Here is a 444,965-nt window from a genome sequence, read left to right as displayed (position 1 = left end):
GCCGAAGATCCCGCAGGGTGGCTCGGGGACGCGGTCGTTCTTCGTGGCGCAGCTGAAGGCGATGAACGGTGGCACCGACGTGTCGCTGGCTGCGTCGGTGGCCGAGGTGCAGGAGCACGACGACACCGCGATCAAGAACGACGCGAACGCGATCGCGCCGTTCTCGGTGGGTCGTGCCTCGCTGCTGGGTGACACGCTGCGGATCGAGGGTGGCTGGACCGCGCAGCGCGCGCTCTACAACGTCGTCCGCGGCGCCGACGTCGCGGACGCCAAGGTTCAGGCGGTCTTCGGCCCGGCGGGCTTCTTCTGCTCCGACACCGCGCGTGCCTCCATCGAGGCGGCCGGCTTCAAGCAGCTCGACGTCGAGGCCGACGGCGGTGTCTGCGGCGAGCAGACGCAGAACCCGACCACCAACTTCACCTACAACGGTCACGAGAACGCCGCGGTCACCACCTCGACCACGCTCGAGGCCAGCAGCACGACCCCGGGCCAGGTGGTCCTGACCGCGACCGTGTCGTCCGACCCGGCCGCCCAGGGCACGTTCACCTTCAAGGAGGGCAGCACCGTCCTGCAGACCGGGGTCGCGCTGACCAACGGCCAGGCCACCAAGACGCTGACCGGCGTCACGGGCGGCGCGCACACCTACACCGCGCTGTTCGTCCCGGCCGACGGCTTCGCCGCCTCCGAGGACGACGCCACGGTGTCCGTCACCGCCGCCGCCACCGCGACCTCGGTCAACACCTTCGCCACGAGCACCACGGCCCGCCGGGTCACGCTCAAGGCGACGGTGGCCCCGGCCGGTGCCGCCGGCACGGTCACCTTCCGCGACGGCGCCACCGTCGTCGCCTCGGGCGTCCCGGTCTCCGGTGGTGTCGCCACCCGGGTGATCAGCGCCGCGCCGGGCACGCACCGGTACGCCGCGCAGTTCGTCCCGACCAGCGCCGCCGCCTTCAAGGCCGCGACCGACGCCACCCCGGCGGTCGTCGCGGTCAAGACCACCGCGGGCATCACCGAGTCCTTCCCGGCCACGGTCGCCAAGGGCAAGCGCGCCCGCGGCGCGGTCGCCGTCACCCTCGTGGGGACGACGGCCAAGGCCACCGGCAAGGTCGTCGTGAAGCTCGGCACCAAGATCGTCGGCCAGGGCACCCTGGTCGGCGGCAAGGCGACCTTCACCCTGGCGAAGCTGCCCAAGGGCAAGAAGACGCTCGTCATCACCTGGGCGGGCAACACGCTCGCCCCGAAGGCCACCAAGGCCTTCGTCATCACCCAGAAGTGACCCCCGGGACCCGGGCGGCCGTCGTACGGCGGCCGCCCGGGCTCCGCCCTGGACCATCCGAAGGACATCGCATGACCCTCCCGCCGCCCCCGCCGGGCCACGACTCGCTGACGGCCGACACGGACACCCTGCCGCCGGTTCCCCGGCTCGACCCGGCGACCTCGATCGACGTAGCGCCGCCGGGGTCGCTGGCCGAGCTGCAGGCGCGGGAGATCACCGCCTGGTTCGGCACCCACAAGGTGCTCGACCGGGTCTCGCTGACCATGCCCGCCGGTGGGATCACCGCCCTGATCGGCCCCTCCGGCTGCGGCAAGTCCACCTTCCTGCGGATCCTCAACCGCATGCACGAGCTGGTGCCCTCGGCCCGGCTCGCCGGTGAGGTGCTGCTCGACGGCGAGGACATCTACGACCCCGGCAAGCGGCTCATCGACGCCCGCCGCTCGATCGGCATGGTGTTCCAGAAGCCCAACCCGTTCCCCGCGATGTCCATCCGCGAGAACGTGCTCGCCGGCCTCAAGCTCACCGGCACCCGGATGCAGAAGGGCGACAAGGAGCTCCTCGTCGAGTCCTGCCTGACCAAGGGCGGGCTCTGGAACGAGGTCAAGGACCGCCTCGACGCCCCCGGCGGCGGCCTGTCCGGTGGTCAGCAGCAGCGGCTGTGCATCGCCCGCTCGCTGGCGATCCGCCCGCGGGTGCTGCTCATGGACGAGCCCTGCTCGGCCCTCGACCCCACCTCGACCCGGGTGATCGAGGAGACGATGCTGGAGCTCGCGCGCGAGGTCACCATCGTGATCGTCACCCACAACATGCAGCAGGCCGCGCGCGTCTCCGGCCAGTGCGCCTTCTTCCTCGCCTCGCAGGGCACCCCGGGCGTGATCGTCGAGCACGGCGACACCACCGCGATGTTCCAGAGCCCGCAGGACCAGCGGACCTACGACTACGTCAACGGCCGGTTCGGCTGAGCTCGGCCAGCTCGGCGGCCGAGAACGCCCCGCCGGCGACCATGGTGCGGAAGTAGACCGGGCCGAACACGCGCTCCAGGAAGAGGCGCGAGTCCGTCCCCGCGGTCAGCTCGCCGCGCTCGACCGCGCGCTCGACGACCACCGCGGCGTCACTGAGCTGCCGGTCCCAGAAGTCCCGGCGCAGCCGGTCGACCTCCGGGTCGTCATCGGCGAGAGTCACCACCGCACGGAGCACGGCGCGCACCGGCGCCTGCTCCAGAACGGTCACCACCTGGTCGAGCATCGCGGCGAGGTCGGTGTCGAGGGCGCCCGTGTCCGGGGTCGGCACCTGCTCGTCGGCGAGGTCGGTCAGCAGGTCGGCGACCAGCTGCGGCTTGGTCGCCCAGCGGCGGTAGACGGTCGTCTTGTGCACCCCGGAGCGGTCCGCGACGTCGGTGAGCTGGAGGCGCTCGTAGCCCAGCTCGCCGAGCAGGTCCAGGGTCGCCTGCCGGACCCGCTCCCGCACGGCGGCCGATCGCCCGCCGGGTCGTCGTCGTGCCTCGCTCACGCGGACAGTGTGGCGCACCCTTGACGACGGTGCCCGATACGTCCATCCTTAAAGCAACCACAGTTGCTATAAGGAAGAGATCATGATCGCTCGCCGCAGGTTCCTCACCACCGTCCCCGCTCTGGCGGCCTCCACCGGCTTGGGCGGCCTCGGGACGCCGTCGGCGGACGCCGCGACGAACCGCCCGGTGCTGACGACGTACGTCGGCGACCGTCGGGTCGCGCGTGAGGCGGTGCTGCAGTGGGAGGCCCGGCGGGTGCGGGTGGCCGCCCAACGGCTCGGGCACCACCTGCCCGCCGCGCTGCTCGCCGAGCTGGACGCACTGCTGCGCCGCCCGGCGCTGCGCACCGCCGACCTCCCGCGGGACCGAGCTCTTCTCGCCGCCGTGAAGCAGGAGATGGGCGAACGACGGATCCGCCGCCTGCTCGCCCCGGACCTGACCCTCTCGACGCCCGCGAGCCGGCTCACCGGAGGCCTGGGCGCCTGGACGCGGAGCCGCACCCGGATCGTCAGCAGCCAGGGGAGCGCCCGGGCCTTCGTCGACTGGTTCGTCGCCCGCGGCGACACCAACGAGGAGGCGACGCTGCTGGCCGCCTGCCCGGACCACTACCTGCTCCGCAGCCCCCACCCTGGAGTGCAGGAGGTGATCGAGGTCACCGGCGGTGCGGTGCTGGCTTCGCGCTTCCTCATCGACTACGCCGACCGGGCCGAGGTGCCGGTCCCGCGGGACGCCGAGTGCCCGATCGAGCTGGCGGGCTGGGCGACCACCGAGGACGGTCACCGGATCGGGGCGGTCCGCCACCAGTTCCGCGACGTACCGGGCGGGGGATTCGAGGCACGGCTGGCGATCGCCTTCCCGTCCACCCTGCCGCCGTGGATGATCACCGAGCACCGCTGGCACCTCGCGTGCGAGTTCTCGAACTGGATCGGCGCCCACCTCGCCGGCCGCCGCGGCTGACCGGTCTGGTCCGGTGCACGCCGGACGCGTGCACGCCTGCAGGAAGGTCGGGGTGCCGCCGGCGTCAGGAACGGAGCGGTGTCGGCGGCACTCAGTACGCTGGGAGCACACCCCCGGTCCTCACCGACCGGGGGCGCTCGTGCTGTCCCACCCCCGGAAGTGAGCTCCCGTGCACCTCGCCGGCATCGCCGACGCCGTCCTCGCCGACCCTGCCCTCGCCGCCACGCTGGCCGAGGCGACCCAGGCGACCCAGGCGCACCAGCCGACCGGTGAGCTGACCGGGCCGGAGGCGCTGCGCCCGTTCCTGGTGGCGGGTCTGGCCCGCTCGGGGCGCACCGTGCTGGTGGTGACCGCGACGACCCGCGAGGCCGAGCAGCTGGTGGCCGAGGTGGGCGACCTGGTCGACCCGGGCGGGGTGGCCTACTACCCGAGCTGGGAGACGTTGCCGCACGAGCGGCTGAGCCCGCGCAGCGACACCGTCGGGCGGCGGCTCGCGGTGCTGCGGCGGTTGTGCCACCCGGTGGTCTCGACAGGCTCGACCAACGGCTCGACCAACGGCTCGACCAACGGCTCGAACGACGGCCCGGAGACCGGTCCGGTCCGGGTCCTCGTCGCCCCGGTGCGCTCGGTCCTGCAGCCCCAGGTCAAGGGGCTGGGTGACCTGACGCCGGTGGAGCTCACGGTCGGCGACAGCGTGGAGATCGACGACCTGGTGGCGGGGCTCGCCGGGGCGGCGTACTCCCGGGTCGACCTGGTCGAGAAGCGCGGCGAGTTCGCGGTCCGCGGCGGCATCGTGGACGTCTTCCCACCGACGGAGGAGCACCCTCTGCGGTTGGAGCTCTTCGGCGACGAGGTCGACGAGATCCGCTCGTTCGCGGTGGCCGACCAGCGCACGATCGAGAAGGTCGACCGGCTCTGGGCGCCCCCGTGCCGCGAGCTGCTGCTCACCGACGAGGTGCGCGCCCGTGCGGCCGAGCTGGGCCGCACCCATCCGCAGCTGCTGGAGATCACCGACAAGCTCAGCAACGGCATCGCCGTGGAGGGCATGGAGGCGCTGATCCCGGCGCTCGTCGACGAGCTGGAGCTGCTCGTCGACCTGCTCCCGAAGGACACCCAGGTGCTGGTGCTCGACCCGGAGCGCGCCCGCGCCCGGGCGCACGACCTGGTGGCCACGAGCGAGGAGTTCCTGGCGGCGTCGTGGGCGACCGCGGCGAGCGGAGGCCAGGCGCCGATCGACCTGCAGGCCGCGTCGTACCACGCCCTGGGGGACGTGCGGGAGCACGCGCGCGGGCGCGGCCAGAGCTGGTGGACGTTCAGCCCGTTCGGCCTGGACGAGGGTCTCGACAAGCTCGACCAGCGGGCGGCCGCCCAGCCCGCGCCGTCGTACCGAGGCGACGTGGCGAAGGCCTTCGAGGACATCGCCGGCTGGCACCGCGACGGCCACCGGGTCACCGTCGTGCACGCCGGCCACGGTCCCGCGCAGCGCATGGTCGAGGCGCTGGGGGAGCAGGACGTCCCGGCGCGCCTCGTCGAGGAGGTCCCGGCGGGCGCCACGCTCGACCCGGCGGTCGTCACGGTCACCTGCGGCGCGCTCGCGCACGGTCTCGTCGACGCGCGGCAGGGGTTGGTCGTGCTCACCGGCGAGGACGTCGTGGGCGCCAAGGCCAACACCCGCGACAAGGGCGCGATGCCGGTGCGCCGCAAGCGGCAGATCGACCCGCTGGAGCTCAAGGCGGGTGACTTCGTCGTGCACGAGCAGCACGGCGTGGGCCGGTTCGTGGAGATGAAGCAGCGCGAGGTGCAGGGGGCGGTGCGGGAGTACCTCGTGCTGGAGTACGGCCCCTCCAAGCGCGGCGGCCCGCCGGACCGGCTGTTCGTGCCGGCCGACACCCTCGACCAGGTCACCCGCTACGTCGGCGGCGAGCAGCCCAGCCTCGACCGGCTCGGTGGCGGCGACTGGACCAAGCGCAAGAACAAGGCGCGGCGGGCGGTCCGCGAGATCGCGGCCGAGCTGATCAAGCTGTACGCCGCGCGCCAGGCCACCCAGGGCCACGCCTTCGGCCCCGACAGCCCATGGCAGCGCGAGCTCGAGGACGCCTTCCCGTTCCACGAGACCCCCGACCAGCTCACCACGGTCGACGAGGTCAAGCGCGACATGGAGCGCACCGTGCCGATGGACCGACTGGTGTGCGGCGACGTCGGCTACGGCAAGACCGAGATCGCGGTGCGCGCGGCGTTCAAGGCCGTGCAGGACGGCAAGCAGGTGGCGGTGCTGGTGCCGACGACGCTTCTCGTCAACCAGCACCTCGCGACGTTCAGCGAGCGGATGAGCGGCTTCCCGGTCAACCTCAAGCCGCTGAGCCGCTTCCAGACCGACAAGGAGGCCGCCGAGACCGTGGCCGGTCTCGCCGACGGCACGGTCGACGTGGTCGTGGGCACGCACCGGCTCTTCAACGCGGACACGAGGTTCAAGGACCTCGGCCTGATCATCGTCGACGAGGAGCAGCGCTTCGGCGTGGAGCACAAGGAGGCGATGAAGCGGCTGCGCACCTCCGTCGACGTGCTGTCGATGTCCGCGACGCCGATCCCGCGCACCCTGGAGATGGCGATCACCGGCATCCGCGAGATGTCGACGATCACCACGCCGCCGGAGGAGCGCCACCCCGTGCTGACCTACGTCGGCGGCTACGAGGACCGCCAGGTCGTCGCCGCCGTACGACGCGAGCTGCTCCGTGACGGCCAGGTGTTCTACATCCACAACCGGGTCAGCTCGATCGAGAAGGCTGCGGCGCGGATCCGCGAGCTGGTGCCCGAGGCGCGGGTGGCCACGGCGCACGGCCAGATGGGCGAGCAGCAGCTGGAGCAGGTGATGCTCGACTTCTGGGAGAAGCGCTTCGACGTGCTCGTCTGCACGACGATCGTGGAGTCCGGCATCGACGTCTCCAACGCCAACACGATGATCATCGAGCGCTCCGACACCCTCGGCCTCAGCCAGCTCCACCAGCTGCGTGGCCGGGTCGGCCGCTCGCGCGAGCGGGCCTACGCCTACTTCCTCTACCCGACGGAGAAGCCGCTCACCGAGACCGCGCACGAGCGGCTCGCGACGCTGGCCCAGCACTCCGACCTCGGCGGCGGCATGGCGATCGCGATGAAGGACCTGGAGATCCGCGGCGCGGGCAACCTGCTCGGCGGCGAGCAGTCCGGCCACATCGCCGACGTCGGCTTCGACCTCTACGTCCGCCTCGTCGGTGAGGCGGTCCGCGACTTCCGCGACGACGGCGGCGCCCCCGAGCAGCTGGAGGAGGTCCGCATCGAGCTGCCGGTCGAGGCCCACCTGCCGCACGACTACATCCCCAGCGAGCGGCTGCGCCTGGAGATGTACAAGCGCCTGGCCGAGGTCCGCACCGACGCCGACGTGGACGAGATCGTCGCCGAGCTCGACGACCGCTACGGCGAGCCGCCCGAGCAGGTCACCGCGCTGCTGCTGGTCGCCCGCTTCCGGGCCCGGGTGCGCGCGGCGGGCGTCAAGGAGATCACCACGGTCGGCAAGAACGTCCGGTTCCACCCGGTGGTGCTGCCGGAGTCGCGGCAGGTCCGGCTCGACCGGCTCTACCCGAAGTCGATCGTCAAGCACCAGCTCGAGTCGGTGCTGGTGCCCCGTCCCGGCACTCCGGGACGGACGGGAACGCCCCTGGAGGGGATCGCCCTGCTTGAATGGGCGCGACTCGTCCTCGACTCGGTCATCGACCCCAAGGAGTAGGCACCGTGCGCCGTCGTACCTCCCTCGTCACCGCCGTCGCCGCGACGGCCCTGCTGGCCGGGTGCGGCCTGACCGACGACGCGCCGGAGCCCGGCGTGGCCGCGTCCGTCGACGGCGAGTCCGTGCAGCTGTCCCGGGTGGACGACACGGTCGCGGCGTTCTGCGAGCTGCTCTCGACCGAGGAGGGCGCCCCGGTCTACGCCCGCGCCAGCGTGCGCTCCCAGCTGGCGTGGAACTGGGCGCAGGCGGTCGCGGTGGAGCGGGTCGCCGGCGAGTACGGCGTCGACCTGCCCTCCGACGCCATCGATCCCGGTGTCGTGAAGCGCTCGTGGCGCCTCGACGACGACGTGGACGACGACACCTTCGACGCCTTCGAGTGGCTCACCGCGATCCAGCTCCGGCTCTCCGACCCGCTGCTGGCGATCGGCAGCAAGGAGCTGCTCGCGCAGACCGGGCAGGCCGGCAACCAGGACGCCGCGCTCAGCGCCGGCACCCAGGTGGTCGACACCTGGCTCGCCGAGCACGACGTGACGCTCAACCCGACCCTGGGCACCCGGGACGCCAAGACCGGCGGGTTCCTCGGCGACGACCTGTCGGTCGCGGTGAGCGGCGCTGCCCGGGCGGGCAGCGACCTCACCCGGCTCACCATCGAGCAGGCCGCCGCGCTGCCCGCCACCGCGCGCTGCGGCGCCGCGAGCGCACCGCAGGCACAGCCCGGCGCATGACCCCTCTCGGCGGATGAGCCAGCCCGGCGCGGTCGACGAGCTCGTCGCCGTGATGCGGCGGCTGCGGGCCGAGTGCCCCTGGAAGCGGGAGCAGACGCACCGCTCGCTGGTGCGCTACCTGCTGGAGGAGACCTACGAGACGGTCGAGGCGATCGACGCCGGCGAGGACTCGGGGGACTGGTCGCACCTGGCCGAGGAGCTGGGCGACCTGCTGCTGCAGGTGGTCTTCCACGCGGCGATCGCGGAGGAGCGCGGTGAGTTCGGTCTCGACGAGGTCGCCCGCGGCATCACCGCCAAGATGCGCCGCCGCAACCCGCACGTCTTCGGCGACGTCGACGCCGGCGGGCTCGACGCCGAGGCGGTCAACGACCTGTGGCAGCAGGTGAAGGCCACCGAGAAGGCCGGCCGTCCGGTCGAGGACGGCATCCCCTCCGCCCTCCCCGCCCTGCTGTACGCCGACAAGGTGCTCGACCGCCTCGAGCGGGCCGGGCGCCCGGTCACCCCGGAGCCGGTCACCCAGGAGCCGGGCTCCGCGGACCTCGGCGAGCGGCTGCTCGGCCTGGTCGCCGAGGCCCGGGCCGCGGGGGTCGATCCCGAGCAGGCGCTGCGGGACGCCGTACGGACGCGGCTGTAGGCCTTCCCCCGCCCGGCGCCGGCCAGTACCTTCGGCAAGGAGGTCCGGGCATCGGGTCCGGCCGTGCTGAGGGGTGGATGCGCGATGGCGGGCAAGTTCGAGGTGTACGAGGACAAGGCCGGGAAGTTCCGTTTCCGGCTCAAGTCGAGCAACGGTCAGGTGGTGGCCGTGGGCGAGGACTACGAGACCAAGTCGGCGGCCATCGAGGGCACGAAGGCCGTGCAGCGCGCGGCCGACGGCGCGACGATCGACGACCAGACCGGCTGACGGCTCACAACAGGCGGAGCAGCGCGGTCCACGCGGCCCGGCCCAGCCGGCGGTCGGCCTCCTGCGTGCCGCCGCGCTGCATCCGCTGACCCGCCGTCACCACCGGCTCGCCCGGCAGCACCGTGCGGTGGCCGGCCTCGGGGTCGGTGAGCACGGTGGTGGTCAGCCCGTGCGTCGTACGACGGGCGCGGATCGTCTCGGCGTGCGCGACCGCCGGCCACACCCGGTCGTCACCGCCCGCGACCAGCAGCACCTCGGGGATCCGCTCGACCGGGATGCTGGCGGCCGCGACCCGGTCGGCGAAGCGCTCCCGGGAGCGCGCGTACAGGCCGGTGTAGGCCGGCGGGTCGGTGTCCGGCGCCCAGTCCGGGTCGAACGGCACGTGGGGGAGCGGATCGCCGGCCAGCGTCCAGTGCGAGGTCGCCCAGCCCGCGGCGGTGAAGCCCGCCCAGACCACGTCACTCGGGGCGAAGGCCGCCACCGCCGCCACGTCCGGGGAGTGCGCGCCCGTCAGCAGGGCCGCCTCGGCGCCGAACGAGGTGCCGGCCACCAGCACCCGGTCGTGGTCGGCGCGCAGCGCCGCGACCCGGGCGAGGAAGGTCTCCAGAGGGATCTCCCACGGCCCGTCGTGCTGGCCCGGACCCCCGAACCAGCGCACCGACTCGGCCGTCACGCCCTGCTCGGCCAGCAGCCGGGCCCGCGCCACGTCGATCCGCCCGCTCGACCCGCCGAGCACCAGGGCGGCGGTGCCACGAGGCTCCTCGGGCAGGCAGCGAACGCCCTCGATGCCCGTCGTGGGCTCCTCGCGGATCACTCGTCCTCCGGCGGGTCGGGTAGGTCGGGCAGGTCCGGCAGGTCCGCGCGAAGCAGGGTGATCCGGTCCATCTCCTCGCCGGCGCAGGTGGTCAGCGCGACGACCACCCGGTCGTCGTACGACGAGACGAGCCGCCACTCGCCACCGGACGCGACCCAGCGCTCGAGGACCTCCCGGGACATGACGCCAGCCTAGGTTGCACCGCCGCGCGCTGGGCACCGTCCGGGCGTGACCACCTTCGCGAGCCCGTCCCGTCCCGGCTGGCTGAGCCTGGCCCCGTTCCTCGCCGCGGTCGCTGTGGTGGCCGTGCTGGGCGGCCTGGCCGCCAGCAGCTCCGGGGAGACCTACCGCGCGCTCGACCTGCCACCGTTCGCGCCTCCGTCGTGGGTCTTCGGCCCGGTCTGGACGGTGCTCTACGTGATGATCGCGATCTCCGGCTGGCTCGCCTGGCGGGCCGGCGCCGACCGGGCGGCGCTCGGGGCCTGGGTGGTGCAGCTGCTGCTCAACCTGGCCTGGACCCCGCTCTTCTTCGCCGCCGACCGCTACGGCTGGGCCCTCGTCGACATCCTCGTGCTGCTCGTGGCGGTGGGTGCGACGATCGGGCTGTTCCGGCGGGTGTCGCCGGTGGCCGCCTGGCTGCTGGTGCCCTACGCCGCCTGGGTGGCCTTCGCGACCGCGCTGAACCTGGCGATCGTCGTCCTCAACTGAGGCAGGCCCGGGGCGGCGCACCCGTTGTCCACATGTGACATCCGGGCTCTATCAATTCTTGTCTCCGCGGGCTAGCGTGCCGGCCAACCACTGCCGTCCTGTCTCGGGGAGTCCGCCATGGTCGTGTCCACGCACGCCGTCGACGAGGTCGTGGCGCGCCTGGACGACGACCTCCGGGCCGCCGTACGACGCGACGGGCTGGACCCGCAGGCCGAGGTCGCGACGGTGCGGCGCCTGGCCGTCGAGCTGGTGCGGGCGCACGACGAGCGCAGCCTGACCGGGGTGGTGCCGCCGGTCGGCGACCAGGAGAGCGTGGTCAGCGAGCTGGTCGCGCGGGTGGCCGGGTTCGGGCCGTTGCAGCCCTTCCTCGACGACCCGACGGTCGAGGAGATCTGGATCAACGGACCCGACCGGGTGTTCGTGGCCCGGCACGGCCGGCACGAGCTGACCAACCTGGTGCTCGACGAGGCGGAGGTCGCCGACCTGGTCGAGCGGATGCTGAAGTCGACCGGGCGCCGGGTCGACCTCAGTCGCCCGTTCGTCGACGCGATGCTGCCCGCGGGGCACCGGCTGCACGTGGTGCTGCGCGGGATCGCCCGCGGGTCCTCGGCGGTCAACATCCGCAAGTTCGTGGTGCGGGCGCACCGGCTGTCGGAGCTGGTCGAGCTGGGCACGCTGCCACCGGCGGCGGCGCACCTGTTGGAGGCCTCGGTGCGGGCCGGGATCAACATCCTGGTCACCGGCGGCACACAGGCCGGGAAGACCACGATGCTCAACTGCCTGGCGGCCGCGATCCCCGGTGGGGAGCGGGTGATCTCCGCGGAGGAGGTCTTCGAGATCCGCTTCCCGCACCCCGACTGGGTCGCGCTGCAGACCCGGCAGGAAGGCCTGGAAGGCACCGGCGAGGTGCGGCTGCGCGACCTAGTGAAGGAGTCGCTGCGGATGCGACCGAGCCGGATCATCGTCGGCGAGGTGCGCGCCGAGGAGTGCCTCGACCTGCTGCTCGCCCTCAACGCCGGCCTGCCGGGCATGTGCACGCTGCACGCCAACAGCGCGCGGGAGGCGCTGACCAAGGCGTGCACGCTGCCGCTGCTCGCCGGGGAGAACATCTCCGCCCGCTTCGTCGTCCCCACGGTCGCCGCCTCGATCGACCTGGTCGTCCACCTCGCGCTCGACCCCGGGGGTGCCCGCCGCGTGGTCGAGATCGTGGCCGTGCCCGGGCGGATGGAGGGCGAGGTCATCGAGACCGAGTCCGTCTTCACCTGGCACGAGGGCCGGTTGCGGCGGGGGATCGGGCTGCCGCCCCGGCTCGACCGGTTCCGCCGGATCGGGATCGACGTGGTCCGGCTGCTCGGGGAGGCGGACTGAGGTGGGCGCGCTCGTGGGTCTCGGCTTCGGGCTGGGCTGCCTGCTGGTCTGGTCGGCCTTCGGTACGCCGCGCGCGGCTCCGCGCCCGGCCCGGGCCGGCCGGCTGGAGCGGATGCTCGCCGAGGCCGGCCTGCGCGAGGTCGCGCCGCGCTCGCTCCTGCTGCTGTGCGCCGGCTGCGGTCTCCTCGCCGCGGTGCTCGCCCTGGGACTGACCCGGACCGCGACCCTCGCGATGGTGCTGGGCGTGCTGGCGACCGGGCTGCCGCTCGGTGTGGTGCGCAGCCGCGCGCGGCGTCGCCGGCGCGAGCTGGCCGAGGTCTGGCCCGAGGCGGTCGACGACCTGGCCTCGGCCGTCCGCGCGGGGATGTCGCTGCCCGACGCGGTCGCCGCCCTCGCCGTACGGGGACCGGAGCCGCTGCGGCCGGCGTTCGACGCCTTCGCGCTGGACTACCAGGTGTCGGGGCGCTTCGGTGACTGCCTCGACCGGCTCGCGGACCGGCTCGCCGACCCGGTGGGCGACCGGGTGGTCGAGGGGCTGCGGGTCGCGCGCGAGGTCGGCGGCGGCGAGCTCGGGCGGCTGCTGCGCAACCTGTCCGGCTACCTGCGCGACGACCTGCGGATCCGCTCCGAGCTGGAGGCGCGCCAGTCCTGGGCCGTGAACGGCGCCCGGGTCGCCGTCGGCGCGCCCTGGGTGGTGCTCCTGGTGATGTCGACCCAGCGCGAGGTGATCGAGCGCTACCAGTCGCCGGCCGGTGCGCTCGTCCTGGCGGTCGGCGCGGGCCTGTGCGTGCTGGCCTACCGGCTGATGATCCGGCTCGGCCGGCTCCCCGTCGAGCGGCGGGCGCTGCGATGAGCCCGGCCTGGTGGGGCGCCGTGCTCGGCCTCGGTACGGCGACCGGGCTGCTCGTCGTCGTCACCCGCGTGCTCGCGCTGCGCGGTCCCCACCTGCGGCTGCGGGTGCTGCCCTACGTCCGCGACCTGGTGCCCGCCGACCGGGCCCCGGCGGCCCGCTCCACGCGCGCGGTGACGGCGGTGTTCGGGCCGCTCGTGCGACGCGCGGCCGACGGCGTCGAGCGAGCGCTGGGCGGTGCGCCCTCGGTGCGGCGCCGGCTCGGCCGGGCGGGCCTCGGGCTCAGCGTCCACGACTTCCGCGTGCAGCAGGTGATGTGGGGGCTGGCGGGGTTCGCGCTCGCGGCCGCCTGGGGCCTGCTGCGCACGTGGTCGCGACCGGGCAACCCTCTGCCGTTCGTGCTGCTCTGCGCCGGGGCCTTCGTGCTCGGCGTGCTGCTGCGCGACCAGCAGCTCACCGCGCAGGTGAAGCGCCGGGAGACCGCGATCGTGGCGGAGTTCCCGGCGGTCGCCGAGCTGCTGGCGCTGAGCGTGGCGGCGGGCGAGGCGCCGGTGGCGGCGCTGGACCGCGTGGTGCGGCGCAGCGGCGGTGCACTGTCGCGGGACCTGGCCGACGTGCTGGGCCGGATCCGCACCGGTGAGCCGGTGGCCGACGCCTTCGACGCGTTGGCGGCGGCGACCGGCGTACCGGTGGTGGCGCGGTTCGCCCACGCGGTGGCGGTCGCGGTGGAGCGCGGGACCCCGTTGGCCGACGTGCTGCACGCCCAGGCCGCCGACGTGCGCGAGGCCGGCCGCCGCGCACTGATCGAGCAGGCCGCTCGCAAGGAGATCGTGATGATGGTCCCGGTGGTGTTCCTGGTGCTGCCGGTGACCGTCGTCTTCGCGTTCTGGCCCGGCGTGGTCGGGCTCTCGCTCAGCTCTTGAGCACTCGGATCACTCTCGGAAGGAACTCCCATGGCACGACCCCAACGGACCGGCCGGCGCCGGCGCGACGAGCGCGGCGACGTCCCCGGCTGGGTGCTGGTGACGATCATGACCGTGTCGATCGGCATGGCGATCTGGACGATGGCCGAGCCGCGGCTCGTCGACATGCTCGAGGCCGCGCTGCGCTCGGTGAAGTGAGATGAGCGGCCGGCGGCGGGACGAGCGGGGGTCGGCACTCGTCGACCTCACCCTGGTCGTGCTGATCCTGCTGCCCGTGGTCCTGGGCATCGTGCAGGTCGCCCTCGTCCTGCACGTCCGTACGACGCTCGCGGCCGCCGCCTCCGAGGGTGCCCGCCTCGCCGCGACCGCCGGCGCCGGCCCGGCGGCAGGCCTCGAGCGCACCCGGGAGCAAGTCGCTGAGGGCATCGGTGGGCGCTACGCGACCGACATCGACGTCCGCCGGGTCACCGTCGAGGGGATGCCGGCCATCGAGGTCACCGTGCACGCCGAGGTCCCGGCGCTCGGCCTCGGCGGTCCCGCGGTCCGGCTGAGCGTCACCGGGCGGGCGGTGCTGGAGCAGGCGAGGCAGGCGCCGCCGTGACCCGTGCCCGTCGTCGGGGCGGCGACGAGCGGGGCAGCGGGTTGATCGAGGCGGTCTGGCTCGGCGTGCTCCTGCTGCTGCCGTTGCTGTGGGTGGTGCTGTCGGTGTTCGAGGTGCAGCGCGGCTCGTTCGGGGTGAGCGGAGCGGCGCGGGCGGCGGCCCGCGCGTTCGCGCTCGCGCCCGACGACGCCGCCGGGCAGCGCCGCGCGGAGGTGGTCGCCCGGCAGGCGCTCGCCGACCAGGGGCTGCGCGAGGTGTCGTTGCGCGTGGTGGTGACCTGCACGCCGTACCCGCACGACTGCCACCGGGGCACCTCGGTGATCACCGTCCGGGTCGAGTCCGCGGTCGCGCTGCCGCTGCTGCCGGACGTGCTCGGCGCCGGGTCGCCGACCTTCCGGCTCAGCGCCGAGGAGTCGGTCCCGATCGGTCGCTACCGGGAGAGCGGGGAGTGAAGAGGTGAGGGAGCAGCGCGGCAGCGCGGCACCGCTGATCGTCGCCCTCGTCGCGGTGGTGCTGCTGCTGGTCGCGGTCGTGGTCGACTCCAGCGCGGCGTACCTCACCCGGCAGCGGCTCGACGAGCTCGCCGACGGCGCGGCCCTGCAGGGCGCGGACCTCGGCGCCCAGGGCCGCGACGTCTACGACGGCGGGCTCGGCTCGGGCCCGCTCGCGATCTCGCGTGCCGAGGCAGAGCGGGCGGTGCTGGCCTACCTGCGCGACGCGGGCGCGGCACGCGACCACCCCGGCCTGCGCGTCACCGTGCGGGTCGACGGCCGCCGGGTGGTGGTCGAGCTGGCCGCGCCGGTCGACCTCCCGCTCGGCGTCCCGGGTGCGCAGGAGCGACCGGTGGTGCGGGCGCGGGGCTCGGCGGTCGTGGACCCGCAGGAGTGAGCCACCGCAAGCCTCGCCTGGCGGTCGCGCCCCGTTGACCGAGGGTTCACCGACCGTTGGCCGGCGCTCGTGAGGGTGCAACGGTTCTGCCAGTCTCGCCGGCGCTCGGGCCCGGCCGCACCCCCGAGGAACGCCACCCGTGCGCACCCCACCCCGCGGCCTGTCCGCTGCCCTCTCTGCTGGCCTGGCCGCCGTCGTCGGCCTCGTCCCGCTCTCGCTCGTCGTGTCCGCGGCGCCGGCCTCCGCCGCCGCCAGCGACATCAAGATCAACGAGATCATCACCAACAGCGCCACCAAGGCCGACGCGATCGAGCTCACCAACACCGGCTCCGAGCCGGTCGACGTGTCCGGCTGGATCGTCAAGGACGACAAGGACACCCGGACCCTCGCCGTCACCGCCGGTACGACGGTCGCCCCCGGCGCGTTCGTGACGGTCACCGTCGACGGCGTGCCCAACGGCTTCGGCCTCGGCAACGGGGACGCCGCGCGGATCTTCCTGCCCGACGGGACGACGCTCGTCGACGGGCACACCTTCGCCAGCCACTCCGCGCCGTCCTGGTCGCGCTGCCCCGACGGCACCGGCGCCTTCGTCCAGGCGAAGTCGGAGACCCTGGGCGCGGCCAACGACTGCCCCGGCGTCGGCGACCTCGTGGTCAACGAGGTGGAGTCCAACGGCGACAGCGTCAACGGCGACTGGATCGAGATCGGCAACCCGACCACGGTGGCGATCGACGCCTCCGGGCTGGTGCTGAAGGACAACGACGACGCGCACGCGGTGACCGTCCCCGACGGCACGGTCGTCCCGGCCGGCGGCCGCGCCGCGGTGGTGGTCGAGAACGCCGCCGGCACCGCGCCCGCCGGGCACTTCGGGCTCGGCGGCGCCGACTCGGCGCGGATCTTCCGGGCCGACGGCACGACCCTGATCGCGTCGTACTCCTGGACGAGCCACGCCGCCACGACCTACGGCCGCTGCCCCGACCTGACGGGCGCGCTGGCGGCGACCACCGCCGCGACCTTCGGTACGACGAACGCGTGCGCGCCGCCCGCGAGCCCCGGTGAGGTCAGGCTCAACGAGGTCGAGTCCAACGGCGACACCGTCGGCGACTGGGTCGAGATCGCCAACGCCGGCGGCACGCCGGTGGACGTGTCCGGGTGGAAGGTCCGCGACGCGGACGCGAGCCACCCGTTCGCCGTCGTCCCCGCCGGTACGACGCTCGCCCCCGGCGCGTTCTACGCCCTCTACACCGAGTTCCCCGCCCCCGGCTTCGGGCTCGGCGTGGACGACAGCGTCACCCTGTTCGCCGCCGACGGCACGACGGTCGCCGACACCTACGCCTGGTCCGGCGGGCACGCCGCGACGACGTACGGGCGTTGCCCCGACGGCACCGGCACCTGGCAGGTCACCACGGTCGCGACCCGCGGCGGCGCCAACGCCTGCAGCCCGATCCGGGTCAACGAGGTCGAGTCGAGCGACCCGGCCGGCGGCCCGGACTGGGTGGAGCTGGTCAACCTCTCCGACAGCGCCGTCGACGTCGCCGGCTGGGTGGTCAAGGACAGCACGGAGGTGGACCCGACGACGCTGCCGGCCCCGAGCGTCGTACCGGCCGGCGGGCACCTGGTCGTCAACCCGCTCGCCGGCCTCGGCGGCAGCGACGCGGTGCGGCTGCTCGACCCGAGCGGCAAGCTGGTCGACTCCTCCTCCTGGACCGCGCACGCGACCCAGACCTACGGCCGCTGCAAGGACGGCGTCGGCACCCTCGTCGACAACGTCGCCCCGACGCCGGGCGCGGTCAACGCCTGCCCCGGCCTCGACACCCGGGCCTGGCCCGGCTCGCCGGCCGTGCGGAGCGTGGACCCGGCCGAGACGTTCAACCAGGACGCGAGCGGCCTGGCGTTCGACCCGGCCGACCCGAGCACCCTGTGGGTCGCGCAGAACAAGGCCGGCACGCTCAGCAAGCTCGTCCGGGACGGCGACGGCTACGTCCGTGCCGCCGACTGGCCGGCCGGGCGCAACCCCAAGTACCACGACGGCACCGGCTCGCCCGACACCGAGGGCATCACCTTCGGACCGGACGGCGCGGTCTACCTGGCCGCCGAGCGCGACAACGACGTCAGCGGCGTCAGCAAGAACACCGTGCTGCGCTACGAGCCGGGCACCTCGATGGACGCCACCGACGAGTGGGCGCTCAACGGCCTGCTGCCCACCCTCGGCGCCAACCTCGGGCTGGAGGGGATCACCTGGATCCCCGACAGCGTGCTCGTCGACGGCGGCCTGCGGGACCAGAGCACGACGCAGGCCTACGACCCGGCGCACTATCCCGCGCACGGCACCGGCCTCTACGTCGTCGCGGTCGAGGGCACCGGCCTGCTCTACGTCCTCGCGCTCGACCAGACCGACGCCGTCCAGGAGAGCGCCCACCTGGTCGCCACCATCGACCCGCAGCTGCGGACGAACGCCGGCCCGCCGGGCGTCATGGACGTGGTGTGGGACCCGGAGACGGCGCGGCTGTGGGCCGTCTGCGACGACTCCTGCGACGGCACCACGGTCAACCTCGGCCTGAGCGAGGGCACCTGGTCGATCACGGCGGCCTACGACCGGCCCGCCGGGATGCCGAACCTCAACAACGAGGGCTTCGCGCTCGCCCCGCAGTCCACCTGCGTCGACGGCGCCAAGACCGTGCTGTGGAGCGACGACGGCGACACCGACGGCCACTCCCTGCGCGCCGGCACCTTCCCGTGCACCGTGCTGCCCGCCCCGGCCGTCGTCAACGACGCCGTGCCGGTCGTCACCGGCACGCCCACGGTGGGCCAGCGGCTCTCCGGCACCGACGGGTCGTGGATCCCGCAGCCGACCGGTACGACGTACCAGTGGCTGGCGGACGGGGCCGAGATCTCCGGCGCGACCGCGGCGACGTACACCCTGACGACCGGCGAGATCGGCAAGGCGATCACCCTCCGGGTCACCGCCACCGTGGCCGGGCACACCGACGGCGTCGCGGTCTCCGCGCCGACCGCCGCGGTGGCGAGGTCCGCGGTCGTCAACGTCGTCGCGCCGCGCATCACCGGCAGCGCCAAGGTCGGCCGGACCCTGACCGGCACCGCCGGGACCTGGGCACCGGCGGGCGGGTCGCGGGCCTACCAGTGGCTCGCGAACGGCGTGCCGATCGCCGGGGCCACGACCAGCACGCTCAAGGTCGGCCCGGCGCTGGTCGGGCGGCGGATCAGCCTGCGCGTCACCGCCTCCGCGCCGGACCACCTCGCCGGCGTCGGCGTCTCCGCCGCGACCGCACCGGTCGTGCGCGCCGCCTTCGCCCTCGGCAAGGCGCCGCGCATCCTCGGCACGCCGAAGGTGGGACGCACCCTGTCGGTCCAGCCCGGTGTCCTCAGCCCGGCGCCGGCGTCGGTGACCTACGCCTGGTTCGTCGACGGCAAGCGGGTCTCGACCGCGGCCCGGCTGAAGGTGAGGCGCGCGTGGATCGGTGACCGGGTGACGGTGAAGGTGGTGCTCACCCGCGCCGGCTACACCACGGTGGTCCGGACCACGAAGGCGGTGAAGGTCCGCCGCTGACCTCCACCGCACGCACAACGGGCCCCGGTCGTGCGACCGGGGCCCGTTGCCCTCTGGGGGAGGGGTGGGGTCAGTCGTTCGGGTCCTCGAACACCGTCTCGGCGTACGCCGGGGCGTAGCTCGCGTTGCCGGCGAAGCGGACCTGGAAGCCCTGCAGGATGAGCGCCCCGGTCCGCAGCGGGACGTCGCACTTGGCGTACCCGTCCGCGTCGGTGACCGCCGTGCACATGGTCGTGACGCCGCCGTTGAGGACCGGGCCCGTGGTGAAGACGAGCGACTGGCCGGCGAGCGGCGCGCCGCCCAGACCGGTCAGGGTCGCCTCGACCCGCGAGTAGTTGTCCGGGGCGGAGTCGGCGACGTCGTGCGCGACCAGCGTGGGCGCGGCCCGCTCGACGACCTGGGTGAGCACCGGGGAGGTGCTCGCGGCGTGGCTCTCGTCGCCGGCGTACACCGCCGTGACGCTGTGGCTGCCGGCGGCGAGCCCCGGCACGACGAGCGTGGCGGTGCCGTCGGTGAGCACGGCGGTGCCGAGGACGGTCCCGCCGTCCTTGAGGACCACCGAGCCGGTCGGCGCCGCGACGCCCGGGACGGCGTTGGCGACGGTGGCGGTGAACGTCACCGACTGGCCGTACGTCGACGGGTTGCTCGCCGAGGTCACCCCGGTCACCGTCGCCACCGCTCCGACGGTCTGGGAGGTCGTGGCGACCTGGCCGTCGAAGTTGAAGTTGCCGACGTAGACCGCCCGGATCTCGTGCTGGCCCGGCGCGAGCGAGGCGACCGCGAAGGACGCCGTGCTGGTGCCGGCCGTGGCGGACGGGGTCAGGCTCACCGCGCCGAGCAACGTGCCGCCCCGCCAGAGCTGGACCGCGCCGGTGGGCTTGCCGGTGGCGGGGGCCACCGCCGCGACCGTGGCGGTGAAGGTCACCGTCTGGCCGTGGTCGGAGACCGGGTCGTCGGAGTCGAGCGCGAGGGTGGTCGCGCCCTTGGTGACGGCCTGGCCGTTGCCCTGGTCGAGCACGCCGGTGCTGGCGACGAACCGGGGGTCACCGCTGTAGGTGGCGGCGATCCGGTAGGTGCCGGGCGACAGCGAGCTGAACGCACCGCTCGTCGCCTGGCCGTCCACGAGGGCGACCGGGCTGCCGAGGTTGGCGCCGTTGATGGTGAACTGCACGGTGCCGCCCGCGACCCCCGCCCCCGGTGCGACCGGCGAGACGGTCGCGGTGAAGCGGACGCCCTGGCCGGACTGCGACGGGTTCACCGAGGAGGTGAGCAGGGTGCTGGTCTGCGCGCGCTGGACCTTCTGCGCGACCGAGCCGTTGCTGCCGTTGAAGGACTCGTCGCCGTCGTACGTCGCGACCACGGCGTGCTGACCGACGCCCAGGTCGTCCACGGTGATCGAGGCGACGCCACCGGTCTCGGAGCCGACGGGAGCGGACCCGAGGACGGTGCTGCCGTCGGTGAAGGTGATCGTGCCCGACGGCGAGCCCGCGCCGGGTGCGAGCACCGCGACCGCGGCGGTGAAGGTCACCGGCTGGCCGTACGCCGACACCGGGGCCGAGCTGGTCACCACGGTCTTGGTGGCGGCCTTGTTCACGGTGTGGGTGGCGGCTGCCGACGTGCTGGTGATGAAGTTCGGGTCCGCGCTGAGGTAGCGGGCCTTCACCTGGTGCGCGCCGCGGGACAGCGTGGCGACCTCGATCGAGGCGGTGCCGCCGGAGAGCGTGGCGTAGGCGCCGGGCTCCCCGTCGATCTCGAACTGGACCGCACCGGCGGGCGTGCCGGTCGCGGGGCTGACCGGGGCGACCGTCGCGGTGACGGTGATCGGCTGGCCGACGACCGACGGGTTCGGCGAGGAGGAGACGGTGGTCGTCGTGCGCGCCGCCGCGACCTCCTGCTCGATGCTGTCCGATCCGCCGGCGAACTTCTCGTCGCCCTCGTAGTTGGCGGTGATCACGTGGTCACCGGCGTCGAGGCCGACGGCGGGGGAGACCGCGGTGCCGTTGTTGAGCGCGACCGGCTGGCCGATCGGCTCGCCGTCCGCCGCGAACTGCACGGTGCCGGTCGGCTCACCCGCGCCGGGCGCGACCACGTCGACGTCGGCGGTGAAGGTGAGCGGCTCGCCCGCGACCGCGTCCGGGTTCGACGTGGCGAGGCTGACCGTGGTGTCGGCGCGGTTGACGCCGTGGGTCGTGGCGGCCGAGCTGCTGGTCGCGAAGTCCCCGTTGCCGTTGTACGTCGCCTGCACGTCGTGGTTGCCCGGGCGCAGGTTGCTCACGGTGAGCGTGGCGGTGTCGCCGGAGAGCGGCACGGCGGTGCCGTAGGGCTCGCCGTCGATGTTGAACTGCACACCGCCGGCGGGCTGGCCGACGCCGGGGGACACCACGCCGACGGTGGCCGTGAAGGTGACCGCCTGCCCGGTCACCGTGGGCGAGCCGCTGCTGGTGAGCACCGTCGAGGTCGGCGCCTTGCCGACGACGAGCTCCTTGGTGGAGGCCGTGCTGGTGAGCAGGTTGGCGTCCCCGGCGAAGCGGGCGCCGATGGTGTGCGTGCCGGTGCTCAGGTCGTCGGTGGACACCGAGGTCGCCACGCCGCCGGAGACCGCGACCGGGGCACCGAGGTCGGCACCGTCGACGGTGAACTGGACGTTGCCGCTCGGGGTGCTCGTGCCGTTGACCCGCGCGACCTGGGCGGTGAAGGAGACGGCCTGGCCGTGCACGACCGGTCCGGGCTGGACCAGCGTGGTGGTCGAGGGGTTCTTCTCGACCGTGAACGGCGTCGACGCCGAGGAGGCCTTGTAGAAGGTGGTCGCCGCGAACGACGCGGTGACCGTGGCCGTGCGCGGTGGGCCCGCCACCGGGAGCGACGCGGTGGCGACGCCGCTGGCGTTGGTGGTGGCGTTGACCGACGTACCGCCCGACAGGGAGAAGGTGACCGTGCGGTTGGGCAGCACGGACGCCGACAGGTTCGGGTCGGTCAGCGTGGCCCGGACGGTCACCGAGGTGTTCTGCGCACCCTCGGTCGCGCCGGAGTAGGCCAGCTGGGTGAGGTTGTCGATGGTGACCGCGCGGTCGGTGGTGTTCGTGCTGTTGGTGCAGTAGAGGAAGCCCGAGCGCTTCCGCTCGATCGCGCGGGCCGTGTAGGCGCCGTTGGCGTAGTTGTGCGAGTCGACGGTGACGCTCTTGGCGCCGGTGCCGCCCTGCACGCTCTCGAACACGACCGAGCCGCCGCTGAGCAGCTGCAGCGTGGTCTGCGGGCCGCTCGCGTTGAGGCAGCCGGTGCCGTCCGAGGCGCCGCCCGCCGACAACGTGAAGTTGCCGCGCAGGACGGCGCCGGCGGACGGCGCGGAGATGTCGGCGGCCGCCGACGAGGCCAGGACCACGGGGATCCCCAGCGTCAGGGTGGAGGCCGCGAGAGCGGCGATCATGCGACGCACTGCAGTTCCTTTCATCGGAGCCGGGCTCACTTGAGGATGGCGCCGGGCGCCGTGGACGAGAGGTGGTTGGCATCCCCGAGGAAGGTGGCCGTGTAGCCGCCGTTGAGCACCAGGGCCAGCAGCTGTGCGGCGCCGTTGCAGGTCGCCACGCCGGTGCCGTTGGTCACCGAGGTGCACACGAGCTTGCCGCCCACCCGGAACTCCACCGGTACGCCGGCCAGCGGCGCACCGCCGGCGGTGACCGTCGCGCGGAGCAGCCCCAGCGGGAGGCCGAGCGGGGTCAGCGAGACCACGGCCGCGTCGGCCTTGGTCACCGTCGCCCGCTTGGCGACCGTCAGGCTCTTGACGGCGGAGGTGCTGCCGTCGAAGGCCGGTGCGCCGCCGTAGACGGCCCGCAGCTGGTGGGTGCCCGCCGGCAGGGCGGCGGTGCTGAGCTGCGCGGTGCCGGTCGTCGACAGCGGCACGCTGCCGAGGTCGACGGTGCCGGCCCGGAAGGTGACCGTGCCACCGGGGACGCCGAGGCTGTCGTTGGCCGCGGTGACCTTCGCGGTGAGGACCACGGTGTCGCCGTAGGTGGCGCTCCCGGGGGCCACCGTGAGGGTGGTCGTGGTGGCCACCTTCGAGACCCGCTGGGTGAGCTCGGCGAGCTCCGGGGTGAAGTGCACGTCCCCGGAGTAGAGCGCGGTCACCGTGTGCGTGCCCGGCGCCAGGTCGGAGACCGCCGGGCCGGTGACGCTGCCGTCCACCAGCTCGAGGGCGTCGCCCAGCGGCTGGCCGTCGACCGCGAGCTGGACGAAGCCGCTCGGCGTACCGGTGCCGGTGACCTGGGAGCGGACGTCGACCCGGAACCGGACGGTGTCGCCCACCTGCGCGTCGGCGTTGGTGGAGGTGAGGTCCACGTCGACCCCGGCCGCCCGGACGGTCTGCACGAGGATGTCGCCGCTGCCCGAGAAGCCCGGCTCCGGCGTGAACGCCGCGATCACGGTGTGGTCGCCCGGGTCGGGCGAGGCCAGGGTCGCGCTCTCCGCGACACCGTCCTCGACCGGCACCGGCTCGCCGACGTCCTGGCCGTCCACGGAGAACTGCACCGTCCCGTGCGGGCTGCTGTCACCCGCGGCGACCTCTGCCCGGAAGGTGATCAGCTCGCCGTACGTCGACGGGTTGGCGCTCGAGGTCAGCGTGGTCGTCGTCGCGACGACCGCGGTGCCCTCGATCACCGTGTGGCTGACCGGGGAGGCCGCGCTGCCGGTGTAGTCGTCGTCGCCGGCGTAGGTGGCGGTGAGCTGGTAGGAGCCCGGTGCCAGGTCGGAGACCTCCAGCACCGCGCTGCCCCCGGACAGGGGCGCCGAGCCGATCGACTCGCCGTTGGCGGCGAAGGTGACCGTGCCGGTGGGGGAGCCGGAGCCCGGGCTCGCGGCCGTGACCGTGGCGGTCAGCCGGACCTCCTGGTCCTGCAGCGAGGGCGTCGGGCTGGCGACCAGGGCGACGGTGGTGCCGGCCGGGCTCACCTGCTGCTGCACCTGGTCGGTGCCGGCGAGGTAGCGCCCGCTGCCGGCGTACGCCGCCGCGAGGGTGTGCGTGCCCGCCTTCAGCGAGGTCAGCGGCGCGAAGCTCGCGGCGCCGTTGACCAGCGCGACCGGCGATCCGACCGGGTTGCCGTCCACGAGCAGCTGGACCGCGCCGTCCGGCGTGCCGCCGCCGGGGGCGAGGACGTCGACCGTCGCGGTGAGGCCCACGGCCTCCCCGGTGACGGTGCTGTCGTCGGTGGCGCTCAGGGTGACCGCGACGGCGGCCTTGCTGACGGTGACGGTCTTCGGCGAGGCCGAGCTGGGGCCGAAGACGTCGTCGCCGGCGTAGGTCGCCACGACCGGGTTGCTGCCCACGGACAGGCCCGTCACGGTGGTGCTGGCGGCGCCGTCGGGGGCGACCGGTGCGCGGCCGACCTCGCTGCCGTCGACGGTGAAGACCACCTCGCCGGTCGGGGTGCCGCCGGTCGCGGTGACGGTGGCCGACAGGGTCACCGGCTGCCCGGTGACCGCGGCCGCGGGGTCCACCCCGGACGTGGTGCTCGTCGCCTTCAGCGGCTCGCGGACCCGGAAGGTGACCGCCGCCGACGTGCTGCCGGCGTGGTCGCTCGTGCCGAGGTAGACCGCGGTCACCGTGTGGTCGCCGAGGCCCAGCGTGGAGAGCGCGGCGCTGGTGGCCGTGCCGTTGGTGAGGGCCACCGCAGCACCGAAGTCGGAGCCGTCCACGCGGAACTGCACGCTGCCGCCCGGCGTGCCGCCGTGGCTGGGCGCGACGTTCGCGACGAAGCGGACCGGGTCGCCGATGGTGACGACCGACGGGTCGGCCGCGACGGTGGTCGTGGTGGTGATGGCGCCGACGCTGAACGCGGAGGTGGTGCTCGCCGCCTCCAGCCCGCTGTCACCGGCGTACGACGCCGTGATGGTCGCGCTGCGCGGCGGACCCGCCACCGCGAGGGTGGTCTGCGCGACGCCCTGGGCGTTGGTCGTCGCCGTGGTGGAGGCGCCACCGGAGAGCGCGAAGGTGACCGTCTTGCCGGCGACGCTGGCGCCCGCCCTGTCGACGAGCGTGGCCGCGACGGAGGCGCTGGTGCCCTGGGCCGCGCCGGCGGCACCGGTGTAGGTGATCGCCGAGCAGTTCTTGGGCGTGACGAGCACGGTCGAGGTGCTGGAGGCGCCGCCGGCCGTGGTCACGATGCCCCAGCTGCCCCGGACGCCGTTGCGCTGGTAGCCGTCGGCCTCGCCGGGGGCCTGCAGGGTGGCGCTGTAGCTGCCGCCCGCGGTGGTGGTCGTGGTGGCGCTCGCGGTGGCGCCGGCGCTGACCGGCGAACGGTCGAGCGCGACGGTCACCGGGACGCCGGCCGCGCCGGTGCTGAGCCGGCCGGTGACGGTGATGTCGCCGCCGGCGCAGGTGAGCGAGGGGGTGACGGTGCTGGTGAGCGTGGTGGCGGGCGCGGGCGTGCTGGCCGAGGACAGCTTCTGGTCCAGGGTGAGCGATCCGCCGTCGAGCGGGATCTCCAGCAGCAGGCGGGCGCCGTTGCGGTGCGTGGGGGAGTACCAAAGGGTCTCCCGGGTCGCGCCGTCCGTGCTCTGCTGCCGGGCCCGGCGGGTGCTGATCGTGCCGGCGGGGACGGCGACGTTCTCGTCGACCACGGTGGTCGGGCCGTCGAACTCCAGGACCCCGTCGAAGTCGGAGGAGCCGGTGCCGCCGAGCGAGCCGGCGTCGTAGCTGAAGCCGCCGGTGTAGTCGACGTCCACGTCGTTGGTCCACGAGTTCCCCGCCTCGGTGGGGAACTGGGTCAGCCGCCAGCCGCGGCGGGGGTCCATCGACAGGTTGATGGTCGCGGTGATGTTGGTCGACAGGATCGAGACCTGCGCCTTCGCCGACAGCGACTGGTTCTGGGTCTCCTTGAGGAGCGCGAGGTCGGAGCGCCGCATGAAGCGGGTGCCGGTCACGCTGCCGGAGAAGTTGGAGAGCGTGGCGTTGCCGACGCCGTCGACGGCCGCCGTACCGCTGCCGCCGGTGATGGTGCCGGTCAGGTTCAGTTTGTACGCCGGCTGCCCCTGGTAGTTCTCCACGCCCGCGACGGTGTAGGTGACGTTCTCGTTGATCGTCACGTTCGTGCCGTCGGCGGTGTAGTTGAAGACGGTGGCGTAGGTCCACGCCCAGCCCGTCGACCAGGTCGGCACCTCCTCGCCGCTCGCCTGCGCGGCGCGCGCGGGGGCGGACCCGGAGGCCACCAAGGTGGCGACCACGGTCGCGAGGACGCTCAGCCAGGTCATCCGGCGCCGGAAGGCGCGGGCCGCGCGGTGGCGGCTGCCGGGCAGGAGGGAGTGGTCGTTCGGCGCTGGGAGCATGCGTCACCGTCCCGTGAGTGGGGGGTGCCACCCGAGAGGAACGGACACGGGAGCCCGTGTGGCGGAGGGAGTGGCCGGAGTCAACCAGGTCTGTGACGGTGGGCACAGTGGTTTTGTGAAACTCGTTCACATTTTTCCATCGAGGGGTCACCGAATGGCCGCTCGGAGGGGCGCACCGTAACCTTGCTCCTTGTGGCAGGCCCCGACTACGACGCCGAGATCAAGCAGCTGATTGCGACGATGCACACCATCGAGCAGGTCCTCGACCTGCCCAAGATGGAGCAGGAGATCGCGGACCTCGGTGTCCAGGTCGCCGCACCCGACCTGTGGGACGACCAGGACAACGCCACCCGGGTGACCGGACGGCTGTCCTCCCTGCAGGGCCAGGTCGAGCGGGTGCGTGGCCTGCAGCAGCGCATCGACGACCTCGCGGTGCTCGCCGAGCTCGCCGTCGAGGAGGGCGACGCCGACACCCTCGCCGAGGCCGACACCGAGCTCGAGCGGATCAAGAAGTCCGTCGAGGGGCTCGAGGTGCGCACCCTGCTCTCCGGTGAGTACGACGAGCGCGAGGCCATCGTGACCATCCGCTCCGGCGCCGGCGGCGTCGACGCGGCGGACTTCGCCGAGATGCTCATGCGGATGTACACCCGCTGGGCCGAGCGCAACAAGTACCCCGTCGAGGTCTACGACGTCTCCTACGCCGAGGAGGCCGGCATCAAGTCGGCCGAGTTCGCGATCCACGCGCCCTACGCCTACGGCACGCTGTCGGTCGACGCAGGCACCCACCGCCTGGTCCGGATCAGCCCCTTCGACAACCAGGGCCGCCGGCAGACCTCCTTCGCCGCCGTCGAGGTCGTGCCCCAGCTGGAGCAGACCGACGAGATCGAGGTCGACGAGAACGACATCCGCACCGACGTCTTCCGCTCGGGCGGCCCCGGTGGGCAGTCGGTCAACACCACCGACTCCGCGGTCCGGCTCACCCACATCCCCACCGGGATCGTGGTGTCGTGCCAGAACGAGAAGTCGCAGCTGCAGAACAAGGCCGCCGCGATGATCGTCCTGAAGGCCAAGCTCCTCGCGAAGAAGAAGGCCGAGGAGGCGGCGCTGAAGAAGGACCTCAAGGGCGACGTCGCCGCGAGCTGGGGCGACCAGATGCGCAACTACGTGCTCAACCCGTACCAGATCGTCAAGGACCTGCGCACCGGCTTCGAGACCGGCAACCCGCAGGCGGTCTTCGATGGTGACATCGACGGCTTCCTCGAGGCCGGCATCCGCTGGCGCCGGGGCGCCGAGACCGCCGACGCGTAGTCCGTCACCGGCGGCGCCGCGGCTCCTGCGCGGCGGCGTCGAAGACCACCTCCGCGGTGGCGAAGGCCACGACCGCGCCGAGCGCGCCGACGACCTCGCCAGCGGAGAGCAGCACGACGGTCGTGGTCGCACCGAGGCCGCGCCAGGCCCACCGGGGTACGTCGTCCACGAATCCAGTTAACTCCATCGACTTGGTCGTGGAAAGCCGGGATCAGCGGGCGACCACCCGCACCGACGCCGTGCTGTAGGGGCCCCAGCCCATCCGGTTGGCCGCGCGCACCCGGACCACCCAGCGCCCGCGCGGCAGCGTGAGCGAGATCTTGCGGGTGCCCGCGGACAGCGACTTGGCCGTGGCGGTGCGGGCCACGACGCGTCCCCGCGCCCCGACCCGGTACGCCGAGACGAGGTACCGCGTCACGGGAGCGCCTCCGCTCACGGCGGGAGGACGCCAGGCGGCCACGATGGTGCGGCGGCCGCCGCGCGCGCCGGAGGCCGCGGCCGGGCGGCGCGGTGCACCGGGCCGGGTGGTCGTCGTCGGGTGGCTCGCCGGGGGCGGGGTGGGCGTGCCGACCGACGGGTAGACGTTGCCGGTGCACCCGGAGACCAGGACCCGGTAGCCGCCGAGGCTGCCGTAGTCGTCGTACCCGCCGGCGGACCAGGCCTTGCCGGAGCCGGTGCCGGACACCACGAGGTGGTACGGACCGCCGTTCAGCGGCAGCGAGACCGAGGCGGAGAGCCCGGCCACGCCGGTGCTCCCGCGGTAGGAGTCCGGTGCCGAGGAGGCGAGCAGCGTGCCGGCGGCGTTGCGGACCTGCAGGCCGACGTCCAGGTTCGCGCCGACGTCGGCGGGCTGGGCCTGCACGGTGACCGTGCCCGAGCAGTCGGTGACGGTGAGCCAGTCGGTGTCGGTGGCGCTGCTGATCACGCCGCGACCGCCGCCCAGGGAGGAGAGCGGTACGGCGGTCGCGGCGGTCCCGCCGGCCTCGTCGGGGCGCAGGCCGATGCCGTTGGAACGCATCACCGCGAGGTCGTCCTGGTGGTTGTTGGCCCCGTTGTAGTCGCCGCGCGACCACTGCGAGACCCCCGAGGTGTAGGGCGCGCCCATCAGCGGCCCCCACAGCGACGTACCGCTGTAGTAGGCGTTCGACGAGGTCCCGTCGTGGTCGAGGCCCAGGGTGTGCCCGGTCTCGTGGCTGCCGGCCTCGGCGAGGTTCTTGGCGCGGTTGCCCAGCGAGCTCGGGAACACCCAGGCCGGGCTGCGGGTCTCGCCGCTGGTGATGGAGTCGTAGGTCCCGATCCAGGCGATGCCGCCGCACCCGCCGCCGCACAGCGCGTCCTGCACCTTGCTGCCGGAGGTGAACGCCACCCGGGTCCCGTACGTCGGGTCGTCGGAGGAACCGCGGAACAACCCGCCGTAGGCCGGCTCCTCGGTGGTGACGTCGACGTCGAAGGGGGCGAAGTCCTCCGCCATCCGCTGCCAGGTCTCGATGACCACCGCGCGCTCGGTGTCGCTGAAGGCCGCGGAGCTGTCGAGCGACCAGCCCGGGTAGAGCGTGGTGGTCAGCCCGTTCTTCAACCAGGCGTTGGTCGAGAGCAGCTGGCCGCCGTCGAAGTCGAGGTAGACCGTCCTGGCGGCGCCGCGACGGCTGTGCAGCCGGAAGGCGTCGGCGGGGGCGTAGGCCGCCGCGGCCTCCGCCGTCGCCGGACGGGCGAGCAGGGCCGGGCTGGCCGGCGGGGCCGGCCAGTCGTCGACGGCGAAGGTGGTGCCGTCATCGGCGCTCACGATCGACGGGTCGGTGTCGGGGGCCTGCTCCAGTGCCATGGCGGGCACTGCGAGACCGGCCGCCGAGACGGCCAGGGCCGTCAGAGCAAGGAGACCAGGACGCAGCATGCCCCTTCATTCGGCGCTGCTCCGGCCCGCCTGATGCGGGACCCAGGTCCTGACTTTCGCCGGCGCTCAGGCCGACGGGGTGGCGGCCGCCTGGGCCACCGCGACGCACCACCGGCCGGTGCGCGCGACCAGCTCGGCCGGTGCCATCGCGATCGGCTGCGTCAGCGAGCAGCTGAGCCAGGCGTCGCCGAAGAGCCCGCGGTAGGACGCCGTGCGGGTCGTGGCGCTCGCGCACACCAGCGCCACCGAGGGCGTCCCGAAGGCCGGTGCACCCGCCGTCGCGGTGCAGCCCTTGGCGGGAGCGGCCTTCGCGACCTCCTGCGCCCGGGCGCCGGTCACCGGGGGAGCGAAGACCCATCCCCGGGCCTCGGCACCGTCGGCCCCGGTCCACACGCAGCCGTACTCGTGGGCGACGTCGCCGGCCGGCAGCGGCTTCGCCTGCTCGCCGTTGCCGTACTCGGCCAGCTCGCCCTCGCCGCCGAGCGCCTCGGTGACGCCCTCACCGGGCACCATGGCGCAGAACGGCGCGCGTCGTACGACGGCGCTGGTGGTGTCGAAGTCGGCGAGGTCGGTGCCGCGGTAGGACGCGACCTCGGGGGCCGGCGTACGGTCGCCAGAGACGCCCACACCGATGCCCACGGGCACGAGCGTGAGGAGCGCGGAGAGACCCAGCGCACGCAGGACGGTCGACACGTCGATCCACCCTAGGACATCGCTCCCAGGGCGACGCACCGGAGGCGAGGCCTCCCCGTCCGGCCCAGGTCCGTGGCGTACCGTCAGGTCAGTGATTCGCTTCGAAAAGGTCACCAAACGCTATGCCGGTCCGGGCAAGCCTGCGCTCGAGCAGTGCACCCTGGACATCGACAAGGGGGAGTTCGTCTACCTCGTCGGACAGTCCGGCTCCGGGAAGTCGACCGCCCTGCGGCTGGTCCTCCGTGAGCTGCGTCCGACGACCGGCCGCGTCTACGTCGCCGGCAAGGAGATCAACCGGATGGCCGGCTGGAAGGTGCCGCGGCTGCGCCGCCAGATCGGCACCGTCTTCCAGGACTTCCGCCTGCTCCCCAACAAGACCGTCGCGGAGAACGTCGCCTTCGCCCAGCAGGTGATCGGCAAGTCCCAGCGCGACATCGACAAGGTGGTGCCCGCCACGCTGGAGCTGGTGGGGCTCAAGGACAAGGCCGACCGCATGCCCGACGAGCTCTCCGGCGGCGAGCAGCAGCGGGTCGCCGTCGCCCGCGCCTACGTCAACCGGCCGATGATCCTCATCGCCGACGAGCCCACCGGCAACCTCGACCCGCAGACCTCGGTCGGGATCATGAACCTGCTCAGCGAGATCAACCAGACCGGTACGACGGTCGTCATGGCCACCCACGACCACGGCATCGTCGACCAGTTCACCCGGCGGGTGATCGAGCTCGAGAACGGCCGGGTCGTGCGCGACGAGGCCGGAGGAAGCTACGGCTTCCAGCACGAGGAGGGCTGAGCGGATGCAGCTGCGCTACGTCTTCACCGAGCTCCGCAACGGATTGCGGCGCAACCTGTCCATGCACCTGGCGGTCATCGTCACGCTCTTCGTGTCGCTGACCCTGGCCGGGATCGGGATCCTCGTCCAGCGCGAGGCCTCCATCACCGTCGACGACCTGGGCACCGACCTGCAGATCCGGGTCAACCTGTGCACCCAGGACGACCCCGCGGCCAAGCGGGGCATCGAGAACTGCGCGAGCGGTGAGATCACCGACGCCCAGAAGCAGCGGATCGAGCAGGAGCTGAAGGCCAGCCCCGAGGTGGACTCCTTCGAGTTCCAGTCCAAGGAGGAGGGCTTCAAGCTGGCCTACGAGCAGGCCAAGCGCAAGGGCGAGTCTGCCGCGGCGGCGTACGAGGGCGACAACCCCGTCGTCACGCCCGAGAAGTGGCCGGCCGCCTACTGGGTGACGCTCAAGACGCCGGACAAGGCCGACGGCGTGATCAGCGCGCTGCAGGGCCTCGACGGGGTCTCGACGATCTACGACCAGCGCGAGGCGCTCAAGCAGATCTTCGGGATCATGACCGTGCTGAAGTACGGCTCCTGGGTCGGCTCGGGCTTCCTGCTCTTCGCCGCCCTGCTGCAGGTCGCCAACACGATCCGGCTGGCCGCGCTGGCGCGGCGTCGCGAGATCGGCATCATGCGCCTGGTGGGCGCCTCGACGCTCTACATCGCCCTGCCCTTCCTGCTGGAGGCACTGGTGACGGCGATCGTCGGCGTCGGGCTGGCGGCGGGCGCGCTCGCTGCCTTCCAGCACTGGGGGGTGGAGAACGGCATGGCCGAGAAGGTCACCTTCCTGCCCTGGGTCGACTGGAGCGACTACGGCGAGGCGCTGATCGGCCTCTTCCCGCCCGGCATCGTGATCCTGGGCCCGGCCCTGACGCTGATCCCGACACTCCTGCTGACGAGGAAATACGTCAAAGTCTGATCACTGGCGGTTACCGTCGATCCGTTCTCTTCCCCGAACACTGATTGGTCGTACCGTGCGCTCCTTCCCCAGCGCCCCCTGGCTCCGCCGTACCCTCGACCGGATGCCGGCTTGGGCTCATCCCCAGTGGCTCGTCACCATCACCGCGGCACTGGTGGCCGTGGTGGGGCTCACCGTCCCGCTCGCCCACGCCGACGACGACCGGGACGACCTGAAGCACAAGCAGGACCAGGTCAAGGGCCAGATCTCCTCCGTCAAGGGTGAGATCCACGAGGCGAGCGCCCAGGTCGCGAAGATCTCGGGCCAGCTGGCGAGCGCGCAGAAGCAGCTCACCACGGCGCGGGCCCGCTACACGGCCGTCCGGGGCCAGCTCACCACCGCCCGGGCGGCCGCGGCGGCGCTGGCCACCCAGCTGGCGTCCGCCCAGGCCAAGCTGGTCACCGCACAGGCCGCGCTCGACCAGGCCAAGGCCGCGGTCACCGGCCAGCGGGAGGAGAGCCGGGACACGATCATCACGATGGCGACGGGCGGGAACCCCGACCTGACCCTGCTCTCGGCGTACGCCGACGGGGAGTCGATGGACGACGTGCTGCTCAGCCTGACGGCCAACGGCGTCATCACCGGCCGCCAGCAGCAGGTCCTCGACCAGCTGGTCGTCGTGCAGGAGCAGCTCACGGCCAAGGAGGCCGAGGTGCGCGAGGCGCGCAACGCGGTCGCCACCGCCAAGTCCGCCGCCGACGCGAACGTCGTCAAGGTCGCCGGGCTGGTCAACCAGGCCTCCGCCGCCGCGACCCAGGTCAGCTCGCTGGTCAACCGCACCTCCACCGCCCGGGCCGCCGTGGTCCGTGCCCGCGCCGCCGACCAGGCCGCGCTGCGCCGGCTGCAGGCCCGCGAGGCCTCGATCAAGCGCAAGATCATGGCGCTGTCGCGCAAGCAGGGCGGCAGCTACAACGGCGACACCGGCGGGCTGCTGGCCAAGCCGGGTCCGGGTCCGGTCACCTCGCCGTACGGCTGGCGGATCCACCCGATCTACGGCTACTACGGCCTGCACAACGGCATCGACTTCGGCACCGGCTGCGGCGCCCGCCTGGTCGCGGGGGAGTCCGGCACGGTCGTCGACAAGTACTTCGACGAGGTCTACGGCAACCGCCTCTACCTCGCCATCGGCAAGGTCAACGGCGCCTCGATCGTGCTCGTCTACAACCACATGAGCGGGTACGCCGTCGGGGAGGGCCAGCACGTCAAGCGCGGCCAGGTCGTGGGCTACTCCGGCTCCACGGGCTGGTCCACCGGCTGCCACCTGCACTTCATCGTGATGCGCAACGGCGAAGCGGTGAACCCCGCGTCGTACCTCTGAGCCACCTCCGGACAAACCCGTTGCCGTGCCCTGAGAGAATGGGTGGATGGCCACAGGGAAGTCGGGAGCGAGCGCCAAGGACGCGGAGGCACGCAAGGTCGTCGCGTCCAACAAGAAGGCGCGCCACGACTACCACATCGAGGACACCTTCGAGGCCGGCCTGGTGCTGCAGGGCACCGAGGTGAAGTCGCTGCGGATGGGCCGCGCCAGCCTGGTCGACGGCTTCGTCGACATCGACGGTGGCGAGGCGTGGCTGCACGCCGTGCACATCCCGGAGTACGCCCAGGGCACCTGGACCAACCACGCCGCCCGCCGCAAGCGCAAGCTCCTGCTGCACCGCGACGAGATCGACAAGATCGAGCGCAAGGTCAGCGAGAAGGGGCACACCGTCATCCCGTTGTCGCTCTACTTCGTCAAGGGCCGGGCCAAGATCGAGATCGGCCTCGCCAAGGGCAAGAAGTCCTGGGACAAGCGCCAGGCCATCGCCGAGCGCACCGCCGACCGTGAGAAGGAAGAGGCGATCGGCCGCCGGCTCAAGGGCATGCGTGACTGACGCCGAGGAGGCCCGCTCCTTCTGGCAGGAGCTCGGGCTCCCGGGGTTGATGGACCTCCACGTCCACTTCCTGCCGCCGAACATCCAGCGCGCGGTGTGGGCGGTGTTCGACGAGGCCGGGCCGAAGATCGGCCGCCCCTGGCCGATCCGCTACCGGCACTCGCACGAGGAACGGGTCGCGCTGCTGCGCGACTTCGGGGTCCGGGCCTTCCCGACGCACCCCTATGCGCACAAGCCGGGCGTCGCGTCGTACCTCAACGCGTGGTCGGGGGAGTTCGCCGCGAGCGTGCCGGAGGTGCTGCGCTCGGCGACCTTCTACCCCGAGCCCGAGGCCGCGTCGTACGTCGCCGCGCTGGTCGCCGACGGCGTGCGGATGTTCAAGATCCACCTCCAGGTGGGCGAGTTCGTCGCCGACGACCCGGTCCTCGACCCGGTGTGGGGCGTGCTGGAGGACGCCGGGACGCCGGTGACCGTGCACGCGGGGTCGGGGCCCGTCGGCAACGCCTTCACCGGACCGGACTCGGTGGCCCGTCTGCTGCGGCGCTTCCCGCGGCTGTGCCTGGTGATCGCGCACATGGGGGCGCCGGAGTACGACGACTTCCTCCTCCTGGCCGAGACCTACGAGAACGTCCACCTCGACACCACGATGGTGTTCACCGAGTTCTTCGACCAGGAGGCGGCCTATCCCGCGGCGTTGCTGCCGCGCCTGGTGGACCTGCAGCCGAAGGTGCTGCTCGGCTCGGACTTCCCGACGATCCCGTACCCCTACCACCACCAGCTCACCGGGCTGGCGAGGCTCGACCTCGGCGACGACTGGCTGCGCGACGTGTGCTGGCACAACGCCGTACGGCTGCTGGGAACGCCTTGAAAGCGAGGGATTCCGCGGGGGTGGGCGTCGTGCTGGACTGACGTCCATGCGCGCTCGTCTCCTGGTCCTTGCCGCTGTCCTCCTCTCGGGACTCGGCCTCGTCGCCCCCGCGTCCGCCAGCACCGGCGGCACGCCCGACGGCGAGCTCCACCCCAACGTCGGCCTGATCGCGTTCTACGACGCCACCGGCCGCTTCCGCTGCTCCGCCACCCTGGTCAGCCCGACCGTCGTGCTCACCGCGGCGCACTGCACGTCCGGCACCCTCGGCAAGACCCTGGTCACCTTCGACAGCGTCATCGCCGAGGCGCCGCCCTCGCCGCTCCCGGTCGCCGCCGACCCGGCCGCCGGCTACACCGCCGCCGAGCTCGCCGCCGCGGGCTACCTGTCCGGCACGGCGTACGCGCACCCGCAGTACAGCGACTTCACCGACCTCCGCAACTGGAACGACGTCGGCGTGATCGTCCTCGACGCACCGGTCACCGACATCGCCCCCGCCCCGCTGGCCGGCCTGGGCGCGGCCGACGCGATCAAGCAGCCGCGCAAGACCCTGTTCCGGGCGGTCGGCTACGGCACCGAGGTGCGCCAGCCGGAGTCCGGCCCGCAGAAGCCGGTGCCGATGAGCTATCCGCTGCTGCGCCGGTACGTCGACATGCCCGGCCAGAAGATCACCCCGCAGGTCATCCAGGCCAACGGCAACGAGAAGGACCCCTTCGGCACCGGCGGCACCTGCTTCGGCGACTCCGGCGGCTCGGTCTGGCTCGACGGCAAGGTCGTCGCCGTGACGTCGTACGGCTACACCGACAACTGCCGCTACCTCGGCGGTTACCAGCGCGTCGACATCGCCGTCGTCCGGACCTGGTTGGCGGGCTTCGGCCTCTGAGCCTCCCTCCGCCGCGGGCCCACCGGGACTAACCGGTGGGCCCGTGGTGTTGTCGACCGGTAGACTGAGGTCTTCACAACTCAAGAGGGGCTGATCGGTTTCGACTTGGGACGTTTGTCCCAGGGGAAGCGGGTCGAGAAGCCAGCGTCATCTCGTAAACGATCGCTGGAAACCAATAACTGCCAACGCTAAGCGCAGTTCCTTCGCTCTCGCTGCCTGAGCAGTGATCGAAGCGTCTGACCGGGCATCCGTCTCCGTCCCGGACCCAGGCGTCATCTTGGAGACTCGCTGCGTCACTCTCGCCGGGAGGGTGGCGCGGGACTCAAACCCGGCTGGGCCTGTCGGCGACGTGTCAGTGCGAGCGCCGGGGCCGAGAAAACGTCAGCGCTGACTGCACCCGGAGAAGACCTGGCTCGACGCTCGAGGACCGGGGTTCGATTCCCCGCAGCTCCACTCTCCACGCCGCCGCCCGTGGGCTCGTCCCACGGGCGGCGCGCGTGCTCCGGTCGGTGCTCGGCGCGGATTGCTAGCGTGCGCCGGTGATCACTGCCCTGCCGCGACGCCGCGTCGTCCAGCTGCTCACGGGCCTCGTCCTGGTGGCGCTCGCCGTGACGGCCGCCGTGTGGTGGGTGGGATACCAGCGCTCCGTGCAGGTGACCGCCTCGACCGGCGTACCGCAGTGCCAGGGGACGACGCCCCGCACGCTCGACGGCGAGTCCGACCCGGGTGACGCCGACGTCGGCATCCCGCTGCGGAAGGGCTTCACCTGCCGGGTGCGGATCCGGGTCGTCAACTGGGGCGACCACGACGTCGTGCTGGACCGGGTCACCGTGCCCATCGGAGGCACCGAGGCCGGCGGGGGCTTCCACGTGCTCGACATCGACGGTCAGCCCGTGGCGGACGGCGACATCGACGCGACCGCCGACCTCGACCTTCCGCTGGAGCCGGGGACGACCGTGATCGAGATCGGCCTCGCCTTCCAGCCGTCCGGCTGCGTCGACGTGGGAGGCGGGGAGCAGCCGTACCCGACGATCGAGGTCGCGAGCCTGCTCGCCTCCCACGGGGTCATGGTGGGCGACTTCCCGGTGCTGCTCGGGACGAAGGACTCGACCTGTCCTTCCGAGTGAGGACATCCGCGATGTGAGACGTCGGGCCGGAAGTCTTCCGGTGACTGGCGTGTGCGAGATAACAATTCGTCGATCCGGGGACAGCGGACGTCGACTCATCTCCCTCACATCGGAAGGAAGTTCTCGGGATGAATCGTTCCCTGACCCGTCGTCTCCCGGCCCTGGTGGCCGCGACGGCGATCGCCGCCCTGGGCCTCGGTGCCCCCGCCCAGGCGCAGTACGACGCCGACCACGCGCCGACGGCGCAGCCCTGCCTAGAGCGTGACGGCCACGGTGGCGCCGCCCGCGGGCGGCACGAGGACCACTCGCCAGTGACCGCGGCGAAGCGGGCCGCGATCGCCAAGGAGACGGCTGCACGGCTGAAGAAGAAGGGCCTCTCGTCGAGCCGGGCGCGCGTCACCGCCAGTGTCACGATTCCGGTCTACGTGCACGTGATCCGTGACGCCAACGGCAACGGCAACGTCAGCGACACCACGATCGCCAAGCAGATCGCCGTCCTCAACAACACCTACGCCGGCGGTGAGTCCTCGCAGGCGGCGAACACGGGCTTCACCTTCCAGCTCGCCGGCACCGACCGCTTCAACAACACCACCTGGCACAACGACCCGGGTGAGGAGGAGTCGGGCATCGGCTACCGCCAGCAGACCCGCAAGGGCGGGCGCAACGCGCTGAACATCTGGTTCATCGACATGGACGGCTACGGGATCGCGACCTTCCCCTTCGAGTACGACTCGCGCGACTCCAAGGGCAACCTGATCGGCAGCTACGACGGCATCCGCGTCGACTACGCCACGGTGCCCGGCGGCGCCGAGACCAACTTCAACCTCGGCGAGACCGCGACGCACGAGGCCGGTCACTGGCTCGGCCTCTTCCACACCTTCGAGGGCGGCTGCTCCGGCGGCGACGAGGTCTCCGACACCCCGGCCCAGCGCAGCTCGAGCAGCGGCTGCCCGACCGGCCGCGACTCGTGCAGCGCGCCCGGCCTCGACCCGATCCACAACTACATGGACTACAGCTACGACTCCTGCTACAACCAGTTCACCCCGGGCCAGAGCGCCCGGATGGCGCAGTACTGGCAGGCCTGGCGGGCCTGACGTCCCGTTGGCCTGACGGCGGCCCGGCCGGCACCTGCGTGCTGTCCGGGCCGTCTGCGCGTCCGGACGGCGGGTACCTCCTGAGAACCCCACACCGAGGTGGGCCAGTGAAAGGAACCGTCATGGGCACTCTGTTGTGGATCGCCGCCGTGGTCCTCGTCATCGCCGGGATCGTCACCCTGATCCAGGGGAGCATCCTGCTGGGCATCGTGCTGATCGTCGTCGGGCTCCTGGTCGGACCCGGAGGCGTCTCGATCTTCAACGGGCGCGGCGGCAGGACCGTCTAGCCCGCGGCGGCGAGGCGGTGGGTCAGGCGGACGCCGCCCGGTCCACCGCCTCGTCGACGGGTACGTCGCCGCCGACCAGGTTCCACTGCCGGCCGACCGTGTCGGGCCGGTCCAGCACCGCGGCCAGCACGGCCGCGACGTCCGCCCGGGTGACGTCGCCGCGCGCCACCTCGGGGCCGAGCGCCACCAGGCCGGTGGCGGGGTCGTCGGTGAGCCGGCCGGGCCGGATGATCGTCCAGGCCAGCGGGCTGTCACGGAGCGCGACGTCGGCGTCGCGCTTCGCCTCGACGTACGCCGTCCACACCTCGCCGGCGTCGGCGGCGACCGGCTCGTCGACGTTGATCGCGGAGACCTGCACGAACCGGCGGATCCCGGCCCGGGTGGCGGCGTCGATGGACTTCAGCGCACCACCGAGGTCCACGGTGCGCTTGCGCTCGATGTTGCCGTCGGGACCCCCGCCGGCCGCGAAGACGACGGCCGAGCAGTCGGCGAAGGCCGCCTCGAACTCCTCGACCGAGGCGCTCTCGATGTCGAGCAGGCGCACCTCCGCCCCGAGCTGCTCCAGCGCGGCGCGCTGCTCCTCCTTGCGGACGAGGGCGACGGGGGTGTGCCCCTGGGCGACGACGAGCGGGTGCAGCAGCCGGGCGATCTGGCCGTTGCCTCCGACGATGGCGACGAGCATGACCCCAATCTACGGGCGCACGGTGAGCGTCTGCGCCGACGTCCCCAGCAGGCCGTCCTCGTCGTGCAGCACCGAGCTGGTCACGCCGACCCCGCCCGGCCCGAAGGACACCGTGGTGTCCAGCCCGAGCCAGCCCGCGGCGGGCGGGCGCAGCAGGTGCGCGGTCAGGTCGAGGTTGGGGAAGGAGACCCGCGCCGGGTCGACGCGCACCGCGATGCCGTTGGTGATGTCGAGCAGCCCGGCGACGGCGGCCAGGCGGGTGACCGGCTCGTCGGCGACGAGCGGGTGCGAGGTGCGGACCCAGCAGGTCGAGCGGCCGGGGCCGAAGTCCTTGCGGCGCACCTCCACCGAGGCGATGAAGCCGCCGGGCCACAGCTCGCTCATGTCCCAGGGCTGCACCTCGTCCGGGGCCGGGACCGGGGGCAGGTCGCTGCCGGCGAGAGCCGCGGTCTCGTAGGCCTCGACCAGCCAGGCGCGCAGGATCACCACCGCCCGGCCGCCGTACGACGCCGTGGCCTGCACCAGCTCGATGGTGCGTCCTGGGCGGAGCACCTCGACGGTGACGTCGACCGGCTCGATCGGGACCGTGCCGAGGATGTCGTAGGAGAGGCGGCTGACGACCAGGCCGGCGCCCCGGCGCGCGGCGAGGTCGCGCTCGACCTCGTGGGCGAGCAACCCGAGCGCGGGCGCGATGTGCTGGGTCGCGCGGTCCCACGCGCCGCCGACGTGCTCGGTGGGGGAGAAGGTGTGCGGGGAGGTCCGGTGCCAGTACGCCACGGGTCCCATTGTCGCGGGGACCGGGTGCGCGCCGTACCTCCGAAGGAGGGGCTGCGTTCACCTCGGCCTCCCCGGCGCGCCACCTGCGGCTGGTCGGCTTCCGGGCATGACTCGGAAGACGACCCTCCTCACGCGCTCGCTCGTCGCCGCCACGACCACCGCCGTCGTCGCGCTCGGCGCCGCGACCGTCCCGGCCACCGCCGCGCCGGGCCACGGCGGCCCGCAGGCCGGCCACCACCGCACCAGCACCCCGCTGGTCTTCGCCCACCGCGGCGCCTCTGGCTACCGCCCGGAGCACACCCTGGCGGCGTACAAGCTCGCCATCGCGATGGGCGCCGACTACGTCGAGCCCGACCTCGTCTCCACCAAGGACGGCGTCCTCGTCGCCCGCCACGAGAACGAGATCAGCGGCACCACCGACGTCGCCACGCACCCGGAGTTCGCGGGCCGCAGGACCACCAAGGTCATCGACGGCACCGCGATCACCGGCTGGTTCACCGAGGACTTCACGCTGCGCGAGCTGAAGACCCTGCGCGCGAAGGAGCGGCTGCCGCAGGTGCGGCCGGGCAACACCGTCTACGACGGCAAGCTCGAGATCCCGACCTTCCAGGAGGTCATCGACCTGGTGCGGACCGAGTCGCGCCGCAACCACCGCGCCATCGGGATCGCGCCGGAGACCAAGCACCCCACCTACTTCGACTCGATCGGGCTCTCGCTGGAGGAGCCGCTGGTGCGCACCCTGCGCCGCAACGGCCTCGACCGCCGCAACGCCAAGGTCGTCATCCAGTCCTTCGAGACCACCAACCTGCGCCAGCTCGACCGGCTGACCCGGGTGCCGCTGGCCCAGCTCGTCGACGCCTCGGGTGCGCCCTACGACCTGAAGGCGGCGGGCAGGGCGACGACCTACGCCGACCTGGTGACGAAGGCGGGCCTGGCCGGCATCGCGTCGTACGCCGACTGGGTGGCGCCGGCCAAGAACCTCGTCCTGCCGCGCGACGCCGCCGGTGCCATCGGTACGCCGAGCAGCCTGGTCCGCGACGCGCACCGGGTCGGCCTGAAGGTGGTCACCTGGACGCTGCGGGCGGAGAACCAGTTCCTGCCGGCGAACTTCCGCACCGGCACCGACCCGAACGCGCACGGCGACCTGGTCGGGGAGACCCAGGCCTTCCTGGACGCCGGCGTGGACGCCGTCTTCTCCGACCAGGCCGACATCGCGGTCACCGCGCGCGACGCGTGGCTCGCGCGACGCGCCGCGGCCTGACCCGGATCAACCGGCCGGCAGGGGGCACCATGGCGCCATGCGCCTGGGCCCCCTGCTGGCATCCCTCTCGGTCGTGCTCGCCGGGACCCTGCTCTCCGCCCCGCCCGTCGCGGCCGAGCCGAGCGCGCCGGTGCTCAGCGCCGCGGCGTCCTACGCCGACCGCGCGACCGCGCTGAGCATCACCGCCGCGCCGGAGACGCTGGTGAGCGTCGAGCGCACCCTCGACGGCGCCTGGGTGCCCGCCGGCGCGGTCACCACCGACGCCGAGGGCCACGCCACGCTCGCCGTCGCGGTCAGCCGGCTGCCCGAGCGCAACGCGGTCCGGGCCACCGCGGCGGGCCTGACGACGCCGTACCAGCTCCCGCTGCGCGCCATCGCCACCTGGACCCGGGTGATCGGCCCGGCCACGGTGGTCGACGAGCGGACCATCCCGCTGGCCGTCGTACGACGGACGAGCGAGGGGGTCGGCGTGCCCGGGCCGGTCGTGCTGCAGCGGCTCGTGAGCGGCGCCTGGCGCAGCGTGCAGACCCTGCGCGTGGACACCACCGGCGTCGCCCGCACCCGCACCCAGCCCCGCGACGACAGCCGGTGGCGGGCCGTCAGCCCGGCGCAGGCCTGGGCCGCCTCCTCGGTGAGCCCGCAGGTGGCCATCGACAACCTGCCGCCGGGACGGGCCGTCATGCTGCCGCGCAGCGCACCGGCGCCGCGGCGCACGCTGCCCGCGCAGGCCCGGGCGACCGGCGCCGGCGCGCGGCCGGTGATCACGAAGATCCCCGACGGCGTCTGGCGCAGCATGGTCGGCCGCAGCTGGCACCGGGGCTGCCCGGTCGGGCGGTCCGGGCTGCGCCTGCTGCGCATCAACTACTGGGACTACTCCGGCTACCGCCGCCGCGGCGAGCTGGTCGCCGCGGCCTCGGTCGTGCGGCAGATGTCCGGCGCCTTGAAGGACATGTACGACGCGCGGCTGCCGATCCGCTCGATGTACCGGGTCGACCGCTTCGGCTGGTCCGGGCGGGTCCAGGGCGCCGACGACTACGCCTCGATGGCCGCCGGCAACACCTCGGCGTTCAACTGCCGCTGGGTCGTCGGCCGGCCCGGCGTGCGCAGCCCGCACGCCTACGGCCGCGCGCTCGACGTGAACACCTGGGAGAACCCCTACCGGTCCAGCCAGGGCTGGGTGCCCAACGCCTGGTGGCCCGCGCACTCCGACCCGCGGGTCGCCTGGCGCACCAGCAGCCACCCGGTGGTGCGGATCATGAACCGCCACGGGCTGCGCTGGACCTACCGGGTCTCCGACTCGCAGCACTTCGACGCCGTGCCGCGCGGCGGCCGTCCGATCGTCGTACCGGGCTGCGAGGTCGTGGTCTGCCACTAGCCCCGGTCTAGCCTGAGCCCGTGGCCGACTGCATCTTCTGCACGATCGTCGCCGGTGACGCACCGGCCGACGTGGTCCTCGACGAGCCCGACTTCCTGGCGTTCCTGGACCGGCGCCCGGTGTTCAAGGGGCACGTGCTGCTCGTGCCGCGCACGCACGTGGTGACCCTGCCGGAGCTGCCGGCCGAGCTGCGTGACGGCTTCTTGGGCGCCGCTCAGCGGTTGGCGACCGCGGTCGTGGACGGCCTGGGTGCGCAAGGCAGCTTCGTGGCGATGAACAACGTCGTCAGCCAGTCCGTGCCGCACCTGCACCTGCACGTCGTGCCGCGCACCAAGGGCGACGGGCTGCGCGGCTTCTTCTGGCCCCGGCACAAGTACGCCGAGGGGGAGTCCGCGGAGCATGCCGCCCGGCTCCGCGCGGCGCTGGCGGCATAGGCTGCGCCTGATCGTCACCACCGACTTGAAGAGGTAGAGGCACATGGGTCGTTTCGACGGGCGGGTCGCCGTCATCACCGGAGCAGCGCGCGGGATCGGGTTCGGCACCGCCACCCGCTTCGCCGAGGAGGGTGCGTCGGTCGCGATCGTCGACCTCGACGAGTCCGCCGCCGCGGAGGCCGCCGCCAAGCTGCCCCTCGCCGAGGGCGCGAAGGCCGTCGGCGTGGGCGCCAACGTCTCCGACGGCGCGTCGGTCGACGCAGCCATCGAGCGGGTCGTCGCCGAGCTCGGCGGCATCCACGTGCTGGTCAACAACGCCGGCATCACCCGCGACAACCTCCTGTTCAAGATGACCGAGGAGGACTGGGACCTGGTCATGGGCGTGCATCTCAAGGGCGCCTTCTTGATGACCAAGGCCGCGCAGAAGCACTTCGTGGAGCAGAAGTACGGCAAGGTCGTGAACATCTCCTCGATCTCGGCGCTGGGCAACCGCGGCCAGGCCAACTACTCCGCCGCCAAGATGGGCGTGCAGGGCTTCACCCGCACCCTCGGCATCGAGCTCGGCCCGTTCGGCATCAACGTCAACGCGGTCGCCCCGGGCTTCATCGCCACCGAGATGACCGACGCCACCGCCGCCCGGCTGAAGATGGACGTCGACGAGTTCCGCCGGCTCAACGCCGAGGCCAACCCGGTACGACGGGTGGGCTTCCCCGAGGACATCGCGGCCGCGGTGACCTTCCTCGCCGCCGACGAGTCGTCGTACATCACCGGCCAGACCCTCTACGTCGACGGCGGCATCTCCCTCGGCACCTGACGCGCCAGGAACCTGACAACCCCGCAAGGCAAAGCCTCGGAGCCGTCCCCGCGACACGCGGGGGCGGCTCCGTCGTCGCCGGGGGCGCTGCGCCACACTGGAGCCGTGCGTCTGAACCCCCTCCGCTCCGTCCTGCCCGCCTCGCTCGTCGTGCTGAGCCTCGTCCTCGCCGGCTGTGGCGACGACAAGGCCGACAAGCCGGAGAGCAAGGACTCGCCGAGCCAGTCGAGTGCGCCGGACGTGCCGCAGACCTGGCCGTTGACGGGCATCGAGGCCAAGGCGGGGGAGTCGGTCGCCCAGGACCACCCGGTCATCGTCACCAAGATCGACAACTCCCCGGCCAGCTCGCCGCAGATCGGGCTGAGCAAGGCCGACCTGGTCGTCGAGGAGCTCGTCGAGGGCGGGATCACCCGGCTCGCGGCGTTCTACTACTCCCAGCTGCCCGGCGACATCGGCCCGGTCCGGTCGATGCGGGCCAGCGACATCGGCATCGTCTCGCCGGTCAAGGGCGTGATCACCACCAGCGGCGCCGCGGGCGTCACCATCGGCCGGATCAACGGCGCGAAGATCAAGTTCTTCGCCGAGGGCGGCCCGGGCTTCTACCGCAACAGCAGCCGCCACGCGCCGTACAACCTCTTCACCAACCTCAAGAAGGTCGCCAAGGCGACCGAGGACGGCAAGGACCAGCGCCCGGCCGACTACCTGCCCTGGGGCACGGCGACCGACCTGCCCGCGGGCAAGCCGGCGTCGACGGTCTCCGCCCACTTCGGCAGCCACACCACGAACTGGAAGTTCGCGGGCGGCAAGTACGTCAACAGCAACTCCAACGCCGCCAAGGGCGACCGCTTCCAGCCCGACACCGTGCTGGTGCTGCGGGTCGACGTGGTCGACGCGGGCTACCGCGACCCGGCCGGCAACTTCGTGCCGGAGAGCAAGTTCAAGGGCGGCGGCGTCGCGCAGGTCTTCCACAACGGCCAGGTCGTGACGGGGCAGTGGAAGAAGGCCAAGTCGAACTCCGCGCTCTCCCTGAGCACCGCCGCGGGCGCGCTGAAGATCCCCGCCGGCAAGGTGTGGATCGAGCTGGTGCCGGTCGACGGCGCCGGTGGCTCGGTGGCCTTCGGGAAGTAGGCCCTCAGGCCTCGACGTCGGGGAGAGCGATCTCCCCGGTGTCGGTGAAGGCATTGGGGTTGCCGTGGCCCTGCTCGACCAGGCTCTGCACGCCGGCGAGCAGGAACCCGATCGCGCCCTCGACGCGCAGCGCCGCGGCCTCGGGGTCGTCGGAGGTGGCGACGGACTCCCCGGCCGAGGACATCGCGCCGAAGAAGATCCGCGAGAACGTCTGCAGCATCGGCTCGTCGAGCTCCCACGAGCCGGCGGCGAGGGTGGCGCGGACGATCTCGACGATGTTGGCGTACGTCGAGCGCTCCTCCTGCTCGCGGAAGCGCTCGTAGCCGAGCACGGCCGGCCCGTCCTGGATCACGATCCGGCGGTAGCGCGACTCCTGGACCACCTCGAGGAAGGAGCGCAGGCCCTGCAGCGCCTTGCGCCACGGGTCCTTCTCGTTGCGCAGCGCCTTCTGGATCCGCTTCGACGACTCCTGCTCGACCCGCTCGAAGACGGCCTCGAAGAGGGCCTGCTTGCCGGAGTAGTGGTGGTAGAGCGCGCCCTTGGTGACCCGGGCGCCGGCGACGACGGCGTCGAGCGAGGTGGCGGCGTACCCCTTCTCGGCGAAGAGCTTCTCCGCGACGTCGACCAGGGCCCGCTTGGTGGAGGCGGAGTAGGCGGCACGACGGGACGCGCCGGGGACCCCGGGGACCTTGGGGACCAGCTTGGAGACCGACGCCTTCGCCACCGGCTCAGCATAGGCAGAGCCGGCGCTCGAGCGTGACACCGGTCACCCCCCAAGGTGGGCGGGATCACGGTGCCGTTCCGTTTGGCATACCCCTGGTCTGCGCCATACTCGTAGTACGTACCAGCGGTATGTCAGGTACCCACAGTTCTGCTCCCCGAGAGCCTGACAACCGCCGAGCACCAAGGAGCTGACCATGACCTGGAAGGCCTACCACAACCGGGGCGAGACCCTGCGTGCCGTCATCGCGACCTCATCCGTACGGCGCGACGGCCGGCTGCCCATGGACGTCCCCGGCGTCTCCGCGACCTTCCGCGACGAGCTCGACCTGCTGGCCGCGCTCACCCTGAAGTGGCACACCCGCCTGTCCGGCAACATCGAGCAGATGCTGGCCCACCAGCCCACCGACCTCGACGAGGCCGTCACCGTCGCGTGGAGCAACACCGCCCACGAGCTGCCGGGCGTCCGGATGATCATCGACCACTACCTCGCGCACCCGCTCGACGCGGCGATGGGCGAGGCCATGACGACCGCCGCCGAGAAGGAGCACTACCTGCTCGCCGTGCTCGCCGGCCGCTCCAGCCTGCTCAGCGAGGAGGCCGCGCGTCGCGTCGGCGCCGGCATCGAGGAGCGGGCCCGCCTGCTGCACCGGGGCATCCCGGTGATCACGCCCGACACCGCCTACGAGGAGCCGGTCGTGCGCGGCTCGCTCCTCGAGCGGCTGCGGGCCGTGCTCGCCGCCTGACCGACCTCCCTCCGGGCCCCGGGCCCGACGCGACCTCCCTCCCTCATTCGCGTCGGACCCGGGGCCCATCTTTGGGGTGGGGGATGATGGCGCCATGGCACGTGCAACCGGATCCGGCCCGGGCGAGATCGCGGCCGGTAGCCTGCTGCTGGCCTCGGCCGGGCTGCTCGACCCGAACTTCGCCGACACCGTCGTGCTGCTGCTCGACGTCAACGACGAGGGCGCGCTCGGCGTCGTGCTGAACCGGCCCTCCGCGCTGCCCGTCTCGGAGGTGCTGGGGGAGTGGGGCGACGTCGTCGACGAGCCCGAGGTGCTCTTCCAGGGCGGCCCGGTCGCGACCGACGGCGCGCTGGCGGTGGCGCTCGCCTCGCCCGGCGGCGAGGACGGTGCCGGCTTCCGGCCGGTCTGGGGCCGGCTCGGCCTGCTCGACCTGGACACCCCGCGCGAGCTCGTCGAGGGCACCGTCGACCGGCTGCGGATCTTCGCCGGCTACGCCGGCTGGGGGGTCGGGCAGCTGGAGGCGGAGGTCGCCGAGGGGAGCTGGTACGTCGTACCGGGGGAGGTCGACGACGTCTTCGGCGACGAGGCGCCCGAGCTGCGCCGTCAGGTGCTGCGCCGCCAGCCCGGCGACCTGGCGCTGCACGCCACCCGGCCGATGGATCCGGAGCTCAACTGATTTGAGACATCGGTGTCTCGTGTGAGACAGTGAAGTCTCATTCAAGGAGGCTCCATGTCCACCCGGGACACCGTGCTCGCTGCCGCGCAGCGCCTGCTCACCACCGACCCCACCGCGTCCATGGCCCAGATCGCCGCCGCCGCGGGCGTGGGCCGGGCCACCGTGCACCGTCATTTCGCCACCCGCGAGGAACTGCTGCACGAGATCGGCCGTCGCTCGCTCGACACCTGGGCCGCCAGCCTGGCCTCGGTCGCCGACGCGACCGGGTCGGGTGACCCCGCCCGGATCCGCGCGGCCATCGAGGACCTGCTCGGCCAGTTCGTCGCCGACGCCGAGGAGGCCGGCATCGCGCTGACCGACCCGACGGTGCTCAACGAGCCGAGCCTGCGGGCGCGCGCGGACGTGCTCTTCGCCGAGGAGGTGGCGCTCTACGCCGCCGCCCAGGACGCGGGCGTGCTGCGCTCCGACGTACCGGCGCGGTGGCTGGGGCACGCGGTCTACGGGCTGCTCGTCTCGGTGCGCGACGCGCTGGTGGCCGGCGACGTCGCCCGCCGCGACGCCGCGGACCTGGTCCGCTCGACGTTCTTCGAGGGAGGTGCCGCGCGATGACCGCCCTGCTCCCGGAGCAGACCGCGACCGACCGCCGCCGCTGGGCCGGCCTCGCGGTGCTCGCGGCCAGCCTGCTCGTCGTGGTCATGGACATGACCGTGCTCAACGTCGCGCTGCCCGACCTCACCGAGGACCTGCACGCCGGCGCCCTCGCCCAGCTGTGGATCGTCGACGTCTACGCCCTGGTCCTCGCGGGCCTGCTCGTCCCCGTCGCCGCCCTGGCCGACCGCTGGGGCCGGCGCCGGATGCTGCTCACCGGCTTCACCATCTTCGCCCTCGCCTCGCTCGCGGCGCTGGTCGCCCGCTCGGCGGGCGAGGTGATCGCGATCCGCGCCCTGCTCGGCATCGGGGGCGCGATGATCATGCCGGCCACCCTGTCGCTGATCCGCGCACTCTTCCCCGACGCCCGCGAGCGTGCCTTCGCGCTCGGCCTGTGGGCCGCGACGGCCGCGGTCGGCGGCGCCGTCGGACCGATCGTGGGTGGCGCGCTGCTCAGCGCGTTCAGCTGGCACGCGGCCTTCCTCGTCAACGTCCCGCTGATGGTCGTCGCCTTCCTGGCCGGCCGCGCGCTGCTGCCCGAGAGCCGCTCGGAGCGGCCCGGCCGGGTCGACGCTGCGGGCGTGCTGCTCTCGGTGACCGGCATGGTCGCCGCGGTCTACGCCGTCAAGCACGTCGGCAAGGAGGGTCTCGACCTGCCCACGCTCGCCGTGCTGGTCGCCGGCGTCGCGCTGCTGGCCACCTTCGTCCAGCGCTGCCGGCGCCAGGACGACCCGATGCTCGCGGTCGGCCTCTTCGCGAACCCGGTGTTCCGGGCCGGCGTGCTGACCGCCCTGGTCAGCAGCATGGTGATGATCGCGCTGCTCTTCGTCGGCTCGCAGTGGCTGCAGCTGGTCCAGGGCTGGAGCCCGCTCGTCGCGGGCGTCGCGCTGCTCCCGATGGCCCTCGGCGGCCTGGTCGGCCCGCCGCTCGCGCCGGCCGTCGCCGCCCGGGTGGGCGCGCGCACCGTGATCGTCGCCGGGCTGGTCGTGCTGGCCCTCGGCCTGCTCACGCTGTGGCTGCTGCCCCGCCCGCTGCCGTACGCCGGCGTCGCCCTCGCGCTGCTGCTCGTCGGCTTCGGCACGGCCGCCCTCGGCCTGGCGTCCGCGCTGATCATGGGCGCCGCGCCCGCGCACCAGGCCGGCTCGGCCGCCGCGGTCGAGGAGATGTCCTACGAGGTCGGCGGCGTGCTCGGCGTCGCGGTGCTCGGCAGCCTCGCCGGCGTGGTCTACCGCGGCGGGCTGCCGGCGGGTGCCGGCGCGGAGGCCGTGGAGTCGGTCTCCGGCGCGCTCGGTACGCCGGTCGAGGCCGCCGCCCTCGCGTCGTACGCCGACGCCTTCGCGGCCGTCGGGCTCGCCGGGGCGCTGATCACGCTGGTCGTCGCGGTGATCGTGTGGCGCGGCCTGCCGGGGGACGTGGATGTCTCCGGCGGCCACTAGACTGCACCCGTGACCACGATCGGCTTCTCGACAGACACGGACGTCCGCGAGGACCGCCGTACCGTCCCGACCGACGAGGGCGACCACGAGCGGTTCTCGCACTTCGTGGACAAGGACAAGCTCACCGAGGCGATGGTCATGGGCACGCCCGTGGTGGCGCTGTGCGGCAAGGTCTGGGTGCCGAGCCGCGCTCCGGAGAAGTTCCCGGTCTGCCCGGACTGCAAGGAAGTCTGGGAGTCGATGTCCGACGACAACGACGGGGCCGGTCCCGACGCATGACCTCGCTCGGTCCGGCGTGGCCGGAGCGGGCAGCCTGGGGCACGGCGCCGTCGCTGCGTGCCTGGCAGAGCGCCGCGCTCCAGGACTACCTTGCCCGCAACCCTCGCGACTTCCTCGCCGTGGCGACCCCCGGCGCCGGCAAGACGACCTTCGCGCTGACGGTCGCCGCCGAGCTGATCGGCCGCCGGGTCGTGGACCGGCTGGTCATCGTCGCGCCCACCGAGCACCTCAAGCTGCAGTGGGCCGAGGCGGCGGCGCGGGCCGGGATCCCGGTCGACCCGACGTACTCCGCGGGGGCCGGCAAGATCTCCAGCGACTACGTCGGCGTCGCGGTGACCTACGCCGGTGTGGGCGTCAACCCGCTGGCCATGCGGATCCGCACCGAGCGCTTCCGCACCCTGGTCATCCTCGACGAGGTGCACCACGCCGGTGACTCGCTGAGCTGGGGCGAGGGCGTGCGCGAGGCGTTCGAGCCCGCCGCCCGCCGGCTGGCGCTGACCGGCACGCCGTTCCGCTCCGACGTCAACCCGATCCCGTTCGTCACCTACGCGCCCGGCGAGGACGGCGTGCCGACCTCGGTGGCCGACTACACCTACGGCTACGCCGAGGCGCTCGCCGACCACGTCGTGCGGCCTGTGCTCTTCCTCGCCTACTCGGGCCAGATGAGCTGGCGCACCCGGGCCGGCGACGAGGTGGCCGCCTCGCTCGGCGAGCCGCTGACCAAGGACATGACCTCCCAGGCGCTGCGCACCGCGCTCGACCCGCAGGGCTCCTGGATCCCCTCGGTGCTGCAGGCCGCCGACAAGCGCCTCTCCGAGGTGCGCCGCCACGTCCCGGACGCGGGCGGCCTGGTGATCGCGACCGACCAGGACTCCGCGCGGGCCTACGCCAAGACGCTCAAGCAGATCACCGGCGAGTCCGCGACCGTCGTGCTGTCGGACGAGAAGGCCGCCTCGAAGAAGATCTCCGCCTTCAGCGCCGACGACAGCCGTTGGATGGTCGCGGTCCGGATGGTGTCCGAGGGGGTCGACGTCCCGCGGCTGGCGGTCGGGGTGTGGGCGACCACCACCTCGACCCCGCTGTTCTTCGCCCAGGCCGTGGGCCGCTTCGTGCGGGCCCGGACCCGCGGCGAGATCGCCTCGGTCTTCCTGCCCTCGGTGCCCGGCCTGCTGACCTACGCCGCCGAGCTGGAGGTCCAGCGCGACCACGTGCTCGGCCGCAAGGTCACCGACGAGGGCGACATCTTCGCGGCCGAGCAGGACCTGATGAACCAGGCCAACGCCGGGGAGGCGGCCTCCGACGAGCTGGACGCGCTGCCCTTCGAGGCGCTCGGCTCCGAGGCCCGCTTCGACCACGCGCTCTACGACGGCGCGCAGTTCGGCCACGAGGGCGAGGTGCACGTGGGCTCGGAGGAGGAGATGGACTTCCTCGGCATCCCCGGCCTGCTGGAGCCCGACCAGATGCGCTCGCTGCTGCGCCAGCGGCAGGAGGACCGCCGTCGTACCAAGCCCCGGGCGGAGGTCGAGGAGCGCCCCGCCGACAGCCTCGCCGACGTCACCACCCACGAGCACCTCGCCGTGCTGCGCCGTGAGCTCAACGGCCTGGTCGCGTCGTGGAACCACCGCACCGGCCAGGCGCACGGGATCACCCATGCGGCGCTGCGCAAGGAGTGCGGGGGACCGGCCGCCGCGGTCGCGAACGCCGAGCAGCTGCGCAAGCGGATCGACCGGATCCGCGAGTGGTCGGTGCGGAAGTCGTCCTAGCCCGCGAAGGGGCGCACGCCCGGGCCCGGCCGGGTCGCGACCTCGCGCGGGTCGGTGACCCGGTGCCCGCCGGCACAGTGCACCTCGACGTGCACCTCCTCCTCGCAGCCGTCGCGGTGCACGAAGGTGGTCGGCGGACCGCCCGGGTCGGCGAGGTGGCGGTCGCCCCAGGCGGCGATCGCCAGCAGGACGGGCTGCAGCTCGAGGCCCTTGGCGGTGAGCCGGTACTCGTGGCGGGTCCGGGCGCCGTCGTCGCGGTAGGGCACCTTGGCGAGGATGTCGTGCTCCACGAGCGTGGCGAGCCGTGAGGAGAGCACCTGGCGCGGGATGCCGGCGTGGCGGCGGATGTCGTCGAAGCGTCGTACGCCGAGGAAGACCTCGCGCAGCACGATCACGGTCCAGCGCTCGCCGAGGATCGCCATGGTGCGGCCGAGGGTGCAGTTCTCGACGGACCAGGCGAGGGCCGGCGGCGTGGACATGGGACCAGCATAGGCGATCTAGGTCTCATTGACAGACCCAGCCTGGCGCTGGTCTGATGAGCCCATGACTGAGTCCGCGATCCAGACCCAGATCGACCCGAGCGCGATGGACGGCTTCGAGCAGCTCCACGCCATGCTCGACGGCCGGCTGCCGGCGGCGCCCATCGCCGAGACCCTCGGCTTCGTGGGCTTCGACGTCCCCGAGCGCGGGACGGCGATCTTCGAGCTCGACCCCCAGCTGCGCCACTACAACCCGATCGGCAGCATGCACGGCGGCGTCTTCGCGACCCTGCTCGACTCCGCCTGCGGCTGTGCGGTGCACTCCACGCTCGCCGTGGGGGAGGGCTACACCTCGCTCGACCTGACCGTGAAGTTCCTCAAGGCGGTCACCGTGGACTCCGGCCGGCTGCGCGCGGTCGGGACCGTGATGCAGCGCGGCCGCCGTACCGCTCTCGCCGAGGCGAAGCTGTACGACGGCCGCGACAAGCTGGTGGCCTACGCCTCCAGCAGCTGCCTGATCCTCAGCTGAGGTCGCCCAGGGCCTCGGCCTGGGCCTCCGCCGGGGAGTGCGGGGCCGGTGCGCCGTGCAGGGCCGTGGTGATCGTCCGGGCGCCCAGCGCCAGCACGACGACGCCGACCGCCACGGCGATCCCGCCGAACCAGAACGGCGCCGCGGCGCCCTGGTGCTCGGCGAGCTTGAGCGCGACGTACGGGCCGACGGCGCCACCGGTGAAGCGGACGAAGGAGTACGCCGCGGACGCCACCGGTCGCTCGACCGGCGCCGCGCCCATCACGGCCTCGGTGACCAGGGTGTTGATGACGCCGAGGAAGGCGCCGGCGACGACGATGCCGACGATGACCACGGTGCTGGTGTCCGCGCCCAGGGCCATCAGCAGCAGGTCGAGGGCGAACAGCGCGAGCGCGCCGATCAGCGCGGGCACGGTGCCCAGGTGGCGCTGCACCCACGGCGCCGCGACGACCGAGGTGAAGGCCAGCAGCAGGCCCCAGCCGAAGAAGATCCAGCCGATCTGCATGATCGTGGAGCCCGGGAGCGCGAACGGCCCGGCGGCGAGCAGGGAGAAGAAGCCGAGGTTGTAGCAGACCGCGACCGCGGCGATCACGGCCAGCGCGGGGTGCCGCAGGGCGCGGAAGGGGTCCGCCAGCGTCGTACGACGGGCGGCGGGCGGGGTCGCCGGCAGGAAGATCGCGGTCGCGACCAGCGCGATCGTCATCAGCACCGAGACGCCGAAGAAGGGCCCGCGCCAGGAGCGCTCGCCGAGCAGGCCGCCCACGAGCGGGCCGGAGGCGATGCCGAGGCCCAGTGCGGCCTCGAACAGGATGATCGCCTGCGCGAGCGAGCCCTTGGAGGCGCTCACGATCGTCGACAGCGCGGTCGCGATGAACAGCGCGTTGCCCAGGCCCCAGCCGGCGCGGAAGCCGATCACGGCGCCGACCGAGCCGGACATCCCGGCCAGGCCGGCGAAGACGATGATGAGGAAGAGCCCGAGCAGCAGGGTCTTCTTGGCTCCGATGCGGCTGGAGACGACACCGGTGACCAGCATCGCGACGCCCATGACGGCCATGTAGCTGGTGAACAGCAGCGACACCTGGCTGGGCGTGGCCTCGAGCTTGGCCGCGATCTCCTTGAGGATCGGGTCGACGAGCCCGATGCCCATGAAGGCGATCACGCAGGCGAAGGCGACGGCCCACACGGCGCGGGGCTGCTTGAGGAACGAGCCGGAGTCGCTGGGGGCTTCGGTGGACAGGGTGGCGGTCACGCAATTCCTTCCGGGGTTTCGACGACGGCCTGGAGCACGGCCACGGCGGTCGCGAGGTCGTCGGGGGTGAGGTCGGTACGACGGGCGAGGCGCTCCGACACGAGCGCCGCGCTGAGCCGGCGGATCCGGCGCAGCTCGGCGCGCCCGGCGTCGGTGAGGACGACCAGGCTGCCGCGCGCGTCTGTGGGGTTCGGCTCCTTGGTGACCCAGCCCTGGTCCACGAGCTGGTGGACCAGGCCGGTCATCGTCGGCTGCGAGCAGCGGTCGACCTGGGCCAGCGCGGAGACGCCGAGCGGGCCGAGCTCGTCGAGGATCGAGAGCACCCGGGTGCCGGCGGACGGTGCGTGCTCGCGTCGTACCAACCGGACGAGGCGGGCGGCCTGGACGGTCAGGTCGCCGCTCAGGTGCTCGGTGTCGGGGGTGCTCACGTCGTCCCACTTTACATCGGAAACCTATGTAATGTCACGTGTCCGTGGTGCAGGCCACAATGGGCCCATGCCGACCTACGTGGCCTTCCTCCGCGCCATCAACCTCGGGCCCACCCGCAAGTTCCCCAAGGCCGACATCGTGGCCGCGACCGAGGCCGCGGGCGGCACGGACGTGCTCACCCACATCAACACCGGCAACGTCCGGCTGACCAGCACGATGCGCTCGCCCGCGAAGGTGACCGCGGCGCTGGAGCGGGCCTACGCCGAGCGGGCCGGCTTCGAGGTCCCGACCATCGTCTACACCCCGGCCGAGCTGGTCGCGATCGCCGCCGACGCCCGGGAGCTGACCGAGGAGCGCCCGGACCTGGAGCGGCACTACGTCTACCTGCTCAAGGACGAGCCGGACCCGGCCCTCGTCGCGGAGGTGGAGGCGCGCAGCGACGAGGTGAACGCGATCGTGGTGCGCGGCCGCGCCGCGCACGTGCTGCTCGGGCCGGGCTACGAGGCCGGCGGGGTGGACCCCTACAAGACCGAGAAGGCGCTGCGGGTCGTCGCGACCAACCGCAACTTCAAGGTGGTGACCACGCTCGCCGAGAAGTGGTGCTCGTGAGCGCGCGCGAGCGCTGTGCCACCATGGAGCCGTGACGACCGCGAGCCCGGAGACGACCGATCCGGGGGTCCAGCAGGACCTCATCCCGGAGGGCATCACGCTCGCCGACACCCCCTGGGTGACGGTGGTGTGGAACGACCCGGTCAACCTGATGTCGTACGTCTCGTTCGTCTTCCAGAAGCACTTCGGCTACGACAAGCGCAAGGCCGAGAAGCTGATGATGGAGGTCCACGAGGACGGGAGGTCGGCCGTCAGCACCGGCAGTCGCGAGGAGATGGAGCGCGACGTGCAGGCGATGCACGAGTACGGCCTGTGGGCGACCCTGTCGAAGACCGAGTGAGCCGATGACCTCTCCGACGACCGGCTTCGTCCGGCACCGGCGCAGCAAGCGCGCCATCGCGACCTTCTCGGTCTTCGAGGCCGACCTGCTGCGCTCGCTGGCCGCCCAGCTGGTCGAGCTGCTGCACAACGAGTCCGCGGTGGTCGCCACCGACCGGGACCCGCTGGAGGCGCTGCTCGACTTCTCCGGGCCGACCACCGAGCCCGAGGACCCGGTGCTGCGCCGGCTCTTCCCCAACGCCTACCGCGACGACGACGAGTCGGCCGCGGAGTTCCGCCGGTTCACCGAGGGCGGCCTGCGCGACGGCAAGGCCCGTGCCGCCGGCACCGTCATCGACGTCCTCGAGGAGGCCGGGCTGCCGCCCGAGCCGCCCGAGGAGGACCTCACCATCGACGTCGAGCTGGACGCTGCCACCGCCCTGGTCTGGCTGCGCGCGCTCACCGACCTGCGGCTCGCGCTCGGCACCCGGCTCGGCGTCGAGGAGGGCGACGAGGACTACTGGTACGCCCTGCCCGACGAGGACCCGCGCGCCCAGGCCCACCACATCTTCGAGTGGCTCGCCTTCATCCAGGAGACCCTGGTCAGGACGCAGGCTTGACCGCCAGCACCGGGCAGTGCGCCTCGAGGATGATCCGCTGAGCGACGCTGCCGAGCAACAGCTTGCCGACCGGCGTGCGGTGCCGGATGCCGACCACCACGAGGGTGGCCCGCTCCTCGTCGGCCACCGCGACCACGGCGTCGGCGACGTCGTCCACCATCTCGTGGCGTACGACGACGTCGAGCCCCTCCGCGGCCAGCCGGTCGTGCAGGGCCACGATCTCCGCGTCCTGCGCGAACCGGCTGTCGACCAGCTTGCCGCCGAGGGTGGCGTTGACGACGACCAGGCGGGTGCCGTCCTTGCGGGCCAGGTCGGCGGCGTGCTCCAGTGCCGCCGCGCCGTAGCGGTCGGCGCTGTAGGCGACCACGATGCTCATCGGTTCACCAGCTCCTTCTCGTCGTCGGTCGTGGTGGGAGCGGCCGGCGAGGTCCGTCGGCGTACGGCGCCGACCACCATGGCGACCAGCATCAGCGCGATCACCGCGTAGACGGCCTTCGCCACCGGCTCGCTCCACAGCGTGCTCACCTCGCCCTGGGAGATCTGCAACGCCTGGGTGAGCTGGAGCTCCATCGCCGGGCCCAGGATGACACCGACGATCAGCGGCAGCACCGGCAGCCCGAAGCGCCGCATCGCCAGGCCCAGCAGGCCGAGCAGCACGAGCAGGCCGAGGTCGAAGGCGGAGAAGTTCGCGGTGTAGGCGCCGAGCGTGGCGAAGAACAGGATGCCGGCGTACAGCTGCGGCCGGGGGATCTGCAGCAGCTTGGCCCACAGCGGCGCCATCGGCAGGTTGATCACCAGCAGCAGCGCGTTGGCGATGACCAGGCTGGCGAGCAGGCCCCAGACCAGGCCGGGCTCGTTGTCGAGCAGCTGCGGCCCGGGCTGGATGCCGTAGGACTGCAGCGCCACCAGCATGATCGTCGCGGTCGCGGTCGTGGGCAGGCCGAGGGTCAGCAGCGGGAGCAGGGTGCCGGCGGCCGAGGCGTTGTTGGCGGCCTCCGGGCCGGCGACGCCCTCGATGGCGCCCTTGCCGAACTCCCCGGGGTGCTTGGAGAGCTTCTGCTCCGCGGCGTAGGACAGGAAGGTCGGCACCTCCGCGCCCCCGGCCGGCACGGCGCCGAAGGGGAACCCCAGCGCCGTGCCGCGCAGCCACGGCTTCCACGACCGCCCCCAGTCGGCGCGGCTCATCCAGGGCTGGCCCACGGGGATGATCTCGAGCGGCTTGCGACGCAGGTGCGCGGCGACCCACAGCGCCTCGCCGATCGCGAAGATGCCGACCGCGACGACGACCACGTCGATGCCGTCGGCGAGCTGGGCGTTGCCGAAGGTGATCCGCGCCTGCCCGGTGGCCGTGCCGACGAGGGCGATGGTCAGGCCGAGGAAGAGCGAGATGAAGCCGCGCAGCTTCGAGGAGCCGAGCACCATGGTGACGGCGAAGAAGGCCAGCACCATCACCGCGAAGTACGACGGTGCGCCCAGCTGGACCACGACGTCGGCGACGCGGGGGACGAGCACCCACAGCAGCACCGTGCCGATCGTGCCGGCCACGAAGGAGCCGATCGCGGCGGTGGCGAGGGCCTGGGCGGCCCGCCCGGACTTGGCCATCTTGTTGCCCTCGATGGCCGTGATGACCGAGGAGGACTCGCCGGGTGTGTTGAGCAGGATCGAGGTCGTCGACCCGCCGTACATCCCGCCGTAGTAGATGCCGGCGAACATGATGATCGCGCTGTCCACCCCGACGCTGTAGGTCACCGGCAGCAGCAGGGCCAGCGCCATGGCCGGACCGATGCCGGGCAGCACGCCGACGGCGGTGCCGAGCAGCACGCCGATCAGCGCGAACAGCAGGTTCTCGGGGGTGAGGGCGGTCTGGAAGCCGTCGAGCAGCAGGTCCATCAGAGCACTCCGTCCAGGATGCCGGCGGGGATCGGCAGGCCCAGGGCGACGTAGAAGCCGTACCAGGTCCCGACCGAGAGGGCGGCGCCGATCGCGAGGTTGCGCACCCACGTCCGGCTGCCGAGGACGTACGTCGTGCCGGCGAACAGCAGGGCACCGGTGATCGCCCAGCCGAGGAAGTCGATGAGCAGCATGTTGGCGACCAGCACGGCCACCAGCAGGCCGATCGTGCGCAGGTCGGTGCCCTGGGTGAGGTCGACGTCCTCGCCCTCCTCGGCCTCGGGCCGGTCACCGCGGGCGGTGGCGATCGCGAGCAGCACGCCGAGCAGCAGCAGCGCGCCACCGACCGTGTAGGGCAGCGCCCAGGGCTGCACGTGCTGGTCGTTGAAGCCGTTCTCGAGGGTCGAGCCGTCGTAGACGACGTACCCGCCGACGAGGACCAGGAAGGCGGCGAGGCCGTACTGCGCCTTGTCGACCAGCCGGGGCTCGGTGGTGGGGGCGGTGGTGCTCATGCGAATCCCAGCTCCTTCAGGGTGTCGGCGACGCGGGTGTCCTGCTCGACGAGGAAGTCCTCGAACTCCTTGCCCGTCGCGAAGTTGTCGGTCCAGCCGTTGTCGGCGAGCGCTTCCTTCCACTCCTTCGTGCCGTGCATCTCGGTGAGCACGCCGGTCAGGTAGTCGCGCTGCTCGTCGCTGATGTCGGGTGGGGCGAGCACGCCGCGCCAGTTGGTGAAGACCAGGTCGACACCGGCCTCGGTGAGGGTCGGCGCGTCGATGTCCTCGAGCCGCTTCTCCCCGGAGACGGCGAGGACGCGCAGCTTGCCCTCCGCGATCTGCGCCTCGAACTCACCGAGGCCCGACATGCCGACGTCGATCTTCGAGCCCAGGAGCGCGGTGGTGAGCGGCCCGCCGCCGTCGTAGGAGATGTAGTTGACCTTCTTCGGGTCGATGCCGAGCGTGTCCGCGAGCTGCATCGGGAAGAGGTGGTCGGGTCCGCCGGGGCTGGAGCCGCCACCGACGACGACGCCGCCGGGGTCCTTCCGCCACGCCGCGGCCAGGTCGTCGACGGTCTTGAAGGGGGAGTCGGCCGGCACCAGGATGCCCTCCTGCTCCTCGACCAGGCGGGCGATCGGGGTCATCTTCAGCGGCGTCGCCTCGGACTTGTTGGTGTAGACCGCGCCGACGACGCCGAGGCCCATCAGCATCATCAGGTCGTCGTTGCCCTTCTCGTTGAGCAGCCGCTGCATCGCCACGGTGCCGCTCGCGCCGAGCACGTTGCGGATCTCGAAGCGGCCGGTCAGGTGGTTCTCCTGCATCGCGCGGGCCGCGGCCCGGCCGGTGAGGTCGTAGCCACCACCGGGGCTGTTGGGGATGAACATCCGCAGCCGCCGCTTGTCGGGGTCGTCGGAGCCGCGGGTGACCCCGCAGCCGGCGGCCAGCACGGTGAGTGCCAGCACGGTGATGAGCGCCAGTAGGCGTTTCATGGAGGAACCTCCGGATCAGGTCGTGACCGCCGTCACGTGCGAACCGTGCCAGCATTGCGGCAGGCTGTGGCGCCCGTCACGCTTGCGGACGCAAAGGAGGTTGTGGTCGTTGTGGTCGCCGTTCCGCCGCGGTGAGCTGACGCTCGCGGCCAAGGTGCTGCTCCTGCAGCTCGTCGTGATCGCGACGCTCCTGGTCGCGGTCGGCGTGCTGAGCATCCGCCAGTCCACCGAGGACTTCGCGGACGAGAGCGGCGCGCAGATGCGCAACTCCGCGGAGTACGTCGCCGCCCTCCCGCAGGTGAGGGACCCGCTCCAGTCGGCGCGCGACGGGACGATCTCGGCGAGCAGCCTGCCGCGCGCGCTGGAGATCTACGTCGTCTACGGCGTGGACTTCTACGAGGCGTCCGAGGTCACCATCGTCTCGGCGGAGGGCCGGGTGCTGGCGGCGACCGACCCGAGCCGCGTCGGCGAGCGGGCCGTGCTCGGCGCCAGCGACGCGCTGCGGGGCCGCGGCTGGAGCGGCGACATCGCCCGCGACGGGCACCGCGTCGTCGCCGCGCACGCGCCGGTCATCTCGGCCGAGGACGGCACGCTGCTGGCGATCGTGACGTCCGAGGTGGAGTACCCCACGCTGGCCGACCAGCTCGCCCAGGCCGCACCCGACCTCGGGCTGTTCCTGGGGCTGGGCGCGCTGCTCGGTCTCGCCGGCACGTGGGTCGTGGCCCGCGTCGTACGACGCTCGACGCGGGGGCTCGGCACCACCGAGCTCGCCAGCCTCGCCGACCACCGCGAGGCGCTGCTGCACGCCATCCGCGAGGGCGTGGTCGGGGTCGGGACGGACGGCCGGGTCACCGCCATGAACGACGCCGCCCGCACCACGCTCGGCCTCGACAGCGGCCCGGAACCGGTCGGCCGGCGGGTCGACGCGCTGGGCCTGGACCCGCACGTCGTCGCGCTCCTCACCGACCAGGGCGCCGACGCCCGCGACGCGCTCGCGCTCGTCGGCTCGCGGGTCGTGGTCTTCAACCGCGGCCGGGCCTCCGCGGGCGGGCGTGGCATCGGCACGGTCACCACGCTCCGCGACCGCACCGAGCTGGTGTCCCTGCAGAGCCAGCTCAGCTCGAACCTCTCCATCACCGACACCCTGCGTGCCCAGACCCACGAGTTCGACAACCGGCTGCACACGATCTCCGGCCTGGTCCAGCTCGGGGAGTACGACGAGGTCGCCGCCCTCGTCGGCACGCTGACCCGGCGCCGTGCCGAGGTCGAGGAGTACGTCGCCAAGCGGGTCGCCGACCCCGCCGTGGCCGCGCTCGTCATCGCCAAGCACGCCGTCGCCGAGGAGCGCGGCGTCACCCTGGAGGTCGACCCCGGCTCCCGCCTCCCGGCGCTGCCGGCCGACCTCGGCGCCGACCTGACCGCCGTGCTCGGCAACCTCGTCGACAACGGCATCGACGCCTGTGCCGGCCGGCCCGCCGCGACGGTCGAGCTGTGGCTGCACGCCGACACCGAGGCGGTGCACCTGCGGGTCCGCGACACCGGGCCCGGCATCGCGCCCGACCAGCGCGAGGCGGTGTTCGTGCGTGGGTTCTCCACCAAGGAGGCGGTGCCCGGCGGCCGGGGCATCGGGCTCCCGCTCGTCCGGCTCATCTGCACCCAGCGCGGTGGCGAGGTGGTCGTCGACGACGCCGAGCCCGGCGGCGGCGGGGGAGCGGAGTTCCGGGTGGTGCTGCCGCTCGGGGCCGGGCTCGGGAAGGATGGTGCCTCGTGACGGTGCGGGTGCTCGTCGTCGACGACGACTTCATGGTGGCCCGGATCCATGCCCGCTTCGTCGAGCAGACCGAGGGCTTCGAGGTCGTCGGCACCGCGCGCAGCGGTGCCGAGGCGCTCGACCTGGCCGCCACGCTGCGCCCCGACCTCCTGCTCCTCGACGTGCACCTGCCCGACTTCTCCGGGCTGGAGGTGCTCGAACGGCTCCGCGGCACCGGCCAGGACGTCGCCGTGGTGATGGTGACCGCCGAGCGCGGCTCCGCCTCGGTGCGGGCCGCGCTGCACGGCGGCGCCCTGCAGTACCTCGTCAAGCCCTTCGAGTACGACGACCTCGCCGACCGCCTGCGTCGGGTGGCCGCCACCCTCGCCAGCCTCAGCGACGAGGTGGACCAGGCGACGATCGACCAGGCCTTCGGGACCGGCCGGCCGGCCGACGTACCGACCGGGTTGCCGAAGGGCCTCAGCCCGGAGACCGCGGACCTGGTGCTGGAGGCCGCGCGCCGGGCCGGCGACATCTCCGCCTCCGAGGCCGGCGAGGAGGTCGGGCTGTCCCGGGTGACGGCCCGCCGCTACCTCGAGCACTTCGTCGACACCGGCGCGGCCGAGGTCCGCCTGCGCTACGGCGGGACGGGGCGTCCCGAACGGCGGTACCGGGTGGTGGGGTGAGCCCCAGGCGGCCTTAGGCTTGCCTCAGAACGTCTCCGACGACCGCCGCCGCTGGGAGCTCCGCATGACCGCGATCGACGACCGCCCCGAGCCTGTCGCCGTGCGCGCCACGATGAGTGGCGACCACCAGTCCTGGCCCGAGCGCTTCGCGCTCGCGCTGTTCATCGCCGTGCCGTTCATCGCCTTCCTCGCCGCCATCCCCGTCGCCTGGGGAGGGTGGCTCGGCTGGAGCGACATCGTCATCACCTTCGTGATGTACGGCCTGACCCTGCACGGCATCACCGTGGGCTACCACCGGCTCTTCACGCACAAGTCGTTCAAGCCCAACCGCGCGGTCAAGATCACCTTCGCCGTGCTCGGCTCGATGGCCGTCGAGGGCCCGGTGATCCGCTGGGTCGCCGACCACCGCAAGCACCACAAGTTCTCCGACAAGGACGGCGACCCGCACTCGCCGTGGCGCTACGGCAACAGCCTGCGCGGGCTCACCAAGGGCTTCGTGTGGGCGCACGTCGGCTGGCTCTTCGACCCCGAGCAGACCCCGATCGAGAAGTACGCCCCCGACCTCGCCAAGGACCGCGACCTGGTCCGGATCTCCCGGCTGTTCTGGCTGTGGGTGCTCACCTCGATCTTCCTGCCGCCGCTGCTCGGCGCGCTGCTGACGTGGTCGTGGCAGGGCGCGCTCACCGCGTTCTTCTGGGGCACCGTGGTCCGGATCGGCCTCATCCACCACGTCACGTGGTCCATCAACTCCATCTGCCACACCCTCGGCGAGCGTCCCTTCGCCTCCCGCGACTTCTCCGGCAACGTGTGGTGGCTCGCCATCCCGTCGGGCGGGGAGTCCTGGCACAACCTCCACCACGCCGACCCCACCTCGGCCCGCCACGGCGTGAAGCGCTTCCAGCTCGACACCTCCGCCCGGATCATCTGGCTGCTGGAGAAGGTCGGCTGGGTCCGCGACGTGCGGTGGCCGACGGCGGAGCGGATCCGGGCGAAGTCGGTCAGCCCCACCGCCTGACACCGGACGCAGGTCCGGAGGGCCGTTCGGGCTGCCGGAGGTGTCACTCGCCGTCGGCGAGCCTGTCCATCGCGTCGCGGTGGTCGAGACGGTCGTCCAGCGGCACCGGGGCCGGTCCCAACCGCCACCGCCGAGGCAGACGTCCGGCTCGTGCCGCGGCCGCCTCCATCCGCTCCACCACGAGAGCGGGGTGGCGGAGGTCGTCGCCGACGACCTCGACGTACTCCAGACCGGCGCGGCGGAAGAGGTCCTCGCGTCGTACGTCGTGGCGGTGGCGGGCCCGGTCACGGTGCACTGCTCCGGCGTACTCACCGACGATGCCGCGGTCGGCGTCGAGCAGGTCGGGGCGACCGAGGAACCGACCGTCCTCGGCCAGCACGTCGCGGTTGACCAGAGGCCGGGCCCACCCCGCGTCGAGCTGCCACACCAGCCGCAGACGCGTCTCCTGGGGCGAGGCACTGTGCTCGTCGGCCAGGTCCAGGGCGGTCTCCCACCGCCGGGGGAGGACTCCGCGGAGCCGGCGCCGCGAGGTGATTCCGGCCGCGACCGCCATGTCGATCGCGACCACCGCCTCCCGCAGGCCGGTCCCGGCGAGGTGGTCGCGCAGCGCCCGCTCCGGCACGGTGCACCGGACTCCGCGCCTGGTCAGCACCTGGTCGTCGGGGAGCAGCGCGCGCAGCACCCGCACCTGGGGCGTCGAACGCAGCCGACGCCGGCCCTCGACGAGCGGGACCGGTGCCCCGGCGCCGTCGAAGTACGCCGCCCCGTGGAGCCAGAGCGCCGCCCAACCGGTCACGGCACCGGCGCCGTCCGTGCGGGCGTAGGCCTCGACGACGCGTTGCTCCGGTCGGGTGCCGTCGACCGTGGCCGGTACGTAGCGGCCACGGCTGGTCCGCCGCCACCGTGGCCCGGCGGCCTCGCCCCGGGTGGGACCCGCGACGCCGGAGGGGTCGACGGGACAGGGCCACGTCATGGGTGCGGGTCGCGCCAGGCAGGGGCTCCACTCGCCGGTCATGCTTCCCGAGATGCCCTGGGCGGACCGCGCCCCAAACGGAGGCGGCTCCCGCCTGTGGACGACCGCGAGCGACACCTGCCGCAGCTCTGGAGCACACGTCGACCTGCCATCGGTGTCACGTCCGTGGCGTGAGCCCGATTCCGGGCCGGGCGGCCCGACGCCATACCCTGGACGGCGTGCTGACGATCGACCAGGCGACGTACGACGCCCTCGTGGCGCACGCCAAGCGGGACCACCCCGTGGAGGCGTGCGGGATGGTGGCGGGCCCGGCCGGCAGCGACCGCCCGACCCGGCACATCGAGATGGTGAACGCCGCGGGCAGCCCGACCTTCTACGAGTACGACTCGACGGACCTCTTCCAGCTCTACCGGGAGCTCGACGACAACGACGAGGAGCCGGTGGTGATCTACCACTCGCACTCGGCGACGGAGGCCTACCCGAGCGTCACCGACATCGACCTGGCGAGCGAGCCGGGAGCCCACTACGTGCTCGTCAGCACCCGCGAGCACGGGAATAACCCGGGCCCGGTGGAGTTCAGGTCGTACAGAATCATCGACGGCGTCGTGACCGAGGAAGAGGTCCGCGTCATCCCTTCAGAGGAGAGCAGCTGACATGGCCATCGAGGTCCGGATCCCGACCATCCTGCGCACCTACACCGGTGGCGAGAAGGCCGTCGACGCCGACGGCTCGTCGCTGAGCGCGCTCATCGACTCCCTCGAGGCCAACCACCCCGGCATCAAGGAGCGGCTCGTCGAGGACAAGGGCAACGGCACCGAGCTGCGCCGCTTCGTCAACGTCTACATCAACGACGAGGACGTCCGCTTCATCGGCAGCCTGGACGCCGAGCTCTCCGACGGCGACCAGGTCGTGATCCTCCCGGCCGTCGCCGGCGGCCAGTGACCCGCTTCGACTCTCTCCTCACCTCCGTCGGCGGTACGCCGCTGGTGGGGCTGCCGCGGCTCTCCGCGCCGTTCAACACCGACGGCACCCCGCAGGTCCGGATCTGGGCCAAGCTGGAGGACCGCAACCCGACCGGCTCGATCAAGGACCGCCCGGCGCTGAAGATGATCGAGGAGGCGGAGAAGGACGGCACCCTCCGCCCGGGCTGCACGATCCTGGAGCCCACCTCGGGCAACACTGGCATCTCGATCGCGATGGCGGCCAAGCTCAAGGGCTACCGCACCGTCTTCGTGATGCCGGAGAACACCTCCGAGGAGCGCCGTCAGCTGCTGCGGATGTGGGGCGCGGAGATCGTCTCCTCGCCCGCCGCGGGCGGCTCCAACGAGGCGGTGCGCGTCGCCAAGCAGATCGCCGTCGAGCACCCCGACTGGGTGATGCTCTACCAGTACGGCAACGCGGCCAACGCCCTCGCGCACGAGGAGGGCACCGGGCCCGAGATCCTCGCCGACCTGCCCTCGATCACGCACTTCGTCGCGGGCCTGGGCACGACCGGCACGCTGATGGGCGTCTCCCGCTTCTTCCGCCGTGCCAAGCCGGAGGTGCGCATCGTCGCCGCCGAGCCCCGCTACGGCGAGCTCGTCTACGGCCTGCGCAACCTCGACGAGGGCTTCGTCCCCGAGCTCTACGACGCCGAGCTGATCGACAGCCGCTTCTCGGTCGGCCCTCGTGACGCCGTACGACGCGTGCGGGAGCTGCTGGAGCTCGAAGGCATCTTCGCCGGCATCTCCACCGGCGCGATCCTGCATGCCGCGCTCGGCCAGGCGGCGAAGGCCGCCAAGGCGGGGGAGGCCGCGGACATCGCCTTCGTGGTGGCCGACGGCGGCTGGAAGTACCTCTCGACCGGCGCCTACGAGGGCACCATCGACCAGGCGGAGGACCGCCTGGAGGGCCAGCTCTGGGCTTGATCTTTCTGGGCCTGAGCCACGTAGGCTCGGAAGGCATGACCCGGATCCTCGGAACCGTCCTCGCGCTGTGCTGCCTGGTGGCGGTCGGCCCGACCCCGTCGGTGGCCGCCGCGGAGCCCGGCGACCTCCCGGCCTTCACCCAGGTCCAGGCGCCGAGCGTGAGCGGGGTGCGCCGCTACGGCCACCGCCTCGTCGTCTCGCCGGGCCGGTGGAGCCCGACGCCGGCGACCACGCGCTACCAGTGGTACCGCGACGGGCAGCCGCTCGCCGGGGACACCACCCGGGTCCGCGACATCCGGCCCGGCGACGTCGGGCACCGGTTGGCGGTCCGGGTGAGCGTCACCCACCCGACCCGGACGCCGGCCAGCAGCGTCGTCCAGCTCGGCGTCGTCAAGCACCGCGTCGACACCCGCCGGGTGGTCCGCTACTCGGTGCGCACCAAGGGCCGGGTGCCGGCGAGCCTGGCGACGTTCAAGACCCTCGCCCAGCAGACCTACGACGACCCGCGCGGCTGGCGCGGGCGCGGCGTGAGGTTCGTCCGGGTCGCCTCCGGCGGCGCGTTCACCTTGTGGCTCTCCGAGGCCGGCCGGGTGCCGGGCTTCTCCTCGGTGTGCAGCGCTCAGTGGTCGTGCCGGGTGGGCCGCAACGTGGTCATCAACGTGCAGCGCTGGCAGCACGCCTCGCCGGCGTGGAACCGGGCCGGCCGCTCGCTGCGCGACTACCGGCACATGGTCGTCAACCACGAGACCGGACACTGGCTCGGCAAGGGCCACGCGTCCTGCTCGCGCCGGGGCGCGCTCGCGCCGGTGATGCAGCAGCAGTCGAAGGGCACCCAGGGCTGCCGGTTCAACCCGTGGCCGACGCTCGCGGAGCTGCGCCGCCCCTGATCCGGTCGCCGGCTCACCGGTGCCAGGTGAGCCGCTGGGAGCGGTTCCACAGGCTGCCCGGCACCGGGCCGAGGCCGAGCACCCGGGTGGCGAGGTTGGCGAGGTCGCCGTTGCGGACCGGCTGCGCGCCGGTGAAGCCCGGGCGCGTCGTACCGGGGTCCTTGACGTAGCGCGGGTCGTTGAGCCGGTAGAGGTTGCCCGGCGTGACGCCGCGGCCCCACACCACGAACGGGATCCGGTAGTTGTCGTAGCGCGTCGCCACGTCGTGGCCCTTGGTGCCGGGCGTGCCGCCGTGGTCGGCGGTCAGGATGACCACCGTCGAGCGGCGCAGCCGGGCCGTGCCGCGGATCGTCGTCATGACGCCGCCGACGAGCCGGTCGAGCCGGACCACCGCGTTGAGGTACGACGGACTGAGCCACCCCTTCGCGTGCCCGGTCTGGTCGGCGAGCCCCAGGTGCAGGAAGGCGAAGGAGCGCTTGGCGGCGAGCAGGTCGCGCCGGAAGAGGGTGGTCAGCGTGGCGTCGTCCTCCTTGCGGATGACGGTGCGCGCGATGTCGCGGGGCCAGGACCGGGTGAACAGGGTGAACTTCGTCTTCGTCGAGAACAGCGAGGTCGAGCCGCCGGCCGCGTGCACCACGCGGAAGACCGAGGACACGTCGTGCCGGGCGGCCTTCTGCACCGTCGAGCCGGCGAGGTCGGTGTTCCAGGTGACGCCGTGGCCGCCGCGGGTGCGGTCGATGCGCCGTCCGGTCACCATGCTCGTGTGGTTGGGCAGGGTCACCGTCTGCTCGACCTGCGCACGGGCGTTGAGCGTGCCCGCGCCCTCGCGGAACAGCCGGTAGATGTTCGGCAGCCGGCTCGGGCCGAGCTGGGTGATCGCACGGGGGTTGAGCCCGTCGAGCGAGATCGCGACGACCCGGGTGTCGTTGAGCGTCGCCGCGGCCTGGCGGGCCTGGACCGGGGCGGCGGGCTCGGGCGCAGAGGACCCGCAGCCGGTGAGCACGCTGAGCAGGAGAGCGAGGACGAGGGAGAGGACGACGGCGCTGGCGCGCCCGAGTCGGCTCGCGGTGGTCACCCGTCGAGCATAGGCCTCCGACGTGATCTCGGTCCCGGAATGCCGACCGCGAGGGTGCCGACGCCGTAGTCTGGGCCGGGTGCGGCACCAGGACCACCACGACGTCGACGTCGACGCCCCGATCGGGATCTTCGACTCCGGGTTCGGTGGGCTGACCGTGGCGCGCTCCGTGATCGACCAGCTGCCGCACGAGTCGATCACCTACGTCGGCGACACCGCCCGCCAGCCCTACGGCCCCAAGCCGATCGGCGAGGTGCGAGAGTACGCCCTCGAGTGCCTCGACCACCTCGTCGACCAGGGCGTCAAGGCGCTGGTGATCGCGTGCAACTCCGCCTCGGCCGCGATGCTCCGCGACGCCCGGGAGCGCTACGACGTCCCGGTCGTCGAGGTCATCTATCCCGCCGCCCGTCGTGCCGTCGCCGCGTCGCGCAACCAGCGCATCGGCGTCATCTGCACCCGCGCCACCGCCGAGTCGATGGCCTACGAGGACGCCTTCGCCGCGGCCCCCCAGGTCGACCTGACCACCCGCGCCTGCCCGCGCTTCGTCGACTTCGTCGAGGCCGGGGTGACCGGTGGCGACGAGCTGATCGCGCTCGCCCACGAGTACCTCGACCCGCTGACCGAGCTCGGCGTCGACACCCTGGTCCTCGGCTGCACGCACTACCCGCTGCTGACCGGCGTCATCTCCTACGTCATGGGCGACGAGGTGACCCTGGTGAGCAGTGCCGAGGAGTGCGCCAAGGACGTCTTCCGGATGCTCGCCGACCGTGGCCTGATGCGTCCGGGAGGCGCCCCGGCGTACACCTTCGCGACGACGGGCTCCCCGGCGGAGTTCGCGACGATCGGGCGCCGGTTCCTCGGCCCCGAGCTGGTGGCGGCCGGACAGTTCGCAGGGGGGCTCGCATGAGCGACGACGTGGCGCCGGAGACGACGCTGCTCAAGACCGCGGCGGAGGCGGCCGAGCACACGGTCAAGGTGACCGTCGTGGGCTGCTCCGGGTCCTACCCCGGACCGGACTCGCCGGCCAGCTGCTACCTCGTCCAGGCCACCGACGCGCTGCGCACCTGGAGCCTGGTGCTCGACATGGGCAACGGCGCGCTCGGCACGCTGCAGCGCTACGTCGACCCGCTGAAGGTGGACGCGGTCCTGATCAGCCACCTCCACGCCGACCACTGCGTCGACATGACCAGCTACTACGTGCTGCGCAAGTACCACCCCTCCGGCACCCAGCCGCGGATCCCGGTCTGGGGCCCCAAGGGCACCGCCAAGCGGCTCGCCAAGGCCTACGACCTGCCGCGCAAGCCGGGCATGCGCGAGGAGTTCTCCTTCCGCGTCTACGCCAAGCCGATCGCGCTCGGCCCGTTCACGATCGAGCCCTACGAGGTCGACCACCCGGTGCCGGCGTACGGGCTGCGGGTGAGCGCGTTCGGCAAGGTGCTCGCCTACAGCGGCGACACCGGCCCGACCGACGCGCTGATGGACATCGCCGCCGACGCCGACCTGTTCCTGTGCGAGGCGTCCTTCCGCGAGTGCGACGACAACCCGCCGAGCCTGCACCTGACCGGCAAGGAGGCCGGCGACGTGGCCACCGCCGCGCGGGCCAAGCGGCTCGTCGTGACCCACGTGCCGCCCTGGCACGACGCGCAGGAGATCCTCGCCGAGGCCAAGGACGCCTACGACGGTCCGCTGCAGCTCGCCGCGCAGGGCGACGTCTACGAGCTCTGAGCGCTACTCCACCGGGTGCCCGGCGTCGCGGATGCACAGCGCGATCTGCACCCGGTTGGTCGTCTCCAGCTTCTCGAACAGCCGAGAGACGTGGCCCTTCACCGTCGGCACCGACAGGTGCAGCTCGCCGGCGATCTCGGCGTTCGACAGGCCGCGGCCGACGGCGGTCGCGACCTCCAGCTCGCGCTCGGTGAGCCGCTCCAGCCGCCGCTGCGCCTCCGCGGTGCGGCTGTCGCCGGAGTCGGTGCGGACCCGCTCGATGAGGGTGCGGGTGACCGAGGGGGAGAGCATCGGGTCGCCGTCGGCGACCTTGCGGATCGCGGCCACGATCTCCCCCGGCGGGGTGTCCTTGAGCAGGAAGCCGTCGGCCCCGGCGGCGAGCGCGCCCACGACGTAGTCGTCGGCGTCGAAGGTGGTCAGCACGATCACCCGCGGCGGGTCCGGCTCGCCGTGCAGGACCCGGGTCGCGGCGAGGCCGTCGAGCACGGGCATCCGGATGTCCATCAGCACCACGTCGGGCGTCAGCTCCCGGGCCATCCGTACGCCGGCCCGCCCGTCCGCGGCCTCGCCGACCACCACGACGTCCGGTTGCCCGCCGAGCATCAGCGCCAGCGCGGAGCGCACCAGCGGGTCGTCGTCGACGATCAGCACCTCGGTCATCTCACTCGCTCCCCGCCCGCGTGGTCTCCTCGGAGGACCACGGTAGCCACGCGCGGAGCACGAACGACGGCGGCTGACCGTCCGGCGAGGCGTCCTCGATCCCGTGCACCAGCGTCCCGCCGCGCAGCTCGGCGCGCTCGGTGAGCCCGACCAGGCCCAGCCCGGCGCCGGGGGTGCGGGTGGGGCCGAAGCCGATCGCGTTGCGCAGCACCACGTCGACGCCCTCGGCGGGGGAGCCGGCGACGAGCACGTGCAGCGCGGCGGCCGGCGCGTGCTTGGTGGCGTTGGTGATGCCCTCCTGCACGATCCGGTAGATCGTGCGGCCGACCGCGACCGGTGGAGGCTCGTGGCCGGCGAGGCGGTCGTCGTAGTCGATGGAGGCACCGGCGAGGCGGGCGTCGGCGACCAGGCCCGTCAGGTCGTCGTACGTCGGTTGGGGGCCGGTCAGCGCCGTCCCGTCCCCGGCCTCGCGGAGCACCCCGAGCACCTCGCGCAGGTCGGTCAGCGCCTCGTGCGCCTTGGCCTGGATGACCGCGACGCTGCTGCGCATCTCCTCGGCGCTGAGGTCCTCGCGGAAGGTCAGGGCCCCGGCGTGCAGGGAGATCTGGGAGATCCGGTGGGCGAGCACGTCGTGCATCTCGCGGGCGATCCGGGCCCGCTCGGTGGATCGGGCCTGCTGGGCGCGCAGGTCGCGCTCGGCCTCGGCGGTCTCGGCCCGCTGGCGCAGGGTCCACAGCAGCTCGCGGCGCGAGCCGATGTACATGCCCCACGCCATGGTCGCGGCGACCGCGGCGATCGTGATCGGGGTGAGCAGCCACCACGGGTCGGTGTCCTCGACCGGCTGCACCTGGTAGTAGCACCAGGTCATCGCCAGGTTGAGCGCAGCGACCGAGATGATCTGCCACCAGCGGCGGTGGGTGGCGAGCGAGACCACGGCGAGCGTGGAGGCGCCCGCGGACAGCGAGCTGATCGGGGTGGCGAGCAGGGTGATCACCGCGACGGTCATCGGCCAGCGGCGCCGCCAGAAGGCCAGCACGAAGCAGGCCACGCCGACCACGAGGTCGGTCCAGAACAGCACCGGGTGGCCGTCGGCCTGGTCGTCCATCACCGGGGCCCATACGACGAAGCCGACGACGAGGGCGAGCAGGTAGCGCCAGACGTGGCTCCACAGCCGCAGCGGCGGCTGGAAGTCGGCGGAGCTGTCCATGGCCCGAGACTAGGGGCCCGGGGGACGCCGGCGGCAGCATCCCCGGGACGGAGCACCCCCTACTTAAGTCCGGGCCGTTCGGGACGCAGGTCCGATGTGCGGGGCCGTCGGCTCGGGCAGGCTGGAGCCATGATCACAGTTGATCGACTCACGGTCTCGTACGGCGGGTTCACCGCCGTCGACGACGTCAGCTTCGTCGCCCAGCCGGGTCGCGTCACCGGCTTCCTGGGCCCGAACGGCGCCGGCAAGTCCACCACGATGCGCGTGATGGTCGGCCTGACGCCGCCGACCCACGGCCAGGTCACCATCGGCGGCCTGCGCTACCACGACATCCCCAACCCCGGGCGGCACGTCGGCGTCCTGCTGGACGCCTCCGCCCAGCACGCGGGCCGCACCGGCCGCGAGATCCTCACCGTCGGCGCCAAGACCATGGGCCTGCCGTCGAGCCGGGTCGACGAGATCCTCGCCCTGGTCGGTCTCACCGACTCCGAGGCCAAGCGCCGGCTGCGCAACTACTCGCTCGGCATGAAGCAGCGCCTCGGCATTGCGCACGCGCTGCTCGGCGACCCGTCGGTGCTGATCCTCGACGAGCCCGCCAACGGCCTCGACCCGGCCGGCATCCGGTGGATGCGCGGCCTGCTCAAGGGCTACGCCGACCGCGGCGGCACCGTGCTGCTCTCCAGCCACCTGCTGCACGAGGTCGAGCTGATCGCCGACGAGATGATCCTCATCGGCCACGGCCGGATCGTCGCGCAGGGCGACAAGAAGACGCTGCTCGCCGCGGCCGGCGACGGCACGGCCATCGCCTTGGTGACCTCCCTCGACAACGCCGCGCTCGGCGCCGCGCTGGAGCGGGGCGGGCACACGGTCGAGGCGGCCGGCGAGGGCCTCAAGGTGACCGCCACGACCGAGCAGGTCGGCCGGGCGGCGCTCGAGGCGGGTGTGGTGCTGACCGACCTCCGTTCCGGCGGCGCCGGGCTGGAGGACCTCTTCCTCGACCTCACCTCCGCCACCGCCCGCGAGGGCGTGACGGCTCCCACGACGAACCAGGAGGTGCCGCGATGAGCGCCACGCAGACCTTGGACATCAGCGCCACCCCGCGGACGCCGTTCCTGCGCCTGGTGGGCGTGGAGATCCGCAAGACCCGCGACACCCGGGCCGGCGTCTGGCTGCTCGGCACGATCGTGGCGATCACCGCGGTGGCCATGGTGATCTTCTTCGCCGTCGCCGACCCGGAGGACCGGATCTTCGGCAACTTCATCGGCTTCGCCGCGACCCCGCAGGGGTTCCTGCTCCCGGTGCTCGGCATCCTGCTGGTCACCACCGAGTGGACCCAGCGCACGGCGATGGTGACCTTCGCCCTGGAGCCGTCACGCACCCGCGTCATCGCCTCGAAGGTCGTGGCCGCCCTGATCTGGGGCGCCGGAGCCTTCGCGGCGGCGGTCGTGATCGCGACCCTGTTCACCCTGGTGGGCGGCGCGGAGGACAAGTTCGCCGACGTGACCCTGACGGTCTTCGTGCTGTTCTTCTTCCTCCAGCTGATGTCGATCATGCAGGGCCTCGCCTACGGCCTGATCCTGCTGAACACCCCCGCCGCCATCGTCCTCTTCTTCGTGCTGCCGATCGCCTCCTCGATCATCTTCGGCACGATCAGCGGCCTGCACGACGCGGCGCCCTGGCTGGACCTGGGCACCGCGCAGTCCTCGCTGATGGAGGGTGACTTCGACCTGAGCGGGCAGGAGTACGCCCAGCTCGGCACCTCGATGCTGATCTGGATCGTGCTGCCCTTCGTCGCCGGCTGGTTCCGGGTGATGCGGGCCGAGGTGAAGTAGCCCGGGCCACCCCCTGCGGATCCCGGGCCCGCAGGGAAGCGACCTGAAACGGTCACCGGTCGTTGTCGGACACGACACCGACCGGTGACCGTCTGCTTTCCCGGCCCCGCGACCTTTGCGGCCGTGGGCAACGGATACCTGCGCTTCGCCGCTCTCGGCGACAGCACCACGGTGGGCCTCGGCGACCCGGTCCCCGGGGGCCGGTGGCGGGGCTGGGCCCGGCTGCTGAGCGAGTCCCTCCAGGCGTCGTACGACGTGTCGTTCTGCAACGTCGCGATCTCCGGCGCCACCGCGACGGTCGTGCGCGAGGAGCAGCTCGCGGAGGCGGTCGCGCACCGCCCCGACCTGGCCTCGCTGCTGGTGGGCGTCAACGACACGCTGCGCTCGACCTGGGACCCGGACCGGCTGCACGACGACCTGCACCACGTCGCGGGGGAGCTGACCGCCGTCGGTGCGACGCTGATGACGGTGCGCTGGCACGACCACGGCACGATCCTCGGCCTGCCCCGGATGGTCGTGCGGCCGATCAGCGAGCGGATCGCCCTCCTCAACGACGTCTACGACGACGTGCACGCCACCTACGGCGGCCTGCGCCTCGACCTGGCGCTGATGCCGGAGGTGCTCGACCGGGCCAGCTGGTCGATCGACCGGTTCCACCCCTCCGAGGTCGGGCACCGGGCGCTGGCCCGGGCCTGGGCCGAGCGGCTGCGCGTGGCCGGCTTCGACGTACCGCTGCCGAGCCTGGTCCCGGAGGGCGGCTGCCCGCCGAGCTGGCGGCGCGACGTGGCGTGGATGGTGACCGAGGGGGCGCCGTGGGTGGGCCGCCGGGCCCGCGACCTGGGGCCGTGGGCCGTCCGGCGGGCGTGGGCGGTCGCTCGGTAGGTTGGCCCCCATGAGCACCCGCGAGGACGGCCGCGCCGACGACGAGCTGCGCCCCATCACGATCACCCGCAACTGGCTCGACCACCCGGCGGGCTCGGTGCTCGTCGAGTTCGGCAAGACCCGGGTGCTGTGCGCCGCGTCCGCCTCCGAGGGCGTGCCGCGCTGGCGCAAGGGGTCCGGGCTGGGCTGGGTGACGGCGGAGTACGCCATGCTCCCGGCCTCCACCAACACCCGCTCCGACCGCGAGTCCGTCAAGGGCCGGATCGGCGGGCGCACCCACGAGATCAGCCGGCTCATCGGCCGCTCGCTGCGTGCGGTCATCGACGACAAGGCGCTCGGCGAGAACACCATCCAGATCGACTGCGACGTGCTCCAGGCCGACGGCGGCACCCGCACCGCCGCGATCACCGGGGCCTACGTCGCCCTGGCCGACGCCTGCGCGACCCTCGGTGTCCCCGGCGCCCTCACCGGCTCGGTCGCCGCCGTGAGCGTCGGCATCATCGACGGCACGCCCCGCCTCGACCTGCCCTACGTCGAGGACGTGCGGGCCGAGACCGACATGAACGTCGTGATGACCGGCGACGGCAAGTTCGTCGAGGTGCAGGGCACCGCCGAGGGCGCCGCCTTCGACCGGGCCGAGCTCGACGCGCTGCTCGCGCTCGCCGAGAAGGGCTGTGCCGACCTGACCCTCCTGCAGCGCGAGGCGCTGTCGGAGTGAGGCTGTTCGTCGCCTCCCGCAACGCGGGCAAGATCGCGGAGATGCAGCGCATCCTCGCCGCGCACCTGCCCGGCGTCGAGGTGGCCGGGCTCGACGACGTCGCGCCCTACGACGAGCCGGTCGAGGACCAGCCCACCTTCGAGGGCAACGCCCTGCTCAAGGCGCGGGCGGGTGTCGCCGCCACCGGCCTGCCCTCGATCGCCGACGACTCCGGCCTCTGCGTCGACGCGCTCAACGGCATGCCGGGCGTGCTCTCCGCGCGCTGGTCGGGGCTGCCGAAGTCCGACGAGCGGAACAACCGGCTGCTGCTCGACCAGCTCGCCGACGTACCGGACGGGGCGCGGGGGGCGCACTTCACCTGCGTCATCGCCCTGGCCCACCCCGACGGCCGCGAGCTGGTCGTCGAGGGGCGGATGGACGGCACCGTGATCCGCGAGGTGCGGGGCAGCGGCGGCTTCGGGTACGACGTGCTGTTCGTCGCCGACGACCACCCGGGCGTGACCACCGCCGAGCTCAGCCGCGAGGACAAGGACGCGATCTCGCACCGCGGCAAGGCGCTGCGCGAGATCGCGCCGCTGGCCGCCGACCTGCTGCGCTGAGCGCCTCCGGTGCCGGAGGCGGGACTCGAACCCGCACACCCGAAGGCACGGGTACCTAAAACCCGCGTGTCTGCCAGTTCCACCACTCCGGCCGAAGCGGGACGAGTCTAGGCGGAGCAGCGCTGAGAGCCGTTGCCAGATCCGGGTCCACCCGCTCGAAAGCCCACCGGCACGGGGGCAGGATCGAGCCATGACGATCGACCTGGACGCCCTGACCGCGCTCTACGAGGACCTGCACCGCCACCCCGAGCTCGGCCGGCAGGAGCACCGGACGGCGGGGATCGTGGCCGAGCGGCTCACCGCGCTCGGGTACGACGTCACGACCGGCGTCGGTGGGACGGGCGTCGTCGGCGTGCTGGCGCGGGGCGAGGGCCCGAGCGTGATGCTGCGGGCCGACATGGACGGGCTGCCGGTGCGCGAGGAGACCGGGCTGGCGTACGCGAGCACGGCCACCGCGACCGCGGCGGACGGCACCGAGGTGCCCGTCATGCACGCGTGCGGGCACGACGTCCACGTGTCCTGCCTGCTCGGCGCGGCCGAGCAGCTCGCGGCGGAGCAGGACTGGGCCGGCCGGCTGGTGCTGGTGTTCCAGCCCGACGAGGAGGGCGGGACGGGCGCCCGCTCGATGCTCGCCGACGGGCTCCTGGAGCGGTTCGGCACGCCGGCCGTCGTGCTCGGGCAGCACGTGGCGCCGCTGCCGGTGGGCCTGCTCGGCGTGACGCCCGGGCCGGCGTTCGCGGCCACGGACATGATCCGGGTGGTGCTGCACGGCAAGGGCGGGCACGGCTCGCGGCCGGAGTCGGCGGTGGACCCGGTGGTGATGGGGGCCTCGCTGGTGCTGCGCCTGCAGACCGTGGTCTCGCGGGAGGTCTCGGGCAGCGACACGGTGGTGCTGACGGTCGGCACCTTCCACGCGGGCACCCGCGGCAACATCATCCCGGACCAGGCGGTGCTGGAGATCAGCCTGCGCAGCACCGACCCGGACGTCCGGGACCGGGCGGTGGCGGCGATCGAGCGGATGGCGAAGGCCGAGGCGGCGGCGGCCGGGGCCCCGCGGGAGCCGGAGGTCGAGGTGCTGTTCTCGCTGCCGGCGGTCGTCAACGACGAGGGCGCGTGCGCACAGGTCGCGGCGGCGTTCGCGGAGACCGGGCGGTTCCTGGTGGTCGACCCCGGCGCGGTGACCGGCAGCGAGGACGTCGGCATGCTCTCCGACGCCGCCGGGGTGCCGGGTGCCTACTGGCTGCTCGGCGGGGCCGATCCCGCGCTCTTCGCGGGCGCGACGAGCATCGAGGAGATGCGCACGGTGCTCGACGGGGTGCCGGCCAACCACTCGCCGCACTACGCCCCGGTGGGCCGCCCGACGCTGGAGGCGGGCGTGGCGGCGCTGGTCGGCGCCGCGCGGTCGTACCTGGAGCGCTCGGTCGCGCTGCCGTAGGCGTAGCCGGACAGCACCGCCACGAACGGCCACACCAGCCCGAGCACCACCGAGGGCACCGTGTTGAGCACGACGAACGGCAGCGGCACGACGACGAACAGCAGCGCGGCCACGACGGCCCCGACGGTGGTCAGCAGCAGCAGCGAGAGCGCGAGCACCGGCACCAGGGTGCCGACGGAGTGCCGGACCAGGCGCACGCTGCGCGGGAGCCCGGCGAAGCCGCCGCGCCCCTCCAGCACGAGCACCGGGACCAGCAGCACCGCGGCCAGCAGCACCACGAACACGAGCGGCACCAGCACGACGGAGCCGGTGAGGGTCAGCAGCAGGAGTGCGGCGACGGCCAGCGCCGGCAGTCCGCGGGCGAGGCGGCGCCCGCTCTCGGCGTACGCCGCCCGGAGGTCGACCCGCGCCGCGAGACCGTCCCGGTCGAGTGCTGCCAGGACCACGGTGAGGGCGCCGGCGGACACGGGCAGCGCGAGGGTGCCCACGGCCAGCGCCAGCCCGCCGGCCCAGCCGGGGAGCGCAGTGGCGACGGTGACGCCCTGGAGCACGGCGGCGCCGATGTTGAGCGCGGCCGAGGGGAGCACCGCGAGCCCGAAGAGCGCCGGTCGCGCGCGCAGCACCTGCCAGGCCGCGGAGATCACCTGCCCGGCGGAGCGGACCCGGTGCAGCGGCAGGGCCGCCGTCGCCCAGTCGGTGCGGCGCAGCAACCAGCCCACGACCGCGAGCGCGCCGAGCAGCACGACCAGGCCGCGGCCGGGGCTGTCGACGTACTGCCGGAAGAGGTCGCTGCCCTTGCCCACCAGGTCGCAGTAGGTCTGGGCGACGGCGCCGCCGTGCGCCCCGCCGGGCACCTCGATCGAGGAGTCGCGGGCCTTCGCGGAGAACGAGAAGGGCCGGTCCCACGCCGCCTTGCGGTTGGGGCCGGTCGGCCCGGCGTAGAAGCGCTTCGGGCCGACCTCGCCGTAGTGGCCGGCGTAGGTGATCCACGGGTACGCCGCCGCGGCGGCCTCGGGATCGGAGGGGATCGTCGCCACGGTGGCCCGGACCGCGTCGTGGTCACCGGCGGTGGTGTCGCAGCCGAAGCCGGTGGCGGCGGTGTTGCCCATGAAGACGCCGGCGGAGAACTGGTTGGCGTGGGACCCGGCGGAGACGTAGACGAGGGGATGGGTCTCGTCCTCGATCTCCAGCTTGTCGTCGTCCCAGGCGGCCTTCTCGGCGCCGTAGTGCTGGGAGTAGACGGCCAGGTCGGGAGCGACGCCCTCGGCCAGCGCGGTCGCCGGGTCGGCGGCCGGGAACTCGAGCTGGATCCGCTCCCAGTCGGTCTCGTGCTTGTTGTTGTAGTCGTTGAACGCGTAGAAGAAGAAGTACTGCAGCGCGAACCGGTCCTCGACGCCCTTCTGGAAGGCGACGTGCGCGTAGATCGTCGGCTCGGCGCCGCGCCACTGCTCGCGGGCCCACTTCTCGTAGGAGCAGCCGGGCTGGAGCGGGTTGCCGGGCAGGTCGAGCTCGTAGCCGGGCAGCCCCTCGGACACCTCGTCGGCGGAGGGGCCGACGGCGACCAGGTCGCGCGGGGTCCACGGACCCCGCAGCGCGACGGTCGGGTTGTCGAAGAGGACCCCGACGTCGCTGGGCAGGTAGGGCTCGCCCGGGCCGCAGGGCTCGTCCTGGTGGACGAGCATGAGCACCGGCGCGTACTGCTCGGCGAGCGCTGCCTCGGGATCGCCCGGGACGGGCTCGCCGGCGGCCGCCGGCGGGCCCAGCAGGGCGGTGCCGGCGAGGACGGAGGCGACGAGGAGCCCCCGCAGGAGGCGTCCGCGCCGCACGTGCCCGTCCTCGCCGGTCAGCGGACTACTCGCTCCACCGCCAGGTGGTCAGCATCTCGTCGAACTTGTCGAGCACGTCGTCGTCGCCGTCCTTGAGCGAGACGGTGAGCGAGTAGCCCTTGTCGCCGTTGATGACGAGGTAGGAGCGCTGCTGCACCTTGACGTCGCTGTCGTTGGTCCGCGCGATGTCGACCGAGAGCGCGGTCTGGCCGTCGATGGAGATGTTGGAGCCGTCGGTGATCTGGGCGCCGGTGTCGGAGGAGACCAGGGCCTTCTTCCAGTTCTCCTTGAGGTCGTTCGGGTCGGTGTAGCCGTACGACGACTGGGTCTCGACGATCACGTTGCCGCGCGCGGTGTTGAAGCTGTCGCCCCACAGGAAGACCTTGTCGAGGGTCGGCACGTTCTTGTTCTGCGCGAGGAACTCCTCGGTGCCGTCGGTCCAGCCCTTCGGCAGCTGCACGGCGTAGCCCTTGCCCTCGACCTTCGGGCCGCCGATGTCGGGGACCTCGGTGCTCGGGTCGTCGGTGGGCTCGTCGGTCGTCTTGCTGGTCGGGTCGTCGGCCTTCTTCGGGTCCTTCTCGTCGTCGCCGCCGCTGAGCGCGACCGCGGCGACGATGCCGCCGACGATGAGCACCAGCGCCGCCACGACGCCGGCGATGACCAGACCGGTCTTGCTCTTTTTGGCCGGCGGCTGCTGCGACCAGCCCCCGCCGGCGTACGCCGGGGCGGGCGGGGCGTAGCCGCCCGGGCCGTTGGGCTGGTGCGGCGGCGAGACGATCGGCTGCTGCGGGTGCGCGACCGGCGAGGTGACCGGCGGCAGCGGGGGCCGCACGGGCGAGGCCACCGGCGGGTACGACGAGGGCGGCGCCGGGGGAGCGGTGGTGCCGGCGTCCGGGTCGAGCCCGGTCACCAGGGTCTCGGGGACCTTGCCGAGCGCGAAGCCGAGCACGGCGACCGCCCACTGGCACCCGCGCACGTCCGCGCTGCCGCGGTCGCGGGCCAGCCGCTGGCCGGCGGACTCGACGGCGTCGGCGGCGTTCGCGCCGCTGTCGAGCATGGTGACCAGGCCGTCGAGGGCGCCGAGGCGGACCGCGTCGGTGAGCAGGTTGATGGTGCCGCTGGAGGCCTGGCCCTCGTCGAGGTAGTCGTCGAGGGAGCCCCGGAAGGCACCGGCGTCACGGAACAGGTCGTGCCCGTGGTCGCGGGCGAGGTCGGCGAGCGACTGGTGGAGCGAGGTCATCTGGGGTGTCCTTCGAGTGGTCGGGGCGTTCAGGCCGCGAGGCCGAGATCCCTGCGGAGCTTGGCGACGTGGCCGGTCGCCTTGACGTTGTACTGCGCGAGCTCGATCCGACCGTCGGTGCCGACGACGAAGGTGGAGCGGATGACGCCTTCGACCATCTTGCCGTAGAGCTTCTTCTCGCCGTAGGCGCTGTAGGCACGGTGGACGTCGAGCCCGGGGTCGGAGAGCAGGGTGATGCTCAGCCCGTCGCGCTCGCGGAACTTCGCGAGCTTGGCCGGGGTGTCCTTGGAGATCCCCACGACGGTGTAGCCCGCACCCTGGAGCGCGTCGAGGGAGTCGGTGAAGTCGCAGGCCTGCTTCGTGCAACCCGGCGTCATCGCGGCCGGGTAGAAGTAGACGATCACCTTCTTGCCCTCACCGACCAGCGACGCCAGGGAGACCTCCTCGCCGGTGTCGGTGGGGAGGGTGAACGCGGGGGCGGTGTCGCCGGCGGAGAGGCGGGCCTGGTCGCTCATGGGTGCGGGCTCCTGACGGGCTGATGCTGTTGCAAACGGCATGCAATAAGGTGGACTCTGCTCGGAACCATCTAACTACCCCGCTCAGCCGCGGCCGAACACCGGACGAACAAGGAGCAGTGCCATGCACGTCCCCGACGGATTCCTCGACGCGCCGACGTCGGTCGCGACGGGGGTGGTCGCGGCCGTCGGTGTCGGGGTGGCGCTGCGCAAGGCGCGTGCCGAGCTCGACGACCGGACCGCGCCGATGGCGGGCCTGGTGGCGGCCTTCGTCTTCGCCGGGCAGATGATCAACTTCCCGGTCGGTGCCGGCACCAGCGGCCACCTGCTGGGCGGGGCGCTGGCCGCGGTGCTGGTGGGGCCGTGGACGGCCACGCTGTGCATCAGCGTCGTCCTGCTCGTCCAGGGCCTGTTCATGGCCGACGGCGGGCTGACCGCGCTCGGCACCAACATCACCTTGATGGCGATCGTCGGCGTCGCCGTCGGCTACGCCGTCTTCCGGCTCGTGCTCGCGGTCCTGCCGCGCACCCTCGGCTCGGTGCCCGTGGCCGCGGCGCTGGGCGCGCTGGTGTCCGTGCCGGCCGCCGCCACCGTCTTCACCGTGCTCTTCGCGATCGGTGGCACCGCCGACGTCGCGACCGGCAAGGTGCTCACCGCGATGGTAGGCTGGCACCTGGTGATCGGCATCGGCGAGGCGGTGGTGACCGGCCTGGTGGTGAGCGCGGTGCTCGCCTCGCGCCCCGACCTCGTGCACGGCGCCCGGGGCCTCGCCGCCCGCAAGCCCCTCGTCACCTCGCAGGCCGCCGCATGAGCGCGCACCGCAAGTTCCTGCTCGCCGGCCTCCTCGTCGCGCTGCTCGTCGCCGGCGTCGGCAGCTACTACGCCAGCAGCCACCCCGACGGCCTGGAGTACGTCGCGGGCAAGACCGGCTTCATCGACTCCGAGAAGACCGACGGGCCGTCCACCGGCAGCCCCTTCGAGGACTACGGCACCAAGGGTGTCGACAACGACCGACTCAGTGGGGGTATCGCCGGTGTCGCGGGCGTGCTGCTGACCCTCCTGATCGGGGGAGGCCTCTTCTACGGCCTCCGGCGTCGCGGCGGCTCCGCGGAGGATGTGGCCTCCACGGAGCCGGCCGTGACGGCCGACGCGGACTGAGCGGAGGATGGGCGCGGGGCACGGCCACCGGCTGCACTTCCACGGGCACTCCGTCGTCCACCGCGCGCCGGCCTACCTGAAGGTGCTGGCGCTGCTGGCGTTCGTGCTGCTCGTCGTCGCCACCCCCCGGGAGTGGTATGCCGCCTTCGCCGTCCACCTCGCGATCATCCTGGGCGTGGTCGCCCTGGCCCGGGTCCCGTTCACCTACCTGCTGCCGCGGATGGTGATCGAGGTGCCCTTCCTGGTGTTCGCGGCGCTGATCCCGTTCGTCGCGGAGGGCCCGCGGGTCGCCGTACCGCTGCCGTGGGGGTGGGACGTCACCGTCTCCGAGTCCGGCCTGGTGGCCGCGTGGGGCCTGGCCGTCAAGGGCACCCTCGGCGTGCTCGCCTCGCTCACCCTGGCCGCGACCACCGAGCCGAACGACGTGCTGCGCGGTCTCCAGCGGCTGCGCTTCCCGGACCTGCTGGTGCAGATCATGTCCTTCATGGTCCGCTACCTCGACGTGGTCACCGCCGACCTCGGCCGGATGACCACCGCGATGCGCTCGCGTGGCGTGGACCCCCGGTCGCCGCGGCACTGGCCGGCGCTGGCCCGTACGCTCGGGGCGCTGTTCGTGCGGTCCTACGAGAGGGGGGAGCGGGTGCACCTCGCCATGTTGTCGCGCGGGTACGACGGCCGCCTCCCCGAGCCCGAGCGGGCCGCCCGGTGACCCCTGTCCTCGACCTGCGCGGCGTCGCCTTCGCCTACCCCGACGGCCACCAGGCCCTGTTCGGGGTCGACCTGCACGTCCACCACGGCGAGCGGGTCGCGCTGCTCGGCCCCAACGGCGCCGGCAAGACCACCCTGGTGCTGCACCTCAACGGCATCCTGTCCGCGGAGTCCGGCCACGGCGAGGGCAGCGTCGCGGTCAGCGGGCTGCCGGTGACGAAGAAGAACCTGCTGGAGATCCGGCGCCGGGTCGGCATCGTCTTCCAGGACCCCGACGACCAGCTCTTCATGGGCTCGGTGCGTGCCGACGTCGCGTTCGGCCCCGCCAACCTCGGGCTCAAGGGGACGGCGCTCGACCAGCGGGTGATGGACGCCCTGGAGCAGGTCGGGATGGCGGAGTTCGCCGACCGGCCGCCGCACCACCTCTCCTTCGGCCAGCGCCGCCGGGTCGCGGTGGCGACCGTGCTGGCGATGGAGCCGGAGATCCTGGTGCTCGACGAGCCCAGCTCCAACCTGGATCCCGCCTCGCGCCGCGAGCTCGCCGACATCCTGCGCGGGCTGGACGTGACCGTGCTGATGGTGACCCACGACCTGCCCTACGCCCTCGAGCTCTGCCCGCGCTCGGTGGTGCTCAGCGGGGGCCGCGTGGTGGCCGACGGACGCACCTACGACGTGCTGACCGACGAGGCCCTGATGCGTGCCCACCGGTTGGAACTGCCCTGGGGCTTCGACCCCCGCTCGATCAGCATTGATAGCCTGCCAGGGTGAGTGACACTCCCTCTGACATCGAGCGCGAGATCGAGGAGGCCCGTGAGCGTCTGGCGGGCACCATCGACCAGCTCCTGTACCGGTCGCACCCCAAGACGATCGTGAGCCGCGAGGTCGCCCAGGTGAAGGCGCACTACGTCGACGCCGGCACCGGCGAGCCGCGCACGGACAACATCTTGAAGACCGTGGGCGCCGTCGTCGGCGTGATCGCGCTCTTCGTGGTGGTCCGCAAGATCACCCGCTGACCCCGGGACCGTGTCCGACAAGACACCGATCAAGATGCTGCACGACCGCATCTTGTGCGAGACCGACACCGAGGCGGGCGAGCGCCGCTCCTCGGGCGGCATCGTCATCCCGGCCACCGCCGCCATGGGCGCGCGCCGGCTGGCCTGGTCGCGCGTGGTCGCGGTCGGCCCGCACTGCCGGGCGGTCGCGGTCGGCGACAAGGTGCTCTACGACCCCGAGGACAAGGCGGAGGTCGAGGTCTCCGGCGAGGTCTACGTCGTGATGCGCGAGCGCGACATCAACGCGGTGGCCGCCGAGCGGCTCGGCGACGAGTCCGCCGGCCTCTACCTGTAGAACCCTCCGCAGAAATCCCCTGGCTGTGACGTAACGCACACCGGGTGCCGCCGTTGCACCCGATGTGCGTTCCCCCCGACTGCTGACGCTGCTCGCCGCCGCCCTGGCGGTGCCCGCCCTCGCCGTGGCCGGGCCGGACGGGACCGCCCGGCCCGGGACCGGGGCGGCCGCGTCGCCGTACCAGGCCACGGTGAAGATCACCGAGCACGGCATCCCGCACGTCACGGCCGCCGACTGGGGCTCGCTGGGCTACGGCAGCGGCTGGGCGACCGCCGCCTCCTCGATCTGCAACCTCGCCGACACCGTGCTCACCGCCCGCGGGGAGCGTTCGCGCTACCTCGGCGGCACCGGCCGGTACGCCGACGGGGTGGCCGTGGACGCCACCAACCTCGAGGTCGACGCGTTCGTCACCGACCTGCACAACCGCAAGGTGGTCGAGGGCCTGCTCGCCTCGCCCGCCGGCCCGAGCGCCCGCGCCAAGGAGATGGTCAAGGGCTACACGGCCGGCATCAACCGCTGGCTGCGGGAGAACCAGGTCACCGACCCGGCCTGCGCGGGCCAGGCGTGGATCAAGCCGGACGCCACCGAGCTCGACCTCTGGTACGGCGTCTACCTCGCCAACCTGATCGCCTCCTCGGGCCACTTCATCAAGGAGATCGTCGAGGCCGGGCCGCCGACGCTCGACGACCTCGGCCTGCCGGACCTCGGCATCGACCTGCCGCTGCCGACGAAGACCTCCGAGGTGGCGGCGTACGCCGCGAAGGTCGACAAGGACGCCCTGCTGACGTCGCTGGGCCAGGACTCCGACTTCGGCTCCAACGCGACCGCGATCGGCGGCGACGCCAGCTCGACCGGGCGCGGGCTGCTGCTCGGCAACCCGCACTTCCCCTGGTCCGGGCGCTACAAGTTCACCCAGCAGCACCTCACCATCCCCGGGCAGTACGACGTCGCGGGTGCCTCGCTGATCGGCTCGCCCGTCGTCAACATCGGCTGGAACAAGGACGTCGCCTGGAGCCACACCGTCTCCACGGCCTACCGCTTCACGCCCTACGAGTACCTCACCCTCGGCCCCGGTCCGCTCTACCTCTCGGCCAACGGCCTGCTCCGCAAGGCTGAGCAGCGCTTCGTCGACGTCGCGGTGAAGCAGCCCGACGGCTCGGTGAGGAACGTGCGCGAGGACCTGTGGCGCACCCCGCAGGGCTACGTCATCGACAGCCCGTCGCAGTTCATGGGCTGGTCGCCGATCAGCTTCTGGGCGATCCGCGACGCCAACGCCGAGCAGCTGCGCACCATCGACACCTTCCTCGCCATGGGTGAGGCCACCAGCAGCCGCGACCTGCTCGCGAAGCAGGACGCCGGCGGCGGGATGCCCTGGGTCAACACCACGGCCGCCGACCGCACCGGCGAGGTGCTCTACGCCGACCACAGCGTGGTCCCGAACGTCCCGGACGCGCTGGTGGCGCGCTGCCTGACGCCGGTCGGGCTGCTGCTCAAGACCGTGGCCGGGCTGCCCGGCCTCAACGGACTGCTCGCCGACGGCCTGTGCAAGTGGGGCACGGACGCCGACGCGCAACGGCCGGGGATCCTGGGCCCGGCCAACCTGCCCGCCGTCTTCCGGCGGGACTGGGTGATGAACGCCAACGACTCGTACTGGACACCCAACGACAAGGTCCGTCTCGAGGGCTACGCCTCGATCATCGGCTGCGAGAAGTGCGCGCGGACGATGCGGACCCGGATGGTGCAGCAGTACGTCGTGGACCGGCTCGCCGTCGGCAAGGAGACGCCGGCGACGCTGCGGGGCCACGAGCACGAGAACCGGGTGCGTGCCGCCGAGGTGATGAGGGCCGGCGGAAAGCTCGACGAGGTCTGCGCGAAGACCGGGGAATCGCAGGCCTGCGCCGTGCTGAAGGCGTGGGACGGCCACTCGGACGTCACCTCGGTCGGCACGCACCTGTTCGAGGCGTTCGTGGAGCGGGCGCCCACGGGCTACAACCTGTGGACGGTCCCCTTCGACCCGAAGGACCCGCTCAACACCCCGCGTGGGCTGAAGACCGATGCCGGCGTCGTGAAGGCGATGCAGGCCGCGATCGACGCCGTGCGCGACGCCGGCGTCGCCTTCGACGCGCCCTGGGGCTCGCTCCAGGTCGCGGGGGACCGGGGCGCGCCGGCGTACCCCCTGGGGGGCGGCAACGGCGACCTCGCCGGCAACGCCAACGCGCTCGCCTCGCGCAACCCGCCGTCGAACACCGACCGCTACAAGCCGGTCAGCTACGGCTCCTCGCACATCCAGGCGATCAGCTATCTCGCCGACGGCAGCGTCGACGCCCGCACCATCCTCACCTACAGCCAGTACGAGGACCCGGCCTCACCGTGGTCCTCGGACCAGACCAAGCTGTTCTCGGAGGAGAAGTGGGTCGAGTTCCCGTGGACGCCGGCCCAGGTGGACGCCGCGCTGGTGCGGACCGTCGACCTCGCCGGCAGCTGACCCACTAGCCTCGGCCGCATGTCGGTCGAGGTGGAGAAGCACGGTCCGGTCACGCTCGTCACGCTGTCGCGCCCCGAGGTGCGCAACGCCGTCGACGCCGAGCACGCCCGGCTGCTGACCGAGGCGTTCACGGAGTTCGACGCGGATGCGTCGGCGTCGGTGGCGGTGCTGCACGGCGCGGGCGGCGTCTTCTGTGCGGGCGCCGACCTCAAGGCGGTCGCCGAGGGCCGGGTCGACGTGGGCGGGCCCGGCGAGGGTCCGGCAGGGATGGGCCCGACCCGGATGCTGCTGTCGAAGCCGGTCATCGCCGCGGTCGAGGGGTACGCCGTGGCCGGCGGCCTCGAGCTCGCGACCTGGTGCGACCTGCGGGTCGTCGACCCCGCGGCGGCCTTCGGCGTCTTCTGCCGGCGCTGGGGCGTGCCGCTCATCGACGGCGGCACGGTGCGCCTGCCGCGGCTGATCGGGCACTCCCACGCGCTCGACCTGATCCTCACCGGTCGCGAGGTCGGGGCCGAGGAGGCGCTGCGGATGGGCCTGGCCAACCGGGTCACCGCACCCGGCGCGGCGCGCGAGGAGGCGCTGGCCCTGGCCGCCCAGCTCGCGGCGTTCCCGCAGACCTGCCTGCGCGAGGACCGGCTCTCGTCGTACGAGCAGCACGGGCTGGACCTGGACGCGGCGATCGCCGCGGAGTGGCGGCACGGCCTGGCCTCGCTGGCCGCCGATACCCTCGACGGTGCGTCCCGCTTCGCCGGTGGCGCCGGGCGCCACGGGGCGTTCGAGTAGGCAGCGAGCAGCCAGCACGAGAGGGACGACGTGGTCAACGGGGTCGGTCGTGGTCAGCGTGCTCCGATGGAGCGCCTGGTGCGGATCGCCGCCCTGCTGCAGGCCCGGGCCGACGCCGGGGTCAGCGCGGAGACCCTGATCCGGGCGGCGGGGTTCGAAGGTCTCGCCGACCCCGGGACCCAGATCAGCCGCGAGATCCGGCACCTGGAGAACCAGGGCTGGCACATCGAGAACCTCGCCGGCACCGGCGAGCCCGCCCACTACCGGATGACCACCGTCGACAACCGGCTGCGGGTCCGGCTCACGCCCGGCCAGCAGGCCGCGCTGCGCCGCGCCGTCCAGCTCGCCGACCGCAGCGACCTGGCCCGCCGGCTCGGGCTGCCCGAGCCCGCTGCGGCGCCGACCCCCGCCGGCGCGGCCCTCAACGCCGTGCCGCCGGAGGCGCTGAGCCTGGTCGTGGACGCCGTGCGCGACCACCAGGTGCTCCGCTTCGGCTACAAGGGCACCCCGCGGGTGGTGCACCCGGAGTCGCTGCGCAACCAGGTCGGCACCTGGTACCTGCGCGGGGTCGAGGACGGCGACCCGGCCGAGCGGCTGAAGACCTTCGTCGTCTCGCGGATGCTCGACGCCCACGCCGACGAGGTCGGCAGCGCCCGCCGGCTGCCCGCCGCGCGGCACCACGGGCTGCACCCGATGGCATGGGAGGTCGACCCGCCCGTGGAGGTCACCCTGGCCGCGCCGGACCACTACGTCCCCGACGTACGACGCTGGCTGGGCGAGCCGCTGTCGGTCGCGCCCGGCGACGGCGACACGACGCTGCTGCGCTACCGGGTCACGAACCGCGAGGCCCTGCGCAGCCGGCTCGTCGAGCTCGGCCGGCGGGTCGTCATCGTCGGGCCGGACGAGGTGCGCGCCGAGCTGGTCGCCGCGCTGGAGGCGGTGCGGTGAGCACCCCGCCGCGCTACGTCGCCCGGATCGCCCGTCTGCCCCAGGTCTTCGAGCACCTGGCCCGTCACCCCGAGGGCGTCGCGCTGGAGACCCTCGCCGCCGACTTCGGCACCACCGTCGCCGAGCTGCGTGAGGACCTGCTCGCCTTCTACACCGCCGACCTCGCCGCGGAGTGGCTCTCGGCGCGGCCGGAGGTGCTGGAGTTCCTCGGCCCCGAGGGCACCGCGGAGGACCCCGGCACCGCGGGCATCGTCCGGATCGCGGCCGACGGTCCGGTCGACCTCGGCGTGGAGTACGTCGACGCCGGCGAGCTCGGCCACGTCTACACCGCCGCGCTGGCCCTGCTCGACATCGAGCCCGGCAACACCGAGCTGGCCGACGCCATCGACGTGCTGGCCGAGACGATGTTCGGCGCGCCGGAGACGGCCGAGCCCGCGGAGCCCGCGGTCGCGGACTGGAACCGGCTGCTGCCGCAGTTCCAGCGCGCCCGCGAGCAGCGCCGCGCCGTGCGCGTCGTCTACTCCCGGGCCTGGCGCCCGGGCGTCTCCGAGCGGGAGATCGAGCCCTACCACCTGGTCCAGACCCGCCGCGGCTGGGAGGTCGACGCCGGCCCGGTCGGGCCCGACGGGAGCCTGCGCACCTACCTGCTCTCCAACATCCGCTCCGTCGAGGTGCTCGAGCGCACCTTCGAGGTCCCCGCCGACGTCGAGGAGCTGCTCGCCGCGCAGCGCGCGACCACCCGGGTCAAGGTGGTGCTGCCGCAGAGCGCGCGCTGGGTGGCGGACTTCTATGCCGAGCGGGTCACCTTCGTCCGCGACGACCACGAGCACGCCGAGGTCGACCTCGAGCTGCTCCCACCGGTCGGGCCGCGGGTCGGGCGGCTGCTGCTCGTCGCCGGCCCGGACGCCCTCGTCGTGGACCCGCCGGAGCTCCAGGACGAGGCCGTCACGGCCGCCGAGGAGCTGGTCGCCCACCACACGGCCCGGCCGGGCCTCGTGTCGTAGCGCGCGGGCACCAGCGTGGGCTGTCGGCGCGGCCCGCTAGTCTTTCCTTGAGCGGTTCAGGACGCGGGCTGCCAGGTGGGTCGTGGCGACCCTCGATGCCCTGGGGAGCCCTGTGCAGCCCAACAGTCCTGTCCTGGTCGAGTTCGACGGCGAGTCCGTCCCCGGCCTCGTCCTGAAGGCCAACGCCGACGGCACCTCGCTGCTGGTGACCTTCGAGCGGGAGGGCCGGGTCTCGACGTCCTGGCTGCCCCTCGACGCCGTCCGGCCGGCACCCTGACCTCAGCCCGCGGTCGCGTCGCCCGCCTTGTCCAGCTCGGCGTTGGTGGTGTCGACGACCTCCTGCGCGACCTCGCGCAGCTTGACGTTGCTCGTCGAGGACGCCCGCACGAGGAACTGGAAGGCGCGCGACTCCGGGATCCGGTAGCGCTCCATGATGATCCCGACCGCCGTCCCGATCGCCTGCCGCGAGGCCACCGACTCCTTGAGCTGGTGCTGGTGGCGGGCGTGGCCCAGGGCGATCGCCGCGTGCGCCGCGAACAGCTCCGCCAGCTGGATCGCGTCCGGGTCGACGCCCGGCTGCAGGGCGTAGAAGTTCAGCCCGCCCAGCGCGCCGTCGGCGGTGTAGAGCTGCAGGCCCATCTGGGCCCGCAGCCCGAGCTGGGCCACCTCGACGACGTACTGCGGCCAGCGGTGCTCGCTCGCGATGTCGTCCATCACCGTGACGCCACCGTTGGTGATGGCGTCGTAGCACGGACCTTCATGCAGCTTGTACTGCAGCTCGTCGACGTCCCACACCAGCGGCCCGGTGCCGGCCCGGGTCTCGATCCGCCCACCGCCGCCGTTGCCGTGCACCACCGAGATGCCGACGTGGTCGAAGCCGGGCACGGTCTGCTGCGCGGCGCGCACGATGGCGTCGAGGGTGTGGTCGAGGGAGCGGTGGGCGTTGATCGACTGTGCCGCCTCGGTGAGAGCGGCGGCGATGTCGCTGCGGTCGTTCACGATCGCACCAGTACCCGCGCGCAGGCGGGGGATGCCTGTGGGACCGGTCTCAGCACCGCCTGGAAACGCCGAGAGGCCCGGTCTTCCGACCGGGCCTCTCGCTGCGGTACGCCATCAGGGACTCGAACCCCGAACCCGCTGATTAAGAGTCAGCTGCTCTGCCAATTGAGCTAATGGCGCATGCGGTGAACGCGAGGTGAAACATTACCAGCGCCCCGCGCGGCCGGCGAAATCGGGAGCCACTCAGCGCAGCTCCAGCACCGCCTGGGCCGCGTTGTGGCCGCCCAGCCCGCTGACGGCGCCGCCGCGCCGAGCGCCGGAGCCGCACAGCAGCACGTCGTCGTACGACGTCTGGACGCCCCAGCGCTCGGCCGGCGACTCCAGCCGGGCGCGGGCCGGTGCCCAGGGCCACTCCAGGTCGCCGTGGAAGATGTGGCCGCCGGGCATGGCCAGGTCCGCCTCGACGTCCTGGGGGATCTTGGCCTCGATGCAGGGCTCACCGGACGGGGTGCGCAGGACGACCGCGTCGATCGGCTCGTCCAGCACGGCGTCGAGGGCGGCGATCGCACGGCGCACGGCCTCCGCCTTCGTGGCCGCGGGGTCGTCGGCGAAGAGGCGGGCGGGGGTGTGCAGCCCGAAGTAGGTCAGCGTGTGCGTGCCCGGTGGGACGTCGCCGAGGATCGAGGCGTCGGTGAGCGAGTGGCAGTAGACCTCCCCGGGCAGCGGGTCGGGGAGGGCGCCGCCGGCCGCGGCGGCCCAGGCGGCCTCCAGCTCGGTGGCGGACTCGGCGAGGTGCAGGGTGCCGGCGAAGGCCCGCTCGGGGTCGATCCCGGAGCGCAGCCGCGGCAGCCGGGCCAGCAGGACGTTGATCTTGAGCTGGGCGCCCTCGGGCTTGGTGGCGGGGTCCTCGCCCTCGCCGAGCAGGATCCGCAGCACCCACGGCGCGACGTTCGGCAGCACGAACCGGGCGGAGGTGGTGTGCTCGCGGGCTCCGTCGTGCCACCGCACCTCGGCGCCGTCGCCGGAGCCGCCCGGGCGGATCGCGCTCACGCCCGCGCCGGTGACGATCGACGCGCCGGCCCCGGCGGCCGCCCGCCACAGGGCGTCGGTGACCGCGCCCATCCCGCCGACGGGCACCCGCCACTCGCCGGTGCCGTCGCCGATCAGGTGGTAGAGGAAGCACCGGTTCTGCACCAGGCTCGGGTCGTGCAGGGACGCGAAGGTCCCGATCAGCGCGTCGGTGGCCACCACGCCGCGGACCAGGTCGTCGTCGAAGCGGCGCTCGACCGCTTCGCCGAGCGGGCGCTCGACCACGTCGCGCCAGATCTCGGGGTCCACCTGCTCGCGCAGCGCGGCGTCGGTGCCGAGCGGCCGGGTCAGGGTGGGGGCGACGGCCGCCGCCAGCCCGGAGACACCGGCGTAGAAGGCCCGCCAGGCGTCGTACGCCGCGTCGGATCCGGTGACCTCGCGGAACGACGCCCGGGTGGCAGCGCCCTCGTCGCGCTCGACGTAGAGCCCGGTGGCACGGCCCTCGCGCACCACCGGTGAGTACGACGCCGTGGGGCGGCTCACCAGGTCGAGGTCCAGCCCGAGGTCGCTGACGACCTGCCGGGGGAGCAGCGAGACGAGGTAGGAGTAGCGCGAGAGCCGGGTCGGGAAGTCCGGGAAAGCCTGGGTCGAGACGGCCGCGCCGCCGACGTGGGGGAGGCGCTCGAGGACGAGCACGGAGAGCCCCGCGCGAGCGAGGTAGGCGGCAGCGGTCAGGCCGTTGTGGCCGCCGCCGACGACGACGACGTCGTAGCGGGTCATGCTCCCGACCCTATGCGGAATGGATCGGCAGGGGATATAGTTGACACGGCAACCAATACCGGTTGAAACCCCAGGAGGTGGGCGAGATGCCCGCGATCACCGTTGACGACCTGACCGTCCTGCCGCGCCTGAGCGCGCCGGGGCTCGGCGACCAGCCGCGCCCGGTCTGGCAGGTCACCACTGCTCCGCAGGGCTACGAGGGGGAGGGCTTCCCGGTCCGCCGCGCCTTCGCGGGCATCGACATCAAGCACCTCGACCCGTTCATCATGATGGACCAGATGGGCGAGGTGGAGTACGCGCCGGGCGAGCCCAAGGGCACGCCGTGGCACCCGCACCGCGGCTTCGAGACGGTGACCTACATGATCGACGGGGTCATGGACCACCAGGACAACCACGGCGGCGGCGGCACGATCACCGACGGCGACACGCAGTGGATGACCGCCGGCCGCGGCATCATGCACATCGAGGCGCCGCCGGAGTGGCTGGTGCAGCAGGGCGGCCTGTTCCACGGCATCCAGCTCTGGGTGAACCTGCCGCGCGACTCCAAGACCAACGACCCGCGCTACCAGGACATCCGCTCCGGCGAGGTCGCTCTGCTGACGACGCCGGACGCCGGCGCGCTGGTCCGGGTGATCGCCGGTCGCGTCGGCGGGCACGACGGCCCCGGGTCGACGTACACCCCGATGACCTTGGTGCACGCCACGCTCGAGCCCGGCGCCCGCCTGGAGCTGCCGTGGAACGTCGACCACAACGCGCTGGTCTACGTCCTCAACGGCTCCGGCACGGTCGGCGCGACCGACGCCACGGCGCTGCGCACCGGCCAGACCGCCGTCCTCGGCGCGGGCGACTTCGTCACCATCGCCGCCGACGAGCGGCAGGAGAGCCGCTCGCCGCGGCTCGACGTGGTGGTCGTGGGCGGCCAGCCGATCCGCGAGCCGATCGCGTGGGCCGGGCCGTTCGTGATGAACACCAAGGCCGAGGTGCTCGCGGCGTACGAGGACTTCCAGAAGGGGCGCTTCGGACTGCCGGTTGCCTGATTGACAGGCACCTGTCAAAGTGGCGGCATGAGCGTGCTGCACCGGGTGATCGTGTCCGTCGCCTCGACCGAGGCCGCCCTGCGCTTCTACGGCGACCTGCTCGGCCTCCCCGTCGAGCGGTCCGGCCCGATGACCCGTCTCGGCGACGGCCCGGTCGAGGTCCTGCTCCACGAACGACCCACGGCGCCGAGCGACCGGGCGGTCGCGCTGAGCCTCCGGGTCGCGGACGTCGACACGACGTCCGCGACCTGGGCGCGCGCCGGCGGGGTCGTGGTCGACCCGCCGGCCGACCAGCCCTGGGGCGAGCGCCAGGCCGTCGTCCGCGACCCGGACGGGCACCTCGTCTGCCTGGTGGGCGCGCGTGGCTGAGGCCGACGACCTGCTCACGGCACTCGTCGACCACGTCTTCGCGCTGGCCGGCCGGTTCACCGAGGCGGGCGATGCGATCACCGGCCCCGAGGACCTGAGCGCCGCGCGCTGGCTGGTGCTCGGCGCGCTGCAGGACGGTCCGCTCAGCCCGGCCGAGATCGCCCGCCGGCGCGGGGTGGCGCGCCAGTCGATCCGGGAGAGCGTCGCGCGACTGGAGCGCAGCGGCCACCTGTCCCGCACGGACGGGACCGACCAGCGCACCTTCCTCGTCGCGCTCACCTCCCGTGGCCGGGAGGCACTGGCGCGGATCGAGCCCCGGCGGCGGGCCTGGGCGGAGGAGACGGCCGCCGCCGTCGAGGTCGAGGCGCTGCGCGACGCCGTCGCGGTGCTGGCGCGGCTGCGCGCGTCGTAGCCTTGCGGTCCATGGCCCACCTCTTCCGCGACCCGTACGGCGTCCCGCACCTGCGTGCCGCGACGGTCACCGACCTCGCGCACGCCCAGGGCCGGGTCACCGTCGCGGACCGGGCCTGGCAGCTGGAGTGGCTGCGGCTGCGCGCGACGAGCGGGACCGCAGCGGTCCTCGGCGGCGAGCTCGCCGAGGCGTGGGATGACTTCGCCCGCCGGGTGGAGGTCGAGGAGACGGCCCGGCGCGCGTTCGCCGCGTGCGCCCCGGAGACGCGGGCCTTCACCGCGTCGTACGCCGACGGGGTGAACGCCGCCCTGGCCCGGTTCGACCCCGCCGAGGTCCCCGAGCTGGTCCACCTCGGTCACCGGCCCGGGGAGTGGGAGCCGTGGACGCCGATGGCCACCCACCTCGCCCAGCAGGTGCTCTTCGGCGGCATCGGCCAGGCGTTGTGGCTGCGGCTGGCCCACGAGGTCCTCGGCGAGGACGCCCGCCTGCTCACCCACGAGGGCCTGCAGGTCGCCGGCAGCAACGCCTGGATGGCCGGCGGGGAGCGCACGGCGTCGGGCTTCCCGCTGATCGGCGGCGACCCGCACCGCACGATCGAGCAGCCGGGGATCTACCAGCAGGTGCGGCTGGTGTGCGAGGACCCCGACGACACCTTCGACGTGCTCGGCTACACCTTCGTCGGCATGCCCGGCGTCCAGCACTTCGCGCACGCCGGCGAGGTGGCGTGGGCGATCACCAACGCCTGCGCCGACTACCAGGACCTCGTCGAGGACGGGCTGCCCCTCGCCGGCGGGCTCACCGTGCGCACGGCCTCCTGGGTGCTCGGCGAGCTCGGCTTCGACGCGCTGCTGCCGCTGCTGCGGGCGCGCACCGTCGACGACGTGGACGCCGCCTTCGAGCACTGGGTCGAGCCCGTCAACAACCTGGTGGTCGCCGATCGCGGCGGCGCGCTGCGCTACCGCATCGCCGGCCGGGTCCCGGTCCGTGACGCCGACGGCACGTGGACGGGCTGGCTCGGCTCGCCGAACCGGGCCGACGCCGGTCCCGACGAGGTGGTCGTCACCGCCAACGAGCGGCGCGGGCCGGAGAGCGACGCGATCGGTTCGTCGTTCTCGCCGCCGTACCGGGCGCGGCGGATCCGGGAGCTGCTCGGTGAGAGACGTGGCCTGGACCGCGCGGACTTCGAGGCGATCCACGACGACGCGCTGCTGCCGACGGTGGCGGTCCTGACCCGGCTGGTGCCGGGCGCCTTCGACGACTTCGACGGTGTGATGGCCGCCGACTCGGCCCCGGCCGCGCGGTTCGCGGCCTGGCGCTCGGCGCTCGTACGACGCCTGGCCGACGAACCCGCGCTGGCGCCGCTCGCGACGCCGGGCCCGGCGCACGACCACGGCCCGCTGTTCCGGGCCTCGCTCGACCCGGTCGCGCAGCTCGCGCTGGCGTTGCCGACGCTCGCCGAGGAGGCCCTCGCCGGCCGCCCGCCCTTCGGGATCGACCTGCTCGCGCTCGCTCGGGCAGCGCTGGACGACCTCGCCGACGTGCCGGACACCTGGGGGACGACCCACCGGGCCACTCCGGCGCACGCGCTCGCGTCGTACGGCTTCGAGGCCGGCATCCCCTTCCTGCCCGTCTCCGGCGACCAGGACGCCGTGCGCACGATGGGCTCGTGGCCTGCCATCAGCGACGCCGCGACCCGGGGCGCGGTGGCCCGCTACGTGTGGGACCTCGCCGACCGGGAGGCCGGGGGCTGGGTGGTGCCGACCGGGGCCTGCGGCGTGCCCGGAGAGCACTACGCCGACCAGCTCGACGCGTGGGTCGAGGGCCGGTTGCTGCCGATCGTCACCGCGTGGGATCAGCTGACGGAGGACAGCTCCTTCGCGAAGAACGCCTCCGCGTAGGGGTTGTCGTTGTAGCGCTCGACCCGCGTGTAGCCGGCCCGCTCGTACATCGCGATCGCCTCGGTCAGGGTGCCGTTCGTGTCGAGCACGACCCGCCCGTAGCCCTGCTCCCGCGCCAGGTCCTCCAGGTGCCGCAGCATCCGCGCACCGAGGCCGGCGCCGCGCCACGCGCCGTCGACCCACATCCGCTTGACCTCCGCGGTGCGCTCGTCGAGCACCGGCCGGATGCCGCCGTAGGCCACCGGTGCGCCGTCCGAGGTCGCCACGACGTACCTCGCCCCGGGCTCCGGCGCGTCCGGGCCGCCCGGGTCGAAGCCGCCGGGGAAGCGGCGGTCCAGCTCGGCGACGTAGCGCCGGGTCGCCTCCTGGGCCACCGGGTCGTCGGAGGCGACCTCGCGCAGCCGCACGGTCGCCGCCCGGACCAGGAGGTCCGCGGTGCCCAGCGCCGTGGCGAGCCGCTCCTGCTGGCGCGGGGTCAGCGGGGCCACCAGCGTGGCGGCCCGGTCCTCGGAGCGGCGCTCCAGGTCGTCGTACGCCTGCTGGCCGGAGGGGCTCAGCTCCACGACCCGGCGCCGCCGGTCACCGGGGTCGACGACGGTCGCGACCAGGCCCTCCTCCTCCAGGCGGCGCAGCATCCGCGACAGGTGCCCGGAGTCGAGGTCGAGCCGCTCGCGCAGGTCCCGCACGCTCGCCGGTCCGCCGCTGCCGATCTCGTGGAGCAGCCGGGAGACCGCCAGCGGGCGCCCGGTGCCGAGGAAGGAGTCGTCGAGCACGCCGATGCGCTGGGTGTAGGTCCGGTTGAAGCGGCGGAGGACGTCGGTGAGCATTCTCTGACTATAGTCAGAGATCGCGGCCGCAGTGGGGCGAGGGCGAAAAAGACGAACCGGCCGGACTCGATCGAGTCCGGCCGGCTCCTTGGGGTGAGTAACGGGACTTGAACCCGCGACATCCGCCACCACAAGGCGGCGCTCTACCAGCTGAGCTATACCCACCAGGGCCGTCCCGGGCGTGCCGGGCAGCGGGACGAGTGTAGACGCACTCGGTCCGGAACTAGGAATCGGTATCCGTCGCAGCCACGCCGAGCCCGGTGATCGAGCCGCCGTGGCGGGCGGCCGCGGCCTTGGCGGCGTCGGCGTCGGGGCCGGGGAGCGGGACGAAGACGGTGTCGCGGTAGTAGCGCAGCTCCTCGATGCTCTCCTGGATGTCGGCGAGCGCGCGGTGGTTGCCGCGCTTGGTGGGGGCGTTGAAGTACGCCCGCGGGAACCACCGCTTCGACAGCTCCTTGATCGAGGAGACGTCGACGATCCGGTAGTGCAGGAAGGCGTCCAGCTCGGACATGTCGCGCGCGACGAACCCGCGGTCGGTGGCGACCGAGTTGCCGGCCAGCGCCGGACGGCTGTCGGGCGCGCAGTGCTCGCGCAGGTAGGCCATCACCTGCTCCTCGGCCTCGCGCAGGCTCACCCCGCCGTCGAGCTCGGCGAGCAGGCCGGAGGTCTCGTGCATGTTCCGGACGAACTCGATCATCTGGTCCAGCGCCTCCGCGGGCGGCTTGACGATGAGGTCGACGCCCTCGCCGAGGACGTTGAGGTCGAAGTCGGTCACCAGCGCGGCGATCTCGATGAGGGCGTCGTTCTCGAGGTCGAGCCCGGTCATCTCGCAGTCGATCCAGACCAGTCGTTCGTTCACGAGGGAGCACCCTACGCCTGCCCGGGTACGACGGCGCCGGGCGCTTCTCAGGAGCCGCTCAGTGGCGGCCACTAGTCTCGGCGGCGTGAACGGAGGACTGGCCTGGGTGGGTCTGCTCGCCCGGCTGGTGACCGGTGGCGTGTGGATCGTCGCCGGCGCGCTGAAGATCACCCAGCCGGACGCCAGCATCGCCGCGGTCCGCGCCTACCAGCTGCTGCCGTCCTCGCTCGCCGAGACCGTCGGCGTCGCCCTGCCCGGCCTCGAGCTGGTCATCGGCCTGGCGCTGGTCCTCGGCGTGCTCACCCGCGGCGCGGCCGTGCTGTCGTCGCTGCTGTTCGTGGCCTTCATCGTCGGCATCGCCTCGGTGTGGGCGCGCGGCATCGAGATCGACTGCGGCTGCTTCGGCGGGGGCGGCTCCGACCCGGGGGCGGCGTCGTCGTACCCCTGGGAGATCGCGCGCGACGTCGCGCTGCTGGCCGCCTCGATCCTCGTCGTGTACGTCGGGCGGACCCGCCTGGCGCTGGACTCCGTGCTGTTCCGGCCGCGCACCGCGCGCACCACCCAAGGAGAGGGAGACTGATGTCGAAGGCCAACGAGCGGGCCCAGCGGGCTGCCGAGGAGCGGGCCGCGCAGGCGAGGCGGGAGTCCCGCCGCCGGATCCTGACGATCGGCGGCGTCGTCCTCGCGATGATCGTCATCGTCGGTGGTGCGGTGCTCGTCAGTGTCCTGAACAAGAAGGAGGTCACCGTCTCCGACGCGGGCTCCAGCGACTTCGGCGTCACGATCGGCAAGAAGGACGCACCGCACACGGTGGTCATCTACGAGGACTTCATCTGCCCCTTCTGCGGCGAGCTGGAGTCGCGCACCCGCGACGACCTGACCAAGCTGGCCGAGGACGGCAAGGTGCTCGTCGAGTACCGCCCCTTCGACCTGCTCAGCGGCCGGGTCGGCGACTACCCGATCCGCGCCGCCAGCGCGTTCTCCGTGGTGCTGGAGAAGTCCGGCCCCGAGGTCGCGAAGAAGTTCCACGACCTGCTCTACGAGAACCAGCCCGCCGAGGACTCCGGCGACTCGGTCACCAACGACGACCTGGTCGCCCTCGCCGTGGAGGCCGGCGCCACCGAGTCCGACGTCGCCGACGCGATCAAGAACGTCAGCAACAAGGACTGGGTCACCAAGGCGACCCAGGAGGCCACCGCCAACAACGTCCAGGGCACGCCGACGATCCTGCTCGACGGCAAGGTGTTCGACGACGGCCGCACCGTCGACGACCTTGCGAAGAACCTCGTCGACGCGCTTGAGTGACGACCGTGCTGAGCAACTTCATCGCGGGACTGCCGAAGGCCGAGCTGCACGTCCACCACGTCGGGTCGGCCTCCCCGCGGATCGTGTCCGAGCTGGCGGAGCGCCACCCGGGCACGGTGCCCTCGGACCCCGCGCTGCTCCGTGACTTCTTCGCCTTCCGCGACTTCGCCCACTTCATCGAGGTCTACCTCGCCGTCGTCGACCTGGTCCGCACGCCCGAGGACGTGCGCTACCTGACCTACGAGATCGGCCGGGAGCTCGCCGAGGGACAGGCGGTGCGCTACGCCGAGCTCACCTGCACGCCGTACACCTCGGTGCTGCCGGACGACCCCGAGCGGGGCATGCCGATCGAGGCCTACACGGAGGCGATCGAGGACGCCCGGCTCGCCGCCGAGCGGGACTTCGGGCTCGTGCTGCGGTGGATCTACGACGTGCCGGGCGAGTCCGGCGTGCCGGCCGCCGACGCGACGCTGGGCTACGCGCTCGACCACGCGCCCGACGGCCTGGTCGCCTTCGGGCTGGGCGGCCCGGAGATCGGCGTGCCGCGGGACTGGTTCGTGCCGCACTTCGCCGCGGCCAGGGCCGCCGGGCTGCACTCGGTCCCGCACGCGGGGGAGACCACCGGGCCGGAGACGATCTGGACCTCGCTGCGCGACCTCGGTGCCGAGCGGATCGGGCACGGCACGTCGGCCGCCCAGGACCCCGCGCTGCTGGCCCACCTCGCCGAGCACGGCATCCCGCTGGAGGTCTGCTCGTCGTCGAACGTCGCGACCCGCGCGGTGGCCTCGCTGGCCGAGCACCCGCTGCCCACCTTCGTCGAGGCGGGGGTCGTGGTGACGATCAACTCCGACGACCCGCCGATGTTCGGGACCACGCTCAACCGGGAGTACGAGATCGCGGCCGACCTGCTCGGAGTCGAGGAGGCCGGGCTGGCGGACCTGTCGCGGGCGGCGGTGCGCGCGTCCTTCGCGCCCGACGAGGTGAAGGCGCGGCTGCTCGGCGAGATCGACGCCTACGCGGGCTGAGCATGAGCCGCACGCCCTTCGAGCTGTTCGACATCGACGGACTCCTCTCCGAGGAGGAGCGGGCGATTCGCGAGACCGTGCGCGCCTTCGTGGCCGCGAAGGTCCGCCCGCACCTGGCGCAGTGGTACGAGGAGGCCGCGATCCCGGCCCGGGAGCTGGCCCGCGAGCTCGGCGGCCTGGGTGTGCTGGGCATGCACCTGGAGGGCTACGGCTGCGCGGGGACCAGCGCCACGGCGTACGGCCTGGCCTGCCTGGAGCTGGAGGCCGGCGACTCCGGCCTGCGCTCGCTGGTCTCGGTGCAGGGCTCGCTGGCGATGTTCGCGATCCACCGGTGGGGCTCGGCGGAGCACAAGGACACCTGGCTGCCGCGGATGGCCACCGGCGAGGCGATCGGCTGCTTCGGGCTCACCGAGCCGGACTTCGGCTCCAACCCCGCCGGCATGCGCACCCGGGCGGTGCGCGACGGCGACGGCTGGGTGCTGAGCGGCACCAAGATGTGGATCACCAACGGCTCGGTCGCCGACGTCGCGGTGGTGTGGGCGCAGACCTCGGAGGGCGTTCGCGGGTTCGTCGTGCCCACCGACAGCGAGGGCTTCTCGGCCCCGGAGATCAAGCGGAAGATGTCGCTGCGCGCCTCGGTGACCTCCGAGCTGGTGCTCGACGGGGTGCGCCTGCCCGGTGACGCGGTGTTCCCGGACGTGCGCGGCCTGCGCGGGCCGCTGTCGTGCCTCGACGAGGCCCGGTTCGGGATCGTCTTCGGCGCGCTCGGGGCGGCGCGCGACTGCCTGGAGACCGCGATCGCCTACGCCGGGGAGCGGGAGATCTTCGACAGGCCGCTGGCGTCGTACCAGCTGACCCAGGCGAAGCTCGCCGACATGACCCTCGAGCTCGGCAAGGGGATGCTGCTCGCGCTGCACCTCGGCCGGCTCAAGGACGCCGGCCGGCTCGCGGCGGACCAGGTCAGCCTCGGCAAGCTCAACAACGTGCGTGAGGCGATCGCGATCGCGCGGGAGTGCCGGACGATCCTCGGCGCGGCCGGGATCACCCTGGAGCACCCGGTGATGAGGCACGCCAACAACCTGGAGTCGGTGCTGACCTACGAGGGCACCTCCGAGGTGCACCAGCTCGTCATCGGCCGCGCGCTGACCGGCGAGTCCGCCTTCCGCTGAGCCTCCCCCGGGATGGCCTCGGCCCCACGAGGCTCATACCTCCCGCGGGGCCGTTCCCTCTTTCTACGACGTCCGGTGGGCCCGGCGGGGGAGGCGCGCCGCGTACCGGATCCGGTGCCGGAGCATCCTATGGCTGGTGCTATGTCACATGCCGCGTGGTGGGGTGGGTCCGCTCCGACCGCCTACCTCTCGGGAAAGACACCTCTGTGAACCACGCCCCTCTGGCGCCCGCGCTCCGCACGATCCGCGCGGCGGCGTACGCCGTCACCGTCCTGCTCGGCCTGCTCCTGGTGCCCGCCACCGCCCGGACCGCCCTCGCCGACACCCCGCCCGCGCCGGTCGCCGCCTTCAACGCGCGCTGCGCCGGCACGACGATCGACGACCCGGCCGCCGCCCCCGGTCCCTACGGCGACCTGACCCGGGTGAAGGGCAAGCGGCTGGAGGACTACAACGCCGGCCACGCGGTGATCCTCTACGACTACTACGGCGAGAGCGACGCCGAGTCGGCGCCACCGGTCTGCGCGGTGCACCACGACGCCCGCACCGGCGGCCCGGTCGCGGAGTGGATGTACTGCACGGACCTGAAGCTCCACGTGTGCGGGACCACCGCCGAGGACGGCGCCTTGGTCGACAAGGACGGCAGCCCGGTCGGCCCGCTGCTGCCGCAGCCGGGCAACGAGAAGCTGAGCGCCGACCAGGAGAAGCTGATCACCTACCTGATCCAGCACGGGCACTCCTTCGACCGTGCGCAGGACACCACCCTCGACGCCACCCAGGCGCGCTCCGACGGCACCACCTGGGAGCGCCGCGCGCTGCAGCTGCTCGTGTGGTGCGTCTCCGACGCGCCGTACGACGACAAGGGGGTCTGCGCCGCCAACCTGCCGCAGAGCGAGCAGGACGACATCCTGGCCCGGATCCCGAGCGACCCGACCCTCACGCTCGCCTCGCCGAGCGGCACCCGCGAGGTCGGCCAGGTCGCGCGCTTCACGCTGACGACCAACCTCTACGGGCAGGACCTGACGGTCCGCAGGACCGGTGCCGGCCGGCTCGCCGTGTGCGGCGGCCCGGCCACGCTCGACGGTGACACCCTCGTCGTCCGCGGAGACGACCCGACGCGGACGAGCACGGTCCAGCTCTGCGTCACCGGCACCGCGCCGGGCGCCGTCACCCTGGAGGTGACCGGCACCCCGGCCGCGACGGAGAAGGTGCGCTGGAACCAGAGTGCGCACAGCGTCGCGGGGGAGCAGTGCCAGCACTACGCCTCCTTCTCCGAGGAGACCTCGCTGGACGTCACCACCGACGGCCGCACCCGGTTCATCGCGGCCCAGGACGACCCGACCGAGCCCACGGACCAGCCCACCACCGGCCCGGGTGGCCCGGGCGGAGCGGGCGACACCGGGACCGGTGGCACGGACGGAGGTGCCGGCACGGGCGCCGGTGGCTCGGGCTCCGGCGTCGGCGGCGCCTCGGCCGGGGACGGCACCCTGCCGGACACCGGCTCGCCGATGTCGGGTGGCCTGCTCGGCCTCGCAGGCGGTCTGCTGGTGCTCGGTGCCCTGATGACCCTGCGGTCACGGCAGCGGACCGGTCGCCACCGCGCCTGAGGCCCCTCGGTCCGGACGGCCCCACGCGACCCTCCCCGCGGGGGCCGTCCGCTCTCAGGTCACCTCGTCAGGCCGTCTCGTCAGGCCGCCTCGTCGGGCCGCAGCGCCCGCGCGGCCCAACGGCCGCCGTCCCGGCTGACCTCGATCGGGTGCTCGAAGGCGCGGGTGATCGTGCTGGTGGTGACGGCGCTCGCGACGTCGCCGGCCGCGACCGTGCGGCCGTGGCTGATCAGCAGCGCGTGGCTGGTGGAGACCGGCAGCTCCTCCAGGTGGTGGGTGACCAGCACCGAGGCGACCTCGGGCGCGGTCCGGGCCAGCCGGTCGAGCACCTCCAGCAGCTGTTCGCGGGCTGCGACGTCGAGCCCGGTCGTCGGCTCGTCGAGGAGCAGCAGCCGCGGCTCGGCCACCAGCGCACGGGCGATCAGCGCCCGCCCGCGCTCGCCCTGGGACAGGCCCGGCCACTGCGCGTCGGCCCGGTGGGTGAGCCCGACCTCGGCGACGAGGTCGTCGGCGCGGCGTACCTCCTCGGGCGTGGGCTCCCAGCGCATCTTGGTCTCGATGGTGCCGGTCAACCCGGTGAGCACGACCTCACGGACCGTGAGCCGCGACTGCAGGGGATGGCGCGGGTTGACGTGCCCGATCACCCGGCGCAGCTCCTGGAGCTCGACCCGGCCCAGGCGCTTGCCGAGCACGTCGACGGTGCCGCTCGTCGGGTGCACGTGCGCGCCGCAGAAGCCCAGCAGCGTGGACTTCCCGGCGCCGTTCGGCCCGAGCAGCGCCCAGTGCTCGCCGGCTCGGACCCGCAGGTCGATGCCGTGCAGGATCTGGGTGCCGCCGCGGCGGAAGGTCACCTCGGCGAGGTCGAGGACGACGGGGGCGTTCACGCGATGCTCTCCTTCAGGGACGTCAGGTGGTGGCGGCTCAGGTCGGCGGCCGCGGCCGTGTCGCGCGCGCCGATCGCCTCGTGCAGCAGTCGGTGGAAGCGATGGTCGGCGTCCTCGTCGAAGTCGGCGCGGAGCCGCAGCATCTCCACCATCGTCTGGCGCACCCGCGGCACGAAGCCGTCGAACAGGCCCACCAGCAGAGGGTTGTGGGCGGCGACGACGACCGCGCGGTGGAACGCCATGTCGGCGTCCACGTGCTCCTCCAGGCTCTCCGCGCCCCGCGCGCGCCCGGCCAGGGCACGGGAGATCGCCCGCAGCTCGGTGGGCGTACGACGCTCGGCCGCCAGCGCTGCGGCCTCCGCCTCGATCGCGATCCGCGCCTCCAGCACGGAGGCGATGTCGGCGCGGCGCAGCACCAGGTCCCAGTCCTCGCGGGCGTCCAGCGCCGTCACGAACACGCCCGCGCCCTGCCGGCTCGCCAGCACCCCGCGGCCCGCCAGCTGGCGGATCGCCTCGCGCACCGTGGACCGGCCCACACCGAGCTGCGGCGCCAGCGTGGTCTCCCCGGGCAGGCGTTGGCCGAGCTGCCACTCGCCGGCGCGGATCCGGTCGAGGAGGAGCCCGGCGGCCTGCTCGGCGAGCGGCTCACGTCGTACCTGGGGCATGGGACCTGTCTACTTGTCTGAGGAGTCCGCCCCAGTGTACGTGCCCTCAGCCGCCGCGCAGGCGCCGGGCGGTCGCGTAGGAGCGCTCGCGCAGGTGGCTCACCCACGCGTACTGCTCCAGCCCCGGCAGCGGGTTCGTCACCGGGTCGTACGACGCCTCCGCGTCGTCGGGCAGCGGGAGCTCGGTGGTCAGCACGCCCAGGTGCTGCCACGCCCCGCCCACCCGCGCCCAGGACAGCTCGTAGCCGCGCACGTCCACCGGACGCGCGCCGATCACGACCGGCCCGACCGGGCTGCGGTAGGGGAGCAGGCAGGTCAGCGGCTGGTCCGCACGCCACGCCGGCACGAGCAGGTGCCGGCTCACCGGGTCCCACCCGGTGCTCGCGAGCAGCAGGTCGCCGTACCGGTCGCGATCGGTGCGGACCCGCAGCGCCAGCCCCGCGACGTCCGGCAGTGGCCCCGGCAGGCCGATCGCGCGGGACGTGCGCACCAGCACCTCGTCCTCGCCGGGCTCGTCGAGCCACGCCACCCCGGTGCGCTCCTCGCTCCCGGCGCGGGTCAGCCGGCCCGCCCAGGTCTGTCCCTCCGGGTGCAGCGGCTTGTCAGCCGGGCGCAGCGCGGCGATGCCGGTGGTCGCGGCCGCGAGCGCGCGGCCGGCGAGGTCGGCAGCGGTGGTCAGCACGGAGTTCGCCATCCCCGGGCGGTACCCGGGGTGGCCGCGGCAAACGGTGGCGCCCCCGGCAGGAGTCGAACCCGCAACCAGTCGGGTAGAAACCGACGGCTCTATCCAATTGAGCTACGGAGGCCTGCGCGAAGGCTATCGCTCCCTTCAGCCGAGGACGGCGTCGGCGAGCCTCTCCACCTGGTCGAGATCGGGCACCGCGGCGTGGAAGTTCACGCTGTCGAAGCCCAGGTCGCCGAAGCGCCGGACGGTGTCGCGAGCCTCGCGGGCCGTCGTCACGAGGTCGTCGACGACGCGGTCGACGAAACCGGGGTGGGCGGCGTAGTAAGAACCCACGTGATCGCGTCCTCGCTCGCGCTCGCGGAGAGCGACGTTGCAGCAGGCGATCAGCAGGGGGGTGCCGGCTCGTCCGGCCTCGGTCCACCGACGCCGCAGGTCCTCCGCGATGCGGCCGGCGGCGTCGTAGTCGCGGTAGGACCCGGCGGTCCAGCCGTCGGCGTACGCGACCACGCGCCGCCATGTCGCGGCGACGGTGCCGCCCAGGACTACCGGGATCGGGTGCGACTGTCCGGTGATGGCGGTGCCGCCTCGGGTGCTGGTGCCACCGGTGGTGACGTCGGCGAACTCCTGGAGGGTCGCGTCGAGCCGGGCGCCGCGCCCCTCCATCGCCGCGCCGGTCTCGACGAAGTCGTCCGGCCGCCCGCCGACGCCGATGCCGGCGACGAACCGTCCGCCGCTGAGACTGGCGAGGTCGGCCGCGAGCTTCTGCAGGACGCCGGTGGGGTACAGCGGACCGAGGATGATGTTGGACATCAGCTCAGGGCGGGTCGTCACCGCCGCCGCGGCGGCGAGCTGGGTGAAGCAGCCATGGCTCGGATAGGCGAACCGGTCGGTCGCCGCGAGCGCGTCGAAGCCTCGCTGCTCGCCGGCCCGGGCCCACTCGACGATGTCGTTCCCGGTGCTTCCCGCGATGTTGCCCGGGAGTCCCAGTCCGATCTTCATGCCGCCATCCCCTCCCCGAGGACGACGCTACATCGGACCGTGGAATAAACCCCTGGGGGGTATGTTGGGTCGACATGAACCCCCGCAACCGGCTCGCCGCCAGCGCCACCCTCCACTGCCTCACCGGCTGTGCCATCGGTGAGGTCCTCGGCCTGGTGATCGGTACGACGGCCGGCCTGTCCAACGTCCAGACCATCGTGCTGGCGACCGGCCTGGCGTTCGTCTTCGGCTACGGCCTCTCCTCGGTCCCGCTGGTCCGCTCTGGGATGCCGCTGGCCGGCGCGCTCAAGCTGGTGCTCGCCGCGGACACGGTCTCGATCCTGGTGATGGAGGTCGTCGACAACGCGGTGATGGCCGTGGTCCCGGGCGCGATGGACGCCGGGCTGGGGGACGCGATCTTCTGGGGCGGCATGGTGGTGGCGCTCACGGCGGCCTTCGTGGCGGCGTTCCCGGTCAACCGGTGGCTCATCGACCGCGGCAAGGGACACGCCCTCCACCACGCCCACCACGGGCCCGACGCTCACCGCTGACCAGGCGTCACTCCGGCTGGTGGGCGATGGCGGTGGCGACCGCCTGGTGCACCTCGGGGTGGAAGACCGAGGGCATGATGAAGCTCGCGTTGAGCTCCTCGTCGCCGACCACGTGCGCGATCGCGTCCGCGGCGCGCAGGCACATCTCCACCGTGACCTCGTGCGCGCGAGCGTCCAGGAGGCCGCGGAAGACGCCGGGGAAGGCCAGCACGTTGTTGATCTGGTTGGGGAAGTCGGAGCGGCCGGACGCGACGACGGCGGCGTGCTTGGCGGCCTGGGCGGGGTCGACCTCGGGGTCGGGGTTGGCGAGTGCGAAGACGACCGGGTCGGTGGCCATGTCGGCGATCCACTCCGGCTCCAGGATGCCGGGGGCACTCACGCCGATGAACACGTCGGCGCCGACGAGCACGTCCTTCAGCCCACCGCTGCGACCGTCGCGGTTGGTCAGCGAGGCCAGCTCCTGGTGGGTCAGGGAGAGCGAGGAGTCGCCGCGCACCAGCGCGCCGGCACGGTCGACGACCACGACGTCCTCGACGCCGGCCGCGAGGAGCAGCTTGACGATCGCGGTGCCGGCGGCGCCCGCGCCGGAGACCACGACCCGGGCCTGGCCGATCTCCTTCTTGACCACGCGCAGCGCGTTGGTGAGCGCCGCCAGGACGACGATCGCGGTGCCGTGCTGGTCGTCGTGGAAGACCGGGATGTCGAGCCGCTCGCGCAGCCGGGCCTCGATCTCGAAGCAGCGCGGCGCGGCGATGTCCTCGAGGTTGATGCCGCCGAAGCCGGGCGCGATCAGCTCGACCGCGCGCACGATCTCGTCGGTGTCCTGGGTGTCCAGGCAGATCGGCCAGGCGTCGATCTCGCCGAACCGCTTGAACAGCGCGGCCTTGCCCTCCATCACCGGCAGCGCGGCGCCGGGGCCGATGTTGCCCAGGCCCAGCACGGCCGAGCCGTCGGTGACCACGGCGACGGTGTTGCCCTTGATCGTCAGGCGTCGTACGTCGTCGGGGTTCTCCGCGATCGCCATCGACACCCGTCCCACGCCGGGGGTGTAGGCCAGCGACATGTCGTCGCGGGTGCGCAGCGGGACCTTGGAGGCGACCTCGATCTTGCCGCCGAGGTGGATCAGGAAGGTCCGGTCGGAGACCTTGTGCACCTCGACGCCCTCGACCGCGGCGACCGCGGTCTGCAGCTCGGCGGCGTGCTCGGCGTCCGCCGCCGAGCAGGTCACGTCCACGGTGAGCCGGGTCGGGCTGGACTCGGCGACGTCGATCGCCGTCACCATCCCGCCGGCTCCGGCGATGGCCGTGGCGACCTCGCCGACCACGCCGTGGTCGATCGAGGTGTGCAGACGCATGGTGATGGAGTACGACGAGGCGGTGGCGGTCTTGGCAGGCACGGTCGCCAGTCAACTCCCGTGCGGGGGTTACTCGGAAGTCGCAAGCTGCCGAACTCAACGAACACAAGTGCTGGACACGTGTCCAGTCGAGTGTCATGCTGCGCCGGTGATGCCTGAGATCGGCTGCTACGGACTGGCCGGCCACACCTCCTCGCCCCGCGACCTGCTCGCCGAGGCGCGCCTGGCGGAAGACCTCGGGATCGGCGCGGTCTTCCTCTCCGAGCGGTTCAACGTCAAGGACGCCGGTGTGCTCGCCGGCGCCGCCGCGGCGGCCACCGAGCGGATCGGGATCGCCACCGCGGCCACCAACCACAACACCCGCCACCCGCTGGTGACCGCGACCATGGCGAGCACGCTGCACCGGCTCAGCGAAGGGCGTTACGCCTTCGGCCTGGGCCGCGGCTTCGACCTGCTCTTCGACGTGATGGGCCTGCCCCGGGTGACCGGTGCCCAGATGCGCGACGCGATCGGGATCTACCGGCGGCTGTGGCACGGCGAGGCGTTCGGCCACAGCGGGCCCGCCGGCGACTTCCCCTACCTCTCCCAGGGCGCCGACCTCGACGAGGACGTCCCGGTGCTGATGATGGCCATCGGGGAACGCTCGCTGCGCCTGGCCGGCCAGGTCGCCGACGGCGTCGTGCTGCACACCTTCCTCACCGACGACACCCTCGCCCGCTCGGTCGCCACCGTCCGCGCCGCCGCCGAGCAGGCCGGGCGCGACCCCGGCTCGGTGCGGGTCTGGTCGGTGCTGGCCACCGTCGACGACGAGATCGCGGAGGAGGCCCGGCTGCGCAAGCTGGTCGGCCGGCTCGCGACCTACCTCCAGGGGTACGGCGAGGTGCTGGTCCGCGCCAACGGCTGGTCCCTCGACGACCTGGCCCGCTTCCGCGCGCACCCGCTCGTGCAGGGCTACCCGGGTGCCTTCGACGCGATCGGCACGGTCGAGGAGCTGACCCGCCTGCGCGACGAGGCGCTGCCGGCGCACTGGCTCGCCGCGTCCGCGACCGGGACCGCCGAGCAGTGCGCGGCGCGGGTCCGCGACCAGCTCGACGCGGGCGCCGACTCGGTCGTGCTGCACGGGGCGACGCCGGCGGAGCTCGCGGGCGTCGTACGGGCGTGGGCGGAGGTCCGCGACCCGGGGCTGGACGCGCTGCCCGCCAACCCCGGGTGGGGACGGCGATGAGCGTCGTCTCCTCCGTCGAGGAGCTCACCCCGGCCTGGCTCTCCGCGGCGCTGGGCCGGCAGGTCGACGAGGTCACCGCGAGCCCCGTCGGGACCGGCCAGATCGGCACCTGCTTCCGGCTCGCGCTCACCGGCGACCCGGCGCTCCCGGCCACCGTGCTCGCCAAGCTGCCGGCGGCCGACCCCGCAGCGCGGGCGCTGCTCGCCAACCCCTACCGCACCGAGGTCCGGTTCTACCGCGAGGTCCTGCCGACGGTCGCGGTCCGCACGCCCCGGCTGCACCACGCGGAGATCGCCGACGAGGGCGGCGACTTCGTGCTGCTCCTGGAGGACCTCGCGCCGGCGACCCAGGGCGACCAGGTCGCCGGCTGCACCGTCGCACAGGCCGAGGACGCGGTGGTCAACCTGGCCGGCCTGCACGGCCCGCGCTGGTGCGACCCCACGCTCCTCGACGTCGAGGGCCTCGCGCTCAACGGGCCTGACGACGCCGCGCTGATGGCCGAGCTGTTCGGCCCGGCCGTCGAGATGTTCGTCGCCAACCTCGCCGGGCTCCTGGGCGAGGCGGACGTCGCGACCGTCCGCGCCGTGCCGGCCGTCGTCGAGGCGTGGGCGCTCGCGCGCACCGAGCGGTTCGGGCTGGTCCACGGCGACTACCGCCTCGACAACCTGCTCTTCCCTCCCGAGGGACGGGGCGTCTCGGCCGTCGACTGGCAGACGCTCAGCCTCGGGCTGCCCGCCCGCGACCTCGCCTACGCGATCGCGACCAGCCTGGACCCCGCCGAGCGCCGCACCGCCGAGCGCGACCTCGTCGCGGCCTACCACCGGGCGCTCCGGGCGCACGGCGTCGCGTCGTACTCCCTGGAGCAGTGCTGGGACGACTACCGCTTCGCGCAGCTCCAGGTGCCGCTCGTCGCGGTCTTCGGCCAGGCCTACGGCGCGCGCACCGAGCGCGGCGACCGCATGTTCGCGGCGATGACCGCCCGCTCCTGCGCGGCGATCCGCGACCTCGCGACGTTCGACCTCCTCGATGCAAGGAGTTTGTAAACTCAGCGCCCCGAGCGGCCCGCTGTGACCGCCGCCACTCCTACGGTCGTCCGGTCGCGAGTCCTCTCTGGGACTCGCACCGAGATCAGAGGAGCTGCTGCCGATGGCCACCATCGTCGCCACCACCCAGCGCCCGCCGTCCACACGGCGAGCCGTCCTGAACACCGTCCGGGGCTCGCTGGGCAACCTCGTCGAGTGGTACGACGTGTACGTCTACACCGTCTTCGCGTCGTACTTCGAGACCCACTTCTTCGGCGGCGACGAGCCCAACGCGGGCGTCTACACGATGGCGATCTTCGCGGTCACCTTCCTCATGCGGCCGATCGGCTCGTGGTACTTCGGCCGCTTCGCCGACCGCCACGGCCGTCGGCCGGCGCTGGTGTTCAGCGTGAGCCTGATGGCGGCGGCGTCCTTGATCATCGCGGTCGCACCGACGGCAGCGACGGTCGGCAGCGGTGCCGTCGTGATCCTCGTGCTCTGCCGGCTGCTCCAGGGGTTCGCGACCGGCGGGGAGTACGGCACCTCCGCGACGTACATGTCCGAGGCGGCGACGCCCGAGCGCCGCGGCTTCTTCTCCTCCTTCCAGTACGTCACGCTCGTCGGCGGCCACGTGCTCGCCCAGCTGATGCTGCTCCTCCAGCAGGCCTTCCTGAGCGACGAGCAGATCAGCGACTTCGGCTGGCGGATCGCGTTCGCCTTCGGCGCCGTCGCCGCGGTCGTCGTGCTCTGGCTGCGCTCGTCGATGGACGAGTCGCTCCAGGTCCAGGAGGGGGAGGGCGCCCGGCGCTCCGGCTCGATGCGCGAGCTGCTGACCCGCTACCCGCGCCAGCTCCTGCTCTGCTTCCTGGTCACCCTCGGCGGCACCGTCGCGTTCTACACCTACAGCGTCAACGGCCCGAGCACCGTCAAGAGCGTGTACGCCGAGCAGGGAATGACCGCGACCTGGGTCAACCTCGCTGCGCTGGTGGTCCTCATGCTGCTGCAGCCGGTCGGTGGTCTGGTCAGCGACCGGGTGGGCCGCAAGCCGCTGCTGGTCTTCTTCGGGATCGGCGGGGTGCTCTTCACCTACCTGTTCATCACCACGCTGCCGGAGGTCACCACGCCGCTGGGCAGCTTCGCGCTCCTCGTCGCGAGCTATGTCCTGCTGACCGGCTACACCTCGATCAACGCGGTGGTGAAGGCCGAGATGTTCCCGGCGCACGTCCGTGCGCTGGGCGTCGGCCTGGGCTACGCGCTGGCGAACTCCGCCTTCGGCGGCACCGCCCCGCTGATCTACGAGGCGGCCAAGAAGCACGACCACGTCGGGCTGTTCGCGGTCTACGTCACGATCGCGGTCGGGGTGTCGCTCGTGGTCTACGTGTTCGGGCTGCGCAACCGCCGCGACACCTACCTCGACCGGGAGCAGGCCCGCACCTGAGCGCACGCCCTACGATGGCAGCGCGATGCGGATCCTGCTGGTGGAGGACGACCCCGGTGTCGCCGAGGCGCTCACCCAGGCCCTGCGGCGCAACGGCTACCAGGTCTGCCGCGCCGCGACCGCGGCGGCGGCCCTGGACGCCCACGCGGACGCCGAGCTGCTGCTGCTCGACATGGGCTTGCCGGACCGTGACGGGCTGTGGGTCTGTCAGGAGGTCCGCAAGGTCTCAGCCGTCCCGATCGTGGCGCTGACCGCCCGCCGCGCCGAGCGGGCGGTCGTCGCCGCGCTGCGAGCGGGCGTCGACGACTACGTCACCAAGCCCTACAGCCTCGACGTCCTGCTCGCCCGGGTGGAGGCGGTGCTGCGCCGGGCGACCCCCGCCGCGACACCGCCCGCCGCGGACCTCGGCGTCGAGCTGCTCGCCGAGTCCCGCGAGGTCCGTACGGCGGACGGCGTCGTCGCACTGACCGCCAAGGAGTTCGAGCTGCTGCGCGCCCTGGTCCGCACGCCCGGCCGGCCGGTCAGCCGCGCGGCGCTGATGGAGGAGGTCTGGGACACCACCTGGGTCGGCGCCTCGCGCACCCTCGACGTCCACGTCGCCGGCCTGCGCGGCAAGCTCGGCGCCGCGCTGGTGATCGAGACCGTGCGGGGGATCGGCTACCGGGTGGTGCCCGAGCGGTGAGGCGCCGGCTGCTGGTGCTCACCATCGCCGTCATCGGCGTGCTGCTCGCGGCGCTGCTGGTGCCCAGCGTCGTCAGCGACGCCGCCGCGCGCACCGACGACCTGCACGAGCGCCGGCTCGCCGCCGCGACCCGGCTCGCCGCGCTCGCGGGCGATGCCTCCACCGAGCAGCAGGTGCGCGCCCTGGAGCCGGACCTGCGCCGCTTCCACGACGTGTACGACGCGGACGTGCTCGTGCTCGACGCCGACGGCACCGTCCTCGCCCGCTCCGGCACCGGCAGCGGCACCGGCAGCGACGCCGGCGTGGACGCCGCGGTCGCCGCCGCCCTCGACGGCAACCCGACGACCGCGCCCGACCCGGTGTGGCCCTGGGACACCGACCCGATGGTGATCGCGACCCCGATCGGGCGGGACGCCCAGGTGCTCGGCGCCGTGGTCGTGGTGCAGCCCACGGACGACGTACGACGGGCGGTGGCGTGGCGGCTCGGCGTCGTCGTCGCGCTCGGCCTGGCCGCGCTCGCGGTCGTCGCGCTCCTGGTCGCCCTGCCGCTCGTGGGCTGGATCCTGCGCCCGGTGCGGGACCTGGAGAGCAGTGCGCGCCAGCTCGGCGAGGGCGACACGTCCGCGCGCGTGCCCGGCGCCGGACCGCCCGAGCTGCGCCGGCTCGCGGCGACCTTCAACACCATGGCAGAGAGCGTCGAGGTGTCCCAGCGCCAGCAACGCGACCTCGTCGCTGACGTCTCCCACCAGCTTGCCAACCCGGTGACCGCGCTGCGGCTGCGACTGGAGGCGCTCGCAGAGGAGCGGGCCGGTGACGACCTCGGCGCGGCGATCGAGGAGACCGACCGGATCGCCCGCGCGCTGGAGGGGCTGATCGAGGTCAGCAGCGCCGGCTCCCGCGACCGGGAGCGCGGCGAGGTCGACCTGGTCGCGCAGGTCCGGGAGCGGATCGGGTTGTGGGAGCCGCTCTTCGGCGACCTGCTCGCGGTGGACCTCGCGCCGGCACCGGCGAGCGTCGTCGTCGAGCCGGACCTCGCCCCGGTGGTCGTCGACGCGCTGCTCGACAACGCGTTGAAGTACGCCCCCGGCGTGCCGGTCGAGCTCGGCCTGCGCGCCGACGGTGATGACTGGCTGCTCGTCGTCCGCGACCACGGGCCCGAGCTGAGCGACGCGGAGGCCGACGACCTGGGCCGCCGCTTCCACCGCCTGCCGCGTCACGCCGCCATCGAGGGGACCGGTCTCGGCCTGGCCATCGCGGCCGGCCGGCTGCGCGACGCGGGCGGCTCGCTGCGGCTCACCGCCGCCGGGCCGGGCCTGCGCGCGGAGGTCAGGATCCCGCGCGGTCCCGGCGCCTGAAGTAGGACAGCGCACCCGGGTGCAGCGGCAGCGGCTCGGTGAAGATGCCGGCCGCCGCGGTCGGCTGGCGCACGCTCGGCACCAGCCGGGCGATCCGGGCCTGCTCGTCGAAGATCACCGACGTGACGCCGGCAGCGACGTCGTCGGAGAGCCCGGGGCTCGCGACCAGGTGCGTCTTCACGCTCACGGTCTGCACCGCCGCCGGGAGCCGGTACGACGAAGCCGGCAGCGGCCCGGCGACGTACTGCGCCCCGTGCGCGGCCACCAGGGCCGGGACCAGCGCGCCGAGGTCGAGCACCCGCACCGGCGTCCGGGCGGTGAACTCGACGATCGGCTGGATCGGGAAGCCGCTCACGAAGCAGACCGCGTCGACCTGCCGCGCGGCCAGGGCGGAGAGCGCGTCGGCGAGGACCGCGTGGGAGACGGTGACCTCGTCGAGCCCGACGCCGGCCGCGGCGAGCGTGCGGGACACGGTGAGCAGGGTGCCGGAACGACGCTCGCCGACCGCCACCCGTCGTCCCCGCAGGTCGCCGGCGGCGCGGACGGGGGAGTCCGCGCGAACGACGACCTGGAGGAAGCTGTCGTAGAGCCGGGCCAGCGCCACCAGCCCGGTCGCGTCCGCGAACGGCTCCGTCCCGGCCACCGCCTGGGCTGCTGTGTCGCCGAGGCAGAACCCGATCTCGGCCCGCCCGGCCACGATCTGCAGCACGTTGTCGACCGAGCCGCCGGTGTTGACGGTGCTCGCCGAGGTGGCGGGCATCAGCTCGCCGATGACCCGGGCCAGCGCTGCGCCGTACTGGTCGAAGACGGCGCCCGCCGTGCCGGTCGCCAACCGGACCCGGCCGGACGCGCCGGACCACGGACGCCCCTCCGCGCACCCGGACAGGCTCAGCGCCGCGGTGGTGGCGAGCAGCGCGCGCCGCGTCAGCACGACCTCAGCCGCGCAGGTCGCCCATCCACTCCTCGATCGCCTCGGGCGTGCGGGGCAGCGCCGACGACAGGTTGCGCACGCCGTCGGCGGTGACGACGACGTCGTCCTCGATCCGGATCCCGATGCCGCGCAGCTCATCGGGGACGAGCAGGTCGTCGGCCTGGAAGTAGAGGCCCGGCTCGACGGTGAGCACCATGCCCTCGACGAGGTCGGCGTCGCGGTAGGTCTCCGGCGCCGCGTGACCGCAGTCGTGCACGTCCATGCCGAGCATGTGGCTGGTGCCGTGCAGCGTCCAGCGGGCATAGACCCGGGAGTCGGGGGAGAGCGCCTCCTCGACCGGCACCGGCAGCAGGCCGAGGTCGTCGAGGCCGTGCGCGAGCACGACCATCGCGGCGTCGTGCCCGGCGAGGAACTTCGCACCCGGCCGCAGCGCGGCGAGTGCGGCGTCCTGGGCCTGCAGGACCAGGGTGTAGAGGTCGCGCTGGAGGGTCGTGAACCTGCCGTTCACCGGCAGCGTGCGGGTGATGTCGGCGGTGTAGAGGTTGGCGTTCTCGACGCCCATGTCGAGCAGGATCAGCTCACCCGGCACGACGGCGCCGGAGTTCTCGATCCAGTGCAGGGTCGTGGCGTGCGAGCCGTTGGCGACGATCGAGTCGTAGCCGAGGTCGTTGCCCATCGTCCGCGCCCGGCGGAAGAAGGTGCCCTCCAGCCAGCGCTCGCCGTGCTCGATGACCCGGTCCCACTCGCGGACGCAGTCCTCGAAGCCGAGCGTGGTCGCGTCGACGGCGCTCTGCAGCTCGCCGACCTCCCAGTCGTCCTTGACCAGGCGCATCTCCGAGAGCACCCGGGCCAGCTCGGTGTCGCGCGCCTCGTCGGCGGCGACCAGTCCGTCGACCGCGGCCGAGACCTGGCGGTGCACCCGGGTCTTGGTGCCGTTGCCGAGGGCGGAGGCGAGGTCGTCGACGTGGCGGACCTCGACGCCGAGGGCGGTGGCCAGCTCCTCGGCCGAGGGACGCTTGCCGGCCCACAGGGCGCCGTACTGGCGGTCGCGGAAGAACTCGTCGCTGTCGCGACCCGAGCGCGGCCGGGCGTAGAGCACGGCGGAGCCGTCGGGCTCGACCACCAGCGTGGCGTCGGAGGTGTGGTTGCCGGAGAAGTAGGCGTGCGCGGTGTCGGCACGGAAGCGGTAGTCGGTGTCGAAGGCGCGTACCTGGTAACCACCGCCGGGCAGCACGAGCCGCTCGCCCGGGAAGGCGTCCGCGAGCCGCTGCCGGCGGGCCGCCGCGAGGTCGGCGACCGGGTGCCGCGACACGTCGCTCGGGCCGTCGTCCCAGCCGGTCCGCATGAACGCCGCGTAGGCCTCGGGGACGGCGGGGTCGTGCTGCTCGGTCTTCGGCGCGGTGGGGGTGTCCTCGGTCACCTTTCCCACTGTACGCCGCGGCGTAGAGTTGGCGATCAGGGCTTGACCGGAGCCTGCCGATAGGCTTCCGTCCATGTCAGGAAGCCCGCGCAACAGTGTTGCCTTCACGGTCGTGGTGACCGTGGCGGTGACCGTCGGCGCACTCCTGACCCTGGCCCTGCTCGCGCTGTCCGGCGCGCCCGGCACGACGGTGCTCGCCGCCGGGCTGGCCGCGGTGCCGGTCGGGCCCGTGCTGGCGGCGTACCTGTGGCTGGACCGCTACGAGCCCGAGCCGCGCGTCCTGCTGGTCGCCGGGCTGGCCTGGGGCGCCTTCGTGGCGACGATGGCGGCGCTGGTCATCCAGGGCATCGGCGGCCTCGTCGTGCCGATCACCGACAACGCCTCGCTCGCGATCGTCGCGCCGGTCGTGGAGGAGGCCAGCAAGGGCCTCTTCCTCGTGCTGCTGCTGTGGTGGCGCCGGGCCGAGGTCGACGGCATCCTCGACGGCATCGTCTACGCCGGCATGGTCGGCGTCGGCTTCGCGTTCACCGAGAACGTCCTCTACCTCGTCGCCGCCTACAACGGCACCGACGGCGTGGGCCCCGGTGGCCTGGAGGCCGTCACCGGCACCTTCGTGATGCGCTGCCTCTTCAGCCCGTTCGCGCACCCGCTCTTCACCGCCTTCACCGGCATCGGTGTCGGCCTGGCGGTCAGCTCGCGCAGCAGGTCCGTGCGCTGGCTCGCCCCCCTGGGCGGCTACCTCCTCGCCGTGCTCGCGCACGGGCTCTGGAACGGCTCGACGGTGTTCGGCTTCGGCAGCTTCGTGCTCGTCTACGTCGTGATCATGGCGCCGGCGTTCATCGGCATGGTCGCGCTGGCCTGGTGGGCCCGCGAGACCGAGGCGCACGTGCTGCGGATGGCGCTCACCGACGCCGCCGACCGCGGCCTGCTCCCGGCGACCGACATCGGCTGGGTGGTCGACCTCCGCGCTCGTCGTACGGCCCGCAGGCACGCCCGCCAGCAGGGCGGCCCGGCCGCGGAGCGCGCCATGCGCGACTACCAGCAGGCAGCCATCGAGCTCGGCTACCTGCACCACCGACTGCTGCGCGGCACCGCTCCGCGTGACTGGCAGGCGCGTGGACAGGACTTCCTGGGTCGCATCCAGGCGGCCCGCCCTCGGATCGCGTTCCCCGGACAGGTGGTACCTCAGCGATGACCCCCGGACACCCAGCGCCGCTCGGCGACGACCTCACCAGCAGCCGCATGCTGACCGAGGTCGTCCGGCTGCACGGCTCGCTCAAGGCGGCGCCGCTGCCCCTCGACCTGCCCGGCGTCTCCGCCCTGCGGGTCGGCCGCGACCACGTCATCGAGCAGCTCGAGGACTACGTCATCCCGCGGCTCACCGAGATCGAGGCGCCGATGCTCGTCGTCGTCGGCGGCTCCACCGGCGCCGGCAAGTCGACGCTCGTCAACACCCTCGTCGGGCACAAGGTCACCACGCCCGGCATCCTGCGCCCGACCACCAAGTCGCCGGTGCTGGTCCACCACCCCGACGACGCCCGGTGGTTCGGCCCCGACCGGCTGCTCCCCGAGCTCTCCCGGGTCCAGCAGGCCACCGACGACCAGTCCGCCATCCAGCTCGTCGCGCACCCGCACGTGCCGCGCGGCCTGGCGATCCTCGACGCGCCCGACGTCGACTCCGTCGACGAGCGCAACCGTGAGCTGGCCGGCCAGCTGCTCGCCGCCGCCGACCTGTGGCTCTTCGTCACCTCGGCCGCGCGTTACTCCGACCAGGTCCCGTGGGACCACCTCAAGCTCGCCGTCGACCGCAACACCGCCGTCGCGCTGGTGCTGAGCCGCACGCCGGCCGACGACGTCGCGACCGTCTCGGTCCACCTGGCCCGGATGATGGCGGCCCGAGGGCTCAAGGACAGCCCGCTGTTCGCCGTCCCGCAGGGCACGGTCAGCGACGAGGGGCTGCTGCCCGCGTCGTACGCCGCGGAGGTGCGGAGCTGGCTCGAGGCGCTGGCCGCCGACGCCGCAGCCCGCCGCGAGGTCGTCAACCAGACCGTCGCCGGCGCCGTGCGGACGGTGACCCGCAAGGCGTTCCCGATCGCGGACGCCGCCGCGCAGCAGGTGGCCGCCGTGTCGGCCCTGCTCGCCGCCGCCGACCAGGTCTACGACGACGCGGAGTCCTCGCTCGTCGCGGCCGGGGGCGACGGCACGCTCCTGCGCGGCGACCTGCTGGCGCGCTGGCAGGAGTTCGTGGGCAGCGGTGAGCTGGTGCGCTCCCTGGAGGCCAAGGTCGGCTTCGTGCGCGAGCGCCTCGTCAACGCGATCAAGGGCAAGCCGCAGCAGGCGGAGCGGGTCGCGGTCGCCATCGAGACGGCGCTGGAGTCGCTCGTCGCCGACCACGCCGAGCGGGCCAGCGAGCGCGCGTCCGCCGCGTGGCGCGCGGAGGGCTACGGCGAGGCGCTGCTGGCGGCCACCCCCGACGACCTGTCCCGGGCCGGGCGTGGGCTGCGCTCGCGCACCGAGCAGGACGTCCGCGCCTGGCTGGAGGAGCTGCAGGAGCTGGTGCGCACCGAGGCGGGCGACGCCCGGCACAGCGCGCGCTTCCTCGCCCTCGGCGTACGAGGACTGTCGGTGACGCTCGCCGTCGTCGCCCTCGCCGGCGACGACAACCGCGGCCAGGCCGCGGAGTCGGTGCGGCTGGGCCGCTCGCTGCTGGAGACCGTGCTGAGCGAGACCGCGACCCGCCGTGTCGTCGAGCAGGCGCGCGGCAGCCTCACCCGGCGACTGACGACCCTGATGGGGGCCGAGCGGGCCCGCTACCTCGCGCCGGCCGCGCAGTGGGAGCTCAAGCCCGATGCGGCCGACCAGCTGCGCCAGGCGGCGCGGCGAGTGGACGACCTGCGGTTCGCCGCGGCGAAGAAGGGAACGGGTGGACACCTGTGACGCAAGGCAGCGACACCGCAACGACCGGCTCCGGCGACCTGGGCGACCTCGCGACCCGCGGCACCCCCGTCGGTGACCGGGTCTCCGGGCTCACCGACGCGGTCACCGCGGCCCGCGGCCGGGTCCCCGACCCGCTGCTCGACGAGGTGACCACCGCCGCCGAGCGGGCCACCGGCCGGCTGCGGCTCTCCGCGCGGCACACGGTGGTGGCGATCGCCGGGGCGACCGGCTCGGGCAAGTCCTCGACGTACAACGCGCTGACCGGGCTGGAGCTCTCCTCCGTCGGCATCCGCCGGCCCACCACCTCCTGGGCGACGGCCGTCGTGTGGGGGAGCGAGGGCGCCGGTGAGCTGCTCGACTGGATCGGCATCCCGCCGCGGCACCAGACGATGCGCGACTCGATGCTCGACACCCGCCGCGAGGACAACGCGCTCGACGGGGTCGTGCTGCTCGACCTGCCCGACCACGACTCGACCGAGGTCTCCCACCACCTCGAGGTCGACCGGCTCGTCGCCGTCGCCGACCTGATGGTGTGGATCCTCGACCCGCAGAAGTACGCCGACGCCGCCGTGCACGACCGCTACTTCAAGCCGATGGCGACCCACCAGGACGTCATCCTGGTCGCGCTCAACCACATCGACACCGTGCCCGTCGAGCGGCGCCAGGCGATGGTCGACGACGTACGCCGCCTGCTGGCCGAGGACGGCCTGCCGAACGTCCAGGTCCTCGCGATCTCCGCCAAGGAGGGCATCGGGATGGACGAGCTGCGCGGCGAGATCCAGCGCCGGGTGCGCGACAAGGCGAGCACCACCGCTCGCGTCGAGGCCGACCTGGCCGCCGCGGCCGGACGCCTGGAGGCCGCGGGTGGCGACGTCGCGGCCCGCGAGCTGCCGGCCCAGCGCTTCGGTGACCTGGAGGAGTCGGTCGCCGACGCCGCCGGCGTCTCGGCCGTCGTCGACACCATCGAGCGCAGCGTGGGCTCCCGCGCGCGCAGCGCCGTGACCTGGCCGCCGCTCCTGCTCGCCGGCCGCGGCGACCCCGAGGTCGAGGCGCTCGACCGCGAGCCCCGGGTCGCGCCCGTGGACCGCCCGCGGGTCGACACCGCCGTGCGCGGGCTGGCCGACGAGGCCGGCGACGGGGTCGGCAAGGGCTGGGCGCCGCACGTGCGCACGGCTGCGACCGGCCGGCTCGGCGAGGTCGGCGACACGCTCGACCGCGAGCTCGGCAAGGTCGACCTCGGCGGCCGGCTGCCGTTCTGGCTGCCGCTGGTCCGGGTCCTGCACTGGCTGCTCCTGCTCGCCCTGGTCGGCGGGCTGGCCTGGTGGGGCTACGCCGCGGTCGCCGGCAAGAGCGACGACCTGACCAAGGTCGCCGGCCTGCCGCTCCCGCTGGTCCTCGCGATCGCCGGGCTGGTGCTCGGGCTGGTGCTGCACGTGGTCGGCCGGACGCTCGTGAGCGGGCTGGCCCGCACCCGGGCCGAGGCGGCCGAGGAGGACCTGCGCGCCGTCGTGCACCGGGTCGTCGACGCCGAGGTGGCCCAGCCGGTCACCCGGGAGCTGTCCGCCTACGCCGCCTTCCGCCGGGGGATCACGGCCGCCAAGCCGTAGTCCCGTCCCTGTTGTCGCTCCCGTCACGACGGGCGCCACTTCCTCTCCACAACCCGGTCCGGGCCGGTGGTCCGTCCACAGGCGCCGGCCGTCGCGGGCCGCCTGGTCACGCGGGCGCGGTGAACTGTCCCCGACCGGTCGCACGGGCGGCCGGCGCAGACAGGAGGAGCGGGTGATGGCGAACGAGACGATCGTGACGGTGCAGGGCTGGGTGGCCGGCGTACCGGTGCTGCGGGAGGTGGGCGGCACGGCGGTGCTCAACTTCCGCATCGGGTGCACCCCACGCCACTTCAACCGGGCGAGCGGGCAGTGGGTCGACAGCGAGACCCAGTGGTACGGCGTGAGTGCTTGGCGCCGGCTCGCCGGCCACGCGAGCGCCTCGCTGTGCCAGGGGGACGCCGTGATCGTGCACGGCCGGCTCAACCACCGGCCCTACGTCAACAAGAGCGGTCTCGAGGTGGTCGCGATGGAGATCGACGCCTTCAGCATCGGCCACGACCTCAACCGCGGGACGGCGAGCTTCGTCAAGGCGCCACCGCCCGCCGAGGGCCCGGCGTCGGAGGGTGCCGCGGCAGGCGACCCCGAGCAAGGAGGTGCGACAGCCGCTGCGTAGCCTTGGCCCCATGGCGGAATACGTCCTCTCCCTGCGCAACGTCCGCAAGGCCCACGGCGACAAGGTCGTCCTCGACAACGTGACGCTGTCGTTCCTGCACGGCGCCAAGATCGGCGTCGTGGGGCCGAACGGCATGGGCAAGTCGTCGCTGCTCAAGCTGATGGCCGGGCTCGACGTCCCCAACAACGGCGACATCGTCCGTGACCCCGACGCCACGGTCGGCATGCTCCAGCAGGAGCCGCCGCTGACCGAGGGCAAGACGGTGCTGGAGAACGTCGAGGAGGCGGTCGCCGACACCAAGGCGAAGATGAAGCGCCTCGAGGACGCCTACATGGAGATGGGCGACCCCGACGCCGACCAGGACGCCCTGATGGCCGAGACGGGGGAGCTGCAGACCGAGCTCGACAACATCAACGCCTGGGACCTCGACAGCCGCCTGGAGCAGGCGATGGACGCGCTGCGCTGCCCGCCCTCGGACGCGCTGGTCGACAACCTCTCCGGTGGTGAGCGCCGCCGGGTCGCGCTGTGCAAGCTGCTGCTCCAGCAGCCCGACCTGCTGCTCCTCGACGAGCCCACCAACCACCTCGACGCCGAGTCGGTGCAGTGGCTGGAGGGGCACCTCAAGTCCTACCCCGGCGCCGTCCTGGCGGTCACCCACGACCGCTACTTCCTCGACAACGTCGCCCAGTGGATCGCCGAGGTCGACCGCGGCTCCATCCACGGCTACGAGGGCAACTACTCGACCTACCTGGAGACCAAGAAGGAGCGGCTCAAGGTCGAGGGCGCCAAGGACGCCAAGCGCGCCAAGATGCTGGAGAAGGAGCTGGAGTGGGTCCGCTCCAACGCCAAGGCCCGCCAGACCAAGTCCAAGTCGCGCCTCGCCCGCTACGAGGAGATGGCCGCCGAGGCCGACAAGGCCCGCAAGATCGACGCCGCCGACATCAACATCCCGCCGGGTCCGCGGCTGGGTGACGTCGTCCTCGAGGCCGAGCACCTCACCAAGGGCTTCGAGGGCCGCACGCTGTGGAACGACATCTCCTTCACGCTGCCGCGCGCCGGCATCGTGGGCGTCGTCGGCCCCAACGGCGTCGGCAAGACCACCCTCTTCCGGATGATCACCGGCGGCGAGGAGCCCGACTCCGGCAAGCTCAACGTCGGCCAGACCGTGAAGATCTCCTACGTCGACCAGAGCCGTGGCGGCATCGACCCCAACAAGAACGTCTGGGAGGTCGTCTCCGACGGCCTGGACTTCATCAAGGTCGCCAACTTCGAGATGAACAGCCGCGCCTACGTCGCCTCGTTCGGCTTCAAGGGCCCCGACCAGCAGAAGAAGGCCGGCGTCCTCTCCGGCGGTGAGCGCAACCGCCTGAACCTCGCGCTCACCCTCAAGCAGGGCGGCAACATGCTCCTGCTCGACGAGCCCACCAACGACCTGGACGTCGAGACCCTGTCCTCCCTGGAGGACGCCCTGCTCGACTTCCCGGGCTGTGCCGTGGTCACCTCCCACGACCGGTGGTTCCTCGACCGGGTCGCCACCCACATCCTCGCCTGGGAGGGCACCGAGGACAACGAGGGCGAGTGGTTCTGGTTCGAGGGCAACTTCGCCTCCTACGAGGAGAACAAGATCGAGCGCCTCGGCGTCGAGGCCGCCCGCCCCCACCGGGTCACCCACCGCCGCCTCACCCGCGATTGAGTCGGATGGCGCGAGCGCGTCGCTCGTGCCGACGGCGCCGAGCCAGCCCGCGTGGCGCCGCTGGGCTGCGGCCCCCTGCGCGGCCGGTCACCAACCACGGCGCATTTATCGTCCTGTAACACCGAACTGGGCGGCACCGGACTCTGGACCTTGATTGCGGCGGGCAGCTGCTTGACGATTCAGCCTGTCTGTCCGCAGACCGCCCTTACTGTGCTAGCCGCCCGCTATAGGCCGCGGTTCCTTAGGCTGAGGGCCGGCTACCTGACCGAAGTTTGGGAGGGATGTCCCGACGTGTCAGAAGAGTGCAAGAATGGTCTATACGCCATCGCCTCAGACTGTCAGGAGCAAGTGTGAATGCGCACCAGCCGTCCATCAGGGCATTTCTCAGTTACTCACACGCCGACGACGGCGAGTTCGGCGTCGTAGCGCCGTTGGTGCAGAAGCTGAGGGCATTCGTCCGCGCAAAAAGTGGTCGGGAGTTGGAAGTATTTATCGACCGAGAGGCGATTGGCTGGGGCTCGGAGTGGCGAAAGAGGATTTCCAGCAGCGTTGAGGGGGCGACGGTCTTCATACCGCTTCTAAGCGCCAACTATCTGGATAGTCAATCCTGTCGTGAAGAGTTTCTGGCCTTTCATTCAAAAGCCGAGACGCTGGGCGTCACCGAGCTTCTCTTGCCGATCTTGCTGTTTGGCTCGCCTCTTTTTGACGAGGGCACTACCGACGAGGTTGCGCAGATTGCCGAGTCGCTTCAATATAAGCTGATCGAGGAGCCACTCCTAAATGGCTTCAGTTCTCCTGAATGGCTCCAATGCACCCGAAATCTCGCCGAATCTCTGTTGGAGGCAATCGGGCGCGCCGAGGCGTCGCTGCTGGCGGCTTCAGAAGTGCCGGCCATAGATGATCCAACATCGAGCGACGACTCCGCAGATCCAGTCTCGGCTGATGAGGAAGCTGGTTTGGCGGAGGTCATGGAGCGCATCGAGTACGCAACGGACCGAATGACGGCGGCGGCCGAAAAACTGACAGCGGCGATCGAGGCGCTTGGTGCTGTCCCAGAGAGGGTGGGTGAACTTAGAGACGGGCCAACCCCAAAAGAAATCAACGCCTGGACCCTCCGATTGGCGACTGAATTCAAAGTCCCTGCAGAGGCCCTGGAGACGGGTGGCCACGAACTCTTCGATGCCACGAAGAACCTTGACGAGACGCTCACGACACTGCGACAACTCGGCGACTCCGTAACGCAGCCTGAAATCAGCAATCAGCTGAACGAGGGGCGGCGCACTGTCGTCACGGCCTTCGGAGACTTGCGTGAGGTAGCGGCGACCATGGAGGAAATGCTCGCGAGCATGAGGCCGGCGGAGGTGCTGTCGGTGCCTTTGAGAAAGTCACTGCAGCCTGCTCGGCGCGGCATCACGGCCGTTCGCGACAGCCTCCAACTGATCGAGTCGTGGCAGGAGGAGTTCGCCGAGGAAATGCGTCTTACCGACTAGGACAGTGCGGCAGAATCAGGGATTAGCGCGTTGCGTTTTAGCGCAGCTCGCGCTCGGGGTGCGCGGCGATCAGCTGGTCGCACACGGCGTCCATGACGCGCCCCAAGGCCATCAGGTCGTCGTTCGGCACCACGTCGACCAGCGCCTGGCGCACGGTCTCCACGTGGCTCGGCGCGGCGGTCCGCAGCATCTCCAGACCCTCGTCGGTGAGCCGGCAGATCACGCCGCGGCCGTCCTCGGTGGACCCGGCGCGCTGGACCAGGCCGGCGCCCTCCATCCGCTTCACCGTGTGCGTCACGCGGCTGCGGCTGTGGGCGAGCGAGGCGGCGAGCTGGGCCATCCGGAGCTGGCCGTCGGCCTCGGAGAGGCGGACCAGGATCTCGTACTCCACCGCGGACAGCCCGTGGTCGCGGCGCAGGTCCTCGTCGATCCGGTCCATCAGCAGGGTGGTCCCGAGCAGGAACGAGCGCCACGCGCGTTGCTGCTCCTGGTCGAGCCACCGCGGGTCGGTCACCGGGGCAGTCTAGGAGATCGAGCGGCGCGCTCAGCGCAGGTCGTGCCGCAGCACGACGCGGGGGTGGCCGGCCAGCACGGACGTCGTGTCGGCGGCCCAGCGGAAGCCGGCGGCCTCGAAGCTGGCGCGGATGCCGGCGTAGGCCATCGTCAGGTCCACTCGGGCGCCGTGGTTGTCGAGGGGGTACGCCTCCAGCGCGGGTGCGCCCTGCTCCCGGGCCCAGTCGACGGCGCCGGTGATGAGGGCGTGGGAGATGCCCTGGCCGCGGTGCCCGGGACGGACCCGGATGCACCACAGCGACCACACGGGCAGGTCGTCGACGTGCGGGATCTTGCGGTTGCGGGCGAACGTGGTGGCCGCACGCGGGGCGACGGCGGCCCAGCCGACGGGCTCCTCGCCGTCGTAGGCGATCACCCCGAGCGGCCCCTCGGCGAGGAGCTCCTCGACGCGCGCACCGCGCGCCGGCCCGCGCAACGCGTTGTTCTCCTTCGACGGGATCCGGTAGCTCAGGCACCAGCACACGGAGGACTCCGGCCGCTTCGGGCCCACGAGCGCGCGGACGTGGTCGAAGACGGTCGCGGGCCGCACCTCGATGCTCATGGAGCGAAGGTACGGCCCGCGACCGACAACCCGGGAAGGGTCCCGGCAGGAGATCAGCTCAGGAGAGGCGCTCCAGGATGAGCGCCATGCCCTGGCCGCCGCCGACGCACATCGTGATGAGGCCGGTGGTCTTGTCGTGCCAGTCCAGCGAGTTCAGCAGGGTGTTCTGCAGGCGGGCGCCGGTCATGCCGAAGGGGTGGCCGACGGCGATGGCGCCACCGTTGACGTTGAGCTTCTCCAGCGGGATGCCGAGGTCCTCGGCCGAGGGCAGCACCTGGGCGGCGAAGGCCTCGTTGATCTCGGCGAGGTCGATGTCGTCGATGGTCATCCCGGCGTGCTTGAGGGCGTTGCGGGTGGCCTCGACCGGGCCGAGGCCCATGATCTCGGGGGAGAGGCCGGAGACGCCGGTGGAGACGATCCGGGCGAGCGGGGTCAGGCCCAGCTCGGCGGCCTTGGTGTCGGACATGATGACGACCGCGGCGGCGCCGTCGTTGAGCGGGCAGCAGTTGCCGGCGGTGACCACGCCGTCGGGCCGGAAGACCGGCTGCAGCTGGGAGATCGCGTCGTAGGTCACGCCGGCTCGCGGGCCGTCGTCGGCGGAGACGACCGTACCGTCGGCCAGGGTGACCGGGGTGATCTCGCGGGCCCAGAAGCCGTCGGCGATGGCCTTCTCGGCGAGGTTCTGCGAGCGGACGGCGAAGTGGTCGAGGTCCTCGCGCTTGAGGCCGCGGATCGAGGCGACGTTCTCAGCCGTCTGGCCCATCGCGATGTAGACGTCGGGGAGCAGGTCGTCCTCGCGCGGGTCGTGCCACACCTTCCCGCCCTGGGCGTACTCCTCGGTGCGCACCTGGGCGTCGGCGAAGAGCGGGTTCTTGGTGTTGGGGATGTGGTCCGAGGTGCCGAACTGGAAGCGCGAGACCGCCTCGACGCCGGCGGAGATGAAGACGTCGCCCTCGCCGGCCTTGATCGCGTGGAAGGCCATCCGCGTGGTCTGTACCGAGGAGGAGCAGTAGCGGGTGATGGTGGCGCCGGGGATCTCGTAGCCCATCAGCGAGGTGACGATGCGGGCCATGTTGTTGCCGGCCTCGCCGCCGGGCAGGCCGCAGCCGAGCAGGAAGTCGTCGACGTCGTTCGGGTCGAGCGCGGGGATCTTGTCGAGCGCGGCCTTCGCGATGAGCGCGGTCAGGTCGTCGGGGCGGAAGTCCTTGAGCGAGCCCTTGTTCGCGCGGCCGATCGGCGTACGGGCAGCGGAAACGATGACGGCCTCGGGCATGGGCACTCCTCGGGAGACGGTGAGCCGGTGAACGGCAGAACCCGCCCAGCGTAGTAGGCCCGGACTGGAACAGGTTGCAGTGGTGGCGGACGCCACATCCGGTGGGCCATCCCTCGATCCACCGCCCGGTACGCCGCGCCCGCGTGACAGCATGCGCGTCGTGCGGCACCGCTACGACTGCCCCCTGCGCTGGGCTGACCTCGACCTGCTCGGCCACGTCAACAACGTCCGGTACGTCGACTACCTCCAGGAGGCGCGCGGCGCCCTGCTCCGCGCCTGCCTGGAGGCGGCCGGCGTCGAGCGGCACGAGGGCGACGGCTACGTCGTGGTGCGCCACGAGGTCTCCTTCGTCGCACCGCTGCTCTTCCGCACGACCTCGGTCGCCATCGACTCCTGGGTCACCGAGGTCCGCGGCGCGAGCTTCACCCTCGGCCACGAGATCTACCTGGAGGCCGAGGACGGCAGCCGGGTCGTCTACCTGCGGGCCCGGACCGTGCTCGCGCCCTTCGTGCACGCCACCGGCCAGCCGCGCCGGATGAGCGCGGAGGAGCGCGCCGCGCTCGCGCCGTACGCCGAGGAGACGGGGGAGCGCTCGCGCCCGGTGCTCGTCGACGTGCCCCGCGCGGACGCCGCGCACTACCCGGTGACGGTGCGCTTCTCCGACCTCGACATCTACCGCCACGTCAACAACGTGACCTACTTCGAGTACTTCCAGGAGGCGCGGATCGCGATCTTCGGCAAGCTCAAGAAGGCGCTCAAGGAGTTCCCGCGGATCAACGTCGTGGTGGCCCAGACCGACCTGGAGTACGTCGCCCCGATCACCCTGCGCGCCGAGCCCTACGACTGCTGGTCGGTGGTCACCCGGATGGGCACCAAGTCGATGACGATCGAGTCGGAGATCGTGGACACCTCGGGCGCGAGCCCGCGCGACGGCGTGCTGGCCCGCTCGCGCACGGTGCTGGTGTTCTTCGACGCGACGACGCAGACCTCGGTGGCACCGCCCCCGGGCTACCGGGAGGCGGTCGTCGCCGCGCTCGGCGGCCCGCTCGCGCGGGCCTGAGCCTCGGGGCCCGGGGGCCTCACAGCCCGGTGAAGTCGGCCGCCCGCCCCTCGGCGAAGGCGGTCAGCGCCTCGCGGTTGGCCGGCCCGCCCATCAGCTCGGCGAAGGCGGCGTTCTCCCGGTCGCGGGCCGCGCGGACCGCCGCGCGGTGCGGCTCGGTCATGGTCCGCTTCACCGCCACGAGTGAGGAGATCGGCCGCCGCGCGAGCAGGGTGGCGTGCTCGCGGGCGGTGGGCAGCAGCTCCTCGCTCGGGCACACCCGCCAGACCAGGCCCATCTCCAGCGCCTCCTCGGCGGAGATCCACTCCGCCGACAGCAGCGCCCAGGCGGCGTTCTGGCGGCCCACCAGCGCCGGGAAGAGGTACGACGACGCCGCTTCCGGCGCGACCCCGAGCGAGGTGAACGGGCACTTCAGCCGGGCGTCGGCCGCCATGAACGCCAGGTCCGCGAAGCCGAGGATCGTGGCGCCGATGCCGAGCCCCAGCCCGTTGACCGCCACCACCAGCGGCTTGGGGAAGTCGACGAGCGCGTCGACGAGCCCGGGGAAGCCGTGGCGGCCGTGCTCGAACGCCGGGTCGGTGGTCATCCGGTGCATCTCCAGCAGGTCGGTGCCGGCGCTGAACGCACGGCCTGCGCCGGTCAGCAGCACGACGGCGACGCCCGGGTCCTCGGCGGCGGCGAGGAGGGCGTCGGTGGTGGCGTCGTACAGCGCCTCGTCGAAGGCGTTGAGGGCGTCGGGGCGGTCCAGCACCAGGGTGCGCACCCGGTCCGCGTCGGAGACGATCAGGCTCATGCGCCCAGAATAGAACGTGTTCTAGAGATCCAGCTCGCGCAACCGGCGCAGCGCCCGGTGACGGGCGACCCGGACGGCGACCGCGCTCATGCCCAGGGTCGTCGCGGTGGTGGCCGCGTCCATGTCGAGCACCTCCATGCACGCGATCACGTCGCGCTCGCGCGGAGGCAGCGCGGCCAGCGCCCGGCGGACCCACTCGTCGGCGATCAGGCTGCCCTCCGGCCCCGGTACGTCGGGCGCGGGGTCGGCCTCCAGCAGCTCCTGCCCGCGGGCCCGGCTGCCGGAGCGGCGCCAGGCGTTGGCGCCGTGGTTGCGGGCGATGCCGAAAAGCCAGCCGCCGAAGTCCGAGGAGCTGCCGTTGAAGTCGGCGATCCGCTCCGCGGCGACCATCCACGCGGCGGCGGCGAGGTCCTCGGGGGACTCGCCGCCCGGGGCTGTGCGCGCCTCGAGCCACAGCTGCAGCCGGCCGGCGTGGGCGCGGTAGAGGTCGCCCCACGCCAGCGCCTCACCGCGCTTGGCAGCGGCGACGCAATCGTCGTCGGCGCGCACTGCTCGTCCCCACCCCTACACACTCGCCAACGGGCCGACCGTGCTGCGCACGGCCCGGCTCCATTGTCCCCTCGGACCGCCCCCCTCCGGGCGGGAATCAGCGGGTTTTCTTTACCTTTCCGGGCCCGTGACCGCGACCCGGCCGGTCCGGGCCCACGGTGTCCTCGGCCCGGTCGTCGGCCCGGTCCTCGCCGCGGCGCAGGTCACTGCTCGCCGGGTCGTCCCCGGGGCCGGGCCGGCGCTCGTCGGAGACGTCGCCGGGGCCACCGGTGCCGCCGGGGCCACCGGGGTCACCGGAGCGGCGGCCGTGGTCCTCGTCGTACTTGCCGTTGTCCTCGCCCTGCGTCGAGCGCGGGGCGTCGCCGGAGCGGCCGGGTGCCGTGCCGCTGGGGGTCTCGAACCCGCGACCGCGCTCGCGGCCGCGGTCGGAGGCGTGCTCGGAGCCGGACGTCGACGCGCCCGGCAGCCCCGGGGACAGGGGGCTGCCGGGCGAGACGGTGGCGACGCCGGGCTGTGGGGTGCCGGCGTCTCCATGACTCGGCGGACCGGAGGGCTCCTGCTGGGTGGGGCCGTCGGCGGGGGACAGTGGGATGTCCGTGCCGTGCGGTGCGCCCGCGGCCCAGGTCGCCGTCGCGATGGCAGCCACGGTGGCCGTCGCGACGACGAGGCGGAGTCCAGCCGTCCGAGTCGTCCGAGGGGTGGCCGGCTGCGAGCTCGCTCCGAGCTCGGCCAGCGCACCCAGGAACACCGGGTCGGGCTCGAGCGTCGGCGCGGCGACGCGGAGCCGTTCGGTCCGGTGGTTCGTCATGACTCGTCTCTCTGGTGAGCAGTCAGTCCTCCCCCCAGAGGGGGACTGCCTTCACCGGGTACATGTAGCCACCGGTCCGGATCGTTACGTCGCCGCGGACTTTCTTCTCACTCGGTCAGGGCGAGGTCGCGGCGCAGCCGCTTCAGGGCCCGGTGGTGCGCCACCCGGACGGCGACCGCGCTGATGTCCAGCGCCGCCGCGGTCGCCGGCACGTCCATGTCGAGCACCTCACGGCACACGACGACGTCCCGTTCCCGCTCGGGGAGGGTGGCCAGCAGCCGGCGGGCCCAGTCGCCGCCGCTGGTGCCGGCCTCGGGGCCGGGGTCGCTGCGGGTGGCGTCGCCGTCGAGCGGGATCCGCTCGCGTCGTACGGCGCGGCGCTGGGCGTTGAGCGAGAGCTTGCGGGCGATGCCGAACAGCCAGCCGGCGAAGTCCTCGGAGCTGCCGGAGAAGCCGGCGACCTTCTCCGCGGCGACCAGCCAGGCGCTCGACGCGATGTCCTCCGCGCTCTCCTCGCCCGAGGGACGGCCGCGGAGCCAGACGACAAGCCGAGAGGCGTGGGCTCGGTAGAGCTCACGCCAGGCATCGGGGTCGCCCCGCTTCGCAGCGGCGACGACGTCGTCGTCCGTCGTCACCGCGCCTGGTCCACCAGCACTTCCTGCGGCCGGGGGGAGCGGCGGGTGGTGCCGCTGTCGCTGTCGAGGCCAGGGAGACCCGCCGTGGGGATCGGCAGGTCCGGAACGCGATCGAGTCCCGGCGGTGAGGGAACCGCCGGGACACCGGGAATCGTGGGGAGCGAGGGGAGCGGCAGCTCCACCCCGCCGGGTGGGTCGCCCGTGGGCGGCGCCGAGGACGGCGCACCGGAAGGGCGCCCGGACGAGGGCCCGGTGGTGGGCGCCTCCGGGCTCGTCGTGCTCGACTCGCCACCCGCGGGAGCCGTCGGCGTGCGGCTCCCGGCGGGTGACGTCGGCGTCTCGGAGGATGGGGCCCCCTCGTCGCCGGGTGTCGGGTCGGTCGGCTGCTGCGTCACGCGCTCCTCGGGACTGAACGGAGACTCCGTCCCGGGCAGGGCACCCGCTGCCCACGAGGTCGCACCGACGGCGATCGCACCCCCCAGCACAATCGCAAGCCGTGCACCAGCCGACCGACCCGGTCGCGCCGCGGGCGTCGTCGAGCCGGAGCTCAACTGCGTCAGCTGCGCGAGCAGTACCGGATCCGGATCGACGGGGCGCACCTCGGCGCGCAGCGTCTCGATCCAGTCCGGACGGGTCATGGTTCACTCTCTCGAGATGTCCGCGGTGACCGGGCCCGGTCACGACGGGAGGGTGTCCCCTCGTGCAGTACCTGTCACGAGGTCGGCGGTGCGTTACATCCTCGCCGGAAAGTTTTTCCGGCGCACCCGTTCGGCGTGATCGCGGCGGATCAGCCGGCGGTGTTCACCATGAAGTTGGCGGCATGGGTGACGTACTCCCAGAAGCGCGCGTCCTGCTCCGGGGTCAGCTCGACGCTGTCGAGCCCGGCCCGGAAGTGGGTGAGCCAGCGGTCGCGGGCGTCCAGGTCGACCGCGAACGGCGCGTGCCGCATCCGCAGCCGGGGGTGCCCGCGCTGGGCGGAGTACGTCGTCGGGCCGCCCCAGTACTGCACCAGGAAGTGCAGGAAGCGCTCCTCTGCCGGGCCCAGGTCCGCCTCGGGGTACATCGGCCGCAGCACCTCGTCGGCGGCGACCCCCTCGTAGAAGCGGGCCACGATGCGCCGGAAGGTCTCGAACCCGCCGATCTCCTCGTAGAAGGTGGTCTCCTCGCTCACCCGGCCATCATCCCTCGGTGTCGGTGGCGGCCGACGGGGGCCCGGCCGTCGGCTGCCCGGGCGGGCCGGACTCCTCCTGCCGGCGGTCCTCGCGGTGCCACACCACCCGCTGGGCGAACGGGATCTCGATGCCCTCGTGGTCGAAGCGGGCCTTGATCCGCTGCCGCAGCGCGCGGGCGACCGCCCACTGCTCCAACGGCGCGGTCTTCACCAGCACCCGGATGGTGATGGCGTCGGGGGTCAGCATCTCCACGCCGGTGACCTCCGGCTCCTCGATGATGACGTTCTTGAAGTCCTCGTCGTCCCACAGGTCGTGCGCCACGTCGCGCAGCACCCGCTGCACCCGGGCCAGGTCCTCGCCGTAGCCGACACCGACGTCGACGACGGCCCGCGACCAGTTCTGGCTCTTGTTGCCGACCCGCTGGATGGCGCCGTTGGGGACGTACCAGACCGTGCCGTCGAGGTCGCGCAGCCGCGTCATCCGCAGCGTGACGGCCTCGACCGTGCCGTTGGCCTCGCCGACGTCGACGACGTCGCCCACGCCGTACTGGTCCTCGATGAAGACGAAGATGCCGGCCAGGAAGTCCTTGACGAGGGACTGGGCGCCGAAGCCGAGCGCGATGCCGATGATGCCGGCGCTGGCGATGATCGGGGCGATGTCGACGCCGAGCTCGCTGAGGACCATCGTGCCGATGATCGCGACGATCACGAAGGTGACGATGCTCTTGAGCAGCCCGGCCATCGTGGCCGCGCGCTGCTTGCGGCGGGCCGCGACCGCGGACTCGACCCGCTCGGGCAGCACCCCGCGCTCGGCGCGGGCGGCGACCCGGTCGATGAGCCGGTGCAGCAGCCAGCGGGCGACCAGGCCGAGCAGGACCAGGCCGATGATCGCCAGCGGCTTGCCGATCAGCACGTCCGACCACTCGGCGAGGCGGCGGTTCCCGGTGATGTCCCAGGTCACCTGGCACACGCGCTCGCCGTCGGCGCAGGGGTTGGTGTCTTCTGTTGCCGTCAGGAGTTGGGCAAGCATCCGGACAGTGTCCCAAAGTGCCGGTGAGACGTTCACCGGCCACCACCTGCCCCCGCGGGCGCGTGAGCCGATATCCTCCTGTCCGTGACCACCGCTGTACGACGCGTCCTCGCTCTGTGCTCCCTCCTCGCCGCGAGCGGGGTGCTCCTCGTGGCCGGCGCCGGCTCGGCGTCCGCGGACACCCCGGAGCCCCGCCCGGGCAGCTGGGAGCCCAAGCCGGACATCGACGTGCTGCACGCCTGGCTGGTGCTCGGCGGCATCCCGCTGCTGGTGTTCGTGGTCATCATCCTGCTCTACGTCGCGCCGGCCCTGGCCCGCGGCGAGAACCTCAGCGTCAACGCGCTGGAGCCCGAGAGCCAGTGGCTCGGCGGCCCGCGCAAGGCGGCCGGTGAGCTGGCCGCGCCGGACTCCGAGGACTCCAAGGCCGGCGGCGCCGGCGGCAGCTGGTAGCCCGCGATGAGCAGCACGGCTCTCACCGCCACCGAGCGCGCGGCCCTCGACGTCACGATCCGCACCGCCGAGCAGCGCTGCCGCGCCGAGATCTCGGTGTTCGTCGGTCCCGTCGCCGGCGACCCGCGCGACTTCGCGACCAGCCTGCACAACACCCTGGTGCTGCCCTCGCGCAGCATCCTGGTCATGGTCGACCCGGCCCGCCGGGTCGTCGAGATCGTCACGGGCGGTCACACCCGCCAGCTGCTCACCGACGACGAGTCGGCGCAGGCGGTCGCCGCGATGACCGAGCGCTTCGCCGGTGGTGACCTGGCCGGTGGCCTGACCCGCGGCATCGAGCTGCTCGGCGAGTTCGCCAAGGACTGAGCACCCCCCGCACGCACGACGGCCCGGCACCCCGAGGGGTGCCGGGCCGTGCTGCGTCCGGGGTGCGGCTCAGCGCTGGGCGTCGCGAGCCTGGGCGGCCAGCGCCCGGGCCACGTCGGCCCGGCCCTCGCGCACGTAGCGCACCGCGCCCGGGTTGACCGTGTCCGCGTTCGCGGCGAGCCAGGCGTCGACCGTGTCCAGGGTCTCCGGGGTGGAGACCAGGCGCGGGAAGATGAACTCCAGCGCGACCGAGGCCTTGTGGGCGCCGAGGCGCTCCCAGGTGCCGGCGACCTCGGCGAGGTAGCGCTCGACGTACGGCGCGAGGACCTCGGCCTGGCCGGACTGCCAGAACGCCAGGACCACGCTGCGCTGGGTCTCGTTGGGGATCGACGGGTCGAGCAGGGCCTGGCTCCAGGCGCGCTCCTTGGCCTCCGGCGTGCCCATCGCGGCGCGCGCGGCGGCGGACTTCTCCTGCCCGGAGATGGTGTTGTCCCCGGCCAGCTCGGCGTCGATCCGGGCGTCGTCGGCCTTGCCGGCACGGGCCAGCGCGGTGAGCAGCGCCCAGCGCAGGTCCTGGTCGACGGCGAGGCCGTCGAGGACGAGCGAGCCGTCGAGGAGGCCCTCGAGGTCGGCCACCGCGGCGTCGCTGTGCGCGGCCGCGGCGAAGGACCGGGCGAAGGTGAGCTGGTGGTCGGTGCCCGGCTCGGCGGCCTCGAGCAGTGCCCGCAGGCCCTGCTCCCAGCGTGCGGCGAGGTCGGCGCGGGTGGCGGGGTCGCTGTAGAGCGCGACCGCCTGGGCGGCGTAGACCGGGATCCGGCTGACGCCCCAGGCGTCGGTCTCGCTCCCGATGTTGCCGAGCACCAGCTCGACGTAGTCGGTCGCGGAGAGCTCGGCGTCGCGGGTCATGTCCCAGGCCGCGCTCCACACCAGCGCCCGGGCCAGCGAGTCGTCGAGGTCCGAGAGCCGCGCGGTCGCGGTCGCCCGCGAGTGCTCGTCGAGACGGATCTTGGCGAACGCCAGGTCCTGGTCGTTGAGCAGCAGCAGCTCCGGCTGCGCCTTGCCGACGAGCTCGGGCAGCTCGGTGCGGGCCCCCTCGACGTCGACCTCGACGGAGTCGGTGCGGACCAGGCGGCCCTCGACGGTGTTGTAGAAGCCGATGCCGACCCGGTGGCGGCGCAGCGTCGGGTGCTCCTCCGGCGCCGCCTGCTCGATGGCGAAGGAGGCGTAGGTGCCCTGCTCGGTCAGCTCGAAGGCGGGGGAGAGGGTGTTGGTGCCGGCGGTCTGGAGCCACTCCTGCGCCCAGCCGCTGAGCTCACGCCCGGACGCCTTCTCCAGGGCGGTGAGCAGGTCGGTGAACTCGGTGTTGCCGAACTCGTGGTCGTGGAAGTACTGCTTGAGCCCGGCCAGGAAGGGCTCCAGCCCGACCCAGGCGACCAGCTGCTTAAGCACCGCCGCGCCCTTGGCGTAGGTGATCATGTCGAAGTTGACCTCGACCGCGTGCAGGTCGAAGTTGTCCGCGGCGATCGGGTGCGTCGAGGGCAGCGAGTCGGCGCGGTAGCCGGTCTGCTTGCGGGCGTTGGTGAAGCCGGTCCACGCGTCGTCGTACGACGTGGCGAGGGCCTCGGCGTGGTAGCAGGCCCACTCGGCGAACGACTCGTTGAGCCACAGGTCGTCCCACCACTTCATGGTGACGAGGTCGCCGAACCACATGTGCGCCATCTCGTGCAGGATCACCGAGGCGCGGAACTCGTAGAACGAGCGCGGCTGGCGCGAGCGGGGGAGGTACTCGTCGCGCAGGGTCACGCAGCCGGCGTTCTCCATCGCGCCCATGTTGTACTCCGGCACGTAGAGCTGGTCGTACTTGCCGAACGGGTAGGGGTAGCCGAAGGCGTCCTCGAAGAAGGCGAAGCCCTGCTTGGTCAGGGTGACGATCTCCTCGCGGTCGCGCTCGAGGTACTCCTTGAGCGACTGGCGCGAGTAGTGGCCGAGCGGGATCGTGCCGTGCGCGCCCTCGTAGACGTCCTGCACCTCGTAGTAGTCACCGGCGACGATCGCGGTGATGTACGTCGACATCGGCTTGGTCGGCGGGAAGCTCCACACCGCCACCTCGGTCTCCCCGCTGGTCGAGCCTGTCGAGACCCCCACCGGCGTCGGCTCGGGCGTCGGGGCGTTCGAGACGACCTTCCAGTGCGCGGGCGCGGTCACGGTGAAGGTGAAGGGCGCCTTGAGGTCGGGCTGCTCGAAGGTGGTGAACACCCGGCGCGCGTCGGGGACCTCGAACTGGGAGTAGAGGTAGACCCGGCCGTCGGCGGGGTCGACGAAGTGGTGCAGCCCCTCGCCGGTGTGGGAGTAGGTGCAGTCGGCCCGCACCACCAGGACGTTGTCGGCCTGCAGGTCGGGCAGCGCGATCCGGCTGTCGGCGTACGCCGTCGCGGGGTCGAGGGCCACGCCGTTGAGGGTGATCTCGTGCACCGTCGCGTCGACCAGGTCGGCGAAGGTGCTGCTGCCGGGCTGGCGGCAGGTGAAGCGCAGGGTGGTGGTGGAGCCGAAGGTCTCGACACCGGCGCGGGTCGCGTCGCTGAGGTCGAGGTCGACGGCGTACGAGGTCACGTCGACGAGGGCGGCGCGGGTGGCCGCCTCGTCGCGGGTGAGGTTGGTGCCGGGCATGTCCGCCATCCTTGCATCCGCGCCGCATTGTCAGACAACCCGGGATCGGTGGGCGCGAATCACAACGGTGTAACTTTGAAAAGTCAACCCGACACGCCAGTGATTCATGAGTTTTTCGGGGTTTTTGTTGCGTCGTGGGGTCGATGTGGCCGATGGTGTTCGACATGCGCAACCGGGCTGGAGTCATGCGCTGGGGGACGTCCGTCGTCGCCAGCGCCCTGTTCGCGACCCTCTTGGTCCTCACCGGGATCGCGGGACGGGTCGAGGTCCCTGTCCACCGATCGGCAGGGGTGACCGATCTCTGCAGTGGTTGGAGCGGATGCAACAGCGCGGGCTACTCCGACGCCGGCTACGGCGCCGTGAGCGGCCGGATGTACTGGAACATGTACGCCGGTCACAACTGCACCAACTACGTGGCCTACCGGATGATCAAGGCCGGCATGTCCACCACCCGGCCCTGGGTCGGCGGCGGCAACGCGAGCGAGTGGGGCTTGCAGATGAAGTCGATCACCGACCAGGTGCCCAGCGTCGGGTCGGTCGCCTGGTGGGGCCGCTACAGCAACGGCAGCGGCTCGGCCGGCCACGTCGGCTACGTCGAGCGGGTCGTGTCGTCCAACGAGATCATCATCTCGATGGACAGCTGGGGCGGCACCTTCCACTGGCGCCGGATCACCAAGGACAGCGGCCGCTGGCCCACCGGCTTCATCCACTTCACCGACAAGAAGCAGCTGACCACGACCGTCGCGCCCGCCGTGAGCGGCACCGCGCAGGTCGGCACCGTCCTCCAGGCCAACCCCGGCACGTGGAGCCCGACCGCGGCGCGCAGCGTCCAGTGGGTCGCCAACGGGGTCGCGCTGCCCGGTCGCACCGGCCTGCGCCTCGCCGTGACGCCGGACCTGCTCGGCAAGACGATCGCGGCGAAGGTCACCGGCAACCGGGTCGGCTACAAGGCGGTCACCGTCACCTCCAAGGCCACCAAGGCCGTCGCCCCCGGGGTGATCACGCCCAGCGAGCCGCCGGTGCTCTCGGGCGAGCCGTTCGTCGACGGCACCCTCACCGCGACCGCCGGCCGCTGGAACGTCGCCGGCACCGCCATCGAGTGGCGCTGGTACGCCGACGACGTCCGCATCCGCGCCAACGGCGGCCCGACGCTCGCCCTCACCCCGACCTACGACGGCAAGACGATCAAGGTCGTCGCCGTGGCCCGCAAGGCCGGCTACAACGACGCGACGGCACCCGCCACCGCGAAGGCCGGGCCGGTGCTCGCCGGCAAGATCACCGTGGCCAAGCCGGTGACCGTCACCGGCACCCGCCGGGTCGGCTACCAGGTGCTCGCCGTGCCGGGCACCTACGACCCGGTGACCGTCGCCGCGTCGTACCAGTGGCTGCGCAACGGCGTGCCGATCCCGGGCGCGACCGGCATCCGCTACGTCCAGACCGCCGCCGACGTGGGCCGCGTGCTGACCGTGCGCACCACGCTCAGCAAGTCGCGCTACATCCCGGCCACCCAGGTGGCGGGCGCCGCCCTGCGGACCCAGGCAGTCCCGACCGTCGCCGTCACCCCGATCGGCCTCAAGCGCTCCGCACTGGTCTCGCTCCGGGTCACCGCGCCGGGTGCCAACCCGGTCGTCGGCTGGGTCGACGTCACCGTCGGCCGGCACACGAAGAGCGTCCAGCTCGTCAACGGCAACGCCCGGGTGACCATCGCCGACCTCGCCGCCGGCAGCCGCGACGTGCGGGTCTACTTCCGCGGCAGCACCGTGGCGCTGGCCAAGCGCTGGAACGGCACGGTCGTCGTCAAGTGACTTCTCGGGCGGCGGCGGGAACAACCCGCCGCCGCCCGGGAGTTGTCCGGTCATGACCAAGAACCGCGCGGACCTCTGGTTCGACCCGCTCTGCCCGTTCGCCTGGATCACGTCCCGCTGGATCCTCGAGGTCGAGCAGGTGCGCGACGTCGAGGTGCACTGGCACGTGATGAGCCTGGCCTACCTCAACAAGGACCGGGACATCCCGGAGGGCTACCGCGAGATCCTGGCGCCCGCCTGGGGCCCGGTCCGGGTGCTCCTCGCCGCCCAGGACAAGTACGGCGAGCAGGTCCTCCGCCCGATGTACGACGCCTTCGGCCAGCGGATCCACCTCGACGGCCGCAAGCTGCACGAGCAGCCCGACGGCGGCCTCGCGCTGATCGCGGAGGTGCTGGAGGAGACCGGCCTGGACGCCTCCCTCGTCGAGGCGGCCACCGACCCGTCGTACGACGAGGCGGTGGCGCGCTCGCACCACGAGGGCATGGACGCGGTCGGCGACGACGTCGGCACGCCCACCATCCACGTCAACGGCTCGGCCTTCTTCGGCCCGGTGCTCTCGAAGATCCCGCGTGGCGAGGACGCCGGCCGGCTCTGGGACGGCACCGTCGCGGTCGCGGCGTTCCCGTACTTCTACGAGCTCAAGCGCACCCGCACCGGGGACCTCGATTTCTCCTGAGTCGATGGGCCGAGCGCGTCGCTCGTCCCTCGCTCCCTCCGCTCCGGCGGGCGGGATTCCCACGCTGGCCGCCTGGTCAGCGCTGGTGCCTCCTGACCCGCCGGGGTGCGAAGGTCAATAGGATTCGCTCCATGACGCATGTCCTCTCCGCTGTCGCCTGGCCGTACGCCAACGGCCCGCGCCACATCGGCCACGTGGCCGGTTTCGGCGTGCCCTCCGACGTGTTCAGCCGCTACCAGCGGATGGCGGGCAACGACGTCCTGATGGTCTCCGGCTCCGACGAGCACGGCACCCCGATCCTGATCGCCGCCGACGAGGCCGGGCTGACCCCGCAGGAGCTCGCCGACCAGAACCACCGGCTGATCGCGCAGGACCTGGTCGGGCTGGGCATCAGCTACGACCTCTACACCCGCACCACGACCCGCAACCACCACGCGGTCGTGCAGGAGCTCTTCCTCGGTGTCTACGAGAACGGCTACTTCGTCGAGCAGACGACCTACGGCGCGATCTCGCCCTCGACCGGGCGGACGCTCCCGGACCGCTACATCGAGGGCACCTGCCCGATCTGCGGCTACGACGGCGCGCGCGGCGACCAGTGCGACAACTGCGGCAACCAGCTCGACCCGCACGACCTGATCGACCCCCGCTCGAAGATCAACGGCGAGACGCCGGAGTTCATCGAGACCCAGCACTTCTTCCTCGACCTGCCGGCGCTCGCCGACGCGCTGCAGGTGTGGCTCGACGAGCGCGAGGCGACCGGCCTGTGGCGGCCGAACGTGATCCGCTTCTCCAAGAACATCCTGGAGGAGATCCGGCCGCGGGCGATGACCCGCGACATCGACTGGGGCATCGCCGTGCCGCTCGACGGGTGGCGGGAGAACCCCACGAAGAAGCTCTACGTCTGGTTCGACGCCGTCATCGGCTACCTCTCGGCGTCGATCGAGTGGGCGCGCCGCTCCGGGGACCCGGACGCCTGGCGCGACTGGTGGAACCCTTCGACAGGCTCAGGGACCGGGACCGCCGAGTCCTACTACTTCATGGGCAAGGACAACATCACCTTCCACTCCCAGATCTGGCCGGCCGAGCTGCTCGCCTACGCCGGCAAGGGCGACAAGGGCGGCTCGCCGCGGGAGTACGGCGAGCTGAACCTGCCGACCGAGGTGGTCTCCAGCGAGTTCCTGACGATGGAGGGCAAGAAGTTCTCCTCGTCGAAGAAGATCGTGATCTACGTCCGCGACCTGCTCGCGCGCTACCAGCCGGACGCGTTCCGCTACTTCGTCGCGGCCGCGGGTCCGGAGAACCAGGACTCCGACTTCACCTGGGCCGAGTTCGTGCGTCGTACCAACGACGAGCTGGTGGCCGGCTGGGGCAACCTGGTCAACCGCACCGCCAACCTGATCGCGAAGAACTTCGGCGAGATCCCGGCGGCCGCGGCGCTGACCGCCGACGACCAGGCCGTGCTCGATGCCACCGAGGCGGCCTTCGGCACGGTCGGCGACCTGATCGGCCGGCACCGGCAGAAGCAGGCGATCGGCGAGGCGATGCGCGCGGTGGCCGAGGTCAACAAGTACGTCTCCGACACCGAGCCGTGGAAGATCAAGGATGACCCCGAGCGCCTCGGCACGGTCCTGCACGTGATGGCCCAGTGCGTGGCGGACCTCAACCTGGTGCTCAGCCCGTTCCTGCCGTTCTCGGCGAACGAGGTCGACAGGGCCTTCGGTGGCGCCGGCGCGATCGCCCCGATGCCGCGCATCGAGGAGGTCACCGACCTCGACGACGCCAGCCGCTCGTACCCGATCATCACCGGCGACTACGCCGGCTTCCCGTCCTGGCAGCGGCACCCGGTCGCCGTCGGCACGCCCGTCGCCAAGCCCACGCCCGTCTTCACCAAGCTGGACACGGCGATCGTGGAGGAGGAGCTCGCGAGGCTGGAGGGGTGAGCTCGCCGCCCTGCTGCACGCGAGCGGGGTGGCCTTCGCGGTCCTCAAGTACGCCGGCGTGGCCTACCTGCTCCTCATGGCCTGGTCGACCTGGCGCGGGCGGCTGGCGCTGGAGTCGCGCTGATATCCGGTTGAGCCGGGCCGCCGGGTCGACCACCATCTCCGCATGGGTGATGCGTACGACGTCTGGTTCACCGACGACCCGGAGGCCTTCCTGGCGCGGGCCGGTGCCGCGCTGGCCGCCGACCCGGTCACCGGCACGGTGCTCGCGACGAACGCCCACCGGGTGGCCGAGCACGGGTTCCCGCCCGGGCTGCCGGACCAGTGGTTCGCGCTGGTGACCGGCCCGGACGGCGAGAACGCCGGGATGGCGATGCGGACGATGCCCTTCGCGCCGTGGGCGCCGTACCTGATGGCGATGACGGACGAGGCGGCCGTCGCGCTCGCCGAGGCGGCGCTGGCCCGTGGTGCGGAGATCGGTGGGGTCAACGGGCTGCGCCCGGCATCCGACGTCTTCGCCGAGGCGGTGGCCGCCGCGCGCGGCGCGGAGCTCGACGTGCGCCTGCACTTCCGGCTCTTCGAGCTGCGGACCCTCGTCGAGCCGCGGACCGTGCCCGGCGGCCTGCGCGAGACGCGTGCGGACGAGGACGAGCTGGCGCTGGCTTGGATCCGCCGGTTCTTCGCCGACGCCGACGAGCAGGCGGGGCGCGCGAGCGGGCACAGCGGCGAGGCGGACTCCTTCGGCATCGACGACGTGCGACGCAAGCGTGACGAGGGCACCCTGTGGCTGTGGGCCGACGAGGACGACCGGCCGGTCCACCTGGTCGCGGCCAACCCGCCGTCGTACGGCGTGGTGCGGATCGGTCCCGTCTACACCCCTGCCGCCGAGCGCGGCCGGGGCTGGGCGGGGGCGGCGGTCGCGGAGGTCTCGCGCCGGGTGCTGGCGCGCGGGGAGCGTCCGGTGCTCTTCACCGACCAGGCCAACCCGACCTCGAACCGGCTCTACCAGGCGCTCGGCTACGAAGCGGTCGTCGACACGGTGCAGATCGACATCGGGTGACCTCCTAGCCTGCTCGCATGGCTCTGCCCCCCCAGGCCCGCCGCGCGGTCGAGAACGCCGCCGGCGCGCTGCCCGTCACCGACCCCACCTTCGACGTCGTCGCGGCCCGCGCCGCCGACCGGGAGGCCGCGGCCGGCCAGGAGAAGGTGCCGGTCGCGCAGGTGCGCGACGTGGACGCGGGCGGGGCGCCGGCCCGGCTCTACCTCCCCGAGGGCTACGACGCGGTGGTCGTCCACGCCCACGGCGGCGGCTTCGTCCTCAACGACGTGGAGGTCCACGACGCCGCGGTGCGCCGGTTCGCCACCATCGCCCGGACCGCTGTGCTGAGCGTGGACTACCGCCGCCCACCGGAGCACCCGTTCCCGGCCGCGCCCGACGACGTCGGCGCCGCGGTCGCCTGGCTGGACACGCAGCCGGAGCTCGCCGGCCTCCCGACGTTCGCGCACGGGGACAGCGCCGGCGGCAACCTCGCCCTGGTCACCGCGCTGCGCCACCCCGGCCGGTTCGCCGGGGTCGCGCTGGTCTACCCGTTCCTGGACCCGACGGCGTCCTTCGACTCCTACACCAGCGCGGCGGCGGGCTTCGACCCGAGCGAGGCGGCCTGGTACTGGCAGCAGTATGCCGCCTCGCCCGCCGACCTCACCGACCCCGACCTGGCGCCGTTGCTCTCCGACCGGCTCGCGACGCTCCCGCCGACCCTGGTCACCACCGCCGAGCACGACCCGCTGCGCGACGAGGGCGAGCACCTGGTGCTGCTGCTCGCCGAGGCGGGCGTCGAGGTCGTCGGCACCCGCTACCTGGGACAGCTGCACGGCTACTGGCGGCACGCCTCGGTGTTCGACGCCGCCGAGCCGACGATGCGGCAGGTCGCGGGCTGGCTGCGGATGCACGTCGAGCGCGTCACGGGTGCAGCGCCGCGCCCTTGAGCACCTTGTCGACGGCGTTGCGCGGACCGTGCAGCGCGACCCCGACCAGGTCCAGGTCGGCGGCGGCGACGGCGGCGACCGCGGCGCGGTTGGCCTCGTCGTAGCCGGTCCGGAACATGTCGGCGGTGTAGAGCGCCAACGGCAGCCCGCGGCGGGCGGCCCGCTCCCGCGCGGCCGCCAGCACCGCGGCCGAGGCCTCGAAGACGAGCACCGGCATCCCCAGCAGCGGCAGGTACGACGAGCCGTCGGCGTCGGCGTAGGGCGCGCCGACCAGCTGCGGATGGGCAGCCGCGATCCCGCTGGTGAGGAAGGCGGTGACGTTCAGCCGCTGCCAGGTGAGCAGGTCGTCGCGCACGGCGACGGCGATCTTGGTGTCGAACGGTGGCGTGAGGATCTCGGTCACCCGCCCATCGTGGGCGGGCACGGCGGGTGCGGTCTTGTACGTTCCTGACATGGCGAGCCGACCGCGGATCCGGGCCTGGCGGCCCGAGGTGCCCGGGCTGGCCGAGGTCCTGCACGGGTCCTTCCCGGAGCACGCCTACCCCGCGCACACCCACGACACCTGGACCGTGCTGCTCGTCGACGAGGGCACCGTGCGCTACGACCTGGGCCGGCACGAGCGGGCGACCACCCGCGCCCGGGTGACCGTGCTGCCGCCGCACGTCGCGCACGACGGACGCAGCGTCGAGGCCGGTGGCTTCCGCAAGCGGGTGCTCTACCTGGACGCGGACCGGATCGACGCCGAGCGGGTGGGGCCGTGGGTGGACGACCCGGACGTCGGTGACCCGGTGCTGTGGCGGGCGGTGGACCGGGTGCACCGGGTGCTCGCCCACCCCGGCGACGAGCTGGCGGCCGAGTCCGGTGTCGCGCTGCTCGGCGAGCGGCTCGGCCGGCGCGCGGCGCGGCTCGCGCCGGCCGCCGCCGACCGCGCGCCGGGGCTGGCCCGGCGGCTGCGGGAGCTGCTCGACGCACGGGTCGTGGAGGGGGTCACCCTCGCCGAGGCGGCCCGCGTGCTGGGAGCCGACCCGGCGTACCTGGTCCGGGTGTTCCGGGCCGAGGTCGGCGTCCCGCCGCACCGCTACCTCGTCGGCCGCCGGATCGACGCCGCCCGGCGTGCCCTGCTGGGCGGCGAGCGGCCCGCGGACGTCGCTGCCCGGGTCGGCTTCCACGACCAGGCCCACCTCCACCGGCACTTCCGGCGGATGCTCGGGGTGACACCGGGGGAGTACGCCCGCTCGGCCTGACCGGGCCGGCTCAGCCCGGGTCGACGACCTCGAGCGTGCCGTCCGGACGCTGCCACAGCCCGGCGACGTGCAGCCGGCGCATCCCGCCCGGCAGCCGGTCCCAGGCGTGGTAGACCAACCGCAGCGACTTCCCGTCCACGAACGCGCTCGCGCCGCCCGGGCCCAGGTTGCCGGTGGAGGCGGTGGAGAGCAGCGGGGCGCCGTGGTTCTGCCGCACGCACGGCCCCTCCGGCCCGGCGCAGATGGCGTAGCCGGTGGCGTAGCGGGCGTCGCGGTAGTCGTTGCCGGAGTAGAAGAGATAGGTCACCCCGCGGAACTGGACCATGCTGGGGTTCTCGATCGTGATGCCCTCCCAGCCGCGGACCAGGGTGAGCAGCTCGACGGTGCGCGAGCCCTCCTGGAAGCCGGTGCCCTGGCGGTTGAGCTGGCGGATGAAGAGCCCGGCGGGCCGGCCGCGGACGATCCCGGAGAACTTCCATAGCAACCACGGCACGCCGGCGCTGTCGACGAAGACGTCCGGGTCGATGACGCCGAGCTGGGCCTGGCCGTAGCAGAGCGGCTCACCCACCGGGCGGAACGGACCGGCGGGGGAGGAGGCACGGGACAGGCCGATGCAGTTGTGCCGCTCGCCGCCGGTCGTGCCCGCGGGCGCGGCGTACGCCGCCGTCCAGCCGTTGCCGATCTTGTCGACCCCCGGCGCCCACAGGCTCTGCCCGCCGTTGCGCGCGCTCACCCAGGACGCCGGCTGCAGCGGGTCGACCCGGGCGCCGCGGGCGTCGGTCAGCGGGGTCCAGGTCCGCAGGTCGCGGGAGACCAGGGTGGGCAGGCGCAGGTGGGAGGTGTTGGTGGCGTAGGCGAACCACTGGTTGCCGTGGCGCACGATGTCGGGGTCGGCGAAATAGCCCCAGTACGCCGCGCCGATCCGCCAGTCGGTGCTCCCGGGCGCCATCCGGACCGGGGCCGGGCGGGCCTGGGCGGGCAGCTTCTGGGCGAGCCGCTCGGCGAGCTGGGCCAGGTCCTGCATCTCCCCGGCCGCGAGGTCGCTCGGCAACGTGGTCGGTACGGCGGTCGGCTCCGGGATCAGCGGTGCCTCGGTGCTCGAGGAGGCCGAAGGCGCGGCGGCAGGCGCGCTGTCGCCGTCGCTGCACGCCGACAGCGTCAGCGCGACCACGACGAGCGCGGCCGCGAGTCCGCGGGCTCCCATGCTTTCACTCCCTCCCCCGAGCACAGCCTAGACTCAGCGACGCCATGAGTGAGCCTGTTGCGCGACCTGCCCAGACCTTCGCCGAGGCCGAGGACGCCCTGCTGTCCCGCTGGCCCGAGACCCGGCTGGAGCCCTCGCTCGACCGGATCCGAGCGTTCACCGAGCTGCTCGGCGACCCGCAGCGCTCCTACCGCTCGATCCACCTCACCGGCACCAACGGCAAGACGTCCACGTCACGGATGATCGACGCCCTGCTGCGCGCGCTCGACCTGCGCACCGGGCGCTTCACCAGCCCGCACGTGGAGAAGATGAGCGAGCGGATCAGCATCGACGGCGAGCCGCTCGACGACGAGGCGTTCGTGCGGGCGTTCAACGACGTGGCGCCGTACACCCATCTCGTGGACCAGGCCGAGGCCCACCCGCTGAGCTTCTTCGAGACGGTCGTGGGGATGGCCTACGCCGCCTTCGCCGACGCCCCGGTCGACGTCGCCGTGGTCGAGGTCGGGATGGGCGGGTCGTGGGACGCCACCAACGTCATCGACGCCGACGTCGCCGTGGTCACCCCGATCGCGGTCGACCACGCCAGCTACCTGGGCGGCACGCCCGTCGAGATCGCCCGCGAGAAGGCCGGCATCATCAAGGCGGGCTCGGTCGCGATCCTCGCCCAGCAGTCCGCCGACGTCGCCGCGGTGCTCCTGGAGCGCGCGGCCGAGGTCGGCGCGACCGTCGCCCGCGAGGGCCTGGAGTTCGGTGTGGTCGCCCGGGTGCCCGCGGTCGGCGGCCAGGCGGTCACCCTCCAGGGTCTCCGGGGCCGGTACGACGACGTCTTCCTCCCGCTCTACGGTGCCCACCAGGCGCAGAACGCCGTCGCCGCGCTCGCCGCCGTCGAGGCCTTCGTCGGAGGCGAGGAGCCGCTGGGGGACGACATCGTCCGCGGGGCCTTCGCCGAGATCACCTCGCCGGGCCGCCTGGAGATCGTGCGCCGCAGCCCCACGATCGTCCTCGACGCCGCCCACAACCCGCACGGCGCGGAGGCGGTCGCCACCGCGCTCGACGACTCCTTCCAGTTCGACCCGCTGATCGGCGTCATCGGCGTGATGGGCGACAAGGACGCCGAAGGCCTGCTCGCCGCCTTCGAGCCGCACCTCGCGCACGTCGTCGTCACCCAGAACGCCACCGCCCGCGCCCTGCCCGCCGACCAGCTCGCGGTCGTCGCGCGGGAGGTCTTCGGGGAGGACCGCGTGTCCGTCGTACCGGTGCTGGCGGACGCGATCGACGAGGCGGCCGCCCGCGCGGAGTCGGCCGGCAGCGACGCCCTCAGCTCGGGGGCGGTGCTGGTCACCGGCTCGGTCGTCACGGTGGGCGAGGCCCGGCTGCTGCTCGGCGGCCGCAAGTGAGCGCCGCGGACCCGGCCGACGCCCCGGCCCCGGTCGACCCGGAGCGGGAGAAGTCGCCGCGCCGGGGCATGTGCGCGGCGGTGCTCACCCTGGAGGCGATCGCGATCGCGCTGTCCACCCCGGTCATGATCACCATCTCCGAGGTGGACGCGGCGCTGGCGCTCTCCCTGGGCCTCGGCCTGGCCGTCGTCAGCGTGCTGGCGGCCGGGATGCTGCGCCGCGAGTCGGGCTACTACGTCGGTCACGCGGTCCAGGTCGCGGCCATCGCGCTGGGCTTCCTGGCCCCCATGATGTTCGTCGTCGGGGGCCTGTTCGCCCTGCTCTGGGGCTCGGCGTACGGCCTCGGGCGCAAGATCGAGCGGGAGCGGGCGGAGGCCTTCGCGGAGTACGACCGGCGCCACGGCTCGGATGACTAGATACTGCTGGGTAGAGTGACCGCGTGCCTGTGATCATCGACAAGCTCCTCCGCATCGGCGAGGGCAAGATCCTTCGCCAGCTCGAGGGCATCGCGAAGGCCGTCAACGCCATCGAGGACGACTTCAAGGCGATGTCGGACGACGAGCTGCGGGGGATGACGGACGAGTTCCGCAAGCGTCTCGCCGAGGGCGAGGACCTCGACGACATCATGCCCGAGGCGTTCGCCACCGTCCGTGAGGCCGCCCGCCGCGTGCTCGGCCAGCGTCACTTCGACGTCCAGGTCATGGGCGGCGCCGCGCTCCACCTCGGCAACATCGCGGAGATGAAGACCGGTGAGGGCAAGACGCTGGTCTCGACCCTCCCGGCCTACCTCAACGCCCTCGAGGGCAAGGGCGTGCACGTCGTCACGGTCAACGACTACCTGGCGAAGTTCCAGTCCGAGATGATGGGCCGGGTCCACCACTTCCTCGGCCTGAGCGTCGGCGTGATCCTGCCGTCGATGCGTCCCGCCGAGCGCCGCGAGGCCTACGCCTGCGACATCACCTACGGCACCAACAACGAGCTCGGCTTCGACTACCTGCGCGACAACATGGCCTCCTCGCTGGAGGAGTGCGTGCAGCGCGGCCACAACTTCGCCGTCGTCGACGAGGTCGACTCGATCCTCATCGACGAGGCCCGGACCCCGCTGATCATCAGTGGTCCGACCCAGGACGAGGTGAAGTGGTACGACGAGTTCGCCAAGATCGCGCAGAAGCTCACCAAGGACGTCGACTACGAGGTCGACGAGAAGAAGCGCACGATCTCCGTCCTCGAGGCCGGCATCACCCGGGTCGAGGACCACCTCGGCATCGAGAACCTCTACGAGTCGGCCAACACCCCGCTCATCTCCTTCCTGCACAACTCCATCAAGGCCAAGGAGCTGTTCCGCAACGACAAGGAGTACGTCGTCATGGAGGGCGAGGTGCTCATCGTCGACGAGCACACCGGCCGCATGCTCGCGGGGCGCCGCTACAACGACGGCCTCCACCAGGCCATCGAGGCCAAGGAGGGGGTGAAGGTCCGCGAGGAGTACCAGACGCTCGCCACCGTCACCCTGCAGAACTACTTCCGCCTCTACGACAAGCTCTCCGGGATGACCGGCACGGCGCTGACCGAGGCCTCGGAGTTCGACAAGATCTACAGCCTCGGCGTGGTCCCGATCCCGACCAACAAGCCGATGCTGCGCAAGGACCAGCCCGACCTCGTCTACCGCACCGAGGAGGCCAAGTACGACGCCGTGGTCGACGACATCGTCGAGCGCCACGAGAAGGGCCAGCCGGTCCTCGTCGGCACCGTGTCGGTGGAGAAGTCGGAGTACCTCCACCAGGCGCTGACCAAGCGCGGCGTCGCGCACTCGGTCCTCAACGCCAAGGTGCACGCCGAGGAGGCCAAGATCGTGGCCCTCGCCGGCCACAAGGGCGCCGTCACGGTCGCCACCAACATGGCCGGTCGCGGCACCGACATCATGCTCGGCGGCTCGGTGGAGTTCCTCGCCGACCAGGAGCTGCGCAAGAAGGGCCTGGAGCCCACCGGCGAGACCGCCGACGAGTACGAGGCCGCGTGGCCCGCGACCGTCGAGAGGTTCAAGGCCGAGGTCGCCAAGGAGCACGACGAGGTCCGCGAGCTCGGCGGTCTCTACGTCATCGGCACCGAGCGTCACGAGTCGCGCCGCATCGACAACCAGCTCCGCGGTCGTTCCGGCCGTCAGGGCGACCCGGGCGAGAGCCGGTTCTACCTCTCGCTGCAGGACGAGCTGATGCGCCTGTTCAAGTCCGACTGGGTCGACCGCGTGCTGGTCATGCTGAAGATCCCCGACGACGTCCCGATCGAGAACAAGCGGGTCACCAACGCCATCGCCAACGCGCAGGGCCAGGTCGAGTCGCAGAACTTCGAGTCCCGCAAGAACGTCCTCAAGTACGACGACGTCATGGACCGCCAGCGCAAGGTGATCTACGGCGAGCGCCGCGAGGTGCTCGAGGGCGTCGACCTCGAGGAGCAGGTCCGCACCTTCATCGACGACGTCGTCACCGGCTTCGTCGGCGGCTCGCTCGACGAGTTCTCCGAGGAGTGGGACCTCGAGCAGCTGTGGACCGACCTCAAGCAGTTCTGGCCGGTCTCGATCTCCTGGAAGGACCTCGTCGAGGACGCCGGCTCGCAGGCCGCGCTGGAGAAGTCCGAGTTGATCGAGAAGCTCAAGGAGGACGCCCACGCGGCGTACGACCGCCGCGAGGAGGAGGTCGGCGAGGAGGTCGCCCGCGAGCTCGAGCGCCGCGTGCTGCTCTCCGTGCTCGACCGCAAGTGGCGCGAGCACCTCTACGAGATGGACTACCTCCGCGAGGGCATCTACCTGCGGGCCTACTCCCAGCGTGACCCGCTGGTCGAGTACCAGCGCGAGGGCTTCGACATGTTCGCCGCCATGATGGACGGCATCAAGGAGGAGACCGTCGGGTTCCTCTTCAACCTGGAGGTCCAGGTCGAGGAGGAGCAGGAGGTCCACTACCACGCCGACGGCACCGCGCACGCGGGCCCGATGCACGAGGGTGCCTTCGCCGAGCCGCCGGTGCAGCTCGGTGCCGGTGGTGGCGTCGACCTGTCCACGATCTCCAACGAGCTCAAGGGCGCGCCGAAGGTCACCGCGAAGGGGCTCGACACCCCGAAGCAGCCGCAGAACCTCTCCTACTCGGCTCCGGACGAGACCGGGCACGAGGAGGTCCGCGGCAGCACCGCGTCCAACGCCGACGACGAGTTCGGCGACGTGGGCCGCAACGCGCTGTGCCCCTGCGGCTCGGGCAAGAAGTACAAGCGCTGCCACGGCGCCCCCGGCGGCCCGACGGGCGTCGCCCTCCGCGGCTAGTCGAGTGGGGGTTTTCGCCCCGTTGAAATGTCAGAAACGCTGGGCGACGCCCGGCGTTTCTGACATTTCAACGGGGCGAAAACCCCCACTCGACCTACTGGAGGCCCATCCTGGGCTCACCGCCCAGCAGGCCGGTGCCGGTGCGCACGCAGGTCCCGCCCTTCGGCGCGCCGGCGTTGTAGGCCTGGCGCACGCAGGAGCGGACGGCGAGCTGGCCCCAGTAGTTCGGGTGCAGCGACTCCTGGATGTAGTACGGGCTCGAGCCCGCCGTGCTCACCGTGCGGATCTGGTTGACCCACTCGGTGCGGTCGACCGCACCCGGTGACGTCCAGCTCGCCAGGCCGACCTCCTCGTAGAGACCGACCCCGCTCTCGCAGAGCCGTCGCCCGGCGAAGGCGTTCGCGAGGTTGAGGGTCTTGGCGTTGGTGATGCCGGCCGAGCTGATCGCACCGGTGACGGTGTTGTTGATGGTCGGCAGGGCGCTGTTGTTGGCCCAGGTCGCGTCGCTGTCCCAGAACCCGCAGCCGCCGGTGCTCTGCCGGCTGTAGCCGCTCTGGCTGTAGCGCAGGCTGTTGGGCAGCGGCGAGGGATAGGTCTGCACGAGCATCGTCCACTGGGTGTCGGCGTAGCCGGCGTTGCGCATCGCGGTGCGGACGTTGGTCAGCGCGCCGGCGATCCGTGCCTTCACCGTCGCGATGTTGGCGCTGGTGAAGTTCGCGGTGACCGAGGAGTCGTCGGAGCAGTAGTCCTTCCACCAGGTCGGGGAGAGCAGGAAGTCTTGGACGCACTGCTGGACGATGCTGGCGAAGTTGAAGTCGTTGCCGCCGATGGAGACCACGACCATCCTCACGTTGTGGGTGCCGGCGAAGGTCTGCAGCGCCCGGGCCTGGCCGACGCCCTCGGCCCCGCTGTAGAAGTCCAGACCGGGCTTGAACGTGTCGCCGGTCGCGGTGGCGCTCTTGGCCCCGGAGCAGGCGAGGTTGAGGCTGCTCACCCCGCCGCCGATGTGGATCTCGGCGCTCTTGGAGCGGTGGCAGCGGTCGATCGCCTCGCCGGTGCCGCCGGCGTTGTCGTAGTAGGCCGTCGGGCCGAGCGCGTCGGCGCGTGCGCTGCTGTCGTTGGAGGAGCCGGCCCAGCGGCCGGCCTCGCCGGAGATGTAGGAGTCGCCCACCGAGACGACCCAGGGGGAGCCGGCCCCGGGGCCGTCGGCCTGCGCGGGGGAGGCGGTGAGCGGGGCGACCAGGGTCGCGCTGACGGCGGCGAGGGTGGCCGCGAGCGAACGGATCATGGAAGGCAACGTAGTGACCTGGGTCACAGGTGAACAAGTGTCAGATTCTTCAGGCGAAGTCGAGCGCGGTGCAGATCCAGTGCTGTCCGTTGCGCTCGAAGCGGGCGGCCAGCGCCCGGGAGCGCTCGCCGTGGCGCACGTGCACCCCGCACTCGACGACCTCCGTGCTGACGAAGCACGCATGCACGCTGTGCACCCGCGGGCGGACCGTCTGGACCCGGGCCAGGCCGGGCTGGTGCCCGCCGGCACGGGCCACCAGGTGCGCGCGGCGGCGGAGGTCGGCGTACACCTCCGGGTCGGTCCAGCGCACCAGCTGGGAGGCGGGGCGGTCGCCCCCGACGATCTCCACCGCCGCCTGGACGTAGCGCAGCGTCCACTCCTCGATGCTGCGCCGCAGCCTCTGGTCGATTGGTACGACGGCCGCCCCCGGCCGCCCGGGACCGGGCTCCGGAGTGGGCGGGCCCTGCCGGGGGAGCAGGGTCAGCGCGAGCGTGCCCTGGCCCGGGGCGACCGGCACGGCCAGCCGCACCCCGACGGAGGGGGCCGGTGCCAGGCTCACCGGGCGTCCTCGGTGGGTGGCAGCCGGAGGCGCTGACCGGGCCGGACGAGGTCGGGGTCGGGGCCGATGACCCGGGCGTTGAGCACGTGCACCTGGCGCCCGTACGACGCCACCTCGTCCGCCCGCGCAGCCGGCCCCAGGGTGCGGGCGGAGATCGCCCAGAGGCTGTCGCCGGGCCGGACGACCACGGTCCGGGCGGACTCGGCGGCCCCGGTCGGCCGGTCCGGGTAGGGCAGCCCGGCCAGGGAGGTGGGCAGGGAGGTGGGCCGGGAGGGGGCCGGTGCCGGGTCGGCGCCGGCGGTGGCCGGGGCGGCGAGGACCACCACGCCGCAGGCCGCGAGCAGCAGCGCCCGGACCGGCCCGACCGGGCGCCGGGGCACGCCGGGGCGGCGGAGCTGGCCGGTGACGGTCGCGCAGGTGGTGGCCCACAGCAGCGCGGTCGCGACCAGGGCCGCGAGCGCGCAGAGCTGGACGAGCAGGCCGGCGAAGTCGACGGCCGGGGCGCGGACCAGGCCGGTCGCGGGGCCGGCGGCGACCCGCGCGAGCGCGGCGGCGCCGACGGTGACGGCGACCCCGAGCAGTGCGGCGCGGCGGCGTACGGACGAAGGATGCATCCCGAGAACCCTTGCGTTTGCTTGTGTTTGCCTCAGAATGCGTCGATTGGACAAGGTTCGTCAAGTGGGCGGCCGGAGGCCGTTGCCGGGACCGGGGCAGCGGCGTGCGAGGGTGTCGACCATGGGTTGGGAGGACGAGCTGTTCGCGGTCTTCGACGACCTCGAGGGGCAGGCGAGCGCGCTCTACGCCGCCGACCGGACGGCCGAGGTCGCCGACCGGAGCCGGGCGGAGTACCAGCAGGTCAGCCTCGCCAGCCGGCTCATGGCCAGCGCCGGCAGCACCCTCACGCTGGTCGTGCGCGGCATCGGGCCGGTCGCGGGCACGGTCGAGCGGGTGGCCGACGGCTGGCTGCTGCTTGCCTCCGGTGAGCACGACTGGGTCGTCCACCTCGGGGCCGTCTCCACGGTCGAGGGCGCCTCGGTGCGCTCGGTGCCCGAGGTCGCCTGGTCGCCGTTGACCCGGCTCGGCCTGGCCTCCGCGCTGCGCCGGATCGCCGAGGCCGGCGAGCGCTGCGTGCTGCACCTCGTCGACGGCACCCGGCACGACGGTGCGCTACGCCGGGTGGGGGCGGACTTCTGCGAGCTGGTCGAGGGGGACCGGCGCACCGTGCTGGTCGCCTTCAGCGCGCTGGCCGCGGCCCAGTCACGCCCCGCCTAGCGAGCTCGCTCCTCGCTCGCGCTCGGCGCTTCGAGCTCGTTCCTCGCTCGGCGCCGGCGCTCGCTACGTCGCGTCGACGTCGTACGGCGGACGCTCGCCGGGCGCGAGCGGCTCCTGCCGGATCGCCGGCTCCTCGTCGCGCACCGCGTCCTCGAGCTCGTCGAGCTCGGCCATCGCCTCGGCGATGTGCTTGCGGACGATCGCGCGCGGGTCGAGGTCGCGCAGCTCGAGGTCGGCGTACTCGGGGCCGAGCTCGGAGCGCAGCTCGTCGCGGGCGTTGGTGGCGAACTTGCGCAGCTGGCGCACGAACCGGCCGGCCTGCTGGGCGAGCTCGGGGAGCCGGTCCGGGCCGAAGACGAGGACGGCCAGGACCGCGATGACGACGAGCTCGCCGAAGCCGATTCCGAACACGTCGTCCCGCCGGCGACTAGAACTTGTTGGTCGGCGTCAGGCCGAGCTGCAGGCCGGCGAGCCCGCGGCCCCGTCCGTCCAGCCGCTCGCCGATCGAGGACAGGGCGGTCGCAGCCGGCGCGGTCGGGTCGGACTCGACGATCGGCTTGCCGACGTCCCCGCCCTCGCGCAGCGAGACGTCGAGCGGGATCCGCCCGAGCAGCGGCACGTCGTAGCCGAAGCGCTGGGAGAGGGTCGCCGCGACCCGCTCGCCGCCGCCGGAGCCGAAGATCTCCAGCTGGTGCTCCTTGCCCTCCTCCGCGCAGTGCGGGCAGGGCAGGTAGCTCATGTTCTCCACGACGCCGACGACGCGCTGGTGCATCATCGAGGCCATCGTGCCGGCCCGCTCGGCGACCTCCGCGGCCGCCTCCTGCGGGGTGGTGACCACGACGACCTCGGCCCCGGGCAGGTGCTGGCCGAGGGAGATCGCGACGTCACCGGTGCCCGGCGGCAGGTCGAGCAGGAGCACGTCGAGGTCGCCCCAGTAGACGTCGGCGAGCATCTGCACCAGCGCCCGGTCGAGCATCGGGCCGCGCCAGGCGACGACCTGGTCGCGGCGCGGCTTGAGCATGCCGATCGAGATCACCGAGACGCCGGAGGCGGTCGGCACCGGCATGATCAGGTCGTCGACCTGGGTCGGCCGGGAGTCGGCGACGCCGAGCATGGCGGGCACCGAGTGGCCGTAGATGTCGGCGTCCACGACGCCCACCTTGCGCCCGGCCTTGGCCAGCGCGAGGGCGAGGTTGACGGTGACCGAGGACTTGCCGACGCCGCCCTTGCCGGAGGCGATGGCGTAGACCTTGGTGAGCGAGCCGGGCTGGGCGAACGGGATCTCGCGCTGGGCCTGGCCGCCGCGCAGCGTCTCGTGCAGGCCGGAGCGCTGCTCCGCGCTCATCACGCCGAGCTCGACCTCGACGCCGGTGACGCCGTCGAGCGCGGTGACGGCGGCGGTCACGTCGCGGGTGATGGTGTCCTTCAGCGGGCAGCCGGCGACCGTCAGCAGCGCCTTGACCGTGACGACGGAGCCGCCGTCACCGGGGGCGATGTCGACGGCGTCGACCATGCCGAGCTCGGTGATGGGCCGCTTGATCTCCGGGTCGTTGACCCGGCTCAGGGCCGTCATGACCTGCTCGACGGAAGGGGACTGCTGCGTGCTGCTCACAACGCCCGAGTCTAGGTCCTGGGCGGCTGCGGCCGGTCGTCGGCGCCGTCGTGAGACGTCGCACGGTCGTCCTCGTCGCGCTCATCGCGCTCGTCGAGCTGGGCGAGCAGGGTGCGCAGCTCCGAGCGGACGTAGTCACGGGTGGCGACCTCGCCGATGGCCATCCGCAGCGCGGCCATCTCCCGCGCCAGGAACTCCATGTCCGCGTGCGCCCGCGCATCGGCCTGCCGGTCCTGCTCGGCGACCACGCGGTCGCGCGCCTCCTGCCGGTTCTGCGCGAGCAGGATCAACGGGGCGGCGTACGACGCCTGGAGGCTGAGCATCAGGGTCAGGAAGATGAACGGGTAGTCGTCGAAGCGCACGTCGTCGGGGGCGACGAGGTTCCAGCCGACCCAGACCAGCACGAACAGGGTCATGTAGATCAAGAAGGTCGCGGTGCCCATGAACCGCGCGAACTCCTCGGCGAAGACCCCGAACGCGTCCCGGTTGAAGGTGGGCCGCTTGACGATCTGCCGGCGCTCCTCGCGCGGGGTGTCCAGCCGCTCGGTACGGCGTGCGGTGCTCATCGCGTCCCGCCGCCCAGGTGACGGGCACGGTCGCGCCAGTTGGCCGGGAGCATGTGGTCGAGCAGGTCGTCGACGGTGACCGCGCCGATCAGCCGCTTGTCCTCGTCGACGACGGGCGCGGCGACGAGGTTGTAGGTGGCCAGGTGGGCGGCGACCTCGGCGGTCGAGGCCTCCGGCCGCAGCGGCTCCAGGGAGTCGTCGAGCGCGCCGGCGACCAGCGTCGAGGGCGGCTCCCGCAGCAGGCGCTGGATGTGGGCGACGCCGAGCAGCTTGCCGGTCGGGGTCTCCAGCGGGGGCCGGCAGACGTAGACCAGTGCGGCGAGGGCCGGTGTCAGCTCGGGGTTGCGCACGTGCGCGAGGGCGTCGGCGATGGTGGCGTCGGGGCCCAGGATCACCGGCTCGGAGGTCATCATGGCGCCGGCGGTGTCCTCGACGTAGGACATCAGGCGCCGGACGTCCTCGGCCTCCTCCGGCTCCATCAGCTCCAGCAGGATCTCGGCGGTCTCCGGCGGCAGGTCGCGGATCAGGTCGGCCGCGTCGTCGGGGGACATCTCCTCCAGGACGTCGGCGGCGCGCTCGGTGTCGAGCCCGTTGAGGATCTCGACCTGGTCGACCTCGGGCAGCTCCTCCAGGACGTCGGCGAGGCGCTCGTCGTCGAGCGCCAGTGCCACCGCCGTACGACGGTCCGGGGGCAGGTCGTGCAGGATGCTCGCCGCGTCGGCGGGGCGCATCTCGTTGAGGGCGGCGATCAGGTGGGTGGCGCCCTGGTCGCCGGTCTGGCGGTGCAGGCCGACGACGTCGCGCCACTCCACGACATGGGTCTGCCCGCGGCGGCGGAAACCCTTGGACGCCTCGCGCACGGCGACCCGGCTGAGCACCCAGTCCCGGTTGCGGGCGGGCTCCATCGCGACGTCGTAGACCGTGCCGGTGACGTCGGCGCCCTTGATGGTGACCGTGCGGTCGAGCATCTGCCCGATGACCAGGGTCTCGGTCGAGCGCTGCTCGAAGCGGCGCATGTTGAGCAGGCCGGTGGTGTAGACGTGCCCGCTGTCGATGTTGGTGACCCGGGTCATCGGCACGAAGATCCGGCGCCGGCCGAAGACCTCGGCGACCATCCCGAGCACCCGTGGCTGGGTGCCCTCGGTGCGCATGGCGACGACGAGGTCGCGGACCTTCCCGACCTGGTCCCCCTGGGGGTCGAAGATCGGGAGCCCGACGAGCCTGGCCGCGAACACGCGGGAAGGGGTGGTGCTCACGTGGGTCAACGCTAGGCCATCGGCACGCCGATCACCCGCCGGACCGGTCTGGCGGGTCTACCCTGGCCGCATGGGTGCACGACGGATGGCAGGAGCAGGAGCGGTCGCCGCGGCGGTCCTCCTGCTCGCGGGTTGTGGCTCCGGCGGGGACGGCGAGACGGAGGCCGAGGACACCTCCTCGCCCACGGCGAGCGCCTCGGACAGCACCTCCGCGAGCGCCACCTCGGCGCCCGCGCCGACCACGACGCCGGCCCCGCCCGGCACCCCCGCCTGCACCGAGGTGTGGCAGGCCGGCCGCACCCTGCCGAAGGGCTACGCCGGCTGCGCCGACGCCGCCGGGCTGCTCGCGGCGCCCGACGTCCTCGGCTGCTCCTCGGGCCAGGGGCTGGTTCGTTACGACGAGCGCTTCTGGGCCGTCGCGGGCGGCCCGGTCCAGGGTGGCAAGGGCGAGCTGGCGAGCTCCCGGGATTATCAGAAGGTGGTCTCGACCTGTCGCGGATGACGGTTTCGCCTCTCACCCTGGGTTAGGGTGGCCGCACGCGAGAAGGGACCGGTCCGGCCCTTCGGGGCAGCAACGGTGTTGCCGATCCACCCACGACTCGACCGGACCCTCGGAGGTTTGCTCATCGTGCGTCGTCTGTTCCTGGTGCTCGTCACCACCCTGCTCTGCCTGCCCCTCGGCCAGGCACTCCCCAGCGCCACCGCGGCGCCGGCGGAGCCCGTCGCGGCCGTGCAGCCGCAGTCCGCCGCCACGGTCGTGGCCAAGCGCGGGCCCTACACGTGCTGGCGCGCCGCCACCGCGACCTGCCGCATCAGTGGCGGTGTCACGTTCAGCTCGGCCAACGGCAGCGACGCCCAGAAGTGGGCGATCATCAACCGGATCGTGTCGACCATCCGTCGTACGCCGTCCAACGCCTCGATCCAGATCATGAGCTGGAACATCATGTCCCGGGGCGGGGTCAGCGCGCTGATCGACGCCGCCCGCCGCGGCGTGCGGGTGCGGGTGCTGATGGACGGCGCCAACCGCAGCAAGGACGTCCCCAACCCGGGCTTCACCCGCCTGGTCAAGGGCCTGCGTGCCGCCAACCGCGCCAAGAGCGCGGCCTTCCCGACGGCCCGCTACAGCTACGCGAAGACCTGCAAGGGCTCGTGCCGTCGCGGCAACGCGGCCTCGGCGCACGCGAAGTACTACATGTTCTCCAAGGTCGGTGCCTCGCGGAACGTCGTGATGCAGGGCTCGGCCAACCTCACCGCGGCCGCGGCGTCGAACCAGTGGAACGACCTGGTGACCTACACCGAGAACGCGCCGCTCTACAGCTTCTTCAACACCACCTTCGTGCAGATGTGGCAGGACCGCTACGTCTCGCCGAGCTGGCGCCAGTTCAAGGGCTCGACGTTCGAGATGTACTTCTCCCCGCGCCTGGACGGCAACGTCGACCCGCTGACCTACCAGCTCCAGCGCGTGCGCTGCACCGGCACCACCGCCGGCCGCAACGGGCGCACCGTGATCCGGGCCGCTCCGGACGTCTTCCGCGGCACCTGGGGCATGACCGTGGCCAAGCTCCTGCGCAAGCTGTGGAACGAGGGCTGCGACATCAAGATCGGCTACACCGTCATCGGCGTGGACGTGAAGAGGTACATCAGCGCCCCCGGTGGCCGGGGCCCCGTGCCGCACCGCCAGCTCGCCCAGGACGTCGACGGCGACAAGGTGCTCGACAAGTACTTCCACCTCAAGGCCTGGACCATCAACGGCCGGTCGATCGCGGGCGGCACCGACGACAAGTCCTACTATTGGATGATGCAGGGCTCGTCGAACATCTCCGACCTGTCGAAGATCTCGGACGAGAACATCGGTGTCTTCAAGTACGCCTCGGTCACCTTGAAGTACCAGAACTACATCGATCGCTGGTTCACCAACCCGCCGCGCAGCCGGCCGGTGATCCCCTCGCGGGTCCCGAAGAACGTGGACCCGTACGCCAAGATGGAGATGGACTGAGCCGTGACCGACTTGACCGGGCGGGCCGTCGCGACGGCCCGCCGGGTCGTCGGGACGCTGGGACGCACGCGGGTCACCCGCGTGGACGAGAACGGCATCGACCTCGTCGTCCACGGCGAGGACCGCGTCGTGGACGTGCTCTTCGACGGACGCCGGATCTGGTCGTTCTGGCTGTGGCGTGACACCGAGCGGCCGCAGCGCAGCCTCAACCGCCGTACCGTCGCCTGGCCGGAGCGGATGAAGCCCTACCTCAAGGGCGAGACCGAGCTGGTGTTCCGCGACCACGTGCTCGGCGCCGACATCGGCCGCTTCGAGCAGCGCTTCGGCGAGGGCACCGGCCGGGTCGCCTTCGTCAACAGCCAGGGCCTGGAGATCAGCCTCGACAAGTCGGGCCGGTTCAGCCCCACCTTCGGCGGTCGTACGCCGGAGCAGCTCGCGCCGCTGCTCGACGCGATGGACAGCGTCATCGCGATGCTCGCCGAGCTCGACGTACAGGCCTTCCCGGCGTACGGCACCCTGCTCGGGGCGGTCCGCGAGGGCGACTTCCTCGGCCACGACTCCGACGCCGACCTCGGCTACGTCTCGCGCCACCACACGCCCGCCGACGTGATCACCGAGTCCTACCGCCTGCAGCGCGCGGTGAGCGAGCGCGGCTTCGCGACCTACCGCTACAGCGGCGCGGCCTTCCGGATCGACGTCCAGGAGGCCGACGGCTCGGTGCGCGGGCTCGACCTCTTCGGCGGCTTCCACGACGCCGGCCGGCTCTACCTGATGGGCGAGGTCGGCACCGACTTCGAGGAGAGCTGGCTCTACCCGTTCACCACGACCACGCTGGCCGGGCGCTCCTACCCCGCGCCGGCCCGCCCGGAGAAGCTCCTCGAGGCGATGTACGGCGCCGCGTGGAAGGTCCCGGACCCGGCATTCAAGTTCGAGACGCCCCGGTCGACGACCCAGCGGCTCAACGACTGGTTCCGCGGGATGACCTACTTCCGCCGCGAGTGGGAGCGCAAGATGATCCGCGCCGGTGCGCGGGTCCCGCAGGGCAAGCCCTCCGGCCTGGCCCGCTACGTCGCCGAGCAGGCTCCGGCCGAGGCCACGATCTTCGACGTGGGCGCCGGCCTGGGCACCGACGCGCTGTGGCTGGCCGGCGAGGGCCGCACCGTGCGCGCCTACGACTACGTGCCCCGGGCCAGCCGGGGGGCGCTGCGCGGGGCGACCCAGCGTGGCCACGACCTCACCGTGCGCCCGCTCAACCTCACCGACTTCCGCTCGGTGCTCAGCGAGGGCGCCCGGGTGGTGCGCGAGCCGGGGGAGCGGGTGATCCTCGCGCGGCACGTGCTGGACGCGACCAACGGCCCGGGCCGCGACGGCCTGCTCCGCTTCGCCTCCCTGGCGCTGCGCGGCGGCGGGACGCTCTATGCTGACGTCTGGACCGGGGGCGGCGAGCGTCCGTTCGGGCTCCGCCCGCTCGACATCGACCAGCTGGTCGAGCTCACCGCGCGGCACGGCGGCACGGTGGTGTCCGTCAGCCCGGTGAAGGTCAAGGACGCGGACAAGCAGATCGAGCGATTGGTGGCGCAGTGGGACTGAGGGGCGGCCGAGCGGCACGGGAGGAGCTCCAGGAGCTGCGCTCCCGGGTCGAGAGCATCGAGGGATCGATCGCCGAGCTGCGCCGGCACCACCTGCGCCTGGCCGAGCTGACCGACCTGGTCCAGGAGCTGCTGGTCCCGCTCGCGAGCCGGGACGAGGAGAAGGTCACCGCCGCGATCGACAAGTTCCAGCAGGGACTCTGACCTCGTGGCGCGCCGCGTCTTCCTCCACATCGGCCTGCCCAAGACGGCGACGAGCTATCTGCAGACCATCCTGTGGTCCTCGCGGGACCAGCTGCGGGCCGAGGGCCTGTTGCTGCCCGGCACCGAGCGCCGCGACCACCTGTGGGCCTCCCGCGTCGTGCGCGAGGGGGAGAAGATCCGCAAGCGCCCCGAGCGCGAGCAGACCTCCTGGGACCGGCTGCGCGCCGAGCTCGCCGCGTGGGACGGAGACGGCCTGGTCAGCCACGAGTTCTTCGCCGCCGCCAGCGCGGAGCAGGCCGTCGCGATGGTCGAGGCGCTCGCCCCGGCCCAGGTCGAGGTGGTCGTCACCGCGCGCGAGCCGCTCGGGCTGTTCACGGCCAGCTGGCAGGAGAGCCTGAAGAACAAGAGCACCACCCCGATGGCCGACTACTCCCGCGCCGTGTCGCCGCACCCGACCGCGATCTGGAACTGGCGCACCCTCGACCTGCGGCTGGTCCTGGAGCGGTGGTCGCAGGCGGTGCCGCACGAGCGGATCCACGTGCTGCCGCTGGACCGCACCGCCGCGCGCGAGGAGATCTGGCACCGCTTCGGGGGCCTGCTCGGCCTGGACACCGCGGCCTACGACCTCTCGCAGTCCTTCCCCAACGAGTCGATGGGCGTGGTCGAGGCGGAGCTGCTGCGCCGCGTCAACGGCCACCTCGACGGCTTCGACAAGGCCTTCGACCGTGGCGTCTACATCCGCACCTTCCTCGCCGACGAGCGGCTGGTGCCGCGCAAGGGCGAGCCGTTCTGGCCCTACCCGGAGCAGGTCGAGGACTGCCGGGCCCGGTCGGTGGCCGCGATCGACTACCTGCGCGAGCACGCCGTGGACGTGGTCGGCGACGTCGAGCACCTCCGGGTGCCCGAGGACCTGCCCGAGCGCCGTACGCCGGACAGCGTCACCGACGCCGAGGTGGCCGACGCCGCCACACAGCTGGTCGCCACCCTGCTCGGTGACGTGCGCGCGCTGCGCACCGCCGCGCCGGCGGCGAGCGTCAGCCCGCGCTCCGCACGGTTGCCGTGGCGTAGACGTAGTGGTGGTCGCTGACCTTCCGCGACACGGGGGAGCGGTCCTCGACGTAGCCGCTGAAGGCGACGTCGGAGGTGGCCGTCACCCAGTCGACCGCCAGCGCTCGCGCGGGGCGGCAGCCGCCGGCGGTGGAGCCGCCGATCGCGGCGACCATGCCGGTGGGCGGCATTACCCGGCAGAAGAACTCCTCGCGGCCGTTCATGTCGCCGGTGAGGAAGATCGGGATGCCGTCGGCCTTGAGCCGGTTGATCACCGAGACCGCGGTGTCGAGACCGGCGGCGCGGCTGCCGGCGTACTTCCCACCTCCGGCCGAGGTGTGCATGTTGAGGAAGTAGAACTCCAGCTTGGTCTGCTTGTGGCGCAGCCGGACGATGGTCTGCGGCCGCACGCTGTGCATGAAGGTGATCGCGAAGGAGTCGGTCGAGACGAGGTCGAAGACCTTCGGGTCCCAGATGATGGAGTTGTCCGGGTCCGAGCCGCCGGGCCAGGCCTGGAAGCCGAGACCGTTGGTGATGCCGGCGAGCTGGCTGGACTTGACCTCCTGCAGCCCGGCGACCGCGACGCCGGAGCGGCGCAGGTAGTCGATGGTCTGCGGGGTGCGCCAGCTCGCGCTCGGCCACGAGGCGTGCTGGCCGCCGGGGTCGGTGTGCTGGGTGGCCAGCACGTTGAAGGTGCCGATCTTGAAGGACACGTCACGGATGCGGGTGCGCTGGGACTCCGCGGCGACGCGCAGCTTCTCCAGGTCCGGGTCGACCGGGGTGCCCGCCGAGGGCGTCGACCGCGGCGCCGCCGGGGCGGTCGCGGTCAGCGGCTCGATCAGCTCGCCGTCGACCTCGCGCTCCTCGGCGTCGTGCCGCGGGCGGGACGGGTCGGCGGCCTGCGCGACGTCGGCCCGCGCCGCGACCGGGTCGGTCGCCGCGTCCGGCACGCCACCGTCCCACAGCGTGGCGACGCCGAGCAGGATCGCTCCCAGCAGCACCACCGCCGCCACCGGGAGGAGCTCCGAACGCGCGGCCGAGCGGCGTGGTCCGGAGTGGTCGGGCATGGCGGGTACCCTACCCGAGGCCCCGTGCATCCGCGGGGTTGTCGGACAACGCCCGGAGGAGGATCGCGGTGAGTGGCACGCGCTCCTTCCGCTCCGACATCCAGGGCCTGCGGGCCCTCGCCGTCGGGCTGGTGATCCTCGCCCACGCCGGCTTCCGGACCGCCTCCGGCGGCTTCGTCGGGGTCGACGTCTTCTTCGTGATCTCCGGCTTCCTCATCATCGGCCTGCTGCTGCGCGAGGCGGGCGACTCGGGCCGGATCTCGATCCTCGACTTCTACGCCCGCCGGGCCCGGCGGGTCATCCCCGCCGCCACGATCGTGCTGGTCGCGACGGCCGCGGCCTCGGCCTACCTGCTGCCGCTGACGCGCGGCCAGGAGGTCGTCAAGGACTCGGTGTGGGCGGCCTTCTTCGCCGCCAACATCCGGTTCCGCCTCGTCGAGACCGACTACTTCTCCCAGGGCGAGCCACCCTCGCCGGTGCAGCACTACTGGTCGCTGTCGGTGGAGGAGCAGTTCTACATCGTCATCCCGCTGCTCCTGCTCCTCGTCGCCGTGCTCGTACGACGCGCGCTGCTGCGCCGGGCGACCTTCGCCGTGCTCGGCCTGGTCACCCTGGCCTCGGTGGCGTGGTCGGTGCACGTCACCTCGACCGACCCGACCGGCGCCTACTTCTCGACCGCCGCCCGGGCCTGGGAGCTGGGCATCGGCGGGCTGGCGGCCGTGCTCGTCTGGGGCCGCTCGCCGCGGCTGGGGCGGTGGGCCAGCGAGGCCCTCTTCGCGCTCGGCCTGGCGCTGGTCGCCTACGCGACGCTGACCTTCGACGCACGAACCGCGATGCCGGGCAGCGCCGCGCTGGTGCCGGTGCTGGGGGCCGCGCTGATGCTGGCCGCGGGCAGCACGACGGGCGCCCCGTCGACGTACCTGTTCCGGCTGTTCTCGATCCGCCCCGCCCGGGTGGTGGGGGACTGGTCCTACTCGCTCTACCTGTGGCACTTCCCGGTGCTGCGCCTGGCCGAGGAGCACTGGGGCGAGCAGCGGCTCTCCAAGCCGCACCTGCTCGTCGCGCTGGTGCTGATCTTCGCGCTCAGCGCCGCGAGCTACCACCTCGTCGAGCAGCCGTTCCGCCAAGGCGTGCGCTGGCGGCCGCGGCTGCGCGCGATCGCGCTCTACCCGGCCAGCCTGGCCCTGGTCGTGGTGACCGCGGTCGGCGCGCACGCCTGGGTGGACAGCCAGCTCGCCGCCCTCGACGACAACCCCGAGATCGCGGTCTCCGACTACGCCAAGGACGGCCTGGACGACGACCCGACGGTGGCTCTCGTCGAGGCCTCGGTGCTGGCCGCGAAGGCGGACCGGCCGATCCCCGGTGGGCTGCGGCCCGAGCTGGGCGCGGTGCGGGAGTCGGTCGCGCCGCTCGGCGAGTGCGACTACCGCACCGGGACCCGCGAGCTGTGCGCCTTCGGCGACCCCGACGCGGACCGCTCGATCGTGGTCACCGGCGACTCGCACGCGCGGCACTGGGGTCCGGCACTGACCGCGATCGGGGAGAAGTACGGCTACCGGGTCTACCAGCTGGTCTACAGCGGCTGCCCGGCGATGACCTACACCCGTCGTACCGACGCCGGGCGGCCGTGGACGGCGTGCGCGGACTTCAAGGCGTGGGCGCGGGAGCAGGTCCGCACCCTGCATCCGGACCTCGTCGTGATCGCCAACAACGCCTACGAGTCGCGGGTGATGAAGGCCAACCAGGTGCGTGGGCTGCGCGAGGAGCTCGAGCAGCTGCGCCCGCTCGCCGGCAAGGTCGCGATGATCGGCAACAGCCCGAAGCTGCCGAAGTCGCCGGGCAACTGCCTCTCGGTGCGCGGCGCCGACCTCGGCGACTGCCTGCAGGAGCCGGAGCCGGAGAGCACCCGGATCCAGGGACAGTTCCGTGCGACCGTCACCGGCCTGGGGATGACCTTCGTCGACGCCGAGCGCTGGTTCTGCTTCGAGCAGCGCTGCCCGGCGGTGATCGGCGACCTCGTGCCGCTGCGTGACCGGGAGCACGTGACCCTGGAGTACTCCACCCGGCTGGCCGAGCCGCTCGCGGCCGCGCTGGGCATCTCCCGCTGAGCCTCAGGTCAGCACGCCTCCTGCCGATCGGCCGGAGGCCGAAAGTCGTGCGCATTCTCGGCATTCCGAATTACATGGTTGTTATTCGAAGAATTACGCCGTTGTAGTTAATCAGAATGTCTTGCGGGGGTGCCGAGTGACTGATGAGATTCGTGTGACTTTTGTGATTTCAGCGGTTTTTCGCTGACGAGGGGAATTCAAATGCGCCACCGCTTCGCCGGAGTACGACGACTGCTCGCGGCCGTGGCCGCCGGAGGCCTGGCGCTCACGCTGGCCCCGGGGCTCACGCACGCCAGCGACCCGATCCAGCTCGCGGCCAAGACCTGCACGACCCTGCGCGGGATGCAGATGGTCGAGGCCAACATCAAGTCCGGCATGACCGCGGCGCAGACCCGCTCGGACCTGCTCAAGGTCTACGCCGACCGGCCCGACTTCGTCGCGCTCAACGAGATCGCCGGGCGCTCCGACGCGGTGCTCGCCCCGGCCGGCTACCAGCTCTTCCGCACGCCCGGTCGCTACACCGGCTCCAACGCGGTGGTCTGGCGCACCGACCGCTGGACCGCGATCGCGCAGGGCACGATCTACGTCAGCGCCGTGCCCGGCAAGACGGCCAGCCAGACCACCGAGCTCGGCCTGCGCTACGCCAACTGGGCGACGCTGCGCTCGGTGGACGGCTGCCAGACGATCTCGATCGTGGCCTACCACGTGGCGCCGCGCACCGCCCCGATCGGCGACCTGCTGCTGCCCTCGGTCTACAAGATCGGCGGCCTGGCCAACCAGCTCGCCGCCGACGGCCCGGTCCTGCTGGCCGGCGACCTCAACCGCCACGTCGGCGACCGCACCTACCCGCGGGCCGCGCTGTCGGCGTTCCAGCTGAAGTCGACGTGGGACCTGGCGGGCAAGGTGCTGCCGACCCACGACCCGCGCAACGCGACCATCGACTACATCTTCGTGCGCAACGCCGCGCAGTTCGCGGTCACCCGCCAGCTCACCCGGGAGCTGTTCTCCGACCACGACGCGGTGGTGACCAACCTCGCCATCAACCCGAAGGTCGTGGTCGCGCGCACGGCGCCGACCTTCGTCCGCGGGCACGTCGTGAACCTGCCCTACTCCACCAACGGCGTCTCCCGCCGGGCGGTGCTGAGCCGGATCATCCGCGCGATCGGGCTGGCCCCCAAGGGTGCCATCGTCCAGGTCGCGACCGACCGTCTCGGCGACCCCATCGTGCTCAACGCGCTGCGCAACGCCTACCGGCGTGGGGTGACCGTGCAGCTGGTCACCACCAACACCAAGCTGTCGGCGCAGGAGAACGCCCTGCGCTCGCTCCTCGGCACCGTGCGCCGAGGCGGCTCGTGGGCCATCCAGCGCCCGAAGCGCAGCGCCGCCGGCCTGCCGCCCACGGCGATCATGATCAACCACACGGCCAACGTGTCGATGCTCGGCATCCAGGTCGACCGGACCCTGGACTACCGGATGGCGTCGAGCCCGGCGCGCGGCCAGTTCACGCTGGAGAAGCCGGACTTCCTGGCGCTGCGGACCAAGTTCGCCCGCCAGATCGGCTAGCGGTCAGGGGCGCTGGGTCAGGCCCTTGCCGGCCGCGACCCCGCGCTTGACCGCGGCGCTGGCGACCATCTGGGCCACGCCGGCCACCTGACCGGCTGCCTGGCCGGCCGCCTTGAGCTGGTCGCCCACCTGCTGGGTGGCGGCCAGCGGAGCGAGCAGGGCCTGGAGCCCGACCACGCTCTGGTTGAGCTCGCGGACGGCGGCGGTCAGGTCCACCAGCAGCACGTCGAGGGCGGGCGTGGCGTCGTACGGCGTGGGGTGCTCGGTCGTCATGGGCGGGATCGTGGCACAGGGGGTGCGCGTGACGTCCCTCACGTCCCGGTCTCGCCCCTCCTTCGAGGGCGGGTGCGGAGGCTACTCACGGGTAGAGTTCGGCCGGTACACCACCTGAAAGGGAACCGATGTCGCGCCTTTGCCAGACCGAAGGACTCAACGAGGACCAGGTCGAGATCCTCAAGGCCGTCCGCCAGTTCGTGGACGAGCAGATCATCCCGGTCGCCCAGGAGCTCGAGCACGCCGACGAGTACCCCCAGGAGATCGTCGACGGTCTCAAGGAGCTCGGCGTCTTCGGCCTGACCATCCCCGAGGAGTTCGGCGGCCTCGGTGAGTCGCTGCTGACCTACGCCCTGGTGGTCGAGGAGATCGCCCGGGGCTGGATGAGCGTCTCCGGCGTCATCAACACCCACTTCATCGTGGCCTACCTGCTCATGCAGCACGGCACCGAGGAGCAGAAGCAGAAGTACCTGCCGCGGATGGCGACCGGCGAGGTGCGTGGTGCCTTCTCGATGTCCGAGCCGGGTCTCGGCTCCGACGTCTCCGCGGTCGCCACCAAGGCCACCAAGAAGGACGACGGCTCCTACTCCATCACCGGCCAGAAGATGTGGCTGACCAACGGCGCGTCCTCGACGCTGGTGGCGGTGCTCACCAAGACCGACGAGGGTGCGGAGTCGGTCTACAAGAACATGACCACCTTCCTCGTCGAGAAGGAGGCCGGGTTCGGCGAGACCGCCCAGGGCGTCACCATCCCCGGCAAGATCGACAAGATGGGCTACAAGGGCGTCGAGACCACCGAGCTCATCCTCGACGGCCACGAGATCGCCGCCGACCAGATCCTCGGCGGCGAGCCGGGCAGGGGCTTCTTCCAGATGATGGACGGCGTCGAGGTCGGCCGCGTCAACGTCGCCGCCCGCGCCTGCGGCCTGGCGTGGCGCGGCTTCGAGCTGGGTGTGGCCTACGCCCAGCAGCGCAAGACCTTCGGCAAGGCGATCGCCGAGCACCAGGCGATCCTCTTCCGCATCGCCGACATGGCGACCAAGGTCGAGACCGCGCACACGATGATGGTCCGCGCCGCGCGCCTCAAGGACACCGGCCAGCGGATGGACGTCGAGGCCGGCATGGCCAAGATGGTCGCCTCGGAGTACGCCAACGAGGTCGTCGAGGACTCCTTCCGGATCCACGGCGGCTACGGCTACTCCAAGGAGTACGAGATCGAGCGGCTCATGCGCGAGGTCAAGTTCATGCTGATCGGCGAGGGCACCTCCGACATCCAGAAGATGATCATCGGCCGGGCGCTCCTGAAGGACTACAAGCTCAAGTGAGCTGATCGCACGACGGGCCGCCCCACCGGGGCGGCCCGTCGTCGTTTCCCGGCTCCCGCGATGGCCTAGGGTCGTCGCGTGATCGCGACCGTCAGCACCGTCAAGGACACGCTCGCCAACGTCCAGCGCTTCGTCCGCGGCAACCTGGCCGGGGGGGTCGACCACATGGTCGTCTTCCTCGACGGCCCCGACCCCGAGGTCGAGGCGTGGCTGGCGAGCCAGGAGCACGTGACCTGCCTGGTGGCCGACGACGCCTGGTGGGGCGGCCAGCGGCCCGCGGACCTCAACGACCGGCAGCGGCTGCACGCCAACATCACCAAGGCGGTGCTCACCGTCGTACCGGGGGTGGACTGGCTGTTCCACGTCGACGCCGACGAGATCTGCCAGATCGACCGGGCGGCCATCGCCGCCGTCCCCGCGTCGTACGACGCCGTGCGGCTCGCGCCGCTGGAGGCGGTCAGCCGCCCGCACTGGGACGCGAGCCCGACCTGGTTCAAGCGACTGCTCGGCGAGGCGGACCTCAAGCTGCTGGAGGTCCTCGGGGTGATCGACAAGCCGGCCAACGGGCAGTACTTCCACGGCCACGTGGAGGGCAAGACGGCCACCCGGCCGCGCCTGGACCGCTGGCTGACGATCCACCGCACGGTGGACGAGAAGCGGGACGAGGTGCCGCACTTCAAGGCGCCGGGGCTGAGCGTCCTGCACTACGAGTCGTACTCCGGTGAGGATTTCGTGCGGAAGTGGAGCGCGATGCTGGCGGCCGGCCCGGAGATCAGCCTGCGGCCGGTGCGGGAGCGGACCAAGGCCGCCGTGCAGGCGCTGATCGGCAAGCCGCTGAGCCCCGAGGTGCGCGAGCGCTACCTGTCCCGGATCTTCGCCGCGACCACCGAGGACGACTTCGACACCCTGCGCGAGCTGGGCCTGCTCGTCGAGGTGGACCCCGACCGGGGCACGCACACGCCGAAGCCCTTCGCCGGCCGGGACGACCTCGCCGCGGCGCTGGCCGCGCTCGCCGGCCAGCCCAAGGACGTCTTCGGGGTGTGCAAGCCGGCCGGTCCCGCGCAGGAGGTCCTCTCACGTCTTGGAGCCGGTGACGGCAAGAAGTCGTGGTGGCGGAAGAATGGCCGCCCGTGAGCGCGACTTCCAAGACGAACCCCGGCAACTTCTTCGAGGACTTCACGATCGGGCAGCGCATCGTCCACGCGACGCCGCGCACGGTGACCGAGGGCGACCGGGCCGTCTACGGCTCGCTCTACCCGACCCGCTTCGCGATCCCGTCCTCGGCGTCCTTCGCCGCGTCGGTCGGCCTCGACCCGCACCCGGTGGAGGAGCTGATCGCCTTCCACATCGCCTTCGGCAAGACGGTGCCGGACGTCTCGCTCAACGCCGTCGCCAACCTGGGCTACGCCGAGTGCCGCTTCCACCAGCCGGTCGTCCCCGGCGACACGCTCGCCACCACGTCGGAGGTGATCGGCCTCAAGCAGAACTCCAACGGCAGGAGCGGCGTCGTCTACGTCCGCTCCACCGCGACCAACCAGCGCGGCGAGGTGGCCCTGGAGTGGGCTCGCTGGGTGATGGTCCACAAGCGCGACACCGACGCGGCGGCGCCCGCGACCGTCGTACCGGAGCTGGCGCCGGTGGTCGCCCCGGCCGACCTGGTGCTGCCGGCCGGCCTGGACTTCTCCGGCTACGACTTCGCCGCCGCCGGTGAGCCGCACCGCTACGACGACTACGAGGTCGGCGAGAAGATCGACCACGTCGACGGGGTGACCCTCACCGCGTCCGAGCACCAGCAGGCCACCCGGCTGTGGCAGAACACCGCCAAGGTGCACTTCAACACCGAGGCCCGCCCCGACGGCCGCAACCTGGTCTACGGCGGCCACGTCATCTCGCTGGCCCGGGCGCTGTCCTTCAACGGCCTGGCCAACGCCCAGCTGGTCGCCGCGATCAACGCCGGCGCGCACACCTCGCCGGCCTTCGCCGGCGACACCATCTACGCCTGGTCCGAGGTGCTCGACAAGGCCGAGACGTCCGTGCCGAGCGTGGGGGCGCTCCGGCTCCGGCTGGTGGCGACCAAGGGCCGCGACGAGTCGATGACGCTGCGCGGCGACGAGGGCAAGTACGCCGAGGGCGTGCTCCTCGACCTGGACTACTGGGCGCTCATCCCGCGCTGACCTTCACGTCCTTGATCAGGTAGGTCACCTCGTCGTCGGTGGCCCGCTCGACCTGGTCGAGCCGGACCTGGGTCGGGTGGTCCTGGCCGTCGGGCCAGGTCACCTCGGCGTCGGCGATCCCCGGCGCGTTGGCCTTGGCGATGATGTCGTTGATGCTGAGCCGGGCGAAGGCGGCGGCCGGCTTGCCCTGGCCGGGCTTCTCCAGCCGGGTCGCGGAGGTGACCTTCCCGTCGGCGACGGTGACCTCGACCGGCCCGGTCATCGGGCAGAAGCAGATCACCTCGAGCTGGTAGGTGTAGTCGGCCGGCGCGAACTCCGGGTAGGTCTCCCGGGTCGGCGAGGCGCTGGGACTGCTCGACGTCGTGGTGTCCGAGGCGGCCGGGTCGGCGGCCTTGTCGTCGTTCTCGCGCCCGCACCCGGACAGGCCGAGGGCGAGGACGGCGGTGAGCGCGGGCAGGACGACGCGGCACGGGTGCATGGGGCTCATGATGCCTGGGACGGGTGCGGGGGAGCGAAGGTTCCCCGCCCGCGGGCGCGGCGCACTGAAACGTGTTCCATTTTTTCCAAGCTCAACACGTGACCCCGATCACACTGCGCCGTTACTCTGATAGAGGTCTCATCGAGACTTCGGATCCCGGCGTTGCTCCCGGAAGGGTTTCGGTCTTGTCTCTGGTACGCCTCGCGCGCCTGCTCTGCGCGGCACTGCTCGTCCTGCTCCTCGCCGCCTGCGGCTCCCGGCTCGACCCCGACACGGTGGCCGACGCCAGCGGCGGGTCCAACGGCGGAGGCGGGACCGGCGACGGCTCGCTCGCCGGCGCAGACACCGGCGGCACCGGTGACACCGGCGCGGTCGACGGCGCCGCGGCGGGCGGCGGCACCGGTGGCGGCTCGACCGGCTCCTCCGGCGGCGGTACGACGTCCGGCGGCTCCACCGGCGGAGGCGGCTCCACCGGCGGTGGATCCACGGGAGGCGGCACGAAGGGCTCGGCGACCGGCGGCGTGAAGGCCGGCTCCTGCGCCGGCTTCAAGAACCAGAAGGGGATCACCGACAAGACGATCACCCTGGCCAACATCTCCGACATCTCCGGCCCCGTGCCCGGCATCTTCGAGTCGGCCCAGCAGGCCACCCAGGCCTACATCAAGTACTTCAACTCCACGGGCAGCATCTGCGGGCGCAAGCTCGACGTCGTCCTGCTCGACAGCCGCGCCGACGCGGGCGCCGACCAGCAGGCCTACGTCAAGGCGTGCGACAACGCCTTCGCGGCGGTCGGCTCGATGTCGGCCTTCGACAGCGGCGGCGCCGGCACGGCCAACAGCTGCGGCCTCCCGGACCTGCGCTCGGTGATCGTCAACCCGGAGCGCCAGGCCTGCAAGTCGTGCTTCGCGGCGTACTCCATCCGGACCAACCTGATCCCCGACTCCGCGTCCAAGTGGTTCGCGCAGAAGTTCCCGAGCGCGGTCAAGAACGCCGCGGTCCTCTACGTCAACGCGGGCGCCGCGCCGGTCAACGCCAAGAGCATGGCGGCGGGCTACGAGAAGGGCGCCGGCTGGAAGGTCAACTACCTGCAGGGCATCGACGTCGCGGAGTTCAACTACGCGCCGTACGTGCAGCAGATGAAGGACAAGGGCATCAAGGCGGTCGCCTACCAGGGGCCCTACCAGTACGCCGTGAAGCTCAAGCAGGCCATGCAGCAGCAGGGCTTCAAGCCGGACTTCTACCTGCAGGACCCGACGATCTACGACAAGCGCTACCTCGACCAGGCGGGCGGGCTCGCCGAGGGCGACTACATCTACGCCGCCAACGACCTGTTCGAGAACAAGGGCAACGCCGAGGTGCAGCTCTACCTGTCCTACCTGCAGCAGGTGAAGCCCGGCGCGATCCCCAACTACTACGGCCTCTACGCCTGGTCGGCCACCCGGCTGTTCGTGGAGAAGGCCATCGCGCTCGGCGGCAAGCTCGACCGGGCCGCGCTGATCCAGGCGGTGCGCGCGACGACGGCATGGACCGGCAACGGCGCGCACACCGCGATGAACCTCGGCACGGCGAACACCCCGCCCTGCCTCAAGGTCGCCCAGTACAAGGGCGGTCGCTGGCAGCAGGTCTCGCCCGGCTCCTACATGTGCGGCCGGGTCGTGAACTCCGGCATCGGCGGCTGAGGAGGCAGGCGTGGGCTCCCTGTTCGCCTTCACGCTGCTGGGCCTGTTCACCGGCGCGGCGTACGCGATCATGGCCTCGGGGCTGGTGCTGACCTACACGACGACCCGGGTCTTCAACATCGCGCACGGCGCCTTCGGCATGGTGCTGGCCTTCACCTTCTGGGACTTCACCCAGCGCCAGGGCCTGCCGACGCTGCTCTCGCTCTTCCTGGTGCTCGGCGTGGTGGCCCCGGCGATCGGCTGGTTCATCCAGCGCTTCGTCACCCGCGGGCTGGGCGAGGGGCCGGTCTCGGTGGCGCTGGTCGTCACCGTCGGCCTGCTCGTCGGCCTGATCGGCCTGGCCCAGCAGATCTGGAAGCCCGAGGCACGGGTGCTGCTGCCGTTCTACCCCGACACCGGCTGGCAGCTCGGTGACACCTACATCACCGCGCACCAGGTGGTCACCATCGTCTGCTCGATCGTCGTCGCGGTCGGCCTGTTCCTGCTGCTCAACCGGACCCGGATCGGCGTCGCCATGCGCGCCTCGGTCGACAACCCCGACCTGCTCAGGCTCTTCGGCGGCAAGCCGGACACGGTCGCCGCGCTGGCCTGGGCGATCGGGATGTCCCTGGCCGCGCTGGGCGGGATCCTGCTCACCCCGGTCGTCGGCCTCGACTACTACGCGCTGACGCTGCTGGTCATCAACGCCTACGCCGCCGCGATGCTCGGCCGGCTCAAGAGCCTGCCGCTGACCTTCGCCGGCGCGATGGGCCTGGGCATCCTGGAGTCCTGGGCGGTGGCCTACCTGCCGACCGACGGCTTCTGGTCCACCGTCCGCCCGGTCATCCCGGCGCTCTTCCTGTTCGCGATCGTCGTGGCGATGCCCCAGGCCCAGTTGCGGATCGGCCAGGTCAAGGGCATCATCGCCGCACCGGTCCCCACCGTGCGCAAGGCGGTGGGCTCCGGTGGCGCGCTGCTCGCCGTGGCCTTCGTGCTGGTCGGCCTGGTCTCGCGGGCCGACGTGCTGCTGATCGGCGTCGCCGCGACGTACGCGATGGTGATGCTGTCCCTCGTCCTGCTGACCGGCTACGGCGGCCACGTCTCCCTCGCGCAGTTCACCTTCGCCGGGGTCGGCGCGCTGGCCTACGCCAAGCTCGACGAGCCCAACCTGCTGGGGCTGCTGCTGGCGGCGCTGATCGCGGCGGGGGTCGGCGCGCTGGTGGCGTTGCCCGTGCTGCGGCTGACCGGGCTCTACCTCGCGCTGTCGACGCTGGCGTTCGCCGTGCTGATGGACAAGATGATCTTCCAGGCCGAGTTCGCCTTCAAGTTCAACGGGACGCTCGCGACGGAGCGGGTCTCGGTGCTGGGCGTGCGGATCGGCAGCGACACCTCCTACGTGTGGTTCATGGTGCTGTGCTTCGTGCTGATGGGCCTGTTCCTGCTCTGGCTGCGCCGCGGTGCGCTCGGCCGGCTCCTGATCGCGATGCGCGACAGCCCGTCGGGCTGCGGCACCCTCGGCCTGGACCTGCGCTGGTTCCGGGTCGGGCTGTTCTCGCTGTCGGCTGGGATGGCAGGTCTCGCCGGTGGTCTCTTCGCCGGCCTGCGCGGCACCGTCGGCGCCGCGGACTTCCTCTACTTCCAGTCCCTGCTGGTGCTCCTGCTCGCGGTCGTCTTCGGGGTCACCTCGGTGACCGGGGCGCTGCTCGGCGGCACCGCGCTGATGCTGCTGCCGGTCTGGCAGTCCTCGCAGCCCGAGCTCGCAGGCCTGCTCTTCGCGGTCCTGGGCTTCGGCGCCGTGCTGCTGGGCCGCGACCCCAACGGCATCGCCAACCACCTGTTCCGGGTGGGGCGCTGGACGAGCGGGCGCGTCGTACCGCAGCTGCAGGAGCGCTTCCGCGAGCGGATGGACGGGCTGCTGGAGGCACGCCGGCCCGAGCCGCCGCGCTCGGTCGACGAGCCGGTCGCCGAGCCGGTCAACCAGGGGGTGAGCTGAGATGGGTGCACTGCTCGAGGTCGAGGACGTCGTGGTCCGCTTCGGCGGCGTCACGGCCGTCAACAGCGCGCGGTTCAGCGCCGAACGGGGCGGGATCACCGGCCTGATCGGCCCCAACGGGGCGGGCAAGACGACCTGCTTCAACGTGATCACCGGGCTGCAGAAGCCCACGTCCGGGCGGGTGCGCTACCGCGACCGCGACGTCACCCGGTGGCCGGTCCACCGCCGCGCGAAGCACGGCATCGGGCGCACCTTCCAGCGGCTGGAGGCGTTCGGCTCGCTCTCGGTGCGCGACAACGTCCGGGTCGCGCGCGACATCGCCGGTGGCCCGCTCGCCTGGGTCCGCCCGTCCGGACGCGGCTCGGTCGAGATCGACGCGCTGCTGGACCGGGTCGGCATCGCGGACCACGCCGAGGAGCGGGCCGATGCCGTGCCGACCGGCACGGCTCGTCTGCTGGAGCTCGCCCGGGCGCTGGCCTGCGACCCTCAGCTGCTCCTGCTCGACGAGCCGTCCTCGGGCCTCGACGAGACCGAGACCGAGGCCTTCGGCGCCCTGCTGAAGGAGCTGGCCGGCGAAGGCGCCGCGATCCTCATGGTCGAGCACGACATGGACCTGGTGATGGCGGTCTGCGACGACATCCACGTCCTCGACTTCGGCCAGATCATCGCCTCCGGCACGCCCGCCGCGATCCGGGTGGACCCGGCCGTGCAGCGCGCCTACCTGGGCTACGCCGAGACCGACCACACGACCGAGATCCAGGCCGTCCCGGACCTCGACCTGGAGGTGGCACCGTGAGCGTCCCGATCCTCGACGTCGTCGACCTGCACGCCGCCTACGGGCGGATCGAGGTGCTCCGCGGCGTCGATCTGTCCGTGCCCAAGGGCGCGGTGATGGCGCTGCTCGGCCCCAACGGCGCCGGCAAGTCCACGCTGGTCAAGGTGATCAGCGGCCAGAAGGCCGCCACCTCCGGCGACCTGCACCTGGCCGGCGTCCACGTGAAGGGCGCCAAGTCCGAGGACCTCGCCCGCGTCGGTCTGTGCACCGTCCCCGAGGGCCGCTCGGTCTTCCCGAACCTGACGGTGGAGGAGAACCTGCGGCTGATGTCGTACGCCGGCGTACCGGCCGGGGCGGTGCTGGACACCGCGTTCTCCTACTTCCCGCGCCTGCACGAGCGGCGCCACCAGCTCGCCGGCACCATGTCCGGCGGTGAGCAGCAGATGCTCGCCATGTCCCGGGCGCTGGCCTCGGACCCGGCGCTGCTGCTGCTCGACGAGCTCTCCATGGGCCTGGCCCCACTGATCGTGGAGGAGCTCTACGAGACGGTCGCCCGGATCGCCGAGTCCGGCGTCTCCATCCTCTGCATCGAGCAGTTCGCCCGCACCGCGCTGCGGGTCTCCGACTACGCCGCCGTCATGACCGGTGGCCGGGTCGTCGCCACCGGCGAGCCCGGCGAGATCCTCGCGACCATGGCCGACGTCATCCTGGGAGGGGCAGCATGACCCGCGCACCGCACCGCACCCGTCTTCTCGTCGTGGGCGGCATCGTCGCCTCGGCGCTGCCGCTGGCCGGCCCGCCCGGTCAGTCGGCGCAGGCGGCCGACGGCACCCCGGCGTACGGCGGCTTCACGGCCGCCGCGTCCTCGACCCCGGTCCGGATCGAGGTCTTCGAGCCGAGCCTGCCGATCCCGGTCGACGCCGGGAAGGCGCAGCTCGAGTTCGACCTCGGCTACAGCCGGGTCAAGTCCGACTCGGGCCAGTCGACGGGCCGGGCCAGCCTGTTCTGGCCCGGCGACCCGGTCGGGGAGGGCCTGAAGACCTTCGCCGAGCAGCTCGGCCTGCCGTCGACGCCGCTCACCGAGAACGGCTACCCGGTCCAGGTGAACTCACAATTCCCCGGCGACCCGAACAGCCAGAAGGACAACAAGATCCCGGGGTCGATCCAGCAGACCACCTCCGGCGACCGGACGGCGATCGCCGAGACCGGCTTCTCGCCCGACGGGGCGGTGCTCGGCCCCGACGCCGACGAGGGCTCCGGAGGCTCCACGCCGGCCAACCCGCTGACCGGCCTCACCGACCAGCTCAAGGGCCTGCTCTCCGGCGGCCTCGGCGCGAAGGCGAGTGGCGACCCGACCAACCCGCTCGGCCTGCTCGTCGACGTCGACGGCTACGTCTCGGTGTCGAAGATGGACGCGAGCAAGGGCCCGGTCACGGCGGTGTCCCGCTCCCTGCTCGGCGAGGTCCGCCTGCTCGGCGGCCTGGTGACCCTCGGCGGCGTCGAGACGATCGCCCGGACCAGCACGGACGGCAAGACCGGCAAGGCCTCCGGCAAGGCGGTCTACGGGAAGATGGCGATCGCCGGGCAGGAGTTCGGCTTCGGCCCGGACGGCGCCATCGTGAGCGGCAAGACGATGCCGATCCCCGGCCTCAGCGACCTGCCGGGCGACGCGCTCAAGCAGCTCGGCATCACCTTCACCGTCCCCAAGCCGGTGCGCAAGGTCGACGGCGACCTCGCCACCAGCGAGTCCGCGGGCCTCCAGGTCACCATCGACACCAAGATCCTCGCGCCGCTGCTCAAGGCACTGCCGGTCAGCGCCCTCGGCCAGCTGATCCCGGCCGAGGCCGGCCCGCTCAAGAGCGTGGTCCTCGGGCTCGGCGCGCTCTCGCCCCGGATCGTGCTGACGATCGGCGCCGCGCAGGCCACCGTCGACACCGTGCCGCCGATCGACGCCCTCCCGGTCCCGCCCGCCACGTCGGCCGGCACCCCGCCCGCCACCGCGACCGGCTCGACCCCGAAGCCGGCGGCCGGCTCGGTCGGCGTGCCCCCGGCCGCGGGCGCGCCCGCGCCCGCCGGTGCCGCACCGGCCCCCGCGGCCGGTGCCCCGGTCGGCGACCTCGTCGACGCGGCTCCGGCCAGCGCCGGCCTGCCCGACCTGTTCTCGATCCCGGGAATGCTCCTGATCGGCGCCTTCGCGCTGGCCGCCGTCGCCGGCAGCTGGTTCCGCCGGCTCGGCGTGGCCGCGCTCGGCGGCGGCGCTCCCTGTCCGCACGGCCTCGAAAGCGGCCTCCCCGACCTCCGAAAGGCCTGAGCCATGACCGCTGTGCCCTCCTCGTCCCGCACCTCCAGTGGCCTCCCGCGCGCGGGGGAGGCCCGCTCCGGGATCGCCCCGATCAAGGGCGTCGACGCGGCCCTGCTGCAGGTCGTCCTGTTCTGGGTGGGCGCGATCCTGCTGCCGCTCGGCCTCGTGGTGATCGTCCTGGGCTGGTACGGCGCCGCCAACACGCCGTACCAGTACGACCAGCTGTCCTACCTGGTCTCCGGCGGTCTGCTCGGCCTCGGGCTCACCTTCTGCGGCGGCTTCCTCTACTTCGGCGCCTGGCTGGCGCGGATCGCCGCCGACGGCCGGGAGTCCTCGAAGCGGCTCGCCGACACCCTGCTGCTGCTCGCCGAGACCAGCGGCACCAGCACGGCCGAGGCGGTCGACCTCGGCGCGATCCCGGTCGTCGCCGGGGACGGTACGACGATGCACCGCCGCGACTGCGCGCTGATCGCGCACCGCGACGACCTGCGCCCCGTCGGCGAGGCGAATGCCCACCTCACCGCGTGTCGCGTGTGCCGTCCCGGCAACCGGGGATGACACGATGCCGGGCGTGGACCTCTCGGCGGAGTCCGTTCCCGGGACCGTACTGAGCGCGAAGGGCACCCGGCTCAACCGGCGTGGCCGCGAGACGCGACGGCTGCTGCTGCGCGAGGCCGTGCACTGCCTCGCCGAGGGCGGGCCGGAGGCGGTGAGCGCCAACGCGGTGGCCCGGCGCGCGGGTGCGACCTGGGGGACCATCCAGCACCAGTTCGGCGACGCGGACGGGCTGTGGGCCGCGGTGCTCGACTACATCGGCTCCCAGGCGGGCTTCGCCGCGCTGCCGGCGCCCACCCAGCCCGACATCGCCGACCGGGTCCGGGCGGTCATCGACCTGATGTGGCACGCGGTCCAGCTGCCCAGCGCGATCGCGTTCTACCAGCTCCGCGCTGGGCTGCCGCACCGGCGCGACCAGCTGGAGCAGGCCTTCCCGCACACGGCCCGGGCGATCGCCCGATGGGACGAGGAGTGGGCGGCGCTGTGCGAGCGCTCGTTCGCCGGGCTCGGCATCGAGGCCGGCAAGCTGATGCGCGTGCGGCACCTGCTGCCCGGCGCGCTGCGCGGGCTCTTCGCCGAGGGCGACCTGGGTGGGTACGTCGACGTCGAGGAGGCCCGGCACGGCCTCACGGACGCACTGACGTCGTACCTTCGCTGATCCCGGCGGTGGCGAACCAGCGCGCCAGCGGCAGCAGCGCGAGCACCAGCACGGCCGGGATCACGAAGCCGAGGCGCAGCTCGTCCTGGCCGACCACGCCGGTGAGCACCGCGCCGAGCAGGCCGCCGGCGTAGTTGAACTGGTTGAACCGCGCGATCACCGCGTCCACCCGCTCGACCGAGCCGCCGGCGATCCGCGCCGCGGCGGAGAAGCTCAGCGGCGCGACCACCGAGATCCCGGTGCCGACGATGGTGAAGCCGAGCACCGCGACCGGCCAGGTCGGCGCCGTGGTGACCACGACGAGCCCCGCCGAGGCGACGACCGCGCCGACCCGCAGGACCGGGACGGCGCCGTACCGCTGGACGAGGGCGTCGCCCGCGAGCCGGAGCACGAGGCTGGCCGCGAGGTAGGGGAGCGTGGCGAGCGCGACCCAGCGCGAGGGCGCGTCGAGCACCTCGTCGAGGTAGACCGCGCCCCAGGTCTGGGCCGCGGTGTCGACCATGTAGAACACCACCATCCCGAGGCCGACCAGCAGGATCGGCCGCCACGGCACGCCGGGCAGGTCGGCCGGGACGGCCTGGTCGAAGGCGTGGCTCTCGGCGCGCGGCAGGAAGGCCGCGGCCGCCATCGCGACGGGGACCACGGCGAGCAGCGCCGACCAGGCCAGGTCCAGGTCGGCCGTCGCGAGGGTGAGCCCGGCGCCGAGCAGGCCGCCGAAGGTCCAGCCGCCGTGGAAGCTCGGCAGGATCGGGCGGCCGTACTGCCGCTCGATCGCCACCGCCTGCATGTTGGTCGCGGCGTCCACCACGCCGAGCGCGACGCCGTAGACCCCCACCCCGAGCAGGTACGCCGACCAGGCCGGCGCCGCGAGCATGAGCGCCGCGCCCGCGCCGATCGCCACCAGGCCGACCCGGAGCAGCTGGGCGCTGGAGGTGCGCGCCGCGAACCGCTCGGCCAGCACGGAGCCCAGGCCCGCGAGCAGCACGATCGCCAGCAGCACCAGCGAGACCCCGAGCTCGCCGAGGTCCCAGCGGTCCTTGATGTCGGGCAGGCGGGTGGTGAGGCCGATGAAGACGAAGCCCTGGGTGGCGAAGGCGGCCGCGACCGCCAGGCGGCGGCGGGCGAGCGGGGCCGGCGGGCTCATGGCCGGATCCTAGGCTGGCAGGATGGGTCCATGGCCGATTCCGTGACCCTGGTCCGCCACGGTGCCACCGAGTGGAGCGTCTCGGGACAGCACACCTCCACGACCGACCTGCCGCTGCTGCCCGAGGGCGAGGCGGCGGCGCGGACCGTCGCCGGGCGGCTCGCGGGCACCACCTTCGCGGAGGTGCTCACCAGCCCGCTGCGCCGTGCGCGGCACACCGCCGAGCTCGCCGGCTATCCCGGCGCCGAGGTCTGCCCCGACCTCGTCGAGTGGTCCTACGGCGACTACGAGGGCCGCACCACCCCGCAGATCCGCGAGCAGGACCCCGGCTGGACGGTGTGGACCCATCCCTCGCCCGGAGGGGAGAGCGCCGCCCAGGTCGCGGCCCGTTGCGACCGCGTCGTCGAGCGCGTCCGCGCCGCCTCCGGCCCGGTCCTGGTCTTCGCCCACGGCCACGTGCTGCGAGTGCTCACCGCGCGCTGGCTCGGCCTCGCGCCCACCGAGGGCCGGCTGTTCCGGCTCGACACCGCGACCGTCTCCGTGCTCGGTCACGAGCGCGAGACACCGGCGCTCCTGCGCTGGAACGCTTGACGAGAAGGCCGCGGCGCAGCACGGTGGCGGACATGCCGAGCGAGGAGCAGGGCCCCGGGACCGGGGCCGTCCGGGTCGAGTGCCCGCGCTGCCCCGCGCCCGTGGCCGAGACCGGCGACGGGCGCTGGTCGTGCCCGGAGCACGGGGTCGTCGTGCCGCTGTGGCGGGCGGTGGGCGCGTCGTACGACGCCTTCGCGAGCCACCTGCAGCGGGTGGAGGCCTTCCCGACGTACCTGCCCTGGCCGCTCGGTCCCGGCTGGAGCGTCAGCGACTTCGCGGCGGTCGCGCCCACCGAGGGCGCCGCGCACGCCACGATGACCTGCGTCTCCGGCACCAGCCAGCTCGACGGACCGGTCGACGTGATGGTGGTCAGCGAGGAGCCGGGCACGGGCTTCGGCGCGCGGATCGCCGGCCTGGCCGGCGCCGACGGCGGTGAGCTGCTCGACCCGGGCCACGAGATCGACGGGCCGGCGCCGGTGCGGGTGCGGGTCGACCAGTACCCCGTCGGGTTGTGGCCGGTCTCCGTCAGCAGCTCGCCGGGGGAGTGGGACCGCTCGGTCCTCGCCGGTGAGGCCGCCGGCCGCTGGCTGTGGCTGGTGCTGCGCCCGGCCTCGGCGATCTTGCTGCTGCGCGACGACTGGATCCTGCGCGACGTCTCGGCGACCGGTCCCCAGCTCGTCGCCCTGCCGTTCGGGGGTGCCGCGCCCTCCTGGTGAGTCCGCTGGGCGGACTTTGCCGGGCAATTGCGGCGTTCCGCCGCGCGGCCCCGTCCCGATGGTCCAGCCTTCGGGGGACACCAGGAGGCAGCGATGGGACGCACAGGGCAGACCCTGCGCCGCAAGACCGCCCAGACGATCGGGCAGCGCTCGTCGGGCACGGGCCAGGCGCACGGCAGCGGCACCGGCTGGGGCGCCCGCCTGCGCTACGGCTTCGACAACACCATGTCCCGCGGTACGCCGGCGCTGGTGGGCTGGCTCTTCGTCGTCACCATCGCGCTGGTGCTCTTCTTCGCGGTCGTCGACGTGGTGTTCCGGCTGCGCGAGGGCGGGATCGGCTTCGCCGACGCCTCCTTCCAGGCACTCATGCACGCGCTCGACCCGGGCACGGTCGCCGGCGACACCGGCTCGTGGCGCTTCAAGATCACCATGCTGGTGCTCACCATCGCCGGCCTGTTCATCGTCAGCGCCCTGATCGGTGTCATCGCCGCCGGCATCGACGCCCGGATCGCGGACCTGCGCCGCGGCCGCTCGGTCGTGCTGGAGAAGGAGCACACCGTCATCCTCGGCTGGTCCGACTCGGTCTTCACCGTGATCAGCGAGCTCACCATCGCCAACGAGAGCCGCCGCAAGCCGGTGATCGCCGTCCTCGCCCCGCTCGACAAGGTGGACATGGAGGACGAGATCCGGGCCAAGGTGCCGGACCTCAAGGGGACCCGGGTCGTCGTCCGCTCCGGCTCGCCGACCGACATCGACGACCTCGCCCTCGTCAGCCCGTCCACCGCGCGCTCGGTCGTCGTGCTCTCGCCCGCCGGTGTCACCAGCGAGGAGACCTTCGAGCCCGACCGCGAGGTGATCAAGACCCTGCTCGCGCTGCGCTCCTCCGACGGTGACGGCGAGGGCCCGCGGGTGGTCGCCCAGCTCCGCGACCCCGCCAACCTGGAGGTCGCCCGGCTGATCGGGCGCGACCGCCCCGGCCGGACGGCGCTGCTCGACATCCGCGAGACCGTCGCCAAGCTCGTCGTGCAGACCTCGCGCCAGTCCGGCGCCGCCGCCGTCTACCGCGAGCTCTTCGACTACGACGGCGACGAGATCTACTTCCTCGCCGAGCACGGCCTCGCCGCCTCGACGTACGCCGACGCACTGCTGCACTACGAGGACGTCTCCGTCATCGGCCTCGCCGAGGGCACCGGTGCCCTGCTCAACCCGCCGGCGGACACGGTGATCGGCGACCGCGCCTTGATCGTCGTCGCCGAGGACGACTCGGTGCTCGCCACCGCGCCCCGCTCGACCACCCCGGTCGACACCGGCGCCTTCGCCGACGCCCACGTCGAGGAGCCGCGACCCTCGCACGCCGTCCTGATCGGCTGGAACGAGCGCGCGGCGGTGGTCGTCAGCGAGCTCGACCGCTACGCGGCGCCGGGCTCGACGCTGACCGTGCTGTCGTCGTACGGCGAGCCGGAGGCGCCGCCCGTCACCAACCTGAGCGTCACGGTGGTGGCCGCCAGCACGACCCAGCGCTCGGTGCTCGACGAGCACGTGCCCGCGGACGCCGACCAGGTGCTGGTGCTGTGCTACTCCGACCACCTCGACGCCGAGGCCGCCGACGCCACGACGCTGATCACCCTGCTGCACGTGCGCGACATCCTCGCCCGCTCCGACAGCAGCACGCCGGTGGTCAGCGAGATGATCGACGACCGCAACCGCGCGCTCGCCCAGGTGGCCGACATCGACGACGTCGTGGTGAGCGGCGAGATCGTCAGCCTGATCGTCGCCCAGCTCTCCGAGGACGCCCGGATCGAGCCGGTGCTCGCGGACCTGCTCGACTCCGACGGCAGCGAGATCTACCTGCGCCCCGCCGAGTGGTACGTCGCTCCCGGCCGCGAGACCACCTGGGCCACCGTGGTCGCCTCGGCCGCCCGCCGCGGCGAGACGGCGATCGGCTTCTCCTCGCCGGGTCTCGCCGAGCCGGGCTCGCGGGTCGGGGTCGTGGTCAACCCCGCGAAGAGCGAGCCGCTGAACGTCGAGGCGGGGGACCGTGTGGTCGTCCTCGCCGAGCTCTGAGCCCTCGGCCGGCGCGGGGTGACGGGGATGACACCGTCCTCGGCTCGTTGTCTGACAATCCGCGGCACTAACCTTCTTCGGTGACGATCGACCTCCACACCCACTCGCGCGTCAGCGACGGCACCGCGGCCCCACGCGACCTGGTGCACGCCGCAGCGACCGCCGGGCTGGACGTCGTCGCGCTCACCGACCACGACACCACGCTCGGCTGGGACGAGGCGGCGGCCGCCGCCGTCGAGGCGGGCATCGCGCTGGTGCGGGGCATCGAGATCAGCACCCGGTTCCGCGGTGCCGGCGTGCACCTGCTGGCCTACCTGCCCGACGCCACCGACGTGCCGCTCCAGGAGGAGCTGGCCCGGATCGTCGCCGGCCGCGAGGACCGGGTGCCCACCATGCTGGCCCGCCTGCGCGAGCTCGGCATCCCCGCGACCGCGGAGGCGCTCGCCGAGGCCACCGGTGGCAGCGAGGTCACCGGGCGGCCGCACATCGCGGACCTGCTGGTGCACCTGGGCGTCGTACGGGACCGGGACCAGGCGTTCGCGCAGTACCTCGCCGAGGGCGGTCCCGCCTTCGTCGACCGCTACGCCGCTGAACTGGTCACCATGATCGGCCTGGTCCGCGGCGCCGGTGGGGTGCCGGTGATCGCGCACCCGTGGGGTCGCGGCTCGGCGCACGTGCTCGACGAGCCGGCGATCGTCGGGCTCAAGGAGGCGGGCCTGGCGGGCCTGGAGGTCGACCACCTCGACCACGCCCCGCACACCCGGGCCCAGCTGCGCGCGATCGCCGGCCGGCTGGACCTGGTGGCCACCGGCTCCAGCGACCACCATGGGACCGGGAAGACCGGCCACGACCTCGGCTGCGAGACCACCGCGCCGGACCAGCTGGCGCGGATCCTCGACCAGGCCGCCGGCTCACCCACCACGATCGTCGGAAAGGCGGGCTGACATGGTCGAGCACGTGCTGTTCGTCGAGGTCTTCGTGACCCTCTTCGTCATCATGGACCCGGTCGGCACCGTCCCGATCTTCCTGTCGCTGACCGCCGGCCGCTCGCCGGCCACGGCGAAGCGAGCCGCCTGGCAGGCGGTCGCGGTGTCCTTCCTGGTGATCACGCTCTTCGCCTTCTTCGGCCAGCAGATCTTCAACTACCTGCACATCTCGCTGCCCGCGCTCCAGGCCGCCGGTGGTCTCCTGCTGCTGCTGGTCGCGCTCGAGCTGCTGACCGGCAACGAGCAGGAGCACTCCGCCAACGGCGACGCGAACATCGCGCTGGTCCCGCTCGGGACCCCGCTGCTCGCCGGGCCCGGTGCGATCGTCGCGACGATGCTGTTCGTCCAGGACATCGACAGCTGGCCCAGCGGCATCTCGGTCGCGCTCGGCATCATCGCGGTGCACATCGCGCTGTGGGCGGCGATGCGCTACTCGCTGCCGATCCTGCGCGTCATCCGCGAGAGCGGGGTCCTGCTGGTCACCCGGATCGCCGGCCTGCTGCTCTCCGCGATCGCGGTGCAGCTGGTCGCCGACGCCGTCCGCGCCTTCATCGCCGGCGAAGGCTGACCCGTCGAGTGGGGGTTTCCGGCCCCGCGAGTGGGGGTTTTCCACCGTCGAGTGGGGATTCCCGCCGGCGGGGTGCGGTGGAAGTGCCGACTCGAGGGTCCGGAAGTGCCGACTCGACTACTTGCGGCCGAGCGACTGCAGGCGCTGCAGGGCCGGGCGGGGGACCAGGCGGCTGACGGTCACGATCGTCTTGTAGCGCTTCGACGGGATCGAGACGGCCTTGCCCCGGTCGAAGTCGGCGAGCGCGTCGCGCACCAGCCGGTCCGCCTCCAGCCACAGCGGCTTCGGGGCGGAGGAGTCGCGGTCGATGCCGAGCCGCTCGTGGAACTCGGTCCTCACGAAGCCCGGGCACAGCGCCATCACGGTGACCCCCTGGCCGGCGTACTCGTCGTGGGCCCAGTGGCTGAACGAGTTCACCCACGCCTTGGCCGCGCTGTAGGTGCCGCGCGGGAAGAAGGCCGCCACGCTCGACACGTTGATCACGCCGCCGTGCCCGCGCTCGACCATGCCGCCGAGCGCGGCGTGGGTGAGCCGGAGCACCGCCCGCACGAGCACGTCCTGCTGGGCCTGCTCCACGTCGAGCGGGTTGTCCAGGAAGCGCTCCTTGAGCCCGAACCCGGCGTTGTTGACCAGCAGGTCGATGCCGTGGTCGCGGTCGGCCAGCCGGGCCTCGACCCGGGCCAGCTGGTCGCTGTCGGTGAGGTCGGCGGGCAGCACCTCCACCGTGCCGTCGTACGACGCCCGGAGGTCGGCGGCGACCGCCTCCAGCCGCGCGACGTCCCGCGCCACGAGGACCAGGTCGTCGCCGCGGGCGGCGAGCTGGCGGGCGAACTCCAGGCCGATCCCGGCCGTCGCGCCGGTCACGAGTGCGGTGCTGCGTGCGGAGGACATGGCGTCAGTCAAGCATTCGGGCCCACGCCACGTGTGCCCACTCCGCCCGCAGCGTGGCCGGGTCCGGCATGATGGCCCTGATGAACAGCGCGAAGGCTCCCGGCACCACGATCCTGGCTGTCGCCAACCAGAAGGGCGGCGTGGCCAAGACGACGTCCGTGGCGTCGATCGGTGCGGCTCTCGCGGAGCGTGGCCAGTCGGTGCTCCTGGTCGACCTCGACCCGCAGGCCTGCCTGACCTTCTCGCTCGGCATCGATCCCGAGGACCTGGAGCTCTCAGTCCACCACGTGCTCACCAAGGGCACCGCGGTCGACGAGGTCATCATCACGACCGAGGACGGCGTCGACCTGCTGCCGGCCACGATCGAGCTGGCGCGCGCCGAGGCCGACCTGCTCACCCGCACCGGTCGTGAGCACGTGCTCCGCGGCGTCATGGAGGACCTCGCCGCGTCCGGCACCCACTACGACTGGGTGCTCCTCGACTGCCCGCCCTCGCTCGGCGTGCTCACCGTCGCCGCGCTGACCGCCGCCAGCGGCGTGCTCATCCCGCTGCAGTGCGAGACGCTCTCGCACCGGGGGGTCGGTCAGCTGCTCGACACCGTGCACGACGTACGCCGCTTCACCAACCGCGACCTCTCCGTCTGGGGCGTCCTCCCGACGTTGTACGACGGCCGGACCAACCACGCGCGGGCGGTGCTCGACACCATCTCCGAGACCTACGACCTCGAGGTCGTCGAGCCGCCGATCCCGAAGACGATCAAGTTCGCCGAGGCGCCCGCCGCCGGCCGCTCGATCCTCGCCACCAGCCGCACCAGCAAGGGCGCCCAGGCCTACCGCGAGGTGGCCGGCTCCCTCCTGACCCGGGCGGCGCGCTGAGTCGTGGGCGCACACCGAGCAACCCCGCAGGGCCGGCACCGGGCACCGGTCGCCGGCAAGCGCCGCGCCGTCGTCCGTCCGCGCTACGGCCGGATCGCCGCCTTCGGCGCCTCCGTCGCGGTGACCGCGATCGCCGTCGCCGGCGGCTTCGGCCTGCTGCCCCCTGGTGGTGACCGCACCGACGCCGCCAGCGCGCTGACCAGCGTCCCGAAGCAGTCGCCGAGCCCGTCCCCGCGCCCCGACGCGCGCTCGGCCGCGACCAGCCCCGCGCTCGACGCCGACGCCGCCCGGATGGCCGCCGTCAGCGAGTCGACCGCGTTGCCGGCCGGCTCCGGCAAGGGCCGCCGGATCGTCTTCAGCCAGGGCCGCCAGCGGGTCTGGCTGATCGACGGCACCGGCGACGTCGAGCGCACCTACCTGGTCTCCGGCAGCGTCACCGACAACCTCGCCCGCGGCACCTTCGCGGTCTACTCCCGCAGCCGCAACGCCGTCGGCATCGACGACTCCGGCACGATGGAGTACTTCGTCCGCTTCACCCACGGCACCGGCGGCTCGGCGATCGGCTTCCACACGATCCCGGTCGACGACGGCAAGCCGGTGCAGACGCTGAAGCAGCTCGGCACCCCGCTCTCGCACGGCTGCATCCGCCAGGAGCGCAGCAACGCGATCGCGCTGTGGGAGTTCGCGCCGATCGGCACCAAGGTCGTCGTCACCGCCTAGCGGATGCACTTTCTGACCTGTTCTGTCAGCGTCTGCTGACAGAACGCCCTCCTGTGTGATCAGGTGGTCCCTGCAACCGGTCGTCGGGCGGGAAACTGGGGGGCATCGGCATGGTCGTTCGCATTCGATGGTGGCTCGGCTGCGGGTGACCGTAGCGGTCGCCGCGGCGGCCGCGCTGCTCTACGTCCCCGTGGACGCACGCGCCGACGACGGCGTGGTGAGGACCTCGTCGGCCGGCGTCTCGGCCGACGGCAAGATCGATCTCGCCAACAGCAGGGCGAGCGTCGATCCCGCCGACGACGTGCCGCCGGAGCCAGCGGTGCAGATGTCGCCCTGCAACGGCGGATGCTCGTCGTGGGTGACCGAGACCACGACCCCGACCTTCACCGCCTCGGCGCCGGTCGAGGGTAGGGCCGTGGGCTACCGGTTCGAGGTCCAGGACAGCCAGGGCACTGCCGTCACCGACGCGCCGTGGCGCCGACACAGGAGCCGTCGGCTTCGTGGATGGTCCCCGTGGGCTCGATCAGGAGCAGCGGCGCCTACCGCGTGAGAGTGATCGCCTCGAACGGGACCGTGACACGCACAGGGGTATGGCGAGACTTCGAGGTCGCGCTGGTCGCGACCACGCCCACCGTCATCACCAGCGCGACGAGCTCGACCGACGGGGCCGACGAATCGGGACCTACGATGTCGACATTGACTCGTCCGGAAACCTGAATGGGCTGAAATGGATGACGGATTGACGACCACGCCGTGGTTCATGATCGCTCAGCGCGGACTTGCGCGTCCCACTCCCGAGATCCTCGAGGCGCTGTTCCCCTCCCTCGTCGAAGAGCGGTTCGTCATCCGGCGCCCGATTCTCGATGATCCTGTGCCGGAGCTACTGGACGGAAGCTTCAGGGACGGCACCCCGGTCTCGTGGCAGGAGGCCAAGCGGCTCATCGTCCTTCAGTTGCGCGACCCGTACCGCGTGAACTGCGAGCTGCGCTCGCCGCGGTCGGTCCGTCTTCACGTCGGCGAGGAGTGCTTCTATGTTCAGGGGCTCCCTGAGCCGCCCGGTCCCTGGGCCTCCGACGTCGACGTGCGCCTGGTGCGCGCCTCGCCGTGGCAGCTGGAGGACGATGAGTGGACCGTGGCTGACTTTCCAGTGGCCGACGGCGCGTTCATCGAGCGGGCCGCCGCGTCGCTCGGCTCTTCAGGCGCCTGGGTCCTCGTCAGTTGGGCGGCCGGTCTCTTCGGGGAGACCTGGCACTGGATCGCGGACGGGAACTCGCTCGCACGACTGCACCGAACGCTCCGACCGCGCGACGTCGTTGTCGTGTTCGGCCCCGACCTCACCGCACGTCTCCCGTGTGCCCCGTCCTCGTTACCGGGAGCCTTTCCGGCCGAGCTCGACGGAAGCCTGTCTCTTGTTGCTCCGCGACCGGACGGTGCGCGCGGGGACGGTGTCTGGATCCCACTCGACGTGGAGACCTACGAGGAACTCATCGCCTGGGCAGCACCCGGGACGTTCTTGGTGGCCCGGCCTCCCCGCCGCGCCGAGCATGCGCCGCCGGTCGCCGCCTACCCCGACCCGGACGGCGTCATGCGACGGATCGGCCGGTGGGTGTAGCGACCAGCGCCCCGCTCGATACTGGAGCGCCTCGCCAGCGACCTCCTCGCTGGGCTTCCAACGGCGAACGGCGCTGAGATGCCGATCGGCAGGACCCCACGGGGCCCTGCCGATCGAAGTGACTCTCGGGTCAGGCGGTCTGCGTCTCCGCGCCACCCTGCGCACCCTGGCCGCCGCCCTGGCCGCGACCCGAGCCGCCGCGACGGCGACGACGGTTGCGACTGGCGCCGGCGGGGCGCTCGGCGCCCTCGGCAGCGGGGGTCGTGCCCTCGGCCGCCTTGGCCTCGCCCTCGACGGGCTTGCCGCCGCGAGTCCGGGTGCGGGTCCGGGTGCGGTCGCTCGACCGGCGCTCACCACTCGAACGACGCTCGCCACGCTCACCACGGTCGGCCTTGGGGGCCGGGGGAGCGGGCGGGACGATCCGGCCCTTGGTGCCGGGGGCGATGCCCTGGTCGTGGAAGAGGTGCTCGGAGGTGGAGTAGGTCTCCAGCGGCTCGTCGAAGGGCAGGTCCAGCGTCTTGTTGATCATCTTCCAGCGGTGCACGTCGGTCGCGTCGACCAGCGTGATCGCGATGCCGGAAGCACCCGCGCGGCCGGTGCGGCCGATCCGGTGGACGTAGGTCTTGTCGTCCTCGGGGCAGGTGTAGTTGACGACGTGGCTGACGCCGGAGACGTCGATGCCGCGGGCGGCGACGTCGGTCGCGACGAGGACCTTGATCTTGTCCTCGCGGAACTTCGTCAGCGCCTTCTCGCGCGCCACCTGAGCCATGTCGCCGTGCAGCGGGCTGGCCTTGAAGCCGCGCTCGACCAGGTCGTCGGCGACCCGCTGCGCCTGGCGCTTGGTGCGGGTGAAGACGATCATCTTGTCGGCGTCCTCGGCCTGCAGCAGGCGGCCGAGGATCTCCGGCTTGTCGAGGTCGTGGGCGAGGTAGATGAACTGCGCGGTGGCGGGCACCGTGGCGTTCTCGTACGACGACTCGGCGCGGATGTTCATCGGGTGCCGCATGTGCATGCGGGCCAGCGAGACGATCGCCGACGGCATGGTGGCCGAGAACAGCATCGTCTGGCGGGTCTCCGGGGTGAGCCGGAGCAGCTTCTCCACGTCGGGGAGGAAGCCAAGGTCGAGCATCTCGTCGGCCTCGTCGAGCACCAGGGCGTGCACGTGGGAGAGGTCGAGGACGCGGCGGTTGGCGAGGTCGATCAGGCGGCCGGGCGTGCCGACGACGATGTCGACGCCGGTCTCGAGGGCCTCGATCTGAGGCTCGTAGCCGACGCCGCCGTAGATGGTCAGCACGCGGAGACCGCGGTCCTTGCCGGCGAGCTCGAGGTCGCTGGAGACCTGGATCGCGAGCTCGCGGGTGGGGGCCACGATGAGCGCCTGCGGCTTGCCCTGCGGGAGCTCGGCGTAGTCGGGGTCGCTCGGCGCGACGCTGCGCTGCAGCACCGGGATGCCGAACGCCAGGGTCTTGCCGGTGCCCGTGCGGGCCTGGCCGATCAGGTCGGTGCCCATCAGCGCCACGGAGAGGGTCATCTCCTGGATGGCGAAGGGGTGGACGATGCCGGCGCGCTCCAGCGCGTCGCAGATCAGCGGCATGACGCCGAGGTCGCGGAAGGTGGGCGCGGCAGTGGTCTCGTTGGAAGTCAGTGTTCTGTTCGCTTTCGTGAGTGTCGTCGGCCGGTCGGCAGGCGCCAGAATCAAAGCGGCCGATTCACACTCAGCCGCGCACATACGTGGGCGGGTGCCCGGGCGGGCCGTCCGCGCTCCTGGAGGGGAGCGGACAGGCTCTCGCTGTGGTCCATGGTACTTGTACGCTGCCGGCATGGCTGAATCCGCCGACGCGACCGCCCTCGCCGCCGATTCCGACCCGGCGTACCGCGAGGCCGTCGTCGACCTCCTCGCCGCCATCGCGTACGGCGAGATCTCCGCCTTCGAGCGGCTGGCCGAGGACGCGAAGCTCGCGCCCAGCCTGGCCGACAAGGTCGACCTCGCCACCATGGCGAGCGGCGAGCTGACCAAGGTGCACGCGCTGTCCGACCGGCTCCGCTCGCTCGGGGCCGACCCGTTCGCGGCGATGGCGCCCTTCCGCGAGCCGCTCGACGAGTTCCACCGCCACACCGCCCCTGCGGACTGGTACGAGGGCCTCGTCAAGGCCTACGTCGGCGACGGGCTCGCCAACGACTTCTACCGCGAGATCGCGGCCTACCTCGACCCCGAGACCCGCGACCTGGTCGTCTCCTCGATGGAGGAGGGCACCCACGCCGCCTTCGTCGTCGACCGGGTGCGCGCGGCGATCTCCGCCGACCCGCGGCTCGGTGGCCGGCTCGCGCTGTGGGGCCGTCGCCTGATGGGTGAGGCGCTCACCCAGGCACAGCGCGTCGCCGCCGACCGGGACGCGCTGACCGCGCTGCTCGCCGGCGGCGTGGACCGCCCGGGTCTCGACCTGGCCGCGCTGGGCCGGATGTTCACCCGGCTCACCGAGCGTCACATGGCGCGGATGGGTGAGCTCGGGCTCGACGCCTGATCCTCCGGGCGCGGCGCCCAGCCGGGCGGGCCGAACAGGTAGCCCATCCGGTCGCGCCAGCGCGTGGCGTCGCGGACGTCGCGGGCGATCTGCGCGTAGTCGCCGTACTGCAGCTTGATGAGGTTGTGCGTCTCCACCGGCTTCGTCAGCCCGTACGTCGGCCGGTGCAGCTCGGCCTGGAAGGTCCCGAACATCCGGTCCCAGACGATCAGCATCCCGGCGTAGTTCTTGTCGAGGTACTCCGGGTCCGAGCCGTGGTGCACCCGGTGGTGGGACGGGGTGTTGAAGACGAGCTCGATCGGGCGCGGGAGCTTGCCGATCGTCTCGGTGTGCACGAAGAACTGGAAGACCAGGTTGACCCCGAAGGCGACGTAGATCGTCCACGGCGAGAAGCCGAGGAACGGCAGCGGCAGCCAGAAGAAGAACTCGAACCAGGGGTTCCACTTCTGCCGCAGGGCGGTCCCGAAGTTCATGTACTCCGAGGAGTGGTGGGCCTGGTGCGCCGCCCAGCCCACGTTGACCCGGTGCACGAAGCGGTGCGAGCCGTAGAAACCGAGGTCGACGGCGACCAGGACGAGCGGCCAGTACCACCACGCGTCGGTCGGCAGGTGGAAGGGCGCGAGGTGCACGAAGACCAGCATGTAGACGAGGAACGAGCCGACCTTGAACGCCAGCGTGAAGACCAGCGAGATCAGCCCCATGCTCAGGCTGGTGCGGGTGTCCTTGCCGAGGTAGCCCGTCGGCGGCCGGCCGGTGACCGGGTCGTCGTCGTGGTCCAGCCACTTCAGCGCGGCGAGCTCGACGAGGATCGTGAGGACGAAGAAGGGGATGGCGTAGGTCACCGGGTTCTTCATCGGGTCGAGCAGGTCGTGCACGGCGTCTCCTTGAATTGACTCGCGGGTAAGTTACCACGGAGTCAATTGGTTCGCTAGGGTTCTCCGCATGACCTCGGTACGACGCTCGGGCACCAAGGGCGTCGCACGCGCCGACCGGGAGCAGCAGATCCTCGACGTGGCCGGCCCGATCTTCGGCGAGCACGGCTTCGCCGCGACCTCGATGGCCGACGTGGCACAGCAGGCGGGCATCTCCAAGCCGCTGATCTACAACTACTTCGGCTCCAAGGAGGGGCTCCACGAGCGTTGCCTGCGGCTCGCCCTGGACCTGGTCCTCGGCGAGATCGAGCGCTCGGCCGACCTGGGTGCCGTCGGCCTGCAGCGCGCCCTGGTCACCCTCGACGGGATGTTCCGGGTGCTGGACGGGCGAGCGTGGGTGTGGGCGATCGCCAACGACGCGACCGCCCCGGAGGGCACCGCGGCGCTGCGTGACACCTACCAGCAGCGCCTCGACGGGCTGGCTCGCGAGGGGGTGGGGGAGCTGCTCACGCTGGCCGGTGACGACGACGCCCTCGACCTGGATGCGATGACGGCGGTGTGGAGCGACGTGTTCGCCTCGCTCGTCACCTGGTGGTGCGCGCACCCCGGGGTGACTCCGGACGCGATGAGCGCGCGGTGCGAGCGGCTGTTCGGCGCGGTCTTCGGGTTCTCGCCCGACGCCTGAGCGGCTGCCCCGGGCGATGCCGGTCAGTGCCGGACCAGCGCCGACCCGAGGGCGACGGCCATCAGCACGCCGACCGCGGCGAGCACGACCATCCCGCCGGTGAACCCGGGCAGCGTGCCGCTGGTCCGCATCGCGATCTCGGTCCGCGTCCAGCGGTGCCAGCCGACGCCGAGCGCGACGGCGGCGACCAGCACCAGGCCGAGCGAGAGCACCAGGCGGGCGACGATGGAGAACTCCAGCGCCGGCGAGCTGACCGCGACGGCGCCGGCGACCAGGGCCAGGGAGGTCCGCACCCAGGCCAGGAAGGTCCGCTCGTTGGCGAGCGAGTCGCGGGGCTCGGGGTCCTGCCCGACGCCGTAGACCCGGTGCGGCCGGCGCCGGGGAGGCGCGCTCTCGGGGCTGGTCCCAGGGCTGGTCACGGGGCCAGCATGCCGGAACCGGCGAACGCGCGGTGGGCGCTGCCCGGATCCACCGCACCGGCGCACTAGGCTGGCCGGGACGTCCCCGTACCGGAAGGCAGCTCTAGACGTGGCAGCGATCGAAGCCGTCGGCGCCCGCGAGATCCTCGACTCGCGCGGCAACCCCACCGTCGAGGTGGAGGTCCTCCTCGACGACGGGTCCTTCGCCCGGGCCGCCGTGCCCAGTGGCGCGTCCACCGGCGCCTTCGAGGCGGTCGAGCTGCGCGACGGCGGCGACCGCTACCTCGGCAAGGGGGTCCACCAGGCCGTCACGGCGGTCATCCAGGTGCTCGGCCCGGCGATCGAGGGTCTCGACGCCGCCGACCAGCGCCTGATCGACCAGACCCTGCTGGAGGTCGACGGCACGCCCAACAAGGCCAAGGTCGGCGCCAACGCGATCCTCGGTGTCTCGCTGGCCGTGGCCCGCGCGGCCGCGGACTCCGCGGACCTCCCGCTCTACCGCTACGTCGGCGGTCCCAATGCCCACCTCCTGCCCGTCCCGATGATGAACATCCTCAACGGTGGGTCGCACGCCGACTCCAACGTCGACATCCAGGAGTTCATGATCGCGCCGATCGGCGCGCCGACCTTCCGCGAGGCGCTGCGCGTCGGCGCGGAGGTCTACCACGCGCTCAAGTCCGTGCTGAAGGACAAGGGCCTGGCCACCGGGCTTGGCGACGAGGGCGGCTTCGCGCCGAACCTCGAGTCCAACCGGGCCGCCCTCGACCTGATCGGCGAGGCTGTCGCCAAGGCCGGCTACGAGCTCGGCAAGGACGTCGTGCTCGCGCTCGACGTGGCGGCCAGCGAGTTCTACGCCGACGGCTCCTACACCTTCGAGGGCGCCCAGAAGTCCGCCGAGGAGATGACGGCCTACTACGCCGACCTCGTCGCCAGCTACCCGATCGTCAGCATCGAGGACCCGCTCAACGAGGACGACTGGGACGGCTGGAAGGCCATCACCGACGCCCTCGGCGACAAGACCCAGCTCGTCGGCGACGACCTCTTCGTCACCAACGTCGAGCGCCTCCAGCGTGGCATCGCCGAGGGCCAGGCCAACGCCCTGCTGGTGAAGGTCAACCAGATCGGCTCGCTGACCGAGACCCTCGACTCCGTCGAGCTCGCCCACCGCAACGGCTTCCGCTGCATGATGAGCCACCGCTCCGGCGAGACCGAGGACACCACGATCGCCGACCTCGCGGTGGCGACCAACTGCGGCCAGATCAAGACCGGTGCCCCGGCGCGCTCGGAGCGGGTGGCGAAGTACAACCAGCTGCTGCGCATCGAGGACGAGCTCGGCGACGCGGCCCGCTACGCCGGGGCCGCCGCCTTCCCGCGCTACCAGGGCTGATCCCGGAGGACTCCCATGGCTGACGAGCGCCGTACGTCCCGCAAGCCGGGCCGCCCCGCAGCGGGGCGGTCCGGGCCGCGGTACGCCGAGCGGCTCAAGGCCCAGCGCAAGCAGGCCGCGCGCGACCGCCAGGCCGCGCTGGTCCGCGCCCGCGCCGAGCACCAGCGCAAGTCCCGGCTGACCGGCCGGGCCGCGGTCCTGGTGCTCGTGCTGGCCGTGCTCGCGGTGTCCTACGCCTCCTCGCTGCGCGCCTACCTCCAGCAGCGTGAGCAGATCGACGCGCTGCAGGAGCAGATCGACCAGCGCAAGGCCGACATCAAGGACCTGCAGCGCGAGAAGGAGCGCTGGAGCGACGACGCGTACGTCGCCCAGCAGGCCCGGGAGCGCTTCGGCTACGTGCAGAAGGGCGAGACCCCCTTCGTCACGGTGCGCGACGGCAAGCCGCTCGATGCCTCCGCGGAGCTCGCCGACCCCTCGACGCTGTCCGACCCCGACCAGCGGGCCTGGTACGCCGACGCGTGGGACTCGGTGAAGATCGCCGGCAACCCGCCGACCCGGGTGCCCGCACCGAAGAACGAGATCGAGGCTCCCAAGGAGGACCTGGGCGAGTGACCGATCGCGCGAACGACGAAGCGGTCATGGCCGCGCAGCTCGGCCGGCCCGTCCGCGGGGTGCACGCCATCGGGCACCGTTGCCCGTGCGGCAACCCGGACGTGGTGACCACCGAGCCGCGGCTGCCCAACGGCACGCCCTTCCCCACGACCTACTACCTCACCTGCCCGCGCGCGGCCTCGCGGATCGGCACCCTCGAGGGCACCGGCGTGATGAAGGAGATGCAGGAGCGGCTGGGCACCGACGCCGAGCTCGCGGCGCGCTACCGCGCCGCGCACGAGGCCTACCTCGCCGACCGCGCCGTGGTGGCGGAGGCCGGCGGCTTCGACGTCCCCGAGATCGAGGGCATCTCCGCCGGCGGCATGCCCGACCGGGTCAAGTGCCTGCACGTGCTGGCCGGGCACGCGCTCGCCGCGGGGCCGGGCGTCAACCCGCTCGGCGACGAGGTCCTGGAGCTGCTCGGCGACTGGTGGGCCAAGGGCCCGTGCGTCACCGCCACCGATGAGTGAGGGCCCGATCGCCGCGATCGACTGCGGCACCAACACCATCAAGCTGCTCGTGGGCAACCCGGCCGCCGACCCCGACGGGGTGCGTCGCGAGAGCCGGATGATCCGGCTCGGCCAGGGGGTCGACGCCACCGGCGTGCTCGCCCCGGAGGCCCTGGCGCGGGCATGGGCGGCGCTGGACGAGTACGCCGCGATCATCGCCGACGCCGGGGCCGAGCGGATCCGCTTCTGCGCCACCTCCGCGACCCGGGACGCCGGCAACGCGGCGGAGTTCACCGCGGGCGTGCTCGAACGGCTCGGGGTCGCGCCGGAGGTGCTCTCGGGCGAGGAGGAGGCCCGGCTCGCCTTCGACGGCGCGGTGCGTGGCCTCGGCGAGGGACTGACCGGCCCGGTGCTGGTCGTCGACGTCGGCGGCGGCTCGACCGAGCTGATCCTCGGCGACCCGGCGAGCGGCCCGAGCGCCGCGCACTCGATGGACATCGGCTCGGTGCGCCTGCACGAGCGGCACGTGCGCCACGACCCGGTCGACGCGGTCGAGATCGCGGCGATCGTCGCGGACGTCGACGCCGCGCTCGACGCCTGCCCGGTCGACCCGGCCAGGGCGGCCACCGTGATCGGCGTCGCCGGCACGAACACCACCCTCGCCGCCGGCACGCTCGGCCTCGACGGCTACGACCGCGCGGCGATCCACGGGCAGGTGCTCGCGGTCGCCGACGTGCAGCGGCTCGTCGGCCGGCTGCTCGGCATGACGGTGGCCGAACGACGCGCGCTCGGCTGGATGCACCCGGGCCGGGCCGACGTGATCGACGCCGGCGCGCTGATCGTCTCGCGGGTGCTGGGGCGGGTCGTCGTACCGGACCTGGTGGTGGCGGAGACCGACATCCTCGACGGGATCGCCTGGTCCCTGCTGCGATGAGCGACCCGGCGGAGGCGATGGCGCGGCTGGACGCGCGCGTCGTCGAGTGCCGGGCCTGCCCGCGGCTGGTGGCGTGGCGGGAGCTGGCGGGGGAGGAGAAGCGGGCGGCGTACGCCGGGGAGGACTACTGGTCGCGCCCGGTGCCCGGCTTCGGCCCCGCCGACGCGCGGATCCTCGTGCTGGGGCTGGCTCCCGCGGCGCACGGCTCCAACCGGACCGGGCGGATGTTCACCGGCGATCGCTCGGGGGACTGGCTGTTCGCGTCGTTGCACCGCACCGGGTTCGCCAGCCAGGCGAGCAGCACCCGTCGCGGCGACGGCCTGGTGCTGCGCGACCTGCGGATGGCCGCGCCGGTGCGCTGCGCGCCGCCCGCCAACAAGCCCACGCCCGAGGAGCGGGGCACGTGCGCACCCTGGCTCGACGAGGAGCTCGCGATCCTGGCGCCCAGGTTGCGGGTGGTCGTCACCCTCGGCGCCATCGGCTGGGCCGCCGCGCTGGTCGCGCTGGAGCGCGCCGGGTGGGCCGTGCCGCGACCGCGGCCGCGCTTCGGCCACGGCGCGGAGGTGTCGCTGACGCGGGCCGACGGGCGGGGCATCGTGCTCCTCGGCTGCTTCCACCCCAGCCCCCACAACACCTTCACCGGGCGACTGACGGAGCCGATGACCGACGAGGTGTTCGGCCGGGCGCGGGAGCTGGCTGGGATAGTGGGCCCGTGAGCAACGACCTGTACGCCGTCACCGTCCTCGGCCACGACCGGCCCGGCATCATCGCCGAGACCACCGCGGGCCTGGCCGGCCTGGGCCTCAACATCGAGGACTCGACGATGACCCTGCTGCGCGGGCACTTCGCGATGATGCTGCTGTGCCGCGGCGAGGTCGAGGCGTCCGCCGTCGAGTCCGCGCTCGCCTCGCTCGCCGCCGGGGGAGACCTCGACGTGTCGGTGCGCCCGGTCTCCGACGAGGTCACGCCCGGCGCCGGCGGCACCGCGTGGGTGCTCACCGTCCACGGCGGCGACCGGCCCGGCATCGTGTCCGAGGTCGTCGCCCAGGTGGCCGCGGCCGGCGGCAACATCACCGACCTGACCACCCGGCTCGCCGGTGACCTCTACCTGCTCGTCGCCGAGATCGCGCTGCCCGACGCGGCCGACGTCGACGCGGTCGGTGGTGCCATCCGCGCCGCCGCCGAGCGGGTCGGCGTCACCGCGACCCTGCGCGCGGCCGAGACCGACGAGCTGTGAGCCCCGAGCAGGGCAGCGCCCGGGTCGCGGCCTGGACCGAGGCGGAGCTGGGTGCCGAGGGGCGGGTCCGCGACGTCGTACGCGCGCCGTCGGGGGTGCTCTCCGCGCGCGGTGCCGACGTCGACCCGACGGACCCGGAGGTCGTACGGCTGGCCGCCGACCTCGTCGCCACCATGCGGGTGAGCCCGGGCTGCGTGGGCCTGGCCGCCAACCAGGTCGGCGTCGGCGTCCGGGTGTTCTGCGTGGACGTCACCAAGCACCCCAAGGCCCGCACGAAGCACGGCACCTTCGTCCTCTGCAACGCCGAGGTCGTCGAGTCCAGTCGCAACGAGAAGGCGCGCGAGGGCTGCATGAGCGTCCCCGACCTCACCGGCGACGTGAAGCGCGCCTCGCGGTTGACGGTGCGCGGCTGGCTGCCCGGCACCGGTGAGGAGGTCGTGCTCGCCACCGACGCCTTCGAGGCCCGCGCCCTGCAGCACGAGATCGACCACACCGACGGGTTCCTGTTCCTCGACCGGGTGGCCGGGGCACACGCCATCTATCCTCGCCAGACCTACCTGTAGCCCGCCTGCAGGCCCCCGTATCCCAACCGGCAGAGGAAGCCGCCTTAAAAGCGGCGCAGTCTGGGTTCGAGTCCCAGCGGGGGCACCGCTAGAGGATGTTGCGCAGTGCCGCGCCGACCTCGTCGCTCGTGGTGGCCGTGGCGAGCCCGGCGCCGACCGCGACGTTCTTGCGGGCGTTCTCCTCCGCGGCCTCCTTGCCGGCGCTGCCGGCCTGGACGCCGAAGTAGGCGGCGACGATGGTGGCGATCGGGGAGACGACCGCGCCGAGCACCAGCCCGATGTCCGAGGCCTTCTCGAACTTCCACAGCGCGATGCCGAAGACGACGACGATCGCGAGCACGCCGGCGATCACCGCCGTGATGCCGTACTTCCAGCGGTCCGCTGAGTCGGGAGCAGTCATGGCAGGCCTCCTTCGCCGTCCCGTCGATTTGACTCCGTGTGATGAATGCAGTCAATAGTCCCTTCGGGTGGTTGCGGCTTCTGCCGAGAGCAGAACTCCGCGTCGACCCGCCGGACGCGTCGCCGGGGCGACCTACGATGAGGCATGGCCGAGGACCGGGACGACACCGAGCCGCTGTGGCGGGACCTGCTGGGGCGACAGCTGCGCCGAGCCCGTCGCGAGCGCGGCGCGACGCTGACCGAGATCTCCCGGCGGGCCGGGATCTCGCCGCAGTACCTGTCCGAGATCGAGCGCGGCGTGAAGGAGCCCAGCAGCGAGATGATCGCGGCGGTGGCGGGCGCGCTCGGCCTCACCCTCCTGGACCTGACGTCCGCCGTCACCGGCGACCTGTACGTCGCCGCGCCCGCCCGCGAGCTGCGCCCGGTCTCCATGGCGCTGGCCCTGGTCGCGTAGCCGGCGTCACGCCCCGCCGGGCAGCACGCGCTCCTCGAGCACCCGGTCGATCAACCCGTACTCCTGTGCGCCGCCGGCGGTGAACACCCGGTCGTGGTCGGTGTCGGCGCGCAGGGAGGCGACGTCCTGGCCGGTGTGGCGGGACAGGATCTGCTCGATCTCGGAGCGCACCCGCACGACCTCGTCGGCCTGCAGGATCAGGTCGGGGATCGGGCCGCGGCCCGACGCGGCCGGCTGGTGGAGGACCACGCGGGCGTGGGGGAGCGCGGCCCGCTTGCCCGGTGCGCCGGCGGCGAGCAGGACGGCGCCGACGGCGACGGCCTGGCCGATGCAGGTGGTGGCGACCTGCGGACGGATGTACTGCAGGGTGTCGTGGACGGCGAGCATCGCGCTCGGGTCGCCGCCCTCGCAGTTGATGTAGAGCTGGATGTCGCGCTCGGGGTTGTCGGCCTCCAGGAACAGCAGCTGCGCGACGAGCGCGTTGGCCACGCCCGCGTCGATCGCGGTGCCGAGGTAGACGATCCGCTCGGTCAGCAGGTGCGAGTAGACGTCCATGACCCGCTCGCCACGTGGGTGCTGGGCGATCACGTGGGGGATCGTGTAGGTGCTCATCGCACGCCTCCCGCGGTGAACGAGCCCAGCCCGGCCGTACGACGCAGCGGCGGCGCCACCTCGTCGTACGACGACACGACCGCGTCGACGAAGCCGTAGTCGAGCGCCTCCCGCGCGGTGTACCAGCGGTCCCGCAGCGAGTCCTCGAAGACCCGCTCGACCGACTGCCCGGTGTCCGCGGCGATGAGGCCGAGCACGGTGTCGCGCATGTGCCGCAGGTCCTCGGCCTGCAGCTCGACGTCGGCGGCGGTGCCACCGATGCCGGCGGAGCCCTGGTGCATCAGGATGCGCGAGTGCGGCAGCGCGCGGCGGCGTCCGGGCTCACCGGAGGAGAGCAGGAACTGCCCGGCGCTGCAGGCGATCCCGAGGGCGAGGGTGGAGACGGGGCACGGCACGAGCCGCATGACGTCGCGGATCGCGAGCATGGCGGGCACCGAGCCGCCGGGGGAGTGGATCCACAGCGCGACCTCCGCGGAGGTGTCCTCCCCGGCCAGGCTCATCAGCTGGGTGGCGAGCACGGTGCCGTTGTCGTCGTCGAGCACGCCGTCGAGGACGAGGACGCGCTGCTGGTAGAGCTCGCGCCGCCGCCGGTCGTCGAAGAGCCGTGGGGTGTTGTCGTCGGTCATGGCGCCACCTTGCGCCGGAGCCGGACCGGGAGCCAGGGCGCGCTGCTGAGGGCGGAGAAGCACTGCTGGGAGCAGCAGTTGACTTCAGGTCCACCTGAGCCGGCACAGTGGTCCCCATGCACCGTCACCACCGCGACCACGCCCACGACGACTCCCTCGAAGCGCTCCGCGAAGCGCTCACCGCCGGCTTCTGGGACGAGCGGTACGCCGGCAGCGACCGGGTCTGGAGTGGTCGCCCCAACCAGCGGCTGACCGAGCAGGTCGCCGACCTGTCGCCCGGCACGGCGCTCGACGTGGCGTGCGGCGAGGGTGGGGACGCGATCTGGCTGGCCAAGCAGGGCTGGAAGGTGACCGCTGTCGACGTCTCGCAGGTCGCGCTGGCACGGGTGGCGGACCACGCCGAGGACGAGGGCGTCGCGGACCGGCTCAGGCTCGGCTTCTACGACGCGCTCGACGACCCGCGTCCGGCCGGGCGGCACACCTTCGACCTGGTCACGGTGAGCTTCCTGCACGTGCCGGTCGAGGACTTCGACGAGATCTACCGGGGCATCGGCGCGGCCGTCGGGCCGGGCGGGCGGCTGCTCGTCACCGCCCACCACCCGCACGACGTGGCCACCGGCGCCCGCCACGACCACGGTCCCGGCCTGCTCTTCGAGCCGGACCGCGTGCTGGCGGCGCTGGGCGCCGACCGGCCCGGCTCGGCATGGGAGGTCGAGGTCGCGGACACCCCGGAGCGGGTCCAGCAGACCGCCGACGGGCCGCTGGAGGTGCGGGACACCGTGGTGCGGCTGCGGCGTACCGCCTGAAGCGACGGGTGACGGGGCGCGCCTCCTGCAGTACGTTGCGGAGGTGCTCCCTGTAACACGTTCTAGTGTGCGGCGGGCGACGCTGCTCGCCGTCGCCCTGGTGCTCGCGGTCCTCGGCACGACGGCACCACCCGCCACGGCCGACGACGACACGCCCCAGCTGCGCCGGCAGGGCCGCTGGCTCGTCGACGAGCAGGGCCGGGTGGTGATCGTCCACGGCTTCAACCTGGTCTGGAAGCTCGACCCCTACGTCCCGCCCGCCACCGCCGAGGGCTTCACCGCCGCCGACGCGGAGTGGTTGGCCCGGTACGGCTTCAACGGGGCCCGGCTCGGCACGCTGTGGGCGGGGATCACGCCGAGCGCACCGGGATTGGGCGACCCGTCGTACCGCGCCGGGTGGCAGCGGGTGATGGACCTGCTCTCCGCGCGTGGCATCTGGATGCAGCTGGACATGCACCAGGACCAGTGGCACGAGACGTACGGCGGTGAGGGCGTCCCCGACTGGGCGCTGCACCGTCCCGCCGTGCTGAGCCTGCTGCCGCCGCTCAACCTGCCCTTCCCGATCGGCTACTGGACCCCCGAGAACTCGCTGGTCTTCGACGACTTCTGGGCCAACCGCCACCGCGGCGTCGACGACTGGGCGGCGGCGTGGAAGGTCGCGGCCGGGTGGTGGCGGGACCAGCCGCACCTGATGGGCTACGACCTCGTCAACGAGCCGTGGATGGGCCTGGAGTGGCTGTCCTGCCTGACCACCGGGTGCAAGGGCAGCTACACCAAGGAGCTGCAGCCGGCGTACGAGAAGGTCACCCGCGCCATCCGCCAGGTCGACCCGGACAACGTGGTGTGGTGGGAGCCGCAGCAGCTCGCCGCCGGGCAGAAGGTGCCGACGTACCTGGAGCCGATGGCGGGGGAGCAGCAGCTCGGCTACTCCTGGCACAACTACTGCCAGGACGTCTTCCTCGAGTCCCAGGGCCTGCCCTTCGGCAACGTCGAGAACTGCTGGGACTTCAGCCAGGAGCGGACCACCACGGCCCTCGCGCAGGCGGCGAGGATCGACGCGGCGCCTTTGATGAGCGAGTGGGGCGCGACCGACAACGTCCGTGCCGTCGAGATCGACGCCGCCGTCGCGGACCGCAACCTCATGGGCTGGACGCACTGGGCCTACAAGCAGTGGCAGGACCCGACGACCGCCGACGACGCGCAGGGGATGTTCGCCGACGACACCGACTTCGCCTCGGTGAAGCAGGACAAGCTGAAGGTGCTCGTGCGCACCTACGCCCAGGCCACCGCCGGCACCCCGCTCGCGATGTCCTTCGACGCCGCGACCGGTGCCTTCTCCTACCGCTACCGCTCCAACGCGATCACCGCCCCGACCGAGGTCTTCGTCAGCCCGCTGCACTACCCCCACGGGTACGACGTGACGGTCACCGGCGGGCAGTGGCAGCCGGGCTCCGGCGGCCGGATCGAGGTCCGGCCCGACGTACCGGGCCAGGAGGTGGCGGTCCGGATCACGGCGCGCTGAGGACCGCGGGAACCTTTGGCGCACACCGGGCGTTGCACCGGCATAAGGCCCCTAGACTGGGGGTCACTGTCGCTTACCCCTGCGGAGGAGACCATGCAGAGCAACAACCCCGTGTTCCGGCGCTCGGAGGAGTTCAACCGGACCGGTGCTGGCGCGTACCAGCAGTTCGGGGAGCCGCAGTACGGCGCTCAGCCGGGCTACCCGGCGCCGCCGACCCAGGTCCAGCAGGGCCGGATGACCATCGACTCGGTCGTCCAGTCCACCTCGATCACGATCGGGATCACCGTCCTCGCGGCCGCCATCACCTGGATGGTGACGCCGGCGATCAGCCCCGAGACCGGCATCCCGTCCAGCGTGCTCGCCGCTTCCGTCATCGGTGGTGGCGGGGCCTTCCTGCTGTCGCTGGTCAACTCCTTCAAGCGGGTCATCAGCCCCGCCCTGGTCATCGCGTTCGCCGTGGCCGAGGGTGTGGCCCTCGGTGCGCTCAGCGAGCTGTTCAACGCCGTCTACGGCGGCGGCATCGTCGTCCAGGCGGTCATCGGCACCTTCGCCGCGTTCGGCGGCACGCTGGCGGCCTACAAGTTCTTCGACATCCAGGTCGGCAACAAGTTCCGCACCTTCGTCATCGCCGCGATGTTCGGCATGGTCGCCCTGAGCCTGCTCGAGGTCGTCCTCGGCATGTTCGGCGACGGCCTCGGCCTGTTCGACGACGGGGCCCTGGGCCTGGTCTTCGCGATCGCCGGCCTGGTGCTCGGCATCTTCATGCTGATCCTCGACTTCGACTTCGTCGAGCAGGGCGTCGCCAACGGCCTGCCGGAGCGCGAGTCGTGGCGGGCGTCGTTCGGCCTTCTCGTCAGCCTGGTCTGGATCTACACCAACCTGCTCCGGATCCTCGCGATCCTCCAGCAGGACTGATCTGGCCTCGACGGCCCCGGCCCCACCTCGGTGGGCCCGGGGCCGTCGTGCGTCCGGGGTCCGCTCAGTCGGGGACGGGCGCGCCCTCGTGCTCGTCGGGCGCCTCGCCGGGGACGTGCTGGCGGCTGCGGCGGTGCCGCAGCTCCACCCAGAGCCCCCGTACGCCGGCCCGGCGGCCGCCGATCTCGGTGCCGTCGAGCTCGGTGCCCGGCTCGTTGACGGCCTGGACGGCCGCACGGGTGATGGGCAGCACGCCCTCTCCGCGGAAGGCCTCCAGCGCGGCCTCGTCGTCGGGGCCCTGCTCCAGCGCGGCGAGCAGCGAGGGGATGAGCACCCCGGCGAGCTTGCGGTAGCCGATCACGGAGGGGTGGAACTGGTCGGGGCCGAACAGCAGCGCGGGCGCGGCGGCGAACTCGGGGCCGAGCACGTTGCCGAGCGAGACCGTCCGGCCGCCCTCCTCGATGACCGCGATGGTCTGCGCGGCGGCGAGGCGGCGGGACCAGGCCCGGGCGACCTGGCGCAGCGGAGGAGCGATCGGCTGCACGGTGCCGAGGTCGGGGCAGGTGCCGACGACGACCTTGGCGCCGGAGGCCATCAGCCGCCGGACGCCCTCGGACAGGTAGCGCACCGACTGCGAGGGCCGCATGGTGTGGGTGACGTCGTTGCCGCCGATCAGGATGACCACGGCCTGGGGCTCGATGGGCAGCGCCCGGTCGACCTGGGCGGCGAGGTCGGAGGACTTCGCACCGACGACGCAGAACTCACGCAGGTAGACCCGCCGGTTCGCGTGCTCGGCGAGCGCCGAGGCGAGCAGCGCACCGGGCGTCTCCTCGACCCGGTCGACGCCGTAGCCGGCGGCGCTGGAGTCGCCGAGCAGGGCGATCCGCAGGGCGGGCCCGGGGCGGCCGCGGCCGTACCAACCGGTCGCGTCCGGCGGCGGCTCCTCGCGGGCCGGGCCGATGGTCTTGCGGGCCAGCCGGGCCTCGGCGGTGAGGACGCCGTAGAGGCCGGCGCCGAGCGCGGACAGACCGCCGCCGCCGTACAAGGCCGCGGCGGCCAGCTTGCGGGCTGCGGACGCCTTGCTCACGGCGGCAACTCTACGGATGCACCGATACGGTGAGCACATGGAGTACGTCGAGTCCCTGCTGGAGCTGATCGGCAACACCCCGCTGGTCCGGCTCAACCGTTCCCTCGACCTGCCCGCCGACGGACCGTTGGTGCTGGCGAAGGTCGAGTACCTCAACCCCGGTGGTTCGGTGAAGGACCGGATCGCCACCCGCATGATCGAGGCCGCCGAGGAGTCCGGCGCCCTCCAGCCCGGCGGCACGATCGTCGAGCCGACGTCCGGCAACACCGGTGTCGGGCTGGCGATGGTCGCCCAGCAGAAGGGCTACCACTGCATCTTCGTGTGCCCCGACAAGGTGAGCGAGGACAAGCGCAACGTCCTGCGTGCCTACGGCGCCGAGGTGGTCGTCTGCCCGACGGCCGTCGCGCCCGAGCACCCCGACTCCTACTACAACGTCTCCGACCGGCTGGCCAACCAGCCGGGAGCCTGGAAGCCCGACCAGTACTCCAACCCGCACAACCCGCGCTCGCACTACGAGGAGACCGGTCCCGAGGTGTGGCGCCAGACGGAGGGGAGGATCACCCACTTCGTCGCGGGCGTCGGCACCGGCGGCACCATCAGCGGCATCGGCCGCTACCTCAAGGAGCAGAACGACGGCGTGCAGGTCGTCGGCGCCGACCCGGCCGGCTCGGTCTACTCCGGCGGCACCGGGCGGCCCTACCTCGTCGAGGGCGTCGGTGAGGACTTCTGGCCCGAGACCTACGACCGCGACATCGCGGACCGGATCATCGAGGTCTCCGACGCCGACTCGTTCGCCTTCACCCGGCGCCTGGCCCGCGAGGAGCAGATGCTCGTCGGCGGCTCGTCGGGGATGGCGGCCTACGCCGCGCGCCAGCTCGCCCAGGAGCTCGCCGCCGAGGGCAGGAACGACGCCGTCATCGTCGTCCTGCTGCCCGACTCCGGCCGCGGCTACCTCAGCAAGGTGTTCAACGACGACTGGCTCGCGCAGTACGGCTTCAGCACCGGTCAGCCGCAGCCGGCCCGCACGGTCGGTGAGATCCTCAGCTCCAAGACCGGCGGCCTGCCGGCCCTGGTGCACACGCACCCGAACGAGACCATCGCCGAGGCGATCGGGATCCTGCAGGAGTACGGCGTCTCGCAGATGCCCGTCGTGCGGGCCGAGCCGCCCGTGGTGGCCGCCGAGGTCGCGGGCTCGGTCTCCGAGCGCGCCCTGCTCGACGCCATCTTCACCGGCAAGGCGCGGCTCAACGACTCCGTGGAGCAGCACATGTCGCCGGCGCTGCCGACGATCGGCTCGACCGAGGACGCGCAGGCCGCCGTACCCCTGCTGGAGGGGGCGGACGGCGTGCTGGTCCACGAGGACGGCAAGCCGGTCGGTGTGCTCACCCGCCACGACCTGCTGCTCTTCCTCGCTCGTGGCTGAAATGTGACTCGCGTCACACTGACCGTCTGAGATCGGCCCGGGCGGGCACCGCCGACCGGCAAACGTTTGTCGGCGGGGATGGCCCGCCCGGACCCGATCCGGACGGAGGTGCGTCCCCATGTGGGACTTCATCGTCGAGCGCCGAGAGGCGATCGCGTTCAACACCTACCAGCACGCGTTGCTGGTGGCCGAGGCCGTGCTGCTGGCGACCCTGATCGGGGTCGCGCTGGCGATCGTGGTCACCCGGGTGCCCCGGCTGAGCACGCTGGCCGGCCTGATCAGCGCGATCGGGCTGACCCTGCCGTCGTTCGCCCTCATCGGCCTGCTGCTCCCGGTCGCCTCGATCGGGCCGACGACCGCGCTGATCGCGGTCACCTTCTACGCCGTGCTGCCGATCCTGCGCAACGCCGTGACCGGCCTGCAGGGCGTCGACCCGACCCTGCTGGAGTCGGCCCGCGGCATGGGGCTGAGCGAGCTCGCGGTCCTGTGGCGGGTGCGCCTGCCGCTGGCCTGGCCGGTCATCCACGCCGGCATCCGCACCTCGACGCAGATGTCGATGGGCGTGGCGGCGATCGCCGCCTACGCGCTCGGCCCCGGCCTCGGCGCCTACATCTACACCGGGCTGACCCAGATCGGCGGTGTCAACGCCGTCCGGTACGCCGTGGTCGGCACCGTCGGCATCGTGGTCGTCGCCCTGCTCGCCGACCTGTTCCTGCTCCTGATGGGGCGTCTGACGATCTCGAGGGGGATCCGCGCATGACCACCACCGACCACCCCGAGCAGACGTCCGGCTCCACCGGATCGGTCAGTGGCGCCGAGATCGTCCTCAGCGACGTCGTCAAGCGCTACCCCGGCCAGAAGGTCGCCGCGGTCGACGGGCTCAGCCTGACCATCCCGGCGGGCGAGATCGTGATGTTCGTCGGCCCGTCCGGCTGCGGCAAGACCACCTCGCTGAAGATGATCAACCGGCTGATCGAGCCGACCTCGGGGACGATCACCATCGACGGCGTCGACATCCGCAAGCAGAGCGAGAACGAGCTGCGCCGGCGGATCGGCTACGTGATCCAGGGCGGCAGCCTGTTCCCGCACATGACGGTCGAGCGCAACATCGCCGTCGTACCGCGGCTGCTCGGCTGGGACTCCGGGCGCATCCACGACCGGGTCACCGAGCTGCTCGACCTGGTCGGCCTCGACCCCGACCGCTACCGCGGGCGCTACCCCAAGGAGCTCTCCGGCGGCCAGCAGCAGCGCGTCGGTGTCGCCCGCGGACTGGCCGCGGACCCGCCGGTGATCTTGATGGACGAGCCCTTCGGCGCCGTCGACCCGATCACCCGCCAGCGCCTGCAGGACGAGCTGCTGAGCATCCAGCGCGAGCTCGGCAAGACCATCGTCTGCGTCACCCACGACATCGACGAGGCGATCAAGCTGGGTGACCGGATCCTGATCCTGCGCGAGGGTGCGCAGGTCGCGCAGTACGACACCCCCGAGACGGTCCTCTCGGCGCCCGCCGACGACTTCGTGGCCGACTTCGTCGGCGCCGGCTCCTCGCTCAAGGCGCTCACCCTCGCCCGGGTCGGCGAGGTGGAGCTGCGCCAGACCGTGACCGCCCGGGTCGGCGAGCCGGTCGAGGAGGTCAAGCGGCGTGCGGAGGCGGCGGGGGAGAACTGCGTGGTCGTGCTCGACGAGCGCGGGCGGCCGGTCGGCTGGCCCTTCCTGCGCCAGCTGCGCGGGACGACCATCGTCCGGCCCGACGGTGACCTCGTCGACGTCGACGTCCGCGCCACCCTCAACGACGCGCTCGACACGATGCTCTCCAGCTCCCACGGCGGCGCCGTGGTGACCGGTGACCGCGACCAGTTCGTCGGCGTCATCGACTTCGCCGCCGTCACCGACCACGTCCGGGCCCTGGAGGCGGAGCGGTGAGCGCGGTCGCGGCCCAGGCCCCACCGAAGCCCTCGCGCTGGCGCAGCATCCCGCGCGACGACCGCGGCATGCTGGTCCTGCCCCCGGTCGTGGTGGTGCTGATCCTCGCCGGCTACGTCGCGTGGCGCTCGAGCGCCGACCTCGACGACACCGAGCAGCGCCAGCTGCGCTGGTCGACGGTGCGCACCCAGTTCGTCGAGCACCTCGAGCTCACCGTGGTGGCGTCGGTCCTCGTCGTGCTGATCGCCGTCCCGCTGGGCATCCTGCTGACCCGCGGCCGGCTGCGCCGGCTCGCGCCCGTGGTCGTCGGCGTCGCGAACGTCGGCCAGGCCGCCCCGTCGATCGGCCTGCTCGTGCTGCTCTACATCTGGCTCAACGACTACGGCTGGACCGGCTTCGGCGTCGCGGTCCTGACCCTGACGCTCTACGGGTTGCTGCCCGTGCTGCGCAACACGATCACCGGCCTGCAGGGCGTCGACCCGACGCTCGTCGAGGCCGGGCGCGGCATCGGCATGTCGCAGCTCGCCGTCCTGGTCCGGGTGGAGCTGCCCCTCGCGCTGCCGGTGATCATGACCGGCGTCCGCACGGCCCTGGTCCTCGTCGTCGGCACGGCGGCGCTGGCCACCTTCGTCAACGGCGGTGGGCTGGGCGGCATCATCAACTCCGGCATCACCCTGTTCCGCTTCGAGGTGATGGTCGCGGGCGCACTGCTGGTCGCCGCGCTCGCCCTCGCCGTCGAGTGGGTGGGCCGCCTGCTCGAGCTCCTCGTCCGGCCGAAGGGTCTGTGATGCGAACCCCGCTGCGCCCCCGCCTCCTTGCGGCCGCCCTCGCCGCCAGCCTGCTGCTGGCGGGCTGCGGCCTGCGCACCGCCGGCGGCATCGTGCCCGACGCGACGCTCGCCGGCCCGCTGGCCGAGGCGCCGAGCCTCGACGGGGTCGAGATCAAGGTGGGCTCGAAGAACTTCTCCGAGAACATCATCCTCGGCAAGATCGCGCTCATCCTGTTCAACGCCGCCGGTGCGTCGGTCAGCGACCTGACCAACATCCCCGGCAGCGCCTCCGCGCGCCAGGCCCAGGTCTCCGGCGACATCGACGCGATGTGGGAGTACACCGGCACCGGCTGGCTGCAGTACCTCACCCAGCCGGAGGCGATCAAGGACCAGGAGAAGCAGTACGAGGCCGTGCGCGACCTCGACCTGAAGCGCAACGACCTGGTCTGGCTGCCGCCCGCGCCGATGAACAACACCTACGCGTTCGCGGTCACGGCCGCGACCGCGAAGAAGTACGGCATCACCAAGCTCTCGCAGCTCGCCAAGGTGCCGGCGGCGGCCCGCACCTTCTGCGTGGAGTCGGAGTTCCGCGACCGCAACGACGGTCTCGAGGGGATGCTGAAGACCTACGACGTCCCGCTCGACGAGCCGAAGGGCGTGCCGACGAAGAACCTGCGCACCTTCCAGACCGGCGCGATCTACGACGCCACCGCCTCGGGCAGCTGCACCTTCGGCGAGGTGTTCACGACCGACGGCCGGATCCTCGCGCTCGACCTGAAGGTGCTCCAGGACGACCGCCGCTACTTCCCGAACTACAACGTCTCCCTGGTCGTGGGCAAGAAGCTCTACGACGAGCACCCCGAGATCGAGGAGCTGCTCGCCCCGGTCACCGAGAAGCTCACCGACGAGGTGCTGATCAAGCTCAACGCCGAGGTCGACGTGGACGGTCGTGAGCCGACCGACGTGGCCCGCGACTGGCTCGCGGACGAGGGCTTCATCGAGTGACGGGCGCCAGGTAGCGCATCACGTGGTGGGGCGCGAGTCCGAGGGCGTCCCAGAAGGCCAGCCCCGCCGGGTTGGCGGTCTCGACGTGCAGCCACACGGTCGTGGCGCCCTGCTCGGCGCCCCAGTCGAGCAGCTCGGCGAGGACGTCGCCGCCCAGGCCGCGCCGGCGGTGCGCGGGGTCGACGGTGAGCCCGTAGACACCGAGCCAGTCGCCGTCGAGGGTGGCCTGGGCCTCGGCGAGCGGGTCGCAGCCGGTGCCGAGGGTGGCGTGCGCCCGGGATCCGGTGACGGCGAGGCCAGCCTCCTGGCGGCGCCGGCCCAGCGCGCGCCGTACGACGGACAGGCCGGCCAGGCGCAGCTCGCTCTCGCCGTGGTCGAGCGCCTGCCAGCCGGCGGCCCGGGCGTCGTCCTCGACGGGGGAGCCGGCCTCCACCTGCACGAGCGGGTCGCGCGAACGGGCGCCGTAGAAGGCGACCACCTCGGCGAGCGCCTCCGCGACGGGGCGGCCGGGGTCGCCGACCGCGAGGCAGGAGTTGGCCCGCTTGCGCGGGCGGCCGGCGGGCGCGGGCTCGTGGCGCAGCTCCCAGGCACCGAGCGGCACCCGCTCCAGGTCCGGCCAGAGCACCCCGGTGCGGCCCTCGGCCTCGCGCACGCCCACCCGCTGGCGCACCGAGGGGCGCGGCGGGACCGGCTTGCCCGAGACGATGTCGGCGAGCGCGATCGTGACCGCGGCGCCGGTCTCCGGCTGCACGACGCAGGACTCCTGGTCCCACGACAGGCAGGTCCCGAGCAGGTCGGTGAAGGCCGGGCCGCCGGTGGGACCGGTCTCCCCGCGCACCACGCGCCGGACGACGATGCGCTGTCCGACCACGTGCGGGCCGAGGAGATGGCGTCCAGATTCGGGGGGTCTGTGCGCATCCGCCACGGCCGGGATACTAGGCTGACCTCCGGTACGAAACCTATTCGTGCACATCTTTCGCAGAGCACCGTCAGGGCCAGGAGGAACCGATGACCTACGTCATCTCGCAGCCGTGCGTCGACGTCAAGGACCGCGCGTGCGTGGACGAGTGTCCGGTCGACTGCATCTACGAGGGCAAGCGGATGCTCTACATCCACCCCGACGAGTGCGTCGACTGCGGTGCGTGCGAGCCAGTGTGCCCGGTGGAGGCCATCTTCTACGAGGACGACGTCCCGGAGGAGTGGAAGGACTACTACGACGCGAACGTGAAGTTCTTCGACGACCTCGGCTCGCCCGGCGGCGCTGCCAAGATGGGTGAGATCGACAAGGACGCCGCGTTCGTGGCCGGCCTCGAGCCGCAGAACCAGGACCACTGAGCCTCAGGTGATCGAGCTGGGAGCCGTCTCGGGCCGGCTGCCCGACTTCCCCTGGGACCGCCTCACGGAGCACGCCGCCGCGGCGCGCGCGCACCCCGACGGCATCGTCGACCTCTCGATCGGCACGCCGGTCGACCCGACGCCGGAGGTCGCGCGCGCGGCCCTGGCCGCGGCCTCCGACTCGCCGGGCTACCCGCTCACGGTCGGCACGCCCGAGGTGCGCGAGGCCGTCGTCGACTGGCTCGCGCGCCAGCACGGCGTGACCGGGCTGGGCGTCGACCAGGTGCTGCCGCTGATCGGCTCCAAGGAGCTCATCGCCTCGCTGCCGTCCTTCCTGGGGCTCGGCGCGGGTGACCTGATCGGCTACCCGGCGCTCGCCTACCCGACGTACGAGGTCGGCGCGGCGCTGGTCGGTGCGAAGGCCGTCGCCTCGGACTCCCTGACGGCCTTCGGCCCGGAGACGCCCGCGCTGCTGTGGGTGAACTCGCCGTCGAACCCGTCGGGGCGGATCCTGCCGAAGGAACACCTCAAGAAGGTCGTCGACTGGTGCCGCGAGCGGGGGGTGCTGCTTGTCTCCGACGAGTGCTACCTCGACTGCGTCTGGGAGGGCGAGGCCCTCTCGGTGCTGCACCCCGACATCTGCGGCGGCTCTGCCGAGGGCATCCTCGTCGTGCACTCGCTGTCGAAGCGCTCCAACCTCGCGGGCTACCGCTGCGGCTTCGTCGCGGGCGACCGCGCGGTGATCGCCGAGCTGCTCGCGGTGCGCAAGAACCTCGGCCTGCTGATGCCCGGCCCGACCCAGCACGTGATGGCTGCGGCGCTCGGCGACGAGACCCACGTCGCCGAGCAGCACGAGCGCTACCGCGCGCGTCGTACCAGGCTGCGCGCGGCGCTGGAGGCGGCCGGCTACACCATCGACCACTCCGAGGCCTCGCTCTACCTGTGGACCACCAAGGGTCCCGAGGGGCCGGACTCCTGGCAGCTCGTCGCCGAGCTGGCCGGCCAGGGGATCCTGGTCGCGCCGGGCGCGTTCTACGGCACCGCCGGTGAGCGGCACGTGCGGATCGCGCTGACCGCGACCGACGAGCGGATCGACGCCGCGGTCGCCCGGCTCACCGCCTGAGGCTCGACCTCGGCTCAGCGGAACACGTCGATGTGGACGTGGTCGCGGTGCTCCAGGATCCTGCGGTCCCCGGACGACGAGGGCGGGTCGTAGTCGCGCCAGCCGTCGCGGCCCGCGGTCCAGACCCGGTCGTCGAAGATGACCGTGCGGATGTCCAGGCGGGCGGCGTTGGCGACCGCCCAGTGCGCCATCGCCCAGCCCTTGACGTTGTTGCGCTGGTTGATCGGGCGGACGAAGACGTCGATCGCGCGGCCGTCGTAGTGGGCCGAGCCCTCCATGTGCCCGCTGCGCACGCCGTCGGGGTCGAAGCCGCCGAGGGTCAGCCGCCCGAAGCGCTCGAGGAGCTCCTTGCGGGCGGCGTCCGCGCGCGGGGTGAGCCCGGTGCCGGTCAGCTCGGTCTCGGCCTCCGGGGCGCCGCCGTCGAGGTCGCAGCTGAACGACGCGGGGGAGTGGCCGGTCAGCGCGGAGGCCAGCGCGCGGCCGTCGGCCTCGTGGTCGGCGTAGGCGTCCGGGTACGCCGAGCGCTGCACCCGCTGCGCGGCCACCGTGATCTCCATCGACTCGTAGCCGCTCACCCGGGCCAGCGCGTCGTAGAAGGCGTTCGTGGCGTAGACCGGGTCCAGGATCTGCTCGCGGGTGCCCCAGCCCTGCGAGGGCCGCTGCTGGAAGAGCCCGAGCGAGTCACGGTCGCCGTAGTCGATGTTGGCGAGCTTGGACTCCTGGTACGCCGTGGCGAGCGCGATCGACGCCGCCCGGGCCGGCATCCCGCGCCGGACGGCGGTCGCCGCGATCAGCGAGGCGTTCTCGGCCTGCTCGCCGCTGAGGTCGACGGTGTGCCCGTCGACGGTGACCGTGCAGTCACCGCTGGGGCCGCCGACGATCGAGTCGGTGGCCTTGAGCACGGCGACACCGACGGCCACCACGGTCACCACGACCGCGAGACCGCCGACGACCGCCGACGCACCCCGTTTCACGGCTCCCAGTGTGCGGAGGCGGGCAAAGCGCGCCTCAGTTCGCGTGCAGGGCGGCGTTGAGGGCGATGCCCTCGCCCTGCCACGGGACCGCCTCGATCGCACCCGAGACGGAGTTGCGGCGGAAGAGCACGTTGCTGGCGCCGGAGAGCTCGGCGGCCTTCACCACGCGGGGGTCCTGGCCGGGCTCGAGCACGGTGACCTTGGTGCCCGCGGTGACGTAGCAGCCGGCCTCGACGACGCAGTCGTCGCCGAGCGAGATGCCGATGCCGGCGTTCGCGCCGAGCAGGCAGCGCTCGCCCACGGAGATGACCTGCTTGCCGCCCCCCGACAGGGTGCCCATGATCGAGGCGCCGCCGCCGACGTCGGAGCCGTCGCCGACCACCACGCCGGCCGAGATCCGGCCCTCGACCATCGACGTGCCGAGGGTGCCGGCGTTGAAGTTCACGAAGCCCTCGTGCATGACGGTGGTGCCCGCGGCGAGGTGCGCGCCCAGGCGCACGCGGTCGGCGTCGGCGATCCGGACGCCCGTGGGCATGACGTAGTCGACCAGGCGCGGGAACTTGTCGACGCCGTAGACCGTCACGTGCTGGCCGGCGGCCTGCAGGCGGGCCCGGGTGGTCTCGAAGCCCTCGACCGCGCACGGACCGGCGGAGGTCCACACGACGTTGGTGAGCAGGCCGAACTGGCCGTCCAGGTTGAGCCCGTGGGGCTGCACCAGGCGGTGCGAGAGCAGGTGCAGGCGCAGCCACACCTCGACCGTGTCGGCGGGCGCGGCGCCGAGGTCGGCGATCGCGACGAGGTTGACCTTGCGGGTGACCCCGCGGGCCTCGTCCGAGCCCTCCAGCGCGGTCAGCTCGGCGGGCGCCTGCGCGTCGGCGGGCTGCTCGCCCAGCGCGGGCGCGGGGAACCAGGTGTCGAGGACGGTCTCCCCGTCGGCGGCGTAGGTCGTCAGGCCGAAGCCCCATGCGGCAGTCACGTGAGGAGAGTCTAGGCGCTGGGGAACCGCCGGGGCGCCGCCACCGTCCGAGCGGGCATGAGTCCTCGTGTGACCTTGCCCGCAGGCCTGGCCGTCCTCGCCCTCGTCGTCCCGGCCGGCATCTCGGTCGCCGCCACGCTCGGCGCCGACCACGGCCCGGTCGAGCTGGAGGTCACCGTGCAGGACTGGACCGGCTGGTCGCGCGAGCAGCCCGCGCCGTCCACCCGCACGGTGCGGGTGGACGAGGGCGACGAGCTCACCGTCGACGCGGTCGGCGGCGACATCACGGTCACGGTGGTGGCGATCAGCGGGGGCGAGGTCCGGGTCGAGACGGACACCGACCTCGCCTCGGACGGGAATTACGACGACCTCGACGACCGCTTCCGGCTGGACCGCCCCGGCTCGGTGGAGATGCGGACCCCCACCCTCGACGGCGGTACGACGATCACCCTCACCGCGCGCTAGCCCGTCCGGCTCAGCCGTTGGCGAGGATCGCGAGCTGCCGGCCCTGCGCCACGAGCCGGCCCTGGTCGTCCCAGAGCTCGACGTCCTCGTCGTGGTAGCCGGAGATCACGTGCCGCGAGACGACGTGGCCCAGCGCCCACACCGTCTCCGGGCGCCGCCGGTAGTGGACGGTCAGCTGGATCGTCGCCGACGCCAGGTGGCCGATCTCGGCGGTCACCGGCGGGAAGGCGTCGACCATCGCCCCGGCGAGCAGCGCGTCGACCGGGCGCTCGTCGGCGGCGCGGATCCAGCACAGCGACTCGGTCACGCCGCTCGGCTCGCCGGTCAGCCACCCCGGCGCGCTCGGCGCGCGGTAGGCGTAGCGGTCCAGGATCGGCACCATGCCCTCGGGCACGAGCGCGCTGACGTCCACGCAGTCCTCCGGCGCGGGCACGACCGGCGCGGCGTGCGGGGTGTGGCTGAAGGTGCCGGTCGCGTCCCAGTCGTGGGTGCTCACCACGGCGTGCGCGATCTCCTTGCCCTCCTGGACCAGCACGGCGTCGTACGTCGAGACGCGGCGGCCCTTGCGCACCTCCCGGACCCGGATCTCGCCGGCGCCCGGCAGGCCGGGCCGGAAGTAGGTGATCGAGATGCTCAGCGCGTCCGGGTGGGCCGACTCCTGGAGGACGGCGTGCTGCAGCAGAGCGAGCACGTAGCCGCCGTTCGGCGTCTGGTTGGCGGTGTTCCAGTCGGTGGTGAGGCGGACCAGGTAGGTCCCGTCGCCGGTGTGCTCGGAGGCGACGGCGTCGTCGAGGAGGTAGCCCATGCTCACTCGCCCGTCACGCCGTCGATGCACTCGCGGAGCAGGTCGGCGTGCCCGCAGTGCCGGGCGTACTCCTCGACCATGTGCACCAGGATGTCGCGCACGCTCGCGCTGTCGGTGCCCTGGCGGAAGGTGACCACCCGGCCCAGGTCGTCGTCGCCGGTGGCGTCCAGCCAGGCGTCGGCGATCGCGACCTGCTCACGCCAGGACGCCCAGGCCGCCGCGACGGCCTCCTCGGTCGGCTCCACCTCGGCGAAGCCGGCGTCCCCGTCGTCGTAGATCCGGTCCTGGTCGACCTCGACCAGCGCGCACTGGAACCAGAAGTGCTCCACCCGGGCCAGGTGGCGCACCATCCCGAGCAGGCTCAGCGAGCTCGGCGGCACCGAGCGGGTCGCCAGCTGCGCGGGGGAGAGGCCGTCGCACTTGCGCTCCAGCGTCGCGCGGTAGTGGCCCAGGTAGTCGCGGTAGTTCGCCAGCTCGCCGGTCATGGCGCTCAGCCAACGCCAGGACCGCTGCTCCCGGCAAGTTAGCCTGGGCCGGGCGCTCGGGACGGGAGGGACGATGGACGTGGCACCGGGAAGGATGCTGGGGCGTTACCGCATCGAGTCCCTGCTGGGTCGCGGCGGCATGGGCAGCGTGTACGTCGCCAGGGACACCGAGCTGGGCCGGGCGGTCGCGCTGAAGGTGATCAGTGCGGAGTACGCCGAGGACGCCGAGCTCAGCTCCCGCTTCCGCCGTGAGGCGGAGGTGCTGGCCAGTCTCGACTCGCCGCACGTCATCGCGATCTTCGACCACGGTGTCTCCGACGGCACGCCGTACCTGGTGACCCAGCTGGTGCGTGGCGGTGACCTGGAGGCGCTGGTGCGCGCCCGGGGACCGCTGCCGGCCGAGCTCGCCGTTCCCGTGGTGGCCCAGGTGGCCGGTGCGCTCGACGACGCGCACCGCGCCGGTGTGCTGCACCGCGACATCAAGCCGGGCAACGTCCTGCTGCGCGACCCCGACGACCGGCCCCTCTTCGCCTACCTGTGCGACTTCGGTATCGCGCAGCCCGCGACCGGCGACCGGCACACCCGGCCCGGGGACCTCGTCGGCACGGTCGCTTATCTCGCCCCCGAGCTGTCCGCGGGAGAGCCGGCGAGCCCGGCCAGCGACGTCTACGCGCTCGGCTGCCTGCTCTGGTACGCCGTCGCGGGCTGGCCGCCCTACGAGGGGAGCATCGCGGCACTGCTCGAAGCCCACCGGAGCGCCCCGGTGCCGCAGCTGGGCGACGACGTCGCCGACGCGGCCCGGATCAACGCGGTGCTGCGCATCGCCATGGCCAAGGACCCGCGTCAACGGTTCGCCAGTGCCGCCGACCTCGCGGCCGCGCTGGCCGCCCCGGGACCGCTCCCGGCGGCTCCCGCCGGGCCCGTGGCACCGCCGGTGCCAGTGCGGCGCGGGCGCCGCCGGAAGGCCCTGGCCGTCGGTGTGCCGGTGGTGGCCGGTGTCACCGCCCTCACCCTCGCCCTCACCCTGCGGCCGTGGGCCGACGACGCCGACCCGGCCGGTGGCGAGCGTGACGCCCCGGCTGCGCAGGAGCCCGCCCCGGCGCCGTACGACGGGCCGGTGGCCTTCGACCTCGACGGCAACGGCTTCGGCGACCTCGTCGCCTTCGACGGGGACGAGGCACCCGGCTTCGGCGTGACCTACTACTCCGACGGCAGCTCGCTCACCCGCCGCCCGCGCACGGACCCGGAGCGGCGTCTCGCCTCCGCCTGGGGCGACATCGCGCCCGGCACCCGCGGGCTCGAGCAGGTCTCGATCGTCTATCGCGGCAGCTCCCAGAAGATCGTGGTGCTGGTGACCGACGACGCCGGGCGCACGCTCAGCACCCGCCCGACCTCGATCGAGCTCGACACCGCCAGCGGTGTGGACCTGGTGACCGGGGACTTCGACGGCGACGACGACGCGGACGTGGCGCTGCTCCACCAGGACGCTCGGAAGCGGACCCGGCTCGTCGTGCTCCGTGCCACCGGCAACGGCGTGCTGGCCGCACCCGCCGGATGGGGCACCCCGGCCGACGCCGTGCCGGACGCCAGCGGCCTGTGGGCCGAGGACGCGGACCGCGACGGCCGCGACGACCTGCTCCTCGCCGCCCCGACCCAGCCGATCCCCGACGGCGTCGACCCGGCCCGGTACGACGGCCCGACCGGCTTCCAGGTGATGCGCTCGACCGGCACGGCGTTCGACGTGGACGGAGAGCGGGTGCCCGAGCCGCTGATCGACGTCGGGGTGAGCGTGCTCGACGACTTCCTCGCGACGGGCGGGGTGTCCGACGCGACCGTGGTGATCCGTGACGGCAAGGTCCAGGTCCGTCTCTTCGAGTACGACGGCCAGCGCTTCGCCGCCCGCGGCAACCCCCAGGTCTTCGACTGGGAGGGTGGCGACGTCAGCGACCACGAGGCCGAGCCGGGCGTCGCGGCGCCGCGGGTCACCCGTGCCGACTTCAACGGCGACGGATACGTCGACCTGGCGTTCGCGTTCACCGCCACCGCGACGGGCGACGAGCCGATCTGGGTGATGGCGAACCGCGCGGGCACCTTCGAGGCGCCGCAGCGCTGGGGGGCGCTCGACGCCTGCGAGAGCGCGGGGTTCTGCCTGAGCGCGATCGACGACCAACGGGCCTGAGCGAATCCGATTCGCGGCCAGGGCCAGCGCGCCGTACGCTTTCCCCACAGCGTTCGAGCCGTCATCAGCGGCGAGCTCCGGGAAGAACAGGTTTCGACAAGCTCAACCGGCAGAGCAAGCTCAACCGGCAGAGCAAGCTCAACCGGCAGAGCAAGCTCAACCACCGAGACCTCAGTAGAACCCGGCGGGCAGGCCCGTCACAGCCGCAAGGAGCGGTCGTCCCGAGCCGGGGCGGCAAGCGAGGTGGTACCGCGGCAGACGTCGTCCTCGTGGTTTGGACAAGCTCGACCACCGGACGCACCGCCAGGAGAACCGCCACCATGACCTACCCGAAGGTCAGCACCGACCCGACGACCGACCAGGGCACCGTCCCCGGCTCCCCGCGCTTCCCCGCGATCGAGGAGGGGGTCCTGGCCTACTGGGCCGAGGACGACACCTTCCGCGCGTCGGTGGAGCAGCGCGACCCCGGTGCGAACGGCGAGAACGAGTTCGTCTTCTACGACGGCCCGCCGTTCGCCAACGGCCTGCCGCACTACGGCCACCTGCTGACCGGCTACGTCAAGGACATCGTGCCGCGCTACCAGACGATGCGCGGCAAGCGCGTGGAGCGCCGCTTCGGCTGGGACACCCACGGCCTGCCCGCCGAGCTGGAGGCGATGCGGCTCAACGGCATCAAGACCACCGACGAGATCGTCGAGATGGGCATCGACAAGTTCAACGACGCCTGCCGGGCCTCGGTGCTCAAGTACACCGGCGAGTGGCGCGACTACGTCACCCGGCAGGCCCGCTGGGTCGACTTCGACAACGACTACAAGACCATGAACCCGGAGTTCATGGAGTCGGTGCTGTGGGCCTTCAAGAGCCTGTTCGACAAGGGCCTGGTCTACGAGGGCTTCCGCGTCCTGCCCTACTGCTGGAACGACGAGACCCCGCTCTCCAACCACGAGCTGCGGATGGACGACGACGTCTACAAGATGCGCCAGGACCCGGCCGTCACCGTGGGCTTCTCGATCACCACGCCGGGCGAGCTCGAGGGCGCGAAGCTGCTGGTCTGGACGACCACGCCGTGGACCCTGCCGAGCAACCTCGCGGTGATGGTGGGCTCCGAGATCGACTACGTCGTCGTCGAGCACGACCGTTCGACAGGCTCGGGGGTCGAGCGGTTCGTGCTGGCCGAGGCGCGGCTGGGGGCGTACGCCCGCGAGCTGGGGGTCTCGACAGGCTCGACCACCGAGTTCCAGGTCGTGTGGCGGGGCAAGGGCTCCGACCTGCTCGGCCTGACCTACGCACCGCCCTTCACCTACTTCGCCGAGCACGCCAATGCCTTCCGCGTGGTCGCCGCCGACGAGGCCGTGACCACCACCGACGGCACCGGGCTGGTGCACAGCGCCGGCGCCTTCGGTGAGGTCGACAAGGAGGTCACCGACCGCGAGGGCATCGAGCCGGTCATGCCGGTCGGCAAGGACGGCCGGTTCACCCACCCCGTCACCGAGTACGCCGGGATGCTGGTCTTCGACGCCAACCCGCACATCATCGACGACCTGAAGGCCTCGACAGGCTCGACCAGCGGGGCGACAGGCTCGACCAGCGGGGCGACAGGCTCGACCAGCGGGGGCGGCGCGGCCGGCGCGGTGACGCCCGGCACCGTGCTGCTGCGGCGCGAGACCTACGACCACTCCTACCCGCACTGCTGGCGCTGCCGCGAGCCCCTGATCTACAAGGGCGTGAGCAGCTGGTTCGTCGAGGTCACCGCGATCAAGCAGCGGATGGCCGAGCTCAACCAGGAGATCCGCTGGGTCCCCGAGCACATCAAGGACGGCCAGTTCGGCAAGTGGGTCGACAACGCCCGCGACTGGTCGATCACCCGCAACCGCTTCTGGGGCTCGCCCGTCCCGGTGTGGAAGTCGGACAGCGAGGAGTACCCGCGGATCGACGTCTACGGCTCCTTCGAGGAGATCGAGCGCGACTTCGGCCGGCTGCCGCTCAACGCGCAGGGCCTGCCGGACCTGCACCGGCCGTGGGTCGACGAGCTGACCCGGCCGAACCCGGACGACCCGACCGGGCAGTCGACCATGCGCCGCGTCAGTGACGTCCTCGACGTGTGGTTCGACTCCGGCTCCATGTCGTTCGGGCAGGTGCACTACCCGTTCGAGAACAAGCAGTGGTTCGAGGAGCACTTCCCGGCCGACTTCATCGTCGAGTACATCGGCCAGACCCGCGGCTGGTTCTACACCCTGCACATCCTCGCGACCGCACTGTTCGACAAGCCGGCGTTCTCCTCCTGCATCAGCCACGGCATCGTGCTCGGCTCCGACGGCAACAAGATGTCGAAGTCGCTGCGCAACTACCCCGACGTGGCCGAGGTGTTCCACCGTGACGGCGCCGACGCCATGCGCTGGTTCCTGATGGCCTCCCCGATCCTGCGCGGCGGCAACCTGGTCGTCACCGAGCAGGGCATCCGCGACGCCGTGCGGCAGGTGATGATCCCGCTCTGGAACACCTGGTACTTCTTCTCGCTCTACGCCAACGCCGAGGACTACGAGGCCAACGTGGGCCGCGCGGAGTCGTTGGGCTCCACCGACCCGCTCGACCGCTACCTGCTGGCGAAGACCCGGCAGTTCGTGGAGAAGCTGTCCGCGGAGATGGACGACTACGCCATCGCCGACGCGTGCGACACCACCCGCACGTTCCTCGACGTGCTGACGAACTGGTACGTCCGCCGCTCCCGCGAGCGCTTCTGGGAGGGCAAGCCGGAGGCCTTCGAGACCCTGGCCGCGGTGCTCGACGTGGTCTGCCGCGTCGTCGCGCCGCTGCTGCCGCTGACCACCGAGGAGATCTGGCGCGGCCTGACCGGCGGCCGCTCGGTCCACCTGACCGACTGGCCCGACGTGTCCATCCTGCCGGCGGACGACGCGCTGGTCGCCGCGATGGACCAGGTCCGTGAGGTCTGCTCGGCGACGTCGGCGCTGCGCAAGGCCGCCAAGCTGCGCAACCGGCTGCCGCTGTCGGTGCTGACCGTCGTGGTGGACGACCCGGCGGCGCTGGAGCCGTTCGCCGCGATCGTCGCCGACGAGGTCAACGTCAAGGCGGTGCGGCTGCTGGCCGCCGACTCCGCCGAGGCGGCCGGCTACGGCGTGGAGCAGAAGCTCACCGTCAACGCCCGGGCCGCCGGCCCGCGCCTCGGCAAGGACGTCCAGGTCGCGATCAAGGGCGCCAAGTCCGGTGACTGGTCGGTCGACGCCTCCGGTGCGGTGCTCGCAGGCGGGCTCGCGCTGGTCGAGGGGGAGTACGCCCTGGAGACCGTCGTCGGCGCCGCCACCGAGGACGTGGCGACCGGCATGCTGCCGTCCGGCGGCTTCGTCGTGCTCGACGTGGTCGTCACCCCCGAGCTGGCCGAGGAAGGCCTGGCCCGGGACCTGGTGCGCGCCGTCCAGCAGCTGCGTCGCGACAGCGACTTCGACGTCACCGACCGGATCGAGCTGGCCATCGGCGGCTCGCCGGCGGTGCTGGCCGCGGCCCGCGCGCACGAGGCGCTGATCGCGGGGGAGACGCTCGCGACGTCGTACGCCGTGGTGGAGCAGGGCGGCGCCGCGGCGGGCGAGGTCGTCGTCGGCGAGGGGGAGAAGGCCACGATCTCCGTCGTCCTCGCCTGACGGGCCGCCCGCGGGGCTAGGATTCCTGCGCGGCCGCGGGGGCGGTCGCGGGTTGCCCGAAGGAGGGCGTGCATGAAGCGCTCCGGTCACGAGCCCGGCAGCGAGCTGGCGCAGGTCTTCGGCGCGATCGCCGCGCTGACGTACGCGGGCGGCTCCACCGACGAGGTGCACCAGGCGATCGTCGACGCCGCGCCGCGGCTGGTGTCCGGGGTCGACCACGCCAGCCTGATGATGCTGCGGGAGTCGGTGTTCACCACGGTCGCTGCCACCGACGACGTGGCCCGCGCGCTCGACCAGGCCGAGATCCGGCTCGGGGAGGGGCCCTGCCTCGACGCGATCGTCGAGGAGACGATGTACCTCGACCCGGACTTCGCGACCGGCTCCGCGTGGCCCCGGCTCACCGACTTCGTGCTCTCCCGCACCCCGGTCCGCGGCGGTGCCGGGGTGCGCCTGGTCGTCGACGGCGAGAAGGTCGGCGCGCTGAACCTGTGGAGCGACCGGGCGGGACGGCTCGACGCGACCTCGGCCGACGAGGCGGTGGTGCTCGCGGCCTTCGCCTCGCTGGCCGTCGCCGCCGACCACCACCGCGAGCAGGCCGCCTCGCTGCGCGAGGGCCTGCACAGCAACCGGGAGATCGGCAAGGCGGTCGGGCTGCTGATGGCCTTCCACAAGGTGGACGAGGCGAAGGCGTGGGAGATCCTGCGCCAGACCAGCCGCGACCTGAACCGGAAGGTCTCCGCCATCGCCCAGGAGATCGTCGACTACCACAACTCGCCCTGGTGAGAGGGCGGCCGTCGAGCCGGACCTGAACGCCGGGCTGGTTGACTGTCACCCGTGCCCGCCCTCGACCTGTCCGCCGACGTCGTCACCCTGACCCGCCAGCTGGTCGACATCGAGTCGGTCAGCCGTGGCGAGCAGGAGATCGCCGACGCGGTGGAGGCGGCGCTGCGCGCGCTGCCCCACCTCAGCGTCGTACGACGGGGGCACACGCTGGTCGCCCGCACCGACCTGGGCCGGCCGAGCCGGGTGGTGGTCGCCGGGCACCTCGACACGGTGCCGCTCAACGACAACCTGCCGAGCCGGCTCGACGCGGACGCGGGGATCCTGCACGGGCTGGGGACCTGCGACATGAAGGGCGGGGACGCGGTCATCCTGCGCCTGGCGGCGACGGTGGCCGAGCCGGTGCACGACGTCACCTACGTGCTCTACGAGGCCGAGGAGATCGACTCGGCGTTCAACGGGCTGCGGCTGCTGAGCGAGTCCGACCCGGACCTGCTGGCGGCGGACTTCGCGATCCTGATGGAGCCCTCCAACGCGGTCGTCGAGGCGGGCTGCCAGGGCACGTTGCGGGTCGAGGTGCGCACCCGCGGCGAACGCGCGCACTCCGCGCGCAGCTGGCGCGGGGTCAACGCGATCCACGGGGCGGCCGACGTGCTCGCGCGGCTCAACGCCTACGAGGCGCGGCGGCCGGTGATCGACGGGCTGGAGTACCACGAGGGGCTCAACGCGGTCGGCATCAGCGGCGGGGTCGCGGGCAACGTGATCCCCGACGAGTGCGTGGTGACGGTGAACTTCCGGTTCGCTCCCGACCGCTCCGAGGCCGAGGCGCTGGCCTTCGTCGAGGACTTCTTCGACGGCTTCGAGCTCACCCTCACCGACAGCGCGCCCGGCGCGCTGCCCGGCCTGGACCAGCCCGCGGCGCGGGCGTTCATCGAGGCCGTCGGCGGCGAGGTCAACCCGAAGTTCGGGTGGACCGACGTCGCCCGCTTCACCACCCTCGGCGTGCCCGCCGTCAACTACGGTCCCGGTGACCCGATGCTGGCGCACAAGCAGGAGGAGCACGTCGAGACCGCGCAGATCGAGCGGTGCGAGGAGCAGCTGCGTGCGTGGCTGCTGGCCGCCACCGAGGACCTTGAGGAGATCGCATGACCAGGCGCAACGGCCCCGGCCCCCGGCCCAGCAAGGGCCGCCCGGAGGGCTCGACCACCGACCAGCGGCTGCTCGACAGCCGCGGTGACGGCGGCTGGGTCCACACCGACACCTGGCGCGTGCTCAAGATCCAGGCGGAGTTCGTCGAGGGCTTCAACGACCTCGCCGAGCTGGGCCCGGCGATCTCGGTGTTCGGGTCCGCGCGGATCCCGGCCACGCACCCGGCGTACGACATCGGGGTGCGGGTGGGCGCCGCCCTGGCGGAGGCCGGTTTCGCGGTCATCACCGGCGGCGGGCCGGGCGCGATGGAGGCCGCCAACAAGGGCGCGAGCGAGGCCGGTGGGGAGTCGATCGGCCTCGGCATCGAGCTGCCGTGGGAGGCCAAGCTCAACGACTACGTCGGCTTCGGGCTGAACTTCCGCTACTTCTTCGTGCGCAAGATGATGTTCGTGAAGTACAGCCAGGGCTACGTCGTGCTGCCCGGCGGGCTCGGCACCCTCGACGAGCTGTTCGAGGCGATGACGCTCGCGCAGACGCTCAAGATCACCCAGTTCCCGATCGTGCTGATGGGCGTGGAGCACTGGCAGGGACTGATCGACTGGATGCAGGGCTCGATGCTCGAGGACGCCCGGATCAAGCAGTCCGACCTCGACATGCTCACCCTGACCGACGACGTCGACGAGGCGGTCGCGCTCATGGTGGCCGCCCGCGAGCAGCACGCCTGAGCCGCCATGTCGCACCTGATGATGTGGCTCTTCGCGATCCTGATCGTGCTCGCCATGGGCGGGATCGCCCTGCTGGCCGCGGGCTACGGCGAGCCGATGGCGCCGTCGTACGACGACCGGCCGGACTCCACCGTGCCCGCCGCCCGGCCGGTCGGCGCCGCCGACCTGCGCAAGGTGCGCTTCTCGCTGGCCGTGCGCGGCTACCGGATGAGCGAGGTGGACGCCCTGCTCAGCCGCCTGGCGAGCGAGATGGAGGCGGACGCCGCCGCGGAGGAACCGGCGGTGGAGAGCGCGCCGGGGGACCCGGCCGTGCGCCGTGCCGCGGAGGAGTGGGCGGCCGCGCACCCGGTCGGCACGGACATCCTCGACTTCTCCGTGGAGAGCGTCGACCAGGTCGAGTCCTTCCTCGACCAGTGGTCGCGGCGGCGCGAGCCGCAGGCGGCCGCCGAGGACAACCCCGACGTCCACGCCGCGGGGGCCTACGTCGGTGAGGTCCTGGTCCGCGCGGTGCCCGGTGCGCGATGGGTCCGGCACCCCGCCTTCGCGCCCACACCGGTGGTCGCGATGCCCTCGGGACGCTTCGAGAACCCCATCGACAAGGCACGAAACCGCTACGAGGGTGACGAGGGCGACAGCATCGCCGCCTGGCTCGCCGCGGCCCTCGCCGCCGAGCCGGGGAGCACCGGGCGCGGCTGATCCGCGAGGGTCGCTGCACGGTTTGTGCGGCATGGGCGATAATGGTCCGCGCACAGCGGGGTGCACAGGGCCCCCAGCACGCTGAGGTAGTGGAAGAGGGGTGCCGCATGGCGGCGATGAAGCCTCGGACCGGCGACGGTCCGCTCGAGGTCACCAAGGAGGGTCGCGGCATCGTGATGCGCGTCCCGCTCGAGGGCGGTGGCCGGCTCGTGGTCGAGCTCAACGCCGAGGAGGCTTCCGCGCTCGGGGAAGCGCTCAAGAACGTGGTCGGGTGACCTCACCCGCTGCACAGCACGCTGCTCCGGTCCTGCCGGGGCAGGTCGATCCTCCCGAGTTCGCGCTCAGTGAGCTGCTGCCGGGCGCCATCAAGGGTGTCGAGGTGGTGGCGCTCCCGGTGCTGCCCGGCGAGGACGGCGAGCCCGTCCTGCTCGGTCCCGGCGCGGCCGAGCTCGCCGACGAGCTCGGCCTCGACCTGGTCGGTGCCGCCGAGGCGCACGGGCTGACCGGTGCCACCGCCGAGGTCGGCGTCGTACCGGTCCCCGGTGGGACGGAGGCCAACCCCGACCTCCGCCTGGTCCTGCTCATCGGTGTCGGCGCGGCGCGCAGCACCGACCTGCGCCGCGCGGGCGCCGCGCTGGCCCGGGCCACCCGCGACCGGTCGGCCGTCGCCACCTCGATCCCGACCGTCCACCTCGACGCCGACGACGCGGTCGAGGCGTTCGTGGTCGGCACCATGCTCGGCGGCTTCGTCTTCCACTGGCGCTCCACCGGCGCCGAGCACCAGCCCGTACGACGCGTGGTGCTCGCCGGCCCGACCGTCACCGCCGACCGGGCCGTCCTCGAGCGCGCGATCGCGCTCGGTGGCGCCGGCTGGCGCTCCCGGCTGCTCGCGACCGTCCCCTCGAACCTGAAGAACCCCGCCTGGCTGGCCGAGCAGGCCTCCGCCATCGCCGCCGCGTCGGGCCTCGACGTCGACGTCTGGGACGAGGAGCGGCTCGCCGTCGACGGCTTCGGCGGCATCCTCGCCGTGGGTGCCGCGTCCGCGACCCCGCCGCGCCTGATCCGGCTCGACTACACCCCGGCCGGGGTGTCGGCCCGCGCGGCGAAGAAGCTGCCGCTGGTCGTGCTCGTCGGCAAGGGCATCACCTTCGACTCCGGCGGCCTGTCGATCAAGCCGAGCGCGTCGATGGCCTCGATGAAGCGCGACATGACCGGCGGCGCCGTCGTGCTCGCCACCATGGCCGCGCTCGCCGACGTCGACTGCCCGGTCCGCGTGGTCGGCCTGGTCGCCGCCGCCGAGAACGCCATCTCCGGATCCGCGCTGCGCCCCGGCGACGTGATCACGCACTGGGGTGGGCGCACCACGGAGGTCGGCAACACCGACGCCGAGGGCCGCCTGGTGCTAGGCGATGCGCTGGCCTACGCCGTGCAGGAGCTGGAGCCCGCCGTCGTCGTGGACGTCGCCACCCTCACCGGCGCGGTCAAGGTCGCGCTCGGCCAGCAGGTCGGCGGTCTCTTCGCGACCGACGACACCCTCGCGGACGCACTGAGTGGCGCCGGCGAGCGGGCGGGGGAGCCGTTGTGGCGCTTCCCGCTGTACGCCGGCTACGAGGACCGGCTCGCCTCCAAGATCGCCGACGCCTCCAACGACCCCGGTGGGGCCGGCGCGATCACGGCCGCGTTGTTCCTGCAGCACTTCGTGGGCGACGTGCCGTGGGCGCACCTCGACATCGCCTCGGTCGGCGACGTCGAGAAGGAGTGGCACGAGTGGACCGCCGGTCCCTCGGGCTTCGGCTCCCGGCTGCTGCTGACCTGGCTCGGCTCGGCCGAGCCGGTCGCGGGGATCGGGTCCTAGCGGGTCAGTCGCCCGACTCCGGGACCCACTCCTTCTTCGCCACCAGCAGCCCGTCGCCGACGGGCAGCAGCGCGGGGACGAGGCCCTCGGTGTCGGCGACCTGCTGGACCAGGTCGCGGATCGCGACGGTCTCCTCGTCGCGCTGGGCTGGGTCGGCGACCCGCCCGTGCCACAGCGCGTTGTCGAACACCACGACACCGCCGGGGCGGAGCAGGCGCAGCGCCTCACCGAGGTAGGCGCCGTACTCGCGCTTGTCGCCGTCGGCGAAGACGATGTCGTAGTGGCCGTCGGTCAGCCGCGGCAGCACGTCGAGCGCGGACCCGGCGATCGTGCGCACCCGCTGGGAGGTGACGCCGGCCTCCTTGAAGGACTCCCGCGCCAGGCGCTGGTGCTCGGCCTCCACGTCGACGGTCGTCAGCACGCCGTCGGGGCGCATCCCGCGCAGCAGCCAGACGCCGGAGACCCCGGTGCCGGTGCCGATCTCGACCACCGCACGGGCCTCGAGCACCGCCGCGAGGAGACGCAGCGCGGCACCCGCGCCGGCGCCGATCGGCGTGACGCCGACCTCCTCGGCGCGTGCCCGGGCGGCCGCCAGGACGTCGTCCTCGCCGACGTAGGTGTCGGCGAAGGTCCAGCTGGTCGCGGAGATCGGTGTCGGAGCCACGACCCACACCCTAGGCCGTCCGGTGCCCGTGACGTCGGAGGCCGGGAACAGTGCGTCCATGCCGTTCGTTGACCTTCTTCACAGGGAACGTTCAGGACCGACCCCTACGGTGAGAGGAGCCAGGAGACCTTGGCACTGATCCAGCGGAAGAAGGCCACGATGAAGGAGCCCGTCGATCCCCAGCCCCAGGACCTCGCCTGGGAGAGCATCGTCGAGCAGCACTCCGACCGTGTCTACCGCCTTGCCCTGCGCCTGACGGGCAACCGTCACGACGCCGAGGACCTCACCCAGGAGGTCTTCGTCCGGGTCTTCCGCTCGCTGCACACCTACTCGCCCGGCACCTTCGAGGGCTGGCTGCACCGGATCACCACCAACCTCTTCCTCGACCAGGCCCGCCGCAAGCAGCGGATCCGCTTCGACGCGCTCTCCGACGAGCGCGCCGCGCGGATCGCCAGCGCCTCGCCCGCCCCCGAGCTCGCCTACGCCGACCAGACCTTCGACGACGACGTCGAGGCCGCGCTCGCCGCGCTGCCCCCCGACTTCCGCGCCGCCGTCGTGCTGTGCGACATCGAGGGCCTCAGCTACGAGGAGATCGCCGAGATCCTCGGCGCCAAGCTCGGCACGGTCCGTTCCCGGATCCACCGCGGCCGGGCCCTGCTGCGCACCGCGCTCGCCCACCGCGCGCCCGCCGCCGGCCGCACCCAGTACGCCGGCCCGGCACCCGTCGCGGCCGGAGGCGCCTCGTGATCGGGCACCTCGGCACCCGGGTCAGCGCGCTCCTCGACGGCCAGCTCTCCGCGAAGGAGACCGAGGAGGCGTGGGCGCACGTCTACGCCTGCCACGCCTGCCGTGACCTCGTCGAGCGCGAGGGCTGGGTCAAGACCCGGCTCGCCGCGATGTGCGGGGGAGACCGGGAGGCGCCGTCCGGGCTCAAGGGCTCGCTGATGAGCATGCCGCCGGGCGACGCCCTCGCCGCCCCGGTGCACGAGGCGGGCCGTCGTACCGGTGCGGTGATGATCGGCGGCAGCGCCGTCGGTGCAGCGATCCTCGGCGTGGTCGCGCTCGGGTTCGTCTCGGGCAGCGCCCCGCCCAGCGACCGCCGTCCGCCGGTCACCCAGATCAACTCCTCCGTGCCGAGCACCCCGGCCACGCCGAGCGGGTCCTCGACACCGTGGGTGCCGCGCCCGGGACAGCCGATCCCGATCGGCCGCGTCCTGCCCTGAGACCGCCCGATGTGGGTGGATCGGCAATGATGTCCAGGTGAACGACGAGTACGACGGCGAACCCACCGAGCCGATCGCCCAGGCGCGCACGCCGGACCCGGGCTCGCAGTGGGCCCCGCCGGCCGCGGGCGCGGTGCGCCCCGAGCCGACGCCGGAGTCCGCCCCGGAGCCCGCCCCGGAGCCGACCGCCGTGCTGCCGTCCGACGCGCTGATGGCGCCCTCCCTGCTCCCGCCGCCGCCCGCGGCGCCGCCCAGCGCGGCCGACCTCTCCGTCCGCCGGCCCACCGGCTCCGGCGGGGGCACGGCCTGGCGCTGGCCGCTGGTGGCGCTGCTCGCGCTCGTCGTCGGCCTCGGCGGCGGCTTCCTCGGCGCGCTGGGCTACGACAAGCTGCTCGACGACGACCCGCAGGGCGCGGGCTACACCGACGCCGGCCTGTCCGGCGTGGACCTGGAGGACCAGGCCCCGCTCGCCGCGCCCGGCTCCGTCGCCGCCGTCGCCAAGGCGCTGCTGCCCAGCACCGTGCAGATCCTCGCGGAGTACGACGGCCAGGAGGCCGGCGCCACCGGCTCCGGCTGGGTGATGGACGGCAACGGCCACATCGTCACCAACAACCACGTCGTCGCCGACGCCGCCAAGGACAACGGCCCGATCGTCGTCATCGACCACGACCGCAACCGCTACGACGCCAAGGTCGTCGGCCGCAGCCCTGTCTACGACCTGGCCATCCTCTACGTCGAGAAGCACGACAAGCTCACGCCCGCCAAGCTCGGCCGGTCCGCGCAGCTCCAGGTCGGCGAGCCGGTCGTCGCGATCGGCTCCCCGCTGAGCCTGCCCGACACCGTCACCTCCGGCATCGTGAGCTACCTCCACCGCCCCGTCACCACCGGCTCCTCGGCCGACGAGTCGTCGTACATCGACGCCGTGCAGACCGACGCGGCCATCAACCCGGGCAACTCCGGCGGCCCGCTGGTCAACCAGCGCGGCGAGGTGATCGGGGTGAACTCCGCGATCGCGACCGCCGGCGGCGGCTCCACCGACAAGGAGGCCGGCAACATCGGCGTCGGCTTCGCGATCCCGGTCGAGCAGGTGCGGGTCACCGCGGACCAGATCCTCAAGACCGGCAAGGCGCAGTACCCCGTCATCGGGGCCAAGGTGAAGACCGGCGGCATCCCCACCGGCGACGGCGCCACCCTCGACGAGATCATCGCCAAGAGCCCGGCCCAGGACGCGGGGCTGAAGAAGGGCGACCTGATCACCCACGTCAACGGCCAGCGGGTCACCGACGGGATCGCGCTGATCGTCGCGATCCGGACCTACCAGCCGGGGCAGTCCATCGAGTTCACCGTCGAGCGCGGCTCCGGCTCGCAGAAGGTCAAGGTCACCCTCGACGGCGAGGACGGCTGAGCCCCCTCAGCGCTCCTCCGACTCCACGAAGGGGTGCTCGGCGACGTACTGCTCGGCCTGGCGGTACTGCTCGGCGATGTAGTCCTCCAGCCGGGAACGCTCGACCCGCCACTGCCCGCGCCCGCCGATCTTGATCGCCGGCAGCTCGCCCCGGCGCACCAGCGCGTAGACCTGCGCGCTGGAGGTGTTGAGCACCTCGGCGACGTCGGCGAGGGTGAGGAACCTCGAGGTCTCGGGCATGGGCCCATCGTCGCATCCGGTACCGCCGTTGCCGAGCCCGCCGCGCGTGCCTGTGGAAGACAGTGGCGCCGTCGTGCTGGCGGTTGCATGATGTGGCCGTGTCCAGGGATCTCGGGAATTCCCCGGGCACGCCCGTCCCGCCGCCCGCGCTCCGCGCGTCGCGGCCCGGCTGGCGTGACCCGCGGTTGTGGCTCGGCGTGCTGTTGATCGCCGGTTCGGTCGTCCTCGGTGCGCGCCTGCTCGCGGCCGCCGACGACACGGTGACGGTGTGGGGGATGGTCGCGGACCGGGGGAGCGGCACGCCGGTCGCGGCGGCCGACCTGGAGGTGCAGCGGGTGCGCTTCGCCGACGGCGCCGCCCTGGAGCACTACTTCCCGGCCGACCAGCCGGTGCCCGAGGACCTCGTGCTCACCCGGGAGGTGGGTGCGGGCGAGCTGCTCGCCCGATCGGCGGTCGGTGCCGCGGACGACGAACCGGTGCTGGAGGTCCCGCTCGCCGTCGACCCGCAGCGGGTGCCGCCGGGCGTCGAGGCTGGCTCCGTCGTCGACGTCTGGGTCAGCGGCGCGGACCGCCCGGCACTCAGCGGGGTGCGGGTGGTCGCCGCCCCGTCGTACGACGAGGGGTTCGCGGTCTCCGGCACCCGCCAGGTCGTGGTGGCGGTCGAGGACGAGCGGGCGGCGGACTTCGAGCGCGCGCTCGGCAAGCTCGAGGACCCGGTCATCCGGATCCTCCAGCGCTCATGACGCCCACCGTCGTCGTCCTCGTCTCCACGGGGGCGGCCTGGGAGGCGCGGGCGCTCGAGGTGCTGCAGCAGGACCGCCGTACCGTCGTGCTGAAGCGGTGCGTCGACGTCGAGGACCTCCTCGCCACCGCCAGCCGCGGCCAGGCCGAGGTCGCCGTGCTCGGCGTCGACCTGGCCGGGCTGGACCGCACCGTGCTCGACGACCTGGCCCGATGGGGGGTGCGGGTGGTCGCGGTCGCCACCGAGGTCGAGCGGGCCCAGCCTCGCGCCGCCCAGATCGGGATCGCGTCCGTCCTCGCCGCCGAGCTCGTCGACGAGGTCGCGCAGCGGGTGTGCGTCGCCCCGCCGTCCGAGGACACCGTGCCCGTCGTTCCGCTCGGGCCTGCCCCGGTGCCGGCCGGCGGTGGCCAGCTCGGCCGGGTCATCACCGTCTGGGGCCCCGGAGGCGCACCCGGGCGGACCACGGTGGCCACGGCCCTGTCCGCCGAGCTCGCCCGGCGCGGGCTGGACACCCTGCTCGTCGACGCCGACCCGCACGGCGGCTCCGTCGCCCAACAGCTCGGCATCCTCGACGAGGCCTCCGGCCTGCTGGCCGCCGCGCGGCTGGTCGCCGCCGGGACCATGGACGACCGCTTCCCCGGCGCCCAGCGTCAGCTCTCCGAGCGGCTGCGGGTGCTCACCGGGCTGCCGCGCCCGGACCGCTGGGCCGAGATCCGCGCCGGCACCCTGACCGCCCTCGTCGAGCACGCCCGCCGTGACGGTCAGGTGGTGCTGGACACCGGCTTCTCCGTCGAGCCCGACCTCGCTGCCGACCTGGGCCGGCCCTCGCGCAGCGACCTGACCCGCGAGGCGCTCGAGGTGGCCGACGAGGTGCTGCTCGTCGGCGGCGCCGACCCCGTCGGGCTGGCGCGGCTGGCCCGCGCCGTCACCGAGCTGCACGAGCTCCGGCCGGACCCGCCGGTGCGGATCGTGGTCAACCGGATGCGATCCAGCCTGGGCTGGCGGGAGTCCGACGTGACCGCCATGCTCGCCGGCTTCGGCGCCAGCCGCGGCGTCCACTTCCTGCCCGACGACCAGGCCGCGGTGGACCGTGCACTGGTCGCCGGCCTCCTGCTGCTGGAGTCCGGGGACTGCGCGCTCACCCGTGCGATCGGGCGGATGCTCGACGCGATGGTCAGGCGCTGAGGTTCAGGCGCTGAGGTTCAGGCGCTGAACAGCAGCATCAGGCCACCGGCGGTGAACGCCACCATCACCACGAGCAGCGGGAGCTGCCCGGTGATCTGGTCGCGCTTCGGCAGCAGGCTCAGCGCCCGGTCGTGCGCCGCGACGGCCGCCACGACATGGCCGAGCACCACCGCCAGCACCTTGATCGAGGCGAGCACCTCCGGGTGGTAGGAGAACCAGTACGACGGCTCGACGCCCGCCGTACCCAGGATGTCCCAGCCCTTGCCCAACGGGTCGCTCGCACGGGCCAACGTCTGCGTGCCGACGTCGATGAAGAGGGTGAGGTAGTGCGCGACGATGTAGCCGAGGATGATCGGCACGATCGAGTGGGCGTACTGACGCGGCAGCTCGCGTCGGGCCAGGCCCTCCGCCGACGGGGTCAGCGCGCTGCCGATGCTGAACAGCAGCCCGGCCGTCAGCACGAAGACCAGCAGCGCGGCGTTGTCGAGGTAGACCTTGCTGATGCTGGAGTCCTGGAAGGTCTTCACCCAGAACGTCGACTCGCGGAACGAGTCGAAGGCCGTGCTGCCGAAGAGCACGCCCACCACGGCCACCAGGCCCGGCGTCGGCTCGATCGTCGACAGGTTCGCCAACGGGCTGCGCACCACGAGCCGGCCGTCGTGGCGGGCCCAGGGGGAGAGCTTCGCGATGAGCGAGGAGTAGACCTCGAAGGGGTCGGCCCGCTCGTAGAACCGGTTGCCGAAGATGGCGCCGCCGACGAGCATCGCGCCGACGTACACGGCACACCAGAAGCGGACCGAGCCGAGCTCCGTGGGGTACTTGTAGGCCAGCTCCAGCCACACGAAGGCGTAGAGGCCGAGAGCCGCCGGCCAGTAGCCGAGTCGCTCCGGGTAGGCGAGCACGCCCTGGTCGGGGTCGCTGCCGGCGAGCCTCGCGATCGCCGCGTTGAGGGTGCGGACCGGGCTGATCGCCTTCCAGACCGGGCCGAGCAGCGCCGAGGCGAAGACCAGGCCCACCCACCACCACACGTAGAAGATCCCGAAGAACGGGTTCGTCAGGACGTTCTGGCCGGCCACCGCGCAGAAGACCGTGTAGAGCGCGAGCACCATGCCGAGGGCCCGCAGCGCGACCGCGAAGGCGGGCGAGCCCGTGACCCGGTCGAGCACCGCCCACGCGGGGCGCCCTGGGTGCTGGCCGCCGTCGTAGCGGGGACGGTTCCAGGCGACGACCAGGACGGTGAACGAGACCACGAGCGCGGCGACCGCGCCCGAGACGGCCAGCTCCAGGGAGATCGGGAGATCCGCCTGGCCGCCGATGCCGTGGGCCTCGACGACCCCGTTCACCTGACTTCGAGCTGGACGATGATCTGGTCCAGCTCGTGCGACTCGACGGCGACCACGCCGGGCCGGTCGATCGCGATCTTGAGGGTGGTCTCCCCGGCGGCGTATTCCAGCTGCTGCTCGGGCTCGGAGTGGACGTGCAGCTCGCCGGGCTTGTCGGCCGTCACCTCGAGGTCGATCGGCTGACCGGTGCCGACGTCGACGCGGTCGCCGCTGGGGTCGACCTTGCCGTCCTTGATGGTGATCTTCACGACCACCGGATCGTCGGAGCTCGCCTTGTCCTCGCCGCCACAGGCGGTGACCGAGGCGAGCAGGGCGACACCGGTGAGCACGGCGCCGACAGCGCGCAGCCGCTGCATGGATCCTCCTCGTCGGGGAGCCGACATGCAGTGGACCGTGCAGGCCTGGCTCCCGGTTCTCTGCCAGAATCTCACGGTGACCCCAGGACGTCCGGAATGGGGCCGGACGTCGTCGCCGGGGGTCCTGCAGAGACTGGAGTGACGACGTGGTGGATCGGGTGCGGCCGCGCGACCTGACGTTCCTCGCTGAGGAGACGCCGGAGACGCCCCTGCACAACGCCACGATCGAGATCTTCGACCCGGGTGAGGGTGCCGGGGCGTTCGACCACGCCCGCCTGGTCGCGCTCATCCGGGACCGCATCGCGTTCGTCCCGCGCTACCGCCAGCGGCTGCAGTCCGTGCCCGGACACCTGGCCAACCCGGTGTGGGTCGACGACGAGAAGTTCGACCTCGGCTTCCACGTCCGCCGGTCCGCCCTGCCCCGCCCCGGTACGTCGGCCCAGCTCCTCGAGCTCGTCTCCCGGATCGTGTCCCGTCCGCTCGACCGGACGCGGCCGCTGTGGGAGATCTACTACGTCGAGGGGCTCGAGGGCGGCCGTGTCGCGCTGCTCTCCAAGACCCACCAGGCGCTCGTGGACGGGGTGCACACCGTCGACCTGGGGCAGCTGCTGCTCGACCTCCAGCCGGAGGCGCGCGAGCTCGACCCGGACGACTGGGCGCCGCGCCGCTCGCCCAACCCGGCCCGCCTGCTCGGTGGTGCCGTGCGCGAGAACCTCACCGATCCCGGGGTGCTGCTCGACACCGTCCGCACCGGGTCACGCGCGGTGGCGCGGACCGCGGACCGGCGCAGCGAGCGCGCCCGCTCGTTCGTGGCTGCCGCGACCGGGCGCCGCCCCAAGATCCGGCGCGGCGTGATCAACGGTCCGCTCTCGCAGCAGCGCCGGGTCGTCACGGTGGAGACCCGGTTGTCCGACTACCGGGCCGTCCGGCAGGCGCACGGCGGCACCGTCAACGACGTCATCCTGGCGACCGTCACCGGCGCGCTCCGTGGCTGGCTGATGACCCGCGCGGAGTCGTTGGGTGGGATGCGGCAGGTGCGTGCGGTCGTGCCGGTCTCGGTCATCGACGAGGAGCTGGAGGCCACCTCCCTCGGCAGCCAGATCGCCGCGCACTTCGTGGACCTGCCGATCGGTGAGCCCAGCCCCGTCGTGCGCCTGCACCAGGTGTCGTACTCCTTCCAGGCGCACAAGGACACCGGTCGCAGCGTCGCCGCCAACCGGCTCGCGGGCATCGCCGGCTTCGCCCCGACGACCTTCCACGCCATCGGCTCGCGCGTCGCCGCGGCGGAGCTCCGGCGGGGCTACCAGCTCTCGGTGACGAACGTCCCGGGGCCGCAGGCGCCGCTCTACGCCGCCGGCGCGCGGATGCTGGCCAGCTATCCGGTGCCGCCGCTGACGCCCGGGCACCCCTTGGCGATCAGCGTGACGTCCTACGACGGCGGTGTGTTCTACGGCATCACGGCCGACCGAGACTGGATCCCTGACGCCGATCTCCTCGGCGTCTGCGTGCGCGAGGCGCTGGACGAGCTCCTCGAGCTCTCCTCGGCGACCCGCGAGCGGGCCCCGCGCGGGCGGCGTTCGACCAAGCCGAAGCCGAAGCCGGGCGGCAAGAGCAGCTGAGCGCAGCCTCCGCTCAGGCGACGAGAGGCGGTGGCGCGCCCGGAGGGTGCGGGGACCGGGCCGGGATGTAGGTGATCCGGCCCTCCGCGTTGGTCAGCGTCAGGCGTGGTGGCGGGGTCCACACCGGTCGCCCCGTGTCGCCGTCGATGTGCAGCGTCCACGGCGTGCGGTGGGTGAGCGTGTGATGGTGGCGGCAGAGCAGCGCGAGGTTGTCGAGCCTCGTCGCACCGCCGTCGGCCCAGTGCACCACGTGGTGGGCGTCGCAGGACAGCGGGAGCCGGGTGCAGCCCGGGAAGACGCAGTGCCGGTCACGGACGAGCAGCGCCGACCAGAGCCCGGGCGTGACCAGGCGCTGGGTGCGGCCGACGTCGAGGACCTGGCTCTCGCTGCCGAGCACGGCCGGGAGGATCTCGGCGTCGCAGGCGAGCCGGCGCACCGACTGCGGCGAGAGCCGTGTGTCGGTGTCGGTCCGCCCTTCGGCGGCCCGGCCGTCGTCGATGACCGCCTGGCTGAGGCTGGCGTGGTCGATCGTCACCACGACCCTCGGCAGCGAGCCGTGGTCGCGGGGGAGGGTGTCGGTGGCACGCAGCTGGTCGCAGGCGTCGACGAGCGCGTCCCACAGCCGCGCGTCGGGCTGGCGCGGGTCGCGCCCGTCGTGCGGGCAGCCGGCGGTGGGACACGGGACGGTGGTGGCCCGGCCGTCGTCGTCGAACATCGGCCGGCCGTGGCCGGAGACGCCGCCGCAGGAGCCGGGCTCGGTGACCTGGGGCGCGGCGAGGGGGAGCAGGACGCTCTTGATCCGCTCGGCGTCCTCGATCGTGCCGTAGCCGCGGACCCGGACCCCGCCGAGGCCGTCCTTGGCGAAGGACAGGTGGCGCGCGTGGTGGGCCCCGCGCTCGGCCTTGTCGCGCAACAGGTCGGCGGCCACCGCGAGGCCGTCGGGGTCGACCTCGCGGACGACGTCGGTGAAGGCGGTCTGCAGCGCGGTGGCGTTGTGCCCGTGCTCGTCGACGAGGGCGAGCATCCGGTCGGCGACGGCGGAGCGGAGCTCGGGATGACGCGGCAACGTCTGGACCTTGCTCGCGATCACCCGGGCCTGGGGCAGGGTGACCCGCCCGGCCTCGAGCGCCTCGCGCACGGCCGGCAGCTCGCGCAGCTGCTCGGCGGCCCGGACCAGGCCGCCCCCGCTGCCCTGGTGGCCACCGGTGAGGTGGGTGAGGAAGTCCTTGGTGGAGGCCCACCCGAGGTCCTGGGCGGCGCCGGTGGCCTCCAGCTGCTCGACGACCCCGAGCAGCGCGGCGTCGAGGAGGCCCCGGGCGCCGGCGATCGCGGTGGCGACCTCGACGGCTGTCGGTCCGGGCACCTCGTCCCACCGGGTCCCGGCCAGGCGCGCGGCGACCTCGGCCACCGTGGTGGCCTCGGCAAGCGCGTCGGGGGAGCTCATGCCGGGAGATTACTGGAACAGGTGTTCGAAGGACAAGGGGTGCAGGCATGGCGATCTGAGGGCCGAGACCGGCGGGAGGGCCCCCGGTGCGGGATGGGACGATGAGGCCGTGATCCCGCTCCACATGGGCGCCCTGCATCCGGTCGAGCAGGTCGCCACCATCGTCCTGGCCTTCGGGCCGTTCGTCGTGCTCGGGATCGTGATCGCCATCCGCCGTCGTGCCGAGCTGGCCGAGGAGCGGGAGGAGCAGGAAGCCGAGGAGGCCCGGCTCCGTGGGGAACCGGGCCTCGACGAGGACTGAGCGCTCAGCGCGCGACTAGCGTGCGAGCCAGGCCTTCCCGGTCCGCTCCTCGGCGCGCAGCGCGCTGCCGAGCAGCTTGGCGATCAGCTGCTCGATCTTGCCGGCGACGAGCGGGATCTTGACGGTGATGTCGAGGGTGACGGTCTCGGTGGTGACGCCGTCCTTCTCGACGAGCACCGCCGTGCCGGCCATCTCGCCTGGCTTGCCCGGGATGGTCACCCGCACCTCGGCGTGCGAGGGGCTGGACCAGGTCTCCGTCTGCACGATGGTCGTGGAGTCGCCCACGATCTTCTTCGCGAACGACGGCACCTTGTCGGTCGGCTGGGTCATCTCGATCCGCACGGCCTTGGCGTCGACGTTCCCCTCGACCTCGGCGGAGTACGACGTCGCGCGCTGGTTGCGGCACACCTCCTGCCGGAACTCCGGGTCGCTCAGCATCGCGGCGACCTCGATCAGCGATGCGTCGTACGTCATCTCGTGGACGAGACGTGTTGCCATGTCAGCGTTCTCCCCTCAGCCAGGCCGTGCCCACGGAGTGCTCCACGGACAGGCCTGCATCGATGTTGTCGGCCATGAGCGTCTCCAGCTTCCCGCCGATCAGCGGGACCTTGACGTTCACGTCGAGCTCCTGGACGTAGGTCGTTCCCGGCCCGGCCGCGACCAGGCGCACGGTGCCGACGGCCTTGGTCGGCTTGCCGGGCGCGGTGATCTCGATCGTCCCCGAGGTGGCCTCGGACCACTCCTCGCGTACGACGGCACGGGTGGTGTCGCCGGCGATCTTCTTGGCGATCGCCGGCAGGCCGGCGGTGTCCTGGACCTGGTCGCTGACCATCGTGAACCCCGCCCCCGTGGGGGTGATGCGCACGTCGATCGAGACCACGCCCTGCTCCGCGGCGACCTTCTCCCGGAACGCGGGGTCCGCGAGCATCGCGAACACCTCGCCGGGACCCGCCTCGTAGGCGAGCTCACGTCGGAACTTCATGGGCGCCATCATGGCGCACCGGGGCGCCGCACGGAGGTGACCGGCCGGTAACTGCGTCATGTTGTCCGCGTCACGCGTTCGCCCTACGTTGAGGGGGTGTCAACGACGACGCTGCTGCCCTCGGCCTCGGGGGCCGACCGTGACCGTATCTTCGCGCAGGCCGCCGCCGCGGCCGGACCTCCGAAGGGAACGGGCGGACCGCCGCGTGATGCGTTGCCCGAGATGCTGCCGGCCTACTACCGGCACGTGGCCACCGAGGAGCTGGCCGCGCGCAGCGACGTCGACATCTACGGCGCCTACGCCTCCCACCACCACCTCGCCCAGGACCGCGAGCCGGGGCAGCCGAAGGTGCGGGTGTTCACCCCGACCGTGGCCGAGCACGGCTGGTCCGCGGCCGGGCACTCGGTGGTCGAGGTCGTCGTCGACGACATGCCCTTCCTCGTCGACTCGGTGACGATGCTGCTGGCCCGGCTGGTGCACGACGTGCGCACCGTGGTGCACCCGACCTTCGACGTACGACGCGACGACAGCGGTCGCCTGCAGTCGGCCGAGCCGGTGGCCTCCGGCTCGGTCACCGCCCCCGAGGGCGCGGTCCGCGAGTCGTGGATGCACATCGAGGTCGGCCGCCTCGGCGGTGACGGCGACGACCATCCCGAGCAGGTGGCGGCGGCGTGCCGGCGGGTGCTGGCCGACGTCCGCGCCGCGGTCGACGACTGGTCCGGCATGCACGAGCAGGTCACCGACATCGTCGAGGGCCTGACGGCGAGCCCGCCGCCCCTGGACACCGAGGAGGTACGCCGCGCCCGCGAGCTGCTCGAGTGGCTGGCCGACGAGCACTTCACCTTCCTGGGCTATCGCGAGTACGTGCTCGACAAGGTCGCCCTGCCGGGCTCGGAGGAGGACGAGGACGTGCTGCGCCCGGTCGCCGGCACCGGGCTGGGCATCCTGCGCGAGGGCCCGGGCGACGGGGAGACCTCGGTGGCGTTCAGCCGGCTGCCGGACGCGGTCAAGGCGAAGGCCCGCGAGAAGACCCTGCTGGTGCTGGCGAAGGCCAACTCCCGCTCGACGGTGCACCGGCCGGCCTACCTCGACTACGTCAGCGTGAAGACCTTCGACGAGGCCGGCGAGGTCGTGGGCGAGCGCCGCTTCCTCGGCCTGCTCTCGAGCGCGGCCTACACCGAGTCGTTGCTGCACATCCCGCTGCTGCGGGAGAAGGTCGACGAGGTCCTGCGCCGCAGCGGCTACGACGCCCGCAGCCACGACGGTGCCGCGCTGCTGGACACCCTGGAGACCTATCCGCGCGACGAGCTGTTCCACACGCCGGTCGACGAGCTGGCCCCGATCGTCGAGGCTGCCATGCAGGCCCGCGAGCGGCGCGCGGTGCGGCTGTTCATCCGCCGCGACACCTACGCGCGCTACCTCTCCGTGCTCGTCTACCTGCCCCGCGACCGCTACAACACCGGCGTACGGCAGCGGTTCGTGCAGATCCTGACCGAGCAGATCGGTCGCGGCCGGATCGGCCCGGACGACGTCGAGTTCAACGTCAGCATCAACGAGTCGACGACCGCGCGGGTGCACTTCGTGGTGCACCTGCCCAAGGGCGAGCTGGTCCCCGAGGACATCGACACCGCCGACCTGGAGCGGCGCCTGGTCGAGGCGTCGCGCTCCTGGCACGAGGACTTCCTCCAGGCCGTCATCGCCGAGTACGGCGAGGAGGTCGGCGCCCTGCTCGGCCGCCGCTACGCCGACGCCTTCCCCGAGGCCTACAAGGAGGACTTCAGCCCCCGCACCGCCGCGGTCGACCTCGGCCGGGTGGAGGCGATCCAGGGGGAGTCCGGCACCGACCAGTCGCTGTACGCCGACCTGGACGCCGCCGACGGCGAGGCCCGGCTGAAGGTGTTCCGGATCGGTGACCCGCTGTCGTTGAGCGGCGTGCTGCCGATGCTGTCGTCGATGGGCGTGGAGGTCGTCGACGAGCGGCCGTACGCGTTGACGGGCCTGGAGCGGCGCACCCACGTCTACGACTTCGGCCTGCGCTACGGCGAGGCGCTGCCCGACCACGCGCGTGAGCTGTTCGCCGACGCGCTGCGGGCGATGTGGGACGGCTACACCGAGACCGACGGCTTCAACCGGCTGGTGCTGCGTGCGCAGCTGACCTGGCGCCAGGCGATGGTGCTGCGGGCGTACGCGAAGTACATGCGCCAGGGCAACAGCCCGTTCGCGCTGGACTCGATCGAGCAGGCCCTGCTCGACAACGCCGAGCTGGCGCGGCTGGTCGTGCTGCTCTTCGAGACCCGCTTCGACCCGGGCGCCGGTGAGGGCCGTGAGGATCGCGAGGCCGGCCTGGTGACGAAGATCCGCACCGCGCTGGACGACGTGGTCAGCCTCGACCACGACCGGATCCTGCGCTCGTACCTCACCCACGTCCAGGCCACCCTGCGCACCAACTACTACCAGGGCGACGCCGGCGTGCCGAAGCCCTACCTGTCGCTGAAGCTGGAGCCCTCGGCGATCCCCGACCTGCCGGAGCCGCGGCCGAAGTTCGAGATCTTCGTCTACTCCCCGCGGGTCGAGGGCGTGCACCTGCGCTTCGGCGCGGTGGCGCGCGGCGGGCTGCGCTGGTCGGACCGGCGCGACGACTTCCGCACCGAGATCCTCGGCCTGGTCAAGGCGCAGATGGTGAAGAACACCGTGATCGTGCCGGTGGGCGCGAAGGGCGGGTTCTACGCCAAGCAGCTGCCCGACAGCGGTGACCGCGAGGCCTGGCTGGCCGAGGGGGTCGCCTGCTACACGACGTTCATCCGCGGGCTGCTCGACGTGACCGACAACCTGGTGGGCGGGGAGACCGTGCCTCCGCCGTCGGTCGTGCGCCACGACGCGGACGACTCCTACCTCGTGGTGGCGGCCGACAAGGGCACCGCGACCTTCTCCGACATCGCCAACGGGGTGGCGGCCGACTACGGGTTCTGGCTGGGCGACGCCTTCGCCAGCGGCGGCTCGGTGGGCTACGACCACAAGGCGATGGGCATCACCGCCAAGGGCGCCTGGGTGTCCGTACGACGCCACTTCCGCGAGATGGGCGTCGACTGCCAGAACGAGGACTTCACCGTCGTCGGCATCGGCGACATGTCCGGCGACGTGTTCGGCAACGGGATGCTGTGCTCGGAGCACATCCGGCTGGTGGCGGCCTTCGACCACCGCGACATCTTCCTCGACCCGACGCCCGACGCCGCCACGTCGTACGCCGAGCGCAAGCGGCTCTTCGACCTGCCGCGCTCGAGCTGGCAGGACTACGACAGGTCGCTGATCTCGGCGGGCGGCGGGATCTACTCCCGCAGCGCGAAGTCGATCCCGATCAGCGACGAGGTCCGCACCGCGCTGGGGATCGCCGGCAGCGTCGAGCGGATGACGCCGGCGGAGCTGATGCGGGCGGTGCTGCTGGCGCCGGTGGACCTGCTGTGGAACGGCGGCATCGGCACCTACGTGAAGGCAGCCTCGGAGACCGACGCCGAGGCGGGCGACAAGTCCAACGACGCGATCCGGGTCAACGGCGGCGACCTGCGGGTGCGCTGCGTGGGGGAGGGCGGCAACCTGGGCTTCACCCAGCGTGGCCGGATCGAGTACGCCGTCGACGGCGGCCGGATCGACACCGACTTCATCGACAACTCCGCCGGTGTGGACACCTCCGACCACGAGGTGAACCTGAAGATCCTGCTCGACCGGGTGGTGGCCGACGGCGACCTGACCGGCAAGCAGCGCAACGAGCTGCTGGCCTCGATGACCGACGAGGTCGCCGAGCTGGTGCTGCGCGACAACTACGAGCAGAACCTCGCGCTGGCCAATGCCGCGAAGAACGCGCCCTCGCTGCTGCACGTGCACGAGCAGTGGATGGCCTACCTGGAGTCCGAGGGGCACCTCGACCGCGAGCTGGAGGCGCTGCCGCCGACGCGGGAGGTGAAGCGCCGGATCGAGGCGGGTGGCGTGCTCAGCCAGCCCGAGCTGGCGGTGCTGATGGCGTACACCAAGATCGTGCTCGCCGAGGAGCTGCTGGCCTCCGACCTGCCGGAGGACCCGTACCTGTCGATCGACCTGCAGTCGTACTTCCCGGCGCCGGTGCAGGCAGGCTTCATGGACCAGATCAACGACCACCCGCTGCGCCGGGAGATCATCGTGACCCAGGTCGTCAACGACCTCGTCAACGGGGCCGGGATGACGTACTGGCCGCGGCTGTGGGGCGAGACCGGCGCGAGCGCGGCCGAGCTCACCCGGGCCAACTTCGTGGCCCGCGAGATCTTCGGGTCGCTGGAGCTGCGTCGCGAGCTGGAGGAGTACGACAACGTGCTCGACGCCGCGCTGCAGACCCGGATGCGGGTGGAGATGCGGACCTTGGTCGAGCGGGCCTCGCGCTGGCTGGTCACCAACCGGCGGCCCCCGCTCGACAGCCAGGGCAACGTCGAGTTCTTCGCCTCCCACGTCCAGGACACGATGCTTCAGCTGCCCGAGCTGCTGACCGGCACCGAGCTGGCGTCGTACGAGGCCCGGCGGAAGGCGCTGGTCGCCCAGGACGTGCCGGAGGACCTGGCCTCGCGGGTGGCGTCCTTCGACGTGGCCTACACGCTGCTCAACGTCGTCGAGATCGCCGACGCCGCGGACCTGGAGCCGGCCGAGGTGGCCCGGGTGCACTTCGCGCTCGGCGAGCGGCTCGGCGTCTCCGCGCTGCAGCAGCGGATCGTCGACCTGCCGCGGGCCGACCAGTGGCAGACGATGGCCCGGGCCGCGCTGCGCGACGACCTGCACGCCGTGCACGCCCAGCTCACCGGCGAGGTGCTGGAGGCCACCGCGGAGCTCGCGGTGGCCGACGGCGACGACCCGCAGGAGGTCGCCGCCCGCCGGGTCGCCGCGTGGGAGGAGAGCGTCGGCGGCGTCGAGAAGGCCGTCTCCGCGCTCACCGCGGTGTGCACCGACGAGCCGACGGACATCGCCAAGGTCTCGGTGGGGCTGCGGGTGGTGCGCGGGTTGCTCGCCTGATGGCGGCGATCGAGGCGCGCGACCTCACCAAGCGGTACGACGAGCTGACGGCCGTCGACGGCGTGAGCCTGGAGATCGGCGACGGCGAGTTCGTCGGCGTGCTCGGCCCGAACGGTGCGGGGAAGACGACCCTGCTGGAGATGTTCGAGGGCCTGCGCCGTCCCGACGGCGGGGAGGTGCGGGTGCTCGGCGAGCCGGTGTGGCCGCGCAACCCGCGCCTGCAGCCACGGATCGGCGTGCAGCTGCAGGCGTCCTCGTTCTTCGAGCGGCTGACGGCGCGCGAGCAGATCCACACCTTCGCCCGGCTCTACGGCGTCGGCACCGGTCCCGCCGACGGCTGGCTGGAGCGGGTGGGGCTCGCTGACAAGGCCGACACCCGGGTCGAGGACCTGTCGGGCGGTCAGGCGCAGCGGCTCTCGATCGCCTGTGCGCTGGTCCACGACCCGGAGCTGGTCTTCCTCGACGAGCCGACGGCCGCGCTCGACCCGCAGGCTCGGCGCAACCTGTGGGACCTGCTGTCCTCGATCAACGACAGCGGGCGCACGGTCGTGCTGACGACGCACTACATGGACGAGGCCGAGCACCTGTGCGACCGGGTCGCGGTGATGGACCACGGGCGGATCCTGGAGGTCGGCACCCCGGCGGCCCTGGTGCGCGGCCTGGACGCCCCGGCCCGGATCACCGTCGCGCCGGGCGCGCTGAGCCCCGAGCGGGCCGCCGCGATCCCGGGCGTGACGGAGACCCGGGACGACGGCGACCAGACGGTCCTGGTGACCCGCGACCCGGCCGGCGTGATCGCCGTCCTGGCGGCGGGGGAGCGCCTCGACGGCCTCACCGTGCAGACGGCCACCCTGGAGGACGTCTTCCTCGCGCTCACCGGGCGGGAGTACCGCGCATGAGCCGCTCCGCCTTCTGGGCGCTGTCGGTGGCGATCCTGCGCGGCTTCGTCCGCGACCGCGCGGCGGTCTTCTTCGCGGTCGTGTTCCCGCTGATGTTCCTCGTCCTCTTCGGCGGTCTGCTCGGCAACCAGGACCAGGGCAAGGTCGACCTGGTCCAGGTCGGCGCGGTGCCGCTCGTGGAGGACCTGCCGGACGACGCGCGGGCCGCCTTCGACGACACCTTCGAGGTCACCACGAGCAACGACCTCGCCGCGGCGCTGGAGAAGGTCCGCAAGGGTGACGCCGACGTCGCGATCGAGCAGCGCGGTGACCGGCTGGTCGCCCATTACACCCAGACCGACCAGGTCGGCGCCGCGATCACCCAGGGCACGCTGCGGGCCTTCGTGGACGGCGCGAACGTCGCGGCGTCGGGCCGGCCGCCGACGTACGTCTTCGACCCGCGACGGGTCGAGGACGACTCGCTGACCACCATCCAGTTCGTCACCCCGGGCCTGCTCGGCTGGGCGGTCGCGATGAGCGCGGCGTTCGGCGCGGCCGCGACCCTGCAGGGGTGGCGCCAGTCGAAGCTGCTGCGCCGTCTGCAGCTCGCCCCGGTCGGCACCGGCACCATCGTCGCGGCGCGGGTCGCGGTGACCCTGGTCGTCGCGCTCGGCCAGCTCGCGATCTTCCTCGGCCTGGGCGCGGCCGCCTTCGGCCTGCGGCTGACCGGGTCGTGGTGGATGGCGGTGCCGCTCATCGTGGTGGGCACGCTGTGCTTCATGGCGATCGGGCTGCTCGCGGGCGCGTTGGCGAAGACCACCGAGGGTGCGGTCAACCTGGCGAACTTCCTGGTGCTGCCGATGGCCTTCCTCAGCGGCTCCTTCTTCCCGCTCGACGGGGCGCCGGCGTGGTTGCGCCACCTCTCGGAGGTGCTGCCGCTCAAGCACCTCAACACCGGCATGCTCGACGTGATGGTGCGGGGCGAGGGACCGGGCGCCGCCGTGGTGCCGCTGCTGATCCTCGCCGGGTTCGCGGTGGTGGTGACGCTGCTCGCCGCGCGACTCTTCCGTTGGGAGACCACCTAGCGGCCGTGCCATGCTGGCCCGCATGGAGCTCCACGACGCGATCCGGGACGTCGTCGCGCGCCACGGGGAGGTCATGCTGGCCGACAGCACGGGCTTCCGGGGCGTGCTCGACGACGTGCTCGCGGAGGACCAGGCGAGCACCGGAGACATCAACCTGCTGGCCGACGCGGTCCGCTTCGACGTGCTCGCCCCGTTGAAGGCGATGATCGACAGCGGTGCCGACGCCGGCCGCGCCGTCGAGGAGGCCGGAGCCCGGCTCGCCCGTGACCGCGGGGGCGACCACCTGTCGTCGAGCTGGGCGGCTGCCGTGCTGGGGTACGCCGTCGGGCGGGTCCCCGAGGCGATCGTGCTCCGCTACCGCTCGCAGCGCCCGCCGTCGTACCTGCCGCCGCCGACCGGCACCGCGGTGACACCGTCCGGACCGCCGCCTCCGCCGGTCACCAGCCCGCCGCCGTACTGGTCGGCGCCGACGCCGAGCCCGCCCCGCAAGCGCCGCACCGGTCCGGTCGTCGCGGCCGTGGTCGCGGGCGTCGTGGTGCTCGGAGGTGGCATCACCGCCGTCGTGCTCGCCAGCGGGGGAGACGACCCCTCGCCGGAGGACCCGAGGTCGAGCGGCACGACCGAGGTCGACGTCGAGCCCGCCGCCCTCGACACCCGGTACGACGCGCTCGCCTCCTCGATCAGCAAGGGCGCCACCGACTGCCGGGCCGGCTCGCCCGGGTCCGGCCAGCGCGAGGTCGTCGACTGCACGGTCAACGCCGGCACGCTGCGCCTGGTGACCTTCGCCGACGAGGCCGCCGCGAAGGCCGCCCGCACCGCCCGGCTCGACTACCGCGCGGGCACGATGACGGCGGACAACGGCGCGACCGCGCTCTACCAGTACGACCCCGAGCGCGGCGGCACCTCCGACCCGGCCCTCGTCTACTGGGACAGCGCGACCGCGCTGCAGTCGGCGACCCTCACCGCGAGCGGGACGGCCGGGATCGACTCGCTCACCGAGCTCTACACGGCGACGTCGCCGCGGGTCGTCGTGCCGACGGCGCCGGCGGACCCAGTGCTGCGCGAGTTCGTCGAGCTCAACCTGGAGGTCTCCGGGTGCACCCGTCAGCGCACCTTCCTCGCGGGTGAGACCGAGGAGAGCAAGTGCGAGGCGGGCGAGCCCGGCATCGTCGTGACCGTCGGGCGCTACCAGGATCGCAAGGGGATCACCGACAACCGCGCCTACTACAAGGGCCAGTTCGACAAGGCCAGCAAGCGGGCCGGCAAGGGGACCTGGCGCTTCGGCAAGGGCAAGCCCGAGGGCGCCTACTACGCCTACCTCGACAGCAGCGGCAAGACGGCCACGATCTATTGGGACTGGGACGAGGCCGGGTGCAACTGCTACGGCGTCGCGTGGAGCTTCCAGGGCGACCTGGACAAGCTCGAGAAGTGGTGGCCGGGCGAGGACGACTGACCGGTCGGCTCAGTCCGGCACCGGCACGGTGTCGGCGAGGTCCGGCCGGCTGATCCCGGCGACGTCGGAGCGCACCAGCAGGGCCATCGTGGTGTCGTCACCGCCGACCTTCGCAGGCTCGGCGAGCCAGTCCGGCAGCTGGTCGCGGACCCAGGTGAGCCCGTGGCTGCGGCAGAAGCCGAGCAGCTGCTCGCCGGTCTCGCGCCACCACCCGGAGGCGTCGACCCGCGGCTTGCCGAAGCCGTCGGTGCACAGGTAGACCAGCGCCACGTCGCGCTCCGCCACGTCGAGCACGGCGATCCGCAGCGCGTCCAGGGGCCGCGGCTGGCACAGCGAGCTGGTGTGCACCCCGTCGAGGTCGCCGTCCTCGGGCAGCGGTCGCGCCGCCTCACCGGTGGAGGTGACCAGGACCGTGTCGCCGTCGCCGATCTGCAGGAAGAGGACCAGCCCGGGCAGCGCGGCGGCGGCCAGGATCGTGCTGCCGTAGGGGCGCAGCGGGTCAGCGGCCGCGCTGACCGCCAGCTCCGCCTCGGTGAAGGGGTTCGCCTCGGCGTGGTGGCGCACCTTGGCAGTCCAGGTGTCGACCAGCCCGGCGGCGGCGCCGCGCAGCAGGTCCCGTGCGGCGTCCCGGTCCGGGCCCGCCTGCGCCACCGCGGGCAGGACGCGGCGCAGCTCCTCGACGGCGCTGACGACCGCCATCGCCGCACCGGTGTCGCTGCGGAAGTGCGCGTGGTGCCCGTGGCCGTCGGCGACCGCCGCGACGGCGTACCCCTGCTCGGGGTCGGTCCAGGTCAGCACCGCGTCCTGCAGGGGCAGGTGGTCGCGGACGTGCACGGAGCCGATCGAGGAGCCGGACAGCGTCGTCCAGCGCACGGTCATCCGAGGGTGCTCCAGATCGGGTCGCCGACCGGGCTCGGGGGAGCGGCGCCCACGCCGGTGCCGGGCCCGACGACCGGGCGCGAGGCGACCTTGCTGGCGGCCTTGGAGGCCCAGACGATGTACTCGACGAGCTGCTCGGGGTTGTCGGCACGCAGCAGCGGCACGTCCTCGTCGCCGATGAAGCGGCGCATCGAGTGCATGTCGGCGTCGCGGCCCACCCCGAGCGCGAGCCGGACCGCGGTGGCACCCCAGCGGTTGTTGAGCAGCGACTGGAGACCCTCGGCGAAGGTGATCCCGCTGCTCTGGGTGGGCCTTCCGTCGGAGACCAGGATGATGGCGGGCGGGAAGGCGCTGTGCGACTCGTCGAGCTCGTCGAGCGCGCCGGCGAGGGTCTGCAGGGCGCTGCCCAGCTCGGTGAAGCCGCGCGGCACCGCCTCCAGGCGCTGCCAGTGCACCTGGTCGACCGGCGTCGGCTGCTCGATGACCCACTGCGGCTCGTTGGCGAAGGCCAGCACCCGGATCAGCAGCTCGGCGTGCGGGTTGGCCCGGGCCTCGTCCTTGAGGTGGGGGAGGACCTCGGTGATGGCGTTGTTGAGGGCCTGGATCCGGCCCCCGCGCAGCATCGAGCCCGACACGTCGAGCACGAAGATGAAGTGCAGCGGCTTGCGCGCCAGCGCACCACCCAGTCGGTCGCTCATCAGGCGCTCCTGCTCTCTCCGTCGGTCCCGTCGGGTTTCAACTTCCCGTGTTCTGCCGAGGCTATACATTGTCACGCAGTCCAGAGCAGCGCATTCACACGGAGGTCGGGCCACCCATGGTGCTGGCAGAGGGTGTCGAGGTCGACCTCGGCCCGTTGGGGCGCGCCTGGGTGACCTCGTTGCTCGGTCAGGGCGGTCAGGGCTACGTCTTCGAGGTGCGCCGCGACTCGGGCGAGCCGCTGGCACTGAAGTGGTACAAGCCGGAGAGCGCCACCGCCGTGCAGTACGACGAGATGCAGCAGCTCGTCGAGATCGGCTCCCCGCACGGGCGCTTCCTGTGGCCGCTCAGCATGGCGCGGGTGGCGACCGAGCCGAGCTTCGGCTACGTCATGCACCTGCGCCACCCGCGCTTCCTCGAGCTCAGCTTCCTGCTGCTCAACGCCGACCGCGACGGCAACCCGCTCGACGTCTCCTTCGCCTCGATCATCGAGCTGTGCCGCCAGCTGAGCTACAGCTTCCTGCGGCTGCACGCGCGCGGGCTGTGCTACCGCGACATCTCCTTCGGCAACGTCTTCTTCGACCCCGGCAACGGCAACGTCCTGATCTGCGACAACGACAACGTCGGCATCGACAACGGCACCGGGCGGGTGCTCGGGACGCCGTACTTCATGGCGCCGGAGGTGGTCCGCGACACGACGTACCGGACCCTGCCCAACACCGACACCGACCGCCACTCCCTCGCGGTGCTGCTGTTCTACGCGCTCTTCCTCGGCCACCCGCTGGAGGGCGCGCGCACCGACACCGGGATGCGCGACGCGCAGTGGCTGATGCGGCACTTCGGCACCGACCCGCTGTTCTGCATGCACCCCACCCGCTCGGACAACCGGCCGGCGCAGATCGTCCAGCAGTACTGGAAGATCTACCCCCAGTTCGTGCGCGACCTCTTCGTCCAGGCCTTCGTCGACGGGCTCGACCAGTCCGGCGCGCGGGTCACCGAGGGGCAGTGGATCAAGGCGCTCGACCGGCTGCGCGACGGGATGCTCGCCTGCCCGTCGTGCGGTACGACGAACTTCTGGGCCCCGGGCGCGGAGTCGGTGACCTGCTGGCAGGACGGCACGGAGTTCCGTCCGCCGTACCTGCTGGAGATGGGGCGGCGCACCATCGCGGTCGGCCCGCAGTCCACGATCCGCTCCGACCACCTCACCTCCGGCGTCGACCAGCCGGCCGTGCTGGCCCGGGTGCGTCAGCACCCGGAGGCGAAGGACCGGTGGGGCCTGCACAACGCCTCGGACTTCTCCTGGCCGGTCGCCTACCCGGGGGGCCAGAGCTTCCTCCTGGAGCCCGACCGGACGATCGAGCTGGTCGAGGGTGCGAAGATCCAGATCCGCAATTCCACCGTGCAGGTGCGGCGTCCGGCCGTTCCCGCACCCGGTCCGCAAGGATGACGCCCATGTCCCTGGTGGTCGAGGTCGACGGACGCGTGCTCCGGCTCGACGGCAAGTCGTCGTACCGGATCGGTCGTGCCATCGAGGCCGACGTCGTGCTCACGGCCGGCTCGGTCTCCCGGCAGCACGCCGAGATCCGCCAGTCCGGCGGTGGCTGGGTGCTGGTCGACGCCGGCAGCCAGTTCGGCACCTTCGTCGACGGCACGCGGATCAGCGAGCAGCCGATCACCCAGCGGCTCGCGGTCCGCTGCGGCCCGCCCGCGCCGGGCGCAGAGCTGGTGGTCGTCCCCGCCGAGCAGTACGACGCCGGCCCGGCCGCCGACCACACCACGCCGCCCGTGTCCGCCCCGGCGCCGGTGCCACCCGCCCCGCTGCCCCCGGCGCCGGTCCCGCCGCCGGTGTCGCCGGCCCAGATGCCTCCGCCCGCACCGGGTGCCCGGCCTGCCGGTGCGCCGGGCCTGCCGCCGCCGATCGCCGGCAACGACGCCACCCAGATCCTCGCGGCGGCCCCGCAGGCCGGCCCGCCCGGCTACGGCGGCCCGCCACCGCCGCGCACCGGCCCCGACCTGCTGCTGGTCGCCGAGGGCCGCGAGCACCGCTTCCGCCACCCGGCGCAGATCACCGTGGGCCGTCGTAGTGACTGCACGGTGGTGATCGCCGACCCCGCCTGCTCGCGGGTGCACGGGCGGGTCGACGCCCACCCGGGCGGGTGGACCTGGACGAACCTGTCGAACGAGGGCACCTACCGCGAGGGCCGCAAGGTCGGCACGCAGCACTTCGACGAGCGGATCTCGCTGCGCCTGGGCCACCCGGTGGCGGGTCCGGAGCTGACCCTGGTGCCGATCCTGTCGGCCGCCGAGGAGGAGCGCCGGATCGGTCGGCGCCGGCTGCGCAAGCGGCTGGTGGTGATCGGTGCCGCGGTGGCGGTGCTGCTGCTCATCGCCGGCGTGCTGGGCGCGGCCTTCCTGATCGGGCGCGACGAGGACCCCGACCGCCGTGCCGGCGGCGACGGCACCGACGACCCGACCACCTCCTCGATGGAGTCGCTCACCGCCGACGAGCTGGAGTCGGCGAAGGCGGCGACGGTGAAGATCACCGCCGACACCGTCTCGGCCAGCGAGGGCCGGGTCAGCTACGGCGGCTCGGGCTCGATCATCCGCGAGGACGGCCTGATCCTGACCAACGCCCACGTCGCGGCGCCCGCCTCGCCGGGGCTCGACGACCTCTACCCGGACCTCGACCTCGAGAACCCCGACTACCTGCTCGTCCACCTGACCGACGGCCGCACCGACACCAACTCCCCGGCCGCCTACCGGGCCAAGGTGGTGGAGGCCGACGGCTCGCTCGACGTCGCGGTGATCCAGGTCTTCGCGAAGGCCGACGGCAGCGACCTCGACGAGGACCTCGACCTGCCGACCGTGCCGATCGGCGAGTCCGGCGACCTGCGCGCCGGTGACGACGTCACCGTGCTCGGCTTCCCGGCCGTGGCGCGCTCCCAGGACTCGATCACCGTCACCACGGGTGTGGTCTCCACGATCATCAACGACCCGCAGCTGGGGCCGCGCTCGGAGCTGGACACCGACGCCCGGATCGCACCCGGCAACTCCGGTGGCATGGCGATCAACAACGACGCCCAGCTGATCGGCATCCCGACCGCGCTGCTGTCGGACCGCAGCTCGCCGGTGCTGAGCGGGCGGATCCGCTCGATCGACGCGGTGAAGGACCTGATCGAGCGCGCCGAGGACGAGGTGGACTGATCAGCTGGCCTTCTTGACCGTCTTCTTCGCGGTCTTCTTGGCAGCGGTCTTCTTCGCGGTCGTCTTCTTGGCCGCGGCCTTCTTGGCGGGAGCCTTCTTCGCCGGGGCCTTCTTGGCCGTCTTCTTGGCGGGGGCCTCCTCGCCCCGGCTGGTCTTGGCCGCCTCGACCGAGCGCTGCAGCGCCGCGAGCAGGTCGACGACCTCGCCGCCGGTCTTGGCGGAGGTCTCGGTGCGCTGCACCTCGCCGCCCTCGATCTTCGCCTTGACGACGGCGTTGACCGCGTCGGCGTAGTCGTCCTCGAACTCCTCGGGGTCGAAGTCACCGGCCAGGGTCTCGATGAGCATCTGCGCCATCTTCACCTCGGCGGGCTTGACGTCGCCCGCCTCGACCTGGAAGTCGGGCGTGCGGATCTCGTCGGGCCACATCATCGTCTGCAGCACGATCACGTCGCCGGCCTCGGTCTCGCGCACGCGCAGCACCGCGGTGGTGGTGCGCTGGCGCAGGGCGACGGTGACCACGGCCATCCGCTTGGAGTCCTGCAGCGCCTGGCGCAGCAGCGCGTAGGGCTTGGCGCCGGTGCCCTCGGGCTCCAGGTAGTAGGACTTCTCGAACAGCAGGGGGTCGATCTGCTCGGCCGGCACGAACTTCTCGACGGCGATCTCGCGCGAGGAGGTCGTCGGCAGGTTGGCCATGTCGTCCTCGGTGAGCACGACCATCTCGCCGTCCTCGGTCTCGAAGCCCTTGGCGATGTCGGAGTAGGGGACCTCCTCGCCGTCGATCGCGCAGACCCGCTGGTACTTGATCCGGCCGCCGTCCTTGGCGTGCACCTGCCGGAACGACACGTCGTGGCTCTCCGTGGCGCTGTAGAGCTTCACCGGGACGCTGACGAGGCCGAAGGAGACGGCACCCTTCCAGATCGCACGCATGTGCCGAGGGTACCCCTGAGGACCCTCGCCAGCCGCCTGCGAACATGTCGGGATGGACCAGACCTTCGGCATCGTCGGCGGCGGGATCGTGGGCCTCGCCGTGGCCCGCGAGATCACCCGTCGCCGCCCCGGTGCGCGGGTGCTGGTGCTGGAGAAGGAGGCCCGCGTCGGCCAGCACCAGACCGGTCACAACTCCGGCGTCGTGCACGCCGGCATCTACTACCGGCCCGGCAGCCTCAAGGCCGCCCTGTGCACCCGCGGCCGGCTGCTGCTGCGCGACTACTGCGCCGAGCACCGCCTGCCCTACGACGAGTGCGGCAAGGTCGTCGTGGCCGTCGACCCCGCCGAGACGGCCCGGTTCGACGCCCTCGAGCGCACCGCGCGTGAGAACGGCGTCCCCGGCCTGCGGCGGCTCGACCCCGCCGGTCTCGCCGAGGTCGAGCCGCACGCCGCCGGGCTGGCGGCCCTGCACTCGCCGCACACAGCGATCACCGACTACGTCGCGATCACCCGCAGCCTGGCCGCCGAGGTGGGCGTCGCCGGGGGCGAGGTGCGCTGCGCCAGCCCGGTGACCGGGATCGAGCGGGCCGGCGGCCGGGTGCGCGTCACGACCCCGCACACGTCGTACGACGTCGACCGGCTGGTGCTGTGCGGCGGGCTCCAGTCCGACCGGCTCGGCCGGCTGGCCGGCGGTGGTGCGGACCCGCGGATCGTGCCCTTCCGCGGGGAGTACCTCCGGGTGCGGCCGGAGAAGGAGGCGCTGGTGCGCGGCATGGTCTACCCGGTGCCCGACCCGCGCTACCCCTTCCTCGGCGTGCACTTCACCCGCCGGGTCGCCGGTGGCCTGGAGGTCGGCCCGAACGCCGTCCTGGCACCGCACCGCGACGCCTACCGCCGTCGCTCGGTGAGCGCCGCGGACCTCGCCAGCACAGTCACCTGGCCCGGCTTCTGGCGGATGGCGGGGCGGCACTGGCGCACCGGGGTCACCGAGGTGCGCGGCTCGCTGTCGGTGCGGGCCTACCTGCGCGCGGCGCAGCGCTACGTGCCGGACATCGGGCCGGCGGACGTCGAGCGGGCCGGCTTCGGCATCCGGGCGCAGGCGGTCGAGCGCGACGGCACCCTCGTCGACGACTTCCGGATCGAGCACGCCCACGGCGTCACCAGCGTCCGCAACGCGCCCTCGCCGGCCGCCACGTCGAGCCTGGCGATCGCCGAGCACGTCGTCGACGCGATCTTCTCGGCATGATGGGCCCCATGCTGCTGCCGATGCTCGCCACGCCCGGCACCTCCGTGCCGCCGGGGGAGGAGTGGCGGCACGAGGTGAAGTGGGACGGCGTCCGGGCGTTGGCGAACGTCGACGGCGAGGTCACCCTGACCAGCCGCAACGGCAACCGGATCACGCCGGCCTGGCCCGAGCTCACCGTGCCGCCGGTCGTCGGCCGCGACAGCTTGCTGGACGGCGAGATCATCGCGCTCAACGAGCGCGGGGTGCCCGACTTCCGCGTCCTCGCCGACCGGATGCACGTGCGCAAGGCGGCGACCGTGGCCCGGCTCGCGGAGCGGGTCCCGGCGACGTACATGGTCTTCGACCTGCTCCGCCTCGACGGCGAGGACCTCTGCGGGCTCCCGCTGCACGAGCGCCGCCGCCGGTTGCTCGACCTCGACCTGGGCCGCTCGGGCTGGCAGGTCCCGCAGGAGTACGACGACGGCGCGATGCTCCGCGACGCCACCCGCGCCCAGGGGCTGGAGGGCATCGTCAGCAAGCGGGTCGACTCGACGTACCGGCCGGGGCAGCGCACGCCGCACTGGCAGAAGATGGCGCACCGCCACCGCGGCTCCTTCGTGATCGGCGGCTGGCGCCCGCAGACCGGCACCAGCGACCGGCTGGCCGCGCTGCTGGTGGGGGAGCCGACGGCCGAGGGCCTGCTCTACCGCGGCCGGGTCGGCAGCGGCATCGGCGCGAAGCAGTCGCGCCTGCTCACCGAGCTGCTCGCGCCGCTGACCCGCACCGCCACGCCCTTCGCCGACGAGGTGCCCCGGATCGACGCCACCGGCACCACCTGGGTCGAGCCGGTGGTCGTGGTGGACGTCGACACCCACGGGCTCGGCTACGCGCGACTGCGGCAGCCGTCGTACCAGGGTGTGCGGACCGACCTCACCCCGGAGGACCTCTGATGCCGAAGAAGCCCGAGCACCCGCAGACCGAGGTGCACGTCGACGTCGAGGGCCGCACGCTGCGGCTGACGAACCTGGAGAAGGTGCTCTACCCGCAGACCGGCACGACCAAGGGCGAGGTGCTCGACTACTACGCCCGGGTGGCGCCGGTGCTGCTGCCGCACCTCGCCGGGCGGCCGGTGACCCGGATCCGGTGGCCGCACGGGGTCGGCGACAAGAGCTTCTTCGAGAAGAACGCCCCGGCCGGCACGCCGTCCTGGGTCCGCACGGCCGACGTGCCGACCACCGGCAGCCGCGGCCCGAGCCGGCACGGCGACACGCTGAGGTTCCCGATCATCGACCAGCTCGCCACCCTGGTGTGGGCGGTCAACCTGGCCGCGCTGGAGCTGCACGTGCACCAGTGGACGGTCGACGAGGACGACGAGCCGGTGGGTGCGGACCGGGTCGTCATCGACCTCGACCCCGGCGAGCCGGCCGGGCTGCACGAGTGCTGCACGGTGGCCCTGCTGGCCCGCGACGCGCTCGCCGAGCGCGGCCTCGACGCGCTGCCGGTGACGAGCGGCAGCAAGGGCCTGCACCTCTACGCCCCGCTCGGCGAGCCGCTGCCGCCGGCGGAGACCAGCGAGCTCGCCAAGGAGATCGCCGAGGAGCTGCAGGCCGCGCACGGTGACCTCGTCACCGCCACGATGACCAAGTCCCGGCGCCGCGGCAAGGTGTTCCTCGACTGGTCGCAGAACGCCGGCTCGAAGACCACCGTCGCGCCGTACTCGCTGCGGGGGACGACGCGGCCCCAGGTCGCCACCCCGATCGGCTGGGACGAGGTCGAGGCGGGGGCCGAGGACCCGCTCGGCCTGGAGCAGTTCTCGATGGCCCAGGTGCTCGAACGCGTGGAGACCTACGGCGACCTGTTCGGCTGAGCCCTCAGCGCACCCGGCGGCGCATCGGGTAGACGTCGAACTCGCTCACCGCGCCGGCCGGGTCGCCGCCGGTGCCCACCGCGCTGGCGAGCTCGTCGGGGGCGGTGGCGTGGTCGGCCTCGTCGAGGGTGGCGTCGATGAGCAGCTGGATCTCGGGGGAGGCGTGGCTGACCCGTTGCGCCGTCTGCTCGATCCGCCAGCCCTCACGGCCCAGCTCGTCGAAGAGACCCATCAGCGTGGTGTTCTTCTCCGCGGCGATCCCCTCGAAGCCGTCGGCGGCCTCGATCAGGTAGACCGGACGGGTGACGGTGAGCGCGGCGGCGTCGTACAGCGGCACCCAGAGGCGCGCGTACTCGTGGACCCGCTTCGTGCTCACCCCTCCAGTGTAGGGCCCTCAGGCCGAGCGCAGCGGTCGTACGGCGACCGGGTCCACCACGTTGCCCAGGTCGCTGCCCGCGCCGAGCATCAGCCCGGTGCCCACCACCGCGGGGGCGTCGACGACGTCGGCGACCACGGCGGAGACGTTGTCGCGGCTTCCCACCGCGATCGCGGTGCGGACCAGCCGCTCGGCCGCCATGCTCAGCGAGTCGCCGGTCAGCAGGGCCGCGACCCGCGCGTGGGGGAGCACGTCGCTGACCCCGTCGCTGCACAGCAGCAGCCGGTCGCCGGCGCGCAGGTCGAGCGGCTGCACGACCGGCGCGGGCACGTGCTCGCCGTCGATCGCCTGCAGCACGACGTTCTTGTAGCGCGAGGCGGAGGCCTCCTCCGGGGTGAGCCGGCCGGCGTCGACCCAGGCCTGGACCAGCGTCTGGTCGTGGGAGAGCTGGGTGAGCGTGCCGTCGCGGAGCAGGTAGGCGCGCGAGTCGCCGACCTGGGCCAGCGCGGTGTGCAGGCCGTCGGTGAGGATCGCCGTCAGCGTGGTGCCCATCCCGGTGCGGGACGGGTCGGCGGCGACGCCCGTGGCGAGCTGGCCGTGCGCCTCGGAGACCGCCGCGCGCAGCAGCCGGTCCGGGTCGAAGCCGGGTGCGGCGAGGGAGCGCGCGCTGACGACGTAGGCGGTGGTGGCGGAGGCGATCTCCCCGGCCGCGGCGCCGCCGACCCCGTCGGCGACGCAGAGCAGGTAGGGACCGGCGAAGCCGGCGTCCTCGTTGTGCTCGCGCACCGGACCGGTCTCGCTCAGCGCGGCGAAGCGGAACTGGAGCATCAAGGCACCTCCCGGTCGGCACGGCGACCCCGGCGGGTCACCGCCGAGCCTCGCTCCTGCACCTGTGCAACGGCTGGGAGGTGGCTCGGGGTTCCCGATGACCCCGCGCGATCGACCCGGCGGTCAGGAGCGGAAGCCGACCTGTCCGCTGGTGCTGCGGCCGATCTCGACGTAGGCGAGCTTGGCGACGGGGACGACGGTGACCTTGCCCTTGGTGTCGGTCAGCGTGAGCACGCCGTCGTTGGCCAGCGCCTCGGAGACCAGCGCGGTGACGCCGTCGTTGGTCTCGTCGGTCTCGATCACGAGCTCGCGGGCGGTGTTCTGCACACCGATCTTGACCTCGACGGTCATGGTTCTCTCCTCGGTCCGGGGGACGGCCCGCGCCTGCGGGTCGTTCGCGTCGCCAGCCTAGTCAGCCGGCGGTCGTACGACGGCTCAGGCCCGTCTCACGCCTCGTTCTCGTCGGTGAGCGGGTAGCCACCGATGCCGCGCCAGGCCAGGCCGGACACCAGCGTGGTGGCCTGGTCCCGGGTGAGACCGGCGAGGCCGCCGTCGGTGTCGGTCATCCAGAACCGTGCGCTGACCTGGGCCATTCCCACCAGGGAGACGGCGAGCAGCTGCGAGGCCGCGGGGGGCAGCGAGGTGTCGTCCTCGATGACCGCCGCGATCAGCTCCGCGCACTCGGTGGTGACCCGGTCGACGTGCCCGCGCACCGCCGGCTCGTTGGTCAGGTCCGACTCGAACACCAGCCGGAAGGCGCCGGTGTCGTGGCCGACGTAGGCGTAGAAGGCGTCGATCGCCGCTGCCACGCGCTGCTTGTTGTCCTGGGTCGAGGACAGCGCCTTGCGGCAGTTGTCGATGATCGCGTCGCAGGCGGCGTCGAGGATGGCGAGGTAGAGCTCGAGCTTGCCGGGGAAGTGCTGGTAGAGCACCGGCTTGGACACGCCCGCGCGCTCGGCGATGTCGTCCATCGCGGCCGCGTGGTAGCCCTGCGCGACGAACACCTCGAGGGCGGCGGCCAACAGCTGCGCGCGTCGCTCCCGCCGCGGCAGCCGTACGCCGCGCGGTCGTGTCTCGTCCAGGTCGAACTGCTCCGTCACCACCCCCCGAGCCTACTCGCTGGTAGCCGCGAGCCCGGCGCCGAGCCCCGTCCAGCGGGTGGGACGTGGCGCGGGAGGCTTGGGCGGGCCGGGGACCATGGGAGGGCGGGGAACACCCGGGCGTCCGGCAGCGTTCTCGCCGAGACCATCCCCGCGCCGCACCGAAGACTGAGGAGCAGATCCCGTGAGCTTTCCCGCGCTGGTCGAGCCGGCCGACGAGCTGACCATCGACGAGGTACGCCGCTACAGCCGGCACCTGATCATCCCGGACGTCGCGATGGACGGCCAGAAGCGGCTGAAGAACGCCAAGGTGCTGGTCATCGGCGCCGGCGGCCTCGGCAGCCCCGCGCTGCTCTACCTGGCCGCGGCCGGCGTCGGCACGCTCGGCATCGCCGAGTTCGACGAGGTGGACGAGTCCAACCTCCAGCGCCAGGTCATCCACGGCATGTCGGACCTGGGCAAGCCGAAGGGCCTGTCCGCCAAGGAGTCGATCCTCGAGATCAACCCGCTGGTCGACGTCGTGCTGCACGAGGAGCGCCTCGACAACGACAACGTCTTCGACGTGTTCAAGGGCTACGACCTGATCGTCGACGGCACCGACAACTTCGCGACCCGCTACATGGTCAACGACGCGGCGTACTTCCTCGGCATCCCCTACGTCTGGGGCTCGATCTACCGCTTCGACGGCCAGGCCTCGGTCTTCGCGCCCACCATGGCCGACGACGCGCCCTGCTACCGCTGCCTCTACCCCGAGCCGCCGCCGCCGGGCATGGTCCCCTCGTGCGCCGAGGGCGGTGTGCTCGGTGTGCTGTGCGCCTCGATCGGCTCGATCCAGGTCAACGAGGCCATCAAGCTGCTGATCGGCGCCGGCGAGCCGGCCATCGGCAAGCTGGTCATCTACGACGCCCTGGAGCTGGAGTGGCGCAAGCTGAAGGTCCGCAAGGACCCCAACTGCGCGCTGTGCGGCGAGAACCCCACCGTCACCGGCCTGATCGACTACGAGACCTTCTGCGGCGCGATCTCCGAGGAGGCCGCTGACGCCGCCGTCGACGCGACCATCTCGGTCACCCAGCTCGCCTCCCTGCTCAAGGAGCGCGAGGAGGGCAGCCGTGACTTCGTCCTCGTCGACGTCCGTGAGCCCGCCGAGGCCGAGATCAACCACATCCCCGGCGCGGTGCTCATCCCCAAGGGTGAGTTCCTCAACGGCAACGCGCTGTCGCAGCTCCCGCCCGTCGACTCCGGCAAGCAGCTCGTCCTGCACTGCAAGAGCGGTGTCCGGTCGGCCGAGTGCCTGGCGATCGTCAAGGGCGCCGGCTACGACGACGCGGTGCACGTCGGTGGCGGCGTGGTGGCCTGGGTCAACCAGATCGACCCGAGCCAGCCGTCGTACTGAGTCCTCGCACACGGGACAGGGCCCCGCGATCCGGGAGAGTGGATCGCGGGGCCCTGCTGTTCCCCGGCGTCAGGGGTTGCGGACGTCGACGGTGATCGAGCCGTCGGCGTTCTCCGCGGTGACGGTGGCCTTCACCCCGGCACCGGCGACCTTGACCGAGTTGGTCGGGTTGGTCGCGGTCCAGTAGGCCTCCGGGTCGGTGTCGTCGAAGGACGCGACGCCCGGCGACGAGGGCGCGCACGCCGCCAGGGTGTCGTAGCCGCTGGCCGTGGCGACCTGCTTGTGCAGGCAGACCGGGTCCGTCGCGGACAGCCCGAAGGTGGCGTCGAAGGGCTCACGCCGGTTGCTCGGGCTGGTGCCGTCGGGGTAGGTCAGCGAGTCCGGCCGCACGTCCACCGGCAGGGCGTAGCCGACGCCCGGGTGGGTGGTCGTGTTGTTGTCGGCGTAGGCGAGGTCGACCAGCCAGACGAGCATGCCGTTCTGGTAGGGGAAGCGCTCGGCCCACTTGGGCCGGGTGATGGCCTCGGAGTACTGGTAGGGGCCCTGCTGGAGGGTGGTGTCGTAGCCGACGTACTGCCGGTTCTCCAGGAGGTAGTAGCGCGGGGTCACCTTCGTCTCGGTGCCGGTCGAGCGGCTGAAGCCGTAGGTCTTCCAGCCGGTCCGCGCGCTCTCGGCGCCGTCCTTGAACGGCTTGCCCCTGCCCTTGATCACCACGTTGTCGACGAAGGCGCCGGCGCCGTTGGTGCCGCCGTCGGAGCGGTAGCGGATCCGGAACTGCGAGGCCTTGCCGCCCGGCTTGTAGGTCCAGGTGTGGTGCGCCCAGTCGGACTTCCCGTCGAAGCTGGCGAGCTCGATCCACTCGGTGCCGTCGAGGGAGTACTCGGCGTAGACGTGGTCGTAGTCCACCTCGGTGTCGTACCAGAGGTCGGCGTCGACACGGACCGACGGGCTCTTCGGCACCGCGCGCGTCAGCGTGGCACGCCGGTTGTTGCTCGAGCCGCTGTACCAGGCGTGCTTGCCCTTCTTGGGCTTGGTGTACGTCGTGACCGTGGTCTTGTCCGGGAGGTCGACCTTGACCGCCTGGTCCTGGCCGGAGACGGTGTTCTGCGAGGGGTTGAGGCGATAGCTGCCCTGCTGACCGGCCTTCACCTCGGAGTAGTCGAGCCAGCCGAGGAAGAGCTTCTCCTCCGGGCCCATCAGGCTCGGCGTGGTGCCGTTCTCGTGGCCGTGGCTCAACCACGAGCCCGCCGACATCAGCGTCCAGAAGCCGGTGCTGTTCTCGCCGGTGTTGGTGGTGTCGTAGAAGTCGGGCAGGCCGAGGTCGTGGCCGAACTCGTGGGTGAAGACCCCGAGGCCGCCGTTCTCCGGCTCCACGGTGTAGTCGCCGATGAAGTACTTCGACTGGCCGATCCGGGCGCCGCCGGACAGGTTGCGGGTGCTGCCGACCGCGGGTCCGACCTTGCCGTCGAGGTCGCCGTTGACGTACCAGCGGTGCGACCAGATCGCGTCCTCGCCGAAGCCGCCGTCCTCGCCGCCGCCGGCGTGCACCGCCTGGAAGTGGTCGAGGTAGCCGTCGGGCTCGTTGAAGTCGCCGTCGCTGTCGAAGTCGTAGCGGTCCCACACGTCGAACTGCGCCAGGTAGGCGTCGATCTGGGCGGGCGTCTTCCCGGCCGCGACCTGCGCGTCGTACCAGGCGTTGCCGGTGTCGGCGATGAACTTCCAGGCGCCGCCCTTGTTCTCGACCGTGTTGTCGCCGTACGTCGAGGCGTTGCCGGGCACGGTGACCCAGTCCTCGGTGGTGATGCTGAGGTCGTAGCGGCCGCTCGACAGCTTCTTGTAGTAGTTGCGGAAGGACTCGCCGTCGCCGTTGAACATCTGGTCGTAGTGGGCCACGTCGAAGTCAGGCACCCAGTACGTCGAGTTGTCCTTCGCCGGGTCCGGCTGCGGGATCTGGTTGGGCTGCGGACCGGGGTCGGTGCCGAGCTCCGGCGTGCCCTGGGTGCCGAAGCCGGCGAGCATGGTGAGGATCCGCTCGCTCTTCTCGACCGGGAACTCGACGTAGTCACCGGCGCCGAGCTTGACGGTCGCACCGCCGTCGGCGCGCTGGACCGCCTTCGCGCTGCCCGCGTCGATCAGCGCACGGGCCTTGCGCTTCTTCGCGCGCTCCTCCGCGGTGCGGGGGCCGGGCCGGTCGTCGCGCTGCGGCTTGACGGTGGTGGGGTGGCTGGTGCCGTCGACCGAGGGGTTGGCCTCCGCCGGGTGCAGCATGCTCCCGCCGAGCGCGAGGGTGGCGCCGAGCGCGAGACCGCATGCCAGTTTCTTCACGTGGGTCCTCCGAGTCAGGTCCGGGGCACCGGACGATCTCGGCACCGTGGGGTACCCCACCGGAGATCTGGTGGCGTGACAAGGGCGCTGCACAAAGATGTGGCACGAGGTCTGCACAAAGATGAGGCAAGCCCGTCGTCCCACCAGCACCGCACGTAACCGTGGCCCGTGCTCGTCGTTGGTCCAGGCAACTCCACAGGCGTTGTTTGCACCGAGGGAGCACCTGAGAGCCCCGTCCCGCCGGACGGGGCTCTCGGCGTCCGCGGCGCTCGGGTGCGCGGTGTTCAATGGCCCCGTGGACGAGGGGTACGTCGAGACGGTGCTCGACCTGGTCGAGCGGATCCCGCCCGGGCGGGTGACGACCTACGGCGCGCTCGCGGCGGTGGCCGGCGGCGGGCCCCGACAGGTCGGCTCGGTGATGGCCCGCTACGGGGGGCCGGTGCCGTGGTGGCGCGTCGTGCGCGCCGACGGGACGCTCCCGCCGAGCCACGACGACCGGGCGCGGGAGACGTACCTCGCCGAGGGCACCCCGCTCCGGGGGAGCGGGGGCCTCGACATGACGCGGGCCTTCTGGGATCCCGCGACGGGGGACTGAGCGCGGCTCAGCCCGGGTGGATCAGCCCAGGGCCGCGACCGCGGCGTCGTAGTCGGGCTCGGTGCCGATCTGCGGGACCAGCTCGTTGTAGAGGACGGTGCCGTCGGTGTCGACCACGACGACCGCGCGGGCCAGCAGGCCCTCGAACTTGCCGTCGGTGAGCTTCACGCCGTAGTCCTCGCCGAAGGAGGTGCGGAAGCCCGAGGCGGTGGTGACGTTCTCGATGCCCTCGGCGCCGCAGAAGCGGGCCTGCGCGAACGGCAGGTCCTGCGAGACGTTGATGACGGTGGTGTTGTCGAGGCCGGCCGCGAGCTCGTTGAACTTGCGGACGCTGGCCGCGCAGACGCCGGTGTCGACGCTGGGGAAGATGTTGAGCACGGCGCGCTGGCCCTGCGGCAGCGAGACGGCGGCGAAGTCGGAGCCGACCAGGTCGAAGGCCGGGGCGGGGGCGCCGACGGCCGGGAGCTCGCCGACGGTGTGGACGGGGGTGTCCCCGAGTGCAGTGGTAGCCATGTCCAGATGTCTAGCAGGTCCGTCCCCGCCCCGGTGCCGCGGTCCGCTCAGCGGAGCCGGCCGAGGAGGCCGACCGCGCGTCGTACCTCGACCAGGCGACGCTCCCAGGTGATCCCGACCGCGGTCAGCAGCAGGCCGGCCAGGCCGATCCACACCCACTTGGGGAAGTCGCCGGCGTAGGGACCGAGCTCGCGCAGCACCACGATCGCACCGACGCTCGCGCCGACCAGGAGCGGCGCGCTCCAGCGGGCGGCGGCACCGGCGACGGTGAGCACCAGGCAGGCTGCGCCCAGCACCAGCGCCCGCAGCGAGACCGGGTCGCCGAGCACCCACAGCAGCGAGGGCACCGTCCCGAGCAGCAGGCCGGGCAGCAGGGCCTCGGCCGTGCCGACCCGGGGCGAGCGCTGCATCCGCCACCCGCCGACGGCGAGCAGGGAGGCCGCGAGCGGCAGCGTGTAGGCCTCCGGCGCGTGCACCCCGAGGTCGGCCAGGCGCACCCAGCTGGCGAGCAGGAGCAGGGCCGAGCCGGCCCAGGCGACCGGACGGCGCGACGCGTGCACCAGTGCGGTCGCGGAGGCCAGGCAGCCGGCGACGGTCAGCCACAGCGCGGCCAGTCCGGCCGGGTCGGTGGTGGCGGCGTACGACGGGCTGAGGACGAGCAGCGCCGTCAGCACGGCCGGCACCTCCACCTCCACCTCGGGGAGCGCGATCGCGAGGACGCCCACCGCCACCAGCACCGGTACGGCGAACCACGCCGCCCCGCCCCCGGCCAGGTGCACGACCGCGATCACCGTGGCCGCGAGCAGGGGCGCGGCGGCGAGCCGTCCGGCGGCCCGGGCGAGCGCCGTGCGGCCGATCAGCGCGAGCCCGAGGGCGAGCACCGTGCCGGCGGCCGCGACCAGCCCGGTCAGCGCCGCGCTCGGCAGCGCGGCCACGGTGGCCGCGGCGGCGAGCACGAGGGCCACCACCGCGAGGGCGCTGGTGCGGGCGGCCGCGGCGCCGATCGCGGCGAGCACGACGACGGTCACGGGCAGCGCCAGCGGGACGTCGTACGACGCCAGGGTGGCGGCCAGGCCCAGGGCGGTCGTGACGCCGGCGGCCTGCAGCCACGCCCGGCGCGGGCCGGTGGCGAGCAGCGAGACGAGGGCGAGCGGGAGGAGCAGCGAGGGGACCAGCAGGAGCGGCTCGGTCACCGGGTCGGGGCCGCCGATCCGGGTGCTCAGGGGATGGGCGAAGGCGTGGGTGTCGCTGCCCCAGCGGCCGGCCGCGACCGTGAGGGTGACGAGCGCCAGAGCGGCGAGCACCGTGCCGCCGAGGACGGAGGGCGCGACCGCCACGACCCGCACGGTGCGGGGGAGCAGGGCCAGCGCGCCCACCCAGACGGCGCTGACGAGGAGGGCGACGAGGTTGACCGTCGTGGTGTCGGAGTCGACGCAGGGCAGGGTGAGCACCAGGGTGACCACCATCGCCGCGCCGCTCGCGCCGGCCAGGGCGAGCGCGCGGTGCCGCAGCACGGCGCCGGGGGCGAGCAGGACGGCGGCGGTGACGAGCAGCGACCAGCCGGAGCCCTCGGCCCAGAGCTGGTGCAGGCCGGGGGAGACGAGCGCGTCCGTGGTGGCGGCGACGGCGACGCCGACGGCGGCGAGGGCGCCCGCGGCCGCGGTCGACCACTGCAGCGGGACCAGGCCCGTCGTACGGCCGAGCAGGACCAGGCCGATCGCGGCGGCGGTGACGACGTGCGCGACGACGAGAGGGTGGCCGGTGAGCGGGGCGAGGCCGGACCAGGCGACGACGAGGGCGATGCCGGCGATCACCTGCGGCGCGACCAGGCGGGGCTGGTCGCCGAGCCGGGCGAGGGCGAGGAGCACCGAGGCCACCAGCACGGTGAGCCCGGTCGCCAGGGTGGTCGTGTCGCCGGACCCGCCCAGCCATCCGGCGGCCCCGGCGCCGACGACGTCGAGCGCGAGCAGCCCGAGGGTCACGACGACGAGCGACTCACCGGCGATCCGCAGCCCGCTGCGGTGCAGCAGGAGCGCGCCGGAGCCCGCCGCGAGGGTGAGCCCGCCGAGCACCGCCGTCCGCCCGCCGACGCCGAGCGCCGACCAGGAGACGGCGAGGAAGACGACCGCCGCGACGAGCAGGCAGAAGGCGCCGAGGCCGAGCAGGATCTTCGGGACCGAGGAGGAGGTGACACCGGTGCGCGCAGGAGCGGGCGTGGGCGCCGGCGCGGGGTACGGCGGCAGCGCCGCCCGGGTGTCCGGCGGCGGCGTGCCCGGCGGGACCAGCGGCCCGCCGAGGCTGCTCGCGCGAGCGGCGACGGGTGCGGGCGCCGGGACGTCGTGGAAGGCGTCGCTGGCCCGGCGCAGCGCGCCGACGAGCTCGTCGGCGCGGCGCAGCGTGCGGAACAGGTCGACGGCCACCGGGTGCCGGACCAGCAGGTCGCAGGCGGGGCAGACCGGGGCGCCCGTGGGGAGCGCGGAGCGGCAGTCGGGGCAGAGCGTCGGGTCGGCGTAGCGCATGCACCCATTCCGTCAGGTGACGGCGCCGGCGGGGATCGTGCGCGGACTCAGCAGTGCTGAGTGCCGGTACTCAGTCCCGGGTGGTGGAAAAAGGTGAAGGGCCCTCGTGAGTATGAGTCACAAGGGCCCTTCGGGTGACCGGTACTGGTGACGCTCCCGGTCCACCCGCCTGCTGCTCGGATCCCGCGAGCCTCGTCACCCGGCTCGCGCGGCCGGCGTCCCCGTGAGGGGCCGCCTCGACCTCGCCCCGAAGGGCTCCGTCATGGCCGTGCGGATCCTCGCCTTCCGGCGGATCCCGCTCTCCCGGAGGAGTGCGTGGGAGAAGTTCTACGCCCGTCGCCGCAGCGTTGGCAAGCGTTTTCCCCTGGTTTTTCGGGGGTTTTTCTTCCTCCACCGATCATCGGCGTGTCGTCCACAGACACGCCGTCTTGCCTCCACAGAAAGCCGGGCTTCCTCCCCAGCTCCGTCCACCACCTGTGGAGGAAGCACCCGGCAGACTGGCCCCATGGACCGACCGCCGCTCGCCGAGCGCCACGACCTGCTCCCGCACCCCGAGGGTGGCTGGTACCGCCAGACCTGGGCCGCGCCCACCACCGTCACGCTGCCCGACGGGCGGGTCCGCCCGACCGCGACGCTCATCTACTTCCTGCTGCCGGCCGGGGAGTCCTCGGCCTGGCACCGGGTCCGCTCCGACGAGCTGTGGCTGGCCCACAGCGGGACGGTCACGGTGGAGCTCGGGGGCGACGGCGCGCGGCCGGGCGTCGTACGACGGGTGGAGGTGGGGCCCGGCGAGCCGCAGGCCCTGGTGCCGGCGGGGGTCTGGCAGCGGACCGTGCCGTCCGACGCCGACGCGCTGGTGAGCTGCCTGGTCTCCCCGGGCTTCGACTTCGCCGACTTCGAGCTCGCCTGAGGCGCCTCCCACCGGACGCCCCCGGGATTCCGTCGGACCCTGGTGGTTGAGTGGCGTCCGTGGAGAAGGGGAGCAGCACGCCGGCGCGGTACGTCCTCCGGGCGGGACCGCCACCGGGGCCTGTGCCGGAGCTCGACGAGCAGCAGCGCCGCGTCGTCGCGCACCCGGGCGGTCCGCTGCTCGTGCTCGCCGGTCCCGGCACGGGCAAGACGACCACGCTCGTGGAGGCCGTCGTCGACCGCATCGAGCGACGCGGCGCCCGGCCCGACGAGGTGCTCGCGCTCACCTTCTCGCGCAAGGCCGCCGACCAGCTCCGCGACCGGGTCAGCGCACGGCTGGGCCGCACGACCGGCCAGCAGCTCAGTGCGACCTTCCACTCCTTCGCCTACGCGTTGGTCCGGCGCTACGCACCGGCCGAGCTCTACGAGGCTCCGTTGCGCCTGCTGTCGGCGCCCGAGCAGGACGTGGTGCTGCGCGAGCTGCTCGCCGACCACCCCGAGTCGGTGACCTGGCCCGACCGCTTCCGCCAGGCCACGGCCACCCGCGGCTTCGCGCGCGAGGTGCACGCGGTGCTCGGCCGGGCCCGGGAGAAGGGGCTCGACGGCGAGGAGCTGCGCCGGCTGGGCGAGGCCGAGGGCATCGAGGAGTACGTCGCGGCTGGGCTCTTCCTGGAGCAGTACCTCGACTCCCTCGACAGCCTCGGTGCCACCGACTACGCCGACCTGATCCGGCGTGCCGTGATCGAGGCGGAGGCCAACCGCGCCGAGCTGCGCGCGCAGTTCCGGCACGTGTTCGTCGACGAGTACCAGGACACCGACCCCGGGCAGGTCGCGCTGCTGCGCGCGCTGGCCGGTGACGGCCGCGACCTGGTCGCGGTGGGCGACCCGCACCAGTCGATCTACGGTTTCCGGGGCGCGGAGGTGCGCGGGATCTTGGAGTTCCCGACCCAGTTCCCGCAGGCCGACGGCCGGCCGGCTGAGGTCGTCGCGCTGCGCACGATCCGCCGGTTCGGGCCCGGCATCCTCGCGCCCGCCCAGCGGGTGGCGGGCCGGATCGGCCTGCCCGGCACGATCCCCGAGGCCGCGCGCGCGATCTTCCTCGCGCCCGAGGCGGCGCCCGGCCCGCACGGCCGCGGCCAGGTGCAGGTGCGCACCTTCGACACCGAGCGGGCCGAGTCCGAGCACCTCGCCGACCTGCTCCGCCGGGCGCACCTGGAGGACGGCATCGGGTGGGACGAGATGGCGGTGCTGGTCCGCTCGGGCCGGGCCAGCATCGGCCCGCTGCGCCGCGCGCTGGGGGCGGCCGGCGTCCCGGTCGAGGTGGCGCGCGACGAGGTGCCGCTGGTCCGCGACCCCGCGGTGCTGCCGCTGCTCGACGCGTTGCGTGCGGTCGTCAACGCCGGCAACGACGACCCCGAGGACGTCGAGCACGTCGACGCCGGACGGGCCGAGGCGCTGCTCACCGGGCCCCTGGGCGGTCTCGACGCGGGCGACGTACGACGCCTGGCGCGGGTGCTGCGCCAGCGCGAGAAGGACGCGGTGCAGGCCGCGGGCGGCACGCCGCGCAGCTCGCGCGCGCTGGTGCGTCTCGCCGTCCTCGACGGCTCCTTCCTCGACGGGCTGGAGGGGCCGGACGTCGACCGGGCGCGGGCCCTGGCCCAGCTGCTGGCACGGGCCCGCACCGGCCTGGAGTCCGGGGCCGGCGCCGAGGAGCTGCTCTGGGAGCTGTGGTCCGGCACCACCTGGCCCCAGCGTCTGCGCCGCTCGGTGGAGTCCGGGGGCGGGGCCGCCCGGCGCGCGCACCGCGACCTGGACTCGATCTGCGCCCTCTTCGACATCGCCGCGCGAGCCGGCGAGCGCCGCGAGCACCTCGGCGTGCAGCCCTTCCTCGAGGAGCTCGTGCAGCAGGAGATCCCCGCCGACACCCTGGCGGAGCGGGGTGCCCGGGGCGCGGCGGTCCGCCTGCTCACCGCCCACCGCAGCAAGGGCCTCGAGTGGCGCCTGGCGGTGGTCGCGCACGTGCAGGCGGAGGGCTGGCCCGACCTGCGCCGCCGTTCGACCCTGCTCCAGGCCGACCGGATCGGCACCGACGGGGTGCTGCCTCCGATCTCCACCCGCGAGCTGCTCATGGAGGAGCGCCGGCTCTTCTACGTCGCGTGCACGCGGGCGCGCGAGCGGCTCGTCGTCACCGCGGTCCGCTCCAGCGAGGACGAGGGGGAGCAGCCCTCCCGGTTCCTGGAGGAGCTCGGCAGCACGGTCGAGCACGTCGTCGGCCGCCCTCCGCGACCGCTCTCGCTCGACGGCCTGGTGGCCGAGCTGCGTCGTACTGTCGCGGACCCGGAGGCCGACTCCGGCCTGCGCGACGCCGCCGCCCGCCGCCTGGCGCGGCTGTCGGGGGAGCGCCTCGGGCGTCGCGCGCTGGTGCCGGCCGCCGACCCCGGCACCTGGTGGGGCACCCGCGCGATCAGCAGGTCCGAGCAGCCCGTGCGTGAGGCCGACCGGCCGGTGCCGATCTCGGCGAGCATGCTGGAGGCGCTGGCGGTCTGCCCGACGCAGTGGTTCCTCACCCGGGAGGCCGGCGGCGCCGGCCGTGCCCACCAGTCGGCCAACCTCGGAGAGCTGGTGCACGCCCTGGCCGAGCGGGTGGCCGCCGGTGACGCGCCGCCCGACCCCGACGCCCTGATGACCTACGTCGACGAGGTCTGGGACCGTCTCGACTTCCGCACGCCCTGGTCCAAGCAGCGTGAGCACGACCGGGTCCGCGCGGCGCTGGAGCGCTTCGTCGACTGGCACGAGGCCAACCCGCGCGAGCTGGTCGGTCGCGAGGAGCGCTTCTCGACGGTCGTCGAGGTGGACGGCGAGCGGGTCCAGCTGACCGGCTATGCCGACCGGGTCGAGCTCGACGCCGACGGCCGGGTCGTCGTGGTCGACCTCAAGACCGGACGCGGCAAGCCGAGCGACACCTCGGTGCGCACCCACGTCCAGCTCGCGCTCTACCAGTACGCCGTCGACCACGGCGCCCTCGACGTCGACCCCGCCCTGCCGCGGCACCGGGCCGGTGGCGCGGAGCTGGTCCAGCTCGGGCTGACCGGCGGGGGGCCGGACGCGACCGTCCAGCCCCAGCCGGTGCAGGACGAGGACGGCCCGGAGCGCGCCGAGCTGCGCGCCCGGCTGGCGCACGCCGCCTCGCTGATCCGTGAGGAGCGCTTCCCGGCGGTGGCCGGACAGCAGTGCCGCACCTGCACCTTCGTCTCGCTCTGCCCGGCGCGCAGTGCCGGATCGGTGGTGGCCCAGTGACGCAGGGTCCCGTGCTCCGCATCGACACCCCGGCCGACCTCCAGCGCGCGATGCAGGCCGACTTCCCGCCGAGCGAGGAGCAGTGGGCGGCGATCAGCGCGCCGCTGGAGCCGGCGGTCGTGATCGCCGGCGCCGGCTCCGGCAAGACGACGCTGATGGCGGCGCGGGTGGTCTACCTGGTGCTGACCGGCCAGGTGCGCCCCGAGGAGGTGCTCGGGCTGACGTTCACGACCAAGGCGGCCGCCGAGCTGCGCCAGCGGATCCGCACCGCCCTGCGCGACGCCGGCGCGCTCGACCTCGACGCGACCGGCGCCGACGGCGAGGAGGTGCTGGAGCCGACCGTCGCGACCTACAACGCCTACGCCGCCGGGCTGCTCACCGACCACGGCCTGCGGATCGGGCACGAGCCCGACACCCGGGTGGTCACCGACGCCGCCCGCTACCAGCTCGGTGCCCGCGCCGTCGACCGCTTCACCGGCGACATCGAGCACCTCACCGACCACCCCGAAACGGCGATCCAGAACCTGCTGGCCCTCGACTCCGCGATGAGCGAGCACCTCGTCGCCCCGCAGCGCGTGCTCGCCCACGACGCCGAGGCCCGCCGCGGCTTCGAGCGGGCCCGCGCCGAGGAGCTCGCCGACAAGGCCCGCAAGACCTACGTCGAGGCCGTCGACAAGGCGATCTCCGCGATCGACCGGAGAGCGGAGCTGCTGCAGCTCGTGGCGGCGTACCGGCGGCTCAAGCGCGACCTCGGGCTGATGGACTTCTCCGACCAGATCGAGCTCGGTGCCCGGCTCGCGGCCGAGCGCCCGGAGGTCGGCGAGGCCGAGCGCGGACGGTTCAAGGTGGTCCTCCTCGACGAGTACCAGGACACCTCCGTCGCCCAGGCGATCATGCTGTCGCGGCTGTTCTCCGGGCCGGATCCCGCGCACGGCCTCGGCCACGCGGTGACGGCCGTGGGCGATCCCAACCAGGCGATCTACGGCTGGCGCGGGGCCTCGGTGGCCAACATCCTCAACTTCGCCGACACCTTCCCGACATCGGCGGGCTCTCCGCGGTCGCACCCGCTGACGATCAACCGGCGCTCCGACCGGCGGATCCTGGAGGTGGCGAGCCACCTCGCCGAGCCGCTCTACGACGCGTTGGAGTCCCGCGGTGCCGGGGTCGCCCGGCTGCGGGCGCCCGAGGGCGCCGCCGACGGCGTGGTCGAGGCGCAGGTGTTCGAGACCCAGCGCGAGGAGCTGGCGTGGCTGGCCGACGCGGTCCGCGCGACCCACGGCGGGGAGCCCGGCGACTGGGCCCGGATGGGGGTGCTGACCCGGGACAACGCGCATGCCGAGCTGGTCTTCGACGCGCTGACGCAGGCCGGAGTGCCGGTCGAGATCGTGGGTCTCTCGGGCCTGCTCCGGCTGCCCGAGATCGCCGAGGTGGTGGCCGTGCTGCGGCTGCTCCACGACGTCACCGACAACGCCGCGCTGCTCACCCTGCTGGCCGGCCCGCGGTGGGGGATCGGGGCGCGGGACCTGCGCCTGCTCGGACAGCGGGCCGGTGAGCTGGCCGGGCGGCGCGGACGGGCCGAGGAGACGGTGTCGGTCAGCGAGCAGCTGGTCGCGATCGCCGACGGCATCGACCCGGCCGAGATCGCCTGCCTCGACGACGCACTGGCCGACCCGGGGGAGGGGGCCTACTCCGCCGAGGCGCTGGAGCGCTTCGGTCTGCTCCGCGACGAGCTGCGCCTCCTGCGGGCGGCCGTCGGTGAGCCGCTGCTCGACCTGGTCCGCCGCATCGTCGACGTCACCGGCGTGGACGTCGAGCTCGCGTCCGCGATCAGCCCGGCCGCCGGTGCCCGCCGCGACAACCTCGACCTGTTCGTCAAGGCCGTCGCCGACTTCCAGGCCGTCGACGGCGACGTGACCCTGCCGGCGCTGCTGGCCTACCTCACCGCCGAGGACGACCAGGGCAACGGCCTCGACATCGCCACCCCCACCGAGGCCGACTCGGTCAAGCTGCTGACGGTCCACCGCTCCAAGGGGCTGGAGTGGGACACCGTGTTCTGCGTCGGCGTGTGCGAGTCGCGCTTCCCGTCGGCCCAGGGGCGCACGCTGTGGGTCTCCTCGCCGGCGGTCCTGCCGGCCCCGCTGCGCGGCGACGCGGCCGACCTGCCGCAGCTCGCGGGCTTCGACAAGGCCGCGCTCGACGACTACCGCGCCCGCGCCAAGGCGCACGAGGCCGACGAGGAGCTCCGCCTTGGCTACGTCGCCTTCACCCGCGCCGCCCACCGGCTCGCGGTGACCTCCTTCCAGTGGGGGCCGCGCAAGACGCCGTACGGGCCCTCGTCGTACCAGGAGGTGGTGCGGGAGCGCCTCGAGGCCTGGGGCACTCCGCCGGAGCCCTGGCTGCTGCGCCCGGGCAAGGGCGCGGACAACCCGTACGCCGCCGAGGACCCCGCCCGGCCCTGGCCCGTGGAGGGCTACGGCGAGGAGGCGCGCCTGCGTCGCGAGGCGGCCGCGCGGGTGCTCGCCGCCGATCCCGAGGGGCCCGACCCGGACCTCGACATCGTCACTGCCGCCCGGGTCGCGGAGTGGGACGCCGAGATCGACCAGCTGCTCACCGAGGCCCGCCTCGCCGGGGCCCAGGGCACCACCGAGGTGAGTGTGGCGCTGCCCGCCTCGCTGTCCGCGACCGCGCTCGGCCGGCTGCGCGACGACCCCGAGGCCTTCGCCCGCGAGCTGGCCCGGCCAATGCCTCGCCCACCGGCCCCGGCCGCCCGCTTCGGCACCCGCTTCCACGCCTGGGTCGAGACCAGGTTCGGGCAGCAGGGACTCTTCGAGCCCGACGAGCTCGAAGGACGCGGTGACGCCGGCATCGAGGACGACGGCGACCTCAAGGAGCTCGTCGCCCGGTTCGAGGACGGCCCGTTCGGATCGCGGGTCCCGCTCGCGGTCGAGGCCCCGTTCGCGCTGGTGCTGAGCACGGCCGGCGGCGGGCGGCAGGTGGTGCGCGGCCGGATCGACGCCGTCTACGCCGAGCCCGACGGGGGCTTCCTCGTCGTCGACTGGAAGACCAGCACCCGCCAGGACGCCGACCCCCTCCAGCTCGCGCTCTACCGGCTGGCCTGGTCCGAGCTGCGCGGCATCCCGCTCGACCAGGTCCGGGCCGGTTTCCACTACGTGCGCAGCGGCCGGCTCGTCCTGCCCGATGACCTGCCCGATCGCACCGGGATCGAGGCGCTGCTGGGCTGAGACCACCGCTCGGTGCGGACGGGCACCCTGTCGGACGACGTGCGCACGCCGGTCCTAGAGTCGGGACGTGACCTTCCCGCACCTGTCCCTGGTTGCCGATCCGCACGACCGCCAGGGCCTGCTCCGTACTGACGACGCCTGGTTGCAGGAGCGCTGGGAGGACCCGGCCAGCCGCGTGCTGGTGATCGCGGGGACCCGGGTGCGCCCGGGCGACGGCGGCCTGGAGTGGCTGCCGAGCGCGGACGTGCCGGACGGGCTACGGGTGCTGCTCGGCGACCGGGACGGTACGACGTGGTGGGCGGTCATCGTGCCCGGTGAGGTCGCGAAGGCCGAGCCGGACCGCTGGCTCCCGCTGCGGGGCCTGCTGCCGCACCTCGGCGGCGACGCGGTCCGCCAGGCGCCGCTGGTCTTTCACGCCATGGGCTTGGCGGAGTGGCACTGGGCGACCCGTCACTGCCCGCGCTGCGGGGGCACGCTCGTCGCGCGCGCGGCGGGCCACGAGCTGGTCTGCACCCAGTGCGGCAAGCCGCAGTTCCCGCGCTCGGACCCGGCCGTCATCATGCTGATCGCGGCAGGGGAGCCGGGCAGCCCGGACGAGCGCTGCCTGCTCGGGCGTGGGGCGAGCTGGCCGGAGGGCCGGTTCAGCACGCTCGCGGGCTTCTGCGAGCCGGGGGAGACCCTGGAGGACGCGGTGCGGCGCGAGGTGCTGGAGGAGACCGGCGTGGTCGTCGGTGAGGTGACCTACTTCGGCAACCAGCCGTGGCCCCTGCCCGCCAGCCTGATGATCGGCTTCCACGGCCGCGCGGTCGGCGAGGAGATCCGTCTCGAGGACGCCGACGTCGAGGAGGCGGAGTGGTTCACCCGCGAGCAGATGCGCAGCCGCGCCGAGGAGGGCTCCCTGGTCCTGCCGGGCGGGGTCTCGATCAGCCGTTCGCTCATCGAGGACTGGTACGGCGGGACGCTGCCCGGCAGCTGGTGACCCTCGACCCCCGCCGAGGGTCACCAGGCCCGATGGACCGGCGACCTGCGCTCAGGAGTCGGAGTAGCCGACGACCCACGCACTGCACGGGTCGGGGCCGTTCGGGCGGACGTCGCAGACGCGGTACCTGACCCTGGTCCCCTTCACGAACGCGTGGTCGTAGTTCCTGCAGGTGTCGCTGGTGTTGGTGTGGCTGCCCGAGAGCGACAGGGTCTCCCACTCCACCCGGGCGCCGTTCGTCGCGCTGCCGTCGCAGAGCCGGAAGGTGTCGGTCGCCCCGTAGTACTTCGCTGACGAGGGACCGGTCGAGATCAACGGGCCGTCCGACGCGGACGCCGGGCCGGCGGTGGTGCCGATGACAGCGACAGCTGTCGCGATCGATGCGAGGGCGATACGAGAACCCGATTTCATGGTTCGCACTCCTGTGGGTAGGTGATGTCACACACCAATTGACGCCATGTGATCCATGGTGTCAATGCCCGCGACCGGCTTGCCCCACAGTGCGCCGCGCGGCGCTCAGGGGCGGCGCGCCTGCGCGGCGCTCAGGCGCCGAGCTGCTCCAGCTCGTCGAGCTTCGCCTTGACCTGCGCGACGCTGGGGTTCGTCTGCGCGGTGCCGTCGGTGTAGACCAGCGTCGGCACGGTCTGGTTGCCGTTGTTGGCGGACTCCACGATGGCGGCGGTCTCCGGCTGCTGCTCGATGTCGACGATGTCGTAGGCGATGCCCTCGCGGTCGAGCTGGCTCTTGAGCCGCTTGCAGTAGCCGCACCACGGGGTGGTGTACATGACGAACTGGGCGTCGGACATCGATCGACCTCTCTGCCGGGAACCGCGCGGACCCGCGCGACCTTCTCCACCCCAACCTAGCCAGCCGGCCCCGCATTCCCCCGCGGGGATTGCGTCGGACCCCCGGTCTAGGGTCGGGGACGCCGGACCGATCCACCCGATCCCACCCACCGAGGAGCCGCACCCCCCGATGTCCGCGACGACCGACCCCATCGAGCGGCTGCTGTCCGCGCTCGACCCCGAGCAGCGGCAGGTGGCCGAGACCCTGCGCGGCCCGGTGCGGGTGCTGGCGGGGGCCGGGACGGGCAAGACCCGGGCGATCACCCACCGGATCGCGCACGGCGTGCTGGCGGGGGTCTACGCGCCGACGGAGGTGCTGGCGGTCACCTTCACCACCCGGGCGGCCGGCGAGCTGCGCCAGCGGTTGCGCCAGCTGGGGGCGCCGGGCGTGCAGGCGCGGACCTTCCACAGCGCGGCACTGCGTCAGCTGCGCTACTTCTGGCCGCACGTGCACGGCACCGAGCTCCCCGAGCTGGTCGAGTCCAAGATCGGCATGCTGGCGGCGGCGTGCCGCACCATCGGCGTCCGCACCGACCAGGCCCTGTTGCGCGACCTCGCCTCCGAGATCGAGTGGTCCAAGGTGAGCAACATCGGCGCCGACGACTACGCCCGGCTCGCGCCGGCCAAGGGCCGTGCGGTGGCGGACCAGACGCCGGAGACGGTCGGTCGGGTGTTCGCGGCCTACGAGGACGTCAAGCGCGACCAGGGTCGGATGGACATGGAGGACGTGCTCCTGCTGACCGCGGGCGTGCTGGCCTCCGACGAGCGGGTGGCCGCGCAGGTGCGCCGGCAGTACAAGTGGTTCGTCGTCGACGAGTTCCAGGACGTCTCGCCGCTCCAGTCGGCGTTGCTCGACCTGTGGCTGGGCGGGCGCGACGAGCTGTGCGTGGTGGGCGACCCGGCGCAGACGATCTACTCCTTCGCCGGTGCCGACGCGGGCTACCTGCGCGACTTCCCCCAGCGCTATCCGGGTACGACGTCCATCGAGCTCGTCCGCAACTACCGCTCCACCCCGCAGGTCGTCGCCGCGGCCAACCAGCTCCTGGCCGGCACGTCCAGCGCGGGCGTCGAGCTGCGCTCGCAGCAGGCGGCGGGCTCCGCGGTGCGCTACGTCGGTGAGCCCGACGAGGTGGCCGAGGCGCGCAGCGTCGCCGACCGGGCGGCGCGGCTGCACCGCGCGGGCACGGCTTACGGCGAGATGGCGGTGCTCTTCCGCATCAACGCCCAGTCGGAGACCTTCGAGGACGCGCTGACCGACCGCGGCATCCCCTACGTCGTGCGCGGCGCGGCGCGCTTCTTCGAGCGCCGCGAGGTGCGCGAGGCGGTGACCCGGCTGCGTGGCGCGGCCCGCTCGGGCGAGGCCGAGGGCCTGCCCTGGGTCGGGGTGGTGCGCGACGTGCTGGGCGGCATGGGCTGGACGCCCGAGCCACCGACCGCGCGCGGGCAGGCGCGCGATCGCTGGGAGTCCTTCCAGGCGCTGGTCGACCAGGCCGAGGACTTCGCGACCGAGCGCGGCGTCGAGGCGTCGGTGGCGGCCTTCGTCGAGGACCTCGACCGGCGGGCGACCGAGCAGCACGCCCCGACGGCCGACGGGGTCACCCTGGCGACCTTCCACGCGGCCAAGGGCCTGGAGTGGGACGCGGTGTTCTGCTGCGGGGTCCAGGACGGCACGGTGCCGATCACCTACGCCAGCCAGGAGGGCGCGCCACCGGGGGCCGTCGAGGAGGAGCGCCGCCTGCTCTACGTCGGCATGACCCGTGCCCGCCAGGAGCTGATGGTCTCCTGGGCGGCGGCCCGCAACCCGGGCCAGGCCCCACGCCGGCAGCCCTCGCGCTTCCTCGTGCCGCTGCTGCCCGAGTCGCAGCAGCCGCAGGCGACCCGCGGCCGGTCCAAGGTCGCGCGCTGCCGGGACTGCCTGCAGCCGCTCGGCACCGCGGCGGAGAAGAAGCGCGGCCGCTGCTCCCACCACCCGGTGCGCTACGACGAGGAGCTCTTCGACCGGCTCAAGGCGTGGCGGCTGGAGACCGCGCGGGAGGCGGGGGAGGACGGCAAGCCGCTGCCGGCGTACGTCGTGTTCACCGACGCGACGTTGGAGCTGATCGCCGAGCACAAGCCGGCCTCGATCCGGGCCCTGGCGAAGGTCAACGGAGTGGGCCCGAACAAGATCGAGAAGTACGGCGAGGCGGTGCTCGCTCTCGTATCTGAAAAACTCTGAGAAAACCCCGATAAATGATTTGCACGCCCTGATACGCGCCCGTTACGGTCGTCAGGCAACATCCACTCTGCGCATCACAGCCCTGGCACGGCTGGCGCCCCGCAAGACACCGAAGGAGGTGGCGAACGTGAAGAACATCGTGATGATCCCGATGACGGACGAGAACGTCTGGCAGCTCGCGCTGTCCGCGCTCGACTGCGCCACCTCCGCTCTCGCGACCCTCGAGGTCCAGGGCTTTGCGCTGCGCCCGAGCACGGCCGACGCTGCCGCCTTCGCGCCGATCGCCGCCAATGGTGGCGAGGTCGCGCAGGCTGACGGTCCGTCCGTCAAGCGGGAGCGCGGCACGACCGGCATCGGACACCGCGGCGCCATCGCCGCCCACGTCCCGGGCCCGCCCGCCTGGAGCCATCCCAGCTGATCCTTCGATCAGCTCGGCAGCCTCCAGGCCGCGGAACCCGACAGACCGGGATCCGCGGCCTTCGTGTTTCTCAAGACCTGAGAACTGCGAAGTCGCAGATCCCCTCGAGGAAAAACGACCAACGCGATCAGGTCATTGAAGAGGAGGTGAAAGCAGATGACGACCAGTGTTCTCGAGCCGACGCTGGACGAGCTGCTGCCGTGCCGGCTGAACGACGCGGAGCTGTGGTTCGCCGAGTCACCGTCGGACGTCGAGTCCGCCAAGGCGCTGTGCCAGGCGTGCCCCGTCCAGGCCCTGTGCCTGGCCGGCGCCCTCGAGCGGCGTGAGCCGTGGGGCGTGTGGGGTGGCGAGCTGTTCCTGGCCGGCGTGGTGATCCCGCGCAAGCGGCCCCGGGGCCGGCCGCGCAAGGACGCGACCGTGACCGCCGCCTAGGCATCGATTCCCGCTCTCCGAGCGACCAACCAGACCACGACGAAACGAAGGATCCTCAGATGTTCAACATGATGAACGAAGACCTGGCGCGCGCGCAGATGGCCGCGCGCCTGGGAGAGGCGCACCAGCTGCGCGAGGCCGCCCAGGTGGCCCGCGCCCGCCGCTTGAGCCGCAAGGCCGAGCGTGCTGCGCAGCAGGCTCGTCTCGCCCTCGCTCGCGCTCTCTGAACCGGACCGGTCCGCGGACGCGGACCCGCCCGGCAGCGAGGCAGAAACGCCCTCGGAGGCCTCCTCTGGGGCACACCTGATCGCGGGTGATGAAAGAAGGGCCGGAACCGACCACCGTCGGTTCCGGCCCTTCGCAACTTTTCGGTCACGACGCCCCGCAGGGGCGCCGAGGCTCCTACGCTGGGGGACATGCCCGTCTCCTGCGACTTCTGCGGCCGGCGCGCCGACGGCGACACCGCGCCGTTGACGTGGACGTCCGCGGTCGAGCGCGGCCGGGTCCGGCGCTACTGCGACGAGTGCTCGCGGGCCCACCTGCGGGCGATGGAGGCCAAGCTCGACAGCGAGTGGTGGTGACCGGCCCGCTCACGGCAGCAGGGTGAGCTCGTCCCAGGCGCAGCCGCAGTCGGGGTGACGTCCCCACGGCGTGGCGACCGGTGCGTCGCGCGGCCCGAGGTCGTAGGTCGCCGACCAGGTGCTCGGCGCGTCCCCCTCCAGGTAGCGGCACAGGTCGCGCACCGCCCAGGCGAGCACCAGCGCGTCGAGGACCGGGTCCACGGGCGGCGGGCGGGTGCCGGCGGTCGTGGCGGCCTGGGCGAGCAGCAACGGCCGGCGTACGTCGGCCAGGGCCTCGTGCGCGTCCACGCAGCGCAGGCAGGCGGTCCGTCCCGGCTCGACGAACGGGCCGATCCGGCGCCCGGCGGCAGCACCGCTGACGACCAGGTGCGGCGTCCCGGTCCGCACCAGCGGGTCCAGCCGTTCGCGGTCGAGCGGGCCGGTGCTGACGACGAGGTGCACGGCGGCGGTCTCGGCGCGGCGCAGGCCGGCGGCGTCCAGGAGCGGCGCGAGCAGGGCCGCGGTGCCGGGCGGCGCGTCGACGGCGACCGCGGCGCCGTGGGGTCGGGCCGTGTGCCGGCGTACGGCGTCGGGGCCGAACTGTGCGCGAAGCACTTGCTCGGCGACGCCGGCCGGCCCGTCCGGCACGACGAGCAGCAGCCCCGCCGCCCGCAGCCGGTCGAGCACGTCCGGATCGGCCGCGGTCTTCTCCGGCAGGCCGCGCGAGCCGAGCAGGCCGGCGAGCAGGGACCGGACGGCGGGCTCGTCGGGGAGCCGGACCACCGGCGCGTCGAGCCCGACCTGCACGATGCCGGGGGAGCGGGCCAGCACCGGCGTGCCGGGGCGCAGGACGAGGCGCCGGGTCCCGAGAGCGGACGTCATGGCAGCAGCCTGCCACCGGAGGGAGGTGCGTGCGCCGGCCTCTCCACAGGCGGCACCGGCCTGGGGACGAGGGGCTGGTGAAAACGGCCGCGGGCGGCACCACCGGTGGTGGTGCCGCCCGCGACGGGTCGGTCAGTGGGCCGGGAGATCAGGCCTTGCCGAGGATGCGGTTGAGGTTGGTGCCGCACTCGGGGCAGACGGCCTTGGCCATCCGGGTGCCCTTGTCGTTCACCTTGACCTCGCCCTCAGCCTCACGCTTGGCCTTGCACTTCACGCAGTAGAACTCGCCGCTCCAGGTCTCCGCCATGACGGCCTCCTTGCCATGTTTCATTCTGTTGGTCGTCGCGACGGGGGTCTTTGGGGGAAGCCCGCCGGGGTCCGGAGTCCGACTCCGAACCTCCACGACCCTACGGCACGGCGCCACGCAGGCGCAGTAGCGTGCCCCGCATGTCTGAAACGGCCTCGATTTCCCCCACCCCGCCGCCGCTGACCCACCTGCGCCTCGAACGGCCCGCCGAGGGGGTCGCGCTGCTCGTCCTGGACCAGCCCGACCTGCGCAACGCGATGAGCGACGAGATGACCGCGTCCTGGGTCGCCGCGGTCGACCACCTGGCCACGGACCCGTCCGTGCGGGTGGTCGTGGTGACCGGTGAGGGCAAGGCGTTCTGCTCCGGCGGCAACCTGTCCTGGCTGGCCTCCGAGCCGGACGCGAGCGTCGACGACCTGCGCGCCCGGATGCTGCCGTTCTACCGGGCCTGGCTCTCGATCCGGCGCCTGGAGGTGCCGACGATCGCGGCGCTCAACGGCGCGGCCATCGGGGCGGGGCTGTGCCTGGCCCTGGCCTGCGACATCAGGTACGCCGCCCGGGGCGCCAAGCTCGGTGTCCCGTTCACGAAGCTGGGGATCCACCCGGGGATGGCGGGCACCTACCTGCTGCCCGACGTCGTCGGCTCCGCCGCCGCCCGTGACCTCTTCCTCACCGGCCGGGTCGTGGAGGCCGAGGAGGCGCTCGTGCTGGGCCTGGTCTCGCGGGTGCTGGACCCGGAGACCTTCCGCGCCGAGGTGCTCGCGAGCGCGGCCGACATCGCCGGCGCGGCGCCGATCGCGACCCGGCTCACCAAGCGCGCGCTGCAGCGCCCGCACGCCAGCATCGAGACGGCGCTGGAGTGGGAGGGTCTGGCCCAGCCGGTGACGCTGGCCACCGAGGACCTGCTGGAGGGGATCCGCGCCGCCCAGGAGCGGCGCCCACCGGTCTTCCGGAACCGCTGAGCCGGCCCTGGACGCAACGAGGCCCCCGGTGCGCAGCGACCCTCGCTTGCCTTCCCCTTGCGAGCGAGGACCACGCCCCGGGGGCTTCGTCGGACCAGACGCTAGGCAGCCGCGGCGGCGGGGTCAATCCAGCGCGGTGTGTCCCTGTGGAGGATGCTGTGGACACGGTTGTGGATGACGTGCGCAGCCGGTGGACGACGGCGCCGGATCGGTGAGTTCGATGTGGACGGGTGGGGGAAAATGGTGAGGCGGACGGCGTCGTACCGCGGGGTGACCTGCGAGAACACTGCCCACAGGTTCTTCCACCGGTTGTGGACAACAAATACTTCAGTCCCGAAGGGAGCGTGATCGGGGTCACATGGCGGACCAGGTATACGACGGCGGCCCGGTGGCGGCGCTGCGCCGGATCGCGTTCCTGCTCGAGCGCGGACGGGCCGACAGCTACAAGGTGAAGGCCTATCGCGGCGCGGCGGCCGCGATCCTGCCCCTGCCGGCCGACGAGGTGGCCGAGCGCGCACGGACCCGCACCCTCACCGAGCTCGGCGGGGTCGGCTCCAGCACCGCCCGGGTGATCGCCCAGGCGGTCGAGGGCCGGGTGCCGGACAAGCTGGCCGAGACCGAGGAGCAGTACGGCGCGCCGCTGACCCACGACGGCGCCGGCACCACCCTGCGCGCCGCCCTGCGCGGCGACCTGCACTCGCACTCGGACTGGTCCGACGGCGGCTCGCCCATCGAGGAGATGGCGATGACGGCCATCGAGCTGGGCCACGACTACCTCGTGCTCACCGACCACTCGCCGCGGCTCAAGGTCGCCCGCGGGCTGTCGGCGGAGCGGCTGACCCGGCAGCTCGACGTGGTCGCCGCGGTCAACGAGCACCTCGCCGGCGCCGGCTTCCGGCTGCTGCGCGGGATCGAGGTCGACATCCTCGACGACGGCGGCCTCGACCAGACCGAGGAGATGCTGGGGCGCCTCGACGTACGGGTGGCCAGCGTGCACTCCAAGCTGCACATGGAGCCTGAGCAGATGACCCGGCGGATGGTCGCCGCGGTGCGCAACCCGTTCACCAACGTGCTCGGCCACTGCACCGGCCGCCTGGTGACCGGCAGTCGCGGCACGCGGGGGCAGTCCCGCTTCGACGCCCGGGCCGTCTTCGAGGCGTGCGCGGAGGAGGGCGTCGCGGTGGAGATCAACTCCCGGCCCGAGCGCCGCGACCCGCCGACGAAGCTGCTGGAGCTGGCCCGCGACATCGGCTGCGTGTTCTCGATCGACAGCGACGCGCACGCGCCGGGACAGCTGGACTACCCGCTGCTGGGCTGCGAGCGTGCCGAGGCGGCCGGCATCGACGCTGACCGGATCGTCAACACCTGGCCTGTCGAGCGCCTCCTGACCTGGGCAAACCCCTAAGGTCCAGGTCATGGGTGCGCGGAGCAAGCCGCGGGTGGAGGTACGACGGTCGGGTCGCCGGCGTCGTACCGTCTCGGCGTACCGTGACGGCGCGAAGATCGTCGTCCTCGTCCCGGACAACCTCACCGGCGAGGAGGAGCGCGCCTGGGTGACGAAGATGGTCGCCCGCGTGGAGCGCAAGGAGCTGCGGGCGGCGGCGCCGCGGCGCTGGGACGACGCGGACCTGATGACGCGCGCGCGACGGCTCAGCGACGACTACCTCGGCGGCCTGGCGGTGCCGGAGTCCGTGCGGTGGGTCGGCAACCAGCGTGCCCGCTGGGGCTCGTGCACGCCACGGGACCGCTCGATCCGGCTCTCCGAGCGGCTGCAGCGGATGCCGGAGTGGGTGCTCGACTACGTCATCGTGCACGAGCTGGCGCACCTGATCGAGCCCCAGCACGACGAGAAGTTCTGGGGCTGGGTCGCGCACTACCCGGCCGCGGAGAAGGCCAAGGGCTACCTCGCCGGCTGGTCGGACGCGGCCCGGATGCCGCGTCCGCCCTCGGAGGAGGTCTATCCCGCCGGCGACGCGGTCGACTGAGCGGCGTCGGAGCCTGGGTCAGCCGAGCAGGGCTCGGGCGCGCCCGATCAGGGTGTGCATCTCCGGCTCCAGGTCCGGCAGGTCGCCGACCGGCCACCAGCGCACGGCGAGGGACTCGTCGCTGACCACCGCCTCGGCGCCGGGGCGGGCGGCGGCGACGTACCGGACGTCGAGGTGGTGCACGTCCCCGCGCTCGCCGCAGAAGGGCACCGTGTGCAGGTCGAGCTGGACCGGATCGGGATGGAAGTCCAGATCGGTGAGCCCGCTCTCCTCGTGCGCCTCGCGCAGCGCGACGGCCGCGAGCGTCGGGTCGCCCTCCTCGGCGTGCCCGCCGAAGTGGAACCAGCGCTGCGCCTTGCGGTGCAGGTTGAGCAGCACCCGCTCACCCGTCGCGTCGAGGACGAGGGTGCCGGCCGTCAGGTGGTCCGGGTACGACGAGCGCCACATGCCGTCCGGGCGCGCCCGGAGGTGCGCGACGTACCGGCGGCGCAGCTCCTCCTCGGCCGGGTCCGGCGCGCGCCAGCCGCCGAGGACGCTCAGGGCGTCCGCGTGGAGGCTCACTCCTCGGTGGCGTCGGGCCCGTCGAGCAGCTTGCGCAGCTCGGCGTCGAACTCGTCCTCGCTCAGCTCCTCCGGCGGGGTCGCCTCGGCACGGAACGACAGCGGGTCGTCGAGGTCGGCGGCGCTCGGGAGAAGGTCGGGGTGCATCCACACGCCGTCGCGGGCCTCGGGGCCCGAGCGGGCGCGCAGGCCGCCCCACAGCGTGGAGGCGTCCCGCAGCCGGCGCGGGCGCAGCTCGAGGCCGACGAGCGCGGCGAAGGTCTGCTCGGCGGGACCACCGGCGGCCCGGCGGCGGCGGACGGCCTCGCGGAGCTTGGCCGCGGCGGGCATCCGCTCCTCGGTGGCCTGGCCGACGACCTCGTCGACCCAGCCCTCGACGAGGGCGAGCGCGATCTCCAGGCGGCCCAGCGCGGCGGTCTGCGCGGGCGTCTGCGGCGCCTCGAAGAGGCCGCCCTCGAGCAGGCCCTGGATCGCCTCGGGGTTGGTCGGGTCGATGCCGCGCAGCTGCTCCTGGACCCGGTCCTGGATCTGCTGGGCGTTGATCTCCAGCCCGCGGGCGTAGTCGGTGACCGCGCCGATGAGGTGCTCGCGCAGCCACGGCACGTGCGCGAAGAGGCGCTGGTGGGCGGCCTCGCGCAGGGCGAGGTAGAGCAGGACGTCGTCCTCGGAGACGTCGAGACCGTCGGCGAAGGCGCGCACGTTGGTCAGCACCAGGCCGGCCTTGCCGGGGGCGCCGAGCGGCAGGCCGATGTCGGAGGCGGTCAGCACGTCGCCCGCGAGGGCGCCCAGGCCCTGGCCGACCTGCATCGCGAGCATGCCGCCCACGGCCTGGCCGATGATGCCGACGAAGGGACCGGCCGCGGCCTTCATCTCCTCGGGCAGGCCGCTGGACAGGCTGGTGACCGAGCGGGCGGCCACCGGCTCGACGAGGACCTTCCACACCGGCTGGGTCTCGACCAGCCACTCCGCCCGCGACCAGGCCGCCGTCGTGGAGACGCCGGAGGGGAACTCCGTGGTCGCGTCGAGCCAGTGGTCGGCGAGCCGGACCGCGTCGGCGACCCGGTCGTGGTCGCGCTGGCCAGGGGAGGGGTCCGGCTCCTGAGCGGCCTGCTGGCGGGCGATGTCGCTCGCGGCCTTCCAGTTCAACGGACCGTCGTGGGGCTGCATCAGCGACTGCAGCTGCTGGAAGAAGGCCGCGCCGCCGCCGGGGCCGAACGGGCTCGCCCCACCGGGGAAGCCACCGCCGCCGAGCATCCCGAAGATCTGCTCGAAGGGCGTGCCCTTGAACGGGTTGGGCTGGTCGTCGCCCGGGTTGCCCGGCTCGTTGCTCATGCCCCGAATTTACGCCCGATCGCCAACCGGCGGGGTCGGGGGAAGCCCTGGACGGACCCCTAGACTCGCCCCCATGCCGCATCCTGCCGTCCGACTGGCCGCGATCTCCGAGGAGCCGCTGTCGGTCGCCGGCGTGCTCGAGTGCCTCGAGGACCCCACGGCCGGCGGCCTGGTGCTCTTCGTCGGGCGGGTGCGCGACCACGACCACGGGCAGGGCGTCACCGGCCTGTCGTACTCCGCGCACCCCACCGCCCTCGACCGCCTGCGGGAGGTGTGCGAGCGCGTCGCCGAGGAGCACGACGTGACCGGGGTCGCCGCCGTGCACCGGGTCGGGGACCTCGCGATCGGCGACCTGGCCGTCGTCGTGGCGACCACGGCGGGCCACCGCGGCTCCTCCTTCGAGGCCAGCCGGGCGCTGATCGACACGCTCAAGGCCGAGGTGCCGATCTGGAAGCACCAGCGCTTCACCGACGGCTCCGACGAGTGGGTCGGGAGCCCCTGAGCCCGCGTGTCCTGACCGATCCGCTCCCGCCGCCGACCTACGCTCGGAGGATGGAGATCCTGCTCTGGCTCGTGCCTGCCGGCGTCGCGACGGTCGTCGCGATGCTGTGGGTCGGCTGGTGGGGTCGTGAGGGCCGGGGCCAGGTCGACCGCGAGACCGCGGCCCGCCGCCTCGGCGAGGCGCTCTCGCGCGAGCGCGGCCTCCGCCCCGGGTACGCCGTCGCGCCGCGCGAGGAGGACCGTTCGACCGGGGTCGCCCTGCGCGCCTCGCGCCGTCGTCCGGTCGTGCTGCCGGGCAGCGCCGAAGGAGCTGCCCAGCCGGACGCGCAGCCGGACGAGCCGGAGGTGCGCATCATCGAGCCCACGGCCGCCGACGATCAGGCCGCGCGCGACCGTCGCGCCTCGTGACCACCCTCACCCGCGTGCGCGTTGGCGCGGTCTGAGAGGGTAGGCGCCATGAGCCAGCGCCTGATCGCCGCGTGCATCGCGGGTCCGCTGGCGCTCATCCTCGGCGGGATCGCGCTCGCCGTGCCGCTGCCCTACGCCTCCTACAGCCCGGGGCCGACGTTCGACATCCTCGGCAAGGACGCCAACGACGCCGAGGTCGTCCAGGTCGACGGGCACAAGGCCTACTACGACAAGGGCCAGCTGCGGTTCACGACGGTGGTCGCCTCGTCGTACGGGCAGAAGCTCGGCCTCGGCGACGCGCTGTCGCGGTGGTTCGACCCCGACAAGGCGGTCGTGCCCTACGACGTGGTGCACCCCGACGACCAGACCGCCGACGAGGAGAAGGCCGAGGGCGCGGTCCAGATGGCCAACTCCCAGGACACCGCCAAGGCGGTGGCCCTGAAGGAGATCGGCGTCGAGGTGCCGACGGCCGTCCAGGTCGCCTCGGTCGACCCGAAGGGCCCGGCGAAGGACAAGCTGCTCGCGGGCGACATCTTCAAGGAGGTCGACGGCGAGCCGGTCACCGACGGCAAGCAGGTCAGTGCGGCCGTGCGCAAGCACACCGACCTGACGAACGTCGAGCTCCGGATCCTGCGCGACAAGGACGAGCTCACCGTGCGGGTCAAGCCCAAGCTCGTCGAGGTCGACGGCAAGCAGGTGCCGCAGGTCGGCATCTCGGTGGGCCTGGGCTACCAGCTGCCCTTCGACATCCAGCTGCACGTCGACCCGAGCGTCGGCGGCCCGAGCGCGGGACTGATGTTCTCCCTCGCCATCTACGACACCTTGACGCCCGGCTCGCTGACCGGCGGCGCGACCGTCGCCGGCACCGGTGAGCTGTACGCCGACGGCAAGGTCGGCCCGATCGGCGGGATCGCGCAGAAGATCGCCGGCGCGCAGGAGGCCGGCGCCGAGCTCTTCTTGGTGCCCAAGGACAACTGCGCCGACGTCCAGGGCCTCGACCCCGACCTGCGCCTGGTCAAGGCGACCACCATGCACGAGGCGCGCCAGGCCCTGGAGAAGTGGGCCGGTGACCACGACGCCAAGCTGCCGACCTGCTGACCCCTGCCGAGCTGCACCCGAGAGCGAGCCCATGGACTACGAGCTGGACGTCGACCCGGCCCTTGCGGCCGCCGTGCTGGAGGTCGAGAAGCACCTCGCCCGCGCCGGGTGGGACCAGCCGGCGCGGCTCTACGCGCTGGTGGACACCGCGCAGCTGGTCGAGCAGGAGCCGGCCCTGGCCGCCCAGCTCGGCCTCGACCAGCCGATCGAGCGCGGCTCGCTGACGCCGGTCGAGCAGGAGGAGCTGCCCCCGGGCCAGCAGCTGGAGGAGGTGCTGCCGGGCATCGTGTGGCCGGGCATGGTCACCGGCTGCGCGGCCGTGGTGGAGCGGCTCGTGCTGCCGCCGGCGGCCGACGGTCAGGTGCCCGAGGACCCTGCGGCGGCGCTGGAGTTCGCCCGGGAGCACCCGGACGCCGAGGAGGTACGCATCGTGGCCGGGGTGACCCGGCACGGTGCGGCGTACTGCGCGCTGCGCATGCGCAGCCAGGACGACGACATGGCGGTGATGGGCGGACCGGACCTGGTGCCGGGCCTGCTCGAGCTGTTGCGGGGCACGCTGGACGACGCGGAGGACGACGATGAGTGACCTGTTCGACGAGGACCCGGAGCGCCCGGCGCCCGAACGACCCGGACGGCGCGCACGCGCGCTGGTCATCACCGGCGTCATCCTGGTGCTCGGCTTCTTCCTGCTGACGGCCTTCGCGTCGGTCTACACCGACCGCCTCTGGTACAAGGAGGTCGGCTACGGCCAGGTCTTCAGCACCATGCTGTGGACGAAGGTCGGGCTGTTCGTCGCCTTCGGGCTGCTGATGGCCGCCATGGTCGCGGTCAACATGCACCTGGCCTACCGCTTCCGTCCGCTCTTCCGGATGGCGCCGAGCGACGCCAGCGTCGACCGCTACCGCGACGCCGTCACCCCGATCCGCGGCTGGCTGCTCGCCGGTGTCGCGCTGGTCGTCGGCATCTTCGCCGGTACGTCGGCCGTCGGGCAGTGGCGCACCTTCCAGCTGTGGAGCAAGGCCGAGGACTTCGGCCGGCAGGACCCGTACTTCAAGAAGGACATCAGCTTCTACGTCTTCCACCTGCCATGGTGGAACTTCGTCGTCGACTTCGTGATGGCCGCGACCGTGGTCGCCCTGATCGGCACCGCCGTCGTCCACTACCTCTACGGCGGCATCCGCCTCCAGCAGGCGCACGACCGGCTCTCCGGGGCCGCCCAGGTGCAGCTCTCGGTGCTGCTCGGCGTCTTCGTGCTGGCCAAGTCGGTCGACTACTGGCTCGACCGCTACGACCTGGTCACCGACGACCACCGGATCTTCACCGGCATGAACTACACCGCCGAGAACGCCCTGCTCCCGGCCCGCAACATCCTGGTCGGGGTGGCGCTGATCTGTGCGGTGCTCTTCTTCCTCAACGTGTGGCGCAGGACCTGGCAGCTGCCCTCGGTCGGCCTCGCCCTGCTCGCCCTGTCCGCCGTGCTGCTCGGCATGATCTGGCCCGCCATCGTGCAGAACTTCCAGGTCAAGCCGTCGGAGGCGGACAAGGAGAAGTCCTACATCCAGGCCAACATCAACGCCACCCGTGAGGCCTACGGGCTCAGCGACATCGAGGTCGTCAAGAACTACGACGGGATCGCCACCACCTCCGACGCCACCAGCAAGGCGCAGGGCGTGAAGGTGCTCCAGGACCTCACCACCACGCCGGTGATCGACCCGCTCCAGGTGCGCGAGACCTTCCAGCAGCGCCAGCGGATCAAGGCCTATTACTCGGTGCCGCAGGTGCTCGACGTCGACCGCTACAAGATCAAGGGCCAGGCGGGAGAGGTCCCGCTGGTCCTCGGCGTGCGCGAGCTCGACCAGAACGGCATCCAGTCCTCGGACCAGAACTGGTCCAACCTGCACACCGTCTACACCCACGGCGAGGGCCTGATCGCGGCCTACGCCAACCGGATCGCCACCAACGACGAGGCCAACGGCCGGATCGAGTGGGCCGAGGGGATCCGGCGCGAGGGCGACGAGGGCGGCTCGGACCTGACCGACACCGAGAAGTTCGAGACCCGCGTCTACTTCGGCGAGCAGAGCCCGTCGTACTCCATCGTCGGCAAGGCCAAGGGCGGCAGCAACGTCGAGCTCGGCCTGAGCCAGAGCGGCGAGGAGGCCGAGAACACCCGCACGACGTACGACGGCAAGGGTGGTGTCGCGGTCGGCAGCACCTTCAACCAGCTGATGTACGCCATCAAGTTCGGCGAGCCGAACTTCCTGCTCTCGGGCCGGGTCAACGGCAACTCCAAGGTGCTCTACAACCGCACGCCCACCGAGCGCGTCGAGAAGGTCGCGCCGTGGCTGACGATCGACGGCGACCCCTATCCCGCGGTCGTCGACGGCAAGATCGTGTGGATCATGGACGGCTACACCACGACGGACAAGTACCCGAACGCCCAGCGGGAGTCCTTCGACTCGATGATCGACGACTCGCTGCAGCAGACCACGACGGGGCTGCAGACGCTGCCGACCGACGAGATCAACTACATGCGCTCCGCGGTGAAGGCCACGGTCGACGCCTACGACGGCACGGTGACCCTCTACCAGTGGGACGAGGACGACCCGATCCTCAAGACCTGGATGAAGGTCTTCCCCGGCGCGGTCAAGCCGAAGGCGGACATCGACAAGGAGCTCGAGGAGCACCTGCGCTATCCCGAGGACCTGTTCAAGGTGCAGCGCTTCCAACTCGCCAAGTACCACGTCACCGCCGCCGAGGAGTTCTACTCCGGCAACGACCGCTGGGAGGTCCCGGAGGACCCGAACGCCTCGCGGGCGGTCTTCCAGCCGCCGTACCGGCTGTTCTCGACCGGCGTCGACGGCACCAACGACTGGTCGCTGACCTCGGTCTTCAAGCCGCGCGGCGCGCAGAACACCCTGACGTCGTACCTGCAGGTGAACTCCGACGCCACGACCGACGACTTCGGCCGGCTGCGGCTGCTGGAGATGGCCGACCAGGACACCCCCGGGCCCGGCCAGGTCGCCAACGAGATGCAGGGCAACACCACGGTCGCCGCCAAGCTGCAGCAGTACCGCGTCTCCGGCGCGACACCGCCGCGCTTCGGCAACCTGCTGACCCTGCCGGTCTCGGGCGGGCTGATCTACATCCAGCCCGTCTACGCCGCGCGCAGCGCCACGTCCGCCTTCCCGATCCTGCAGTACGTGATCGTGAAGTACGCCGACAAGGTCGGCATCGACCAGGACCTGCCGCTCGCCCTGGGGGCGGCCCTCGGTGTCGACCTGAAGACCGGCACGGCCACGCCGACGACGCCGACCACGCCCGACCCGGGCACGGGCACGCCGACACCGACGCCGGAGCCGGGCGGCAACCAGAGCATCAACGAGCAGATCGCGGCCGCACTGCGCGCCGCCGACACCGCGTTCAAGGCAGCGGCGGACGCGCAGAAGGCGAACAACACCGCGGAGTGGGTGCGCCAGCTCGGCTTCGCCCAGGACGCGGTGGAGAAGGCGGTCAAGCTCGCGGACGAGCGCGACAAGAAGTAGCCCGTCGTGAGCGAGATCGAGGTCGTCCACCGCTTCCTGGGCCGGCTGCAGGAGCTCGACGCCGCCGGTGCGCTCGCGCTGTGTGCCGACGACGTCGTCTACCAGAACGTCCCGCTGCCGCCCGCGCGCGGGCGACGGGCGGTGGCGCGCCAGCTGCGCACGATGACCAAGGTCGGCACCGGCTTCGAGGTGGAGATGGTCAACATCGCCGCCAACGGGCCGGTCGTCCTCACCGAGCGGATCGACCGGCTGCGCCGCGGCTCCTTCGCCATGGAGTTCTGGGTGTGTGGCACGTTCGAGGTCCGAGACGACAAGATCGTCCTGTGGCGCGACTACTTCGACTGGCCGACCTTCCTCGCCGCGGGCGTGCGCGGGGCGGGCCGGGTGCTCGTCGGCGCCGCGCGCCGGCGGCGTCGCTGACCGTCCCGCCGGCGGTGCCGTCGTGCTGCTGACCCTCGACCTCCTCGGCATCTTCGTCTTCGCCATCTCCGGCGGGCTGGTCGCCGTGCGCAACCAGCTCGACATCGTCGGCGTCGTGGTGCTCGCCATGGCCACCGGGCTCGGCGGGGGAGTCATCCGTGACGTCGTCATCGGCGCCGTGCCGCCGCCCGCCGTCGCGGACTGGCGCTACCTGCTGGTCCCGGTCGTCTCCGGCCTGGTGACCTTCTGGCTGCACCCCGCGGTGGGCCGGCTGGAACGGGTGATCAACGTCTTCGACGCCTTCGGGCTCGGCCTGTTCTGCGTCGCCGGCGCCCTCAAGGCCCACGAGCTCGGCCTCGGACCGGTCCCCGGCGCCGCCCTCGGCATGGTCACCGGTGTCGGTGGCGGCATCATCCGCGACCTGCTCGTGGGCCGGGTGCCGGTGATCTTCCGCAAGGGCGAGCTGTACGCCATCCCTGCCCTCGCAGGGGCGGCCGTCGCGGCGACGGGCGTCGAGCTCGGCGTGCCGGCGGCGGTGATCGTGGGCCCGGCCGCCGCCGTCACCATCGGCTGGCGCCTGCTCGCCCTCTCCCGGGGCTGGACCGCTCCCGTGCCACGGACGTAGACCCCGATTTGGTGGCCCTTGGCCCCATGTCGTAACGTTGGGTTCACCGACGCGGGGTGGAGCAGCTCGGTAGCTCGCTGGGCTCATAACCCAGAGGTCGCAGGTTCAAATCCTGCCCCCGCTACAAAGATCAGGGCCCGGTTCGTGCACACGAACCGGGCCCTGATGCTTTCCTCGTGCGATCATCGCGCCGTGAAGCGGTGGGTCGACGAGTGGATGATGTTCGCGCTGTGCGTCCTCTACCTGGGCGTGAGCGTCGTCGTCGTCCCGTTCGCGATCTCCGCCGCACGCAACGAAGGCACCTTCGGCACCTTCACCGCGGTGGAGAAGGACTGTGGCCGCGACGGGTGCGACTGGACCGGCACCTTCGTCAGCGACGACGGCTCGATCCGGATGGACGACGCGAGCTTCGACAGCGAGGAGCTGGACGAGCCCGGCGACCAGGCCCGCGCCCAGAAGGTGGCGGGGGACAACTCGCTCTACTCGCGCGGGAGCAAGGGCTGGATCCTCTTCGTGGCCGGCGACGTCTTCTGTCTCGGATACGTCGGGTGGCGGATCCGCAAGACCTGGCTCCGGCGCCGCGTGGTCGCCGAGGAGCCGGCGGCCTGAGCGCTCACAGCGAGCGCACGCCGAGCAGGTGCCGGCCCTGCGCCCGGCTGGCGCGCACGAGCGCGTCGAGCACGGGCGGCAGGAGCGGGTTGGTGTCCTCGGTGCGGTGGAGCGCGAGCACCCGTCGTACGGACTCCCGGGAGGTGAGCGGGAGCAGGCGCACGCCCTGGTCCGTGGTGTGCGACAGGGCGGGCACGAGCGCGACGCACACGCCGGAGGCGACGATCCCGCGCACCACGTTGTAGTCGTTGCTGCGGTAGTCGACCCGCGGCTGGAAGTCCCGCGCCGCGCACAGCCGGTCCAGGGTGCGGGTGCCGGCCGTGCCCTCCAGGCTGCTGGCCCAGCGCTCGCCGGCGAGCTCGGCCAGGTCGACGGACGGCGCCTGGGCGAGCCGGTGGCCGCGGGGGAGCAGCACCAGGAGCTCCTCCTCGAGCAGGCTGGTCCGGGTCAGCTCGGCCGGCCAGGAGCTCGGTACGGCGTCGTACTCGTAGACGAGGGCGAGGTCGAGAGCGCCGCCGAGCAGCCGGGGCACCAGGTCGCCGGGCTCGGCCTCGTCGAGGAGCACGTCGACCTGGGCACGGCTGCGGGCGAGGCGGGCGAGCGCCGGGGGCAGCAGGCGCGCGCTCGCGCTGGGGAAGCTCCCGATCCGGACCGCGCCCTGCCTGCCGGCCGCCATCACCCGGACCTCGCGCTCGAGGAGGTCGAGCTGGTTGAGCAGGGCCGTGGCCCGCCGGGCCAGCGTCTCGGCGGCGGGGGTCGGGCGGACTGATCGGGGGCCGCGCTCGAGCAGCACCAAGCCGGTCGTGCGCTCCAGCGCCGCCATCTGCTGGGACACGGCCGAGGCGGTGAAGCCCAGGCGGGCGCCGGCGCCGGCCAGCGAGCCGGTGGCGAGCACCTCCTGCAGGGTGCGGAGGTGGGTCGGCTGGAGCACCAGGAGAACTTAACCTAGATGCAGGTTGATCTGGCGCTTGGGCCCTGGGGCCGACCGGGGCGAGGTCCGAGGATGGAGCGGTGAGCAGCCCGAGCGCCGACCTGAGCCCCTTCGACCTGATGGACGAGTGGGGGCCGGAGAAGGTCGTCTGCGTCTCCGACACCCGCACCGGCATGCGTGGCGTGCTCGTCATCGACAACACTGCGCGCGGCATGGGCAAGGGCGGCACCCGGATGGCGCCGACGGTCACGGTCCGCGAGATCGCCCGGCTGGCGCGGGTGATGACGCTGAAGTGGGCCTCGGTCGACATGTTCTACGGCGGCGCGAAGGCCGGCATCGTGGCCGACCCCGCCTCGCCGGACAAGGAGGCGGTGCTGCGTGCCTTCGCCCGCGCGCTGAGCAACGAGGTGCCCGCGGAGTACGTGTTCGGCCTCGACATGGGCCTGACCGAGGACGACGGCGCGATCCTGCTCGACGAGCTGGGCCGCGGCACGTCGGTCGGCACCCCGCACAGCCTCGGCGGCCTGCCCTACGACGAGCTCGGGGTGACCGGTTTCGGCGTGGCCGAGTCGGCCTCCGCCGCGACCCGGTGGTGCGGCGACGACCTGCGCGGTGCCCGGGTGGTCGTCCAGGGCTTCGGTGCCGTCGGGGTGGCCGCGGCCGAGCGGCTCACCGCCCTCGGCGCGTCCGTGGTCGGCATCAGCACCGGCGCGGGGGCGCTGCACGACCCGACGGGTCTCGACGTGGCGGAGCTGGTGGCCCTGCGCCGCACGCACGGCGACGCGCTGGTCCACCACCACGACGCCGCGCCGGTCGCGCTGGGCGCCGAGCTGGAGCTCGACTGCGACGTCCTCGTCCCGGCCGCGACCCAGGACGTCGTCGACGAGGACCTCGCCGGCCGGATCAAGGCCCGGGTGGTCGTCGAGGGCGCCAACCTGCCCACCTCGCCGGCGGCCCAGGAGGTGTTGCGCGAGCGCGGTGTCGTCGTGGTGCCGGACTTCATCGCCAACGCCGGTGGTGTGATCGCGGCCGGCTATGCGATGGACGCACGGTTCTCGGCCTTCCGGCCCGACCCGGCGCCCGTGCTCGACACGATCGCCACGCGGTTGCGCGCCAACACCACGGCGGTGCTGGACAGTGCCCGGGACCGGGAGGAGAGCACCCACCGGGCCGCCCGGCGGCTCGCCGAGGAGCGCGTGCGGGCCGCGATGGCCGCGCGTCGTCGCCTGCCCGCGCGCTAGTGCGGCGGCAGCGCCGGGATCCGGCGCAGCCCGAGCGCCAGCACGCCGACCCCGGCGAAGAGGGCGAGGGCGAGCAGGGCCGGACCGGCCCAGCCGTACGCCGACCAGGCGCCGCTGCCGAGGTTGCCGAGGACCGACGAGCCGACGTAGTAGGAGAACAGGTAGAACGCCGCGGCCTGGCTGGCGCTGGCACCGGCGGCGTGCGCCCGCACGGCGACCCAGCCGCTGGCGATGCCGTGCACGACGAAGAAGCCGGCGGTGAGCAGGGCGAGTCCGGCGACGATGAGCGGCAGCGACGGGGAGAGGGTCAGCGCGACACCGGCGAGCGCCGCCAGGCAGCCGATCGGCAGCACGGTACGACGGCCGAGCCGGTCCGCCCACGCCCCGGAGACCGTGGCGCTGATCGTGCCGAGGGGGTAGACGAGGTAGAGCAGGCTGATCGCGCCCAGGCTCAGGTGGTGCGGCGCCGCGGTGAGCCGGAAGCCGAGCGCGTTGAAGACGACCACCAGCGCCCCGACCGAGAGGCCGCCGAGCACGTAGAGCCGGCGCAGCGCGGGGTCGGCGAGGGCGGCGCGCGACATCGCACCGAGCGCCAGGTCGTCGCGGCGGCGCGCGGTGAAGTGCTGCGAGGGCGGCAGCGCGACGGTGACGGCGATCGCGCAGATGACCGCGAGCGCCGCCGCGGAGGCGAGCCCCCAGCGCCAGTCGAGGAGGTCGGTGACGGGGGCGGTGAGCAGGCGGCCGACCATGCCCCCGAGCGCCGTACCGCCGATGTAGAGCCCGGCCGCGCGGGCCTGCGCGGAGGCGTGCAGCTCCTCGCGGAGGTACGCCGTCGCGACCGCGGGCAGACCGGCCAGCACCACGCCCTGGAGGAAGCGCAGCGCGAGCAGTGCGTGCCAGGACCACGCGAACGGGCACAGCAGCGCGACCAGGCTGGCCAGCCACACGGCGCCGACGATCATCCGGGTCCGGCCGAGCACCTCCGACGCGGGCCCGGCGACGAGCAGGCCGAGGGCCAGCCCGGCCGTGGTCAACGACATCGACAGCGTCGCCTGGGTGGGGGAGACGTGGAAGTCGGCGGAGAAGGCGGGCAGCAGCGCCTGGATGTCGTAGAGCAGGACGAAGGTGACCATGCCGGCGCAGACCATCGCGGTCATGATCCGGCGGTAGCCGAGCGAGCCGCGCGGATGGCCGTCGAGGGCGACGGGCGGGGCGGTGAGCGAGACAGTCACCGGACCAGGGTGCGCCGAGCGGCGTCATACGTCCAATGTCAAGCACGCAGGTAGTCCATGCGTTCTTCGTATGATGTCGACATGCGCATCCGCGACCTCGAGTGGCTCGTCGCCCTCGCCGAGCACCGGCACGTCACCGACACCGCCGCGGTGCTCGGGGTCAGCCAGCCGACGCTGTCCCGCGCGCTGTCGCGGGTCGAGGAGGAGCTCGGGGTGCGCCTCTTCGAGCGGGTGCCCGAGGGGCTGGTCACCTCGCCCCACGGGACCTATGTCGCCGCGGCCGCGCGGGACCTGGTGGCGCGCTACCGCCAGCTGACCGCGGAGGTCGTGGCCCGTCTGGACCCCGACCGCGGTGTGGTGCGGCTGGCCTTCCTCGACTCGATGGCCACCTCGCTCGTGCCCAAGCTGCTGCGCGGCTTCCACCAGGAGGCTCCGGGCGTGCGGGTCGAGCTCTCCCAGGAGCCGGGGCACCGGATCCGCGACGACTTCGCCGCGGGCGCCGTCGACCTGGCGGTCACCGCGAGCCGGCCCGGAGAGCACTTCGGCTGGCTCCCGCTCCAGCACGAGCGGCTCGTGCTCGTCGTACCGCCGTCGCACCGGTTGCGCCAGCGCAAGCGGATCGGGTTGGCCGAGCTCGCGGGTGAGGAGATGGTGACGACGCCGGTCGGCTTCGGCTTCCGCTCCCTCGTCGACGGGCTGCTCGCCGAGGCGGGGGTCGCGGTGCAGGTCTCCTTCGAGAGCGCGGACCTCGCGACGATCGAGGGCCTGGTCGCCGCCGGGCTCGGCGTGGCGATCGTGCCGGAGAACTTCGCCGGCCTCTCCGGGACGGTCGGCATCGCGCTGACCAGCCGGGGCGCTCGTCGTACGGTCGGGCTGACGTGGCGCACCGACCGCGAGCTGGAGCCCGCCGCCGCGCGCTTCCGGGACTTCGTGGCGTCGTTCAGCTCGCCGCGGCCGCCCCGCGGCTGATCAGGTACTGCCCGGCGGTGTAGGTCGCCATCACCGCCGACTCCACCGCCGGTGACGGCGAGCGGAGCAGGAAGGTCCGCGCGCCGAGCACCGAGTCCGACAGCAGGAAGAGGCCGGCGCCGCTCGCGGTGAGCAGCCGGGCCCGTCGCGGTACGTCGTCCCCGAGCCGGGTCGCGGCCGCGACCATCGTCGCGAGCAGCCCGGAGTAGCCCAGCACGGTCGGCCCGAGGGATCGCTCCTGGCGCGCCGCCGCGACCGCGACGACGGGTGCGGTGCCGGCCCACACGCCCGCGACCGCGCGCACCGCGGGACTGCGCCGGGCCGTCGTACGACGCTCGCGGAGGCGGTGCAGCCCGTGCAGGTAGGCGAGGTGGCCGACCCCGAAGGAGCCGGCGCCGGCGGCGAACCGGCCCGGACCCTCGCCGAGCAGCAGCACGTCACCGCCCCACCCGGCGGCCTCGGCGGCGAGGGTGGTGGCGCGCAGCGGTGAGCCGGTGGCTCGGTCGTCGGTGGCGAGCGAGGCGGCCAGCACCGGCATCAGCAGCGGCTTGGTGACGCGCCGGGCCCGGTGCGCCCACGGGCGGCCGGACCCCGCGAGCAGGGTGTCGGCCGCCGCGAGGGCGCCGTAGACGAGCTGGAGCCGGGTGGTCGTGCGCATCGCGCCAATCTAGGGCGTGCTCGGCCGGGTGGCGGCGAGCTGGGCCCGGGTCGGCGCGTAGGGGACGACCAGCAGGCGCATGCCCGCCTCGGCCGGCGTCCGGTCCGCCTTGCGGCCGTTGCAGGGACCGCACGCGGCCACGGTGTTGAGCCAGGTCCAGCCACCGCCGCGGCTCTGGGGCAGCAGGTGGTCGACGGTCGAGGCGTGCCGGCGGCAGTAGGCGCACCGGTGACGGTCCCGCTTGAGGACGCCCGAGCGCGAGTAGGCCGCGGGCCGGTACATCCACTTCGCGGCGACGTAGCGGACCAGTCGGATCACCCGCGGCCACGGGTGCGGGCCGATCATCCGGTCGTCGTGCGCCTCCTCGACGGTGGCGACCTCGCGGAAGAGCATGCGCACGGCGTGCTGGAAGGTGACCGTCCCGAGCGGCTCGTAGGAGGCGTTGAGCAGCATCACGGCAGTCATGGCGCCGTACCTCCTTCCTCGAGAGCCTGGTCGTGCTCCTGTCCGATCGTGTGCGAAGCGTGGGCAGCCGGTGTTTCCGGCGAGCCACGAGGGCGTGAAATGCAGAAGGCCACTGGGCGGTGGCCCCTGGCGTGACGGTACGCCTGAGGACGGCTCGCCGCCCAGCGTTTTTCGCGCCGGGCCGCTCATCTACCCGGGCGTTGTGGCCTCTACCCGGGTGGTCTACCACCCTGGTAGAGGCATGAACACGTAGTTACAAGTGGTCGGGCCGCTAGCGCGCGAAGCGGGTGTACGTCGCCATCCGCACCGTGCGGACCTCGGTGCGGGCGTCGTTGCCGCCCTGTTGCATCCAGCGCCAGCCGCGGCCGAACCACAGGTAGGCGTCGACGAAGAGCCGGGCCTGGCGGCGCAGCACCGGGCTGGCGGTGCCGAGGCCGAGCTTGGCGGCCTCCGCGTCCACCGGGTTCCAGGTGGGCTTGTGGCCGATGGTCTGGCAGACCTGCTCGGTGCGGGAGAAGCAGGTCGGGGTGTTGTCGAACTGGTAGTACTCGTTGCGGGTGGCCCGGTAGCGCTCGCCCCAGCGCGCGTTCCACTGCGCCCAGGTGAAGGGCGTGCCGTTGTCGGCGGTGTCGATGACCGCCCGCTTGCCGGGGAGGCCGGCCTTGGCGAGCGCGGTGCTGAGCCGGGCGGCGAAGGCGACGTTGCTCGCGACCGAGTCGTAGTGCGTGGCACCGAGGGCGAAGCCACGGACGTACTGGATGCCGCTCGCGCGCAGCAGGCGGACCGCCTCGTCGACGTACAGCCAGTCGGCGGAGCCGGCGTCGAGGTAGACCGTCGTGCGCGGCAGCCGGGAGAGGTAGTACGCCGCCCAGCGGGTCATCGCCATCCGGGTGCCGGGCGTCGGGTCGGGCATGGTGCGCCCGTCGGCGCCGTGGTTGGCGGAGATCGCCAGGTCCGGCTCGAGGACGACGACCGCGCGGGCGCTGCCGATGCCGGCGGCGACCTGCTTGATCCAGGCCTGGTAGCGCGCCATCGACCAGGACATCGCGGGCCGCTTGCCACGGACCACCTCGCCGTCGGGCCACAGCCCGAACACGGCGAGCTGGACGAGGGCGTCGGGGTTGCCGCGCCGTGCGTCGGCGACGTACGCCGCCACGGAGCGCTGCGCCGTCCCGGGGTTGCACGTGCCGCAGTTGGCGAACCAACGGGCCTTCGGGGTCAGCGCCACCCGGCCGAGCAGGTACTTGCGGGTCGGGTTCGTCTCCGCGACGTAGTTGAGCAGCTCGGGGTTGGCCCGGGTCTGGATCGTGGAGTGCCGCCAGGTGCCCGTCCCCGCGAGCGGGTTGGCGGGGTTGAGCGGGTCGGCGCCGGCCGCGCCCGTAACGAGCCCGAGCGCGCCGAGCAGGAGGCAGAGGATCGTGAGACGACGCATCTGCTCCTGATCGGCACGCCCGGGTGGGGCCTTAGGAGACCGGCGCCTCGCCGAGGGTCACCGTCGCGGTGTGCTCCTGCCCGTCGGTGCCGGTCCAGGTCAGGGCGACCCGGTCGCCGGCGTCCGTCGCGGCGATCGCCTGCTGCAGCGCCTCGGCAGTCCGTACGGCGGTGCCGTCCACCTTCGTGATGGTGTCGCCGACCTCGACCCCCGCCTCCGCCGCGGCGGAGTCCTCCACCAGCTGCGCGACGAGCGGCGTCGTCGCCGACGGGTCGAGCCCGACGCCGAGGTAGCCCTGGTAGCCGAGCTCGATGTCGCCGCTCTCGTCGCCGTCCTCGATCTTGCGCACGACGGACTCGACGGTGGCGATCGGGATGGCGTAGCCGGTGACCTGGCGGGAGCCGCTGGACGCGGCGACGTTCATCCCGACGACCTCACCGTCGCTGTCGAGCACCGCGCCGCCCGAGTCGCCGGGCACGACGTAGGCGTCGAGCTGGATCAGGTCGGTCAGCCGGGTCCCGCCCGCGCTGCCGTCGGTCGACTGCACGGTGATGTCCTGGCCGAGCGCGGAGACGCTGCCCGGGGAGGCGGTGAGCGTGCCGCCGTCGCCGCCCGCGTCGCCGACCGCGGTCACCTCGTCGCCGACCTGGGCCGCGTCGTCGGACAGGTCGGCCGGGGTGAGCCCGCTGGCGTCCTGCAGCTGCAGGACGGCGACGTCGGTGACGGCGTCGCCGCCGACGTACCGGGCGGTGTAGGTGCGGCCGGTGGACACGACGGTGACCTTGATCGTGGTGGCGCCCTCGACGACGTGGTGGTTGGTCACGATCTCCCCGTCGGAGGTGAGGACCAGGCCGGTGCCGGCACCGGTGCCGCCGTTCATGGTCGAGCTGATCTGGACGATGCCCGCGGACTGCTCCGCGGTGGCGTCGCCCGCGTCCTGCGCGGAGCTCGCCCCCAGCCCCTGGTCCGGTACGACGAGGCCCTGGCCGCGCTGCGCGAAGGGCGACGCCGGGTCGTCGCCGGTGCCGTCCTGGGCGGTCGTGGCGGGGCCCTGCCTCGTCGTACCGGCGCTGGGGGTGGAGCCGTCGTCGAGCAGCCGCATGGCGACGGCGGCGCCGCCCGCACCCGTGCCGACGAGCAGCACGGAGGCGGCGGCGCCGGCGGCGACCAGACGACGGGTGCGCCACGCGCGGGTCGGCGGCGGGGGCGGCAGGAAGGGCGGAGGCGGGGGAGGCGTCGGGCTGCTCATGACATCGAGGTTGCGTGGCGATCCTGTGCGCGAGATGTGGAAGCGCCAAGGAGTCGCCACGAAGGCGGCTAGGCCATCTCCGGCACCGGTGTGCGCAGCCGGCCGGTCTCCAGCCAGAGCGCGAGGTTGTCGAGGGTGAGCGCGCGCATGGCGGCCCGGGTCTCCTCCGTGCCCGAGCCGACGTGGGGGAGCAGCACCACGTTGTCGAGCGCCCGCAGCGCGGGAGGCACGTCGGGCTCGTGCGCGTAGACGTCGAGCCCGGCGCCCCCGAGCCGTCCCTCGCGGAGCGCGGCGACGAGGGCGTCCTCGTCGACGACCGAGCCGCGGGCCACGTTGACGAGGACCCCGTCGGGGCCGAGGGCGTCGAGCACGGCCCGGTCGACGAGGGCCGCCGTGCCGGCGCCGCCCGGGACGATCGCGACGAGGTTGTCGACCTCGGACGCGAGCGCCTCGGCGCTGGGCGCGTAGCGGTAGGTGACACCGGGCACCTCGTGCCGGGAGTGGTAGGAGACCGTGCAGCCCAGGACGTCCAGGATCTCCGCGATCCGCCGGCCGATCCGGCCCAGGCCGAGGATGCCGACCCTGCTGCCCGCGACCTGCCCGGTGAGGGGGAAGGCGCCGGCGCCGGGCCAGCGGCCGTCGCGGACGAAGCGGTCGGCCTCGACCATCCGGCGCCGGGTCGCGACGAGCAGCCCCAACGCGGTCTCCGCGACCGCGTCGTCGAGCACTCCCGGGGTGTGGCTGACCAGGATCCCGCGCTCCAGGCAGGCCGTCACGTCGATGTTGTCGTAGCCGACGCCGTGGTTGGCGATCACGCCCAGGCGCGGCAGCGCGGCGATCAGGTCGCCGTCGACCCGCCCGGTGTTGGTGCACACGATGCCGACCACGTCCGCGCCGTGCTCGGCCAGGAACGCGGCCCGGCCGTCCTCGGGGAGGTCGCGGGCGTCGTACTGCTCGCCGACGGCATCGTGCAGCTGCGGGCTCAGGGGCGGGACACGGAGGACGGTGGGGCGGCTCACCCCTCCAACATAGAGGCGGCCCGGATCATGTCCGCCCGGGTGGCGACCTTGACGCGCAGCCGCTCCTCGGCGGCGCCGAGCGCGATCTCGTGGGCGTCGAGGCGCTCCCAGCCGGCGTGCGTGACGATGTCGACGTCGCGCTCGGCGAAGTAGGCGTCCACGTCCTCCGGCGTGCGGGCGGTCGCCGTCTCGGTGGTCTCGGCGAGCAGGTGGCCGACGGTCTCCGCGGCGTCGCTCTTGGTGTGCCCGATCAGGCCGACCGGGCCGCGCTTGATCCAGCCGGTCACGTAGGTGCCGGGGATCGGCACGCCGTCGAGGTCGAGGACCCTGCCGCCGTCGTTCGGGACGACCGCGGCACGCTCGTCGAAGGGCAGGCCCGGCAGCGCGCTGCTGCGGTAGCCGATCGCCCGGTAGACCTGCTGCACGTCCCAGTCCGTCACCTCGCCGGTGCCCACGACGTTGCCGTCCTCGTCCGGGGAGTGGGTGCGCTCGGTGCGCAGCGTGGTGACCTTGCCCGCGGCGTCGGTGACGATCTCGGTCGGCGCCTCCGCGAAGTGCAGGTGGATCCGGTGCGGCTTGCCGACCGGGTCCGCCCCGACCCAGCTGGTCAGCGTGTTGAGCACCATCTTCTGCGCCTTGTGCTGGGCGATGTGCGCCATCCCGTGGGCGTCCACGTCGAAGCCCTCGGGGTGCACCACCACCTCGACGTTCGGGGAGTGGTTGAGCTCGCGCAGCTCCAGCGGGGAGAACTTGGCGTACGCCGGGCCGCGGCGCGCGAAGACGTGCACGTCGGTGATCGTCTTCGCGCTCAGACCGGCGTGGACGTGCGGCGGGATGTCGGTCACGAGCATCTCCTCACCCGTCTTCGCCAGCACCCGGGCCACGTCCAGGGCGACGTTGCCGACCCCCAGCACGGCGACGCTCGTCGCGTCGAGGGGCCACTCCTGCGGGACGTCCGGGTGGGCGTCGTACCAGGAGACGAAGTCGGCGGCACCCAGCGAGTGCTCCTCCCCGGGGATGCCGAGGTCGCGGTCGGCCATCGCGCCGGTGGCGATGACGACGGCGTCGTACATCTCGCGCAGGTCGTCGAGCTTGACGTCCACGCCGTACTCCACGTTGCCGAGGAAGCGCACCTCCGGCTTGGCGAGGACGCGCTGCAGCGCCTTGATGATCTCCTTGATCCGCGGGTGGTCCGGCGCGACGCCGTAGCGGACCAGGCCGAAGGGCGCGGGAAGGCGCTCGAGGATGTCCACCGACACGGGGGTCTCGGACTTGGTGAGGATGTCGGCGGCGTAGATGCCGGCCGGTCCACCGCCCACGATGGCGACGCGAAGAGTCATGCCGTCGAGTCTGGTCGGCGCGCCGTCGTCACAGAACGAGGTTGTGGTTGGGTGGTCACAAGGTACGGTTGTGACCATGTTGGGACCGCACGTCCCGGAGCTCCGGGCCCTCGAGCTGCTCGTCACCGTCGCCCGCACGGGCTCGCTCGGCGCCGCCGCCGCCGAGCTCGGGATCACCCAGCAGGCCGCCTCGTCGCGGGTGCGCACCATGGAGGCGCTGGTCGGTGAGCCGCTCGTCGCGCGCAGCAAGCGCGGCTCCGAGCTGACCCCGACCGGCGAGCTCGTCGTGCAGTGGGCCGGCCGGGTGCTCGACGCCGCGCAGGAGCTGGACGCCGGCATCACCGCGGTCCGCGCCGACCGGCGCGGTCACCTCGACATCGCCGCGAGCCTCACCATCGCCGAGCACCTGCTGCCGGGCTGGCTCGTCGGCCTGCGCGCCCAGCAGGTGCAGCGCGGCCAGCAGCCCACCGAGATCACCATGACCGCCACCAACACCCGGCGGGTCACCGAGCTGGTCCTCGCCGGGGAGGTGGTGCTCGGCTTCGTCGAGGGTCCCGACGCCCCGCGGGGGCTGCGCCACCGGCTCGTCGGCACCGACGAGCTGCTCGTGGTCGTCGGGCCGGCGCACCCCTGGGCCCAGCGCTCGCGCCGCCGGGTCACGGCGGCCACGCTGGCGGCGACGCCGCTCGTCGTACGGGAGGCGGGGTCGGGGACCCGCACCGTCCTGGAGCGGGCGCTGGCCGACCTGCCGATGGCCGCACCGGCGCTCGAGCTCTCCAGCACCGCCGCGGTCCGGGCGGCCGTCGCGGCCGGTGCCGGTCCGGCGGCGGTCGGGGCGCACGCCGTACGGGACGACCTGACGACGGGCCGGCTGGTCCGGATCACCGTGACGGGGCTCGACCTCACCCGTCGCCTCCACGCGGTGTGGAAGGGCGCCGCGCAGCCGCCGGAAGGGCCGGCGCGCGAGCTCGTCGCGTGGGCGGCGCGACGCCCCTGACTCAGGTGTGCGCGGGGTGCCGCGCGGCGATCCGCGCGATCGAGTCGTCGGTGCACTCGGCCCAGAAGGTGCCGACGACGTCCTCGACCTGGCTGAACGAGTCGGCGACGTAGAGCACGTCCTGGTAGTCGGTGATGTCGTACTGCATGCTGCCCATCTCACCGATGTCCAGCGGGCGGATGGTCATCCCGCGGAAGGCCTCGATCTCGCCGGGGGAGGAGAGGATGCCGGCGCCGTACGCCTTGAGGTCGCCGGTCTCCCACAGCACGCCGAACTCCAGGGTGAACCAGAAGGTCTTGCTGACGAACTCCAGTGCCTCGGTGCTCTCGACGCGGCGCGAGGCCTGGCCGGCGAGCTCGTAGAGCGCGGTGAAGCGGGGGTTGGCGAGGGTGTTGCCGTGACCGACGACCTCGTGCAGCACGTCCGGCTCCGGCGTGTAGAGCGGCACCGAGTGGTGGCGGACGTACTGGGTGGACCAGAACGCCTTGTCGGCGAGCGAGCCGTAGAACTCGCGCAGCGGGACCAGGCCCGCGGCGGGCTGGTAGCGGTAGCCGGTCAGCGGCTGCAGCCACTCGCTGACCTCCGCGAGCTGCGGGATCCGCTCGATGGGCAGGCCCAGGGACTCCTTGCCGTCGAGGAACTCGCGGCAGGCGTACGCGCGGTGCTTGGTCACCAGCGCCTCGCTGACCACCCGCCAGACCTCGTGCTCGGCCTCCGTGTACGACGCCACCGGAGCCGGTGTCCCCGGGGTCCAGGCGCTGGCGAGCGTGGCGAGGGCGTCGCGGCGGGCGCGGTAGTCCGGGTCGGCGAAGCCGGGGTGGTCGGCGCCGAGGTGGACCTTGAGCGAGCCGTCCTGGTCGGCGGTGACGGGCGCGAAGTACTGACCTTCCTCGAACATGCCAGCAGTGTGTGACGTGGTCCACAGAATTGCCAGAGCGCGCGGACGAATGGCTCGCAGATCGCCTCGAAGGTGGCAAGATGTCTGCTATGGACGCCGCCGACCGAGCGATTCTGGACATTCTGCGTGCCGACGCGCGGACCTCGATCCGGGAGGTCGCGAACCAGGTCGGGATCAGCCGCGCGAGCGCCTACGCGCGGGTGAAGCGGATGACCGACGAGCGGGTGATCCGCCGGTTCACGGTCGACGTGGACCCCGCGGCCGAGGGGCTCGGGCTGTCGGCGTACGTGCACGTGCGCACCAAGCAGAACTCCTGGAAGTCCTTCCGCACCAAGGCCTGGCAGCTGGAGGAGGCGGCCCACGTCGCCCTCGTGACGGGCGACTTCGACTGCGTCATCCTGGTGCGTGCCCGCGACGCCGACCACCTGCGCGAGCTGGTGCTGGAGCGGATCCAGGCGCTGCCCGAGGTGGTCGCGACCCAGACCGTGCTCGTCTTCGAGGAGCACGTCGGCGCCCGGTGAGCCCTCTCAGCGGCGCTTGCGGTCGTGCCGCCGGAGGAACTCGTGCAGGTAGGCCCAGGTCGTCTCGGGCGCCTTCGTGCCGGTGAGCACGCCGAGGTGCCCGCCGGGCGCGAGCGGCAGGACCACGTCGGGGGAGTGCGGCAGCAGCGTGCCGACGTGGTGCGCGGCCGCCGGCGGGACGAGCACGTCGGTGCGCCCGGCGACGTTCATCACCGGGACGGTGACCTTCGACAGGTCGACGAGGTGGTTGGGCCCCTGGACCTTGCCGGTGGCGAGCTCGTTGCGCAGCGCGAGCCGCTGATAGACCTGCAGCGTCGCCCGGCCGGGGTAGGCCAGCATGTTGTTCATGATGTGGTCGACGGCCTGCACCTGACCGAGGAATTCGCGGTCCTCGCGCTTGCTCCACAGCGTCCGCGGCTTCTTCAGGTACGTCGGCAGCGCGGTCGCCTTGAAGCCGATGCTCACCAGCGGGGCGGGCACGGAGCCGGCCGCCTTGAGCGCGCCGCCGACAAGCCGGCCACCGGTCACCTTCGCCACCGCCTGCACCGGTCGCAGCAGCGGCTGCTGGGAGAGGTCGAAGGGGCTGGCCACCATCGCGACGGAGCGGATCGGCAGGTCCTGGTGGACGGCCGTCGTGCCCAGGGAGAGCAGGCCACCCATGCACCAGCCGACCAGGTGCACGTCGCGCCCGCCCGCGTCCTCGGACACCCGCCGGATGGCCGGTGGCAGCACGTCGTTGATGAAGTGCTCGATGCCGACCTTGCGGTCGGCGCCCTTGAGCGGCCCGTAGTCGACGAGGTACGTCGGACGGCCCCGGCTGACGAGGTCCTCGGCGAGCGACAGCCCGCGGCGCAGGTCGAAGCAGCTCGCCTGCGAGCCGAGCGGCGGCACCAGCAGCACGGGCGCGCCCTTGCTGCGCACGCCCTTCGCCTTCGTGTACCGGTGCAGCTCGCGGGTGCGCCCGGTGTCGATCACCTCGGATGGGGTGCGAGTCAGGTCGGCGATGCCGCGCCGGGCCAGGAAGTCCCAGAGGTTGAGCACGGCCTGCGGGGTGGGAGCCTTCGGTGTTGCCACGGGGCACAGTGTGGTCCCGCTCGTGCCCGTGAGGGGGCGGAACCATCGGATCCGATGGTTGCGGCGCGCACCATACCCTCTACGGCCCCAGAGTCATAGTAAAGAAACCGGCATTGCCGTGACGCGGCGTCGCGACCTGACGTTTCCTGGGGACAAGTGGCTCGGGCCCGCTCCACCCCGTTCATCTCTCTCCTCCGAAGAGGTATTTCGCATGCGCCCGACCCTCGACCGCCTCAGCGCCGCCCGCCGCGACCAGCGCGGCTTCACGCTCATCGAGCTCCTGATCGTCATCGTCATCCTCGGCGTCCTCGCCGGCATCGTGGTCTTCTCGGTCCGCGGCATCACCAAGACGGGCGAGAAGGCTGCTTGCAAGACCGAGTTCCGCACCGTCAACACCGCGATCGAGGCCCGGTACGCCGAGCTCGGCTCCGGTGCTCCCGCGCCCACCCTGGCCCTGCTCGAGAGTGGTGGCTTCCTCCACGACACCGACACGAAGTACGTGACGGGCATCAGCGCCACCGCGCCGTACACCGCGACCGGCACCAGCTGCAACGGCCTCGCGGACTGACGCGACCGCTCCGCAGTCGGAGGGCCGCCGTTCCGCGGTGGCCCTCCTTCCGTCATCCAACGCCAGCCACGGGGGCCTGATCGTGTACCACCACCTCCACCAGATCGGTGACCGCATCGACCAGCTGCTCGCTGCGCTGTGGGAGGTCCGGGGGACCGACCTCCTGCTGACCGTCGGCCTGCCTCCGATGCTCCGCGTCGACGGAGCCCTCACGCCGGTCCCCGGCGAGTCGGCGCTCGCCGCCCACGAGACCGAGGCGCTGCTCGCCGAGGTGCTCAGCGAGGAGCAGCAGACGGCCTGGGAGTCCCGGCACGAGTACGACTTCTCCTTCTCCTGGCGCGAGCACGCCCGGATCCGTGGCAACGCCTTCACCCAGCGCGGGCTCACCGCGGTCGCGCTGCGGATGATCCCGCGATCCGTGCCCACGCCCGACGACCTGGGACTGCCGCCGACCCTGCGCGACCTGGCGATGCGGCACCAGGGGCTGATCCTGATGACCGGACCCACCGGGTCGGGCAAGTCGACGACGCTCGCCTCCCTCATCGACCTGATCAACACCTACCGCGGCTGCCACATCATCACGGTCGAGGACCCGATCGAGTACGTCCACGACCACAAGATGGCGGCCGTCAACCAGCGCGAGGTCGGCACCGACACCGCGACGTTCAGCGACGCCCTGCGCTCGGTCCTGCGCGAGGACCCCGACGTGCTGCTGGTCGGCGAGATGCGCGACCTGGAGTCCATCCAGTTCGCCCTCACCGTCGCCGAGACCGGTCACCTCGTCTTCGCGACGTTGCACACCAACGACACCGCGCAGTCGCTCGGCCGGATGATCGACGTCTTCCCTGCCGAGCAGCAGGCGCAGATCCGGGTGCAGCTGGCCGCGGCGCTGTCGTGCGTGGTGTACCAGCGGCTGGTCCCGAAGGTCGGTGGCGGCATGACGGCGGCGTACGAGGTCCTGGTGGCCACGCCGGCGGTGCGCAACCTGATCAAGGAGGGCAAGACCCACCAGCTGCGGAACTCGCTGGTGACCGGCGCGCAGGACGGCATGCAGACGCTGGAGCAGTCGCTGTCGCACCTGGTGCAGACCGGAGTCGTCACCGCCGAGGACGCTGCGGCGCGCAGCCTGTACCCGAAGGACATCGAGACCCGCCCGCGCTTCACCGCCGGCGTCGGCCGCTGAGGGGCGCGATGAGGCTCAAGGGGAGGCAGGGCAAGCAGGAGGCGCCGGTCGCCGCGCCGCGGACCGACGAGGACGACGAGCGCCTCGGCCGGATCCTGGTCGCGAGCGGCCGGGTGCAGCCCTACCAGCTGGACGCGCTCCGGGACCAGGACGGTGCGCTCGCCACCAAGCTGGTTTCTAGCGGCACGATCAGCGACGAGGCGCTCGCCCGCGCGCTGGGGGAGCACCACGGCGTCCCGCTCGCGGACTTCCGGACCCTGACGCCGGCGCCGGAAGCGATCGGCCTGCTGACCCGCGAGCAGGCGACGACCCTGCAGGTGCTGCCGCTCGCGATCGACGACGACGCCGTCACGCTCGCCGTGCTCGACCCCGCACCGGAGCGGATGGCCGTCGTGGCGGCCGTCCTCGAGCGCCCGGTCCGGGCGGCCGTCGTCACCCAGCGTGACCTGGAGCGCGGGCTCGCGACGTCGTACCGGGCCACGCAGGAGGTGGGCGGCCAGGTCCAGGCCTTCGAGGCACGGGACGCGCTGCGCCGCGACGCCGCCGGCCTCGAGGACGTCACCGTCAACGAGGAGGCCCCCGTCGTCCGGGTGGTCCACTCGATCATCACCCAGGCCCTGCGCGACCGGGCCTCCGACATCCACGTCGAGCCGACGGGGGAGCGGGTCCGGGTGCGCTACCGCATCGACGGCGCGCTCACCGAGGTGCTCGACCTGCCGAGCTCGATCGGGCCGGCCATCGTGAGCCGCGTCAAGATCCTCGGCGGGATGAACATCGTCGAGCGCCGACGGCCCCAGGACGGCCAGATCTCGATGGAGATCGAGGGCCGCGAGGTCGACATCCGGGTCTCCACCACCGCCGTCGTCGGCGGGGAGAAGGTCGTGATGCGGGTGCTCGACAAGAGTCGTCCGCTCTTCAAGCTGGAGCAGCTCGGCATGCCCGCCGACACCGCGGAGCGCTACTCCCAGCTGATCCGCTCACCCTTCGGCATGGTCATCTGCGCCGGCCCGACGGGCGGTGGCAAGACCACGACGCTCTACGCCTCGCTCGGTGAGCTGAACAGCCCCGAGAAGAACCTGATGACGATCGAGGACCCGGTCGAGTACACCTTCGACTCGATCAACCAGATCCAGATCAACGAGCAGGCCGGCATCACCTTCGCCGGTGGGCTCAAGTCCATCCTGCGCCAGGACCCGGACGTGATCCTGGTGGGCGAGATCCGCGACGTCGACACCGCACGGATCGCGGTGCAGTCGGCGCTGACCGGCCACTTCGTGCTCTCCTCGCTGCACGCGACCGAGGCGGTCTCCGCGCTCTACCGGCTGCTCGACATGGGCATCGAGGCGTTCCTCATCGCCTCGTCGGTGAGCGCCGTCGTCGCCCAGCGCCTGGTACGACGCAGCTGCACGTCGTGCCTCGCGCCGTACCAGCCGTCCCCGGACGAGCTGGCCTTCCTGCACACCTTCGGCGGCGAGGAACCGATCGGCGGCTTCCAGCACGGCACCGGGTGCCACTTCTGCGCGCACACCGGCTACCTGGAGCGGATCGGCGTCTACGAGATGCTCGTGGTCACCGACGAGGTCCGCGAGCTGATCGTGGACCGCGCCCCGCACGACCAGATGCGGAAGCTGGCCCGCAGCCAGGGCATGCGCACCCTGCAGGAGCAGGCCGCCCAGCTGGTCACCCACGGCACGACGACGGCGGCCGAGGTCATGCGCTCGATCTACGTGGCAGGAGTCTGAGATGCCCAAGTTCGCCTATGTCGGGGTCGATCTCGCGGGACAGCGGGTCAAGGGCACCCAGAAGGCGCCGAGCCGGGGTGACGCCGAGGTCGCACTCTACGAGCAGGACTTCCGCGACCTGCGGGTGACGGAGAAGAAGAGCGTCCTGCAGTACGAGATCTCGGGGCCGCGGATCAAGAAGGAAGAGGTCATGCACCTCTCCCGGCAGATCGCCGCCTTCCTCCGCGCCGGGCTGCCGATCCTCGACGCCGTGCACTCGATCGGGGCGGAGAGCGAGAACTCCTCGATCCGCCGCATGATGCACGACATCGAGGACGGCCTGCGCACCGGTGAGCGGTTCTCCGACACCCTGGAGCGCTACCCCAAGGCCTTCCCCGAGTTCTACCGCGGCATCGTGCGCTCGGCCGAGCTCACCGGTGAGCTGGACACGGTGCTCTCCCGGCTGGCGATCTACATGGAGCGCGACCTGGAGGCGCGGCGCAAGATCAAGTCCGCGCTGATGTACCCGATGGCCGTCGCCGCGATGTCGGTGGTGACCGTCCTCGTGCTGGCGATCTACGTGCTGCCGAAGTTCGAGGACTTCTTCGCCGAGCTCGACGCCGAGCTGCCGCTCCCGACGCGCATGCTGCTCGGCTTCACCGACTTCCTCAGCGCATGGTGGTGGGCGGTGGCCGGCGGCATCGCGCTGGTCGTCCTGTTCTTCGTCCTCTCGCAGCGTTTCGAACGCGGCAGGTACGCATGGCACGCGGTCCTGCTGAAGACGCCGGTGCTCGGCGAGACCATCCAGTACGCCCTCGTGGAGCGCTTCTGCCGGGTGATGGCGTCCATGGTCTCGGCCGGCGTCAACCTGCCCGAGGCGATCCGGGTGGCGACCGAGTCGCTGCGCAACCGGGTCTTCATCAAGCGTCTCAACGGGGTCACCGAGCAGCTGCTGGAGGGTCAGGGCCTGGCCGGGCCGCTCGCCCGCACGCGGTTGTTCCCGGGCACCGCGACCTCGATGCTCCGCGTCGGCGAGGAGACCGGCTCGATGGACACCCAGCTCGAGGTGACCGCCGAGTACTACGAGGACGAGCTGGACTACAAGATCAACAAGCTCACCGCGCTCTTCGAGCCGATCGTGATCATCGTGATGGGCCTCATCGTGGGCTTCGTCGCGGTGGCACTGGTGTCGGCGATGTACGGGATCTTCCAGCAGGTGGAAGTCTGATGCTCGCCTTCCTGCGTCGTCGCCTGGCGTCCCGGGGGGACGCCGGCGTGACGCTGGTCGAGACCCTGGTGGCGCTCTCGATCCTGAGCATCGCCGGAGTCGCGGTGATGGCGGGCCTCCAGCTGAGCGTGCAGTCCTCGGACATCCACCGCAAGCAGGCGACGGGTGGCGCCTACGTGCGCAGCTACGCGGAGGCGGTCGAGAAGTACCTGAACACCGAGGGCAACTACGTGCGCTGCGCCGGCGCCAACACCTACACGCCGGGCCTGGTCGGCTTCACCGTCCCGTCCGGCTACTCCGCGCAGCAGCTCGCCGCCGTCCCCCTCGACGGTGGAGGTACGGCGGCCGGGGGCGCCTGCCCGGCCAAGGACTCCGGCCTGCAGCGGATCACGCTCACGATCAGCAGCAGCGACAACCGGGCGACAGAGCGGTTGACGATCGTGGTGCGCAAGGCCTGCGGCACGGGGACGTCATGCAGCTGAACGAGACGACGACCGGGGAACTCGACGAGGACGGGTTCACCCTCATCGAGATGGTCATCACGGTGACCATCATGGGGATCATCGCCCTGGCGTTGACCGGCGTCGTGATCAGCTACTTCAAGACCACGGTCGACACCCAGTCGCGGATGACGGAGTCCCAGGACGTCCAGTTCGCGGCGACCTACTGGCAGCGGGACGTCGCCAGCATCGGGGTGCGGTCCTACGACGCCGCGACCAAGTCGTTCCCGCTCCAGCAGTCGGTGGGAGTCGCCCCGGCGTGCTCCCTGCCGGCCGGGACACCGGTGGTGACGCTGGCCTGGAGCGAGTACACGACCGACCAGTCCACCGACATCCCGACCCGGATGACGGTCAGCTACCTCGCCCAGGCCGATGGCTCGGCGTACGAGCTGGTCCGGGTGCGTTGCAGCGGGTCCACGGTGGTCTCGACGACCGAGGTCGCGCACAGCCTGAACGCGGTGCCGACCGTGGACTGCGACATCGCGTGCACCGGGGCCGGCGCGAACGTCCCGGTCACGGTGAACCTGAACCTCTCGGTGCTCGACCCCGAGGGCGACGGCACCGTCGCCTACACCGCCACGCTCTCGGGCGAACGGAGACAGTCATGAGGAAGCTGCGGCACCTGCTCCCGCCGCGCGACGACCGCGGCGCGCTGCTGATCATCGCGATGGCGATCATCACCGTGGTCGCGCTCGTCACCGGGTTCGTGCTCACCCGCGGCGACGGCAGCCTGCGGGCGACCGTGGCGCTGCGTGACGTCGCCCGGACGTCGTACGCCGCCGACGGGGCCGCACAGACGGCGATCAACGCACTGCGCACGGGGTACAACGTCGGCAGCGGCGAGCCGAGCCCGTGGTACTACACGAACGAGACGGCCAACAACACCGGCTGCTTCGGGTACGACGGGAGCGGCGCCGCCGCGACCGCCAAGAACACCCTCGTCCTCAACAGCCTCATCCCACAGGCCGCGGGGGAGACCCAGCAGACGATGTCCGCGCGCGTGGTCTGCACACCCGACAGCGACACCGGGGAGCACGGCTCGGCCGTGCCGATCAACAACCAGAACAAGCCGGGCTACGCGATCGTCACGCTCAACGGCGACGTCGACGCGACGGGCAGCAAGGACCCCGGCCTGCTGGTGCGGGGCGGCATCTACGCGAACGGTGCCGTCCGGGGCAAGGTCAACGTGCTCGCGGGCGGCGTGCGCGCCACCGGTGCCTGTGACGGGACGGTCGTGGCCGTGCCGAAGACTTGCGGCACCGGCCCCGCGGTCAGCGACCCGAACTACGGCTCCGAGCTGGGGGCGAACGTCCCTGCCCTGCAGACCCCGCCGACGTCGTGCACGAGCGGGGTGGCGGTCTTCGAGCCGGGCTACTACGACAACGCGGCGACGCTGACCGCGGCGACCGACCTGTGCTCGGTGGCCTGGTTCAAGCCGGGCGTCTACTACTTCGACTTCCACAACGACGGCTGCGCGAACGTCTGCCCGAGCAACCTCTACGGCACGAGTGGCAACACGTGGTCGATCAACGGCAAGACGGTCATCGGTGGGACGCCGATCGACGCGAACGGCAACACCCTGGCCCGCCCTCCGGTCGGGGTGGGGGTGCCTGGCGCCTGTCGGAGCCCGATCACCGACGTCAACGCCCAGGGCGTGCAGTTCGTCTTCGGCGGCAGCAGCCGGATCTACGTCGACCAGAACTCCAAGATGGAGCTCTGCGCGACCTACCACGCCGACCGGCCCCCGATCGAGATCTACGGGCTCAAGACCGGCAGCACGCCGACGGTGGCCAACGCCAACGGGCTGACCGCGACCTCGGTGCCGACGCCGGGCTCCTTCACCGGCGCGAACGCGGCCAACCTCGGCACCGCCGGGGACGGCAACGCTGCCACCTGGACGACCACCTCGGCCAACGCGCAGTCCACGACGATGACGATGCAGGGCTTCGCGACCGGCTCGGCGTTGCCGGCGGGCGCGGTGCTCACGGCCGCCGTGCTGCACGTGCGTCACCAGGACGCCGACGGCACGGCCAGCTCGCAGGCGACGGCCAAGGTCACCGTCGGCACCACGACGACCACGGCCATCAACGTCCCCGTCTCGGCGAGCGCGACCACCTCGGACATCGCCATCACCGGCGCCAACCTCAACAGCCTGCAGAAGGAGGTCCACGACAAGGGCTACACCGACGCCTCGATCGCCTACACCGCGAACGCCAAGAAGAACGCCGCGACGACCACCATCGACATGGTCAAGCTGGACCTGACCTACTACGTCCCGGTCTTCCGGGGCCAGGCCGGCACCTGTGTCGCCGGCAGTGGCACGCCCTGCAGGTTCATGGACATGAAGAACGGCAACAACAAGGTCGAGGTCTTCTTCCAGGGCACGACCTACGTCCCGTACGGCGACCTGCAGCTCCTGCTGGGCAACTTCGCCTCCGAGATCATGAAGTTCGGCCTGATCGCCCGTCAGCTCGAATTCGCCTTCTGGAACGGCGCCTCCAGCCAGAATGTCCCTGTGATCGAGATCCCCGACAACTCACCGGGCTTCGGCTTCGAGACCACCCTGGTGCGTCTGGAGGTCTACGTCTGCCCGGGCACGAGCTGCACCACCGGTGGCGAGCTGGCGCTGAGGTCGAAGGTGAAGATCTTCGACGAGGGCGGTACGCCCGGCCCGCCGAACCGTGAGGTCTCGGTGCTGAGCTGGAGCCACACGCGCTGAGCGCGCAGGACGTCCTCGACCTCGCCGTCACCGCCTTCGCGGGTCTGCTCGGGCTGGCCATCGGGTCCTTCCTCAACGTCGTCGTGCACCGCGTGCCGGCGGGGGAGTCGGTCGTCCGGCCGCCGTCCGCCTGTCCCCGGTGCGGTACGACGATCCGCAACCGCCACAACGTGCCGGTCCTCGGCTGGCTGGTGCTCCGCGGGCGCTGCTACGACTGTCGCGAGCCGATCAGCGTCCGCTACCCGCTGGTCGAGGCGGGCACGGGGCTGGCGTTCGTGCTCGTGGTGCTGCGGCTGGGCGCCGACGAGGAGGGGCTGCGGCTGCTGCCGGCCTACCTGGTGTTCGCGGCGGTCGGCATCGCGCTGGCGCTGATCGACCTGGACGTGCAGCGGCTGCCAGACGCGATCGTGCTGCCGTCGTACCCGGTGCTGGCGGGGCTGCTGCTGATCGGGGGCGACGGCGAGGCGCTGCTGCGGGCGGCGCTGGGCGGGCTCGCGCTGGGGGCGTTCTTCCTCGTGGTGTGGCTGCTGGTGCCGGGTGGGATGGGCTTCGGCGACGTGAAGCTGGCGGGCCTGGTGGGCGCGCTGACGGCGTACCTCACCTGGGGCACCTTCCTCGTCGGTGCCTTCCTCGGCTTCCTGCTCGGCGCGGTCGCCGGGGTGCTGCTGATGGCCGCGGGGCGGGCCGGGCGCAAGAGCGCGGTGCCCTTCGGCCCGTTCATGATCCTCGGCGCGTGGGCGGCGATCCTGGGCGCCGGTGGGCTCGGCGACTTCTACCTGGACCTGATCCGCGCCTGAGGCTCGGGAGCCGGGCCCAGGGTCTGGGGCTCAGGGTCTGGGCTCAGGGTCTGGGGCTCAGCCGGAGAAGCAGACCAGGCAGGAGCGCGGGTCGTGCTGGATGCCGCTGGTGTGCAACCGGTCGGCACGGTGCAGCAGGTCGTCGAGGGCCCGCTCGGAGGCGGCGATCTCCACGATGGTCGCGGCGAGCTCGGTCGAGATCCGCGGGCCGGCGGCCTCCTGCGGCTGCTCGACGAGCCGGGTGGCGGTGGCGGTGGCGTTCATGGTTCCTCCCCAAACTCATGACCGAGAGTGACCGAGACCTGCGGTACGTCGAGCATGGCCGCGCGGGGAGGTGCCCGGCAATGGGCCGGAGAGAGGTCGGCACGAACGAATTCGGCGCGACCACCCGAACGGACTACCCGGCCGGGACGCCCGTCACTGCAGGGCCGCGGTGAGTCGCATGACGTTGTCGACGTACCGGGTGCGGGGCGGGCGCTGCTCCCACTCGGGCAGGGTCAGCTCCTTGGAGATCGCGCGGTAGTCGTCTTCCACCTCGCGCAGCCGGACCACGACGGCCGGGTCCGGAAGCATGAGCGAGACCTCGTAGTTGAGCCCGAACGAGCGCATGTCCATGTTGCTGGAGCCGATCACGGCGACGTCGTCGTCGATCGTGAAGTGCTTGGCGTGCAGGATGTACGGCGCCGGGTAGCGGTAGATCCGCACGCCCGCCTCCAGCAGCGCCCGGTAGTACGACGCCTGGGCGTGCCCGACCATGAACTGGTCGGAGACCTCGCTGACGAACAGCTCGACCTCGACCCCGCGCTCGGCGGCGGTGGTGACGGCGTAGAGCAGCGACTCGTCGGGGACGAAGTACGGCGAGGTCAGCGAGATCCGCCGGGTGGCGGCGTAGATCAGGGTGGTGAACATCCGCAGGTTGTTCTCCGCGACGATGCCGGGGCCGCTGGGCACCACCTGGCAGGGCACGTCGAGCACCTCGTCGGGACGCTGGTCGGGCTCGCCGAAGACGGCGACGAGCTCGACGACCTCGCCCGTCTCGACGTACCAGTCCGAGGCGAAGACGGCGTTGAGCCCGGCCACGACCGGGCCCTCCAGGCGGACCATCAGCTCGACCCACTCGCGCCCGGCCTTGTGGTTCTTGGGCTTGTTGTAGCCGGGCTCGGTGAGGTTGAGCGAGCCGGTGAAGCCGACCGTGCCGTCGACGACCAGGATCTTGCGGTGGTTGCGCAGGTCGGGGCGGCGGAAGCGGCCCTGCAGCGGCTTGATCGGCAGCATCGGGCGCCACTGGATGTCGGTGCCGCGCAGTCGCTTCAGCAGCGCCTTGTAGCTGGGCAGGCCGCGCGAGCCGAGGTGGTCGAAGAGCAGGCGTACGTCGACGCCGCGCCGGGTGGCGCGCACCATCGCCTGGAACAACGGGTCGGTCACCTCGTCCCAGGCGGTGATGTAGAACTCGACGTGCACGTGGCTGCGGGCGCGGTCGACCTCGCGTGCCATCTCCTCGATGACGCCCCGGTAGTCCGGCCACAGCTGCACCTCGTTGCCCCCGGTGAGCGGGAGCGCGCCGAGGTGGTGGTTGAGGGCGGCGACGCGGGCGATGGGTGCCGGCAGCCGGGCGCTGTCGAAGGACAGCGGCAGCCGGTCGGCCCGTTCGCGGATCGCGGCGATCGCGCGGCGCTGCCGCTTGATCCGGCGGTTGCCGAGCCGGGTGCGGCCGAAGAGCAGGAAGATCGAGAAGCCGATGATCGGCTCGATCATGATCAGCAGCAGCCAGGCCATGCCGGTCGAGGGCTTCCGGTTGCCGGGGATGATGCCGAGGGCGACGAAGCGCAGGACGATGTCGAGACCGAGCACGGTCCAGCCCAGGGTCGAGGTCGGATCGGGCCAGGTCATGGCTGCACCCTATGGAATCCTGGCGCGATGACGCCTCCAGAGCACGGCCTGTTCGGCCGCGTCGCCGGTGCGGTCACCGGCCGGGTGGTCGACGTGGTGCCGATCGAGGACATCCTCGACCAGATCGACGTCAACGCGCTGCTCGACCGGGTCGACGTGGACCACCTGCTCGAGCGGGTGGACGTCAACCGGCTCCTCGACCGGGTCGACGTCGACCGGCTGCTGGCCCGCGCCGACGTCGAGACGCTGGTGCAGCGCGCCGGCATCCCGGACATCGTCGCCGACACCACCGGCGACCTCGCCGGGCGCACCCTCGACGTCGCCCGGCGTCAGGTCGTCGGTCTCGACGCGGTCGTCGGTGGGATCGTCGACCGGCTGCTGCGACGCTCCGGACCGGGACCCGCGGGCCCGGCCGCGCTGGTGGGGGAGCCGTGAGCCGCGCCTCGGTCACCGGTCGGTACGCCGGCCCGGTGAGCCGCGCGCTGGCCGCGGCGATCGACGTCGGCGTGGTGCTGGCGTCGTACTCGGTCGGGGTGGGGATCCTCGGCTTCCTCAGCCGGGCCCTGCTCGACGTGTCGCTGGAGGAGGGCACCGGCGTCGTCGCGACCCTCGCCCTGCTCGCGTGGGGCGCCGTCTACCTCGCGGCGGGCACCGCGGTGGCCGGGCGCACCATCGGCAAGGCGGTGGTCGGGCTCAAGGTCGTCTCCCGCGACGGCCGGCCGGTGCGGCCGCGGGCGTGCCTGGTCCGGGTGCTGGTGCTGCCGCTGAGCACCTCCTTCTTCGCGATCGGGCTGCTGCTGATCGTGCTGCGCCGCGACCACCGGGCGCTGCACGACCTCCTGGCGCGGACCGCGGTCGTCTACGACTGGGGGGACCGTCCCGCGCAGCTGCCGGGGCCCCTGGCGGCCTACCTCCGGGCGCACGACGCCGGCTGACGTCCGCCGGGGACGTAGACTTCAACAGGCTGTTGATATTCCTGTGGAAGAAGGAGCCCTGATGAGCGTGCAGCACCCCGTCGTGGTCGTCGGCGCCGGCCTGGCCGGCCTCGCCTGTGCCCGCACCCTCGCCGCCGAGGGCCGCGAGGTGGTGCTCCTGGAGGCCGCGGACGCCGTCGGCGGCCGGGTCCGCACCGACGTCGTCGACGGCTTCGTCGTCGACCGGGGCTTCCAGGTCCTCAACACGGCCTACCCCGCGCTGCGCCGGGCCGTCGACCTCGACGCGCTCGACCTGCGCCCGCTGCCGCGTGGGGTACGGGTGCGGCGCGGGGGAGTCGTGCACGAGGTCCCGCACCCGCTCGCGGGCCCGACGGCACCCTGGCGGGCGCTCACCTCGGGCGCGACCGGGCTGCGCGGCAAGGCGGCCGTCGCGTCGTACGCCGGGCGGGTGGTGGTGTCCTCGGCCGACGCGCTCAAGCGCCGTCCGGACCTGCCGGCCGTCGAGGTGTGGCGCGAGGCGGTGGGCGCGGACGTGGCCCGCGACGTGCTCGTGCCCTTCTTCTCCGGGGTGGTCCTGGAGCGGGAGGTGACGACCTCGCGGGTGTTCACCGACCTGATGATGAGGTGCTTCGCCCGGGGCTCCTCGGCCGTGCCCGCGCGCGGCATGCAGCGGCTGCCCGAGGCGATCGCCGCCGGCCTGCCGCGCGGCGTGCTGCGCCTGGAGGCGCCGGTGGCCGGGGTGGCGGCGGACGGGGTGGTGCTGGCCGACGGCACCGACCTGCCGGCCGCCGCGGTCGTGGTCGCGGCCGACCCGCGCGCCGCCCACCGGCTGGTCCCCGCGCTGGGCGAGCCGCCGGCGCTGCGCGGCGTGCGCACCCACTACTTCGCGACGCCGCCGTGGCGCGGGCAGAGCGGCACCCTCGCCGTGGACGCCGACGGCTCGGCGGTGGTGACCTCGGTGGTGCTGACCGCCTCCGCCCCCGAGTACGCCGCCGACGGGCGCTCGCTCGTCGCGACCTCGGTGCTGGGCGACCTCCCGCCCGCCGAGGTGGCGCGGGTGGCCCGGGAGCTGCACGAGGCGCCGGAGGCGGACTGGGAGCCGGTGGCGGTGCGGGACGTGCCGGCGGCGCTGCCGGCGATGACCGCGCCGCACGACCTCCTGCCCCCGTTGCGGGCCGGCGGGGTGCTGGTCGCCGGCGACCACCGGGCGACCAGCTCGATCCAGGGTGCGCTGGCGTCGGGGCGCCGGGCGGCCCGGGCGGTGCTCGCGGGCTAGCGGCCGCTCAGGAGCCCAGCCGGTCGACGTAGGCGACGACGCGGTTGAAGAGCGCGGTCACCCCGGACGGGGTGGTCGTGCGGGGCGCGGGCGCCTCGGCGAGCTCGTAGAGCAGCGGGCGTGCGGCGAGCACGCCGGCGGACTCCGCGACCGCCGCCGAGACCCGCGCGGCGTCGCGCACCGCGACCGGGTCGACGGTCCACAGTGCCTCGAAGACGCGCTGGCGGTCGGGGACCTCGCTCTGGCCCGGGATCTCCCAGGCGGTCAGGCAGGCGACGCTGTCGGGGGCGTCGCACACGACGGCCCACTCCCGGCGCATCGGGGCGTCCTCGGCGAGGGTCGCGCGGACCGGGCCGTGGGCCTCGTCGGCGGTGGCGGGCCAGTGATCGGCGAAGACGATCGCGGAGCGGGCCACCCGGCTCAGCTCGGTCCACCGCGGCGCGGAGGGCCGGTAGAACTCCGCGCGCTGGAAGGCGCCGAAGAGGACCGGACGGTCGGCGACGGCGCAGCACTCGTCCTCGATCGCCCAGGACAGCGCGACGAGCGTGGACTTGCGCAGCCGGTGGGTCGCCAGCGTGGGATGGCGGCGACGCAGCTCGGCGAAGATCGACGGGCTCGCCGGCGCCCGGGTGGCGGCCGCCTCGGCGATGGCGACCTCGAGCCGGATGCCGGCGTCGCGGCGGCGCGCCACCTGGCGCACCAGCTCGACGTCGGCGTCGGTGTAGCGCCGGTGCCCGCTCGGCAGCCGCTCGGGGACCGGGAAGCCGTGCCGGGTCTCCCACATCCGCAGCACGGCGGTGCTCACGCCGGTGCGGTGGGCGAGGTCGCCGATGGTCAGCTCGGCCGCGCTCTGCTCGGGGGCTTGCGCCGGGGCCTCGGGATGGTCCATGCTCCCAGTGTAAATCTAAACAAGGTGTTGAACTAGCCTGTTGAAGAATTCGAGCCAAGGGAGCCCCAGATGAGCACGATGACGGATGCAGGCGTGCTGGTCGGTCTCCTGCGCCGAGCAGCGGACGGCGACGTCGAGGCGTTCGCCGACTTCTACGACGCCACCTGCGGGCCGGTCTACCGGCTGGCCCGGGGGCTCACGGGCGCGGCCGAGCCGGCGGAGCACCTGTGCCGGATCGGCTACCTGCGCGCCTGGCGCCACGCGGCGTCGTACGACGAGACGGCGTGCTCACCGCTGGTGTGGCTGCTCCTGCTGACCCGCTCGGTCAGCCAGGAGCTGGCGGCCGCGGCCTGAGCCGTCAGGCCCGGTCGAGGACCTCGCGCACCCCGCCGACCGCGAAGGCGTTCCAGCGCGGGACCCCCCGCAGCAGGTAGTGCCCGAGCCGGCCCATGTCGGTGAACTCCGCGTCGGCGACCTCCGCCGCGCGCTCGACGTAGCGCCGGGTCGCCCGGGCCGAGGTGATCTTGTCGCGGCGCCCGTGCGCGGCCCGCAGCAGCTTGCCCTTCAACGGCTCGACCGGCTCGTCGGCCGGCAGCCACGGCGCGAGCGCGACGACCCCGACGACGCCCGGCTCGTCGGCGACCGCGACGCCGGTCCGGGCGCCCATCGAGTGCCCGACCAGCACGAACGGCAGGTCGTGCTCGCGGCGCAGCGTGTCGAGCGCCCAGCGCGCGTCGGGGACGGGCGAGGGCTCGCGGCCCGGGGTGGCGTTCCAGCCGCGGACGGCGTACCGGATCACCGCGACGCCGACGCCGTCGGCGCCCAGCTCGTCGTGGAGGTGGCGGCCCAGCGCGCGGGCCCGGCGCCAGGACAGGCTGCGCCCGTCGATGGCGGAGGTGCCGTGCTCGGCGCCGCCGTGCAGCACCAGCGCGATCGCCCGCGGCTCCGCGGGGAGCCAGGTGTCGGTCAGGGACGGTTCAGTCACGGTGCCTCCGCAGCAGCTGGTAGGCCTCCAGCGCCTCCGCGCGCTGCGTGGCGTGGTCGACCAGGGGTTCCGGGTAGCCATTCGGAGCGCCCGCCCGCCACGGATGGTGCACGTCGGGCTTCGCCAGGCCGGCGAGCTCGGGCACCCAGCGCCGGATGTAGTCGCCGTCGGGGTCGAACTTCGCACCCTGGGTGATCGGGTTGAAGATCCGGAAGTACGGCGCCGCGTCGGTCCCGCAGCCCGCCACCCACTGCCAGTTGTGCTGGTTGCTCGCCAGGTCGCCGTCGACGAGGTGGGTCATGAAGTGCCGGGCACCGTGCTGCCACTCGACCCCGAGGTCCTTGACCAGGAACGAGGCCACGATCATCCGCACCCGGTTGTGGATCCAGCCCTCACCGAGCAGCTGCCGCATGCCCGCGTCCACGATCGGGAAGCCGGTCCGGCCGCTCGCCCACGCCTCCAGCCGCCGGTCCCGCTCCTTGCCGGTGACGTAGGGCAGCTCGCGCAGCTCGGGGCGGAAGTAGTCGCGCGCCGAGTCCGGCCACGCGTGCAGCACGTGCGCGTAGAACTCCCGCCACGCCAGCTCGCGCCGGTAGGTCGCCTGGTGGGGGTTGCGGGCGTCGAGGCCGGCGAGCAGCGTGCGCGGATGGATCGCGCCCCAGCGCAGGTACGTCGACATCCGCGAGGTCTCGTCCAGGTCCGGCCGGTCCCGGACGTCGTCGTACGGCGTGCCGCGCCACTGCTCCCAGGCCGCGAGCGCGGCGGCCTCGCCCGCCTCGGGCAGCTCGACGTCGCCGATGCCGGGCTCGTCCGGCAGGTCCTCGCTCTCGGCGCCGGCCCACTCGACGGCGCCGGGGTCGGAGTCCGCGGGCTTGCGCCACCCGTGCTCGGCCCAGGCCCGCGCGAACGGGGTGTAGACCTTGTACGGGTCACCGGTCTTGGTGTGCAGGCGGCCGGGCGCCACGGCGTAGGGCGACCCGGTGCGCACCAGCGGCACGTCCAGGGCCTGCGCCACCCGCTCGTCGCGGGCGGCGCCGTACGGCGCGAAGTCGGCGCTCACGTGCACCGCGCCCGCGCCGGCCTCCTCGACCAGGGCCGGCACCACGTCCTCGGGCCGTCCCCGTCGCACGACGAGGCCGGGGCCGTGCGCACGCAGGTCGGCGTCCAGCGCCTTCAGCGAGCGGAGCAGGAAGGCCGTGCGCGGCGCGCCGGAGGGGCTGAGCAGGGCGTCGTCGAGGACGAAGAGCGGCAGGACCGGGCCCTCGGCCGCGGCGGCGGCGAGCGCGGGGTGGTCGCCGAGCCGGAGGTCCCGGCGGAACCAGAGGATGCTCGGGGTCACCTCCTCATGCTGGCAGACGGGCGGTGGGAGGCCTCGCGTTACGGTGTGGCCATGCGGGCTCCCGAGTACTCCGACGACCGGCTCGCGGCGGACCTCGCCGCGGCGGCGGCCGAGCTGGGTGAGCCCCTCACCGCCGCGTCGTACGACGGCTGGCAGCGCGCCCACGACGCGGCCTCTCCGGCGCTGCTGATCCGGCGGTTCGGGTCGTGGAACCAGGCCTGCGCGCGGGCCGGGGTGGCGACCAACAAGACCCGGTCGACGACCCGGCGGTGGAGCGACGAGGACGTGGTGGCGATCGTGGCGGCGTACCTGGCGGCACCGGGGAGCACGGGCAGCTTCGCCGACTACACCGCGTGGGCCCGGGACCGGCCGGACACCCCGAGCGGGGCGACGCTCCGACAGCGGTTTCCCTGGGCCGAGGTCAAGGAGCGGGCGCGGAGGAGCGGTCCGGGGGCGGATGCGCGACAATGACAGCATGACTGTCATTCCCGCGGACCGCCTGGCCGCGCTCGAGCCCGCCTGCGCCCTCGACGACGCCCTGGCCCTCTTCGACGGCCTGCCGGCGGTGCGGGCCGAGGAGGTCACCGGCCGCTGGCACGGACGGGAGCTCGCGACCGGGCACCCGATGGACGGGCTGCTGGAGGCCTCGGGCTGGTACGGCAAGCAGTTCGACTCCGTCGACGAGGTGCACCCGCTGCTGTTCCGCACGCCGCGCGGCACGATCGTCTCGGTGGACCCTCGGCGGATCCCGTTCGGGATCGTCGACAAGATCCCCGAGGGGGTCGTGGCCCGCGGGCGTGCGGTGATGGGCGCGGCGCTCCCGGCGCTGCGGACGAAGAAGCCCCGCGCCCGGCTGCGCAACGTGGAGTACCGCGGTGTCGTGACCGCCGGGATGAGCTACGACCACCTGCCGATCATCGACCTGTTCCGGCGGGTCGACGAGCGCACCCTGCTGGGCTGCATGGACCTCCGTGGCGCGCCGCCGTACTTCTTCGTGCTGGAGCGCGCCTGAGCGGTGCTCAGGCCGGGGGATAGGGCGCGCCCTTGAGCAGGCGCGCCAGGTGCGCGGCGTTGCTCGCGAGCGTCTTGGTGGTGCCGGCGGTCTTCTCCGGCTCCGGGTCGAGGTCCTGGTAGTCGGTGCCCTGCATCGCCTCGCCGACCCAGTAGGTGACGCCGTTCGCGGGGATCGTGAACCCGACGTCGCTCAGCGCCTGGTAGACCTCGGCGCTCACGTGGTGCGCGCCGTCCTCGTTGCCGACGACCGCGACGGCGCCGACCTTGCCCGAGGTGAGCATCCGGCCCTCGTCGTCGGTCTCCCCGAGCTCGGCGTCCAGCCGCTCCAGCACCAGCTTGCACACCGAGGCGGGCTGGCCCATCCAGATCGGCGTGGAGATCACCAGGATGTCGGCGTCCAGCATCTTCTGCCGCAGCGCCGGCCAGGCGTCCCCGTCGCCCTCGTCGGTGCTCACCCCGAAGGCCACCGGGTGGTCGACCACCCGCACCACCTCGCCGTCGACGTCGTGCTCACGCAGCGCCGCGAGCAGCCGCGTGCCGATCAGCTCGGAGCTCGACTCCGCGGGCGACTTCTTCAGGCTGCAGCTCAGCACCAGGGCGCGCAGGGATCCGGTCGTCTCGTTGTCCACCATGTCTCGCGCGGTACCCCCGGCGCCCGCCCCCAGCCGGGCCCCTATCCCCGCCATATAGCCCGGCGGGGGCCCCGGAACTGTCCGATCGGTCATGGCCGCGGGCGGCCGCCGCTGCCTACGCTCCCTGAGGACGGGTGTTCTCGGCAGCGGTGGTCAGCGGGGGGATGGAGCGATGGCCTACACACCTCGGGCATGGACGGGTACGGCGGTCCCGAACACCCTGCTCTGGCACTACCTGCGCCGCTTCACCGCCGGCTACACCCCGGCGCTGAACCAGCAGGTCAACGCCGCCGGTGGTTTCACCCGGTGGTTCGAGCGGCAGCTGTCGTCGTACTACAGCGACGCCTGGTACTCCGCCACCTCGGCCTGGTGGCCTTCGATCAACGCCTCCTGGGCCACGCTGTGGCAGCGCGACCAGGACGGGATCGAGCAGCTCGGGATGGCGGACGCCAACTACGAGCGCTGGGCGCTGGTACGACGGGTCGGCTCGCAGCGGCAGGTGCTGGAGTCCGTGGCCGAGCTGTGGGAGCACCACTTCCACGTCCCGGCCAGCGGCGAGGTCGGTCCCTTCCGCACGGCGTACGGCAAGACGATCCGGAACAACGCGCTGGGCCGCTTCGAGGACCTGCTCAAGGCGGCGGTCCTGCACCCGGCGATGGCGGTCTACCTCGGCAACGCGAACTCCTCCAAGAGCGCTCCGAACGAGAACCTCGGCCGTGAGCTGCTGGAGCTGCACACCGTCGGGCGCGGTGCCTACACCGAGGCGGACGTGAAGGCCTCGGCCCGGATCCTCACCGGCTACCGGTGCGACTCCTGGCGGACCTGGGGCTTCTCCTACGAGCCGGACCGGCACTGGACCGGGCCGGTGAAGGTGATGGGCTTCAGCCACGCCAACAGCGCGCCGGACGGCCGGCCGGTGGTCGCGGCGTACCTGAAGTACCTGGCCCACCACCCGCTGACCGCGCGCCGGGTGGCGCTCAAGCTCGCCCGCCGCTACGTCTCCGACGACCCGCCGGCGGCACTGATCAACCGGCTGGCGGCGGTCTACCTCGCCAACGACACCCAGATCAAGCCGGTGCTGCGCTACCTGATGGCGTCGGTGGAGATGCGCTCGTCGTACGGCATCGGGACGAAGGTGCGCACGCCCACCGACGACGTGGTGGCGACCTGGCGTGCCCTCGGCACGCAGCTCACGGCGAAGCCGGCGAACAGCGACGCGCCCGCCGGCGCCAACGCGATCCTGTGGCAGAGCGAGGGCGTCGGCCTGCGGCCGTTCTCCTGGCAGCCACCCGACGGCCGGCCGGACACGGCCGCGGCCTGGTCCGGCGCGTCGCGCTTCCTGAACTCCCTCGACACCCACTACACGATGTCGGGCGGCTGGTGGCCCACCGTCGGCGTGAAGTACCGGACCGCGGCGTCGTGGCTGCCCGCCACCCGGATCCGCTTCGACCAGCTCGTCGACCACCTGGCGCGCACCCTGCACGGCCGGGCGTCCACCGCGGTGCTGCTGCAGGCGGCCTGCGAGGCGACCGGGCTGGCGCCGGCGACGATGATCACCGCGACCCACGACCTGGTCCGCTGGGAGATGCCGCGGCTGCTCACGGTCTTCCTCGACTGCCCGACCCACATGACGAGGTGAGTGCGATGGAACCCTGCGGATGCCCCGAGCTCGTCGGCCTCTCGCGACGCGGACTGCTTCGCGGCGCGCTGGCGGCCGGGGCCGGGATCAGCGCGACCGCGGCCTTCGGGACCGCCTTCGTCGAGACGTCGTACGCCGCCACCCGCTCCGCTCCGCGCGTGCTCGTCGTGCTCTCGATGCGCGGTGCCGCCGACGGGATGAGCATCGTGGTCCCGCACGGCGACCCGGTCTACTACGCGGCGCGGCCGCAGATCGCGGTCCCCGCGGCCCAGCTGCTCGCCAAGGACGGCTTCTTCGGCCTCCACCCGCACCTCGCGCCGCTGCTGCCGCTGTGGAACGCCGGCAAGATGGCCGCGGTGCACGCGACCGGGCTGCCGGCGCCCAACCGCTCGCACTTCTCCGCCATGGAGGAGGTCGAGGACGCCGCGCCCGGCTCGACCACCCGCACCGGCTGGCTCAACCGGCTGATCGGGCGTGACACCTACGCCAGCCCGCTGCAGGCCCTCCAGATCGGTACGGCGATGCCGCCGACCTCGCTCAGCGGCCCGCAGCGGACGATCGCCATCGAGGGCATCGACGACATGCGCCTGTCGGGCGTCGACGAGTGGGACACCAACGGCCGGCGCACTCGGTCGATGACGACCACCTGGGCGAGCGCGCCGGGCGCCCTCGGGGCCTCGGCGCGGGCGACGATGGCGGCCATCCAGGACTTCGCGCCGGTGAAGGCGACGGCGGAGACGCCGGCCAACGGGGCGTCGTACCCGGGCGGGGACTTCGGCCGCGCCATGCGGGCGGTCGCGCGGACCATCCGGGGCGACGTCGGCGCGGAGGTGATCACCGTCGACTTCGGCTCGTGGGACCACCACGTCGACCTCGGCACCCTGGAGTGGGGCGCGATGGAGCGGATGACGACCGAGCTGGCGAAGGTGCTCAGCGCCTTCTTCACCGACCTCGGCGGGCTGGGGGAGAAGGTCACCGTGGTGGCCTTCTCGGAGTTCGGCCGGCGCACGAAGCAGAACTCCAGCTACGGACTCGACCACGGCTGGGGCAACGTGATGCTGCTGCTCGGCGCGGGCGTCAAGGGCGGCTACCACGGCACCTGGCCGGGGCTGGCCGACGACGACGACGGTGACCTCAAGGTCACCACGGACTACCGCAGCGTGCTGTCGGAGGTCGTGACGAAGCGGCTCGGTGCGTCCTCGGCGACGGTGTTCCCGGGCTTCACGCCGGAGCCCGTCGGCGCGCTGCTCTAGAGCCCGACCAGCAGGAGCGCGACCGCGACCAGCGGCAGGGTCAGCTGGGTGAGCGCGGCGCGCGCCTTGTCGGGCGAGGAGAGCAGCAGCACCAGGCCCGCCGCCACCATCGAGCCGGCGCCGGTGAGCACCAACGTCGTCCCGACCGTCTCTTCGTCGGTGAGGTGCGCACCGACCCCGGCGAGGACGACGATCGCGAGGAAGAGGTTGTAGAAGCCCTGGTTGAACGCCAGCTCCTTGGTCGCCTCCGCCTCCTCGCGGCTGGTGCCGAAGGTCGCCCGGGTGCGCGGGCTGGTCCAGGTGAGCGACTCCATCACCCAGATGTAGACGTGCAGCAGGGCGGCGAGCCCGGCGAGCACGAGTGCGGCGGCGGTCATCGCCCCTCCTCGGTGAGGTACGACGCGAGCCCGGTCGGCTCGCGTCCGGTGAGCCGCTCCACGTGGTCGCTCACCGTGGCCAGCTCGCCCGCCGCGATCGCGGTGTAGGTGGACACCCAGGCGTCGTACTGCCACTGCGGGGCGGGCCAGCGCAGCCGGGAGGCGTAGGCCTCCTCGACGCTCTCGTCGTGGTAGGTCACCGTCCGGCCGGTGTGCGCGGTGAGCAGGGCCGCGACCTCGTCGAAGGAGAGCGCCTCGGGACCCGTCAGGTCGTAGGTGCGGTCCTGGTGCGCGGCGGGGTCGGCGAGGACCGCGACCGCGCTGCGGGCGATGTCGGCGCGGGTGACCGCGGCGACCCGGCCGTCACCGGCCGGCCCGCGGATGACGCCGTCCTCGCCGACCAGGTCGGGCAGGAAGTCGAGGTAGAAGGCGTCGCGCAGGAAGGTGTGCCCCAGCCCGAGCGCCCGGACGTGCTCCTCGGTCGCCCAGTGGTCACGGCCCAGGGTGAACGTGCAGTCCTCGGCCGCGCCCAGGAACGAGGTGTAGACGACGTGCTCGACCCCGGCGTCCGCGGCCGCGTCGAGGAACGTGCGGTGCTGCTGCAGCCGGTCCGCGGCCTCCGCGCCGGAGACCATGAACAGGGTGGTCACGCCCTCCAGGGAGGCCCGGGCCAGCTCCGGGTCGGCGTACGACGTGCGGGTGGTGCTCGCGCCGGCGAGCTCGGGCGCCCGCGCCGGGTCACGGACCAGGAGGCGTTGCTCGATGCCCTGCTCCGAGAGCGCTCGGGCGACCAGTCGCCCGAGCGCTCCCGTGGAGCCGGTGATGCCCAGGACCATGTCAGTCGAGGTCCTTCTCTTTCAGCCAGTCCTCGGCGATCGTCTTGGCGGGCAGCTTCTCGTCGACGCTGCGCGCGTTGAGGGCGATCAGGTCCTCGGAGGTCAGCGCGGCGCTGACCTCGTCGATGACCTTCTCCGCGTCCTCGCTGACGTCGTCGCTGGCGACCGGGACGACGGCCGAGGCCAGGAACAGGCCCTTGGTGTCCTCGAGGGTGACCAGGTCGTTCTTCTTGATCGACGGGTCGGCGGTGTAGATCAGGCCGACCTGGATGTCGCCGTCCTTGAGCGCCTTGACGGTGAGCGGGCCGCCGCTGTCCTCGATCGGGGTGAACTTCACGTCCACGCCGTAGGTCTTCTTCAGGCCCTTCGGGCCGTTGGGCCGGCTCTCCGCCTCGGAGTTGGCGCCGAAGACGATCGGGTCGGTGACCTTGGCGAGGTCCTCGATCGTCTTCAGGCCCCACTTGTCGGCGTACTCCTTCGTGACGACGTAGGAGTCCTGGTCGGTGGCGGGGGACTGCTCCAGCAGCCGCTCGCCCTTGGGCAGCACGTCCTCGAGCGCGGCGTAGACCTCGTCGGGCTTGGTGGCGCTGGCCTTGGAGTCGAGCGCGATGAGCAGCGGGCCGGTGTACTCCGGGAACAGGTCGATCGAGCCGTCCTTGATGTCGGCCAGGTAGACCTCACGCTGGCCGATCCGGAACTGCCGGTCGACCTTGATCTTGTCGGCCTCCAGGGCCTGGGCGTAGATCTCGGCGATGATCTCGTTGGAGTAGTAGTCCTGCGAGCCGATGACGATCGTGTCGCCGTCGCCGCCCCCGGAGGCGAGCGGGTCGGAGTCGCCGCCGCCGCAGGCGCTCAGCGTGAGGGCGCTGGCGGCGGCGAGGGCGAGGCCCAGTCGGATGCGGGTCATGGTCAACCTTTCGACGGTGCGGCCCCGGCGGGGTCGCTGGTCCGGGTGCCGGTGGCACGAGTATGCCCACGGCTGGCGCGCTGGAGGGCTCCCAGCGCGAGATCGAGGAGCAGGGCGAGCGCGGCGACGAGGAGCGCGCCGGCCAGCATCTGCGGGTAGTCGCGGCTCTTGAGGCCCGCGAAGAGGTAGCGGCCCAGCCCCGTGTCGGAGATGTACGCCGCCAGGGTGGCCGTCGCGACGACCTGGAGGGTCGCGGCGCGCAGGCCGCCGATCAGCACGTCGGCGCCGAGCGGGACCTCCACCCGGGTGACGATCTGCCACTCGCTGAGCCCGATCGCGCGGGCCGCGTCGACGGCGCCGGGATCGGCCGCCTCGATGCCGGCGTAGGCACCGGCCAGCAACGAGGGGAAGCCGAGCGCGACCAGGGCGAGCAGCGGCGCCTCCACCCCGATGCCGAGCCACAGGCCGAGCAGGGTCAGCAGGCCGAGCGTCGGCACCGCGCGGACGGCGCCCGCCAGGGCCACCACGACGAGGCGGCCGCGGCCGGTGTGGCCGATCAGGATGCCGAGCGGCACGGCGAGCACCGCGGCGATGCCGACCGCGGCGAAGGTGACCCACAGGTGCTGCAGGAGGCGGGTGTCGATGCCGGCCGGGCCGCCCCAGTGGCTGCCGTCCGCGATCCAGGAGAGGGCGTCGCCGAAGAGGTTCATGCGGCCGCCTTGGTCCGGGTCCGCGCGGAGCGCTGCCAGGGGGTGAGCAGCGCGCCGGCGGTGACCACGAGCAGGTCGAGGACGACGGCGAGCACCATGGTGAGCACGACGCCGGTCAGCACCTCCTCGCGGATGTCGCGCTGGAAGCCGTCGGTCAGCAGGCTGCCGAGGCTGGAGATGCCGACGAGGGCACCGATGGTGACCAGGCTGACCGAGCTGACGGTGACCACCCGGATGCCGGAGACGAGCACGGGCAGCGACAGCGGCAGGTCCACCCGCCAGAAGATCCCGCGGGGGGAGTAGCCCATCGCCTCGGCCGCCTCCCGCACGCGGGTGTCGACGGAGCGGAAGGCGTCGGCGGCCGTGCCGGCGAGCAGGGCGGTGCCGTAGACGGCCAGCGCGATCACGAGGTTGGTCTCGCTGCGCAGCGGGATCGAGAGCAGCACCGGGATGACGATGAGCAGCGGCAGCGCCGGCACGGAGTAGAGCAGGCTGGCGAAGCCGAGCACGACGGTGCCGGCCCGCGGCCAGCGGTAGGCGACCCGGCCGAGCACGACCGCGACGACGACGCTGATCAGGACGGCCGGTACGGCGAGCAGCAGGTGCTGCCACAGCAGCTCGACGACCTGGTCCCGGTTGAGCTCGAGCCAGGTCAACCGAGGACCCCCACCGGCCGGTCGTCGCCGTCGACGACGACCCGCCGGCCACCGTGGTCGACGGTGCGCAGCGTGCGCTCCGCACGGTCGGCGCCGACGAAGTCGCGCACGAAGTCGTCGGCCGGCGCGGCCACGATCTCCTGCGGCGTGCCGACCTGGGCGATGATCCCGCCGGTCTTGAGGATGACCACCTCGTCGCCGAGCTTGAACGCCTCGTCGATGTCGTGGGTGACCAGCACGATCGTCTTGCCGAGCTCGGACTGCAGCGCCACGAGCTGGTCCTGCAGGTCGCGGCGCACGATCGGGTCGACCGCGCCGAAGGGCTCGTCCATGAGCAGCACGTTCGGGTCGGCGGCGAGCGCCCGAGCGACAGCGACCCGCTGCTGCTGGCCGCCGGAGAGCTGGCCGGGGTAGCGCTTGCCGAGGGCGGGGTCGAGGCCGACCTTCTCCAGCAGCTCGCCGGCGGTGGCCCGGGCGGCGGCCTTGGTGACGCCGTTGAGCAGCGGCACGGTGGCCACGTTGTCGAGCACCCGGCGGTGCGGCAGCAGGCCGCCGGCCTGGGGGACGTAGCCGATCGAGCGCCGCAGGGCGACCTTGTCGAGCTCGCGCACGTCGCGTTCGTCGATGAGCACCTCGCCGTGGGTCGGCTCGATCATCCGGTTGACCATCCGCATCAGCGTGGTCTTGCCGGAGCCCGACGTCCCGACCAGGGCCAGGGTGCGGTGCGAGGGCACCGTGCAGGAGAACTCCGCCACCGCGACCGTGCCGTCGGGATAGGTCTTGCTGACGCCTCGGAACTCGATCCCCATGCTCGCCCTCTCGGTGCTGTCCGGGCGGTGCGCCCGTGGGTGGAGACACCCTACGGGTCCGGACGGACAGCGCTCGGTCGGTGAGACGGCGTGCGACACAGGTCCGCGCACGGTGAGAGGCCGGACGAGGAGCCCGGGCCGCTCCCGTATCAGGGCCGGTCCGTCGGTTACCGCGAGGAGGAACCCGAACGAGAGGAGTACGACATGAGCACGATCGAGAAGACCGTCGTCGTGGACGTGCCCGTCCGCACGGCGTACGACCAGTGGACGCAGTTCGAGACCTTCCCGAAGTTCATGGAGGGCGTCGAGCAGGTCAGCCAGCTCGACGCGACCCACCTGCACTGGCGCGCCGACATCGCCGGCGTGCACCGCGAGTGGGACGCCGAGATCGTCGACCAGACGCCGGACGAGCGGATCACCTGGCGCGCGACCGACGGTACGACGAACGCCGGCACCGTCTCCTTCGCACCGGAGGAGGGCGCGCTCGCCACCCGCGTGACGCTGCGGATGGAGTTCGAGCCGGAGGGGATCGTGGAGAAGGTCGGCGACGCGCTGAACATCGTGGACCGGCGCACGGCCGGCGACCTCGACCGCTTCAAGACCTTCATCGAGGCGCGCGGCACCGAGACCGGCGGCTGGCGCGGAGACGTGTCGCCGGGCGAGGCCGGCACGCCCCCGGCCTGATCGTGACGCGGGCCGCCCCGGGATCAGCCCTGGGCGGCCTGCGCGACGATCCGGTCGAAGCGGGCACCCATCTCCTCGGCCAGCGCCTGGGCGGCCTTGAGCGGACGGACCATCACCATGAAGTCGGAGATCAGGCCGTCCTCGTCGAGGACGAGGAAGTCGCAGCCGGTGATCTCCAGGCCGGCGACCTTCGCCTCGAACACCAGCGCGTGGCCGTCGTCGTCGCCGAGCTCGCGCACGTAGCGGAAGTCCTCGAAGACCTCGACCACCTGGCCGAGGATGGCCGCGGTGATCGCCTTGCCCGGGTAGGGCTTGTGCGCCACCGGACTGCGGAAGACGACGTCCTCGGCCAGGCAGGCGCGCATCGCCTCGACGTCCTGGGCCTCGACCGCCGCGCGGAAGGCGGTGCCCGCTGCGGCGCTCACAGCGTGGCCGCCAGCTCGGTGCCCTGCTTGATGGCACGCTTCGCGTCCAGCTCGGCCGCGAGGTCCGCGCCGCCGATGAGGTGCACGTTGCCGGGGAAGCCGGCGGCCAGCAGGTCGTCGTAGAGGCCGCGGACCGACTCCTGGCCGGTGCACAGCACGACGTGGTCCACGTCGAGCACGCGTGCCTCTCCGTCGACGGTGACGTGCAGGCCGGCGTCGTCGACCTTGTCGTAGGTGACGCCGCTGACCTGGTGCACGCCGAGGTCCTTCACGGCCGCGCGGTGCACCCAGCCGCTGGTCTTGCCCAGGCCCTTGCCCTGCGCGGTCTCCTTGCGCTGCAGCAGCCAGACCTCGCGGCGCGCGGTGCGCGGCGCCTTCTCGGTGACCCCACCGCGGACGAGCGCCGGGTCGGCCACGCCCCAGTGCGCCTTCCACTCCTCGAGGGTCTCGGGGACGTGGGCCAGCAGCTCGGTGACGTCGAAGCCGATGCCGCCGGCGCCCATCACGGCGACCTTCGCGCCGACCTCGACCCGGCCGGTGATGGCGTCGGGGTACGACACCACCTTCGGGTGGCCGATGCCGGGCACCGCCGGGGTGCGGGGCTCGACGCCGGTGGCGACGACGACCTCGTCGTAGCCGGCGAGCAGGTCGGGGGTGGCCCAGGTCGAGAGCTTCACGTTGACGCCGAGGACCTCCATCCGGCGGCGGTAGTAGCGCAGCGTCTCCGCGAACTCCTCCTTGCCGGGGATCTGCATGGCGAGCCGGAACTGGCCGCCGATCTCGTCGTTCGCCTCGAACAGGGTCACGTCGTGACCGCGCTCGGCGGCGCTGACGGCGGTGGCGAGCCCGGCCGGACCGCCGCCGACGACGGCGACCCGCTTGGCCGCGCGGGTCGGGCCGAGCACCAGGGTGGTCTCGTGGCAGGCGCGCGGGTTGACCAGGCACGAGGCGCGCTGGGCCTTGAAGGTGTGGTCGAGGCAGGCCTGGTTGCAGCCGATGCAGGTGTTGATCTCGTCGGCGCGGCCCTCGCGGGCCTTGGCGACCAGGTCCGGGTCGGCGAGGAAGGGCCGGGCCATCGAGACCAGGTCGATGCCCTGCTCCAGCAGGGACTCCGCGACGTCGGGGGTGTTGATCCGGTTGCTCGCGCAGACCGGGATCGCCACCTCGCCCTTGAGCCGCAGGGTGCTGTCGGCCCAGGCCGCGCGCGGCACGCTCGTCACGATCGTCGGCACCCGCGCCTCGTGCCACCCGATGCCGGTGTTGAGGACGCTCGCCCCGGCCTCCTCGATGCGGTGCGCCAGCTCGACGGTCTCCTCCCAGGTCTGGCCGTCGGGGACCAGGTCGAGCAGCGAGATCCGGTACATCACGAACAGGTCCGGCAGCTCCTGGCGGATCCGGCGCACGATCTCGACCGGGAAGCGCATCCGGTTCTCCGCCGTGCCGCCCCACTTGTCGGTACGACGGTTGGTGCGGGCCGCGAGGAACTGGTTGATCAGGTAGCCCTCGGAGCCCATGATCTCCACGCCGTCGTACCCGGCCTTGGCGGCGAGCCTGGCAGAGGCGACGAAGTCGTCGACGGTCCGCTCGACCGCCCTGGTCGACAGCGCGGACGCCTTGAACGGGGTGATGGGCGACTTGGTCGCGCTCGCGGAGACGCTGAACGGCGTGTAGCCGTAGCGTCCGGCGTGCAGGATCTGCAGCGCGATCTTGCCGCCGTTCTCGTGCACCGCGCCGGTGACCCGCTGGTGGCGGTGGGCGTTGAGGCGGGTGGTCATCTGCGAGCCGAAGGGCAGCAGCCAGCCGCGGACGTTGGGGGCGTAGCCGCCGGTGACGATGAGGCCGACGCCGCCGCGGGCGCGCTCGGCGAAGTAGGCCGCCATCTCGTCGACGTGCCAGGGGCGGTCCTCCAGGCCGGTGTGCATCGATCCCATGACCGCGCGGGACTGGAGCTCCAGCCCGCCGACGACGGCCTTCGAGGTGAGCAGCGGGTAGTTCATCGGTTCTCCTGGGTGTGGGCGTCGAGGTACTCGGTGAGCCAGCGGATCCAGAACTGCTCCATGAGCAGCCCGCCGCGGAGCACGAGGTAGATGTCGAGGTCGGCGCCGGCCAGGGCGCCCGGGTCGGGGAAGTCGCGGGCTTCGAGGAACTCGTAGAGCGAGAGCCGCTTGGTGTGCTCGTCGAGCTGGCCGCGCAGGTCGTCGAGCAGGGCGGCCCGGGTCGCCGGGTCCCCGAGGGAGGCGCCGCGCATCTTGACCCCGAGCGTGCTGCGCACCGGGTCGGGCACGGTGGGCTCGGCGATCCACCGGGTCAGCTCGGCGCGGCCGGCGTCGGTGACGGCGTAGGTCTTCTTGGTGGGGCGGTCGGCCTGGGGGACGCTCTCCGCGGTGATCCAGCCGTCACCCTCCATCCGGCCGAGCACGCGGTAGATCTGCTGGTGCGTCGCGGTCCAGAAGAAGCCGATCGAGGCGTCGAAGCGCCGGGTCAGCTCGGAGCCGGACGCGGCGCGCTCGCTGAGCGAGACCAGGATCGCGTGCTCGAGGGCCATGGCAGCAGCATGCCCCGTCGGACGGGTCTATGCAACTAGTTGCGCAACTGGTTTCAGGTGGGCTGGGTCACGACGCTGGGCGCTCCGTCGGTCAGGTACGTCGCCGCTGCGCCCGGAACTCCTTCATCCGCCCCGTGTAGCGCCGTAGGTGCCGGGCCGGCACGGCTCGCGGCCAGTCGGTCGCGCGGAACCACGCGTCCGAGCCGCCGTCGACGAAGACCACGCTGCCGCACAGGAAGTCGGCCGCGTCGGAGAGCATGAAGACCACCCACGCGGCGAGCTGGTCCGCGTCGCCGAAGCCGCCGATCGGCACGGGGAAGGCCTTGATCCGGCGCGCCTCGGCGGGAGTCGCGAGCTGCTGCTCCAGCAGCGGGGTCATGATCGCGCCGGGGGCGAGGGCGTTGAGGCGGATGCCGGCGCCGGCCCAGGCGGGGGTGACGGCGTGGCGTCGTACCCAGTGGGCGAGGGCGGTCTTGCTCGCGGCGTACGCGAAGGTCGGGGCGGCCTTGCCGAGCAGGCGCAACGTGCCCACGGCCTTCTCGACGTCGCCGTCGCGGAGGGCGCGGACGACGCGCCCCGGCACGAGCGGGACGGTGGTCGTGGAGTTGCTGGCGAAGACCACCACCTTGGCCCGGTCGGCGGCGGCGAGCGCCGGCTGCCAGGCCTCCAGCAGCTCGGTCACGCCGAGCACGTTGACCTCCGCGATCAGCCGCGCGCGGTCCCGGCCGGGCGCCGGGCCGAGCCCGGCGGCCAGCACCGCCCCGTCGAGGACGCCGCCCGCCTGCTCCAGCACCCTCGCCGCGGCGGCACGACGGCCGGCGGGGGTGGAGAGGTCGGCGGTGACGTCGGCCTGCTGGATGTCGATGCCGATGACACGGTGGCCGTCGCCGACCAGACGGTCGACGACGGCCGCGCCCATGCCGGAGGCCGAGCCGGTGACTGCGTAGGTGCCCACGGCCCGAACTCTAGAACGTGTTCTTGTTCAGCGGGGACCGCCGAGCACCCCGGCGTCGTACGCCTTGAGCACGGACGCCTTGTCGCCGGACGTCAGGGTGCCGTCCTCCACGGCGGTGTCCAGCCGCTCGCCCAGGTCGGTACGACGCTCCGCGTCCCGCGCCGCGCGCACGGTCTCCAGTGCCTTGGTCACCTTCGCCGCGTCGATGCCGAGCTCCTTCGCGAGCGCCTTGGCGAGCGCCGCCTCGCGGGCGGTCCGCTCGGCCTCGGTCGGGGGTGTGGGCTTCTCGCCGGCGGCCGGCTTGTCGCCGTCGTCGGGCCTGGTGGCGTCGCGGGCGGCGTCGAGGGCGTCGGACACCTTCGACTCGCTGACGCCGAGCGCCTTGGCGAGCGCCGCGGCATCCACGCCGGGACCCCGGCCGTGGCCGCCCGGCCCGCCGGGTCCGCGGTCGCCCGCGGGGGCGCTCGACGCACTCGGCGTGCCGGAGCCGGTGTCGTCCGCGGCGTTCGCGGAGAGGGTCGCGGCGGTGGCGCCGCCGGCGACGGCTCCTGCGGCGAGCAGGGCGGCTGCCCGGGTGCGGTACTTCGTCATCTCGTGTCTCCTCTCGGGACCCGCCTCGGTGCGGGACTGCTCCCGACGGTGGCTCGGCGCGATGAGAGCGCGCTGCGCCGCGCCTGGCAGGACACTGTGAATCGGGTGACGTGCGCTACCCTGGGAGCACCACCGAGCGCCGTCGTCGCGACGCCGCCCCCGGTGATGTTCACCAGATCGGCGCCCTCCCGCAGCAGCGCGAGCCGCCGGCGAACCTGGCGGATCCGTCCGCCTTGGAAGGACACCTGTGGCTCGAGGAGGCCAGCGGGGCGCGACGCAGCAGCGTCGGAGCTCCCAGGCGGCGCGACAGCGCCGCAACGAGGAAGGCATCATCCCGCAGCTCGCGCGCGCCGTGCGCGAGGTCGAGGCGGCGGTCGCCCGTCGTTCGGCGATGCCGGAGGTGCGGGCGAAGTTCCAGGTCGTCGCGCTCCTGGCCCGCGAGGAGCGGGCCCGGGTCAAGGCCGACGAGAACCTGTCGGACAGCCGCCGGGGGGAGGAGCTCAAGCGCCTCGACGGCATCGCCACGATCCTCGCCCAGACCGCGGCCCGCGACAGCACCCTCTTCACGCTGCTCGACGAGAACGCCGAGATGTCGGAGTCGGCCAAGGCGATGCGCCGCGAGCTGCTCCGCAAGGCCGGCGTCGACGAGCCGGAGCCCGAGCCCGAGCCGCAGGCCGAGGACCCCGAGGTGATCGCCCTGCTGGAGAAGCGGGTCATCCCGCTCTCGGTGCAGGCCCGCCAGCTCGCCAACCCCTTCCTCGCGCCCGACTTCGAGCACGCCCGGGCCAAGGTCCGCCCGCGCCGCCTCGCCGGCTGGGAGCTGCTGGAGCCGCTGTTCCGCTCCTTCGAGCGCGCGGCGCCCGACGCCCCGGCCTGCATGCCGCTGCCGGACGCCGACCAGCTCACCTCGATCACCGGCTGGCACGCCCCGGCCGGCCGTGAGCTGATGCTGCACCAGTCGCAGCTCATCGCCTCGGCGGGCGCCGGCCACCGGACCTACCTGCTCGCCGACGAGCCCGGCCTCGGCAAGACCGCGCAGGCCCTGCTCGCCGCCGAGGCCGCCGGCGCGTTCCCGCTCCTGGCCGTCGTCCCCAACGTGGTGAAGACCAACTGGGCGCGCGAGGTCGAGATCTGGACCCCGCACCGCAAGGCCACCGTGCTGCACGGCGACGGTGCCGACGCCGACGGCTTCGCCGACGTCTTCGTCGTCAACTACGAGATCCTCGACCGCCACGTGGGCTGGCTCGGCAACCACGGCTTCCGCGGGATGATCGTGGACGAGGCCCACTACATCAAGAACAAGACCTCCCAGCGCTCGCAGAACGTGCTGGAGATCGCCCAGCGGATCCGGGCGCGGGTCGCCCGGCCGCTGCTGATGGCGCTGACCGGCACCCCGCTGATCAACGACATCGAGGACTTCCGCGCGATCTGGCAGTTCCTCGGCTGGATCGACGACGTCGTGCCGCAGGGCGAGCTGATGGAGGCGCTGGAGGAGACCGGGCTGACCCCGGCCGACCCGGCGTTCTACCCGGCCGCGCGCCGGGCCGTCGTCGACGAGGGCATCGTGCGCCGCCGCAAGATCGACGTCGCCGCCGACATCCCCGCCCGCCGGATCGCCGACATGCCCGTCGAGCTCGAGGGCGAGGCCGGCCGCTCCATCCGCAAGGCCGAGCAGGAGCTGGCCCGCCGCATGGTCGAGCGGTACGACGCCGCGCTCTCCACGCGCCGCGCCGGCGCCGTCGTCGAGGGCATCGACCACCACCTGGTCCGCCAGGTCGCGGGCTGGGAGCGCGAGGACAACTCGGCCAAGACCGGCGAGAACGTCTTCACGATGATGCGCCGCATCGGCCAGGCCAAGGCCGGCCTGGCGGCCGACTACACCGCCCAGCTGGCCCGCAACGTCGGCAAGGTCGTCTTCTTCGCCAAGCACATCGACGTGATGGACCAGGCCGAGAAGACCTTCGCCGAGCGCGGCATCAAGTACAGCTCGATCCGCGGCGACCAGTCCTCGACCGCGCGGCAGAAGTCCATCGACGCCTTCGTCAACGACCCCGAGGTGCAGATCGCGGTCTGCTCGCTGACCGCCGCCGGTGTCGGCCTCAACCTGCAGGTCGCGTCCAACCTGGTGCTCGCCGAGCTCTCCTGGACCGACGCCGAGCAGACCCAGGCCATCGACCGGGTGCACCGGATCGGCCAGGCCGAGCCGGTCACCGCGTGGCGGGTGATCGCGACGCAGACCCTGGACACCCGGATCGCCGAGCTGATCGACAAGAAGGCCGGGCTCGCCGCCCGCGCCCTCGACGGGGCCGGCGAAGAGGTCGAGGGCGGTGCCATCGACCTGCAGACCGAGGCGCTGGTGGCGCTGCTGACGGCCGCGCTGGAGGCGCGCGGCGCCTGATGTCACAGTCCGGCCCGCTGTCTCGTCCTCCTGCCATGGACACCTTGATCGCCGTCGCAGGAGGCACCGGGCTGGTGGGCCGCCTGGTCACCGAGGAGGTACGCCGCGCGGGCGCCACACCCGTCGTGATCGCCCGCTCCGCCGGGGTCGACCTGACCACCGGAGCCGGCCTGGACGACGCCCTGACGGGCGTGTCCGCCGTCATCGACGCCAGCAACGTGGAGACCATGAGCGGCGCCACGTCGGTCGCCTTCTTCGAGGCCGCGACCGGGCACCTGCTCGCGGCGGGGGAGCGGGCCGGGGTGCGCCACCACGTGGCGCTCTCCATCGTGGGCTGCGACCGCGTCGACCTGCCCTACTACCTCGGCAAGCGCCGCCAGGAGGAGCTGGTCGCGGCCGGCCCGGTGCCGTGGACGGTCCTGCGGGCCACCCAGTTCCACGAGTTCGCCGGGCAGCTGATCGACCGCAGCCCGGGCCCGTTGGCGATCGCGCCGCGGATGCTGAGCCAGCCGGTCGCGGCGGCCGAGGTCGCCGCGGCGCTCGTCGCGTGCGCCCTCGCCGAGCCGGCCGGCCTCGCGCCGGACCTCGGCGGGCCGCAGCCGGAACGGATGGACCGGCTGGTCCGGCGCGAGCTGCGCCGGCGCGGGTCGCGGCGCCTCGTCGTACCGGTGCCGATGGTGGGGGCGACCGGCCGCCAGGTGAAGGACGGCGGCCTGCTGCCCGGCCGGGGCGCGAGGCTGGGCGCGCAGACCTTCGACGCCTGGGCGCGTGGCTGAGCGCCAGGCGCTGCTCGCGCGGGAGTACGACGCGCTGCGGCCACGGATGGTCCGTGTCGCCTACGCGATCCTCGGCTCGCGCGTGGAGGCCGAGGACGTCGTCGCCGACTGCTGGACCCGGCTGGTCGAGGCCGATGCCCGCGAGCCGGTCCGCGACCTCACCGGCTGGCTGACCGTCGCCGTGGCGCGGGCCGCGACCGACGTGCTGCGCTCGGCGCGGGTGCGCCGCGAGGAGTACGTCGGCCCGTGGCTCCCCGAGCCCTTCGTCGCCGCCGACCCGGCCGACCCGGCCGACCGGGTCACCCTCGACGAGACCGTGGGCTACGCCCTGCTCGTGGTGCTGGAGTCGCTCTCGCCGGCCGAGCGGACGGCGTTCGTGCTGCACGACGTCTTCGCGATGGGCTTCCCCGAGGTCGCCACCGTCGTGGGCCGCACCCCCGCCGCCGTGCGCCAGCTCGCCTCCCGCGCCCGGGCGCACCTCGCCGCGCACGCGCCGCGCTTCGAGGTCGACCGGAGCGCCCACGAGGAGGTGCTCGGCCGGTTCCTCGCGGCCGCCGCGGGCGGCGACCTGGCCGCGCTCGTCGCGACGCTCGACCCGGACGTGGTGCTCACCTCCGACGGCGGCGGTGTGGTGAGCTCGGCGCGCCGGCCGGTGCTCGGCGCGGACCGGGCCGCGCGCTTCCTGAGCGGCCTCGTCACCAAGTACGTCGCCGCGGAGGCCGAGGTCGACCTGGTGCTCGCCAACGGGCTGCCCGCCATCGCCGTACGTCAGGAGGGGGTGCTGACCTCGCTGGTGCTGCTGACCGTCGTGGGGGAGCGGGTGCGCCGGATCGACATCGTCCGGGCGCCGGCGAAGCTGGTGGCGGCGGACCCTCGACGGGGGTAGTCCCTGACGAAAAGCACGCTTCCGGGTCCGAAATCAGTGCTTTTCGTCAGGGACTACCCCGAGGAGGGCCGCGGCGGGAGGTGGCGGTCGGCGTACCGGAGGCCGGTGATCAGGGCGGCGAAGAGCACGGTGATGCCGGCGCTGACGACGGCGACGTGGCCCCAGCCCTTCTCGCGGAAGTCGAGGAACGGGTAGGGCACCCAGTGCGTGCCGGCCTCGACGGCCAGGGTCACCGCCAACCAGGCGATCGGCCAGGCGAAGGCCCAGACGACCGCGCGTACGTCGACGCGGGGCCGCGGGCCGAAGGCGAGCCAGCCGGCGACCGCGAGCAGCGGCACCGCCACGTGCAGCAGCTTGTCGGCGAGCCAGTCGGCGCCCTGGAGGTCGAGCAGCGGGCGCAGCAGGAGGAAGTGGACCAGGCCGGTCACGGTGATCCCGACCGTGCTCGCCAGGCGCAGCGACCGGAAGGCGGCGCCGTCGCGGCCGGGGTCGAGGGCGAGCAGGACCGTGGCGATCGCGACCAGGACGTTGCTCTGGATGGTGAAGTAGGCGACCAGGCGGGCCAACCGGATGCCGAGCCCGGGCTGGTCCTCCTCCGCCAGCACCCGGCCGCCGTCCAGGACCAGCCCGAGCTGGAGCAGCAGGGCGGCCAGGACCACGACGGCGGTGGCGCCGTGCCAGGCCCGGGCAGGCGTCACGGGGTCAGCATCCGCTGGAGGGCGTCGCCGTAGAGCGCGACCAGGTCCTCGGTCGCGGCGCCGGTGACGATCGGGTCCTCCTGCCGGAAGACGAGGTTGAGCAGCCCGCCGAGCTGGGCGACGGCGAGCGCGACCCGCAGCTCGCGGTGCTCGCCGGTCAAGCGGGGGGCGAGCGCGGCGACGTACGTCTCGGCGGTGTGCCGGACCATCTCCTCGCGGACCTGGTCGAGGTGCGCGGCCTGGGCCAGGGCGAGGTAGCGCTGGCGCAGCAGCGGCCGCGCGGGGTCGAGGAAGTAGGCGACGAGCCGGCGCCCGACGCTCTCGAGCGGGCCGTCGAGGACGGCGCCGATGCCACCGGCGGTGTCGACGCAGCGCAGGAAGAGCGCCTCCTTGGACCCGAAGTGGCGGATCACCAGGGCCGGGTCGACGCCGGCCTCGGTGGCGATCGCGCGGACCGAGGCGTCGAAGCCGCGCTCGGCGAACAGCCGTCGCGCGGCCTCCTCGATGGCCGCCCGGGTGGCCCGCCCGGCCGGGCGCAGGTGGCTCTCGTCCACGGGCGCGGACCGGGCCGGCGAGGAGGTCTCCGTCACACCGCAACCGTAGGCCATCGAGCGAGGGCGTCAACGGTGTTGACAGTCACGTGGTCAACGCCGTTGACTCAGCGCTCGTGACCTCGACCACCCCTGCCCCCGCGCCAGCCGTCACCGGCCGGATCGGCTCGCCGCTGCTGACCGTCGCCGTGCTCTGCTTCGGCGGCCTGGTCGCGGCGCTCACCCAGACCATGGTGATCCCGATCCAGGGCGAGCTCGGCCTGCTGCTGCACACCAGCGAGGCGAACGCCTCCTGGGTGGTCACCGCGACCCTGGTCGCCGGCGCCGTGGCGATGCCGATCTCCGGACGCCTCGGCGACCTGTTCGGCAAGCAGCGGGTGCTGATGGTCAGCGCCGTCCTGCTCGTGCTCGGTTCCCTCGTGTGCGCGCTCAGCAGCTCGCTGGTGCCGATGCTCGCCGGCCGGGTGCTGCAGGGCTTCGCGATGGGCTTCATCCCGGTCGGCATCGCGCTGATGCGCGAGGTCGTCCCGCCGCAGTACGCCGCCACCGGGATGGCCGCGATGAGCGCCACCCTCGGCGTGGGCGGTGCCATCGGCCTGCCGCTGTCGGCCTGGATCGTCCAGGACTTCAGCTGGCACACCCTGTTCTGGGTCTCCACCGTGCTCGCGGCGCTGGTCGCGGCCGCCGTGGTCCTCCTCGTCCCGCACGTGCGCGACGCCGTCCCCGGCCGCTTCGACGTGGTCGGCGCCGTCGGTCTCGCCGCCGGCCTGGTCGCGCTGCTCGTCGCCGTCTCCAAGGGCAACGAGTGGGGCTGGGCGCACGGACGCACGATCGGCCTGCTCGTCGCCGGCGTGCTGGTGCTCCTCGCCTGGGGCAGCTACGAGCTGCGCGTCGAGGACCCGCTGTGCGACCTCCGGGTCACCGCCCGCCGCCCGGTGCTGCTCACCAACGTCGCCGCGATCGCGATCGGCTTCGGGATGATGGCCCAGGCCATCGTCGTGCCCCGGTTGCTGCAGTCGCCCGAGGCGACTGGCTACGGCCTGGGCCAGAGCCTGCTGGAGACCGGCCTGTGGATGGCCCCCGGCGGACTGGTGATGATGGCGTTCTCCCCGGTCTCGGGTCGCCTCATCGGGCTGCTCGGCGCCCGTCGTACCCTCATGATCGGGGCGGGCGTGCTCGGCCTGGGCTACGTCTTCGCGATCTTCCTGACCGACGCCCCGTGGCAGCTGCTCGTCTCCAACTGCATCACCTCCGCCGGCATCGGGATCGGGTACGCCGCCATGCCGACCCTCATCCTCGAGTCGGTCCCGCTCACCGAGGCCGGCTCGGGCGTGGGCATCAACGGCCTCATGCGCTCGATCGGCACCAGCGTCTCCTCGGCGGTCATGGCCGCGATCCTGACCTCGGCGACCATCAACCTCGGTGGCCACGAGATCCCGGACGCGGACGCCTTCCGGATCTGCTTCGTGGTCGGCGCCGCCGCGGCCTTCCTCGGGGTGGTCCTCGCCGCCCTGGTGCCGCGCCGGCAGAGCGCGGCGGCCGGCTGAGCGCGGGCGTTATCGGATCTGCGTTTGCCGCGACAACGATTCACGGGTAACCGGAACCTCCGTCGCGCCGGTTCGTTGACCGGTGTGCGAGGTTGCGGTGACTGGGGGGTTCCGCGACACGCACGGAGCGGCCTCGGAGCACAGACCGAGGCCGTTCCCCCTTTCTGCGCAAGGATGGTGCGGTGTCCGGCCCGCTGATCTCCACCGACCCCGCCGCCGACGACCTGCGCCGGTCCGCGCTGCGCCGGATGCGGACGGTCGCCGCCTCGCTGCTCCTGCTCGCCGCCGCGGTCTACGTCGCCACGCTCGGCGAGGACGGCGCCTGGGGCTTCGTGAACGCCGGCGCCGAGGCCTCGATGGTGGGTGCCATCGCCGACTGGTTCGCGGTGACCGCGCTCTTCAAGCACCCGCTGGGGCTGCCGATCCCGCACACCGCGCTGATCCCCAAGCGCAAGGACGAGCTGGGCCGCGGCCTGGAGGAGTTCGTGGGGGAGAACTTCCTGCAGGAGGAGATCATCCGCGAGCGGGTGCTCGGCGTGGAGATCGCGCAGCGGGCGGGGGACTGGCTCGCCGTGCCGGCCAACGCCGAACGGGTCGTCACCGAGGGCTCCGAGATCGCCGCGCTCGCGCTCGGCAAGGTGCGCGACGACCACATCGAGGCACTGGTGACCGAGGCCCTGGTGCCGCGCTTCCGCGAGGAGCCGATCGCCCCGCTGCTCGGCGGCCTGCTCGCCGAGGCGCTGCGCGACGACCTGCACCACGGCCTGGTCGACCTGATGCTGGAGGAGATGCACGACTGGCTGATCGCCAACCCCGACACCGTGCACGAGGTGATCGGGGAGCGGGCGCCCTGGTGGGCGCCGGAGTCGGTCAACACCTACGTCATCGGCCGCCTCCACCTGGAGATGGTCCGCTGGGTCGGCGAGATCCGCAGCAACCCCGACCACCGGGCCCGCCGGGCGCTCGACTCGATGCTCACCCAGCTCTCCGCGGACCTGCTCGAGAACGCCGCCACCCAGGCCCGGGCCGAGCGGCTCAAGGAGCGGGTGCTCGACCACCCGGCCGTCATCGCGACCGCCATCTCGCTCTGGCAGGCGCTGCGCCGGGCGCTGCTCACCTCGCTCGACGATCCCCAGGGCGCCGTACGACGCCGGCTGCTCACCGAGATCGAGTCCGCCTCCGCGCGGCTGCGCTCCGACGCCGGGCTGCGGGCCCGGATCGACCGGCTGGCCGCCGACGCCGCCGTCTTCGCCGTCGAGCGCTACGGCGCCGAGCTGACCGCCGTGATCACGCACACCATCGAGCGCTGGGACGGCAAGGAGGCCGCTCAGCGCATCGAGCTGCACGTGGGTCGCGACCTGCAGTTCATCCGGATCAACGGCACCATCGTCGGCGGCCTGGTGGGGGTCCTCATCCACACGATCTCGGTGATGATTCACTGATGGGCGTGTTCGGCCGCAAGCGCAAGGAGTCCCCGCCCACGGGGCCGGTCCCCGTCGACGTACCGATCCGCGACGAGGTGATCCGGCTCGGTCAGTTCCTCAAGCTCGCCAACCTCGTCGACTCCGGGGCGGAGGCCAAGCCGGTCATCGCCGACGGGCTGGTCACGGTCAACGGCGAGGTGGACACCCGCCGGGGGCGCCAGCTCCGCGTCGGGGACGTGGTGGAGCTGGCCGGGCAGGCCGCCCGGGTGTCGGACTCCGACGCCCCGGACGACCTGCCCTGGTGATCTGGGCCGAGCGTGTCGCTCGTGCCTCGCGCCACGCTGCCGGCCTCGCGGTCGCGTCGCGTAGGACTCACCGCCGCCTGGCGGCAAGCCAGCCGGCGCGCGAGACGACGCCTCCCTCCGCCTCCGGTCGCTCGTTCCTCGCTTCCTTCGGCTCCGGGCCGGCATCGTCCCGCGCGTGCCGGCCGACTACTTCACGTCGAGCAGGTCCACCACGAAGATCAGCGTCTCGCCCGGCTTGATGACGCCACCCGCGCCGCGGTCGCCGTAGCCCAGGTGCGGCGGGATGACGAGCTGGCGGCGGCCGCCGACCTTCATCCCCTGCACGCCGGTGTCCCAGCCCTGGATGACCTGGCCGATGCCGAGGCGGAAGTCCAGCGGGGCGCCGCGGTTGTAGGACGCGTCGAACTCCTCACCGGTGGAGTGGGCCACGCCCACGTAGTGCACCGAGACGGTGCTGCCGGCGGTGGCCTCGGCGCCGTCGCCGACGGTCAGGTCGGTGATGACGAGGTCGGTGGGCGGGGTGGGGTCGACGAAGTCGACTTCAGGCTTCTGGCTCATCCCGCCAGCCTATGCCGGGAACCGGTCCTGGCCAGCGGCAGGGCAAGGTAGGCTGCGCGCAGCGCACCCCACGGGAAGGGTGGGGCGCACTTACGCGTCTCGGGGGGATCGGTGCGGGGCAACGCCACAGGGGCCGAGACCTGGTCCTCACCGGAGTCTGCCACGGGTCTGGTGTACGCCGCCGGCAGCCACCCCGGGCGGGTGCGCACCGTCAACGAGGACTCCTCCCTGGTCGCCCCGCCGGTCTTCCTGGTCGCCGACGGCATGGGCGGCTACGCCCGCGGTGACGTCGCGAGCCGGCTGGTGGCGGAGTCGTTCGAGCCGCTGGCCGCGCTGAGCACCGTGCAGCCCGGCGACGTGGAGGCGGCGATCGCCGCGGCTCAGCGCCGGGTGGCCGCGCTGGCCTCGGAGTTCACCTCCGCCCCCGGCTCGACCCTGGTCGCGGCGGCCTACGTCCTCGAGGACGGGCGCGGCTACTGGTTGCTGGCCAACATCGGCGACTCCCGGGTCTACTCCCTGGCCGACGGCGTGCTGGAGCAGATCTCCAAGGACCACTCGGTGATCCAGGAGCTGATCGACGCCGGACAGATCTCCCGTGACGAGGCGCTCGCGCACCCCGAGCGGCACGTCGTCACCCGCGCGATCGGCGCGCTCACCGACTCCGAGGCCGACTTCTCGCTGGTGCCGGCCGTCCCGGGCTCGCGGCTGCTGCTGTGCTCCGACGGCCTGCACTCGGAGCTCTCCGACACCGCGATCCTGCACATCCTCTCCGAGGGCACGGCCCCGGACCGCACGGTCGCGACGCTGGTCGAGGCCGCGGTCGCGGCGGGTGGCCACGACAACGTCACCGTCGTCGTGGTCGACGTCGTCGGCGTCGCCCCCGCCGACGAGAACACCCTGCCCTCGCCCGGAGGCCCCGGATGAGGGCCACCTACGTCCCCGGCGAGCTCGCCACCCTGGTCACCCCCGACGGGGTCGTCCTCGCCGCCGCCGACCGGCTCGCCGAGGTCGCCGCGCTGACCGAGCGCGGCCTGGAGGCGCTCACCGTCGTCGAGGTGCTCTCCCGCGGCGCGCTGACCGAGCTGCCCGACTTCGCCGTCGTCCGGTACGACGGGAGCGAGGTCCACGTCGTCGTCCGCGGCCCGCTCGCGGTGCGGGCCGGCACCTTCGCGCTCGACGGGCGCGAGGCCGCCACCTGGGCCGAGGGCTCCGCCTCGCTGCCCGCCGGCGCCACCGTCGAGGTCGCCCCGCTCGGTGCACCGGCCGCGGGGCCGGCGCTGCCGATCGCCGGCGGCGTCGTCCGCAGCGCTGGGGTGACCTGGTGCCCCCGGCCCGCGGCCGGCGCGCCCGCCCCGCCGCCCGCTCCCGTCGTTCCCGAGCCGGCGCCCACGCCGCCGCCCCAGGAGCACACCGTGGTCCGGGTGCCGCAGCCCGCCGCCGCGCCCGTGACCGCGCCACCCCCTCCGCCGCCGCCCGTGCTGGCCCCGCTGGTGCCCGCCGGCCCGCCGCCCTCGGGTCCGCCGCCGGGCTGGGAGCCGGAGTCGCCCGAGCACGACGGCCGCACGATCACCCCCGCCCAGCTCCAGGCGCTGCGCGCCGGCCAGGCCCCGGCCTCCGCCGTCGCCCCGCCCGCACCGCCCGCCCCGGTGGTCGTGGCGCTGCTGCTCTCGACCGGCCGCGTGGTGCAGGTGCGCCGTCGCGTGCTCATCGGCCGCAGCCCCCGCGTGCAGCAGGTCGGTGGCAGCGCCAACCTGCCCGCGCTGGTGACCGTCGACGACCCCTACGTCTCCAGCACCCACCTGGAGATCTCCTCCGAGGGGCGCAAGGTGACCGTCACCGACGTCTCCACCAACGGCACCCTGCTGGCCCGACCGGGTCGCACACCGGTGGCGCTCGACCACGGGGTGCGCACCGAGCTGTCCATCGGCGACGTGCTCACCCTGTCCAAGGGGCTGACCGTGACCGTCGTACCGGCTCAGGGGGCGGACGGATGAGCCTGCGGCCGCCGGAGATCCCGGGCTTCACCTTCGTCGACATGGTCGGCGAGGGCGGCTTCGCCGACGTCTTCCGCTACCAGCAGGAGCTGCCGACCCGGCAGGTCGCGATCAAGGTGCTGCGCAGCGGCAGCGACCGGGGCGCGCTGGCGCTCTTCCGGGCCGAGGCCAACGTGATGGCCCAGCTGTCCAACCACCCCTCGATCGTGCCGATCTACCAGGCCGGGGTGAGCTCGGACGGCCGGGCGTTCCTGGTCATGGAGTTCTGCCCGCCGCCGCACGTGGCGCAGCGCTTCCGGGTGAGCCCGCTCGGCGTGGACGAGGTGCTCGACATCGGCGTCAAGATCGCCAGCGCCGTCGAGACCGCCCACCGGGCCGGGATCCTGCACCGCGACATCAAGCCGCACAACATCCTCACCAGCACCTTCGGTGTCCCGCTGCTCACCGACTTCGGCATCGCCTCGGTGGTGGGGGAGGCCGGTGCGAGCGGACAGGGCCTGTCCATCCCGTGGTCACCGCCCGAGGTGCTCTCGGCCGACAGCCACGACGTGCGCAGCGACGTCTACTCGCTGGCCGCCACGCTCTACTCCCTGCTCGCCGGGCACGCGCCGTTCGAGCGCCGCGACGCCTCCAACGAGAACGCCGAGCTGATGCGCCGCATCGAGCGCGGTCAGCTCTCCCCGCTGCGCCGGCCCGACGTGCCGGCCTCCCTGGTCGAGGTGCTGCGCCGCGGGATGGCCACCGACATCGAGAAGCGGCAGGTCTCGGCAATGGTGCTCGGGCGCCAGCTGCAGGACGTCCAGATCGAGCTGCGCCAGTCGCCGACCCGGCTGGAGGTCATGGACGCCTCCCCGTCGGCGCTGGTCGAGGAGCACCCCAACGACGCCCGCACGCTGGTGCGCCCGGTCTCGGTGATCATCCCGGCCGCCGTCGAGCAGCGCTCGGGCCCGCTGCAGCCGGCCCTCGACGAGCAGACCCGTACGCCGGGCACGGGCCCGCACCCGACCGGCGGCACGTCCGGGCGGACCGGCCCGCGCCGCACGGACACCCCACGGCGTGGCCTGGCCGGCCGGATCGCCGTCGGCGTCGTGGCGGCGCTCGTCCTCGGCGGCATCGGCTGGGCCGTCCTGGCCGGTGGCGGCGACGAGGAGGACCCGCGCGGAGGGACCCTGCGCGGGGAGAAGCCCGCCGACCCGGCCGAACCGTTCGACCTCCCGGAGGCACCCGTGGTGAGCAAGACCGGCAAGGGCGCGAAGTGGACCTTCCGCTGGAAGGCCGCGGACCCGCGCGCGGGCGACGAGTTCAAGGTGCGGATCACCGGCGACGGGGTGAAGCAGTCCGCGCCGGAGTACATCTCCGAGACCAGCCGCACGATGACCATCGAGCGCGACGACACGGTCTGCGTGCAGGTCTCCCTCCTGCGGGAGGGCAGCCAGCCCTCGCCGCCGTCCCAGCAGGTCTGTGCGGTGGGCCAGTGATCACCCGTTGGCGGCGGACCGCGTCCGCGACCGCGCTGAGCCTCGTGCTCGGCGCCCTCGTCGTCCTGGCCTACCAGTACGACGGCAAGCCGTTCACCGAGGTCGACCTCAACGACGGCGGGGTCTGGGTCACCAACCGGGAGATGGGCCTGACCGCGCGGCTGAACCCGCAGATCCAGGAGCTCGACCTCGGCGTGGACGCCGCGAGCGCCGACTTCGACATCTTCCAGCGGGCGACGAGCCTCTTCCTCGACGACTCCTCCGCGGACCGCTCGGTCAAGCCGGTCGACGTGGCCCGGGCGAGCGTCGAGGACCCGACCGCGCTCCCCACCGGCGCGGTGGTGGCCCAGGGCGGGAGCACCTTCGCGATCGTCGACTACGTCAGCGGCAAGGCCTGGGTGCGGCCGACGAGCCGGCTCTCGGGCTTCTCGGCCAAGTCCGAGACCCCGGACCTGAAGGACGCGCTGTCGGCGGCCGTCGGCACCGACGGGCGCGCCTACGTGCTGGGCCGCGACGGCAAGGTCAGCACCTTCACCCTCGACGAGACCGGCGCCCCGGTGGCCGGGGACGGTTACCGGCTCGGCAAGAACCTGGGCACCGACCCGAAGTCGGTGGCGCTGAGCGTCGTCGGTGACACGCCCGTGCTCTTCAACCGCAGCTCCCGTGAGCTGCTCCGCCCGGACGCCGACCCGGTCACCGTCGACACCGCCGACCTGACCGCCGTGGAGCTCCAGCAGCCCTCCGGCGACGGTGACCTCTACCTGGCGACCGCCGACGGCCTCTACCGGACCTCGCCCGAGGGAGGTGCCCTGGACCGGATCAGCCGCGGCAGCGTGGCCGGCCGGCCCGCGGCACCGGTGGTGCTCGACAGCACCGGCTGCGTCTACGCCGCCTGGGCCGACCCCGGGTCGACCAACAACTACCTGCGCGACTGCCCCGACGACGACTTCGACGACACCGCGCCGATCCAGAACATGCAGGCCGGCGCCTCGCTGCAGTTCCGGGTCAACCGCGACGTGGTGGTGCTCAACGACGTCGTCACCGGCGACACCTGGCTCGTCCAGGAGCCCGGCAAGGCCAAGGTCGACAACTGGCCCTCGGTCGACCCGCAGAACGAGAACCGCTCCAAGCTGAAGGAGACCACCGACGAGGTCCCCGAGCAGGAGAACCGTCCGCCGGAGCCGCAGAACGACGACCTCGGCGCCCGGCCCGGGCGCTCGACCGTGCTGCCCGTGGTCGCGCTCAACGACCACGACCCCGACGGCGACATCATCAGCATCTCCAAGACGCAGTACGTCAGCGGTCCGGAGCTCGAGGTCAAGATCGTCGGCGGCGGGACCCAGCTCCAGGCCGCCGTACCGGCGGACGCGGAGGGGACCGCGGTCTTCCGCTACTACGTCACCGACGGCAAGGTCAACGACGAGCGCTGGGCCCAGGTGCGCCTGCAGATCCGCGGCAACGACCGGAACAGCAAGCCCAAGCTGATGCCCGACCGCAAGCCGGAGCTGACGGTCGCCCGGGGCGCGACGGCGGACTACTACCTGCTCGCCGACTTCTACGACGACGACGGCGACGACCTCACCCTCACCGAGGTGACCGCGCGCGGGGGAGAGGTGGAGTTCCGTCCCGACGGGACGATCAGCTTCACCGACAACGGCACCGGCGGCAGCCGGGTCGCGGAGATCCAGTACCGGATCGAGGACGGCGTCGCCTCCTACACCGGCAAGCTGCCGGTGAACATCGTCGGCGACACCGCACCACCGGAGCTCGTGCCCGACCTGGCCTCCGGCGTCGCGGGCACGCACGTCGTCGTCCAGCCGCTGACCAACGACCGCAACCCGGAGGGCAAGGACCTCACCCTCAAGAGCGTCAAGGTGGTCGGCGACGACAGCGGCACCGACATCTCCAAGGACCTGGAGTCGGGCACCTTCACCTTCACCTCGACCAAGGCGAAGAGCTACTACCTGCAGTACTCCGCCTACAACTCGTCGGCGACCAAGACCTCCTTCATCCGCCTCGACATCGAGTCGCCGCCGAAGGACAACCGGCCGCCGATCGCGGTGCGCGACAAGGCGGTCATCACGCCCGGCGGCACCGCCCAGGTCGACCTGCTGCTCAACGACCTCGACCCGGACGGTGACGTGCTCGTCGTCAAGCGGGTCAGCCGCCCCTCCATTCCCGGCGTGAAGGTCTCCATCGTCGACAAGCGGCTGGCCGTGGTCAGCTCGGCGACCGACATCGTCGGGCGCCAGGCCACCGTCGACTACGTCGTCTCCGACGGCCGCAGCTCCACCACCGGCTCGCTGGTCATCGCCCAGCGTCAGTCGACCCAGGCCAACCGGCACCCGGTGGCCAACAAGGACCAGGTCACCGTCCGCGCCGGCTCGGTGACCACGATCCCGGTGCTGGCCAACGACTCCGACCCCGACGGCGGCAAGCCGCGGCTGTTCCAGTCCGACCTCGCCAACGACCAGAAGCTCGACGTCTGGGTCGCCGGCGACACGCTGCGGCTGCGGGCGCCGGAGAAGCCCGGCACCTACTCGGTGATCTACGGCGTGCGCGACACCGACGGGCTCAAGGCGACCGCTGAGGTGAGCATCTACGTCGTCGCCGACTCGGCGAAGAACAACCACCCGCCGCTGCCGCAGCCGATCATCGACCGGGTCATCGGCGGGCGGCCCAAGGTGATCTCGGTCGACCTCGCCGGTGCCGACCCCGACGGCGACTCGGTGGCCTTCCGCAGCATCCTCACCGCGCCCTCGCTGGGCCGGGTGCTCGACACCGGGGTGGACTGGATCCGCTACGAGGCCTTCGACGGCAAGGTCGGCACCGACTTCTTCCAGATCCTGGTGCAGGACAAGTACGGCGCCACCGGCGTCGCCGAGGTCCGGGTCGGCGTGGTCGCGGTGGAGAAGGAGAACCAGCCGCCCGTCGCGCTCGACGACAACGTGCTGGTCCAGCCGAACCGGACCATCTCCTACAACGTGCTCGGCAACGACGTCGACCCCGACGACGACCCGCTGCGCATCTCCGAGCTCAACAGCACCACCAAGGCCAAGCACGAGAACGGCTTCATCGAGATGCAGGTCGGCGACGCCCCCGACAACGGGGCGGCGGCGACCAACGTCGGCTACACCATCGAGGACGCCGCGGGCGCCCGCGACAACGCCGTGCTGAAGGTGCGGGCCAGCAAGGACGCTCCGTTCTACGCCCCGATCGCCCACGACGACGTCGCCGAGCTCGGCGAGATCATCGGCCGCGACCCGGGGGAGAAGGTCGAGGTGCCGGTCCTCGACAACGACCTCGACTTCGACGGCGCGAAGGCGGACCTGAAGGTCACCAGCTGCGACGCGGGCAGCAAGGGCGAGTGCGAGGTCGTCGACGGCGACTCCAAGGTCGAGGTCACCCTCCAGGCGCAGGACCAGGTCGTGCTCTACCGGCTCGACGACGCCGACGACGAGTCCACCGGCACGTTCGGGGTCATCTTCGTCACCGGCACGGAGAACGTCCCGCCGCAGCTGACCACCGACGAGGACAAGGTCCCCGTCGACGACTCGGTCGACCAGGCGGTGACCCTCGACCTGCAGGACCTGGTCGTCACCCGGGCCGGTCGCGAGCCGCAGATCGTGCCCGACAGCCTGCCGACCGCCGTCAACGGCACGGTCACCCCGGTCAAGGGCACGCCGACCTCGTTGACCTTCACCCCCAACAAGGGCTACGTCGGCCCGGCCTCGCTCACGGTCAACGTCGCGGACGGCCCCCCGGCCGACAAGGAGACGCTGACCTCGCTGCTCACGATCCCGATCGACGTCAAGCCCACGGAGAACGTCGCGCCCACGATGCGCGACGCGGTCGTGGACGTCACCCTCGACGGGGACGCCGCGGAGGTCGACCTGGCCGGCCTGACCAGCGACGCCAACGAGGACGACCTGGCGTCGATGACCTACAGCGTGAGCTCGGCCGAGAGCGGGCTGACCGCCGACGTACCGACCGGTGAGAGCATCGTGCGGATCAAGGCCGGCGGCGGCGCCAAGGACGGCGACAGCCTGCGGGTGCGGGTCGTGGCCGACGACGGGCACGGTGGGACCGGCCAGGGCGTGGTCACCGCCCGGGTCGTGGGCAGCGACCGGCCGCTCCTGCAGATCCCGCCGATCGCGGTGGCGGCCGGCAAGGACGAGGAGAAGTCGGTCGACATCTCCGACTTCGCCGTCAACCCCTACCCCGGTGAGCCGCTGGAGGCCAAGGACCCGCGGATCGAGGGGGCCGGCCGGATCAGCGACCTCAAGGCGAGCGGCTCGACGGTCTCCTTCCGCACGGCCAGCTCTGGCATCTCCACGATCCGGGTGATGGTGGCCGACGCCTCGGGCGACAAGGCCCGCGAGGTCCCGGCCCGGATCACCGTCACCGTCGTCGACGTGCCCGGCGCCCCGGCGCAGCCGACGCTGTCCACGGTGGAGGCCTCCTCGGCCGTGCTGTCGTGGCGCGAGCCGGAGGCCAACGGTGCCGCGATCGAGCAGTACGAGGTCCGCGGGTCCCACGGCTTCACCCAGACCTGCGTCAACCCCACCTGCCGGCTCGAGGGCCTGGACCCGGGCGAGACCTACACCTTCACGGTGCGCGCGAAGAACTCCGAGGGCTGGGGCGAGGAGAGCCCGGCCTCGGCCGAGATCACCCCCAACAAGGCGCCGGACCTGATGACCCCGCCGACGATCGTCGTCGAGTCCAAGCCGACCGGCGGCAGCATGGACCGCCAGCTCACCGTGCGCTGGACCCCGCCCAACAACGAGGGCTCGGAGATCACGTCGTACGAGATCAAGGAGGCCGGCAGCGGGCGCACCTGGCAGGCCTCGGGCGGCGAGACCTCGAAGGTCATCGCCGGGCTGACCAACGGCGCGTCGTACGCCTTCGAGATCCGCGCCGTCAACGAGGTCGAGCCGCGCCGGGAGTTCTCCGCAGCCTCCAAGGCGGTGGCCCCCTTCGGCCTGCCGATGCGCTCGGGCATCGCCCCGCGGCTGACGGCCAGCGAGGCCGACGTCTACACCCAGTCGCCGTGGGTGAAGATCGAGTGGTCGCGGTGGTCGGAGTCGCAGAGCAACGGCAACGCGGTGACCGGCTACGTCATCAAGTGCAGCGGCTGCCGGGACTCGACGTACACGATCTCTAACGCCGCGACGACCTCGAAGGTCTTCAACACCGACGCCGGCATCAGCAAGGGCAAGACGGTGACCTTCACGATCGCCGCCGTCAACGACGCCGGCGCCAGCGACCAGAGCCCGAGCGTGTCCGGGCGGCCGTGGACCAAGGCCGGGCCCGTGCGCGGCCTCACCGAGGTCGGTGCGTCCCCGGCGGACCGGACCGCCAGGATCGGGTGGGACGCCCCCGCCGACGACGGCGGCCTGCGGATCCACCACTACGTCGTGGAGACCAACTCCGGCTACCGCACGACCGTCGCCTCGGCGCCGGGCGGCGGTGGCACGCTGGTCACCTTCCCCGACAACGGGACGCACTCGATCCAGGTGTGGGCCGTGACCTACAACGGTGACCGGGCGGTCGAGGGGCAGACCGACGGGCTCGGGGGCATCGAGACCTGGGGCCGGCCGGACCCGCCGCCGGGCGGGGACACGACGAGCTCGGACTACTACAGCGTCGACATCCCGCTGCAGGCCGGCAACGAGAACGGCAAGCCGATCACCGGCGTCCAGTACAGCGAGGACAACGGTGCGACCTGGAAGGACGCCCGCTCCGGCGAGCGCTACCGGGTCGACGTGCCGGCGGGCGACAGCCAGCGGGCCATCCTGGCCCGCACGGTCTCGGCGGCCGACGGCGACCGGAAGTACAGCACCGCCACCACGCTCACCGGCAAGTCGCGGGCCCGCCAGCTGAGCCTCACGTTCCAGTGCAACCCGATCTTCAGCTACTGCCAGGCCCGCGTCAGCGGCGACGGCTTCATCCGTGAGGACCGGAGCATCGGGGCCAGCATCAGCGGCTTCTCCCGCAAGAACTGCGCCGACGACCTCAGCACGACGGTGCGCGGATCGTTCAACTACCTGGTCGGCGGCAACAACTGCCAGCTGACCGGCAACGGCAGCGTCTCCATCAACGTCCCCGACTACCCCGCGGTTCCCCCGATCTCGCGCTAGCCCGTCCGGAAAGGACATCCATGTCGCTCACCGCCGAACAGACCGAGTGGTTCTCGCAGACCTTCGCCCAGCTCGTGGCCAACGTCGAGCAGGCGATCGTCGGCAAGACCGAGGTGGTCCGGTTGGCGTTCGTCGCGCTCCTCGCCGAGGGCCACCTGCTGCTCGAGGACTACCCCGGCACCGGCAAGACCTCGCTGGCACGCGCGATCGCGCAGACGATCCAGGGCGAGCACCACCGGATCCAGTTCACGCCGGACCTGCTGCCCAGCGACGTGACCGGGGTGACGATCTACGACCAGCGCGCGCAGGAGTTCGAGTTCCACAAGGGCCCGATCTTCTCCAACGTGGTGCTGGCCGACGAGATCAACCGTGCCTCGCCCAAGACCCAGTCGGCGCTGCTGGAGGTCATGGAGGAGAGCCAGGTGACCGTCGACGGCATCACCCACGCGGTCGCGCCGCCGTTCATCGTGATCGCGACCCAGAACCCCATCGAGCAGGCCGGCACCTACCGCCTGCCCGAGGCCCAGCTCGACCGCTTCCTGATCAAGACCTCGCTGGGCTACCCCGACCACGAGAACACCGTGCAGATCCTCGCCAACGCCCCGAAGGGCAAGGCGGCCACCGTGGTCCGCCCGATCATCAGCGGCGACAACGTGCTGCACCTGATCCAGCTCGCGCAGCAGGTGCACGTGGAGCCGGCGATCTACGAGTACGTCTCCAGCCTCATCGAGAACGTCCGCACCGCGCCCGAGGTGGTCCTCGGCACCAGCGTCCGGGCCGGGCTCGCCCTGGTCCGGGCCGCGCGCGCCTGGGCGATCTCCTACGGCCGCAGCTACGTCGTGCCCGACGACGTCAAGACGCTGGCCGTGCCCGTGCTCGCGCACCGGATGGTGCTCGACCCCGAGGAGGACTTCCGCGGTACGACCACCGAGGACGTCGTGCGCAAGGTCCTCGAGCGGGTGTCGGTGCCCCTGGAGCCGGCTGCTCGATGAGTCCCCGCTCCTGGGCGGCTGGTCTCCGTCGTACGTTCACCGTCGTGTCCCGGCGCCGCCGGGCGCTGTGGGGCGCGCTGCGCGAGGACCTCGCGCGTCGCACCCAGGCGATCCGCACGGCGCTGCGCCCGGGCACCGAGACGGTCACCCCGGCCGGCTGGACGGTGGCTGTGCTGGCCCTGGTCCTGCTGGTCGCGGGTCCGCTGCTGCACTGGCGCGAGCTGCTGGTGGGCGGGATCTTCCTCACCCTGGTGCTGCTGCTCGCCGTCGCCTTCGTCGTCGGCCGCCAGCCGCTGAAGGCGCGCCTCGACCTCGCTCGTGAGCGGGTGATCGTGGGGGAGCGGGCCAACGGCTACCTCACCCTGTCCAACCCGACCTCGCGCCGCTCGCGGCCGCTGGTCGTGGAGTTCCCGGTCGGCCAGGGCCGGGCCGCCTTCGACCTGCCCGCGCTGGCGCCGGGCGCCCTGCACGAGGAGCTGTTCGCGATCCCGACCGAGCACCGCGCGGTGCTCGACGTCGGCCCGGTCGTCGCGGTGCGTGCCGACCCGCTCGGGCTGCTGCGCCGCGAGGCGCACCTGAGCCGGATGGACACCCTCTACGTCCACCCGCGCACGCTGCGCGTCGAGGGCTCGGCCGCCGGGCTGGTGCGCGACCTCGAGGGCCGCACGGTGCCGAAGGTCTCCGACAACGACGTCTCCTTCCACGCCCTGCGCGGCTACGTCGCCGGCGACGACCGACGGCACATCCACTGGAAGTCCAGCGCCAAGACCGGCACGCTCATGGTCCGCCAGTTCGAGGAGACCCGCCGCTCGCACCTGCTGACGCTGGTGAGCTCGCGGCTGGAGGACTACGGCAGCGACGACGAGTTCGAGCTGGCGATCTCGATCGCCGGCTCGCTCGGCACCCAGGCGCTCGCCGACGGCCAGCGGCTCAGCGCGGCGTCCTCGCACGCGACCCTGCCCTCCGCGGGCGCGCAGCGCTTCCTCGACGGGCTGTCCGGCCTGGCCTACGACTGGCAGGCCAAGCGCCTGCTCGAGGTGACCCGGCACCTCGGCAACGACGAGCTCGCCGCCAGCGTGATGGTGCTGTGCGTGGGCTCCGGTGTCTCGATCACCGAGCTGCGGCGGGCCCGGCAGTTCCTGCCCGTCGACACCCGGGTCATCGCGGTGCGCTGCATCACCGGGCACGAGCCCTCGGTGCGCTGGCTCGGCGACCTCGGCGTCGCGACGATCGGCCGGCTCGAGGAGCTCGGCGTCGCCGTACGACGGGTGGCGGCATGAGCAGCGCCAGCCTGAGCGGCAGCAACCGGGTGATGGTGGTCGAGCAGCGCCGCCGCGGCGCCCGGCCGATGCCCCCGTGGTGGCTGGCCCTGCTCGACTCGGTGCTCGTCGTCGGGCTCGGGATCCTGTGCGCCTGGCCGCTCGGCGCCGCCTACACCGGGCAGCGCTGGCTGGTCGCCGTCGCCGTGGGCTTGGTCCTCGGCGTCGGCGTGGCCTGGCTGAGCGCCCGCTGGCGCTGGGGCCCGTGGCTGACCACCCTGGTGGCGGCCGCGACGTACCTCGCGGTGGGCTCGGCGGTCGCCCTGCCCGCCAAGACCCGCAACGGCTTCCTGCCGACCGGCGAGTCGCTGCACGACCTCGTCGTCGGCACCGTGAACACCTGGCGCGAGTCGCTGACGTTGCCCACCCCGCTCGGCGAGACCGGCGTCGTCGTCCTCGTCCCGCTGGTGACCGGCCTGGTGGGCGGCCTGGTCTGCGCCGTGCTGCTGTGGCGCTCGCGGGCCCCGGGCCTGGCCGGCGTGGCCCTCGGGCTGGTCGTGGTGCTGGCCGCGGCCTTCGGTGACATCCAGGCCGACGGCGTGCTGGTGCGCGGCATCGCCGTCGCCGCCATCGCCGTGGTGTGGCTGCGCTGGCGGATGCTGCGCCAGGTGCGCACCCGCTGGGGGCGCCGGGTGCTGGCCACGCTCGTGGTGGTCGGCATCGCCGGTGGCGCGGCCGTCGGCCTCGGCGCGCTCGGCGGGACGTCGGGGGAGCGGGTCGTGCTGCGCGACCACGTCGACCCGCCGTTCGACCCGCACGACTACCCCAGCCCGCTGGCCAAGTTCCGCTACTACAAGAAGGAGCCGGTCAAGACCGGGACCACCCTCTTCACCGTCGACGGGATCGACAGCGGGACGCTCGTGCGCCTCGCCGTGATGGACACCTACGACGGCATCGTGTGGAACGTCTCCGGCGGGCCGGGCTCGGTGCACGACTCGGGCACCTTCCGCCGCTTCCGCAACGACCCCGACGCCAACGCCAAGGCGAACGTGCGCGGCACGATCACGATCGGCGACTACACCGGCCCGTGGGTGCCGAGCGTCGGTGACACCCTGGCGATGACCCCGGTCCGCGACGGCCGCACCGACGACGCGTCCGCGGGCGAGCTGGTGATCAACCGGCAGACCGGCACCGTCGCCCAGATCGGTGGCGTCCAGCAGGGCACCGCCTTCGAGGTCGAGGCCGCCGTACCCGTGCCGCTGTCCGACGAGGAGATCAGCACCTACAAGGCGGACTCCTCGATCGCGCTCCCGCAGCCGGCGATCGTGCCCGAGGAGCTGGTCGACCGGGTGCAGCGCTGGCAGACCGAGGGCAAGTTCAGCGGCGGCACGGACGGCGCGCTCGCGATCTTCCTGCGCAACGCCTTCCGCGAGCACGGCTACTACTCCGACGGCATCGACGACTACACGCCCGCCGGGCACGGCGCCAGCCGGCTGGCGGTGCTGACCAAGACCGCGACGCCCGTGGGCAACGCCGAGCAGTACGCCGCCGCGATGGCCCTCGCCGGCCAGCGGATGGGCCTGCCGATCCGGGTCGTCATCGGGTTCAAGGTGCCGCCCGGTGGGGGCGACGTACGCGGCGAGAACGTCACCGCGTGGACCGAGGTCAAGCTCAAGGGCGCCGGCTGGGTGCCCTTCGACCCCACCCCGCCGGAGGACCAGAAGCTGCGCCAGCCCAACGACGAGCCGAACGAGGACCCGCAGCCGCAGGTGCTGCAGCCGCCCCGGGTCCCGGGCGAGCCGAAGGAGGCCTCGGACAACCTCCAGCAGGGCGACGGGCAGCGCAGCGACCTCGACATCCTCGAGGTGCTCGGCACGATCATCGGGATCGCGATCGACGTCGCGAAGGTGCTGCTGCTGCTCTCGCCGCTGTGGGGCGTGCTGCTCTTCAAGCTGTTGCGCCGCCGCCGCCGTCGCCGGGCCGCCGACGCCACCACCCGGCTGACCGGGGCCTGGCGCGAGCTCGACGACCGGATGCGCGACCTGGGTGTGCGCAAGCCACCCGGTGCGACCCGGCGCGAGAGCGCGTACGCCGCCGCCGAGCGCTACGACGCCACGCCGGTCGTCACCCTCGCCCACACCGCCGACCGGCACGTCTACGGCGACGGCGAGCCGACGCCGGAGGAGGCGAAGGCCTACTGGGCCGACGTCGACACCGCGCTGCGCCGCATCCGCAAGGCGACCCCGTGGTGGCGCCGGGTGCTGGCGCGCTTCTCGCTCGCCTCGGTGCCCTGGCGGGCCGGCCTGGAGCGGGTGCGCGCCCGGCTGCGGCGGGTCGGCCGTGCGGTGGTGACCCGGGGGCCGGTCGGCTGGGTGGTGCGCACGGCTCGGCGGGCTGGCGGGCGCGTCGTACCTGCTAGATTGCGGCGCCAGCGTCGTTGACTCGGGGGGAAGAATGTCGCTACGTCGTCGGGCGGGCCTCGCCCTCGCCCTGTCCCTGACCGCGAGCCTCGCGGTCCACCCCGCCCCGGCGCGGGCCACCTTCGTCGGGGCCACGTTGGAGGCCTCGGAGTCGGCCTCCGTGTCCGGGGACCCGGGCTGTGCCAAGCCCACCTTCACCGGCTCCCGGCCGGGCTCCGTCGCGGTCCCGGCCGACGGCCGCGCGCGGGTGGTCACGCTCGACCGCACCGGGCGCGCGGCGACCAGCACCCTGAGGGCGGCCGGCACGATCCGTGGCTGGGCGGCCCGCAACACCTGGGGGACGCACCGGGTCTCGGTGAGCGCCGTCGTCGCGGTCTCGGCCAAGCCGAGCGCGGCCACCATCTGCTCGGTCTCGCTGGAGGCGACCGGCGCGGTGTTCGCGGAGGCGAGGGGCGTGCGGAAGTCGTGGCTGGTCGTGCGCAGCACCGGCTCCTCGCGGGGTGGCGCGGCGGTGGCTCCGATCATCGGGATCCAGCGGATGCCGTCGTCGTTCTCGATCCTGGTCGCGCCGGGCCGGTCGGTGACCCGGCTGGTGCCGGCCGGCGACTACGCCGTGGGCGGGCGGCTGACGCCCCGGGTGGTCGCGGCGGCGCGCACCACGACGGGGCAGTCGGCCTCGGCCAGCGTGAGCGGCACGGTGAGCCTGCTGCCGGTCGGCACGCTGCGCTCCCGCACCGGGCGGGGCCTCGCCTACGTCACGGTGGGCCACCGCAGCTGCGGCACCAACAGCACCTACGCCTACCTGAGCAGCGCGGCCCGCAGCAAGGCGAAGCGGATCACCTTCTACGTCGACGGCCAGCGGCGCGGGGTGCTGCAGGGGCGTGCGTTGCAGCGCTCGGCGCTGCTCGTCACCGGGATCGCGCCGCGCGGCACCGGCGAGGTCCAGGCGGTCGTGCGGCTGAAGTCCGGCGCGAAGCGGACGATGCGGGCGATCTCCTGGCCGTGCGCCTGATCCCCGCTCACCGTTGACAGGTGACAGATCTGTCACTAATGATGTCAGCGGTCGTGACGCCCGTCACGAGGAGGGGGCTACCCGCATGCTGTCCACACTGTCCCGGCTGAGCCTGCCGACGCGACGGACCTCGGTCCTCGCCGTCCTCGCCGCGCTCGTCGCGCTCCTCGCCCCGGCGGGGCCGGCCCGCGCCGTCGCTCCGGCCACGCCCGACCCGTTCTTCAGCTACACCGGCAGCACCCCGCTGGCCGACTACGCGCCCGGCGCGGTGCTGAACACCCGCACGGTGCCCTACAGCCTGGCCGGCGTGCCGCTGCCGCTCGCCGTGCGCCAGATCCTCTTCCGCAGCACCGACGCCCAGGGCCGGCCGGTCGCGGCCGTCACCTCGGTCATCAAGCCGGCCTTCGGCACGACCAGCAAGGTGATCTCCTACCAGTCGTTCTACGACTCCCTCGACCCCGAGCACGGCCCCTCGCGCTCCTTCACCGGCAGCACCCAGCTCGGCGGGATGATCGGGCACGTCGAGACCGTGATGATGTCGGCCTTCCTGCTGCAGGGCTACGCCGTCGTCATCTCCGACACCCAGGGCCCGACCGCCGACTTCGCCGCCGGGCCGGAGTACGGCTACGTCACCCTCGACTCCGTGCGCGCCAGCCTGCGCGACTCCGGCACCGGCATCGCACCCACCGCCAAGGTCGGCCTGGTCGGCTACTCCGGCGGCGCGATCGCCACCAACTGGGCCTCGGTGCTCGCGCCGTCGTACGCCCCGGACGTGAACGCGCGCCTCGTCGGCGCGGCCGAGGGCGGCGTGCTGGTCCGCCCCGCCGCCAACCTCGACTACGTCGACGGCAGCCAGGTCTGGGCCGGGGTGATCCCGATGGCCGTGATCGGGGTGTCCCGGGCCTACGGCATCGACCTCACGCCGTACCTCAACGACTACGGGCTCGAGGTCTACCGGAAGATGCAGAAGGCCTCCATCACCGAGGTGCTCGGCGCCTACCCGGGGCTGACCTGGAAGAAGATGACCAAGCCGGAGTACGCCGAGCCGTCGAGCGTGCCGATCTTCGTCAGCACCGTCAACCAGCTCAACCTGGGCAGCGGGCCCAGCCCGACCCTGCCGATGTTCATCGGCCAGGGGACCGGGGGCGAGCTCGAGGGCACCACCGCGCACCCGACGCTCGGCAAGGGCGACGGCGTGATGGTCGCCGGCGACGTCCGCACGCTGGCGCGGCAGTACTGCGCCGACGGGGTCAAGGTGCTGCACCGCGAGTACGCGCTGAGCCACTTCACCTCGGTCGCGCTCTGGCTGCCCGAGGCGATCGCCTGGCTGGGCGCCCGGTTCGGCAGCGCGCCGGCGCCGAGCAACTGCGCCTCGATCGCGCCCGGCAACCCGCTCACCCCGCTCGCCGGCACCCCCTAGGTGCCGGCGCGCGGCGCGCGTCAGGACTGGTGCACGTAGGAGTCGAGCTGGTCGCGCTCGAACTCCAGTTGGTCGATCTTGTGCTTGACGAGGTCGCCGATGCTGACGATGCCGACGACCTGGCCGTCGCTGGCCGCGGGGATGTGCCGGAAGCGGCCCTCGGTCATCACCTGGAGCACCTCGTCGAGGTCGTCCTCGGGGGAGCAGGTGCGCACGTCGGTCGTCATGATCGCCGAGACCACGTTGTTGATGACGGTGCCGTCGCTGTGCAGGGTGCGGACCACGTCGCGCTCGGAGACGATGCCGTCGAGGCTGGCGCCGTCGGCGCTGACCACCACCGCGCCGATGTTGTGCTCGGACAGCGTCGCGAGCAGCTCGCGCACGCCGGCGTCCGGGCGGATGGTCACCACGTCCTTGAGGGACTTCGACTGGAGCACGTCAGCGATGCGCATGTGACGCAGGTTACTCGGCGCTCGGCCCTTCGTCACCGTCCACCGCGGGACGGTGCCGCCGCGAGCGCAGGTCGGAGACCGTGCCGGGGCCGGTGCGCGGCCAGTCCGGGTCGCCCTCGCCGCCGTCCATCGAGCCCAGGAAGGACAGCGCCGCCTCGTGCAGGTGCCCGTTGCTCGCCAGCGCGTTGCCGCCCCAGGGGCCGTCGCTGCCGTCGAGCGAGGTGAACCGCCCGCCGGCCTCGCGGACGATCACGTCGAGGGCGGCCATGTCGTAGACCTCGAGCTCCGGCTCGGCGGCCAGGTCGACGGCGCCCTCGGCGAGCAGCACGTAGGACCAGAAGTCGCCGTAGGCCCGGGTGCGCCACACGCGCCGCATGAGCGCGAGCAGGTCCTCGCCGATGCCCCGGTCCTCCCAGCCGCGGATCGAGGCGTAGGAGAAGGAGGCGTCCTCCAGGCGTCGTACGTCGGACACGTGGCACTGCGTCGCCTTCATCAGCGACTTCCCGGTCCAGGCACCCTGACCGGTCGAGGCCCACCACCGGCGCTGCAGCGCGGGCGCCGAGACCACGCCGAGCACGACCTCGTCGTCGACGACCAGCGAGATCAGCGTGGCCCAGACGGGCACGCCGCGGACGAAGTTCTTGGTGCCGTCGATCGGGTCGATGATCCAGCGGCGCTGCGAGTGTCCGGAGGTGCCCTGCTCCTCACCGGTGACGGCGTCGCGGCTGCGCGCCTTGGACAGGGTACGGCGGATCGACTCCTCCACGGCCTGGTCGGCGTCGGTGACGGGCGTCAGGTCGGGCTTGCTCATCACGTGCAGGTCGAGCGCGCGGAACCGGGCCTGGGTCAGCGAGTCCGCGTCGTCGGCGAGCAGGTGTGCCAGACGCAGGTCGTCGGTGAAGTCGGGTGCGGCCACAGGGGCACCTTAGCGGCGTCGGGGGTGGCGGCGGCTTGCACGGGTAGTGCACGATTCAACAATGGAGATCAACGGCGTCCCGCTCCACCCGCTCGTCGTCCACGCCGCGGTGGTGTTCACGCCGCTCGCCGCGCTCGCCGCGCTCGCCTACGCCGTGCCGTCCTGGCGCGACCGGGTGCGCTGGCCGCTCGTCGTCCTGGCGCTGGTCTCGCTGGTGAGCATCTGGGTCGCCTACTTCTCCGGCGAGGACCTGCAGAGCGACCGCTTCGGTGGCGTCACCGGCACCCTGGCCGAGCGCATCGAGGACCACGAGGAGTGGGCCGAGAAGCTGCGGATCGGCGTCACCGTCTTCGCGTTGCTCGCCTTCGTGAGCGCCTGGTTCCACACCCGCACCGGCGCCGTCCGGACCGTGCTGACGGTGCTCACCGTGCTGGCCGGCCTGGCCACGTTGTTCCTCGTCTACAAGACCGGCGACGCCGGCGCGCAGGCCGTCTGGAAGGTCTGACCCCCCGGTCGAGTCGGGGTTTCCCACCGTCGAGCTGGGGTTTCCCACCGCCGAGCTGGGGTTTCCCACCCATGAGTTGGGGCTTCCCACCGCCGAGTCGGTCCTCGCGCCGGTGCACAAGTGCCAACTCACGGGTGGAAAGTGCCAACTCGCGGGTGGGAAACCCCAAGTCGGCCTAGTAGTCGGTGACCGACCGGGCGGCCAGCAGCCGCCGGAACGAGGTCACCCGCACCGGGTCGGCCGCGCCGGCCGCGACCGCCTCGTCGAGCCCGCACTCGGGCTCGTCCTCGCCGTGGGTGCACCCGCGGGGGCAGTCCTCGGTCATCTCGTCGAGGTCGGGGAAGGCCTCGATCAGGTGCTCCGGCTGCACGTGGGCGAGCCCGAAGGACCGGATGCCCGGGGTGTCGATGATCCACCCGTCGCCGTCCGCCAGCGGCAGCATCAGCGCGGACGTCGAGGTGTGCCGGCCCTGGCCGGTGACGGCGTTGACGTGGCCGGTCTCGCGTCGGGCGTCGGGCACCAGCGCGTTGACCAGCGTCGACTTGCCGACACCGCTGGTTCCGATCAGGACGCTGACCTCGCCGCGCAGCCGGTCGTGCAGGGCCTCCAGGCCGACGATCGTCCGGTCCGGGGTGCGGCGGGTGACCTCCCACGGCACCCCCAGCGAGCGGTACGTCGCCAGCAGGGTCTCGGGGTCGGCCAGGTCGGCCTTGGTGAGGCACAGCAGCGGGGCCATCCCGCCGTCGTACGCCGCGACGAGGGCGCGGTCGATCCACCGGGTCCGCGGCTCGGGGTCGGCGAGCGCGGTGACCACGACGAGCTGCGTGACGTTGGCGACGATGACCCGCTCGACCGGGTCGTCGTCGTCGGCGGTGCGGCGCAGCGTGCTGGTCCGATCCTGGACCTCCACGATCCGCGCGAGCGAGCCGTCGGCACCGGACACGTCACCGACCACCCGGACCCGGTCGCCGACGACCACGCCCTTGCGGCCCAACGGGCGGGCCTTCATCGCCAGCACCGTGCGGCCCTCGATGAGCAGGGTGAACCGGCCTCGGTCGACGGTGACGACGAGCCCCTCGACCGCGTCCTCGTGGGCGGGACGGTCCTTGGTCCGGGGACGGGTACGGCGGCGCGGTCGCTCGTAGTGCTCGACGTCGTGCTCGTCGTACCGTGGCATCCGGGCGCCTCAGAACATCCCGGACCAGAAGCCCGCGAAGTCGGGGAAGGTCTTGCTCGTGGTGGCGACGTCCTCCACCAGCACGCCGGGCACCGCGGCGCCGACGATCACGCCGGCGTGCGCCATCCGGTGGTCGGCGTAGGTGTGGAAGACGCCGCCGGTCAGCCGGGCCGGGCGGATGGTCAGCCCGTCGGGGTGCTCCTCCACGTCGGCGCCGAGCCCACCGAGCTCCGTGGCGAGGGCCGCGAGCCGGTCGGTCTCGTGCCCGCGGATGTGGGCGATGCCGGTCAGGTGCGAGGGCGTGGTGGCGAGGGCGCAGAGCGCGGCGATGGCGGGCGCGAGCTCGCCGACGTCGTGCAGGTCGGCCTCCAGGCCGCGCAGCCCGTCGGCCGGTCCGGTGACTCGCAGGCCGTCGGTGGTGCGCTCGACGGCGCAGCCCATCCGGGCCAGCAGCTCGCGCAGTGCGTCGCCGGCCTGGGTGGTGGTCGCGGGCCAGTCGCGGACCGTGACCGAGCCGCCGGAGACGGCGGCGAGGGCGAGGAAGGGCGCGGCGTTCGACAGGTCCGGCTCGATGGCCTCGTCGTGGGCCGCCACCGGGCCGGGGGCGACCGCCCACCGGTCCGCCTCGCCGTCGTCGACCGCGACGCCACGGTCGCGCAGCATCGCGATCGTCATCTCGACGTGGGGGAGCGAGGGGATCGGGTCGCCGTCGTGGCGCACGTCGACGCCGGTCCCGAAGCGCGCACCGGCGAGCAGCAGCGCGGAGACGAACTGCGAGGACGCCGAGGCGTCGATCACGACGGTGCCCCCGGTGACGGCACCGGCGCCGCGGACCGTGAACGGCAGCGCGTCGGCGTCGTCGATCGCGACGCCCAGGCCGCGCAGCGCGGCGAGGATCTGGCCGACCGGCCGGTTGCGCATGTGCGGGTCGCCGTCGAAGCGCACGTCGCCGGCGACCAGTCCCGCCAGCGGCGGCACGAAGCGCATGACGGTGCCGGCCAGCCCGCAGTCGACCGCGGCGCCGCCCCCGGGCACGGAGCCGTCGAGCGGGGTGATCGCCCAGTCGTCACCGCTGGTGTCGACCGTGGCGCCCAGCGCGGTCAGCGCCTGTGCCATGAGCAGGGTGTCGCGCGAGCGCAGCGCCCGTCGTACGACGGACGGGCCGTCGGCGATCGCGGCCAGCACCAGTGCGCGGTTGGTCAGCGACTTGCTGCCCGGCAGGGCGACGGTCGCCTCGACGGGTCCGGTGACGGTGGGCGCGGGCCAGGGATCGGGAGTGCTCATCTCCCGCGTGAGTCTAGGAGATGCGCGCCTTGGCCCTGGTGCCGAGCAGCGCGGCCTCGCGCTTGGCGTCGTGCGCGGCGTGCTTGGCCCGCCACGCGACACCCGGCTTGCCGGCCGTGTCGAGGGAGGCGATGAGCAGGCCGCCGGCGAGGGAGAGGTTCTTGGCGAAGTGCACCAGCTGCGCCTTGCGCTCGGCCGGGTCGCTCGCCTCCCAGAACCGGTGGTGTGCCGCCGTGGAGGGCAGCAGGGTGGCGCCGAGGACGGCCGCGGAGAGCCGCGGGGCCTTGCCGGTCGCGAGGGCCGCGCCGGCCGCGAGCTGGAGCGCGCCGCTGATCCGCACCCAGGTGGTCGGGTCCTGCGGGACCTTGACCGACGGCGGGGTCGCGTTGGCGACCGCGGGCGCCAGCACCTCGGTCACGGGGGCGGCCTCCTTGGCCCGCTCGGGGGCGTCCTTGAGGTCCTGCACCCCGTTGGCGAGGAAGTACGACGCCAGCAGGGGCCGGGCGAGAAGTCTGCTCAGAGCCATGCCTGTGCGATACCCGGGGAGCGTCGGTCCAGACCGATAGATTGGCGGACATGTGCGGTCGCTACGCCTCGAGCCGGAGTCCGGAGGACATCGTCGAGGAGTTCGAGGTGCTCGATCCCCGCCTGGAGCGGGCGATCCCGCCGTCGTGGAACGTCGCGCCGACCGACGAGGTCTACGCCGTCATGGAGCGCCAGCCGCGCAACGAGGCCGGTGAGCGCGAGGGCGACCCGGTGCGCCAGCTGCGCGCGCTGCGCTGGGGCCTGGTGCCGTCGTGGGCCAAGGACGACAAGATCGGCAGCCGGATGATCAACGCCCGGATGGAGACGGTCGCGGAGAAGCCCGCCTTCCGCAAGGCGTTCGCGTCACGGCGCTGCATCGTGCCGGCGGACGGCTACTTCGAGTGGTACGAGACCGATCGCAAGGGCGCCAAGGGCAAGCCGGTGAAGCAGCCCTTCTTCATCACCCCCGAGGACGGCTCGATCCTCGCCATGGCCGGGCTCTACGAGATCTGGCGCGACCGCTCGGTCCCCGAGGACGCCGAGGACGCCTTCCGCTGGACGTGCACCGTCATCACGACCGAGGCCACCGACGCGCTGGGCCGGATCCACGACCGGATGCCGTTGCTGGTCGACGTGGCGTCCCGCGCGGCCTGGCTCGACCCGCTGCACGAGGTCACCGACCTCTCGGCGCTGCTCACCCCGGCCCAGCAGGCCGGGCTCACCGCCTTCCCGGTCTCCACCGCCGTCGGCAACGTCGCCAACAACGGCCCGGAGCTGGTCGAGCCGCTGCCGCTCGACGCCCACCCGGCCGGCGACGACGCGCAGGGGACGCTGCTGTGAGCAGGGAGCGCCTCGTCCCCACCGCGTACGGCGAGGGCCGGCTCGTCCTCCACCAGGCCCGCCGGCCGCTGGCCACCCTGCTGCTGAGCCACGGCGCGGGCGGCGGCATCGAGGCCCGCGACCTCGCCGCGCTCGCCGCCGCCCTGCCCGCACAGGGCGTCCACGTCGCGCTCTTCGAGCAGCCCTGGCGTCGCGCCGGCAAGAAGGTCGCCTCCGCCCCGCCCACCCTGGACGTCGGCCTGCGCGCCGCTGCCGCCTCGTTGCGCGCGCGGGTCCCGCTCGTCGTCGGCGGGCGCTCCGCCGGTGCCCGCTCGGCCTGCCGCACCGCCGCCGACCTGGGCGCCCGCGGCTGCCTGGCGCTGTCCTTCCCGCTGCACCCACCCGGGAAGCCGGAGAAGTCCCGCCTCGACGAGCTCGCCGGAGCCGGGGTGCCGACGCTGGTGGTGCAGGGGGAGCGGGACCCGTTCGGGCGGCCCGAGGAGTTCCCGGACCCGCTGCCGGGGCGGACCGACCTGGCCGTCGTACCGGGAGCCGACCACGGGCTCGCCGTGCCCAAGCGGGCTCCGGTGAGCGAGGGCGAGGCGATGGCGATCGTCGTGGAGTCCACCCTGGAGTGGATCGTGCGGGAGGTCCTCGGCGCGGGATAGCCGTCCGCGCGGTGGGAATGCCGGGGCACCCGGTCGTGTTCTGGGTTCCATGATCGCGACGCTGGAGAGGCCCCAGGCGGCTGGCGACGTACCCTGGGACACGATGACGAAGACATCTGACCTCACCTCGCTCGACGCGACCCTCGGCGACCCCGAGGAGATCGACGTCGAGACGGAGACGCCCGAGGACCGGGCCGCGCGCTTCGAGCGCGACGCGCTGCCCTTCCTCGACCAGCTCTACGGCGCTGCCATGCGGATGACCCGCAACCCCGCGGACGCCGAGGACCTGGTCCAGGAGACGTTCGCCAAGGCGTTCTCCGCGTTCCACCAGTTCAAGCCCGGCACGAACCTGAAGGCCTGGCTGTACCGGATCCTCACCAACACCTTCATCAACAACTACCGGAAGAAGCAGCGCCAGCCGCAGCAGTCGCTGACCGGCGACACCGGTGACGTCGAGGACTGGCAGCTCGCGCGGGCGGAGGCGCACACCTCCAGCGGGCTGAAGTCGGCGGAGATGGAGGCGCTCGAGCACCTTCCCGACAGCCAGGTCAAGGACGCCCTCCAGCGACTGCCGGAGGAGTTCCGTCTCGCGGTCTACCTCGCCGACGTCGAGGGATTCGCCTACAAGGAGATCGCCGAGATCATGGACACGCCGATCGGGACGGTCATGTCCCGCCTGCACCGCGGTCGCCGCCAGCTGCGCGACTCGCTCTCCGACTACGTCCGCTCGGGTGGCGACGCGCCTCTGGGAGGCAAGTGATGTCCGCGTCCGACACCAGCCACGAGCACCTGCACGACGGCGACCCCACCAACGCCGAGTGCGCCGACTTCCTCGAGCGCATCGTCCGGCTCATCGACAACGAGCTGGAGTCGGGTGACTGCGCGGTCGTGCGCGCCCACATCGACTCCTGCAGCCCGTGCCTGGAGCGCTACGACCTCCAGCGCACCGTCAAGGCCGTCGTCGCCCGCTCCTGCGGCGAGACCGCCCCGGCCGACCTCCGGGCCCGGGTCCGGGTCCAGATCCAGGAGATCCAGCTCAAGCTGCGCTGACGGACGCCTCGTCGGTGGGGGATGATCTGCCCCATGACGAAGACCGTCCTGATCACGGGCTGCTCCTCCGGCATCGGTGCCGCCACCGCAGCCCGCCTGGCCGGCTCCGGCTGGGACGTGTGGGCCACAGCGCGCCGCCCCGAGACCCTCACGGCGCTCGCCGACGCCGGCTGCCGCACGCTCGCCCTCGACGTGACCGACGAGGCGTCGATGACCTCCGCCGTCGCGACCGTGCGCGAGGTCTCCGGCCGCATCGACGGCCTGGTCAACAACGCCGGCTACTCCCAGTCCGGCGCCCTGGAGTCCCTCGACGTCGCCGACGTCCGGCGCCAGTTCGAGACCAACGTCTTCGGCCTGCTCCGGCTCACCCAGCTCGTCCTGCCGGCGATGCGCGAGCAGCGCTCGGGTCGCGTCGTGAACATCGGCTCGATGGGCGGCAAGCTCACCTTCCCCGGCGGCGGGGCCTACCACGCCAGCAAGTACGCCGTCGAAGCCCTCTCCGACGCGCTGCGCTACGAGGTCGCCGGCTTCGGCATCAAGGTGGTCCTGGTCGAGCCCGGGCTGATCACCACCGGCTTCGAGGCCGCCGTCGCGGCCGGGATGCCCACCGGTGAGGGCCCGTACCAGGAGTTCAACGCGCACGTGCAGGCCGCCACCGCCGCGGCGTACGACGGCCCGATGGTCCGCTTCGGCGGTCCGCCCGAGGCGGTCGCGGCCGTGGTCGAGAAGGCCCTGACGAAGGCCCGGCCGAAGCCGCGCTACACCGTCACCGTCTCCGCGCCCGCCGCGATGGCCGCGCGCAGGGTGCTCGGCGACCGGGGCTGGGACCTGGCGATGCGGGCGCAGTTCCCGCGCCCGGAGTAGGCAGGTCTCGACACGCGCGTGGCTGCTCGACCTCGCCGGCTGAGCCGCCGCGCTGCGCTTCCTCGCAGTGTGGCGGGCCGGCGAAAAGCGACGAACCCCCGGACCTCGCGGTCGGGGGTTCGGGCGAACGCTGGGCCGGGGCTCAGCTGTTCGGGCGCTTGCCGTGGTTCGCGCCCTTCTTGCGGCGCGCGCGGCGCTTGCGGCCGGTCTTGCCCATGGTTCCTCCTAGGATCGATCGACCCAGTGTCTCAGGTGCGCGGACGGTCTCCGAATCGAGGGTCATCCGAGCCGGGCCAGGAAGCGCTCGGCGTCCACGACCACCCGGGTGACCTCGCCGGAGCCGACCAGCCGGCCCGGCGTGCCGTCCGGGCCGGCCTCGCGCGCGGAGACCGCGAAGCGGCGCAGCCGGCCGTCGGCGTAGACCTGCCGGGCGGTGACCACCAGCCGCCCGCCCACCGCGGTAGCGGCGAGGTGCTCCAGGTCGACCCGGGTGCCGACACTGGTCTCGCCGGCGCCCAGGTCGGGCTCGAGCGCGGCGCAGGTGGCCGCCTCGCACCAGGCGAGCAGGCGCGGGGTGCCGAGCACCGGCAGGCTGCCGGAGCCGACCGCGAGCGCGGTGTCGTCGTCGGTGACGGCGAACGTCAGGGTCGCCTCGCCCATCTCAGATCCCGAAGGTGGCGCGGGGGTAGGGCGCGTCGACATCGGTGATGACGTTGACGAGGTAGGGCACGTTCGCCGCGAACGCCCGGTCCAGCGCGGCGCCGATCTGACGGGGGTCGGTCACCGTCTCCCCGGCCCCGCCGAGCGCCGTGACCACCTGGTCGTAGGACGTCCGGGGCGCCAGGTCCGCCGCGACGTCGTAGCCGTAGAGCATCTGCATCGGGCCCTTCTCCAGGCCCCACGCGGAGTTGTTGCCCATCACCATCACCACTGGCAGCTGGTGGCGGACCAGGGTGTCGACGTCCATCAGCGAGAAGCCGGCGGCGCCGTCCCCGAGCAGCAGCACGACCTGGGCCGAGGGCCGCGCGACGCGGGCCGCGATGGCCGCGCCGAGCCCCGCACCCAGGCAGCCGTAGGGGCCCGGGTCCAGCCAGCAGCCGGGGCGGCGCGGCTCGACGAATTTGCCCGCGAAGGACACGAAGTCCCCGCCGTCGCCGATCACCACGGCGTCGTCGGCCAGCCGGGGGACGAGCTCGCCGTAGATCCGCGCCGGGTGGATCGGGTCGGCCTCGGCACCGAGCAGCTCGGCGTCGCGGGACGTCGCTGCGGCGACAGTGTCCTGCAGCGAGGTGATCCAGTCGCTGCGCTGCGGCTGCGGGAGGCCCGCCAGTGCCTCCAGCAGGCCGTCGAGGACCGCGCTCAGGTCGCCGGCGACGGAGTCGGCCAGCGCGGCGTGCCCCGAGAGCTGCTCGGCGGAGTCGGCGACGTGCACGACGGCGGCCGGGGTGGCGCCGTCCTTGCCGCCGAAGACGCCGTAGCCGAGCCGGAAGTCGAGGGGCGTGCCGACCACGACCACGAGGTCCGCACCGCCGAGCGCCGCCCCGCGCGCCTTGGTCACCAGCAGCGGGTGACCGCCCGGCACCACGCCGCGGCCCATCCCGTTGGTGATCGCAGGCAGCCGCATCTCCTGGACCAGGCGCAGCGCGGCCTCCTCGGCGCCGTCGGCCCACACGTCGGTGCCGAGCACGAGCACCGGCCGCTCGGCGCGCGCCAGGAGCCCGGCGATCCGGCCGATCGCGTCGCTGTCCGGCGTCGCCCCGCGCAGCGGGCCCACCGCTGGCCGGACGCCGCTGCCGGCGTTGAAGAACTCGTCCATCGGCACGTCGACGTACGTCGGCCCCCGGTGCGAGGAGCGGGCCAGGGTGAACGCGCGGTCGAAGCCCGCCGCCACGTCGGCCGCCGTCATCAGTGTCTCGGCGTGCTTGGTCACCGGCGCGACGATCGGCAGGTGGTCGATCTCCTGCAATGCGCCGGTGCCCCAGCGGTTGTTGGGCGCCCGGCCGCCGACCACGACCATCGGCGAGCCCGCGAAACGGGCCTGGGCGAGCGCGCTCACCCCGTTGGTCACCCCTGGCCCGGCGGTGAGGACGGCGAGCCCGGGCACCCGGGTCAGCTTGCCGGTCGCCTCGGCCGCGAAGGCCGCGGTCTGCTCGTGGCGCACGTCGAGCAGGCGCACCGGTGGGCCGGCGCCCTCGGCCTGCGACCTCACCGCGCCGTCGTACATCGGGAAGACGTGGGCGCCGGAGAGGGTGAACATCGTCTCGACGCCGTGGGCCTGGGCGACGGCGACGGCGAGCTCGCCGGCATGTCCGCTGAGCGCGGTCTCGGGGCTGCCGTCCGGGGCAGGGGTGGTGGTCACCTGGGCACCGTACCCACCCGGTCCGGCGCAGCGGGAGGGCTCAGGCGAGGAAAGCGGGGTGCACCCGGCGCAGGGACGCGACCAGGCTCAGCAGGAGGTCCGAGCGGATCGAGGGGTGCCGCGGGGAGATGGTGAGCTGGAGGTAGAGCGCGCGCAGCACGGCCTGGGCGTTGCCCGTGGCGACGTACGGGTCGTCGCCGGCCGTCGCCCTGGCGCGAGCGCCGCTCTCGAGCCGGCGAATCCACGGCTCGACCACCGCGAGCGGCACGCGGTCGCGGCGCAGGATCTCCATCACCGCGTGCGCGATGCGGTCCGGCTCGCCGTGCCGCAGCGTCGGCGTCGCCGGGTCGAGCACCCGGTCGGCGACCACGTCGAGCAGCACGGTCAGCTCGGTCGCCCCGAAGTACGGCGAGCGGGCCAGCGCCCCCAGCGCGTCCGCGCCGTTGGCCGCCGCGTGCGCCCAGCCCTTGCCCGGGACGAAGCCGCGCAGGTCGCGCTCGCGGACGTACCAGGCCGCCAGCCGGTCGCCCCACTGCATGATCCGGGTCTGCGGCTGCCGCCGCACCCGGGTGTCGCGGTCGATGCACTCGGCCAGCACCAGCGCGGAGAAGCTGCGGCGGAAGACCGTGTCGGTGCCGTGGTCGCCGATGCCGACCTCCAGCCCGGCGCACATGCCGTCGCCGAGCCCGGCCAGCAGGTCGTCGTAGACGCCGTGCTCGGTCCAGGTGGCGAGGAAGGGATAGGCGATGCCGTCGCGGACGTAGGGGTCCGGGTCGCCCAGCATCCTGGTCAGGTCGGCCGTCAGGTCGGAGAGCCGGTGCTCCGCGGGTGGGGTGCGGTCGCCGTTGCGGAGTCCCTGCTGGAGGCGTGCCCAGTCCACCGACGCCATCACGAAAAACCCCTCACCGACCGGCCTGAACGAATCCCCCCACGGATCGCTTGCGCAAGCTCCAGAAGGCATTGTGCCAAAGGGGGTGAAGCGGTGGGGTGTCCGGTCCGTTACGTTTGCCGTCGTGCCCTCGTTGTCCGCCATCGCCCGGCGCCACACGAGCCTGACACCGGGCGACATCGCCTGGCTGCAGCTGCTCCAGGCCGACTGGCAGGTCATCGCCGACCTCTCCTTCGCCGACCTGGTGCTCTGGCTGCCCGACCGCGAGGGCACCGGCTTCTGGGCGGGGGACCAGATGCGGCCCACGACCGGCCCCACGGCGTACGTCGACGACATCGTCGGCACCTTCCTGCCCACCGGGCGTCGTACCCTCGTCGACACGGCGTGGGAGCACGGGCGGATCGCCCGGGAGGGCGACCCGGAGTGGCGCGACGACGTACCGGTGCGGATCGAGGCGATCCCGGTGCGCCACGACGGCAAGGTGGTCGCGGTGATCAGCCGCAACACCAACCTGCTCGGCGTGCGCACCCCCAGCTTGCTGGAGATCAACTACCTCCAGGCCGCCTCCGACCTCGCGCACATGATCGCCGCGGGACGCTTCCCCAACGCCGGCCAGCGCAGCGACCACGCCGACTCACCGCGGGTCGGCGACGGCTTCGTGCGGGTCGACGCCGACGGGCGGGTCGTCTACGCCAGCCCCAACGGGCTGTCGGTCTACCGCAAGCTCGGCCTCACCGGCGACCTCACCGGGCACCGGCTCGCCGACCTGACCCGTGACCTGGTCCCGCCCAAGAAGCGCCCCGACGAGGAGACCCTCAGCGCGGTCCTCGGCGGCCGCGCGCACCGCGACACCGAGCTCGGCTCCGCGGGTGGTCCCGGCGACGGCGTCTCGCTGATCGTCCGCGCCATCCCGCTGCGTCCCCAGGGCGAGCACATCGGCGCGATGATCCTGCTCCGCGACGTCACCGACCTGCGCCGGCGCGACCGCGAGCTGATCACCAAGGACGCCACGATCCGCGAGATCCACCACCGGGTGAAGAACAACCTGCAGACCGTCGCCGCCCTGCTGCGCCTCCAGGCCCGCCGGATCGGCTCGGAGGAGGCCGTGTCCGCCCTGGAGGAGGCGGTACGACGGGTCGGCTCGATCGCCATCGTCCACGAGATCCTCAGCCAGGCGGTCGAGGAGACCGTCGCCTTCGACGACATCGCCGACCGGCTCGCCCGGCTGGTGACCGACGTGGGCTCGACGACCGCCCAGGTGGGCGTACGACGTGAGGGGTCGTTCGGCGTGCTGTCCTCGGAGGTCGCCACCCCGCTGGCCATGGTCGTCATGGAGCTGATGCAGAACGCCGCCGAGCACGGCTACGAGGCCGGAGCCCAGGGCGAGATCGTGCTCCGCGCCGAGCGGCACGGTGCCGTGCTCGACGTCGCGGTGGAGGACGACGGCCGCGGGCTGCCAGCGGACTTCGACCTCGACGGCGCGACCAGCCTGGGGCTCTCGATCGTGCGCACGCTCGTGGAGTCCGAGCTCGGGGGACACCTGACCCTCGGGCACGCGCCCGACGGCGGCACCCGCGCGGCGATCAGCCTGCCTGTCGAGTAGCGCAGACTGCGGGGCCTCGCTCGCGCCCACGACCGCCTCTTGCCGCCAGGCGGAGGCAGGACCTACGAAACCCGACCGCGTGCGCGGCAGCGCGGCGAGACCAGCAGCTTGCTGCCGACCGCCGCGGCGAAGACGCGCTCGCGCCTAGACGGGCTGCCGGACGCGGGCCCGGGCGTTGCGGCGCTTCAGCGCCCGACGCTCGTCCTCGCTGAGGCCACCCCAGACACCGTGATCCTGCCCCGCCTCCAACGCCCACGCGAGGCACTGCTCGCGCACGTCGCAGCGTCGGCAGACCGCCTTGGCCTCCTCGATCTGGAGGATGGCCGGGCCGGTGTTGCCGATCGGGAAGAACAGCTCCGGATCCTCGTCGAGGCATGCGGAACGGTGTCGCCAATCCATGGGTGGGAATGCCCTCTTTCCAATACGTGCGTGGGCCCTGATGCAGGGCACGCGTGAAACCGCAAAAGTGAACGGCTTCACGATCGCTTCCGCAAGCGTTCCAAGGATTCGTTCACGAATCAAGCAATTCAGTCGTCTGTTGGGTCACAAAGCGCCGGAATCGGGCCGGATCGCGCCTGATCTAGGGTGGGGGACCGTGACCCAGCGTTCCTCCGGCGTGTCGTCCGGCAACCCGCCTCCGCTCACCGCCGCCGCGTCCCTCGCGACGGTGCAGGCGGTCGTGCTGCTGATCCTGGCGGTGCTGGAGACGGCGAACCTCGACGACGAGCGGCGCTCGCTGGGCCTGTCGACGACCGTCTTCTTCGCGGCGTACGGCGTGGTGCTGCTCGCCGCGGCCTGGGGGCTGGCGCGGCGCGCCGGCTGGGCCCGGGGCCCGGTGCTGATCACCCAGCTGATCATGCTGGGGCTCGCGTGGAACGTGCGCGAGCACGTCCTGGTCGCGATCGTGCTCGTCGTCGCGGCGCTGATCGTGCTCGCCGGGATGCTGCACCCCGACACCATCGAGGCGCTCGACCGCGACCCGACGGCGCCCGAGCCGGGTGATCAGGCCTCGGACTCCAACGACTGACGCAGCTGCTCCAGGGTCCGGCTGAGCAGCCGGGAGACGTGCATCTGGGAGACGCCGATCTCCTCGGCGATCTGCGACTGCGTCATGTTCTTGAAGAAGCGCAGCAGCAGGATCTTCTTCTCCCGCGGCGGGAGGTTCTCCAGCAGGGGCTTGACCGACTCGCGGATCTCGACGTGCTCGAGGGCCTCGTCGTCGACCCCCATCGCGTCGAGCATGCTCTGCCCGGCGCCGCCGTCGGAGTCGTCGTCGGTGGCGTCGAGGGAGAGCGTGGAGTAGGCGTTGCTCGACTCCAGGCCCTCGACGATCTCCTCGACCGAGCAGCCGATCGCCTCGGCGAGCTCGCGCGCGGTGGGGGAGCGGCCCAGGCTCTGGGTGAGCTCGGCCGTGGAGGCGCTGATCTGCATGCGCAGCTCCTGCAGCCGCCGCGGCACCCGGATCGCCCAGCCCTTGTCACGGAAGTAGCGCTTGATCTCGCCGATGATCGTGGGGGTCGCGTACGTCGAGAACTCGACCCCACGTTCGGTGTCGAAGCGGTCGACGGACTTGATCAGCCCGATCGTGCCGACCTGCACGAGGTCCTCGTAGGGCTCGCCGCGGTTGCGGAACCGGCGTGCGCAGTGCTCGACCAGCGGCAGGTGCAGGTGGACCAGGGCGTCGCGGGCGCTGTCGCGCTCGGTGCTGGAGGCATGCTCGTCACGCAGCACCTCGAAGAGCGCGGCGCTGCGACGTCGGGTCTCCTCGACCGACGCCGCGCGCCGGTCCCGAGACGTGTCGGCGGTCATGGCTCGAGCGAGGACCGCACCGTCAGGCGCACGGCATAGCTGCCGGGGGTGCTGTCGATAGCGGCCTCGGCGGCGAGGGTGGCGAGCACCTGCCAGCCGAAGCTCTCGTAGTCGGGAGCGGCCGGCGTCTGCGCCGTCCCGGCGATGGTCACCGCGAGCTCGCCCGGCGAGAGCCGGAAGCGGCAGTCGAGCACGGTGCCCTCGTCGGCCTCGTCGAGGACCATCGCGGCGGCCTCGGAGACCGCGATGCGCAGGTCCTCGATGTCGTCGAGGGTGAAGTCCAGGCGCGCGGCCAGGCCGGCGGTCAGGGTCCGCAGCACGGACGCGTACGCCCCGTCGGCGGGCAGGCGCAGCTCGACCTCCGCGGGCTCACCGGTCGTGGTCGCCGCGCCGGCCACCGGGCTGCTCGTCTCGGACATGCCGCTCCTGTCGACGAAAGGGAGTGCTGGACGGGACGAGCCTACGACACCCGGACGCCGAACGGCCGCGCCCCGGGAGCAGGGCGCGGCCGTCGTACGGCGTGGTGCCGGGTCAGGGCAGCAGGCCACCCAGTCCGAGCAGGTCCAGCAGGGTGCCGAGACCAGCCGGGTCGAGCACGGTCTCCAGGCCCAGGCCGCCGAGCAGGCTGCCGAGGAGCTGGTCGAGACCCAGGGCCGCGAGCACCTGGTTGACGACCGAGAGGAGCGTGGCCGGGTCCGGCAGGGTGCCGGTCGAGATCAGGTCGCACAGCGCGGCGGCCTGCGGGGCGTAGCTGCACAGCAGGGCCAGCGGGCTGGCGACGCTGCCGTTCGGGATCAGCTTGGCCAGGGTGTCGCAGATCGGCTGCGGGATGCCCGCGTCGCAGAGGCTCTGCACCGGGCTGGCAGCCGGGCCGGACGGGACGGCCTTGCACTCGTCGTACCGGCTCCGGGCGGTGGCGTCGGCCTTCCTCGCGGAGCTGTAGTACGCCTTGGACTTGGCCTGCGCCTTGCGCGCGACGCCGTAGTTGCGCTTCGCCTTGGCGACGGTCTTCTTCTTGGCCTTCTTCGCCTTCTTGCTGTGGGCCTTCTTGGCCTGCGCCTTCTTCAGGGTCTTCAGCGCCTTCGCCGCGGTGGCGTTGGCACGCTTGAGCGCCGCCAGCCGCTGCACGTGGGTGGCGTGCGCGCGGTTCGCGGCGTTCTTCTGGCTGGTGCAGTCCGGCGCCGCGGCCGCGGCGGGGGCGCCCGCGGGCACCGCCTGGACCGGCGCCGCGGTGGCGGGTACGCCGACCGAGGTCAGGGTGAGGCCCAGGCCGACGGCCAGGGCGAGGACGAGCTTGAACAGAGCGCGATGCATCGCGGGGTGTCTCCCTCCCATTGGTCCGGGCGGGGGCGCCCGGAGCATGGTGGCAGCATCGGCGGATCTGCCCCGAAATGCAGGAAACCGCGCACCCCGGGGGGTGCGCGGCTCCCGAATCAGGACGAAGGTCCCGGCGTCAGGCCGGGCTCAGGCCTTCTTCGTCTCCCAGAAGATCTCCGCGATCTCGTCGATCTTGGCGAGCAGCTGGTCGGCGACCTCGGCGTCGAGGCTGCCCTTGGTGCCGGTGGCACCCGCCAGCTTGGTGGCCTCGTTGACGAGGCTGTGCAGCTGCGGGTACTTCTCGAAGTGCGGGGGCTTGAAGTAGTCGGTCCACAGCACCCACAGGTGGTGCTTGACGAGCTCGGAGCGCTGCTCCTTGATCAGGACCGCGCGGGTGCGGAAGTCGGGGTCGTCGCTGTCGGCGACCTTCGCGATGACGGCCTTGATCGACTCGGCCTCGATGCGGGCCTGGGCCGGGTCGTAGACGCCGCAGGGCAGGTCGCAGTGCGCGGAGACCTCGATCGACGGGGCGACGAGCTTGCGGGTGAGACGCGAGAACATGTGGGTCCTCTCCTCTGTATCGACGGATGTCACGGGGGTCGAGCTGCTGACTGCGACACTACTCGGCATGGCACCGGAGGCAACGGGAGGTCCCGCGGTACGACGGCGGGTGGGCCTGGCCGTCGTACGGGGTGACTCGATGCGGCCGACCCTGCGCCCCGGGGACCGGCTGCTGGTGGCCTACGGCGCGCGGGTGCGCCCCGGCCGGGTGGTCGTGGCGCGGTTCGCCGACGGGACCGTGGTGGTCAAGCGCGCGGCCGAGCGCCGGGGGAGCGGCTGGTGGCTGCTGGGCGACAACCCGGACGAGGGGGTCGACTCCCGGCACCGCGGCGCGGTCCCGGACACCGAGGTGTGGGCGGTGGCCCGGTGGCGGCTGTGGCCGCGGCCGCGTCGGCTGTGACCTGTCTCATCCGGACTCCCGGCGGTACGGGAAGCCGCGTATGGGAGGATCTTTCTTCGTGGCTGCTGACCTTCCTTCCCCCCACCCGCGTGCGGGTGAGCCGGTGTTCGACCTGCACCTGGGCGGGAAGATGGCGACCGTACCCACGGCCGACGTCAGCACGAAGGACCAGCTCTCGCTCGCCTACACCCCCGGCGTCGCCGAGGTGTGCGAGGCCATCGCGGCCGACCCGGAGCTGACCCGGCACTACACCTGGGTGCCCAACACCGTCGCGATCGTCACCGACGGCACCGCCGTCCTGGGCCTGGGCGACATCGGCCCGGCCGCGGCGATGCCGGTGATGGAGGGCAAGGCGGTGCTCTTCAAGCAGTTCGGTGGTGTCGACGGCATCCCGATCTGCCTGGCGACGACCGACGTCGAGGAGATCATCGAGACCGTCGTCCGCCTGGCGCCGAGCTTCGGCGGCATCAACCTGGAGGACATCTCCGCGCCGCGCTGCTTCGAGATCGAGGACCGCCTCAAGGAGGCCCTCGACATCCCGGTCTTCCACGACGACCAGCACGGCACCGCGGTGGTCACCCTCGCCGCCCTCGTCAACGCGCTCAAGCTCACCGGCCGCAACCCGGAGTCGACCCGCGTGGTCATCTCCGGCGCGGGCGCGGCCGGCGTGGCGATCGCGAAGATCCTGCTCGCCGCCGGCATCAAGGACATCGCGGTCACCGACCGCAAGGGCGTGGTCAGCTCCGAGCGCCACGACCTCACCCCGTCGAAGAAGGCGCTCGCTGAGCTGACCGCCGACCAGTGCGGCCGCAGCGGCACCCTGGCCGACGCCTTCGACGGCGCCGACGTCTACGTCGGCGTCTCCGGCGGCACCGTGCCGGAGGAGATCGTCGCCACGATGGCCGACGACGCGATCATCTTCGCGATGGCCAACCCCAACCCCGAGGTGCACCCGGACGTGGCCCACCGTCACGCCCGCGTGGTCGCCACCGGCCGCTCGGACTTCCCGAACCAGATCAACAACGTGCTGGCCTTCCCGGGCATCTTCCGCGGTGCCTTCGACGTCCACGCGAGCGCGATCACCGAGAACATGAAGGTCGCCGCCGCCGACGCGCTGGCCGCCCTGGTCGGCGACGACCTGTCCGAGGACCTCGTCATCCCCTCGCCCTTCGACCCCCGGGTGGGGCCGGCCGTGGCCGCCGCTGTGGCCGAGGCCGCACGCCGGGACGGGGTCGCGCGGGCCTGATCCCCGCTAGGGTCGGGTCTCGTGTTCGCCGTCTACGCAGACTCCTTCGCCAGCTCCGCCGACGACCCGCTGACCGGCCTCGTGCTGGGCGAGCGGCCCGACCCCGTCGTACCGGACGGGTGGACGACGGTCACCGTCAAGGCCGCCTCGCTCAACCACCACGACCTGTGGTCCCTGCGCGGGGTCGGCCTCAAGGCCGAGGCGTTGCCGATGATCCTGGGCTGCGACGCGGCGGGCTACGACGAGGACGGCAACGAGGTCGTCGTCCACGCCGTCATCTCCGACCCCGCGTGGGCGGGCGACGAGACCTTCGACCCGCGCCGCTCGCTGCTCTCCGAGCGCTACCAGGGCACGCTCGCCGACAAGGTGGCCGTGCCGCGCCGCAACGTGGTGCCGAAGCCCGCGTCGATGTCCTTCGAGGAGGCGGCCTGCCTGCCGACGGCATGGCTGACGGCGTACCGGATGCTCTTCACCCAGGGCGGGCTCAAGGCAGGCGACACGGTGCTCGTCCAGGGCGCCGGCGGCGGCGTCGCCACCGCCCTGATCGCCCTGGCCCGGGCCGGCGGCCTGCGCGTGCTCGCGACCTCGCGGGACGAGGCGAAGCGCACCAAGGCGCTCGAGCTCGGCGCGCACGAGGTGTTCGAGTCCGGCGCCCGCCTGCCGGTCAAGGTCGACGCGGTGATGGAGACCGTGGGCCGCGCGACGTGGTCGCACTCGATCCGCTCGCTGCGCCCCGGCGGCAAGATCGTCATCTCCGGCACCACCTCCGGGCCGGACCTCGACGACGCCGAGCTCACCCGGATCTTCTTCCTGCAGCTGTCCGTCATCGGCTCCACGATGGGCACCCGCGACGAGCTGGCCTCGCTGGTCACCATGCTCGACGCGACCGGGCTGCGCCCGGTGATCGACCGGGTGCTGCCGATGACCGAGGCGCGTGACGGCTTCGCGGCGATGGCCGGGGGCGAGGTGTTCGGGAAGATCGTCTTCACCCGCTGACGGTGGGGTGGACCTTGCCCGCTCCTGAGGCTGGTGGGACCTGGCGGAGCGACCCCGCACCGGCAGGGAAAACGGTTGGCGGGAATCGATGTCGGTGCGCCACGATTGACTCCTGAGAGTGCGCCGGGCGGACACCGATGAATTTTCTGCCCGAGCACTGTCGAAACGGTGTCGGCTCGTTCGTGGAACTGGTGAAGCGAGAGCCGCCCGATTCGTCCGGCAGCACCTGGTCGGCCACCGCTGGACCCTGCCACCCAACGTTAGGACCCTGTCATGACTGCGCCCATCGAGACCGGCGACATCGCCGAGTTCGAGCAGGACTTCGCCGCGGGCACCGTCGCCCCGGGTCGGACCCCGCTCGTCATCAAGCTGCTCGTCGCGGCGACCTTCGTGGTCATCCTCAACGAGACGATCATGGTCAACGCCGTCCCGCGGCTGATGACCGACTTCCAGATCACCTCGACCACCGCCCAGTGGGCGCTGACCGTCTTCATGCTCACCATGGCGGCGGTGATCCCGGTGACCGGCTGGTTCCTCCAGCGGGTGAGCACCCGGGCGGCGTACGCGACGGCGATGATCACGTTCAGCGCCGGCACGCTGGTCGCCGCGCTGGCGCCGACCTTCGGCGTGCTCCTGGTGGGCCGCGTCGTCCAGGCGAGCGGCACGGCGGTGATGATGCCGCTGCTGATGACCACCCTGATGACCGTGGTGGCCGCGGAGGACCGCGGCCGGGTCATGGGCCAGGTCACCCTCGCCATGTCGTGCGCCCCGGCGCTCGGCCCGGCCGTGTCCGGCGTGCTGCTGCACATGGGCTCGTGGCGGCTGATCTTCGTCGCCGTGCTCCCGATCGCGGTGCTGGTCGGCTTCTTCGGCCACCGCGCGCTGGAGAACGTCGGTGAGACCACCGCGAGCCCGGTCAGCTGGCTCAGCGTGGTGCTGGCCGCCGGTGGCTTCGCGACCTTCGTCTACGGCCTGAGCAAGGTCGGCAACGCCGAGTGGCAGGAGCCGACGCTGCTCATCGGCGCCGGCGTGGTGCTGATCGCCGCGTTCGCGCTCTACCAGGTCCACCTGCAGCGCTCGGAGCGCCCGCTGATGGACCTGCGCACCCTCAAGCACCGCAACTTCGCGGTCTCGCTGGTGCTCATGTCGGCCGGCTTCATGGCCTTCCTCGGCTCGATGATCCTGCTGCCGCTCTACCTGCAGGACCTGCGCGGGCTCTCCGAGCTGCAGACCGGACTGCTCGTCATGCCCGGTGGTCTGGCGATGGGCCTGCTCGGCCCGCAGGTCGGCAAGCTCTACGACCGGATCGGTGCCCGTCCGATCGTGATCCCGGGCTCCGTGGTCATGGTGGCGCTGCTGTTCGGCCTCAGCCGGATCGGTGCCGAGACGTCGTACGTCGTCATCCTGGCCCTGCACGTGGCCCTGATGATCAGCCTGGCGACCATCTTCACGCCGGTCTTCACGATCGGCCTGGGAGACCTGTCGCCGCAGCTGTACTCGCACGGCAGTTCGCTGCTCGGCACGCTGCAGCAGGTCTCCGGCGCCATCGGCACCGCCCTGCTGATCGTGATCATGACCAACCGCGGCAAGCACCTCGCCGAGGGTGGCGCCAGCCAGGGCGAGGCGTTCGTCGGCGGCCTGCAGTGGGCCTTCGCCACCGGCGCCGTGATCGGCGTCGTGGTGGTCGCGATGGCGCTCCTGCTGCCGTCCAAGGCGGACGCGCCGGCCGCGCACCACTGAGCACGCCCGATCGCTGCCGGTCCGACCTCGGGGTCGGGCCGGCAGCGGCGCTTCTCAGCCCAGGAAGGCGTCCATCGCGGGCCAGCTGAGCTCGGCGGCCCGCGGGCCGGCGACCAGGCCGAGGTGGCTCAGGCCGTCCGCGGCGGCGTACCGCGCCCCGGGGACGACGTCGGCGCCCGCGCGGACCGCGGGCCCGTCGGCGATGTTGTCGCTCTCGCTGCCGACGAAGAGCACCCGGGCCCGGACGTCGGCCAGGTGCACCTCCCGGCCGCGGCCGAGCCGCACGGTGCCGGAGGCCAGCTCGTTGCGGGCCATCAGCCGGGTGTGGATCTGGTGGTAGGCGCGGCCCGGGTAGCCCGGCATCTCGGCGATGAAGTCGTCGATCGCGGAGGTGCGGGCCAGGGTCTCGACGTCGAGGATGTTCTTGGCGAGGTGGACGGCCTTGGTGAGCTCGCGCTTGGGAGCCATCGCGCGGTAGCTGGCGCGGACCAGGTGCTTCGGCACGCCGCCGAGCGCGGCGGTCGGCACGGTCATCGCGCGGGAGCCGAGCAGCCGGTCCGCCGCGATGAGCGGCTGCACGGCGGGGATCTTGGTGTAGTCGATGGGCGTGCCGAAGGCCGTCAGCGAGGCGATCGGCAGGTCCGGGTGCGCGGCGGCGGTGAGCAGGCTCATCGTGCCGCCGAGCGACCAGCCGACCAGGTCGACGCCGTCGGCCAGCTCGCCGGCCTCGGCGTGGTCGGCCAGGACCGCGTGGATCGCGGTGGGCAGGATGTCGTCGATCCAGGTCTCGAAACCCATCGCGCGGTCGGCGAAGGTGATCGCGCCGTAGTCCACCAGGTACGTCGCCCGCCCGCTCTCCAGCAGGTGGGCGGCCAGGCTCTGCCCGGGCCGCAGGTCGAAGCAGCGCGCGGCCACGGCGAGCGGCGGGACGAGGAGCACCGGCCGCGGCGCGGTGGCCGGGGTGCTGCGGTCGTAGCGGGTGAGCCGGCGGTGCGGGGCGTCGCTGAGGACGGTGGCCGGCAGGCCGTCGTACTGCTCGATGCCGGGGCCGAGGGGGGAGATCGCCCACGCGTTGCGGGCGGCGGTGGTCAGGCTCTGGACTGCGGTGGACACCGCGCCATGGTGACTGGTCGGTAACTTCGCGTCCACCGAAAGTGACGAGCCTGACGCCGCCGCCCGCTTCGTGGCGACCGGGCGGGTCAGGAGCAGGGCACGATGTCCTGCGCGCCGAAGACCCCGCGGTAGACGCGGGCCTGGGTGCCGGCCATGGTGCGGGTCTGCGGGTCGGCCCAGGCCAGCGTGGTCAGCGCCGGGCCGCCGTTGCCGGCGACCCGGACCTTGCGGGCGTTGAGGCGCAGCACGAGCCGGTCGGCCGTCGTACCGGGGAAGCAGGCGGAGCCGCGGCGCTGCGCGCGAGCCTCGGCGAAGGTGACCCGCTCGCCGGCGGCGACGCCGCGGTAGCGCAGGGTGGCGATGGCCTGGAAGCCGGACGGGTGCGGGCTGGTGGTCTCCCAGGTGCCGGTGACCGCGACGGTCATGCCCCGGGTCCGCCCGGACGGTACGACGAACACGGCCCGGCCGTCGTGGACGCGGCGGGTCGGGCTGGACCACCAGCGGTGGCGCAGGCCCTGCTGGAGGGAGACCTCGCAGCCCTCGCAGTGCGCGATCTTCACCACCACGCGGGTGCGGTGGACGGCGGCGGCCTCCGCCGGGGTGGCGCCGAGTGGCGCGAGCAGCCCGGCGAGCAGGGCGAGGAGGGTGAGCAGACGGGCCGGGACGGACATGGTGATGGCTCCCTGGTGGGGTGGGGGGACGGTTGCACCAGGGGAGACGCCGGGAGTGGGCGTTTGGTTGCGAGAGGTCGCGACTAGTCCGTGGAGCGCCAGCTCATCGCGCCGATGATCATCATCCGCAGCTGGCGGCGGGCGGTGTCGGCGATCCGCTCCTCGGCGGGCGAGCCCGGGCCGGCGGCGATCAGCCGCTCGGCGGCGGTGACCATGGCGCCGACGATCAGCGAGGCGAGCACGCTCAGGTCCCGCTCGGACCAGGTGTCGGTGCCGGGCAGGTGGGCCAGGTCGATCGCCAGCTCGCGCTCGGCGGTGTCGATGCCGTGCGCGATGGCCTCGCGGACGGTGGCCGGCCCGGCGAAGCGCTCGCGGGCGATGAAGCCGAAGTGCCGGTGGTTGAGGTGCACCTGGTCGACGAGCACGCTGACCGAGCCGTCGATGATCGTGCCGAAGTCGGCACCGGCCGTGCGCCGCAGCTCGCGCAGCAGCGCACGCAGGGTGTCGAGCGACTCCTCGACCAGCGCGAGGCCGAGGTCCTCGATCGAGGGGAAGTGCCGGTAGAACGCGGTCGGGACGATGCCGACCTCCTTGGCGACCTGCCGCAGGGAGAGCGCGACCAGGGTCGTCTCCTCCGACAGGGTCAGCGCGGCGTCGAGGATGGCGCGGCGGGTCCGCTCCTTGCGCTCGACGCGGGTCTCGGTCATGTACCCGATCCTACCTTTGGTGAACATGTGTGCACTGTCACGCGGGCGGGTCGTTGACCACCCTGGGGGAGTCGCGGGAGAGTTTCGGTGTACAGACGTACACCCAATCTTCCGCCAACGAAGGAGGCGCGAATGTCCGCGCTCATCTCCCCGCCGGCGCCCAACGGCGTGGTGGAGCGGCTCCTGCGCTCGCGGCTCGCCGCGGCCTTGGCCACCCCCCACACCGTCGACCGCTACCTCGAGCGCTTCAACCCGATGTGGGCCGCGCACGAGGTCCGGGCCCAGGTCGTCTCCGTGCACCGCGAGACCGAGGGCACCGACACCGCGCCGGTCGCCACGCTCACCCTCCAGCCCACCGGCACCTGGCGCGGCCACCGCGCCGGCCAGCACGTCCTCGTCGGTGTCGACCTGCCGGGGTCCGGCAAGCGGCACACCCGGGCGTTCTCGATCTCGTCGGCGGCCTCCGCGCCCGGTGAGCAGATCACGCTCACCATCCGCGCGCACGACGAGGGCCAGGTGTCGTCGTACCTGGTCCGTGAGGCGGAGCCCGGCCAGCTCGTGCACCTCTCGCAGGCGCAGGGCGAGTTCACCCTCGTCGAGAGCCCGGCCACGCCGACCAACAACCACCTGCTCTTCATCACCGGCGGCTCGGGCATCACGCCCGCGATGTCGATGGTGCGCACCCTGCTCCGCGACGGGTACGACGGCCGGGCCGGCCGCAAGGTGACCTTCCTCCACTTCGCGCGCGGCCCCGAGGACCAGATCTTCGCAACGGAGCTCGCCGAGATCGCCGAGGCCGACAACGACGTGACCGTGCACCTGCGGCACGGCACGCAGGTGTTCAGCGAGTTCGAGCTGCGCCGCCTCGTGCCGTCGTACCGGGACACCGACACCTGGCTGTGCGGTCCCGCGGGCCTGGTCGAGCTGGTCAAGGACGCCTACACCGACGCCGAGGGCGAGCTCTCGCCGCGGCTGCGGATGGAGTTCTTCAAGCCGGCCGTCGCGCGCGCCGCCCAGCCCGGCGAGGAGGTGGAGGGCGAGGTGTCCTTCACCCGCTCGGGCAAGACCGTCGCCGCCACCGGCGCCAGCCTGCTGGAGCAGGCCGAGGAGCTGGGCCTGAACCCGGAGTTCGGCTGCCGCATGGGCATCTGCTTCTCCTGCACCAAGACCAAGACCGCCGGCACCGTCCGCAACGTCCTCACCGGCGAGGAGTCCTCCCTGCCGGACGAGGAGATCCGCATCTGCGTCACCGCCGCTGCCGGTGACTGCCACATCGACCTCTGAGCACTCCGAGACCCCGAGGAGAGAACTGATGAGCACCGACACCCTGACCCCCGAGCCCCTGGCCGACGAGAAGTACCACGGGCTGACGCCTGCGCAGATCGAGCAGCTCGGCGCCGAGCTCGACGACCTGCGCCAGCGGGTGATCGCCGACCTCGGCGAGGCGGACGCGGAGTACCTCCGCAAGGTCGTCACCACCCAGCGCAAGATGGAGATCGCCGGCCGCGCGCTGTTCTACCTGCCCGTCGTCGGCTGGCTCCCGGCCGTCGCCTGCCTGAGCGTGTCGAAGATCCTCGACAACATGGAGATCGGGCACAACGTGATGCACGGGCAGTACGACTTCCTGGGCGACCCGGCCTTCAACTCCCGGATGTTCGACTGGGACACCGTGTGCCCCGGTGAGCAGTGGAAGTACAGCCACAACTACATCCACCACACCTTCACCAACATCGTCGGCAAGGACCGCGACGTGGGCTACGGGATCCTGCGGATGGACCCCGACCAGAAGTGGCACCCCTACTACCTGGGCAACCCGCTCTACGCCTTCCTGCTGATGGTGTTCTTCGAGTGGGGCGTGGCGCTGCACGACCTGGAGGTCGAGAACATCGTCTCCGGCAAGCGCAAGCTGGCCGACAACAAGCCGCTCTACCCGGGCCTGATGAAGAAGATCCGCCGCCAGGCGCTCAAGGACTACGTCCTGTTCCCGGCGCTGACCGGACCGCTCTTCCCGCTGACCTTCGCGGGCAACGCCACCGCCAACCTGGTCCGCAACATCTGGGCCTTCAACATCATCTTCTGCGGTCACTTCCCGGCCGGCGTCGCGTCCTTCTCCGAGGAGGAGACCGAGAACGAGACGCGCGGGCACTGGTACCTGCGGCAGATGCTCGGCTCGGCCAACATCAAGGGCAGCAAGCTCATGCACCTGATGAGCGGCAACCTCTCGCACCAGATCGAGCACCACCTGTTCCCCGACCTGCCGGCCCGGCGCTACCCGGAGATGGCCGTCGAGGTGCAGGAGATCTGCGAGCGCTACGGCCTGCCCTACAACACCGGCAGCCTGGGCAAGCAGCTCTTCAGCGTGTTCAAGAAGATCGTGCGCTTCTCGCTGCCCGGCGGCGACGCCAAGGTGGCGCCGGTGCCCGGCCCGGACGCCGTGACCGACGACTCGTTGGCAGCCTGAGGCCCACCGGGGGACACTGGTGCCCATGAGCGGACGTGACCACCTGAGCAAGGGCGAGATCGCGAAGGACGCCGTCCAGGCTGGTGCCGAGGCGGCCGCCAACACGGTCGGCGAGGTCGCCACGATCCTCACCAAGGCGGTCGGCGAGGTCGCCGCCGCCGTGGGTGGCTTCGCGACCGAGATCTTCGAGATCCGCGACTCCTCGCGGCGCGCGCTGGCCGAGCACGGCGAGCTCGCGCCCGCGGTGGACCCCGCGGCTCCCGTCGTCGACGAGGAGGACTGAGTCCGGGGGCCTCAGTCGAAGGCGAGCCGGAAGGCCGCCATCCGGAACGACCCGAGCCGACGGGCCTCTCGCAGGAACGCGAGGGGTCCGTCGCTCGCGAAGTCCCACCGCGATCGGCACGGCAGCGCCTTGGCGCTGCCCTTCATCGTCACGTCGGCGACCTCCGGGTGCTCGGCGATGCCGGGCTGCTCGACCAGGCCGGTGAAGGGCACCCGCAGCGCCGCCCGCGAGACATCGGTGAACGACGCCGAGACGATCGGGCGGCGGTCGACGGTCGCGGTCCAGTCGGTCGAGGTGACCGGCCCGCGGTAGCCGCCCTCGGTGTCGAAGTCGCACAGCTGCTTCGGGATCGCCCACAGCGCGCGGCCGCCGGCCTGCGAGGCGGGGGAGTCGACCCAGATGTCGGTGATGGTGACCGCGCCCCTGCCGTGGCGGTTCTTGGTCGTCCGGGCGACGAGCAGCTCGTGGTAGGTCAGCGGGCTCGGCTCCTCGTAGGAGACCAGTGCGACGCCGTAGGTCCCGGCGGGGTGGCGCTCGTCGGCGTCCTCGCGCAGCCGGAAGGCCGAGAGCCACAGCGAGCCGTGCATGTGCCACGGAGCCGGGGGATAGGCGTGCTCGCTCACTGCTCGTCCTCCGGGTCGAGGAAGAGCTGTGCGCTGTGCTCGATCTCGGTCTCCAGCGCGGCGGGCAGGTCGTCGGTCAGCTCGGCGGCCATCGGGCTCTCCTCGCGCGGGCCGAGCCCGGCGGCGGCACGCTCGACCGCCGCGGCCACGTCGATCGTGGTGGCCTCGCGGACGTAGGGCTTGTCGAGCTCCTTGGCGACGTACTTGGCCACGAACCGGCGCAGCTCGCCCTCGACGTTGGCGGCCCTGCTGGTGAGCGAGGCGCGCAGCCCCTGCGCCTTGAGCCGTACGACGACCTGGGCCGTGCGCGGCGGGGTCACCTCCAGCGCGATCGCCAGGTCGGCCCGGGCGTGCGCGGTGATGACGAGCGGGACGGTGATCTCGGCGTCGAAGTGCTGCTTGTCCATGCCGAGGTCGATGGTGAAGCGCAGGGTGACCGGCAGGTCGACGTGGAAGGACACCGGGTCCGCGCCGGCGCGCTGGCCGGTGGCGGTGCCGATCCGGCCCTGCGCGGTGACCTTGGCGATCCGGCCGGGGCCGACGCCCAGCGGCCCGACGTCGATCGGCCGGCCGGACAGCACGTTGACCCCGGCCAGCACCCGTTCGGCGGTGACGGCGGTGGCGAAGAAGCGCTCGCCCCAGGCCGCGTAGTCGATCAGCTCGTCGCTCACGCCGAGGACACTAGCGGGCGCGGCGGGCCTCCGGGCCGGTCGCGAGCCCGCGGACGGTCAGGTCGAGGGTGCGCTCGATCGCGTCCTCGCGCTCGGCGTCGTCGAGGTCCTTGAGCGGGCCGTCGACGAGCAGCAGGGCCAGCCCGTGCACGGCGGCCCAGGGCCCGGCCTCGGCGCCGGGCCGGTCCTCGGGGGCGAGCCAGCCGACCTCGACCAGCTCGTCGAGCATCTCCCCGAGCAGGGCGTACGGCGCCGGGTCCTCCGGCATCGGGTCGGAGGGGAAGCGCAGCTGGCCGGTGAAGCAGGTGCGGAAGATCCCGGGCTCCTCCAGCGCGAACCGGATGTAGCCGCGTCCCGTCGAGCGCAGCCGGGCGATCGCGCGCTCGGTCGCGTCGCCGTCCGCCGGCACGGCCGCCACCAGCTCGCCCATCGCAGCGGCCATCCCGTCCATCGTCAGCGCACGGGCGGCCTCCAGCAGGTCGGACTGGTCGGCGAAGTGCCGGTACGCCGCCGTGGGCGTCACCCCCACCTCGCGGGCCGCGCCGCGGATGGTCACCGCGTCCGGTCCGCCGGTCGCGGCCAGCTCGGCCGCCGCTCGGGCGAGGGCGTTGCGCAGGTCGCCGTGGTGGTAGCTGCCGCGAGACGTCACGGAGACATGTTGACACCCGCACACATTCCTGCCAAGTTAACACCCATAAAGTTCACGCCCGTACACATGGAGGTCGTCATGTTCCGCTGGATCGGAGAGGTCGTCACCCGGCACTCCCGCCGGGTGCTCGCCCTGGGCCTGCTCGGGGTGGTCGCCGCCGCCGTCGTCGGGGTCGGCGCGTTCGGCAAGCTGCAGACCGAGGGGTTCGACGACCCCGGGTCCGACAGCAGCCGCGCCGCCGCCCTGCTGGAGGAGCGCTTCGGCGGCTCCGCCGACTACGTCCTGGTCGTCGACGCCGCGGACGGCGACGTCGACTCGGCCGCCTCCGCGGCCGCCGGCCGGGCGCTCACCCAGCGGCTGCGGGCCGACCCGGGGCTGGCCGACGTGACGTCGTACTTCGACGGGCGGGCCGGCCCGCTCCGCTCGACCGACGGCTCCCACGCGCTGGTCACCGCGGCCGTCGCGCCCAGCACCGACGCCGACCCGGCCCACCTGCTCGACGCCTACCGCACCGCCGACGGCGCGCTCCGGGTCGCCGTCGGCGGGCGTGAGGTCGTGGGGGAGGAGATCGGTGGCCAGATCGGCAAGGACCTCGGCCTCGCCGAGTCGATCGCCATCCCGCTGATCCTGGTGCTGCTCGTGCTCGCCTTCGGCAACGTCGTCGGCGCCCTGGTCACCCTCGGCGTGGGCCTCGCCGCGATCCTGGGCACCTTCGCCGAGCTGTCGATCCTCGGCTCGGTCACCGACGTCTCGATCTACGCCGTCAACCTCACCACCGGTCTCGGGCTCGGGCTCGCCGTCGACTACGGGCTCCTCATGGTGGCCCGGGTGCGCGAGGAGCGGGCGGCGGGCCGCGACTCCGACGCCGCCGTACGACGCGCGGTGGAGACGGCCGGGCGCACCATCACCTTCAGCGCGACCACCGTCGCCGTCGCGCTGGCGGCCCTGCTCGTCTTCCCGATGTACTTCCTGCGCTCCTTCGCCTACGCCGGCATCGGGGTCATGCTGATCACCGCGTTCAGCGCGGTCGTGGTCCTGCCCGCCGGGCTCAGCCTGCTCGGCGACCGGATCGACGCCTGGCGGGTGCCCCGGGTGCGCGGCATCCGTGGCGAGGAGGCGCCCGCGTGGCGCCGGCTCGCGGGCTTCGTCACCCGTCACCCGGTGCTCAGCGCGGTCCCGGTCCTGGCCGGCCTGCTGGTGATGGCCGTCCCGCTCGCCGGGATCGAGCTCGGCACGCCCGACGACCGGGTGCTGCCGGCCAGCGCCTCGAGCCGCGAGGCCGGCGACGCGCTGCGCACCGAGTTCGCCGGGGACGGCACCCACCCGATCCAGGTCGTCACGACCTCCTCGGTCGACGAGACCGCCCTCGCGTCGTACGCCGGCCGGCTGGGCGCGCTCGACGACGTGGTCCGTGTCGACACCCGTCCCGGCGAGGGGGCGGCGCTGCTCTCCGTGGTCACCGACCTGGACCCGCGCTCGGCGGCGGCCCGGGCGCTGGTCGAGGACGTCCGGGCGGTCCCCGCGCCGCCGGGTGCCGACGCCCTGGTCGGTGGCGCGAGCGCGGAGCTGCACGACCAGATGACCGGCATCGGCTCCCGCCTGCCGTGGGTCGCCGGCTGGCTGGTGCTGACCACCATGGTGATCCTGTTCCTGTTCACCGGCAGCGTCGTGCAGCCGGTGCGGGCGCTGCTGCTCAACGCGGTGGGCCTGGGCGCCACCCTCGGTGCGATGGTCTGGGTGTTCCAGGACGGCCACCTGGCGGGGCTGCTCGGCTTCACCCCGCAGCCGATGGACTCCTCGATGATGGTGCTGCTGTTCTGCGTCGCCTTCGGGCTCTCGATGGACTACGAGGTCTTCGTGATGAGCCGGATCAAGGAGATGCGCGACCTCGGCATGGGCAACGAGGAGGCGCTGGTGCACGGGCTCGCGCACACCGGGCGGATCGTCAGCACGGCCGCCGCGCTGATCGCGATCAGCTTCTTCGCCTTCCTGGTGAGCTCGGTGAGCTTCATCCAGTTCTTCGGGCTCGGCACCGGGCTGGCGATCCTGATCGACGCGACGCTGGTCCGGGGCGTGCTGGTCCCGGCCAGCATCCGGCTGCTGGGGGAGCGGGCCTGGTGGGCGCCGCGACCGCTGCGTGCGGTGCACCGGCGGTTCGGGCTCTCCGAGGCCGTGCCGGCCTGAGACGCGACGAGGGGCCCGGCGGAGATCCGCCGGGCCCCTCGTCGTACCTGCTCAGTCCTCGGGGTCGTCGAGCCGGGCCAGCCAGGTCGCGAACCGCTCGACGGCGGTCTCGAACTCCGGGTGGGTGTCGACGAACTCCTGCAGCCGCTCGCCCAGCCAGGCCAGGGTGACCTCCTCGTCACCCCGGCGCTGCTGGAGCTCCTCGATCCCGCGGTCGGTGAAGTACACGTCACTCCTCCTGCGTAGGTGCACGGATCTCGATACGGCGGCCACGACCTCGTTCCTCGGTCGTGCGCCTACTCGATCTGCCTGACCGGTCGGTGCCCGTCCTCGTTCCTCGGACGGTCACCGGTCACGCAAACGCCTCGCCGATCAGGACCTTGGCCTCCTCGAGGTGGCGCTTGGCCGTGCCGACCGCCGTCGTCGAGGACGCCGTGCGGGTGATCGGCTCGATCTCCCGGTCCAGCTGCGGCACCACGTTGAGGTAGTAGGACGGCCACGGGCCCTGGTTGTAGGGCTCGTCCTGGACCCACTTGACCTTGGCGTCGGGGTACTTCGCCAGCTCGGCCTTGATCGCCTCGACCGGCCACGGGTAGAGCTGCTCGACCCGCAGGATCGCGACGTCCTCGCGGCTGCTCTTCTGCCGCTCGACCATCAGGTCCCAGGTGAGCCGGCCGGAGACCAGCAGCACGGTGGAGACCTTGGCCGGGTCCACCGTGTCGTCGCCGATGACCGCGCGGAACTCGCCGCTGGTGAAGTCGGCCGGCTGCGAGGCCGCCTCCTTGCGCTTGAGCATCGACTTCGGGGTGAAGACGATGAGCGGCTTGTGCTCCCCGCCCAGCGAGTGCTGGCGCAGCAGGTGGAAGTACGACGCCGGGGTGGACGGCTGGGCGACGACCATCGCGTCGTCCGCGCAGAGCGTCAGGAAGCGCTCGATGCGGGCGGAGGAGTGGTCGGCACCCTGGCCCTCGTAGCCGTGCGGCAGCAGCAGCACGACGCCGGAGTCCTGGCCCCACTTGGTCTTGCCGGCGGAGATGTACTCGTCGATGACCGACTGGGCGCCGTTGACGAAGTCGCCGAACTGCGCCTCCCACAGCACCAGGGCCTCGGGCCGGGCGACCGAGTAGCCGTACTCGAAGCCGAGCGCGGCGTACTCCGAGAGCAGGCTGTCGTAGGCGAAGAACTTCGCCTGGTCCTCGGTGAGGTTGGCCAGCGGCGTCCACTCGTCGGCGTTGTGCCGGTCGATGATGGTGGCGAAGCGGGACACGAAGGTGCCGCGCCGCGAGTCCTGGCCGGCCAGGCGGACCGGGCGGCCCTCCATGAGCAGGGAGCCGAAGGCGAGGATCTCGCCGGTGCCCCAGTCGATCGGGCCGTCGGCGATCGCCGCGGCGCGACGCTGCAGCTGCGGCATCACCTTCGGGTGGACGGTGAAGCCCTCGGGCGGGGTGACGTAGGCGTCGGCGATCCGCTTGAGGACCTCCGGGGTCACCGCCGTCTGGGTCTCGCCCTCCGGCTTGTCCGGGTAGTCCGGCACCGTCGTCCACTCGTCGGGCTTGGTGTCGGCCTCGCGCACCTCGGTGAAGACCCGCTCCAGCTGCTGCTGGTAGTCGCGCAGGACCTGCTCGGCCTCCTCGATCGTGATGTCACCACGACCGATGAGCGACTCGGTGTAGAGCTTGCGCACCGAGCGCTTCTGCTCGATCAGGTCGTACATCAGCGGCTGGGTGTACGACGGGTCGTCGCCCTCGTTGTGCCCGCGGCGGCGGTAGCAGACGAGGTCGATGACCACGTCGCTGTGGAAGGTCTGGCGGTACTCGAAGGCCAGCCGCGCGACGCGGATGCAGGCCTCCGGGTCGTCGCCGTTGACGTGGAAGATCGGCGCCTGGACCATCCGCGCGACGTCGGTGCAGTAGAGCGTCGAGCGCGAGGAGCCGGGTGAGGTGGTGAACCCGACCTGGTTGTTGATGACGACGTGGATCGTGCCACCGGTGCGGTAGCCGCGCAGCTGCGAGAGGTTGAGCGTCTCGGCGACCACGCCCTGGCCGGCGAACGCGGCGTCGCCGTGCAGCAGGACCGGCAGCACCGGGAACTTCTCGCCCTGGTTGAGGACGTCCTGCTTGGCGCGGGCGATGCCCTCCAGCACCGGGTCGACGGTCTCCAGGTGGGAGGGGTTCGCGGCGACCGAGACGTTGATGGTCTCGCCGGTGCCGGCGACGAACTCGCCCTCGGCGCCCAGGTGGTACTTCACGTCGCCGGAGCCCTGGACCGTGCGCGGGTCGATGTTGCCCTCGAACTCGCGGAAGATCTGGTTGTAGGACTTGCCGACGATGTTGGCCAGCACGTTGAGCCGGCCGCGGTGGGCCATGCCGATCGCGACCTCGTCGAGGCCGGCCTGCGCGGCCGCCTCGGCGATCTCGTCGACGACCGGGACCGTGGTCTCGCCGCCCTCGAGGGAGAACCGCTTCTGGCCGACGAACTTGGTCTGCAGGAAGGTCTCGAAGGCCTCGGCCTGGTTGAGCTTGAGCAGGATCCGCAGCTGCTCCTCGCGGGGCGGCTTGGTGTGCGGCTGCTCGACGCGCTCCTGGATCCACCGGCGCTGCTCGGGGTCCATGATGTGCATGTACTCGATGCCGGTCGTGCGGCAGTAGGAGTCGCGCAGGATCCCGAGGATGTGGCGCAGCTTCATGAAGCGGCGGTCGCCACCGCCGAAGGAGCCGGTCGGGAACTCGCGGTCGAGGTCCCACAGGGTCAGCCCGTGCGACTCGATGCGGAGGTCGGGGTGGCTGCGCTGCTTGTACTCCAGCGGGTCGGTGTCGGCCATCAGGTGGCCGCGCACGCGGTAGGCGTGGATCAGCTCCAGGATCCGCGCCTGCTTGTCGATCTCGTCGTCGTGCGAGGTGGCGACGTCGGCGTTCCAGCGGATCGGCTCGTAGGGGATCCGCAGGGCCCGGAAGATCTCGTCGTAGAAGCCCTCCTCGCCGAGCAGGTAGCGGTGCACCTGGCCGAGGAACTCGCCCGACTGCGCGCCCTGGATGACCCGGTGGTCGTACGTCGAGGTCATCGTCATGATCCGGGAGATCGCGTTGCGCGCGATCGTCTCCTCCGACGCGCCCTGGAACTCCGGCGGGTAGTCCATCGAGCCGACGCCGATGATCGCGGCCTGGCCCTGCATGAGGCGGGGGACCGAGTTGTTGGTGCCGAGGCCGCCGACGTTGGTGAGGCTGACCGTCGTGCCGGAGTAGTCCTCCATGGTCAGCTTGTTGTCCTTGGCCTTGCGCACGATCTCCTCGTACGCCGTCCAGAACTGCGCGAAGTCCATCGACTCCGTCGCCTTGATGCTCGGGGCGACCAGCTGGCGGCTGCCGTCGGGCTTGACCTGGTCGATCGCGAGGCCCAGGTTGATGTGGGCCGGCGTGACCATGGTCGGCTTGCCGTTGACCTCGTCGTAGGTGTTGTTCATCGCCGGCTGCGCCTTGATCGCCTTGATGATGGCGTAGCCGATGAGGTGGGTGAAGGAGACCTTGCCGCCGCGGGCGCGCTTGAGGTGGCTGTTGATGACGATCCGGTTGTCCCACAGCAGCTTGACCGGGATGTTGCGGACCGAGGTCGCGGTCGGCACGGACAGCGAGATGTCCATGTTCTTCGCGGTCGCCGCGGGGATGCCGCGCAGCACGGTCAGGGTCGGCTCGTCGCTCGCGGTCACGGGAGCCGGGCGGGGAGCGTCCTTGGGGGTGGGCTTCTCGGCGTCGGCCTTCGGCGGCGTCGGCGTCGTGGTCGAGGCGGGGCTGACCTGGGGGGCCGGGGTGGCCTTGGGGGTCACCGCGGTGGTGGCCTGCTGGGCAGGGGCCGGCGCGGGTGCCGGCGCGGGTGCCTTCGCGGGTGCCTTCGCCGGGGCCGGGGCTGCCGGGGCCGGGGCCTGCTGGGCGGGCGCCGGGGCGCTCGCGGTGGCGGCCGTCGTCCCGTTCGTGCCCGCCCCCTTGAAGTACGCCGCCCACGCCGGGTCGACGCTGCTGGGGTCAGCCTCGAACTGTTCCTTCATCTCCTCCACGAGCCACTCGTTGGCTCCGAAGTCGACTGGTTCGGGTGAACCGTGGGACTGGTCTGACGACTGCGTCACGACGTGCTTCGCCTCTTCCGAAAATGAGCTGTTGCCCCCCGCCGTCGGTAGCGGGCGGTGTCGACCGCCAAGGCTAGTCCCCCGCCGAAGCAAATACCGCCCCTCGGCCACCCTTTGCGGCAGGGTGTTGCGGAACCGACACCGACCGCGCTTGTGTGGTGGGGATCGAGAGGGGGCCGACGCCATGCGAACAGCACCAGATCGAGTCACCGCGAGAGCGCCCCGCGGCTCGTCCCGAGCAGCCGCGGTGGGACTCGCGATCGCCGTACTGATGGGCTTTCCGGCCTGCTCGGGCGGCGACGACGAGCCGGCATCGAAGCCGGGGACCTCGGCGACACCCGCCCCGAGCCCGATCACGACCGACGCCGCGCTGGGCAAGGTCCGGGGGACGCTGCCGAAGGCGCGCGCCGACCGGGTCGTGGCGGATGTCACGTCCGTGGTCGAGAGTTGGTCGGCCGGAGCGTTCGAGGGGGACTACCCACGCGCCGACTTCAGCGCCGCGTTCACCGACTTCACCCAGGGCGCCCGGGCGCTCGCGGTGAAGCCGACCTCGCTGCTCAGCAACGTCGCCGTCGGGTCCCGGCTGAGCGGCTCGCGCGTCGCGAGCCGGCTGGTCCGCGTCGACGTGCTCGCGCCGCAGGGCAAGGTCGCCGGCGCGACCGCCCGGATCAAGCTGGTGGTCCGGCTGACCGCCGGCTCGACGGAGACGACCCAGGTCCTGGCCGGCCGGTTGGCGCTGACGCCGACCACTGCCGGCTGGCGGGTCTTCGCCTTCGACGTACGACGCGGGGAAGGAGCCTGACGTGCGCGCACTGATCCGTACGACGCTGCTGGCCCTGCTGCTCGGTGTGACCGCGCTGGTCATCCCGGACAGCACGCCGGCGCCGGTCCAGCTCACCCTGGTCAAGATCGACCGGGCGAAGGGGGTGGACGTCAGCCCCGACACGATCTGGGTGCTCGCCGTCGGCTCCGACGCCCGGCCGCGAGAGGACCCGCTGCGCACCCGCGGCGACGCGCTGCAGCTGATCGGCTTCAACACCACCACCCACGCCGCGACCGTGATCGGCATCCCGCGCGACTTCTGGGTGCCCCTGCCCGGCCACGGCTCCAACCGCATCAACGCCGCGATGTACTACGGCGGGCCGAAGCTGCTCGGCCGCGCCGTCGGCAACCTCGTCGGCGTGCAGCCCGACTACGTCGCGGTCGCGACCTTCAGCGGCCTCGCCGACCTGATCTCCGGCATCGGCGGGATCACCGTCAACAACCCGCGGGCCTTCGCCGACGCGCACCTGCACCCGCAGGGCTGGCGCAAGGGCCGGATCACGATCAACGGGATGAAGGCGGTGGAGTTCGCCCGGGTGCGCAAGTCGCTGCCGCGCGGCGACTTCGACCGCTCCGCCAACCAGCAGCGGGTCATCCGCGGCATCCAGCGCCGGGTGGCCGAGCGCGCCGCGCAGCCCGGCTTCCTCGAGGGCCAGGTGCTCAGCGTGATGCGGCACCTGCACACCCAGGGCGTCTCGCCGACGGAGATGTTCCGGATCGCGCAGGCCGTCGCGCAGGTCGATCCGGCGAAGGTCACTGGCTGCGTGCTCTCCGGGACCGGTACGTCGATCAACGGCGCCAGCGTCATCCTGCCCAACACCGCGCTGGCCCGGCGGCTGGGCAACGACGCCCGCCGGGACGCCGTCATCAGGCGCTGCTGACCTCGCCGGAGTCCCGCGCCTCGCGGGCGCCCTGGCCGGCGAGAGCGTCCGCGCGCTCGTTGCCCGGGTCGCCCGCGTGGCCCTTGACCCAGTGCCAGGCGACCTCGTGGCGGGCGGCGGCCTCGTCGAGCCGGCGCCACAGGTCGTCGTTCTTGACCGGTGCCTTGGCCGACGTGCGCCAGCCGTTCGCCTTCCACTTCGCCACCCACGACATGATCCCGTTGCGGACGTAGCTGCTGTCGGTGTGCACGTCCACCGCGGCCGGCCGGGTCAGCGTCTCCAGGGCCACGATGGCGGCCATCAGCTCCATCCGGTTGTTGGTCGTCGCCGGGTCGCCGCCGTGCAGCTCGAGCTCGTGGTCGCCGTACCGCAGCAGGGCACCCCAGCCGCCCGGCCCCGGGTTGCCCAGGCAGGCGCCGTCGGTGTGGATGGTCACGCGGGAGGTCGGCACGACGAGCAGGGTAGACCGCTGGCGAGGCGTGGCCGCGCAGGGCACGATGGCCGGGTGAGCAGGAAGTCGAAGCACGCGCGCCACCGCCGCCACAAGGTCGTCCGCCGCCTGCGTGAGGCGGTCGCCGACCAGCGCCACGTCGAGCTGCACCTGCGCGACGCCGAGCCGCTCACCGGCTTCGTCGTCGACCTCGGCGAGCGGCACGTCGAGCTCGCCCTGCTCGGCGAGCCGGGCCTCGCCGACGGCGTCGAGGTCGTGCGCCTGCGCGACGTCGAGAAGGTCCGCAAGCGCCGCGCCACCGTGGGGGAGACCCCGGTCCGCGGCCGGCTGAGCCAGCTGGAGGAGATCGAGGAGCTGGCCCAGGCCGTCGTCGACGAGGCCTTCGAGGAGGGCTGGCCCTACGACGCGCAGGGGATCGAGGAGCTCACCGACCTGCAGAAGGCGGTGCGGGCGCTGGCGTGCGTCGTACGCCGGCCGGAGCCGGCGGGGGACTGACACCCGGAAAGCAGGAGCGCCTCCGGCAGGATTCGAACCTGCGACACCTGGTACCGGAAACCAGTGCTCTATCCCCTGAGCTACGGAGGCATGTCGCCGGGCGGGCCCGGCGATGCGATCCCGAACACTACCGGGCGATATCGGCGCGAAGGAAACCGGCACGCGCCGATAGGCTTGCGGGGTGACTCCTGCCCAGCTCTCCACGACCATCGTCGCGGCCCTCTCCTCGCTCGTCGAGGACGGTGCCCTGACCCTGCCCGACGGCGTACCGGCGGAGGTCACGGTGGAGCGACCCCGGCAGAAGGGGCACGGCGACTACGCGACGAACGTTGCGCTGCAGCTCGCCAAGAAGGCCGGCACCAACCCGCGCGCGCTCGGTGAGCAGCTCGCGGAGCGGTTGCGCGCGGCCGAGGGGATCGCCGCGGTCGAGCTGGCGGGCCCGGGCTTCCTCAACATCACCGTCGAGGCGGGCGCGCAGGGCAAGGTGGCCGCGGAGATCGTGGCCGCGGGCGCGTCGTACGGCCGGGCGGAGACGCTGGCGGGTCAGAAGATCAACATCGAGTTCATCTCCGCCAACCCGACCGGCCCGCTGCACCTGGGGCACACCCGGTGGGCGGTGCTGGGCGACGCGATCGCGCGGGTGCTCGCGGCGGCGGGAGCCGAGGTGACGCGGGAGTTCTACATCAACGACCGCGGGGTGCAGATGAACCACTTCGCGGACTCGATCATCGCCGCGGCGCTGGGCCAGCCCAAGCCCGAGGACGGGTACGCCGGCGGCTACGTCGACGACCTCGCGAAGGCCGTCGCGACGGCCAGTCCCGGCATCTTCGAGCTGCCCGCCGACGAGCGCCGCGCGGCCGTGCGGGCCAAGGGCTACGAGATCCAGCTCGCCGAGCAGCAGGCGCAGCTCGAGGGCTTCAACACCCACTTCGACGTCTGGTTCTCCGAGCTCTCCCTGCACGAGTCGGGCTCGGTGCCCGAGACCCTGCAACGGCTCAAGGACCTGGGTCACGTCTTCGAGCAGGACGGCGCGCTGTGGATGCGCACCACCGACTTCGGCGACGACAAGGACCGCGTCCTCATCAAGTCCGACGGCGAGCTGACCTACTTCGCCTCCGACACGGCCTACTACCTCGACAAGCGGGAGCGGGGCTTCGGCCACTGCATCTACCTGCTCGGCGCCGACCACCACGGCTACGTCGGCCGGCTCCGCGCGATGGCGGCGTGCGTCGGCGACGACCCGGACCAGACCCTGGACGTGATGATCGGCCAGCTGGTGAAGATCATGCAGGGCGGCGAGGAGCTCAAGCTCTCCAAGCGCAAGGGCACGATCGTGACGCTCGACGAGCTGGCCGACGAGATCGGCGTGGACGCCCTGCGCTACTCCCTGGCCCGCTACCCGGCGGACTCGCCGCTGGTCCTCGACGTCGCCGAGATCACCAAGCAGACCAACGACAACCCCGTGCACTACGTGCAGTACGCCCACGCGCGCACCTGCCGGATGGTCGAGAACGCCGCGCAGCTGGGCATGAGCCTGCCCGACGACTTCGACCCGGCCCTGCTCGGTCATGAGCGCGACGGCGAGCTGCTGCGCGCGCTGGCGGACTACCCGCGGGTGGTGGCGAGCGCCGCCGAGCTGCGCGAGCCGCACCGGGTCGCGCGCTACCTGGAGGACACCGCGTCGGTGTTCAACAAGTGGTACGACACCAAGGAGTGCCGGATGCTGCCGCAGGGCGACGAGCCGGTGCAGCCGGTCAACGAGGCCCGCCTCGTGCTGACGGTCGCCACGCGCACGGTCATCGCCAACGGCCTGGACCTGCTGGGCGTCTCGGCGCCGGAGCGGATGTGAGCGGCCGGGTCCCGCCCGGCGACTTCGCCGGGACCTCGCCGCACTGGCTGCGCGAGCCCACCGACGTCAACGCCCTGGTGCCCGCCCTGTGGTCGAGCACGGCGCGCAAGGCGGACGGCGTGCTGCACGTCGGGGGGCTGGCGGTCCCGGACCTCGTCGCCGACGTCAACACCCCGGCGTACGTCCTCGACGAGGACGACTTCCGGTCCCGGGCCCGCGCGTTCCGCGACGCCTTCGACGGCTACGACGTCTACTACGCCGGCAAGGCGTTCCTGTGCACCGAGCTCGCCCGGTGGGTGGCCCAGGAGGGCTTGAGCCTCGACGTGTGCAGCAACGGCGAGCTGAGCGTCGCCCTGCGCGCCGGTGTCGACCCGGCCCGGATCGGCTACCACGGCAACAACAAGACGGCGATGGAGCTGCGGCGAGCGGTCGCGGCGGGCGTCGGCCGGATCATCGTCGACTCCTCCGACGAGATCGAGCGGCTCGCCGACGTCGCCGGCCAGCTCGGGGTGGTCCAGGGCGTCATGGTCCGGGTCACGGCGGGCGTCGAGGCGCACACCCACGAGTTCATCGCGACCGCGCACGAGGACCAGAAGTTCGGCTTCTCGATCTCCTCCGGCGCGGCCTTCGAGGCGGTCTCGCGGGTGCTGGGGCACGCCGGCCTCGACCTGCGCGGGCTGCACAGCCACATCGGCTCGCAGATCTTCGACACCTCCGGCTGGGAGGTCGCCGGGCGCCGCGTGCTCGCCCTGCACGCCCGGGTCGCGACCGAGCTCGGCCACGTCTCGCCCGAGCTCGACCTCGGCGGCGGCTTCGGCATCGCCTACACGACCCAGGACGACCCGGCCGACCCGGCGGTGCTGGCCGAGCAGATCACCAAGATCGTGACCGCGGAGTGCGCGGCGCTCGGCATCGCCGTGCCGCACCTGTCGATCGAGCCCGGCCGCGCGATCGTCGGCCCCTCGATGTGCACCGTCTACACCGTCGGCACGGTCAAGGAGGTCGCGCTCGACGGCGGCGCCACCCGCACCTACGTCAGCGTCGACGGCGGGATGAGCGACAACCTCCGCCCCGCCCTGTACGACGCCGACTACTCCTGCACGCTGGCGTCCCGGACCTCCTCGGCCGCCCCGGTGCTCGCGCGGGTCGTCGGCAAGCACTGCGAGTCGGGCGACATCGTGGTCAAGGACGAGTTCCTGCCCGGCGACGTCGCTCCCGGTGACCTGGTCGCCGTGCCCGCGACCGGTGCCTACGGCCGCTCGATGGCCTCCAACTACAACCACGCCCTCCGCCCGCCGGTGGTCGCGGTCAAGGACGGCGTGGCGCGGGTGGTCGTGCGCCGCGAGACCGAGGAAGACCTGCTCGCCACCGACCTCGGCTGAGTCCGCTCGCCGGCCCGTGCGCCGGCGCACGGAGCGCTCAGCGGCCCAGCAGGCGCACCGGCCCGTCGCCGTGCTCGCGCAGCGCGTCGCCGGGGTTGGCGAGCGCGCACGAGCGCATCGACAGGCAGCCGCAGCCGATGCAGTCGTCGAGGGTGTCGCGCAGGCGCTCCAGCCGGTCGATCCGCTCGTCGAGGGTGGTGCGCCACGAGCGGGAGAGCCGGGTCCAGTCGGCCTTGGTCGGCGTGCGGCCCTCGGGGAGGGTGGCAAGTGCGGCACGGATGTCGGCGAGCGAGATGCCGACGCCCTGCGAGACCCGGACGAAGGCGACCCGGCGCAGCACGTCGCGGTGGTAGCGGCGCTGGTTGCCGGCCGTGCGGACGCTGTCGATCAGGCCCTCGCGCTCGTAGAAGTGCAGCGCGGACACGGTGACACCCGCCCGCCGCGCCACCTCGCCCGGTGCCAGGTCGTGGGTCCGGATCTCCCGGTTGCTCTCGCTCATTGACCTCAACCTTAGTTGAGGTTGTCGGATGAGCACATGCACGCGATCCGGCACCATGCCTTCGGCCCCGCCTCCGTCCTCCGCCTCGAGCAGCTCCCGGACCCCGAGCCGGGGTCCGGGCAGGTCCGGATCGCCGTGGAGGCCGCGGGGGTCCACCTGCTCGACACCTACCTGCGGGCGGGCAACGGCCCGGCGACCGTCGCCGCACCGGAGCTGCCGATGGTCCCCGGGCGCGAGGTCGCCGGCGTCGTGGACCGGCTCGGCGCGGTCGTCGACGACGGGTGGCTCGGCCGGCGGGTGGTGGTCCACCTCGGCCCCACCGGCCGGGGTGGGTACGCCGAGCGGGTGGTCGCGGACGTGACCCGCCTGCACGTCGTACCGCCGGGGATGGAGGCGGCGACCGCCGTCGCCGCGATCGGCACCGGCCGCACCGCCGCCGGCATCCTCGACCTCGCCGGCCTGACCGCCGACGACGTCGTGGTCGTGACCTCGGCGGCCGGCGGCCTGGGCACGCTGCTGCTGCAGGGCGCGCGCAACGCCGGCGCTCGCGCGGTCGGCCTCGCCAGCGGGCCGAAGCTGCACGTCGCGCGGCGCTTCGGCGCCGAGACCACGATCGACTACCGCGACCCCGAGTGGCCCGCCGTGCTGCGTGCCGCGGAGCCGCGACTGACCGTGCTGCTCGACGGCGTCGGCGGAGAGGTGCCGCGCACCGTGCACGCGATGCTCGCGCCCGGCGGGCGGACCGTCCGCTTCTCCGGGGACCAGGAGGGCTACGACGGCGGCACCGTCGTCGACGTCCTCGGCCCCGCTCTCGCGAGCCGGGTGCCGGAGCTGGAGAAGGCCGCCCTCGAGGCGGCCGCCGACGGCAGCCGGGTCCCGTACGTCGGCTCGGTGTTCCCGCTCGCCGACGCCGCCCGCGCGCACGAGGCGCTGGAGGCCCGCGAGACGCTCGGCAAGGTCGTGCTGGCGGTCGGGCGGTGACCGCGCTCACCGACGCCACGGTGGTCTCGCCGTGGCGGGGCCGGCACGCGCGCACCACGCTCGGCGTCTTCTCGCTGGCCTTCCTGTTCGCCTTCGAGGCGCTCGCGGTGTCGACGGTGACGCCCGAGGTCGCGGCCGACCTCGACGGCCTGCGCTGGTACGCCGTCGCCTTCGCCGCGCCGCTCGCCGCCGGCATCGTCGCGCTCGCCGCGAGCGGGCCGCAGGTCGACCGGCTCGGTCCCGGTCCGGCGCTGCGCATCGGGCTGGTCGTCTTCGGCGCCGGCGTGCTCGTCGCGGGGCTCGCGCCCGACATGCCGGTCTTCGTGGTCGGACGGTTGGTGCACGGCTACGGCGGCGGATTGATCGGCGTCGCGCTCTACGTCGTCATCGCGCAGGCCTACCCCGAGTCGCTGCGGCCGCGGGTGTTCGCGGTCCTGACGACCGCCTGGGTGCTGCCCGCGCTCGTCGGACCGGTGCTGGCCGCGCAGGTGGCGGACCGGCTCGGCTGGCGGTGGGTCTTCCTCGGCGTACCGCTGCTGGCCTTCGCCGCATGGCTGCTCGTCGCGGACGCGCCCTCCCGTCCGGGGTCGGCCGCCCCGGTCCCGGGCCGGCTGCGCTGGGCGCTGGTCGCGGCGGGTGGCGCGCTCGCGGTCAGCCTCGGTGGCCAGCAGGTCGTGCGTGCCTGGCCGCTGCTCGTCGCCGCGGGCCTGCTCGCGATGGCCGTCGCCGGACACCGGCTGCTCCCGCCCGGCTCCTGGAGCCTGCGTCCCGGGCTGCCGGCCGTGCTCGGCAGCCGGGCGGCGATCAGCACGTCGATGGCGGCCGCCGAGGTGTACGTCCCGCTGCTCCTGGTCCTGCAGCGCGACCTCACCATCGCCCAGGCCGGCTGGGTGCTCACGGTCTCCGCGGTGAGCTGGTCCGGGGGAGCGGTGCTCGCCGCCCGGTGGCACGTGCTCGCCGACCAGCCGCGCCGGGTCCGGCTCGGCGCGGGACTGCTCGCGGCCGGGGTCGGGGGCTTCGCGACGGTGTCGGTGCCCGGCGTACCGCTGCTCGTCGTGGTGCTCGCCTGGGGCGTCGCCGGCCTCGGCATCGGGATGGCCTTCTCCACGCTGTCGGTGCTCGCGCTCGCCACCGCGGCCGACGGCGAGGAGGGGCGGGTGTCCTCGGCGCTGCAGCTCAACGACTACCTCACCAACGGTGCTGGGGTGGCGCTCGGGGGCGTCGTCTTCGCCGCCCTCGCCGAGAGCGCGCCCGGCGCCGCGGCGACCGGGCTGGTGCTCGCCGCCGCGGTCGTCGCGGCGCTGGCGTCGGTCCCGGCGAGGCGGCTCTGACGGCCCACCGCGGGCGTCTACCCGGGTGTTGTGGCCTCTACCAGGGTGGTCGACCACCCTGGTAGAGGCATGAACACGTAGTTACAAGTGCCGGACGTCTGTCCGCGTTCTGCCGTCGCTGACGGTGCCCGACCGGAGCGCCGATACGATCACCTGGTGAACAGTCCCCTCAAGGTCGCCGTGCTCGGCTGTGGCTCCGTGGGGTCGCAGGTGGTCCGACTCCTCGGGGAGCAGGCGGACGACCTGGCGGCCCGGGTGGGCGCCCGGGTGGAGCTCGCCGGTGTCGCCGTACGACGCCTCGACGCCCCGCGCGAGGTCGACGTCCCGGCCGAGCTGCTCACCACCGACGCGGCCGCGCTGGTCGCCCGCGACGACATCGACCTGGTCATCGAGGTGATCGGCGGCATCGAGCCGGCGCGCTCGCTGATCCTGTCCGCGCTGGAGAACGGCGCGTCGGTCGTCACGGCCAACAAGGCGCTGCTCGCCGAGGACGGCCCCACGCTCTTCGAGGCCGCCGAGAAGGCCGGCCGCGACCTCTACTACGAGGCGGCCGTCGCCGGCGCGATCCCGATCCTGCGCCCGCTGCGCGAGTCGCTCGCCGGTGACCGGGTGACCCGCGTGCTGGGCATCGTCAACGGCACCACGAACTTCATCCTCGACAAGATGGACACCTCCGGCGCCGGCTTCTCCGACGCGCTGGAGGAGGCCCAGGCGCTCGGCTACGCCGAGGCCGACCCGACCGCCGACGTCGAGGGCTTCGACGCCGCCGCCAAGGCCGCGATCCTGGCGAGCCTGGCGTTCCACTCCCGGGTGACCGCGGCCGACGTGCACCGCGAGGGCATCACCGACGTGTCCGCCGGCGACGTGCGCTCCGCGCGCGAGATGGACAGCGTCGTCAAGCTGCTCGCGATCGCCGAGCTGGTGCCCGGCGGTGCCGGCGAGGACCCCGGCGTCAGCGTCCGGGTGCACCCGGCGATGATCCCGCGCTCCCACCCGCTGGCCAGCGTGCGCGAGGCCTACAACGCGGTGTTCGTGGAGTCCGAGGCCGCCGGCCAGCTGATGTTCTACGGCCCCGGCGCCGGTGGCTCGCCCACCGCGAGCGCCGTCCTGGGCGACCTGGTGACGGTCGCCCGCAACCAGCGTCAGGGCACGCGCGGCGCGGGCGAGTCGGCGTACGCCGACCGTGCGGTGCTGCCCATGGGCGAGACCCGCACCCGCTACCACGTGGCGATCGACGTCGACGACCGCGCCGGTGTACTGGCCGCGGTGGCGCTGGCGTTCGCCGAGCACGGGGTCTCGATCCAGACCGTCCGCCAGGAGGGCCGGGGCAACGACGCCCAGCTCGTCGTGGTCTCGCACGAGGCGACGGACGCGGCGCTGGCCGCCACCGTCGAGCACCTGCGGGGCATGGAGATCGTCCGCGACGTCACCTCGGTGATGCGCGTCGAGGGAGTCGAGGAATGACCCATCAGTGGCGCGGCGTGATCGAGGAGTACCGCAGCCTCCTCGAGATCCCGCAGGACACCCCTGCCGTCACCCTGCGTGAGGGCGGCACCCCGCTGGTCCACTCCGACTGGCTGTCCGGGCTCACCGGCGCCGAGGTGTGGCTCAAGGTCGAGGGCAACAACCCGACCGGCTCGTTCAAGGACCGCGGCATGACCACGGCCCTCTCCGTCGCCGTCCACGAGGGCGCGAAGGCGGTCGTGTGCGCCTCGACCGGCAACACCTCGGCCTCGATGGCGGCCTACGCCGCGAAGGCCGGCGTCACCCCGGTCGTGCTGGTGCCCGAGGGCAAGATCTCCGCCGGCAAGATGGCCCAGGCCGTGCTGCACGGCTCACAGGTCATCCAGGTCCGCGGCAACTTCGACGACTGCCTGCGGATGGCACGCGAGATGGCCTGGAAGTACCCCGTCGCGCTCGTCAACTCCGTCAACCCGCACCGCCTCGAGGGCCAGAAGACCGCGGCCTTCGAGATCGTCGACTTCCTCGGCGACGCCCCCGACTTCCACCTGCTGCCGGTCGGCAACGCAGGCAACATCTCGGCCTACTGGCTCGGCTACACCCAGTACGCCGCCCTGGGCCGGGCCACCAAGCGGCCGGTGATGCGCGGCTTCCAGGCAGAGGGCGCCGCCCCGCTGGTCACCGGCGAGCCCTTCCCGGACCCGGAGACCGCGGCCACCGCCATCCGGATCGGCAACCCCGCCTCGTGGAAGCTCGCCGAGGCCGCCCGCGACGAGTCCGGCGGCCGCTTCGCCGCCGTCTCCGACGCGCAGATCCTCGCCGCGCAGAAGGAGCTGGCCGCCAGCGACGGCGTCTTCGTCGAGCCCGCCTCCGCCGCCGGCATCGCCGGGCTGCTGGCCGAGCTCGCCGCGGGGGAGTCCTACGCCGGCACCACCGTCGCGATCACCGTCACCGGTCACGGCCTCAAGGACATCGCCACCGCGCTCGAGGGCCTGGCGCTGCCGGACTCGGTCGTCGACGCCGACGTCGACCAGGCCGCGCACGCCGCGGGCCTCTGACGCCGATGACCTTCGTGGAGGGCCCCGTCGGGGTCCGCGTCCCGGCGACCTCGGCCAACCTCGGCCCGGGGTTCGACACCCTCGGCCTGGCGCTCGACCTCTGCGACAGCCTGGAGGCCGAGGTGACCGGCGGCGGGCTGTTCGTCGAGGTCGAGGGGTACGGCGCCGGCGAGGTCCCGCTCGACGAGCGGCACCTGGTGGTCCGGGCCATGCGGGCCACCTTCGAGCGGCTCGGCCAGTCGCCGGCCGGGCTGCGCCTGTCGTGCACCAACGTCATCCCGCACGCGCGCGGTCTCGGCTCCTCCTCGGCGGCGATCGTCGGTGGGGTGTGGCTGGCCCGCGAGCTGGTCGCCGGCGGCCGGCTGCTGCTCGACGACACCGCCCTGCTCGACCTCGCCGCCCGGATGGAGGGGCACCCCGACAACGTCGCCCCGGCCCTGCTCGGTGGCTTCGTGATCTCCGGGCAGGACCCCGACGGCTCGTTCTGGGCGGTGCCCGGCGCGGTGGACCCGCGGGTCGGTGCGGTCGTCTTCGTCCCGCCGACCCCGGTCGAGACCGAGGCCGCGCGCGGGCTGCTGCCGGCCGACGTACCGCACCGCGACGCGGCGGCCAACGCCGGCCGGGCCGCGCTGCTGGTCGCCGCGCTCTCGCAGAGCCCGGAGCAGCTGCTGCGCGCGACCGAGGACCGGCTGCACCAGGACTACCGCCGCCCGGCGATGCCCGAGAGCCTCGCCCTCGTCGAGGCACTGCGTGCCGACGGGGTGCCCGCGGTGGTCTCCGGCGCGGGCCCGACGGTCCTCGCCTTCACCGACGGCCCCGGTACGACGGCCGCCACCGCGTTGCTCGCCCGCTGTCCCGCGGGCTGGGCCGCGCAGGCACTCGCCGTGACCCCGGCCGGCGCCACGCCCGCGGACACCCGCTGAGCCACCGGCGCGCGGTGGTACATTGACGGAGCGTCGCACTCGTCGGCGCGCCGCACGTCCGCTCGGACGTGCCGATTCTCCGGCCCGGCCGGACCCGCTGGACTCGTCCCGTGTGGTCGTCCGTGCCGGATCCATCCAGTTGCCGTCACGGGTGGCGGGTCGCCGCCGCCGGGACGGGCATGACGTGGGAAAGGGCTCACGTGACCGAGACTTCCGACTCCACCGAGAAGGCGCCCAAGAAGCGCGCCGGTGGACTCAACTCCATGCTGCTCGCCGACCTCAAGGCGATGGCGAACGGCATGGGCATCCCGGGCGCCGGGAGCATGAAGAAGGCCGCCCTGGTTGAGGCCATCAAGGCCTCCCAGGCCGGCCAGGGTGCGCCCCGGGCGAAGCAGCCGGCGGAGCAGCCGAAGCAGCAGCCGAAGCAGCAGCCGAAGCAGCAGCCCGCGGAGCAGCCGAAGGACCAGCCCCAGGCCGAGCGGCCGAAGGAGCAGCCCAAGGCCGAGGAGCCGAAGAAGGCCGAGGAGCCGAAGAAGGCCGAGCCGAACCGCCAGCAGGGCGGCCAGAAGCAGCGCCAGGGCAACCAGCAGGGCAACCAGGGCAACCAGCCGAAGCAGGGCAACCAGCAGAACAAGCAGAACCAGAAGCAGGACGAGCCCCGCAACCAGGCCGAGGACGACGCCCACGAGGGCGACGACGGCGAGGGCGAGGGCGGCAGCCGTCGTAACCGCCGCCGCCGCGGCCGGGACCGCGACCGGACGACCCGCGCCGGCCGCGAGCCCGACACCGAGGTGCGCGAGGACGACGTGCTCGTCCCGGCGGCGGGCATCCTCGACGTGCTCGACAACTACGCCTTCGTGCGCACCAGCGGCTACCTCGCCGGTCCCGACGACGTCTACCTGTCGCTGTCGATGGTGCGCAAGTACGGCCTGCGCCGCGGTGACGCCGTCGTCGGCCAGGTCCGCCAGCCCCGCGAGGGCGAGCGGCGCGAGAAGTTCAACCCGATGGTGCGGATCGAGACCGTCAACGGGGTGGACCCCGAGCAGGCCAAGAACCGCGCCGAGTTCGACGCGCTCACGCCCGTCTCGCCCAACGACCGGCTCCGTCTGGAGACCGGCCCGGACGCCGTGACCGCGCGGGTCATCGACCTGGTCACCCCGATCGGCAAGGGCCAGCGCGGCCTGGTGCTCGCGCCGAGCAACGCCGGCAAGACCGCGACCGTGCAGGCGATCGCCAACGCGATCACGGCCAACAACCCCGAGGCGCACCTGATGGTCGTCCTGGTCGACGAGCGTCCCGAGGAGGTCACCGACTTCCAGCGCGCCGTCAAGGGCGAGGTCGTCGCGAGCACCTTCGACCGTCCGGCCGCCGACCACACGACGCTGGCCGAGCTCGCGATCGAGCGGGCCAAGCGCCTCGTCGAGCTGGGCCACGACGTCGTCGTGCTGCTCGACGGGCTGACCCGCCTGGGGCGGGCCTACAACCTGACCGCGCCCGCCAGCGGCCGGATCCTGCCGGGCGGCGTCGACGCGGCCGCGTTGTACCCGCCCAAGAAGCTCTTCGGTGCCGCCCGCAACATCGACAACGGGGGCTCGCTCACCATCCTCGCGACGGCGCTCGTCGACGGCTCGAAGATGGACGAGGCCGTGCTGGAGGAGCTCACCGGCACCGACAACCTGCGCCTGCAGCTGAGCCGTGAGCTGGCCGAGCGCGGGCTGCTCCCGGCCGTCGACGTACGGGCCTCGGGCACGCGCCGCGAGGACCAGCTGCTCACCAGGGAGGAGCAGGCGGTGCACGCCGCGCTGCGGTCCGAGCTGGCCGGCAAGGACGCCGCCGAGGCGCTGGAGCAGCTGATCGGCATGGTCCGCAACAGCCCGACCAACGACGAGCTGCTGGTCAAGCTCCAGCGGCGCTGAGGCAGGAACAACCTCGGCTCCCCGGTGGTTTGGGGAGCCGAGGGATCTCGCCGTAAGATCTCCCGTTGGCTCCGGTTCACGTCCGCATCCCGCGAGGCGACCCGGGCCCCTTTGAGAGGACACCCATGAAGAAGGACATCCACCCCGAGTACGTCGCGACCCAGGTGACCTGCACCTGTGGTGCCACGTTCACCACCCGCAGCACCGCGACCTCCGGCTCGATCCACGCCGACGTCTGCTCGCAGTGCCACCCGTTCTACACCGGCAAGCAGAAGATCCTCGACACCGGCGGCCGCGTCGCCCGCTTCGAGGCCCGCTACGCCAAGGCTGCCAAGAAGTAGCTGCCTCCGAGCGCCGGTCCACCCCACGGGGTGGGCCGGCGCTCGTCATTTGTCCGCTGGGGTTCTTGACCTCTTTCCTGCACCACGAGGAGCCAAGGTGTTCGAAGCCGTCGAGGGGATGCTCGCCGAGCATGCCGAGCTGGAGACCCGGCTCGCCCTGCCCGAGACCCACGCCGACGCCCGGCTGGCGCGCACGCTCAACCGCCGGTACGCCGAGCTGAACGCCATCATCGCGACCTGGCGCGAGTGGCGGCAGGCCGGCGAGGACGCCGAGGCGGCCCGGGAGCTCGGCGCCGACGACCCGGCGTTCGCCGAGGAGGTCGACGGGCTCGTGGCCCAGCAGGAGGAGGCCGCCGAGCGGCTGCGCCGGCTGCTGGTCCCGCGTGACCCGGCCGACGACAAGGACGCGCTGTTGGAGGTCAAGTCCGGGGAGGGCGGCGAGGAGAGCGCGCTCTTCGCCGGCGACCTGCTGCGGATGTACAGCCGCTACGCCGAGCGCCGTGGCTGGAAGACCGAGGTCCTCGACGCCACCGAGTCCGACCTGGGCGGCTACAAGTCCGTGACCGTCGCCGTGAAGAGCACCGGCAGCGCCGAGGCCGGCCAGACGCCGTACGCGCTGCTGAAGTTCGAGGGCGGGGTGCACCGGGTCCAGCGGGTGCCGGTGACCGAGTCGCAGGGCCGGATCCACACCAGCGCCGCCGGCGTGCTGGTGATGCCGGAGGCCGAGCAGGTCGACGTCGAGATCAACGACAACGACCTGCGCATCGACGTCTTCCGCTCCTCGGGCCCCGGTGGCCAGAGCGTCAACACGACCGACTCCGCGGTGCGGATCACCCACCTGCCGACCGGCATCGTGGTGAGCTGCCAGAACGAGAAGTCGCAGCTGCAGAACAAGGAGCAGGCGCTGCGCATCCTGCGGGCGCGGCTGCTCCAGGCGGCCCAGGACGCGGCCGACGCCGAGGCCAGCGACGCCCGGCGCAGCCAGGTCCGCACCGTCGACCGCTCCGAGCGGATCCGCACCTACAACTTCCCGGAGAACCGCATCTCCGACCACCGCACCGGCTACAAGTCCTACAACCTCGACCAGGTCCTCGACGGCGACCTCCAGCCGGTCCTCGACTCCTGCGTGGAGGCCGACATGGCCGCCCGGCTGGCCGCGCTCGAGGAATGAGCGCCCGAGTGCTGGTCCGCGCGGCGGCCGAGCGGCTGGCCGCGGCCGGCGTGGCCAGCCCCGAGCACGACGCCGCCGAGCTGCTCGCGCACGTCCTGGGCACGAGCCGCTCCCGGCTGCCGCTGGTCGACGACGTCGATCCCACCTCCCTGGCCCGGTACGACGACCTGGTGGCCCGCCGCGCCGCCCGTGAGCCGCTGCAGCACCTCACCGGGACCGCCGCCTTCCGCCACGTCGAGGTGCAGGTCGGCCCCGGCGTCTTCGTCCCGCGTCCCGAGACCGAGCTGCTCGCCGGCTGGGCGGTCGACCGGGCCCGCGAGGTGCTCGCGGCAGGGGAGAGCCCGGTCGTGGTGGACCTGTGCACCGGCTCCGGGGTGATCGCGCGCAGCATCGCCGAGGAGGTGCCCGAGGCGCGGGTGCACGCCGTCGAGCTGGACCCGGCGGCCCACGCCTGGGCCGAGCGGAACCTGGCCGGCACCGGCGTCGACCTGCGCCTGGGCGACCTGGCCACGGCGTTCGACGACCTGGCGGGGCAGGTGCACGTGCTGGTCAGCAACCCGCCGTACGTCCCCCTGGAGGCGTGGGAGTCGGTCGCCGTCGAGGCCCGCGACCACGACCCGCACCTGGCGCTCTTCTCCGGTGACGACGGCCTGGACGCGATCCGGGTGCTCGCGCGCCGCGGCCTGGTGCTGCTGCGCCCGGGCGGCGTGGTCGGCGTCGAGCACGCCGACGTGCAGGGCGAGGCGGCCCCCGCGGTGTTCAGCGACGGCGGCCGCTGGGAGGAGGTCCGCGACCACCGCGACCTCGCCGGCCGGGCCCGCTACCTCACCGCCCGTGCCCCGCGATGAGAGGATGGGCCCCGTGAGTGCCGAGCGGTTCGCGACCGAGACCGACGAGGAGCGCGAGGCGGCCCTCGACGCGGCCAGCCAGGCCGTCCGTCGTGGCCGTCTGGTCGTCCTCCCGACCGACACCGTCTACGGCGTCGGCGCCGACGCCTTCGACGCCGAAGCGGTCACCCGGCTGCTGGCCGCCAAGGGCCGCGGCCGGGAGATGCCGCCACCGGTGCTGGTCGGCACGAAGGGCACGCTGGAGGCGCTCGCGACCCGGGTGCCGGCGTACGTCGCCCCGCTGGTCGCGGAGTTCTGGCCGGGCGCGCTGACGCTGGTGTGCCACCAGCAGCCCTCGCTGCAGTGGGACCTCGGCGAGACCCGGGGCACCGTCGCCGTACGGATGCCCGACCACGACCTGGCTCGCGCGCTGCTCGACCGCACCGGCCCGCTGGCCGTGAGCTCGGCCAACCTGACCGGCAGCGACGCCGCGGTCGACGCCGACGCGGCCGACACCATGCTCGGCGCCGCGGTCGACGTGATCATCGACGGCGGCACCGCCCCCGGCGGGGTGGCCTCGACGATCATCGACGCGACGGGGGAGCGGCCCCGGCTGCTGCGCGCCGGCGCGATCGCCGTCGCCGAGATCGACGCCGTGCTCGCCGACCTCGGCGTCACCGTCGACACGAGCGAGCCCGGAGCGCCCGGCGAGCCCGGAGCGCCCGACGAGCCCGACGAGGGGGCCGAGCCGGCGGATGCGTGAGTACCTCGTCGTCTTCCTGGTCGCCGCCGCGGTCACCTACCTGCTGACGGTCGTCGCCCGTGAGATCGCGATCCGCACCGGCGCGGTGGCCAAGGTGCGCGACCGCGACGTGCACGCCGAGCCGGTGCCCTACCTCGGGGGCCTGGCGATGCTGGGCGGGCTCTGGGCGGCGTACTTCGTCGCCAAGGCGCTGCCCTTCCTCGGCCAGGACCGGCCCTTCGTCTTCGACGACGCGCTCGCCGTGCTGCTGGCCGGCACCCTGGTCTGCGCGGTCGGCGTGATCGACGACATCATCGACCTCGACGCGCTGACGAAGTTCGGCGGCCAGGTGCTCGCCGTGGGTGTGCTGGTCTACTCCGGCATCCAGTTCCGCTACTTCTACCAGTCCCAGGGCGAGGTGTTCGCGCTCGACCTGGGCCAGGGGGCGTTGCTCACCGCCTTCGCGGTGGTCGCCACCGTCAACGCGGTCAACTTCATCGACGGACTCGACGGGCTCGCCGCCGGCGTGATCGGGATCAGCTCGGCGGCCTTCTTCCTGTTCTGCTACTCGCTGACCTTCCTCAACGACGTCACCCGGGCCACCACGGGCGCGCTGCTCTCCGCGGCGCTGGCGGGGGTGTGTGTGGGCTTCCTGGTCCACAACTTCCACCCGGCGCGGCTGTTCATGGGTGACAGCGGGTCGATGCTGATCGGGCTGGTGCTCTCGGCCACCGCGATCACGATCACCACCCAGTTCGCGCCCGGCGACCTCACCCAGGGCGCCGACGGCACCCGGGCCAGCCTGCTGCCGGTCCTGCTGCCGGTCCTGCTGCCGATCCTGATCCTGCTGGTGCCCCTCGTCGACCTGGTCCTGGCCGTCGTACGACGCACGCGGGCCGGGCGCTCGCCGTTCGCCCCCGACAAGCAGCACCTGCACCACCGGCTGCTCGAGATCGGTCACTCCCACCGCCGGGCCGTGGTCATCATGTGGCTGTGGGCCGGGCTGATCGCCTTCAGCGTGGTGATCGCCAGCCTCTTCACCGGGCCGGTCGTGTGGGGCATCCTGGGAGCCAGCTTCGTCGTCACGGTGACCCTCACCTTCGTGCTCCCGCTGGTCCATGCGCCGCTCGTCGACCAGGTCATCGACGAGATGCTGGAGCCAGCCGAACCACCGCTCCCGGAGCCTGCGGGGGCCCCCGATGCGGACCCTCCCGGGACTTTGTGATAACTTTCACGAACTCCCGGAGAGCATTCTCCGAGACCGACGACCGCGACGAGCAGAACGGCCGCCGATGATGACGACCGACACCCGGACATCCCGCGTGGTGACCCGTGCGGCCCTCGTGGCCGCGGTCGCCGCAGCGGTCCTCGTCCTGGTCGCCGCGCTCGTCGCCGGGCGGTCCGCCGCCGCCGGCGCCGCGGTCGGGGGAGTGATCGCGGTGGGTGTCTTCGCCTTCGGCTCCTTCGCCGTCGAGGCCGTCTCGCGGCTGATGCCGGCGGCCTCGCTGCTGTTCGCGATGGTGACCTACACCTTCCAGGTCGCGGCCATGGCACTGGTCTTCGTGGTCCTCAACACCTCTGGCCTGCTGGACGACGAGCTCGACGGCAACTGGGTCGGCGGCGCCATCATCCTGGGTGCCTTCGTGTGGATGGGCGTGCAGATCGCGCTCGCCACCACGGCCCGCATCCCGGCCTTCGAGACCACCGCGTCCAGGCCGTCCGAGGGCGGTGCGCGATGAGGTTTCGAGACTGCTATTGTCCGGGGCGCAATGAGTCAGCCCGAGGAGAAGCCCAAGGGCGATCCGTGGCATGCGTTCGGCTACGTCGTGGCCGGGGTCGCGTTCTACGGCCTGCTGGGATGGCTCGCGGACCGGTGGCTGGGCACCACGTTCCTCGTTGCGATCGGCATCCTCGCGGGTGCCGCGCTGGGGATCTACATGACCGCCCAGCGGTTCCGCACGGAACCACCAGCTCAGCCCGACAGCCCGAAGACAGACGAGCAGTGAACGCAGAGGAGACCTGGTGATCATCGCAGCCAGCGCCACCATCGCCGCCGAGGGAGGCGAGGAGTTCCACGCCCCGGGCCCGAGCCTGTTCGACCTGCCCGGCATCGCCGGCTCCGAGGTCACCAAGCCGATGGTCCTGGTGGTCCTGTCCGGCATCGTGGTGTTCACCTTCTTCTTCCTCGCCGCGCGCAAGCGGGCGCTGGTCCCCGGCAAGCTGCAGTTCGCCGGCGAGGGCGCCTACGGCTTCGTGCGCAACAGCGTCGCCCGCGACATCATCGGCAGCCACGACTTCCAGAAGTTCGTGCCCTACCTGGTCACGGTCTTCTTCTTCATCCTGGTCAACAACCTGTTCGCCAGCATCCCGTTCGTCCAGTTCCCGACGTTCAGCCGTGCGGGCATGGCCTACGCGGTGGCCGGGCTCTCCTGGGTGGTCTACAACGGCGTCGGCATCGCCAAGCACGGCCTGCTCGGCTACCTCAAGCTGCAGAGCGTGCCCTCCGGCGTCAGCCCGGTGATGTACCCGCTGCTGGTCCCGCTGGAGTTCTTCTCCAACATCCTGGTCCGCCCGGTCACGCTGGCCCTGCGTCTGTTCTGCAACATGTTCGCCGGCCACATCCTGCTCGCGCTCTTCGCGACCGGTGGGCTCTACCTCATCGAGCACGTCGGTGGCATCGGCTACGTCGCCGGGCCGCTCGCCTGGGTGCTGGCGATCCTCGTCAGCTTCCTCGAGATCCTGGTGCAGTTCCTGCAGGCCTACGTCTTCGTCCTGCTGAACGCGATGTACATCCAGGGCGCGCTCGCCGACGAGCACTGATCCGCACCGTCCGCTCCACCAACCCCACAGTTCTCGCACGAGAAAACAACCCGAAAGGAAAGAAGCCATGGGTGGCTCTCTCAACATGATCGGTTACGGCCTGGCCGCCATCGGCCCGGGTATCGGCATCGGTCTCATCTTCGCCGCGTACATCAACGGCGTTGCCCGCCAGCCCGAGGCGCAGAGCCGCCTCCAGTCGATCGCGATCCTCGGCTTCGCGCTCGCCGAGGCGCTGGCGATCATCGGCATCGCCCTGGCGTTCGTCCTCAAGGCATCCAACACCTGAGCCGAACCGGCCTCCTGTCAGTACGAGATCTAGGTCAGGTCCATGAAGTCACTGTTGATCGTCGCCGCCGCTGAGGCGGAGGAGCACAACCCGCTCGTCCCCGAGTGGATCGAGGTCGTCCTCGCCCTCGTCGTGTTCGGCATCCTCTTCTTCGCCATCAAGAAGTTCGTCGCGCCGAACTTCGAGAAGACGTTCGCCGAGCGCTCGGCTGCGATCGAGGGCGGCATCGCCGCGGCCGCGACCAAGCAGGCCGAGGCGGACGCGAAGCTGGCCGAGCTCGAGCAGCAGCTGGCCGACGCCCGGCACGAGGCCGCGCGCATCCGCGAGGAGGCGCGCGAGCAGGGTGCCGCGATCGTGGCGGAGATGCGGGAGCAGGCCCAGGCCGAGTCCCAGCGCATCGTCGACCACGGCAAGGCGCAGATCGAGGCCGAGCGCCAGCAGGCGGTCACCTCGCTCCGTGCCGAGGTCGGCACCCTCGCGACCGGCCTGGCCGGTCGCATCGTCGGCGAGTCGCTGGACGACGACGCGCGTCAGGCGCGGGTCGTCGAGCGCTTCCTCGCCGAGCTGGAGACGGCTGACGCCGCCGACGCGGGGCGGGACGCCTGATGGTGTCCTTCCGCACCGCGTCCGCGGACGCCGTGGCCGCCCTCACCGACCAGGTCGGTGGGGTGGCCGAGGCGTCGGCCGCGACGGTGGCGGGCGACCTGTTCGCCGCTGCCGCCGCCGTGCGCGCCGAGGCGTCCCTGCGCCGGGTCGTCACCGACCAGTCGGTCCCGGCCGAGGCCCGCTCGGGCCTGGTCGGCGACCTGTTCCAGGGCAAGGTCGACGCGGTCTCGCTCGGCCTGCTCCGGGACGCCGCCGGTCGTCGCTGGTCGCGCACCCGCGACTTCGCGGACGCGCTGGAGCAGCTGGGTGTCGTGGCCGCCGTACGGTCCACCGGGGCGCAGGGTGACCGGCTCGTCGACGAGCTGTTCACGGTGCGCCGCCTGGTGACCGACAACAGCGACCTGCGCAACGCGCTGTCCGACCCGGTGCGCTCCTCGGCCGACAAGGGCGCGCTCGTCGCGTCCCTGCTCGAGGGCAAGGCGCTGCCGGCGACGGTGCAGCTGGTCACCCAGGCGCTGTCCGGCTCCTACCGCACCGTGGTCGCCGCGCTCGAGGACTACGAGCGCACCGCCGCCCAGGCGCAGGGGGAGGGCGTGGCCACCGTCCACGTCGCCCGGGCGCTGTCCGCGGCCGACCAGGAGCGGCTCGCCGCGGCACTGACGCGGCAGTACGGCCGCCCGGTGCACCTCAACATCGTCATCGACCCCGAGGTCCTCGGCGGCCTCCGGGTGGAGATCGGCGATGACGTCATCGATGGCACCGTCGTCAGCCGCCTCGACGACGCTCGCCGCAAGATCGCCGGCTGACCGGCGATCACCGCACCACCCACGACTTCACGCAGTAGACAAGAGAGAAGGCACCTGAGATGACGGAACTCTCCATCCGTCCGGACGAGATCCGCGACGCCCTCGCCAAGTACGTCGCGGACTTCGAGCCCGCCGCCGCGAGCAAGGAGGAGGTCGGCACCGTCGCCTCCGCCGGTGACGGCATCGCCCGCGTGTCGGGTCTGCCCTCCGCCATGGCCAACGAGCTCCTCGAGTTCGAGGACGGCACGCTCGGCCTCGCGCTGAACCTCGAGGACCGCGAGATCGGTGTCGTCATCCTCGGTGACTTCGACAAGATCGAGGAGGGCCAGACGGTCCGCCGCACCGGCGAGATCCTCTCGGTCCCCGTCGGCGAGGGCTACCTCGGCCGCGTGGTCGACCCGCTCGGCAAGCCGATCGACGGCCTCGGCGACATCGCCACCGACGGCCGCCGCGCCCTCGAGCTCCAGGCGCCCGGCGTGATGGCCCGCAAGTCGGTCCACGAGCCGCTCGCCACCGGCATCAAGGCCATCGACTCGATGACCCCGATCGGCCGTGGCCAGCGCCAGCTGATCATCGGCGACCGCGCCACCGGCAAGACCACGGTCGCGATCGACACGATCATCAACCAGAAGCAGAACTGGGAGTCGGGCGACCCGAGCAAGCAGGTCCGCTGCATCTACGTCGCCGTCGGCCAGAAGGGCTCCACCATCGCCTCCGTGCGCGGTGCCCTCGAGGAGGCCGGCGCGCTGGAGTACACCACCATCGTGGCGGCCCCGGCCTCCGACAGCGCGGGCTTCAAGTACCTCGCCCCCTACACCGGCTCGGCCATCGGCCAGCACTGGATGTACGACGGCAAGCACGTCCTCATCGTGTTCGACGACCTGACCAAGCAGGCCGAGGCCTACCGCGCCGTGTCCCTGCTGCTGCGCCGCCCGCCGGGCCGCGAGGCCTACCCGGGTGACGTCTTCTACCTGCACTCCCGCCTGCTGGAGCGCTGCGCGAAGCTGTCCGACGCGCTGGGCTCGGGCTCGATGACCGGGCTGCCGATCATCGAGACCAAGGCGAACGACGTCTCGGCGTTCATCCCGACCAACGTCATCTCGATCACCGACGGCCAGATCTTCCTCCAGTCGGACCTGTTCGCCGCCAACCAGCGGCCCGCGATCGACGTCGGCATCTCGGTCTCCCGCGTCGGTGGCGCGGCGATGACCAAGGCGATGAAGGCCGTCACCGGCTCGCTCAAGGTCGACCTCGCGCAGTTCCGCGCGATGGAGGCCTTCGCGATGTTCGCCTCCGACCTCGACGCGGCCTCCAAGCAGCAGCTGGCCCGTGGCCAGCGGCTGATGGCGCTGCTGCGGCAGCCGGCCTACTCGCCGTACCCGCTGGAGGAGATGACCGTCTCCCTGTGGCTCGGTACGTCGGGTCGCCTCGACGCCGTCCCGACCGACGACGTGCTGCGCTTCGAGGGCGAGTTCCTCGACTACCTGCGCCGCTCGCACGACGGTCTCCTGGCCGGCATCCGCGAGACGCAGAAGTTCGAGGACGAGGACGGCCTCGTCGCGGCGTACGACTCCTTCCTGAACCAGTTCGAGACCTCCGAGGGCGGCAGCATCAAGGCCGGGCACGAGCCCGAGGCCGAGGCGCTGGGCGACGACGAGCTCGAGCAGGAGCAGATCGTCAAGCAGAAGCGGGGCTGACGCATGGCCGTATCGCTGCGTGAGTACCGCGCGCGGATCAAGTCGACGGAGTCGATGAAGAAGATCACGCGCGCCATGGAGCTCATCGCTGCGTCCCGGATCATCAAGGCGCAGCAGCGGGCCGCCTCGGCGGCGCCGTACGCCCGCGAGCTGACCCGTGCCGTGTCGGCGGTGGCGACGTTCTCGAACGTCGACCACCCGCTGACCCGGGAGGAGGAGAACCCGAAGCGTGCCGCGGTCCTGGTCATCACCAGCGACCGGGGCCTGGCAGGTGCCTACTCCTCGAGCGTCATCAAGGAGGCCGAGCGGCTCTCCGGCCGGCTGCGCGAGGAGGGCAAGGAGATCGACTTCTTCCTCGCCGGTCGCAAGGCGGAGGCCTACTTCAAGTTCCGCGGCCGCGACTTCGTCCAGGCCTGGACCGGCTTCTCGGACCAGCCGACCTACGACAAGGCGGCGGAGATCGGCCGGGCGCTGATCGATGCCTTCCTCAAGGAGCAGGGCGAGGACGGTGACGTGGACGAGGTCCACGTGGTCTACACCCGGTTCCGCTCGATGCTGACCCAGGAGCCGACGGCGATCCGCCTGCTGCCCCTGGAGGTCGTCGAGGCCGGAGAAGGTGGGAGCAGCGAGGCGCCGGAGAGCGACGACCTGCTTCCCCTCTACGAGTTCGAGCCGTCGGCCGAGCAGGTCCTGGACGGGCTGCTCCCGCAGTACGTCCAGAGCCGGATCTTCTACAGCCTGCTGCAGGCCGCGGCCTCCGAGCTCGCCGCCCGCCAGAAGGCCATGAAGGCCGCGACGGACAATGCCTCGGAGCTGATCAAGAAGCTCACCCGGGTCGCCAACCAGGCACGCCAGGCGGGCATCACCCAGGAGATCAGCGAGATCGTCGGTGGCGTCAACGCGCTCGCCGACGCCCAGGCTGCGAACGACTGACCCCACCAGAGAAAACACCTAACGGAGTAAGACATGACTGCAACGGTTGAAGAGACCACCGCCAGCGGTGCGGCCTCGGTGGGTCGGATCGCGCGGGTCATCGGCCCGGTCGTCGACATCGAGTTCCCCGTCGACGCGATGCCCGACATCTACAACAAGCTCGAGGCCGAGGTCACCCTCGACGGCGAGACCTCCACCCTGCCGCTCGAGGTGGCCCAGCACATCGGTGACGGCGTCGTCCGCGCGATCTCGCTGAAGCCGACCGACGGCCTGGTCCGCGGCCAGACCGTGACCGACACCGGCGCCCCGATCGAGGTCCCCGTCGGCGACGTGACCCTCGGCAAGGTGTTCAACGCCACCGGCGACTTCCTCAACCTCGAGGAGGGCGAGAAGGTCGAGGTGACCGAGCGCTGGGGCATCCACCGCAAGGCGCCGGCGTTCGACCAGCTGGAGTCGAAGACCCAGATGTTCGAGACCGGCATCAAGGTCATCGACCTGCTCGCGCCGTACGTCACCGGTGGAAAGATCGGCCTGTTCGGTGGTGCCGGCGTCGGCAAGACCGTGCTGATCCAGGAGATGATCGCCCGCGTCGCCAAGAACCACGGTGGTGTGTCGGTGTTCGCCGGTGTCGGCGAGCGCACCCGTGAGGGCAACGACCTGATCGAGGAGATGCAGGAGGCCGGCGTCTTCGACAAGGTCGCCCTGGTCTTCGGCCAGATGGACGAGCCGCCGGGCACGCGACTGCGCGTCGCGCTCTCCGCGCTGACGATGGCGGAGTACTTCCGCGACGTCCAGAACCAGGACGTGCTGCTGTTCATCGACAACATCTTCCGGTTCACCCAGGCGGGCTCCGAGGTGTCGACCCTGCTCGGCCGCATGCCGTCCGCGGTGGGCTACCAGCCCAACCTCGCCGACGAGATGGGCACGCTGCAGGAGCGGATCACCTCGACGCGCGGTCGCTCGATCACCTCGATGCAGGCGATCTACGTCCCCGCCGACGACTACACCGACCCGGCGCCGGCCGCGACCTTCGCGCACCTCGACGCCACGACCGAGCTGTCCCGCGACATCGCCTCGCAGGGCATCTACCCGGCCGTGGACCCGCTGACCTCGACCTCGCGGATCCTCGACCCGCAGTACATCGGTCAGGCGCACTACGACTGCGCGATCCGCGTCAAGCAGATCCTGCAGCGCAACAAGGAGCTCCAGGACATCATCGCGATCCTCGGTGTCGACGAGCTCTCCGAGGAGGACAAGATCATCGTCTCCCGGGCGCGTCGTATCCAGCGCTTCCTGTCGCAGAACACCTACGTCGCCAAGCAGTTCACCGGCATCGAGGGCTCGACGGTCCCCGTGGCCGACACCATCGAGGCGTTCAACAAGATCGCCGACGGTGAGTACGACCACGTGGCCGAGCAGGCGTTCTTCATGTGCGGTGGTCTCGACGACGTCGAGCGCAACTGGGCCGAGATCCAGAAGAGCCTCTGATCATGGCGGACACGACGGTCGAGCACCTGCACGTGGAGCTCGTCGCTGCGGACCGGACCGTGTGGTCCGGTGACGCGGCGATGATCATCGCGCGCACGCTCGAGGGTGACATCGGCGTGCTGCGCGGTCACGCGCCCACGCTGTCGCTGCTGTCGGCGTCGGTGATCGAGATCCAGGTCGCGGACACGAACCAGATCGTGGTCGCGGCCGTCGACGGGGGCTTCCTGTCGGTGGCCAACGACCGGGTCTCGATCCTCGCCGAGCGGGTCGAGCGCGCCGAGGACATCGAGGTCGAGCAGGCACGTGTCGACCTCGAGGAGGCCAAGCGCCTGCTCGACTCGAGCAACGAGGCCGAGCAGCGGGTGCGCCACGCCGAGGCACGCATCCGCGCGGCGGAGAAGGTCAGCTAGCACGCATATGGTCTGGTGGGAGTGGCTGCTCGACGCCTGTGGCGCGCTCCTGCTGTTGTTCGTGCTGTACGGCGCCGGACTCATCGTCCGGCGCCGTCTGCTGTCCCGGCACGGTGGCACCTTCGAGCTGAGCCACCGCTACCGCACCGAGCGGCCCGAGCGCGGCTGGGTGCTGGGCCTGGGCCGCTACTCGGGGGAGACCCTGGAGTGGTTCCGGGTGTTCTCCCTGTCCCCGCGCCCCAAGCAGGCGTGGCGGCGCGAGGAGCTGCTGTACGACGGCCGCCGGGAGCCGCTGGGCGCCGAGCAGGCCTCGCTGTACCCCGACCACCTCGTGATCCGTTGCCAGTCGCCGCGCGGTGAGGTGGAGCTGGCGATGAGCGTGTCCTCGCTCACCGGTTTCCAGGCGTGGCTCGAGGCGAAGCCGCCCGGCACGGACTGGAACCGCCTCCAGGGCTGATCCGCGCCCTCCCGCACCCTTCCGGGCCGTGTCGTCGTACCCGCGTCGCGGTGTCGCGACGGGCGTTGCTCAACGGGCAGATCGAGGAAGAGATACGCAAGGGTTCTCAGATCTGTCCCTTTTTTCGGACGTGACCCTTGACACATCGTCCAACCGGACGCAGGTTGTACCTGCGTGTTACCCCGAGTAACACGACGCTTGTTGGGAGAGGCGAGCGGCACGACGGACCAGCCGACGGTGTTGTTGGGGAGCAACGCCCGGGGCCGGTGCGCCAGCCTGCACACCCGGGAGGGCCTCTCGTGATCTCGCGATCACTCCACACAGCAACCCACAGCACCGACCAGCTCGGCGAGCTCGGCGACACCGACGCGGTGATCGCCCTGCGCGGCGTCACCAAGTCGTTCGGCACGACGACGATCCTCGACGACGTCAGCTTCGACGTCGCCCGCGGCAAGATCACCGCCGTGCTCGGCCCGTCCGGCACGGGCAAGTCGGTGCTGCTCAACACCATCATCGGGATGTACCCGCCCGAGCAGGGGCAGATCTACGTCGACGGCGAGCCGATCGTCGGGATGCGCCACCGCGACCTGATGCGGGTGCGCCGCAAGTTCGGCGTGCTCTTCCAGGACGGCGCGCTCTTCGGCTCGATCAGCCTCTACGACAACATCGCCTTCCCGCTGCGCGAGCACACCGACCTCACCGAGGCGCAGGTGCGCGAGGTGGTGCACACCAAGGCGGACATGGTCGGCCTGGTCAAGCACCTCGGCAAGATGCCCGGCGAGGTCTCCGGTGGGATGAAGAAGCGCGCGGGCCTGGCCCGGGCGCTGGCGCTGGACCCCGAGATCGTCTTCTTCGACGAGCCCGACTCGGGTCTCGACCCGGTCCGGGTGGCCCACCTCGACGAGCTGATGCAGGCGGTCCAGGAGGTCACCGGCTGCACCTTCTTCGTGATCACGCACAACATCGACTCGGTCAAGCGCACGGCCGACCACATCGGGATGCTCTTCCGTTCCCGGCTGGTCGCCTTCGGCCCGGCCGACGAGGTGCTGTCCAGCGACCGCCCGATCGTCGAGCAGTTCTTCGCCGGTCGCGCCCGCGGCCCGATCGGCATGGACGAGATGGCCGACGCCGAGGCCCACCACGACCTCGAGCTCAGCGGCGCCGGCTCCGCCGGCGCCTGAGTCACCACCGCGTGTGCCGCCGTACCCGCGGGCGGGTGTGCTCGGCACACGCTCCAACCAGGGAGAGAACATGACCATCGACGAAGCCGTCCACGACGACCTCGACACCACGACCGACACCACGACCGACACCGACGCCCCGCGTGTGGAGCCCCCCGCCACGCCCGGAGCGGCACGTGACTGGCGCAAGATCGCCGCCGCCGTGCTGGTGGTGCTGCTCGCGCTGGGCGCGATCGGCTACCTCGCCGTCCAGCTGCGCGCCGCGCACCGCGACCTCGACCGCTACGACGCCGCGAAGGTCGCCGAGGCCGAGGTGCTGGAGAGCGCCCGGGGCCTGGCGGTGGCGCTGACGACCTACGACTACCGCGACCTGGCGGCACAGCAGCGCCAGCTCGAGCAGGGCTCGACCGAGGCCTTCCTGCAGAAGTTCGCCGAGACCAACAAGACGCTCGGCCCGATGTTCACCCAGCTGCAGGCCTCCGCGAAGGGCACGGTCGTCGAGATCGCGGTGCGCGAGGTGCGCGGCGACCTCGCCACCGTCCTCGCCGCGGTCGACCAGGCGGCGACGAGCAAGCAGAGCGCCCAGCCCACGACCCAGGCCAGCCGGCTGCGGCTGCACCTGGTCCGCCAGGGCGACCGGTGGTTGCTGGACAGCGTGGACCTCCTGTGAAGGTTCCGGTGGACGCGCTCACGGGCAGTGCCCGGGGCTTCGGCGGCATGGTGGCGATGTTCGTCGACTCGACCGCGGTGACGGTGCGGGCGCTGGTGCGCCGGCGGTTCTCCTGGTGGGAGTTCGTCCTGCAGACGCGCTTCCTCGCCTCGGTCTCGCTGCTGCCGACGATCCTGATCGCGATCCCGTTCGGCCTGGTGCTGGTGCTGACCGTGGGCGGCCTGACCAGCCAGGTCGGCGCGGCCTCGCTGGTCGGTGGCGTCAACTCGGTCGCCACGGTGCGCCAGGCGGCGCCGATCATCAGCGGCATCGTGCTCGCGGGCGCCGGTGGGTCGGCGATCTGCGCCGACCTCGGCTCCCGGGCGATCCGCAGCGAGATCGCCGCCATGCGGGTGATGGCCGTCGACCCGCTCGAGCGCCTGGTGGCGCCGCGGATCCTCGCGACGATGCTGGTCAGCGTCCTGCTCAACGGCGTGGTCGCCTTCGTCGGCATCGTCAGCGGCTACCTCTCCGCGGTCTACCTGCTCGACTCCACCGCCGGTGGCTTCCTGCACTCCTTCAGCGCGTTCTCGCAGCCGGCCGACCTCATCGAGTCGACCGTCAAGGCGGCGATGTTCGGCGTGGTGGCCGCGCTCGTCGCGTCGTACCAGGGGATGAACGCCCAGCACGGCCCGGCCGGGGTGGGCGACGCGGTCAACCGCTCGGTCGTGGTGACCGGCGTGCTGCTCTTCGTCATCAATCTCGTGGTCAGCCAGATCTTCCTGCTCGCCGCGCCACCGAGGGTGGGGTGAGCACGTGACCACCTCGCTTCAGGTCGGCCCGCGCGGCTGGCTCGACGGCATCAGCCGGCCGCTCGGCACCATCCTGCGCCGCCAGGGCGCGATGCTCCTGTTCTGCGTGCACGCCGTGGCGACCATCCCGCTGGCACTGCGCCGCTACCGCCACGAGGTCTGGCGGCTGCTCGCCGAGATCGCCTTCGGCAAGGGCCTGCTGACCGTCGCGGCCAGCACCGTCTTCGTCTCCGCGCTGCTCTCCGCGGTGATCGGCGTCCAGCTCGGGCTCGAGGGCCTGCAGGGCCTCAACGTCGTCGGCCTCGCCCCGCTCTCGGGGCTGGTCGCCGCGGTCGGCAACACCCGTGAGCTGGCCCCGCTGATCACCGCCTTCGGTCTCGCCGCCCAGATGGGCTGCCGGTTCACCGCGCAGCTCGGCGCGATGCGGATCAGTGGCGAGATCGACGCGATGGACACGATGGCCGTCTCCAGCATGGAGTACCTCGTCACCACCCGGCTGATCGCGGTCTCGATCTTCGTGGTGCCGCTCTACCTCGTCTCGCTCTCCGGCGCCTACCTCGCCTCCGAGCTCACCGTGCAGCTGATCGCGGGGCAGGGGACCGGCACCTACGACCACTACTTCTACCTGTTCCTCGACACCGGCGACGTGCTGCTGTCGATCCTGAAGGTGGTCGTGCTCGGCCTGCTGATCACCTTCATCCACTGCTTCTACGGCTACACCGCCTCCGGCGGTCCGGAGGGCGTGGGCGTCGCCTCGGGCCGGGCGATCCGGGCCAGCATCGTGACGATCGCGGTGGCCGACATGCTGATGACCCTGCTGTTCTGGGGCACGTCGACCGGGGTGCGGGTGTAGCCGTGGACCTCTACTCGCTCGCCAGCAACCAGCGCGCGCTGGGCCGCCTCGGGGTGGTGTTCTGCGCCCTGGTCCTGGGTGTCGCCGGCCTCGTCGTCGCCCAGTTCAACGGCTTGTTCTCCGGTGACCCGACGTTGCGCGTGCAGCTGCCGGCGCAGAGCTCGGTGGTCGCCGTCGGCAGCCCGGTGACCTACCGCGACGTGCGCATCGGCAAGGTGCTCGACACGGCCGGCCCCGGTGCGGACACCGTCCCGCAGGTCCAGGTCGAGATCGAGCGGCGCTGGCTGGACCGGCTGCCGCGCGACGTGGTCGCCACCGTCGGACCGGTCTCGATCTTCGGCAACCAGTACGTCCAGCTGCTCTCGCCGAGCGACGACGGACCGGCCGGCCTGGCCGACGACGCCACCATCCCGGCGTACGACGCCCGGGAGACGCCGTCCCTGCAGGGCACCTTCGTCTCCCTCAACGACCTGCTCAAGGAGGTCAGCCCGGCCAAGCTCAACGCCGGCCTGTCCGGTCTCGCGACCGCGCTCCAGGGCCAGGGCGAGGAGCTCGGCAGGACGCTGGTCTCCACCAACGACTGGCTCGGCCTGATGCTCCCGCTGTGGCCGACCCTGGTCACCGACCTCGACCAGCTCGCAGAGGTCGCGGGCGGCCTGGAGCAGGTGACCCCCGAGCTCCTCTCGCTCGTCGAGAACGCCACCGTCTCGGCCCGCACGGTCAACGAGAACGCCGCAGCCTTCCGGGCGCTGGTCTCCGACGGCGGCACGCTGGTGAGCACGACCTCCGGACTGCTGCGCGACACCATCGGCTCCTACGCCGACACCGTCGAGGGCGCGGTCGCGCTGCTCGCGGCGCTCTCGCAGGGACCCGACGTGATCACCCAGCTGCTGCGCGGCGTCGACACCTGGGCCGCGTCCTGGGCGCCGGCGCTGGCCGACGGGATGCCCGACGTACGCCTCGCGTCGCTGTCGGTGCGCAACCCCGCCGACCTGACGCTGGTGATGGCCGCGGGCGGCAACCCGGCCGACGTCGTCCGCCTGCTCAACGAGGCGGTCCGCCCCGGCTTCGCCAACCCGCCCACCTACCAGGGCTGCCCCGCCCAGCTCTGCGCCTTCAGCAAGCGCCCGACCGAGGGGAGCACGCGATGAGCAGCGGTCGTCCCGCCCGTCCCGTCCGGCTGCTGGCCTCGGTCGCCGCCTTCGTGGCGCTGGCGCTGCTGCTCACCGTCTTCGTGGTGATCTCGGTGCTCGACCTGAGCCGGCGCAACGGCACGGAGTACCACGCGCTGGTCGCCGACGCCGCCGGCCTGCGCGCCGGCGACGACGTCAACATCGCCGGCCTCGAGGTCGGCAAGGTCACCGCCGTCGACCTGCGCGGCAAGGACGTACGGGTCACCTTCGTCGTCAGCGGTGAGCACCGGCTCGACACCGAGACCCGTACGGCGGTGCGCTACGCCAACCTGATCGGCACGCGCTACCTCGCGCTGCTGCCGCCCGGGTCCGGCTCGTCCGGTGCGCGCCTCGACGCGGGCGGCACGCTGCCGGTGCGCCAGAGCCTGCCGACCGTCGACCTGACCGCGGTCTTCGACGGCTTCCAGCCGCTCTTCGACGCGCTCGACCCGGCCCAGGTCAACGAGCTGACCGCCTCGATCATCGCGATCTTCCAGGGCGAGAGCGGCACGGTCGCCAACCTCGTCGAGCAGGTCGGCACGATCACCACCCACCTCGCCGGCCGCAAGGAGGTCATCTCGACCGTGATCACCAACCTCGCCGACCTGCTCACCAGCGTCAACGAGCAGGGTGACTCGCTGGGCCAGATGATCGACAGCTTCGGCACCGTGGTCGGCACCCTCCACGACCAGCGCACGGTGCTGGCCTCGACCATCGACGGGCTCGCCGCCTTCGGGGAGAACGCCTCGCGGCTCACCCGGCAGTCGACGGAGGCCATCAACGCCGACATCGACGGGGTGAGCAAGGCCGCGGAGACGCTGAGCCAGAGCTCGGACGCGATCATCGACCTGATGCGCGACGTACCGGTCACGGTGGAGGCGCTCAACCGGATCCTCGACTCCGGCTCCTTCGCCAAGGTCTACCTCTGCAACCTGGAGCTGACCGTGACCGGCCGGCTGAACCTGTCGCTGGTGCCGGGCGTGCCCGCGCCGCAGGACCCGAAGGGCCTGGCGCTGCCGACCGGCACGGTCGGTGACCCGGGCCGCGTGGGGAGGGTCTGCCGATGAGCTGGCGCGACTTCGACCTCGACGACTGGCGGGTCTCCGACCGCGACCCGGTCAAGGTGGCCGCGGTGGCCGGCGTGGTGCTCCTGGCGCTGGTGCTGCTGGCGCTCAACGTGACCCGGCTGCCGCTGGTCAGCCACCACGACTCCTACTCCGCCTACCTCGCCAACGCCTCCGGGCTGAGCGGCGGGGAGACCGTGCAGGTGCGCGGCGTGCGGGTCGGCAAGATCACCGCCGTCGTGCTGGAGGACGACAAGGTCCGGGTCGACTTCGAGGTCGACGACGACGTCGACCTGGGGGAGGAGACCGCGGCCCGGGTCAAGGTGCTCAACCCGCTCGGCTCGCAGTTCCTCGAGCTGCAGCCCGCGGGTCCCGGCACCCTGGACCAGCCGATCCCGCTGGACCGGACCTTCGCCAGCCGCACCCTGGTCGGCGAGCTCGGCCGGGTCTCCGGCCAGCTCGACAAGACCGACATCCCGCAGCTGCAGAAGGCGCTGGACACGGTCACCGCCACGCTCAACGGCACGTCCGCGGCGTCCGTGGAGCGGGCGCTCACCGGCCTCAACGACTTCGCCAGCAACCTCGCCGGCGACGCCGACAAGATCAGCGAGCTGATCTCGGCCGGCAGCGACGTCGTGAAGATCATCAACGAGAGGCGTGACGTGCTCGTCAACATCGTCAGCCAGGGCGACGCGCTCACCGCGGTGCTGCGCGAGCGGCGGGCGGCGATCAGCCGGCTGGTCCGCGGCACCGCGGACCTCAGCGCGCAGGTCGCCAAGATCCTGTCGGTCAACCAGGCCAAGCTCGGGCCGATGCTGCGCAACCTGGAGAAGATCTCCGCGGCGCTCGCCACCGAGAACGAGACGCTCGGGCGCGCGATCCCGGCGATGGCGCAGCTGAGCACCAACATCGCCCGGGTGACCGGCACCGGACGGTTCGTGGACATCCTCGTCGGCAACGGCCTGGTCCCCGACGCGGTCGTCCAGCAGTGCGACGCCGCGGCCTTCCCGGCCAAGGACCAGCGCGTGGGGTGCCGGCCATGAGCGCCTCGATCCGCCGCGGGCTGGTGATCGCGCTCGTGGCCACGGTGCTCGTCGCGGCCGCCGTGGTCGGCATCCGCGCACTCACCGGCTCCGGCACCTACCGGGTCACCGCGACCTTCGTCGAGATGCCAGGCGTCTACCCGGGCAACTCGGTGAAGATCCTCGGCGTCCCGGTGGGCCACGTGGTCCGCGTCGACCCCGGCGTGAAGGGGGTCGAGGTCGAGCTGGAGATCGACGAGGAGCACCGGCTGCCGACCGACGTGAGCGCCTTCCTGATGGCCCCGAACGCGGTCAACGACCGGTTCATCGAGCTCGCGCCGGCGTACTCCGGCTCGGGTCCGCGGTTGCCGGACGGCGGCCGGATCGCGGCCGACCACACCGTCGTGCCGCAGTCGGTGGACCAGATCATCGACAGCCTCGACGAGTTCTCCCGCCTGCTCGGGCCCGAGGGCGCCAACGCCGACGGCTCGCTGTCGCGGGTCCTGGCCTCGCTCGCCGACACCCTCGGCGGGCAGGGCGGCACGGTGCACGAGCTCGTCGACAGCCTCGGTACGACGCTCGACGCCGTCGGCAAGGACGGCGACGCCCTCACCGACGGCATCAACGACCTCGGTGACCTGACCACGGCGGCCGCCTCGGTGAGCGGCAGCTACCGCAGGCTCGCGGAGAACCTCGCCGCGGTCAGCGGTGGCCTGGCCGGGGACGCGCCGCAGGTGACCGCGGTGCTGACCAACCTGCAGGACCTGCTGGCCGAGCTCAACACGTTCGTCACCGACAACAAGGACCAGCTCTCCGGCACCATCAGCAGCCTGTCCGGGGTCGCGGGGGAGATCGGCAAGCAGCAGAAGGCGCTGACCCGGCTGATGCGCACCCTGCCGCTCGCGGTCTCCAACACCGGCAACACGGTGGTCAAGACCAAGGACGGGATGGCGATCCGGGCCCGGCTGAGCCAACCGCGCAACGCCAAGGTGCGCGCGGAGGTCTGTGCCGACGGGCTGCTGCGGCTGATGGCCGTCGCCCTGGAGCCGACCCCGACCAAGCGCGAGGTGCTCGACCTGGCCTGCGGCGTCGACCGCTGGCTCGACGAGCTGCCGAAGGGGGCCGGGGCACCCGACGCCTCGGCCTGGACCCTCGCCGCGCTGCGTGGGTTGGGGGGTTGAGATGACCCGGACCTGGAGGCTCCTGCCCGTCGCCCTGCTGGCGCTGGTGCTGTCCGGCTGCTCGCTGAGCCTGCACGACATGCCGAAGCCCGGCGGGCTCGACGGATCGACGTACAGCGTCACGGCGTCCTTCGACGACGTGCTCAACCTGCCCGCCAACGCCGAGATCCGCGACGGTGCCCGGGTCGTCGGCGAGGTCGGCACGATGGAGGTCGACGGCTACCGCGCCCGGGTCGAGCTGCGTTTCCTCGACGGCGTCGAGATCCCGCGCGGGACCACGGTCGAGGTCCGCTTCGACAACCCGCTCGGAGACCAGTACGTCGAGGTGCACCAGCCCACCGAGGGCGGCGCCTCGATGCCGCTGCTGCGCGACGGTGACACCATGGACGTCGCGGACACCGCGGCCGCGCCGACCGTCGAGGACACCCTCGGTGCGTTCGCCACCATCCTCACCGGTGGCGGGGTCGGCGACCTGCACACGATCTCCCGCGAGCTGAACGCCGTGTTCTCCGGCAACCAGCAGCAGGTCCGTCAGCTGCTCGGACGGCTGGAGACCTCCGCGGAGCTGCTCGCCGGGGGGCTCGGGCCGATCGACCGGGCGCTGACCCAGGTCGGACGGCTGGTCAAGCAGCTCAACGACGGCAGCGGCGTGCTCGTCGAGGGCCTGAAGGAGATCGCGCCGGCGCTGAAGGTCCTCGGGGACCTCAACGACGACTTCCAGACGTTGCTCACCGGCCTCGACGGGTTCGCCAAGGCGGGCAACGCCGTGGTCGCGCGCAGCGGTGACCAGACGGTCAAGGCGCTGAAGGACCTGGTGCCCGTGGTGCGGCAGATCGTCGACTCCCGCGAGCTGATCACCCCGGTGCTCAAGAACGTCCGGGTGCTGGCCGACCAGGTCCCGAAGCTGACGAAGTACGGCTACGCGCGGGCCTCGGTGGTCGCCCCGATTGCGTTCAGCTCCACGCCCTCGGAGGCCAGCGGCACCATCCGCCCACGCTCGGCCGTCACCTCGCTGATGACCGCGCTGGGCCCGATCGAGTCGGGGAGGCAGCCGTGAGCAGGACGTCCCTGTGGCCGCGGATGATCGGCATCCTGGTCGGCACCGCGCTGGGCCTCTACTACATCGGCATCCAGATCATCGGGTGGTCACCCGTCGACGACGACTACCGGGTCAGCGTCGACGTCCCCCGCTCCTCGGGGTTGTTCGAGGACAGCGAGGTGACCTACCGCGGCGTCACCGTCGGCAAGGTGGAGGCGATGACGGTCGGGCCGTCCGGCGTACGCCTGGACCTGGAGCTCACCACGGACCAGCCGATCCCCAAGGACGTCGAGGCCCGGGTGCGGATGCTCTCGGCGCTGGGGGAGAGCTACGTCGACCTGGTGCCGACCGGTGCCGCCGAGCCGGAGCTCGCCGACGGTGCCGTGATCGCCACCGCGCAGGTGCCGACCAGCGTCAGCCAGGCGCTGGAGAGCGGGACGAAGCTGCTGCGCTCCATCGACCCCGACGACCTCGACGTCGTGCAGACGCTGTTCGCCGACGCCTTCAGCGGGCTCGCGCCGGAGCTGCGCACGCTCGTGGTCAGCGGCCAGCGCTTCCTCAACGCCGTCACCGAGGCCGCCCCCGGCACCCGCAAGCTGATCCTCGACGGGCTCACCGTGCTGCGCACCGGCAACGCCACCCAGCAGCAGCTCGCCGCGATCATCCGCTCCTTCGACGTGCTGTCCCAGCAGCTCGCCGACAACGACGCCGACTTCGCGCAGCTGCTGCGTGACGGCGGCTCGGCGGCCTCGACCATCGAGGAGCTGGTGCGCACCCAGAGCGGCCCGTTCCGCGAGCTGCTGAAGGGCTCCGGTGCGATCGGCACCGCGCTCAGCCAGAACTCCGCCGCGATCAAGGTGCTCTTCGCGCTCCTGCCGAAGGTCAGCACCGACCTCAGCAAGGTCGCGCGCGACGGCGTCTTCCACGGCGACCTCACCATCAACGTCGGCCAGCCGCTGTGCAGCCACGGCCCGCTGCCGCTGCCCTCCACCACCGGTGGCGGGACGCCGCAGCCCTGTGCGAAGGGTCCGCGCCTGCTGCAGCGCGGGCCGGACTAGGAGAAGCCCGATGCGACCGAACCTCCGGCCGGCCACGTTCCGGCACGGTGCCCTGGTGGGGCTGCTCGCCCTCGCCGGCACCCTGCTCACCCTGCCGGCCAGCGCCGACCAGGCCCCGTCGCGGGCGCCCTCGCCCGTCGTACGGGCGGTGGCTCCGCAGGTCCCGCCCGGCTGCCGACCGAACCGGAACCCCCCGCCCACCGAGTACGGCGTGGTGGCCCGGGTCGAGTCCGGATCGATCGACGCGGGTGTGCTGAAGATCGACGACATGGACATCAGCATCTGCGGGGTGCTGCGCCTGGTCCGCAGCGGCGAGTCCGCGTGCCCGGTCTCGACCCAGCTCGTGATCCCGGCCGACGGCGTGAAGGCCAACGCCCTGCGCGCCATCTTCGACATCATCCCGGACAAGCCGCTCGAGGTGCCGGTCAGCATGAGCGCCAGCGCCACCCGGTCGACCGTCTCCTGCACCGGCAGCTCGAGCGGCGGCTTCAAGGCGGACCTCAACGTCTCCCTGCAGGGGCGCGCGCGCCTGTTCGGCCTCCAGTGCGTCATCCCGTTCACCGGTGTCGCGAAGGCCGTCATCACCGGCCCGCTCCTCTCCCCGCCGTACGAGGGGACGGCGACGTTGAAGGGCGACAGCTTCACCGTCGCGAAGGTCGCCAACCACGACAAGTACTGCCCGGGCGAGCTGCCCGCCCGCATCGACCGGCTGGCCCGGCTCCCCATCACCAAGGTCCCGATCGACCTCGAAGCCAAGATCAGCGTCTACCAGGACCCGGCGTGAGCCGCGGGCCTGAGAGGAGACACCGATGAGCATCCACCTCGACCAGCGTCGATCCCGCGCGGTCGCGGCGTTCGGCGCCGCCATAGCCGCGACGAGTCTCCTGGCGGCGGCGGTCCCGGCCGGGGCCGACCCGGGACCGGGCGAGCCGGGCTACTCGCAGCACCCCTACTACTTCGCCCCGGACGAGCTCGCCCAGCTCTCAGTGCCATGGGGTGTCAGCCGTGACCCCCGACTGCCGTCGGGTGTCGCCGACCTGGCCTCCGGCGACCCGTCGTGCCCCGCGCCCGCGCCGCTGGCCGCTACGGATGACGGCTCCCCGGAGGGCTACACGCTCCCCGTCCGGATCAAGGTCACCAACGGCACCATGGTGGCCGGGTACTCGCCGTCCGCGGATCACTGGGGACAAGGAGTTCCCTACTCCACCACGCTGCGCGGCCTGACCGGGTGGGTCAACGCTCGTGTGCAGCTGCCGTCGATGAAGCTGCTCGTGGATCGTGACGACGTCGACTTCTGCGACGGCGCCGGCGTCTCGATCGCGGACATCAGCGGGATCACCCCTCCAGACTGGGGAACCTGGGACGACGAGGGCTCGTACGTCAACAGTCGCAAGACGCGCGCCGACGGGTCGGAGTTCTATGCCTATCCCGGCACCTTCCTCGGCAGCTACCTGTACGCCCCTGACATGGAGCCCGCCCGGCGCCTCAATGTCGAGGACCTGGCCGTCAAGAGCATCTCAGCGAAGCTGTCCGGCATCCGGGCCGACGGGTCCTTGGACCTGTCGGTCGACCTCGCGCTGGGCGCGACCCTGGCGATCGGCAACGGAAATCCCGACCTCCAGTTCCCGATCGACATCAAGGGGACCTTCTCGACTGCGGTGAAGATGCCGATCACCCCGCAGGTCTCGGGGATCTCCTGGGACATCGGCGAGCCCCCGTCGAAGCGGTCTCCGATGATGCCGACGAAGCCCCTCGCAGGCGCTGTCGAAGGTGGTCGGACCAGCGTCGGCTCGAATGCGTTCACCTTCGACACCGGTCGACTCGACGCGATGCCGCCGGGCGACGGACGCAGCCTGGCGGTGTCCTTGCTGACCTTTCTCTACGGATCCGACAAGTACGGGGCGGACGTCCTCCTCGACCAGCCGTGGGGCGACTACTACAACGCCTTCATCAACGGCATGTTGGACGGCTCCGCCTCCTTCCCGGCGATCGCAGAGGGCGTGTCCGAGGTCGGCGTCGACATGACGGTCGACAAGGTCGGGCTCCCGAAGGGCGTGCCGGCCGGATACGGCTTCGACGGATGACCCACGATCTTCTGCCACTACGGCAGATGCCCGTGCCGCGCCGTGCGGCCGGGACCCCCATGAAAGGAACGAAGATGCAGTCAACTCTCCGTAAGGCGATGGGCATTCTCGGTGGTGCGGCGCTGGCGGCGACCGCGGTCGCCGCCACCACTGCGCCGGCCCACGCCAACCCGAACTGGACCCTCTACAACGAGGGCACCGGGGCTCCGCTGACCAGCACCGACGTGCTCAGCGGCACCGGGTCGGCCGTGTTCGCGGCGACCATCGCCGGCGCCCCGCGTACGATCACCTGCACGTTCGGCGCCAGCAACCCTCTGACCCTGTCGGCCAGCGGTCCCTTCTCCGGTGCGCCCGGCAGCACCCTGACGGTCAACGCGACCCCGCCCTCCTCGCTCAACTGCACCAGCGGCACGCTCAACGTGCCGGTCACCCTCACCGGCACCTGGGGCGTCAGCTTCACCGTGCCGGCGGCCGGCTCCACCCCGGGCCAGCTCTACAACGGAGTTCTGACGGGTTCGCTCAACGTCCCGGCCAACGCCGTGAACGCCAACCTGTCCGCTTTCGTCGCGGGCTGCTCGGCGGTCGGGCCGACCACCGCCAAGGCCTTTACCGGCAGCTACAACGCCAGCAACGGTGCCGTGACCGCGAACGCCAACCAGGCGTTCACGGCGACGGCGACGGGCTGCACGGTCACGAGCACCCGTCTCGTGAGCGCGAGCCTGACGGCGAACCCGATCATCGACCTCCAGTGGTGATCGGAGTCGCTGGCTGAGATGAGGGACTGATGGGTCGGTCCGGCTCGGTCCACGCCGGTCTCGCGCCCAAGCGAGCCCGGTCGAGCCCGACTGGCTGACATGGGGCGCGTGAGGTGACCCGGGCACTCACCCGGGTCACCTCACGACAGGAAATCGAGATGACTTTCCGCGGGGTTCACGGCCCCGCGTTCGAGAATGGAGTGTTCCAGTGAAGTTTTCAACATCACGCCCGCGGCGGCTCGCCGCCGGGGTCGTCGCGATGGGTGGTGCCGTCGGCCTGCTCGGCCTCGCCCCGGGGACGGCGACCGCCGACCCCACGTTGCCGCCGAACCTGGCGAAGTACGCCAACTGCCCGATCGACAACCCTGAGGTCGCGAGCTGTCTCTACATCGAGACCTACAACACCCAGCTCAAGGTCGGGAAGTTCGACCTTCGCACCACCAAGCCGATCACGATCGAGGTCGGTGTGAAGTACCCCGAGTCGAACAACTACGAGCCGATCACCGTCGCGCCCACCAACGGGCACAAGGTGCTCACCTCGGCACCGATCGAGGTCCCCGGCGGCGTGCTCGGCATCCCAGGCGCCGGGATCGGCCCGCTCGCGGCGTACGTGACACCGGAGGTGACCGCGCTCCCGACGATCAGCATCGACAACCTGTTGTCGCGCCAGGGCACCGCGTTCGGCCTGAAGGTCAAGGCGAAGGTGCACAACCCCTTCACCGACGTCCTCAGCATCCTCGGTCCGGGTTGCTACATCGGCAGCAACAGCTCGCCGATCGCGCTCAACCTCACGACCGGCACCACCGCTCCGCCGGCGCCCAACCGGCCGATCACCGGTGCGATCGCCCCCGGGACGGCCGAGGGGGCGGGCATCAAGTTCGACGACGTCAAGGCCGTCGACAACGCCTTCGCCGCGCCCGGCGCCAGCGGATGCGGCACGCCCTTCGGGTGGCTCAACCCGACCGTCAACCTGATCGCCGGGATCCCGAAGGCGGCCGGCAACAACACCGCTGTCCTGGACGCCGACGTCTCCATCACCGACGCCAACGAGGTCCGCGAGGCGCTCGGTCTCGACCCCGTCTACCAGTGAGTCGGCGCATCGTGAAAGAGGTGACGGCCTGAGACAGCACGAGCTCACCATGTCGGCCTGAGGAGCGGGTTGAACATGGGGCGCGGGGTGGCTCGGGCACCCGCTCGAGCCACCCCGCGGACACCCAACCAGCGGTACCGCGGGGCCTCGCCCCGCGCTTCAGAATGGAGACTCCGATGAAGTTCTCGACGACGAACAGCGTGCGGGCGGCCGCGGGTGCGATGGTGCTCGGCGCGACCGTCAGTCTGCTCGGCCCGCCGGCGCCCGCCACGGCCGACCCGACTTTGCCGCCGAACCTGGCGAAGTACGCCAACTGCCCGATCGACAACCCTGAGGTCGCGAGCTGTCTCTACATCGAGACCTACGACACCCAGCTCAAGGTGGGGAAGTTCGACCTTCGCACCACCGAACCGATCACGATCGAGGTCGGTGTGAAGTACCCCGAGTCGAACAACTACGAGCCGATCACCGTCGCGCCCACCAACGGGCACAAGGTGCTCACCTCGGCACCGATCGAGGTCCCCGGCGGGGTGCTCGGGATCCCGGGTGCAGGTGTAGGTCCGCTCGCGGCGTACGTGACACCGGAGGTGACCGCGCTCCCGACGATCAGCATCGACAACCTGTTGTCGCGCCAGGGCACTGCGTTCGGGCTGAAGGTCAAGGCGAAGGTGCACAACCCCTTCACCGACGTCCTCAGCATCCTCGGTCCGGGTTGCTACATCGGCAGCAACAGCTCGCCGATCGCGCTCAACCTGACGACGGGCACGACGGCCCCGCCGCCGCCGAACACGCCGATCACCGGTGCGATCGCCCCCGGGACGGCGGAGGGGGCGGGCATCAAGTTCGACGACGTCAAGGCCGTCGACAACGCCTTCGCGGCGCCCGGCGCCAGCGGATGCGGCACGCCCTTCGGCTACCTCAACCCGACCGTGAACACGATCGCGGGCGTGCCCAAGGCTCCCGGCAACAACACCGCGGTCCTGGACGCCGACGTCTCCATCACCGACGCCAACGAGGTCCGCGAGGCGCTCGGTCTGGACCCGGTCTACCAGTGAGGGAACGACGGATGACGACGCGACCCCGTCGGCTGGCGGGGGCCCTCGGCGGTGCGGTCCTGGCGGTGGCTGGCGCCACCGCCGGGGTCGCCCCGGCGCACGCCAACCCCAGCTGGACGCTCTACAACGAAGGCACCGGCGCGCCGCTGGCCGCCGGCGACGTGCTGGCGGCGACCGGCACCATCGTGATGGGAGCGACCGTCGCGGGGAGCCCGCACAACGTCACCTGCACGTTCGACGCGACGCACTCCCTGACGCTCACGTCCACGGGCCCCTTCTCGGGTGCGCCAGGAACGGTGTTGACCGTCAGCGCGGCTCCTCCGCCCACGATGAGCTGCAAGAACCAGGCCGGCGTGCTGATCCCGATGACCAAGAGCGGGACCTGGGGCGTCTCGATCACGCTGCCGGCGGCCGGGAGCACACCGGGGCAGCTCTACAACGGCACGCTCACCGGAAGCCTGAACGTCCCGGCCAACGGCGTGACGGCCAACATGTCGGCGATCGTCGCCGGCTGCACGGCCACCGGCCCGACCCTCGCGAAGAGCTTCACGGGCAGCTACAGCGCCAGCACCGGCGTCGTGACGCAGAGCGGCACGCAGGGTTTCGCCGTGACGTCGACCGGTTGCGTCGTGACGAGCACCCGCATCACCAGCGCGACCTTCACCCTCGACCCGGTCATCGATCTCCAATGGTGACCTCCACCCGTCGTACGACGGACCCACCCTGATCGGCCGGACGGCTGGCCCCATCCAGCCGCCCGGTCCACCGGCGCGCCTCCTGCTTCGGCGCCGGTGACGAGAACGCGCGGTCGGCGTCGCACCTCTCCCGCGGCGCCGGCCGCGCCCGTTCTCACCCGTACCCACCCGTGCGCGCACGGGTGGGTCAGTCGGCGAAGAGGCTGCGGATGTCGTCGGCACCGATGGTGGTGCTCATCGCGCCGTCGCCGTCGATCACCTGGGCGAACAGCTCGGCCTTGCGGGCCTTGAGCTCCATCACCTTCTCCTCGACCGTGTCGGTCGCGACGAGGCGGTAGACGTGCACGTGCTTCGTCTGGCCGATCCGGTGGGCACGGTCGACGGCCTGCGCCTCGGCGGCGGGGTTCCACCAGGGGTCGAGGACGAAGACGTAGTCGGCCTCGGTGAGGGTGAGCCCGACACCGCCGGCCTTGAGGGAGATCAGGAAGACGGGCGCGGTGCCGGCGCGGAAGTCGTCGATGACGGCGGCGCGGTCCCGTGTCCCCCCGTCGAGGTACGTCGTGGCGATCTCCGCCTCGTCCAGCCGGGTCCGCACCCGGGCGAGGAAGGAGGTGAACTGGCTGAACACCAGCGCCCGGTGTCCCTCGGCGGTGATCTCGCGCAGGTGGTCGACGAGCACGTCGAGCTTGGCCGAGCCGACGGTGTCGTGCTCGGGGTCGACGAGCGCGGGGTCGAGCGCGAGCTGGCGCAGCGTGGTGAGCGCGCTGAAGATCGCGACCCGGTTGCGGTCGAAGTCCTCGACGAGGCCGAGGATCCGCTGCCGCTCGCGGGCGAGGTGGGTGTCGTAGATCTTGCGGTGCCGCGGTCCGAGGTCGACGGCGAGCACCTGCTCCTGCTTGGGCGGGAGGTCGTCGGCCACCAGCTCCTTGGTGCGCCGCAGCAGGAACGGCTTCACCCGGGCCCGGAACCGGTCGAGCACGGCCTGGTCGGCGTCCCGCTCGATCGGGCGCACGACGCGCTCGGCGAAGCGGCGCGGCCACGGGTACAGCCCCGGCACGGTCACCGACAGCAGCGACCAGAGCTCCATCAACCGGTTCTCGAACGGGGTGCCGGTGACGGCCAGCCGGAAGGGCGCCTCGATCATCCGCACCGCGGTGTAGGTCTTGCTCTGGTGGTTCTTCACCTGCTGCGCCTCGTCGAGCACGAGCCCGGCCCAGCCGACGGCGGCGTACTGGTCCTGGGCGAGCCGCAGCAGCGTGTACGTCGTGACCACGATGTCGCTGCCCGCCGCGATCTCCGCGACGTCGTCGGTGCCGCGGCGCACCACGCCGACCCGCAGGCCGGGCGCGTGGCGGGCCGCCTCGTCCACCCACGCGGTGACGACGCTGGTCGGCGCGACGACGAGGAAGGGTGGCTCGGCGGGCCGCTCCGCGCGGGCGTGCGCGATCAGCGCGAGCACCTGGAGCGTCTTGCCGAGGCCCATGTCGTCGGCGAGGATCCCGCCGAGCCCGTGCTGCCACAGGAAGGCCAGCCACCAGAAGCCCTCGCGCTGGTAGCTGCGCAGCGTGGTGGCGAGCCCGGTGGGCTCGGGGCGCGGGATGTCGGTGAGGTCGCGCAGCGCCTCGGCGCGGCGCACCCAGTCGGCGACCTGGGTGTCGACGAGCCCGGTCTCGGCGAGCTGCGCCCACAGCCCGAGGTCCTGGCGTCCGACGCCGATCCGGTCGCCGTCCCGGTCGTGCAGCTCGGCGGCGGCCGCGACCACCTCGCGCAGGCGGTCGAACTCGGGCCGGTCGGTGGTGACGTAGCGGCCGCTGGGCAGCACCAGGAACTCGTTGCCCAGTGTCAGCGCGGCCAGCACGTCGGGCAGCGGGATGCCCTCCTCGGCGACCCGTACCGTCACCGCCAGGTCGAACCAGTCGGTCGAGGGCCGCTCGTCGTCGGGCTCGACCAGGTCGAAGCTGATCTCCGGCGCGACGTCGATCTCGCGGAAGTCGGGCCGCTCCTCCTCGACGACCCGCACGCCCTCGATCGTGCGCAGGTGGGGGAGGTCGTGGATGGCGAGGGTGAGCGCGTCGCCGTCGGCGGCGCTCGTCGTGCGGAGCAGCTCGGCCGGCACGTGCGCGAGCAGAGCGCGCTCCGCGACCCGGTCCCGTACGCCGCCGAGCGGGTCGCTGCTCCCGACGGCACAGGTGCGGGTGTCGTCGTCGCCGTAGGCCCAGGTCCAGGTGAGCGCCGCCTTGGTCGCGCTGTGCCAGGTCACGGTCAGCACGAGGGCCGGGGTCAGTGGCTCGGGCAGCTCGATCGCGGCCGTCTCCGCGCGCACCGTCAGGTGCCGCATCAGCAGTGGCAGCTCGGCACGGAGGTCGTCGGCCTCGGCGGGCGGCACCGTGAAGCCCGGCCCGTCGACGAGGTGGCGCACGGCCAGCGGCATCGGCGCGGTCAGGTCGGCGACGACGAGGTGGCCGAGCTGGTCGAGGAGGCCGACCGCGGTCGCCGGGTTGCCGATCGGCACCACGCCGTCACCGCGCCAGCTCGTCTCGCCGAGGGTGACCAGGCCCTGCACCTCGGTGCCGCCGGTCTCCGCGTCGCCCAGCCGCACGACGACCTCGGCCTCCTCGTCGGCGACCTCCACCGTCGCCACGGCGCCTCCGCCGAGCAGGGTCACCCCGGCGTCGCGGGCGGTGCGCAGCGCGCGGACCACCTGGCTGCCCAGCTCGTCGAGCGAGGGGGTCACCCCGTTGCCGTAGCCACGGTGACCGGACCAGAGCGTGTGCAGCGCGGTGACGGCCTCGGCCTGCGCGCGGGGGAACCCGCCGGTGATCGCCGCGGCCGCCACGTCGGACCAGTCGGCGCCGGTCTTGACCCACGGCTTGTTGCGGCCCGCGCGCAGCGGACGCACGTGCAGGGTCGTGCCGGGGGACTGGTAGGCGCGGCGCGGCGGGGCGAGGCTGATCTCCAGCGCGAGCGCGACCTCCTCGCGCGGCTCGGTGCGCTGCCGGTCGAGCTCGGTGACGATCCGCTCCAGGGTCCGCCGCCAGGCCGAGGTGGGCGCCGCGGTCGGCTGCGCGAAGGACTGGCGCAGGGTGAGCGCCAGCGCGGCGCCGTGCTTGCAGACCGAGCGCACCGGGCAGGTGCAGACGGTGAACAGCCAGCCGTCGTAGCCCTCCGCGGGCGCCTCGGCGTGCAGCTGCACCTGGTAGGGCTGCTCGCGCGAGCCCTGCACGTCGGCGGTCGCGGTGACCGAGCCCTTCGAGAGCATCCCGATCTCCGGGCGTCGTACGCCGCCGCGGGCCACGACCTCGCGGGCGCGCTCCAACGTCGCGGCGTCGAAGTGACGCTGCAGGAAGTCGTCGGTGAGCTGGGCCAGGACGTTCACGATCCGACCATGGTGGCACGCACCTCCGACGCGACCCGCATCGCAGGACGAGCCTCAGCGGCCGGTGCGCCGCCTCTTGCCGCTGCCCTCCGGGAAGGGCCAGTCCATGGTGATCGAGGCGCCGGGGGAGAGCGCCGCCCAGCGGGTGGCGAAGTCGTCGTAGCGGGCGAAGAGCCGGTCGAGCAAGCCGTCGTCGATGCCGTGGTCCGCGGCCCGCCCGGGCCAGGCGGGGTCGGCCGTGCGCCAGCCACGGGCGACCTCCCACAGCGCGACGCTGGCCGAGGCCAGGGCCTCCGAGCGGCCCATGTCGGCCGACTCCTCCGGCGTCGGGGGACGACGGCGCTTCAGCGAGGCCCGCCGCTCGGCCGGGTCGAGCGGCCAGAACATGCCGTCGTCACCGTCGGCGGCCGCGAGCCGGCCGTAGACCCCGCCGCGCAGCCCGTCCTCCACCTCGACGATGAGGTGCGCGACGTCGTGCGGCACCCGGTCGCTGTGCCCGGGGCCGTTGCGCGGCGCGAGCGCGGCGCCGGCACCGCGCCGGACCGCGATCTCGTAGCGCCCGCGCAGCTTGGTGAAGGTGACGTCCACCCCGCCATCGTCGGCGGCGGCCGCACCGACCGGCAAGCGGTTATCCGCGCTCGCCGCCCGGCACCCACAGCACGTCGCCACGCTCGCGGTTGGCGTGGCGGGCCAGGATGAAGACCAGGTCCGAGAGCCGGTTGAGGTAGGTGATGGCCAGCTTGTTCATCGACTCGCCATGGACCTCGTACGCCGCCCACGCGCCCCGCTCCGCACGCCGCACCACGGTCCGCGCGACGTGCAGCTGCGCGGCCGCGGGGGTGCCGCCGTTGAGGATGAAGGAGCGCAGCTTCTCCAGCGGCTCGTTGTAGTGGTCGCACCAGCCCTCGAGCCGGTCGACGTAGTCCTGCTCGATGCGCAGCGGCGGGTACTCCGGGTCGGGCACCACCGGCGTGCACAGGTCGGCCCCGACGTCGAAGAGGTCGTTCTGCACGTGGGTGAGCACCGCGACCACGTCGTCGTCCAGGCCGCCGGTCGCGATCGCGACGCCGAGGTGGGCGTTGGCCTCGTCGACGTCGGCGTAGGCGAGCAGCCGCGGATCGGTCTTCGTGGTCACGCTCATGTCGCCGAGCCGGGTCTCGCCGGCGTCGCCGGTCCGGGTGTAGATGCGGGTGAGGTTGACCATGAGGCGACCATAACCGGCGACACGCTCGAGATTTTCCGCGGCTCAGTGCAACCGAATGGGGTAACAGAGCGTCAAGGTGGGTAGGGAGGCCCGTGGGAGGGTCCGGATCTCGGGAGGCCAAGGATGAGCGTGACGACGATCAGCACCGACCTCGACACCACCGGCGCGGTGCTCGTGCTCGAGGGCGACCTCGACGTGCGCAGCACCGGCGAGATCCGTGCCGCGCTCTACGAGCACCTGCGGGTGCACGGCTCCTACACCGGCGGCCGGGTCGTGGTCGACCTCAGCGAGGTCACCTCCGTCGACGAGACCGCGCTCAAGGTGCTGGCCGCCGCCAGCCGCCGGGCCCGCCGGATGGGCGGTTCGATGGTGCTGCGTGGCGCCTGTCCCGCCGTACGACGCATGCTGCACCTGACCCACCTGATCCGCCTGGTCGAGCTCGAGCGGGACCCGATCCCCGCCTGATCCGCCGCCTCGTGGCGCCGCTGTGGAGAACCACACACCGAACGAGCGTTACCAACCGGTAGCAATCGGCCTACTCTTCGCTCTATGAGCACCACGTCTGACGCCGCTGCCACCCCCGAGCAGACGCCGCCCGTCAAGGACCGCCCCTGGGTGATGCGGACCTACGCCGGCCACTCGACCGCCGAGGCGTCCAACGCGCTCTACCGCACCAACCTTGCCAAGGGGCAGACCGGCCTGTCGGTCGCGTTCGACCTGGTGACCCAGACCGGCTACGACCCCGACAGCCCGATGGCGCGCGGTGAGGTCGGCAAGGTCGGCGTGCCGATCCCGCACCTGGGGGAGATGCGCAAGCTCTTCGACCAGATCCCGGTCACCGAGATGAACACCTCGATGACGATCAACGCCGTCGCGATGTGGATGCTCGCGATGTACCAGGTGGTCGCCGAGGAGCAGAACCCCGAGATGGAGCCGGCCGAGGTCGCCAAGCTCCTGGCGGGCACGACCCAGAACGACATCATCAAGGAGTACCTCTCGCGCGGGACCTACGTGTTCCCGCCGGAGGCCTCGCTGCGCCTGATCGCGGACATGATCGCCTACACGGTCAACTACATCCCGAAGTGGAACCCGATCAACATCTGCAGCTACCACCTGCAGGAGGCGGGCGCGACCCCGACCCAGGAGCTGGCGTACGCGCTGTGCACCTCGATCGCGGTGCTCGACCAGGTCAAGAACTCAGGGCAGGTCAGCGACGACGACTTCGAGAAGGTCGTCGGCCGGATCTCCTTCTTCGTCAACGCCGGGGTCCGCTTCATCGAGGAGACGTGCAAGATGCGCGCCTTCACCGAGCTGTGGGACGAGATCACCCAGGAGCGCTACGGCGTCCAGGACCCGAAGATGCGCCGCTTCCGCTACGGCGTGCAGGTCAACAGCCTCGGCCTGACCGAGGCCCAGCCGGAGAACAACGTCCAGCGCATCGTGCTGGAGATGCTGGGCGTGACGCTGTCGAAGAGCGCTCGCGCCCGCGCCGTGCAGCTGCCCGCCTGGAACGAGGCGCTCGGCCTGCCGCGGCCCTGGGACCAGCAGTGGTCGCTGCGCCTGCAGCAGGTGCTGGCCTTCGAGTCCGACCTGCTCGAGTACGAGGACATCTTCGAGGGCTCCCACGTCATCGAGGCCAAGGTCGCCGAGCTCAAGGCCGGCGCGCGCGCCGAGATGGACCGGGTCCAGGCCATGGGCGGCGCGATGGGCGCCGTCGACTACATGAAGTCCGAGCTGGTCTCCTCCCACGCCCGCCGCCGCGCGCGGATCGAGGCGAACGAGGAGGTCATCGTCGGGGTCAACAAGTTCACCACCACCGAGCCGAGCCCGCTGACCGCCAACCTCGACGAGGCGATCATGACCGCGGACCCGCAGGCCGAGCAGGCCGCCCGCGCCTCGGTCGAGGCGTGGAAGGCCCAGCGCGACGAGACCGAGGTCGCCGAGGCGCTCGCGAAGGTCGCCGAGGACGCCAAGGGCGAGGTCAACCTGATGCCGGCGACGCTGGCCGCCGCGCGTGCCGGCGCCACCACGGGGGAGTGGGCGGCGACCCTGCGCGAGGTCTTCGGCGAGTTCCGTGCCCCGACCGGTGTCTCCGGGGCCGTCGGCGTCGCCGCCGCCGGTGCCGAGCTGACCGCCGTCCGCGACGCCGTCCGTACGACGGGCGAGGAGCTCGGCGGCCGGCTGCGCCTGCTCGTCGGCAAGCCCGGGCTGGACGGCCACTCCAACGGCGCCGAGCAGGTCGCCGTGCGCGCTCGTGACGCCGGCTTCGAGGTGATCTACCAGGGGATCCGGCTCACCCCGGAGCAGATCGTCGCGGCCGCCGTGGCCGAGGACGTGCACTGCGTGGGCCTGTCGATCCTCTCCGGCTCGCACATGGAGCTGGTGCCGGCGGTGCTGGACGGCCTCAAGGCGGCCGGCATGTCCGACGTACCGGTCATCGTGGGCGGGATCATCCCCGACTCCGACGGCAAGGCGCTGGTCGACCTCGGCGTGGCCGCCGTCTACACCCCCAAGGACTTCGGGCTCACCGAGATCATGGGCGGCATCGTCGAGGTGATCCGCAAGGCCAACGGCCTGTCCTGAGCCCGCTGTCCTGGGCCCGCTGTCCTGGGCCCGCTGCCCTCAGCCCGCGTCGATGACGCGGGCGAGGGAGTCGGGGTCGCGGCCGACGACCGTCGTGCCGTCGGTGGCCGTGAGGATCGGCCGCTGGATGAGCCTCGGGTGCTCGGCCAGGAGCGCCACCCAGGCCTCGCGCTGGTCCGCCTGCTTGGCGGGCAGGGCGACGCCGAGCTTGCGGGCGTCCGCCGTCCGGGCGATGTCCCACGGCTCCAGCGCGAGGCGGCCCAGCACGTCCTCCAGCTCGGCGACGGTGGGCGGGTCGTCGAGGTAGCGGCGCACGACGTACTCCGTGCCGGCGGCCTGGAGCTCGCTCTCGGCGGTGCGGCACTTGGAGCAGGCGGGGTTGAGCCAGATCTCGATCACGGGGCAGACCCTAGCGACGCGCGTCACGAGTGAGGCCCGTCACGTCGGTTAGGTCTGCCTATCCTTCGTCACCTATCCTCGTGCCCGTGGGCAAGGACAAGAAGAAGTCGAAGGGGAAGCAGAAGCTCCCCAAGACGAAGTGCTGCGTCTCGAAGTCAAAGTGCGGCCGCTGTCCCCTGCGCATGCTCAAGGAGGGCACGCTGCCCGACGGCTACACCGTCAAGCGCCGGGTCCTGGTCACCACGAGCGGCAAGAAGGTCACCAAGAAGGCGCTGCAGAAGGCCGCCTGATCCGCCACGACGATAGGGTGCCGCGCATGGCCGCTCCTCGCTTCACCGACCAGCTCAACGTCCAGATCGGCAACGAGTTCGCCGCGCACAACCAGTACCTCGCGTGCGCGGTCCACTACGACGCCCTGACGATGCCGCAGCTCGCCGGCCTGTTCTACGCCCAGGCGCTGGAGGAGCGCGAGCACGCCATGATGATGGTGCAGTACCTGCTCGACACCGACGCGCCCGTCGAGATCCCCGGCGTCGAGGCGCCGATCTCCGCCTTCGCCGACATCACCGCGCCGATCCAGCTCGCGCTGGAGCAGGAGAAGCGGGTCACCGAGCAGATCTACGGCCTGCTGCGGATCGCCAGGGAGGAGAACGACTTCGCCTCCGAGCAGTTCATGCAGTGGTTCATCAAGGAGCAGGTCGAGGAGGTCGCCACCATGAACGACCTGCTCGCCGTCGTCACCCGCAGCAAGGACGACATCAACGCGATCGAGGACTGGGTCGCCCGCGAGCAGAACGGCGGCGCCACCGACCCGACCGCACCCGCCGCGGCCGGCGCCTGAGCCGCTAGGTGTGATGTCCGGGGAGGTTGGTCATCCGGGTGATCGGTGGCCGGCCTCCGATCGCGGAGTGGGCTCGGTGGTGATTGTAGAAGTGGAGCCAGTCGGGCAAGGCTGCTCGGCGGGCGGCTTCTGAGTC

At 72.6% G+C, this 444,965-nt stretch carries 448 protein-coding genes, 7 tRNA genes and 1 other RNA gene (1 of these 456 running past the window's edge); 295 read left to right on the top strand and 161 right to left on the bottom strand.

The window, feature by feature from the left end:
- Both MRBLML1_RS08835 and MRBLML1_RS08830 read left to right on the top strand, forming a co-directional pair.
- Nucleotides 1-1,276, top strand: partial view of a substrate-binding domain-containing protein gene (locus MRBLML1_RS08835; RefSeq protein WP_364514412.1) — the final stretch only. 1,448 nt of this gene lie to the left of the window's left edge; the window shows 1,276 of its 2,724 coding nt (coding positions 1,449-2,724); its start codon lies off the left edge, out of view; it ends in the stop codon at nt 1,274-1,276.
- A 71-nt stretch (nt 1,277-1,347) separates the two neighbouring features.
- Nucleotides 1,348-2,238 carry a phosphate ABC transporter ATP-binding protein gene (locus MRBLML1_RS08830; protein ID WP_364514409.1) on the top strand — a complete coding sequence of 297 codons (891 nt, stop codon included), beginning with the start codon at nt 1,348-1,350 and terminating at the stop codon, nt 2,236-2,238.
- Here the strand turns inward: MRBLML1_RS08830 and MRBLML1_RS08825 are convergent.
- Nucleotides 2,219-2,785, bottom strand: coding sequence for a TetR/AcrR family transcriptional regulator (locus MRBLML1_RS08825; protein ID WP_364514407.1), 567 nt, complete (start codon nt 2,783-2,785; stop codon nt 2,219-2,221). The genes MRBLML1_RS08830 and MRBLML1_RS08825 overlap by 20 nt on opposite strands.
- Before the next feature lie 82 nt (nt 2,786-2,867).
- On the opposite strand from MRBLML1_RS08825, the gene MRBLML1_RS08820 reads away from it, so the two are divergent.
- The 5 genes from MRBLML1_RS08820 to MRBLML1_RS08800 all read left to right on the top strand — a co-directional run bounded on the left by MRBLML1_RS08820 (nt 2,868) and on the right by MRBLML1_RS08800 (nt 9,129).
- A complete protein-coding gene (locus MRBLML1_RS08820; protein WP_364514404.1) occupies nt 2,868-3,743 on the top strand; it encodes a hypothetical protein in 876 nt (291 codons plus the stop codon).
- 169 nt (nt 3,744-3,912) lie between these two features.
- On the top strand, nt 3,913-7,503 hold the full coding sequence (gene mfd / locus MRBLML1_RS08815) for a transcription-repair coupling factor (RefSeq protein ID WP_364514401.1): 3,591 nt from the start codon (nt 3,913-3,915) through the stop codon (nt 7,501-7,503).
- A gap of 5 nt (nt 7,504-7,508) precedes the next feature.
- On the top strand, nt 7,509-8,228 hold the full coding sequence (locus tag MRBLML1_RS08810) for a hypothetical protein (RefSeq protein ID WP_364514398.1): 720 nt from the start codon (nt 7,509-7,511) through the stop codon (nt 8,226-8,228).
- A 13-nt stretch (nt 8,229-8,241) separates the two neighbouring features.
- Complete coding sequence (locus MRBLML1_RS08805; protein ID WP_364514395.1) at nt 8,242-8,862, top strand: MazG family protein; 621 nt, start codon at nt 8,242-8,244, stop codon at nt 8,860-8,862.
- 84 nt (nt 8,863-8,946) lie between these two features.
- Nucleotides 8,947-9,129, top strand: coding sequence for a YegP family protein (locus MRBLML1_RS08800; RefSeq protein WP_364514392.1), 183 nt, complete (start codon nt 8,947-8,949; stop codon nt 9,127-9,129).
- Nucleotides 9,130-9,133: 4 nt separating this feature from the next.
- On the opposite strand, the gene MRBLML1_RS08795 is transcribed toward MRBLML1_RS08800, so the two are convergent.
- Nucleotides 9,134-9,943 carry an acyl-CoA thioester hydrolase/BAAT C-terminal domain-containing protein gene (locus tag MRBLML1_RS08795; RefSeq protein ID WP_364514389.1) on the bottom strand — a complete coding sequence of 270 codons (810 nt, stop codon included), beginning with the start codon at nt 9,941-9,943 and terminating at the stop codon, nt 9,134-9,136.
- A complete protein-coding gene (locus MRBLML1_RS08790) occupies nt 9,940-10,125 on the bottom strand; it encodes a hypothetical protein (RefSeq protein ID WP_364514386.1) in 186 nt (61 codons plus the stop codon). Before MRBLML1_RS08790 ends, MRBLML1_RS08795 begins: the two co-directional genes overlap by 4 nt.
- A gap of 46 nt (nt 10,126-10,171) precedes the next feature.
- Here MRBLML1_RS08790 and MRBLML1_RS08785 point away from each other — a divergent pair, with 46 nt between their 5' ends.
- The 9 genes from MRBLML1_RS08785 to MRBLML1_RS08745 all read left to right on the top strand — a co-directional run bounded on the left by MRBLML1_RS08785 (nt 10,172) and on the right by MRBLML1_RS08745 (nt 18,849).
- Entirely contained in the window at nt 10,172-10,651 is a 480-nt protein-coding gene (locus MRBLML1_RS08785) for a TspO/MBR family protein (RefSeq protein WP_364514384.1), read from the top strand.
- Between the two features lie 117 nt (nt 10,652-10,768).
- Nucleotides 10,769-12,019, top strand: a complete 1,251-nt coding sequence (locus MRBLML1_RS08780; RefSeq protein ID WP_364514382.1) for a CpaF family protein — start codon at nt 10,769-10,771, stop codon at nt 12,017-12,019.
- 1 nt (nt 12,020) lies between these two features.
- A complete protein-coding gene (locus MRBLML1_RS08775; protein ID WP_364514379.1) occupies nt 12,021-12,872 on the top strand; it encodes a type II secretion system F family protein in 852 nt (283 codons plus the stop codon).
- A complete protein-coding gene (locus MRBLML1_RS08770; protein WP_364514376.1) occupies nt 12,869-13,792 on the top strand; it encodes a type II secretion system F family protein in 924 nt (307 codons plus the stop codon). Before MRBLML1_RS08775 ends, MRBLML1_RS08770 begins: the two co-directional genes overlap by 4 nt.
- 30 nt (nt 13,793-13,822) lie before the next feature.
- Entirely contained in the window at nt 13,823-13,990 is a 168-nt protein-coding gene (locus MRBLML1_RS08765) for a hypothetical protein (protein ID WP_364514373.1), read from the top strand.
- Nucleotide 13,991: 1 nt separating this feature from the next.
- Nucleotides 13,992-14,393, top strand: coding sequence for a TadE/TadG family type IV pilus assembly protein (locus MRBLML1_RS08760; protein WP_364514371.1), 402 nt, complete (start codon nt 13,992-13,994; stop codon nt 14,391-14,393).
- Complete coding sequence (locus MRBLML1_RS08755) at nt 14,390-14,845, top strand: hypothetical protein (RefSeq protein ID WP_364514368.1); 456 nt, start codon at nt 14,390-14,392, stop codon at nt 14,843-14,845. The genes MRBLML1_RS08760 and MRBLML1_RS08755 overlap by 4 nt, the downstream gene beginning before the upstream one ends.
- Nucleotides 14,846-14,849: 4 nt before the next feature.
- Nucleotides 14,850-15,281, top strand: coding sequence for a pilus assembly protein TadG-related protein (locus tag MRBLML1_RS08750; protein WP_364514366.1), 432 nt, complete (start codon nt 14,850-14,852; stop codon nt 15,279-15,281).
- Nucleotides 15,282-15,420: 139 nt separating this feature from the next.
- Nucleotides 15,421-18,849 carry a lamin tail domain-containing protein gene (locus MRBLML1_RS08745; RefSeq protein ID WP_364514363.1) on the top strand — a complete coding sequence of 1,143 codons (3,429 nt, stop codon included), beginning with the start codon at nt 15,421-15,423 and terminating at the stop codon, nt 18,847-18,849.
- Nucleotides 18,850-18,919: 70 nt separating this feature from the next.
- Here the strand turns inward: MRBLML1_RS08745 and MRBLML1_RS08740 are convergent, their stop codons facing one another.
- Both MRBLML1_RS08740 and MRBLML1_RS08735 read right to left on the bottom strand, forming a co-directional pair.
- Nucleotides 18,920-22,273, bottom strand: coding sequence for a beta strand repeat-containing protein (locus MRBLML1_RS08740; protein WP_364514361.1), 3,354 nt, complete (start codon nt 22,271-22,273; stop codon nt 18,920-18,922).
- 35 nt (nt 22,274-22,308) lie between these two features.
- Nucleotides 22,309-26,163: an Ig-like domain-containing protein gene (locus tag MRBLML1_RS08735; RefSeq protein WP_364514358.1), complete on the bottom strand. Its 3,855-nt coding sequence runs from the start codon at nt 26,161-26,163 to the stop codon at nt 22,309-22,311.
- Between the two features lie 192 nt (nt 26,164-26,355).
- Here MRBLML1_RS08735 and prfB point away from each other — a divergent pair, with 192 nt between their 5' ends.
- Nucleotides 26,356-27,471: a peptide chain release factor 2 gene (gene prfB / locus MRBLML1_RS08730; protein WP_364514356.1), complete on the top strand. Its 1,116-nt coding sequence runs from the start codon at nt 26,356-26,358 to the stop codon at nt 27,469-27,471.
- A gap of 4 nt (nt 27,472-27,475) precedes the next feature.
- Here prfB and MRBLML1_RS08725 read toward each other — a convergent pair whose 3' ends face one another.
- From MRBLML1_RS08725 to MRBLML1_RS08715, 3 genes are all read right to left on the bottom strand, one after another.
- Nucleotides 27,476-27,640, bottom strand: a complete 165-nt coding sequence (locus MRBLML1_RS08725) for a hypothetical protein (protein ID WP_364514354.1) — start codon at nt 27,638-27,640, stop codon at nt 27,476-27,478.
- 42 nt (nt 27,641-27,682) lie between these two features.
- Nucleotides 27,683-29,293, bottom strand: a complete 1,611-nt coding sequence (locus MRBLML1_RS08720; RefSeq protein WP_364514351.1) for a hypothetical protein — start codon at nt 29,291-29,293, stop codon at nt 27,683-27,685.
- 135 nt (nt 29,294-29,428) lie between these two features.
- On the bottom strand, nt 29,429-30,055 hold the full coding sequence (locus tag MRBLML1_RS08715; protein WP_364514349.1) for a hypothetical protein: 627 nt from the start codon (nt 30,053-30,055) through the stop codon (nt 29,429-29,431).
- Nucleotides 30,056-30,146: 91 nt separating this feature from the next.
- On the opposite strand from MRBLML1_RS08715, the gene ftsE reads away from it, so the two are divergent.
- The 10 genes from ftsE (at nt 30,147) to MRBLML1_RS08665 (ending at nt 37,978) form a co-directional block, all read left to right on the top strand.
- Nucleotides 30,147-30,845: a cell division ATP-binding protein FtsE gene (gene ftsE / locus MRBLML1_RS08710; protein ID WP_364514346.1), complete on the top strand. Its 699-nt coding sequence runs from the start codon at nt 30,147-30,149 to the stop codon at nt 30,843-30,845.
- A 4-nt stretch (nt 30,846-30,849) separates the two neighbouring features.
- Entirely contained in the window at nt 30,850-31,812 is a 963-nt protein-coding gene (ftsX, locus tag MRBLML1_RS08705) for a permease-like cell division protein FtsX (RefSeq protein ID WP_364514343.1), read from the top strand.
- Nucleotides 31,813-31,915: 103 nt separating this feature from the next.
- On the top strand, nt 31,916-33,169 hold the full coding sequence (locus MRBLML1_RS08700) for a peptidoglycan DD-metalloendopeptidase family protein (RefSeq protein WP_364514340.1): 1,254 nt from the start codon (nt 31,916-31,918) through the stop codon (nt 33,167-33,169).
- 46 nt (nt 33,170-33,215) lie between these two features.
- On the top strand, nt 33,216-33,722 hold the full coding sequence (smpB, locus tag MRBLML1_RS08695; protein ID WP_364514338.1) for an SsrA-binding protein SmpB: 507 nt from the start codon (nt 33,216-33,218) through the stop codon (nt 33,720-33,722).
- The gene (locus MRBLML1_RS08690; RefSeq protein WP_364514335.1) at nt 33,715-34,590 is read left to right on the top strand and encodes an amidohydrolase family protein; all 876 of its coding nucleotides are present in this window, start codon (nt 33,715-33,717) and stop codon (nt 34,588-34,590) included. The genes smpB and MRBLML1_RS08690 overlap by 8 nt, the downstream gene beginning before the upstream one ends.
- A 46-nt stretch (nt 34,591-34,636) precedes the next feature.
- Nucleotides 34,637-35,470 carry a trypsin-like serine protease gene (locus MRBLML1_RS08685; RefSeq protein WP_364514333.1) on the top strand — a complete coding sequence of 278 codons (834 nt, stop codon included), beginning with the start codon at nt 34,637-34,639 and terminating at the stop codon, nt 35,468-35,470.
- A gap of 86 nt (nt 35,471-35,556) precedes the next feature.
- Nucleotides 35,557-35,926, top strand: a transfer-messenger RNA (tmRNA) gene (gene ssrA / locus MRBLML1_RS08680).
- Nucleotides 35,927-36,009: 83 nt separating this feature from the next.
- Nucleotides 36,010-36,597 carry a hypothetical protein gene (locus tag MRBLML1_RS08675; protein WP_364514330.1) on the top strand — a complete coding sequence of 196 codons (588 nt, stop codon included), beginning with the start codon at nt 36,010-36,012 and terminating at the stop codon, nt 36,595-36,597.
- 128 nt (nt 36,598-36,725) lie between these two features.
- The gene (locus MRBLML1_RS08670; protein ID WP_364514328.1) at nt 36,726-37,691 is read left to right on the top strand and encodes a zinc metalloprotease; all 966 of its coding nucleotides are present in this window, start codon (nt 36,726-36,728) and stop codon (nt 37,689-37,691) included.
- A gap of 122 nt (nt 37,692-37,813) precedes the next feature.
- Nucleotides 37,814-37,978 carry a GPGG-motif small membrane protein gene (locus MRBLML1_RS08665; protein WP_278256688.1) on the top strand — a complete coding sequence of 55 codons (165 nt, stop codon included), beginning with the start codon at nt 37,814-37,816 and terminating at the stop codon, nt 37,976-37,978.
- Nucleotides 37,979-38,000: 22 nt separating this feature from the next.
- Here MRBLML1_RS08665 and MRBLML1_RS08660 read toward each other — a convergent pair whose 3' ends face one another.
- Together MRBLML1_RS08660 and MRBLML1_RS08655 are read right to left on the bottom strand one after the other, a co-directional pair.
- Nucleotides 38,001-38,660 carry an SDR family oxidoreductase gene (locus tag MRBLML1_RS08660; RefSeq protein WP_364514324.1) on the bottom strand — a complete coding sequence of 220 codons (660 nt, stop codon included), beginning with the start codon at nt 38,658-38,660 and terminating at the stop codon, nt 38,001-38,003.
- Nucleotides 38,661-38,669: 9 nt separating this feature from the next.
- Nucleotides 38,670-39,446 carry a thioesterase family protein gene (locus tag MRBLML1_RS08655; RefSeq protein WP_364514321.1) on the bottom strand — a complete coding sequence of 259 codons (777 nt, stop codon included), beginning with the start codon at nt 39,444-39,446 and terminating at the stop codon, nt 38,670-38,672.
- Between the two features lie 97 nt (nt 39,447-39,543).
- Between MRBLML1_RS08655 and MRBLML1_RS08650 the strand changes: the two genes are divergently transcribed.
- From MRBLML1_RS08650 to MRBLML1_RS08630, 5 genes are all read left to right on the top strand, one after another.
- Nucleotides 39,544-40,698, top strand: coding sequence for a glycerophosphodiester phosphodiesterase (locus MRBLML1_RS08650; protein ID WP_364514318.1), 1,155 nt, complete (start codon nt 39,544-39,546; stop codon nt 40,696-40,698).
- Nucleotides 40,699-40,735: 37 nt separating this feature from the next.
- The gene (locus MRBLML1_RS08645) at nt 40,736-42,073 is read left to right on the top strand and encodes a M15 family metallopeptidase (RefSeq protein ID WP_364514315.1); all 1,338 of its coding nucleotides are present in this window, start codon (nt 40,736-40,738) and stop codon (nt 42,071-42,073) included.
- A gap of 20 nt (nt 42,074-42,093) precedes the next feature.
- A complete protein-coding gene (locus MRBLML1_RS08640) occupies nt 42,094-42,507 on the top strand; it encodes an HIT family protein (RefSeq protein WP_364514313.1) in 414 nt (137 codons plus the stop codon).
- Nucleotides 42,508-42,550: 43 nt separating this feature from the next.
- On the top strand, nt 42,551-43,321 hold the full coding sequence (locus tag MRBLML1_RS08635; protein WP_364514310.1) for an SDR family NAD(P)-dependent oxidoreductase: 771 nt from the start codon (nt 42,551-42,553) through the stop codon (nt 43,319-43,321).
- 105 nt (nt 43,322-43,426) lie between these two features.
- Nucleotides 43,427-44,449: a DUF3048 domain-containing protein gene (locus tag MRBLML1_RS08630; protein WP_364514307.1), complete on the top strand. Its 1,023-nt coding sequence runs from the start codon at nt 43,427-43,429 to the stop codon at nt 44,447-44,449.
- 4 nt (nt 44,450-44,453) lie between these two features.
- Here the strand turns inward: MRBLML1_RS08630 and MRBLML1_RS08625 are convergent, their stop codons facing one another.
- Nucleotides 44,454-45,173 (bottom strand): TetR/AcrR family transcriptional regulator, encoded by a 720-nt coding sequence (locus MRBLML1_RS08625; protein ID WP_364514304.1) that lies wholly within the window; start codon nt 45,171-45,173, stop codon nt 44,454-44,456.
- Between the two features lie 193 nt (nt 45,174-45,366).
- Here MRBLML1_RS08625 and MRBLML1_RS08620 point away from each other — a divergent pair, with 193 nt between their 5' ends.
- From MRBLML1_RS08620 to MRBLML1_RS08595, 6 genes are all read left to right on the top strand, one after another.
- Complete coding sequence (locus tag MRBLML1_RS08620; protein ID WP_364514301.1) at nt 45,367-45,915, top strand: hypothetical protein; 549 nt, start codon at nt 45,367-45,369, stop codon at nt 45,913-45,915.
- 94 nt (nt 45,916-46,009) lie between these two features.
- Complete coding sequence (locus MRBLML1_RS08615) at nt 46,010-46,591, top strand: YqgE/AlgH family protein (RefSeq protein WP_364514298.1); 582 nt, start codon at nt 46,010-46,012, stop codon at nt 46,589-46,591.
- 54 nt (nt 46,592-46,645) lie between these two features.
- On the top strand, nt 46,646-47,200 hold the full coding sequence (locus tag MRBLML1_RS08610; protein ID WP_364514295.1) for a TetR/AcrR family transcriptional regulator: 555 nt from the start codon (nt 46,646-46,648) through the stop codon (nt 47,198-47,200).
- Nucleotides 47,197-48,675 (top strand): MFS transporter, encoded by a 1,479-nt coding sequence (locus MRBLML1_RS08605; RefSeq protein ID WP_364514293.1) that lies wholly within the window; start codon nt 47,197-47,199, stop codon nt 48,673-48,675. Before MRBLML1_RS08610 ends, MRBLML1_RS08605 begins: the two co-directional genes overlap by 4 nt.
- Before the next feature lie 18 nt (nt 48,676-48,693).
- Nucleotides 48,694-48,954: a DUF3039 domain-containing protein gene (locus MRBLML1_RS08600; protein ID WP_364515625.1), complete on the top strand. Its 261-nt coding sequence runs from the start codon at nt 48,694-48,696 to the stop codon at nt 48,952-48,954.
- Nucleotides 48,951-50,717 (top strand): DEAD/DEAH box helicase, encoded by a 1,767-nt coding sequence (locus MRBLML1_RS08595; RefSeq protein WP_364514290.1) that lies wholly within the window; start codon nt 48,951-48,953, stop codon nt 50,715-50,717. The genes MRBLML1_RS08600 and MRBLML1_RS08595 overlap by 4 nt, the downstream gene beginning before the upstream one ends.
- Here the strand turns inward: MRBLML1_RS08595 and MRBLML1_RS08590 are convergent.
- Nucleotides 50,714-51,196, bottom strand: a complete 483-nt coding sequence (locus MRBLML1_RS08590) for a winged helix-turn-helix transcriptional regulator (protein WP_364514287.1) — start codon at nt 51,194-51,196, stop codon at nt 50,714-50,716. The genes MRBLML1_RS08595 and MRBLML1_RS08590 overlap by 4 nt on opposite strands.
- 64 nt (nt 51,197-51,260) lie before the next feature.
- Between MRBLML1_RS08590 and MRBLML1_RS08585 the strand changes: the two genes are divergently transcribed.
- Entirely contained in the window at nt 51,261-51,725 is a 465-nt protein-coding gene (locus MRBLML1_RS08585) for a PaaI family thioesterase (RefSeq protein WP_364514283.1), read from the top strand.
- Here MRBLML1_RS08585 and MRBLML1_RS08580 read toward each other — a convergent pair.
- Together MRBLML1_RS08580 and MRBLML1_RS08575 are read right to left on the bottom strand one after the other, a co-directional pair.
- Nucleotides 51,718-52,974 (bottom strand): MFS transporter, encoded by a 1,257-nt coding sequence (locus MRBLML1_RS08580; RefSeq protein WP_364514281.1) that lies wholly within the window; start codon nt 52,972-52,974, stop codon nt 51,718-51,720. The genes MRBLML1_RS08585 and MRBLML1_RS08580 overlap by 8 nt on opposite strands.
- On the bottom strand, nt 52,971-53,402 hold the full coding sequence (locus MRBLML1_RS08575) for a MarR family winged helix-turn-helix transcriptional regulator (protein ID WP_364514278.1): 432 nt from the start codon (nt 53,400-53,402) through the stop codon (nt 52,971-52,973). The genes MRBLML1_RS08580 and MRBLML1_RS08575 overlap by 4 nt, the downstream gene beginning before the upstream one ends.
- Before the next feature lie 67 nt (nt 53,403-53,469).
- On the opposite strand from MRBLML1_RS08575, the gene MRBLML1_RS08570 reads away from it, so the two are divergent.
- The 3 genes from MRBLML1_RS08570 to MRBLML1_RS08560 are packed head-to-tail and all read left to right on the top strand — an operon-like array spanning nt 53,470 to nt 54,950.
- Complete coding sequence (locus tag MRBLML1_RS08570) at nt 53,470-54,012, top strand: DUF1697 domain-containing protein (RefSeq protein WP_364514275.1); 543 nt, start codon at nt 53,470-53,472, stop codon at nt 54,010-54,012.
- A 31-nt stretch (nt 54,013-54,043) separates the two neighbouring features.
- The gene (clpS, locus tag MRBLML1_RS08565; RefSeq protein ID WP_414691234.1) at nt 54,044-54,352 is read left to right on the top strand and encodes an ATP-dependent Clp protease adapter ClpS; all 309 of its coding nucleotides are present in this window, start codon (nt 54,044-54,046) and stop codon (nt 54,350-54,352) included.
- 4 nt (nt 54,353-54,356) lie between these two features.
- A complete protein-coding gene (locus MRBLML1_RS08560; protein WP_364514272.1) occupies nt 54,357-54,950 on the top strand; it encodes a DUF2017 domain-containing protein in 594 nt (197 codons plus the stop codon).
- On the opposite strand, the gene MRBLML1_RS08555 is transcribed toward MRBLML1_RS08560, so the two are convergent.
- From MRBLML1_RS08555 to MRBLML1_RS08540, 4 genes are read right to left on the bottom strand one after another with little or no spacing between them, the layout of a single operon-like run.
- Nucleotides 54,934-55,326, bottom strand: coding sequence for a universal stress protein (locus MRBLML1_RS08555; protein ID WP_364514269.1), 393 nt, complete (start codon nt 55,324-55,326; stop codon nt 54,934-54,936). The two genes, MRBLML1_RS08560 and MRBLML1_RS08555, sit on opposite strands and share 17 nt — an antisense overlap.
- Nucleotides 55,323-56,840, bottom strand: coding sequence for a tripartite tricarboxylate transporter permease (locus MRBLML1_RS08550; RefSeq protein WP_364514266.1), 1,518 nt, complete (start codon nt 56,838-56,840; stop codon nt 55,323-55,325). Before MRBLML1_RS08550 ends, MRBLML1_RS08555 begins: the two co-directional genes overlap by 4 nt.
- On the bottom strand, nt 56,840-57,352 hold the full coding sequence (locus MRBLML1_RS08545) for a tripartite tricarboxylate transporter TctB family protein (protein ID WP_364514263.1): 513 nt from the start codon (nt 57,350-57,352) through the stop codon (nt 56,840-56,842). The genes MRBLML1_RS08550 and MRBLML1_RS08545 overlap by 1 nt, the downstream gene beginning before the upstream one ends.
- Nucleotides 57,349-58,323 carry a Bug family tripartite tricarboxylate transporter substrate binding protein gene (locus tag MRBLML1_RS08540; protein ID WP_364514261.1) on the bottom strand — a complete coding sequence of 325 codons (975 nt, stop codon included), beginning with the start codon at nt 58,321-58,323 and terminating at the stop codon, nt 57,349-57,351. The genes MRBLML1_RS08545 and MRBLML1_RS08540 overlap by 4 nt, the downstream gene beginning before the upstream one ends.
- A gap of 109 nt (nt 58,324-58,432) precedes the next feature.
- On the opposite strand from MRBLML1_RS08540, the gene MRBLML1_RS08535 reads away from it, so the two are divergent.
- The 3 genes from MRBLML1_RS08535 to MRBLML1_RS08525 all read left to right on the top strand — a co-directional run bounded on the left by MRBLML1_RS08535 (nt 58,433) and on the right by MRBLML1_RS08525 (nt 61,774).
- On the top strand, nt 58,433-60,094 hold the full coding sequence (locus MRBLML1_RS08535; RefSeq protein WP_364514259.1) for a sensor histidine kinase: 1,662 nt from the start codon (nt 58,433-58,435) through the stop codon (nt 60,092-60,094).
- Nucleotides 60,091-60,759 (top strand): response regulator, encoded by a 669-nt coding sequence (locus MRBLML1_RS08530; protein WP_364514256.1) that lies wholly within the window; start codon nt 60,091-60,093, stop codon nt 60,757-60,759. The genes MRBLML1_RS08535 and MRBLML1_RS08530 overlap by 4 nt, the downstream gene beginning before the upstream one ends.
- Nucleotides 60,760-60,823: 64 nt before the next feature.
- Nucleotides 60,824-61,774, top strand: coding sequence for an acyl-CoA desaturase (locus tag MRBLML1_RS08525; RefSeq protein ID WP_364514254.1), 951 nt, complete (start codon nt 60,824-60,826; stop codon nt 61,772-61,774).
- Between the two features lie 43 nt (nt 61,775-61,817).
- On the opposite strand, the gene MRBLML1_RS08520 is transcribed toward MRBLML1_RS08525, so the two are convergent.
- On the bottom strand, nt 61,818-62,747 hold the full coding sequence (locus tag MRBLML1_RS08520; RefSeq protein WP_364514250.1) for a hypothetical protein: 930 nt from the start codon (nt 62,745-62,747) through the stop codon (nt 61,818-61,820).
- A 218-nt stretch (nt 62,748-62,965) separates the two neighbouring features.
- Between MRBLML1_RS08520 and MRBLML1_RS08515 the strand changes: the two genes are divergently transcribed.
- The 4 genes from MRBLML1_RS08515 to MRBLML1_RS08500 are packed head-to-tail and all read left to right on the top strand — an operon-like array spanning nt 62,966 to nt 65,541.
- On the top strand, nt 62,966-63,400 hold the full coding sequence (locus tag MRBLML1_RS08515) for a M67 family metallopeptidase (RefSeq protein ID WP_364514247.1): 435 nt from the start codon (nt 62,966-62,968) through the stop codon (nt 63,398-63,400).
- Nucleotide 63,401: 1 nt separating this feature from the next.
- Nucleotides 63,402-63,689, top strand: coding sequence for a MoaD/ThiS family protein (locus tag MRBLML1_RS08510; protein WP_364514244.1), 288 nt, complete (start codon nt 63,402-63,404; stop codon nt 63,687-63,689).
- Entirely contained in the window at nt 63,686-64,654 is a 969-nt protein-coding gene (locus MRBLML1_RS08505) for a PLP-dependent cysteine synthase family protein (protein ID WP_364514241.1), read from the top strand. Before MRBLML1_RS08510 ends, MRBLML1_RS08505 begins: the two co-directional genes overlap by 4 nt.
- A 35-nt stretch (nt 64,655-64,689) precedes the next feature.
- Nucleotides 64,690-65,541: a DUF3152 domain-containing protein gene (locus MRBLML1_RS08500; protein WP_364514239.1), complete on the top strand. Its 852-nt coding sequence runs from the start codon at nt 64,690-64,692 to the stop codon at nt 65,539-65,541.
- 13 nt (nt 65,542-65,554) lie between these two features.
- Here the strand turns inward: MRBLML1_RS08500 and MRBLML1_RS08495 are convergent, their stop codons facing one another.
- Nucleotides 65,555-66,616 carry an alkaline phosphatase family protein gene (locus MRBLML1_RS08495; protein ID WP_364514236.1) on the bottom strand — a complete coding sequence of 354 codons (1,062 nt, stop codon included), beginning with the start codon at nt 66,614-66,616 and terminating at the stop codon, nt 65,555-65,557.
- A 79-nt stretch (nt 66,617-66,695) separates the two neighbouring features.
- Between MRBLML1_RS08495 and murI the strand changes: the two genes are divergently transcribed.
- Together murI and MRBLML1_RS08485 are read left to right on the top strand one after the other, a co-directional pair.
- Entirely contained in the window at nt 66,696-67,523 is an 828-nt protein-coding gene (murI, locus tag MRBLML1_RS08490) for a glutamate racemase (RefSeq protein ID WP_364514233.1), read from the top strand.
- The gene (locus tag MRBLML1_RS08485; RefSeq protein ID WP_364514230.1) at nt 67,520-68,341 is read left to right on the top strand and encodes an MBL fold metallo-hydrolase; all 822 of its coding nucleotides are present in this window, start codon (nt 67,520-67,522) and stop codon (nt 68,339-68,341) included. Before murI ends, MRBLML1_RS08485 begins: the two co-directional genes overlap by 4 nt.
- A gap of 3 nt (nt 68,342-68,344) precedes the next feature.
- Here the strand turns inward: MRBLML1_RS08485 and MRBLML1_RS08480 are convergent, their stop codons facing one another.
- Both MRBLML1_RS08480 and MRBLML1_RS08475 read right to left on the bottom strand, forming a co-directional pair.
- Nucleotides 68,345-69,001 carry a response regulator transcription factor gene (locus MRBLML1_RS08480; protein ID WP_364514227.1) on the bottom strand — a complete coding sequence of 219 codons (657 nt, stop codon included), beginning with the start codon at nt 68,999-69,001 and terminating at the stop codon, nt 68,345-68,347.
- A 1-nt stretch (nt 69,002) separates the two neighbouring features.
- Nucleotides 69,003-70,208, bottom strand: a complete 1,206-nt coding sequence (locus MRBLML1_RS08475; protein ID WP_364514224.1) for a sensor histidine kinase — start codon at nt 70,206-70,208, stop codon at nt 69,003-69,005.
- A 129-nt stretch (nt 70,209-70,337) separates the two neighbouring features.
- Between MRBLML1_RS08475 and MRBLML1_RS08470 the strand changes: the two genes are divergently transcribed.
- The 5 genes from MRBLML1_RS08470 (at nt 70,338) to rdgB (ending at nt 74,239) form a co-directional block, all read left to right on the top strand.
- A complete protein-coding gene (locus MRBLML1_RS08470; RefSeq protein WP_364514221.1) occupies nt 70,338-71,273 on the top strand; it encodes an ABC transporter ATP-binding protein in 936 nt (311 codons plus the stop codon).
- Nucleotides 71,270-72,040 carry an ABC transporter permease gene (locus MRBLML1_RS08465; protein ID WP_364514218.1) on the top strand — a complete coding sequence of 257 codons (771 nt, stop codon included), beginning with the start codon at nt 71,270-71,272 and terminating at the stop codon, nt 72,038-72,040. The genes MRBLML1_RS08470 and MRBLML1_RS08465 overlap by 4 nt, the downstream gene beginning before the upstream one ends.
- Before the next feature lie 123 nt (nt 72,041-72,163).
- Nucleotides 72,164-72,922, top strand: coding sequence for an SGNH/GDSL hydrolase family protein (locus tag MRBLML1_RS08460; protein ID WP_364514216.1), 759 nt, complete (start codon nt 72,164-72,166; stop codon nt 72,920-72,922).
- 10 nt (nt 72,923-72,932) lie between these two features.
- On the top strand, nt 72,933-73,640 hold the full coding sequence (rph, locus tag MRBLML1_RS08455; protein ID WP_364514213.1) for a ribonuclease PH: 708 nt from the start codon (nt 72,933-72,935) through the stop codon (nt 73,638-73,640).
- On the top strand, nt 73,637-74,239 hold the full coding sequence (rdgB, locus tag MRBLML1_RS08450; RefSeq protein ID WP_364514211.1) for an RdgB/HAM1 family non-canonical purine NTP pyrophosphatase: 603 nt from the start codon (nt 73,637-73,639) through the stop codon (nt 74,237-74,239). The genes rph and rdgB overlap by 4 nt, the downstream gene beginning before the upstream one ends.
- 10 nt (nt 74,240-74,249) lie before the next feature.
- Here the strand turns inward: rdgB and MRBLML1_RS08445 are convergent.
- Nucleotides 74,250-74,331 (bottom strand) — tRNA-Leu (locus MRBLML1_RS08445).
- Nucleotides 74,332-74,429: 98 nt separating this feature from the next.
- On the opposite strand from MRBLML1_RS08445, the gene MRBLML1_RS08440 reads away from it, so the two are divergent.
- Entirely contained in the window at nt 74,430-75,674 is a 1,245-nt protein-coding gene (locus tag MRBLML1_RS08440; RefSeq protein ID WP_364514209.1) for an amidohydrolase, read from the top strand.
- Here MRBLML1_RS08440 and MRBLML1_RS08435 read toward each other — a convergent pair.
- Genes MRBLML1_RS08435 through bcp form a run of 3 tightly spaced genes read right to left on the bottom strand, consistent with a single transcriptional unit; the run spans nt 75,578 to nt 79,255 of the window.
- The gene (locus tag MRBLML1_RS08435; RefSeq protein WP_364514207.1) at nt 75,578-77,500 is read right to left on the bottom strand and encodes a hypothetical protein; all 1,923 of its coding nucleotides are present in this window, start codon (nt 77,498-77,500) and stop codon (nt 75,578-75,580) included. The two genes, MRBLML1_RS08440 and MRBLML1_RS08435, sit on opposite strands and share 97 nt — an antisense overlap.
- Nucleotides 77,501-77,525: 25 nt before the next feature.
- A complete protein-coding gene (locus tag MRBLML1_RS08430; protein WP_364514204.1) occupies nt 77,526-78,740 on the bottom strand; it encodes a hypothetical protein in 1,215 nt (404 codons plus the stop codon).
- Nucleotides 78,741-78,769: 29 nt separating this feature from the next.
- Nucleotides 78,770-79,255, bottom strand: a complete 486-nt coding sequence (bcp, locus tag MRBLML1_RS08425; protein ID WP_364514202.1) for a thioredoxin-dependent thiol peroxidase — start codon at nt 79,253-79,255, stop codon at nt 78,770-78,772.
- A gap of 124 nt (nt 79,256-79,379) precedes the next feature.
- Between bcp and MRBLML1_RS08420 the strand changes: the two genes are divergently transcribed.
- The 11 genes from MRBLML1_RS08420 to MRBLML1_RS08370 all read left to right on the top strand — a co-directional run bounded on the left by MRBLML1_RS08420 (nt 79,380) and on the right by MRBLML1_RS08370 (nt 87,965).
- Nucleotides 79,380-80,066 (top strand): energy-coupling factor ABC transporter permease, encoded by a 687-nt coding sequence (locus MRBLML1_RS08420; RefSeq protein ID WP_364514199.1) that lies wholly within the window; start codon nt 79,380-79,382, stop codon nt 80,064-80,066.
- A complete protein-coding gene (locus MRBLML1_RS08415) occupies nt 80,063-80,413 on the top strand; it encodes a PDGLE domain-containing protein (RefSeq protein ID WP_364514197.1) in 351 nt (116 codons plus the stop codon). The genes MRBLML1_RS08420 and MRBLML1_RS08415 overlap by 4 nt, the downstream gene beginning before the upstream one ends.
- Before the next feature lie 7 nt (nt 80,414-80,420).
- Nucleotides 80,421-81,122: a cobalt ECF transporter T component CbiQ gene (gene cbiQ / locus MRBLML1_RS08410; RefSeq protein WP_364514194.1), complete on the top strand. Its 702-nt coding sequence runs from the start codon at nt 80,421-80,423 to the stop codon at nt 81,120-81,122.
- On the top strand, nt 81,119-81,889 hold the full coding sequence (locus MRBLML1_RS08405) for an energy-coupling factor ABC transporter ATP-binding protein (RefSeq protein WP_364514191.1): 771 nt from the start codon (nt 81,119-81,121) through the stop codon (nt 81,887-81,889). Before cbiQ ends, MRBLML1_RS08405 begins: the two co-directional genes overlap by 4 nt.
- Nucleotides 81,886-82,134 carry a DUF3618 domain-containing protein gene (locus tag MRBLML1_RS08400; RefSeq protein ID WP_364514188.1) on the top strand — a complete coding sequence of 83 codons (249 nt, stop codon included), beginning with the start codon at nt 81,886-81,888 and terminating at the stop codon, nt 82,132-82,134. Before MRBLML1_RS08405 ends, MRBLML1_RS08400 begins: the two co-directional genes overlap by 4 nt.
- Nucleotides 82,135-82,168: 34 nt before the next feature.
- Nucleotides 82,169-82,468: a GroES family chaperonin gene (locus MRBLML1_RS08395; RefSeq protein ID WP_364515619.1), complete on the top strand. Its 300-nt coding sequence runs from the start codon at nt 82,169-82,171 to the stop codon at nt 82,466-82,468.
- 64 nt (nt 82,469-82,532) lie between these two features.
- Nucleotides 82,533-84,953 carry a penicillin acylase family protein gene (locus MRBLML1_RS08390; RefSeq protein WP_364514185.1) on the top strand — a complete coding sequence of 807 codons (2,421 nt, stop codon included), beginning with the start codon at nt 82,533-82,535 and terminating at the stop codon, nt 84,951-84,953.
- An 18-nt stretch (nt 84,954-84,971) separates the two neighbouring features.
- Nucleotides 84,972-85,736, top strand: a complete 765-nt coding sequence (locus MRBLML1_RS08385; RefSeq protein ID WP_364514183.1) for a crotonase/enoyl-CoA hydratase family protein — start codon at nt 84,972-84,974, stop codon at nt 85,734-85,736.
- 66 nt (nt 85,737-85,802) lie between these two features.
- Nucleotides 85,803-86,684 carry a helix-turn-helix transcriptional regulator gene (locus MRBLML1_RS08380; RefSeq protein ID WP_364514181.1) on the top strand — a complete coding sequence of 294 codons (882 nt, stop codon included), beginning with the start codon at nt 85,803-85,805 and terminating at the stop codon, nt 86,682-86,684.
- Nucleotides 86,681-87,688, top strand: a complete 1,008-nt coding sequence (locus MRBLML1_RS08375) for a helix-turn-helix transcriptional regulator (protein ID WP_364514178.1) — start codon at nt 86,681-86,683, stop codon at nt 87,686-87,688. Before MRBLML1_RS08380 ends, MRBLML1_RS08375 begins: the two co-directional genes overlap by 4 nt.
- 82 nt (nt 87,689-87,770) lie before the next feature.
- Nucleotides 87,771-87,965, top strand: coding sequence for a hypothetical protein (locus MRBLML1_RS08370; protein ID WP_364514175.1), 195 nt, complete (start codon nt 87,771-87,773; stop codon nt 87,963-87,965).
- A gap of 2 nt (nt 87,966-87,967) precedes the next feature.
- Here MRBLML1_RS08370 and MRBLML1_RS08365 read toward each other — a convergent pair whose 3' ends face one another.
- The 3 genes from MRBLML1_RS08365 to MRBLML1_RS08355 all read right to left on the bottom strand — a co-directional run bounded on the left by MRBLML1_RS08365 (nt 87,968) and on the right by MRBLML1_RS08355 (nt 90,496).
- Nucleotides 87,968-88,687 carry a GAF and ANTAR domain-containing protein gene (locus MRBLML1_RS08365; RefSeq protein ID WP_364514173.1) on the bottom strand — a complete coding sequence of 240 codons (720 nt, stop codon included), beginning with the start codon at nt 88,685-88,687 and terminating at the stop codon, nt 87,968-87,970.
- A 107-nt stretch (nt 88,688-88,794) separates the two neighbouring features.
- Nucleotides 88,795-88,867: transfer RNA gene (locus tag MRBLML1_RS08360), tRNA-Lys, on the bottom strand.
- Nucleotides 88,868-88,930: 63 nt separating this feature from the next.
- Nucleotides 88,931-90,496: a phytoene desaturase family protein gene (locus MRBLML1_RS08355; protein WP_364514170.1), complete on the bottom strand. Its 1,566-nt coding sequence runs from the start codon at nt 90,494-90,496 to the stop codon at nt 88,931-88,933.
- An 86-nt stretch (nt 90,497-90,582) separates the two neighbouring features.
- Here MRBLML1_RS08355 and MRBLML1_RS08350 point away from each other — a divergent pair, with 86 nt between their 5' ends.
- Genes MRBLML1_RS08350 through MRBLML1_RS08335 form a run of 4 tightly spaced genes read left to right on the top strand, consistent with a single transcriptional unit; the run spans nt 90,583 to nt 94,212 of the window.
- A complete protein-coding gene (locus MRBLML1_RS08350; protein WP_364514168.1) occupies nt 90,583-91,533 on the top strand; it encodes a pirin family protein in 951 nt (316 codons plus the stop codon).
- Between the two features lie 27 nt (nt 91,534-91,560).
- On the top strand, nt 91,561-91,902 hold the full coding sequence (locus MRBLML1_RS08345; RefSeq protein WP_364514165.1) for a VOC family protein: 342 nt from the start codon (nt 91,561-91,563) through the stop codon (nt 91,900-91,902).
- On the top strand, nt 91,895-92,314 hold the full coding sequence (locus MRBLML1_RS08340) for a MarR family winged helix-turn-helix transcriptional regulator (protein WP_364514162.1): 420 nt from the start codon (nt 91,895-91,897) through the stop codon (nt 92,312-92,314). Before MRBLML1_RS08345 ends, MRBLML1_RS08340 begins: the two co-directional genes overlap by 8 nt.
- Before the next feature lie 11 nt (nt 92,315-92,325).
- Nucleotides 92,326-94,212, top strand: coding sequence for a penicillin acylase family protein (locus MRBLML1_RS08335; protein WP_364514159.1), 1,887 nt, complete (start codon nt 92,326-92,328; stop codon nt 94,210-94,212).
- Here MRBLML1_RS08335 and MRBLML1_RS08330 read toward each other — a convergent pair.
- The 3 genes from MRBLML1_RS08330 to orn form a co-directional block, all read right to left on the bottom strand.
- Nucleotides 94,167-95,039: a helix-turn-helix domain-containing GNAT family N-acetyltransferase gene (locus tag MRBLML1_RS08330; protein WP_364514156.1), complete on the bottom strand. Its 873-nt coding sequence runs from the start codon at nt 95,037-95,039 to the stop codon at nt 94,167-94,169. The genes MRBLML1_RS08335 and MRBLML1_RS08330 overlap by 46 nt on opposite strands.
- Before the next feature lie 89 nt (nt 95,040-95,128).
- Nucleotides 95,129-95,204, bottom strand: a tRNA-His gene (locus MRBLML1_RS08325).
- A 58-nt stretch (nt 95,205-95,262) separates the two neighbouring features.
- Nucleotides 95,263-95,898 carry an oligoribonuclease gene (gene orn, locus MRBLML1_RS08320; protein ID WP_364514154.1) on the bottom strand — a complete coding sequence of 212 codons (636 nt, stop codon included), beginning with the start codon at nt 95,896-95,898 and terminating at the stop codon, nt 95,263-95,265.
- An 85-nt stretch (nt 95,899-95,983) separates the two neighbouring features.
- On the opposite strand from orn, the gene MRBLML1_RS08315 reads away from it, so the two are divergent.
- The 5 genes from MRBLML1_RS08315 (at nt 95,984) to MRBLML1_RS08295 (ending at nt 101,001) form a co-directional block, all read left to right on the top strand.
- Nucleotides 95,984-96,478 carry a MauE/DoxX family redox-associated membrane protein gene (locus MRBLML1_RS08315; protein ID WP_364514153.1) on the top strand — a complete coding sequence of 165 codons (495 nt, stop codon included), beginning with the start codon at nt 95,984-95,986 and terminating at the stop codon, nt 96,476-96,478.
- Nucleotides 96,478-97,203, top strand: a complete 726-nt coding sequence (locus tag MRBLML1_RS08310) for a DsbA family protein (protein ID WP_364514151.1) — start codon at nt 96,478-96,480, stop codon at nt 97,201-97,203. The genes MRBLML1_RS08315 and MRBLML1_RS08310 overlap by 1 nt, the downstream gene beginning before the upstream one ends.
- A gap of 8 nt (nt 97,204-97,211) precedes the next feature.
- On the top strand, nt 97,212-98,228 hold the full coding sequence (locus tag MRBLML1_RS08305) for an adenosine deaminase (RefSeq protein WP_414691241.1): 1,017 nt from the start codon (nt 97,212-97,214) through the stop codon (nt 98,226-98,228).
- A 2-nt stretch (nt 98,229-98,230) separates the two neighbouring features.
- Nucleotides 98,231-99,397: an acyl-CoA dehydrogenase family protein gene (locus tag MRBLML1_RS08300; protein WP_364514147.1), complete on the top strand. Its 1,167-nt coding sequence runs from the start codon at nt 98,231-98,233 to the stop codon at nt 99,395-99,397.
- A 206-nt stretch (nt 99,398-99,603) separates the two neighbouring features.
- The gene (locus MRBLML1_RS08295) at nt 99,604-101,001 is read left to right on the top strand and encodes a hypothetical protein (RefSeq protein WP_364514144.1); all 1,398 of its coding nucleotides are present in this window, start codon (nt 99,604-99,606) and stop codon (nt 100,999-101,001) included.
- An 80-nt stretch (nt 101,002-101,081) separates the two neighbouring features.
- Here the strand turns inward: MRBLML1_RS08295 and MRBLML1_RS08290 are convergent, their stop codons facing one another.
- From MRBLML1_RS08290 to MRBLML1_RS08270, 5 genes are all read right to left on the bottom strand, one after another.
- Complete coding sequence (locus tag MRBLML1_RS08290) at nt 101,082-101,885, bottom strand: ABC transporter ATP-binding protein (RefSeq protein ID WP_364514141.1); 804 nt, start codon at nt 101,883-101,885, stop codon at nt 101,082-101,084.
- Nucleotides 101,882-102,550, bottom strand: coding sequence for a FadR/GntR family transcriptional regulator (locus MRBLML1_RS08285; protein WP_364514138.1), 669 nt, complete (start codon nt 102,548-102,550; stop codon nt 101,882-101,884). The genes MRBLML1_RS08290 and MRBLML1_RS08285 overlap by 4 nt, the downstream gene beginning before the upstream one ends.
- A 46-nt stretch (nt 102,551-102,596) precedes the next feature.
- Entirely contained in the window at nt 102,597-103,244 is a 648-nt protein-coding gene (locus tag MRBLML1_RS08280; RefSeq protein WP_364514135.1) for a hypothetical protein, read from the bottom strand.
- Nucleotides 103,245-103,279: 35 nt separating this feature from the next.
- Nucleotides 103,280-103,356: transfer RNA gene (locus tag MRBLML1_RS08275), tRNA-Arg, on the bottom strand.
- 23 nt (nt 103,357-103,379) lie between these two features.
- The gene (locus MRBLML1_RS08270) at nt 103,380-104,234 is read right to left on the bottom strand and encodes an LLM class flavin-dependent oxidoreductase (RefSeq protein WP_364514133.1); all 855 of its coding nucleotides are present in this window, start codon (nt 104,232-104,234) and stop codon (nt 103,380-103,382) included.
- Between the two features lie 74 nt (nt 104,235-104,308).
- Here MRBLML1_RS08270 and MRBLML1_RS08265 point away from each other — a divergent pair, with 74 nt between their 5' ends.
- Nucleotides 104,309-104,764 carry a DUF4396 domain-containing protein gene (locus MRBLML1_RS08265; protein WP_364514130.1) on the top strand — a complete coding sequence of 152 codons (456 nt, stop codon included), beginning with the start codon at nt 104,309-104,311 and terminating at the stop codon, nt 104,762-104,764.
- Between the two features lie 7 nt (nt 104,765-104,771).
- Here the strand turns inward: MRBLML1_RS08265 and MRBLML1_RS08260 are convergent, their stop codons facing one another.
- A complete protein-coding gene (locus tag MRBLML1_RS08260) occupies nt 104,772-106,118 on the bottom strand; it encodes an NAD-dependent malic enzyme (protein WP_364515616.1) in 1,347 nt (448 codons plus the stop codon).
- Between the two features lie 151 nt (nt 106,119-106,269).
- Here MRBLML1_RS08260 and MRBLML1_RS08255 point away from each other — a divergent pair, with 151 nt between their 5' ends.
- From MRBLML1_RS08255 to MRBLML1_RS08235, 5 genes are all read left to right on the top strand, one after another.
- Nucleotides 106,270-107,343, top strand: coding sequence for a TIGR03857 family LLM class F420-dependent oxidoreductase (locus MRBLML1_RS08255; protein ID WP_364515613.1), 1,074 nt, complete (start codon nt 106,270-106,272; stop codon nt 107,341-107,343).
- Nucleotides 107,340-108,386 (top strand): phosphotransferase family protein, encoded by a 1,047-nt coding sequence (locus tag MRBLML1_RS08250; protein ID WP_364514127.1) that lies wholly within the window; start codon nt 107,340-107,342, stop codon nt 108,384-108,386. Before MRBLML1_RS08255 ends, MRBLML1_RS08250 begins: the two co-directional genes overlap by 4 nt.
- A 103-nt stretch (nt 108,387-108,489) precedes the next feature.
- Nucleotides 108,490-109,803: an MFS transporter gene (locus MRBLML1_RS08245; protein ID WP_364514125.1), complete on the top strand. Its 1,314-nt coding sequence runs from the start codon at nt 108,490-108,492 to the stop codon at nt 109,801-109,803.
- A gap of 25 nt (nt 109,804-109,828) precedes the next feature.
- Nucleotides 109,829-110,485 (top strand): response regulator transcription factor, encoded by a 657-nt coding sequence (locus MRBLML1_RS08240; RefSeq protein WP_364514122.1) that lies wholly within the window; start codon nt 109,829-109,831, stop codon nt 110,483-110,485.
- Complete coding sequence (locus MRBLML1_RS08235) at nt 110,482-111,840, top strand: sensor histidine kinase (RefSeq protein WP_364514119.1); 1,359 nt, start codon at nt 110,482-110,484, stop codon at nt 111,838-111,840. The genes MRBLML1_RS08240 and MRBLML1_RS08235 overlap by 4 nt, the downstream gene beginning before the upstream one ends.
- On the opposite strand, the gene MRBLML1_RS08230 is transcribed toward MRBLML1_RS08235, so the two are convergent.
- Nucleotides 111,812-112,771 (bottom strand): TAXI family TRAP transporter solute-binding subunit, encoded by a 960-nt coding sequence (locus tag MRBLML1_RS08230; protein ID WP_364514116.1) that lies wholly within the window; start codon nt 112,769-112,771, stop codon nt 111,812-111,814. The two genes, MRBLML1_RS08235 and MRBLML1_RS08230, sit on opposite strands and share 29 nt — an antisense overlap.
- A gap of 4 nt (nt 112,772-112,775) precedes the next feature.
- Entirely contained in the window at nt 112,776-114,191 is a 1,416-nt protein-coding gene (locus tag MRBLML1_RS08225) for an aminopeptidase P family protein (RefSeq protein WP_364514113.1), read from the bottom strand.
- Nucleotides 114,192-114,264: 73 nt separating this feature from the next.
- Between MRBLML1_RS08225 and MRBLML1_RS08220 the strand changes: the two genes are divergently transcribed.
- The 6 genes from MRBLML1_RS08220 to MRBLML1_RS08195 all read left to right on the top strand — a co-directional run bounded on the left by MRBLML1_RS08220 (nt 114,265) and on the right by MRBLML1_RS08195 (nt 122,531).
- Complete coding sequence (locus MRBLML1_RS08220) at nt 114,265-115,386, top strand: PrsW family intramembrane metalloprotease (protein ID WP_364514110.1); 1,122 nt, start codon at nt 114,265-114,267, stop codon at nt 115,384-115,386.
- The gene (locus MRBLML1_RS08215; protein WP_364514107.1) at nt 115,383-117,128 is read left to right on the top strand and encodes a dynamin family protein; all 1,746 of its coding nucleotides are present in this window, start codon (nt 115,383-115,385) and stop codon (nt 117,126-117,128) included. The genes MRBLML1_RS08220 and MRBLML1_RS08215 overlap by 4 nt, the downstream gene beginning before the upstream one ends.
- Nucleotides 117,125-118,735, top strand: a complete 1,611-nt coding sequence (locus tag MRBLML1_RS08210) for a GTPase (RefSeq protein ID WP_364514104.1) — start codon at nt 117,125-117,127, stop codon at nt 118,733-118,735. Before MRBLML1_RS08215 ends, MRBLML1_RS08210 begins: the two co-directional genes overlap by 4 nt.
- 175 nt (nt 118,736-118,910) lie before the next feature.
- A complete protein-coding gene (locus tag MRBLML1_RS08205) occupies nt 118,911-119,348 on the top strand; it encodes a single-stranded DNA-binding protein (protein WP_364514101.1) in 438 nt (145 codons plus the stop codon).
- A gap of 10 nt (nt 119,349-119,358) precedes the next feature.
- The gene (gene ettA / locus MRBLML1_RS08200; protein WP_364514099.1) at nt 119,359-121,041 is read left to right on the top strand and encodes an energy-dependent translational throttle protein EttA; all 1,683 of its coding nucleotides are present in this window, start codon (nt 119,359-119,361) and stop codon (nt 121,039-121,041) included.
- Between the two features lie 350 nt (nt 121,042-121,391).
- On the top strand, nt 121,392-122,531 hold the full coding sequence (locus MRBLML1_RS08195) for a toll/interleukin-1 receptor domain-containing protein (RefSeq protein ID WP_364514096.1): 1,140 nt from the start codon (nt 121,392-121,394) through the stop codon (nt 122,529-122,531).
- 37 nt (nt 122,532-122,568) lie between these two features.
- Here the strand turns inward: MRBLML1_RS08195 and MRBLML1_RS08190 are convergent, their stop codons facing one another.
- From MRBLML1_RS08190 to MRBLML1_RS08180, 3 genes are read right to left on the bottom strand one after another with little or no spacing between them, the layout of a single operon-like run.
- Nucleotides 122,569-123,045: a MarR family winged helix-turn-helix transcriptional regulator gene (locus tag MRBLML1_RS08190; protein ID WP_364514093.1), complete on the bottom strand. Its 477-nt coding sequence runs from the start codon at nt 123,043-123,045 to the stop codon at nt 122,569-122,571.
- 30 nt (nt 123,046-123,075) lie between these two features.
- Nucleotides 123,076-123,645, bottom strand: coding sequence for a GNAT family N-acetyltransferase (locus MRBLML1_RS08185; protein WP_364514090.1), 570 nt, complete (start codon nt 123,643-123,645; stop codon nt 123,076-123,078).
- A gap of 58 nt (nt 123,646-123,703) precedes the next feature.
- The gene (locus MRBLML1_RS08180; protein ID WP_364514087.1) at nt 123,704-124,918 is read right to left on the bottom strand and encodes an acetyl-CoA C-acetyltransferase; all 1,215 of its coding nucleotides are present in this window, start codon (nt 124,916-124,918) and stop codon (nt 123,704-123,706) included.
- 151 nt (nt 124,919-125,069) lie between these two features.
- On the opposite strand from MRBLML1_RS08180, the gene MRBLML1_RS08175 reads away from it, so the two are divergent.
- Entirely contained in the window at nt 125,070-125,978 is a 909-nt protein-coding gene (locus tag MRBLML1_RS08175) for an acyl-CoA thioesterase (RefSeq protein WP_364514084.1), read from the top strand.
- 19 nt (nt 125,979-125,997) lie between these two features.
- Here MRBLML1_RS08175 and MRBLML1_RS08170 read toward each other — a convergent pair whose 3' ends face one another.
- From MRBLML1_RS08170 to MRBLML1_RS08140, 7 genes are all read right to left on the bottom strand, one after another.
- Nucleotides 125,998-126,771: an enoyl-CoA hydratase/isomerase family protein gene (locus MRBLML1_RS08170; RefSeq protein ID WP_364514081.1), complete on the bottom strand. Its 774-nt coding sequence runs from the start codon at nt 126,769-126,771 to the stop codon at nt 125,998-126,000.
- A 21-nt stretch (nt 126,772-126,792) separates the two neighbouring features.
- Nucleotides 126,793-127,320, bottom strand: a complete 528-nt coding sequence (locus MRBLML1_RS08165) for an RNA polymerase sigma factor (RefSeq protein WP_364514078.1) — start codon at nt 127,318-127,320, stop codon at nt 126,793-126,795.
- Between the two features lie 97 nt (nt 127,321-127,417).
- Nucleotides 127,418-128,128, bottom strand: coding sequence for a hypothetical protein (locus MRBLML1_RS08160; protein WP_364514075.1), 711 nt, complete (start codon nt 128,126-128,128; stop codon nt 127,418-127,420).
- Between the two features lie 107 nt (nt 128,129-128,235).
- Nucleotides 128,236-128,763 carry an RNA polymerase sigma factor gene (locus MRBLML1_RS08155; RefSeq protein WP_364514073.1) on the bottom strand — a complete coding sequence of 176 codons (528 nt, stop codon included), beginning with the start codon at nt 128,761-128,763 and terminating at the stop codon, nt 128,236-128,238.
- Nucleotides 128,760-129,401: a hypothetical protein gene (locus MRBLML1_RS08150; protein ID WP_364514070.1), complete on the bottom strand. Its 642-nt coding sequence runs from the start codon at nt 129,399-129,401 to the stop codon at nt 128,760-128,762. Before MRBLML1_RS08150 ends, MRBLML1_RS08155 begins: the two co-directional genes overlap by 4 nt.
- A 149-nt stretch (nt 129,402-129,550) precedes the next feature.
- Entirely contained in the window at nt 129,551-129,934 is a 384-nt protein-coding gene (locus MRBLML1_RS08145) for a globin (RefSeq protein WP_364514067.1), read from the bottom strand.
- Between the two features lie 7 nt (nt 129,935-129,941).
- A complete protein-coding gene (locus MRBLML1_RS08140; RefSeq protein ID WP_364514064.1) occupies nt 129,942-130,964 on the bottom strand; it encodes a mechanosensitive ion channel family protein in 1,023 nt (340 codons plus the stop codon).
- A gap of 84 nt (nt 130,965-131,048) precedes the next feature.
- Between MRBLML1_RS08140 and MRBLML1_RS08135 the strand changes: the two genes are divergently transcribed.
- Both MRBLML1_RS08135 and MRBLML1_RS08130 read left to right on the top strand, forming a co-directional pair.
- Nucleotides 131,049-131,414, top strand: a complete 366-nt coding sequence (locus MRBLML1_RS08135) for a hypothetical protein (RefSeq protein ID WP_364514061.1) — start codon at nt 131,049-131,051, stop codon at nt 131,412-131,414.
- A 6-nt stretch (nt 131,415-131,420) separates the two neighbouring features.
- The gene (locus tag MRBLML1_RS08130) at nt 131,421-131,780 is read left to right on the top strand and encodes a DUF5130 family protein (protein ID WP_364514058.1); all 360 of its coding nucleotides are present in this window, start codon (nt 131,421-131,423) and stop codon (nt 131,778-131,780) included.
- Nucleotides 131,781-131,849: 69 nt separating this feature from the next.
- On the opposite strand, the gene pepN is transcribed toward MRBLML1_RS08130, so the two are convergent.
- A complete protein-coding gene (gene pepN, locus MRBLML1_RS08125) occupies nt 131,850-134,447 on the bottom strand; it encodes an aminopeptidase N (protein WP_364514055.1) in 2,598 nt (865 codons plus the stop codon).
- Nucleotides 134,448-134,737: 290 nt separating this feature from the next.
- On the opposite strand from pepN, the gene MRBLML1_RS08120 reads away from it, so the two are divergent.
- The 5 genes from MRBLML1_RS08120 (at nt 134,738) to MRBLML1_RS08100 (ending at nt 140,854) form a co-directional block, all read left to right on the top strand.
- Nucleotides 134,738-136,252 (top strand): CHAP domain-containing protein, encoded by a 1,515-nt coding sequence (locus MRBLML1_RS08120; RefSeq protein WP_364514052.1) that lies wholly within the window; start codon nt 134,738-134,740, stop codon nt 136,250-136,252.
- 52 nt (nt 136,253-136,304) lie between these two features.
- Nucleotides 136,305-136,928 carry a disulfide bond formation protein DsbA gene (locus MRBLML1_RS08115; protein WP_364514049.1) on the top strand — a complete coding sequence of 208 codons (624 nt, stop codon included), beginning with the start codon at nt 136,305-136,307 and terminating at the stop codon, nt 136,926-136,928.
- A gap of 131 nt (nt 136,929-137,059) precedes the next feature.
- Nucleotides 137,060-138,868, top strand: a complete 1,809-nt coding sequence (gene metG, locus MRBLML1_RS08110; RefSeq protein ID WP_364514046.1) for a methionine--tRNA ligase — start codon at nt 137,060-137,062, stop codon at nt 138,866-138,868.
- Nucleotides 138,869-139,034: 166 nt separating this feature from the next.
- Nucleotides 139,035-139,928, top strand: coding sequence for a GNAT family N-acetyltransferase (locus MRBLML1_RS08105; RefSeq protein WP_364514043.1), 894 nt, complete (start codon nt 139,035-139,037; stop codon nt 139,926-139,928).
- Nucleotides 139,929-139,945: 17 nt separating this feature from the next.
- Complete coding sequence (locus tag MRBLML1_RS08100; RefSeq protein WP_364514040.1) at nt 139,946-140,854, top strand: alpha/beta hydrolase; 909 nt, start codon at nt 139,946-139,948, stop codon at nt 140,852-140,854.
- Here MRBLML1_RS08100 and MRBLML1_RS08095 read toward each other — a convergent pair.
- Nucleotides 140,829-141,257 carry a DUF2000 family protein gene (locus tag MRBLML1_RS08095; protein WP_364514037.1) on the bottom strand — a complete coding sequence of 143 codons (429 nt, stop codon included), beginning with the start codon at nt 141,255-141,257 and terminating at the stop codon, nt 140,829-140,831. The genes MRBLML1_RS08100 and MRBLML1_RS08095 overlap by 26 nt on opposite strands.
- 49 nt (nt 141,258-141,306) lie before the next feature.
- On the opposite strand from MRBLML1_RS08095, the gene MRBLML1_RS08090 reads away from it, so the two are divergent.
- Nucleotides 141,307-142,098, top strand: a complete 792-nt coding sequence (locus MRBLML1_RS08090) for a helix-turn-helix domain-containing protein (RefSeq protein WP_364514034.1) — start codon at nt 141,307-141,309, stop codon at nt 142,096-142,098.
- 10 nt (nt 142,099-142,108) lie between these two features.
- Here the strand turns inward: MRBLML1_RS08090 and MRBLML1_RS08085 are convergent, their stop codons facing one another.
- Nucleotides 142,109-143,302 carry a glycoside hydrolase family 43 protein gene (locus tag MRBLML1_RS08085; protein WP_364514031.1) on the bottom strand — a complete coding sequence of 398 codons (1,194 nt, stop codon included), beginning with the start codon at nt 143,300-143,302 and terminating at the stop codon, nt 142,109-142,111.
- Nucleotides 143,303-143,346: 44 nt separating this feature from the next.
- On the opposite strand from MRBLML1_RS08085, the gene folC reads away from it, so the two are divergent.
- From folC to secA, 3 genes are read left to right on the top strand one after another with little or no spacing between them, the layout of a single operon-like run.
- A complete protein-coding gene (folC, locus tag MRBLML1_RS08080) occupies nt 143,347-144,699 on the top strand; it encodes a bifunctional tetrahydrofolate synthase/dihydrofolate synthase (RefSeq protein WP_364514028.1) in 1,353 nt (450 codons plus the stop codon).
- On the top strand, nt 144,696-145,115 hold the full coding sequence (locus tag MRBLML1_RS08075; protein WP_364514025.1) for a DUF4233 domain-containing protein: 420 nt from the start codon (nt 144,696-144,698) through the stop codon (nt 145,113-145,115). Before folC ends, MRBLML1_RS08075 begins: the two co-directional genes overlap by 4 nt.
- Before the next feature lie 23 nt (nt 145,116-145,138).
- Complete coding sequence (secA, locus tag MRBLML1_RS08070; protein ID WP_364514022.1) at nt 145,139-148,009, top strand: preprotein translocase subunit SecA; 2,871 nt, start codon at nt 145,139-145,141, stop codon at nt 148,007-148,009.
- Between the two features lie 94 nt (nt 148,010-148,103).
- Here secA and MRBLML1_RS08065 read toward each other — a convergent pair whose 3' ends face one another.
- From MRBLML1_RS08065 to MRBLML1_RS08055, 3 genes are read right to left on the bottom strand one after another with little or no spacing between them, the layout of a single operon-like run.
- Complete coding sequence (locus tag MRBLML1_RS08065) at nt 148,104-149,297, bottom strand: hypothetical protein (RefSeq protein ID WP_364514019.1); 1,194 nt, start codon at nt 149,295-149,297, stop codon at nt 148,104-148,106.
- Between the two features lie 49 nt (nt 149,298-149,346).
- Complete coding sequence (locus MRBLML1_RS08060) at nt 149,347-149,856, bottom strand: Rv3235 family protein (protein ID WP_364514016.1); 510 nt, start codon at nt 149,854-149,856, stop codon at nt 149,347-149,349.
- Complete coding sequence (locus tag MRBLML1_RS08055) at nt 149,853-150,470, bottom strand: LysM peptidoglycan-binding domain-containing protein (RefSeq protein WP_364514012.1); 618 nt, start codon at nt 150,468-150,470, stop codon at nt 149,853-149,855. Before MRBLML1_RS08055 ends, MRBLML1_RS08060 begins: the two co-directional genes overlap by 4 nt.
- A gap of 121 nt (nt 150,471-150,591) precedes the next feature.
- On the opposite strand from MRBLML1_RS08055, the gene MRBLML1_RS08050 reads away from it, so the two are divergent.
- Complete coding sequence (locus tag MRBLML1_RS08050) at nt 150,592-151,128, top strand: hypothetical protein (RefSeq protein WP_364514009.1); 537 nt, start codon at nt 150,592-150,594, stop codon at nt 151,126-151,128.
- Nucleotides 151,129-151,191: 63 nt separating this feature from the next.
- Here MRBLML1_RS08050 and MRBLML1_RS08045 read toward each other — a convergent pair whose 3' ends face one another.
- Genes MRBLML1_RS08045 through MRBLML1_RS08030 form a run of 4 tightly spaced genes read right to left on the bottom strand, consistent with a single transcriptional unit; the run spans nt 151,192 to nt 154,562 of the window.
- On the bottom strand, nt 151,192-151,539 hold the full coding sequence (locus MRBLML1_RS08045) for a sec-independent translocase (protein ID WP_364514006.1): 348 nt from the start codon (nt 151,537-151,539) through the stop codon (nt 151,192-151,194).
- A gap of 16 nt (nt 151,540-151,555) precedes the next feature.
- The gene (locus tag MRBLML1_RS08040; RefSeq protein ID WP_364515610.1) at nt 151,556-152,701 is read right to left on the bottom strand and encodes an Mrp/NBP35 family ATP-binding protein; all 1,146 of its coding nucleotides are present in this window, start codon (nt 152,699-152,701) and stop codon (nt 151,556-151,558) included.
- Between the two features lie 50 nt (nt 152,702-152,751).
- On the bottom strand, nt 152,752-153,306 hold the full coding sequence (locus MRBLML1_RS08035) for a DUF1003 domain-containing protein (RefSeq protein WP_364514003.1): 555 nt from the start codon (nt 153,304-153,306) through the stop codon (nt 152,752-152,754).
- The gene (locus MRBLML1_RS08030) at nt 153,303-154,562 is read right to left on the bottom strand and encodes a magnesium transporter MgtE N-terminal domain-containing protein (RefSeq protein ID WP_364514000.1); all 1,260 of its coding nucleotides are present in this window, start codon (nt 154,560-154,562) and stop codon (nt 153,303-153,305) included. Before MRBLML1_RS08030 ends, MRBLML1_RS08035 begins: the two co-directional genes overlap by 4 nt.
- A gap of 70 nt (nt 154,563-154,632) precedes the next feature.
- On the opposite strand from MRBLML1_RS08030, the gene MRBLML1_RS08025 reads away from it, so the two are divergent.
- From MRBLML1_RS08025 to MRBLML1_RS08005, 5 genes are all read left to right on the top strand, one after another.
- Nucleotides 154,633-155,064, top strand: coding sequence for a hypothetical protein (locus tag MRBLML1_RS08025; RefSeq protein ID WP_364513997.1), 432 nt, complete (start codon nt 154,633-154,635; stop codon nt 155,062-155,064).
- A gap of 126 nt (nt 155,065-155,190) precedes the next feature.
- Nucleotides 155,191-156,558 (top strand): phospholipase D-like domain-containing protein, encoded by a 1,368-nt coding sequence (locus tag MRBLML1_RS08020; protein ID WP_364513995.1) that lies wholly within the window; start codon nt 155,191-155,193, stop codon nt 156,556-156,558.
- A 3-nt stretch (nt 156,559-156,561) separates the two neighbouring features.
- Nucleotides 156,562-158,148: a hypothetical protein gene (locus tag MRBLML1_RS08015; protein ID WP_364513992.1), complete on the top strand. Its 1,587-nt coding sequence runs from the start codon at nt 156,562-156,564 to the stop codon at nt 158,146-158,148.
- Nucleotides 158,139-158,351 carry a DUF6752 domain-containing protein gene (locus tag MRBLML1_RS08010; RefSeq protein ID WP_364513989.1) on the top strand — a complete coding sequence of 71 codons (213 nt, stop codon included), beginning with the start codon at nt 158,139-158,141 and terminating at the stop codon, nt 158,349-158,351. Before MRBLML1_RS08015 ends, MRBLML1_RS08010 begins: the two co-directional genes overlap by 10 nt.
- Nucleotides 158,352-158,355: 4 nt before the next feature.
- The gene (locus tag MRBLML1_RS08005) at nt 158,356-159,438 is read left to right on the top strand and encodes a hypothetical protein (protein ID WP_364513987.1); all 1,083 of its coding nucleotides are present in this window, start codon (nt 158,356-158,358) and stop codon (nt 159,436-159,438) included.
- Here MRBLML1_RS08005 and MRBLML1_RS08000 read toward each other — a convergent pair.
- On the bottom strand, nt 159,386-160,465 hold the full coding sequence (locus tag MRBLML1_RS08000) for a hypothetical protein (RefSeq protein ID WP_364513984.1): 1,080 nt from the start codon (nt 160,463-160,465) through the stop codon (nt 159,386-159,388). The two genes, MRBLML1_RS08005 and MRBLML1_RS08000, sit on opposite strands and share 53 nt — an antisense overlap.
- 68 nt (nt 160,466-160,533) lie before the next feature.
- Here MRBLML1_RS08000 and MRBLML1_RS07995 point away from each other — a divergent pair, with 68 nt between their 5' ends.
- On the top strand, nt 160,534-162,573 hold the full coding sequence (locus MRBLML1_RS07995; protein WP_364513981.1) for an acyltransferase family protein: 2,040 nt from the start codon (nt 160,534-160,536) through the stop codon (nt 162,571-162,573).
- Between the two features lie 201 nt (nt 162,574-162,774).
- Nucleotides 162,775-164,136, top strand: a complete 1,362-nt coding sequence (locus MRBLML1_RS07990) for an endonuclease/exonuclease/phosphatase family protein (protein WP_364513979.1) — start codon at nt 162,775-162,777, stop codon at nt 164,134-164,136.
- Between the two features lie 3 nt (nt 164,137-164,139).
- Here MRBLML1_RS07990 and MRBLML1_RS07985 read toward each other — a convergent pair whose 3' ends face one another.
- Nucleotides 164,140-164,409, bottom strand: a complete 270-nt coding sequence (locus MRBLML1_RS07985; RefSeq protein ID WP_364513976.1) for a hypothetical protein — start codon at nt 164,407-164,409, stop codon at nt 164,140-164,142.
- Nucleotides 164,410-164,537: 128 nt separating this feature from the next.
- On the opposite strand from MRBLML1_RS07985, the gene MRBLML1_RS07980 reads away from it, so the two are divergent.
- From MRBLML1_RS07980 to MRBLML1_RS07970, 3 genes are all read left to right on the top strand, one after another.
- Nucleotides 164,538-165,734, top strand: coding sequence for an acyl-CoA dehydrogenase family protein (locus MRBLML1_RS07980; protein WP_364513973.1), 1,197 nt, complete (start codon nt 164,538-164,540; stop codon nt 165,732-165,734).
- 78 nt (nt 165,735-165,812) lie between these two features.
- Nucleotides 165,813-166,868: a glycosyltransferase family 2 protein gene (locus MRBLML1_RS07975; protein WP_364513971.1), complete on the top strand. Its 1,056-nt coding sequence runs from the start codon at nt 165,813-165,815 to the stop codon at nt 166,866-166,868.
- The gene (locus tag MRBLML1_RS07970; protein WP_364513968.1) at nt 166,865-167,908 is read left to right on the top strand and encodes a MaoC family dehydratase; all 1,044 of its coding nucleotides are present in this window, start codon (nt 166,865-166,867) and stop codon (nt 167,906-167,908) included. Before MRBLML1_RS07975 ends, MRBLML1_RS07970 begins: the two co-directional genes overlap by 4 nt.
- Here MRBLML1_RS07970 and MRBLML1_RS07965 read toward each other — a convergent pair.
- Nucleotides 167,895-168,386, bottom strand: a complete 492-nt coding sequence (locus MRBLML1_RS07965) for a DUF6174 domain-containing protein (protein ID WP_364513965.1) — start codon at nt 168,384-168,386, stop codon at nt 167,895-167,897. The genes MRBLML1_RS07970 and MRBLML1_RS07965 overlap by 14 nt on opposite strands.
- A gap of 185 nt (nt 168,387-168,571) precedes the next feature.
- Between MRBLML1_RS07965 and MRBLML1_RS07960 the strand changes: the two genes are divergently transcribed.
- From MRBLML1_RS07960 to MRBLML1_RS07930, 7 genes are read left to right on the top strand one after another with little or no spacing between them, the layout of a single operon-like run.
- The gene (locus tag MRBLML1_RS07960; protein WP_364513962.1) at nt 168,572-170,065 is read left to right on the top strand and encodes an ABC transporter substrate-binding protein; all 1,494 of its coding nucleotides are present in this window, start codon (nt 168,572-168,574) and stop codon (nt 170,063-170,065) included.
- A 10-nt stretch (nt 170,066-170,075) separates the two neighbouring features.
- The gene (locus MRBLML1_RS07955; protein ID WP_364513959.1) at nt 170,076-172,037 is read left to right on the top strand and encodes an ABC transporter permease; all 1,962 of its coding nucleotides are present in this window, start codon (nt 170,076-170,078) and stop codon (nt 172,035-172,037) included.
- A 1-nt stretch (nt 172,038) separates the two neighbouring features.
- Nucleotides 172,039-172,833 carry an ABC transporter ATP-binding protein gene (locus MRBLML1_RS07950; protein ID WP_364513956.1) on the top strand — a complete coding sequence of 265 codons (795 nt, stop codon included), beginning with the start codon at nt 172,039-172,041 and terminating at the stop codon, nt 172,831-172,833.
- Complete coding sequence (locus MRBLML1_RS07945; RefSeq protein WP_364513953.1) at nt 172,830-173,537, top strand: ABC transporter ATP-binding protein; 708 nt, start codon at nt 172,830-172,832, stop codon at nt 173,535-173,537. Before MRBLML1_RS07950 ends, MRBLML1_RS07945 begins: the two co-directional genes overlap by 4 nt.
- Nucleotides 173,534-175,123, top strand: coding sequence for a hypothetical protein (locus tag MRBLML1_RS07940; RefSeq protein ID WP_364513950.1), 1,590 nt, complete (start codon nt 173,534-173,536; stop codon nt 175,121-175,123). Before MRBLML1_RS07945 ends, MRBLML1_RS07940 begins: the two co-directional genes overlap by 4 nt.
- A 3-nt stretch (nt 175,124-175,126) precedes the next feature.
- The gene (locus MRBLML1_RS07935; RefSeq protein ID WP_364513947.1) at nt 175,127-175,672 is read left to right on the top strand and encodes a hypothetical protein; all 546 of its coding nucleotides are present in this window, start codon (nt 175,127-175,129) and stop codon (nt 175,670-175,672) included.
- A 13-nt stretch (nt 175,673-175,685) separates the two neighbouring features.
- Nucleotides 175,686-176,327 (top strand): TetR/AcrR family transcriptional regulator, encoded by a 642-nt coding sequence (locus MRBLML1_RS07930; RefSeq protein WP_364513944.1) that lies wholly within the window; start codon nt 175,686-175,688, stop codon nt 176,325-176,327.
- On the opposite strand, the gene MRBLML1_RS07925 is transcribed toward MRBLML1_RS07930, so the two are convergent.
- Nucleotides 176,296-177,471 (bottom strand): MFS transporter, encoded by a 1,176-nt coding sequence (locus tag MRBLML1_RS07925; protein WP_364513941.1) that lies wholly within the window; start codon nt 177,469-177,471, stop codon nt 176,296-176,298. The genes MRBLML1_RS07930 and MRBLML1_RS07925 overlap by 32 nt on opposite strands.
- Nucleotides 177,472-177,501: 30 nt before the next feature.
- Here MRBLML1_RS07925 and MRBLML1_RS07920 point away from each other — a divergent pair, with 30 nt between their 5' ends.
- The 5 genes from MRBLML1_RS07920 to MRBLML1_RS07900 all read left to right on the top strand — a co-directional run bounded on the left by MRBLML1_RS07920 (nt 177,502) and on the right by MRBLML1_RS07900 (nt 182,396).
- The gene (locus MRBLML1_RS07920; RefSeq protein WP_364513938.1) at nt 177,502-178,062 is read left to right on the top strand and encodes a histidine phosphatase family protein; all 561 of its coding nucleotides are present in this window, start codon (nt 177,502-177,504) and stop codon (nt 178,060-178,062) included.
- 32 nt (nt 178,063-178,094) lie between these two features.
- On the top strand, nt 178,095-178,778 hold the full coding sequence (locus tag MRBLML1_RS07915; RefSeq protein ID WP_364513935.1) for a DUF6758 family protein: 684 nt from the start codon (nt 178,095-178,097) through the stop codon (nt 178,776-178,778).
- A 93-nt stretch (nt 178,779-178,871) separates the two neighbouring features.
- A complete protein-coding gene (locus tag MRBLML1_RS07910; RefSeq protein ID WP_364513932.1) occupies nt 178,872-180,842 on the top strand; it encodes a CASTOR/POLLUX-related putative ion channel in 1,971 nt (656 codons plus the stop codon).
- An 80-nt stretch (nt 180,843-180,922) separates the two neighbouring features.
- Complete coding sequence (locus tag MRBLML1_RS07905) at nt 180,923-181,786, top strand: PHP domain-containing protein (RefSeq protein ID WP_364513929.1); 864 nt, start codon at nt 180,923-180,925, stop codon at nt 181,784-181,786.
- 1 nt (nt 181,787) lies between these two features.
- Nucleotides 181,788-182,396 carry a MarC family protein gene (locus MRBLML1_RS07900; RefSeq protein ID WP_364513926.1) on the top strand — a complete coding sequence of 203 codons (609 nt, stop codon included), beginning with the start codon at nt 181,788-181,790 and terminating at the stop codon, nt 182,394-182,396.
- Between the two features lie 117 nt (nt 182,397-182,513).
- Here MRBLML1_RS07900 and MRBLML1_RS07895 read toward each other — a convergent pair whose 3' ends face one another.
- Nucleotides 182,514-183,287 (bottom strand): SDR family NAD(P)-dependent oxidoreductase, encoded by a 774-nt coding sequence (locus MRBLML1_RS07895; RefSeq protein WP_364513923.1) that lies wholly within the window; start codon nt 183,285-183,287, stop codon nt 182,514-182,516.
- Nucleotides 183,288-183,367: 80 nt separating this feature from the next.
- Between MRBLML1_RS07895 and MRBLML1_RS07890 the strand changes: the two genes are divergently transcribed.
- Both MRBLML1_RS07890 and MRBLML1_RS07885 read left to right on the top strand, forming a co-directional pair.
- Nucleotides 183,368-184,162, top strand: a complete 795-nt coding sequence (locus MRBLML1_RS07890; RefSeq protein ID WP_364513920.1) for a ParA family protein — start codon at nt 183,368-183,370, stop codon at nt 184,160-184,162.
- A gap of 3 nt (nt 184,163-184,165) precedes the next feature.
- A complete protein-coding gene (locus MRBLML1_RS07885; RefSeq protein ID WP_364513917.1) occupies nt 184,166-184,882 on the top strand; it encodes a L,D-transpeptidase in 717 nt (238 codons plus the stop codon).
- A 180-nt stretch (nt 184,883-185,062) separates the two neighbouring features.
- Here the strand turns inward: MRBLML1_RS07885 and MRBLML1_RS07880 are convergent, their stop codons facing one another.
- On the bottom strand, nt 185,063-185,254 hold the full coding sequence (locus MRBLML1_RS07880; protein ID WP_364513915.1) for a hypothetical protein: 192 nt from the start codon (nt 185,252-185,254) through the stop codon (nt 185,063-185,065).
- A 355-nt stretch (nt 185,255-185,609) separates the two neighbouring features.
- Here MRBLML1_RS07880 and MRBLML1_RS07875 point away from each other — a divergent pair, with 355 nt between their 5' ends.
- Nucleotides 185,610-186,494 carry a hypothetical protein gene (locus MRBLML1_RS07875; RefSeq protein WP_364513912.1) on the top strand — a complete coding sequence of 295 codons (885 nt, stop codon included), beginning with the start codon at nt 185,610-185,612 and terminating at the stop codon, nt 186,492-186,494.
- Nucleotides 186,495-186,624: 130 nt separating this feature from the next.
- On the opposite strand, the gene MRBLML1_RS07870 is transcribed toward MRBLML1_RS07875, so the two are convergent.
- Nucleotides 186,625-188,088 carry a DEAD/DEAH box helicase gene (locus tag MRBLML1_RS07870; protein ID WP_364513909.1) on the bottom strand — a complete coding sequence of 488 codons (1,464 nt, stop codon included), beginning with the start codon at nt 188,086-188,088 and terminating at the stop codon, nt 186,625-186,627.
- A gap of 226 nt (nt 188,089-188,314) precedes the next feature.
- Between MRBLML1_RS07870 and MRBLML1_RS07865 the strand changes: the two genes are divergently transcribed.
- Entirely contained in the window at nt 188,315-189,016 is a 702-nt protein-coding gene (locus tag MRBLML1_RS07865) for a ferritin-like fold-containing protein (RefSeq protein WP_364513906.1), read from the top strand.
- On the opposite strand, the gene MRBLML1_RS07860 is transcribed toward MRBLML1_RS07865, so the two are convergent.
- The gene (locus tag MRBLML1_RS07860) at nt 188,977-189,891 is read right to left on the bottom strand and encodes a sterol desaturase family protein (protein ID WP_364513903.1); all 915 of its coding nucleotides are present in this window, start codon (nt 189,889-189,891) and stop codon (nt 188,977-188,979) included. The genes MRBLML1_RS07865 and MRBLML1_RS07860 overlap by 40 nt on opposite strands.
- A 67-nt stretch (nt 189,892-189,958) precedes the next feature.
- Here MRBLML1_RS07860 and MRBLML1_RS07855 point away from each other — a divergent pair, with 67 nt between their 5' ends.
- Nucleotides 189,959-190,573 (top strand): TetR/AcrR family transcriptional regulator, encoded by a 615-nt coding sequence (locus tag MRBLML1_RS07855; RefSeq protein ID WP_364513901.1) that lies wholly within the window; start codon nt 189,959-189,961, stop codon nt 190,571-190,573.
- Between the two features lie 23 nt (nt 190,574-190,596).
- Here MRBLML1_RS07855 and MRBLML1_RS07850 read toward each other — a convergent pair whose 3' ends face one another.
- Nucleotides 190,597-190,992 (bottom strand): YidH family protein, encoded by a 396-nt coding sequence (locus tag MRBLML1_RS07850; RefSeq protein WP_364513898.1) that lies wholly within the window; start codon nt 190,990-190,992, stop codon nt 190,597-190,599.
- Between the two features lie 109 nt (nt 190,993-191,101).
- Here MRBLML1_RS07850 and eno point away from each other — a divergent pair, with 109 nt between their 5' ends.
- The 8 genes from eno to MRBLML1_RS07810 all read left to right on the top strand — a co-directional run bounded on the left by eno (nt 191,102) and on the right by MRBLML1_RS07810 (nt 196,298).
- The gene (gene eno / locus MRBLML1_RS07845; RefSeq protein WP_364513895.1) at nt 191,102-192,379 is read left to right on the top strand and encodes a phosphopyruvate hydratase; all 1,278 of its coding nucleotides are present in this window, start codon (nt 191,102-191,104) and stop codon (nt 192,377-192,379) included.
- Between the two features lie 15 nt (nt 192,380-192,394).
- Nucleotides 192,395-192,991, top strand: coding sequence for an FtsB family cell division protein (locus MRBLML1_RS07840; protein WP_364513892.1), 597 nt, complete (start codon nt 192,395-192,397; stop codon nt 192,989-192,991).
- Between the two features lie 26 nt (nt 192,992-193,017).
- Nucleotides 193,018-193,500: a DUF501 domain-containing protein gene (locus tag MRBLML1_RS07835; RefSeq protein WP_364515607.1), complete on the top strand. Its 483-nt coding sequence runs from the start codon at nt 193,018-193,020 to the stop codon at nt 193,498-193,500.
- Complete coding sequence (locus MRBLML1_RS07830) at nt 193,493-194,413, top strand: exopolyphosphatase (RefSeq protein WP_364513889.1); 921 nt, start codon at nt 193,493-193,495, stop codon at nt 194,411-194,413. The genes MRBLML1_RS07835 and MRBLML1_RS07830 overlap by 8 nt, the downstream gene beginning before the upstream one ends.
- On the top strand, nt 194,410-195,129 hold the full coding sequence (locus MRBLML1_RS07825; protein ID WP_364513886.1) for a uracil-DNA glycosylase: 720 nt from the start codon (nt 194,410-194,412) through the stop codon (nt 195,127-195,129). The genes MRBLML1_RS07830 and MRBLML1_RS07825 overlap by 4 nt, the downstream gene beginning before the upstream one ends.
- Entirely contained in the window at nt 195,126-195,650 is a 525-nt protein-coding gene (locus MRBLML1_RS07820; protein ID WP_364513883.1) for a glycine cleavage system protein R, read from the top strand. Before MRBLML1_RS07825 ends, MRBLML1_RS07820 begins: the two co-directional genes overlap by 4 nt.
- Nucleotides 195,647-196,213 (top strand): peptide deformylase, encoded by a 567-nt coding sequence (locus MRBLML1_RS07815; protein WP_364513881.1) that lies wholly within the window; start codon nt 195,647-195,649, stop codon nt 196,211-196,213. Before MRBLML1_RS07820 ends, MRBLML1_RS07815 begins: the two co-directional genes overlap by 4 nt.
- 11 nt (nt 196,214-196,224) lie before the next feature.
- Nucleotides 196,225-196,298 (top strand) — tRNA-Leu (locus MRBLML1_RS07810).
- 3 nt (nt 196,299-196,301) lie between these two features.
- On the opposite strand, the gene MRBLML1_RS07805 is transcribed toward MRBLML1_RS07810, so the two are convergent.
- A complete protein-coding gene (locus tag MRBLML1_RS07805; RefSeq protein ID WP_364513878.1) occupies nt 196,302-196,613 on the bottom strand; it encodes a hypothetical protein in 312 nt (103 codons plus the stop codon).
- 144 nt (nt 196,614-196,757) lie between these two features.
- Between MRBLML1_RS07805 and MRBLML1_RS07800 the strand changes: the two genes are divergently transcribed.
- Nucleotides 196,758-197,066: a helix-turn-helix domain-containing protein gene (locus MRBLML1_RS07800; protein ID WP_364513875.1), complete on the top strand. Its 309-nt coding sequence runs from the start codon at nt 196,758-196,760 to the stop codon at nt 197,064-197,066.
- Between the two features lie 6 nt (nt 197,067-197,072).
- Here the strand turns inward: MRBLML1_RS07800 and MRBLML1_RS07795 are convergent, their stop codons facing one another.
- Nucleotides 197,073-197,678, bottom strand: coding sequence for a ClpP family protease (locus tag MRBLML1_RS07795; protein WP_364513872.1), 606 nt, complete (start codon nt 197,676-197,678; stop codon nt 197,073-197,075).
- Nucleotides 197,675-198,304, bottom strand: a complete 630-nt coding sequence (locus MRBLML1_RS07790) for a ClpP family protease (protein WP_364513869.1) — start codon at nt 198,302-198,304, stop codon at nt 197,675-197,677. Before MRBLML1_RS07790 ends, MRBLML1_RS07795 begins: the two co-directional genes overlap by 4 nt.
- A 116-nt stretch (nt 198,305-198,420) precedes the next feature.
- Between MRBLML1_RS07790 and MRBLML1_RS07785 the strand changes: the two genes are divergently transcribed.
- From MRBLML1_RS07785 to MRBLML1_RS07775, 3 genes are all read left to right on the top strand, one after another.
- On the top strand, nt 198,421-199,110 hold the full coding sequence (locus tag MRBLML1_RS07785; protein WP_364513866.1) for an SAM-dependent methyltransferase: 690 nt from the start codon (nt 198,421-198,423) through the stop codon (nt 199,108-199,110).
- A gap of 67 nt (nt 199,111-199,177) precedes the next feature.
- The gene (locus tag MRBLML1_RS07780; RefSeq protein ID WP_364513863.1) at nt 199,178-200,632 is read left to right on the top strand and encodes a glycoside hydrolase family 5 protein; all 1,455 of its coding nucleotides are present in this window, start codon (nt 199,178-199,180) and stop codon (nt 200,630-200,632) included.
- Between the two features lie 93 nt (nt 200,633-200,725).
- Complete coding sequence (locus tag MRBLML1_RS07775) at nt 200,726-201,547, top strand: Bax inhibitor-1/YccA family protein (protein ID WP_364513860.1); 822 nt, start codon at nt 200,726-200,728, stop codon at nt 201,545-201,547.
- 64 nt (nt 201,548-201,611) lie between these two features.
- Here the strand turns inward: MRBLML1_RS07775 and MRBLML1_RS07770 are convergent, their stop codons facing one another.
- Nucleotides 201,612-202,634 carry an SGNH/GDSL hydrolase family protein gene (locus MRBLML1_RS07770; RefSeq protein ID WP_364513857.1) on the bottom strand — a complete coding sequence of 341 codons (1,023 nt, stop codon included), beginning with the start codon at nt 202,632-202,634 and terminating at the stop codon, nt 201,612-201,614.
- A 37-nt stretch (nt 202,635-202,671) separates the two neighbouring features.
- Here MRBLML1_RS07770 and MRBLML1_RS07765 point away from each other — a divergent pair, with 37 nt between their 5' ends.
- The 5 genes from MRBLML1_RS07765 to MRBLML1_RS07745 all read left to right on the top strand — a co-directional run bounded on the left by MRBLML1_RS07765 (nt 202,672) and on the right by MRBLML1_RS07745 (nt 207,754).
- On the top strand, nt 202,672-204,057 hold the full coding sequence (locus MRBLML1_RS07765) for a cystathionine beta-synthase (RefSeq protein ID WP_364513854.1): 1,386 nt from the start codon (nt 202,672-202,674) through the stop codon (nt 204,055-204,057).
- 118 nt (nt 204,058-204,175) lie between these two features.
- Complete coding sequence (locus MRBLML1_RS07760) at nt 204,176-204,817, top strand: ABC transporter permease (RefSeq protein ID WP_364513851.1); 642 nt, start codon at nt 204,176-204,178, stop codon at nt 204,815-204,817.
- Complete coding sequence (locus tag MRBLML1_RS07755) at nt 204,814-205,980, top strand: ABC transporter ATP-binding protein (RefSeq protein WP_364513848.1); 1,167 nt, start codon at nt 204,814-204,816, stop codon at nt 205,978-205,980. The genes MRBLML1_RS07760 and MRBLML1_RS07755 overlap by 4 nt, the downstream gene beginning before the upstream one ends.
- Complete coding sequence (locus MRBLML1_RS07750) at nt 205,977-206,768, top strand: ABC transporter permease (protein ID WP_364513844.1); 792 nt, start codon at nt 205,977-205,979, stop codon at nt 206,766-206,768. The genes MRBLML1_RS07755 and MRBLML1_RS07750 overlap by 4 nt, the downstream gene beginning before the upstream one ends.
- Complete coding sequence (locus tag MRBLML1_RS07745; RefSeq protein WP_364513841.1) at nt 206,768-207,754, top strand: glycine betaine ABC transporter substrate-binding protein; 987 nt, start codon at nt 206,768-206,770, stop codon at nt 207,752-207,754. Before MRBLML1_RS07750 ends, MRBLML1_RS07745 begins: the two co-directional genes overlap by 1 nt.
- On the opposite strand, the gene MRBLML1_RS07740 is transcribed toward MRBLML1_RS07745, so the two are convergent.
- Nucleotides 207,744-208,625 (bottom strand): GNAT family N-acetyltransferase, encoded by an 882-nt coding sequence (locus MRBLML1_RS07740; protein WP_364513838.1) that lies wholly within the window; start codon nt 208,623-208,625, stop codon nt 207,744-207,746. The two genes, MRBLML1_RS07745 and MRBLML1_RS07740, sit on opposite strands and share 11 nt — an antisense overlap.
- Before the next feature lie 137 nt (nt 208,626-208,762).
- Here MRBLML1_RS07740 and fdxA point away from each other — a divergent pair, with 137 nt between their 5' ends.
- Complete coding sequence (gene fdxA, locus MRBLML1_RS07735) at nt 208,763-209,089, top strand: ferredoxin (RefSeq protein WP_364513835.1); 327 nt, start codon at nt 208,763-208,765, stop codon at nt 209,087-209,089.
- Nucleotides 209,090-209,096: 7 nt separating this feature from the next.
- Nucleotides 209,097-210,212: a succinyldiaminopimelate transaminase gene (dapC, locus tag MRBLML1_RS07730; RefSeq protein WP_414691233.1), complete on the top strand. Its 1,116-nt coding sequence runs from the start codon at nt 209,097-209,099 to the stop codon at nt 210,210-210,212.
- 14 nt (nt 210,213-210,226) lie between these two features.
- On the opposite strand, the gene MRBLML1_RS07725 is transcribed toward dapC, so the two are convergent.
- A complete protein-coding gene (locus MRBLML1_RS07725; RefSeq protein ID WP_414691232.1) occupies nt 210,227-211,186 on the bottom strand; it encodes a hypothetical protein in 960 nt (319 codons plus the stop codon).
- 34 nt (nt 211,187-211,220) lie between these two features.
- Nucleotides 211,221-212,162: a 2,3,4,5-tetrahydropyridine-2,6-dicarboxylate N-succinyltransferase gene (gene dapD, locus MRBLML1_RS07720; RefSeq protein WP_364513832.1), complete on the bottom strand. Its 942-nt coding sequence runs from the start codon at nt 212,160-212,162 to the stop codon at nt 211,221-211,223.
- Between the two features lie 69 nt (nt 212,163-212,231).
- Here dapD and MRBLML1_RS07715 point away from each other — a divergent pair, with 69 nt between their 5' ends.
- Nucleotides 212,232-212,627, top strand: a complete 396-nt coding sequence (locus MRBLML1_RS07715) for a hypothetical protein (protein WP_364513829.1) — start codon at nt 212,232-212,234, stop codon at nt 212,625-212,627.
- A 10-nt stretch (nt 212,628-212,637) separates the two neighbouring features.
- On the opposite strand, the gene MRBLML1_RS07710 is transcribed toward MRBLML1_RS07715, so the two are convergent.
- Together MRBLML1_RS07710 and MRBLML1_RS07705 are read right to left on the bottom strand one after the other, a co-directional pair.
- Entirely contained in the window at nt 212,638-213,432 is a 795-nt protein-coding gene (locus tag MRBLML1_RS07710; RefSeq protein ID WP_364513826.1) for an acyl-CoA thioesterase, read from the bottom strand.
- A 2-nt stretch (nt 213,433-213,434) separates the two neighbouring features.
- Nucleotides 213,435-213,917: a DinB family protein gene (locus tag MRBLML1_RS07705; RefSeq protein ID WP_364513824.1), complete on the bottom strand. Its 483-nt coding sequence runs from the start codon at nt 213,915-213,917 to the stop codon at nt 213,435-213,437.
- Nucleotides 213,918-213,996: 79 nt separating this feature from the next.
- Between MRBLML1_RS07705 and MRBLML1_RS07700 the strand changes: the two genes are divergently transcribed.
- The 8 genes from MRBLML1_RS07700 (at nt 213,997) to MRBLML1_RS07665 (ending at nt 224,954) form a co-directional block, all read left to right on the top strand.
- On the top strand, nt 213,997-216,096 hold the full coding sequence (locus MRBLML1_RS07700) for a serine/threonine-protein kinase (protein WP_364513821.1): 2,100 nt from the start codon (nt 213,997-213,999) through the stop codon (nt 216,094-216,096).
- Nucleotides 216,097-216,416: 320 nt separating this feature from the next.
- Nucleotides 216,417-219,749, top strand: a complete 3,333-nt coding sequence (ileS, locus tag MRBLML1_RS07695; protein ID WP_364513818.1) for an isoleucine--tRNA ligase — start codon at nt 216,417-216,419, stop codon at nt 219,747-219,749.
- 72 nt (nt 219,750-219,821) lie between these two features.
- Nucleotides 219,822-220,532 carry a GAF and ANTAR domain-containing protein gene (locus MRBLML1_RS07690; protein ID WP_364513815.1) on the top strand — a complete coding sequence of 237 codons (711 nt, stop codon included), beginning with the start codon at nt 219,822-219,824 and terminating at the stop codon, nt 220,530-220,532.
- Nucleotides 220,533-220,583: 51 nt separating this feature from the next.
- A complete protein-coding gene (gene dapE / locus MRBLML1_RS07685) occupies nt 220,584-221,678 on the top strand; it encodes a succinyl-diaminopimelate desuccinylase (protein ID WP_364513813.1) in 1,095 nt (364 codons plus the stop codon).
- Entirely contained in the window at nt 221,675-222,403 is a 729-nt protein-coding gene (locus MRBLML1_RS07680; RefSeq protein ID WP_364513810.1) for a TIGR00730 family Rossman fold protein, read from the top strand. Before dapE ends, MRBLML1_RS07680 begins: the two co-directional genes overlap by 4 nt.
- Before the next feature lie 6 nt (nt 222,404-222,409).
- A complete protein-coding gene (locus MRBLML1_RS07675; RefSeq protein ID WP_364513807.1) occupies nt 222,410-223,099 on the top strand; it encodes a DivIVA domain-containing protein in 690 nt (229 codons plus the stop codon).
- Between the two features lie 107 nt (nt 223,100-223,206).
- Nucleotides 223,207-223,374, top strand: a complete 168-nt coding sequence (locus MRBLML1_RS07670; protein WP_082612288.1) for a DUF3117 domain-containing protein — start codon at nt 223,207-223,209, stop codon at nt 223,372-223,374.
- The gene (locus MRBLML1_RS07665) at nt 223,371-224,954 is read left to right on the top strand and encodes a leucyl aminopeptidase family protein (protein ID WP_364513803.1); all 1,584 of its coding nucleotides are present in this window, start codon (nt 223,371-223,373) and stop codon (nt 224,952-224,954) included. The genes MRBLML1_RS07670 and MRBLML1_RS07665 overlap by 4 nt, the downstream gene beginning before the upstream one ends.
- A gap of 4 nt (nt 224,955-224,958) precedes the next feature.
- Here the strand turns inward: MRBLML1_RS07665 and MRBLML1_RS07660 are convergent, their stop codons facing one another.
- Nucleotides 224,959-225,618, bottom strand: coding sequence for an O-methyltransferase (locus MRBLML1_RS07660; protein ID WP_364513800.1), 660 nt, complete (start codon nt 225,616-225,618; stop codon nt 224,959-224,961).
- A 159-nt stretch (nt 225,619-225,777) separates the two neighbouring features.
- On the opposite strand from MRBLML1_RS07660, the gene sigE reads away from it, so the two are divergent.
- From sigE to MRBLML1_RS07645, 3 genes are read left to right on the top strand one after another with little or no spacing between them, the layout of a single operon-like run.
- Complete coding sequence (gene sigE, locus MRBLML1_RS07655; protein ID WP_364513797.1) at nt 225,778-226,365, top strand: RNA polymerase sigma factor SigE; 588 nt, start codon at nt 225,778-225,780, stop codon at nt 226,363-226,365.
- Nucleotides 226,362-226,841: an anti-sigma factor family protein gene (locus tag MRBLML1_RS07650; RefSeq protein ID WP_364513794.1), complete on the top strand. Its 480-nt coding sequence runs from the start codon at nt 226,362-226,364 to the stop codon at nt 226,839-226,841. The genes sigE and MRBLML1_RS07650 overlap by 4 nt, the downstream gene beginning before the upstream one ends.
- Before the next feature lie 37 nt (nt 226,842-226,878).
- Nucleotides 226,879-228,246 carry a S1C family serine protease gene (locus MRBLML1_RS07645; protein WP_364513791.1) on the top strand — a complete coding sequence of 456 codons (1,368 nt, stop codon included), beginning with the start codon at nt 226,879-226,881 and terminating at the stop codon, nt 228,244-228,246.
- Between the two features lie 6 nt (nt 228,247-228,252).
- On the opposite strand, the gene MRBLML1_RS07640 is transcribed toward MRBLML1_RS07645, so the two are convergent.
- Complete coding sequence (locus MRBLML1_RS07640) at nt 228,253-228,486, bottom strand: helix-turn-helix domain-containing protein (protein ID WP_364513788.1); 234 nt, start codon at nt 228,484-228,486, stop codon at nt 228,253-228,255.
- A 98-nt stretch (nt 228,487-228,584) separates the two neighbouring features.
- Between MRBLML1_RS07640 and MRBLML1_RS07635 the strand changes: the two genes are divergently transcribed.
- Together MRBLML1_RS07635 and MRBLML1_RS07630 are read left to right on the top strand one after the other, a co-directional pair.
- Complete coding sequence (locus MRBLML1_RS07635; RefSeq protein ID WP_364513785.1) at nt 228,585-229,229, top strand: hypothetical protein; 645 nt, start codon at nt 228,585-228,587, stop codon at nt 229,227-229,229.
- On the top strand, nt 229,226-230,413 hold the full coding sequence (locus MRBLML1_RS07630; RefSeq protein ID WP_364513783.1) for an AAA family ATPase: 1,188 nt from the start codon (nt 229,226-229,228) through the stop codon (nt 230,411-230,413). Before MRBLML1_RS07635 ends, MRBLML1_RS07630 begins: the two co-directional genes overlap by 4 nt.
- Nucleotides 230,414-230,430: 17 nt before the next feature.
- Here the strand turns inward: MRBLML1_RS07630 and MRBLML1_RS07625 are convergent, their stop codons facing one another.
- Together MRBLML1_RS07625 and MRBLML1_RS07620 are read right to left on the bottom strand one after the other, a co-directional pair.
- The gene (locus MRBLML1_RS07625; RefSeq protein WP_364513780.1) at nt 230,431-231,756 is read right to left on the bottom strand and encodes a hypothetical protein; all 1,326 of its coding nucleotides are present in this window, start codon (nt 231,754-231,756) and stop codon (nt 230,431-230,433) included.
- Nucleotides 231,753-232,112: a hypothetical protein gene (locus tag MRBLML1_RS07620; protein ID WP_364513777.1), complete on the bottom strand. Its 360-nt coding sequence runs from the start codon at nt 232,110-232,112 to the stop codon at nt 231,753-231,755. Before MRBLML1_RS07620 ends, MRBLML1_RS07625 begins: the two co-directional genes overlap by 4 nt.
- 146 nt (nt 232,113-232,258) lie before the next feature.
- On the opposite strand from MRBLML1_RS07620, the gene MRBLML1_RS07615 reads away from it, so the two are divergent.
- Nucleotides 232,259-233,731, top strand: coding sequence for a WS/DGAT/MGAT family O-acyltransferase (locus MRBLML1_RS07615; protein ID WP_364513774.1), 1,473 nt, complete (start codon nt 232,259-232,261; stop codon nt 233,729-233,731).
- A gap of 13 nt (nt 233,732-233,744) precedes the next feature.
- On the opposite strand, the gene MRBLML1_RS07610 is transcribed toward MRBLML1_RS07615, so the two are convergent.
- Nucleotides 233,745-235,175 carry an HNH endonuclease signature motif containing protein gene (locus tag MRBLML1_RS07610; RefSeq protein ID WP_364513771.1) on the bottom strand — a complete coding sequence of 477 codons (1,431 nt, stop codon included), beginning with the start codon at nt 235,173-235,175 and terminating at the stop codon, nt 233,745-233,747.
- 109 nt (nt 235,176-235,284) lie between these two features.
- Here MRBLML1_RS07610 and MRBLML1_RS07605 point away from each other — a divergent pair, with 109 nt between their 5' ends.
- The gene (locus MRBLML1_RS07605; RefSeq protein WP_364513768.1) at nt 235,285-235,476 is read left to right on the top strand and encodes a hypothetical protein; all 192 of its coding nucleotides are present in this window, start codon (nt 235,285-235,287) and stop codon (nt 235,474-235,476) included.
- Nucleotides 235,477-235,491: 15 nt separating this feature from the next.
- Here MRBLML1_RS07605 and MRBLML1_RS07600 read toward each other — a convergent pair whose 3' ends face one another.
- Entirely contained in the window at nt 235,492-235,974 is a 483-nt protein-coding gene (locus MRBLML1_RS07600; protein ID WP_364513765.1) for a DUF2505 domain-containing protein, read from the bottom strand.
- 1 nt (nt 235,975) lies between these two features.
- Nucleotides 235,976-236,458, bottom strand: a complete 483-nt coding sequence (locus tag MRBLML1_RS07595) for a DUF2505 domain-containing protein (RefSeq protein ID WP_364513762.1) — start codon at nt 236,456-236,458, stop codon at nt 235,976-235,978.
- Nucleotides 236,459-236,680: 222 nt separating this feature from the next.
- On the opposite strand from MRBLML1_RS07595, the gene MRBLML1_RS07590 reads away from it, so the two are divergent.
- From MRBLML1_RS07590 to MRBLML1_RS07575, 4 genes are read left to right on the top strand one after another with little or no spacing between them, the layout of a single operon-like run.
- The gene (locus MRBLML1_RS07590) at nt 236,681-241,486 is read left to right on the top strand and encodes an NAD-glutamate dehydrogenase (protein ID WP_364515598.1); all 4,806 of its coding nucleotides are present in this window, start codon (nt 236,681-236,683) and stop codon (nt 241,484-241,486) included.
- The gene (locus tag MRBLML1_RS07585; RefSeq protein WP_364513759.1) at nt 241,486-242,385 is read left to right on the top strand and encodes an ABC transporter ATP-binding protein; all 900 of its coding nucleotides are present in this window, start codon (nt 241,486-241,488) and stop codon (nt 242,383-242,385) included. Before MRBLML1_RS07590 ends, MRBLML1_RS07585 begins: the two co-directional genes overlap by 1 nt.
- Complete coding sequence (locus tag MRBLML1_RS07580; RefSeq protein ID WP_364513756.1) at nt 242,382-243,449, top strand: ABC transporter permease; 1,068 nt, start codon at nt 242,382-242,384, stop codon at nt 243,447-243,449. The genes MRBLML1_RS07585 and MRBLML1_RS07580 overlap by 4 nt, the downstream gene beginning before the upstream one ends.
- 22 nt (nt 243,450-243,471) lie before the next feature.
- The gene (locus MRBLML1_RS07575; RefSeq protein WP_364513753.1) at nt 243,472-244,902 is read left to right on the top strand and encodes a hypothetical protein; all 1,431 of its coding nucleotides are present in this window, start codon (nt 243,472-243,474) and stop codon (nt 244,900-244,902) included.
- A 9-nt stretch (nt 244,903-244,911) separates the two neighbouring features.
- On the opposite strand, the gene MRBLML1_RS07570 is transcribed toward MRBLML1_RS07575, so the two are convergent.
- The gene (locus MRBLML1_RS07570; protein ID WP_364513750.1) at nt 244,912-245,781 is read right to left on the bottom strand and encodes a protein phosphatase 2C domain-containing protein; all 870 of its coding nucleotides are present in this window, start codon (nt 245,779-245,781) and stop codon (nt 244,912-244,914) included.
- The gene (locus tag MRBLML1_RS07565) at nt 245,778-246,479 is read right to left on the bottom strand and encodes a vWA domain-containing protein (protein WP_364513747.1); all 702 of its coding nucleotides are present in this window, start codon (nt 246,477-246,479) and stop codon (nt 245,778-245,780) included. Before MRBLML1_RS07565 ends, MRBLML1_RS07570 begins: the two co-directional genes overlap by 4 nt.
- Before the next feature lie 116 nt (nt 246,480-246,595).
- On the opposite strand from MRBLML1_RS07565, the gene MRBLML1_RS07560 reads away from it, so the two are divergent.
- Both MRBLML1_RS07560 and MRBLML1_RS07555 read left to right on the top strand, forming a co-directional pair.
- Nucleotides 246,596-247,924 (top strand): protein kinase domain-containing protein, encoded by a 1,329-nt coding sequence (locus MRBLML1_RS07560; RefSeq protein WP_364513744.1) that lies wholly within the window; start codon nt 246,596-246,598, stop codon nt 247,922-247,924.
- A gap of 5 nt (nt 247,925-247,929) precedes the next feature.
- Complete coding sequence (locus MRBLML1_RS07555) at nt 247,930-249,681, top strand: FHA domain-containing protein (protein WP_364513741.1); 1,752 nt, start codon at nt 247,930-247,932, stop codon at nt 249,679-249,681.
- On the opposite strand, the gene MRBLML1_RS07550 is transcribed toward MRBLML1_RS07555, so the two are convergent.
- Nucleotides 249,682-250,608 (bottom strand): Ku protein, encoded by a 927-nt coding sequence (locus tag MRBLML1_RS07550; RefSeq protein ID WP_364513739.1) that lies wholly within the window; start codon nt 250,606-250,608, stop codon nt 249,682-249,684.
- 52 nt (nt 250,609-250,660) lie between these two features.
- Between MRBLML1_RS07550 and lhgO the strand changes: the two genes are divergently transcribed.
- Genes lhgO through ligD (MRBLML1_RS07535) form a run of 3 tightly spaced genes read left to right on the top strand, consistent with a single transcriptional unit; the run spans nt 250,661 to nt 253,700 of the window.
- Entirely contained in the window at nt 250,661-251,854 is a 1,194-nt protein-coding gene (lhgO, locus tag MRBLML1_RS07545; RefSeq protein ID WP_364513736.1) for an L-2-hydroxyglutarate oxidase, read from the top strand.
- A gap of 8 nt (nt 251,855-251,862) precedes the next feature.
- Complete coding sequence (gene ligD / locus MRBLML1_RS07540; protein ID WP_364513734.1) at nt 251,863-252,783, top strand: non-homologous end-joining DNA ligase; 921 nt, start codon at nt 251,863-251,865, stop codon at nt 252,781-252,783.
- Nucleotides 252,783-253,700: a non-homologous end-joining DNA ligase gene (gene ligD, locus MRBLML1_RS07535; protein WP_364513731.1), complete on the top strand. Its 918-nt coding sequence runs from the start codon at nt 252,783-252,785 to the stop codon at nt 253,698-253,700. Before ligD (MRBLML1_RS07540) ends, ligD (MRBLML1_RS07535) begins: the two co-directional genes overlap by 1 nt.
- A 4-nt stretch (nt 253,701-253,704) precedes the next feature.
- Here ligD (MRBLML1_RS07535) and MRBLML1_RS07530 read toward each other — a convergent pair whose 3' ends face one another.
- From MRBLML1_RS07530 to MRBLML1_RS07515, 4 genes are all read right to left on the bottom strand, one after another.
- Nucleotides 253,705-254,076 carry a hypothetical protein gene (locus MRBLML1_RS07530; RefSeq protein WP_364513728.1) on the bottom strand — a complete coding sequence of 124 codons (372 nt, stop codon included), beginning with the start codon at nt 254,074-254,076 and terminating at the stop codon, nt 253,705-253,707.
- A gap of 18 nt (nt 254,077-254,094) precedes the next feature.
- Nucleotides 254,095-254,904: a PP2C family protein-serine/threonine phosphatase gene (locus tag MRBLML1_RS07525; RefSeq protein WP_364513725.1), complete on the bottom strand. Its 810-nt coding sequence runs from the start codon at nt 254,902-254,904 to the stop codon at nt 254,095-254,097.
- Nucleotides 254,905-255,027: 123 nt separating this feature from the next.
- Complete coding sequence (locus MRBLML1_RS07520) at nt 255,028-255,255, bottom strand: DUF3107 domain-containing protein (protein WP_364513722.1); 228 nt, start codon at nt 255,253-255,255, stop codon at nt 255,028-255,030.
- Between the two features lie 95 nt (nt 255,256-255,350).
- A complete protein-coding gene (locus tag MRBLML1_RS07515) occupies nt 255,351-256,007 on the bottom strand; it encodes a TetR/AcrR family transcriptional regulator (protein WP_364513719.1) in 657 nt (218 codons plus the stop codon).
- 181 nt (nt 256,008-256,188) lie between these two features.
- Between MRBLML1_RS07515 and moeZ the strand changes: the two genes are divergently transcribed.
- Nucleotides 256,189-257,397 (top strand): adenylyltransferase/sulfurtransferase MoeZ, encoded by a 1,209-nt coding sequence (gene moeZ, locus MRBLML1_RS07510; RefSeq protein ID WP_364513716.1) that lies wholly within the window; start codon nt 256,189-256,191, stop codon nt 257,395-257,397.
- 69 nt (nt 257,398-257,466) lie between these two features.
- Here moeZ and MRBLML1_RS07505 read toward each other — a convergent pair whose 3' ends face one another.
- Nucleotides 257,467-259,722 (bottom strand): immune inhibitor A domain-containing protein, encoded by a 2,256-nt coding sequence (locus MRBLML1_RS07505; protein ID WP_364513713.1) that lies wholly within the window; start codon nt 259,720-259,722, stop codon nt 257,467-257,469.
- Nucleotides 259,723-260,017: 295 nt separating this feature from the next.
- Between MRBLML1_RS07505 and MRBLML1_RS07500 the strand changes: the two genes are divergently transcribed.
- A complete protein-coding gene (locus MRBLML1_RS07500; protein WP_364513710.1) occupies nt 260,018-260,317 on the top strand; it encodes an MGMT family protein in 300 nt (99 codons plus the stop codon).
- A gap of 21 nt (nt 260,318-260,338) precedes the next feature.
- On the opposite strand, the gene tpx is transcribed toward MRBLML1_RS07500, so the two are convergent.
- Nucleotides 260,339-260,830, bottom strand: coding sequence for a thiol peroxidase (gene tpx / locus MRBLML1_RS07495; RefSeq protein WP_364513707.1), 492 nt, complete (start codon nt 260,828-260,830; stop codon nt 260,339-260,341).
- Nucleotides 260,831-260,877: 47 nt separating this feature from the next.
- A complete protein-coding gene (locus MRBLML1_RS07490) occupies nt 260,878-263,349 on the bottom strand; it encodes an SCO7613 C-terminal domain-containing membrane protein (RefSeq protein ID WP_364513705.1) in 2,472 nt (823 codons plus the stop codon).
- A 505-nt stretch (nt 263,350-263,854) separates the two neighbouring features.
- On the opposite strand from MRBLML1_RS07490, the gene MRBLML1_RS07485 reads away from it, so the two are divergent.
- The 4 genes from MRBLML1_RS07485 to nudC all read left to right on the top strand — a co-directional run bounded on the left by MRBLML1_RS07485 (nt 263,855) and on the right by nudC (nt 271,776).
- Nucleotides 263,855-264,259, top strand: coding sequence for a cupin domain-containing protein (locus tag MRBLML1_RS07485; RefSeq protein WP_364513702.1), 405 nt, complete (start codon nt 263,855-263,857; stop codon nt 264,257-264,259).
- A gap of 59 nt (nt 264,260-264,318) precedes the next feature.
- A complete protein-coding gene (locus MRBLML1_RS07480; RefSeq protein WP_364513699.1) occupies nt 264,319-267,555 on the top strand; it encodes an ATP-dependent helicase in 3,237 nt (1,078 codons plus the stop codon).
- An 11-nt stretch (nt 267,556-267,566) separates the two neighbouring features.
- Nucleotides 267,567-270,797, top strand: a complete 3,231-nt coding sequence (locus MRBLML1_RS07475) for an ATP-dependent DNA helicase (protein WP_364513696.1) — start codon at nt 267,567-267,569, stop codon at nt 270,795-270,797.
- 67 nt (nt 270,798-270,864) lie between these two features.
- Nucleotides 270,865-271,776 carry an NAD(+) diphosphatase gene (nudC, locus tag MRBLML1_RS07470; RefSeq protein ID WP_364513692.1) on the top strand — a complete coding sequence of 304 codons (912 nt, stop codon included), beginning with the start codon at nt 270,865-270,867 and terminating at the stop codon, nt 271,774-271,776.
- Between the two features lie 51 nt (nt 271,777-271,827).
- Here the strand turns inward: nudC and MRBLML1_RS07465 are convergent, their stop codons facing one another.
- Nucleotides 271,828-272,187 carry a hypothetical protein gene (locus MRBLML1_RS07465; protein ID WP_364513689.1) on the bottom strand — a complete coding sequence of 120 codons (360 nt, stop codon included), beginning with the start codon at nt 272,185-272,187 and terminating at the stop codon, nt 271,828-271,830.
- Between the two features lie 131 nt (nt 272,188-272,318).
- Nucleotides 272,319-272,582, bottom strand: coding sequence for a mycoredoxin (locus tag MRBLML1_RS07460; RefSeq protein ID WP_364513686.1), 264 nt, complete (start codon nt 272,580-272,582; stop codon nt 272,319-272,321).
- Between the two features lie 169 nt (nt 272,583-272,751).
- On the opposite strand from MRBLML1_RS07460, the gene MRBLML1_RS07455 reads away from it, so the two are divergent.
- The 5 genes from MRBLML1_RS07455 to MRBLML1_RS07435 all read left to right on the top strand — a co-directional run bounded on the left by MRBLML1_RS07455 (nt 272,752) and on the right by MRBLML1_RS07435 (nt 276,267).
- Complete coding sequence (locus tag MRBLML1_RS07455) at nt 272,752-274,836, top strand: ATP-dependent DNA helicase UvrD2 (protein WP_364513683.1); 2,085 nt, start codon at nt 272,752-272,754, stop codon at nt 274,834-274,836.
- Nucleotides 274,837-274,963: 127 nt separating this feature from the next.
- Nucleotides 274,964-275,254 carry a hypothetical protein gene (locus tag MRBLML1_RS07450; RefSeq protein ID WP_364513680.1) on the top strand — a complete coding sequence of 97 codons (291 nt, stop codon included), beginning with the start codon at nt 274,964-274,966 and terminating at the stop codon, nt 275,252-275,254.
- A gap of 156 nt (nt 275,255-275,410) precedes the next feature.
- On the top strand, nt 275,411-275,686 hold the full coding sequence (locus MRBLML1_RS07445; protein ID WP_364513677.1) for a WhiB family transcriptional regulator: 276 nt from the start codon (nt 275,411-275,413) through the stop codon (nt 275,684-275,686).
- Nucleotides 275,687-275,745: 59 nt separating this feature from the next.
- Entirely contained in the window at nt 275,746-275,913 is a 168-nt protein-coding gene (locus MRBLML1_RS07440; RefSeq protein WP_364513674.1) for a hypothetical protein, read from the top strand.
- 189 nt (nt 275,914-276,102) lie between these two features.
- Complete coding sequence (locus MRBLML1_RS07435) at nt 276,103-276,267, top strand: hypothetical protein (protein ID WP_364513671.1); 165 nt, start codon at nt 276,103-276,105, stop codon at nt 276,265-276,267.
- Between the two features lie 9 nt (nt 276,268-276,276).
- On the opposite strand, the gene MRBLML1_RS07430 is transcribed toward MRBLML1_RS07435, so the two are convergent.
- Both MRBLML1_RS07430 and MRBLML1_RS07425 read right to left on the bottom strand, forming a co-directional pair.
- A complete protein-coding gene (locus MRBLML1_RS07430; protein ID WP_364513669.1) occupies nt 276,277-277,128 on the bottom strand; it encodes a hypothetical protein in 852 nt (283 codons plus the stop codon).
- 148 nt (nt 277,129-277,276) lie between these two features.
- A complete protein-coding gene (locus tag MRBLML1_RS07425; protein WP_162851524.1) occupies nt 277,277-277,435 on the bottom strand; it encodes a DUF5679 domain-containing protein in 159 nt (52 codons plus the stop codon).
- Nucleotides 277,436-277,575: 140 nt separating this feature from the next.
- On the opposite strand from MRBLML1_RS07425, the gene MRBLML1_RS07420 reads away from it, so the two are divergent.
- The 3 genes from MRBLML1_RS07420 to MRBLML1_RS07410 all read left to right on the top strand — a co-directional run bounded on the left by MRBLML1_RS07420 (nt 277,576) and on the right by MRBLML1_RS07410 (nt 280,382).
- Nucleotides 277,576-278,397, top strand: a complete 822-nt coding sequence (locus tag MRBLML1_RS07420; RefSeq protein WP_364513666.1) for an enoyl-CoA hydratase/isomerase family protein — start codon at nt 277,576-277,578, stop codon at nt 278,395-278,397.
- A gap of 358 nt (nt 278,398-278,755) precedes the next feature.
- The gene (locus MRBLML1_RS07415) at nt 278,756-279,802 is read left to right on the top strand and encodes a PHP domain-containing protein (protein WP_364513663.1); all 1,047 of its coding nucleotides are present in this window, start codon (nt 278,756-278,758) and stop codon (nt 279,800-279,802) included.
- A 10-nt stretch (nt 279,803-279,812) separates the two neighbouring features.
- Nucleotides 279,813-280,382: a M48 family metallopeptidase gene (locus MRBLML1_RS07410; protein WP_364513660.1), complete on the top strand. Its 570-nt coding sequence runs from the start codon at nt 279,813-279,815 to the stop codon at nt 280,380-280,382.
- An 18-nt stretch (nt 280,383-280,400) separates the two neighbouring features.
- On the opposite strand, the gene MRBLML1_RS07405 is transcribed toward MRBLML1_RS07410, so the two are convergent.
- Nucleotides 280,401-280,943 (bottom strand): NUDIX hydrolase, encoded by a 543-nt coding sequence (locus MRBLML1_RS07405; RefSeq protein WP_364513657.1) that lies wholly within the window; start codon nt 280,941-280,943, stop codon nt 280,401-280,403.
- Entirely contained in the window at nt 280,940-282,274 is a 1,335-nt protein-coding gene (locus MRBLML1_RS07400) for a zinc-dependent metalloprotease (RefSeq protein WP_364513655.1), read from the bottom strand. The genes MRBLML1_RS07405 and MRBLML1_RS07400 overlap by 4 nt, the downstream gene beginning before the upstream one ends.
- A gap of 73 nt (nt 282,275-282,347) precedes the next feature.
- On the opposite strand from MRBLML1_RS07400, the gene MRBLML1_RS07395 reads away from it, so the two are divergent.
- The 9 genes from MRBLML1_RS07395 (at nt 282,348) to MRBLML1_RS07355 (ending at nt 289,477) form a co-directional block, all read left to right on the top strand.
- Nucleotides 282,348-282,776: a molybdenum cofactor biosynthesis protein MoaE gene (locus MRBLML1_RS07395; protein ID WP_364513653.1), complete on the top strand. Its 429-nt coding sequence runs from the start codon at nt 282,348-282,350 to the stop codon at nt 282,774-282,776.
- Nucleotides 282,777-282,826: 50 nt separating this feature from the next.
- A complete protein-coding gene (locus MRBLML1_RS07390; RefSeq protein WP_364513650.1) occupies nt 282,827-283,183 on the top strand; it encodes a hypothetical protein in 357 nt (118 codons plus the stop codon).
- Nucleotides 283,184-283,231: 48 nt separating this feature from the next.
- Nucleotides 283,232-284,281 carry a YlbL family protein gene (locus tag MRBLML1_RS07385; protein WP_364513648.1) on the top strand — a complete coding sequence of 350 codons (1,050 nt, stop codon included), beginning with the start codon at nt 283,232-283,234 and terminating at the stop codon, nt 284,279-284,281.
- Between the two features lie 31 nt (nt 284,282-284,312).
- A complete protein-coding gene (locus MRBLML1_RS07380; protein ID WP_364513645.1) occupies nt 284,313-284,867 on the top strand; it encodes a PPA1309 family protein in 555 nt (184 codons plus the stop codon).
- Complete coding sequence (locus tag MRBLML1_RS07375) at nt 284,860-287,823, top strand: UPF0182 family protein (protein ID WP_364513642.1); 2,964 nt, start codon at nt 284,860-284,862, stop codon at nt 287,821-287,823. Before MRBLML1_RS07380 ends, MRBLML1_RS07375 begins: the two co-directional genes overlap by 8 nt.
- 6 nt (nt 287,824-287,829) lie before the next feature.
- A complete protein-coding gene (locus MRBLML1_RS07370) occupies nt 287,830-288,243 on the top strand; it encodes a limonene-1,2-epoxide hydrolase family protein (protein WP_364513639.1) in 414 nt (137 codons plus the stop codon).
- Nucleotides 288,244-288,265: 22 nt separating this feature from the next.
- Nucleotides 288,266-288,868, top strand: coding sequence for a trimeric intracellular cation channel family protein (locus tag MRBLML1_RS07365; RefSeq protein ID WP_364513636.1), 603 nt, complete (start codon nt 288,266-288,268; stop codon nt 288,866-288,868).
- A 50-nt stretch (nt 288,869-288,918) separates the two neighbouring features.
- A tRNA-Met gene (locus MRBLML1_RS07360) sits at nt 288,919-288,992 on the top strand.
- 68 nt (nt 288,993-289,060) lie between these two features.
- Nucleotides 289,061-289,477, top strand: a complete 417-nt coding sequence (locus MRBLML1_RS07355) for a hypothetical protein (protein WP_364513633.1) — start codon at nt 289,061-289,063, stop codon at nt 289,475-289,477.
- A 4-nt stretch (nt 289,478-289,481) separates the two neighbouring features.
- Here MRBLML1_RS07355 and MRBLML1_RS07350 read toward each other — a convergent pair whose 3' ends face one another.
- On the bottom strand, nt 289,482-290,408 hold the full coding sequence (locus MRBLML1_RS07350; protein ID WP_364513630.1) for a LysR family transcriptional regulator: 927 nt from the start codon (nt 290,406-290,408) through the stop codon (nt 289,482-289,484).
- A gap of 80 nt (nt 290,409-290,488) precedes the next feature.
- Here MRBLML1_RS07350 and MRBLML1_RS07345 point away from each other — a divergent pair, with 80 nt between their 5' ends.
- Nucleotides 290,489-291,649 carry a Glu/Leu/Phe/Val family dehydrogenase gene (locus tag MRBLML1_RS07345; protein WP_364513627.1) on the top strand — a complete coding sequence of 387 codons (1,161 nt, stop codon included), beginning with the start codon at nt 290,489-290,491 and terminating at the stop codon, nt 291,647-291,649.
- Here the strand turns inward: MRBLML1_RS07345 and MRBLML1_RS07340 are convergent.
- The gene (locus MRBLML1_RS07340) at nt 291,646-292,881 is read right to left on the bottom strand and encodes an MFS transporter (protein ID WP_364513624.1); all 1,236 of its coding nucleotides are present in this window, start codon (nt 292,879-292,881) and stop codon (nt 291,646-291,648) included. The two genes, MRBLML1_RS07345 and MRBLML1_RS07340, sit on opposite strands and share 4 nt — an antisense overlap.
- Nucleotides 292,882-292,962: 81 nt before the next feature.
- Between MRBLML1_RS07340 and MRBLML1_RS07335 the strand changes: the two genes are divergently transcribed.
- Nucleotides 292,963-293,850, top strand: a complete 888-nt coding sequence (locus MRBLML1_RS07335) for a LysR family transcriptional regulator (RefSeq protein WP_364513621.1) — start codon at nt 292,963-292,965, stop codon at nt 293,848-293,850.
- On the opposite strand, the gene MRBLML1_RS07330 is transcribed toward MRBLML1_RS07335, so the two are convergent.
- The 6 genes from MRBLML1_RS07330 to MRBLML1_RS07305 form a co-directional block, all read right to left on the bottom strand.
- Entirely contained in the window at nt 293,822-294,508 is a 687-nt protein-coding gene (locus MRBLML1_RS07330; protein ID WP_364513618.1) for a lysoplasmalogenase, read from the bottom strand. The genes MRBLML1_RS07335 and MRBLML1_RS07330 overlap by 29 nt on opposite strands.
- A 9-nt stretch (nt 294,509-294,517) precedes the next feature.
- On the bottom strand, nt 294,518-294,973 hold the full coding sequence (locus tag MRBLML1_RS07325; RefSeq protein ID WP_364513615.1) for an HNH endonuclease: 456 nt from the start codon (nt 294,971-294,973) through the stop codon (nt 294,518-294,520).
- Nucleotides 294,974-295,244: 271 nt separating this feature from the next.
- The gene (locus MRBLML1_RS07320) at nt 295,245-296,405 is read right to left on the bottom strand and encodes a glycoside hydrolase family 6 protein (protein ID WP_364513612.1); all 1,161 of its coding nucleotides are present in this window, start codon (nt 296,403-296,405) and stop codon (nt 295,245-295,247) included.
- 31 nt (nt 296,406-296,436) lie between these two features.
- Entirely contained in the window at nt 296,437-297,654 is a 1,218-nt protein-coding gene (locus tag MRBLML1_RS07315; protein ID WP_364513609.1) for a S1C family serine protease, read from the bottom strand.
- A 68-nt stretch (nt 297,655-297,722) separates the two neighbouring features.
- Nucleotides 297,723-298,673 carry a 2-hydroxyacid dehydrogenase gene (locus MRBLML1_RS07310; protein ID WP_364513606.1) on the bottom strand — a complete coding sequence of 317 codons (951 nt, stop codon included), beginning with the start codon at nt 298,671-298,673 and terminating at the stop codon, nt 297,723-297,725.
- Nucleotides 298,670-300,013: an FAD-dependent oxidoreductase gene (locus MRBLML1_RS07305; protein WP_364513603.1), complete on the bottom strand. Its 1,344-nt coding sequence runs from the start codon at nt 300,011-300,013 to the stop codon at nt 298,670-298,672. Before MRBLML1_RS07305 ends, MRBLML1_RS07310 begins: the two co-directional genes overlap by 4 nt.
- Before the next feature lie 76 nt (nt 300,014-300,089).
- Between MRBLML1_RS07305 and MRBLML1_RS07300 the strand changes: the two genes are divergently transcribed.
- On the top strand, nt 300,090-301,010 hold the full coding sequence (locus MRBLML1_RS07300; protein ID WP_364513600.1) for a LysR family transcriptional regulator: 921 nt from the start codon (nt 300,090-300,092) through the stop codon (nt 301,008-301,010).
- 1 nt (nt 301,011) lies between these two features.
- Here the strand turns inward: MRBLML1_RS07300 and MRBLML1_RS07295 are convergent, their stop codons facing one another.
- Entirely contained in the window at nt 301,012-301,908 is an 897-nt protein-coding gene (locus MRBLML1_RS07295) for a phenylalanine 4-monooxygenase (protein ID WP_364513597.1), read from the bottom strand.
- 80 nt (nt 301,909-301,988) lie between these two features.
- Between MRBLML1_RS07295 and MRBLML1_RS07290 the strand changes: the two genes are divergently transcribed.
- Nucleotides 301,989-302,429: an Lrp/AsnC family transcriptional regulator gene (locus MRBLML1_RS07290; protein WP_364513594.1), complete on the top strand. Its 441-nt coding sequence runs from the start codon at nt 301,989-301,991 to the stop codon at nt 302,427-302,429.
- Nucleotides 302,430-302,435: 6 nt separating this feature from the next.
- On the opposite strand, the gene MRBLML1_RS07285 is transcribed toward MRBLML1_RS07290, so the two are convergent.
- Entirely contained in the window at nt 302,436-303,503 is a 1,068-nt protein-coding gene (locus tag MRBLML1_RS07285; RefSeq protein ID WP_364513591.1) for an alpha/beta fold hydrolase, read from the bottom strand.
- Between the two features lie 211 nt (nt 303,504-303,714).
- Between MRBLML1_RS07285 and MRBLML1_RS07280 the strand changes: the two genes are divergently transcribed.
- The 8 genes from MRBLML1_RS07280 (at nt 303,715) to MRBLML1_RS07245 (ending at nt 312,219) form a co-directional block, all read left to right on the top strand.
- Nucleotides 303,715-304,071, top strand: coding sequence for a type II secretion system protein (locus tag MRBLML1_RS07280; RefSeq protein ID WP_364513588.1), 357 nt, complete (start codon nt 303,715-303,717; stop codon nt 304,069-304,071).
- An 82-nt stretch (nt 304,072-304,153) separates the two neighbouring features.
- A complete protein-coding gene (locus MRBLML1_RS07275) occupies nt 304,154-305,254 on the top strand; it encodes a type IV pilus twitching motility protein PilT (protein ID WP_364513585.1) in 1,101 nt (366 codons plus the stop codon).
- Nucleotides 305,255-305,262: 8 nt separating this feature from the next.
- The gene (locus tag MRBLML1_RS07270) at nt 305,263-306,996 is read left to right on the top strand and encodes a GspE/PulE family protein (RefSeq protein ID WP_364513582.1); all 1,734 of its coding nucleotides are present in this window, start codon (nt 305,263-305,265) and stop codon (nt 306,994-306,996) included.
- Between the two features lies 1 nt (nt 306,997).
- Nucleotides 306,998-308,203, top strand: a complete 1,206-nt coding sequence (locus MRBLML1_RS07265) for a type II secretion system F family protein (RefSeq protein WP_364513579.1) — start codon at nt 306,998-307,000, stop codon at nt 308,201-308,203.
- On the top strand, nt 308,203-308,685 hold the full coding sequence (locus MRBLML1_RS07260; RefSeq protein WP_364513576.1) for a type II secretion system protein: 483 nt from the start codon (nt 308,203-308,205) through the stop codon (nt 308,683-308,685). The genes MRBLML1_RS07265 and MRBLML1_RS07260 overlap by 1 nt, the downstream gene beginning before the upstream one ends.
- A complete protein-coding gene (locus MRBLML1_RS07255) occupies nt 308,676-309,311 on the top strand; it encodes a prepilin-type N-terminal cleavage/methylation domain-containing protein (RefSeq protein ID WP_364513573.1) in 636 nt (211 codons plus the stop codon). The genes MRBLML1_RS07260 and MRBLML1_RS07255 overlap by 10 nt, the downstream gene beginning before the upstream one ends.
- Complete coding sequence (locus MRBLML1_RS07250; protein ID WP_364513570.1) at nt 309,308-311,422, top strand: hypothetical protein; 2,115 nt, start codon at nt 309,308-309,310, stop codon at nt 311,420-311,422. Before MRBLML1_RS07255 ends, MRBLML1_RS07250 begins: the two co-directional genes overlap by 4 nt.
- Nucleotides 311,404-312,219 (top strand): prepilin peptidase, encoded by an 816-nt coding sequence (locus MRBLML1_RS07245; protein WP_364515595.1) that lies wholly within the window; start codon nt 311,404-311,406, stop codon nt 312,217-312,219. The genes MRBLML1_RS07250 and MRBLML1_RS07245 overlap by 19 nt, the downstream gene beginning before the upstream one ends.
- Before the next feature lie 57 nt (nt 312,220-312,276).
- Here MRBLML1_RS07245 and MRBLML1_RS07240 read toward each other — a convergent pair whose 3' ends face one another.
- Together MRBLML1_RS07240 and cls are read right to left on the bottom strand one after the other, a co-directional pair.
- Nucleotides 312,277-312,483, bottom strand: coding sequence for a hypothetical protein (locus MRBLML1_RS07240; RefSeq protein WP_364513567.1), 207 nt, complete (start codon nt 312,481-312,483; stop codon nt 312,277-312,279).
- Between the two features lie 153 nt (nt 312,484-312,636).
- Nucleotides 312,637-314,109: a cardiolipin synthase gene (cls, locus tag MRBLML1_RS07235; protein ID WP_364513565.1), complete on the bottom strand. Its 1,473-nt coding sequence runs from the start codon at nt 314,107-314,109 to the stop codon at nt 312,637-312,639.
- A 27-nt stretch (nt 314,110-314,136) separates the two neighbouring features.
- Between cls and MRBLML1_RS07230 the strand changes: the two genes are divergently transcribed.
- From MRBLML1_RS07230 to MRBLML1_RS07220, 3 genes are all read left to right on the top strand, one after another.
- The gene (locus MRBLML1_RS07230; RefSeq protein WP_364513562.1) at nt 314,137-314,544 is read left to right on the top strand and encodes a hypothetical protein; all 408 of its coding nucleotides are present in this window, start codon (nt 314,137-314,139) and stop codon (nt 314,542-314,544) included.
- On the top strand, nt 314,541-315,044 hold the full coding sequence (locus MRBLML1_RS07225; RefSeq protein ID WP_364513559.1) for an RDD family protein: 504 nt from the start codon (nt 314,541-314,543) through the stop codon (nt 315,042-315,044). Before MRBLML1_RS07230 ends, MRBLML1_RS07225 begins: the two co-directional genes overlap by 4 nt.
- Before the next feature lie 61 nt (nt 315,045-315,105).
- Nucleotides 315,106-316,320: an NAD(P)/FAD-dependent oxidoreductase gene (locus MRBLML1_RS07220; RefSeq protein ID WP_364513556.1), complete on the top strand. Its 1,215-nt coding sequence runs from the start codon at nt 315,106-315,108 to the stop codon at nt 316,318-316,320.
- 7 nt (nt 316,321-316,327) lie between these two features.
- On the opposite strand, the gene MRBLML1_RS07215 is transcribed toward MRBLML1_RS07220, so the two are convergent.
- Nucleotides 316,328-317,209: a DICT sensory domain-containing protein gene (locus MRBLML1_RS07215; protein ID WP_364513553.1), complete on the bottom strand. Its 882-nt coding sequence runs from the start codon at nt 317,207-317,209 to the stop codon at nt 316,328-316,330.
- 69 nt (nt 317,210-317,278) lie between these two features.
- Here MRBLML1_RS07215 and MRBLML1_RS07210 point away from each other — a divergent pair, with 69 nt between their 5' ends.
- Entirely contained in the window at nt 317,279-317,563 is a 285-nt protein-coding gene (locus MRBLML1_RS07210; RefSeq protein WP_364513550.1) for a sigma factor, read from the top strand.
- Between the two features lie 4 nt (nt 317,564-317,567).
- Here MRBLML1_RS07210 and MRBLML1_RS07205 read toward each other — a convergent pair whose 3' ends face one another.
- Entirely contained in the window at nt 317,568-318,194 is a 627-nt protein-coding gene (locus MRBLML1_RS07205; RefSeq protein WP_364513547.1) for an alpha/beta hydrolase, read from the bottom strand.
- Nucleotides 318,187-319,533, bottom strand: coding sequence for a cryptochrome/photolyase family protein (locus tag MRBLML1_RS07200; protein ID WP_364513544.1), 1,347 nt, complete (start codon nt 319,531-319,533; stop codon nt 318,187-318,189). The genes MRBLML1_RS07205 and MRBLML1_RS07200 overlap by 8 nt, the downstream gene beginning before the upstream one ends.
- 51 nt (nt 319,534-319,584) lie before the next feature.
- On the opposite strand from MRBLML1_RS07200, the gene MRBLML1_RS07195 reads away from it, so the two are divergent.
- Together MRBLML1_RS07195 and MRBLML1_RS07190 are read left to right on the top strand one after the other, a co-directional pair.
- Nucleotides 319,585-320,004, top strand: coding sequence for a homing endonuclease associated repeat-containing protein (locus MRBLML1_RS07195; RefSeq protein ID WP_364513541.1), 420 nt, complete (start codon nt 319,585-319,587; stop codon nt 320,002-320,004).
- A gap of 4 nt (nt 320,005-320,008) precedes the next feature.
- A complete protein-coding gene (locus MRBLML1_RS07190; RefSeq protein ID WP_364513538.1) occupies nt 320,009-320,545 on the top strand; it encodes a DUF4334 domain-containing protein in 537 nt (178 codons plus the stop codon).
- A 7-nt stretch (nt 320,546-320,552) separates the two neighbouring features.
- On the opposite strand, the gene MRBLML1_RS07185 is transcribed toward MRBLML1_RS07190, so the two are convergent.
- Nucleotides 320,553-321,179 (bottom strand): flavodoxin family protein, encoded by a 627-nt coding sequence (locus MRBLML1_RS07185; RefSeq protein WP_364513535.1) that lies wholly within the window; start codon nt 321,177-321,179, stop codon nt 320,553-320,555.
- Between the two features lie 172 nt (nt 321,180-321,351).
- Here MRBLML1_RS07185 and MRBLML1_RS07180 point away from each other — a divergent pair, with 172 nt between their 5' ends.
- Entirely contained in the window at nt 321,352-322,818 is a 1,467-nt protein-coding gene (locus MRBLML1_RS07180) for a DUF1800 domain-containing protein (protein ID WP_364513532.1), read from the top strand.
- Nucleotides 322,819-322,823: 5 nt separating this feature from the next.
- Nucleotides 322,824-324,071, top strand: coding sequence for a DUF1501 domain-containing protein (locus MRBLML1_RS07175; protein WP_364513529.1), 1,248 nt, complete (start codon nt 322,824-322,826; stop codon nt 324,069-324,071).
- Here the strand turns inward: MRBLML1_RS07175 and MRBLML1_RS07170 are convergent.
- Genes MRBLML1_RS07170 through MRBLML1_RS07145 form a run of 6 tightly spaced genes read right to left on the bottom strand, consistent with a single transcriptional unit; the run spans nt 324,068 to nt 328,366 of the window.
- Nucleotides 324,068-324,448 carry a DUF1304 domain-containing protein gene (locus tag MRBLML1_RS07170; RefSeq protein ID WP_364513526.1) on the bottom strand — a complete coding sequence of 127 codons (381 nt, stop codon included), beginning with the start codon at nt 324,446-324,448 and terminating at the stop codon, nt 324,068-324,070. The genes MRBLML1_RS07175 and MRBLML1_RS07170 overlap by 4 nt on opposite strands.
- A complete protein-coding gene (locus MRBLML1_RS07165; RefSeq protein ID WP_364513523.1) occupies nt 324,445-325,284 on the bottom strand; it encodes an SDR family oxidoreductase in 840 nt (279 codons plus the stop codon). Before MRBLML1_RS07165 ends, MRBLML1_RS07170 begins: the two co-directional genes overlap by 4 nt.
- A 1-nt stretch (nt 325,285) precedes the next feature.
- Nucleotides 325,286-326,191, bottom strand: coding sequence for an ABC transporter substrate-binding protein (locus MRBLML1_RS07160; RefSeq protein ID WP_364513520.1), 906 nt, complete (start codon nt 326,189-326,191; stop codon nt 325,286-325,288).
- Nucleotides 326,192-326,193: 2 nt separating this feature from the next.
- Complete coding sequence (locus MRBLML1_RS07155; protein ID WP_364513517.1) at nt 326,194-326,901, bottom strand: ABC transporter permease; 708 nt, start codon at nt 326,899-326,901, stop codon at nt 326,194-326,196.
- Nucleotides 326,898-327,557 (bottom strand): ABC transporter permease, encoded by a 660-nt coding sequence (locus tag MRBLML1_RS07150; protein WP_364513514.1) that lies wholly within the window; start codon nt 327,555-327,557, stop codon nt 326,898-326,900. The genes MRBLML1_RS07155 and MRBLML1_RS07150 overlap by 4 nt, the downstream gene beginning before the upstream one ends.
- The gene (locus MRBLML1_RS07145) at nt 327,554-328,366 is read right to left on the bottom strand and encodes an ABC transporter ATP-binding protein (protein WP_364513511.1); all 813 of its coding nucleotides are present in this window, start codon (nt 328,364-328,366) and stop codon (nt 327,554-327,556) included. Before MRBLML1_RS07145 ends, MRBLML1_RS07150 begins: the two co-directional genes overlap by 4 nt.
- Before the next feature lie 204 nt (nt 328,367-328,570).
- Between MRBLML1_RS07145 and MRBLML1_RS07140 the strand changes: the two genes are divergently transcribed.
- Nucleotides 328,571-329,050, top strand: coding sequence for an SRPBCC family protein (locus tag MRBLML1_RS07140; RefSeq protein ID WP_364513508.1), 480 nt, complete (start codon nt 328,571-328,573; stop codon nt 329,048-329,050).
- Between the two features lie 23 nt (nt 329,051-329,073).
- Here the strand turns inward: MRBLML1_RS07140 and MRBLML1_RS07135 are convergent, their stop codons facing one another.
- From MRBLML1_RS07135 to MRBLML1_RS07115, 5 genes are all read right to left on the bottom strand, one after another.
- Nucleotides 329,074-329,475 (bottom strand): nuclear transport factor 2 family protein, encoded by a 402-nt coding sequence (locus MRBLML1_RS07135; RefSeq protein ID WP_364513506.1) that lies wholly within the window; start codon nt 329,473-329,475, stop codon nt 329,074-329,076.
- The gene (locus MRBLML1_RS07130) at nt 329,472-331,472 is read right to left on the bottom strand and encodes an NADPH-dependent 2,4-dienoyl-CoA reductase (RefSeq protein WP_364513503.1); all 2,001 of its coding nucleotides are present in this window, start codon (nt 331,470-331,472) and stop codon (nt 329,472-329,474) included. Before MRBLML1_RS07130 ends, MRBLML1_RS07135 begins: the two co-directional genes overlap by 4 nt.
- Complete coding sequence (locus MRBLML1_RS07125) at nt 331,469-332,020, bottom strand: PadR family transcriptional regulator (RefSeq protein WP_364513500.1); 552 nt, start codon at nt 332,018-332,020, stop codon at nt 331,469-331,471. The genes MRBLML1_RS07130 and MRBLML1_RS07125 overlap by 4 nt, the downstream gene beginning before the upstream one ends.
- 91 nt (nt 332,021-332,111) lie before the next feature.
- A complete protein-coding gene (locus tag MRBLML1_RS07120; protein WP_364513497.1) occupies nt 332,112-332,975 on the bottom strand; it encodes an SDR family oxidoreductase in 864 nt (287 codons plus the stop codon).
- 27 nt (nt 332,976-333,002) lie between these two features.
- Nucleotides 333,003-333,566: a hypothetical protein gene (locus tag MRBLML1_RS07115; protein WP_364513494.1), complete on the bottom strand. Its 564-nt coding sequence runs from the start codon at nt 333,564-333,566 to the stop codon at nt 333,003-333,005.
- A gap of 247 nt (nt 333,567-333,813) precedes the next feature.
- Between MRBLML1_RS07115 and MRBLML1_RS07110 the strand changes: the two genes are divergently transcribed.
- The 3 genes from MRBLML1_RS07110 to sigJ are packed head-to-tail and all read left to right on the top strand — an operon-like array spanning nt 333,814 to nt 337,626.
- Nucleotides 333,814-335,964 carry a DEAD/DEAH box helicase gene (locus tag MRBLML1_RS07110; protein ID WP_364513492.1) on the top strand — a complete coding sequence of 717 codons (2,151 nt, stop codon included), beginning with the start codon at nt 333,814-333,816 and terminating at the stop codon, nt 335,962-335,964.
- Between the two features lie 35 nt (nt 335,965-335,999).
- The gene (locus MRBLML1_RS07105) at nt 336,000-336,740 is read left to right on the top strand and encodes an SDR family oxidoreductase (RefSeq protein ID WP_364513490.1); all 741 of its coding nucleotides are present in this window, start codon (nt 336,000-336,002) and stop codon (nt 336,738-336,740) included.
- The gene (gene sigJ / locus MRBLML1_RS07100) at nt 336,733-337,626 is read left to right on the top strand and encodes an RNA polymerase sigma factor SigJ (protein WP_364513488.1); all 894 of its coding nucleotides are present in this window, start codon (nt 336,733-336,735) and stop codon (nt 337,624-337,626) included. The genes MRBLML1_RS07105 and sigJ overlap by 8 nt, the downstream gene beginning before the upstream one ends.
- Nucleotides 337,627-337,679: 53 nt before the next feature.
- On the opposite strand, the gene MRBLML1_RS07095 is transcribed toward sigJ, so the two are convergent.
- Nucleotides 337,680-338,324 carry a Pr6Pr family membrane protein gene (locus MRBLML1_RS07095; RefSeq protein ID WP_364513486.1) on the bottom strand — a complete coding sequence of 215 codons (645 nt, stop codon included), beginning with the start codon at nt 338,322-338,324 and terminating at the stop codon, nt 337,680-337,682.
- Nucleotides 338,321-338,914 (bottom strand): TetR/AcrR family transcriptional regulator, encoded by a 594-nt coding sequence (locus MRBLML1_RS07090; RefSeq protein ID WP_364513483.1) that lies wholly within the window; start codon nt 338,912-338,914, stop codon nt 338,321-338,323. Before MRBLML1_RS07090 ends, MRBLML1_RS07095 begins: the two co-directional genes overlap by 4 nt.
- A gap of 77 nt (nt 338,915-338,991) precedes the next feature.
- Here MRBLML1_RS07090 and MRBLML1_RS07085 point away from each other — a divergent pair, with 77 nt between their 5' ends.
- From MRBLML1_RS07085 to MRBLML1_RS07075, 3 genes are all read left to right on the top strand, one after another.
- Entirely contained in the window at nt 338,992-340,422 is a 1,431-nt protein-coding gene (locus MRBLML1_RS07085; protein WP_364513480.1) for an MFS transporter, read from the top strand.
- 182 nt (nt 340,423-340,604) lie between these two features.
- On the top strand, nt 340,605-341,864 hold the full coding sequence (locus MRBLML1_RS07080) for a DUF445 domain-containing protein (protein WP_364513478.1): 1,260 nt from the start codon (nt 340,605-340,607) through the stop codon (nt 341,862-341,864).
- On the top strand, nt 341,864-342,151 hold the full coding sequence (locus MRBLML1_RS07075; protein ID WP_364513475.1) for an RNA-binding S4 domain-containing protein: 288 nt from the start codon (nt 341,864-341,866) through the stop codon (nt 342,149-342,151). The genes MRBLML1_RS07080 and MRBLML1_RS07075 overlap by 1 nt, the downstream gene beginning before the upstream one ends.
- Before the next feature lie 186 nt (nt 342,152-342,337).
- On the opposite strand, the gene MRBLML1_RS07070 is transcribed toward MRBLML1_RS07075, so the two are convergent.
- Nucleotides 342,338-342,709 (bottom strand): FKBP-type peptidyl-prolyl cis-trans isomerase, encoded by a 372-nt coding sequence (locus MRBLML1_RS07070; RefSeq protein WP_278256386.1) that lies wholly within the window; start codon nt 342,707-342,709, stop codon nt 342,338-342,340.
- Between the two features lie 171 nt (nt 342,710-342,880).
- Here MRBLML1_RS07070 and MRBLML1_RS07065 point away from each other — a divergent pair, with 171 nt between their 5' ends.
- The 9 genes from MRBLML1_RS07065 (at nt 342,881) to MRBLML1_RS07025 (ending at nt 359,424) form a co-directional block, all read left to right on the top strand.
- Nucleotides 342,881-343,633, top strand: a complete 753-nt coding sequence (locus MRBLML1_RS07065; protein ID WP_364513472.1) for a PP2C family protein-serine/threonine phosphatase — start codon at nt 342,881-342,883, stop codon at nt 343,631-343,633.
- The gene (locus MRBLML1_RS07060) at nt 343,630-344,703 is read left to right on the top strand and encodes an FHA domain-containing protein (RefSeq protein ID WP_364513469.1); all 1,074 of its coding nucleotides are present in this window, start codon (nt 343,630-343,632) and stop codon (nt 344,701-344,703) included. Before MRBLML1_RS07065 ends, MRBLML1_RS07060 begins: the two co-directional genes overlap by 4 nt.
- Nucleotides 344,700-346,181: a serine/threonine-protein kinase gene (locus tag MRBLML1_RS07055; RefSeq protein WP_364513467.1), complete on the top strand. Its 1,482-nt coding sequence runs from the start codon at nt 344,700-344,702 to the stop codon at nt 346,179-346,181. The genes MRBLML1_RS07060 and MRBLML1_RS07055 overlap by 4 nt, the downstream gene beginning before the upstream one ends.
- The gene (locus tag MRBLML1_RS07050; RefSeq protein WP_364513464.1) at nt 346,178-352,321 is read left to right on the top strand and encodes an Ig-like domain-containing protein; all 6,144 of its coding nucleotides are present in this window, start codon (nt 346,178-346,180) and stop codon (nt 352,319-352,321) included. The genes MRBLML1_RS07055 and MRBLML1_RS07050 overlap by 4 nt, the downstream gene beginning before the upstream one ends.
- Before the next feature lie 20 nt (nt 352,322-352,341).
- Entirely contained in the window at nt 352,342-353,313 is a 972-nt protein-coding gene (locus tag MRBLML1_RS07045; RefSeq protein ID WP_364513461.1) for an AAA family ATPase, read from the top strand.
- Between the two features lie 44 nt (nt 353,314-353,357).
- A complete protein-coding gene (locus MRBLML1_RS07040) occupies nt 353,358-354,593 on the top strand; it encodes a DUF58 domain-containing protein (protein ID WP_364513459.1) in 1,236 nt (411 codons plus the stop codon).
- A complete protein-coding gene (locus MRBLML1_RS07035; protein ID WP_364513457.1) occupies nt 354,590-357,013 on the top strand; it encodes a DUF3488 and transglutaminase-like domain-containing protein in 2,424 nt (807 codons plus the stop codon). The genes MRBLML1_RS07040 and MRBLML1_RS07035 overlap by 4 nt, the downstream gene beginning before the upstream one ends.
- A gap of 13 nt (nt 357,014-357,026) precedes the next feature.
- Nucleotides 357,027-358,004 carry a hypothetical protein gene (locus tag MRBLML1_RS07030; RefSeq protein WP_364513454.1) on the top strand — a complete coding sequence of 326 codons (978 nt, stop codon included), beginning with the start codon at nt 357,027-357,029 and terminating at the stop codon, nt 358,002-358,004.
- Nucleotides 358,005-358,089: 85 nt separating this feature from the next.
- Nucleotides 358,090-359,424, top strand: coding sequence for a lipase family protein (locus MRBLML1_RS07025; protein WP_364513451.1), 1,335 nt, complete (start codon nt 358,090-358,092; stop codon nt 359,422-359,424).
- 20 nt (nt 359,425-359,444) lie between these two features.
- Here MRBLML1_RS07025 and MRBLML1_RS07020 read toward each other — a convergent pair whose 3' ends face one another.
- A complete protein-coding gene (locus MRBLML1_RS07020) occupies nt 359,445-359,876 on the bottom strand; it encodes a CBS domain-containing protein (RefSeq protein ID WP_364513448.1) in 432 nt (143 codons plus the stop codon).
- A 10-nt stretch (nt 359,877-359,886) separates the two neighbouring features.
- Nucleotides 359,887-360,792 carry an inositol monophosphatase family protein gene (locus MRBLML1_RS07015; RefSeq protein WP_364513445.1) on the bottom strand — a complete coding sequence of 302 codons (906 nt, stop codon included), beginning with the start codon at nt 360,790-360,792 and terminating at the stop codon, nt 359,887-359,889.
- Between the two features lie 61 nt (nt 360,793-360,853).
- On the opposite strand from MRBLML1_RS07015, the gene MRBLML1_RS07010 reads away from it, so the two are divergent.
- A complete protein-coding gene (locus tag MRBLML1_RS07010; protein ID WP_364513442.1) occupies nt 360,854-361,297 on the top strand; it encodes a DUF2231 domain-containing protein in 444 nt (147 codons plus the stop codon).
- Nucleotides 361,298-361,472: 175 nt separating this feature from the next.
- On the opposite strand, the gene rsgA is transcribed toward MRBLML1_RS07010, so the two are convergent.
- From rsgA to MRBLML1_RS06995, 3 genes are read right to left on the bottom strand one after another with little or no spacing between them, the layout of a single operon-like run.
- A complete protein-coding gene (rsgA, locus tag MRBLML1_RS07005; RefSeq protein ID WP_364513439.1) occupies nt 361,473-362,474 on the bottom strand; it encodes a ribosome small subunit-dependent GTPase A in 1,002 nt (333 codons plus the stop codon).
- Nucleotides 362,475-362,483: 9 nt separating this feature from the next.
- Nucleotides 362,484-363,758 carry a 3-phosphoshikimate 1-carboxyvinyltransferase gene (aroA, locus tag MRBLML1_RS07000; protein ID WP_364513436.1) on the bottom strand — a complete coding sequence of 425 codons (1,275 nt, stop codon included), beginning with the start codon at nt 363,756-363,758 and terminating at the stop codon, nt 362,484-362,486.
- A gap of 13 nt (nt 363,759-363,771) precedes the next feature.
- On the bottom strand, nt 363,772-364,284 hold the full coding sequence (locus tag MRBLML1_RS06995) for a DoxX family membrane protein (RefSeq protein ID WP_364513434.1): 513 nt from the start codon (nt 364,282-364,284) through the stop codon (nt 363,772-363,774).
- Between the two features lie 50 nt (nt 364,285-364,334).
- Between MRBLML1_RS06995 and MRBLML1_RS06990 the strand changes: the two genes are divergently transcribed.
- From MRBLML1_RS06990 to MRBLML1_RS06970, 5 genes are read left to right on the top strand one after another with little or no spacing between them, the layout of a single operon-like run.
- Nucleotides 364,335-365,123, top strand: coding sequence for an SOS response-associated peptidase (locus tag MRBLML1_RS06990; protein WP_364513431.1), 789 nt, complete (start codon nt 364,335-364,337; stop codon nt 365,121-365,123).
- On the top strand, nt 365,120-365,770 hold the full coding sequence (locus tag MRBLML1_RS06985) for an alpha/beta family hydrolase (RefSeq protein WP_364513428.1): 651 nt from the start codon (nt 365,120-365,122) through the stop codon (nt 365,768-365,770). The genes MRBLML1_RS06990 and MRBLML1_RS06985 overlap by 4 nt, the downstream gene beginning before the upstream one ends.
- Nucleotides 365,771-365,819: 49 nt before the next feature.
- Nucleotides 365,820-366,530 carry a sigma-70 family RNA polymerase sigma factor gene (locus MRBLML1_RS06980; RefSeq protein WP_414691231.1) on the top strand — a complete coding sequence of 237 codons (711 nt, stop codon included), beginning with the start codon at nt 365,820-365,822 and terminating at the stop codon, nt 366,528-366,530.
- Nucleotides 366,530-366,820: a mycothiol system anti-sigma-R factor gene (rsrA, locus tag MRBLML1_RS06975; RefSeq protein WP_364513422.1), complete on the top strand. Its 291-nt coding sequence runs from the start codon at nt 366,530-366,532 to the stop codon at nt 366,818-366,820. Before MRBLML1_RS06980 ends, rsrA begins: the two co-directional genes overlap by 1 nt.
- Nucleotides 366,821-366,853: 33 nt before the next feature.
- On the top strand, nt 366,854-367,684 hold the full coding sequence (locus tag MRBLML1_RS06970; RefSeq protein ID WP_364513419.1) for an SDR family NAD(P)-dependent oxidoreductase: 831 nt from the start codon (nt 366,854-366,856) through the stop codon (nt 367,682-367,684).
- A gap of 142 nt (nt 367,685-367,826) precedes the next feature.
- Here MRBLML1_RS06970 and MRBLML1_RS23260 read toward each other — a convergent pair whose 3' ends face one another.
- From MRBLML1_RS23260 to MRBLML1_RS06955, 4 genes are all read right to left on the bottom strand, one after another.
- Nucleotides 367,827-367,901 carry a 50S ribosomal protein bL37 gene (locus MRBLML1_RS23260; RefSeq protein ID WP_370249596.1) on the bottom strand — a complete coding sequence of 25 codons (75 nt, stop codon included), beginning with the start codon at nt 367,899-367,901 and terminating at the stop codon, nt 367,827-367,829.
- Between the two features lie 62 nt (nt 367,902-367,963).
- Nucleotides 367,964-368,344: a thioesterase family protein gene (locus MRBLML1_RS06965; protein WP_364513417.1), complete on the bottom strand. Its 381-nt coding sequence runs from the start codon at nt 368,342-368,344 to the stop codon at nt 367,964-367,966.
- Nucleotide 368,345: 1 nt separating this feature from the next.
- Nucleotides 368,346-370,043, bottom strand: coding sequence for an acetolactate synthase (locus tag MRBLML1_RS06960; RefSeq protein WP_364513414.1), 1,698 nt, complete (start codon nt 370,041-370,043; stop codon nt 368,346-368,348).
- Nucleotides 370,044-370,083: 40 nt separating this feature from the next.
- Nucleotides 370,084-370,932 (bottom strand): DUF2785 domain-containing protein, encoded by an 849-nt coding sequence (locus MRBLML1_RS06955; protein ID WP_364515592.1) that lies wholly within the window; start codon nt 370,930-370,932, stop codon nt 370,084-370,086.
- A gap of 124 nt (nt 370,933-371,056) precedes the next feature.
- Here MRBLML1_RS06955 and MRBLML1_RS06950 point away from each other — a divergent pair, with 124 nt between their 5' ends.
- Nucleotides 371,057-372,535: a sensor histidine kinase gene (locus tag MRBLML1_RS06950; RefSeq protein WP_364513411.1), complete on the top strand. Its 1,479-nt coding sequence runs from the start codon at nt 371,057-371,059 to the stop codon at nt 372,533-372,535.
- Between the two features lie 144 nt (nt 372,536-372,679).
- Here the strand turns inward: MRBLML1_RS06950 and MRBLML1_RS06945 are convergent, their stop codons facing one another.
- Nucleotides 372,680-372,934, bottom strand: coding sequence for a WhiB family transcriptional regulator (locus MRBLML1_RS06945; protein ID WP_028655649.1), 255 nt, complete (start codon nt 372,932-372,934; stop codon nt 372,680-372,682).
- 196 nt (nt 372,935-373,130) lie between these two features.
- Here MRBLML1_RS06945 and MRBLML1_RS06940 point away from each other — a divergent pair, with 196 nt between their 5' ends.
- The gene (locus tag MRBLML1_RS06940; protein WP_364513407.1) at nt 373,131-373,562 is read left to right on the top strand and encodes a hypothetical protein; all 432 of its coding nucleotides are present in this window, start codon (nt 373,131-373,133) and stop codon (nt 373,560-373,562) included.
- On the opposite strand, the gene MRBLML1_RS06935 is transcribed toward MRBLML1_RS06940, so the two are convergent.
- The 4 genes from MRBLML1_RS06935 to sodN all read right to left on the bottom strand — a co-directional run bounded on the left by MRBLML1_RS06935 (nt 373,538) and on the right by sodN (nt 376,222).
- The gene (locus MRBLML1_RS06935; RefSeq protein WP_364513405.1) at nt 373,538-374,344 is read right to left on the bottom strand and encodes an RNA polymerase sigma factor SigF; all 807 of its coding nucleotides are present in this window, start codon (nt 374,342-374,344) and stop codon (nt 373,538-373,540) included. The two genes, MRBLML1_RS06940 and MRBLML1_RS06935, sit on opposite strands and share 25 nt — an antisense overlap.
- On the bottom strand, nt 374,341-374,763 hold the full coding sequence (locus tag MRBLML1_RS06930; protein WP_364513403.1) for an anti-sigma factor: 423 nt from the start codon (nt 374,761-374,763) through the stop codon (nt 374,341-374,343). The genes MRBLML1_RS06935 and MRBLML1_RS06930 overlap by 4 nt, the downstream gene beginning before the upstream one ends.
- A gap of 112 nt (nt 374,764-374,875) precedes the next feature.
- Nucleotides 374,876-375,658: a hypothetical protein gene (locus tag MRBLML1_RS06925; protein ID WP_364513400.1), complete on the bottom strand. Its 783-nt coding sequence runs from the start codon at nt 375,656-375,658 to the stop codon at nt 374,876-374,878.
- 150 nt (nt 375,659-375,808) lie between these two features.
- On the bottom strand, nt 375,809-376,222 hold the full coding sequence (sodN, locus tag MRBLML1_RS06920; protein WP_364513398.1) for a superoxide dismutase, Ni: 414 nt from the start codon (nt 376,220-376,222) through the stop codon (nt 375,809-375,811).
- 67 nt (nt 376,223-376,289) lie between these two features.
- Between sodN and sodX the strand changes: the two genes are divergently transcribed.
- The 4 genes from sodX to MRBLML1_RS06900 all read left to right on the top strand — a co-directional run bounded on the left by sodX (nt 376,290) and on the right by MRBLML1_RS06900 (nt 380,604).
- Nucleotides 376,290-376,622, top strand: coding sequence for a nickel-type superoxide dismutase maturation protease (sodX, locus tag MRBLML1_RS06915; protein ID WP_364513395.1), 333 nt, complete (start codon nt 376,290-376,292; stop codon nt 376,620-376,622).
- Nucleotides 376,623-376,662: 40 nt separating this feature from the next.
- Nucleotides 376,663-377,868 (top strand): NAD(P)-dependent malic enzyme, encoded by a 1,206-nt coding sequence (locus tag MRBLML1_RS06910; protein WP_364513392.1) that lies wholly within the window; start codon nt 376,663-376,665, stop codon nt 377,866-377,868.
- A 21-nt stretch (nt 377,869-377,889) separates the two neighbouring features.
- Nucleotides 377,890-378,864 (top strand): zinc-binding dehydrogenase, encoded by a 975-nt coding sequence (locus tag MRBLML1_RS06905; protein ID WP_364513389.1) that lies wholly within the window; start codon nt 377,890-377,892, stop codon nt 378,862-378,864.
- 273 nt (nt 378,865-379,137) lie between these two features.
- On the top strand, nt 379,138-380,604 hold the full coding sequence (locus tag MRBLML1_RS06900) for an MDR family MFS transporter (protein WP_364513386.1): 1,467 nt from the start codon (nt 379,138-379,140) through the stop codon (nt 380,602-380,604).
- A gap of 54 nt (nt 380,605-380,658) precedes the next feature.
- On the opposite strand, the gene MRBLML1_RS06895 is transcribed toward MRBLML1_RS06900, so the two are convergent.
- The 3 genes from MRBLML1_RS06895 to MRBLML1_RS06885 form a co-directional block, all read right to left on the bottom strand.
- Nucleotides 380,659-381,717 (bottom strand): alpha/beta hydrolase, encoded by a 1,059-nt coding sequence (locus tag MRBLML1_RS06895; protein WP_364513383.1) that lies wholly within the window; start codon nt 381,715-381,717, stop codon nt 380,659-380,661.
- A gap of 86 nt (nt 381,718-381,803) precedes the next feature.
- Nucleotides 381,804-382,388, bottom strand: coding sequence for a hypothetical protein (locus MRBLML1_RS06890; RefSeq protein ID WP_364513380.1), 585 nt, complete (start codon nt 382,386-382,388; stop codon nt 381,804-381,806).
- Between the two features lie 83 nt (nt 382,389-382,471).
- A complete protein-coding gene (locus MRBLML1_RS06885) occupies nt 382,472-383,095 on the bottom strand; it encodes a TetR family transcriptional regulator (RefSeq protein WP_364513377.1) in 624 nt (207 codons plus the stop codon).
- A gap of 132 nt (nt 383,096-383,227) precedes the next feature.
- Between MRBLML1_RS06885 and MRBLML1_RS06880 the strand changes: the two genes are divergently transcribed.
- Genes MRBLML1_RS06880 through MRBLML1_RS06870 form a run of 3 tightly spaced genes read left to right on the top strand, consistent with a single transcriptional unit; the run spans nt 383,228 to nt 385,839 of the window.
- A complete protein-coding gene (locus MRBLML1_RS06880; RefSeq protein ID WP_364513374.1) occupies nt 383,228-384,379 on the top strand; it encodes a ferredoxin reductase in 1,152 nt (383 codons plus the stop codon).
- A gap of 28 nt (nt 384,380-384,407) precedes the next feature.
- Entirely contained in the window at nt 384,408-385,556 is a 1,149-nt protein-coding gene (locus MRBLML1_RS06875; RefSeq protein ID WP_364513371.1) for a fatty acid desaturase family protein, read from the top strand.
- 25 nt (nt 385,557-385,581) lie between these two features.
- Nucleotides 385,582-385,839: a hypothetical protein gene (locus MRBLML1_RS06870; RefSeq protein WP_364513368.1), complete on the top strand. Its 258-nt coding sequence runs from the start codon at nt 385,582-385,584 to the stop codon at nt 385,837-385,839.
- An 11-nt stretch (nt 385,840-385,850) separates the two neighbouring features.
- On the opposite strand, the gene MRBLML1_RS06865 is transcribed toward MRBLML1_RS06870, so the two are convergent.
- From MRBLML1_RS06865 to MRBLML1_RS06855, 3 genes are read right to left on the bottom strand one after another with little or no spacing between them, the layout of a single operon-like run.
- Nucleotides 385,851-386,462 carry an acetoacetate decarboxylase family protein gene (locus MRBLML1_RS06865; RefSeq protein WP_364513365.1) on the bottom strand — a complete coding sequence of 204 codons (612 nt, stop codon included), beginning with the start codon at nt 386,460-386,462 and terminating at the stop codon, nt 385,851-385,853.
- Entirely contained in the window at nt 386,459-387,133 is a 675-nt protein-coding gene (locus tag MRBLML1_RS06860; RefSeq protein WP_364513362.1) for a hypothetical protein, read from the bottom strand. The genes MRBLML1_RS06865 and MRBLML1_RS06860 overlap by 4 nt, the downstream gene beginning before the upstream one ends.
- Before the next feature lie 10 nt (nt 387,134-387,143).
- Complete coding sequence (locus MRBLML1_RS06855; protein WP_364513359.1) at nt 387,144-387,782, bottom strand: TetR/AcrR family transcriptional regulator; 639 nt, start codon at nt 387,780-387,782, stop codon at nt 387,144-387,146.
- A 66-nt stretch (nt 387,783-387,848) separates the two neighbouring features.
- On the opposite strand from MRBLML1_RS06855, the gene MRBLML1_RS06850 reads away from it, so the two are divergent.
- The gene (locus MRBLML1_RS06850) at nt 387,849-389,966 is read left to right on the top strand and encodes an MMPL family transporter (RefSeq protein WP_364513357.1); all 2,118 of its coding nucleotides are present in this window, start codon (nt 387,849-387,851) and stop codon (nt 389,964-389,966) included.
- Between the two features lie 51 nt (nt 389,967-390,017).
- Here the strand turns inward: MRBLML1_RS06850 and MRBLML1_RS06845 are convergent, their stop codons facing one another.
- Together MRBLML1_RS06845 and MRBLML1_RS06840 are read right to left on the bottom strand one after the other, a co-directional pair.
- Nucleotides 390,018-390,194, bottom strand: coding sequence for a DUF6104 family protein (locus tag MRBLML1_RS06845; protein WP_364513354.1), 177 nt, complete (start codon nt 390,192-390,194; stop codon nt 390,018-390,020).
- A gap of 124 nt (nt 390,195-390,318) precedes the next feature.
- Nucleotides 390,319-394,005: a multifunctional oxoglutarate decarboxylase/oxoglutarate dehydrogenase thiamine pyrophosphate-binding subunit/dihydrolipoyllysine-residue succinyltransferase subunit gene (locus MRBLML1_RS06840; protein WP_414691240.1), complete on the bottom strand. Its 3,687-nt coding sequence runs from the start codon at nt 394,003-394,005 to the stop codon at nt 390,319-390,321.
- Between the two features lie 325 nt (nt 394,006-394,330).
- Between MRBLML1_RS06840 and MRBLML1_RS06835 the strand changes: the two genes are divergently transcribed.
- Both MRBLML1_RS06835 and MRBLML1_RS06830 read left to right on the top strand, forming a co-directional pair.
- Nucleotides 394,331-394,885: a hypothetical protein gene (locus MRBLML1_RS06835; protein ID WP_364513348.1), complete on the top strand. Its 555-nt coding sequence runs from the start codon at nt 394,331-394,333 to the stop codon at nt 394,883-394,885.
- A 1-nt stretch (nt 394,886) separates the two neighbouring features.
- Nucleotides 394,887-395,786 (top strand): LCP family protein, encoded by a 900-nt coding sequence (locus tag MRBLML1_RS06830; RefSeq protein WP_364513345.1) that lies wholly within the window; start codon nt 394,887-394,889, stop codon nt 395,784-395,786.
- Here the strand turns inward: MRBLML1_RS06830 and rnhA are convergent.
- Nucleotides 395,773-396,237 (bottom strand): ribonuclease HI, encoded by a 465-nt coding sequence (rnhA, locus tag MRBLML1_RS06825; protein WP_364513342.1) that lies wholly within the window; start codon nt 396,235-396,237, stop codon nt 395,773-395,775. The genes MRBLML1_RS06830 and rnhA overlap by 14 nt on opposite strands.
- A 54-nt stretch (nt 396,238-396,291) precedes the next feature.
- Here rnhA and MRBLML1_RS06820 point away from each other — a divergent pair, with 54 nt between their 5' ends.
- The gene (locus MRBLML1_RS06820) at nt 396,292-396,732 is read left to right on the top strand and encodes a hypothetical protein (RefSeq protein ID WP_364513340.1); all 441 of its coding nucleotides are present in this window, start codon (nt 396,292-396,294) and stop codon (nt 396,730-396,732) included.
- A 17-nt stretch (nt 396,733-396,749) separates the two neighbouring features.
- On the opposite strand, the gene MRBLML1_RS06815 is transcribed toward MRBLML1_RS06820, so the two are convergent.
- Nucleotides 396,750-396,822: transfer RNA gene (locus tag MRBLML1_RS06815), tRNA-Arg, on the bottom strand.
- A 91-nt stretch (nt 396,823-396,913) separates the two neighbouring features.
- On the opposite strand from MRBLML1_RS06815, the gene argS reads away from it, so the two are divergent.
- Both argS and lysA read left to right on the top strand, forming a co-directional pair.
- Nucleotides 396,914-398,581, top strand: a complete 1,668-nt coding sequence (gene argS, locus MRBLML1_RS06810; protein ID WP_364513337.1) for an arginine--tRNA ligase — start codon at nt 396,914-396,916, stop codon at nt 398,579-398,581.
- Complete coding sequence (gene lysA, locus MRBLML1_RS06805) at nt 398,578-399,963, top strand: diaminopimelate decarboxylase (protein ID WP_364513335.1); 1,386 nt, start codon at nt 398,578-398,580, stop codon at nt 399,961-399,963. The genes argS and lysA overlap by 4 nt, the downstream gene beginning before the upstream one ends.
- A gap of 37 nt (nt 399,964-400,000) precedes the next feature.
- Here lysA and soxR read toward each other — a convergent pair whose 3' ends face one another.
- Nucleotides 400,001-400,462, bottom strand: coding sequence for a redox-sensitive transcriptional activator SoxR (gene soxR, locus MRBLML1_RS06800; RefSeq protein ID WP_364513332.1), 462 nt, complete (start codon nt 400,460-400,462; stop codon nt 400,001-400,003).
- A gap of 36 nt (nt 400,463-400,498) precedes the next feature.
- Here soxR and MRBLML1_RS06795 point away from each other — a divergent pair, with 36 nt between their 5' ends.
- The 38 genes from MRBLML1_RS06795 to MRBLML1_RS06610 all read left to right on the top strand — a co-directional run bounded on the left by MRBLML1_RS06795 (nt 400,499) and on the right by MRBLML1_RS06610 (nt 436,426).
- Nucleotides 400,499-401,443, top strand: coding sequence for a zinc-binding dehydrogenase (locus MRBLML1_RS06795; RefSeq protein WP_364513329.1), 945 nt, complete (start codon nt 400,499-400,501; stop codon nt 401,441-401,443).
- Nucleotides 401,440-402,774 carry an MFS transporter gene (locus tag MRBLML1_RS06790; RefSeq protein ID WP_364513326.1) on the top strand — a complete coding sequence of 445 codons (1,335 nt, stop codon included), beginning with the start codon at nt 401,440-401,442 and terminating at the stop codon, nt 402,772-402,774. The genes MRBLML1_RS06795 and MRBLML1_RS06790 overlap by 4 nt, the downstream gene beginning before the upstream one ends.
- Before the next feature lie 156 nt (nt 402,775-402,930).
- Nucleotides 402,931-404,238 (top strand): homoserine dehydrogenase, encoded by a 1,308-nt coding sequence (locus MRBLML1_RS06785; protein ID WP_364513323.1) that lies wholly within the window; start codon nt 402,931-402,933, stop codon nt 404,236-404,238.
- Complete coding sequence (gene thrC / locus MRBLML1_RS06780) at nt 404,235-405,293, top strand: threonine synthase (protein ID WP_364513320.1); 1,059 nt, start codon at nt 404,235-404,237, stop codon at nt 405,291-405,293. The genes MRBLML1_RS06785 and thrC overlap by 4 nt, the downstream gene beginning before the upstream one ends.
- A 5-nt stretch (nt 405,294-405,298) precedes the next feature.
- A complete protein-coding gene (thrB, locus tag MRBLML1_RS06775) occupies nt 405,299-406,216 on the top strand; it encodes a homoserine kinase (RefSeq protein ID WP_364513317.1) in 918 nt (305 codons plus the stop codon).
- A gap of 200 nt (nt 406,217-406,416) precedes the next feature.
- Complete coding sequence (rho, locus tag MRBLML1_RS06770; protein WP_364513314.1) at nt 406,417-408,132, top strand: transcription termination factor Rho; 1,716 nt, start codon at nt 406,417-406,419, stop codon at nt 408,130-408,132.
- 125 nt (nt 408,133-408,257) lie between these two features.
- The gene (gene rpmE / locus MRBLML1_RS06765) at nt 408,258-408,473 is read left to right on the top strand and encodes a 50S ribosomal protein L31 (RefSeq protein WP_364513311.1); all 216 of its coding nucleotides are present in this window, start codon (nt 408,258-408,260) and stop codon (nt 408,471-408,473) included.
- 97 nt (nt 408,474-408,570) lie between these two features.
- Nucleotides 408,571-409,644 (top strand): peptide chain release factor 1, encoded by a 1,074-nt coding sequence (gene prfA, locus MRBLML1_RS06760; RefSeq protein WP_364513308.1) that lies wholly within the window; start codon nt 408,571-408,573, stop codon nt 409,642-409,644.
- Nucleotides 409,641-410,492, top strand: a complete 852-nt coding sequence (gene prmC, locus MRBLML1_RS06755; protein WP_364513306.1) for a peptide chain release factor N(5)-glutamine methyltransferase — start codon at nt 409,641-409,643, stop codon at nt 410,490-410,492. The genes prfA and prmC overlap by 4 nt, the downstream gene beginning before the upstream one ends.
- A 13-nt stretch (nt 410,493-410,505) precedes the next feature.
- Nucleotides 410,506-411,234 carry an L-threonylcarbamoyladenylate synthase gene (locus tag MRBLML1_RS06750; protein WP_364513303.1) on the top strand — a complete coding sequence of 243 codons (729 nt, stop codon included), beginning with the start codon at nt 410,506-410,508 and terminating at the stop codon, nt 411,232-411,234.
- A complete protein-coding gene (locus MRBLML1_RS06745) occupies nt 411,227-412,438 on the top strand; it encodes a glycosyltransferase family 4 protein (RefSeq protein WP_364513300.1) in 1,212 nt (403 codons plus the stop codon). Before MRBLML1_RS06750 ends, MRBLML1_RS06745 begins: the two co-directional genes overlap by 8 nt.
- Nucleotides 412,439-412,505: 67 nt before the next feature.
- Nucleotides 412,506-412,952 (top strand): hypothetical protein, encoded by a 447-nt coding sequence (locus MRBLML1_RS06740; RefSeq protein ID WP_364513297.1) that lies wholly within the window; start codon nt 412,506-412,508, stop codon nt 412,950-412,952.
- A 30-nt stretch (nt 412,953-412,982) separates the two neighbouring features.
- Nucleotides 412,983-413,219, top strand: a complete 237-nt coding sequence (locus MRBLML1_RS06735; protein ID WP_364513295.1) for an AtpZ/AtpI family protein — start codon at nt 412,983-412,985, stop codon at nt 413,217-413,219.
- A 16-nt stretch (nt 413,220-413,235) separates the two neighbouring features.
- Nucleotides 413,236-414,033 carry a F0F1 ATP synthase subunit A gene (gene atpB, locus MRBLML1_RS06730; protein ID WP_364513292.1) on the top strand — a complete coding sequence of 266 codons (798 nt, stop codon included), beginning with the start codon at nt 413,236-413,238 and terminating at the stop codon, nt 414,031-414,033.
- A 67-nt stretch (nt 414,034-414,100) separates the two neighbouring features.
- On the top strand, nt 414,101-414,319 hold the full coding sequence (gene atpE / locus MRBLML1_RS06725) for an ATP synthase F0 subunit C (protein WP_036542107.1): 219 nt from the start codon (nt 414,101-414,103) through the stop codon (nt 414,317-414,319).
- A gap of 42 nt (nt 414,320-414,361) precedes the next feature.
- Nucleotides 414,362-414,925, top strand: coding sequence for a F0F1 ATP synthase subunit B (locus MRBLML1_RS06720; protein WP_364513288.1), 564 nt, complete (start codon nt 414,362-414,364; stop codon nt 414,923-414,925).
- On the top strand, nt 414,925-415,731 hold the full coding sequence (locus tag MRBLML1_RS06715) for a F0F1 ATP synthase subunit delta (RefSeq protein WP_364513285.1): 807 nt from the start codon (nt 414,925-414,927) through the stop codon (nt 415,729-415,731). The genes MRBLML1_RS06720 and MRBLML1_RS06715 overlap by 1 nt, the downstream gene beginning before the upstream one ends.
- A 59-nt stretch (nt 415,732-415,790) precedes the next feature.
- A complete protein-coding gene (gene atpA / locus MRBLML1_RS06710; protein ID WP_364513282.1) occupies nt 415,791-417,428 on the top strand; it encodes a F0F1 ATP synthase subunit alpha in 1,638 nt (545 codons plus the stop codon).
- Between the two features lie 3 nt (nt 417,429-417,431).
- The gene (locus tag MRBLML1_RS06705) at nt 417,432-418,361 is read left to right on the top strand and encodes a F0F1 ATP synthase subunit gamma (protein WP_364513279.1); all 930 of its coding nucleotides are present in this window, start codon (nt 417,432-417,434) and stop codon (nt 418,359-418,361) included.
- 33 nt (nt 418,362-418,394) lie between these two features.
- The gene (gene atpD, locus MRBLML1_RS06700) at nt 418,395-419,849 is read left to right on the top strand and encodes a F0F1 ATP synthase subunit beta (RefSeq protein WP_364513276.1); all 1,455 of its coding nucleotides are present in this window, start codon (nt 418,395-418,397) and stop codon (nt 419,847-419,849) included.
- 2 nt (nt 419,850-419,851) lie between these two features.
- Complete coding sequence (locus MRBLML1_RS06695; protein ID WP_364513273.1) at nt 419,852-420,259, top strand: F0F1 ATP synthase subunit epsilon; 408 nt, start codon at nt 419,852-419,854, stop codon at nt 420,257-420,259.
- Between the two features lie 7 nt (nt 420,260-420,266).
- Entirely contained in the window at nt 420,267-420,716 is a 450-nt protein-coding gene (locus MRBLML1_RS06690) for a DUF2550 domain-containing protein (protein ID WP_364513270.1), read from the top strand.
- 299 nt (nt 420,717-421,015) lie between these two features.
- Nucleotides 421,016-421,897: an ABC transporter ATP-binding protein gene (locus tag MRBLML1_RS06685; protein ID WP_364513267.1), complete on the top strand. Its 882-nt coding sequence runs from the start codon at nt 421,016-421,018 to the stop codon at nt 421,895-421,897.
- A 70-nt stretch (nt 421,898-421,967) separates the two neighbouring features.
- Complete coding sequence (locus tag MRBLML1_RS06680) at nt 421,968-422,567, top strand: hypothetical protein (protein ID WP_364513265.1); 600 nt, start codon at nt 421,968-421,970, stop codon at nt 422,565-422,567.
- A gap of 47 nt (nt 422,568-422,614) precedes the next feature.
- A complete protein-coding gene (locus MRBLML1_RS06675) occupies nt 422,615-423,358 on the top strand; it encodes an MlaE family ABC transporter permease (protein WP_414691239.1) in 744 nt (247 codons plus the stop codon).
- 4 nt (nt 423,359-423,362) lie between these two features.
- Entirely contained in the window at nt 423,363-424,211 is an 849-nt protein-coding gene (locus tag MRBLML1_RS06670) for an ABC transporter permease (RefSeq protein ID WP_364513260.1), read from the top strand.
- A gap of 2 nt (nt 424,212-424,213) precedes the next feature.
- Nucleotides 424,214-425,362, top strand: a complete 1,149-nt coding sequence (locus MRBLML1_RS06665) for an MCE family protein (protein WP_364513257.1) — start codon at nt 424,214-424,216, stop codon at nt 425,360-425,362.
- The gene (locus tag MRBLML1_RS06660; protein ID WP_364513255.1) at nt 425,359-426,450 is read left to right on the top strand and encodes an MCE family protein; all 1,092 of its coding nucleotides are present in this window, start codon (nt 425,359-425,361) and stop codon (nt 426,448-426,450) included. Before MRBLML1_RS06665 ends, MRBLML1_RS06660 begins: the two co-directional genes overlap by 4 nt.
- Nucleotides 426,447-427,490: an MCE family protein gene (locus tag MRBLML1_RS06655; protein ID WP_364513253.1), complete on the top strand. Its 1,044-nt coding sequence runs from the start codon at nt 426,447-426,449 to the stop codon at nt 427,488-427,490. The genes MRBLML1_RS06660 and MRBLML1_RS06655 overlap by 4 nt, the downstream gene beginning before the upstream one ends.
- Nucleotides 427,487-428,650, top strand: a complete 1,164-nt coding sequence (locus MRBLML1_RS06650) for an MCE family protein (RefSeq protein WP_364513251.1) — start codon at nt 427,487-427,489, stop codon at nt 428,648-428,650. The genes MRBLML1_RS06655 and MRBLML1_RS06650 overlap by 4 nt, the downstream gene beginning before the upstream one ends.
- Before the next feature lies 1 nt (nt 428,651).
- Entirely contained in the window at nt 428,652-429,707 is a 1,056-nt protein-coding gene (locus tag MRBLML1_RS06645; RefSeq protein WP_364513248.1) for an MlaD family protein, read from the top strand.
- A gap of 23 nt (nt 429,708-429,730) precedes the next feature.
- A complete protein-coding gene (locus MRBLML1_RS06640; protein WP_414691238.1) occupies nt 429,731-430,747 on the top strand; it encodes an MlaD family protein in 1,017 nt (338 codons plus the stop codon).
- Between the two features lie 10 nt (nt 430,748-430,757).
- The gene (locus MRBLML1_RS06635) at nt 430,758-431,531 is read left to right on the top strand and encodes a hypothetical protein (RefSeq protein WP_364513243.1); all 774 of its coding nucleotides are present in this window, start codon (nt 430,758-430,760) and stop codon (nt 431,529-431,531) included.
- Between the two features lie 25 nt (nt 431,532-431,556).
- Nucleotides 431,557-432,831, top strand: coding sequence for a hypothetical protein (locus MRBLML1_RS06630; protein ID WP_364513240.1), 1,275 nt, complete (start codon nt 431,557-431,559; stop codon nt 432,829-432,831).
- Nucleotides 432,832-432,929: 98 nt separating this feature from the next.
- A complete protein-coding gene (locus tag MRBLML1_RS06625) occupies nt 432,930-433,586 on the top strand; it encodes a hypothetical protein (protein ID WP_364513237.1) in 657 nt (218 codons plus the stop codon).
- 208 nt (nt 433,587-433,794) lie between these two features.
- A complete protein-coding gene (locus tag MRBLML1_RS06620; RefSeq protein ID WP_364513235.1) occupies nt 433,795-434,676 on the top strand; it encodes a hypothetical protein in 882 nt (293 codons plus the stop codon).
- 176 nt (nt 434,677-434,852) lie between these two features.
- Nucleotides 434,853-435,731 carry a hypothetical protein gene (locus MRBLML1_RS06615; protein WP_364513232.1) on the top strand — a complete coding sequence of 293 codons (879 nt, stop codon included), beginning with the start codon at nt 434,853-434,855 and terminating at the stop codon, nt 435,729-435,731.
- 11 nt (nt 435,732-435,742) lie between these two features.
- On the top strand, nt 435,743-436,426 hold the full coding sequence (locus tag MRBLML1_RS06610; protein WP_364513230.1) for a hypothetical protein: 684 nt from the start codon (nt 435,743-435,745) through the stop codon (nt 436,424-436,426).
- Between the two features lie 187 nt (nt 436,427-436,613).
- Here the strand turns inward: MRBLML1_RS06610 and MRBLML1_RS06605 are convergent, their stop codons facing one another.
- Genes MRBLML1_RS06605 through MRBLML1_RS06595 form a run of 3 tightly spaced genes read right to left on the bottom strand, consistent with a single transcriptional unit; the run spans nt 436,614 to nt 441,006 of the window.
- A complete protein-coding gene (locus tag MRBLML1_RS06605) occupies nt 436,614-439,802 on the bottom strand; it encodes a DEAD/DEAH box helicase (RefSeq protein WP_364513228.1) in 3,189 nt (1,062 codons plus the stop codon).
- 54 nt (nt 439,803-439,856) lie between these two features.
- Complete coding sequence (locus MRBLML1_RS06600) at nt 439,857-440,390, bottom strand: hypothetical protein (protein ID WP_364513222.1); 534 nt, start codon at nt 440,388-440,390, stop codon at nt 439,857-439,859.
- A gap of 40 nt (nt 440,391-440,430) precedes the next feature.
- Nucleotides 440,431-441,006 carry a cob(I)yrinic acid a,c-diamide adenosyltransferase gene (locus tag MRBLML1_RS06595; RefSeq protein ID WP_364513219.1) on the bottom strand — a complete coding sequence of 192 codons (576 nt, stop codon included), beginning with the start codon at nt 441,004-441,006 and terminating at the stop codon, nt 440,431-440,433.
- A gap of 129 nt (nt 441,007-441,135) precedes the next feature.
- Between MRBLML1_RS06595 and MRBLML1_RS06590 the strand changes: the two genes are divergently transcribed.
- Both MRBLML1_RS06590 and MRBLML1_RS06585 read left to right on the top strand, forming a co-directional pair.
- Entirely contained in the window at nt 441,136-441,471 is a 336-nt protein-coding gene (locus MRBLML1_RS06590; protein ID WP_364513216.1) for an STAS domain-containing protein, read from the top strand.
- Between the two features lie 84 nt (nt 441,472-441,555).
- On the top strand, nt 441,556-443,589 hold the full coding sequence (locus MRBLML1_RS06585) for a protein meaA (RefSeq protein WP_364513213.1): 2,034 nt from the start codon (nt 441,556-441,558) through the stop codon (nt 443,587-443,589).
- Between the two features lie 39 nt (nt 443,590-443,628).
- Here the strand turns inward: MRBLML1_RS06585 and MRBLML1_RS06580 are convergent, their stop codons facing one another.
- Entirely contained in the window at nt 443,629-443,988 is a 360-nt protein-coding gene (locus tag MRBLML1_RS06580) for an ArsC/Spx/MgsR family protein (protein ID WP_364513210.1), read from the bottom strand.
- A gap of 86 nt (nt 443,989-444,074) precedes the next feature.
- On the opposite strand from MRBLML1_RS06580, the gene MRBLML1_RS06575 reads away from it, so the two are divergent.
- Together MRBLML1_RS06575 and MRBLML1_RS06570 are read left to right on the top strand one after the other, a co-directional pair.
- Entirely contained in the window at nt 444,075-444,278 is a 204-nt protein-coding gene (locus MRBLML1_RS06575) for a hypothetical protein (protein ID WP_364513208.1), read from the top strand.
- A 26-nt stretch (nt 444,279-444,304) separates the two neighbouring features.
- Nucleotides 444,305-444,829, top strand: coding sequence for a ferritin (locus MRBLML1_RS06570; RefSeq protein WP_364513206.1), 525 nt, complete (start codon nt 444,305-444,307; stop codon nt 444,827-444,829).
- Nucleotides 444,830-444,833: 4 nt separating this feature from the next.
- Here the strand turns inward: MRBLML1_RS06570 and MRBLML1_RS06565 are convergent.
- The coding region (locus MRBLML1_RS06565) for an integrase core domain-containing protein (RefSeq protein ID WP_364515589.1) at nt 444,834-444,965 on the bottom strand (132 nt) is incomplete at its 5' end.

Source organism: Nocardioides sp. LML1-1-1.1 (assembly GCF_040676175.1).
Classification (GTDB): Bacteria; Actinomycetota; Actinomycetes; order Propionibacteriales; family Nocardioidaceae; genus Nocardioides.
This window is presented reverse-complemented; position numbering and strand designations above follow the sequence as displayed.

Coding starts and splice junctions, on each gene's coding strand:
- MRBLML1_RS06850 (WP_364513357.1), top strand. CDS start 387,849: ATGGAGGTCGTCATGTTCCGCTGGATCGGAGAGGTCGTCACCCGGCAC.
- MRBLML1_RS08590 (WP_364514287.1), bottom strand. CDS start 51,196: ATGTCCACGCCGCCGGCCCTCGCCTGGTCCGTCGAGAACTGCACCCTC.
- MRBLML1_RS08260 (WP_364515616.1), bottom strand. CDS start 106,118: ATGCGTCTGCACACCTCGATCGACCACGGCGTGGTCGGCGAGGTCGCC.
- MRBLML1_RS08645 (WP_364514315.1), top strand. CDS start 40,736: ATGCGCCTGGGCCCCCTGCTGGCATCCCTCTCGGTCGTGCTCGCCGGG.
- MRBLML1_RS07430 (WP_364513669.1), bottom strand. CDS start 277,128: ATGACGTCCGCTCTCGGGACCCGGCGCCTCGTCCTGCGCCCCGGCACG.
- MRBLML1_RS06640 (WP_414691238.1), top strand. CDS start 429,731: ATGATCGGCATCCTGGTCGGCACCGCGCTGGGCCTCTACTACATCGGC.
- MRBLML1_RS08065 (WP_364514019.1), bottom strand. CDS start 149,297: ATGATCCGTTCGCTCGCGGCCACCCTCGCCGCCGTCAGCGCGACCCTG.
- MRBLML1_RS08560 (WP_364514272.1), top strand. CDS start 54,357: ATGACCTCTCCGACGACCGGCTTCGTCCGGCACCGGCGCAGCAAGCGC.
- MRBLML1_RS08105 (WP_364514043.1), top strand. CDS start 139,035: ATGGGTGATGCGTACGACGTCTGGTTCACCGACGACCCGGAGGCCTTC.
- MRBLML1_RS07025 (WP_364513451.1), top strand. CDS start 358,090: ATGCTGTCCACACTGTCCCGGCTGAGCCTGCCGACGCGACGGACCTCG.
- MRBLML1_RS07840 (WP_364513892.1), top strand. CDS start 192,395: ATGGCTGACGAGCGCCGTACGTCCCGCAAGCCGGGCCGCCCCGCAGCG.
- MRBLML1_RS07155 (WP_364513517.1), bottom strand. CDS start 326,901: ATGAACCTCTTCGGCGACGCCCTCTCCTGGATCGCGGACGGCAGCCAC.
- MRBLML1_RS08480 (WP_364514227.1), bottom strand. CDS start 69,001: ATGACCGAGGTGCTGATCGTCGACGACGACCCGCTGGTGCGCTCCGCG.
- MRBLML1_RS08650 (WP_364514318.1), top strand. CDS start 39,544: ATGACTCGGAAGACGACCCTCCTCACGCGCTCGCTCGTCGCCGCCACG.
- smpB (WP_364514338.1), top strand. CDS start 33,216: ATGGCCACAGGGAAGTCGGGAGCGAGCGCCAAGGACGCGGAGGCACGC.
- MRBLML1_RS07980 (WP_364513973.1), top strand. CDS start 164,538: ATGTCGCGCCTTTGCCAGACCGAAGGACTCAACGAGGACCAGGTCGAG.
- MRBLML1_RS07800 (WP_364513875.1), top strand. CDS start 196,758: ATGGCCGAGGACCGGGACGACACCGAGCCGCTGTGGCGGGACCTGCTG.
- MRBLML1_RS06690 (WP_364513270.1), top strand. CDS start 420,267: ATGGTCTGGTGGGAGTGGCTGCTCGACGCCTGTGGCGCGCTCCTGCTG.
- MRBLML1_RS07580 (WP_364513756.1), top strand. CDS start 242,382: ATGAGCCGCTCCGCCTTCTGGGCGCTGTCGGTGGCGATCCTGCGCGGC.
- ligD (WP_364513731.1), top strand. CDS start 252,783: ATGCCGAAGAAGCCCGAGCACCCGCAGACCGAGGTGCACGTCGACGTC.
- MRBLML1_RS06625 (WP_364513237.1), top strand. CDS start 432,930: ATGGGCATTCTCGGTGGTGCGGCGCTGGCGGCGACCGCGGTCGCCGCC.
- MRBLML1_RS07640 (WP_364513788.1), bottom strand. CDS start 228,486: ATGCCCGAGACCTCGAGGTTCCTCACCCTCGCCGACGTCGCCGAGGTG.
- MRBLML1_RS07125 (WP_364513500.1), bottom strand. CDS start 332,020: ATGGCCCTCGAGCACGCGATCCTGGTCTCGCTCAGCGAGCGCGCCGCG.
- MRBLML1_RS07330 (WP_364513618.1), bottom strand. CDS start 294,508: ATGCGCACGACCACCCGGCTCCAGCTCGTCTACGGCGCCCTCGCGGCG.
- MRBLML1_RS07900 (WP_364513926.1), top strand. CDS start 181,788: ATGGTCGAGCACGTGCTGTTCGTCGAGGTCTTCGTGACCCTCTTCGTC.
- MRBLML1_RS08440 (WP_364514209.1), top strand. CDS start 74,430: ATGACGATCGACCTGGACGCCCTGACCGCGCTCTACGAGGACCTGCAC.
- pepN (WP_364514055.1), bottom strand. CDS start 134,447: ATGCCCGGCACCAACCTCACCCGCGACGAGGCGGCCACCCGCGCCGCC.
- MRBLML1_RS07440 (WP_364513674.1), top strand. CDS start 275,746: ATGTTCAACATGATGAACGAAGACCTGGCGCGCGCGCAGATGGCCGCG.
- MRBLML1_RS06735 (WP_364513295.1), top strand. CDS start 412,983: ATGAGTCAGCCCGAGGAGAAGCCCAAGGGCGATCCGTGGCATGCGTTC.
- MRBLML1_RS07745 (WP_364513841.1), top strand. CDS start 206,768: ATGCGAACCCCGCTGCGCCCCCGCCTCCTTGCGGCCGCCCTCGCCGCC.
- MRBLML1_RS08605 (WP_364514293.1), top strand. CDS start 47,197: ATGACCGCCCTGCTCCCGGAGCAGACCGCGACCGACCGCCGCCGCTGG.
- MRBLML1_RS08115 (WP_364514049.1), top strand. CDS start 136,305: ATGACCAAGAACCGCGCGGACCTCTGGTTCGACCCGCTCTGCCCGTTC.
- MRBLML1_RS08685 (WP_364514333.1), top strand. CDS start 34,637: ATGCGCGCTCGTCTCCTGGTCCTTGCCGCTGTCCTCCTCTCGGGACTC.
- MRBLML1_RS07575 (WP_364513753.1), top strand. CDS start 243,472: ATGGAGCTCCACGACGCGATCCGGGACGTCGTCGCGCGCCACGGGGAG.
- MRBLML1_RS08100 (WP_364514040.1), top strand. CDS start 139,946: ATGGCTCTGCCCCCCCAGGCCCGCCGCGCGGTCGAGAACGCCGCCGGC.
- MRBLML1_RS08240 (WP_364514122.1), top strand. CDS start 109,829: ATGCGGATCCTGCTGGTGGAGGACGACCCCGGTGTCGCCGAGGCGCTC.
- MRBLML1_RS08170 (WP_364514081.1), bottom strand. CDS start 126,771: ATGAGCCTGATCGTCTCCGACGCGGACCGGGTGCGCACCCTGGTGCTG.
- MRBLML1_RS07055 (WP_364513467.1), top strand. CDS start 344,700: ATGAGCCTGCGGCCGCCGGAGATCCCGGGCTTCACCTTCGTCGACATG.
- MRBLML1_RS07890 (WP_364513920.1), top strand. CDS start 183,368: ATGAACAGCGCGAAGGCTCCCGGCACCACGATCCTGGCTGTCGCCAAC.
- MRBLML1_RS06705 (WP_364513279.1), top strand. CDS start 417,432: ATGGCCGTATCGCTGCGTGAGTACCGCGCGCGGATCAAGTCGACGGAG.
- MRBLML1_RS07140 (WP_364513508.1), top strand. CDS start 328,571: ATGAGCACGATCGAGAAGACCGTCGTCGTGGACGTGCCCGTCCGCACG.
- MRBLML1_RS06695 (WP_364513273.1), top strand. CDS start 419,852: ATGGCGGACACGACGGTCGAGCACCTGCACGTGGAGCTCGTCGCTGCG.
- MRBLML1_RS08585 (WP_364514283.1), top strand. CDS start 51,261: ATGACTGAGTCCGCGATCCAGACCCAGATCGACCCGAGCGCGATGGAC.
- MRBLML1_RS07910 (WP_364513932.1), top strand. CDS start 178,872: ATGGGACGCACAGGGCAGACCCTGCGCCGCAAGACCGCCCAGACGATC.
- MRBLML1_RS08520 (WP_364514250.1), bottom strand. CDS start 62,747: ATGACGTGGCCCTGTCCCGTCGACCCCTCCGGCGTCGCGGGTCCCACC.
- MRBLML1_RS06990 (WP_364513431.1), top strand. CDS start 364,335: ATGTGCGGTCGCTACGCCTCGAGCCGGAGTCCGGAGGACATCGTCGAG.
- MRBLML1_RS07295 (WP_364513597.1), bottom strand. CDS start 301,908: ATGTTCGAGGAAGGTCAGTACTTCGCGCCCGTCACCGCCGACCAGGAC.
- MRBLML1_RS08220 (WP_364514110.1), top strand. CDS start 114,265: ATGTCAGGAAGCCCGCGCAACAGTGTTGCCTTCACGGTCGTGGTGACC.
- MRBLML1_RS06585 (WP_364513213.1), top strand. CDS start 441,556: ATGAGCACCACGTCTGACGCCGCTGCCACCCCCGAGCAGACGCCGCCC.
- MRBLML1_RS08800 (WP_364514392.1), top strand. CDS start 8,947: ATGGCGGGCAAGTTCGAGGTGTACGAGGACAAGGCCGGGAAGTTCCGT.
- MRBLML1_RS07830 (WP_364513889.1), top strand. CDS start 193,493: ATGAGTGAGGGCCCGATCGCCGCGATCGACTGCGGCACCAACACCATC.
- MRBLML1_RS07950 (WP_364513956.1), top strand. CDS start 172,039: ATGGGTGCACTGCTCGAGGTCGAGGACGTCGTGGTCCGCTTCGGCGGC.
- MRBLML1_RS06980 (WP_414691231.1), top strand. CDS start 365,820: ATGATCGCGACGCTGGAGAGGCCCCAGGCGGCTGGCGACGTACCCTGG.
- MRBLML1_RS08740 (WP_364514361.1), bottom strand. CDS start 22,273: ATGATCGCCGCTCTCGCGGCCTCCACCCTGACGCTGGGGATCCCCGTG.
- MRBLML1_RS08185 (WP_364514090.1), bottom strand. CDS start 123,645: ATGAGCATCGAGGTGCGGCCCGCGACCGTCTTCGACCACGTCCGCGCG.
- MRBLML1_RS08300 (WP_364514147.1), top strand. CDS start 98,231: ATGAGCCGCACGCCCTTCGAGCTGTTCGACATCGACGGACTCCTCTCC.
- MRBLML1_RS07600 (WP_364513765.1), bottom strand. CDS start 235,974: ATGGCAACACGTCTCGTCCACGAGATGACGTACGACGCATCGCTGATC.
- MRBLML1_RS06910 (WP_364513392.1), top strand. CDS start 376,663: ATGGGAGGATCTTTCTTCGTGGCTGCTGACCTTCCTTCCCCCCACCCG.
- MRBLML1_RS06645 (WP_364513248.1), top strand. CDS start 428,652: ATGACCCGGACCTGGAGGCTCCTGCCCGTCGCCCTGCTGGCGCTGGTG.
- MRBLML1_RS08335 (WP_364514159.1), top strand. CDS start 92,326: ATGGCCCACCTCTTCCGCGACCCGTACGGCGTCCCGCACCTGCGTGCC.
- MRBLML1_RS06995 (WP_364513434.1), bottom strand. CDS start 364,284: ATGGCTCTGAGCAGACTTCTCGCCCGGCCCCTGCTGGCGTCGTACTTC.
- MRBLML1_RS08430 (WP_364514204.1), bottom strand. CDS start 78,740: ATGACCTCGCTCCACCAGTCGCTCGCCGACCTCGCCCGCGACCACGGG.
- MRBLML1_RS08550 (WP_364514266.1), bottom strand. CDS start 56,840: ATGGACCTGCTGCTCGACGGCTTCCAGACCGCCCTCACCCCCGAGAAC.
- MRBLML1_RS07385 (WP_364513648.1), top strand. CDS start 283,232: ATGAGCCAGCGCCTGATCGCCGCGTGCATCGCGGGTCCGCTGGCGCTC.
- MRBLML1_RS08355 (WP_364514170.1), bottom strand. CDS start 90,496: ATGACCCGCTACGACGTCGTCGTCGTCGGCGGCGGCCACAACGGCCTG.
- MRBLML1_RS07460 (WP_364513686.1), bottom strand. CDS start 272,582: ATGTCCGACGCCCAGTTCGTCATGTACACCACCCCGTGGTGCGGCTAC.
- MRBLML1_RS08285 (WP_364514138.1), bottom strand. CDS start 102,550: ATGCCCCAGGTACGACGTGAGCCGCTCGCCGAGCAGGCCGCCGGGCTC.
- MRBLML1_RS07255 (WP_364513573.1), top strand. CDS start 308,676: ATGCAGCTGAACGAGACGACGACCGGGGAACTCGACGAGGACGGGTTC.
- rph (WP_364514213.1), top strand. CDS start 72,933: ATGAGCACCCGCGAGGACGGCCGCGCCGACGACGAGCTGCGCCCCATC.
- MRBLML1_RS07925 (WP_364513941.1), bottom strand. CDS start 177,471: ATGAGCCCGCCGGCCCCGCTCGCCCGCCGCCGCCTGGCGGTCGCGGCC.
- MRBLML1_RS08555 (WP_364514269.1), bottom strand. CDS start 55,326: ATGAGCATCGTGGTCGCCTACAGCGCCGACCGCTACGGCGCGGCGGCA.
- MRBLML1_RS07260 (WP_364513576.1), top strand. CDS start 308,203: ATGCTCGCCTTCCTGCGTCGTCGCCTGGCGTCCCGGGGGGACGCCGGC.
- MRBLML1_RS08655 (WP_364514321.1), bottom strand. CDS start 39,446: ATGGGACCCGTGGCGTACTGGCACCGGACCTCCCCGCACACCTTCTCC.
- MRBLML1_RS06740 (WP_364513297.1), top strand. CDS start 412,506: ATGATGACGACCGACACCCGGACATCCCGCGTGGTGACCCGTGCGGCC.
- MRBLML1_RS08265 (WP_364514130.1), top strand. CDS start 104,309: ATGAACCCCCGCAACCGGCTCGCCGCCAGCGCCACCCTCCACTGCCTC.
- MRBLML1_RS07075 (WP_364513475.1), top strand. CDS start 341,864: ATGGGCGTGTTCGGCCGCAAGCGCAAGGAGTCCCCGCCCACGGGGCCG.
- MRBLML1_RS07805 (WP_364513878.1), bottom strand. CDS start 196,613: ATGACTGCTCCCGACTCAGCGGACCGCTGGAAGTACGGCATCACGGCG.
- rsrA (WP_364513422.1), top strand. CDS start 366,530: ATGTCCGCGTCCGACACCAGCCACGAGCACCTGCACGACGGCGACCCC.
- MRBLML1_RS07070 (WP_278256386.1), bottom strand. CDS start 342,709: ATGAGCCAGAAGCCTGAAGTCGACTTCGTCGACCCCACCCCGCCCACC.
- prmC (WP_364513306.1), top strand. CDS start 409,641: ATGAGCGCCCGAGTGCTGGTCCGCGCGGCGGCCGAGCGGCTGGCCGCG.
- MRBLML1_RS07465 (WP_364513689.1), bottom strand. CDS start 272,187: ATGAAATCGGGTTCTCGTATCGCCCTCGCATCGATCGCGACAGCTGTC.
- MRBLML1_RS07920 (WP_364513938.1), top strand. CDS start 177,502: ATGGCCGATTCCGTGACCCTGGTCCGCCACGGTGCCACCGAGTGGAGC.
- MRBLML1_RS06840 (WP_414691240.1), bottom strand. CDS start 394,005: ATGAAGGAACAGTTCGAGGCTGACCCCAGCAGCGTCGACCCGGCGTGG.
- MRBLML1_RS06930 (WP_364513403.1), bottom strand. CDS start 374,763: ATGTCCGAGACGAGCAGCCCGGTGGCCGGCGCGGCGACCACGACCGGT.
- MRBLML1_RS08175 (WP_364514084.1), top strand. CDS start 125,070: ATGCGCGTCGTGCGGCACCGCTACGACTGCCCCCTGCGCTGGGCTGAC.
- MRBLML1_RS08040 (WP_364515610.1), bottom strand. CDS start 152,701: ATGACGGCCCTGAGCCGGGTCAACGACCCGGAGATCAAGCGGCCCATC.
- MRBLML1_RS07305 (WP_364513603.1), bottom strand. CDS start 300,013: ATGACTCTTCGCGTCGCCATCGTGGGCGGTGGACCGGCCGGCATCTAC.
- MRBLML1_RS08000 (WP_364513984.1), bottom strand. CDS start 160,465: ATGCCCGACCACTCCGGACCACGCCGCTCGGCCGCGCGTTCGGAGCTC.
- MRBLML1_RS07865 (WP_364513906.1), top strand. CDS start 188,315: ATGGCTGAATCCGCCGACGCGACCGCCCTCGCCGCCGATTCCGACCCG.
- MRBLML1_RS08025 (WP_364513997.1), top strand. CDS start 154,633: ATGGGTGCACGACGGATGGCAGGAGCAGGAGCGGTCGCCGCGGCGGTC.
- MRBLML1_RS07400 (WP_364513655.1), bottom strand. CDS start 282,274: ATGAGCAACGAGCCGGGCAACCCGGGCGACGACCAGCCCAACCCGTTC.
- MRBLML1_RS07790 (WP_364513869.1), bottom strand. CDS start 198,304: ATGACCGACGACAACACCCCACGGCTCTTCGACGACCGGCGGCGGCGC.
- MRBLML1_RS07935 (WP_364513947.1), top strand. CDS start 175,127: ATGACCGCTGTGCCCTCCTCGTCCCGCACCTCCAGTGGCCTCCCGCGC.
- MRBLML1_RS07620 (WP_364513777.1), bottom strand. CDS start 232,112: ATGCAGCGGCTGCGCGCTGTCGGCGCCGTGCTCACCGGTGTCGCCCTG.
- MRBLML1_RS07190 (WP_364513538.1), top strand. CDS start 320,009: ATGACTGTCATTCCCGCGGACCGCCTGGCCGCGCTCGAGCCCGCCTGC.
- tpx (WP_364513707.1), bottom strand. CDS start 260,830: ATGGCTACCACTGCACTCGGGGACACCCCCGTCCACACCGTCGGCGAG.
- MRBLML1_RS08255 (WP_364515613.1), top strand. CDS start 106,270: ATGCCTGAGATCGGCTGCTACGGACTGGCCGGCCACACCTCCTCGCCC.
- MRBLML1_RS08805 (WP_364514395.1), top strand. CDS start 8,242: ATGAGCCAGCCCGGCGCGGTCGACGAGCTCGTCGCCGTGATGCGGCGG.
- MRBLML1_RS08615 (WP_364514298.1), top strand. CDS start 46,010: ATGGCACGTGCAACCGGATCCGGCCCGGGCGAGATCGCGGCCGGTAGC.
- MRBLML1_RS08790 (WP_364514386.1), bottom strand. CDS start 10,125: ATGTCCCGGGAGGTCCTCGAGCGCTGGGTCGCGTCCGGTGGCGAGTGG.
- cls (WP_364513565.1), bottom strand. CDS start 314,109: ATGACCTGGCCCGATCCGACCTCGACCCTGGGCTGGACCGTGCTCGGT.
- MRBLML1_RS06720 (WP_364513288.1), top strand. CDS start 414,362: ATGAAGTCACTGTTGATCGTCGCCGCCGCTGAGGCGGAGGAGCACAAC.
- bcp (WP_364514202.1), bottom strand. CDS start 79,255: ATGAGCGACCAGGCCCGCCTCTCCGCCGGCGACACCGCCCCCGCGTTC.
- MRBLML1_RS08475 (WP_364514224.1), bottom strand. CDS start 70,208: ATGGACAGCTCCGCCGACTTCCAGCCGCCGCTGCGGCTGTGGAGCCAC.
- MRBLML1_RS08280 (WP_364514135.1), bottom strand. CDS start 103,244: ATGGCGAACTCCGTGCTGACCACCGCTGCCGACCTCGCCGGCCGCGCG.
- MRBLML1_RS08670 (WP_364514328.1), top strand. CDS start 36,726: ATGAATCGTTCCCTGACCCGTCGTCTCCCGGCCCTGGTGGCCGCGACG.
- MRBLML1_RS07280 (WP_364513588.1), top strand. CDS start 303,715: ATGCGCCCGACCCTCGACCGCCTCAGCGCCGCCCGCCGCGACCAGCGC.
- MRBLML1_RS07145 (WP_364513511.1), bottom strand. CDS start 328,366: ATGGGGATCGAGTTCCGAGGCGTCAGCAAGACCTATCCCGACGGCACG.
- MRBLML1_RS08760 (WP_364514371.1), top strand. CDS start 13,992: ATGAGCGGCCGGCGGCGGGACGAGCGGGGGTCGGCACTCGTCGACCTC.
- MRBLML1_RS07765 (WP_364513854.1), top strand. CDS start 202,672: ATGGAGTACGTCGAGTCCCTGCTGGAGCTGATCGGCAACACCCCGCTG.
- MRBLML1_RS08050 (WP_364514009.1), top strand. CDS start 150,592: ATGGGTTGGGAGGACGAGCTGTTCGCGGTCTTCGACGACCTCGAGGGG.
- MRBLML1_RS07675 (WP_364513807.1), top strand. CDS start 222,410: ATGTCGCACCTGATGATGTGGCTCTTCGCGATCCTGATCGTGCTCGCC.
- aroA (WP_364513436.1), bottom strand. CDS start 363,758: ATGAGCACTCCCGATCCCTGGCCCGCGCCCACCGTCACCGGACCCGTC.
- MRBLML1_RS06610 (WP_364513230.1), top strand. CDS start 435,743: ATGACGACGCGACCCCGTCGGCTGGCGGGGGCCCTCGGCGGTGCGGTC.
- MRBLML1_RS07300 (WP_364513600.1), top strand. CDS start 300,090: ATGTTGGGACCGCACGTCCCGGAGCTCCGGGCCCTCGAGCTGCTCGTC.
- MRBLML1_RS07410 (WP_364513660.1), top strand. CDS start 279,813: ATGGGTGCGCGGAGCAAGCCGCGGGTGGAGGTACGACGGTCGGGTCGC.
- MRBLML1_RS08035 (WP_364514003.1), bottom strand. CDS start 153,306: ATGAGCACCGCACGCCGTACCGAGCGGCTGGACACCCCGCGCGAGGAG.
- MRBLML1_RS06680 (WP_364513265.1), top strand. CDS start 421,968: ATGACCATCGACGAAGCCGTCCACGACGACCTCGACACCACGACCGAC.
- MRBLML1_RS08160 (WP_364514075.1), bottom strand. CDS start 128,128: ATGACGAACCACCGGACCGAACGGCTCCGCGTCGCCGCGCCGACGCTC.
- MRBLML1_RS07115 (WP_364513494.1), bottom strand. CDS start 333,566: ATGACGAAGTACCGCACCCGGGCAGCCGCCCTGCTCGCCGCAGGAGCC.
- MRBLML1_RS08770 (WP_364514376.1), top strand. CDS start 12,869: ATGAGCCCGGCCTGGTGGGGCGCCGTGCTCGGCCTCGGTACGGCGACC.
- cbiQ (WP_364514194.1), top strand. CDS start 80,421: ATGGGCGCGGGGCACGGCCACCGGCTGCACTTCCACGGGCACTCCGTC.
- MRBLML1_RS08130 (WP_364514058.1), top strand. CDS start 131,421: ATGAGCAGCACGGCTCTCACCGCCACCGAGCGCGCGGCCCTCGACGTC.
- MRBLML1_RS07775 (WP_364513860.1), top strand. CDS start 200,726: ATGCAGAGCAACAACCCCGTGTTCCGGCGCTCGGAGGAGTTCAACCGG.
- MRBLML1_RS07795 (WP_364513872.1), bottom strand. CDS start 197,678: ATGAGCACCTACACGATCCCCCACGTGATCGCCCAGCACCCACGTGGC.
- MRBLML1_RS07130 (WP_364513503.1), bottom strand. CDS start 331,472: ATGAACTACCCGCTGCTCACCTCGAAGGCCGTCGTCGGCGGGCTGGAG.
- MRBLML1_RS06615 (WP_364513232.1), top strand. CDS start 434,853: ATGAAGTTCTCGACGACGAACAGCGTGCGGGCGGCCGCGGGTGCGATG.
- MRBLML1_RS07595 (WP_364513762.1), bottom strand. CDS start 236,458: ATGAAGTTCCGACGTGAGCTCGCCTACGAGGCGGGTCCCGGCGAGGTG.
- MRBLML1_RS07915 (WP_364513935.1), top strand. CDS start 178,095: ATGCCGAGCGAGGAGCAGGGCCCCGGGACCGGGGCCGTCCGGGTCGAG.
- MRBLML1_RS08345 (WP_364514165.1), top strand. CDS start 91,561: ATGAGCGTGCTGCACCGGGTGATCGTGTCCGTCGCCTCGACCGAGGCC.
- MRBLML1_RS07395 (WP_364513653.1), top strand. CDS start 282,348: ATGCCGCATCCTGCCGTCCGACTGGCCGCGATCTCCGAGGAGCCGCTG.
- sigE (WP_364513797.1), top strand. CDS start 225,778: ATGAAGGAGCCCGTCGATCCCCAGCCCCAGGACCTCGCCTGGGAGAGC.
- MRBLML1_RS06660 (WP_364513255.1), top strand. CDS start 425,359: ATGAGCAGCGGTCGTCCCGCCCGTCCCGTCCGGCTGCTGGCCTCGGTC.
- MRBLML1_RS08415 (WP_364514197.1), top strand. CDS start 80,063: ATGAGCGCGCACCGCAAGTTCCTGCTCGCCGGCCTCCTCGTCGCGCTG.
- MRBLML1_RS07230 (WP_364513562.1), top strand. CDS start 314,137: ATGACGCCTCCAGAGCACGGCCTGTTCGGCCGCGTCGCCGGTGCGGTC.
- MRBLML1_RS08465 (WP_364514218.1), top strand. CDS start 71,270: ATGAGCGCCACGCAGACCTTGGACATCAGCGCCACCCCGCGGACGCCG.
- lhgO (WP_364513736.1), top strand. CDS start 250,661: ATGGACCAGACCTTCGGCATCGTCGGCGGCGGGATCGTGGGCCTCGCC.
- MRBLML1_RS08470 (WP_364514221.1), top strand. CDS start 70,338: ATGATCACAGTTGATCGACTCACGGTCTCGTACGGCGGGTTCACCGCC.
- MRBLML1_RS07185 (WP_364513535.1), bottom strand. CDS start 321,179: ATGGTGGACAACGAGACGACCGGATCCCTGCGCGCCCTGGTGCTGAGC.
- MRBLML1_RS07030 (WP_364513454.1), top strand. CDS start 357,027: ATGTCGCTACGTCGTCGGGCGGGCCTCGCCCTCGCCCTGTCCCTGACC.
- MRBLML1_RS06745 (WP_364513300.1), top strand. CDS start 411,227: ATGCGTGAGTACCTCGTCGTCTTCCTGGTCGCCGCCGCGGTCACCTAC.
- MRBLML1_RS06650 (WP_364513251.1), top strand. CDS start 427,487: ATGAGCGCCTCGATCCGCCGCGGGCTGGTGATCGCGCTCGTGGCCACG.
- MRBLML1_RS06900 (WP_364513386.1), top strand. CDS start 379,138: ATGACTGCGCCCATCGAGACCGGCGACATCGCCGAGTTCGAGCAGGAC.
- MRBLML1_RS08595 (WP_364514290.1), top strand. CDS start 48,951: ATGACCTCGCTCGGTCCGGCGTGGCCGGAGCGGGCAGCCTGGGGCACG.
- MRBLML1_RS07835 (WP_364515607.1), top strand. CDS start 193,018: ATGGCCGCGCAGCTCGGCCGGCCCGTCCGCGGGGTGCACGCCATCGGG.
- MRBLML1_RS07160 (WP_364513520.1), bottom strand. CDS start 326,191: ATGACCCGCATCCGACTGGGCCTCGCCCTCGCCGCCGCCAGCGCCCTC.
- MRBLML1_RS08620 (WP_364514301.1), top strand. CDS start 45,367: ATGACCTGGAAGGCCTACCACAACCGGGGCGAGACCCTGCGTGCCGTC.
- MRBLML1_RS08610 (WP_364514295.1), top strand. CDS start 46,646: ATGTCCACCCGGGACACCGTGCTCGCTGCCGCGCAGCGCCTGCTCACC.
- MRBLML1_RS07170 (WP_364513526.1), bottom strand. CDS start 324,448: ATGACCGCCGCCGCACTCGTGCTCGCCGGGCTCGCCGCCCTGCTGCAC.
- MRBLML1_RS07335 (WP_364513621.1), top strand. CDS start 292,963: ATGCGCATCCGCGACCTCGAGTGGCTCGTCGCCCTCGCCGAGCACCGG.
- MRBLML1_RS06935 (WP_364513405.1), bottom strand. CDS start 374,344: ATGACCGCCGACACGTCTCGGGACCGGCGCGCGGCGTCGGTCGAGGAG.
- MRBLML1_RS08765 (WP_364514373.1), top strand. CDS start 13,823: ATGGCACGACCCCAACGGACCGGCCGGCGCCGGCGCGACGAGCGCGGC.
- MRBLML1_RS08090 (WP_364514034.1), top strand. CDS start 141,307: ATGGCGAGCCGACCGCGGATCCGGGCCTGGCGGCCCGAGGTGCCCGGG.
- MRBLML1_RS07855 (WP_364513901.1), top strand. CDS start 189,959: ATGACCTCGGTACGACGCTCGGGCACCAAGGGCGTCGCACGCGCCGAC.
- MRBLML1_RS08540 (WP_364514261.1), bottom strand. CDS start 58,323: ATGAAACGCCTACTGGCGCTCATCACCGTGCTGGCACTCACCGTGCTG.
- MRBLML1_RS08420 (WP_364514199.1), top strand. CDS start 79,380: ATGCACGTCCCCGACGGATTCCTCGACGCGCCGACGTCGGTCGCGACG.
- MRBLML1_RS07875 (WP_364513912.1), top strand. CDS start 185,610: ATGGATGACGGATTGACGACCACGCCGTGGTTCATGATCGCTCAGCGC.
- MRBLML1_RS07265 (WP_364513579.1), top strand. CDS start 306,998: ATGCCCAAGTTCGCCTATGTCGGGGTCGATCTCGCGGGACAGCGGGTC.
- MRBLML1_RS08635 (WP_364514310.1), top strand. CDS start 42,551: ATGGGTCGTTTCGACGGGCGGGTCGCCGTCATCACCGGAGCAGCGCGC.
- MRBLML1_RS07560 (WP_364513744.1), top strand. CDS start 246,596: ATGGTGCTGGCAGAGGGTGTCGAGGTCGACCTCGGCCCGTTGGGGCGC.
- MRBLML1_RS08085 (WP_364514031.1), bottom strand. CDS start 143,302: ATGGGAGCCCGCGGACTCGCGGCCGCGCTCGTCGTGGTCGCGCTGACG.
- MRBLML1_RS07240 (WP_364513567.1), bottom strand. CDS start 312,483: ATGAACGCCACCGCCACCGCCACCCGGCTCGTCGAGCAGCCGCAGGAG.
- ileS (WP_364513818.1), top strand. CDS start 216,417: ATGACCTACCCGAAGGTCAGCACCGACCCGACGACCGACCAGGGCACC.
- MRBLML1_RS08510 (WP_364514244.1), top strand. CDS start 63,402: ATGGCCATCGAGGTCCGGATCCCGACCATCCTGCGCACCTACACCGGT.
- MRBLML1_RS08820 (WP_364514404.1), top strand. CDS start 2,868: ATGATCGCTCGCCGCAGGTTCCTCACCACCGTCCCCGCTCTGGCGGCC.
- ftsX (WP_364514343.1), top strand. CDS start 30,850: ATGCAGCTGCGCTACGTCTTCACCGAGCTCCGCAACGGATTGCGGCGC.
- MRBLML1_RS07210 (WP_364513550.1), top strand. CDS start 317,279: ATGAGCACGATGACGGATGCAGGCGTGCTGGTCGGTCTCCTGCGCCGA.
- MRBLML1_RS08665 (WP_278256688.1), top strand. CDS start 37,814: ATGGGCACTCTGTTGTGGATCGCCGCCGTGGTCCTCGTCATCGCCGGG.
- MRBLML1_RS08780 (WP_364514382.1), top strand. CDS start 10,769: ATGGTCGTGTCCACGCACGCCGTCGACGAGGTCGTGGCGCGCCTGGAC.
- MRBLML1_RS07035 (WP_364513457.1), top strand. CDS start 354,590: ATGAGCAGCGCCAGCCTGAGCGGCAGCAACCGGGTGATGGTGGTCGAG.
- MRBLML1_RS06955 (WP_364515592.1), bottom strand. CDS start 370,932: ATGGCGTCGGTGGACTGGGCACGCCTCCAGCAGGGACTCCGCAACGGC.
- MRBLML1_RS08700 (WP_364514340.1), top strand. CDS start 31,916: ATGCCGGCTTGGGCTCATCCCCAGTGGCTCGTCACCATCACCGCGGCA.
- MRBLML1_RS07010 (WP_364513442.1), top strand. CDS start 360,854: ATGGAGATCAACGGCGTCCCGCTCCACCCGCTCGTCGTCCACGCCGCG.
- MRBLML1_RS06885 (WP_364513377.1), bottom strand. CDS start 383,095: ATGACCGAGACCCGCGTCGAGCGCAAGGAGCGGACCCGCCGCGCCATC.
- MRBLML1_RS08380 (WP_364514181.1), top strand. CDS start 85,803: ATGGAGCGCCTGGTGCGGATCGCCGCCCTGCTGCAGGCCCGGGCCGAC.
- MRBLML1_RS08270 (WP_364514133.1), bottom strand. CDS start 104,234: ATGAAGATCGGACTGGGACTCCCGGGCAACATCGCGGGAAGCACCGGG.
- MRBLML1_RS06795 (WP_364513329.1), top strand. CDS start 400,499: ATGCACGCGATCCGGCACCATGCCTTCGGCCCCGCCTCCGTCCTCCGC.
- MRBLML1_RS07390 (WP_364513650.1), top strand. CDS start 282,827: ATGGAGATCCTGCTCTGGCTCGTGCCTGCCGGCGTCGCGACGGTCGTC.
- MRBLML1_RS06925 (WP_364513400.1), bottom strand. CDS start 375,658: ATGCATCGCGCTCTGTTCAAGCTCGTCCTCGCCCTGGCCGTCGGCCTG.
- MRBLML1_RS07565 (WP_364513747.1), bottom strand. CDS start 246,479: ATGAGCGACCGACTGGGTGGTGCGCTGGCGCGCAAGCCGCTGCACTTC.
- MRBLML1_RS06570 (WP_364513206.1), top strand. CDS start 444,305: ATGGCCGCTCCTCGCTTCACCGACCAGCTCAACGTCCAGATCGGCAAC.
- MRBLML1_RS07220 (WP_364513556.1), top strand. CDS start 315,106: ATGAGCGTGCAGCACCCCGTCGTGGTCGTCGGCGCCGGCCTGGCCGGC.
- MRBLML1_RS06965 (WP_364513417.1), bottom strand. CDS start 368,344: ATGGGCGAGGCGACCCTGACGTTCGCCGTCACCGACGACGACACCGCG.
- MRBLML1_RS07020 (WP_364513448.1), bottom strand. CDS start 359,876: ATGCGCATCGCTGACGTGCTCCAGTCGAAGTCCCTCAAGGACGTGGTG.
- MRBLML1_RS06630 (WP_364513240.1), top strand. CDS start 431,557: ATGAGCATCCACCTCGACCAGCGTCGATCCCGCGCGGTCGCGGCGTTC.
- MRBLML1_RS07590 (WP_364515598.1), top strand. CDS start 236,681: ATGCTGCCGGCCTACTACCGGCACGTGGCCACCGAGGAGCTGGCCGCG.
- MRBLML1_RS07420 (WP_364513666.1), top strand. CDS start 277,576: ATGTCTGAAACGGCCTCGATTTCCCCCACCCCGCCGCCGCTGACCCAC.
- MRBLML1_RS07990 (WP_364513979.1), top strand. CDS start 162,775: ATGCGCCACCGCTTCGCCGGAGTACGACGACTGCTCGCGGCCGTGGCC.
- MRBLML1_RS07705 (WP_364513824.1), bottom strand. CDS start 213,917: ATGACCGGCGAGCTGGCGAACTACCGCGACTACCTGGGCCACTACCGC.
- MRBLML1_RS08245 (WP_364514125.1), top strand. CDS start 108,490: ATGGCCACCATCGTCGCCACCACCCAGCGCCCGCCGTCCACACGGCGA.
- atpA (WP_364513282.1), top strand. CDS start 415,791: ATGACGGAACTCTCCATCCGTCCGGACGAGATCCGCGACGCCCTCGCC.
- MRBLML1_RS07325 (WP_364513615.1), bottom strand. CDS start 294,973: ATGACTGCCGTGATGCTGCTCAACGCCTCCTACGAGCCGCTCGGGACG.
- MRBLML1_RS07175 (WP_364513529.1), top strand. CDS start 322,824: ATGGAACCCTGCGGATGCCCCGAGCTCGTCGGCCTCTCGCGACGCGGA.
- MRBLML1_RS07755 (WP_364513848.1), top strand. CDS start 204,814: ATGACCACCACCGACCACCCCGAGCAGACGTCCGGCTCCACCGGATCG.
- MRBLML1_RS08055 (WP_364514012.1), bottom strand. CDS start 150,470: ATGCATCCTTCGTCCGTACGCCGCCGCGCCGCACTGCTCGGGGTCGCC.
- sodN (WP_364513398.1), bottom strand. CDS start 376,222: ATGTTCTCGCGTCTCACCCGCAAGCTCGTCGCCCCGTCGATCGAGGTC.
- MRBLML1_RS07555 (WP_364513741.1), top strand. CDS start 247,930: ATGTCCCTGGTGGTCGAGGTCGACGGACGCGTGCTCCGGCTCGACGGC.
- MRBLML1_RS06655 (WP_364513253.1), top strand. CDS start 426,447: ATGAGCTGGCGCGACTTCGACCTCGACGACTGGCGGGTCTCCGACCGC.
- atpD (WP_364513276.1), top strand. CDS start 418,395: ATGACTGCAACGGTTGAAGAGACCACCGCCAGCGGTGCGGCCTCGGTG.
- MRBLML1_RS07985 (WP_364513976.1), bottom strand. CDS start 164,409: ATGACGACCGAGCACCCCACGCCGTACGACGCCACGCCCGCCCTCGAC.
- MRBLML1_RS08525 (WP_364514254.1), top strand. CDS start 60,824: ATGACCGCGATCGACGACCGCCCCGAGCCTGTCGCCGTGCGCGCCACG.
- MRBLML1_RS07525 (WP_364513725.1), bottom strand. CDS start 254,904: ATGCTCCAGTTCCGCTTCGCCGCGCTGAGCGAGACCGGTCCGGTGCGC.
- MRBLML1_RS06635 (WP_364513243.1), top strand. CDS start 430,758: ATGCGACCGAACCTCCGGCCGGCCACGTTCCGGCACGGTGCCCTGGTG.
- MRBLML1_RS08660 (WP_364514324.1), bottom strand. CDS start 38,660: ATGCTCGTCGCCATCGTCGGAGGCAACGGCCAGATCGCCCGGCTGCTG.
- MRBLML1_RS08330 (WP_364514156.1), bottom strand. CDS start 95,039: ATGCTCACCGACGTCCTCCGCCGCTTCAACCGGACCTACACCCAGCGC.
- MRBLML1_RS07825 (WP_364513886.1), top strand. CDS start 194,410: ATGAGCGACCCGGCGGAGGCGATGGCGCGGCTGGACGCGCGCGTCGTC.
- fdxA (WP_364513835.1), top strand. CDS start 208,763: ATGACCTACGTCATCTCGCAGCCGTGCGTCGACGTCAAGGACCGCGCG.
- MRBLML1_RS08570 (WP_364514275.1), top strand. CDS start 53,470: ATGCCGACCTACGTGGCCTTCCTCCGCGCCATCAACCTCGGGCCCACC.
- thrC (WP_364513320.1), top strand. CDS start 404,235: ATGACCCATCAGTGGCGCGGCGTGATCGAGGAGTACCGCAGCCTCCTC.
- MRBLML1_RS06875 (WP_364513371.1), top strand. CDS start 384,408: ATGAGCACCGACACCCTGACCCCCGAGCCCCTGGCCGACGAGAAGTAC.
- MRBLML1_RS06970 (WP_364513419.1), top strand. CDS start 366,854: ATGACGAAGACCGTCCTGATCACGGGCTGCTCCTCCGGCATCGGTGCC.
- MRBLML1_RS08140 (WP_364514064.1), bottom strand. CDS start 130,964: ATGCTTGCCCAACTCCTGACGGCAACAGAAGACACCAACCCCTGCGCC.
- MRBLML1_RS07060 (WP_364513469.1), top strand. CDS start 343,630: ATGAGGGCCACCTACGTCCCCGGCGAGCTCGCCACCCTGGTCACCCCC.
- MRBLML1_RS07485 (WP_364513702.1), top strand. CDS start 263,855: ATGGACCGACCGCCGCTCGCCGAGCGCCACGACCTGCTCCCGCACCCC.
- MRBLML1_RS08205 (WP_364514101.1), top strand. CDS start 118,911: ATGGCGAACGAGACGATCGTGACGGTGCAGGGCTGGGTGGCCGGCGTA.
- MRBLML1_RS07320 (WP_364513612.1), bottom strand. CDS start 296,405: ATGCGTCGTCTCACGATCCTCTGCCTCCTGCTCGGCGCGCTCGGGCTC.
- MRBLML1_RS07570 (WP_364513750.1), bottom strand. CDS start 245,781: ATGACCGTGCGCTGGACGACGCTGTCCGGCTCCTCGATCGGCTCCGTG.
- MRBLML1_RS06675 (WP_414691239.1), top strand. CDS start 422,615: ATGGTGGCGATGTTCGTCGACTCGACCGCGGTGACGGTGCGGGCGCTG.
- MRBLML1_RS07490 (WP_364513705.1), bottom strand. CDS start 263,349: ATGCGCTACGCCGACCCGACGCTCTGCCCCGACTGCCGCTCCGCGCTC.
- MRBLML1_RS08350 (WP_364514168.1), top strand. CDS start 90,583: ATGCCCGCGATCACCGTTGACGACCTGACCGTCCTGCCGCGCCTGAGC.
- MRBLML1_RS08500 (WP_364514239.1), top strand. CDS start 64,690: ATGACCCGGATCCTCGGAACCGTCCTCGCGCTGTGCTGCCTGGTGGCG.
- MRBLML1_RS07455 (WP_364513683.1), top strand. CDS start 272,752: ATGTCCGCGACGACCGACCCCATCGAGCGGCTGCTGTCCGCGCTCGAC.
- MRBLML1_RS06880 (WP_364513374.1), top strand. CDS start 383,228: ATGTCCGCGCTCATCTCCCCGCCGGCGCCCAACGGCGTGGTGGAGCGG.
- MRBLML1_RS07785 (WP_364513866.1), top strand. CDS start 198,421: ATGCACCGTCACCACCGCGACCACGCCCACGACGACTCCCTCGAAGCG.
- MRBLML1_RS08250 (WP_364514127.1), top strand. CDS start 107,340: ATGAGCGTCGTCTCCTCCGTCGAGGAGCTCACCCCGGCCTGGCTCTCC.
- folC (WP_364514028.1), top strand. CDS start 143,347: ATGAGTGAGCCTGTTGCGCGACCTGCCCAGACCTTCGCCGAGGCCGAG.
- MRBLML1_RS07315 (WP_364513609.1), bottom strand. CDS start 297,654: ATGAGCAGCCCGACGCCTCCCCCGCCTCCGCCCTTCCTGCCGCCCCCG.
- MRBLML1_RS07195 (WP_364513541.1), top strand. CDS start 319,585: ATGCGGGCTCCCGAGTACTCCGACGACCGGCTCGCGGCGGACCTCGCC.
- MRBLML1_RS07680 (WP_364513810.1), top strand. CDS start 221,675: ATGACCAGGCGCAACGGCCCCGGCCCCCGGCCCAGCAAGGGCCGCCCG.
- MRBLML1_RS08485 (WP_364514230.1), top strand. CDS start 67,520: ATGAGCGACGACGTGGCGCCGGAGACGACGCTGCTCAAGACCGCGGCG.
- MRBLML1_RS08830 (WP_364514409.1), top strand. CDS start 1,348: ATGACCCTCCCGCCGCCCCCGCCGGGCCACGACTCGCTGACGGCCGAC.
- MRBLML1_RS07610 (WP_364513771.1), bottom strand. CDS start 235,175: ATGAGCTCCCCCGACGCGCTTGCCGAGGCCACCACGGTGGCCGAGGTC.
- MRBLML1_RS06945 (WP_028655649.1), bottom strand. CDS start 372,934: ATGGATTGGCGACACCGTTCCGCATGCCTCGACGAGGATCCGGAGCTG.
- MRBLML1_RS08150 (WP_364514070.1), bottom strand. CDS start 129,401: ATGACCCGTCCGGACTGGATCGAGACGCTGCGCGCCGAGGTGCGCCCC.
- MRBLML1_RS07250 (WP_364513570.1), top strand. CDS start 309,308: ATGAGGAAGCTGCGGCACCTGCTCCCGCCGCGCGACGACCGCGGCGCG.
- MRBLML1_RS06715 (WP_364513285.1), top strand. CDS start 414,925: ATGGTGTCCTTCCGCACCGCGTCCGCGGACGCCGTGGCCGCCCTCACC.
- atpE (WP_036542107.1), top strand. CDS start 414,101: ATGGGTGGCTCTCTCAACATGATCGGTTACGGCCTGGCCGCCATCGGC.
- MRBLML1_RS07585 (WP_364513759.1), top strand. CDS start 241,486: ATGGCGGCGATCGAGGCGCGCGACCTCACCAAGCGGTACGACGAGCTG.
- MRBLML1_RS07215 (WP_364513553.1), bottom strand. CDS start 317,209: ATGGACCATCCCGAGGCCCCGGCGCAAGCCCCCGAGCAGAGCGCGGCC.
- MRBLML1_RS07425 (WP_162851524.1), bottom strand. CDS start 277,435: ATGGCGGAGACCTGGAGCGGCGAGTTCTACTGCGTGAAGTGCAAGGCC.
- rpmE (WP_364513311.1), top strand. CDS start 408,258: ATGAAGAAGGACATCCACCCCGAGTACGTCGCGACCCAGGTGACCTGC.
- sodX (WP_364513395.1), top strand. CDS start 376,290: ATGGCACCGGAGGCAACGGGAGGTCCCGCGGTACGACGGCGGGTGGGC.
- MRBLML1_RS08735 (WP_364514358.1), bottom strand. CDS start 26,163: ATGCTCCCAGCGCCGAACGACCACTCCCTCCTGCCCGGCAGCCGCCAC.
- MRBLML1_RS07870 (WP_364513909.1), bottom strand. CDS start 188,088: ATGCCGCTGATCTGCGACGCGCTGGAGCGCGCCGGCATCGTCCACCCC.
- MRBLML1_RS07520 (WP_364513722.1), bottom strand. CDS start 255,255: ATGACCGTCGAGGTCAAGATCGGTGTGCAGAACACCGCCCGCGAGCTC.
- MRBLML1_RS08215 (WP_364514107.1), top strand. CDS start 115,383: ATGACCCCCGGACACCCAGCGCCGCTCGGCGACGACCTCACCAGCAGC.
- MRBLML1_RS07550 (WP_364513739.1), bottom strand. CDS start 250,608: ATGCGTGCGATCTGGAAGGGTGCCGTCTCCTTCGGCCTCGTCAGCGTC.
- MRBLML1_RS07670 (WP_082612288.1), top strand. CDS start 223,207: ATGGCGGCGATGAAGCCTCGGACCGGCGACGGTCCGCTCGAGGTCACC.
- MRBLML1_RS08395 (WP_364515619.1), top strand. CDS start 82,169: ATGCTGCACGACCGCATCTTGTGCGAGACCGACACCGAGGCGGGCGAG.
- MRBLML1_RS08385 (WP_364514183.1), top strand. CDS start 84,972: ATGTCGGTCGAGGTGGAGAAGCACGGTCCGGTCACGCTCGTCACGCTG.
- MRBLML1_RS07965 (WP_364513965.1), bottom strand. CDS start 168,386: ATGCACCCGTGCCGCGTCGTCCTGCCCGCGCTCACCGCCGTCCTCGCC.
- MRBLML1_RS07415 (WP_364513663.1), top strand. CDS start 278,756: ATGGCGGACCAGGTATACGACGGCGGCCCGGTGGCGGCGCTGCGCCGG.
- MRBLML1_RS07270 (WP_364513582.1), top strand. CDS start 305,263: ATGAGGCTCAAGGGGAGGCAGGGCAAGCAGGAGGCGCCGGTCGCCGCG.
- MRBLML1_RS06595 (WP_364513219.1), bottom strand. CDS start 441,006: ATGGTCAACCTCACCCGCATCTACACCCGGACCGGCGACGCCGGCGAG.
- MRBLML1_RS07045 (WP_364513461.1), top strand. CDS start 352,342: ATGTCGCTCACCGCCGAACAGACCGAGTGGTTCTCGCAGACCTTCGCC.
- MRBLML1_RS07165 (WP_364513523.1), bottom strand. CDS start 325,284: ATGGTCCTGGGCATCACCGGCTCCACGGGAGCGCTCGGGCGACTGGTC.
- MRBLML1_RS07105 (WP_364513490.1), top strand. CDS start 336,000: ATGGACACCTTGATCGCCGTCGCAGGAGGCACCGGGCTGGTGGGCCGC.
- thrB (WP_364513317.1), top strand. CDS start 405,299: ATGACCTTCGTGGAGGGCCCCGTCGGGGTCCGCGTCCCGGCGACCTCG.
- MRBLML1_RS07940 (WP_364513950.1), top strand. CDS start 173,534: ATGACCCGCGCACCGCACCGCACCCGTCTTCTCGTCGTGGGCGGCATC.
- MRBLML1_RS07895 (WP_364513923.1), bottom strand. CDS start 183,287: ATGTCCTCCGCACGCAGCACCGCACTCGTGACCGGCGCGACGGCCGGG.
- MRBLML1_RS08545 (WP_364514263.1), bottom strand. CDS start 57,352: ATGAGCACCACCGCCCCCACCACCGAGCCCCGGCTGGTCGACAAGGCG.
- MRBLML1_RS08720 (WP_364514351.1), bottom strand. CDS start 29,293: ATGGCACTGGAGCAGGCCCCCGACACCGACCCGTCGATCGTGAGCGCC.
- MRBLML1_RS07690 (WP_364513815.1), top strand. CDS start 219,822: ATGAAGCGCTCCGGTCACGAGCCCGGCAGCGAGCTGGCGCAGGTCTTC.
- MRBLML1_RS07445 (WP_364513677.1), top strand. CDS start 275,411: ATGACGACCAGTGTTCTCGAGCCGACGCTGGACGAGCTGCTGCCGTGC.
- MRBLML1_RS07180 (WP_364513532.1), top strand. CDS start 321,352: ATGGCCTACACACCTCGGGCATGGACGGGTACGGCGGTCCCGAACACC.
- MRBLML1_RS07710 (WP_364513826.1), bottom strand. CDS start 213,432: ATGGGCTACCTCCTCGACGACGCCGTCGCCTCCGAGCACACCGGCGAC.
- MRBLML1_RS07630 (WP_364513783.1), top strand. CDS start 229,226: ATGACGCCCACCGTCGTCGTCCTCGTCTCCACGGGGGCGGCCTGGGAG.
- MRBLML1_RS08180 (WP_364514087.1), bottom strand. CDS start 124,918: ATGCCCGAGGCCGTCATCGTTTCCGCTGCCCGTACGCCGATCGGCCGC.
- MRBLML1_RS07435 (WP_364513671.1), top strand. CDS start 276,103: ATGCCCGTCTCCTGCGACTTCTGCGGCCGGCGCGCCGACGGCGACACC.
- MRBLML1_RS08310 (WP_364514151.1), top strand. CDS start 96,478: ATGTCGAAGGCCAACGAGCGGGCCCAGCGGGCTGCCGAGGAGCGGGCC.
- MRBLML1_RS06870 (WP_364513368.1), top strand. CDS start 385,582: ATGAGCGGACGTGACCACCTGAGCAAGGGCGAGATCGCGAAGGACGCC.
- metG (WP_364514046.1), top strand. CDS start 137,060: ATGACGCATGTCCTCTCCGCTGTCGCCTGGCCGTACGCCAACGGCCCG.
- ligD (WP_364513734.1), top strand. CDS start 251,863: ATGCTGCTGCCGATGCTCGCCACGCCCGGCACCTCCGTGCCGCCGGGG.
- MRBLML1_RS06890 (WP_364513380.1), bottom strand. CDS start 382,388: ATGTCCGTCCCGGCCCGTCTGCTCACCCTCCTCGCCCTGCTCGCCGGG.
- MRBLML1_RS07290 (WP_364513594.1), top strand. CDS start 301,989: ATGTCTGCTATGGACGCCGCCGACCGAGCGATTCTGGACATTCTGCGT.
- MRBLML1_RS07375 (WP_364513642.1), top strand. CDS start 284,860: ATGAGTGACCTGTTCGACGAGGACCCGGAGCGCCCGGCGCCCGAACGA.
- rsgA (WP_364513439.1), bottom strand. CDS start 362,474: ATGCCACGGTACGACGAGCACGACGTCGAGCACTACGAGCGACCGCGC.
- ettA (WP_364514099.1), top strand. CDS start 119,359: ATGGCGGAATACGTCCTCTCCCTGCGCAACGTCCGCAAGGCCCACGGC.
- MRBLML1_RS07760 (WP_364513851.1), top strand. CDS start 204,176: ATGTGGGACTTCATCGTCGAGCGCCGAGAGGCGATCGCGTTCAACACC.
- MRBLML1_RS07380 (WP_364513645.1), top strand. CDS start 284,313: ATGGACTACGAGCTGGACGTCGACCCGGCCCTTGCGGCCGCCGTGCTG.
- soxR (WP_364513332.1), bottom strand. CDS start 400,462: ATGAGCGAGAGCAACCGGGAGATCCGGACCCACGACCTGGCACCGGGC.